Source organism: Stutzerimonas sp. 21-1 (assembly GCF_056336065.1).
Genome location: NZ_CM150500.1, coordinates 3,041,720 through 3,497,603, shown reverse-complemented (window position 1 = coordinate 3,497,603; position 455,884 = coordinate 3,041,720). Strand labels below are relative to the sequence as shown.

The following is a 455,884-nucleotide window of genomic DNA, read 5'->3' as shown; positions in this document are numbered from 1 at the left end:
CAGCAGCCATGCCAGGCGTAGCCGTGGTGGTTGCTCGCGGCTGGCCAGCACGCCGAGGGTGAGGAACAGCGCGAACGCCGCCGAGCTGTGACCGCTGGGGAAGCTGTAGCTGCCCAGCGGCTCGAGCAGCACTTCCGGCCGCACGCGGGCGAAGGTCGCCTTCAGCGCGCCGTTGGCCAGCGCCGTGCCGAGCAGCGTGGCGATGGCGAACAGGGCAGCGCGCCACTGGCGCAGCAACAGCAACAGCAGGCTCAGCAGCGCCGCGGCCCACAGCTGCGTGTGGAAGTCGCCCAAGCGGGTGATCAGCACCATGACACGGTCCATCGGCACGCTGCGTTCGGCCTGGATCACTGTCAGCAGTCCTTCGTCGAACTCGCGCAGGTACGGCCAGCCGAAGAACAATCCAAGCAGGATCAGCGTGCTCAGCCCGGCGGCGACGGCGCTGACCCAGCGCTGGTGACGGAAGCTGCCGTGGATGATGGCGCCGATCAGCAGCACGATCGCGCCGAGGACGGCTCCCGCTTCGCCCCAGAAGCCCTCGGCCAGCGGCAGGCGCAGCGCCGCGCCCGCGGTCCAGCCGGGCAGCAGGTAGGCCATCGACCAGCCGGCCGCCGCCACCAGACTGACCAGCAGGAAGCGGCCGAACGGCATGTCGAGCATTCCCGCGGTCATCGGCAGCATCGGTCGCAGCGGGCCGATGAAGCGGCCGACCAGCAGGCTGGCGACGCCATAACGGGCGAAGTAGTGTTCGGCGCGTAGCAGCCATTCGGGATGGTGGCGCAGCCCCGGCAGGCGGCGGATGCCCTGGTGGTAGCGGCGCCCGAGGGCGTAGGAAATCAGATCGCCGAGCAGGCCGCCGACGAAGCCCAGCAGCAGCGTCTCGCTCAATGTCAGCGCGCCGCTGCCGGCGAGCATGGCGATGGCGAACAGCAGCACGGTCCCGGGGACCAGCAGCCCGACCACCGCCAGGCATTCGACACAGGCGGCGATCAACAGCACCAGGCCAAGCCATTGCGGATGGGCGCCAAGCCAGGTCGTGAACGGGTCGAGCCACTGGCTCATGCGCGATTCCTTGTTCGGGTGAGGCCTTTTCGACCCGCCGCTGACGGCGCGGGTTTCACCGCGCGGATGATAGCGATGCCGTTACGCGGCGACGAGGCCGGCCCGTTCGCCCGACGCTGCTGTGCGGCACGGGCTGGGGTGGCTATAATCAGCCGCTTTCCCTTTCGTCAGGCCAGCAAGACCATGACCGAGTCCGTGCTCGACTACATGACCCGCCTGGGCCGCGCCGCGCGCGACGCCTCGCGGGTGCTCGCGCGCGCCAGCACCGCGCAGAAGAACCGTGCCCTGCAGGCCGCCGCCGCCGCGCTCGATGCCGCGCGTGCCGAGCTGGTCGCCGCCAATGAACTGGATCTGGCCGGCGGCCGTGCCAATGGCCTGGACGCGGCGATGCTCGACCGCCTGGCGCTGACGCCCAAGGTGATCGACAGCATGATCGAAGGCCTGCGCCAGGTCGCCGCGCTGCCCGATCCGATCGGCGAAATCCGCGACATGCGCTACATGCCCTCGGGCATCCAGGTCGGCAAGATGCGCGTGCCGCTCGGCGTGGTCGGCATCATCTACGAGTCGCGGCCCAACGTGACCATCGACGCTGCCAGCCTGTGCCTGAAATCGGGCAACGCCACCATCCTGCGTGGCGGTTCCGAGGCCATTCATTCCAATCAGGCCATCGCGCGCTGCATCCAGCTTGGGCTGGCCGAGGCCGGCCTGCCTGCCGCTGCGGTGCAGGTGGTGGAAACCACCGACCGCGCGGCCGTCGGCGCGCTGATCGCGATGCCGGAATTCGTCGACGTGATCGTGCCGCGTGGTGGCAAGGGGCTGATCGAACGCATCAGCCGCGATGCCCGGGTGCCGGTGATCAAGCATCTGGACGGCATCTGCCATGTGTATGTCGATATCGCCGCGGACGTCGACAAGGCGATCCGCGTCGCCGACAACGCCAAGACCCAGCGCTACGCGCCGTGCAATGCGATGGAGACGCTGCTGGTGCACCAGGGCATCGCCGAGCGTGTGCTGCCGCCGCTGGCCGCGATCTACCGCGAGAAGGGCGTCGAGCTGCGCGGCTGCGAGCGCACCCGGGCGCTGCTCGGTGGCGACGTGCTGGCGGCGAGCGAGGAAGACTGGTCCACCGAGTACAACGCACCGATCCTGTCGATCCGCATGCTCGATTCGCTCGATGAGGCCATCGAGCACATCAACCGCTACGGCTCGCAGCACACCGATGCGATCATCACCGAGAACTTCACCGATGCGCGGCGCTTCCTCACCGAAGTCGATTCCAGCTCGGTGATGGTCAACGCCTCGACGCGCTTCGCCGACGGCTTCGAGTACGGCCTGGGGGCGGAGATCGGCATCTCCACCGACAAGCTGCACGCCCGCGGGCCGGTCGGCCTGCACGGTCTGACCAGCGAGAAGTACGTGGTCTTCGGCGACGGTCACGTCCGTACCTGATGCGCCACGGCAGCGGCGCGCGGCGCATCGGCATCCTCGGCGGTACCTTCGATCCGGTACACATCGGCCACCTGCGCGGCGCGCTGGAGGTGGCCGAGATGTTCGGTCTCGACGAGTTGCGGCTGATCCCCAATGCGCGTCCGCCGCACCGCGAAACGCCGAGCTGCTCAGCCGAGGACCGTCTGGCGATGGTCCGTCTGGCTGTTGCCGATCTGCCGCCGCTGTGCGTCGATGCCCGCGAGCTGGAACGGGCGAAGCCGTCCTACACCATCGAGACGCTGATCTCGCTGCGTGAGGAGCTGGCGACCGACGACCAGCTGCTGCTGATCGTCGGCTGGGATGCGTTCTGCGGGCTGCCGACCTGGCATCGCTGGGAGGAGCTGCTCGACTACTGCCACATCCTCGTGCTGCAGCGGCCGGACGCCGGCAGCGAAGCGCCGCAGGCGTTGCGCGATCTGCTTGCTGCGCGCAGTGTTTCCGATCCACAGGCACTGGCCGGCGCTGCCGGGCAGATCGCCTTCGTCTGGCAGACACCGCTGGAGGTGTCCGCCACGCAGATTCGTCAATTGCTGGCCAGCGGCAAGTCGGTGCGTTTTCTGGTACCCGACGCCGTTCTGGCTTACATCAACGCGCACGGACTCTACCGGGCGTCGAACTGAGGTTGTTTTCACGTTATGCAAACTGAAGCTCTGGTCCAGCTGGCGGTCGCCGCGCTGGAAGATTTGAAGGCCCAGGACATCGTCACCATCGATGTGCGCGGCAAGACCAGCGTCACCGACTACATGGTGATCGCCAGCGGCGGCTCCAGTCGCCAGGTCAAGGCGCTGGCCGACAACGTGCTGGAGAAGGTCAAGGAACAGGGCGTGCGGCCGCTGGGCAGCGAAGGCCTGGAAGGCGGTGAGTGGGCCCTGCTCGACCTGGGCGACGTGGTGGTACACGTCATGCAGGTGCCGACCCGCCAGTTCTACGATCTCGAACGCCTGTGGCAGGGCGCCGAACAGAGCCGCGCGCAGCACAGCCACGATCCGGAGTAACCGTGCGGATCAAGCTGATCGCCGTCGGCTCGAAGATGCCGCGCTGGGTGGAGGACGGCTGGCAGGAATATGCCCGCCGCCTGCCCGCCGAGCTGCCGCTCGATCTGGTGGAGATTGCGCTCAACACCCGTGGCAAGAACGCCGATGTGGCACGCCTGATCCGTCAGGAAGGCGAGGCGATGCTGGCCAGGGTGCAGCCGGGCGAACGTATCGTCACGCTGGAGGTGCACGGCAAGCCGTGGAGCACCGAGCAGCTGGCGGCGGAGCTGGAGCGCTGGCGGCTGGATGCGCGCAACGTCAACCTCATGGTCGGCGGCCCGGAAGGGCTGGCGCCGGAGGTGTGTGCGCGCAGCGAGCAGCGCTGGTCGCTATCGCCACTGACACTGCCACATCCGCTGGTGCGGATTCTGGTGGGCGAGCAGATCTATCGTGCCTGGACGCTGCTGTCCGGCCACCCCTATCACAAGTAGTCCGACGACCGATCCATGCCGCAACCGATCCCCCTCAAGGACCACGAAAAGGATGCCCTGCTGGTGCGCAGTCGCGCGCTAGTCGGCATTGTCGTGGTGGTGTTGCTGATCGGTGTGCTGGTGGCGCGCATGTACTACCTGCAGGTGGTGCAGTTCGAGCACCACTCGACGCTGTCGGAAAACAACCGCGTGCACGTGCAGCCGATCCCGCCCAACCGCGGGCTGATCTTTGATCGCAACGGCCGGGTGATCGCCGACAACCGCCCGAGTTTCAGCCTGACGGTCACCCGCGAGCGCGCCGGGCAGGACTGGCGCGGCGTGCTCGACCGGGTGGTCGAGGTGCTGCAGCTGCCGGCCGAGGAGCGCGAGCTGTTCGAGAAGCGCGTGCTGCAGGGACGCCGGCCGTTCGAGCCGGTACCGATCATGTACGAGCTGACGGAAGAGCAGATCGCGCGCATCGCAGTGAACCAGTTCCGCCTGCCCGGCATCGAGGTGTCAGCGCAGCTGGTGCGGCACTATCCGCAGGGCCCGCACTTCGCCCACTCGGTCGGCTACGTCGGGCGGATCAACGAGAAGGAGCTGCAGTCGCTCGATCCGGTGAACTACAGCGGCACCCATCACATGGGTAAGACCGGCATCGAGAAATTCTACGAGGACGTGCTGCACGGCCAGGTTGGCTACGAGGAAGTCGAAACCAACGCCCGCGGTCGCGTGCTGCGCGTGCTCAAACGCACCGATCCGATTCCCGGCAAGGACCTGACGCTGACCCTTGACCTCCACCTGCAGGAGGCCGCCGAGGCCGCGCTCGGCGGCCGGCGCGGGGCGATTGTCGCGCTGCTGCCGGACAGCGGCGAGGTGGTGGCGATGGTCAGTCAGCCGAGCTTCGATCCCAACCTGTTCGTCACCGGCATCAGCTTCAAGGCCTATGGCGAGTTGCGCGACTCGATCGACCGGCCGCTGTACAACCGCGTACTGCGCGGTCTCTATCCGCCCGGCTCGACGATCAAGCCGATGATGGCGATCGCCGGGCTGGATGCCGGTGTCATCACGCCGACCAGCCGGGTGTACGACCCGGGCTACTACCAGCTGCCCAACGTGAAGCACAAATACCGCAACTGGAATCGCGGCGGCGATGGCCCGGTGGATCTGGAAGTGGCGATCATGCGTTCCAACGACACCTATTTTTACGACATGGCGCACAAGCTGGGCGTCGATCGCATGCACGACTACATGACCCGTTTTGGCCTCGGCCAACGGGTGGCGCTGGACATGAACGAGGAAACCGCCGGACTGATGCCGTCGCGCGAATGGAAGCGTGCGCGCTATCGCCAGGCCTGGTATCCGGGAGAGACGGTCATTCTCGGCATCGGCCAGGGCTACATGCAGGCCACGCCGCTGCAGCTGGCGCAGGCGACCGCGCTGATGGCCACGCGCGGCAAATGGATTCGTCCGCACCTGGCCAAGCGCATCGGCGACCAGCCGCCGGTCGATCCGAATCCGCTGCCGGACATCGAGCTGCGCGATCCGAAGTTCTGGGACTACTCGATCCGCGGCATGGAGCAGGTGCTGCACGGTGCCCGCGGCACCGCGCGCAAGGTCGGCGACAGCGCCGCCTATCGCATCGCCGGCAAGAGCGGCACGGCGCAAGTGGTGGCGATCAAGCAGGGCGAGCGCTACGACAGCGGCAAGCTCAACGAGCGTCACCGCGACCACGCGCTGTTCGTCGCCTTCGCCCCGGTCCATGATCCGCAGATCGCCGTGGCGGTGATGGTGGAGAACGGCGAGTCGGGCTCGGGCGTCGCCGCGCCGGTGGCCAAGCAGGTCATGGATGCCTGGCTGCTGGATGAGAGCGGCCAGCTGAAGGCCGAGTACGCCGCGCCGACCCCCACGGACGCCAAGAAGCCATGAACAGCAATTTCGACCGTACCCTGTCTCGCGAAGACGTCATGCGCCGGCGCGCCAGTCTGCTGCAGCGGTTGCACATCGATGCGCAGCTGCTGTTGCTGTTGCTGCTGCTGGCCGCCGGCAGTCTGTTCATCCTCTATTCGGCCAGCGGCAAGAACTGGGATCTGCTGCTCAAGCAGGCCTCGTCCTTTGGCCTGGGTCTCGGCGCCATGCTGGTCATCGCCCAGCTGGAGCCGCGCTTCATGGCGCGCTGGGTGCCGCTGGGCTATCTCGCGGTGGTGGGGTTGCTGCTGGCAGTGGAGTTCATGGGGCATACGGCGATGGGCGCTACACGCTGGATCAACATCCCCGGGGTGATCCGCTTCCAGCCCTCGGAATTCATGAAGATCATCATGCCGATGACCATCGCCTGGTACCTGGCGGCGCGCCCGCTGCCGCCGCGCTTCAAACACACGCTGGTGAGTCTGGCGCTGATCGTGGTGCCGTTCGTGCTGATCGTGAAGCAGCCGGACCTGGGCACCGCGCTGCTGATCCTCGCCTCCGGCGCTTTCGTGCTGTTCATCGCCGGCCTGCGCTGGAGCTGGATCATGGGCGCGGCCGCGGCCGTGGTGCCGATTGCCGTGGCGATGTGGTACTTCGTGCTGCACGATTACCAGAAGCAGCGGGTGCTGACTTTCCTCGATCCGGAGAGCGATCCGCTGGGTACCGGCTGGAACATCATCCAGTCCAAGGCCGCCATCGGCTCGGGCGGCGTGTTCGGCAAAGGCTGGCTGCTGGGCACGCAATCGCACCTGGATTTTTTGCCGGAAAGCCACACGGACTTTATCATTGCGGTCCTCGCCGAGGAGTTCGGCATGGTCGGCGTCTGCCTGCTGCTGCTGGTGTATTTGTTGCTGATTACCCGCGGTCTGGTGATCACCGTGCAGGCGCAGACGCTGTTCGGCAAACTGCTGGCCGGTGCGCTGACGATGACCTTTTTCGTTTACGTCTTCGTCAACATCGGTATGGTCAGCGGGTTGCTGCCGGTGGTGGGCGTGCCGTTACCCTTCATTAGCTACGGCGGAACTTCACTGGTAACCCTGCTGTCAGGGTTCGGGGTTTTGATGTCGATCCACACCCATCGCAAGTGGATCGCCCAGGTTTGACGAGAGTGTATTTCTTGACTTCATTACGGCGTGGCTGGACGGCGCGAATCCTCTGCATGGCAGGAATCCTCGGGGCTGCGGGCGGGCAGACGGCTCTCGCCGCCGATTACCAGGGGCCGAACGTGGACGAGTTCGTCGCCGAGATGACCCGCGATTACGGTTTCGCCAGCGAGCAGTTGCTCGACCTGTTCGCCCAGGCCGAGCGCAAGCAGGCGATCCTCGATGCCATCTCGCGGCCGGCCGAGCGGGTCAAGCCGTGGAAGGAGTACCGGCCGATCTTCATCACCGACTCGCGGATCGCCCAGGGCGTGGACTTCTGGCGGCAGAACGAGGAGGCGCTGGCGCGTGCCGAGCAGGTTTACGGCGTGCCGGCCGAGGTAATCGTGGCAATCATCGGCGTGGAAACCTTCTACGGCCGCAACACCGGCAACTACCGGGTCATCGACGCGCTGTCGACGCTGGGCTTCGATTATCCGCCGCGCCAGCCGTTCTTCCGCCAGCAGCTCAAGGAGTTCCTCCTGCTCGCGCGTGAGGAACAGGTCGATCCGCTCACGCTCAAGGGCTCCTACGCCGGCGCGATGGGCCTGCCGCAGTTCATGCCGAGCAGCTTTCGCGCCTATGCGGTGGATTTCGACGACGACGGACGCATCGATATCTGGAGCAACCCGGTGGATGCCATCGGCAGCGCGGCCAGCTACTTCAAGCAGCACGGCTGGGCCAGCGGCGAACCGGTGGTGGCACGCGCCGAGGTCGACGGCGAGCGCGTCGCCGAGGGCCTGAGCCCGGGTCTCGATCCGGTGAAAAGCGTGGCCGAGCTGCGGGAGCTGGGCTGGAAAGTTGCTTCTCCGGTTGCCGATGATACGGCGGTCACCGCCTTCCGCCTGGAGGGGGCCGAGGGCGACGAATACTGGTTGGGGCTGCCCAACTTCTACGTCATCACCCGTTACAACCGCAGCGTGATGTACGCGATGGCCGTGCATCAGCTGTCCGAGGCGTTGGCAGCGGCGCGAGGGCAACAACCATGACGCGTACCACAGCGCTACTGGCGCTCGGCCTCGCCGGCGTGATGCTCGCCGGCTGCTCTTCATCGCCGACGCCGCAGGCGCCCGCGCGCAAGCCAGGCATCAGCGGCCCGGGTGATTTCAGCCGGCCGAGCAAGGATGGCGCGCCCTGGTGGGATGTCGACGTGTCGCAGATTCCCGATGCGACGCCGATGCCGCACTACGGGCCGGTCAAGGCCAATCCCTATACCGTGCTGGGCAAGACGTATTTCCCGATGAGCGACGGCCGCCGCTACTCCGCGGTCGGCACCGCCTCCTGGTACGGCACCAAGTTCCACGGCCAGCCCACCGCCAACGGCGAGAAGTACGACCTGTATGGCATGAGCGCGGCGCACAAGACCCTGCCGCTGCCCAGCTACGTCAAGGTCACCAATCTGGACAACGGCCGCAGCGTGACACTGCGGGTCAACGACCGTGGACCGTTCTACTCCGATCGGGTCATCGACCTGTCCTTCGCCGCGGCGAAGAAGCTTGGTTATGCCGAGACCGGCACGGCGCGGGTCAAGGTCGAGGGGATCGACCCGCAACAGTGGTGGGCCGCACAGGGCAAGCCGGTGCCGCTGGTCATGGCGCAGGCTCCGGCAGCCGCACCCAAACCCGCCAGCACCCTGGCGCAACCCATCGAGCAGTACACGCCGCCGCCGCAACAGCACGCCGCCGCGGTGCTGCCGGTCGAGCTGGAGCGCTCGCCTGACGTCGTGCAGTCCTCGGGATTGTTCCTGCAGGTTGGTGCGTTCGCCAACCCGGATGCCGCCGAGTTGCTCAAGGACAAGCTGAGCGGCGTGGTCTCCGCGCCGGTGTTCATCAGCTCGGTGGTGCACAACCAGCAGACCCTGCACCGCGTCCGCCTCGGCCCCATCGGCAGCGCCGACGAGGCGTCGCAGCTGGAGCAGAGCGTGCGCCTGGCCAATCTCGGGCAGCCTCGCCGGGTGCAGGCCGATTGAGCCGCCGTCGCAGCGCGAACCCCTGTCTTACCTGAAACCAATTCGAGAAACGGATGAACATCAAGACTTGCATGCCTCGCTTCATAGTTCTCGCCTTGCTGGCGATCGTCACCACTGCCACCTCGGTGGCCTGGGCGGCTCCTGCCATTCCGTCGCCGCCGCAGCTGGCAGCCAAGTCCTACATGCTGATGGACGCGGCCAGCGGCAAGGTGCTGATTGAAAGCAACAGCGACGAGCGCCTGCCGCCCGCCAGCCTGACCAAGCTGATGACCGCCTACATCGCCACACTGGAGATCCAGAAAGGGCAGATCAGCGACAGCGATCTGGTGACCGTCAGCGAGAAGGCCTGGCGCACCGGCGGTTCGCGCATGTTCATTCAAGTCAATACCCAGGTTTCGGTGGACGATCTGCTGCACGGCATCATCATCCAGTCGGGCAACGATGCCAGCGTGGCGATGGCCGAGCATATCGCCGGCAGCGAAGAAGCCTTCGCCGACATGATGAACACCACGGCGCAGCGCCTGGGCATGAGCAACACCCACTTCATGAACGCCACCGGCCTGCCGGACCCGGAGCACTACTCCTCCGCTCATGACATGGCCAAGCTGGCGCGCGCGATCATCTACCAAGACCCGGCGCACTACGCGATCTACGCGCAGAAAGAATTCTTCTGGAACAACATCAAGCAGCCCAACCGTAACCTGCTGCTGTGGCGCGACAAGACCGTCGACGGCCTGAAGACCGGCCATACCGAAGAGGCTGGCTACTGCCTGGTGGCCTCGGCCGTGCGTGACGGTATGCGCCTGATTTCCGTGGTGTTCGGCACCGACAGCGAGCAGGCGCGCGCTGCCGAAACGCAGAAACTGCTGACCTACGGCTTCCGCTTCTTCGAGACCCGCACCTTCTATCAGAAGGGTGTCGAACTGGCCCAGCAGCAGGTCTGGAAGGGCCAGCAGAGCCAGGTCAAGGCCGGCCTCGCCGAGGACCTGACGCTGACCCTGCCGCGCGGCCAACTGGACAAGCTCCAGGCCAGCATGAGCTTCAGCGACACGCTGATCGCACCGATCAGCCAGGGCCAGGTGGTCGGCAAGGTCGAGGTCAAACTTGGCGAGGAAGTGCTGCATAGCGCCGATCTGGTTGCGCTGGAAGCGGTAGAAGAAGGTGGGCTGTTCCGTCGTGTTTGGGATAGCATTCGCCTGTTCTTCTACAGCCTGTTCAACTGACAACGCGTCGGCAGGTCAGCGCCTATCCCGCGCGGGCGTGCCTGCGGATCACGAGTCCGTCGCCATGACCGATAACCACAGCGAACCTACTGCGCCGAAAATCGAATTTCCCTGCGAGCGTTATCCGATCAAGGTGATCGGCGAGGCCGGCGAGGGCTTTCGCGAGCTGGTGCTCGAAGTGATCCAGCGCCATGCGCCGGACTGCGACGAGACCACCCTGGTCACTCGCGACAGCCGCAACGGGCGCTTTCTCTCCGTGCAGGTGCTGATCACCGCCACCGGCGTCGAGCAATTGCAGGCGATCCACGTCGATCTGCGCGCCACCGGCCGCGTCCACATGGTGCTGTGATGGATGCCGAGGTGCTCGGCATCCGCGAGCTTGGGCTGATCGACTACCAGACGGCTTGGCAGGCCATGCAGCGTTTCACCAATCAGCGCGGCCCGCAGACCGGCGACGAGCTCTGGTTGCTGCAGCATCCCCCGGTGTTCACGCAGGGCCAGGCCGGCAAGGCCGAGCACGTGCTGTTTCCCGGTGACATTCCGGTGGTGCAGGTCGACCGCGGCGGGCAGGTGACCTATCACGGTCCGGGGCAGCTGGTCTGCTACCTGCTGATCGATGTCCGCCGGCGCGGCATCGGTGTGCGCGCGCTGGTCAGCCATATCGAACAGAGCCTGGTCGATCTGCTGGCCAGCTACGGTGTCGCCGCGCTGGCCAAACCGGATGCGCCGGGTGTATATGTCGACGGCGCCAAGATCGCCTCGCTCGGCCTGCGCATTCGCAACGGCCGCTCCTTCCACGGCCTCGCGCTGAACGTGGACATGGACCTGGAACCCTTCCGGCGCATCAATCCCTGCGGTTATGCGGGGCTGGCGATGACACAGCTGCGCGATCTGATCGGGCCGGTGGACTTCTCCGAAGTCGTCGGCCGACTGCGCACGCAACTGGCCCGGCACCTCGGATACGCGCAACAGAAGACCCTCGCGGGCGGAATCGAAAACATATGAGTACTGTTGATACGGCGGGCAAGCGCCCGGCGAAGGTTGAGGCCGGGGTCAAACTGCGTGGCGCGGACAAGGTCGCGCGCATTCCGGTGAAGATCATCCCCACCGACGAGTTGCCAAAGAAGCCCGACTGGATCCGCGTGCGCATCCCGGTTTCGCCCGAGGTCGACCAGATCAAGAGCACCCTGCGCAAGCACAAGCTGCACAGCGTCTGCGAAGAGGCCTCCTGCCCGAACCTGGGTGAGTGCTTCTCCAGTGGCACCGCGACGTTCATGATCATGGGCGATATCTGCACGCGGCGCTGCCCGTTCTGCGACGTCGGCCACGGCCGGCCCAACGCTCTGGACCCCGACGAGCCGAAGAACCTGGCCCAGGCCATCGCCGACATGCGCCTGAAGTATGTGGTGATCACCTCGGTGGACCGCGATGACCTGCGCGACGGCGGCGCTCAGCATTTCGCCGACTGCCTGCGCGAAATCCGCAAGCTGTCGCCGAACATTCAGCTGGAAACGCTGGTGCCGGACTATCGCGGACGTATGGACATCGCCCTCGACATCACCGCCAGTGAGCCGCCGGATGTGTTCAACCACAATCTGGAAACCGTGCCGCGGCTGTACAAGTCGTCCCGTCCCGGCTCTGACTTCGAGTGGTCGCTGGACCTGCTGGAGAAGTTCAAGCAGCGCGTGCCGGGCGTGCCGACCAAGTCCGGGCTGATGCTCGGCCTCGGCGAGACCGACGAGGAAGTCATCGAAACCATGCAGCGCATGCGCGAGCATGACATCGACATGCTGACCCTCGGTCAGTACCTGCAACCGTCGCGCAGCCACCTGCCGGTGCAGCGCTTCGTGCATCCGGACACCTTCGCCTGGTTCGCCGAGGAAGGCATGAAGATGGGCTTCAAGAACATCGCTTCCGGCCCGCTGGTACGCTCCTCGTACCACGCCGACCAGCAGGCGCACGCCGCCAAGGACTGATGCGCCCCGAGCCGCCCCGGCGCGACGCCGGGCGGTTCGCCCCTCTGTGGCGTCGCCGAGAGTCATCCACGCGGTTTGGCATGTCTTCCCCAGCGCAACGGCAATCTGTTTGTGTTTGCCGTTGCGCTTGGCAAGAAAATTGCGTCATTTCGCCGCATTAGACTTTGGTCTATAGTGCCCCGCGTCTGACATCACAAGGCCGAGGGCCACCGCACATGAGTTATCCCCAGCTGAAGAACCTGCTCGATGATCTGGACGCCGCCAAGGTTGAATGCGACGCCATGAGCCGCCTCGTGGTGACACGCCTGGCGCGTCAGCACATCCCCTATCAGGCGATGCTGGGGCAGGTCGAGCTGGACGGTAAGGTGCTGTCGCCGCACTTCTGGGTCGAAGCCGATGGCTGTGTGATCGATTACCGTGCCCGCCAGCGCCTCGGTGGTGACGAACGCGCGCCGCACGGCGTGGTACCGCGCGAGGCAGTGCAGGCACGTTACGCCGGTCACCAAGTGGTGATCGATCCGCTGCCGGACTACCTCTACGAAGTAGCCGTCAAGCACTGAGCACGGCTGTCGAAACGCAAAAAACCCTGCTTCGGCAGGGTTTTTTGTGGCTTGCATTCGCCGGTTGGCTGGTCGATCGGCAGCCGCATGGCCGCCGCAGGTGTTATGGCCGGTCGCGCAGGCGCCCCAGCAATTCCTGACTGGGATGGCCATCCGCCGGCCAGCCCAGCTGCTGCTGGAAGCCACGGATGGCCTTGCGGGTATTGGCGCCGATGATGCCGTCCGGCGTGCCGGGATTGAAGCCCTGGCGATCCAGTCGCTCCTGCAACTCCAGGCGCTCGGAGCGGCTCAGCGGCTGCTCGCCGCGCGGCCAGGAGGCTGCAATCTGGCCGCTGCCCTGGAAGCGTTCGCCGAGCAGGCCGATGGCCAGCGCATAGGCCGAGGAGTTGTTGTAGCGCAGAATGGCGCGGAAGTTGTCCAGCACCAGGAATGCCGGTCCGCGGTGGCCGGCAGGCAGCAGCAGGCTCGCGCTGCGCTCGTCGGAGTCTGCCGGCAGGCCGCGCAGGCCTAGACGGCGCCACTCGCCGAGCGTTTTGCGCAACTCCATGTCGGCCAGCGCATAGTCGAATGTCTCCGGCAGGCGCACCTCGAAACCCCAAGGCTGACCCTGCTGCCAGCCGGACGCCTGCAAGTAATGCGCGGCTGAGGCCAGTGCATCGGCCGGGCTGCTCCAGATGTCGCGGCGGCCGTCGCCGTCGAAATCCACCGCGTGGGTGTTGTAGGTGGTCGGAATGAACTGGGTCTGGCCCATCGCGCCGGCCCAGGAGCCACGCAGTTGTTCGACGGGAATGTCGCCGTTCTCGAGGATTTGCAGCGCCGCGATCAGCTGGCTCTTGGCGAACTGCGGCCGTCGGCCCTCATGCGCCAGGGTGGCCAGCGAGCGGATCACCGACTTGTCGCCCTGGATCTGGCCGAAGCTGCTCTCCAGTCCCCAAATCGCGACCAGTGCCTGACGATCCACGCCGTAGCGTGCCTCGATGCCCTGCAGCGTCGCGGCGTGTTCAGCGAGCAGCCGCTTGCCGTTGCGTACGCGCTGATCAGAGAGCGCGCCGTCGAGGTACTGCCAGACCGGTCGGGTAAATTCGGGTTGGCTGCGATCGGCGGCGATGACGCTGGCGTCGGGCGTTACCCCGGCAAATGCGCGATCGAACAGCTGCGGCGAAACGCCGGCGGCGAGCGCCTCGGTGCGAAAGGCCTCGCGCCATTCGCTGAAGCTGAGCGGCGTGCTGACGATATTCGCCGCGCTGGCCTCAGGCGCGGTGATCGCCTGGGGACTGGTTCCCGAGGCGGCGCGGGCCAGTGGTTCGGCGGCGCAGGCAACGATCAGGCTCAGGCCGGCTGCGGTGACCAGCGTGCGCAACAGCAGGACGGGAACGAAGGGGTAAAACATGCACAACTCTCGGGGACCGTGTCGTAGGTCGCAAACCTTAACACGCTTTGCCGGGCTTGGTTTTTCAGCCTGCCAGAAGGACTGAAGCCTCCCAGTGGGAGGCTTCGCGGCGGTAGCTGCCTTTGCCTTTTTTCGGCGTTTCCTGGCGGCTGCGGAACAGCGGTTGGGCAATCAGGCGCTTGGCCTTGTTGGTGTGCTTCGTGCTCTTGCTCATGGTATGCCCTCGTGTCGTGGGAGCAGGCGAGCGCATCATAGGCGTTGTGCAAAAAATGTCCAGTGGCTGGGCTGGCGAACGCTCAGGCGAGTCCGAAGCGCTTGCCGGCCAGGCGCAGGCACAGCTGGGAAAGGCCGATCCAGGGATCGCCCTCGGCTTGCCCCTTGACCTGAGCATCGATCTGCTGCGCCTCCACCAGCATCTGGTTCCAGGCGCTAGCGCCGTGGCGTTGCAGCGCCTTGCTCAGCAGCGGACGGCGCTTGTCCCACACGGGCGGACGGGCCTGCGCGAACGCACGTTCCAGCGGCGTGCCCTGGCTGTACTGCATGGCGAGGTTGGCCAGCAAACGCAACTCGCGGGCCAGCGCCCATAGAATCACCGGCGCTTCCACGCCTTCGCCGCGCAGGCCCTCGAGCATGTGCAGCGCATGGGCGGCCTGGCCGTGCAGCGCCGCGTCGATCAGGCCGAAGACGTCATAGCGGGCGCTGTCGGCGACAGCGGCCTGCACGGTCGCGGCATTGATCTGGCCACCTTCGGCCAACAGCTTGAGCTTTTCGGCTTCTTGCGCGGCGGCCAGCAGGTTGCCTTCGACCCGCGCGGCGATCAGCTCGATGGCTTCCTGGTCGGCGGATAGGCCGGCCTGTGCCAGTCGCTGGCGAATCCATTGCGGCAGTTGCGTCGCTTCCACCGGCCAGATCTGCAGGAACTGGACGTCCTTGCCGTCGATCAGCGCCTTGGCCCACTTGGTCTTCTGCGTGCTGCCGTCGAGCTTGGGCAGGCTGATCAGCAGTACCGTGTCTTCGGCCGGGCGGGCGAGGTATTCGAGCAGTGCTGCGGCGCCCTTGTCGCCAGGCTTGCCGTTGGCGATGCGCAGTTCAAGCAGGCGCTTTTCGGCGAACAGCGAAAGGCTGGCACCGGCTTCGATCAGCTGGCTCCAATCGAAGCCGCTTTCAGCGTGGAATACCTGACGCTCGCTGAAGCCCTGTGCCCGAGTCGCCGCGCGGATCGCGTCGCCGGCTTCCTGGCAGAGCAGGTGCTCGTCGCCGCTGACCACGTAGACCGGGGCCAGCGTGCCTTGCAGGTGCTTGGCGAGCTGCGCAGGGGCGAGTTTCATGTGGGCAGATGCGGGGACGTTGCCGTCCCCGTGGGCATTACTGAATGGGCAGTTCGATGGGCGACTGCTGCGGCCGCGCATCCTGCGCGCGCCGTGCCGCTTCGACGGCTTCGGCTTCGGCACGGGCCTTGGCTTCGGCCTCCTGCTGCAGGCGGTCGAGTTCGCCGGGGGTGATGCGCTGGATGCGCATGACCAGTTGCTGCAGCAGTTCGCGGCGCATTTCCTGGCGCAGCTGGTCGCCTTCCTGGCTTGAGCCGATCAGGTTGTTGCTGTCGTGCACATAGACCTTCTGCACCTCGACGCGGTCCTCCAGCAGCAGGCGATCCTGCGGACCGCGGAACTGGTAGTCGAGAGTGCTGGTGAGCTCGTACTCGGCGCTGCGTGCCGAGCTGGTATAGCTGGCGGTGCGCTGACGGGTCTGCTCGTTGGCCAGGTTGAGGCTGTACTTGGCGCCAGGATGGACGCGAACGTCGTTGCGCTCGAGCAGCGTCTGCAGCTCACGGACGGTGTCGCCGTAGCTGTTGCGTGCCTGCAAGTCGAGCTCCTTCAGGCCGAACTCCACATCGCCGGTGCCGCGCAGCTGGAAGCCGCAGGCGCTCAATAGGAGCGTCAGGCCCAGCACTACCAGATTGCCCTTGTTCATCTTGTATCCCCATTGCAGGCCAGGCGCAGGCGCCTGGACCGGATCAGTTTGCGACGATATTGACCAGCTTGCCTGGCACGACGATGACCTTGCGGATGGTCAGGCCTTCGGTGAAGCGCAGCACGTTTTCGTTATCGCGGGCGGCGGCCTCCACCTCTTCGCGGCTGGCGCTGGCCGGCACTTCGATCTGGCCGCGCAGCTTGCCGTTGACCTGCACCACCAGGGTCAGGCTGTCCTGCACCAGGGCGGCTTCGTCGACCTTGGGCCACTGCGCATCGATGATCGCGCCGCTCTTGCCCAGCTGCTGCCAGAGTTCGTGGCAGATGTGCGGGGTGATCGGTGCAAGCAGCAGGGCGACGGCCTCCAGGCCTTCCTGCAGCAGGGCGCGGTCCTGTTCGCTGGCGGTCGGCGCCTTCTCCAGTACGTTCATCAGCGTCATCACCTGGGCGATGGCGGTGTTGAACTTGTGGTGCTGGCCGACATCGGTGCTGGCCTGCTTTATCGCCAGGTGAATCGCGCGGCGCACGGCCTTCTGTTCGTCGTTCAGCGAGGCCACATCCAGCGCACCCGGCAGCCCTGCGCTGACATGCGCATGGGCCAGGCGCCAGACGCGGCGCAGGAAGCGGCTGGCGCCTTCGACGCCGGAGTCGGACCATTCCAGGCTCATGTCCGGCGGCGAGGCGAACATCATGAACAGGCGGCAGGTGTCGGCGCCGTAGGCATCGATCATCGCCTGCGGGTCGACGCCATTGTTCTTCGACTTGGACATCTTCTCGGTGCCGCCGATTTCCACCGGCAGGCCGTCGGTCTTCAGCTTGGCGCCGATGACCTTGGCCTTGGCGTCGCGTTCGACCTCGACGTCGGCCGGGTTGAACCAGTCCTTGCCGCCGTTTTCCAGGGTGCGGTAGTAGGTTTCGGCGACCACCATGCCCTGGGTCAGCAGGTTCTTGAACGGCTCGTTGGACGACACCAGGCCTTCGTCGCGCATCAGCTTGTGGAAGAAGCGCGCGTAGAGCAGGTGCAGGATGGCGTGCTCGATGCCGCCGATGTACTGATCCACCGGCAGCCAGTGGTTGGCCGCTTGCGGGTCGACCATGCCCTGGTCGTAGTTCGGGCTGGCGTAACGGGCGAAGTACCAGGACGACTCGACGAAGGTGTCCATGGTGTCGGTTTCGCGCTTGGCCGGTGCGCCGCACTTCGGGCAGCTGCATTCGTAGAACTCGGGCATCTTCGCCAGCGGCGAGCCGGCGCCGTCCGGCACCACGTCTTCCGGTAGCACGACGGGCAGCTGGTCTTCCGGCACCGGCACGTCGCCGCAGCTGTCGCAATGGATGATCGGGATCGGGCAGCCCCAGTAGCGCTGGCGGCTGATGCCCCAGTCGCGCAGGCGGAACTGGGTGCGGGCCTGGCCGAGGCCCTTCTTCTGCAGGGCCACTTCGATGGCGTCGAAGGCACCTTCGAAGTCCAGGCCGTCGAAGATGCCGGAGTTTATCAGCTGACCATGTTCGCCGTAGGCGTCCTGCCAGGGCGCGGGCGTCTCGTCGCCGGCACTGGTGCGCACCACCGGCTTGATCGGCAGGCCGTACTTGCTGGCGAACTCGAAGTCGCGCTCATCGTGCGCCGGCACGGCCATGACCGCGCCTTCGCCGTAGTTCATAAGCACGTAGTTGGCGACCCACACCGGCAGCAATTCGCCGGTCAGCGGGTGCTGCACGCGCAGGGAAGTGGCCAGGCCTTTCTTCTCCTGGGTGGCGATGTCGGCCTCGGCGACGCCGCCGCGCTTGCATTCGTCGATGAAGGCCTGCAGCTCGGGGTTGTTCTGCGCCGCCAGGGTCGCCAGCGGATGTTCGGCAGCCACCGCCACGTAGGTCGCGCCCATCAGCGTGTCGGGACGGGTGGTGAAGACCTTCATCGCACCTTCGTGACCAATACTGGCAACGTCGTAGGGGAAGCTGATCTCCATGCCGCGCGACTTGCCGATCCAGTTGCGCTGCATGGTCTTGACCTGTTCCGGCCAGCCGTCCAGCTCGTCGAGGCTGCTCAGCAGCTCATCGGCGTAGGAGGTGATCTTGAAGTAGTACATCGGGATTTCGCGCTTCTCGATCAGCGCGCCCGAACGCCATCCGCGGCCGTCGATAACCTGCTCGTTGGCCAGCACGGTCTGGTCGACCGGGTCCCAGTTCACCGTGCCGTTCTTGCGGTAGATCACGCCCTTTTCGAACAGCTTGGTGAACAGCCACTGCTCCCAGCGGTAGTAGTCCGGCTTGCAGGTGGTGACTTCGCGCGACCAGTCGATGGCCAGGCCCAGCGATTTCAGCTGGGTCTTCATGTAGGCGATGTTCTCGTAGGTCCACTCGGCCGGCGCGACGTTGTTCTTCATCGCCGCGTTCTCGGCCGGCATGCCGAAGGCGTCCCAGCCCATCGGCTGCAGCACGTTCTTGCCTTGCATGCGCTGGTAGCGGGCGATCACGTCGCCGATGGTGTAGTTGCGCACGTGGCCCATGTGCAGCTTGCCGCTGGGGTAGGGGAACATCGACAGGCAATAGAAGGTGTCCTTGCCGGGCTGCTCACTTACTTCAAAGGATTTCTGCGCGTCCCAGTGGGACTGCGCGGCGGCTTCGATCTCGCGGGGCTGATACTGTTCGTGCATGGCTACTGGCGTTGGGATGGGGGCTGGCTCTCCGCGAATGCACAGGCTCGGCTGGCAGGTCCGGCGGGGCGGGACAGCAGCCGCGAAGCGGTTGCAGGCGGAGGGCATGGAAGCGCCGTAGCATACATGACCCCCCGCAGCCTAGGGAAACCCGATTTGCCCCCCAGCCGCGCACTGCCGTCTGTCGTCCTCGACGCCTGCGCCCAACTCTCGTCTACGCTTGGATTGGGGGCGGGAAGAAGACGAGGTGAATCATGGGTAAAGAGCCCTCGGAAGAAAGCAGTCTCTACGGCCGCGTGCTGCGGCGCCTGACACAGGCTCTGGAAGAGGCGGAGCGTAATGCGGTAGCAGGGGAAACCGGAAATGCCGAGCTGGAGGTCAGGGGGCTGACGCCAGCCGAATTCGAACTGATTCGTGCGTATCTGCAGCGTGACGCGCAATGGCTCTCGGGCTGGCATGCCGCCGCCGAGGAACAGGAACTGCTGGCGCGCCAGGCCCAGCGGCCGTCGTTGCGCAGCGTGTCGCGCGGACGTCATGGCGGACATGGCAAGCATGTGCCGCTGTCGCTGCAACAGTCGATGAGCTGCGCGCTGTGCAGTAGCGAGGTGCACTGGCCTGATGGTCCTGGGCCGGCGATCTGCCCGGTGTGCGGTTCGCAGCTGCTGCGCGCGCGTCAGCGGCTGTTTTCCTACCGACGCCATTGAGTACGGCATAGCGGCACGGGCGCCGGCCACGTAGAGTTGCCGGCGGTCGACACGGAGATGCCGCATGCCCCTTCGCTATATTTTCAAACAGCTGATGCTGCCGCCGGGCGGCCTACTGCTGCTGTTGCTGCTGGGCTGGTGGTTACGCCGGCGCGCACCGAGGCTGGCGGCGCTGTGTTTCATCGGCGGCTTCGGCGGGCTCTGGCTGATGAGTCTGCCGATCGTAGTCGAGTGGACGGCGCGGGCGATCGAGCGCGAGCCGGCGCTGGAAGCGGCGCAGTGGCCCGGCCTAGCCGCGCGTGCCGGCGCCATCGTAGTCCTCGGTGCGGGGCGTGAGCAGGCCGATCCGGCCTGGGGTAGCGATCAGCCGGGTTACGTTGCGCTAGAGCGCCTGCGCTATGCGGCGCGGGTGGCGAAAGCGTCCGGCTTGCCGATTCTTACCAGCGGCGGTCTGCACTACGGTCAGCCGCCGAGCGAAGCAGCGATCGGCGCCCAGGTGCTGCGGGAAGATTTCGGCGTGGCGACCCGCTGGCTCGAGGAACGCAGCCGTACCACCTGGGAAAATGCCGTCTACAGCGCCCGTATGCTCAAGGCCGAAGGCATCGAGCGGGTGGTGCTGGTGACTTCGGCTGCGCACATGCCGCGTTCGCGCTGGTGCTTCGAGCAGAACGGCATCGAGGTGATCGCCGCGCCGGTGGGCTTCGTTGGGGTGCCTAACGGTCGGCCGCTGAATGGTTGGCTGCCGGAGGTGAAGGCGTACTGGCAGAACGGCATGTTGCTCAACGAGATCGTCGGGATGGCGGTCTACCCGCTGGTCTACGCGGCAGACTAGCTGCCGCGAACTGACGGCTGCGCTCAGACGTTGCGCCGCTTGAGCAGCGCAAAGCCGAGTAGCAGCGTGCAGACCACGATCAGCGGCCACGAGCGCCAGCGCAGATAGGGCGTCAGCCCCTGCATTGGCGTGACCTCACCGTAGAGCACTGCTTCCTCGAACTGCGGCACCTGCTCGGTGATACGCCCGCGCGGATCGATCAGCACGGTGATGCCGTTGTTGGTGGCGCGGATCATCCAGCGTCCGGCTTCCAGTGCGCGCATCTGCGCCATTTGCAGATGCTGCAGCGGACCGATGGAGCGGCCGAACCAGGCATCGTTGCTTACCGTCAGCAGCAGGTCGCTCTGCGCCGCGAGGCCGGCGGCGAATTCCGGATAGACCACTTCGTAGCAGATGTACGAGGCGATCTGCAGGCCCTTGGCCTGCAGCAGCGGCTGGCCCGGCTCGCCGCGGGCAAAATCGGACATCGGCAGGTCGAAGAAGGCGATCAGCCCGCGCAGCACCTCCTGCAACGGTACGTACTCGCCGAACGGCACCAGCTTCTGCTTGAGGTAGGTACCCGTGCCTGCGCCAACCGCGGTCAGGCCGTTGTAGTAGCGCATCTCGCCGGCGGCGTTGGGCTGGCGCACCGGCACACCGGTGATCAGCGCGGCGTCACGCTGCTGGCTGAAGCCCGCCATCATGTCCAGATAACCCGCGGCGTGTTCCTTGAGGATCGGTACCGCGGTTTCCGGCCAGATGATCAGGTCGGCCGGGCGGCTGCGGAAGGTCATGTCGCGATACAGCAGCAGCTGCATCTCGAGCTTTTTCGGGTCCCACTTCATGCTCTGGGCGACGTTGCCCTGTACCGCGGCGACCATCAGCGGCTGGCTTTTGCTCTGTGTCCAGGCGTGCTGGCTGAGTCCCAATCCGGCGATCCACGGCGCGGCGAGCAGTGCCAGAGCGGCCGCCAGCTGCATCTTGTGTGTACGCAGATGCGGCAGATTCACCAGCAGTGCGGCACTCAGCGCGATGCAAAAGCTCAGCAGCCAGACGCCACCCAGCGGGGCCAGCCCCGCCAGCGGACCATGCAGCTGGCTGTAGCCGACATACAACCAGGGAAAACCAGTGAGTACCCAGCCGCGCAGCGCATCGAGCGCCAGCCAAAGCGCGGCGAAGGCCAGCGCGTCGGCCAGCGGCGCCTGCTCGCGCCTGAACCAGCGCGCCCAGAGCCAGCCGAGCAGGGCGAAGAACAGCGCCAGCCCGGCGACGAAACCAAGTGTTAGCAGCCCGGCCAGCGCCGGCGAGGCGGCACCGAAGTCATGGATGCTGACATAGACCCAGCTCACGCCCGAGGCGAACAGGCCGAAGCCGTAGCACCAGCCGCGCCCCGCGGCAGCCTTGGGCGTCAACTGGCGCAGGCCGAGATAGAGCAGGGCGATCGACAGCAGCGCCAGCGGCCAGAGGTCGAACGGCGCCAGCGCCAGCGTGGTCAGCGCGCCGGCCGCCAGCGCCAGCAGGTTGCCCGGCCAGCCGGGGCGGGTGATCCAGAGCATCGGGGAACCTCGAAAGGACAATGGAGGCGGCCTGCGGTTGGCGAATGCCGCGGCACTCGCCAACCGCAGGCCTGCCGCGATCAGGCGGTCAGCCGGCTGACCCGCAGCATGTGCACGCGACGGCTGTCGGCGTTCAGCACGCGGATGCGGAAGCCGTCGATCTCGGTGATCTCGTTGCGCTTGGGCAGGTGGCCGAAGGTGCTCATCACCAGCCCGGCGACGGTGTCGAATTCGTCGTCCGGGAATTCGCTGCCGAAGAATTCGTTGAAGCTGTCGATCGGCGTCAGCGCCTTGACCAGGAAGTCGCCGCTGGGTAGCGGACGGATGTAACTGTCTTCCTCGACATCGTGCTCGTCTTCGATGTCGCCGACGATCTGCTCCAGCACGTCCTCGATGGTCACCAGGCCGGCGACGCCGCCGTACTCGTCGATGACGATGGCCATGTGGTTGTGATTGGCGCGGAACTCGCGCAGCAGCACGTTGAGGCGCTTGGATTCCGGGACGAAGGTCGCCGGCCGCAGCAGCTCCTTGATGTCGAAATCGTGCTGCTCCTCGCGAAGGATCAGCGGTAGCAGATCCTTGGCCAGGAGCACGCCGATGATTTCGTCGAGGCTTTCGCCGACGACCGGGTAACGCGAATGCGCGGCCGAAATCACCGCCGGCAGGAACTCCCGGGGCGACTGATCGGCGCGGATGCTGATTACCTGCGAGCGCGGCACCATGATGTCGCGCACCTGCAGGTCGGCGACCTGGATGGCGCCCTCGACGATGGCCAGCGCCTCGTTGTCGAGCAGCTTGTTCTGATGGGCTTCGCGCAGGATATCCAGCAGGTCCTGACGCGTCTTCGGCTCATGGACAAAAGCCTGGGTGAGTTTTTCCAGCCAGGACTTCTGCCCGCTGGTCGATCGATCTTCGCTCATGGTGTGCGACTCAAGAGTCCTTGTCGGTGCCCGTCTCGGGCGAAAGTTCGGCGTAGGGGTCGGGATGGCCGAGCTCGGCCAGGAGCTGACGCTCCAGTGCTTCCATTTCCTCGGCCTCGGCATCCTCGATGTGATCGTAACCAAGCAGATGCAGGCAGCCGTGGATGACCAGATGCGCCCAGTGCGCGGTCAGCGGCTTGCCTTGTTCGACGGCCTCACGCTCGACCACCGGCACGCAGATCACCAGGTCGCCGAGCAGCGGGATGTCGAGGAACTCGTCCGGCACGTCGGTGGGGAACGACAGCACGTTGGTCGGGTAGTCCTTGTGCCGCCAGGTGCGGTTCAGCTCGCGGCCTTCCTCCTCGTCGACCATGCGGATGGTCAGCTCGGAGTCGCCGCTGCGCTGGCGCAGCGCCAGTTCACACCAGCGCTGTAGCTCGGCAGCGGTCGGGACCTTGCCGGTGCTGGCCAGCTGTACGTCCAGTTCAATCATGGCGATTGTCTGCGCTACGGTGGCTGGCCTGGGCGTGACGGTCTTCGAACGACTCGTAGGCTTCGACGATACGCTGCACCAGCGGATGGCGGACCACGTCCTTGGGCTGGAAGTGGGTGAAGCTGATGCCGTTGACGCCCTTGAGCACCTCGATCACGTGGGCCAGGCCGCTTTTGGTGCCGCGCGGCAGGTCGACCTGGGTGATGTCGCCGGTGATCACCGCAGTGGAGCCGAAGCCGATGCGGGTGAGGAACATCTTCATCTGTTCCTGGGTGGTGTTCTGGCTTTCGTCGAGGATGATGAAACTGTTGTTCAGCGTACGGCCGCGCATGTAGGCCAGCGGGGCGATCTCGATCACCTGCTTCTCGATCAGCCGCGCCACGTTCTCGAAACCGAGCATCTCGTAGAGCGCGTCGTACAGCGGACGCAGGTAGGGATCGATCTTCTGCGCCAGGTCGCCGGGCAGGAAGCCGAGTTTCTCGCCTGCTTCCACTGCCGGGCGCACCAGCAGGATGCGACGAATCTGTTCGCGCTCCAGGGCGTCCACCGCGGCGGCCACCGCCAGGTAGGTCTTGCCGGTCCCGGCCGGGCCGATGCCGAAGTTGATGTCGTTGTCGAGGATCGCCTTGACGTAGCGCTGCTGGTTGGCGCCGCGCGGGCGGATCATGCCCTTCTTGGTGCGCAGGGCCACGCCCTGGTGAGCGCTGGGGTTGGCCAGCTCTTCCAGACCCGATTCCTGCAGGTACAGATGCACCATGTCCGGCGACAGCTCGGTGGTCTTGGTTTCGCGGTACAGGCGGCGCAACAGGTTTTCGGCGGACTTGGCCGCGTCGGTCGGGCCGACCAGCTCGAACTGGTTGCCGCGGTTGCGGATTTCCAGCGCGAGGCGCTGTTCGATCAGGCGCAAGTGCTCGTCGAACTGGCCGCAGAGATTGGCGAAGCGGCGGGCTTCAAAGGGTTCGAGGGTGAAGCGATGAGGTTCTATGGGTGCGTTCAAGGGCTTGTAGGTGTGGCCGGACTCGGCGGATAGATGAATGGAGAATAGCGCTGCGCGCGCGATGCGAAAAGCGCAGTTGCATGGGCGGCACGGCCCCCGCTGCGTTCACATGGGGGCGTGCGGTGCGCGACTCAAGGCAGCAAAGTGCCACGCAGCGAGTGGGGCAGGGCGTCGTCGATGTGTACGTCGACGAACTGGCCGATCAGCCGGGGATTGTCGCAGCGGAAGTTGACGATGCGGTTGTGCTCGGTGCGGCCCTGGAGCATGCCCGGGTCCTTCTTCGAGTAATCGGTCACCAGGATGCGCTGGGTGGTACCCACCATCCGTCGGCTATTTTCGAAGCCCAGCTCGTTGATGCGGTGCTGCAGTCTGGCCAGGCGCTGCTTCTTCACCTCGTCCGGGGTGTCGTCGGCCATGTCAGCGGCCGGCGTGCCCGGGCGTGCGCTGTAGACGAAGGAGTAGGAGAAGTCGAAGCCGACCTCTTCGATCAGCTTCATGGTCTGCTCGAAGTCTTTCTCGGTCTCGCCGGGGAAACCGACGATGAAGTCCGAACTGATCAGAATACCGGGCACCGCCGCCTTGAGCTTGCGGATGCGCGATTTGTACTCCAGCGCCGTGTGGTTGCGCTTCATCGCCGCGAGAACGCGGTCGGCGCCGGACTGCACCGGCAGGTGCAGATAGCGCACCAGCTGCGGGATGTCGGCATGGGCCTGGATGATGGCGTCGGAGAACTCCAGCGGGTGGCTGGTGGTGTAGCGAATACGCTCGATGCCCTCGACCGCCGCCACCGCGTGCAGCAGGTCGGCGAAGTCGTGACCGTCGTGGCGATAGCCGTTGACGTTCTGCCCGAGCAGGGTGACTTCTTTCACGCCGTTTTCGGTCAGGTGGATGATCTCGGCGAGTACATCGGCCATCGGTCGGCTGACTTCCTCGCCGCGGGTGTAGGGCACCACGCAGAACGAGCAGTACTTGCTGCAGCCTTCCATCACCGAGACGAAGGCGCTGGGGCCGTCGACGCGCGGCTCGGGCAGGCGGTCGAACTTCTCGATCTCGGGGAAGGAAATGTCCACCTGCGGCTGCTGGGTGGTGCGCGCGGCGTCGATCATTTCCGGCAGGCGATGCAGCGTCTGCGGACCGAACACCACGTCGACGTAGGGCGCGCGATCGCGGATCGCCGCGCCTTCCTGGCTGGCCACGCAGCCGCCGACGCCGATCACCAGCTGCGGGTTGTCCTGCTTCAGCTCGCGCCAGCGGCCCAGCTGGGAGAACACCTTTTCCTGCGCCTTCTCACGGATCGAGCAGGTGTTGAGCAGGATCACATCGGCTTCGGCCGGATTCTCGGTGATTTCCAGGGCCTGGTGTTCGCCCAGCAGGTCGACCATGCGCGAGCTGTCGTACTCGTTCATCTGGCAGCCGTGGGTTTCGATGTAGAGCTTGCGGGTCATGTTACGGGCCGGCGTTGTGCAAAAAATGACCGGCGATTATAGGCGCAGCGCAAGAGCGATAAAAGCATGGCGGTCAAGAAAGCCGGGTGGCCGCTCAGGGGCGCAGCGGCTCGCGGCCTTCGGCGGCCTGCAGTTCCAGCAGGTAGTCGCGGAAGATCTGGCCGAGCACCTGGGTGGCGATCTCCAGCTCATCGCGGCGCATCTGCTCGGCGACCCGGTCGGCGGTGTCGAGCGCATCTTCGTCGCCGTTGACCGCGGCCATCTTCAGCACGACATAGGCCTGCACGTTGTTTGCGCGCACACCTTCGCCGCGGAAGAACATCACGCCGAGGCGGTGCTGAGCGGTCGCGTGTCCCTGCAAGGAGGCCTGCTCGAACCAGTGCAGCGCCTTGGCCAGGTCACGCGGCGCGCGGCGGCCGTCGTAATAGAACTCGCCCAGCTCGAACGCCGCCTGCAGGTCGCCCTCGCTGGCGGCCTGTTGGCACGCACGCAGGGCCGCCGGCAGTTCCTCGGGAACGGTGTTCAGCGCGCAGCGCGCCGTCGCCGGAATCAGCAGCGAATTGCCACCGGCGTCAGCCAGCAGTGGCGAAAGCAGCAGACAGCCCAAAGACAGGATGCGGCCGGTGCGGGTCATGGATCGAGGCGCCTCGAGAAGCAGGGCGTTTACGGACGTGGCCGGCGCAAACGCGTCGGCGGTCACATTATGGATAAGTGACCGCGGGCTTACAAAGCCTTTCCGCCCACCGCGACGGTTTATCCGTCGCCTGTCGCCGCGAGAGGTGGCGAAGTGTCTCGAGGTCGTGTGGGCAGGGAGTGGTCCTGCCCACACACGGTGGCTCACTTGAGGCTGGCGAAGGCCCGCTCGGCAGCGTCCAGGGTGATCTTCAGCTCGGCATCGCCGTGGGCGATGGAGGTGAAACCGGCCTCGAAGGCGCTGGGTGCCAGGTAGACGCCGCCCTCGAGCATCAGATGGAAGAAGCGCTTGAAGCGCTCGGCATCGCTGGCCATCACGTCGGCGAAGGTGACGATGTCGTCGGCGCCGCTGAAGTACAGGCCGAACATGCCGCCCACCTGAGTGGTGACGAACGGGATGCCAGCGGCATCGGCGCGATCCTGCAGGCCCTGCAGCATGCGGCTGGTGTAATCGGTCAGCTCGGCGTGAAAGCCCGGGCGGCTGATCAGCTTCAGCGTGGTCAGGCCGGCGGCCATGGCCAGCGGGTTACCCGACAGCGTACCGGCCTGGTAGACCGGGCCGAGCGGCGCGACGCACTCCATGATGGCGCGCTTGCCGCCGAAGCAGCCGACCGGCATGCCGCCGCCGATGATCTTGCCGAAGGTGGACAGATCCGGCGTCACGCCGAAGTGCGCCTGCGCACCGCCGAGGGCGACGCGGAAGCCGGTCATCACCTCGTCGAAGATCAGCACCACGCCGTGCTCGTCGCACAGCCGGCGCAGGCCTGCGAGGAAGCCCGGCGCTGGCGGCACGCAGTTCATGTTGCCGGCCACCGGCTCGACGATGATGCAGGCGACCTGCTCGCCCTTCTCCTTCAGCGTGGCCTCGACTTCGGCGAGGTCGTTGTAGGCCAGCGTGAGGGTGTGCTTGGCGAAGTCTGCCGGCACGCCGGCCGAGCTGGGTACGCCCTGGGTCAGCGCACCGGAACCGGCCTTGACCAGCAGGCTGTCGGAATGGCCGTGGTAGCAGCCCTCGAACTTGATGATCGCGTCACGGCCGGTGTAGCCACGCGCCAGACGGATCGCGCTCATGGTCGCCTCGGTACCGGAGCTGACCATGCGCACCATCTCCATCGACGGCACCAGGCTGCAGACCAGTTCGGCCATCTGCGTTTCCATCGCCGTCGGCGCGCCGTAGGACAGCCCGTGGTCGAGCTGGCGGCGTACCGCATCGAGCACTTCGGGATGGCTGTGGCCGAGGATCATCGGGCCCCAGGAGCCGACGTAGTCGACATAGCGCTTGTCGTCCTCGTCGATCACATAGGCGCCTTCGGCGTGCTTGAGGAACAGCGGCGTGCCGCCGACGCTGCGGAAGGCACGTACCGGCGAGTTGACGCCGCCGGGAATGTGGGTCTGGGCGCTGGCGAACAGGGTTTCGGAACGGGACATGCGGGGCCTCGCGAATGGCAGGGCGGGCCGGCGTGGCGCGGCTCGCCGTTGGGAATCAGGATGGGCTGAACAGTTGGCTGAACGCCTCGGCGCGACGCTGCACCTCGGCGGCGGAGTCGGCGGCGAACAGCGCGTGGATCACCGCGATCAGACTGGCACCGGCGGCGATCAGTTGTGGCGCGGTCTGCAGGGTGATGCCGCCGATCGCAGCGATCGGTACGCCGAAACGCTTGCGGGCGGCTTGTAGCAGTGCGACATCCGCGGCCGGCGCGCCGGGCTTGGTATTGGAGTTGAAGAAGCGGCCGAAGGCGACGTAGCTGGCGCCCTCGGCGACGGCCTGCTCGGCGAGCGGCAATTGCGCATGGCAGGTGGCGCCGATGACCGTGCGCGGACCCAGCAGCGCGCGCGCGGCGGCCAGCGAGCCGTCTTCCTGGCCCAGGTGCAGGCCGACGCCCAGCCGTGCCGCCAGCTCGGCGTCGTCGTTGATGATCAGCTGCGCGCCGTGGCGGGCGCATAGCTCGCGCAGCGCCTCGGCCTCGCGCAGGCGGCGGGCCTGCTCGGCGGACTTGTCGCGATACTGCAGCAGCCGCGCGCCGCCTTTGAGTGCGGCTTCGACATAGGGCAGCAGGCGGCCGTCGGCTAGCAGCTGACTGTCGGTGATGGCGTAGAGGCCGCGAAGTCCGGTGGTGCCCATCATGCGCAGCGCTCCCCTCAGGCCAGGTCCAGCGGCAGGCGCCGCGGAATGTACTGACCGTGGCCCGGTGCCTCGGCGTCGCGCAGCGTGCGCCAGGTGTAATCGAGCGCGGACTGCACCGCACTGCTCAGGCCTTCGCCGAGCGCCAGACGGCCGGCGAGGGTGCTGGCCAGGGTACAGCCGGACCCGTGATAGCTGCCCGGCAGGCGCGCGCAGGTGAATTCATGGCGGCTGCCGTCGCGACTGTACAGGCGGTTGTGCACTTCGCGTTCGTCACCGTGGCCGCCGGTGATCAGCAGGTGGCGGATGTGCGGCAGCAGGCGCTCGGCGCATTCGTCGGCGCTGCCGTCGGGTAGTTCGGCGAGGATGCGTGCTTCGGGCAGGTTCGGCGTGGCGATGGTGGCGACTGGAAACAGCCGCTCGCGCATGGCGTAGCCGACGTCGTCCTTGCCCAGCGCACCGCCGCCGCCGGCACGCAGCACCGGGTCGCAGATCAGCGGCACGCCGGGCAGCTTGCGCATGATTTCGAGCACGGTGTCGACCATCTCCACCGAGCCGAGCATGCCCAGCTTAACGGCCGCGATCGGCACGTCGGCGATCACCGCGTGCGCCTGGGCGAGTACCCATTCGCGGTCGAGCACGCGAAAATCGCTGACGTCGACGGTGTCCTGCACGGTGAGCGCGGTAACGGTCGGTGCGGCATGGCAGCCCTGGGCGAGCAGGGCTTCGATATCTGCCTGCAGGCCGGCACCGCCGACAGGGTCGTGGCCGGAGAGACAGAGGACGATGGGGCGGGAAGTATGCGTTTTCATGGCCGGCGAGCTTATCACCAAACCATGCGCGCGGGCGCGGGGCACGGCCGCTCGTGCTGGTGGCGGTTTATTGTCGCAGTGCTGTGCTAGATTGTCGGCACTTCAATAATTCTCTCCGACCGTCGCACCGCTCGCTGCCCGGGCGTCGAGCCGGTGGTGTCCTCGATCTGCATCAGCGAGACGACATGCGCTTTCTTCTTCTGTTGTTGCTCGCGCTGTCGCCGTTGCTGGCGGGGGCCGCCGAATTCGACGAGCACGCTCGCCGCGTGCCACTGGGCTCGCTCATGGATATCTATGAGGATCCGCGCGGTACGGCGACTATCGAGCAGGTCAGTGCCGTCGACTTCGCTGGACAGTTTCGCCGGCACGAGGCCGCCGTGTTCAATGGCGGTTACTCGCGTGCGGCCTACTGGATCCGCGTCGATCTGAACTACCGGCCCACGAACCCCAGCCAGCCGCAGCGCTGGCTGCTGGAGCTGGGCTATCCACCGCTGGATCGTGTCGAGTTCTACCGTCCCGATGGCCGCGGCGGCTACCTTGCCGCGCAGCCCACTGGCGACACGCTGCCGTGGGCCAGCCGCGAGATCGGGCAGGGCAACTTCCTGTTCGAGCTGGAGCTGCCGCCGAACCAGCCGCAGCGTTTCTACCTGCGGGTGCAGAGTCAGGGCTCGATCCAGGTTCCGCTGACGCTGTGGAGCGTGCATGCGTATCTCGAAGAGCGGCCTGGGCACATCTATGCGCTGGGGCTGATCTATGGCGTGCTGCTGGCGATGCTGGTCTACAACCTGCTCATCTATGTCAGCATCCGTGATCGCAGCTACCTGTACTACATCCTCTATATCGCCTCGTTCGGTCTCTACCAGCTGTCGGTCAACGGCGCCGCGGTGCAGTATTTCTGGCCGGATAACCCCTGGTGGGCGAACGTCGCCACACCGTTGCTAATCGGCGCGGCCGGCCTGTTCGGCTGCCAGTTCACGCGCAGCTTCCTGCGTACGGCCGAGCACAGTCCGTGGGTCGACCGTCTGCTGTGGCTGATGATGGGGCTCGGTGCGCTGGTGATGACGCTGGCGCTGTTGACCGACTATGGGGTGTCGCTGCGCCTGGCGACGATCATGGCGTTGCTGTTCACCCTGACGGTGTTCGCCGCAGGCATAGCAGCGTGGTGGCGTGGCATGCGCATGGCGCGCTACTTCATCTTCGCCTGGAGCGCGCTGCTGATCGGCGGGCAGATCAACACGCTGATGGTGCTGGGCTATCTGCCCAACACTTTCCTGACGATGTACGCCAGCCAGATCGGCGCGGCGCTGGAGGTGGTGCTGCTGTCGATGGCGCTGGCCGACCGCATCAATGTGCTCAAGGACGAACGCGCCAGCCTGCTCGAAGCCTCGCGCGCCGGGCTCGAGCAGCTCAACCGCGAGCTGGCGGAAAGCAACCGCTTCAAGGACGAATTCCTCTCCAACATCAGCCACGAACTGCGCACACCGATGATCGGCGTGATGGGCGCACTGGAGCTGCTGCCGGGCTCGCAGACGCCCGCAGAGCGCGACGAATACCAGCGTATCGCCACCGAGTCGTCGCGCGACATGCTGCGCCTGGTCAACGATATCTTGCTGCTCAGCGAGCTGCGTGCCGGCAAGCTGCAGCCCGCTTGGGCGCCGTTCAGTCTGCATGAGTGGAGCCAGACCCTGAAGCAGCGCTTCGCCGCGAAGGCCGGCGAAAAGGGATTGGCATTTGCCGTCGAGCTGGACGCCGCGCTGCCTGATCGGCTGCTCGGCGATGCGCCGAAGCTCGCGCTGATCATCGGTCATTTGCTGGACAACGCGATCAAGTTCACCAGCGCCGGCAGTGTCACCCTGCGCGTCAGTCCGGCCGGCGAGGCCACGTTGCAACTGCCGCTGCAGTTCGAGGTGATCGACACCGGCATCGGCTTCGGGGCGGCCGCCGATGCGTCGTTGTATCAGCAGTTCCGCCAGCTGGACGCCTCGCTGACGCGCCGTTACGGCGGCCTCGGCATCGGCCTGGCGATCAGCCGGCGGCTCGCCGCGCTGCTCGATGGTCAGCTCGACCACCGGTCGCAGCCGGGCTGCGGCAGCTGTTTCCGTCTGCGCCTGGCGCTGGGCCTGCCGGCATCGCAGCACAGCCCGGTTGCGCCGTCCGGCTCGATTGCCTGAGACGCGGCGCTTTTGGCCGATACCGCGCCTCGGCCACGCCATCGACGTGCTTCACTTCCCGCTGAGCAAGCGCGCCTGAGGGCGCCTGCATAGAGCGCGCTCGGCCTGTCAGCGAGCCGTGCCGTCACTGGATCGAGGAATGCACGATGAACCTGCCGCCAGCCGAAACCCATGAGGTGACCAACCAGGTGCCGCCGCTCGACGGCGCCAATCTCTATCGCATCGACCTGCCGCTGCGGCAGTGGGTGCAGCGCTTCGGCGCTGGTTGGGCCGATGTCCGGCTGGACGCCTACGGCGCGCTGGCCGGCGGACCGCTGATGACGGCGGGCTTTCTCGCCAACGAAAACCGGCCGGTGCTGCGTACCCACGACCGCTACGGCCATCGCATCGATGTGGTGGAATTTCACCCGGCCTATCACGAGCTGATGCGCACGGCCATCGCCCACGGCATTCCGTCGTTGCCCTGGACCGCTCCGCAGCCCGGTGCGCAGGTGGCGCGCGCCGCGCTGATGTATCTGCACAATCAGGCCGAGGCGGGCAGCAGCTGCCCGCTGACCATGACCTACGCCAGCGTGCCGGCGCTGCGCCTGCAGCCGGATCTCGCTGAACACTGGTTGCCGAAAATCCTCGCCACCGAGTACGACCCGCGCAACCTGCCGATGGAGCAGAAGGCCGGCATCACCATCGGCATGGCCATGACCGAAAAACAGGGCGGCACCGACGTGCGCGCCAACAGCACCCGCGCGTTTCCGGTCGGTGCCGGCGGCCCCGGCCAGCCCTACGAACTGGTCGGCCACAAGTGGTTCTGCTCGGCGCCGATGTGCGATGCCTTCCTCACCCTGGCGCAGACCGACAAGGGCCTGTCGTGCTTCCTGCTGCCGCGCCATCGCCCGGACGGCACGCGCAACCAGCTCTATATTCAGCGACTGAAGAACAAGCTCGGCAACTGGGCCAACGCCTCCAGCGAGGTGGAGTACCGCGGTGCGCTGGCCTGGATGGTCGGCGAGGACGGGCGCGGCGTGCCGACCATCATCGAGATGGTCGCCTCGACGCGTTTCGACTGCATGATCGGCTCCAGCTCGCTGATGCGACAGGCGCTGACCCAGGCCCTGCATCACTGCACCTACCGGCATGTCGGCGGGCGTGCGCTGATCGAGCAGCCGCTGATGCGCAACGTGCTGGCCGACCTCGCGCTGGAGAGCGAAGCCGCGCTGGCGCTGACGCTGCGCATGGGCCGCGCGCAGGACAATCGCCATGACGAGCGTGAAGACAAGTTTGCCCGCCTGGTCACGGCCATCGGCAAGTACTGGATCTGCAAACGCGCCCCGGAAATGATCGCCGAGGCCAGCGAATGCCTCGGCGGCGCTGGCTACGTCGAGGAAACCATCCTGCCGCGCCTGTACCGCGAAGCGCCGGTCAACTCCATCTGGGAAGGCTCCGGCAACGTGCAGTGCCTGGATGTGCTGCGTGCGTTGTCGAAGGAGGCCGGTGTGCTCGACGCGCTGTTCGACGTACTCGGCGACGGCCATGGCGACGCGCGCCTGAAGTTACATATCGAGCGACTTCGCACGGCGTTGCGCGATCCCGACGATATCCAGTACCGCGCTCGCCAACTCACCGAGGATGTCGCCGTGGCCTTGCAGGCCGGGCTGTTGCTGGAGGCGGGTAACTCTGCAGTCAGTGATGCGTTTATCACCAGTCGTCTGGAGGGACACGGGCGCGTTTATGGCACCTTGCCGAAAGGGCTCGATATCCAGGCGCTGCTCAGCCGCAGCGCCCCGTCTTTGGGGTAATTGCTCAACTTTTGCTCAGTGATGCCGAAATGCTGGCAATGAGCGGAGGGTTGCGGCATGAGGATTACCTCAAGTGAACAGTTTGGGCTGAGTGCCGAGCGGCATTACACGGCGGGACGCGAGGTCAACGAGACACTGGACATGCAGCGTGGTGGCCAGCGGCTGCAGATCAGTCGGCACGAGCGCAGCGAAGTGAGCAGCTCCAGCCGTGCTGAAGTACATCTTGCCCAGGACCGGCCGGCGATCTCGTCGAAACAACTGGAAAGCCTGGCGGACGGCCTGCCGCAAGCGGCCCCGGCCGCCACGGCGGACGGCGCACATAGCCTGGATTTCACGCCCGACGAAGAAAGCCTGCGCAAACTGCGTATGTTGCTGGCGGTGCTGGGACGCGAGGTTGAGGAGATCGACGCCACCCTCGACAAGCTCTCCGCGGGCTTGTCCATGCCAGCGCCAGCGGCGCCATCTGCAGGCGGTGCCATGCCGCAGGTGGAGGCGACTGGGAATGGCGATTTTCTGAACTACCAGTACAGCGTGCAGGAATGGCGCGGCGAGTCGCTGAGCGTCAGCGCCAGCGGTACGGTCAGCACCGCCGACGGCCGCACGATCCAGTACGGGCTCAGCCTCGAAATGCTCAGCGTGCAATACAGCAGCGCCAGCGTTTCGATGCGTGCCGGTGCCGTATTGCAGGACCCGCTGGTGCTCAACCTCGGGGGCGGCCCGGTACGCCTGGATGCCAGCAGCCGCGTCGGCTTCGATCTGGATGCCGACGGAGACCGCGACAGCCTGGCCAGTCTTGCCTCCGGCAGCGCCTTCCTGGCGCTGGACCGCAATGGCAATGGTCGTGTCGATGACGGTCGCGAGCTGTTTGGCGCCCTCTCCGGCGATGGCTTCGCCGATCTGAGCGCGTATGACGAGGACGGCAACGGCTTCATTGACGAGGGTGACAGCATCTTCGAGCAACTCCGCCTGTGGCGCCCGGACGCGCAAGGCACTGGCGAACAGGTTGATCTGCGCTCCGCCGGAGTCGGCGCCATCGGTCTGGCGCGTGCGTATGGTGACTTCGACCTGATCGCCCAGCAGCAACTGGAAGGGCGGGTCAGGAGCACCGGGTTGTTTCTGTTCGAGAATGGCCAGGTGGGCAGTGTGCAGCAGGTCGATCTGGCCGTTTGAGCGGCGGTACCGTCATCGGCGGGCGTCGTGGCCTTGCCCGCAGAACTGCATTGAGCGTGGACGACGCAGTTCGGGAAGTCCGCTGAGCGATTTTTTGAGTTTCAGCGCCAGGCGCCACGGCTCTACCGAGCGCCGCCGGCGGGTGGGGCTGGCTATCGGCGCGTGGCTGGCGCACAGTGCGCCGCAGCTGTAAGGCGGTGCCAGCAGGCTCGTGCCGGCCGATTTGCCGGTTACTCTCGCCCCGTCTATACCAGCTTTGGGCTCTTTGTCCCGTAGGTTTGCTAGTACCTTCGTATAACAGCCAAACGAGCTGAAGACCCTAGAATAAAGCGAGCGACTACACTACGGGGTTGCAAGCGCGGCATGATTTTTTGAGGTTCCGACGGATTGAGCGGCAAAAGACATGGGCGTTTTGTCTCCGAACTTGAAGCCGCCGTCTCCATGCCTCGTCAGGCACTAGCTAATTCTATGCAGAGCCTTCACGGACGAGCATTCGATGAGTTTCAGAGGTGAATTCATGGCAACGGATCTAAACAAGTACATTCGCAACGCGGCGTTTCTCGATAAGGTTGTCTCGGCAGAAGAGGCCGCGTCGTGGATCGAAGACGGCATGACGCTGGGTATGAGCGGTTTCACCCTGTTCGGTGAGCCCAAGGAGTTCCCGCGCGCCCTGTCCGCGCGTGGCCAGAACGAGAAGTTCAAGGTCAACCTGTTCACCGGCGCTTCCATGGGCCCGGCGGCTGACCAGGCCATGGCCGAGGCCGGCATCATCAACAAGCGCATCCCGTATCAGGGCAACCCGGTACAGCGCAAGAAGATCAACGCCGGCGAGATCCTCTACATCGACCAGCACCTGTCGCACATGGCCGAGCTGATCCGCCAGGGCGTACTGCCGCAGGTCGACTACGCGATCATCGAAGCCGCCGCCATCACTGAGGACGGCCAGATCATCCCGACCGGTTCGGTGGGCAACTCGCCGATCTTCGTTCAGACCGCCAAGCACGTGATCATCGAGCTGAACACCTCCGCTCCGCGTGAATACGAAGGCATGCACGACATCTACATCCCGGGTCCGGCCGGCGAGAACACTCGCGAAGCCATCCCGGTATTCGATGTCAGCACCCGTATCGGCACCGTCGGTATTCCGGTCGATCCGGCCAAGGTGCGCGGCATCGTGCTGTCCAGCCAGCCGGACATCCCATCGCCGCTGTTCGAGCCGAACGAAGAAACCCAGAAGATCGCCGACAACCTGCTGGACTTCCTGCGTGCCGAAGTGAAATCCGGCCGCCTGACCAACAGCCTGGCGCCGCTGCAATCCGGTGTGGGTTCCGTGGCCAACGCCGTGCTGAACGGCATGCGCACCTCCGAGTTCAAGGACCTGGTCGTGGCCTCCGAAGTGCTGCAGGACGGCGTGTTCGACCTGATCGACGCCGGCGTGGTGAAGTTCGCTGCCGGTACCGCGTTCTCCCTGTCCAAGAAGCGCGTGGAAAACCTCGCTTCCGACATGGCCAAGTACGCCGGCAAGGTGGTGTTCCGTCCGCAGGAAATCTCCAACCATCCGGAAGTCATCCGTCGTCTGGGCATCATCTCCTTCAACACCGCGCTGGAAGTGGACATCTACGGCAACGTGAACTCCACCCACGTCAGCGGCACCCACATGATGAACGGTATCGGCGGCTCGGGTGACTTCGCCCGCAACGCCCGCATCACCATCTTCGTGACCGCCTCCACCGCGAAGAACGGCAACGTCTCGTCGGTCGTGCCGTTCGTGACTCACGTCGACCACACCAACCACGACGTCGACGTGATCATCACCGAGCAGGGTTATGCCGATCTGCGTGGCCTGGCTCCGGCTGAAGCCGCCCAGCGCATCATCGCCAACTGCATGCACCCCGATTACAAGCAGCAGGCGCTGGACTACCTGGAAGAGGCCAAGGCGCGCGGCGGTCATACCCCGCACGTGCTGGAGAAGGCCTTCTCCTGGCACACCCACCTGGCCGAGCACGGCACCATGAAGCTGAACAAGTAATTGTCAGCTGAGTGACGGGACCGGCGGTCGCCCGACTTTTCGAGCGCTGCTGGAACCCTCCGAAGAAACCGATGCCGGGCAGCCGGCGTCGGTTTTTTTATGCCTGCGCGCAGGCGCCGTGGCGGTCGTGCGGCATGTACATTCGTAAAGGATTCCGGCCAAGATACCGCCATTCGCACAGACAGGACCTTGCCGCATGACTCCCGATACCCAGCGTTTCACCGTCGCCAGCTCTGCCGAGGCCGCGGTCGATCACCTGGCCGAGCTTCACCAGCGCGCCACGGCTGCGCTCAACCGGGCACTCAAGCGCTACGTCGCCGACCGCACCGAGCCGAGTACGGAAGAACGCGATCTGTTCCGCTACCCGGAGCTGCGTCTGACCTACGAATGCCACGGCGAGGTGCCGGCTTCCACCCGTGCCTACGCCAAGGTGCAGGCGCCGGGCGTCTACAGCGTCACCGTGACCCATCCGGCGGCGTTCCGCGCCTACCTGCTCGACCAGCTGCGGCCGTTGATGCACGACTTCAACGTCAAGATTGAGGTCGGCATCAGCGAGCGCAACATTCCCTATCCGTACGTCATCGAGCAGGGCGACGAGCTGGCCGGCAGCGGCGTGACCGCCGCCGAGCTGGCGCGGGTCTTCCCCAGCACCGATCTGTCGGCGGCGACCGACGACATCGCCGACGGCCTTTACGACTGGGAGCATGCCGATCCGTATCCGCTGGCGCTGTTCGACGGCGCGCGGGTGGATTTCTCCCTGCGTCGGCTGGTGCACTACACCGGCAGCGACTGGCGCCACGTGCAACCGTGGATCCTGCTGACCAACTATCACCGCTACGTCGACCAGTTCATCCGCCACGGCCTCGACATGCTGCGCGACGACACCCGCTTCGTGCGCATGGTGCTGCCGGGCAACGTGGTCATCGAGCGCGGCATGGAGGAGGGCGAGGCGCAGGCGATCATCGGCGGCGTGCTCTGGCATCGTTACCAGATGCCGGCCTACCACCTGATCGCCGAAGACGGCCACGGCGTCACCCTGATCAACATCGGTGTCGGCCCGTCCAACGCCAAGAACATCACCGATCACCTGGCCGTGCTGCGTCCGCACTGCTGGCTGATGATCGGCCACTGCGGCGGGCTGCGGCAGTCGCAGTCCATTGGCGACTACGTGCTGGCGCACGCCTACATGCGCCGCGATGGCATCCTCGACCGCGTGTTGCCGCCGCACATCCCGTTGCCGGCGCTGGCCGAGGTGCAGCAGGCGCTGCAGGAAGCCGCGGCGCAGATCACCGGCGAGAAGGGTGAGGCGCTGAAAAAACGCCTGCGCACCGGCACCGTGCTGACTTACGACGACCGCAACTGGGAGCTGCGTTGGGCGCAGGAGCGGCCGCTGATCAACCTGTCGCGCGCGGTGGCGGTGGACATGGAAAGCGGCACCATCGCCGCCCAGGGCTATCGCCTGCGGGTGCCCTACGGCACGTTGCTCTGCGTGTCGGACAAACCGCTGCACAGCGAGATCAAGCTGCCCGGCTCGGCCAATGCGTTCTACGAGCGTGCCGTGACCCAGCACCTGAAGATCGGCATCACCGCGCTGGACCTGCTGCGCAGCCAGCAGCACTCGCTGCATTCGCGCAAGCTGCGCAGTTTCGACGAGCCGCCGTTCCGCTGAACCGTGCGCCGAGGCGGGAATGGACGATACTGAAGATCGTCGCATTCCTGCTTCAGCCATCGGAGGTTCACATGGAACAGTCGATCCACGCCTTCCACAACCTGTTCGAGCAGTTGGGCCTGCCCAACGACGACGCCTCGATCCGGCGCTTCATCGACACGCACGCGCCGTTGCCGGAGGGCATGCGCCTGGCCGACGCGCCGTTCTGGAACCCCGCCCAGGCGGCTTTTCTGCGTGATGAGCTGCTCGAGGATGCCGATTGGGCCGAGGTGGTCGACCGGCTCAGCCTGGCACTGCGCCGCGCCAGCGCCTGAGGCCGCTCAAGGGTGCAGGTTGCGCACCATGTACAGCGCCGGAATCGGGTAGCTGGCGAGGTTGTCGGCCTGCTGCGGTTCCAGCCCGTCGTGGGCGCGATAGCCCTGACGCGACCAGAATTCGGCGGAGTCCTGTACCGAGACCAGCGCCGAGTAACGCAGCCGGGCGGCCTGCGCCTGCTGCAGATTGCGTCGCACCAGCGCCGGGCCGATGCCGCGGCCGCCGGCGCGGCGCGCCACGGCGAGGTCGTGCAGGTACAGGCAGTCGGCCTCGGCATGTGGCTCGAACTCACCGTCCAGCGGGGTGATCCTGCCGAGTCGCGACTGGTAGGCGAACAGGTAGGCACACACGCCCCCGGCGTCTTCGGCAACCCAGGCCAGCTCCGGACAGGCTGCCAGCCGTGAACGGATCACCGCCTCGTCTTCCAGCACCGCGGCGGCATAAGACTCTTCCTGGATCGCCAGGACGGCAGGGATATCGCGCTCCTGCATCGCTCTCAACTGATACATCTCGACTACGCTCAAACACCGCGAAACGCCGTGCGGCCCGGCAAAAGGCCGCGATCATAGCGCAAAAGTCCGGCGTTTCGGCCGTCAGGCGACCGCCAGCGGCGCGCCGGTCGAATTCCGCCTGCGCGCGGAGGCCGAGGCAGGCATAATGCTTAGCCTGCTAACAGGTGTTCGGAAGTTGCCTTGAACGATGGTCGTCACCCGCTCTATGGGGTTCTGCTGATTCTGCTCTCGGGCCTGCTGCTGGCCAGCCATGACGGCCTGGCCAAGCACCTGTCCGGGCTGTACCCGGTGTTCCTGGTGATCTGGGCGCGCTACATCGCGCAGACCGTGCTGATGACGCTGCTGTTCGTGCCGCGCATGGGGCCGCGCGTGCTGCGCACCCGGCGGCCCGGGGCGCAGTTGCTGCGCGGGCTGAGCCTGGTTGGCGTCAGCCTGCTGTTCATCAACGGCCTGCACTACATCCCGCTGGCCGAGGCCACCGCGGTGATCTTCCTCACGCCGGTGCTGGTCACCATCGCTTCGGCGCTGCTCGGCGAGCGGATCGGCCGCAGCCAGTGGATCGCCGTCGGCTTCGGCCTGCTCGGCGTGCTGATCATCGTGCGGCCGGGCTCGGCGCTGTTTACGCCGGCGGCGCTGCTGCCGCTCGGCGCCGCGCTGTCGTTCACGCTCTACCAACTGGTGACCCGTCGCCTCGCTGGCACGGAGCATCCAGTCACCAGCAACTACCTCACCAGCCTGGTCGGCTGCGTGGTGCTGAGCGGGCTGGTGCTGTTCAACTGGCGCACGCCGACCCTGCACGACGCCGCGCTGATGGCCGCGCTCGGCGGCATGGCGATGCTCGGCCACCTGCTACTGACCCAGGCGTTCCGCTACGCCAGCGCCGCGATGCTGGCGCCGTTCACCTATGGACAGATCGTCTTCGCCGGCATCGTCGGCTTCTTCGCCTTCGGCCATGCACCGGACGGCGGCGCGCTGCTGGGCATGGCGATCATCATCGCCAGCGGGCTGGGCATGGCCTACGTACAACGGCGGCGGGTGCCGGCCTGAGCGTTCGTTCGCGGCGTCGGCGAGCGGTTTTCCCGCGGGGTTCAGCGAATGTGTCGTTTGACCCCGCGGACAGCTTCCAACAAGGTGTTTCGACAGGGGCAACCCGACCCCTTTGCGTGCTGTTTGACCAGGTGACCAACAATGCTACGAATCTCGCACCACGATCTGCGCAAGAACTTCCGCCAGCTGCTCGCGGCTGACCGCTGCTTCCACACCGCCTCGGTGTTCGACCCGATGTCGGCACGCATCGCCGCCGACCTCGGCTTCGAGGTGGGCATTCTCGGCGGCTCGGTGGCGTCGCTGCAGGTGCTCGCGGCCCCGGACTTCAACCTCATCACCCTCAGCGAGTTCGTCGAGCAGGCCACGCGCATCTGCCGGGTCGCCCAGTTGCCGGTGCTGGCCGACGCCGACCACGGCTACGGCAACGCGCTCAACGTCATGCGCACGGTGACCGAGCTGGAACGTGCCGGCATCTCCGCGCTGACCATCGAGGACACCCTGCTGCCGGCCAAATTCGGCCGCAAGTCCACCGACCTGATCGGCATGTTCGAGGCGGTCGGCAAGATCCGCGCGGCGCTGGAGGCGCGGATCGATCCGCAGATGGCCATCATCGCTCGCACCAACGCCGGCGTGATCGGTTTCGAGGAAGTGATCGCCCGTGCCCAGGCCTACGAGAAGGCCGGCGCCGACGCGATCTGCCTGGTCGGCATCGAGGATTTCGACCACCTGCAAAGCATCGCCAGCCAGCTGACCCGGCCGCTGATGCTCGTCACCTACGGCAACCCCAACCTGCGTGACAACGCCCGCCTGGCCGCGCTTGGCGTGCGTATCGTGGTCAACGGCCACGCCGCCTACTTCGCCGCGATCAAGGCCACCTACGACTGCCTGCGCGAGCAGCGGCAGATCGATGCGCTGGACCTCAACGCCTCGCAGCTGTCGGTCAAGTACTCAACAGCCGACGAATACGTGGTCTGGGCCGAGGAGTACATGCAGGTCAAGGAATGAGCCGCGCTCAGAACAGCCGGCGCTCCGCGCGCAGGGTCAGCAGGCCGTCACAGCGCGGGTTGCGCCCGGAATAGGCGCCACACTCGGCGCGTTGCAGATTCGAATCGCTGTAGGAAAGATCGAACTGCAGGCCGAGCCAAGGGCGCGTCAGATTGAGCGACCAGTCGCTGAACAGGCTGACGCTGCCGCCGGCGAACCGGTGCGGGGTGGCCAGCGCGTGGCTGGAGTAGCTCAGCCGCACCCCGACACCGAAGGGCGTCACCCGGCCCAGATCGAGATACAACGTGCTGTCGCGGCGCTCGGCCGTGCTGTTCAACGCCGCGCCAAGGCTGCGGCTGCCCAGCGTGAGGCCGCCGTAATACTGCAAACGCCCCCAGTCGTCGCTTTCCGGGAAGCTGTAGCGCATCAGGCCGAGTTCGTAGCCGAGCTGGCCGTCCACCGCTTGCTGCAGATAGCCGAGGTAGGAATTGACTTCCAGCTGGCGGCCCTCGGTGAGGCCGACGCTCGGCGTCCACTGGCCAACATACAGGCCGCTGGCGTGGCTGAGGTCGAGGCCGCCGTGGAACGCGCCGCTCGCGCCCGGCTGCACCAGGCCCTGGGCCATGCTGCGCACGGGTTCGGTGCCGAGCGTGAGATCGAACGCGCCAAGGTCGCGCTCGAGCGTGCCTGGCTGACCGGCGCAGCCCGCCATCAGCAGCAGGCCGGCGAGGAGTGGAGTGAAGCGGTGCATGGGTTTTGACGCAGATTTGCAACCGGCGCAGGATAGGCGCTGACGACGCGGCGGCGGCACCATCCGTCGGCCGCGCGGCCGCTATCGACCGGCGGTCGTGCCGATGGTGAGCGCCACCGCCGGGCCGGCGTCAAAAGTCAGAGCAGCAACCAGGCGCTGCGGGAGGTGATCATGGCAACAGGTTGGGCCGGCGACGGCGCCGTCCAGGAGCAGATCGACAGCACCATTGACGACGCGGTGCAGCGCGCCCGCAGCAGGCTGGCGCGCGGCGAAAGCCTGAAACATTGCGAGGAATGCGGCGTGGCGATCCCCGAGGCTCGCCGCCAGGCCGTGCCCGGCGTGCGTTTGTGCATTGCCTGCCAGGCTGAGGCGGACAAGCAGGAGGCCGCCTTCAGCGGCTACAACCGTCGAGGCAGCAAGGACAGCCAGCTGCGCTGATTGCGCGGCGCGTGGTCACGGCGCGCGGCGTGCCGTATCGAGGATCAGCTGCATGAGCGTCAGGTCCAGCCAGCGACCGAACTTGCAGCCGACTTGGCGCATCTGCCCGACATGGATGAAGCCCAGCTGCTGGTGCATGTGCACCGAGGCGCGATTCTCGCTCTCGATGGCGCCGACCATCACGTGCTGCCCGGCGCGGCGGGCGCGCTCGATCAGCTCGCGCATCAAGCCGCGACCGATGCCGCCGCCGCGCTGGCCATCGCGCACGTAGACCGAATGCTCGACGGTGTGGCGAAACCCCTCGTGCGGCCGCCACGGGCCGTAGCTGGCATACCCGACCACCTGCTGGGCATCGTCCAGCGCCACCAGCACCGGATGCCCCTGCGCCTCGCGCTCGGCGAGCCAGGCCTGGCGATTGGCCAGATCGACCGGCGTGTCGTTCCAGATCGCCGTGCTGTTCAGCACGGCGTCGTTGTAGATGAAGAGGATGCCTTCCAGATCGGTTTCACGGGCGTCGCGTATCAGCACGTTGCAGTCCTTGGGGAAATGGGCCGGAGAACACATTGACCAGTCTCTCAGACAATTGGTTGAACGATGGCGACACGCTGCGTTGTGATGCGGAAAAAGGCTCGGCCGCCCGGGCGCCCCGAAAGGCGCTCGGGGCACGGGGCGTCACGGCTGTCTGGAGCCGCTGAGCCGAGCGAAGAAGCGCTGCTTGGCCCATTCCGAACAGGCCGCATAAAGCAGCGTGATCAGCAGCACCGCGATAAGCACCGTGGCTGGTAGCGGTTGCAGGGCGAACCAGCCGCCCACCGGCGTATAGGGCAGCAGCACGGTGAGCAGGGCGACGAGCAGCGAACTGGCCAGCAGGAAACGGCCCGGCCGGCTGCGGTAGAACGGCTTGTGCGTGCGCACCACGAAGATGATCACCAGCTCGGTGATCAGCGACTCGACGAACCAGCCGCTGCGAAACAGCTCCGGCTGCTCGCCGACCAGATACAGCAGCACACCGAAGGTCAGCAGATCGAACGCCGAGCTGATCAGCCCGAACAGGATCATGAAGCGCCTCACCTCGCCGATGTCCCAGCGGTGCGGCGTGCGCGACCAGTCGGCATCGACACGGTCGCCGGCGATGCCGATGGCCGGGATGTCGGAGAGGAAATTGTTCAGCAGGATCTGCTTGGCCAGCAGCGGCAGGAACGGCAGGAAGAACGACGCCACAGCCATGCTGATCATGTTGCCGAAGTTGGCGCTGGTAGTCAGGTAGATGTACTTGAGCGTGTTGGCGAAGGTGCGCCGGCCTTCATCGATGCCCTGGCGGACCAGCGCCAGCTCGTGGCGCAGCAGCACGAAGTCGGCGGCCTCCTTGGCCACATCCACCGCGGTGTCCACGGAGATGCCGATATCCGCGGCGTGCAGCGCCGGCGCGTCGTTGATCCCGTCGCCGAGAAAGCCCACCACATGACCGGTCTTCTGCAGCGCGCGGATGATGCGCTCCTTCTGGTTGGGATCGACCTCGGCGAACAGGCTGATGCGTGGCGCCAGGTTGATCAGCGCCTCGTCGCGCATCTGCCCCAGTTCGCTGCCGGTGATGACGCGCTCGACCGGGATGCCGACGCTCTCGGCGACCTGCTGCGCGATCAGGCGGTTGTCGCCGCTGATGATCTTCACCGCCACGCCCAGCTCGCGCAGTGCGTCCAGTTCTTCGCGCACGCCCGGCTCGGGCGGATCGAAGAACAGCAGGAAACCGGCGAAGGTCAGGCCCTGCTCGTCATCGGTGCTGCAGTTCGGCTGCTCGAGCCAGCGGTAGGCGACACCCAGCACGCGGTAGCCGGCTGCGCTCCAGGTGGCGAAGCGCTCGCCGAGCGCTGCGCGCAGCGGTGCGCTCAGCGGCAGCACGGCATCGCCCTGCTGCACGGACTGCGACACCTGCAGAATGGTTTCCAGCGCGCCCTTGCAGATCAGCCGCGGCGCGGCCTGCCCGGCTTCGCGCACCAGCACGCTCAGGCGCTTGCGCGCGAAGTCATAGGGCACCTCGTCCAGCTTGTCGGCACTGGCCGGCGCCTGTGGTAGCTCGCGGACATGCTCGCAGATCGCCTCGTCCAGCGGATTGCGCAACCCGGTCTGCAGCGCGGCGTTGAGCCAGGCCAGGCGCAGCACCGCAGCGCTGGGCTGGCCGTCGACGTCGACCGCACCGTCGAGCGCCACCACACCGCGGGTCAGGGTGCCGGTCTTGTCGGTGCACAGGGTGTCCATTGCGCCGAGGTTCTCGATCGCGTTGAGGTGGCGCACGATCACCCCGCGCGTGGCCATCCGCCGGGCGCCGGCCGAAAGGGTCGCGCTGAGAATCGCCGGCAGCAGCTCGGGCGACAGCCCAACGGCCAGCGCGATGGCGAACATCAGCGTGTCCAGCGGCGGGCGGTCGAGGAACAGGTTGAGCCCGAGCACCGCGGTGATCATCACCAGCATGACCCGCAACAGTAGCCCGCCGAAATGGCGAAGGCCGCGCTCGAATTCGGTTTCCGGCGGGCGCAGCACCAGCGAGCGCTCGATGTGCCCCAGCTCGGTGTGCATGCCGCAGTTCACCGCCAGCAGGCGTGCCGTGCCGCTGCGCAGCGAGGTGCCGCGGAACAGGCAGTTGTCGCGCTGGGCGAGGCCGGCGGCGGCCTCCACCTGACCGGCCTGTTTGTTGACCGGGAAGGTTTCGCCGGTCAGCAGCGCCTGATTGACGAAGCAATCGCGCGCCTCGATCAAGCGACCGTCGGCGGGGATCAGGCTGCCGGCGGAGAGTTCGACGATGTCGCCGGGGACGACTTCGCTGGCCGGCAGGTTCTGTAGACGGCCGTCGCGCCAGACGTCGGCGCGGCTGGCCACCTGCTCGCGCAGACGCTCGATCGCCCGGTTTGAGCGGATTTCGTGCAGGCTGCCGACCAGCGCACTGGCCAGCACGATGCTCAGCACGATCAGCGCGTCCAGCCAGTCGTGCGCCACCAGCGCCACCACTGCGCCGATCAGCAGAATCAGCACCAGCGGGCTGGACAGCTGGCGCACCAGCGAGGCGCCGATCTGCCGCGCCAGGCTCGGCCGGTACGTGCGCCGCACGGATGGCTGGCGCATCGCCGCCGCCGCGCTGACAAGCCCGTCGGGGCCGCTCTGCAGCTCGGCGTACAGCGCTTCCAGCGGCACACTCCAATAATCCGTCGCGGTCGCCTCGGCCGCTTCTGCCGGGCTGCCGTGCAGCGCGTGGCGGGTGAGCCAGAAGCCGGGCAGCATCGGCAGCCAGAAGCTCAGCACGCGAAACAGCAAGGTTGCCGATAGCCCCGCCGCCAGTGGCACGCCGACCCAGCTGAGGGTGGCCACTGCCGCGGCCTCGAATGCGCCGAGGCCGCCCGGCACGATGCCGACGCTGCGCAGCACGCTGGCCAGCATGAAGCTGGCGAAGATCCCGGCAAACGGCGCACTGTGCCCTACTGCGTGCAACAGCGCCCACAGGGTCAGGGCATCAAACAGCACGATGGCCAGCGAATAGCCGCTTGCCTTCAACAACAGGCGCGGGTCCCGGGTCAGGCGAGGCTGCGCGGCGCACACCATCGCCAGCAACCGCTGCATCCAGCGCACCCGTTGCAGGCGTCCGACCAGTCGGCTCTGCGGCAGTCCGGCGATTAGCGGCGCGGCGATGGCCATCAAGCAGCAGAACAGCATGAACACGGCGCTGGTCGATATCACCGCCAGGCTCCCATGGCCATTGCCGATCGCAATGGCAAGCGCGGCAGCCAAGGCCAGCAGATAAGCGGCAAAGTAGCCCGAAACGCTGACAATGAAGCAGCTGGAGACCTGTGACAGTCCGATGCCGCGGCGCTGCAGCAGCGCCACTACCGCCACTGCTCCGCTGAAACCGGACGATGGCAGCGCCTGGTCGATGAACAGCTTGCTCAGGCTGAGCTTGGTGGCTTCCCACAGTGGCAGCACGGCGCCAGCGGCGCTCAGGACCATGCGGTACAGCAGACCTTGGACCAGATAGGTCGCGCACTGCAGGGCGATAGCGACGAACAGCCAGCCGGGCTCTGCCTGACGAAAAATCTTCGCGAAATGGCTGGCATCCGAGAGCTGCAAGACGCCGAGCACCAGTGCACCAAGCAGCGCCGCGCCCAGCAGCCAGGACAGCCAGACGAGCGGCTTGGCATTCTCGGGTGACTCGTGAAAGCCGGGCGCTTCGTGCATGCGTTAGATCCTGAAGTGGATTGAGGCAGTATGGATGTTCCGCCTGGCAGTGCGCCGCGGCATTGACACCGATCAGGCGTCTCCTGCGCGTCTCTTCAGCAATGCTAGATGGCGGACGCGGCTTCGCCACCGCGGGCCGCTTGCAGCCGCGGCCGGCGACTTCTAGCATGGCCGGCCCCTCTCGGAACGACTCGTCATGCCTCGTCCCCCGCGTCCCCGTGCGCCGCATTCGCCGGCCCGCGCCGCCCGTCCAGCTGCGCCGCGCCGTGTCGCCAAGGCGCCGCCAGCCGAGCCGCGTCTGCTGCTGCTGAACAAGCCATTCGACGTGCTGACCCAGTTCGCCGATGCCGATGGGCGTGCGACGCTGAAAGATTTCGTCGATGTGCCCGGCGTCTATCCCGCCGGGCGCCTCGATCGCGACAGCGAGGGCCTGCTGCTGCTGACCAACGACGGCCGCCTGCAGGCGCGCATTGCCGATCCTAAGCACAAGCTGCCCAAGGCTTACTGGGTGCAGGTGGAGGGTGAGGTAAGCGAAGAGCAACTCGAACGTTTGCGCAGGGGCGTCGAGCTGAACGATGGCCTGACGCTGCCGGCCGAGGCGCGGCGGCTGGACGAACCCGCGCTGTGGCCGCGCAACCCGCCGGTGCGCTTTCGCAAGAGCGTGCCGACCGCCTGGCTGGAGCTGGTGATCCGCGAGGGACGCAACCGTCAGGTGCGGCGCATGACGGCGGCGGTCGGGCTGCCGACCTTGCGGCTGGTGCGGGTGCGCATCGGGTCGTGGTCGCTCGACGGACTGCAGCCCGGCGAATGGCGGGAAGTGCCGGCGCGGCTGTAGCGCACCGGCTGCCGCGTCAGTAGTAAGACTTGATCACGTCGATGCCCTTGCCCAGCACCTCGCACCAGGCTTGCAGGTCTTCCTTGCCGGCCGCTTCGTCGTGCTCGCCGACCGTGCGCAGCAGCGCCGTCAGCCAGAGATCGTACAACTCGGGACGAATGTCGAAGCCGCTGCGCGAATGGCTCTGACCGAGTGCCTTGAGCTTGGTGTCCGGCATGCCGCGGGCGAACAGCACCAGATTGAGGATGCCGGCACGCAGCAGATGCTTCTGCGCGGCCATGTCGGTCTGCACGAACTTTTCGCGCACCATCGGCGAGCTGGCGAGGAAGTTGACGTAGAAATCATCGAAGAAGCTTGCGCTGGCGCAGCAGCGACCATAGCTCTGCATAACCCGATCAGTGGGTTTCATGGCTTTTCCTTGGCAAATAGCGACCCGGACCGCATCAGCATGACGCGGCCGCAGGTTCGGATGGGGAGGGCGATCAGATGCCTTCGAGGCTACCGATCACCAGGGTCTTGATGACGAAGCCGAGCACGCCCAACCCGAGCGCGCCGAACAGCACCAGCGTGCCGTAACGTCCGGCCTTCGATTTTTTTGCGAGATCCCAGACGATGAAGGCCATGAAGGCCACCAGGCCACCGACCAGGATGATCATCATCCATTCTTCGAAAACAGCTGGATCCATCGAATCCTCCGCATGACTAGGTCTGAAAACAGACGACGAGAGCTATGACAGCGGCAGGCGGATAGTTATCGAGCGGGGCTCTTATTGGATTGCGTGCGGGGCATAGCAAGGCGGCGCGGATTATACGCAATCGCCTCGGCCGGTGGGGCGCGGGTTCGTGAGCGGCGTCTCAGCCGCGCAGGTGCTCCAGCGGCAGTTCGGTACTGGAGGCCACCTGGCGCAGCACGAAGCTCGAACGCACGCTCGACACGCCTTCGATGCGCGTCAGCGTACCGAGCAGGAACTGCTGGTAATGCTCCATGTCCGGCACCACCACCTTGAGCTGGTAGTCGGCATCCATCCCGGTGACCAGGCTGCATTCGAGCACCTGCGGGCACTTGCCGATCACGCCTTCGAAGTGCTCGAAGCGCTCCGGGGTATGCCGATCCATGCCGATCAGTACGTAGGCAGTGAGCGTCAGGCCGAGCTTCTTGCGGTCGAGCAGGGCGACCTGGCGGGCGATGTAGCCGTCGTCCTCGAGTTGCTTGACCCGCCGCGAACAGGGCGAGGGCGACAGGCCGATGCGTTCGGCCAGGTCCTGGTTGGAGATGCGCGCGTCGTGCTGCAGTTCGGCGAGGATGCGCAGGTCGTAACGATCGAGTTTGCTCATTTCTGCTGCCGCCAAATTATGGATTGCGCAAAAGGATGATCTAGTTATCGATCATTGCGCAAGTGGGGTTTGTTTGAGCAATCTTCGCAAACATCTTTCGCGGCAGGGCGCGTAACCTGATCACAACTTCCGCTCCCGGCAGTAACGGTACCGGTCAACCGGCTGGTACATCCCTACTGCGCTTACCCAGCGTAGCGGTCCGGGACCCCACCGCCCACAAGGCGCTGGACGAAGATGCCGTTACCATCGGCCCGCCAGATGATCAGAGACCACGCTCCGGCGTGGTCTTTTTTTTGCCCACTAGTTTGCTTCGGGCTTCACCACTTCCTGCGGGTCGGCATGCACCAGCACTTCGGCGCGCGGGTAGCGTTCGTGAATGGTTGCCTCGACCTGATCGCACAACGCATGCGCGCGCGACAGCGACAGTTCGCCGGGCAGCTCCAGATGCAACTGGACGAACCAGTGGGTGCCGGAAACCCGCGTGCGCAGGTCGTGGCAGCCGAGTACGCCGGGTACGCTGCAGACCAGTCGGTGCATGTCCTCGCTGATCTCCGGGGACACCTCGGTGTCCATCAGCACCGCGCCGGCTTCGCGCAGGATGCTCGCCGCGCTCCACAGAATGTAGAAGGCGATCGCGATGCCGAAGATGGCGTCCAGCTGCGCCCAGCCGTAGCTGGCCAATACCAGTGCCAGCAGGATGCTGCTGTTGAGCAGCAGGTCCGAGCGGTAGTGCAGCGAGTCGGCGCGGATCGCCGTCGAGCCGGTGACGCGCACCACATGTTGCTGATAGGCCAGCAGCGCCACGGTCAGCACCAGCGAAACGACGATTACCACGATACCCAGCAGCGGCGCGCCCAGCGGTTGCGGATGCAGCAGGCGGTCGACGCCCTGGGCGCCGACCAGCAGCGCACTGACGCCGATGAACGCCGCCTGCCCGAGTCCGGCGAGCGCCTCGGCCTTGCCGTGGCCGTAGCGATGGTCATCGTCGGCCGGACGCAACGAGTAGTGCACCGCCAGCAGGTTGAGCAGCGAGGCGGCGCCGTCGAGCAGCGAGTCGGTCAGGCCCGCCAGCAGGCTCACCGAACCGCTCAGCCACCAGGCCACCGCTTTGCTCACGGCCAAAAACAGCGCCACCGCCAGCGCGGCGCCGGTGGCGCGGCGTAGCAGGCGGGCGTGTTCGACGCTGATATTACGGCTGCCCGCGGCCATCAGGCAGCAGTCCGCAGGCCGTAGGCGGCGAGCTGTTCGTGGTTGCCGTGCTGCTCGATCAGACGCGGATCATCCAGCGGCAGGCTGCGGCCGAGTTCCTGTTCGAGGATGGCCTTCAGGCGCGCCGGGTCGACCTGCCCGTCGGCACCAATGGCGTCCTGCAGCTTGTCTGGCGCGACCGAATACTGGCCTTCGGGCAGGTAGATGGCGCCGGTGGCGAAATCGATGCCGAAGGCGATCAGCCCGGGAATCACGTAGAACAGCAGGCCGATGGCGTTCAGTGCGGCAATCGCCGGATCGATGCGGCCCTCGATCTGGCCGCGACGGTCCGGATAGAACAGCGTGCCGCAGGCGGCCAGCTGGGTCAGCAGGGAGGCGGCCAGTAGGCCGCCGATGACGCGGGAACGAGTACGCATGGGGACCTCCGCAGAAAGTGGCGCAACTATACAAGGGCTGCGTGATGTTTTCCTGATATCGGACCGCCCCGCCCGCGTCGCTGTTCACGCCGGCAAGCGTCCGGTGATGTCGCTGCGTGCAGCCGTTCGGCGCGTGCCCGTTTGCTCTTACAATCGTGCCCCTTGAATGGAGCCGCTCATGACCCCGCTACCCATCGACGAGGCGCTGCCCGCGCTGCGCCAGGCCCTGCAACAGCGCGACGAAGCGGTGCTCGAAGCACCGCCGGGCGCTGGCAAGACCACCCGTGTGCCGCTGGCGCTGCTCGACGAGTCGTGGCTGGCCGGGCAGAAGCTCATCATGCTCGAACCGCGCCGCCTGGCCGCGCGCGCGGCAGCCGAGCGACTGGCCAGCGAGCTGGGCGAGCGGGTTGGCGAGACCGTTGGCTATCGCATCCGCCTGGACAGCAAGGTCGGGCCGCAAACGCGCATCGAGGTGGTCACCGAGGGCATTCTGGCGCGGCGCCTGCAGGACGATCCGGCGCTGGAAGGCGTCGGCCTGGTGATCTTCGATGAGTTCCACGAGCGCAGCCTGGACGCCGATCTGGCGCTGGCGCTGACGCTCAATGCGCGGGTGCTGCTGCGCGACGCGCCGCTCAAGGTGCTGCTGATGTCGGCCACGCTGGAGGGCGCGCGGCTTTCCAGCCTGCTCGACGAGGCGCCGGTGGTGCGCAGCGAGGGGCGCATGCATCCGGTGGCGCTGCGCTGGGGGCGGCCGTACCAGGCCGGCGAACGCATCGAGGCACGGGTGGTGCAAACCGTGGTGCAGGCGCTGGAGGAGCAACATGGCAGCGTGCTGGTGTTCCTCCCCGGTCAGGCGGAGATTCGCCGCGTCAACGAGGCGCTGGCCGAGCAGCTGGACGGGCGCGGTGACGTGCTGCTCTGTCCGCTGCACGGCGAGCTGGAGCTGGCCGCCCAGCGCGCGGCGATCGAGCCGGCGCCGGCCGGCAAGCGCAAGGTGGTGCTGGCGACCAATATCGCCGAGACCAGCCTGACCATCGAAGGCGTGCGGGTGGTGGTCGATGCCGGCCTGGCGCGGGTGCCGCGCTTCGATCCCGGCAGCGGCATGACGCGCCTGGAGACGCGGCGCATCGCGCGCGCCTCGGCGACCCAGCGCGCCGGCCGCGCCGGACGCCTGGAGCCGGGCGTCTGCTACCGGCTGTGGTCCGAGGAGCAGCATGCGCAGCTGGCGGCGTATGGCGAGGCGGAAATCCTGCAGGCCGATCTGGCTGGCGTCGCCCTGCAACTGGCGCGCTGGGGCGCCGAGCCGGACGAGCTGGCCTGGCTCGACGCGCCGCCGGCTGCCGCCTACGCCCAGGCGCAGGCGCTGCTGGAGCGCCTCGGGGCGCTACGCCGTGGTCCGCAGGGCGGCTGGCAATTGACCGGCCACGGCCAGGCAATGGCCGGGCTGCCGGTGCATCCGCGACTGGCGCATCTGCTGCTGCGTGGCCAGGCACTCGGGCAGGCGGCGCTGGCGGCGGACATCGCCGCACTGCTCAGCGAGCGTGACACCCAGCGTGGCGGCGGCGCCGACCTCGCCCTGCGCCTGCATCAGCTGCAGGAGGGGCGCGGTGCCGGCGTGCAGCGCGTGCGCCAGCTGGCCCGGCAGTTCCGCGGTTTGCTGCGTGGCAGCGGAGCGGCGCCGGCCACGCTGAGCGAGGCGCAGGCCATCGCCGCGTTGCTGGCGTTCGCCTACCCCGACCGCGTCGCCCGCCAGCGCCGCGAAGGCGGCGGTGCCTATCGCCTGGCCAACGGCCGCGCGGCGCAGTTCGACGAACCCGATGCGTTGATGAAGGAACCCTGGCTGGTGATCGCCGAACTCGGCAGTCATCAGGGCCGGCGCGAGGAACGCATCTACCGTGCCGTCGCGCTCGATCCGGCGCTGTTCGACGACGTGCTCGTCGAGCAGGTCAGCCTGCACGACGAACTGGAGTGGGACGAGCGCGAGGGCGTGCTGCGCGCCGAGCGTCAGCGCCGCGTTGGTGAGCTGGTGCTCGCTCGCGAGCCGCTGCCGCAGCTGGATGACGACGCGCGTGGGCGGGCGCTGCTCGGCCTGGTGCGGCGCAAGGGCCTGGAGCTGCTGCCGTGGACGCCCGAGCTGCGCCAGTGGCAGGCGCGCATCGCGCTGCTGCGGCAGCTCGATCTGGAGCGCAGCGGCGACAGCGAATGGCCGGACGTCAGCGATGCCGCGCTGCTCGCACGGCTGGAAGACTGGCTGCTGCCCTATCTGGGCAAGGTGTCGCGGCTGGCGCACTTCGCCCAGCTCGACCTCGCCGCCATGCTCGCCACGCTGCTGCCCTGGCCGTTGCCGCAGCGCCTGGAGGAGCAGGCGCCGCAGGCGCTTGCGGTGCCCTCCGGTTCGCGTATCCGCCTGGACTACAGCGAGCGGCCGCCGGTGCTGGCGGTGCGGCTGCAGGAGCTGTTCGGCCTGGCCGAGACGCCGCGCATCGCCGGCGGCCGCCAGCCGGTCAAGCTGCACCTGCTATCGCCGGCGCGGCGCCCGGTGCAGGTGACGCAGGACCTGGCGAGTTTCTGGGCCAACACCTATGCCGAGGTGAAGAAGGATCTCAAGGGGCGCTATCCCAAGCACTACTGGCCGGACGACCCGCTGATCGCCGAGCCTACCGCGCGGGCAAAACCACGCGGGCAGTAGCGGGTGCACTCGCCGCGCCGGTCACGCTGACGTCTTCGCCAGCCTCGCGCAGTTCGGCATAGGCCTTTTCCAGGGCGGCCAGTACCGCCGCGCTGTCGCGGGTATGCCGCGAGACGATGAAGTGGATCGGTGTCGCGCCGATCGGCAGGTAGGGCAGTTCGTCCAGCTGCAGTCGCTCGCGCATCAGGTCTATCGACAGCCCGTAATCGAGCAGGAAGTCGGCGCGCCGGTAACGCAGCATCTGCAGGGCCGATTCGTGATTGCTGGTGCGCAGCAGACGCACCTTCAGCGCCGGGTCGTGCAGCAGCTGGGTGACGGCGGGCCAGTAACTGTGGCCACCGATGACGATCACCCCCTGCCCGGACAGCCCCTCGGGAAGGCGCGGCGCCGGCGTGTCCGGGCGGAAGTAGAGATTGAGCTGCGCATGCCCGAGCGTCTGCCGGCTTTCCAGCGTATGCGCCGCCAGCTCGGGTTTGCCCGGGGTGCCGACCCACATATCGATGTTGCCGTTCTGCAGCGCGGCGTACAGGCGGGCGCTGGGTAACGCGCGAAACTGCGCACGGTAGCCGGCGCGCTGCGCGACCCGGCGGGTCAGGTCAGCCATCGGCCCGCGGGCACGCTGCTGGGCGTCGCTGTAGATCACCGGGGCGAATTCGGCATAGCCGACGATCAGTCGCGGCTGCACGAGCGCATCGGCATGCGCCGGGAAATGGCTTGCCAGCAGCAGGGCGATGAACAGGAAAGAAACTTTCAAGGATGAAAAACGCCGTCCGTGGTATGTCGCGGGAAGCAGGATGCGCACTCCGCCGGGGTTTGTCCATGCGCCGGATGTCACTGGCGCAGGAAAGCCGCGCCCACGGCGCCTATGCTCAAGGCGCAGGAGCCGGATCTAGGAGACGCCTATGCGGCGCAAGGTTTTCACCAGCAGAGTGTTCGAACGCAAGGTAGTGCTGATTACCGGCGGCTGCGCCGGCATCGGTCGTGCGCTGGCGGTGCGCATGGCGCAGGCGGGCGCGCGGCTGGTGATCTTCGATCTCGATCAGGTCGCGCTCGACAGTCTGGTGCAGCATCTGGCCGATCATCACAACGCCCAGGCGCTGGGACTGCGCTGCGATGTCAGCGACCGCGAGGCGGTGCAGCAGGCGATGACGCTGGTCATCGAGCGTTACGGCGGCATCGACGTGCTGGTCAACAACGCCGGCATCACCCATCGCAGCCGCGTGGCGGACACCAGCCTGACGGTGTTCCAGCGGATCATGGCGGTGAACTTCTACGGCGCGCTGCATTGCACCCAGGCGGCGCTGCCGAGCCTGCTCGCCCGTGGTGGCCAGATCATCGTGCTCAGTTCGCTGTCGCAGTACGCCCCGGTGCCGGACCGCGCCGCCTACAACGCCAGCAAGCACGCACTGCACGGGCTGTTCGAAACCCTGCGCGGCGAACTGCAGGGCAGCGACGTCAACGTGATGCTGGTGTGTCCGGGCTACACCGCCACCGATCTGCGCAAGAACGTGCTGGTCGGCGACGGCTCCACCGCGCCGCAGCCGGTGCTGACCCTGGGGCGGGTGGCGTCGCCGCAGGATGTGGCCGAGGCGATCTACCGCGGCGCGCTCCGGCGCCGCAAGCTGCTGGTGCTGTCCAATCTCGACTGGCGCGCGCAACTGCTGGCGCGCTGTTTCCCGCGTTTGTATCAGAGCCTGCTGTTGCCGCGACTGGCCCGGTCACCCCGCTAGGCCGGCGTGCCGTAGAGGCTGTGCATCAGCGCCTCGTCCCAGTAAGTCGCCTCGATCTTGTGGCCGTCGAGGTCGCGAACGAAGCAGCCGTAATAGGGTTCGCCATACTCCTGGCGTGGCCCCGGAGCGCCTTCGTCGCGGCCGCCGGCGGCGAGCGCGGCGCGATGGAAGGCATCCACCGTGGCCCGGTCGGCGGCGAAGAAGCCGACGTGGCTGCCATTGCCCACCGAGGCGGGGGCGCCGTCGATCGGTGTCTGGATCCAGAACTCCGGGTATTCGCGGCCCCAGGCCGCCGCGCCGGGATGTTCGAGGATGCGCTTGCAGCCGAGCGTGGCGAGTACCTGGTCGTAGAACGCAACCGCGGCGTCGAACTGCGCGGTGCCGAGCGAGATGTGCGAGAGGATGCTGGGGTTGGTTGCGGTCATGGCGGCGCTCACATAGCGGGTGACCGGAGCAAGCCTAGCAGGCCCCGGCAGTGCTGCCGGGGCGTCGGGCGAACGGTCAGATGTGGCCGCGATCGCCCGCCGGCGTATCGCTGCAGAGCATGAAGCAACGGAACAGCATGATCGTCGGCAGCAGCTGCAGCACGCCGACCAGCGCATCGAGCGCCAGCCGCGGCAGCGGCCCGACCGCGCCGTCGCCGACCATCGCACCGGCCAGCCAGGCCTCAATCAGCCACAGCGGCAGCAGCACGCTCAGCACGCAGCCGAGCACCAGCAGGAAGCGTCCGCGGGTGAGTGCGAAACTCGCCTTGATCGCCGCCAGCGGCGACAACCCGCGCAGTACCAGAAGGAACTCGGCGAAGGCGATCTTCACCATCACCCAGATACCCGGCAACACGAACAGCGAGGCGCCGAGCATGATCAGCAGCGTGCCGAGGCCGGTGAGCACCGCCAGCGCCGGCCACAGCGGCAGAGCCCGGGCCAGCACGGCGCGCGGACCGGGCGCATGGCCACGGCTGCGGGCGTCGAGAAAAAGGATCAATGCACCGGTGTAGAGCGGGTAGAACAGCATGCCCACCAGCAGCTCCTGCGCCGGCAGCGAATCCTCGCCCAGCCAATGGTCCACCGCCAGCCGCGCGCCGCTCTCGAGCAGGATCAGCGGCAGGCACAGGCGCACGATCGCGCCGAAGTGGCGGGTATAGAAGAACCAGGCGTCACGCAGGATGGCAAGAACGTTCATCGCATCGAAGGCTGAGCAGCAAATCGGGGCGCCACTGTAGCCGATGCGCCGCGAGCAGGACATGCGCGGTGTAGCCGTCCATACTGGCGGCCCGTGAGCAGGCTGTTGGAAAACTGCCTGGCCTACGTTTTTCAACCGCCTGCAAGTCCAACGAGTCGCCGCGTGAAGAAGATCGCCCTGTTCGCCGATGTGCAGAACCTCTACTACACGGTACGCCAGGCCTATGGCTGCCACTTCGACTACACCGCGTTGTGGGCCGACGTCAGCCGGCGTGGCACCATCGTCGAGGCTTATGCCTACGCCATTGACCGCGGCGATGCGCGCCAGCAGCAGTTCCAGCAGATCCTGCGCAACCTCGGTTTCACGGTGAAGCTCAAGCCCTACATCCAGCGCAGCGACGGCTCGGCCAAGGGCGATTGGGACGTGGGCATCACCATCGACGTGCTGGATGCCGCGGCGCGGGTCGACGAGGTGGTGCTGGCCTCCGGTGACGGCGACTTCGACCTGCTGCTCGAGCGCGTGCGCGCCGGCGGCGGCGAGGCGATTGCGTATGGCGTGCCGGGGCTGACGGCGCAGTCGCTGATCCGCGCGGCGACGCGCTACGTGCCGATCGAGGGCGAGTTACTGCTGCGTGGCTGAATGTAGGGTGGATGACGCTTCATCCATCCACCGGGGCAATGCAGGGAGGTTGCGTGATTTGCCTATCGGGCGAACCGTGCCGCGGTGGAAAACGCTGCGCGGTTTTCCACCCTACGCGGGCAACGTAGCGGTGCTGCGGTCGTAGGGTGGATGGCGCTTTCTCCATCCACCGCAACGCTCGTCAGGCTTCGCCGAGAGCCGCCAGGCGCTGGCGCACCGCGGCCTCGATACCGGCGGCATCCAGGCCGCATTCGGCGAGCATCTCGCTAGGTTTGGCGTGTTCGACGTAGCTGTCCGGCAGGCCGAGGTGCAGCAGCGGCATGACCACCGCTTCGGCTGCGAGGAATTCGGCGACCGCGCTGCCGGCGCCGCCCATGATGCTGTTCTCCTCGATCGTCACCAAGAGCTCATGCTCGGCGGCCAGCCGGCGCAGCAGCGCCTCGTCCAGCGGCTTGACGAAGCGCATGTCGACCACCGTGGCGTCCAGCGTTTCACCCACCTGCAGCGCCTCGGGCAGCTGCACGCCAAATACCAGCAGGGCGACGCGGTTGCCCTGACGGCGCACCACACCCTTGCCGATTTCCAGCGGCGCCAGGCCCGGCTCGATGGTCGCGTTCGGCCCGCTGCCGCGCGGGTAGCGCACCGCCGCCGGGCCCTCGAACAGGTAGCCGGTGGTGAGCATGCGGCGCATCTCGTTCTCGTCGCTCGGCGTCATGATCAGCATGCCGGGGATGCAGCGCAGGTAGGACAGGTCGAAGCTGCCGGCGTGGGTCGGGCCGTCCTCGCCGACCAGACCGGCGCGGTCGATGGCGAACAGCACATCGAGGTTCTGCACCGCGACGTCGTGGATCAGCTGGTCGTAGGCGCGCTGGAGGAACGTCGAATAAATCGCCACCACCGGCTTCAGGCCCTCGCAGGCCATGCCGGCGGCGAGCGTCACGGCATGTTGCTCGGCGATGGCGACGTCGAAGTAGCGATCCGCGTAGCGTTCGCTGAAGGCCACCAGATCGGAGCCCTCCTTCATCGCCGGGGTGATCCCGGTCAGGCGCGGATCGGCGGCGGCCATGTCGCACAGCCACTGGCCGAACACGTTGGAGTACTTCGGCCCGGAAGGCTGCTTCGGCTTGGCGGGCGCGCCCACCGGCTCCAGCTTGCTGATCGCATGCCAGGTGATCGGATCGGCCTCGGCCGGGGCGAAGCCCTTGCCCTTCTTGGTCACCACGTGGAGAAACTGTGGGCCATCGAGGTCGCGCATGTTGCGCAGGGTGGCGATCAGCGTCGGCAGGTCGTGGCCGTCGATCGGGCCGATGTAGTTCCAGCCGAGTTCCTCGAACAGCGTGCCGGGCACCAGCATGCCCTTGGCGTACTCCTCGGTGCGACGGGCGATTTCCCAGGCGCCGGGCAGGCGCGAGAGCACCTTCTTGCTGCCCTCGCGCATGCTCGCGTAGGTGCGGCTGGAAAGGATCTTGGCCAGGTAGTTGGACATGCCGCCGACGTTGCGCGAGATCGACATGTCGTTGTCGTTGAGCACGACGAGCATGTTGGCGCCGACTTCCGGCGCGTGGTTGAGCGCCTCGAAGGCCATGCCGGCGGTCAGCGCACCGTCGCCGATCACCGCGATGGCCTTGCGCTTCTCGCCCTTGAGCCGGGCGGCGATGGCCATGCCCAGCGCGGCGCCGATCGAGGTGCTGGAATGGCCGACGCCGAAGGTGTCGTATTCGCTCTCGCTGCGCCGCGGGAAGGCGGCCAGGCCGTCTTTCTGGCGCAGCGTGCTCATGCGCTGGCGGCGCCCGGTGAGGATCTTGTGCGGATAGGCCTGATGGCCGACATCCCAGACCAGACGGTCGTCAGGGGTATCGAAGACGTAGTGCAGAGCGATGGTCAGCTCGATCACGCCGAGGCCGGCACCGAAGTGCCCGCCCGTCTGGCCGACGCTGAACAGCAGATCCTGGCGCAGTTCGTTGGCGAGCTCGTCGAGTTCCGCCTCGCCCAGTCGGCGCAGCTGCTCGGGCGTCGCCGCTCGGTCAAGAACGGGCGTCGCAGGGCGCACCCGAGGAATCTCATGGAACGTCTTGGGCATCAGGCGGATCGTTTTGTCGTTGAAAAAAGAGCGGCAGTTTACCCGATGGGGGCGACGATAAGAACGGCCGCGCGCTCGGTGGGGCTTCGTCGCGGCCGCGCTGGCGGCGGCCGGATGCGTCAGCTGCGGCGTTCGACGATGAAGCGCGCCAGCTCGCGCAGCGGTTCGGCGGCGATATCGAAGGGGCGCAGCGCATGCAGGGCCTGATCGCGCAGTTCGATGGCGTAGGCCTTGGCCTCATCCAGCCCGAGCAGCGCCGGGTAGGTCGGCTTGTCGCGGGCGATGTCGGCGCCCTGGTGCTTGCCGAGCGTGGCGGTGTCGCTTTCGACGTCGAGGATGTCGTCCTGCACCTGGAACGCCAGGCCGATCGCCCGGGCGTAGTGACTCAGCGCGCCGAGGCTGTCGGCGTCGGCATGGCCGCTGGCCAGTGCGCCGAGCTGCACGCTGGCCTCGATCAGCGCGCCGGTCTTGTGCCGGTGCATCAGCTCCAGCGCTTCGCGGTCGAGTTTCAGACCGACCGAACCGAGGTCGATGGCCTGACCGCCGACCATGCCGGCCGGGCCTGCGGCACGTGCCAGTACGGCGAACATGCGCAGGCGCAACGCGGCGTCAGCCGGATTGTGCCGCGCCTCGGCCATCGCCTCGAACGCCAGGCTCTGCAGGCCGTCGCCGGCGAGAATCGCGCAGGCTTCGTCGAAGGCCTTGTGGGTGGTCGGCTGGCCGCGGCGCAGGTCGTCATCGTCCATCGCCGGCAGGTCGTCGTGCACCAGCGAGTAAGCGTGGATCAGCTCGACCGCGCAGGCGGCGCCATCGGCTGTCGCGCGGTCGCCGCGCAGCGCTTCGCAGGCGGCGTAGACCAGCAGCGGACGCACGCGCTTGCCGCCGTTCATCACGCTGTAGCGCATTGCCTGGTAGAGGCGTTCGAGCTGCGGACGCGGAGGGGCGAAGAGCGCGTCGAGGCAGCTGTCGACGCGTTGCTGACAGTCTTTCTGGTAGTCGCCGATGATCATGCCTGGGTATCCGGCTCGAAGGGCGCTTCCTGCAGGGCGCCGTCGCGTTCGAGCAGGATCTGCACCTTCTGTTCGGCCTGGCTCAGCGCCGCCTGGCAGTCGCGCGTCAGGCCGATGCCCTGTTCGAAGCAGGTCAGTGAGTCCTCCAGCGACAGCTCGCCACTTTCCAGGCGTTCGACCAGTTGCTGCAGTTCGGCGAGGGATTGTTCGAAATCGAGGGCGGCTTTCTTGCGGGCCATGCGGGCACCTGTCGGCGGCGGGTCGGAAACGGGCGCGACATTAGCAAAGAAGCCCTGTCGCAGCCACCCGTTCGCCGGCATCCGCTCAGGCGAGGTAGGTGGCCCAGAAGTAGTAAAGCGTCATGCCGCTGCCGACCAGGATCACCAGTGCGCGCAGCCAGCTCGCCGGCAGTTTCTGACTCAGCGCACCGCCGGCGTAGCCGCCGAGCGTTGCGCCGCCGAGCAGGATCAGCAGTTCGAACCAGCTGACCCGCCCGGCGAAGATGAAGGTCAGGCTGGCGACGCTGTAGATCACCGCCGAGATCAGGTTCTTCAGCGCGTTGGCGCGCACCAGCGCATGCCCTTCGATGGAGAACGCCGCCAGCTGCAGAATGCCCATGCCGGCGCCGAAGTAGCCGCCGTAGATCGACACCAGACCATGCGCGCCGAGCGACAGCGGCGAGTGCGGTGGCACGGCGCTTTCCTTGCGCCGCGCGGCCAGCCAGCGGCTGAGTCGCGGGCTGGCGGCGAACAGCGCGGTAGCGGCGAGCAGCAGCCAGGGAATTAGCAGGCTGAACACGTCGTCGCCGCCGGCCAGCAGCAGCAAGCCGCCGAGCAGCCCGCCGGCCAGACCGGCCAGCAGCAGCGGCAGCAGGTAGCGGCCGAGCGGACGCAGGCTTGCGCGTGCCGCCCAGGCGCCGGCCAGGCTGGCGGGCCAGAGCGCCACGGCATTGGTGGCATTGGCGGTCACCGGCGGCAGGCCGATGGCCAGCAGCGCCGGGAAGGAGAAGAAGGTACCGCCGCCGGCCAGTGCGTTCATCCCGCCGGCGGCGAAACCGGCGGCGACCAGCAGCAGAATCTCGAAGATCGACATGAGGCAGGGTCCGTGGCAAAAACGGGCAGGGTAGCCAGCCCGTGGCGCCAAGGCCAGCCGCACATGGCGCGGCTCAGCCGTCCAGCGGCAATAACAGCGCGGGCGTCGGCGGGATGACACCGGCCAGCAGGCATTCCTGAGCGGCCAGCGGGCGCGCGTAGTGGTAGCCCTGCAGGCTCGGGCAGTTGTTCAGCCGCAGGAACGCCGCCTGACGCTCGTTCTCCACCCCCTCGGCGACCACGTGCAGGCCCAGGTGTGCCGCCATCGTCAGAATGCCGCGCACCAGCGCCACCGAGTGTTCGCTGTCGGGCAGGCCGGCGACGAATTCGCGGTCGATCTTGATGCCGTCGAAGGGGAAGCGCTGCAGGTAGGTCAGCGAGGCGTAGCCGGTGCCGAAGTCGTCGAGCAGCAGCGGCAGGCCGGCGGACTTGAGGCGGGTGAGGGTCTGCTGTACATGCTCGTCGGCCTCCAGCAGCGCGCTCTCGGTGATCTCCAGTTCCAGCAGTTCCGCCGGTGTGTCTTCCTCGGCAAGGATGGCGAGCAGGCTGCCGGCCAGATCGGCCTGACGGAAATCCAGCGGCGAAAGGTTCACCGCGATCCGCAGTCGGTGACCCTGTTCGCGCCACTGGCGCGCCTGTCGGCAGGCCTGGCGGAACACCCAGCGGGTGGTTTCGATGATCAGCCCGCTGTCTTCGAGCACCGGGATGAATTCGCCTGGCGGTACCAGGCCGCGCTCGGGCGAATTCCAGCGCAGCAGCGCTTCCATCACCTCGGGTTCGCCCGCGGCGTTTACCTGCGCCTGGTAATGCAGCACGAACTGCTCCTCGTCCAGCGCGCGGCGCAACGCCTGCTCGAGCTGACGGCGGCGCTCGGCCGCGGCGCTGAGCTCCTGGCTGAAGAAACGCGTGCAGTTGCGCCCGGCATCCTTGGCGGCGTACAGCGCCAGGTCGACCTGCTTGAGCAGCTCGCTGGCACTGCCGCGGCCGTCGCTGCTGGCGATGCCGATGCTGGGGGTGACGAAACACTCGTACTGGTTGATGCGCATGGGCGGCTGGAAGCCTTCGATCAGATGCTCGGCCAGTAGTCCGGCCTGCTGCGCGTCGCTGCGTTCCAGCAGCAGCATGAACTCGTCGCCGCCGGTGCGCGCCAGCAGTGCCGGCTCCGGTGCCAGCTGGCGCAGGCGCTCACCAACCTGGACCAGCAGACGGTCGCCGATCTCGTGGCTGAGGGCGTCGTTGATGCGCTTGAAGTGATCCAGATCGAGGTACAGCAGGCTCAGCTCCACGCGCTCGCTGAGCAGTTGCTCGAGCCGCTGGACCAGGAAGTTGCGGTTGGCCAGCTGCGTCAGCGGGTCGAAATGCGCCAGGAAGCGCAGACGCTGCTCGGCGCGCAGACGGTCGCCAATGTCGCGCAGCAGCACCAGCGCGTGCGTTTGACCGTTGCGCAGGAAGGGCGTGCAGGTGAATTCCAGCGGCACCTGCTGGCCGTGCCGGTGCCCGGTCAGCTGCAGCACGCTGTTGGCCGGTGCGCGCTGCAGCCGCTCGGTGGCGTCCGGCTCGATCAGGCGGTCGGCCGGAACATTGCCCACCAGCTCGTCCGGTGCGCAATCGAACAGGGCGGCGGCAGCCGGGTTGGCCTGTTGCACGCGCAGCTCGCCGTCGACCACCAGCATGCCGATCGGCGCCGTGTCGATGAGGTTGCGCATCAGCTGCTCGCTTTCCTGCTGGGCGAGCCGGCGCTGGTGCAGCTGGTTCATCATCTGGCTGAAGGTGGTGGCGAGCTGGCCGATCTCGTCCCGGCCGCTGACGGCGGGCGGCTGCGGCTGCTGATCCTGGGCGAAGGACCGCGCGGCCCGGTCGATGCGGGCCAGGCGCCGGGTGATCAGGTGGTTGTAGAGCAGGTTGAGCGCCAGTCCGAGCAGTACCAGCAGGCTCAGCGTCTGCGCCAGGTAGAACCAGCCGTCGCGACGGGTCTGCGCCACGACCGGCGCGAAGTCGAATTCCACCAGCAGCGCCTCGCGCAGCGGCGCACCCGTTTGGGTGGTGCGGTCCAGCGGGTAGATGACCAGCTGCCGCGCCGACGAATCGCCCAGCCAGCCGGCGCGGCCACTGCGCACGTAGTCGGTGAGCACGTCCGGGTCGATCAGCGTCAGCTTGGTCGGGTCCAGGCCCAGGCGGGTACTGCCGATGACGCGCAGCTGCTGGTCGATGACCATCGCCCAGCGCACGCCCTGCAGGCTGGCGACGTCGGCCAGCTCGGTCTGCAGCTCGGCGGTACGGCCCAGGCGCCGGTGGTCGCTCAGGCTGCTCTGCAGCAGCGCCAGGTGCTGGCGGGTATGGATGCGCCAGTGCTCCAGCGTCTCCTCGACGCGACTTGGCATGTGCCAGGCAGTCAGCAGCAGGGTGAACGTCAGGGCGAACAGGCCGAGCAGCAGCGGCAACGACAGACGCAGGGAATAGCGGGTCAGCATTTCCTACCTCGGCATTCGGCAAGCAACTGTTGGGCGGGGCGCGGATTGGCGAGCAGACCGCGCTCGCTCAGATAATCGCTCAGATGCTGGACGCTGCGCAGCAGCTGGCCGCTGTCCTGCCATTGGCGGTTGAGCGCGGCGTCGCCCATCACCACCCCGGCCAGCGTGACCTGCATCGCCTCGGCGCTGAGCCCGAGGCGTGCCTGCAGGCGCGGGTCGGTTTCCGCGCGGTTTTCCTGCCAGGTGCGCAACGAGGTGAGCCACAGCGCCTTGAGCTGCCGGCGCCGTTCGGTGCTGACGTGCCGGCGGTCGACCACCAGCACGTCGACGATCTCCCCGGGCAGCTGCCGGCTGTCGAACAGCCGCCGCGCGCCGTGGCGCTCCAGTGCCGGCCCTTCCGAGGCGAAGGTGATCACCGCATCGACCTTGCCCTCGCGGAAGGCCTCGACGTGCTCGTGCACCGGCAGGCTGACCACGGTCACGTCGTCGATGCTCAATTGCGCCTGGTCGAGCAGACGCTCCAGAAAGAATGCACCGAGCGCCGTGTTCTCGACGCCGATGCGCTGTCCCTTCAGCGCGTCCAGCGAGGCGATCGGTGCGCGCGTGAACAGCGCATCGGCACCGGCGGAGACGTTGGCGACCAGCACGATCTCCAGGTCGAGTTCCGGCGCGCGGTCCTGCAACAACAGCACTTCGTCCAGCGTCAGCAGCGCGGCGTCCAGCATGCCGTTGCGAAATCCGCGCAGCACACCGGTGGTCGTCGGATACTCGACCAGGCGCACGCCGGCGGATTCGGTCCAGCGCAGATCGTCGGCCAGATAGATCGGTCCATAGCCCAGCCAGCGATTGCTGCCGACGCGAGTCGGCTCGGTATTCGGCTGGCAGCCGAGCAGAATCAGGCCAAGCAGCAACAGAAGTGTCAGGCGCATCCTGCGACCTCGTGATGGTTGAGTGCCACCATAGCGGAGTCGCACAGCCGCGTGAATCCCGCAAAAAGTCTAGGGCCATTCATCTTCCGGCTAGATGCCGGCGAGGCCGGTCCGCCCGTGGGGCACGGCGTTTCGCAGGCAATAAAAAAGCCGGCTTGTGGCCGGCTTTCAGGGGTGGCGCTGGCTTACTTCTGATAAGCCTCCGCCGCCTTGATGATTGCTGCGCGGGCCGCATCGGCGCCTTCCCAGCCTTCGACCTTGACCCACTTGCCTTTCTCCAGATCCTTGTAGTTCTCGAAGAAGTGCTTGATCTGCTCGATCAGCAGCGCAGGCAGGTCGGTGTATTCCTTCACGTCCTTGTACAGCTGGGTCAGCTTGTCGTGCGGGACGGCGATCAGCTTGGCGTCACCGCCGGCTTCGTCGGTCATGTTCAGCACGCCGACCGGACGGCAGCGGATGACCGAACCCGGTGCGACCGGATACGGGGTCACGACCAGCACGTCCAGCGGGTCGCCGTCGTCAGCCAGGGTGTGCGGGATGAAACCGTAGTTGGCCGGGTAGAACATCGGGGTGGCCATGAAGCGGTCGACGAACAGGCAGTCGGTGTCGTGATCGATTTCGTACTTGATCGGTGCGTGGTTGGCCGGGATTTCGATGGCGACGTAGATGTCGTTCGGCAGATCTTTGCCAGCCGGGACTTTGCTGTAGCTCATGAAGGAAAGGCTCCGTGATCGGCCAGCGTGGCCGGGGGGCGGAAAAAAGTGGGCGCGATTATAGGCGCAATGTCGCGCGCAATGCACGCCGGGTTCGACGCGTACGGCCTAGGCAGGTTCCCGGTAGGCCGGGTGTTCGGCCTGCAGTCGCTGCAAGCGTTGCAGTGGGTTCTGACGATAGAAATCGGCGAGCTGTGCGTAGACCTCGGGGAAGGCGGCGTGCAGCAGGTCCGGCGCGCTGAAGAAGTATTCGCTGGTGACGGCGAAGAACTCCGCCGGGTTTTCCGCGGCATAGGGATCGATCGGCGTTTCGGCGTCTGGATCGGCGTCGAGGCTGGCGTTCAGCTGGTCGTAGGCCTGCTGCATGGCCACCGCCCAGGCGTCGATGCGCATGTAGCGGTGCAACGGCGGCAAGCCATTGGCGTCGCCGTTGAGCATGTCCAGCTTGTGCGCCAGTTCGTGGATCACCAGGTTGTAGGCTTCCCAGCCACCGCTCTGCTGCACGCCGGGCCAGGCGAGGATCACCGGGCCCTGCAGCCAGGCCTCGCCACTGTGTTCGGCGTCCCACTCGTGCTCGACGCCAGCGGCGTCGCGGTGCTTCTGCGGGCTGAGGAAGTCGTCTGGGTAGATGACGATCTCGTGGAAGCCGCGATACCAGCCCAGATCGGCTAGATGCAGCAGCGGCAGCTGGGCCTGCAGCGCCAGACGCAGGCGATCCTCGGCCTGCAGTTCGACGCCCGGCAGCGCGGTCAGGCGCTTGTCATGCAGGAACAGCACAGCGCGTTCGCGCAGGCGGGCGAGTTCGTCGTCGCCGAGGCCATCGAGAATCGGCAGGCTGTCGAGCACCTGCTGCCACAGCTCCGGGGCCACCGGGTTGCGGGCGAGGATGCGTTTGCGCTGCCAGGCGCGAAAGGACCACATGCACGAAGTTTCCAGCGAAAGGGCGCTCACCATAAGCGCGGTGGCGATGTGCGGCAAGCCGCGCGCAGGCGTTCAGGACGCCGTGTCCAGCGGCGTCTGCCCGAGCTTGTGCGGGTTGAGCACGGCGTAGATGTGGCGAATCTGCCGGCCGTCGCTGACCAGCGTCATCGCCGCGTGGAGGTGCTCGCCGTGCAGCAGCAGCACGCCGGGTTCGCCATTGATCCAGGCGACGCGTGCCTGCCATTGGCCGGCCGCACGGCGGGCGATGCCGCGGGCCAGGCGCGCCGAAGCCCGGACGCCATGCAGCGTCTTCGAGGCGGCCGAGACCAGCCCGCCACCGTCGGCCATCCAGCTCACGTCTTCGGCGAGCAGTTCGGCGAAGGCCGTGCTGTCCGCTTCCAGCAGCGTGGCGGCGAAGCGTTCCACCAGCCGTCGATGCGCTTCGCCATCGACCGCGAAGCGCGGCCGCTCTTCGCGCACCCGCCGACGCGCGCGGCTGATGATCTGCCGGCAGGCGACTGAGCTCTTGCCGAGGGTCTCGGCGATCTGTTCATAAGAATGCTCGAGCACTTCGCGCAGCAGCAGTGCTGCGCGTTCCTCGGCGCCGAGGCGTTCGAGCAGCACCATGAAGGCCATGGAAATGTCCGCGCCGAGGTCGGCCAGCCGTTCGCCTTCGTGGTCGCCGAGGCCGAGCAGCGGCTCGGGCAGCCAGGGGCCGAGGTACTCCTCGCGGCGCGCGCGACGCTGGCGCAGCTGGTCGATGCCCAGGCGCGTCACCACCGTGACCAGCCAGGCCTCGGCGTCGCGAATCGTCGCCGCATCCGCGCCGCTCCACTTGAGCCAGGCGTCCTGCAGCAGATCCTCGGCATCGGCGCGGCTGCCCAGCAGCCGGTAGGCCAGGCCGAACAGCTTCGGCCGTAGTGTCTGAAAGAAATCCGTCTTGTCCCGCACGTCAGTTCCTCACGATGACTCGTCCAGTATGGACGGATCGACCGTGCTCGCTGTGACAGCCGGTTTTTCTGCCTCGCGGCTGTCACAACCCAGCGGGCGGCTGCGTCCTGGCTGGGTCATTACCGACAAACCCACTGGAGACCGCCATGACCGTTCGCCTCGACTACTTCAAACACGCCGACGCACTGCCGCTGCAGGCGCTGACCGCGCTCAGCGGCTACCTGCACGAATCCGACCTGGACCCGCAGCTGCTTGCGCTGATCGAGCTGCGCGCCTCGCAGCTCAACGGCTGTGCCTACTGCATCGACATGCACAGCAAGGACCTGCTGGCGCTGGAAACGCCGCTGCCGCGCATTCTGCTGCTGCCGGCCTGGCACGAAGCCAACGTCTACAGCCCGGCCGAACGCGCGGCGCTGGCCTGGACCGAGGCGGTGACCCGGCTGCCCGACGGCGAAACTCTGGATCGCTGCTACGGTGAGCTGGCCGCGCATTTCTCGCCGCGTGCAATCACCCGGCTGACCTTTGCGATCATTGCCATCAACAGCTGGAACCGCCTGAACGTCGCCTTTGGCCAAGAGCCGGGCCAGTACCGTTCGGGCGACCTCAAGGGCGCGATGAACCGCGCACTGGAGCGTTTCGCCGATCTGCGTCCCACCAGCGAAAGGAGCAAGGCATGAGCGAGCTGCGATTGATCAACCCGCCGGGGTTGTACGACCCGGCGCCCAACGGCTACTCGCACGTCGCGCTGTTGCCGGCTGGCGCGCGGCTGGCGTTCATCGCCGGGCAGGGCGGCGAGACGGCCGACGGCCGCCTGTCGGCCGATTTTCGCCAGCAGGTGCGCCAGGCGCTGCGCAATCTGTGCATCGCCATCGAGGCCGCCGGCGGCACACCGGCGCAGATCGCCAAGCTCGGCGTGCTGATCGTCGAGCACAGCGAGGCGCGGTTGCACGTCTTCGGCGAGGAGCTGGTGCGCGCACTGGGCGCCGGGCCGAAACCGGCCTGTACGCTGATTCCCGTGCCGCGCCTGGCGCTGGACGGCATGCTGTTCGAGATCGAGGCCGTACTGGTGTTGGCCGCCGAATAGGCGTGCCGCTGGTCGGCGCGTCATGGGACTGTCAAGCGCGGTGGGTAGACCGGAACAAACCCACCCGCAAGGAGACCCACCATGACCGCACCGGACCACAACCGCCGCCTGCTGCTGCAGGGCATTGGCGCCGGCCTCGCCCTGCCGGCCCTGGGCATCGCGCCCGCCATCATCGCTGCGCCGCGCGCGCGGCCGCAGATGCTCGATGGCGTGCAGTCCGGCGATGTCGAGGGCAACCGCGCGCTGGTCTGGAGCCGCTGCGACCGTCCCGGCCGACTGATCGTCGAGTGGGACACGCGCAGCCGCTTCGGCAATCCGCGGCGCATGGTTTCGCCGGTCACCGATGCGAGCATGGACTTCACCGCCCGCGTCGACCTGCGCGGGCTACCGGCAGGTCAGTCGATCTTCTACCGCGCGCGTTTCGAGGATGCCCGTAGCGGCGTGCTCAGCGAGCCCTGGTTCGGCCACCTGCGCAGCGCGCCGAAGCGCCCGCGCGACATTCGCTTCGTTTGGGGCGGCGACACCTGCGGCCAGGGTTACGGCATCAACCCGGACGTCGGCGGCATGCGCATCTACGAAAGCATGCGCCAGCGCCGGCCGGACTTCTTCCTGCACAGCGGTGACGTGATCTACGCCGATGGGCCGATCCCCGCCGAAGTGACCGCCGAGGATGGCAGCACCTGGCGCAACCTGGTCACCGAGGAGAAGAGCAAGGTCGCCGAAACGCTGCACGAATTTCGCGGCAACTACCGCTACAACCTGCTGGACGAGAACCTGCGCGCGTTCAACGCCGAGGTGCCGCAGATCTGGCAGTGGGACGACCACGAGGTGACCAACAACTGGTCGCCGAGCAAGGTGCTGGATGACCGTTACCAGCAGGTGCGCGATGTCGATACGCTGGTGCGGCGTGCGCGGCAGGCCTATCTCGAATACGCGCCGATGCGCATCGCGCGCGGCGACCGGCTCGGGCGCATCTACCGCAAGGTCAGCTACGGGCCGCTGCTGGAGGTGTTCGTGCTGGACATGCGCAGCTATCGCGGGCCCAACACCCACAACCTGCAGGCCGAGCAGGGCGCCGATACGGCGTTTCTCGGTCGCGAGCAGCTGGACTGGCTCAAGCGCGAACTGCGCGCCTCGCGCGCGACCTGGAAGGTTATCGCCGCCGACATGCCCATCGGCCTGCATGTGCCCGATGGCCCGCGCTGGGAGGCGATCGCCAATGGCAACGATGGTCAGGCGCTGGGCCGCGAGCTGGAAATCGCCGAGCTGCTGACCTTCATCCAGCGCGCGCGGGTGCGCAACACCGTGTGGCTGACCGCCGACGTGCACTACTGCGCGGCGCATCATTATCACCCCAATCGCGCCGCGCTCCAGCAGTTCGAGCCGTTCTGGGAGTTTGTCGCCGGCCCGCTGAATGCCGGCAGCTTCGGGCCCAATCCGCTGGACGCCACCTTCGGCCCCGAGGTGGTGTTCCAGAAGGCGGCGCCGGTGGCCAACAGTTCGCCGCGCGCGGGCTTCCAGTTCTTCGGTGAGGTGGAGATCGACGCGCAGACCGGCGCGCTCGACGTCAGCCTGCGCGGCCCCGACGGCGCGGTGGTCTACCGCCAGACGCTGGAGCCCTGGCAGCCGGCCTGAGCCGACTAGCCTAGGAGGAAATTGCCGGCGCGCGGTTGGCCGTCCAGCGTCGGTACTTCGGCTTCGTCCTTGAGCTGCACGCCGGAGAGCTGGCGGCGGCTGGCTTCACGCAGCAGATAGAGCAGGCGGTGCGCGGCGAGGTTGTAGCTCAGCCCCTCGGGGCGGATGTTGGAGATGCAGTTGCGCTGCGCATCGTGCCGGCCGACCTGCGGCGCCCAGGTGAAGTACAGGCCGAGGCTGTCCGGCGAGCTGAGGCCGGGGCGTTCGCCGAGCAGGATCACCACCATGCGCGCCTTCAGCCGCTGGCCGATCTCGTCGGCAATTGCGACGCGGCCCTGCTCGACCAGGCTGATCGGCCCTAGGGACCAGCCTTCGGCGCGCGCATGCTCGGCAATCTTCAAGGCCATCGGCACCGCATGGCGCTGGACCGCCAGTGCGGAGAGGCCATCGGCGATCACCAGCGCGAGGTCGCAGCCTTCCTGCGCGTGCGCATCGAGTGCGGCGGCGCTGGCGTCGTCCAGGCGCCGGCCAAGGTCCGGGCGTTGCAGGTAGGTCTGCCGATCGCTGGCGGCGCTGTGCAGTGGCAGATGGGCGAGATTGTGCCTGTCCAGCTCGGTGGCCAGTGCGGCGCAATCCAGCGGCAGGTGCACCGCATCGCGGGCCTGGGCGTGGGCGAACTGGAAGTCCAGCTGCGCACCGGTGGGCAGGCTGATGCCGGCACGGCCGAGGGCGATGCGCGCCGGGGTCAACTGGCGCAGGTGCTGCCAGGGGTTGTCGATGGTGGGCGAGCGGTCGGGCATGGCTACCTCGGTTGTCTGGCCTAACGAGCGGGCGCGTGGAAAAGACCTGCGGTCGTTTTCCACCCTACTGCGCGGCGCCTGGGTAGGGTGGAAAACCGCGCAGCGTTTTCCACCTGAGGCTGGCCGAGACAGCAAGAGCGGCTTCATGCCTGCTGCTCCAGCGCGCGGCGGAAGGCTTCTGGCAGGTCACGGCCGAGCTGCAGGCGATTGCCGTCCTGCCGGAGGATCTGCATCTTCGCCAGCCATTCCTCGAATTCCGGCGCGGGCCTCAGACCAAGCACCTGGCGCACGTAGAGGGCGTCGTGGAAGGAGGTGGTCTGGTAGTTGAGCATCACGTCGTCCGAGCCCGGGATGCCCATGATGAAGTTGATGCCGGCCGTGCCGAGCAGGGTGAGCAGCATGTCCATGTCGTCCTGGTCGGCTTCGGCGTGGTTGGTGTAGCAGATGTCGCAACCCATGGGCACGCCGAGCAGCTTGCCGCAGAAGTGATCCTCCAGCCCGGCGCGGATGATCTGCTTGCCGTTGTAGAGGTATTCCGGGCCGATAAAACCGACCACGGTGTTCACCAGCAGCGGCTTGTAGCGGCGCGCGACGGCGTAGGCGCGGGCTTCGCAGGTCTGCTGATCGACGCCGTGATGGGCGCCCGCCGACAGCGCGCTGCCCTGGCCGGTCTCGAAATACATGAGGTTGTCGCCGAGGGTGCCGCGCTTCTGCGACAGACCGGCGTCGTAGCCTTCCTGCAGCGTTGCCAGGCTGATGCCGAAGCTGGCGTTGGCCGCCTCGGTGCCGGCGATGGACTGGAACACCAGGTCCAGTGGCGCGCCGCGGTTGATCGCTTCGATGGAGGTGGTGACGTGGGTGAGGATGCAGCCCTGGGTCGGGATCTCGTAGCGGCTGATCACCGCGTCGAGCATCTTCAGCAGCTCACAGATACCGGCGGTGCTGTCGGTGGCCGGATTGATACCAATCACCGCGTCGCCGTTGCCGTAGAGCAGGCCGTCGAGAATGCTCGCGGCGATGCCGGCGCTATCGTCGGTCGGGTGGTTCGGCTGCAACCGGGTGGACATGCGCCCGGCCAGCCCGATGGTGTTGCGAAAGCGGGTGACCACGCGAACCTTCTGCGCGACGAGGATCAGGTCCTGCACGCGCATGATCTTCGACACCGCGGCGACCATCTCCGGCGTCAGCCCCGCTGCCAGAGCCTGCAGCGCGGCTTCGTCGGCGTCCTCGCCGAGCAGCCAGTTGCGGAAATCGCCCACGGTCAGATGGCTGATCGGAGCGAAGGCAGCGGCGTCATGGCTGTCGATGATCAGCCGGGTGACTTCATCGCTTTCGTAGGGGATCAGTGCTTCGTCGAGGAAGCGCTTGAGCGGCACCTCGGCGAGGCACATCTGCGCCGCCACGCGCTCGGCGTCGCTGCCCGCCGCGACCCCGGCGAGCAGGTCGCCGGAGCGCGCCGGGCTGGCCTTGGCCATCACCTCGCGCAGATCGTCGAAGCGCCAGGTGCTGCCGCCCACGCTGTGCGAGTACGCCATGTCAGCCTCCTTCTTCAATGCAACGACGCTTCGGCTTTCTCGATCGCCGCGAATTCCTCTTCCGGCGTACCGGCCACCAGGTGATGCCGGCTGTAGAGCGCGAAGTACGCGATGAAGACGCCGTAGATGATCACCGCGCCGATGACCACCCGCGGGTCGACCAGGAAGCCGGCCACCACCGCGACGCACGCCAGTACCAGCGCCACGCCCGAGGTGAAGATGCCGCCGGGCGTGCGGTACGGGCGGTGCAGGTCCGGCCGGCGCAGGCGCAGGGTGATGTGCGAGGCCATCATCAGCACGTAGGAGATGGTCGCGCCGAACACCGCGACGAGAATCAGCAGATCGCCCTGACCGGTCAGCGACAGGGCGAAACCGATGATGCCCGGGATCACCAGTGCCAGCACCGGCACCTTCTTGCTGTTGGTCAGCGACAGGTTGCGCGGCAGGTAGCCGGCCCGCGACAGCGCGAAGATCTGCCGCGAGTAGGCGAAGATGATCGAGAAGAAGCTGGCGATCAGCCCGGCCAGACCGACCAGGTTGACGAAGCCGCTCATCCAGGTCGACGCGCCGTAGGCACTGGTCAGCGCCTCCACCAGCGGGTTGCCGGATTCCACCAGGGTGCTGGAGCCAGCGCCGCCAGGGCCGACCAAGAGGATCAGCGCGGCGAACGCGGCGAGGATCAGCATGGCGCCGATCAGTCCGCGTGGCATGTCGCGCTGCGGGTTTTTGGTTTCCTCGGCGGCCAGCGGTACGCCCTCGACAGCGAGGAAGAACCAGATCGCGTAGGGAATCGCCGCCCAGATGCCGACGTAACCATAGGGCAGGAAGGCGCTGGCGCCGGCTGCGGTGGTCGGCGCGATGTCCAGCAGCTTGTCGACGGAGAAGTGCGGCACCATCGCCAGGATGAACACCGCGAGCGCCAGCGCGGCGATCGCGGTGATGATGAACATCAGCTTCAGCGCCTCGCCGACGCCGAAGATGTGGATGCCGATGAAGATGATGTAGAAGGCCAGGTACACCATCCAGCCGCCGATGCCGAACAGCGATTCGCAGTAGGCGCCGATGAACACGGCGATGGCCGCCGGGGCGATGGCGTATTCGATGAGGATCGCCGTGCCGGTGAGAAAGCCGCCCAGCGGGCCGAACGCGGTACGCGCGAAGCCGTAGCCGCCGCCGGCGGTGGGCACCATCGAGGACAGCTCGGCCAGCGAGAAGCACATGCACAGGTACATGGTCGCCATCAGCAGCGTGGCGACGAACAGCCCGCCCCAGCCGCCCTGGGCGAGGCCGAAGTTCCAGCCGGCGTAGTCGCCGGAAATCACGTAGGCGACGCCGAGGCCGACCAGCAGCACCCAGCCGGCGGCGCCTTTCTTCAGTTCGCGTTCCTGGAAATAGCTGCTGCCGACGGTTTCGAAATCGACGGTGTGTTGCGGGGGCGTTGAACTGCTGTGTTCGAGAGCCATGATCGTTCCTCGCAGGTGGTTGGCAACTCTCCCTAGCAAGCGTCATGCCCCGCGCCGCAAACCTGACGGTTGCGGTGTTTTGTCAGCCAAGTCTGGCAGAAACGCACCTTTATCGAGCTTCACGGCACCACGGCGGCGCTCGCAGGCGTCTTGTTCGAATCGGCGGCGGGCACGTTGCCCGCCGCCTTCAGCCCATCAGAAGAAGCCCAGCGGATTGATGTCGTAGCTCACCAGCAGGTTCTTGGTCTGCTGGTAGTGGTCGAGAATCATCTTGTGCGTCTCGCGGCCGACGCCGGACTTCTTGTAGCCGCCAAACGCCGCATGCGCGGGGTAGAGGTGGTAGCAGTTGGTCCACACCCGGCCCGCCTTGATGCCGCGGCCCATGCGGTAGGCGCGGTTGATGTCGCGTGTCCAGACGCCGGCGCCGAGGCCGAACTCGGTGTCGTTGGCCATCGCCAGCGCCTCGGCTTCATCCTTGAAGGTGGTCACGCCGATCACCGGGCCGAAGATTTCCTCCTGGAACACGCGCATCTTGTTGTTGCCCTTGAGCAGCGTCGGCTGGATGTAATAGCCGGTCGCCAGCGAGCCTTCCAGGTGTTCCACGTCGCCACCAGTGAGTACCTCGGCGCCTTCCTCGCGGGCGATCTTGAGGTACGACATGATCTTGTCGAACTGCTGCTGACTGGCCTGGGCGCCGACCATGGTCTCGGTGTCCAGCGGGTCGCCGCGCTTGATCTGCGCGACCTTCTTCATCACCGCTTCCATGAACGGCGCGTAGATCGATTCCTGCACCAGCGCGCGCGACGGGCAGGTGCACACCTCGCCCTGGTTGAAGAAGCCCAGCACCAGTCCTTCGGCGGCCTTCTCGATGAAGGTCGGCTCGGCCTGCATGATGTCCTCGAAGTAGATGTTCGGGCTCTTGCCGCCCAGCTCGACGGTGCTCGGGATGATGCTCTCGGCGGCGCGCTTCATGATGTGCGAGCCGACCGGGGTGGAGCCGGTAAAGGCGATCTTGGCGATGCGCTTGCTCGAAGCCAGCGCCTCGCCGGCCTCGCGACCGAAGCCCTGCACGATGTTGAGCACGCCCGGCGGCAGCAGGTCGCCGATGCATTCGAGCAGCACGGTGATGCCCAGCGGCGTCTGCTCGGCGGGCTTCAACACCACGCAGTTGCCGGCGGCCAGCGCCGGTGCGAGTTTCCAGGCGGCCATCAGGATGGGGAAGTTCCACGGAATGATCTGCCCGACCACGCCCAACGGTTCGTGGAAGTGGTAGGCCGCGGTGTGCTCGTCGATCTCCGCCGCCGTGCCTTCCTGTGCGCGGATGCAGCCGGCGAAGTAGCGGAAGTGATCGGCCGCCAGCGGGATGTCGGCGTTCAACGTCTCGCGCACCGCCTTGCCGTTGTCCCAGGTCTCGGTGATGGCGAGCTTTTCCAGATTGGCTTCGATGCGGTCGGCGATCTTCAGCAGGACCAGTGCGCGCGCCTGCACGCTGGTCTTGCCCCAGGCGTCGGCGGCGGCATGCGCGGCGTCCAGCGCCTTTTCGATATCGGCGGCGTCGGAGCGCGGGAATTCGGCGATGGGCTGGCCGTTGACCGGCGACAGGTTGGTGAAGTACTGACCGCCGACCGGCTCGACGAACTGACCGTTGATGTAGTTGCCGTAGCGGGGTTTGAACGTGACCAGGGCACCCTCGGTGCCGGGATGGGCGTAACGCATGGTGAGTCTCCGGTTCTTGCAAGGGTCGTGAAAACGGCGGTCGTTTCAGCGTAGATCAGCTTCAGGCAGTCTGCGACCGAGCCGACATTCGGGTGCGGCGCCCCCGTCGAACGGCCGATGCGGCGCGGCGCTGTGCTAATCTGCCGCGCAGTTTCCGGCCCCTGCCGGCCGCCCCCGACGGGCGTCGCGCAGGCATTGCAGAGGTCTTCAATGCACATCCATATTCTCGGCATCTGCGGCACCTTCATGGGTTCGCTCGCGGTGCTGGCCAAGGAGCTTGGCCATCGCGTCACCGGCTCCGATGCCAACGTCTATCCGCCGATGAGCACGCAGCTCGAAGCCCAGGGCATCGAGCTGATGCAGGGTTACGAACCGGCGCATCTGCAACCCGCGCCCGATCTGGTGGTGGTGGGTAACGCGCTGTCACGCGGCAACCCGGCGGTCGAGTACGTGCTGAACAAGGGCCTGCCCTACGTCTCAGGCCCGCAGTGGCTGGCCGATCACGTGTTGCAGGGCCGCTGGGTGCTGGCCGCCGCCGGCACCCATGGCAAGACCACCACCAGCAGCATGCTGGCCTGGGTACTGGAGCATGCCGGCATGAGTCCGGGCTTTCTGATCGGTGGGGTGCCGCAGAACTTCGGCATCTCGGCGCGGCTGGGCGACACGCCGTTCTTCGTGGTCGAGGCCGACGAATACGACAGCGCCTTCTTCGACAAGCGCAGCAAGTTCGTTCACTACCGCCCGCGCACCGCGATCCTGAACAATCTGGAATTCGACCACGCGGACATCTTCCCGGATCTCGCCGCCATCGAGCGGCAGTTCCACCATCTGGTGCGGACCGTGCCGGGCGAGGGGCTGATCATCCATCCCGAGTCGGAAACGGCGCTCAAGCGCGTGATCGGCATGGGCTGCTGGACGCCGGTGCAGACCACCGGCGAGGGCGGGCTGTGGCAGGCAAACCTGCTCAGTGCGGACGGCTCGCGCTTCGAGGTGAGCTTCGACGGCGCCGTGCAGGGCGTGGTGGAGTGGGAGCTGACCGGCCGACACAACGTCAACAACGCGCTGGCCACGCTGGCGGCGGCGCGGCATGTCGGCGTGGTGCCGGAGCTGGCGATCGCCGGGCTTTCCACCTTCAAGAGCGTCAAACGGCGTATGGAGAAGGTTGCGGAAGTGCGCGGCGTGACCATCTACGACGACTTCGCCCATCACCCGACCGCGATCGCCACCACCCTCGACGGCCTGCGCAAGCAGGTCGGCACGACGCCGATCATCGCCATCATCGAGCCGCGCTCGAACTCGATGAAGCTCGGCGCGCATCGCGAGGGATTGGCCGAATCGGTGGCGCTGGCCGATCAGGCGATCTGGTATGCGCCGGCCAATCTCGGCTGGGACCTGGCCGCGACCGTCGCCGACTCGCCGGTACCGACCGCCGTCTGTGATTCGCTGGAGGCGATCATCGCCAAGGTCAAGGCCGACGCCACGCCGGGTACGCAGGTGGTGGTGATGAGCAACGGCGGCTTCGGCGGCTTGCACGGCAAGTTGGCCGCGGCGTTGAGCTGATTGCTCAAGGTGGAAAACGCTTCGCGGTTTTCCACCCTACGATGACCGTGGGTAGGGTGGAAATCGCCGCAGGCATTTCCACGCGGATCGCACCAGGAGCAGATTGAATGAACGGACCGGAACGCATCACCCTGGCCATGACCGGCGCCTCCGGCGCGCAGTACGGCCTGCGCCTGCTCGACTGCCTGGTGCAGGAAGACCGTGAGGTGCACTTCCTGATCTCCAAGGCCGCGCAGCTGGTGATGGCCACCGAAACCGATGTGGTGCTGCCGGCCAAGCCGCAGGCGATGCAGGCGTTCCTTTCGGAATACACCGGCGCCGCGGCCGGGCAGATTCGCGTGTTCGCCAAGGAAGACTGGATGGCCCCACCGGCTTCCGGCTCGGGCGCGCCGACCGCCATGGTGGTCGTGCCCTGTTCCACCGGCACGCTGTCGGCAATCGCCACCGGCGCCTGCAACAACCTGATCGAGCGCGCCGCCGACGTCACCCTCAAGGAGCGCCGTCAGCTGATTCTGGTGCCGCGCGAGGCACCGTATTCGAGCATCCATCTGGAGAACATGCTCAAGCTGTCGAACCTGGGCGCGGTGATCCTGCCGGCCTCGCCGGGCTTCTATCATCAGCCGCAGACGATCGACGATCTGGTGGATTTCGTCGTCGCGCGCATCCTCAATCTGCTCAACATCCCGCAGGACATGCTGCCGCGCTGGGGCGAGCACCACATCGTCAGTGATGACTGAGATGCTCGGTCGAGCGCTGCTGTCTTTGCTCACCCTGACGCTGCTTGGTGGCTGTGCGACCGTGCGCACGCTGGATGCCGCCAAGCCCGGCGCGCCGATCATCTATTCCGGCACCCGCCTGGATTGGTACAGCCTTCACGGCGGCTGTTGCCCGCTGGAGCGCTTCGGCGCCGAGGCGCCACGGCATGCGGCGCTCGACCTGCCCGCCAGCGCCGTGCTGGACACGCTGCTGCTGCCATTCGCGGTGGCGACCGAGCTGGGTATCGGCCTGGGTGTGCGCGGCGGTCTCTGAGGTGTAACTGATCCAGGTCCAGGCCGGTTGATGGCGCGACAGGCATAATCCGGCCGAATGCCCTTGGCGCAAGGAGAGCAGGAGTGAAAGAGCAGGCCCAGTTCCACATGAGCTACTGGTTGATCGCCATCCTGGCCTTCATCGGTATCCAGTATCTGCTGTCGGCGCAGCAGGAAATCGCCACCATTCCCTACAGCGAATTCGAGCAGCATCTCAAGGATGGTCGCGTCGAGTCGCTGGCGATTACCGAGCGGCGCATCGAGGGCACGCTCAAGCAGCCGCTGCCGGGCGGTCAGCGCCGATTCATCGCCAATCGCGTCGAGCCGCAGCTGGCCGAGCATCTGCAGCAGTTTCCGGTGCGCTACACCGGCAAGGTGGAAAGCACGCTGATGCGCGACCTGCTGTCGTGGATCGTCCCGGCGGCGCTGTTCTTCGGTATCTGGCTGTTCCTGCTGCGGCGCATCGGCAGCGGCATGGGCGGTGGCGGCATGATGCAGATCGGCAAGAGCAAGGCGCGGGTCTACGTCGAGACCGACATGAAGGTGAGCTTCGCCGATGTCGCCGGCGTCGACGAGGCCAAGGACGAACTGAAGGAGATCATCGATTTCCTGCGCGATCCGCAGAGCTACGGCCGTCTCGGCGGCCGCATGCCCAAGGGCGTGCTGCTGGTCGGCCCGCCGGGTACCGGCAAGACGCTGCTGGCGCGCGCCGTAGCTGGTGAGGCGCGGGTGCCGTTCTTCTCCATTTCCGGTTCGGAGTTCGTCGAGCTGTTCGTCGGCGTCGGTGCCGCGCGGGTGCGCGACCTGTTCGAGCAGGCGCGCGCGCAGGCGCCGGCGATCATCTTCATCGACGAGCTGGACGCCCTCGGCCGCGCCCGTGGTGCCGGGCCGCTGTCCGGCGGGCATGACGAGAAGGAGCAGACGCTCAACCAGCTGCTGGTGGAAATGGACGGCTTCGACACTTCCAGCGGGCTGGTGCTGCTGGCGGCCACCAACCGCCCGGAGATCCTCGACCCGGCGCTGCTGCGCGCCGGCCGTTTCGACCGCCAGGTGCTGGTAGACCGGCCGGACAAGATTGGCCGGGTGCAGATCCTTCACGTGCACCTGAAGAAGTCGAAGCTGGGCGCCGATGTCGATCCGCAGGCCATCGCCGCGCTGACGCCGGGCTTCACCGGCGCCGATCTGGCCAACCTGGTCAACGAAGCGACGCTGCTGGCCACCCGGCGCAATGCCGAGGCGGTGGGCATGGAGGATTTCAACGCCGCCATCGAGCGCATCGTCGCCGGCCTGGAGAAACGCAACCGCCTGCTCAACCCGCGCGAGCGCGAGATCGTCGCCTACCACGAGATGGGCCACGCGCTGGTGGCGATGGCGCTGCCGGGCGTCGATCCGGTGCACAAAGTGTCGATCATTCCGCGCGGCATGGGCGCGCTGGGCTACACCATCCAGCGGCCGACCGAGGACCGCTTCCTGATGACCCGCGAGGAGCTGGAGAACAAGATGGCCGTGCTGCTCGGCGGGCGCGCCGCCGAGTGGCTGGTGTTCAGTCATCTGTCCACCGGCGCGGCGGACGATCTGGCGCGCGTCGCCGACATCGCCCGCGCGATGGTCACGCGCTACGGCATGTCCAGGCGCCTCGGCCACCTGGCGTTGGAGCGCGAGCCCAATTCGTTTCTCGGCAGCGAGGCGCTGCTCGGCTTGAAGCCGCAGCACGATTACGCGGAAAGCACCGCAACGGCGATCGATGAGGAGGTGCAGGAGCTGGTGCAGTCCGCCTTCCAGCGCAGCCTGACGCTGCTCGAGGCGCGGCGCGAACTGCTCGAACGCTGTGCCCGCCAGTTGCTGCAGCAGGAAACACTGGATGCCGAGGCGCTGCGCGCGCTGAGCGCCGCGCAGCCGGCGCCGCTCGTCTAGCGGTGGTCGGGCGCTAGCGCTCAGCCGCCTGACGCTGAGCATGTTGCGCCAGCGCCCACTCGACGTGCTCGCGCACCAGCTCGGACGGATCGTCACGCCGCGCCGCGAGCGCCTCCAGCACCGGAATGCTCGACGGCGCATTGCCCAGGCCAACCGCCAGGTTGCGCAGCCAGCGTTCGTAGCCGGCGCGGCGCAGCGGCGAGCCTTCGGTACGGCTGAGAAATTCCGCTTCGCTCCAGCGGAACAGTGCCGCCAGGTCGGCGTTGTCCAGGCTGTGGCGCGGCTGGAAATCATGCTGTTCGGTCGGCCGCGCGAAGCGGTTCCACGGACAAACGATCTGGCAGTCGTCGCAGCCGAATACGCGGTTGCCGATCTTGTCGCGCAGCTCCACCGGGATCGACCCTTTCAGCTCGATGGTCAGGTAGGAGATGCAGCGCCGCGCATCCAGCAGCCGCTCGCCGACGAAGGCCTCGGTCGGGCACACGTCCAGGCAGGCGTGGCAGCTGCCGCAGTGATCGCGCGCCACCGGCTCGTCGACCGGCAGGGCGATGTCGACGAACAGCTCGCCGAGGAAGAACCAGCTGCCGGCCTTGCGATTGAGCAGCAGGGTGTTCTTGCCGATCCAGCCGAGCCCGGCCTGTTGCCCGGCGGCCTTTTCCAGCACCGGCGCGCTGTCGACGAAGGCGCGAAAACCCAGCGGACCAACCACCTGCTGGATGCGCTCGGCCAGCTGCTGGATGCGCTTGCGGATCAGCTTGTGGTAGTCGCGACCCAGCGCGTAGCGCGAGACATAGGCCTTCTCCGGGTTGGCCAGCTGCTGGGTCATGCGCGTGTCGCCGGGCAGGTAATCCATGCGCAGCGAAATCACCCGCAGCGTGCCCGGCACCAGTTCGTCCGGCCGCGAACGCTTGCTGCCGTGCGCGGCCATGTAGTCCATCTCGCCCTGATAACCGGCGGCCAGCCAGGCATCTAGGTGCGCTTCGTGCTCGCCGAGGTCGACGCCGGTGATGCCGACCTGCTGGAAGCCGAGTTCGCGGCCCCATTGCTTGATGGACTGGGCGAGGGTGTCAGTGTCGAGAGCGGGGCTGGGCATCGGAGAGTACGGCGGCATGGCGGGCGGGTGCGTATAATTCTGCCAGACATTCCGCCGCGATGATCCCTAGCACCGATGACCGATTCCCTGCCCGTCGCCCTGTACACCGCCGCCCAGGTACGCGAACTCGATGCGCGTCTGATCGCCGCCGGCACGCCCGGTTTCGAGCTGATGCAGCGTGCCGCCCATGCCGCCTGGCGCGCTCTGCGTCGGCGCTGGCCGGATGCCGGGGTGGTCACCGTGCTGGCCGGGCGTGGCAACAATGCCGGTGATGGCTATCTCGTCGCGGCCCTGGCGCAGCGCGCCGGCTGGCAGGTGCGGGTGCTGGCGGTGGGCGATGTGCAGGCCTTGCAGGGCGATGCCGCGCAGGCGCTGGCCGAGGCGCGGGCGTGCGGCGTGAGCATCGAGCCCTGGCACACCACAGCGGCACTGCAGGGCGTGCTGGTGGATGCACTGCTCGGGACGGGGATTTCCGGCGCCGTGCGTGAGCCCTATGTCGGAGCGATCGCGACGATCAACGCCAGCGGCCTGCCGGTGCTGGCCATCGACCTGCCCAGCGGACTCTGTGCCGATACCGGCCGAGTGCTCGGACAGGCGGTACGTGCCGATCTGAGTGTCACCTTCATCGGTCTCAAGCTCGGCCTGTTCACCGCTGAGGGCCCCGGCCGCGTCGGCACGCTGGTGTTCGATGATCTGCAGGCCGATCCGGGCATCGTCGCGCAGGTGGCGAGCGCGGCTGTGCGCCTCGATCACGCCTCGCTGGCGCGGATCGCGCCCCGTTCGCCGACCGCGCACAAGGGCAGCTTCGGCCAGGTGCTGGTGATCGGCGGCGATCTGGGCACCGGCGGTGCGGCCTTGCTCAGCGCCGAGGCGGCATTGCGTGGCGGCGCCGGCATGGTGAGCCTGGCGACCCGGCCGGAGCATGTCACCGCTTCGCTGGTACGCCGCCCGGAGATCATGTGCAGCGGCGTCGAGTCGACCTACAGCCTGACGACGCTGGTCGAGCGCGCCGATGTGCTGGTGGTCGGCCCCGGGCTTGGCCGGGCGCCGTGGGGGCGCAGCCTGCTGTCGCTGGCGGCGCAGTGCGGGCTGCCGCAGGTGTGGGACGCCGATGCGCTGAACCTGCTGGCGGCCGGCGGCGTCCAACTGCCGACCGGCTGCGTGATCACGCCGCATCCGGGCGAGGCGGCGCGCTTGCTGCAATGCACGGTCGCCGAGGCGCAGGCCGATCGCCCGGCGACGGTGCGCGAACTGGCGCGGCGTTATGCCTGCGTGGCGCTGCTCAAGGGCGCCGGCACGCTGATCGCCGCGCCGGACGGGCGTCTGTCGCTGTGCGACCGCGGCCATCCAGCGATGGCCAGTGCCGGCCTCGGCGATGTGCTGGCCGGACTGATTGGCGCGCTGCTGGCGCAGGCTCTGGCGCCCTTCGATGCGGCCTGCCTGGGCGCCTGGTTGCATGCCGCGGCCGGCGAGCGCCTCGGTGAGCAGGGGCGCGGTCTGGCTGCCGCCGATCTGATCCCCGTGATCCGTCAGTTGCTCGAGGAGCAGTCGCCATGCCTGAAGTGACGCTGTACGCCGAAGACGAATCGGCCATGCTCGCCCTGGGCGCGCGGATCGCGCAGGCGACCGGTGGGCGCGGAGTGATCTATCTGCACGGCGATCTCGGCGCCGGCAAGACCACGCTGTCGCGCGGGCTGATTCGCGGCTTCGGCCACGAGGGCAAGGTCAAGAGTCCGACCTTCACTCTGGTCGAGCCATACGAGATCGGCGACGTGCGGGTGTTCCACTTCGATCTGTACCGCCTGCTCGACCCCGAGGAACTGGAGTTTCTCGGCATTCGCGACTATTTCGAGGGGCACGCGCTGTGCCTGGTCGAGTGGCCGGAACGCGGGGCCGGCGTTTTGCCAAAGGCCGACCTTGACATTACCATTACGCCGCATGGGGCCGGCCGTACGCTGCGCCTGTCGCCGCGGGGCGAACGCGGTGACGCCTGGTGCGTCCTCCTGACCGCCGGAAATCAATGAAACGCATGAGGTTGGGTATGCGCATACGCGCGCTGGTTAGCGGTTTGGCGGTCCTGCTGGCTGCCGTGCAGGTTTTCGCCGCCACCGACGTGCAAAGCGTGCGTCTGTGGCGGGCGCCGGACAACACGCGGCTGGTGTTCGACCTGTCGGGTCCGGTGAAGCACAACGTCTTCACGCTCGAGGCGCCGCACCGCATCGTCATCGATGTCACCGACGCCACGCTCAAGGCGCAGCTCGATCAGCTGGCACTGCAGAACACGCCGGTCGCCGCCTTGCGCGCCGGGCAGCACGACGCGAACACGCTGCGCGTGGTGATCGACCTCAAGGCGCCTGTCGCGCCGAAGAGCTTCAGCTTGGCGCCGAATCAGCAATATGGGCATCGCCTGGTGGTCGACCTGTTCGACCAGGGCGCTGCCGCGCCTGTCGCCCAGGTGCCGGCCAACAGCGCTCCGGCCAAGCCGGTGCCGCCGGTTTCGCCGACACTGCCGGCGGTCAAGCTGCCGGCAGCGCCGGGTGGCAAGCGTGACGTGGTCATTGCCATCGATGCCGGCCACGGCGGCGAGGACCCGGGAGCCATCGGCCCCGGCAAAATCTACGAGAAGACCGTGGTGCTGCAGATCGCCAAGGAGCTGCAGCGGCAGATCAATGCCGAGAAGGGCTTCCGTGCCGAGCTGGTGCGTACCGGCGACTACTTCATTCCGCTGCGCAAACGCACCGAAATCGCCCGCCAGAAAGGGGCCGATCTGTTCGTGTCGGTGCATGCCGACGCCGCGCCGCGTTCGTCGGCCTCTGGCGCTTCGGTCTTCGCCCTTTCCGACCGCGGCGCCACCTCCGAGACGGCGCGCTGGCTGGCCGACAGCGAGAACCGTTCGGACCTGATCGGCGGTGCCGGCAACGTCAGTCTCGATGACAAGGATCAGATGCTTGCCGGCGTGCTGCTGGACCTGTCGATGACCGCTTCGCTGTCCTCCAGCCTCAACGTCGGGCAGAAAGTGCTGAGCAACATGGGCCGCATCACGCCGCTGCACAAGCGCCGTGTCGAGCAGGCCGGCTTCATGGTGCTGAAGTCGCCGGACATCCCTTCGATCCTGGTCGAGACCGGCTTCATCTCCAACCCGTCCGAGGCGCGCAAGCTGCAGACCGCCAGCCATCAGCAGTCGCTGGCGCGCTCGATCCACAGCGGCGTACGGCAGTTCTTTCACGAAAATCCGCCGCCGGGCACCTATGTCGCCTGGCTGCGTGACGCCGGCAAGCTTGCCGTCGGGCCGCGCGAGCATGTGGTGCGTTCCGGCGAGAGCCTGGCGCTGCTCGCCGAGCGCTATCAGGTCAGCCTGGCGTCGCTGCGCAGTGCCAATCAGCTGCGCAACGACACGATCAAGGTCGGCCAGACGCTCAGCATCCCGGCCACCACGCTGGCTTCCCAGCCATGAGCGAGCTGCGTCGCATCCAGCTGCTCAGTCCGCGGCTGGCGAACCAGATTGCCGCCGGGGAAGTGGTCGAACGGCCGGCCTCGGTGATCAAGGAGTTGCTGGAGAACAGCCTGGATTCCGGCGCAACGCGCATCGAGGTGGATGTCGAGCAGGGCGGGGTCAAGCTGCTGCGCGTGCGCGACGACGGCTGTGGTATTCCGGCGGACGATCTGCCGTTGGCTCTGGCGCGCCATGCGACCAGCAAGATCCGTGACCTGGAAGACCTCGAACGGGTGATGAGCCTCGGTTTTCGTGGCGAGGCGCTGGCGTCGATCAGCTCCGTCTCGCGCCTGACGCTGACCTCGCGCACGGTCGATGCCGCTGAGGCCTGGCAGGTGGAAACCGAAGGCCGCGAGATGGAGGCGCGGGTGCAGCCGGCGGCGCATCCGGTCGGCACCTCGGTGGAGGTACGCGACCTGTTCTTCAATACGCCGGCGCGGCGCAAGTTCCTGCGTACCGAGAAGACCGAGTTCGACCATCTGCAGGAAGTCATCAAGCGTCTGGCGCTGGCGCGTTTCGATGTCGCCTTTCACTTGCGGCACAACGGCAAGGGCGTGCTGGCGCTGCATCAGGCGAGCGACGATGCGGCGCGGGCGCGGCGAGTGGCGGCCGTCTGCGGACCGGCGTTTCTCGAGCAGGCGCTGCCGATCGAAGTCGAGCGCAACGGGCTGCGCCTGTGGGGCTGGGTCGGCCTGCCGACCTTCTCGCGCAGCCAGGCCGACCTGCAGTACTTCTACGTCAACGGACGCATGGTGCGTGACAAGCTGGTCGCCCATGCGGTGCGCCAGGCCTATCGCGATGTACTGTTCAACGGCCGGCACCCGACGTTCGTGCTGTTCCTCGACGTCGATCCGGCGGTGGTGGACGTCAATGTGCACCCGACCAAGCACGAGGTACGCTTTCGCGACAGTCGCATGGTGCATGACTTCCTCTATGGCACGCTGCACCGTGCGCTGGGCGATGTGCGTCCCGAAGACCAGTTGGCGGCGCCGGCCAGCGTGACATCGATGAGCCCGCTCAGCGGTGTGGCCGCGGGCGAGTTCGCGGGGCAGAACGAGATGAGCCTGTCGACCAGCGTGCCTGAGCGCGCGGCGGGCGAAGCGCCAGCGTGGCGCGGTGCCGGGGCTGGCTATCAGATGCAGCGTCCAGCCTCCGGCGGCCATGTCGCTGAGGCGCAGGGCGCTTATCGGGAATTTTTCGCCCCGCTACCGGAAGCCGGCCCCGCGCCGTTGCCTGCCAGTCAGGACGATGTGCCGCCGCTGGGCTATGCGCTGGCGCAGCTCAAGGGCATCTACATCCTTGCGGAGAATGCCCAGGGCATGGTGCTGGTGGACATGCATGCCGCCCATGAACGCATCACCTACGAGCGCCTGAAAACCGCGATGGCCAGCGAAGGCCTGCGTGGTCAGCCGCTGCTGGTGCCCGAATCCATCGCCGTGAGTCAGCGCGAGGCTGATTGCGCCGAGGAACACGCGCAGTGGTTCCAGAAACTCGGCTTCGAGTTGCAGCGCCTGGGCCCCGAAACCTTGGCGATTCGCCAGACGCCTGCGCTGCTCAAGCAGGCCGAGGCGACTCGGCTGGTGACCGATGTGCTGGCCGATCTGCTCGAATACGGCACCAGCGATCGCATTCAGGCCCATCTGAACGAGCTGCTGGCGACGATGGCCTGCCACGGTGCGGTGCGTGCCAATCGTCGCCTGACGCTGCCGGAGATGAACGCACTGCTGCGTGACATGGAGCAGACTGAGCGCAGTGGCCAGTGCAATCACGGCCGCCCGACCTGGACGCAGCTGGGCATGGATGAGCTGGACCGGCTGTTCCTGCGCGGGCGCTAGCCCTGGCTACACGCGGCGACGGCGAACCGATCGCGCAGCTTGCAGCTTCTGGCTGGCAGCTTGAAACTATGCCGCCCCTCGCCGCGAGCCCACCGATGTCCCGCCTGCCTCCCGCCATCTTTCTGATGGGCCCCACCGCCTCCGGCAAGACCGATCTTGCACTGGAGCTGGCGCGCGTGCTGCCCTGCGAGCTGATCAGTGTCGACTCGGCGCTGGTCTATCGCGGCATGGACATCGGTACCGCCAAGCCTTCCCGTGAGGTGCTGGCCGCTTATCCGCATCGCCTGGTGGATATTCTTGACCCCGCGCAGAGCTATTCGGCGGCGGAATTCAGCGCCGACGCGTTGGCGGCGATGGCGGAAATCACGGCGGCGGGCCGCATTCCGCTGCTGGTCGGCGGCACCATGCTGTATTTCAAGGCGCTGCGCGATGGCCTTGCGGACATGCCGTCGGCCGATGCGCAGGTGCGTGCCGAATTGGAGGCGCTGGCCGCGCAGGAGGGATTACCGGCGCTGCATCGCATGCTTGCCGAAATCGATCCGCAGTCGGCGGCGCGCATCCATCCCAACGATCCGCAACGGCTGGTGCGTGCGCTGGAGGTCTATCGCGTCAGCGGATTGACCATGAGCGAACATCGCGCCCGACAATGGTCGCAAAAAGCTGCCGCGGGCGCGCCTGGCTCGGGCGTCTTGCCTTATACTGTCGCGCACTTGTCCATCGCTCCGGCACAGCGGTCGGTTCTGCATCAGCGCATCGAGCAACGCTTTCTTCACATGGTTGAACAGGGCTTTATCGAAGAGGTCGAAGCCCTGCGTTGTCGTGGCGACTTGCACTCCGGGATGCCGTCGATCCGGGCGGTGGGCTATCGGCAGGTGTGGGACTACCTGGCTGGAAACCTGTCCAGGGAAGAGATGATTCAGCGCGGCATCATTGCAACCCGGCAGCTGGCCAAACGACAGTTCACCTGGCTGCGTGGCTGGGGGGAAGTTGACTGGTTGGACAGTCTGTCCCGCGACAATCTGCCGCGAGCATTGAAATACCTGCAATCGCTCTCCATATTGAGCTGACACTGCAAATTGACCGTCTATTCTCAGACAAGTGGATCGTCGGTTTACCCAGAAATTATTGAATAAAGATCCTCTAAGGAGTGCGGCACATGTCAAAAGGGCATTCGCTACAAGACCCTTACCTCAACACACTGCGTAAGGAACGCGTTCCGGTTTCCATCTATCTGGTCAACGGCATCAAGTTGCAGGGCCAGATCGAATCCTTCGACCAGTTCGTCATTCTTCTCAAGAACACTGTTAGTCAGATGGTCTACAAGCATGCGATCTCGACGGTCGTGCCGGGTCGTCCGGTTCGCCTGCCGACCGCAGGTGACGCCGAGCAATCCGAGTCGGGCAACGACTAAGGTAGGCGTCTTTGTTCTTCGAACGTCCCGGTGGCGGGGAGCGGGCCATTCTGGTTCATCTGGAAGGCCAGGACCCCGCGGCGCGCGAGGACCCTCAGGAGTTTCAGGAACTGGCCCGCTCGGCTGGTGCCGAGCAGGTCGGGTTCGTCACGGTGAGCCGACATCAGCCGTCGGCGAAGTTTCTGATCGGCACCGGCAAGGTCGAAGAGCTGCGCGATCTCGTCCATGAGGGCGAGGTTGAACTGGTGATCTTCAATCACACGCTGACTCCCAGTCAGGAGCGCAACCTCGAGCGCGTCCTGGAGTGCCGGGTGCTCGATCGCACCGGTCTGATTCTCGATATCTTCGCTCAGCGTGCGCGTACCCACGAAGGCAAGCTGCAGGTCGAACTGGCGCAGCTTGAGCATATGAGCACGCGCCTGGTGCGCGGCTGGACTCACCTTGAACGGCAGAAAGGCGGTATCGGTCTGCGCGGTCCTGGCGAGACCCAGCTCGAAACCGACCGGCGTCTGCTGCGGGTGCGCATTCGCCAGATCAAGCAGCGCCTGGAAAAGGTCCGCGGGCAGCGCGAGCAGGCGCGTCGCGGGCGCAAGCGTGCCGACATCCCTTCAGTCTCGCTGGTCGGTTACACCAACGCCGGCAAGTCCACGTTGTTCAACACGCTCACGGAAGCCGACGTCTACGCGGCCAACCAATTGTTCGCCACGCTGGATCCGACGTTGCGGCGCCTGGAGCTGCCGGATATCGGACCGGTGGTCCTGGCGGATACGGTGGGTTTCATTCGTCACCTGCCGCACAAGCTGGTCGAGTCGTTTCGCGCGACGCTGGAGGAATCCAGCAATGCCGATCTGCTGCTGCACGTGATCGACGCCCATGAGCCCGAGCGCGATCAGCAGATCGAACAGGTCCTGGCCGTGCTGGCGGAGATCGGTGCGGACGAGCTGCCTGTCCTGGAGGTCTACAACAAGGTCGATCTCATGGAAGGCATCGAACCGCAGATTCAGCGCGATGCCGATGGCAAGCCAGAGCGCGTCTGGGTATCGGCGCGTGATGGGCTAGGGCTGGACCTGCTGCGCCAGGCAATCGCCGAACTGCTCGGCAACGATCTGTTTGTCGGCACGCTCCGACTACCGCAGCGCCTCGGCCGCATGCGTGCTCAGCTGTTCGAGCTTGGCGCTGTGCAGCGCGAGAGCCACGACGAGGAGGGCGGTAGTCTCCTTGAGGTGCGCCTGCCGCGGGTGGAGCTGCATCGGCTGCTCAGTCGCGAAGGGCAGCAGCCGGCTGAGTTTCTGGAGCAACACACTTTGCAATAAAGCCCGGGCGGCGATCTGGCCGCTTGTTACAGGCTTTCGGTAGCATTGGTGGGTGCGCCACGGGGCGCGTCTTTAGCTTTATCTGAATGGAGAGCGCTATGGCTTGGAATGAGCCGGGTGGCAACTCGAACAACCAGGATCCCTGGGGCGGCGGTGGCGGTGGTCGTCGCGGCGGCGATCAGAAGGGACCGCCCGATCTCGACGAGGCCTTCCGCAAGCTGCAGGACAGCCTCAACGGCATGTTCGGTGGCAAGAAGCGCGGCAGTGGTGGCGGAAGCGGCGGTGGCAGTCGTCGCGGCGGCTTCGGCCTGGTCTGGGTTTCGCTCGTGGTCCTGCTGGCGGTATGGCTGTTCAATGCCATCTATATCGTCGACGAACAAGAGCAGGCGGTGGTGCTGCGCTTCGGCAAGTACCATGAAACCGTCGGGCCGGGTCTGAATCTCTACTTCCCGCCGATCGACCGCAAATTCCAGGAAAACGTCACGCGCGAGCGCTCCTACAGCAAGCAGGGGCAGATGCTCACCGAGGATGAAAACATCATCGAGGTGCCGTTGACCGTTCAGTACAAGATCAGTGACCTGCAGTCGTTCGTCCTCAACGTCGATCAGCCGGAGATAAGCCTGCAGCACGCCACCGACAGTGCGGTGCGCCATGTGGTCGGTTCGACGGCGATGGATCAGGTACTGACCGAGGGTCGCGAGGCGATGGCTGGTGAGGTGAAGGAGCGTCTGCAGCGCTTCCTCGACAACTACGGCACCGGTATCACCGTGACGCAGGTGAACTTGCAGAGTGCGGCTGCACCGCGGGAAGTCCAAGAGGCCTTCGACGACGTGATTCGCGCTCGTGAAGACGAGCAGCGCGAGAAGAACCAGGCCGAATCCTATGCCAACGGCGTTATTCCCGAAGCGCGCGGCCAGGCCCAGCGCATGCTGGAAGAGGCCAGCGGTTATCGTGATGCGGTGATTTCCCGTGCTGAGGGTGAGGCCGACCGCTTCACCAAACTGCTGACTGAGTACAGTAAGGCGCCGGAGGTAACGCGCGAGCGCCTGTATCTGGAAACCATGCAGGAAGTCATGAGCAATACCAGCAAGGTCATGGTGACCGGCGAGAGCGGGCAGAACAATCTGCTCTATCTGCCGCTGGACAAGATGATCAACGGCCGTGGCACCGCCAGCAGCAACGCCGCGTCGGCCGGAACGGCATCAGGCGCGGCCAGCCAGTCGACGCGGCTACCGCCGGAATTGGATCCGCGTGAAGTTCGTACGAGGGAGAGTCGCTGATGAGCAATAAATCCCTTACGGCGCTGATCGTGGGTGTGGTGCTGGCGCTGGTGCTGTGGAACAGCTTCTATATCGTCTCGCAGACCGAGCGAGCAGTACTGCTGCGTTTCGGCCGTATTGTCGAGCCCGACGTGAAGCCCGGCCTGCACATGAAAATTCCGTATGTGAACAGTGTGCGCAAGTTCGATGCGCGCCTGATGACGCTGGATTCGACGACTTCACGCTTCCTGACCCTGGAGAAGAAAGCGCTGATGGTCGACGCCTACGCCAAGTGGCGGGTTGCCGATGCGGAGCTGTTTTATACCGCAACCTCCGGCATGAAACAGATCGCCGATGAGCGGCTGGCGCGTCGCCTGGAAGCGGCACTGCGTGACCAGTTCGGTAAGCGCACCTTGCACGAGGCGGTGTCCGGTCAGCGCGACGAGTTGATGGGGCAGGTAACCAACAGCCTCAATCGCGCCGTGCAGAAGGAACTGGGCATCGAAGTAGTGGACGTGCGGGTCAAAGGTATCGATCTGCCGCGCGAGGTGAACCGCAGCGTGTTCGAGCGCATGAGTTCCGAGCGTGAGCGCGAGGCTCGCGAGCACCGTGCGAAGGGCAAGGAGCTGGCCGAAGGTATTCGCGCCGACGCCGATCGCCAGCGCCGCGTCTTGCTTGCCGAGGCATTCCGCGAGGCGGAAGAGCTGCGTGGTGACGGCGATGCGCGAGCAGCGTCGATCTACGCGGCCGCCTATGGCCAGGACAAGGAGTTCTATTCCTTCTATCGCAGTCTGCAAGCCTACCGCGAAAGCTTCTCCAGCAAGGAAGACGTGCTGGTGCTGGATCCCAAGAGCGACTTCTTCCGCTATCTGGAGCAGTCCCGCTAAGCGCTTCGCGAGGTTCGTCCGGCGGCCGATGGTGGCCGCCGGGTGACCCACCGGGAAAACATTGCTATGATCCGCCAGCCGGGGAAAACCCGGCTTTTTTGCGTCTGCACTCATGGGGCAGGCGATCTCCGAGCATGGGCAACCATGCCGCTCCCCTCGCGGGGCCTGGCGCTGATGTCAGGGTTTGAACAGAACTGCACGCGACCGATGGCCAGCCTCGACGGCAGCCCGGTTCTCGTCCGCTTGACTAGGCTTGCCGTATCGAGAGGTGATTGGCGAAATGGCAACGGTAGACCGCTGGCTGCTGCCAGATGGCATCGAAGAGGTGCTGCCGCCCGAGGCTGCACGTATCGAGACCGCACGGCGTCGCGTACTGGACCTGTTCCAGCGCTGGGGTTACGAGCTGGTCATAACGCCTCATGTTGAATTCCTCGAATCGCTGCTGACCGGCTCCGGTCAGGATCTCGATCTGCGTACCTTCAAGGTCACCGATCCGCTGTCGGGGCGGCAAATGGGGCTGCGTGCCGATATCACACCGCAGGTGGCACGGGTTGATGCGCATACGCTGCGTCGCGAAGGGCCGAGTCGCCTGTGCTACGCCGGCAGTGTGCTGCACGCCAAGCCGCAGGCGCTGGCGACGTCGCGTAGCCCGATCCAGCTGGGTGCCGAGCTGTATGGCGACGGCAGTGCGTCGAGCGACATCGAGGTGATCAGCCTGATGCTGGAAATGCTCGAGCTTGCCGATGTCCCTGATGTGCACATGGACCTCGGACATGTCGGCATCTACCGCGGCCTTGCTCGCGCGGCTGGGCTGATGGGCGAGACTGAGCAGCGGCTGTTCGATGCGCTGCAGCGCAAGGCGATGGACGAGATCGAGTGCCTGACCGCGGCTCTGGAGCCGACGCTGGCCGGCATGTTGCGCGCGCTGGCGCGGCTGTGCGGCGGTCGTGAGGCGCTGGATGAGGCGCAGGCAGCGCTGGCGGAGGCGCCGGCCGAGGTTCGTCAGGCGCTGCAGACGCTGATCCGGATTGCCGACCAGCTGGCCGCGCGTTATCCGAAAATGCCGCTTTACTTCGATCTGGGCGAGCTGCGCGGATATCACTACCACACCGGTGTCGTCTTCGCGGTGTTCGTTCCTGGCGTTGGTCAGTCGATCGCCCAGGGTGGACGTTATGACGACATCGGTGCCGACTTTGGGCGAGCGCGCCCGGCCACCGGCTTCTCGACTGATCTGAAGACGCTGGTGAGCCTCGGCAATGCCGATCTGTCGACCCCGGTCAGTGGTATCTGGGCGCCGCACAGCGATGATCCCGCGCTATGGCAGGTGATCTGTCGCCTGCGTCGCGACGGTGAGCGTGTGGTGCAGGCCCTTGACGGTCAGGCGGCTGACGCTGCCGCGGCGCTGGACTGTGATCGGCAGCTGCTGGCTAAAGACAATTCCTGGATCGTGGCGCCGCTGGCGTCCTGAGATTTGCCGCGATGCGGCCCAGGCTGGTTTCGATTTCTGCCGGTCAATGCCGGTACGCTTCTCCGAAGAGGACAGAGGGTTATGGGTAAGAATGTCGTGGTCCTGGGCACCCAGTGGGGTGATGAGGGCAAGGGCAAGATCGTCGATCTGCTGACCGACCAGGCGGCCGCAGTGGTGCGCTACCAGGGTGGTCACAACGCCGGTCATACCTTGGTGATCGACGGTGAGAAGACCGTGCTGCACCTGATTCCGTCCGGCATCCTGCGCGACAACGTGCAGTGCCTGATCGGCAACGGCGTGGTGGTTGCTCCCGATGCGCTGCTGCGGGAAATTACCAAGCTTGAGGAAAAGGGCGTACCGGTGCGCGAGCGCCTGCGTATCAGCCCATCCTGCACCCTGATCCTCCCGTATCACGTCGCGCTGGATCAGGCGCGCGAGGCGTCGCGCTCGGAAGGCAAGATCGGCACCACTGGTCGAGGTATCGGACCGGCCTACGAAGACAAGGTCGCGCGTCGTGGCCTGCGCATCGGTGATCTGTTCAATCCGGAGCGTTTCGCGGTCAAGCTGCGTGAGTTGCTGGAGTACCACAACTTCGTTTTGCAGAATTTCTACAAGGTCGAGCCGGTCGATTTCCAGAAGACGCTGGACGAGGCGCTGGGCTACGCACAAGTCCTCAAACCGCTGATCACCGACGTCACGGCACGGTTGCACGACCTGCGCAAGCAGGGCGCGTGCATCATGTTCGAAGGTGCGCAGGGCTCGCTGCTGGATATCGACCACGGCACCTACCCGTACGTGACCAGTTCCAGCACCACTGCCGGCGGCACCGCGACCGGCTCTGGCTTCGGTCCGCTGTATCTGGACTACATCCTCGGTATCACCAAGGCCTATACCACGCGAGTGGGTTCGGGGCCGTTCCCTACCGAGTTGTTCGATGAAGTTGGCGCGCGCCTGGCCGAGCGTGGTCATGAGTTCGGCTCGACCACAGGTCGTGCGCGTCGTTGCGGCTGGTTCGATGCAGTCATTCTGCGACGCGCCATCGAAATCAACAGCATCTCCGGAATCTGCCTGACCAAGCTGGACGTGCTCGACGGCCTGGAAACCATTCGTATCTGCGTCGGTTACAAGGGTCGCAATGGTCAGGTGCTGGTCGATGCGCCGACCGATGCCGACAGCTACGACGGCCTGCAGCCGGTGTACGAGGAGATGCCGGGCTGGAGCGAGTCGACCGTCGGTGCCAAGAGCCTTGACGAGCTGCCGGCCAATGCGCGCGCCTACATCAAGCGCCTGGAAGAGTTGATCGAGGCGCCGGTTGACATCATCTCCACCGGTCCGGACCGCAACGAAACCATCGTGCTGCGTCATCCGTACGCCTGACCGGATGCGATGCTAAAAAAAGACCGCCTTCGGGCGGTCTTTTGCTGTCTGGCGCCGGCTCAGGCGGGTCTGGTTCAGGTTTGCGGAAAACGTTATGGCGCTGAAAACGAAAAAACCGAGCATAAGCTCGGTTTTTTCTTGAAGAGTGGTGCCCAGGAGAAGACTCGAACTTCCACGGTGTTGCCACCGCTAGGACCTGAACCTAGTGCGTCTACCAATTCCGCCACCTGGGCACATTGCGATGATTGCTCACCGACTTTGTTGTCGTTTTACCGAATCCTCGGTCGAAGTCGACAATCTTCGTTGTTGCATGCTTCGTTGCTGCTTGAGACTCGCATCGACGATGCGGGTTTCATTTGAAGAGTGGTGCCCAGGAGAAGACTCGAACTTCCACGGTGTTGCCACCGCTAGGACCTGAACCTAGTGCGTCTACCAATTCCGCCACCTGGGCACGGGAAACAGTATTGCTTGAGCGTTTCCGTGATACAACGTCTGTTGGACATTGTGGGCGCGAACTATACGGGCGAGGTTCGGGGTTGTAAACCCCTGATCCCGAAAAATAATTCAGCGTAAAGGTGCCGCCCGCGGGCATTTCGCGCTTCAATACACTTATGACGTTCCGTCTCGATAATTGAATAGAAAGGTGACACTTCTTAATGGCCGATTGGCAATCCCTCGATCCCGAGGCCGCCCGTGAAGCGGAAAAGTACGATAACCCCATTCCCAGCCGCGAACTGATCCTCCGGCACCTGTCTGAGCGTGGCTCGCCGGCCGCGCGCGAACAGCTGGTCGAAGAGTTCGGCCTGGTTTCCGATGAGGACGTCGAGGCACTGCGTCGTCGACTGCGCGCGATGGAGCGTGACGGTCAGCTTATCTACACCCGGCGCGGAACCTACGCGCCAGTGGATAAGCTCGATCTGGTCTGTGGCCGAGTCAGCGGTCATCGCGACGGCTTCGGCTTCCTGATTCCCGATGACGGTAGCGACGACCTCTTTCTCGGGCCGGCGCAGATGCGCCTAGTCTTCGATGGCGATCGCTGCCTGGCGCGGGTGTCCGGGCTGGATCGGCGTGGGCGTCGCGAAGGGGCGATTGTCGAGGTCATCAGTCGAGCCCATGAAACCATCGTTGGGCGCTATCAGATCGAGAGCGACGTCGGCTTCGTGGTTGCCGATAACCCCAAGATTCAGCAGGAGGTCCTGGTCACGCCGGGCCGCGCGCTGAATGCCAAGCCCGGTCAGTTCGTCGAGGTGAAGATTACCCACTGGCCCACCCCGCGCTTCCAGCCGCAGGGGGACATCGTCGAGGTGATCGGTAACTATATGGCGCCGGGGATGGAAATCGACGTGGCGCTGCGCAGCTTCGATATCCCCCATGTGTGGCCCGAGGCGGTACTCAAGGAAGCGGCGCGGCTCAAGCCCGAGGTGGACGAGAAGGACAAGCTCAAGCGCGTCGACCTGCGGCATCTGCCCTTCGTCACCATCGACGGCGAGGATGCGCGAGACTTCGACGACGCGGTCTACTGCGAGAAGCCCGGTGGTTGGAAGCTGCTGACCGGTGGGTTCCGCCTGTACGTCGCCATCGCCGACGTCTCGCACTATGTGAAGGTCGGTTCGGCGCTGGATCACGAAGCCGAGGTGCGCGGCAACTCGGTGTATTTCCCCGAGCGGGTGGTGCCGATGCTGCCCGAGCAGCTGTCCAACGGGCTGTGCTCGCTGAATCCCGGTGTGGACCGTCTGGCGATGGTCTGCGAGATCACCCTGAACAAGTCGGGCAAGATGACCGACTACCAGTTCTACGAAGCGGTGATCCACTCCCATGCGCGGCTGACCTACAACAAGGTCAGCGATATGCTCGAGCGGCCCAAATCTCCCGAGGGCCAGCGGCTGAGCGAGGAGTACGCCGAGGTGCTGCCGCATCTCAAGCAGCTTTATGCGCTGTACAAGGTGCTGCTGAAGGCGCGTCACACGCGGGGTGCGATCGATTTCGAGACCCAGGAGACGCGCATCGTTTTCGGTGCCGGACGCAAGATCGCCGAAATCAAGCCGACCGAGCGCAACGACGCGCACAAGCTGATCGAGGAATGCATGCTGTGCGCCAACGTGGCCACCGCCGCGTTCCTGCAGAAGCACGACATCCCCGCCCTGTATCGCGTGCACGACGGTCCGCCGCTGGAGCGTCAGGAGAAGCTGCGCGCCTTCCTTGGCGAACTGGGCCTGAGTCTGCACAAGGGCAAGGAGGGTCCGACGCCGAAGGATTATCAGGCTCTGCTGGAGCGCATTCAGGATCGTCCGGATTTCCACGTCATCCAGACGGTCATGCTGCGTTCGTTGAGTCAGGCGGTCTACAGCGCCGACAATCATGGCCACTTCGGCCTTAACTACGAAGCCTACGCCCACTTCACCTCGCCGATCCGGCGCTATCCGGACCTGCTGGTACACCGCGCGATTCGCAGCGTGATCCGTTCGCGGCGTGACACGCCGCACGTGCGGCGCGAGGGTGCGGCGAGCATGCCCAAGGCGCGTATCTACCCTTACGACGAGGCGGCGCTGGAACAGCTCGGCGAGCAGTGTTCGATGACCGAGCGGCGCGCCGACGAGGCCACCCGCGACGTCGTCAACTGGCTCAAGTGCGAGTTCATGCGCGATCGTGTCGGCGAAACGTTCCCCGGCGTGATCACCGCGGTGACCGGGTTCGGCTTGTTCGTCGAGCTGACCGATATCTATGTCGAAGGTCTGGTGCACGTCACGGCGATGCCGGGCGACTACTACCATTTCGATCCGCTGCATCATCGTCTCTCCGGCGAGCGGAGCGGGCGCAGTTTCCGTCTCGGCGACAGCGTCGAGGTGCGGGTGATGCGCGTGGATCTAGACGAACGCAAGATCGACTTCGAACTGATCGGCGGCGGCAGCAAGGTCGCCAGCGCGGGCGAGGGCGGTGCGCGCAAGGGGGGCGCGGCGCGCGGCAAGGCTGGTGATGAGCGGCGTCCGGCGCGCAGCCAGGAACCGGCCGATGCCAGCGTACGCAAGAGCCGTGAGCTGAAGCAGGCGCTGCTGTCCGAAGCCAAGGGCAAGAGCGGGCGCGACCGAGGCGCGGAAAAACCCAAGCGTGGCGGCTCGAAGCGCAAGGCTGACGGCAAACCGGCTCCCGGCGGTTCGAGCCCTGCCGGTGCGAGAAAACGCAAGGCCAAACCATGAGCGACCTGGAAAAAATCTACGGCCTGCACGCGGTCGAGGCGCTGCTGCGTCACCATCCCCGGCGGGTCAAACAGGTTTGGCTGGCCGAAGGGCGTGGCGATCCGCGTGTGCAGACGCTGATCGAGCTGGCCGGCCAGGCGCGTGTGCGCGTCGGCCAGTGCGAGCGCCGCGAGATGGACGCCTGGGTCGAAGGTGTGCATCAGGGCGTGGTCGCCGAGGTCAGTCCCAGCCAGGTCTGGGGCGAGGCGATGCTCGATGAGCTGCTGGATCGCGCCGAAGCTGCGCCGCTGCTGTTGGTGCTCGATGGGGTGACCGATCCGCACAACCTGGGTGCATGCCTGCGCACGGCCGACGCCGCCGGGGCGTTGGCGGTGATCGTGCCGAAGGACAAGTCGGCGACGCTCAACGCTACGGTGCGCAAGGTGGCCTGCGGTGCAGCCGAGGTGATTCCGCTGGTGGCGGTGACCAATCTCGCGCGCTCGCTGGAAAAACTGCAGCAGCGCGGCATCTGGATCGTCGGTACTGCCGGCGAGGCAGAACAGGAGCTTTATGCGCAGGACCTGACCGGGCCGATCGCGCTGGTGATGGGGGCCGAAGGCAAGGGTATGCGCCGGCTGACCCGTGAGCATTGCGATTATCTGGTGCGGTTGCCGATGGCAGGCAGCGTGAGCAGTCTCAACGTGTCGGTCGCCACCGGCGTCTGTCTGTTCGAGGCGCTGCGCCAGCGCAGCGCGGCCGCGACACGCGGCTGATCGGCGGCGGCTGTCTGCAGAGATGGCTGCCGCACGCTTTTTCCACTCCAGGGAAACGCTTTGCCCGTTTCGCGGTCAATGGCTGACCTGTGCCTGACGGCAGTCAGCGCCTTTTTTCCGATCCGCTTGCATCCTGTGACGGCCGCCCGGCCAGGGAATGTCGTACGAGCAATCCAGACAATGGCGTCAGGCTCGTATCATGGAGGTTGTATGCAACGCCTGTCTTTTGAAAGCCTGTTTCGGGCTTCTTCGAATGCCTACCTGTTGCTCGATCCGCAGCTGTGGGTGGTGGATGTCAATCCGGCCGCCCTTGCGTTGCTCGGGCGGGCGCACCATGAGCTGAGTGGCCGTCAGCTGGACGAGGCGTTCGTCGATGATGCGCGCTTCGATGTCGCTGCAATGCGGGCATCCTGCGCGCGTGCACTCGACAGCCGGACCAGCGATGCACTGCCGTCGGTGGGCGAGGGATCGCTTGGTACAAGACTGGTGCATACACCGCTGCTGGACGAGCGTGGCGAGGTCGTGGCGCTGCTGCAGTGTCTCGCGCTGCACAGTGCCTCGGAGCGTGACGAGGACCGGCATCGCTATCGCCGGCATCTGGAAGAGCTCGTGGGGTCCACGTCCGAGGAGCTGTCGCGCAGCGAAATGCAGCGCCAGGCAGCGGAAGAGGCTCTGCTGCAGGCGCAGAAGCTGGAGGCGATAGGCAAGCTGACCGGCGGCATCGCGCACGACTTCAACAACATGCTGCAGGTCATCGGCGGCAACCTGCAACTGCTGCGCCGTAGTCTGGGTAACGACGAGTCTGCACTGCGGAGGCTGGATTCGGCGGTTGGCGGGGTCGAGAAAGGCGCCCGCCTGGCCTCGCAACTGCTGGCCTTTGCCAGCCGCCAGCCACAGCGGCCGCAACCGGTGCAGCTCGCTCAGACCGTAACGCAGATGCGCGAATTGCTAGAGGGTGCTCTTGGTGCCGGAGTGCGTGTCGAACTCGATGCCGACGAGGCGCTATGGCCGGTATCGGTCGACATCGGCAATCTGCAGAGCGCGATCATCCATCTGGCTAGCAATGCTTGCGACGCCATGAACGGAAGCGGCCGGCTGTTGGTGCGCTTGCGCAACCGCAAGCTGCAGGCCCAGCCCGCGACGGGGGAGTTCGTGCAACTGAGCGTGATTGATGAGGGCGGCGGCATGGAGCCTGAGGTCAGCCAGCGGGCTTTCGAGCCCTTCTTCACAACCAAGCCGGCCAGCAGTGCCTCGGGGCTGGGATTGAGCATGGTCTACGGTTTCGTCAAGCAGAGCGGCGGCTTCGTCACGCTGGACAGCGAGGCGGGCAGCGGCACGGCGGTGCACTTGTATCTGCCGCGCAGCTTGGATGCCGATGTCGATGTCGATGCTACGGCAAGCGTGCCGGCGGCGACGGAGGTAGATAGCGTGCTGAAAGTGCTTTTCGTCGAGGACGACCCGACGCTGCGCATGCTTACCGGCGAGGTGATCGCTGAACTCGGCCATCAGGTCGTACTCAGCGAATCGGCCGAGGATGCGCTCGAGCAACTGGCGGCGCAGCCGTTCGATGTTCTGCTCACCGATGTCGGTCTGGCCGGCATGAGCGGCATCGAGCTGGTCCGTCAGGCGCAGCAGCGACACCCGGAGCTGGCCTTGGTGATCGCCTCCGGTTACGCGGTGGATGCGCGCGAGGAAGGCATCGACTCGCTGCGGGTCATGCTCAAGCCTTACGACATCCATCAGGTGCGCGAGCTGCTGGACGCGATCGCGCGCGAGCGCGGTCACGGCCATGCGGGAGTGGCTGGTTAAATTTTCACCACTTTGCCTTGCGCCGGTCCAGGCCCTTCTCTAGAATGGCGCCCCTTGCCCGCACGGCAGGCGCTCGCGCGCCTTCGTACCGGCAAGGTCAACAAGTCATTCACTCCTTGCCTGACCGCATTGTCGGCAGGCTGCAACCCGTAAGGAGCAGTTATGCGTCATTACGAAATCATCTTTCTGGTGCACCCGGACCAGAGCGAGCAGGTCGGCGGCATGGTGGAGCGTTACACCAAGCTGATCGAAGAAGATGGTGGCAAGGTCCACCGCCTGGAAGACTGGGGCCGTCGTCAGCTGGCTTACGCCATCAACAACGTGCACAAGGCTCACTACGTGATGCTGAACGTCGAGTGCAGCGGCAAGGCACTGGCCGAGCTGGAAGATAACTTCCGCTACAACGACGCCGTCATCCGTAACCTGGTTATCCGTCGCGACGAAGCCGTGACCGAACAGTCCGAGATGCTCAAGGCTGAGGAAAACCGTAGCGAGCGCCGCGAGCGTCGTGATCGTCCTGAAAACACCGACGGCTCCGCCGACAGTGACAGCGACAGCGACAACAGCGCTGACGAGTAATCCACGGATCTATTGAGGAGCCTATTTCATGGCACGTTTTTTCCGTCGTCGTAAGTTCTGCCGTTTCACCGCCGAAGGCGTGAAAGAGATCGATTACAAGGATCTCAACACCCTGAAGGCCTACATCTCCGAGACCGGCAAGATCGTTCCTAGCCGCATCACCGGAACCAAAGCCCGCTATCAGCGTCAGCTGGCCACCGCTATCAAGCGCGCCCGCTACCTGGCCCTGCTGCCCTACACCGACAGCCACGGCCGTTGATCGGGCTGGTCGACGAAAGTAATGGATAGATAGACCGTATGCGTGCGCTGGCCGAATTCATCATGCGTGGCCGTATGCAGGCCATCTTGGTGGTTGGCGTTGCCGCCGCGCTGCCGATGCTGTTCTGGCTCAGTGCTGCCGCTGGCAGCCTGGTGCTGCTGCGCAGAGGGCTGAACGACGCGCTGAGCGTACTGGTCTGGGCGGTTGTGCCGGCGCTGGCGTGGTGGTACTTCGGTGATCCGCGCACGCTGCTGGTGCTGCTCGGCTCGCTGGGACTGGCGCTGTTGTTGCGCAACCAGGCGTCCTGGGCGCGGGTGATGCTGTGCAGCGTGGGCCTCGGACTGCTGTATGTCTGGGGACTCGGTGCGGTATTCGGCGAGCCCATCGCTGCGCTGGCCGGGGAGCTGCAGAAGGTACTGCCCGAGACGTTGTCGGGCGCCTACGAGCAGTTTTCCGACGAGGAGCGCGCGCGTCTGGGCGCGTTGCTGGCTCCGGTGCTGACCGGCCTGCTGGCGGCGCTGCTGCAGATCGTCACGCTGCTCAGCCTGATGCTGGCGCGTTATTGGCAGGCGGCGCTGTACAACCCTGGCGGATTCGGGAGCGAGTTTCGAGCGCTGCGTTTTCCGCCGGTGGTGGCAATCGTGCTGCTGGTGGGCATGTTGCTCGGCCCGAGCCTCGGTGCGCAGTTTGCGGTGCTGACGCCGCTGTGCAGCGTGCCGCTGGTGTTCGCCGGGGTTGCGCTGATGCACGGCCTGGTGGCGCAGGGGCGTCTGCCGCGGTTCTGGCTGGTGGGGCTGTACGTCACGCTGGTGCTGTTCATGCAGTTGATCTATCCGTTGTTGGCCGTGTTGGCCATCGTCGACAGTCTGTTTGATTTTCGTGGTCGCGCGGCCGGCAAGAACGGCGCGGGACCTGCGAACGGTGAAGGTTAAAAGTTAAGAGGTAAGACTCAAATGGAAGTCATCCTGCTGGAAAAGATCGCCAACCTGGGTAACCTGGGCGACAAGGTAAACGTCAAATCCGGTTACGGCCGTAACTACCTGCTGCCGCAAGGCAAGGCCACTGCCGCGACCGCTGCCAACATCGCAGCGTTCGAAGCACGCCGCGCCGAGCTGGAAAAGGCTGCTGCCGAGAAGAAGGCTTCGGCCGAAGCTCGCGCTGCGCAGCTGGCTGAACTGGAAGTCACCATCACCGCAACCGCGGGCGATGAAGGCAAGCTGTTCGGCTCCATCGGTACCCACGACATCGCCGATGCCCTGACCGCCTCCGGCGTTGAAGTGGCCAAGAGCGAAGTTCGTCTGCCGAACGGCACCATCCGCCAGACCGGCGAATACGACGTGGCCGTGCACCTGCACACCGACGTCGAAGCGACTGTCAAGCTGATCGTCGTCGCCGCCTAAGGTGTCGTCTGGCACCTCCGGTGCCTGACGCGTAACATCGGGCACGTTTCCGCGCGAGCGGGACGTGCCCTTTGTTTTTCTGCTGTTTCGAATCGCGAAAGAATCATGAACGACATCAGTGTGCCCCAGCAGTACGATCTGGAAACCGCCGCGCTCAAGGTGCCGCCGCACTCCATCGAGGCCGAGCAGGCCGTGCTGGGCGGTCTGATGCTGGACAACAACGCCTGGGAGCGCGTGCTCGACCAGGTCTCCGATGGCGATTTCTATCGCCACGATCATCGCTTGATCTTCCGCGCCATCTACAAGCTGGCCGAGCGCAACTCGCCGTTCGACGTGGTGACGCTGTCCGAGCAGCTGGACAAGGAAGGGCAGCTGCCGCAGGTCGGTGGTCTGGCCTACCTTGGCGAGCTGGCGAAGAACACGCCGTCGGTGGCGAACATCAAGGCCTATGCGCAGATCATCCGTGAGCGGGCCACGCTGCGGCAGCTGATCGGTATCAGCAACGAGATCGCCGATAGTGCCTACGCACCGCAAGGGCGAACCGGGGAGGAAATTCTCGATGAAGCCGAGCGGCTGATCTTCCAGATCGCCGAGGCACGGCCGAAAACCGGCGGCCCGGTGGGCATCAACGACATCCTGGTCAAGGCCATCGACCGCATCGATACGCTGTTCAATGCCGGCGAGGCGATCACCGGCCTGTCCACCGGCTTCACCGATCTGGACGAAGCCACCAGTGGTCTGCAGCCCGCCGACCTGATCATCGTTGCCGGTCGTCCGTCGATGGGTAAGACCACCTTCGCGATGAACCTGGTGGAAAACGCCGTGCTGCGTACCGACAAGGCCGTGCTGGTGTTTTCCCTGGAGATGCCCGCCGACTCCATCGTGATTCGTATGCTCGCCTCGCTGGGGCGCATCGACCAGACCAAGGTCCGCGCGGGCAAGCTGGACGATGACGACTGGCCGCGGCTGACCTCGGCGGTGAACCTGCTCAATGACCGCAAGCTGTTCATCGACGATACCGCCGGTATCAGTCCCTCGGAGATGCGCGCGCGCACCCGGCGGCTGGCCCGTGAGCATGGCGAGATCGCCATGATCATGGTCGACTACCTGCAGCTGATGCAGATACCGGGTTCCAGCGGCGACAACCGGGTCAACGAGATTTCCGAGATTTCCCGCTCGCTCAAAGGCCTGGCGAAGGAATTCAACTGCCCAGTCATCGCGCTGTCGCAGCTCAACCGTTCGCTGGAACAGCGGCCCAACAAGCGCCCGGTGAACTCCGACCTGCGCGAATCGGGCGCCATCGAGCAGGACGCCGACATCATCATGTTCGTCTACCGGGACGAGGTGTATCACCCGGAAACTGAATACAAGGGCGTCGCCGAAATCATCATCGGTAAGCAGCGGAACGGTCCGATCGGCACCACCCGCCTGGCCTTCCTCGGCAAGTATTCGCGCTTCGAGAACCTCGCGCCGGGCAGCTATCAGTTCGACGACGAGTAAGCGCAGCGCGCGAGCGGCAGTCCGCGCGCTTCCCGCGTCCGGCGGATCGGCCTAAGATTTGCGCCTCACCTTCGCCGACAGGAAAATCCCATGCGTCCGCTGGTTGCCACGGTCGATCTGACTGCGCTTCGCCACAACTATCTGCTCGCCAGGCAATGCGCGCCGCAGCGCAAGGCTTTCGCTGTGGTCAAGGCCAATGCCTACGGACATGGTGCGCACGAAGTGGTGACGGCGCTGCGCGATGTGGCCGACGGTTTCGCCGTGGCCTGCCTGGAGGAGGCAGAGGTGGTGCGCGCCAGCGCCCCGGATGCCCGCATCCTGCTGCTCGAAGGCTGTTTCGAGCCTTGCGAATACCGACGTGCCGCCGAGCTGAGCCTGGATGTAGCCGTGCAGGATCTACGTCAGACCGACTGGTTGCTGGATGCGGAGCTGGAGAGGCCGCTGAACGTCTGGATGAAGCTCGACTCGGGCATGCACCGGCTCGGTTTCACGGTCGATGGCCTGCGAGATTGCCATGCCCGACTGAAGGGTGCGGCGCAGGTGGGCGAACTGAACCTGATCAGCCATTTCGCCTGCGCCGACGAGCGTGGCCATTCGCTGAACGAGAGTCAGCTCGAGTTCTACGGCCAGCTGCTGGAGCTGGCGTTCGACAACTGCTCGCTGGCCAACTCCGCCGCGGTACTGACGCTGCCGCAGGCGCACATGGCCTGGATCCGTCCCGGCATCATGCTCTACGGTGCCACGCCGTTCGCCACGCTGAGCGCGCAGGAACTCGGCCTCAAACCGGTGATGACGCTGACCGGCGCGCTGATTGCGATTCGCGACGTGCCGGTCGGTGACAGCGTCGGCTATGGTGCCAGCTGGGTGGCGCAGCGCCCGTCGCGCATCGGTACCGTCAGCTGCGGCTATGCCGATGGTTATCCACGCAGCGCGCCGTCCGGTACCTCGGTGGTGATCCGCGGACAGCGCGTCCCGCTGGCCGGGCGCGTATCGATGGACATGCTCGCAGTCGATCTGACCGACCTGCCGCAAGCGCAGCTCGGCGACGCGGTGGAGCTATGGGGCGCACAGGTGCCGATCGATGAACTGGCGACAGCCTGCGGCACCATCGGCTACGAGTTGCTGACCAAGGTCACCGGTCGCGTGCCGCGCCGTTACATCGGCGGCTGACCGTCGGGACAGAATTCCCTTCGTCCGCCAGGCAAAGGCCGAGCTGCACACTCGGCCTTCCTGATCATTTTTTGTGCTATATTCCGCGCCCGTTTTCGTAGCCCGGTTTCCCGCCATGCCTGCCGCCAAGCCGCTGTTCGACTATCCCAAGTACTGGGCCGAGTGTTTCGGTCCGGCGCCGTTCCTGCCGATGAGCAGGGAGGAGATGGATCAGCTCGGCTGGGATTCGTGCGACGTGATCATCGTCACCGGCGATGCCTACGTCGACCATCCGTCGTTCGGTATGGCGATCATCGGCCGCCTGCTCGAAGCGCAGGGCTTTCGCGTCGGCATCATCAGCCAGCCCGACTGGCACAGCAAAGACGACTTCATGAAGCTTGGCGAGCCGAACCTGTTCTTCGGCATAGCCGCCGGCAACATGGACTCGATGATCAATCGCTACACCGCCGACCGCAAGGTGCGTTCGGATGATGCCTATACCGCCGGCGCGCTGGCCGGCAAGCGGCCGGACCGCGCCAGCCTGGTGTACAGCCAGCGCTGCAAGGAGGCCTACAAGCATGTGCCGGTGGTGCTCGGCGGCATCGAGGCCTCGCTGCGACGCATCGCGCACTACGACTACTGGTCGGACAAGGTGCGCCGCTCGATCCTGATGGACGCCACTGCCGACATCCTGCTCTACGGCAACGCCGAGCGCGCCATCGTCGAAGTGGCGCAACGGCTGGCCCGTGGCGAGTCGATCGAGAGCATCACCGACGTGCGCGGCACTGCGTTCATCCGCAAGGACACGCCGGAAGGCTGGTTCGAGATCGATTCCACCCGCATCGATCGCCCCGGCAAGATTGATCAGATCATCAATCCCTACGTCAACACGCAGGACTTGTCCGCCTGTTCGATCGAACAGCAGAAGGAGCCGCAGGACGATCCCGAGGAAGCCAAGCCGGTCGAGCTGTTGCCGCATCCCAAGCTCACACGCGAGCGCACGGTGATCCGTCTGCCGTCCTTCGAGAAGGTGCGCAACGACCCGGCACTGTACGCCCACGCCAACCGCGTGCTGCACCTGGAGACCAACCCCGGCAACGCCCGCGCGCTGGTGCAGCGCCACGACGAGCGCGAGCTGTGGCTCAACCCGCCGCCGATTCCGCTGACCACCGAGGAGATGGACTACGTGTTCGCCGCGCCTTTCCAGCGCGTACCGCACCCGGTGTACGGCGGAGCGAAGATTCCGGCGTACGAGATGATCCGCTTCTCGGTGAACATCATGCGCGGCTGCTTCGGCGGCTGTACCTTCTGCTCGATCACCGAGCACGAGGGGCGCATCATCCAGAGTCGCTCGCACGAATCGATCCTCCACGAGATCGAGGAAATGAAGAAGGTGCGCGGTTTCACCGGCGTGGTGTCCGACCTCGGCGGGCCGACCGCCAACATGTACCGCCTGGCCTGCAAGAGCCACGACATCGAAAAGCACTGCCGCAAGCCGTCCTGCGTGTTCCCCGGTATCTGCGAGAACCTCAACACCGATCACAGCTCGCTCATCGAGCTGTACCGCAAGGCGCGCGCGCTGCCGGGCGTGAAGAAGATCCTGATCGCCTCCGGTCTGCGCTACGACCTGGCGGTGGAGTCGCCCGAATACGTCAAGGAACTGGTCACCCATCACGTCGGCGGCTACCTGAAGATCGCGCCGGAGCACACCGAGCGCGGCCCGCTGGACAAGATGATGAAGCCGGGTATCGGGACCTACGACAAGTTCAAGCGGATGTTCGACAAGTTCTCCAAGGAGGCGGGCAAGGAGCAGTACCTGATCCCGTACTTCATCGCCGCGCATCCAGGAACCACCGACGAGGATATGATGAACCTCGCCCTGTGGCTTAAGGCCAACGGCTTCCGCGCCGACCAGGTGCAGGCGTTCTATCCGTCGCCGATGGCCTCGGCGACCGCCATGTATCACACCGGCAAGAACCCGCTGCGCAAGGTGACCTACAAGAGCGAGGGCGTTACCATCGTCAAGAGCGAGGAGCAACGCCGTTTGCACAAGGCGTTCCTGCGCTACCACGATCCCAAGGGCTGGCCGCTGCTGCGTGAAGCGCTGATCCGCATGGGCCGCGCCGACCTGATCGGCTCGGGCAAGCATCAGCTGATCCCGGCGCACCAGCCGGCCAGCGAAGGCGGCTACCAGAGCGCGCGACGCAAGAACTCGACGCCAGCGGGCAGCAAGAAGGCCGGGCAGGGCGGCAAGATTCTGACCCAGCACACCGGTCTGCCGCCGCGTAGCCACGACGGCAACGCCTGGGACAAGCGCGAGCAGGCCAAGGCCGCCGCCGAGGCGCGGCGCAAGGCGGCCAATGGCAGCGGCAAGCCGGCCGGCAAGGGGCGCAAGCCGCAACGGCCGGTGGCGCCGCGCTGATCGCGCATCGCTGACGGCATGCGTGCCGCCTTGCGCCGGCACGCATGCCGTCAGCCGATTCCCCGGGCGCGCGGCCGCGCCGGCATGAAGGCCGCTGCGCAGCGGCGCGCCCCCGTCGAACCTAGAACCTGAACGCCTGGGTCGCCTGATCCAGTTCGCCGCCCAGGCGCAGCATCTGCGCGCTCTGTTCGCGGCCGCGGCTGATGTGCGTCAGGTTGGCATCGCCGAGCTGATGGATGCGCTCGCTATGCCCGCGAATCTCGCTGACCGCCTCGCCCTGCTGCGCGGTGGCCTGGGCGATCTGCTCGGCCATGCGGCTGATGGTGGCGATGGTGGCGACGATTTCGCCCAGCGCCTGATCGGCGCTCTGCGCCAGACTGGCGGTGCCTTCGGCGTGGGCGACCTGGCTGCGCATGGCTTCGACCGATTGGGTGGCGGCCTGCTGCAGATCGCCAATCAGTTGCTGGATTTCCGCGGTGGCGCCGCTGGTGCGCTGCGCCAGTGAACGCACCTCGTCGGCGACCACGGCGAAGCCGCGACCGTGCTCGCCGGCGCGGGCCGCTTCGATGGCAGCATTGAGCGCCAGCAGGTTGGTCTGCTCGGCGATGGAGCGAATCACCGTCAGCACGTTGCCGATGGTGGTGGTTTCGGCGGCCAGGCGTTCGATGGCCACCGCATTGCCCTGCACCTCGCTGACCAGATCATGCAGCCCGGTCAGGCTCTGGCCGATCACCTGCTGACCTTGCTGCACGGCATGCGCCGCGGCGCGGCTGGCGTCGGCCGCTTCGCCGGCGCCGTCGGCCACCTGCTGGATGGTGGCCTCCAGCTCGCCGAGCGAATCGCGAATCTGTGCCGTGTCGCCGGTCTGGCGTTGCGCTCCGTCGTGCAGGTCGCTGCTCATTTCGTCCAGATCGCGGCTGCTGGCAGCGACCTGCTCGGCCTGCTGGCGTAGGGTGCCGACCAGCTGCAGCAGGTAGCTGCGCAGACGGTTGAGCGAGGTTTCGATATCGATGATCTCGCGAATCTTCGAGTCGATCCGCGCGTCCCGGCTGAAGTCGCCTTCAGCCCATGCCGACAGGGCCGGCACCAGCTGCCCGAGGGTACGGGTGAGCTGGCGCTGCAGGCGGTCGACCGCCAGGGCGATGAGCAGGATCAGCACAATGATCGCGCCCTGGATCAGCCGTACCTCGCTCTGGATGCGCCCATGTTCGGCGCGCACTGCCGGCTCCAGTTCGGCCAGTGCCTGTTGCACGGCGGCGACTTTGCGCATGCTGCTGTCGTGCAGTTCGCTGCGCTGGCGGATCAGTTCGCGGGTGCGCTGCAACTCGGCCGGGTAGCGTTTGATCAGGCTGGCCAGTTCGCGCTTGAGCGCAATGCCGCGGTCTTCGGCCTGCTGCTGGTTCGCCGAATCGTCGAGTTCGAGCAGCGCGGCGAAGCTGCTGGCGGCGGATTTCTGTTCGGCGGCGACACCTAGCAGCGGCAGCGCGTCGAGGCGGCTGACCTCCTGCCGCAAGCCCTGCAGTGCCTGTTCGACCTCGCCGGCCAGTTCGTCGCGGCCGCTGGCGACCAGCTTGCCGCGGGCGTGGCTGAGGCGCAGCAGTTGCTGGCTGGCGGCAAACAGCGGCGGCTGATAGTCCGCTGCGTTCGGATGATTGGCTGCGCTGCGGTACTGATCGAGCTGCGACAGTGCACCGGCCATCTCGCGCTCGGCTTGCAGCAGCAAGCCCTGTGGATCGCCCGCCAGCTTGCCGGCGGCGAGCAAATCGCTGGCGGTGAAACGGCTCAGCTCGTCCAGGCTGGGCTGCAGCCGTTCGGCGAATCCGGCCGGTAGTCCGGCGATGTCCTGCTGCAGGGTTTCGAGCGCTTTCTGCGCCTGGCTGTGGCGCACTGCGTCGCCGCTGACCAGGTAGGCGCCGATGTTCTCCGCGGCCTGGTGCTGGAACTGCTGGGACAATCCCAGGTAGTGCGCCATCAGCTGATAGGGGCGCTCCATCGCCCGCTCCGACCACCAGAGCGTGGCGCCGAGGGCCAGGCAAACCGCGATGAGCAGGAGGGTGTTGAGCGTGGTGAGCGACTTCAGGCGCATCATCGCCTCTTCGAGCAGGCCAGGGAGGCTAGCAAGATATGGCGATTTGATGTCATTCGCGTGACAGCCGCGCCCGGCTCACGTTTTTGTGAGCCGCTAGGCGCGGCCGATCGACTAGAACCGCTCGACCCGGTTGCGGCCGCTGCGTTTGGCGCGGTACAGCGCCTCGTCCGCCTGCTGGGTGAGTGTCTTGACGTCGGTGTCGGCGCTCAGCTCGCTGATGCCGCAGCTGAAGGTGCAGCTCAGGTCTTGCGGCTGCGCGGGAAAGCGCAGCTCGGCGAAGCGCTGGCGAATGTCGTTGAGCACCTTGCACGCCGCTTCCACCGGCGTATCCGGCAACACCACGGCGAATTCCTCGCCGCCATAGCGCCCGATGTGGTCGGTCTTGCGCAGGCGCTGCTTGAGAAACAGCGCCAGGCTGCGGATCACCCGGTCGCCCATCGGGTGGCCGTAGGTGTCGTTGACCCGCTTGAAGTGGTCGATGTCGAGCATGGCGAAGCTCAACGGGCGATTGTCACGGCGGGCCTGAAAGCGCGCGTCTTCCAGCAGTTGCAGGCTATGGGTGTGGTTGTACAGGCCGGTGAGGCTGTCGCGCACGATGCGTGCCTTGAGGCTGCGGGCACGTGCGGCGCGGGTGCGCACGGTGGCGATCAGATGGCTCGGCTTGATCGGTTTGGTGAGGAAGTCGTCGCCGCCTTCGCCCATCGCGTCGAGCTGCTTGTCCAGATCGTCCTCGGCCGACAGGTAGATGATCGGCACACTGACGTAGCGTTCGTGCTGGCGAATCACCTTGGCCAGTTCGGTGCCCATGCAGTCGGGCATGTACATGTCGAGGATGATCAGGTCCGGCTGAAACTCCGCCAGCGCGCCGATGGCCTGGATCGGCTCGATCAGCATGCGCGTGATGATGCCGGCGTTGTTCAGCACCCGTTCGGTGTGCGTGGCCTGGGCGCGGGAGTCGTCGACGATCAGTACGCGGATCGGTTCGCTGTGCGCGGTGCGGGTGAAGATTTCGATCTTCTCCAGCAGGGTCGAGGCGTCCAGCGTACCGGTGAAGAACTCCAGGCCGCCGGCGCGCACGGCCGCCAGGCGTGTCGGGGTATCGGTTTCACTGTGGCTGAAGAACAGGATCGGCAGCTTGTCTTCCAGCCCCTGCTGGACCTGCTCGGCCAGTCGCAGTCCGGCGCCGGGGCCGGTGAAGTCGACGTCCATGACGATCGCCGCGGGATGGCGCTGGTGCATGGCGGCGCGAAACGCCATCTCGCTGTCGAAAGCCTGGGCCGACATGCTGAAGAACTCCAGCTGACGCATCAGGTAGTCCGCTCGCTGGTCATTCTGCAGTGCCAGGTAGACCGGTTTGCTCAGCGGCGGCAGGAAAGGCTGCGTCAGCGGGTCGTTGTGGCGCAGTCCGGTGCGTGCCAGGCGGTAGATCAGTTGGCTGAGCGTCGCGATGGTCTCGCTGGACAGCCGGCCGCGGTTGTCGCGGATATCGCCCAGGCAATCCTCGATGCCGATCGCCAGGGCGCTGTGCTCGGGCTGCTCGAAACGCTCGGCGAAGCGGCGCAGGCGTTGCGTGGCATCGTCAAGCGCGCTGTGGTGACGCTCGCTCCATTCGCCGCGCTGCAATTGCTGCCAGACGTCGAGCACTTCGCGAGCCTGATGGATCACGCGCTGGGCAAAGTGTTGCTTGAGTTCTTCCTGGTCCGCCATGAGCCTTTCCGTTGCGCTGGCCATCCGGGGTCAGCGCCTTTTTGTGGTGGCGCCATGCTATCACTGGCATGCAGGCCTGGCGGCTGCCGCAGGCGGTAGTGGTTCGCAAATTGCGGCAGAGGATGCCGGGGAGCTGCGTTATAGTGAGCAACCTTACCGCAACGTGGCCCGCCTCAGGCGGTCAGAACCTCTGAATCCGAGAGAAGGACATTTTGCCCATGCTGGACTGGAAGAACCGCTTTGCCCGTTTCGGCCGCTCGAGCGGCGGCTCGACGGCAACCGTTTCGCGCGCGGGCAACCCGCTGTGGTCGGCGCTTGCCGTGGTGGTCGGGCTGCTTCTGCTGGCGGCGCTGATCGTGGGCTGGTACTGGAGTCGCGAACCCGCACTGTTCCCGGTTCCGCAGCACGCACGCGAGGCGGCAGCGAGCTCGCAACGCCAGCTGGTCAACGGCTACACCACCGTCGAAACCCTCAAGCATGTGGCCAGCATCTTGCTGGACAAGCCGGGTGGCTACCTGAGCAACGACATCGCGCCGCCGGGACTCTGGCTGGACAACATGCCGAGCTGGGAATACGGGGTGCTGGTACAGGTGCGCGACCTGAGCCGCGCGCTGCGCAAGGACTTCACCCGCTCGCAGTCGCAGTCGACCGAAGACCCCGATCTGTCGAAGAGCGAGCCGCTGTTCAATTTCGACAATCGCAGCTGGGCGTTGCCGGCGTCCGAGTCGGAATACCGCAACGGCATCCGCGCGCTGGATCGTTATCTGGCGCGTCTGAGCGATCCGGCGCCGAAAGCGCTGTTCTATACCCGCGCCGACAATCTGAACAACTGGCTGGGTGACGTCGCGACACGACTCGGCTCGCTGTCGCAGCGTCTGTCCGCAAGCGTTGGTCGTGTGCGTCTGGATACCAACCTGGCGCCCGAGCAGGAGCGCGCCGGCGTCGTGCCCGAGGTTCGCGAGCAGGTGGTCGAGACGCCCTGGCTGCAGATCGACAACGTGTTCTACGAGGCGCGTGGTCAGGCCTGGGCGCTGTCGCACCTGCTACGGGCGATCGAGGTGGATTTCGCCGACGTACTGGCGAAGAAAAACGCCACTGTCAGCGTCCGGCAGATCATTCGTGAACTGGAGGCGGTGCAGGAACCGCTGTGGAGTCCGATGGTGCTCAATGGCAGCGGCTACGGGATGCTCGCCAACCACTCGCTGGTGATGGCCAACTACATCTCGCGTGCCAACGCGGCGATCATCGATCTGCGCAACCTGCTTTCGCAGGGGTAAGGACTGGCAGGCAGCATCGCGCCGGACGACAGGCGCGATGCGCGACCTGCTGCTGGCTCAATCCAGGCCGAGCTTCTTCAGTCGATAACGCATCGAGCGGAAGGTCAGGCCCAGGCGCTGTGCCGCGGCGGTGCGGTTCCAGCGGGTTTCCTCGAGCGCCTGCATGATCAGCTTGCGCTCGATCTCCTCCAGGTGGTCTTCCAGGCTGTCGATCTGCGCCAGGCTGACTTCTCCGCTTTCTCCCGGCCCGGGGCTGTCGGCCAGACGCAGGTCCGCGGCCTTGATCTCGTCGCCGTCGCACAGGGTGTAGGCGCGTTCGAGCATGTTCTCCAGTTCGCGCACGTTGCCCGGAAAGCGGTAGGCCAGCAGTTTCGCCAGGGCGTCGGGATGCAGGTGCGCCGGGCTGTCGCCGCATTCCTGCGCCAGGCGGCGCAGCATCGCATCGGCCAGCAGGGCGATGTCTTCGCGACGCTCGCGCAACGGCGGCACGCGTAGTTCGATGACGTTGAGGCGGTAATACAGGTCCTGGCGGAAGCGCCCGGCGGCGACTTCGCTGGCGAGATCCTTGTGGGTGGCGCAGAGGATGCGCACATCGACCAGCACTTCCTGAGTGCCGCCAACCGCGCGCACGGCCTTTTCCTGGATGGCACGCAGCAGCTTGACCTGCATCGGCAGCGGCAGGTCGGCTACTTCGTCGAGGAACAGGGTGCCGCCATTGGCTACCTGGAACAGCCCCGGCTTGTCTTCGATGGCGCCGCTGAAGCTGCCTTTCTTGTGGCCGAAGAATTCGCTCTCCATCAGCTCCGACGGAATCGCTCCGCAGTTGACCGGTACGAACGGCCGCTCGCTGCGCGGACCCTGTTCGTGAATCAGCCGCGCCACCAGCTCCTTGCCGCTGCCGGATTCGCCGCTGATGTAGACCGGCGCCTGGCTGCGGGCGAGCTTGTCGATCTGCTTGCGCAGCACCTTCATCGGCGGCGAACTGCCGAGCAGGCGGCTGTCCACCGGTGCCGCTTCGGTGGTGGTGCTGCGTACGCGCAGTGCGGTGCTGACCAGCTCGCGCAGACGGTTGAGGTCGACGGGCTTGGTGAGGAAGTCGAAAGCGCCGGCCTTGAGTGCGCTGATCGCGGTATCCAGGCTGCCGTAGGCGGTGATCATCGCGACCGGCAGTTGCGGATGCTGTTGCTGAATGAGCTGCACCAGCTCCAGTCCGCTGCCGTCGGGCAGGCGCATGTCGGTCAGGCACAGGTCATAGTGCTCGCGTGCCAGCCACTCGCGGGCCTCCTTGAGGTTGCGGGCGCTGCGGGTGTCGAGCTTCATGCGCCCCAGGGTGATTTCCAGGAGTTCGCGAATGTCGGGCTCGTCATCGATGATCAGTGCTTTCTGGCGGGCGCTCATGGGTCCTGCTACGTTGGTTCGGTTCGCCGATGGCGGCGGTGGGGCATGTTAACGCCCTAGCTCGGCCTGGCGGATACCGGGTTGGTCGTTGTGTGATCGGGTGCGCCCGTGATCGGCGCGTTCAGCCGGTCTTGCTCGCATGCGCAAAGACGATATGAAAGCAGCTGCCACCCTCCGGGCGCTCGCGGTAATCCAGGCGTGCCTGGTTGCTTTCGCACAGCTCGCGAGAAATATACAGGCCCAGCCCGGTACCCTTGCTCTCGGTGGTGAAGAAGGGTTCGAAAATGTTCTGCAGTTGCTCGGCGGCCACTCCGTCGCCATCGTCGAGGACTTCAACCACCGGCAGGTCGCTGGCGGGGTCGCGATAAAGGCGCAACCATACCTGGGCGCGGGCATGGCGCAAGCCGCTGTAGCGCAGGCCGTTCTGCACGAGGTTGGTCAGCACCTGGGTGAGCTGGTTGGGGTCCATGCGTGTCTGCAGGGAGCTGCCGATGACTTCCAGGTGCACGCTCTGCTGCGGTGCCAGGGTGTTGCGCAGCTCGCTGACGAAGCGGTGCAGCCAGTACTTGAGATCCAGTAGCTGCGGTTCGGCCTGGCGTCGGCGCGAGAGCTGCAGGACGTTCTCGATGACCAGGTTCATGCGTCGCGAATGATCCTGGATGATCTGCGCCAGACGCCGGTCCGCAGCATCCAAGGATTCGGATTCGTGCAGCAGCTGTGCCGCGTGGCTGATGGCACCAAGCGGGTTGCGGATTTCGTGGGCGATGCTGGCGGTCAGTCGGCCGAGCGAGGCGAGCTTGAGCTGCTGGGCCTTCTGCGCGATGTGCGAGCTGTCCTCGAGAAACACCAGCGTGTTGCGTTTCTCGCCGTGCTGCAGCGAGGCGAAACTCGGCTGCACGATCGGGCCGCTCTGGCCGATCTTCAGCGGCTCCGGGCGCAGGGTCGGGTTGTTTTGCCATTGCTGCAGGCGATTCAGCAGGTCCGGGCAGTATTCGGCGAGCGGCATTCCGCCGGTCTCCGGTTGCTCGAGCAGCTGTTGCGCGCCCTGATTGGCCAGCAGCACCTGTCGTTGCGGATCGAGTACCAGAATGCCGGTGCGCATGCGTTGCAGAATCAGCGCGTTCAATGCTTCCAGGTTGGCGACATCCTCGGCCCGCTGACGCGCCAGGTGTTCGCTGGCCTGCAGGCGGCGGGTCAGGCCCTGCACCAGCAGCGCGGCGGCAAAGCACAGGGTGCCCAGCGCTGCGGCCTGGACGAACTGGCGCGCGGCTTCCGGTTTGCTCAGGCTGAGATAGAAGGTCAGATAGATCAGGCCGATTGCCGCGACCGCGGCGACGAAGAAGCCGACCCGTCCGCGCAGCAGAATGTTGGCGATGGCCACGGCGACGATCAGCAGATTGCCAATACCGCTGGGGGTTCCACCGGCGAAGTAGAACAGCCCCGACAGCAGAATCACGTCCATCAGCGCCAGGCCCAGCACTGGCAGATCCCGTTTCGGGTTTTGCACCAGCACGGACACGATGATGTTGAGGATCAGGTAGAGCCAGGCGCCGTTGCTGAATAGCGCCGGATTGCTCATCTGCAGCAGGCTGTCGTGCAGATCGCTGCTGATCAGCAGCACCAGCGCCAGGCCGATGGTCAGGCGATAAAGATGATATAGCCGCAGGATGCGCCGGCCCTGGTCGCCCAGGAAGGCCAGGTTCTCAGTGCCCACCAGCCTCGCCATCCTGCAGATGCGCCTGGCTGCAATACCAGCGTTCCTTGCCCTGTACCGCCTGCGTGCGCGGCAGGTGTACGCCGCAATGAGCGCAGCGCACCATTGGCTGCGCGCTCGGCTCGGGGTTGCGCTTGGGCTTGCGCGTCATACGTCGCCACAGCCAGAAGGCGGCCGCGATCAGAGCGATCCAGAACAGCAGGCGAAGCAGGCCCATTTATCCCTTCCTGACATACGCAACGAGATTGCATTACGCCCGGCGGCGTTGGGGCTCACCGGGCCAGACGGTTATTGACGCGGGTGTCAGTCGAACAGGCCGAAGGTCATGTAGCTCCACCAGGAGCGTTCTTCGCTTGGTTGTTCGGCTTCCTTGAGCACGGGGCGCAGTTCTTCCGGCAGGTCCTGCGCGGCGGCTTCGTACTGACGAATCACGTCCCGGTTGGCGCGCGAGGTGTCCGGGCGCGGCGCTTCGCTTTCGATCAGGCCGAGGGTGGCCTGGCTCAGCCAGCCGCGGGTGTCGGCTTCGGTTTCGCGCGGGGTGAAGGTGCCTTCTTCCAGCGTCTGGTGGTCTGGGTAGTTGGTTTCGAGGGTCTGCAGGCTGGTCGCAGCCAGCTCCTCGAGGCCCAGGCGCTGATAGGCCTCGGTCATCACCGCCAGGCCGTCGGCGACTGCCGGCGTGCCCTGGAAGTTTTCCACCACGTAGCGGCCGCGGTTGGCCGCGGCGACGTAGGCCTGACGCTTGAGGTAGTAGTGCGCTACGTGGATCTCGTTGGCCGCCAGCAGGTTGCGCAGGTAGATCATGCGCGCCTTGGCGTCCGGGGCGTAGCGGCTGTTGGGGTAGCGACTGGTGAGTTGGGCGAATTCGTTGAACGAATCGCGGGCGGCACCGGGGTCGCGCTTGGTCATGTCCAGCGGCAGGAAACGGGCGAGCAGGCCGCGATCCTGGTCGAACGAGGCCAGGCCCTTGAGGTAGTAGGCATAGTCGACGTTCGGATGCTGCGGGTGCAGGCGGATGAAGCGTTCCGCCGAGGAGCGTGCGGCTTCCGGTTCGAGGTTGCGGTAGTAGGCGTAGATCAGTTCCAGCTGGGCCTGCTCGGCGAAGCGGCCGAACGGATAGCGCGATTCCAGGGCCTTGAGCTTGCTGATGGCGCTGGTGTAGGCCTTGTTGTCCAGGTCGGCTTGGGCCTGCTGATACAGTTCGACTTCACCCAGGTTTTCGTCGACGGTCTCGGTGGAGGAGCAGGCGGCGGTAAGGGCGAGGATGGCGATCAGCAGCAGGTGTTTCACTTGCATGGCGGCTTGCGTCCCTGTGACGGCTGGCTGTCTCGCACGGAGCCGTCCTGTTATGATGAGCGCCCCGGTCAGCCGGGACAAAGACGCCGTATTTAAACACAAGCGTGCAGGCGAAACCAAAGCCTGCGCCCCCGCCGCAGTGCCCCTATGTCCGAGATTTCCAAACAGGCTATTCATATGCGTGCCGAGGTGCCGTTCGACCTCGGCGGCCAACGTCTCGACCAGGTCGCGGCACAGTTGTTTTCCGAGCATTCGCGTTCGCGCCTGGCTGCCTGGATCAAGGACGGCCTGCTGACGGTCGACGGCGCCGTGCTGCGCCCACGCGATACGGTGCACGCCGGCGCGATCCTCGAACTGAACGCCGAGCAGCAGGCGCAGGGCGAGTGGCTGGCACAGGAGATTCCGCTCGATATCGTCTATGAGGACGAGCACATCCTGGTCATCGACAAACCGGCCGGGCTGGTTGTGCATCCGGCCGCCGGGCATGCCGACGGCACGCTGCTCAATGCATTGCTGCACCACGTGCCGGACCTGATCAACGTGCCGCGTGCCGGCATTGTGCATCGTCTGGACAAGGACACCACCGGCCTGATGGTGGTCGCCAAGACGTTGCAGGCGCAGACGCGGCTGGTCGAGCAGTTGCAGGCGCGCAGCGTCAGCCGCATCTATGAGGCGATCGTGGTCGGTGTGGTCATCACTGGCGGCACCGTCGATGCGCCGATCGGTCGCCACGGCCAGCAGCGCCAGCGCATGGCGGTGGTGGAGGGCGGTAAACCGGCGGTCAGTCATTTCCGCGTGCTTGAGCGCTTCCGTGCGCATACCCATGTGCGAGTCAAGCTGGAAACCGGGCGCACCCACCAGATTCGCGTGCATATGACTCACATCGGCTATCCGCTGGTGGGCGATCCGCTGTATGCCGGACGCTTCCGCATTCCGCCGGCGGCTAATCCGACCCTGGTGCAGACCCTGCGCGAGTTCCCGCGCCAGGCGCTGCACGCGCGCTTCCTCGAGCTGGATCATCCGGCCACCGGCGAGCGGATGAAGTGGGAGTCGCCGCTGCCGGATGACTTCGTCTGGCTGTTGACGCTGCTGCAGCAGGATCGCGAGGCGTTCGTCGGGTGAGCGGCTGGCCGCACGGCTGGCTGCTGCCGGACTGGCCGGCCCCGGCGACGGTCCGTGCCTGCGTGACCACCCGCACGGGCGGTATGAGCGTGCCGCCGTTCGACAGCTTCAACCTCGGCGATCACGTTGGCGACGATCCGTCGGCGGTCGCCTGGAATCGCCAGCATTTGCAGGGTCTGCTTGGTTGTCGACCGGTCTGGTTGAACCAGGTGCATTCGAGTACGGTGATCAAGGCCGTTGCCGGCAGTTGCGCGACGGCTGATGCCAGCTGGAGCGATGTGCCGGGTGAGGCCTGCGCAGTGCTGACTGCGGATTGCCTGCCGGTGCTGTTCTGCAATCGCGCCGGTACGCGTGTCGCGGCGGCGCATGCGGGCTGGCGAGGCCTGGCTGGTGGCGTACTCGAGACGACACTGGATGCGCTGGCGGTGCCGGCTGAAGAGCTGCTGGTCTGGCTCGGGCCGGCCATCGGCCCGGCGGCGTTCGAGGTCGGCCCGGAAGTGCGCGAGGCATTCGTGGCGCAGCATGTAGATGCGGCCGAGGCGTTTACGCCAAGCCGCAACGCCGGGCGTTTCAGGGCCGACCTGTACCAGCTGGCCCGCACTCGACTGGCTGCGGTCGGCGTCGACGCCGTTTATGGCGGCGGGCTGTGTACGTTCAGCGACGCGCGCTTCTATTCGTACCGCCGGGCCGCGTGTACCGGCCGCTTCGCCAGCCTGGTGTGGATCGACGGCTGAGCGACGCGCTGAGGCCGGTCGCGCTGGCCTGTCGCCGGTTCTCCCTGCCGCATGACATGCATCAATGCCGTCTGGCTTGAATCGCCAACAATCATCCTCATCTATTCTGCATCTCGCGGGTTTTTGTCATGGCGCGACTCGGTGTGCCGGCCCGCTTCACTTGAGGATGAACGTTCATGCGTATCGATCGTCTGACCAGCAAGCTCCAGCTTGCGCTCTCCGATGCACAATCCATTGCGGTTGGCCTAGATCATCCGGCTATCGAACCGCTGCACCTGATGCAGGCCCTGCTAGAGCAGCAGGGCGGCTCGATCAGGCCATTGCTGATGCAGGTGGGCTTCGATATCGCCGCGCTGCGTCAGGCGCTGACCAAAGAACTCGATCAGCTGCCCAAGCTGCAGAATCCGACTGGCGACATGAACATGTCCCAAGATCTGGCGCGTCTGCTCAATCAGGCCGACCGCCTGGCGCAGCAGAAGGGCGACCAGTACATCTCCAGCGAGCTGGTGCTGCTGGCTGCCCTCGATTCGAATACCCGACTCGGCAAACTGCTGCTGGCGCAAGGTGTATCGAAGAAGGCACTGGAAAACGCCATCGCCAACCTTCGCGGTGGCGAGGCGGTCAACGACCCCAACGCCGAGGAGTCACGTCAGGCGCTGGACAAGTACACGGTGGACATGACCAAGCGTGCCGAGGACGGCAAGCTCGATCCGGTGATCGGCCGTGACGATGAGATCCGCCGCACCATCCAGGTTCTGCAGCGGCGTACCAAGAACAACCCGGTGCTGATCGGCGAGCCGGGCGTGGGCAAGACTGCGATCGTCGAGGGCCTGGCCCAGCGCATCATCAATGGCGAGGTCCCTGACGGCCTGAAGGACAAGCGCCTGCTGGCGCTCGACATGGGCGCGCTGATCGCCGGTGCCAAGTTCCGCGGCGAGTTCGAGGAGCGCCTCAAGGCGGTGCTCAACGAGCTGTCCAAGCAGGAAGGGCGGGTGATCCTGTTCATCGACGAGCTGCACACCATGGTTGGCGCCGGCAAGGCCGAGGGGGCGATGGACGCCGGCAACATGCTCAAACCGGCCCTGGCGCGCGGTGAGCTGCACTGCGTGGGCGCCACCACGCTGGATGAGTACCGCCAGTACATCGAGAAGGACGCGGCGCTGGAGCGGCGCTTCCAGAAGGTGCTAGTGGATGAGCCGAGCGAGGAGGACACCATCGCCATCCTGCGCGGCCTGAAGGAGCGCTACGAAGTGCACCACGGCGTGACCATTACCGACGGTGCGATCATCGCCGCGGCCAAGCTCAGCCATCGCTACATCACCGACCGCCAGCTGCCGGACAAGGCCATCGACCTGATCGACGAGGCGGCCAGCCGCATTCGCATGGAGATCGATTCCAAGCCCGAGGCACTGGATCGTCTGGATCGCCGGCTGATCCAGCTGAAGATCGAGCGCGAGGCGCTGAAGAAGGAAGACGACGAGGCGACCCGCAAGCGCCTGGCCAAGCTGGAAGACGATATCGCCAAGCTGGAGAAGGAGTACGCCGACCTCGAGGAAATCTGGAAGTCGGAGAAGGCCGAGGTGCAAGGCTCGGCGCAGCTGCAGCAGAAGATCGAGCAGGCCAAGGCCGATCTCGAGGCGGCGCGGCGCAAGGGCGACCTGGCGCGCATGGCCGAGCTGCAGTACGGGATCATTCCCGATCTGGAGCGCAGCCTGCAGATGGTCGATCAGCACGGCAAGACCGAGAACCAGCTGCTGCGCAACAAGGTGACCGACGAAGAGATCGCCGAAGTGGTCTCCAAGTGGACCGGCATCCCCGTGTCGAAGATGCTCGAGGGCGAGCGCGAAAAGCTGCTGCGCATGGAGGACATGTTGCACCAGCGGGTCATTGGTCAGCACGAGGCAGTGGTCGCGGTGGCCAATGCGGTGCGCCGCTCACGCGCCGGCCTGGCCGATCCGAATCGGCCGAGCGGCTCGTTTCTCTTTCTCGGCCCGACCGGCGTCGGCAAGACCGAGCTGTGCAAGGCGCTGGCCGAGTTCCTCTTCGATACCGAAGAGGCGATGATCCGCATCGACATGTCCGAGTTCATGGAGAAGCACTCGGTGGCGCGGCTGATCGGTGCACCGCCGGGCTACGTCGGTTACGAGGAGGGCGGCTACCTGACCGAGGCGGTGCGGCGCAAGCCATACTCCGTGGTGCTGATGGACGAGGTGGAAAAGGCTCACCCGGACGTGTTCAACGTCTTGCTGCAGGTGCTGGAGGATGGTCGCCTGACCGATAGCCATGGGCGTACCGTGGACTTCAAGAACACCGTGATCGTGATGACCTCCAACCTCGGTTCGATGCAGATCCAGGAGTTGGTCGGTGATCCCGACGCCCAGCGTGCGGCGGTGATGGATGCGGTGGGGCATCATTTCCGTCCGGAGTTCATCAACCGTATCGATGAGGTCGTGGTATTCGATCCGCTGGCGCGCGAACAGATCGCCGGGATTGCCGACATTCAACTGGCGCGTCTGCGCAAGCGTCTGGCGGAGCGCGAGCTGAGCCTGGAGCTGACGCAGGAGGCGATGGACAAGCTGATTGCCGTCGGTTACGACCCGGTATACGGCGCGCGGCCGCTCAAGCGTGCAATCCAGCGCTGGATCGAGAACCCGCTGGCGCAGCAGATCCTGGCCGGCCAGTTCGCGCCAGGCAGCACGATCAAAGCGCGGGTGGAGGGCGATCAGGTGGTTTTCGCCTGAGGTGACGGAACAGGCCTGCGCGGTGCCTCGGAGGTGCTGCGCGGGCATTGGGGTGTTGAGCGACACCTCATTTGCCTCTGCTGATTGCAACACATTGTCCTCAATCGCATTTCCAGGCTTGACAGCGTTATCGGGAGCCGTAAAATGGCGCGCCTCTGAAGCGGGAACATAAGTACCGCCGAAGAGCTGGAATGTAAGTTGTTCCGCGATAGCTCAGTCGGTAGAGCAAATGACTGTTAATCATTGGGTCCCTGGTTCGAGTCCAGGTCGCGGAGCCAAATTCCAATCGGGGTATAGCGCAGTCCGGTAGCGCGCCTGCTTTGGGAGCAGGATGTCGGGAGTTCGAATCCCCCTACCCCGACCATTTTTGGGTCGTTAGCTCAGTTGGTAGAGCAGTTGGCTTTTAACCAATTGGTCGTAGGTTCGAATCCTACACGACCCACCATGCAAGGCTTCGCAAGAAGCCATAAAAAAGCTGGATGTCAGAAATGGCATCCAGCTTTTTTTATGGTTTGTTTTTGTGAAGACGGAGTCCCGCTCGCGCTAGCGCCCTGCCTCACGTCACCAGGCGGCCTAGCAGCCGGCTCAGCAGGCCGAGGCCGAGAACCACGCTCAGTACCAATGCGAGCAGGAGCCACGGGCGAAACGGCTGGCGCTCGACCTGATGCTGTGGTGCGCTGAGATAGTCGTCTACGCGCTGCTGGTCTTCGGGATTCAGACGGCTGGACATAAGCACCTCGAATGGCGTGTGCTGAGTCTAGTCGTGCCGAGTGAAATGCCAAGCGCGTAGCCGCGAGGCCCGCAAAGGGCCCGCGCCACCGGGGGGTCAGTTGTTCTTCAATTTGCGCAGGTTGCCGATCACGGACTCCAGTGCGCGGTCGAACAGCAGCGTGTCGTTGAGTAGACGGATGGCACCGCGCTGGAACTCGCTGGCCAGGCCCATGCGGGTTTTCTCCAGGACCTTCATGCCGGTGCGGTTGACGAAGATGTAGCGGCCGGTCGGTTTGATCACTGCGGCCAGTTTGCAGCGCAGCTTGTGCTCTTCGTCTTCTTGGAACTCTACCCAGCTACCCACGCGCAGATTGTCGACCTGGTGCAGCGCCGCATCGTGCTCGGGCAGGCAGGCCTCGGGCTGGCGCTCGCGACTTTCGCCGGGCGTCAGCAGCTGAATTTCCTCGACCACTTCGACCATGACAGGCGCTGGCGGAGTGGTGATTTCGGCTTGGGTGGCGGGCTGGACAGCGTCCATGCTCGCGGCCGTTTCGGCTACCGGCTGCTCGAAGCGTTGCAGCGTCTGTACGTGCAGGGCCTCCAGCTGGGTGAAGAACTCTCCGGTGGAGAACGGATCAAATGCGGCGCTGGTCAGGCCTTCGCGCAAGGACTTGAGCAGGTTGGGCACCAGCTGCATGAGCTGCTCGCGCGACTGTTCATCGGCATGCGGCGTCACGCTCCAGATCAGCTCGTCCATCGTCATCAACGCATCGTCCCACTGCGACGACTGCGTGCCATGCTTCAGGCAGATCAACAGCAGGACCTTGCTCCAGGCCTCCTGTAGCAGGCGTACCACCACTTCGGGCAAGGTCTTGCCGAGAAGGCGCTGATTGAGTGCCTGTTCGACGGCCTGACGGGCGATCTCGGCCTTGGCGCGTCCTTCCTCGGCATCGCGGGTGCGTTGCTCGAGCAGTTCGCTGCGCCGGCGCTCATCGCCGATGAAAGCGAGGAAATCCGCCAGCAGCTCGGAGAAGATGCTCGGGTCGTCGGTGAAATCGTTCAGCAGGCGAGCCACGATCTGCTCGATCTTCTGATACAGACTGTCGCGCTGCGCTTCGTCCTGGTCACTCCAGCCCAGAGCGGCCGAGGCGATCTCGTTGAGCAGACGGCGAGCCGGGTGGCTGCCGCGGCTGAAGAACGTCTTGTCCAGTACCGCTACTTTGAGCAGCGGTATCTGCAGACGACCGATCAGGGCCTTGAGTGAGTCCGGCAGATTGCGGTCGTCGAGAATGAACTCGAACAGCATCGACACGAGATTGATCACGTCTTCGTCGACTTCGCCTACCACGCGCGACTTGCCGCTCTTGGCGCTCACGCGCTGGAGTAGCTGATCGAGCTGTCCCTGCAGGTTGTGCTCGTCAACGGTTTGCGGTGCGCGGGCCTGCATGTGCGATAGCAGACGCAGCAGGTCGTTGCTGGATATCGGGATCGCGTCGCTGGGCGCGCTGCGTGGGGCCAGTGCGCTGCTGTTGCGGGCTTCGGAAAGCAGATCAAGCAGTGCGCTGAAGACGGCTTCCTGCTGGCCGCTCTCGTGCATGTTCGTCTGGCTGGCATGCGTGCTTGCGTAGCTGCTGGTGCTGACGCCAGCGCTCGGCCGGTGTGGGCGGTGTGGAGCGGTCGATTGCAGTTCGGGCAGGATGCCGGCTGCTGCGAGCGTCAGGTTGGCGTCCGCGTAGAGTTGATCCAGCTCGGTCAGTACGTACTTTTCGAAGAGTTTGAGAATGATCAGCTTGACCTTGATCGGCACGCCGAGGCTGCTGCAGGCGGCGAGGAAGTAGTCGCAGATCGCGCTCGGACCGAGCGGGTTGGACTTGTCGTCGAGCTTTCTGGTGACCAGCGCGTTCATGCGGGTCGTCAGGTGGCCGAGCGCAGGGATGGTGCGCCCGGTCACTTTGGTCACCATCGTGTCGATTGCGACGGATTCTTCCAGCTCGTCGTTCTGCACCAAGCTGAGGCTGTCGAAGGTCACACCTTCCAGCGGTTGGGGCTTGCCGATCTCGTACTGGTTGAGCGTGGCGAAGGCTTCGAACAGCTGATGCAGGAAGCTACGCTCGATGGTGCGACGCTTCATGCGCAGGTCGCGCATGGCTTCGAAGAAGGCACTCTGTTCGGTATTGCTGGTGGCGCGGTCGGCGATCTCGAACAACGAATCGTCGGCGTTATCGAACAGCGTCTGCAGCGCTTGGCGCAGTTGCTGGGCAGCCTTGTCGCGGACGCTGATCAGCGCTACCGGCAGCTTGGCGGCCGGTGACGTTGGTCTGTGCTCAGGGGTGGCCTTGTTCAGGTGCACCACTTTGGCATCGGTTCGCATCGAGACTCTCCTGTGGTCGCCGGCCGGTCGGGCGGTCACGTACGCTTCGTGGGCGTCAAGGGTAACAAAAGGCGCTGAGGGGCGTCATTTACGTGGCGCCAGAATAATTAAGCGGATTATCGGCCACCAGTGTGGCTAATCGAATCCGGATTTTTGCCCGGCATGATCCATGTCACAGATCCCCGGCGAGTTTCTGCCGAACGGTCAGCGCAGGCGGTCTATGTCGGAGGTCGCGCTCCTTTGCGGGCCGCCTTTATACTTCGGATCAAACCATGTGGAGTCTGCCATGCCTAACCTGACACTTGCCGATCTTTCCGCTGAAATTGATGCCACCGTTCGTCGGGCGCTTGCGGAAGATATCGGTAGCGGCGACATCACCGCGCAACTGATTCCGGCAGAGCGTCTGGCGCATGCTTCGGTCATCACCCGTGAGGCGGCGGTAATCAGCGGTGTGGCATGGGTCGATGCGGTGTTCCGCCAGCTTGATCCGCGGGTCGCGGTGCACTGGCAGGTGGCCGATGGCGAGCGAGTCGAGGCCGATCAGGTGCTGTTTCATCTCGAAGGACCGGCGCGCGCGCTGCTGACTGGTGAGCGCACGGCGCTGAATTTTCTACAGACGCTGTCCGGCGTTGCGACCAACTGTCGGCACTATGCCGATCTGGTCGAGGGTACCGGCGTGAAGCTGCTCGACACCCGCAAGACGCTGCCAGGCCTGCGGCTGGCGCAGAAGTACGCGGTGACCTGTGGTGGCTGCCATAACCATCGTATCGGCCTCTACGATGCGTTCCTGATCAAGGAGAACCACATTGCCGCCTGCGGCAGTATCGCCCAGGCGATTGTGGCGGCGCATCGTATCGCCCCGGGCAAGCCGGTCGAGGTTGAGGTCGAGAGTCTCGACGAACTGGAGCAGGCGCTGCAGGCCGGCGCCGATATCGTCATGCTGGACGAGCTGAGCCTCGACGACATGCGCACGGCAGTCGGCCTGGCACGCGGTCGCGCCAAGCTGGAGGCGTCTGGCGGAATCGGCGAGGAGACCTTGCTGGCGGTAGCGCAGACCGGGGTTGATTACATCTCCATCGGCGCGCTGACCAAGCACGTACGCGCGGTGGATCTGTCGATGCGTCTGCGGCAGTAAACGAGGAGGGGTGCGGGAGCGCCATGGCGCTCCCGCCAGTGCGTCAGTGGCGCTGCTTGAAGCCGAAGTTTTCGTGCAGCGTGCCAGGGGCGTCGTCGTCCTTGGGTGCATAGTCCTTCGGTGGTTCGGTGAACGCTGGCGAGCTCAGACGTTCGCGCGGGCTGGAATGGTCGTCGTTGCGCAGCGCGGCGAGCAGGCGTTCGCGGGTCTGCTCGTCTAGCGCCAGGCGGTCGGCGCCTTCGCTCAGGTGGTCCTGAATGTCCTGGTAGCTGCTGGTGAGCTTGCGCAGCAGGGCAGCAGTCGTGTTGAAGTGGGTAACCACTTCGCTCTGGTAGGTATCGAAACGCTCCTGTAGGTCGTCCACCTGGCGTTGCGTACGGTTGGGCGCGCTGTTGCGGGCCACCAGGTAGCCAATGGCGATGCCGGCGATGAGGCCGACGATCGGGAGCAACCAGGTCGCGAGGGTCTGTTCCACGAGTCCTTCCTTCTATGTAAAACGGCTGTGCTTACGTTAACTTCTCATACCTGCGCTGTACACCGTGGCAAGCCCGCGGCATTCGGCAACTGGTAAAGCAAGACGAGTCGACTCGTCCCAAGGTCACGGAGTTCCTTCCCTTGCTGAAACGCGAAACCCCCCTCTCTCTCGACGGCCCATGCGGTGCGCTGGAAGCCCTGTACTTCGATCAACCGCAGGCCCGAGGGCTGGCGCTGATCTGCCATCCCAACCCGGTCAAGGGCGGCACGATGCTGAACAAGGTTGTCTCGACCTTGCAGCGTACGGCGCGCGACCAGGGCTACAGCACGCTGCGGTTCAACTATCGCGGGGTCGGCGGCAGCGCCGGCGAGCACGACATGCAGGAAGGCGAGGTGGACGACGCCGAAGCTGCGTTGCGCTGGCTGACGGCGCAGCGTCCCGAGCTGCCGCTCTGCCTGCTGGGATTTTCCTTCGGCGGGTTCGTGGCGGCTGCCCTGGCTGCGCGTCTTGAGGCACAGGGCCGCGCGCCGGATAAGCTGTTTCTGGTGGCGCCGGCGGTGTCGCGCCTGGCTGGCCAGACGCCGGCGGCGAAGGGCTCGCTGACTATCATTCAGCCGGAGCAGGACGAAGTGATCGACCCCGCCTCGGTGTACGCCTATTCGGCTGCGCTTACGCGCCCCCATGAGCTGCTGAAAGTGGCAGAATGCGGCCACTTTTTCCACGCCAAGCTGGTGGAGCTGAAGGAGCTGGTGGCACCCCGCCTGTAGCTTTTCGCCCGCCACGCGCAGGCACGTCCTTGTCCGTGCCTGCATCGCATCGATATGAGATCAACGCGATGAAGACCCGAATTCTCACCGGCATCACCACCACCGGCACGCCTCACCTGGGCAACTACGCCGGCGCCATCCGCCCGGCCGTGGTCGCCAGCCGCGCGGCCTCGGCCGACTCGTTCTATTTCCTAGCGGACTACCACGCACTGATCAAGTGCGATGACCCGCTGCGCATCCAGCGCTCACGTCTGGAAATCGCCGCGACCTGGCTGGCCTGCGGCCTGGACGCCGAGCGCGTGACTTTCTACCGGCAGTCCGACGTGCCGGAAATCCCCGAGCTGACCTGGCTGCTCACCTGTGTCACCGCCAAGGGTCTGCTCAACCGTGCGCACGCCTACAAGGCTTCGGTGGACAAGAATGTCGAGAATGGTGAGGACCCGGACGCCGGCGTGACGATGGGGCTGTACAGCTACCCGGTGCTGATGGCGGCGGACATTCTCATGTTCAACGCCCATAAGGTGCCGGTCGGTCGCGACCAGATCCAGCACGTCGAGATGGCGCGTGACATTGCGCAGCGCTTCAACCACCTGTTCGGCCAGGGCCGCGAGCTGTTCACCCTGCCTGAGGCCGTGATCGAAGAGAGCGTGGCAACGCTGCCGGGCCTCGACGGACGCAAGATGTCCAAGAGTTACGACAACACCATCCCGCTGTTCGGCAGCGCCAAGGAGCTGAAGGCGGCGGTAGCGCGCATCGTCACCGACTCCAAGCTGCCGGGCGAGCCGAAGGACCCGGACAGCTCGCACCTGTTCACGCTCTACCAGGCCTTCGCCACCCCGGCGCAACTGGCCGCGTTCCGGGCTGAGCTGTGTGACGGCCTGGCCTGGGGCGAAGCCAAGCAGCGACTGTTCGAGCTGCTCGACAATGAACTGAGCGAGCCGCGCGAGCTCTATCGTCAGCTGATCGCCAAGCCCGCCGAGCTCGAGGAAATTCTCCAGGCCGGCGCTGCCAAGGCGCGCCGGATCGCCACCCCGTTCCTCGGCGAGCTGCGCGAGGCAGTAGGTCTGCGCAATTTCTCCAGCCAGGCGCAGAGCGCGGCACCGGCGAAGAAAAAGGCCGGCAAGGTCGCACGCTTCGCCAGTTTTCGCGAGGCCGACGGCGCCTTCCGCTTCCGCTTCTCCGCCGCCGATGGCGAGGAGCTGCTGCTGTCGCGGCCGCTGAGCAATCCGAAGGCCATCGGTCAGTTGACGCAGCGATTGATCGCCGGCGGGCCGGATGCACTGGAGCTGCGCGAGGACGAAGGCAGCCAGTTCACCCTGTGGCTGGACGACGAGTGCATCGCCGATAGCCCCAGCTACGAAACCGCCGAGGCCATGGATGCAGCCATGCTGCGCGTGCGCGCGGCGCTGGCGACACTGGTCGAGTAAGCCGAACCACGCGGTGTTCGGCCGGTGCGTTGTGAGACAGATCCATAGAGGAGGGCGAGAGGTTTGACCAAGCTGAGCAAATTGCCAACGACCGAGGGCGCCGCTAAAGTGTCGGCCCCGTTTCACTACCCAGACTCCGCCATGACTCCTCTTGAGCGCTATCGGGCCGACCTGCAACGTCCTGACTTTTTCCACGATGCCGCCCAGGAAAACGCGGTGCGCCATCTGCAGCGGCTGTACGACGATCTGGTCGCCGACGAGCGTGGCGGCAGCGGATTGTTCGGCAAGCTCTTCGGCAAGAAACCGCAGGGACCGATCAAGGGCATCTACTTCTGGGGTGGCGTCGGTCGCGGCAAGACCTACCTGGTCGATACCTTCTTCGATGCGCTGCCGTTCAAGCAGAAGATGCGCACGCACTTCCACCGCTTCATGAAGCGCGTGCACGAGGAAATGCGCACGCTCAAGGGCGAGAAGAATCCGCTGACCATCATCGGCAAGCGTTTTGCCGACGAGGCCCGCGTGATCTGCTTCGACGAGTTCTTCGTTTCCGACATCACCGACGCCATGATCCTCGCGACCCTGCTCGAGGAGCTGTTCAAGAACGGCGTCAGCCTGGTGGCGACCTCCAACATCGTGCCGGACGGCCTGTACAAGGACGGCCTGCAACGCGCGCGTTTCCTGCCGGCAATCGAGCTGCTGAAGAAGCACACCGAGATCGTCAACGTCGACAGCGGCATCGACTACCGCCTGCGCGCGCTGGAACAGGCCGAGCTGTATCACTTCCCGCTGGATGCCGAGGCCGAGCTGAGCCTGGAAAAGAGCTTCCGCAGCCTGCTGACGGAAAACTGCACGGTGCTGGAAAACGAGGCGCTGTTGATCGAGAACCGCGAAATCATGGCGCGCCGGGTGGCCAACGACGTCGCCTGGTTCGAGTTCCGCGCCCTGTGCGACGGCCCGCGTAGCCAGAACGACTACATCGAGCTGGGCAAGATCTTCGAGGCGGTGCTGGTATCCAACATCGAGCAGATGAACGTGGCCAAGGACGACATGGCGCGGCGCTTCATCAACCTGGTCGACGAGTTCTACGACCGCAACGTCAAGCTGATCCTCTCCGCCGAGGTCGAGCTCAAGGACCTGTATGCCGGCGGACGCCTGGAGTTCGAATTCCAGCGCACCCTCAGCCGCCTGCTGGAGATGCAGTCGCACGAATACCTCGCGCGACCGCACAAGCCCTAACGCAAACCGGCGCTCATCGCGCGGGAGGCTGGCCGGACGGCGGGCCTCCCGCCCTCAGCCGCTCTTGTGCCGATACTGCTGCCGATACTGGTTCGGCGACACGTCGGTGTGCTGGCGGAACAGCCGGGCGAAGAAGCTGGCGTCGTCGTAGCCCACCTCATAGCTGATGGTCTTGATGCTCTTGCGCGTCGTCGACAGCAGGCTCTTGGCCGTCTCGATGCGCAGACGCTGCAGGTAATGCAGCGGCTTGTCGCCGGTGGCGGCCTGGAAGCGCCGCATGAAATTGCGGATGCTCATGCCATGCTGCAGGGCGACGTCCTCGAAGCGGAATTTCTCCGCGAAGTGGTCTTCCAGCCATTCCTGAATCTGCAGCACGCGGCTGTCCAGGTGCAGCTTCTGGCCGCCGAAGCCGAGCCGCCCCGGCCGGTAGTTGCGCTGCACCTCGAACAGCACGTCGCGCGCCATGCCTTGCGCGACGGCAGCGCCGCAGAAGCGCTCGACCAAGTACAGATACAGATCGCACGACGACGTGGTACCGCCGGCGCAGTAAAGGTTGTCGCTGTCGGTCAGGTGCTTGTCCGGGCTCAGCTGTACCTGCGGGAAACGTTCGGCGAACTCGCTGGCGAAGCGCCAGTGGGTGGTCGCCTCGCGATGATCCAGCAGCCCAGCCTGGGCCATCCAGAACGCCCCGGTGGCCTCGCCACAGATCGTGCTGCCTGCCGCATGGCGGTGCTGCAGCCACGTCAGCACTTGTGGATAGCGCGCACAGAGCGCATCGAAGTCGCCCCAGAAGGCTGGCAGGATCACCACGTCGGCGTCTTCCAGCGCACCATCGACGGCTATAGTGGTGCCGCTGAAGGTTGTCACCGGCTGGCCGTCGGGGCTGACCAGGCGGGTTTCGAACGCGGGCGCGAGGTCTGCGCCGCGCTGCCGGCCGCGGCGCAGGCTGGCCATGTGAAAGAAATCCTTGGCGTGCATGAGGGTCGAAGCGAAGACCCCTTCGGTGGCCAGGATGCTGATGCGACTGAGAGCAGGCGAGTTCATGGGCGTTTCTGATTGTTGTGTGGTGAATCGGCTTTAGGATGAAACTGCCGTTGTGCGGCGCAAGCGTCGTCTGTTTTTCCATGGCTGTCCAGCCGCCATTGCCGTCCGTCGGCCCATCGAGTGCATGATTTCACCGAGGAGAAAAACTATGAGCAGCCCCTATCCGTCTCAACCGTTCGCCGATTGGGATGGCACGCCCGCCGCCGCGCGCGCGCTGCAGCAGACGCTGGCGGCGCAGGTGCGGCTGGTCGACGACTTCCCGCCGCTACGGCTGATCGCCGGCGTCGACGTGGGTTTCGAGGAGCAGGGGCAGATCACCCGCGCGGCGGTCGTGCTGCTCGATGCGCAGACGCTGGAGGTGGTCGCGCAGAGCCTGACGCGCATTCCCACCTCGATGCCCTACATTCCCGGACTGCTGTCGTTTCGCGAGTTGCCTGCGGTCTTGCAGGCGCTGCAAGCGCTGCCGGAGGTGCCCGACCTGATCTTCTCCGACGGCCACGGCATCGCTCATCCACGCCGGCTGGGGATTGCCGCGCACCTGGGCGTGGTGACCGGGCTGCCGACCATCGGCGTGGCGAAGAAGATTCTCACTGGCGAACACGATGAGCTGGGTGATGCGCGCGGCGCGCAGGTGCCGTTGCGCGATCGCAAGACCGGCGAGGTGCTGGGCACGGTGCTGCGCAGCAAGGAGCGCGTACGCCCGCTGATCGTGTCGCCGGGCAACCGCGTCAGCCTGGCCAGCGCGCCGCAGCTGGTGATGCAGTACGTCACCCGCTATCGCCTGCCCGAGCCCACCCGGTTGGCCGATCGGCTGGCTTCGCGGCGGGACGAGAAGGCGGCTGCTGCGCGGCTGCGACGATAGCAGGCCGACTTGCGGCAGCGGGGCCGCTGCGGCTAGCCTGCCAGCCTGCCGTCAACCAAGGCCACCCCATGTATCTGGATCGCGCGACCGGCTGGTGCGCGGGCGTTCGCCATTGCCCCTCGCCGAACTTCAACGAGCGCCCGGACGGCGAGATATCGCTGCTGGTCATACACAACATCAGCCTGCCGCCCGGCCAGTTCGGCACCGGCCGGGTCCAGCAGTTCTTCCAGAACTGCCTGCCGTGCGGCGAGCATCCGTTCTTTGCCGAGATCGCCGAGCTGCGCGTGTCGGCGCATTTCCTCATCGAGCGCGACGGCACGATCACCCAGTTCGTCTCCTGCCTCGACCGCGCCTGGCATGCCGGGGTGTCGCGCTTCGGCGAGCGCGAGGGCTGCAACGATTTCTCCCTCGGCATCGAGCTGGAAGGCACCGATCATCAGCCCTACAGCGACGCGCAGTACGGTGCGCTGATCGAGCTGTGCCGGCTGCTGCAGCGAGCCTATCCGGCGATCACCAGCGAGCGGATCTGCGGCCACAGCGACATCGCGCCGGGGCGCAAGACCGATCCCGGTCCGGCATTCGACTGGCTGCGGTTGCGCGCCGCCGCCATCACCTGTTGAACGAGGAAGCGAAGACGTGACGATGAGTTTTCTGGTGATTCTGCTGGTGCTGCTGATCGAGAAATTCTCCGATTGGCGGCATCGACTGCAGCGCGATGGCGCCTGGCTCGCCCAGCTGCGCCGACTGGAGGCGCGACCGCGGCTGACCGCATCGCCGTGGCTGGCGCTCGCGCTGCTGGTGCTGTTGCCGGTACTGCTGCTGGGTTGCGTGCTGTGGCTGCTCGAACCGCTGGCCTATGGCTGGCTGAGCCTGCCGCTGCATGTGCTGGTAGTGCTGTACAGCCTCGGACGCGGTGCGGTGAAGCGCGAGCTAGGGCCGTTTCGCGATGCCTGGCGGCGTGGCGACGAGGAGGCCGCGGCGCTGGTGGCCGAGCGCGATCTGAAGCTGCGCGAAGCGGAGCCGGCGAGCCTGCTGCAGGCGGCACAGGGCCTGCTGCTGTGGCGCAGCTACGAAGGCTTTTTCGCGGTGATCTTCTGGTATGTGCTGCTCGGACCGATGGCGGCGCTGGCCTATCGGCTGCTCGCCCTGACCGTCGAGCACGCCCAGCTGGACCCGCTGCGCGAACGCGCCGCCCAGGTGCGTCACGCCTTCGACTGGCTGGCGGTACGGGTGCTGCTGGCCAGCTTCGCACTGGTCGGCAATTTCGTCGCGCTCAACCGCGCGCTGCTGCACCGCTTGCTCGACTGGGACATGCCGGCGCGCCAGCTGCTCGCCGAGGTCGGTCCGCAGGCCGCCGATCTCGAGCCGCCGATCGCCGGCGAGGCGGGTGTCGCCCGGCTCGACGCGCTCGGAGCGCTGCTGGTGCGCGCGCGCGTGCTCTGGTACGCGGCGCTCGCGCTGTGGACGCTACTCGCCTGAACCACCCCACCTGGCTGAATGATGCGCCATAACCGCCCGCGAATACCCGCGGGCCGCCGCACTGCGGGCTGGCGGCGCTGCGATGCCATAAGGCCATTACCTTAAGTTACAAAAGCGCCTACCGATATCCCGTATAACTCGATCCGCTACTTCTCTCTGACGAGCCCCGCTGCGGCTGCAACAGCCGCAAGCACATACCAATAAGATTGGGAGACGTCGTGTGAAAACTCTGTTGTATCCCGCAGTCGCGTTCATGAACCGGCTGAGCTTCGGCATGAAGTTCAGTCTCGTCAGCCTGCTGTTCTTCGTCCCCATGCTGCTGACCAACTTCTACCTGGTGCGTGATTCGTACCGGGAGTTCGTCGGTACCCGCAACGAACTGCAGAGCCTTGAGCTGCTTGGCTCCGCGCTGCAGCTGCGCCGCGACGTGGAGGACTGGCACGACCTGGTGCAGATCGAGGCGATCATCGGTCAGACCGGCAATGCCGCGGTCCTTGCCGAGCGTCGCGGCCAGGTCGAATCCCGGCTGGCGGCGCGCCTGCAGGCCCTGCAACCGGTGAGCGACGATCCCGAGCAGATCGCCGAATTCAGCGCCCGTCGCGACGAGCTGAGCACGGCGCTGGGCAGCGCGCAGGCGGAGCAGTCGCTGCAGTCCAAGGCCGCGATGGCGGCGAGCCTGCTGGGGCGTGTGCAGGTGATGATCCGGCTGATCGCCGGGCAGTCCGGGCTCAGTCAGGACGCCCAGCGCGAAGTGCGCCAGCTCGCCGAGTTGCTGACCAGCGTGACGCCGACCATCACCGCGACGCTCGGCCAGGGGCGCGCGGTGGGCTCCTACACCTTCGGCCAGGGCTACCTCAACTCCGATGCCAGCAACACGCTGGACAATCTGGTGCTCGAGCTGGAGCGGCTGCAGGCACAGTACGCCGCGCAACTGCAGGACAGCCTCGCCGGCAGTGCCGAGGCTCGCGCGCAGCTCGACCAGTACGCCAATGCCAGCCGCGATTCGCTGGGGCTCGCCAGCGAGATTCTGCAGGACGAGGTGATCATGGCCGATGACTTCGATCGGCCCTGGGCGCAGTTCTACGACCGTATCGGCGCCGAGATGGCGAAGACCTACCAGCTCAACGACCAGATCCTGCAGCTGCTCGAAGGCGACCTCGCCGAGCGGCTGGCACAGAAGCGCCTGCTGATGACCCTGCTGCTGAGCGCGCTGGGCGTCGTGCTGTTGCTGGTGGCCTATCTGTACGGTGGCTTCTACGTCTCGACGCGGGCCTCGCTGCGCGGGCTTGGGCGGGTCATGGAGTGCGTCGCCGAGGGCGACATGACCGCGCGCTACGCGGTGCAGAGCCGCGACGAACTGGGTGAGCTGGGCCAGCTGTTCAACGATGGCGTGGCGCGGATTCGCGAGCTGATCGAGCGGGTCGGGCTGACCGTCGGTGAAGTCGAGCGTCAGGCCGGGCGCGTGGAGAACGTCTCCGGCGAGAGCAACCAGACGGTCTCCGAGCAGCGCAGCCAGATCGAACAGGTCGCCACCGCGATGAATCAGATGTCCGCCACCGCCCAGGCGGTGGCCACCAGCGCCGAGGCGGCGGTGGGCAGTGCGCAGGACGTCAACGCCGAAACCGTCAGCGGTCGTGGCCTGGTCAGCGCGCAGGTCAGCGGCATCCAGCGGCTGGCCGAAGAAATCGCGCAGTCGGTGCAGGTGATCAATCGCCTGGCCGACGACAGCGCGGCGATCAGTCAGGTGCTCGACGTGATCAAGGGCATCGCCGAGCAGACCAACCTGCTCGCGCTCAACGCCGCGATCGAGGCGGCGCGTGCCGGCGAACAGGGCCGCGGCTTCGCCGTGGTCGCCGACGAGGTGCGCAACCTGGCGCGGCGCACGCAGCAGTCCACCGAAGAGATCGAGCAGATGATCGCGCGCCTGCAGGGCGGCGTCGGCGCGGCGGTGAAGACCATGCACGCCAGCCACGCGCTGGCCGAGGGCACGGTAAACCAGTCGGCGCAGGTGGAGCAGGCGCTGGAGCACATCCTCGGCGCGGTCGGCAGCATCGTCGACCAGAGCCAGCAGATCGCCGCGGCGGCCGAGCAGCAGACGGCCGTGGCGCACGACATCGACCGCAACATCGTGGCGATCAACGAAGCCGGCAAACGCACCGCCGAGGGCGCCGGGCATACCGAGCAGGCCAGTCGCGAGCTGACCCAGTTGGTGGGGCAGTTGCAGCAGCTGATCGGCGCCTTCCGCGTCTAGCCGGGCACTAGGCGTCGCCGAGCGGCCAGCCGAACAGTTCGCAGCTGTTGCGATAGCTGGCGGCGGCCAGTTCTGCGGCGCTGACGCCCTTGAGTTCGGCCAGCCGCTGGCAGATCTCCGGCAGCAGCTCGGGGCTGTTGCGCTCGCCGACGTGGCCCGCCGGTGGCATGTCCGGCGCGTCGGTTTCCAGCACAATGCCATGTAGCGGCAACTGCTCAAGCACGCGCTGCATGCGTCGGGCCTGCGGCCAGGTACCGGCGCCGCCGAGGCCCAGCCTGAATCCCAGCTTCAGATACTCGCGCGCTTCCTCCCAGCTGCCGCTGAAGGCATGCACGATGCCGCCGCGGCGCAGCCGATGGCGCTTGAGCGTGGCGATCATCGCCGCATGGGCGCGGCGCACGTGCAGCAGCGCCGGCAGTTCGAAGTCGCTGGCCAGCTGGAGCTGGCGCTCGAGAAGGTACTGCTGGCGTTCATGGTCCGGCGCGTCGATGTAGTAGTCCAGACCGATCTCGCCGATGGCGCAGAGCTTCGCTTCGCCGCGCAGGCGCTGCAGCCATTCGCCCAGCGCCGCGAGGTGCTCGTCGCGGTGCTGGTGCTGGTACACCGGATGCAGCCCGAGCGCGGCGTAGACGGCCGGCTGCTCGCTGGCCAGCTGCCAGACGCGCTGCCAGTTCTGCGCATGCACGCCGAGCACGACGATTCGCTCGACGCCGAGGGCGGCACAGCGTGCCAGCACGGCCTGACGGTCGGCGTCGAAATCCTCGAAGTCCAGATGGGTGTGGGTGTCGATCAGTGGCACGGACGGTCTGCCCTCGATGGAGGCGGGTTCGGCGCTCATGCTAACGCTCAGCGGCACTCTTCTTCGATCTGGATATCGCTGACGCCCAGCTCGGCCATGCGGCTGTGCTCGCTGGCGCGCAGCGGCGATTCCCACGGCGCGTCGACCGCCGCCTGCGGGTTACGCACGTGTGCGAGGAGGATTTCCAGCTCGGCCTGCTCCAGGCTTGGTTCCTCGAAGGCGCTCAGCAGCAGCGAGGCGGGTGCGCCATTGATGCGGTAATGGATGCGGTAGCGTTTCAGGTCGGTCATGGCGCGGGTCCGGTGCGGCAGCGAGAGGTGTCGACACAACATCGGACCGCGAAAACGCCGTCAGTCTCCCGGCTTCTCCCGCGCTTCGCCAGCGAGCAGCGCGGCCTTGCGTGCCAGCCCCCAGCGGTAGCCGGTCAGCGCCTGCTGTGCGCCGACCACGCGATGACAGGGCACCAGCAGGCCGACCGGATTGCTCGCGCAGGCGCGGGCGACGGCGCGGGCGTGGCTGTCGAGGGTGCTGGCGAGTTCGCCGTAACGCCGCGTCTGCCCCAGTGGAATGGCCTGCAATGCCTGCCAGACCCGCTGCTGGAAGGCACTGCCGCGCAGATCCAGCGGCAGTTTGGCCGCGCGCGCCGGCTCTTCGAGCTGGCCGACCACGGCCTGCAGCCAGTCTCCGAGACCGGTCTGATCGCGCTGCAGCCGTGCGGCGGCGAAGCGTTCGCGCAGCTCCTGTTCCAGCGCCGGCTCGTCGTCGCCGAACAGCAACGCGCAGACGCCGCGCTCGCTCGCGGCGAGCAGCAGCAGCCCCAGCGGGCAGGGGGCGACGGCATAGCGCAGGGTTTCCCCGGCACCTTTGCGCAGGCGCTGGGCCGGACTCAGCGCCTGCGCTTCGGCATACAACGCGCGGGTGCTCGGGTAGCCGGCGGCCAGCGCCGCATCGAGCACGTTAGCGGCGGCGGGCAGCTGTGCCTGCAGGCGCTCTCGCCGGCGCGCGGCGGCCCAGGCGCGTGGCGTGAGACCGGTGCGTGCCTTGAACGCACGCGCCAGGTGCGAGGGCGACAGGCCGATGCGCGCCGCCAGCTGGGCGAGCGTCAGCGCCTCGGGCGCTTCGTCCAGCAGGCGACAGGCGGCGGCGACCAGCGTATCGAGCTGCTCGGCCGGGCTTTGCGCCTGTGGCCAGCAGCGCCGGCAGGGGCGGAAACCGGCAGTTTCTGCCTGCTCGGCGTTGCCGAAGAACTGCACACGATCGCGTCGCGGCCGACGCGCCGGACAGCTGGGGCGGCAGTAGATGCCGGTCGAGCGTACGGCGAAGACGAACTCGCCGTCACAGCTGGCGTCGCGCGCGCAGAGTGCTTCCCAGCAGCGGTCATGGTCGAGCATGGCGGTGCTCCGATGAGAGTTGGGGTGATTGTCCGCCTTCGCTGTGCGAGCGCCAATCCGCAGCGCGCTTTCAAACTGCCGGGCGAGCATGGAAGCCCGCCGGGGTTTACCGTAACCTGCAGCCCCGCATTCACCGAGAAGGACCTGCAAGCCGCTGATGAAAACGCCTAAACGACTCGAACCGCTGATCGAGGATGGCCTGATCGACGAGGTGCTGCGGCCGCTGATGAGCGGCAAGGAAGCAGCGGTATATGTGGTGCGCTGTGGCGATGAACTGCGCTGCGCCAAGGTCTACAAGGAAGCCAACAAGCGCAGCTTCCGCCAGGCCGTGAAGTATCAGGAAGGCCGCAAGGTGCGCAGCAGCCGTGATGCGCGGGCGATGGCCAAGGGCTCCAAGCACGGCCGCAAGGAGAAGGAAGAGAACTGGCAGAACGCCGAGGTGGCGGCGCTGTTCCGTCTCGCCGATGCCGGCGTGCGGGTGCCCAAGCCTTACGATTTTCTCGACGGCGTGCTGCTGATGGAAATGATCGCTGGCGAGGATGGCGATGCGGCGCCGCGTCTCAACGATGTCGAGCTGCACCCGGACGATGCCCGCGAGTTTCACGCCTTCATGATCCACGAGATCGTCAAGATGCTCTGCGCCGGGCTGGTGCATGGCGACCTGTCGGAGTTCAACGTGCTGCTCGACGAGCACGGCCCGGTGATCATCGACCTGCCGCAGGCGGTGGACGCCGCCGGCAACAACCACGCCTTCGAGATGCTCGAGCGCGACGTTGGCAACATGGCGGCCTACTTCGGGCGTTTCGCGCCGGAGCTGAAGTTCACCCGCTACGCCAAGGAGATGTGGGCGCTCTACGAGCAGGGCAAGTTGACGCCGGAGAGCGAGCTGACCGGCGAGTTCGCCGAGCCGGAAGATGCCGCCGATCTGGACGCGGTGATGCGCGAGATCAAGGCCACCCTGGCCGAGCAGGCGCGCCGCGAAGCGCTGCGCAACGCCGACGATGCGCCAAGCGACGAGCCGCCGCCTCCGCCGTGGCTGCGCCAGTAGCGGCGATCTCTTGCAGCGCGCCGAGCTTCACCCGGCGCGGTTTCATTTCAGACCGAACTGCCGCCAGGCCTGTGCTGCACTGATGTGCAGCTGCGCGTGGCGGCGGGCGAGCCGGGCGCGGTCCTTGTCGTAGCCGCCACCGATCAACCCAGCCACCGGAATGTCGCGACCGAGGCAATGCTCGAGCACCGCACTGTCGCGTGCGGCCAGCCCGGCGTCGCTGAGATCGAGCAGGCCGAGGGCATCGTCGCGGTGCACGTCGACGCCGGCGTCGTACAGCACCAGGTCCGGCTGATACAGTGGCAGCAGGTAGTTCAGCGTGTCGTCCACGATCCGCAGGTACTCCGCATCGCCCAGGCCCGGTGCCAGCGGGATGTCCCAGTCGCTGGTGGCCTTGCGCACCGGGAAGTTCTTCTCGCAGTGCAACGACACCGTCACCGCGTCCGCCACGCCGTCGAGGATGCGCGCGGTGCCGTCGCCCTGATGCACATCGCAGTCGAAGATCAGCACGCGGCCGACTCGTCCGCTTTCCAGCAGATACAGCGCCACCACCGCCAGATCGTTGAAGATGCAGAAGCCCGAGGCATGGTCGCGATGGGCGTGGTGGGTGCCGCCGGCCAGGTGACAGGCCAGTCCATGCTGCAGCGCCAGTTCGGCGGTGAGCAGCGAACCGCCCACGGCGCGCACGGTGCGCTGCGCCAGTGCCGGGCTCCACGGCAGGCCGAGTCGGCGCAGCTCCGCCGGACTCATGTCGCCGCTGCAGTAGCGCGCGACGTAGTCGGCATCGTGGGCGAGGTTCAGCACGTCATGGCTGCACAGCATCGGACGCCGCAGCGCGGCGTCGGTGGTCAGCCCGCTGTCGACCAGGTGATCGCGCAGCAGGCGAAACTTTTCCATCGGAAAGCGATGTCCGGGCGGCAGCGGCGGGCTGTAGTCGTCGTGAAAGACCAGCGGTAGCGACATGAACGATGCAATCGGGCGGCGGTGGCGAGTGAGTATGCGTGGCGCCCGGTGCGCGGCTCAAGGATTGCGCGGTTCGCGGCAGGTCGTTGTGATGGACGTAGATGTCGGCTATTGGTGGAGCGTTGACGGCGAAGTCCGTAATATCGCCGACCCGCATCAACGCATATCCAGGACCCGCCATGACCCAGACACTCGATACCCTGGTCAACCTGCTGACGCTGGAACGCATCGAGGAGAATCTGTTCCGTGGCGCCAGCCAGGATCTGGGGTTTCCTCAGCTGTTCGGCGGCCAGGTACTCGGTCAGGTGATTTCCGCCGCCAGCCAGACGGTCGATGCCGCGCGCCACGTGCATTCGCTGCACGGCTACTTCCTGCGTCCGGGCGACTCGCATCAGCCGGTGGTCTACGACGTCGACCGCGTGCGTGACGGCGGCAGCTTCTCCACCCGCCGCGTCAGCGCGATCCAGAAAGGCCAGACCATCTTCACCGGCATCGCCTCGTTCCAGGCCGACGAGAACGGCTACGAACACCAGCTGGCGATGCCCGACGTGGCCGGCCCGGACGAGCTGCCCAGCGAGTGGGACCTGCTGCACAAGCTCTCGCCGCTGGTGCCCGAGCGGGTGATGGAAAAGCTGCGCCGGCCCAAGCCCATCGAAATCCGCCCGGTGACCGTGCAGGACCCGGCCAACCCGCAGCCGATCGAGCCGGTGCGCCATCTGTGGTTCCGTGCCGACGGCACGCTGCCGGCCAACCCGGCGCTGCACAAGTACCTGCTGGCCTATGCCTCGGACTTCAGCTTCATCGGCACCGCGCTGCAGCCGCACGGGGTCAGCTCGTGGAGCAAGTTCATCCAGCTGGCCAGCCTCGATCACGCGATCTGGTTCCATCGCGAGGTGAAGATCGACGACTGGCTGCTGTATTCCATCGACAGCCCCTGGGCCGGCAATGCCCGTGGCTTCGCTCGCGGCAGCATCTTCAACCGTCAGGGCCAGCTGGTCGCCTCGGTGGCGCAGGAAGGCTTGATCCGCGTGCGCGAGGACTGGATGTGAACCTCGCCGGTGCGCGTCACTGGGTGTTCGACATGGACGGCACCCTGACCATCGCCGTGCACGACTTCGCGGCGATCCGCCGCGCGCTGCAGATTCCCGAAAGCGACGACATCCTTCACCACTTGGCCGCGCTGCCGCCCGAGCAGGCCGCGCCCAAGCGCGCCTGGCTGCTCGACCACGAGCGCGAGCTGGCCTGCGCGGCGCGCCCGGCCGCAGGGGCGTTCGAGTTGTTGCAGGCGCTGCGCGAGCGCGATTGCCGTCTCGGCGTGCTCACCCGCAATGCCCATGAGCTGGCGCTGGTGACGCTGGAAACGGTCGGCCTGGGCGACTTTTTTCGCACCGAGGACATCCTCGGCCGCGACGAGGCGCCACCCAAACCGCATCCCGGCGGTCTGCTGCAGCTGGCCGCGCGCTGGGGTATCGAGCCGCGCGCGATGATGATGGTGGGCGACTATCGCTTCGATCTGGAATGTGCCCGCGCCGCCGGGGCGCGGAGCGTGCTGGTCAATCTGCCGGAGAATCCCTGGCCGGAGCTGGCCGACCTGTACGCGCGCGACTGCCGCGCGCTGCACGCGCTGCTGGAAAGCGCCAGCCGCTAGTTCTGCCGGCCGTTCGCGCTACAGGCGCGCCGTTTTGAACGTGTCGCAGCGTCCCGGCTCGCCGTGCTCGAAGCCGGCGCGGAACCAGCGCACGCGCTGCGCCGAGGTGCCGTGGGTGAAGGCGTCGGGCACCACGCGACCCTGACTCTGCTGCTGCAGGCGATCGTCGCCGATGGCATTGGCGGCGCCCAGCGCCTCCTCCAGATCGCCTTGCTCCAGCCAGTCCAGGCGTTGCTGCGCGTGATAGGCCCAGACGCCGGCGAAGCAGTCAGCCTGCAGCTCCTGGCGCACCAGCAGGCCGTTGTCGCCTTCCATCTGCGCGCCGCGCTGGCGGGCCGTCTGCATCCGTTGCGAAACACCGAGCAGCGTCTGCACATGGTGACCGACCTCATGGGCGATCACGTAGGCCTGGGCGAAATCGCCGGCGGCGGCGAAGCGCCGGGCCATGTCATCGAAGAACTGCAGGTCGAGATAGACCTGCTGGTCGCCGGGGCAGTAGAACGGGCCGACCGCCGAGCTGGCGAAGCCGCACGCCGAGTTCACCCCGCCACGAAACAGCACCAGGGTCGGGTCGCGGTACTGCGTGCCACTCTGCTGGAACAGCGCACGCCAGGTGTCCTCAGTATCGCCGAGCACGGCGCGGACGAATTCCACCTGCGGATCGTCAGTGGCGGGCTGTTCGCCCTGCTGCGACACCGCCGGACCGCCCTGACTGGCCAGCTGGCCGAGAATCTGCAACGGGTCCTGGCCGGAAAGCAGGCCGAGCACCACCACGATGGCGATGCCGCCCAGCCCCAGCCCACCGCCAAGGCGCATGCCGCTGCGGCCTCTGGCATCCACTACGTTGTCGCTGCGACGAGCCCGGTTCCAGCGCATGGTGGTGTTTCCTCTGTTGGACGACTACCGGCATCAGACCGGCTGGACTAGAGAATAGCTGCACGCGGACGTCAGGCTTGCCGTGCTTCACGCATGCGCCAGCCGGCACCGCAGGGCGAACGAAAGGCCCGATGGACGGTCCGATGGCGACCGGGAGTCCAAGTCGCACAGCAGGAGTTTTCGATGCGTTTTGCCCGTTTGGTTCTGGCGATCCAGGCGCTGATCATGTTCGCGCTCAGCCTGGCGTACTGGCTGCGTCCCTATGAAATGGCCAATCTCAACGGCATGCTGCTGATGGAGTCGGCGTCGATCAGCCATATGCGGGTCTACTACGGCGGCCTGCAGCTGGGACTGGCGCTGTTCCTGTTCTGGGCCATGCGCGGGCCCGAGCGCGCGCGGGCGGCACTGGTGATGCTGGTGATTACCATGCTGGCGCTGGTGGGGGGGCGCCTCGGTGCGCTGGCACTGGATGGCGGCGAGCTGATCGGCTTCGACCTGGCCTCGTTGCTCTACCGTCTGCTGGCTGCTGCTTTGGCGGCGCTGGCCCTGTGGTTGCTGCGCGAGCCGGCTGCGGTCGAGGCCGATGAAGCCCCGGCGCAGCGGATCGAGCCGCCGACGCGGCGGCTGGTCGACGAGCCGCCGCAGCCCTTCCGTGTAGGAGATGCGCGGCCCGAGACGCCGGCGGCGGACGCCGCGGCGCCGCAAGCGTTCCGCCGCGGCGACCCCCAGCCGTGAGTCAGCGCGCTGCCTGGGCCAGCTGGGCGTAGTCGGCGGTCAACGCTTCCAGCTTCTGCAGCAGCGATTCGGCGGTGGTGACGATCACCGTCGGTACGTAGCGACCGTCCTCGGTCAGCTTGAAACCAACGCGGGCGAAGCGCCACTGGTTGCTGATGTGTTCGAGGCGGTCGTTGATCTGCTCGGTGTTCTGCTTGGCCGCGTGCAGCTCGTCCAGGCCCTGGTCGAATTCGTCCACCGCCGTATCGAATTTGCTCCGCAGCTCGGCGTCCGGCAGGTTCCAGCTCAGCGCCAGGTAGAGCATGGCGATGCGCTGGCTGAGCATGCGCAGCCGGCCGCTGCGGTTGACCAGATGCGCCGGCTGGCTGCCGTTGTGCTGTTCGATTCGCAGCGCCAGCGTCTCGCTCTGCGCGAGGAAGCGTTCGGCCAGCTTGAGCATCTCCAACGAGCGCGACTTGTCCGGCGCGGCGAGCGCCTGTTCGCGCAGCTGCTGCCAGGTCAACCCGGCTTCGTCGGCGGCCCCGCGGATCGCGGCGCTGGAGGCGTAGTCGCCGAGCAGCTGGCTGTTTTCCTCGACACTGGCGACGCTGGCATCGAGCTGCGCCAGCGCGAGTTCGGTGCGGGTCTGGGTGCCGATCATCAGGTAGCTCTTGGCGATGCGCTGGCCGAGCATGCGTTGCTGGCCGGCGCGGTTGATGGCTTCGGCATCGCTGATGGCGGCTTGGCTGGGCAGGGCGCCGAGCAGCAGGCCGAGCAGCAGCATGCCGCGAAGCAGGTGTTGAAACATGTGGACTCCTTCCATGTGGATTCGGCTGTCGCTGCCGTATCCGCGGCAGCGGACCGGCGTGCGAGACGGCGCGAACGATAGGAGCCTTTGCCCGTTGGCCAATGATGCGAGTCAAGCGGTACGGGGTCGAAGGAGGTACTCCCCGGGGCGGCGGATGAGGGCGCCTCGGGTGTCTGCGCGCACTGCTTGCCGCATCGCGAGGCCGGCCCGGCGGGCCTTGCACGGCTGCCGGTCGACTATGTCTTTGGGGGTACGCCGGGGTGGCCGGCCTGCGACGCCGTGTCAGCCGCGCTGGCGCTCGTTTTCCAGCGCCCACACGGCAGCCTCGACCCGCGAGCGCAGGCCGAGCTTGTGCAGCAGGTTCTTCACGTGGACCTTCACCGTGCCTTCGGTGATGCCCAGCTTGCGGCCGATCATCTTGTTGCTGTTGCCGCCGGCGATCATCTTCAGCACCTGGCGCTCGCGCTCGGTCAGCTCCACTTCCGGGGCGACCGGCTGGCCGACCCGCAGCGCCTGCGCCATGACGCGCGCCAGCGCCGGGCTGACCACCAGATCGCCTTGCAGCACCTCGCGGATCTGCTGGATCAGTTTTTCCGGTTCCATGTCCTTGAGCAGGTAGCCGTCGGCGCCGAAACGCAGCGCGTCGCGCACGTCTTCCTCGGCATCGGACACGGTGAACAGCAGCACCTTGCCTTCGTAGCCGTCCTGGCGCAGGCGCTTGAGCGTCTCGATGCCGTTGAGGGTGGGCATGTTGTTGTCCAGCAGGATCAGCGCCGGTTGTAGTTCCGGCACCCGGCGCAGGGCCTCCTCGCCGTCGCTGGCTTCGCCGACGATGACGAAGTCGTCTTCCAGTTCGAGCAGCTGGCGCATGCCGCGACGCATCATGGGGTGGTCGTCGACGAGCAGGATGCTGTGGCGGGAGTCGTTCATGCAGTGTCTCTCTCGAGATCGCGGCCGAGGAACTGCGGCGCGAAGTTCAGTTGCACGCGAGTGCCGTTGGGCTCGCGTTGTTCGATGCGCAGGCGCCCGTGCAGGTTGCGGGAGCGCTCGAGCATGATGGTCAGGCCGTGGTGCAGGCGCGGGTCGAAATCCAGGGAAACCCCGCAACCGTCGTCCTCGATGAGCATTTCCACTTCCGACCCGACCTGCTGCACGGTGAGCCAGACATGGCTGGCGCCGGAGTGACGGGCGCAGTTGGACAGCGCTTCGCGGGCGATCTGCAGCAGGTGAATCTGCTCGCTGGCCGACAGGCCGAAGGGTAGCGTCTTGACGTTCAGCTGCACCGGGAACTGGCCGCGCTCGGAGAATTCACGCGCGGTGTCGTCCAGCGCCTTGCGCAGCCCGCCTTCCTGGATTTTCAGGCGGAAGGTGGTGAGCAGCTCGCGCAACTGGCGGTAGGCGTTGTTCAGCCCGTCGCGGATTTCCTCGGTGACCTTTTCCAGCTTCTCCGGCGGCTCGCCACGATGCATCAGCGTCTGCAGGCGGCTGACCTGCAGCTTCATGTACGACAGGGCCTGGGCCAGCGAGTCGTGCAGCTCGCGGGCGATGATGGTGCGTTCCTCGAACAGCAGCAGGCGGTGGTCCTGCTCGCGGCGACGCTCCAGCGACAGCGCCGTGCCGATCAGGTTGGCCAGTGCCTCGATCAGTTCCAGCTCCCATTGCTGCGGCGGCCGGCCGTCAGCGAAGGCGGCGCGCAGCTCGCCCAGCTCGCTGCCCTGGTTGACCACCGGGCTGGCGACGATGTTGCGCCGCTGGTGCAGAGTGCAGGTGGCGCAGTCGCCCGGCGAGCAGATCTCGCGCAGCTCGCTGCCGTGCAGGGCAATCAGCTGCTCGGCCGGTTCGCGCGGATCGCCGTGCAGGCACAGGGTCAGGCGCAGGCCCGGCAGACGGTTCTGGAAACTGTCGATCAGCTTGTCCAGCGATTCGGCGCTGGCCGGCCCGCTGGCCAGGCTGCGGCTGCCCTGATAGAGCAGCTGCAGCGCGGCGTTGGCCTGGGCGAGGTGCGCGGTCTTCTGGGTGACGCGGCTCTCCAGGGTGTGATGCGATTGCTCCAGCGCCTCGGCCATCGCGTTGAAGCTGTTGGCCATGTGGCCCAGTTCGTCCTCCGAGCGGTATTGCACGCGTGCGCTGAGATCGCCGGCGCGGAAGCGCTCAGTGGCGCGCACCAGCTCCTGCAGCGGGCTGAGCACGCTGCTCTGCAGGCTGTACATGCCGACCATCAGCACCATCACCGTGACGAACAGCGCGGTGCCCTGAATCGCCAGCTGCCAGCTCTGCTTGCGCTCGCTCTGGCGCTGCAGCAGCAGGACGAACTGGTTGAGTTGTTCGACGAAATCATCGGCATTGGCATGGAACACCGCGACATCGCCACGCTCGAGCGCAGGCGCGAGCTGGTTGTGCCAGCGCTCGCGCATGCCGGCATAGGCCTGATTGAGCGGCGACTGTGGATCGCTGCGCAGGATGCGGGTGAGGTTGATGCTCTCCAGGCGGTGGCGGAAGTTGTCGCCCTGGCGCTGGATTTCCGCATTGTCGGTGCCGGCCTGCAGCCGCCAGCTCAGCTTGTATACCGACATGCGCAGCGAACCGGCGGTATTGATCGCCGCCGCATCGTCCTCGCTCAGCCAGGCGATCAGCCCCGCGCTGACCGCGCTGCCCAGCGCGAGGGTGCCGATCAGCAGGACCGCGACCCCGGCCCTTGCCGGCAGCGACCCACGGAACCAGTGGAATATCCGCACGCTACCTCCAAAGAGTTCCAGCGCCGCCGCTTCGCCTGTCGGCTCGGGCTCTGACTAAGTAACTATCTGAATTAAAAGGGAAAAAAATCAAAAAAGCCCACTACCTCCAAGGTGGTAGTGGGCAAATCATACTCTTTTAGTCGGAAATTCTGTCTTGATCCAAGTCAACGGAATCCGGCCCGCGCGTTAATAGCTTGCAAGCCAAGTCGAGCGTTCGGGGGAGTCCGACAATGGCTAAGTTGAACATGCAACAGGGGCTGGTGCTGGGGATGAGCACCGTCGCATTCACGATCTGCTTCATGATCTGGATGATGTTTGCCGTGCTCGGGGTGCCGATCAAGGAGATCTTCCAGCTCAACGAAACGCAATTCGGCCTGCTCGCCGCGACGCCGGTGCTTACCGGCTCACTGGTGCGTCTGCCGCTGGGCATGCTCACCGACAAGTTCGGCGGGCGCATCGTGTTCTTCATGCTGATGCTGGTCTGCGTGCTGCCGATCTACCTGATCAGCGAAGCGACCGCCTACTGGCACTTCCTCGTGCTCGGCCTGTTCGTCGGTCTGGCTGGCGGCTCCTTCTCGGTCGGTATCGCCTACGTCGCCAAATGGTTCGACAAGAGCAACCAGGGGCTGGCGATGGGCATCTTCGGTGCCGGCAACGCCGGTTCGGCGCTGACCAAGTTCATCGCCCCGGCGATCATCGCCGCCGGCAGCTGGCAGATGGTGCCCAAGGTCTACTCGGCGATCATGTTCATCACCGCGCTGCTGTTCTGGTTCCTCACCAGCGAGAACAAGGCGCACCGCGTAGCCAGCACCGTCACCCTCAAGAGCCAGTTGCAGGCGCTGAAGGATCCGGCCGTGTGGCGCTACTGCCAGTACTACTCGATCGTCTTCGGCGGCTACGTCGCGCTGGCGCTGTGGATGACCAAGTACTACGTGCAGGAGTACGGCTTCAGCCTGCAGGCCGCGGCGCTGCTGGCCGCCTGCTTCTCGTTGCCCGGCGGTGTGCTGCGCGCCGTGGGCGGCTGGATGTCGGACAAGTGGGGCGCGCAGAGCGTGACCTGGTGGGTGATGTGGGTGAGCTGGGTGTGCCTGTTCCTGCTGTCCTACCCGCAGACCGATTTCACCATCCAGACCGTCGAGGGCTCGCGCACCTTCCACATCGGCCTCAACGCCTGGGTGTTCACCGCCCTGATGTTCATCGTCGGCATCGCCTTCGCCTTCGGCAAGGCCTCGGTGTTCAAGTACATCTCCGATGACTACCCCGAGAACATGGGCGTCATCTCCGGCATCGTCGGTCTGGCCGGCGGCCTGGGCGGCTTCGTGCTGCCGATCATGTTCGGCGCTCTGGTGGACCTCACCGGCGTGCGTTCCTCCGCCTTCATGCTGCTGTACGGCGTCGTCTGGGTCTCCCTGATCTGGATGTACTTCAGCGAAGTGCGCAAAACCCCTCTGATGGGCAAGGCCGGCCAAGGCCAGCAGCCCTCCGCCTGATTCCACCTGGAGCATGTCCATGACAGCCATCGATTCATCCGCGGCCAAACGGCCGCCCAAGCAGGGACCGGTCATTCATGACTGGCGCCCGGAAGACCCGCAGTTCTGGGCCACCACCGGCAAGGCGATCGCCACGCGCAACCTGTGGATCTCGATTCCCGCGCTGCTGCTGGCGTTTGCCGTATGGATGGTGTGGAGCACGGTGATCGTGCGGTTGAATGCCATCGGTTTCGGCTTCAGCACCGACCAGCTGTTCTGGCTGGCGGCACTGCCGGGGCTGTCCGGCGCGACGCTGCGCATCTTCTACTCGTTCATGGTGCCGGTGTTCGGCGGCCGCCGCTGGACCGCGATCAGTACCGCCTCGCTGGCGATCCCCGCGCTGTGGATGGGCTTCGCCGTGCAGAACCCGGAGACGCCCTACAGCGTGTTCGTGATCATCGCGCTGCTGTGCGGCTTCGGTGGCGGCAACTTCGCCTCGTCGATGTCCAACATCAGCTTCTTCTACCCCAAGGCACAGCAGGGCACTGCGCTCGGCCTGAACGCCGGCCTGGGCAACCTTGGCGTGTCGGTGATGCAGTTCAGCGTGCCGCTGCTGATCGGCATGGGCCTGTTCGGCGCCGCCGGTGGCCAGCCGCAGGAACTGGCCGATGGCGGCCAGCTGTGGCTGCAGAATGCCGGTTTCATCTGGGTGCCGTTCATCCTCGCGGTGACCGTCGCGGCCTGGTTCGGCATGAACGATCTGTCGTCGGCACGCGCCTCGTTCAGCGAGCAGGCGGTGATCTTCAAGCGCAAGCACAACTGGCTGATGTGCTGGCTCTACCTGGCGACCTTCGGTTCGTTCATCGGCTTCGCCGCCGCGTTCCCGATGCTAATCAAGACCTCCTTCCCGGAAGTCAACGCACTGAGCTTCGCCTTTCTCGGCCCGCTGGTCGGCGCCCTGGTGCGTCCGCTGGGCGGCTTCGTGGCGGACAAGCTGGGCGGCGCGCGCGTCACCCTGTGGAACTTCGTGGTGATGATCGCTGCGGTGTTCGGCGTGCTGCAGTTCCTGCCCGAGGCCGGACAGAGCGGCAACTTCTACGGCTTCCTCGCCATGTTCATGCTGCTGTTCGTCACCACCGGCATCGGCAACGGCTCCACCTTCCGCATGATCCCGGTGATCTTCCGCACGCTGCACGAGCGCCGTGCCGGCAAGAACGCCGCCGCCCGTGAGGAAGCGCTGCGGGCCGCCGGCAAGGAATCGGCCGCGGTGCTGGGCTTCAGCTCGGCGATCGGTGCCTTCGGTGCGTTCTTCATTCCCAAGTCGTTCGGCTCCTCCATCGCCCTCACCGGCGGCCCGGAGATGGCCATGTACGGCTTCGTTGCCTACTACGTGACCTGCATTCTGGTGACCTGGTGGTGGTACTCGCGCAAAGGCGCTGAGACCCCCTGCTGAGTCGACTTCGAGATTAAAAGTAGAGCGCAGGCACGACCTGCGCTCAGTCTGAGAGGAAAGAAACGATGAGTTACCTACTCGACCAGCTGCGCTTTTTCAATCGCAAGCAAGGAGAGTTCGCTGACGGACACGGCGAAACCCGCATCGAATCGCGTGACTGGGAAAACGTCTACCGCTCGCGCTGGCAGTACGACAAGATCGTGCGTTCCACCCACGGGGTGAACTGCACCGGTTCGTGCTCCTGGAAAATCTACGTGAAGAACGGCCTGATCACCTGGGAAACCCAGCAGACCGACTACCCGCGCACCCGTAACGACCTGCCCAACCACGAGCCGCGTGGCTGCCCGCGTGGCGCGAGCTACAGCTGGTACATCTACAGCGCCAACCGCCTGAAGTACCCCAAGGTGCGCAAGCCGCTGCTGAAACTCTGGCGCGAGGCACGCCGCAACATGGCGCCGGTGGATGCCTGGGCCAGCATCGTCGAGGACAAGGCCAAGGCCGAATCGTACAAGAGCAAGCGCGGCATGGGCGGCTTCATCCGCTCCAGCTGGGACGAGGTCAACGAGATCATCGCCGCCGCCAACGTCTACACCGTCAAGCAGTACGGCCCGGACCGCGTGGTCGGCTTCTCGCCGATCCCGGCGATGTCGATGGTTTCCTACGCTGCCGGTAGCCGCTACCTGTCGCTGATCGGTGGCGTGTGCCTGTCGTTCTACGACTGGTACTGCGACCTGCCGCCGTCCTCGCCGCAGGTGTGGGGCGAGCAGACTGACGTGCCGGAATCGGCCGACTGGTACAACTCCAACTACATCATCGCCTGGGGCTCCAACGTCCCGCAGACGCGTACCCCGGACGCGCACTTCTTCACCGAAGTCCGCTACAAGGGCACCAAGACCGTGTCGATCACCCCGGACTACTCCGAGGTGGCCAAGCTCACCGACCTCTGGCTGAACCCCAAGCAGGGCACCGACGCCGCGCTGGCGCAGGCCTTCGCCCACGTCATCTTCAAGGAATTCCACCTCGAGAAGCCGAGCGCGTACTTCACCGACTACGCCAAGCGCTACACCGACATGCCGATGCTGGTGCTGCTCAACGAGAAGAACGGCAGCTTCATCGCCGATCGCTTCCTGCGCGCCTCCGACCTGACCGGCAACCTCGGCCAGGACAACAACCCCGAGTGGAAGACCATCGGCGTCGACGCCAACGGCGAGCTGGTATCCCCGCAGGGTTCGATCGGCTACCGCTGGGGCGAGAAGGGCAAGTGGAACATCGAGGCCCGCGAGGGCGGCGCCGGTCGTGAAGTCGATCTGCGACTCAGCCAGATCGACAGCGGCGAAACCGCCGAGATCGCCTTCCCCTACTTCGGCGGGCAGGTTCACGAGCACTTCACCGCGGTCGAGGGCGACGAAGTCCAGCTGCGTCGCGTGCCGGTACTCAGCGTCACCCTGGCCGACGGCCGCAGCGCCAAGGTCGCCAGCGTGTTCGACCTGATGGCCGCCAACCTGGGTATCGCCCGTGGCTTGGGCGGCAGCAATGTCGCCGCCAGCTACGACGACGCCAGCGTGCCGGGCACTCCGGCCTGGCAGGAAAAGATCACCGGCGTGGCGCGCGAGAAGGCGATCCAGATCGCCCGCGAGTTCGCCGACAACGCCGACAAGACCAAGGGTCGTTCCATGATCATCGTCGGTGCGGCGATGAACCACTGGTACCACATGGACATGAACTACCGTGGCCTGATCAACATGCTGATGTTGTGTGGCTGCGTGGGTCAGACCGGTGGCGGCTGGGCCCACTACGTCGGCCAGGAGAAGCTGCGTCCGCAGTGCGGCTGGCTGCCGCTGGCCTTCGGCCTCGACTGGAGCCGTCCGCCACGCCAGATGAACGGCACCAGCTTCTTCTACAACCACAGCTCGCAGTGGCGTCACGAGAAGATGAGCATCCACGAAGTGCTCTCGCCGCTGGCCGACAAGTCGCAGTTCCCCGAGCACATGCTCGATTACAACATCCGCGCCGAACGTGCCGGCTGGCTGCCGAGCGCCCCGCAGCTCAACCGCAACCCGCTGCAGATCTGCCGTGATGCCAAGGCCGCCAGCATGTCGCCGGTCGACTACGTCACCAAGTCGCTGAAGGACGGCACGCTGCGCTTCTCCTGCGAGCAGCCGGACAGCCCGGAAAACTTCCCGCGCAACATGTTCGTCTGGCGTTCCAACCTGCTGGGTTCCTCCGGCAAGGGCCACGAGTACATGCTCAAGTACCTGCTGGGTACCAAGAACGGCGTGATGAACGAAGACATCGGCAAGCGTGCCGACGGCTTCAAGCCGACCGAGGCCGAGTGGGTCGACGACGGTGCCATCGGCAAGCTCGACCTGGTCACCACCCTCGACTTCCGCATGTCCTCCACCTGCGTGTACTCCGACATCGTCCTGCCGACCGCGACCTGGTACGAGAAGGACGACATGAACACCTCGGACATGCACCCGTTCATCCACCCGTTGTCCGCGGCGATCGATCCGGCCTGGGAAGCCAAGTCCGACTGGGAAATCTACAAGGGCATCGCCAAGGCCTTCTCGAAGATGGCCGAAGGGCAGCTGGGCGTCGAACAGGATCTGGTCACCGTGCCGCTGCTGCACGACACCCCCGGTGAGCTGGCGCAGCCGTTTGGCGGCACCGACTGGAAAACCGAGGGCAAGGACCCGGTGCCGGGCAAGAACTGCCCGAACATCACTGTGGTCGAGCGCGACTATCCGAACACCTACAAGAAATTCACCTCCCTCGGCCCGCTGCTGGACAAGCTGGGCAACGGCGGCAAGGGCATCAACTGGAACACCGAGCACGAGGTCGAGTTCCTCGGCGAGCTGAACTACAAGGTGCGCGAGGAGGGCGTCAGCCAGGGCCGGCCGAAGATCGAAACGGCCATCGACGCGGCGGAAGTGATCCTCTCGCTGGCGCCGGAAACCAACGGCCACGTCGCCGTGAAGGCCTGGGCCGCGCTGTCGGAGTTCACCGGCCGTGACCACAGCCACCTCGCGCTGCCCAAGGAGCACGAGGCGATCCGCTTCCGTGACATCCAGGCGCAGCCGCGCAAGATCATCTCCAGCCCGACCTGGTCCGGCCTGGAAGACGAGCACGTGTCGTACAACGCCGGCTATACCAACGTTCACGAGCTGATCCCATGGCGCACCATCACCGGCCGCCAGCAGTTCTATCAGGATCACCCATGGATGCTGGCATTCGGCGAGGGGCTGATGAGCTACCGGCCGCCGATCAACACCCGTTCCACCGGCTACGTGCAGGGCAAGAAGTCCAACGGCAATCCGGAGATCGCGCTGAACTGGATCACCCCGCACCAGAAGTGGGGCATCCACTCCACCTACACCGACAACCTGATCATGCTGACCCTCAGCCGTGGCGGCCCGATCGTGTGGATGAGCGAGATCGACGCGAAGAAGGTCGGCATCGAGGACAACGACTGGATCGAGTGCTTCAACGCCAACGGCGCCCTGACCGCCCGTGCGGTGGTCAGCCAGCGCGTGATGGAAGGCATGGTGATGATGTACCACGCCCAGGAACGCATCGTGAACGTGCCCGGCTCCGAGACCACCAAGACCCGCGGCGGCCACCACAACTCGGTGACCCGCGTGGTGCTCAAGCCCACCCACATGATCGGCGGCTACGCCCAGCTGGCGTACGGCTTCAACTACTACGGCACGGTCGGTTGCAACCGCGATGAATTCGTCGTGGTACGCAAGATGAAGAACGTCGACTGGCTCGACGGCCCGAACGGCGATGCACTGCCGCAACCCCTGCCGCAAGATATCTGAGGAAAAAGGCCATGAAGATTCGTTCACAAGTAGGCATGGTCCTGAACCTGGACAAGTGCATCGGCTGCCACACCTGCTCGATCACCTGCAAGAACGTCTGGACCAGCCGCGAAGGCATGGAATACGCCTGGTTCAACAACGTCGAGACCAAGCCCGGTATCGGCTACCCGAAAGAGTGGGAAAACCAGGACAAGTGGAAGGGCGGCTGGGTACGTAACGGCGACGGCAGCATCAACCCGCGCATCGGTGGCAAGTTCCGCGTGCTGGCGAACATCTTCGCCAACCCGGACCTGCCCTCGATCGACGACTACTACGAGCCGTTCGACTTCGACTACCAGAACCTGCACACCGCGCCGATCTCCGATCACCAGCCGGTGGCGCGCCCGCGCTCGCTGATCTCCGGCCAGCGCATGGAGAAGATCGAGTGGGGTCCCAACTGGGAAGAGATTCTCGGCACCGAGTTCGCCAAGCGCCGCAAGGACAAGAACTTCGACAAGGTGCAGGCCGACATCTACGGCCAGTACGAGAACACCTTCATGATGTACCTGCCGCGCCTGTGCGAGCACTGCCTCAACCCGGCGTGCGCGGCGGCCTGCCCGAGCGGTGCGATCTACAAGCGCGAGGAGGACGGCATCGTCCTCATCGACCAGGAGAAGTGCCGCGGCTGGCGTATGTGCATCAGCGGCTGCCCGTACAAGAAGATCTACTTCAACTGGAAGAGCGGTAAATCCGAGAAGTGCATCTTCTGCTTCCCGCGCATCGAGGCCGGCATGCCGACCGTCTGCGCCGAGACCTGCGTGGGCCGCATCCGCTACCTCGGCGTGCTGCTGTATGACGCCGACCGCATCCTCGAAGTGGCCAGCACGCCCAACGAGCAGGACCTCTACCAGAAGCAGCTGGACATCTTCCTCGACCCGTTCGATCCGAAGGTCATCGCCCAGGCGCAGGCCGACGGCGTGCCGATGTCGGTGATCGAGGCCGCGCAGAAGTCGCCGGTGTACAAGATGGCGGTGGACTGGAAGCTGGCCCTGCCGCTGCACCCGGAATACCGCACGCTGCCGATGGTCTGGTACGTGCCGCCGCTGTCGCCTATCCAGAACGCCGCCAGCGCCGGCCACGTCAGCATGGACGGCGTACTGCCGGACGTCGACAGCCTGCGCATTCCGCTGCGCTACCTGGCCAACCTGCTCACCGCCGGTGACGAGAAGCCGGTCAAGCTGGCGCTCAAGCGCATGCTCGCCATGCGTGCCTACAAGCGCGCCGAGCAGGTCGACGGCGTGCAGGACCTCAAGGTGCTGGAGAGCGTCGGTCTTTCGGTTGCCCAGGTCGAGGACATGTACCGCTACCTGGCCATTGCCAACTACGAAGACCGCTACGTGATCCCGACCGCGCACCGCGAGGAAGCCATGAGCGACGCCTTCGCCGAGCGTTCCGGCTGTGGCTTCAGCTTCGGCAGCGGTTGCTCCGGCGCCTCGGACACCAACATGTTCGGTGCGAAGAAGGCCAACCGTCGCGACGTGATCAAGACCGTCCAGTTGTGGGAGGACTGAGCATGCGCATCCTCAAGGTGATTTCCCTGCTGCTCGACTATCCCGAGCAGGCGCTGCGCGATGGCCATGCCGAACTGGCCGAGGCCATCGCCGCGGCTCGCGAGATCAGCCCGGCGCAGCGCGCCGCGCTGCGCAGCCTGCTCGACGAGCTGGCTGCCGGCGATCTGATGGACGTGCAGGAGCGCTACACCGAGTTGTTCGACCGCGGCCGCACGCTGTCGCTGCTGCTGTTCGAGCACGTGCACGGCGAGTCGCGTGACCGTGGCCAGGCGATGGTTGACCTGATGGCGCAGTACGAAGCCGCCGGGTTCGCCATCGGCGTGCGCGAGCTGCCGGACTACATCCCGCTGTACCTCGAGTACCTCGCCACCCGCGAGGACCTCGAGGCCCGCGAGGGGCTGGCCGACGTGGCACACCTGCTGGCATTGCTCGCCGCACGTCTGGAAGAGCGCCAAAGCCCGCACGCGGCGTGCTTCCACGCGCTGCTGCAGATTGCTGGCGAGACCGTCGAACAGGCCGTCGGCGAACTGCGCGAGCTGGTCGCCGCGGAGGAGCGCGACGATTCGCTGGAAGCGCTGGACAAGGTCTGGGAGGAGGAGCAGGTCAACTTCCTCCAGGCCGAGCAGCAGGACCGGTGTCCATCCATGCCGAGCGGGCCGGGCAAGGTCCGCGAGGAAAGCCCGGTGCCGCTGCACTGGACCGATTTCAAGCATGACGGGCAAGCCGCGCTGGCCCAGGAGGTGCGTTAATGTCTAACTTCAATTTCCTGCTGTTCGGGGCCTATCCCTACATCGCCCTGGCGATCTGCCTGATCGGCAGCTGGGCGCGTTTCGATCTGTCGCAGTACAGCTGGAAGGCCGGTTCCAGCCAGATGCTCCAGCCCAAGGGCATGCGTCTGGCGAGCAACCTGTTCCACGTCGGGGTGATCTTCATCCTCTGCGGCCACTTCGTCGGTCTGCTGATGCCTGAGGCGCTGTACCACTCCTTCATCACCAGCGGTCAGAAGCAGGTGGTGGCGATGGTTTCCGGTGGCTTCTTCGGCATCCTCTGCCTGATCGGCCTGGTCATGCTGATCCAGCGCCGCCTCGGCGATCCGCGCGTGCGCGCCTCGTCCAGCCGTTCCGACATCGCGATCCTCTTCGTGCTGCTGGCTCAGCTGGTCCTCGGCCTGCTGACCATCATCGCCTCGCTCGGCCACCTCGACGGCTCGGTGATGGTGCTGCTGGGCACCTGGGCGCAGAGCATCGTCACCCTGCAGCCGGTCAAGGCCGCGGGCGCCATCGAGACGGTCAACGTGGTGTACAAGCTGCACGTGTTCCTCGGCCTGACCCTGTTCGTGCTGTTCCCCTTCACCCGTCTGGTGCACATCGTCAGTGCGCCGGTGTGGTACCTGGGCCGGCGCTACCAGATCGTCCGGCAGAAGGGCGTCAAGCCGGCCATGCCGCGCCCGCAGCGGCCGCGTGGCTATGAGTCTCCGGTAGCCACCAGCGGTGTGGCTGCTCCGCAGCCGGGCTTCGCCGCAGGCAAACTCAAGGATGGCGTGAACTGAGTCGATGGGCGGCCGGTGCCTGACACCGGCCGCCACGGCTGAACCGAATTTCGAGCTTGAGTGAGGTAACCATCATGGGTTGTGGATGCGGCGGTACGGGTGGCGGCGGTGGCTGCGGCGGTGAAACGCGGCCAGCGGTCGAACTACCGGTGGAGGCGCCCCTGTTCGAGGAGCTGCCCAACGAGAGCGACGAACAGGCCGAAGAGGTGCAGCAAGCCGCACCGGTGCTGATCGCCACCAGCGAGCAGGAATGGCCGCGGGCCAAGGTCAACGGCGTGGCGATCAGCCCCGAGGCGATTGCCCGTGAACTGCAATACCACCCGGCCGATACGCGCAACGAAGCGGTATTCCTCGCCACCCAGGCGCTGGTGCTGCGCGAGTTGCTGCAGCAACGCATCGCCGAGCTGGGCCTGCAGGTGACTGCAGAAAATGGCGAGAGCGAAGAAGAGGCCGCCACCCGTGCGTTGATCGAAAAAGAGATTCCACTGCCGCTGGCCGATGATGCGACCTGCCAGCAGTATTACCAGAGCAATCAGTCGCGCTTCTTCAGCGCACCTCTGCTGGCCGTGCGGCACATCCTACTCGCCTGTCCGGCGGATGACGACGAGGCCCGCAGCCTGGCGCGCGAACAGGCGCAGGCGCTGCTCGAACAACTGGCGCAGACGCCACAGCGCTTCGCCGAACTGGCCGAGGCACACTCGGCCTGCCCATCCAAGGCTCAGGGCGGTGCGCTCGGTCAGATCAGCAAGGGCCAGACCGTGCCCGAGTTCGAGCGCCAGCTGTTCCGTCTGCCGCAGGGGCTGTGCGGTCAGCCGCTGGAGAGCCGCTACGGCTTCCATCTGGTGTTCGTCGACCAGCGCATCGAGGGCCAGCAGCTGCCTTACGAGGCGGTAGCCGGCACCATCCGCGCGGAGCTCAACCAGCGCGTCTGGCAGATCGGCGTCAGCCAGTACCTGCAGAACCTGGTCGCTGCGGCGAACATCGAAGGCATTCGCATCCAGGGCGCGGACACGCCGCTGATGCAGTAACGGCGGGTAGGGTGGATGGCGTTTCGACCATCCACCGTCTCGCGACGCGCCATCCCCCACGACGTACAGAGAGCTTGGCGATGACTCAACTACGCGATGCCCACGACCGCCAGATCGACTACCTGCGCATGTCGGTGACCGATCGTTGCGACTTCCGCTGCGTCTACTGCATGGCCGAGGACATGACCTTCCTGCCGCGCCAGCAGGTGCTCGGCCTGGAAGAACTGGAGCGCATCGCGCGCATCTTCGTCGGCCTGGGGGTGAAGAAGATTCGCCTCACCGGCGGCGAGCCGCTGGTACGCCAGGGCATCGTCGGTCTGTGCGAGCGCATCGCCGCGCTGCCGGGCCTGCGCGAACTGGTGATGACCACCAACGGCTCGCAGCTGGTCAAGCTTGCCGAACCGCTGGCACGCGCCGGGGTCAAGCGGCTGAACATCAGCCTGGATAGCCTGGACGCGGAGAAATTCCATGCCATCACCCGCACCGGCGAGCTGCAGCAGGTACTCGACGGCATCGCCGCGGCGCGTGCCGCCGGCTTCGAGCGGATCAAGCTCAACGCCGTGGTGATGAAGGGTCGCAACGCCGAGGAAGTCGCCGATCTGGTGGATTTCGCCATCGCCAGCGGGCTGGACCTGAGTTTCATCGAGGAAATGCCGCTGGGCGACGTCGGTCGCTCGCGCGGCGAGAGTTTCTGCTCCAGCGACGAGGTGCGCGCGCTGATCGCCGAACGCCACGCGCTGATCGACTCGGCCGAGCAGAGCGGCGGGCCGGCGCGCTACGTGCGGCTGCCGGCGCATCCGCAGACGCGCATCGGCTTCATTTCGCCGCATTCGCACAACTTCTGTGCCACCTGCAACCGCGTGCGCCTGACCGTCGAAGGCCGCCTGCTGCTGTGTCTCGGCCACGAGAACTCCATCGACCTGCGCGGTCTGCTGCGCCGCCATCCGACCAGCGACCAGCCGATCATCGACGCCATCCACGCCGCGCTGCAGCGCAAACCGCTGCGCCACGAGTTCGCCAGCAGCGGCGAGGTGCAGGTGCTGCGCTTCATGAACGCCAGCGGCGGCTGAGCCGTCGCGGCCGGAGGGTGCCATGCTGCGCATCAGCTATTTCGCCCGTTACCGTGAACTGCTCGGCTGCGAGTTCGAACGTTTGCCCTGGCGGCCGGAGTTCGCCACCATCGACGATCTGCGCCGCTACCTGCAGCGTCGCGGGCACGCCTGGGCGCTGCTCGCCGAGCGCAATCTGCTGTGCGCGCGCAATCAGGAGCTGTGCAGCAGCGCCGAGACGTTGCACGATGGCGACGAGATCGCCTTCTTCCCGCCGGTCACTGGCGGCTGAGCGACGCATCGCGCGGCCCGCGAACGAGGCCGGCGACACGAACCACCCGCCACGGGGAATGGTCCCCGGGCAGCCGCAGGCTCGGCCTGCGCCACCTCTTCTTCTATGGAGTTTCGAGCAATGGCTCACCTGTCCAACACCGAGTTTCAGTCGCTGAACATCGCCGTGCTCACGGTGAGCGACACCCGCGACATCGATTCCGACACCTCCGGTCAGGCGCTGATCGACGGCCTCACGAACGCCGGCCACAGCCTGGCCGAGCGCGCCATCGTCAAGGACGACATCTGGCAGATTCGCGCGCGCGTCTGCAGCTGGATCGCCAGCGAGCACGTGCAGGTCGTGCTGATCACCGGCGGCACCGGCTTCACCGCCCGTGACAACACCCCGCAAGCGGTACAGCCGCTGCTGGACAAGTCCGTCGACGGTTTCGGCGAACTGTTCCGCCACTTCTCGCTGGGCGAGATCGGCACTTCCACCGTGCAGTCGCGCGCCCTGGCCGGCATGAGCAACGGCACCCTGGTCTGCTGCCTGCCCGGCTCGACCAACGCCTGCCGCACCGCCTGGAACAAGATCCTCGTCGAGCAGCTGGACAGCCGCACCAAGCCGTGCAACTTCGTACCGCACCTCAAGGCCTCGGCGGTCGTCTACTGCGGGCCACGCTCATGAGCGCCTGCGGCTGCGACACCAGCGGACTGAAGCCGGTCGACGAGGCCATCGAGGCGCTGCTGGCGCGGGTGCCGGCGCTGCCGGCGGTGGAGCACGTGGCGCTCTCCGATGCGCTCGGCCGAGTGCTGGCCGAGCCGCTCGCCGCTCCGTTCCCGGTGCCGGCGTGGGACAACAGCGCGATGGACGGTTACGCCCTGCGCGCCGCCGATCTGCCGGCCGAAGGTGGCTGGCTGCCGTTGGCCGGGCGCATCGCCGCGGGTGATGCCGCCGACCAGCAACTGCCGGCCGGCCACGCGGTGCGTATCTTCACCGGCGCGCCGCTGCCGCCGGGTGCCGACACCGTGGTGGCGCAGGAGGACTGCCAGATCGAGGCCGAGCGCGTGCATTTCCCCGGCGTCAGCCTCGGCGCCCATGTGCGTCGCCAGGGCGAGGAACTGCAAGCCGGTACGCCGGTGCTGGAAGCCGGTAAACGCCTGCGTCCGCAGGAGCTGGGGCTGCTGGCGAGCTTCGGCATCGCCCGCGTGGCGGTCTACCGGCGCCTGCGCGTCGGCCTGCTGTCCAGCGGCAACGAGCTGCGCGAACCCGGCCAGCCGCTGGCGCCGGGGCAGATCTACAACTCCAACCGCTACTGCCTGCTCGGCGTGCTGCGCAGCCTCGGGCTGGAAGTGCACGACTATGAAGTGCTGGTCGACGACCTTGACGCCAGTCGCAAGGCCCTGGCGCAGGCGGCAGCCGAGTGGGACATCCTGATCACCTCCGGCGGCGTTTCGGTGGGCGAGGAGGATCACCTCAAGCAGGCGATCCGCGAACTCGGCGAGCTGCACCTGTGGCGCCTGGCGATCCAGCCGGGCAAGCCGCTGGCCTTCGGTGAGGTCAACGGCAAACCGTGGATCGGCCTGCCGGGCAATCCGGCGGCGGCGCTGATCACCTCGCTGGTGGTGGCTCGGCCGTTCCTGCTGCGTGCGCAGGGCTGCCGCGATGTGCTGCCTACGCCGCTGCGCCTGACCGCCGGCTTCGCCTGGCGCAAACGCAACAACCGCCGTCAGTATCTGCGCGCGCGGCTGGAGCAGGTCGATGGCGAGCTGCGCGTCTGCCTGCATCCGCGCCAGGGTTCGGCGATGCTGACCTCCGCCAGCTGGGCGGATGGCCTGGCCATCGTCGAGCGCGAGCGCACGCTGGAAGAGGGCGAAACCGTCGAGTATCTGCCGTTCAGCGCATTGCTCGGCTGAGATACGAAAACGCCCGGTCGATGATGAGTCGACCGGGCGTTTTTGCGTCTGCGGGTCAGGCCCGGTGGCGCTGCGGCAGCATCCGCTGCAGGGTGCCGTCGCGGCGTACGTACTGGTGGAACAGCGCGGCGGCGGCATGCAGGCCGATCAGCCAGTAGCCGGCGACCGCCAGGGTTTCATGCAGCTCCTTGAACTGACCGGCGAGGTCCTTGTTGGCGTCGATCAGCGCCGGCAGCTCGAGGCCGAAGAACGGAATCGGCTTGCCGGCCGCGCTCAGCGTCAGCCAACCCAGCAGCGGCAGGCCGATCATCAGTGCGTACAGCGCCAGGTGCATCAGCTTCGCCAGCGCCTGTTCCCAGCCGGCGCCCGGCACTGCCTTCGGCGCCGGGTGCAGCCAGCGCGCCAGCAGTCGCAGCCAGACCAGCGCAAACACTGCCATGCCGAGCATGAAGTGCCAGTGTTTGAGCAGCTCGCGCGGCTCGCTGCCCTTGGCGAAGTTGACTCGCAGTTCGATGGTCGCGTAGACCGCCGCGATCAGCAGCAGCATCAACCAGTGCAAGCCGATGGACAGCCGTCCGTAGCTCGCCACACCCGTTTTACCGTTCATTTCACCTGCTCCACGTAGGGGTAACGGAGGGTGATTCTAGGCGGCGAAACTTAAGCGAAACTTAGCCGGCCTGCCGCGCCGGCGCACCTCAACCGACGATCCTCAGCGCACTCTGACCGTTGCCCTGGCGCTGCACCTGGATCTGCACCGGAATGCGCTCGTGCATTTCCGCGACGTGGCTGATCACCGCCACCTTGCGACCCTGGGCCTGCAGCGAATCCAGTGCGTCCATGGCGATCTGCAGCGACTCGGGATCGAGGCTGCCGAAGCCTTCGTCGATGAACAGCGACTCGATCCTGAGCTTGCTCGAGGCCATCGAGGCCAGGCCCAGCGCCAGCGCCAGCGAAACGAGGAAGGTCTCGCCGCCGGACAGCGAGTGCACCGAGCGCAGCTCGTCGCCCATCTCGGTATCCATCACCAGGAGGCCCAGCGGACTTCCGCCGCGCTTGAGCCGGTAACGCCGCGCCAGCTGGCGCAGCTGCACGTTGGCGTGCTGCACCAGCAGGTCGAGGTTGTAGACCTGGGCGATCTTGCGGAAGGCACCGCCGTCGCTGGAGCCGATCAGCGCGGCGATACGCCCCCAGCGCTGATGCTCGGCCCGTGCGGCGTCGATCTCGGCAAGCAACGCCTGGCTCTGGCTGCGGCGTTTGTCGTCGTCGATCAGTCTGGCGCGGGTTTCCGCGCAGTGCTGGTCGGCCAGCTCGCACTGCTGCAGTTGCTCGGCGTGGCGTTGCTGCAGCTGCCCGGCGTCCGGTGTTTCGCTCTGCTGCTGGTTGTGCAGGTTCAGGCGGTTGAGGCAGCCATCCAGACGCTCGCGACAGCGGGTCAGGGTTTCGCTGTTCTGCTGCAGGCGCTGACGCGCCTCGGCGATCAGCTGGTCGTCCATGTGCAGCAGCTGCGCGAGGGTGGCGTCGTCCAGCTGCGGATGGTCGGCGCGCCAGGTGGCGAGTTCGGCATTCAACGCGTCGCGTTCCTGCGCCAGTTCGGCGTGGCGCTCGCGACAGTTCCGCTGCTCGCTGTGCAGCCGCGTCAGGCCGAGCTTGCTGTCGTTGAGCTGTTGATCGATCGCGACCTGCGCCTGACGTGCGGTCTGGATGGCCGCATCCAGCTGCTGTTGCCAGGCGCTGGCGCTGGTCTGTTCGCCGAGACTGGTGCGCAGCGCCTGCTGGCTGGCCAGCAGCAGTTTCTCGCGCTCGCTCAACCGCGCGTTGCAGCTCGTCTGTTTCTCCTGGCGATGGCGTTGCTGCAGGTGCTCGTCGTTGCGGCGCTGCTCGCACTGGCGCAGCTCCTCGGCCAGCTCGCTCTGCTGTTGCAGCTGTTGCAGCCGCGTGGCGATGCTGGCGTCCAGCTGCATGAAGGTCTGCGCCGGGTTCTCGCGCCAGCGCTGCAGCTGCTCGGCGGGCAACAGTTCGGCAAACGCCTGCAGTTCCTCGTCGAGTTGTTGGCTGTCGCGGGCGAGCGCATCGCGTTGGCGGGCGAGTTGTTGAGTTGCTTCGACACAGGCTTCGCGTGCCGCTTGCCAGGCCTGCTGCAGGGTTTCGCTGCGCTGTTGCAGGGCGAGCAGTTGCTGCTGGCGCTGGCTGGCACTGGCGATCTGGTCTTTGAGATTGGTCAGCTGCGCTTGCAGCCATTGCGAACGCTCGGCTTCCGGCTGCTGCAGCAATTGTGCATGCGCAGGCAGGGCGAGCAGACGCGGCGCCAGAGCCTGCAGCTGCGCGTCGACTTCGCCCTGGCGCTGCTGCGTCTGGCGCAGCTGCGTGCTGAGTGCGACGTGGTGGTCACGCAGCTCCTGCAGACGCTGATCCTGTTCCTGCAGCGCCTGCTGCGCGCGCTCGGCCTCGCGGTCATCGTGGCGGTCGAGGCTGGCAACCAGCGCATCGGTCTGGTGCCAGGGATGCTCGCCGCTGCCGCAGACTGGGCAGGGCTCGCCGGGGACCAGCGCCGCGCGCAGCGCCTCGACATTCTCGCTGCGCGCCAGGCGCTGGCGTTCGAGCAGGGCGAGAGTGACCTTGAGCGCCTGCTCGGCGGCGTCGCGTTCGCTGCGGACCTGTTTGCCCAGCGGCACCAGGCTGTCCAGCTCGGCCTGCTGGCGACTGTGGGCGTCGCTCAGTTCGCGCTGGCTGGCGACGAGCGTGAGCTGCTGCGACCAGAGCTGATGCAGCGCATCGGTTTCGCGTTCGGTCTGGCGCCAATCGTCGAGCTGGCGATGCAACTGGGCCAGCTGTTCGGCCAGCCCGATCTCGCTGTCGCGTTCGCCTTGCAGGCTATCCAGCGCCGCTCGCGCCTGGCTTTGCTGCGCCTCCGCGGCTTCAGCCTGCGCTTGCAGCGCGGGGAGTTCGCTCTGCCCTTGCTGCAGCCGCGCCGCCAGCTGCACGGCCTGTTGCAGACGTGGCCGGTAACCGCCCCAGGCGGCACAGAGCGTTTGCAGCGCGGCGCTCGTGTCGAGTTGCTGGGTCAGCGTCGCGAGCTGTTCGGCGGCGCGCTGCTGTTGTGCGTCGAGCTGCTTGAGGGTTGCCTCGCCGGCACTGACCGCGACATCGGCCTGGGCGCTTTCTTCGCGGATTGCGGCAAGGTCGGCGTTCAGATGGCTGAGGCGTTCCTCTTCGCGGCGTGCCTGCGTCAGCCTCGGCTCGGCCGTCTGCCGCGCCTGTTCGGCTGAGCGCAGGTCATTGCCGGCTGCTGCGCATTGGCTCTGCAAGCTGTCGAGACGTTGCTGCAGGCTTTGTTCCTCGTACTGCAGGCGCGTCAGGCTGTCGGCGGCTTTGCCCAGCAGCGGATCGAGTTCCTGCTGACGTAGAAAACGATGGCGCTGCGGCGCGAGCAATTCGAACAGCTCGAGAATGCGCCGGGCCTCGGCCAGGCTCTCGCGCTCGTCTTCAGCGTCCTGCAGTTGCTGGCGGGCGGTATCGCGCTCGCCTTCCAGGCGCTGCAGCTCGCTGAGCCATTGCCGCTGGGTTTCCAGCACCTTGAGCTGCTGTTGCAGCTGCTTCAGTTCGTCGAGCTGGGCCTGATGTTCGCGCTGCAGTGCTGCACGCTGCTCCGGCTCCAGCGGCTGCAGACCGCCGGCCTGCTGTTCCAGGCGGGTCAGGCTTTCCTTCGCCTGCTTGGCGGCCTCGAAGGCGGCCTGGCCGAGGCGGCTGTAAAGGCCGGTGTCGGTGAGCTTTTCCAGCAGGGTGCCGCGCTCGTTGTCGTCGGCCTTGAGGAAGGCGGAGAACTCGCTCTGCGCCAGCAGCACGGCGCGGGTGAACTGCGCCAGGGTCAGCCCCAGGCGCGCTTCGAGCAATTCCTTGAACTCGCGCTTCTTGCCGCTGGCCAGGAGCGTGCCGCTGTCGAGATCCGTAAGGCTCTGGCTGCTGGCCTGCAGGCGGCCGTCGATCTTCTCGCGGGCGCGTTTGACCTCCCAGCGGGCGCGGTAGCGGTGGCCGTCGACCCCGACGAAATCCACCTCGGCATAGCCGCTGCCGCAGCCGCGGCGCAGCAGGTTGCGCTCGTCGCCGCCGCCGATCTCGGCTTCGACGTCGGGGACCTTGTTCAGCGGCGAGACGCTGTCCAGGCGCGGCGTGCTGCCGAATAACGCCAGGCAGAGGGCGTCGAGGATGGTGCTCTTGCCCGCACCGGTAGGCCCGGTGATGGCGAACAGCCCGGCGCTGGCCAGTGGTTCGGCGGTGAAGTCGATGACCTGCTCACCGGCCAGTGAGGCCAGGTTCTTCAGGCGGATGGCGAGGATTTTCATCGCTCAATTTCCTCACTGGCGAACTCGACGCGTTGCAGGAGCGTGGCGAAATCGTCCAGCGCCTGTTCGTCTGCCGGGTTGCCGTACTGTTCTTCCCAGGCGCGGGCGAACAGCTCCTGCGGGCTGATCTGGTCGAGGCCGAGCAGCACTTCCGATTCCGTTTCGCCGCGTCGGCCGGCGTATTCGCTGGCGATGCGTACCAGCCGGCAGGCCTTGCCGGCGATCGCGGTTTCGATGCGCTGGCGCAGGTCCGGCAGCGGCTCGTCGAGCAGCACGCGTACTTCCAGCCAGGGCAGGTTTTCGTCGAACAGCCCGGTGGGCGGCAGCGCCTCCAGCGCGGTGATGACCTCGGCCAGCGGCGCTCGGCCGATGCGGATCATCTCCACCGCACGTGGCACCGGCAGGCTTTCGACCTGCGCCAGCTGCTCGCCGTCGAGTTCGACCAGCAGCACCTGATGCGCGTAGTTGACCTCGGCGAAGGACAGCGGCAGCGGCGAGCCGCTGTAGCGGATGCGCGCCTGCCCGGCGACCTGCTGCGGCTTGTGCAGGTGGCCGAGGGCGACATAGGCGACCGATTCGGGAAACAGGCTGGCCGGCAGCGCTTCGGCATTGCCGATGACGATGTTGCGCTCGGACTCCTCCGATACCGCGCCGCCGGCCATGTGCGCATGGCTCATGGCGACCAGCGCCTGGCCCGGCTGGCGTGCGGCCTCGGCGGCAGCGATGAGCCGCTCATGCACCTGGCGAATGCCGGTCATGTAGTCGTCGCCCAGTTCCACGCCGGTGACCTCGGCCGGGCGCAGGAAGGGCAAGGTGAGGCACCAGGCGGCGGTATTGCCAGCGGCGTCATGCAGCGGCACCAGCAGCCGCTGATGGTCGAGCTGGCCCTCGGCGACCCAGCTGATGCGGCCGACGGCGTGGGCATTGAGGCGCTTCATCAGGGGCGCCGGCAGCTCGATGCGCCCGCCCGAGTCGTGGTTGCCGGCGATCATCACGATGTCCAGCTGCGGCAGTTTCTCGTGGGCGCGGACGATGAAGTCGTAGAGGCGCTCCTGGGCCTTGAGTGGCGGATTGACCGTGTCGAACACGTCGCCGGCGATGAGCAGAGCGTCGGCGCGCTGGGCGATCAGCTGGTCGAGCAGCCAGGCGAGGAACTGCGCGTGTTCGTGGTCGCGGTCCTGGCCGTGGAGGGTCTGGCCGAGGTGCCAGTCGGAGGTGTGGATCAGGCGCATGGGCGTTGGGCTCTTGCTGAGCGAAGGTGGGCGCGCCGCGGCAGCCGGCCGGGGCGCGATTTGTTTGGGGATTTTGGTGGGGCGGGGCGCAATGCCCGGTGTTTGGGCGTGACGCTTTCCGTAGGGTGGAAAACCGCGCAGCGTTTTCCACCTTGTTGGGCGCCTATGCCTGCGAACGGCGCAGCGCTTTGCTCGGCCGGAGCTACAGGTTGCGCCTTGCACGGCGCGTCACTTTCTCTTGTTTCGCCAAGAGAAAGTAACCAAAGAGAAGGCGCCCCCTGCATCCGGGTCTGGCCGCTACGCGACCAGACTTCCCTCACTCCGGCATTGCTCCGGGGGCACGTCACGAAGGGGCATCCCTGCCCCTTCATTCCTCGCTCGGCGTCCATGCCTCGCGTCCCCCTACGCAACGCCTGCGTTCGGCCTCCTGAAGGGGGAGGAAGTCCGAGTTGCCTGAAGGCACAGCGGCTGGCTTCGCTTCTCTTCGCTTTGTTTCTTGGATTTGCCTTTCGCTTTTCCATGCACGGCCTAGTAGGCGAAACCCGATTCCCCTTCAGGAGGGTGAGCGGAATCGTTGCGCAAGGGGTTGAGCCGCATGGACGCGGCGAAAGGCTTAAAGGGCCAAGAATGGCCCTTGTAAGCCGACCCCTAGAGCGGCGATGGAGCGAACGGACCCTGCGCGCGGCGCAGGGCCGGATGCAGGGGCGCGTTTTCTTTTGCTTACTTTTCTTTGCGCCGGGCGGCGATCCGCGTCCAAAGAAAAGTGAGGCGCCGTGCAAGGCGCAACCTGTAGCTCGGGCCGAGGAAAGCTCCACGTCAGCCACAAGCGTGCGCGCCACCCACGGTGGAAAACGCTGCGCGGTTTTCCACCCTACGACTTCTCCGATGGCGGGGAACAGTGACGCGTCGTGCAGCGCGCACCCTGTGGCCGCTGCCGAGCCAAGCCAACCCCTCACGAGTACAACCACCCCTTCAACGCCAGCAGATTCCCCACCTGCAGCTGCTGCGCCGCCGCATTCGCCTGCACCGTGTTCGGATCGATCCCGAAGCGCTGCAGCACGTACTGCACCAGCGCGCCGCGCGTCTCGACCGGCAGCTGGCCGTCGGCCATGCCGTAGTCCACTTCGATGATCGCCTTCTGCGCCGGGCTCAGCCGTGCGTCCGGCTCGATCAGCACGGTCACTGGCGTGTTCCACGCCTCATCCTGCTCGCGGGTGTGTTCGCTTGCGTCCATCAGGTCCGGCTCGCCGCGGAAGCGGCTGAGGACGAAGTCGCGGTAGGCGCGGTTCTTCTCGCAGTAGGCGCGCACGTGCCAGCGCATGCCGGTGAAGACCAGCGTGTGCGGCGCCATCACGCGGATCTCCACCGCCGGGTTGGCCAGCGACACGTACTCGGTCTCCAGCCGCAGGCCCTCGCGACAGGCCAGCAGGATCGGTCGCAGCACTTCCGGACGAATGCTGCGGTCCGGCACCTGCAGCACCTCGGTGTGTGCGTAGGCCAGCGCCAGACCTTCGATATGCGGCGCGCGCATGCGGTTCTGGTCGAGCAGATGCAGGTAAGCGCTGGCGCTGGCGTCGATGAAGCGTGGGCGGAAGTTCTTCGCCGGCTTGTAGCCCTTCAGGTGACGGTCATATGTCAGGTTTTTCGGCGCATGTTCGTTGAGGTAGGTGTTGATGTCCTTCGACGCCTGCTGCCGGCTGATGCCGAAGCTCTGCATCAGATGGCCCGTGGTCAGGCGGCCTTCCCACCAGGCGACCGTTTCGATCAGGCGGTAGCGCAGGGCGAGGTCCCAGCGGATGTGGCTGAGCGATTGTTCCCTTTTCATGGCGGCGGTTCCGTTCGAAAACTTTACATGCCTCTGTCTGCATGCTCGACGTGTCGTCGGACGCTACATATATTCGGGGCGTGATTCAAGCCGATTCAGCCGAAGGAGGTCGCGATGAGTCTGTTGTGGCAAGCCGTGGGTATGTCATCCGTCGCCCTGGTCGCGATGGGGCTTCTGGCCTGGCTGGCGTATGCCGAGCGCGAGGGCGGATAGCCCTTGCCTAGAGCCGTTAGGTGACAGTTGAACGAGTGGTCGTGGCTTCCCGATGAGCGGCGGGAGATTCCGAGTAGAACGCGTGGTCTTTGTCTGCAGGCTACCCGTGTCGAGATGCTGCATGAAGACGATGTCGCGCCACCTGGCAGAGAATTTTTCCGCGCAATACCGCACGCGTGTGGAGCCGCAATCCGATGGACAACTGCTGGTGCGGGTGTCCTATCCCATCAATGGCGTCGAGGCGATCCGCGTGATTGGCGGGCGGCAGGTGCAGAACACCCTGCTGGTCGAGACGCTGCTCGAAGACATTCGCAACGAGCTGGCCCGCTCGGGCTGAGGCGCGCCGTCAGCCGCTACGGCCCGCTGGCTGCGCGGCCGGCAGACGAATCGTCACCCGCAGGCCACCCAACGGGCTTTCGCCCAGCTCCCAGCTGCCGCGCCAGGCGGCGATGATGTCGCCGACGATATCCAATCCCAGACCATGTCCCTGCGCCGCTTCGTCCAGCCGCATGCCGCGGCCGAGCGCCTTGGCGCGCAGCGGCGCGGGAATGCCGGGGCCGTCGTCGTTCACTTCGATCTGCCAGTCGCTGGCGCTGCGCGTGATGTTCAGCGTGACGGTGTGGCCGGCCCATTTGCAGGCGTTGTCCAGCAGGTTGCCGAGCAGCTCCAGCATGTCCTCGCGATCCCACGGCAGGCGACAGCTCGCCGGTGCCTGCCAGCGCAGGTCGAGGTCGCTGCGGTGGATGGTCGCCAGGGTGTCGAACAGCGCGGGCAACTCGACGTCGCAATCGAAATGCGCGCCGGGCAGTACGTCGCCGGCCAGGCGTGCACGGCCCAATTCGCGGCTGACGCGCTGCTGGATCTGCGCGAGCTGTTCCTGCAGCGCGGCCTGCAGCTCCGGATGGGCGGCGAATTCATCGCGCTGGGTCAGGCTGCCGAGCACCGCCAGCGGAGTCTTCAGCGCGTGGCCGAGGTTGCCGAGGGCGTTGCGCGAGCGTTTCAGGGTGTCGTCGGTGTGCTGCAGCAGATGGTTGATCTGCTCGACCAGCGGTTGCAGCTCCAGTGGCACGTTGCCTTCCAGCTGCTGGCGCTGGCCTTGCTGCAGCTGGGCGATCTGCTGGCGGGCGCGCTCCAGCGGCCGCAGCGCCAGGCTAACCGCGTAGCGTTGCAGCAGCAGGAACACCAGCAGCGCCACGCCGACCAGGGCCAGCCCGCTCAGGCGTACGCGGGCGAAGCTGTCGAGGATCGGCGTGTAGTCCTGCGCCACGGCAATGACGATCGGCTGACCGTCGCGCTGATACTCGGCGCGGTAGGCGAGCAGGCGTTGCTCCTGCGGGCCGTCGAGCAGTTCGGCGGCCATGCCGGGCTCGGTTGGCCATGCCGGCGTGGCATCCCACAGCGAGCGCGAGCGCCACAGGCGATCCGGCAGCTCGATCTGGAAGTAGTGCCCGGAGAAGGCCCGGTGGTAGCGCGGGTTGAGCCGCTTGGTGTCGAGCTGGATGCCGTCGGGGCCGCGCACCACGGCGATCAGCAGCCCTTCGGCCTCCTCGCGCAGGTCGGTTTCCAGGCTGCGCTTGAGGCCGGCCTCGAACAGCCACAGGCTGGTCTGCAACAGCAGCAGGCCGACGATCACCAGGATCGCCACCAGACCGAAACTGAGACTGCGCTGGATCGATTTCAAGGCGCACTGCCGAAGCGGTAGCCCTGGCCGCGGCGGGTTTCGATCAGCTCGCGGCCGAGTTTGCCGCGCAGCCGGTTGATGTGCACCTCGATGACGTTCGAGTCGCGCTCGGTTTCACCGTCGTACAGGTGCTCGGTCAGCTGCGTCTTGGACAGCAGCTGGCCGGGATGCAGCATGAAATAGCGCAGCAGACGGAATTCGCCGGCAGTCAGCTCGATCTCCTGGCCATCCTTGCGACAGCTCTGGCGCGCTTCGTCCAGCGCCAGGCCGCCGGCCTCCAGCAGCGGTTGGTTGGCCACGCCATGCGCACGGCGCAGCAGCGCCTGGATGCGCAGCAGCAGTTCCTCGGGGTGAAAGGGCTTGGTCAGGTAGTCGTCGGCGCCGGCTTTCAACCCTTCGATGCGCTCGGCCCAGGAGCCGCGCGCGGTGAGGATCAGCACCGGTGTGGCGAGGCCGCGTGCGCGCCAGTCGCGCAGCACCTCCAGCCCCGGCTTGCCGGGCAAGCCGAGGTCGAGAATGATCAGGTCGTAGGGCTCGCTGGTGCCCTGGTAGTCGGCGTCGCGACCGTCCGCCAGCCAGTCGATGGCATAGCCCTGACGGGTGAGGCTGGCGGTCAGTTCGTCGGCCAGCGGTACGCTGTCTTCGACCAATAACAGGCGCATCAGTCCACCTCATCCTTGAGCAGCGTGCCGTCGCGCGCATCGAGTTCCAGTTCGCGAGCCACGCCGTTGCGGGTCAGCAGTTCGATTTCGTAGACATAGCGGCCGTCCTCTTCCTCCAGTTCGGCTTCCAGCAGGCTGGCGCCGGGATGCCGCTGCAACGCCTGCTGCAGAAGGTTTTCCAGCGGCTGGATCAGGCCGTCCCGACGCAAGCGCAGGGCTTCGTCCTGATCCAGGTCGCGGCTCGCCGCCGGGTTGGCGGCGAGCAGCAGTGCCAAGGGGAGCGTCATGAGGAGAGGGGCACGCATGGCTGGCTTCAGTCGTCCTGTTGGTCCTGCAGTACTTCGCCGGTCTTGGCGTCGAGTTCTACGTCCCATTGCACACCTTTGTCGTCGCGCAGTTCAAGCTGATAGACGTAGCGGCCGTAGGCTTCTTCCAGTTCGGTGTCCTCGATGGTAGCGCCCGGGTGCTTGGCCAGCGCCGCTTCGTTGAGCTTCTCGAACGACTGGATGGTGCCGGCGTCGCGCAGTTTCAGGGCTTCGTCCGGGCCCAGGTCCTTGGCCGTGGCCAGGTTGGCGCCGAAGACGAGGGTGGCAGCGGTGAACAGAGTAGTGAGGGTTTTCATGTCTGGATTCCTGTGGTTGGTTTCGACGGTTCACAGGTTATGCGCCTTGGCTTAAATGAAACTGAATGTCATCCACAGCGGTTTTTTGCATCGTTCGGGCGAGGGCGGGCGCAGGCGCAAGGACTAGGCTTGCTGTTGCCTCGGTCATTGGAGCCCGTTCATGAACTACCTCGTCGCGATGCTCGCCGCGCTCTGCCTGACGCAGCCGGCGCTGGCCGAAGACCTGCTCAAGCCTGAAACCGTGCCGCCGCCCATCGACGACAGCGCCGCGAGCGGCAGCCTGGAAGCCGAAGTCACGCACCGCGCCAGCGGCACGCTGCGCGCCATTTACGCGACGCAGGGCAGCGTGACCATCGCCCTCGGCCCGGTGGCCGAGCTGAAGTGGCCGGCGATGGTCATGCCGTTTCGCATCGATGCGCGGCAGCTCGAGGGCCTGGCGGTCGGCGATGCGGTGGAGTTCGAGTTCACCAACGGCGAGATGGACCCGCGCATTGTCACGATTCGCAAACAGTAGCCGGGCGCGCGGGTTGAACTTCAGGGCGGCGGTTGGGCTCGGATTCAGTGTCCGTCATTACTGAAGGAAGAACGCCATGTACAACAAGAAACTCACCGCCGCCCTGGCCGTCGCCATACTCGGTTCGGGTTCCGCTGTCGCGATTGCCGCCGACAAGCCGGGCGCCGACTGGATCACCCTCGAACAGGCGGTGGAGAAGGCCAAGGCCGCCGGCTACACCGAGCTGCACGGCATCGAGGCCGATGACGATGGTTGGGAAGGCGAGGGCATGAAGCAGGACGGCAAGAAGTACGAGTTCAGCATCGACGGCAAGACCGGCGAAGTGACTCGCGACAAGCAGGAGTGATTCCAGCCGCATCCAGCCATCGCGCGGTGCGCGCAGCGGGTATCATCTGCACCCCCGACTGCCGCGCCGCGCATCATGTCCGCCTCCCATTCCCGACCGAGCACGCTGCACCTGCCCCAAGGCGACTGGCGCAGCGTGCTCGATTGTCTGTGCGCGCACTTTCCGGCCATCGACCGTGAAACCTGGGTCGACCGCATAAACCGCCAGCGGGTGCTGGACGCCGACATGCAGCCGATTGCGCTCGACCAGCCTTACCGGGCCGGCCTGCGCATCCACTACTTCCGCGAGGTGCCGAACGAGACGCCGGTGCCGTTCGAGGAGCGCATCCTGCACGTCGACGAGCATCTGGTGGTGGCCGACAAGCCGCATTTTCTCTCGGTGATGCCGGCCGGCGAGTACGTCAACGAAACCCTGCTGGCGCGCCTGTGCAAACGGTTGGGCAATGCCGATCTGGTGCCGATTCATCGCATCGACCGCCTCACCGCCGGGCTGGTGCTGTTCTCCGCCAATCGCGACAGCCGCGGCGCCTATCAGGCGCTGTTCCGTGAGCGTGAGATCGCCAAGCGCTACGAGGCGATCTGCCCGGCGCTGCCGCATGTGGAATTTCCGCTGCGCCGACGCCTGCGCATGGTGCCCGGCGAGCCGTTCTTCCTCATGTGCGAAGGTGAGGGCGAGCCCAACAGCGAAACGCTGATCGAGGTGCTCGAGCGCCGCGGCGATCTCTGGCGCTACGGGCTGACGCCGATCAGCGGACGCAAGCATCAGCTGCGCCTGCACATGGCGACCCTCGGCGCCGGGATCTGCAACGATCCGTTCTATCCCGCGCTGCTCGAACGCAGCGCGCGCGAGGCTGACGACTACGCGCGGCCGCTCAAGCTGCTGGCGCGCGGGTTGCGTTTTCGCGATCCGCTGAGTGGTGAGCCGCGCGAGTTCGAGAGCACCCTGCAACTGGCGTGGTGACGGCGACGGACGCACCTTCAGCGCCAGGGCGAGTCTCAACCGAGACAGGCCAGCCACTGGTGCCTCCATGCCCGAAGGTCCATCCATCGTCATTCTCCGCGAGGAAGTCGCGGCATTCACCGGTCAACGCATCGAGCGCGCCGAAGGCAGTGCCAAGGTGGACAAGGCACGGCTGGCCGGCCAGGTGGTGCGTGGCTTTCACAGCTGGGGCAAGCATCTGCTGATCGAGCTGGAGGATGTCTCCGTACGCATCCACCTGCTGCTGTTCGGCAGCTACCGCATCAACGAACGCAAGGAGTCCACGCCTCGGCTGAGTCTCGGCTTCGCCGACGGCGAGCTGAATTTCTACGCCTGCTCGGTGCAGTTCATCGAGAGCCCGTTGGAGCAGACCTACGACTGGAGCCGGGACGTGATGAGCGATGCCTGGCGCCCGCGCACCACGCTCAAGCGGCTGCGCGAACGGCCGCGTCTGCTGGCCGGCGACGCATTGCTGGACCAGACGCTGTTCGCCGGCTCCGGCAACATCATCAAGAACGAGGTGCTCTATCGCATTCGCGTGCATCCGCTGTCGCTGATCGGTGAACTGCTGGCGGCGAAGCTGCGCGAGCTGGTGCGTGAGGCACGCACCTACAGCTTCCAGTTCCTCGACTGGAAGAAGGCCGGTGTGCTCAAGACCAACTGGCTGGCGCATGGCAAGCGCACCTGCGTACGTTGCCGGATTCCGCTGGTGAAGGTGAAAGCGCTGGGACGCAGCCGGCGCCGCGCGTTTTTCTGCGAGCGCTGCCAGAAGCGGTACGGCGATTCCACGCAGATCGCCGTCGACGAACCGAGCGCCGTGGACGAGGCGTAGGGTGGACAACGGCGCAGCCTTGTCCACGCGGTTGATCCGCCGCCGAGGTGGTTCGCCGGGCTCCGGTGGAAAAGCGCTGCGCGCGTTTTCCACCCTACTTCCACACTACGTCAGCGCAGCAGCGGCCGGAGCGCGGCGGCCAGCAGCGGGGCCATGGCCACGGCGTTGCTCTCATGGGCGATGCAGTCGGTGCTCCAGATGTGCTCGACACCGGCGGCGCGGATCACCTGCAGCGCATCGCCGGCGAACAGCGCGTGGGTCACGGCCACGTCCACCGAGGCGGCGCCGGCGGCCAGCAGTTTCTGCGCGGCCTCGGCAAGGGTGCGCCCGGAGCTGGCGACGTCATCGAGCAGCACCACGGGGCGTCCGGCGAACGTCAGATCGGGCAGGGCGATGTCCACCTGATGGTCGCCGTGGCGCACCTTGTTGCACACGCCGTAATCGAAGCCGTGTTCGGCGGCCGCCGCTTCGATCCACTGCTGCGCCTCGGCATCCGGGCCGATCAGCAGCGCGTCGGGGTGCCTCTCGGCGATCAGTCGCGCCAGCGCCGGCGCCGCGCAGAGGGTGACGGCATCAGCCAGCGGCACCGCTTCCTGCAGTGTGGCGACGCGGTGCAGGTGCGGGTCGACGGTGATCAGCCCGTCGAACTGGCTGGCCAGCAGCTGGCCGATCACTCGCTGGCTGACCACCTCGCCCGGATTGAAGGCGATGTCCTGGCGCATGTAGGCGAGGTAAGGCGTGACCAGGATCAGCCGCTTCGCGCCGAGGCGGCGTGCCTCGCCGGCGACCAGCAGCAGCTCGACGAGCTTCTCGTTGGGATGATCGAGGCCGCGGTAGAGCACCAGCTGTTCGGCGATGGTGTCGCCTTCGGCCAGCGGCAGGCGCAGGCGCAGTTCGTCATCGGGAAAACGGTGGCGCTCGACCGCGGCGGCGGGCAGCCCACAGGCTTCGGCCAGGCGCAGGGCGGCGGCGCGTTCGTCATCGAAATACAGCAGCTGGCTTTGCATCAGAACTCCACGAATACACTGGGAACCTCGTCGGCACCGCCGAGGTTGAAGCCACTGGCGCGCTCGGTGGCCTGACGGGCGAAGGCGAGGTCGGCGGGAAAGTCCGCGTAGACGCGATACAGACAGGTGCCGGCCTGCACCGGTTCGCCGAGTTTGCGCAGGATGTCGACGCCCGCGCCCTGTACCTTCGGCGCGCCGGCCAACCGCGCGATGCGTGCCAGCTGCAGGTTGTCGATGCCGGTGACCACGGCGTCGCGGTCGGCCAGCACGTCGAAGCTGAGCCTGGCCAGCGGCGGCTGGTTGTGGTCGAAGGGTTTGGCGCCCTGCGCGGCGATGATCGAGTGCATCTTCTTCAGCGCCCGCCCCGAGTCGAGGATGTCGCGGGCGATGGCATAGCCGTCGCCGCCGCGCACGTCGGGGTCGAATTCCAGCATGCGGCCGGCCAGGCGCAGCGCCTTCTGCCGCAGGTCGATCGGTGCGGCCGGGTCGTTCTGCAGCACCTGCATGACGTCACGCGCCTCCAGCACCGGACCGATGCCGTTGCCGATCGGCTGGCGGCCATCGGTGATCACCACGTCGAGCGCCAGCCCCAGGCGCGAGGCGACGAACTCGAACAGCTTGCGCAGGCGCTGCGCCTCGGTCATCGAGCGCACCTTGGCGGTGGGGCCGATGGGAATGTCCAGCAGCAGGTGGGTGGAGCCGGCGGCGATCTTCTTCGACAGGATCGAGGCGACCATCTGTCCCGGCGAGTCGATCGACAGCGGCCGCTCGACGGCGATCAGCACGTCGTCGGCGGGCGACAGTTCGCTGCTGCCGCCCCAGGCCAGGCAACCGCGCTCCTCGCGGACCATCTCGCAGAGGCGCTCGAAGGGCAGCTCGACGTTGGCCAGCACCTCCATGGTGTCGGCGGTGCCGGCCGGCGAGGTGATCGCCCGCGAGCTGGTCTTCGGGCAGAGCATGCCGTGCGCGGCGACGATGGGCACCACCAGCATCGAGGTGCGGTTGCCGGGAATGCCGCCGATGCAATGCTTGTCGACCACCGGATGCTCGCGCCAGTCGAGGCGGCGGCCGACCTGGATCATCGCGTCGGTGAGGAAGTACACCTCCTCGCGGTCCAGCTCACCCTGGTTGCAGGCGACGACGAAGGCGGTCAGCTCGATCTTCGAGTAACGGTGCTCGGCGATGTCGCGGATGATCGCCTGGAAATCCTCGCGGTGCAGGCGCTCGCCGGCGATCTTGCGGTGCAACGCGGGGATCGAGGGCGCCGGCTCGGCCTGGGAGATCGAAGCGGGCACGCCGGGCTCTGCGCCGAGCTGGGCGAAGGCGTCCTCGGACAGCCCGAGTTCGTTGCAGCCGACGATGGCGGAGTCGTCCACCACGTTGAGGCTGGCGAGGATGCGCTTGCCGTTGACGCGGATCTCGACCTTGGCCAGCGCCTGGAAACCCTCGGCGCGGCAGGCCGCGCAATCGCGGTGCAGGTAGGCGACGTTCTCGCGGTAGGTGTCGATGGCGACCCGGCGCAGGGCCAGGTGCACCGGGGCTTTGCCGCTGTTCGGCGTTTCGCTGGTAATAGTGGTCATGCGCGGACTTTCGCTGGGAGATGCTGGCTATCTAGCCTCAGCCGCCGGGCGCTTGCCAAGCCGCAGCGGGGCCGGGCCCGCCGCGACGTTGTCGCAGGTCAGCGAAAAGCGGCTATTGCGCGGCCCAGCCGCCGTCCATGTTCCACGCCGCGCCGCGCACCTGCTCACCGGCTTCGCTGCAGAGGAACAGCACCAGTGCGCCGAGCTGCGCGGGGGTGACGAAGTCCAGCGACGGCTGCTTCTCGGCCAGCAGGTCGTGGCGCGCGCGCTGGGTGTCGCCATCGACGCGGGCGCGTTCGTCGATCTGCTGCTGCACCAGCGGCGTGAGCACCCAGCCGGGGCAGATGGCGTTGCAGGTGATCGCCGTGGTGGCGGTTTCCAGCGCCACCACCTTGGTCAGCCCGACCAGCCCGTGCTTGGCCGCCACGTAGGCGGCCTTCTGCGCCGAACCCACCAGGCCGTGCACCGAGGCGAGGTTGATGATCCGCCCCCAGCCGCGCTGGCGCATGCCCGGCAGCGCCAGGCGCGTGGTGTGGAAAGCCGACGACAGGTTGATGGCGATGATCGCGTCCCAGCGCTCGACCGGGAATTGCTCCACCGGCGCGACGTGCTGGATGCCGGCGTTGTTGACGAGAATGTCGACGCCGCCGAACCGCTGTTCGGCCGCGGCGACCATCGCTGCGATCTGCTCGGGATCGCTCACGTCGGCCGGATGGTGGATGGCCTGCCCGCCGCATGCGCGGATTGCCGCCAGCGCCGCGTCGACGTCGCCGAAGCCGTTGAGGACCAGGTTGGCGCCGGCCTCGGCCAGCTTGAGGGCGATGCCCAGGCCGATCCCGCTGGTGGAACCGGTGACCAGGGCGGTCTTGCCTTGCAGATTCATGTGTTGCTCTCCTCGCCGCGCGGGCTCAAACGATTCCGGTGGCGTAGAACACGCCGATCACTACGAACACCGCCAGGGTCTTGATCAGGGTGATGCCGAAGATGTCCTTGTAGGCCTCGCGGTGGGTCAGGCCGGTCACCGCCAGCAGGGTGATCACCGCGCCGTTGTGCGGCAGGGTGTCCATGCCGCCGGACGCCATCGACGCTATTCGGTGTAGCACTTCCAGCGGGATGTTGGCGGCATTGGCGGCGGTGATGAAGGTGTCGGACATGGCCGCCAGGGCGATGCTCATGCCGCCCGAGGCCGAGCCGGTGATGCCGGCGAGCAGGGTGACGGTGACCGCTTCGTTGATCAGCGGGTTGGGGATGTTCTTCAGCGCGTCGGCCAATACCAGGAAACCCGGTAGCGAGGCGATCACCGCGCCGAAGCCGTATTCCGACGCGGTGTTCATCGACGCTAGCAGGGCGCCGCCGACCGCGGTCCTGGTACCTTCGGCGAGCTTGGCCTTGATCGCGCGAAAGCCGCAGATCAACACCAGCAGAATGCCCAGCAGCAACGCCGCCTGCACCGCCCAGATGCCGGTCAGCTTGGCCACTTCGCTGGTCACCGGCTGCGCCATGCCGGCCAGTTGCAGGCTGTGGGTCTTGCCGTAGACCTCGGGAATCCAGCGGGTGAACAGCAGGTTGGCCACGCCCACCAGAATCAGCGGTGACAGTGCCAGCCAGGGATTGGGCAGGGCGATGTCCTCGGCGGTCTCCGGCTCGTTGCGCAGCTCCGTGCCGTAGCCTTCGCCGCGCGCCTTGGCTTTGCGCAGCTGGCGATGCAGATAGAACATGCCGACGCTGAACACGAACAGCGTGCCGATCACACCCAGCCAGGGCGCCGCCCACGACGTGGTGCCGAAGAAGGTGGTGGGAATGATGTTCTGGATCTGCGGGGTGCCGGGCAGGGCATCCATCGTGAAACTGAACGCACCGAGCGCGATGGTCGCCGGGATCAGCCGCTTGGGCATGTCGCTCTGGCGGAACATCTCGGCGGCGAACGGGTACACGGCGAACACTACGACGAACAGCGAAACCCCACCGTAGGTCAGCAGCGCGCAGACCAGCACGATCACCAGCATGGCCTGACGCGTGCCGAGCAGGCGGATCGCCGCGGCGACGATCGAGCGCGAGAAACCGGACAGCTCGATCAACTTGCCGAACACGGCACCGAGCAGGAATACCGGGAAGTACAGCTTGATGAAGCCGACCATCTTCTCCATGAACACGCCGGTGAAGGCCGGGGCCACGGCGGATGGATCGGTGAGCAGCACCGCACCGAGGGCGGCGATGGGGGCGAAGAGGATGACGCTGTAGCCGCGGTATGCAGCCAGCATCAGCAGAGCCAGTGCGGCAAGGGCGATGACGACGCTCATCGGGACGATCTCCTGACCTGTTGCCGTGCGATCGGATGCTGCCGGGGCATTCGGGAGTCTCGCGGCGGTGACAGGCATGTTGTTGTTATTGTTCGGCGTGCGGACGATGCCGCCCGGACGGTTTAGCGAGTTCCGTGCCAGATCGCTAACTGTTTGATCCGGCTGGCTTTTCAGTCAAGTGTTCAGTTATCCGGACAGGTCTTGATGTCCGCCGGACTGGACCCATGTGTCCGCCGCGATGGACATGCGCAGGCCGGCGCGGGCGGCGCAGGGCGTCTGCGCACTGGCTATGCTGGCCATTATCGGCCGCGCTGCGATGGACGCTGGCGTCGGCAGGCACGGCCGATTCGTTACGGGTTTGGGAGGATGTTCGATGCGTGTTGCGCTTGTGTTGTCGCTGCTGGCGCCGCTGGTACAGGCGGCCGAACCGCTGGCCCTGCGCCTGGGAGAACATGAGTTGTCTGCGGAGTACGCGCTGACCGCCGAGCAGCGCCAGCTCGGCCTGATGGGACGCCGCGAGCTGGCCACCGACAGCGGCATGCTGTTCCGCTTCGACGAGGTGCGGCACAACTGCCTGTGGATGAAGGACACGCCGCTGCCGCTGTCCGCGGCGTTCCTCGATGAGCGGGGGGTGATCGTCGACCTGATCGACCTCGAGCCGTTCAGCCGGGAGATGCGTTGCGCCCAGGCACCGGCGCGCTACGCGCTGGAAACCAACCGCGGTTGGTTCACCGAGCGGGCGCTGGGGCTCGGCACGCCGGTGCAGGGCATTCCTGGCAACGCGCCGCTGTCGGGGCGCTGAGCCGGATGCCGGTCGCGCGTCTCAGTTCCAGCCCCAGAACTGCAGCCACCAGCCATAGCCGATCAACGCGGCGGCGCCGCTCATGCAGCTGAATGCCAGCAGCCGGCGCAGGCCGTTGGCGCCGTGGCGGCCGATGACCTTCCAGGCCAGGTACAGGCTCCAGATGATCGCGCCGACCAGCAGCGCCGCGCGTGCCAGCGGCACCCAGCTCAGCAGCAGGCCTTCGTAGCGCAGCAGCTTGACCGTGGTGGCGGAAAGACCGAGGAACAGCCCCGCGCCGCCCAGCGGCGTCAGGCTCAGCGCCAGATGGTGGAACACGTTGCCGCTGCGTCCCATCAGTCGCACGGCCGCCTGCACCAGCAGCCACAGTGCGCCGCCGAGCAGCACGGCGCTGCCGCCGATGTAGGCGAGGATCGCCGCGCCGTCGAGCCAGCTGAACGCGTCGTTGACCTGCGGATAGTGCGTCAGCAGCCACCAGGGCGCATCGGCTTCCAGCGGCCAGAACAGTTCGCGATCGACCAGCCATTCGGCGGCGGCCTGCTTGAGGGCGATGAACCACGGGCTGACTGTCCACTGGAAGGCGCCCATCGCCAGGCCGAGCATGCCGAACAGCAGCAGGGTGCTGTCCCAGTGGCTGTGCTGCGGCTGGTTGCCGACGATGAGGATTTCCTGGTTCGGCGAGCGGGCGCTGAGCTGCACCGCGCCGCGCTGGCCGCTGCACCGGCCGCAGGCGTGGCAGTCGCTGGCGCCCTGCATGCGACGGATGTCCAGCAGCGGCGCGCAGTTGGGGGTAGGCAGGTGCGGACCGCTGTTTTCCAGCCAGCGCTGTTCATCGACTTTGTAATGCAGCGGTGCGAGGCGCGCGAGCAGCGAGAACACGCCGCTGACCGGGCACAGGTAGCGGCACCAGACGCGTTTGCCGCGTCCGTAGAGGTAGCCCACCAGCATCGCCGCGACGGTGGAGCCACCGAGGATCAGCAGCGCGGCCTGGGCGTAGTCGTAGACGCTGATCAGCTGGCCATAGACGGTGGTGAGAATGAACGCCACGGTCGGCCAGCCGCCCCAGCGTATCCAGCGCGGCGTGCCGCGGCCCAGCCCGCGCCAGCTGATCCACTCGCTCAGCGAGCCTTCCGGGCAGAGCACGCCGCACCACATGCGGCCGAACAGCACCATCGACAGCAGCACGAACGGCCACCACAGGCCCCAGAAGACGAACTGCGCCAGCAGCGTGAGGTTGTCGAGCATGCCCGCCTGGGCGGGTGGCAGCGGCAGCACGGCGGGGATCACCAGCAGCACCAGGTAGAACCCCACCACCAGCCACTGCACCGCGCGGATGATTTTGGCGTGCTCACGCAGCCAGTCACCGACGCGCGCCAGCCAGGGCGCCTGGGCGATCATGCCGGCCTCGTCGCCAGCGCCACCGGCCGCGCCGGGCGCAGCCAGGTCCACACCGCCAGCCAGTACAGCAGCAGGGTCAGCGCCGCGGCCAGCGACGGCATCGCACGGTAACCGGTGAGGCCGGCGATGGTGCTGCCCAACGCGCTGCCGTCGTCCAGCCACGCCGAGGTGTCCCACAGCGGATCGCCGAAGAAGCTGTAGAACTGCTCCGGCACGTCCATGCCCATCAGCTGGCCGCTGAAACGATCCAGTCCGGCCATCAACAGCGCGCTGCCGAGCAGCAGCAGGAGCACTTCGCTGACCTGGAAGAAGCGCCGCCAGCTGAAGAAACGGCTACCGGCCTGCAGCGCCGCGTAGCTGAGCAGCGCGAGGACGAAGCCCAGCACGCCGCCGATGACGAAGCCGGTGAGGTCGTGGCCCTGCTGCTGGTTGCCGATGCCGTAGAGGAACACCACCGTCTCGCTGCCCTCGCGCCCGACGGCGAGCATGGCGAGCAGCAGCAGGCCGAAGCCGCTGCCCTGGCTGAGCTGCTGCGCCGCGCTGTTCTGCAGGCTGCTCTTGAGGGTGCGACCGTGGTGATGCATCCAGCCGACCATGTGCAGGATCAGCATGCTCGCCACCAGCAGCATGCCGCACTGGAACCACTCGCCGCCGCTGCCGGCCAGCCAGTCGCCGGCGCGCAGCACGCCCCAGCCCAGCGCGACCGCCAGGCCCAGGCCGGCTGCGACGCCGCCCCAGAGCATGCGCAGCGCGTGGCCCGCGCCCGGCTGCTGGCGCAGCCAGGCATGCAGGATGCCGATCACCAGCAGTGCCTCGACGCTCTCGCGCCAGACGATGAACATGGATTGGCCCATGACTAGCTCCTGCGAACTACTTGGCGACGATCTCGCCTTCGGGAAGGTCCAGATGGAATTCGTCGAAGAACGGGTAGCGCCCCGGCTTCAACGGATGGATCACGACGAACGAGGTCACCCCCGGCGACAGCACCTTCTCCACCCGCAGCGGCGTGCTCTCGAACTCGGTCGGGCCGCTGCCGGCGTTGTGCACCACGATCTTGAAGCGCTGGCGCGCCGGCACTTCGATCGAGGCCGGTTCGAAGTGGCCGTCGCGGATGGTCAGCTCGTAAGTCGGCAGTGCCGCCTGGGCGCTGCCGGCAGCGCCGGTCAGCAGCAGGGCGGCGAGCAGGAATGTACGCATGGGCCTTCTCCGCCTCAGTAACCGCCTTTCTTGCCGATGCCGGCGTAGGTGAACTCGTAGTTCAGCTCGCAGCCTTCGAACCACGGGGCGACGCCGGTTTCCTTGTCGACGTGGCGGCCGAACATGGCGTGGCCCGAACCCGGCGGCAGGATCTTGTAGGTCAGCTGATACTTGCCCGGGCCGAGCAGCTTGACGTTGTCGCCGTAGTGCGGACCGTCGTTGGCGACCATCGGATGGAAGTCGCCTTCGATGACTTCGCTCGAACCCTTCTTGCGCAGCGTGTAGTGGATGCTCAGGTACGGCACGAAACTGCCTTCCTGCCAGCCGTTGCGGTTGTTTTCGGTGGCGGAGATGTCCGCTTCCAGGTGCACGTCGGATTTGGCCGCCGCGAGCATCATGCCGGCCGGGTCCATTTCCACCGGCTGCAGATAGACCGCGCCGACTTCCATGCCACCGCATTGCTGCGGCTCGCCGATGGGATATTCCTTGGCCTGGGCGAGCGGGGTGAGCAGCAGGGTGGTGATCGCGAGGGTGGCGGGGATACGCATGGAAGCCTCCGGTAGGGATAAGTACGGAAACAGACTCGCACTTGCGGCTTCTAATGATAATGATTCGTGTCAATTTCCGAAGAAATATTTTGTTACTGGCGCGCTCGGCGAGCTGCTGCCAGCCTGGATCCCAGCAGCGGCGGGTGCTGGCGCCGGTCCGCGTCCGGTTGTCGCAGCGCCGCGCGGGTGACCGCGTTGCGGCCGTCGGGCGCCGGTCGCGGCGCACCTTGCCCAGACGAATCCTCTAAGATGACGAACCCTTCGCCCTAGAGCCCGCCATGCTGCCGACCTCCGTTCTGGACGCCCGCACCGCCCGTGTCCTGCCCTGGCTGGTTGCCATCGCCTTCTTCATGCAGACGCTGGATGGCACCATCCTCAACACCGCGCTGCCGGCAATGGCACGTGATCTGGCCGAGGACCCGCTGCGCATGCAGGGCGTGGTGATCGCCTACATGCTCATCGTGGCGCTGCTGATTCCGGCATCCGGCTGGATCGCCGACCGCTTCGGCACGCGCAAGACGTTCTTCTCTGCGGTGGTGTTGTTCACTTTCGGCTCATTGCTCTGCGCATTGTCGGTGAGCCTCGATCAGTTGATCGGCGCCCGCGTCGTGCAGGCCATCGGCGGCGCGCTGATGTTGCCGGTCGGACGGCTGGTGGTGCTGCGGGCCTTCCCGCGCAGCGAGTTCGTGCGGGTGATGACCTTCATCGCGCTGCCCGGCATGGTCGGGCCGCTGCTCGGGCCGACGCTCGGCGGCTGGCTGGTGCAGTACGCCTCCTGGCACTGGATCTTCCTGATCAACCTGCCGGTCGGGGTGATCGGCTGCATCGCGGCGTTCCGCTTCATGCCTGATTTCCGCGCGGACAAGCGGATGCGCTTCGATACCCTCGGTTTCATCCTGTTCGGCGCGGCGATGCTGCTGATCACCATCGCCCTGGAAGGGCTCGGCGAGCTGCACATGCCGCACGCACGGGTGCTGGTGCTGCTGTTCGCCGGCGCTGCCTGCCTGGCGGCGTACTGGCTGCGTGCCGCACGCATCCCGGCGCCGCTGTTCAGCCCGCGGCTGTTCCATACGCGCAGCTTCGCGGTGGGTATCTGCGGCAATCTGTTCGCCCGCCTGGGCAGCGGTGCGTTGCCGTTCCTGCTGCCGCTGCTGCTGCAGGTCGCGCTGGGCTACTCGCCGGCGCAGGCGGGGATGAGCATGATTCCGCTGGCGGTGGGCGCGATGCTGGTCAAGCCGCTGGCCAAGGGGCTGCTCGACCGCCTGGGCTACCGCAACCTGCTGATCGGCAACACCGCGCTGCTCGGCATGCTGATCGCCGGGCTGGCGACGGTGGATGCCGATACGCCCTACCTGTTGCTGCTGGCGCACCTGGGGCTGATCGGCGTGGGTAACTCGTTGCAGTTCACCGCGATGAACACCGTGACGTTGATCGGCCTCAGCAACGCCAACGCCAGCAGCGGCAACAGCCTGCTTTCGGTGGTGGTGCAGTTGTCGATGAGTCTCGGGGTCGCGACCGCAGGCGCGCTGCTGGGCGGTTTCACCGTGCCGGGTGCGCAGGGCGCCGAGGTGCTGCATGCCTTCGAGCTGACGTTCCTCTGCCTCGGCGGCATGAGCCTGGCGGGCGCGAGCATTTTCCTGCAGTTGAAGCGGCATGATGGCAGCCAGCCTCGCGAGGGGCGCGGCGCGATGCCGATGGGTGATTGAGTGCCGCACGGCGGCGCTGTTTTATCTGTCCAGTTTCCTGACATATCCGTGCGCACGGCGATGCGTGGGCGGTCAGCCCGCCAGCCGGCGCCGTCCGCCGGCTGGCGACTTCCAGGGGCGTGGTCTGATGGCACGCAGGGCCCCGGTAACCTGCTGCATTCCTTTACCTGTGCAAGTAAACATTATCGACCTGTCTTCTAAAGCTACATATCGTCTCGCTCGAAGATGGCGTTTTGCCAATGCACAAGGAGTGGAGAGATGGAAGCGCTGAGCATGTCCTGGCTGGTGATGGGGGTGTCGCTGTGTGTCGTTCTGGTAGTGCTGATCGCGCTCTGCGCACTCGGGTTCGGCTATCGCCGGCAGCAGAGCGAGTTGCGCGTGTTGCGCGAACTGCTGGTGAACGTTGGCGCAATCATCGAGCGCCTTGAGCGGGAGAAGGCCGAGTTCTTCGCGGGGCTGCGTGCGGAAAAGGCCCATGCGGCGCAGCTGCGTCGAAAGCTCGAACTGCTGAATCGGTGATCTTGTTATAAAAAACAAAATATTTGTTTTTGCACGCGATAAATCGTTGTTGGCTTCGGCTTATGTTGGTATAAAAACCAACAAAAATAATCTGGAGTCAGCCGCATGCACCCTCGTGTCCTCGCCGTTACCGAGCGCTTGATCGCCCGCAGTCGCCCAACCCGTGAGCGCTATCTGGCGCTGATTCGTGGGGCGGCGGGGGCGGGGCCGGCGCGCAGCGGCGCCCAGTGCGCGAACTTCGCCCACGGCGTCGCCGGTTGTGGTGCGCAGGACAAGCAGCGCCTGCGCCTGCCCGATGCCGCCAACATCGCCATCGTCACCGCCTACAACGACATGCTCTCGGCGCATCAGCCCTACGAGGACTATCCCGAACGTCTGCGCCAGGCGCTGCGCGAGATCGGTTCGGTGGGGCAGGTGGCCGGTGGCGTGCCGGCGATGTGTGACGGCGTCACCCAGGGCGAGCCGGGTATGGAGCTGGCCATTGCCAGCCGCGAGGTGATCGCCATGAGCACTGCGGTGGCGCTGTCGCACAACCTGTTCGATGGGGCGCTGCTGCTCGGCATCTGCGACAAGATCGTTCCCGGGCTGCTGATCGGTGCGCTGCGCTTCGGTCATCTGCCGGCCGTGTTCGTGCCGGCCGGGCCGATGTCCTCCGGGCTGGCCAACAAGGACAAGGCCGCGGTGCGCCAGCGCTACGCCGAAGGCAACGCCAGTCGTGACGAGCTGCTGGCCGCGGAGATGCAGGCCTATCACAGCCCCGGCACCTGCACCTTCTACGGCACCGCCAACACCAACCAGATGCTGATGGAGGTGATGGGCCTGCACCTGCCGGGCTCCTCCTTCGTCAGCCCGGGCACGCCCCTGCGCGAAGCGCTGACTGCCGAGGCGGCGCGCCAGGTCACCCGTCTGACGCCGCAGGGTGGCAGCTTCACCCCGCTGGGTGAGTTGGTGGATGAACGTGTGCTGGTCAATGCCATCGTCGCCCTGCATGCCACCGGCGGCTCGACCAATCACACCCTGCACATGCCGGCCATCGCCCAGGCCGCCGGTATCCAGCTGACCTGGCAGGACATGGCCGATCTCTCCGAGGTGGTGCCGACGCTGGCGCGCGTGTATCCCAACGGCTCGGCCGATATCAACCACTTCCATGCTGCGGGCGGCGTCGCGCTGCTGGTGCGCGAGCTGCTCGACGCCGGCCTGCTGCATGAGGATGTGCAGACCGTGGTGGGGCAAGGACTCAGACGCTACACGCAGGAGCCTTTCCTCGAGGAGGGGCGGCTGACCTGGCGTGAAGGGGCTGCGACGAGTCTGGATGAGAGCATCCTGCGGCCGGTGGCGCGGCCGTTCTCGGCTGAAGGCGGGCTGCGGGTGATGAGCGGCAATCTCGGTCGTGGCGTGATGAAGGTGTCTGCCGTGGCGCCGGAGCATCGGGTGGTGGAGGCGCCGGCGCGGGTCTTTGCCGATCAGCTGGAGCTGGTCGAGGCGTTCAAGGCTGGCGAGCTGGAGCTTGATTTCGTCGCCGTGGTGCGTTTCCAGGGGCCGCGCGCCAACGGCATGCCGGAACTGCACAAGCTGACGCCCTATCTCGGCGTGCTGCAGGATCGCGGCTTCAAGGTCGCGCTGGTCACCGACGGGCGCATGTCCGGGGCCTCGGGCAAGGTGCCGGCGGCGATCCATGTGTGTCCGGAGGCGATCGACGGCGGACCGCTGGCGCGCGTGCGCGACGGCGATCTGCTGCGCGTGGATGGACAGAGCGGCACGCTCGAGGTGCTGGTGGATGCCGCCGAGCTGGCCGATCGCGCGCCGGCAGCGGCGCCTGCGGCCAGCGTTCAGGGCTGCGGGCGCGAGCTGTTCGGCTTCATGCGGGCGGCGTTCAGTTCCGCCGAGCAGGGCGCCAGTGTGTTCACCGCCGGGCTGGAGGCGCTGCGATGAGGCTGGCGCTGGTCGGGGATATCGGCGGCACCAACGCGCGCTTCGCCCTCTGGCGTGACTCGCGACTGGAGTCGGTGCAAGTGCTGGCGGCGGCGGATTTCGCCACCCCGGAACAGGCGGTCGAACATTACCTGGCTTCGCTCGGTCTGGCGCCGGGCAGCGTCGGTGCGGCGTGCCTGGCCTGTGCCGGGCCGGTCAAGGGCGAGCAGTTCACCTTCACCAACAATCACTGGCGGCTGTCGCGGCGCGACTTCTGCGGTGCGTTGCAGCTGGATGAACTGCAGCTGATCAACGACTTCGCCGCGATGGCGCTGGGTATGACGCGGGTCAGCGAGGCGGAGCGCCGTACGATCCTCTCTGGCGTCGCCGAGCCCGACGCGCCGGCGCTGGTCATCGGGCCGGGCACCGGGCTGGGCGTCGCCGCGTTGATGCCCCTGGGTGGTGGCAGCTGGCGTGCGTTGCCGGGGGAGGGCGGGCACGTCGATCTGCCCGTGGCGGATGCGCACGAGGCGGCGCTGTGGCAGATGCTGTTCGCGCAGCTTGGCCATGTGCGTGCCGAGGACGTGCTCAGTGGCGGTGGCCTGTTGCTGCTCTACCGTGCGGTCTGTGCCCTGGCCGGTTTGACGCCGCGACTGGCGTCGCCGGCTGAAGTCACCGCGGCCGCGCTGGCGGGCGATCCTCTGGCGGTGGCGACTCTGGACCAGTTCTGCGTGTGGCTCGGCCGCGTGGCCGGCAACAACGTGCTCACGCTCGGCGCGCGGGGCGGGGTGTATATCGTCGGTGGCGTGGTGCCGCGTTTCGCCGATTTCTTCGCCGCCAGTGGTTTCGCCCGCGGTTTCACCAGCAAGGGCTGCATGAGTGGCTATCTCGGCGAGGTGCCGGTGTGGCTGGTGACTGCTGAGTTTCCGGGGTTGGAAGGCGCCGGGGTGGCGCTGGAGCAGGCGCTGGCGCGCTGACGGGGTTGTGCAGGGCGTGATGCGGGATGTTGTTATAGCAACATCCCGCATTTGCGCTGGTTCTGTTTTTCTTAGCCCGGCTCTTCATCCGCCGGGTAGCGGCTGGCATTCAGGCTTTCCTTCACTTTGCGCAGATGCGGCTGGAAATCCACGCCGCGGCGCAGGGTCATGCCGGTGGCGAGCACGTCGAGCACGGTGAGCTGGATGATGCGCGAGGTCATCGGCATGTAGATGTCGGTGTCCTCGGGCAGCGGGATATTCAGACTCAGCGTACTGGCCTGGGCCAGCGGCGAGCCGGCGGCGGTCAGGCCGAGGACCGAGGCGCCGTTCTGCCGGGCGATGCGCGCCACCTCCACCAGTTCGCGGGTGCGTCCGGTGTAGGAAATGATCACGAACAGGTCGCCCGTGTGCGCCACCGAGGCCAGCATGCGCTGCATCAGCACGTCCGAATGGGCGGTCACCGCCAGGTTGAAGCGGAAGAACTTGTGCTGCGCATCCAGCGCCACCGAGGCCGAGGCGCCGAGGCCGAAGAAGTGGATCTGCCGGGCCTGGATCATCAGGTCCACGGCGCGGCTGACCAGCTGCGGGTCGAGGCTCTGGCAGGCGCTGTCCAGCGAGGCGATGGCTGAGCCGAAGATCTTGCGGGTGTATTCCGCCGGGCCGTCGTCCGGCTCCACCGCCTGGCTGACGTAGGCAGCGCCGCTGGCCAGGCTCTGCGCCAGCTGCATCTTCAGCTCCGGATAGCCGCTGACGCCGAACGAGCGACAGAAGCGATTCACCGTGGGCTCGCTGACCTGCGCGGTCTGCGCCAGCGTGGCGATGCTGAAGCGGGTCGCCTGCTGCGGGTTGCGCAGAATGACTTCGGCGACCTTGCGCTCGGCCTTGTTGAGGTCTTCGAGGCGGCGCTGGATCTGCTCGAGCAGGTTGTGTACGCGGTCCATGTCGGTCCTGATGCGGCTTGCCAAAGGGGTCACCTATCCTACTGAGCGGGGTGCGGAGCGACCACAGGAATCTTGTTTCACGGTAAATGTTGTTGTTATTACTACATTGAACTTGAATAACCGAGCATTGCCGTGTATTCATAGGGCAGTTTTAGTAGAAGAACAAACATCATGACGCCATTATCTGTCGAACCCTGCACCCTGGCGCTGTTCGGCGCCCTCGGTGACCTGGCCCTGCGCAAGCTGTTTCCCGCGCTTTATCAGCTCGATCGTGCCGGCCTGCTGCCGGCGGACACCCGCATCCTCGGTCTGGCCCGTGACGGCGGCGAACCGGCCACGCACCTGGCGCTGATTGCCGAGCACCTGCGCCGGCATGTGGCCGAACGCGAGCTCGACGAGAGCGCCCTGCAGCGCTTCCTGGCCCGGCTGGACTACCTGAGCATGGAGTTCGGCCGCCGCGAGGACTACGCCGCGCTGGCGGACAAGGCCGGCCAGGCCGAACGGATCGTCGCCTTCTTTGCCACTCCGGCGTCCGTCTATGGCGTGATCTGCGCCGGGCTGGCGGAGGCGGGGCTGGCCGAGCGCACTCGCGTGGTGCTGGAAAAGCCCATTGGCCATGACCTGGAATCCTCCCGCGAGGTGAACGACGCGGTGGCGCGCTTCTTCCCGGAAGACCGCACCTATCGCATCGATCATTACCTGGGCAAGGACACGGTGCAGAACCTCATCGCCCTGCGCTTCGCCAACAGCCTGTTCGAGACGCAGTGGAACCAGAACCACATTTCCCACGTGGAGATCACCGTTGCCGAAACCGTCGGCATCGAAGGCCGCTGGGGCTACTTCGATCAGGCCGGCCAGCTGCGCGACATGATTCAGAACCACCTGTTGCAGCTGCTCTGCCTGATCGCCATGGACCCGCCCAGCGACCTCTCGGCCGACAGCATCCGCGACGAGAAGGTCAAGGTGCTCAAAGCGCTGGCGCCGATCGCGCCGGAGCAGCTCGGCCAGCAGCTGGTGCGCGGTCAGTACGTCGCCGGCAGCATCCTCGGGCGCCAGGTGCCGGGCTATCTGGAGGAGGAAAACTCCAACACCCAGAGCGACACCGAGACCTTCGTTGCCCTGCGTGCCGAGATCTGCAACTGGCGCTGGGCCGGGGTGCCGTTCTACCTGCGTACCGGCAAGCGCATGCCGCAGAAGCTGTCGCAGATCGTCATCCACTTCAAGGCGCCGCCGCACTACATCTTCGCCCCGGAGCAGCGCCAGCTGATCGGCAACAAGCTGATCATCCGCCTGCAGCCGCAGGAGGGTATCTCGCTGCTGGTGATGACCAAGGACCAGGGCCTGGACAAGGGTATGCAGCTGCGCAGCGGCCCGCTGCAGCTGAATTTCTCGGAAACCTACAAGAGCCCGCGCATCCCGGACGCCTACGAGCGTCTGCTGCTGGAAGTGATGAAGGGCAACCAGAACCTCTTCGTGCGCAAGGACGAAATCGAATACGCCTGGAAGTGGTGCGACCAGCTGATCGACGGCTGGCAACGCGTCGGCGCGCCCCCCAAACCCTACACCGCAGGCAGCTGGGGACCGGCTGCCTCGATTGCCCTGATCAGCCGTGACGGCAGGAGTTGGTATGACGATCTCTAACCTCGATCTCCCGGTGCAGACCCTCGGTTTCAGCCTCGGCAACGCCGAACAGCTGGCCGGCGAACTGGCGCTGACCGTGAGCAACGCCCTGCGCGGCGCGATCGCCGAGCGTGGTGCGGCGACCCTGGTGGTTTCCGGCGGACGCAGCCCGATCGCCTTCTTCGAGCGCCTCGCGCAGCAGGAACTGGACTGGGCCAGGGTCACCGTCAGCCTCGCCGACGAGCGCTGGGTGCCGGTCAGCCATCCGGACAGCAATGAAGGGCTGGTACGCCAACACCTGTTGCAGGGGCCGGCCGCCGCGGCACGGCTGATTGGCCTGTACCAGAGCGCGGCCAGTATCGACGAGGCGGCCGAGCGCGCCGATGCCGTGCTGGCCGAGCTGCCGCCGATCGACGTGCTGGTGCTGGGCATGGGCGAGGACGGCCACACCGCCTCGCTGTTCCCCGACAGCCCGAACCTGGAAGTGGCGCTCGACCCGCGTGGTACGCGGCGCTGCCTGCGGATGCAGGCGCCGAGCGTGCCACGCCAGCGCCTGAGTATGTCGCTGGCGCTACTGGCCAGTGCGCGGCTGACCCTGCTCGCCCTGCACGGCCCGGGCAAGCTGGCCACGCTCAACCAGGCCCTGGCCGGCGAATCCTACGAAGCGATGCCGATCCGCGCCTTCCTCGCCCGTCCCCTCGAAATCTACTGGTGCCCCTGAGGCCGCAAGGAATCTTTCATGACATCTAGCCAAACCCGCGCCGCCAGCATGACCGACAAGATCGCCCTGATCGACCAGTGGTGCAGCGCTGCGCGCATCCTGCCGGTAATCACCATCGAGCGTGAGGCGGACATCCTGCCGCTGGCCGACGCTTTGGCTGTCGGCGGCCTCAAGGTGCTGGAAATCACCCTGCGCTCGGCCCTGGGCCTGAGTGCTATCCGCCTGCTGCGCGAGCAGCGCCCCGAATTGATCGTCGGCGCCGGCACCGTGCTGGATGCCGCCATGCTCGAGCAGGCTGAGGCTGCAGGGGCGCAATTCATCGTCTCCCCGGGCAGCACTGCCGAACTGCTGGATGCCGCGCTGCATAGCCCGTTGCCGCTGCTGCCGGGCGTCGCCAGCGCCTCGGAAATCATGCTCGGCTACGCCCTGGGTTACCGCCGCTTCAAGCTGTTCCCGGCCGAGGTCTGCGGCGGCGTTGCCGCGCTCAAGGCGCTGGGTGGGCCGTTCGGCAATATCCGTTTCTGCCCGACCGGTGGCATCAACGCGCGCAACGCCCGGGACTACCTGGCGCAGGCCAACGTGATGTGCGTCGGCGGCACCTGGATGGTCGACGCCAAGGCCGTACGTGCCGGCGACTGGGCCGCCATCGAAAGCGCCACGCGCCAGGCCCTGCAGGCGCTGGACAGCGCAGCGCCGGCCGAACTGCCGCGCGATTTCGACCTGCGCGCCGAGCGTGCCGAACAGCGCGAGCTGTAATCCGTCCGACCCGTCGCGGTGGGCGTGGGGCCTGCCGCGATCGCCCCGATTCGCTACCTGGAGGTTCCATGACTACCGCGCGCCCGCTTGCCGAGCTGTTCCCCCGTCTCGATGAGATTCCCGCTGCCTACCGCCCGGATGCACCGGTCGAGCAGCGCGACTATCTGCTCGATGGCGAACTGCGGCAGTGGCACGGCCCGCTGGCCGAAGTCCGCAGCCCGGTGTTCCTGCGCGAGGCGGACGGCAGCGAGCGCCAGGTCGTGCTGGGCAGCACGCCGCTGCTGGATGCCGACGCCGCACTGCAGGCACTGGATGCGGCGGTTGCAGCCTACGACAACGGCCGCGGCGCCTGGCCGACCATGCGCGTGGCCGAGCGCATCGCCCATGTCGAGCGCTTTCTGGCGCGCATGCGCGAGCAGCGCGAGGCGGTGGTCAAACTGCTGATGTGGGAGATCGGCAAGAACCTCAAGGACTCGGAGAAGGAGTTCGACCGCACTTGCGACTACATCGTCGACACCATCCATGCGCTGAAGGAACTGGACCGCAGCTCCAGCCGCTTCGAGCTGGAGCAGGGCACGCTGGGGCAGATCCGCCGCGTGCCGATGGGCGTGGCGCTGTGCATGGGTCCGTACAACTACCCGCTGAACGAAACCTTCACCACGCTGATCCCGGCGCTGATCATGGGCAACACCGTGGTGTTCAAACCGGCCAAGTTCGGCGTGCTGCTGATCCGTCCGCTGCTCGAAGCCTTCCGCGACAGCTTCCCGGCCGGGGTCATCAACGTCATCTACGGCCGCGGCCGCGAGACGGTCAGCGCGCTGATGGCCAGCGGCAAGGTCGACGTGTTCGCCTTCATCGGCACGCACAAGGGCGCCGCCGACCTGAAGAAGTTGCACCCGCGTCCGCACCGCCTGCGCGCCGCGCTGGGGCTGGACGCGAAGAACCCGGGCATCGTCCTGCCGCAGGTCGATCTCGACAATGCCGTGGAGGAGGCGGTGACCGGCGCGCTGTCGTTCAACGGCCAGCGTTGCACCGCGCTGAAAATCCTCTTCGTGCACGAAACGGTGCTCGATGATTTCCTCGAACGCCTTGCCGCGCGGGTCAATGCGCTCAAGCCGGGCATGCCCTGGGAACCCGGCGTGGCGCTGACGCCGCTGCCGGAACCGGGCAAGACCGATTACCTGCATGCGGTGCTGGAAGACGCCGTGGCCAAGGGCGCGCGGGTGATCAACGCCGGCGGTGGCGAGTCGCACCTGAGCTTCTTCCAGCCGGCCGTGCTGAGCCCGGTGGATTCGTCCATGCGCGTCTATCACGAAGAGCAGTTCGGCCCGCTGGTGCCGGTGGTGCCCTACCGCGACCTGCAGGAGGTGATCGACTACGTCACCGCCTCCGACTACGGCCAGCAGCTGTCGATCTTCGGCAACGACCCGGCGCAGGTAGGCCGGCTGGTGGATGCCTTCGTCAACCAGGTCGGCCGCATCAACATTAACGCCCAGTGCCAGCGCGGGCCGGACAGCTACCCGTTCAACGGCCGCAAGAATTCCGCCGAGGGCACGCTGTCGGTACACGACGCCCTGCGCGTGTTCTCCATCCGCACCCTGGTGGCGACGCGCTTCAACGAGGCCAACAAGCAGCTGGTCGACCGGATCATTCGGGATCGCCAGTCGAGCTTCCTGACCACCGACTACATCTTCTGACGGAGCGCCACCATGGCCGCACCCGTGCTCGCCCAGCCGATGTTGCTGGGCATGATGCGCCTGCTGGAATATCCCGAGCTGGGCGAACCCCAGGCGCTGCTGAGCTTTATCGAACGCTGTATCGAGCGCGGGCTGAACGGCTTCGACCATGCCGATATCTATGCCGGCGGGCAATGCGAGGCGCACTTCGGCGCGGTTCTGCGCCAGGCACGGGGACTGCGCCAGCGGCTGCAGATCATCGGCAAGGCCGACATCGTGCCGGCGGGACAGGACTGCTCGCGCTGGCGAGTCAAGCACTACGACTCCAGTGCCCGCTACCTGCGTCAGGCGGTGGACGCCAGCCTGGCGCGGCTGGGCGTGGGGCGACTCGATGGTTTCCTGCTGCATCGCCCGGACCCGCTGCTGCAGGTGGACGAGGTGGCCGAGACGCTGAACGGGCTGGTCGCCAGCGGCAAGGTCGGCTGGGTGGGGCTGTCCAACGCCGGCATCCTGCATTGCCAGGCATTGGCCCAGTGTGTGCCGCTGCGCTGCAACCAGATCGAGCTGTCTCTGCAGGCCCAGCATTGGGTGTGGGATGGCAGCTTGCATGCGCTGCAGGCGGCCGGGCTGCAGGTGCTGGCCTGGTCGCCCATGGGCGGTGGACGCTTCGGTGAGCGCTTGTGCAGCGCACTCGATGAAGTCGCCGCCGATCTGGGCGTGACGCCCAACCAGGTGGCGCTGGCCTGGCTGCGGCAGCTGCCCGGTCGGCCGGTGCCGATCCTCGGCAGCCTGCGCTGGGAGCGGATCGAGGCGGCGCTGTTGGGCGCTGAGTTGAAGCTGGACCGTCCCGCCTGGTTCTACCTGAGCGAAGCGGCCCGCGGGCATGCTGTGGCCTGAGACTGTTTGCGGAGAGGGCGTCCCTCTGCTGGCGAGGGCGGAACGGTGGAAAATGCTTCGCAGTTTTCCACCCTACGCGAGCGGTTCGTAGGGTGGATGACGCTTCACCCATCCACCACATGGCATCTGCGCCGGGATGAGACTCGGCGTACCCGCGATCCAAAGCGCCATCGATCGATGTTCGTTCGTTCGCGGTCACGCCGTTAACGCCCACGGTCAACGGCCGCTTTGAGTGATCCACCACCGTGCGCCGCTGTGCTAGGGTCGCATTCGCCGCGGGACGACCCGCCGGTGTGTCGGATCATGCGGGGACGACCCTGCCGTTTTTGATGGAGTCTCCTCATGCATTCGGCCTGGATCATGCTGATCATTGCCGGCCTTCTGGAAGTGGGCTGGGCCATTGGCCTCAAGGCTTCCGAAGGTTTCACCCGTCCGCTGCCCAGCGTGCTCACCGTCGTGGCGATGGCTGGCAGCTTCTTCCTCCTCGCCCGCGCCATGCAGGTGCTGCCGGTCGGTACGGCCTACGCGATATGGGTCGGCATCGGTGCGTTGGGCACCGTAGCGTTGGGCATCGTCATCTTTGGCGAAAGCGCCTCGCCGGCGCGACTGCTCAGCGCGCTGTTGCTGCTCGCCGGGCTGGTCGGTCTGAAGCTGAGCGCCTGACTCGGCGGAAGCATTTGCATACAGGCTTGCCGCGGCGCGAGCGGAAACGCTTTGCCGCGCTCGCGGCCACGCTATATGTTCTGTCTCAGGCTTGCTCGAAGCGGAGATGCCATGGGCCGCATTTCCGTCAAAACCAACAGGAAGGAGCTGTCCCATGAAAACGGTTGCGCAGGTGATTGGTGCCAAGCAGACGCAAGGCATCGTGATGATCGCCCCCGAGGATTCGGTATTCGACGCGCTCAAGCTGATGGCCGAGAAAAACGTCGGTGCACTGCCGGTCGCCGATGCCTCGGGGCGGTTGGTGGGGATCGTCAGCGAGCGCGATTACGCGCGCAAGATCGTGCTTCAGGGGCGCTCCTCGTTCGTCACCCCGGTCAGCGCCATCATGACCAGCAAGGTCATCACCGTGGAGCCGCGCCAGAGCATCCGCGAGTGCATGGAGATCATGACCGAGAAGCACCTGCGCCACCTGCCGGTGCTGGACGAGGGCCGCACCGTCGGCCTGCTGTCGATCGGTGACGTGGTCAAGGAAACCATGGCCGAGCAGGACAACCTGATCCAGCAGCTCGAACAGTACATCCGCGGCGAATGAACGTCAGGCCACAGCCACCGGCGGCTGTGGCCTTGCACCGTTACCCAGCCGGAGGGCGGCTGACCGATCAGCGAATCTCGATGCGTTCGAGCAGGTGCTGCTTCGCCGTGCTGTCGCCTACCCGTGCCGCTTCGTCGGCCAGACGCAGCGCGCGTTCCAGATCCTTCTGCGCCAGCGCGGCGTCGATCGCCTGGCGGTAGTAGGCCGAGGTTTCCGGCAGCACCGCGGGGGCCGGCGCGACGGGCAGTTCGTTGCCCATTTCCTGGCCGATGCTGTAACCCGGCACATAGCCCTTGGCGGTTGAGCCGGCGGCACTGTCGGGGATCATCACCAGTTTGATCACGCCTACTGGCGAGTGCTGCGCCACCGGGTCGGGGATGCTCGGCGGTTCGTTGCCCAGCGCCTTGGCATAGGCCTTGGCCGGGTGTTCGAGCGTGGTCTGGCCGGCCATCTGCGCCTCGCTGGTGTAGAGGATCAGGTAGCGCTCGTTGCCTGGGTGCTCGGGCTGCGAGCGGTCGATGCGCAGGCGCGCGTCCAGGCTGTCGCCCTTGAGCCCGGTCGGCGGCACGTAGACGAAGTCGTCGGCATCCAACAGGCGGGTCGGGCGCATGCGGCTGTCGAGCAGCATGGCGTTGGGCGCCAGCACGCTGCTGCCGGCCTGGCTGTAGAGACGGATTTCGAATGACGGGCCTCCGGCCGGCAGTTTGAAGGCGCGCAGGAAGCTCTTGCCGGTTTCGAAGCGGTAGGCCGGCGCCTGGCTGTCGATCAGTACGTCACCGGCGAAACCGGCTTCGAGCGGCTCGAACGGCAACTGGTCGAGACGGCTGCAGCAGATCGGCGCGGCGGCCAGCGCGGCACGCGCCTGTTCGACCGAGCCTTGCAGCGGCGCGGGGCTGGCGGCGAGGGCGTCGACCCTGCGCAGTGGCTCGCTGCTGCAGCCGGCGAGCGCCAGGGCGATCAGCCCCGCGGCGAGAAGAGATAAAGGATGCATGGCGGTTCTCCGGATAAAAAATGCCCCGACCTGCCAGCGTCGGGGCAAAGGCACCGTCTGGACGGTGGGGGCGAAAAGGTTGGCGTGGCCTGCAACGGCGTTCAGCCGCGGTTTACCACCAGGCCTCGGCCTGCACGCCGAAGGTGATGCCGTCGTCGTCGCCGGCATCGATGGATTCGCTGGCCGCCTGGTAACGGCCGCCGTCCCACTGCGCGTAGGTGGCGAACACGCGGATCTGCGGGCGCGCCCAGAAGCTGTTGCCGGCCGACCACTGCTGGGCCAGGGTGAGTTTCTTCAGGTCGCGGGTGCGTTCGCCGTCGGCCTGCGGATCGACGCGGTCGTAGCCGAACTCCAGTGCGGTGCTCATCACGTCGCTCCACTTGTACACCGGGCGCACGCCGAAGCTGGCCCAGGTCTGCCCGGAGTCGTTGTCGAAATCGCGATCCTCGTAGATCTGCACGTACATCATCTCGATGTTGTCGGTCAGGCCGACCACGCCCTGGTTGACCAGGCGGAACATCTTGCCGTCGCTGTTACCGGTGCTGTTGCGCCCGCTGCTGCCGATGATGCCGTCGGTGCCGTACTGCAGGGCGAGCTTGTTGTAGCCGCCGAACCAGTCGCTCTGGGTGTGTTCGAGGGTGACCAGATGGCCCTTCTGGTCCTCGTAGCCGGGGTCGCGTTCCTGCTCGTCGGTGAGGTTGGCCTTGCCGTAGTCGTAGCCGAGCTCCAGCTTGCCGCCCGGGTTGACGTCGATCCCGCCGAGGCGAAAGTCCAGGGTGTCGTTGGCCAGGTTGGTGCCGGTGCCCGAGCCCTGGTAGACCCAGTCGCCGTCGGTGTTGCGAATCCACGCGACGCTGGCCTTGGCGAAGCCCAGGTCGATGTCTTCGATACCGGCGCCGGGGCCGGAGACATCCCAGTAGTAGTAGTCATTGATGTGCACGTCGTGGCGCTTGTAGTAGCGCTTGCCGGCCCAGATCGCCGCGCCTGGCAGGCTCGGGATCAGGTTCTTGCCGACCACGTTGAACTGGCGGATGGAGGTGGTGCCGGCCTCGTCGAAGGGGTTGTTCTCGTCGCCGTCGGTATCGGTGCCGCCGGCTTCCCAGTCGTTACCCTGATCGGAGCGGTAGGCGATCATGCTGTCGACGTAGAAGCTGCGGTTGCCTTCGCTCCACACCTCCTGACCGAGGCCGATCTCGGCGTAGGTTTCGCATTCGTTGCCCAGGCGATATTTCGCCGGTGCGCCAGTGGCCTGGAAGCAGGCCTGATCGCCGCCGCCGGCCGTGGCGCCGACGCCCGAACGCAGATAACCATGGAAATCGACCGCCAGGGCAGGGCCGCCGACCAGCAGGGCGGCGAGCAGGAAGGCGGGTTTGAGAACAAAGCTTGGGTGCGCGGTGTGCTTCATGACGGGGTCCTTGTTTTTCTTGTTAATGCCGAACGATCACGCCGGCGCTGTCGGCCAGTGGCGGTGCAGCGCGGTGACGCAAGCCTCGGAGATGGCGGCGAAGGCGGCATCCTCCGCGGCGCGGATTTCGCTGGCGCAGCGCCAGGGCGTAATCAGGATGAGAGCGGCGTAATCCCCGGGGCGGGGCTGGGACGAGAGGGGCGCAGATGATTGCCAGCCGCCTTCGGCCTGGCCACTACGCCGCCGGCAACTGGGCGGGGGAGGTTGGTCACGGTGGCGTGCAGGAGCAGCCTGCGCGGGCCGGTCGATGCTCCGACCGGCGTTCATCCTCGTCCGGCGGCTCTGCCGTCGGCTACCCGTACAAGCACAAGAACCGGAGTATTGCGATGAGCCACATCCTGCGTGCCGCCGTATTGGCGGCAATCCTGCTGCCGTTGCCGGCAATGGCCGACCAGGCCGGCAAAAGCCCCAACGCCGTGCGCTACCACGGCGGCGACGAAATCATCCTCCAGGGCTTCCACTGGAACGTCGTCCGCGAGGCGCCCAACGACTGGTACAACATCCTCCGCCAGCAGGCCGCGACCATCGCCGCCGACGGCTTCTCGGCAATCTGGATGCCGGTGCCCTGGCGTGACTTCTCCAGCTGGAGCGACGGCAGCAACTCCGGCGGCGGTGAGGGCTACTTCTGGCACGACTTCAACAAGAACGGCCGCTACGGCAGCGACGCCCAGCTGCGCCAGGCCGCTGGCGCGCTCGGCGGTGCCGGGGTGAAGGTGCTCTACGACGTGGTGCCCAACCACATGAACCGCGGCTACCCGAACAAGGAAATCAACCTGCCGGCCGGCCAGGGCTTCTGGCGCAACGACTGCGCCGACCCAGGCAACTACCCCAATGACTGCGACGACGGCGACCGCTTCATCGGCGGCGATGCGGACCTCAATACCAGTCATCCGCAGGTCTACGGCATGTTCCGCGACGAACTCGCCAACCTGCGCGGTCAGTACGGCGCTGGCGGCTTCCGTTTCGATTTCGTCCGCGGCTACGCGCCCGAGCGGGTCGACAGCTGGATGAGCGACAGCGCCGACAGCAGCTTCTGCGTCGGCGAGCTGTGGAAAGGCCCCTCTGAATATCCGAGCTGGGACTGGCGCAACACGGCGAGCTGGCAGCAGATCATCAAGGACTGGTCCGACCGGGCCAAATGCCCGGTGTTCGACTTCGCCCTCAAGGAGCGCATGCAGAACGGCTCGGTCGCCGACTGGAAGCACGGCCTGAACGGCAACCCCGATCCGCGCTGGCGCGAGGTGGCGGTGACCTTCGTCGACAACCACGACACCGGCTACTCGCCCGGGCAGAACGGTGGCCAGCATCACTGGCCGCTGCAGGACGGGCTGATCCGTCAGGCCTACGCCTACATCCTCACCAGCCCCGGCACGCCAGTGGTGTACTGGTCGCACATGTACGACTGGGGCTACGGCGACTTCATCCGCCAGCTGATCCAGGTGCGTCGCGCCGCTGGCGTGCGTGCCGATTCGGCGATCAGCTTCCACAGCGGCTACAGCGGTCTGGTCGCCACTGTCAGCGGCAGCCAGCAGACCCTGGTGGTGGCGCTGAACTCCGACCTGGGCAATCCCGGCCAGGTGGCCAGCGGCAGCTTCAGCGAAGCGGTCAACGCCAGTAACGGCCAGGTGCGCGTGTGGCGCACCGGTACGGGCAGCGGCGGCGGCGAGCCCGGCGCGCTGGTCAAGGTGAATTTCCGCTGCGACAACGGCGTGACGCAGATGGGCGACAGCGTCTACGCGGCGGGCAACGTCAGCCAGCTCGGCAACTGGAGCCCGGCGTCGGCCGTGCGCCTGACCGACACCAGCGGCTACCCGACCTGGAAGGGCAGCATTGCCTTGCCTGCCGGCCAGAACGTGGAATGGAAATGCCTGATCCGCAACGAGGCCAACGCCACCCAGGTGCGGCAATGGCAGGGCGGGGCGAACAACAGCCTGACGCCGAGCGAAGGCGCCACCACCGTCGGCCGGCTCTAGCCCGGGCGGCAACTGCGGCCCGCCTCGCGGATGTGAGGCGGGCCTTGTCTCGGCGGCGGTACCGTTGCGCTGGGGGCGGGGCCGCCGTTCAGCGCGCCCTGCTATCGCTAGTTTTCGGCGCTCCGCGCATCGGCCAGTTGCCAGCGAATCGCCTGCGCTTCGGCCTGGTGCAGGTCGTCGAGCAGCGCTTCGCGGTCGGGCTGTCGCTCGTTAGCCAGCGCACCGCTGGCGAGCAGCTCGGCATACTGCGTGGTGACTGCTGCTCTGAGCCAGGCCAGGCGCTGCAGCGTCAGCGGTGTGCAGCTCTGCCCGCTGAGGTCGTCCTTCACGTCCAGCCAGTGCGAGCGCCAGGCTTCCTGCAGGTACAGCGCGCTCGGATCGCTGGCCAGTGCGTCGCGCCACGCGCGGATGATCTTCTCGAGCCAGGCCAGCACTCCCTGGCTGGCACCGCGGGCGGCGAGTTCTCGATGCAGGCGCTGGTAGGCCTCCAGCGCGATGCGTTTTTCCAGTGCGAAATCGGCAAGTGCCTGCGTCTCGCTCTCGCGTTCCAGCCGCAGCAGGCAGGCGAACAGCTGCCGCGTCTCGAAACGTTCGGCGACGTGGAAGCCCGGCGAGGCCAGGCCGTCGCTGTTGTACTGGCGCAGCGGGTCGAAGGGGTAGAGGTAGCCGAAATCGAACAGGCGGATGCGCCCGTCGTCCAGCGTGTTGCCGGCGGCCAGGTCCCATTCGAACAGGCCGGCGAGCAGCAAGGCGATCAGCAGGTCGAACAGCTCGGTGAGCTGGCGCTCGTCCCAGCGCTCGATGCGCCGGCCTTCGACCCAGGGCGAGAGGATGATGCCCTGCTGCAGCGAGGCATACTGCGTCGGCACGATGCCGGCCAGACGTTCGGCCTGTTCCGGCGTGCGCATCAAGCGGGCCAGATCGCGGCGGCGCTGCAGTTCGTTGAGAAAGCTCGTCTGGCCATCGGGGTTCTGCACCCGACAGGGCCGGCGGGCGACCTTGAGCGCCCAGTCGCGCCCATCCAGCCGGATGCGGTAAACGCGTGCGGTCAGCCCATCATCGAGACAGTCGCGCACCCAGGGCTCATCGCCCGTGATCGCGGCCAGCTCGGCCGGCGGCAGCGGGCAATCCTCGGCGCGGCCCAGGCGAAACTCGGTGCCGCTGGCGAGAAAGGTAAGTTGCGCCTGGCGCCGCGCCCAGGCACTCAGCGAGGCAGCGCTCATCGGCGCTGACCGGCTTCGGGCACTTCGTCGCGGTGGCTGCTGTCTGTGCCAGATGTGCGGTTGGTGCAGCGAGCGTCCGGTACCACGGGGGCATGACCGGGGGCTTGCAGCAGGTCGGACGACGAATGGGCGGGCATCGGGGCAGCTCCGTGATGATTTCGCCGCATTTGACTGCGCATCGGCGGCCTGCAACAGGCGTAAGCGCTAGGCTTGGCAGCGTATTTTGCGAGGTTGCCGGCGACGATCTACGCCCCGCTTCTACGCCCTCTGCGCCCCCGAAAGGGAGGATGCAGATTGCACGTCAGCTGCCGAGGATGGAACGACTGCCAGAGCCTCAGGCCGGCAGCAGGTGGAACAAAAAACAAGAAGCCACGAGGAACGCGAAGCATGAACAAGAAATTCTGGTGTATCGCCACTGTCGGCCTGGCGGCCACCTTCAGCCTGCCGCTGCCGGCGCTGGCAGCGATCGAGGAAGGCAAGCTGGTCGTCTGGATCAACGGCGACAAGGGCTACAAGGGCCTGGCCGAAGTCGGCAAGAAGTTCACCGCCGAGACCGGTATCCCGGTCGAAGTGGCGCACCCGGACAGCGCCACCGACAGGTTCCAGCAGGCCGCCGCCACCGGCAACGGCCCGGACATCTTCATCTGGGCCCATGACCGCATCGGCGAATGGGCCAAGAGCGGCCTGCTCACCCCCGTCACCCCCAGCGCCGAGACCAAGTCCGGCATCGCCGACTTCTCCTGGCAGGCGGTGACCTACGACAACAAGCTGTGGGGTTATCCGATCTCGGTGGAAACCATCGGCCTGATCTACAACAAGGCCCTGGTCGACACCCCACCCAAGAGCTTCGCTGACGTCCTCGCGCTCAACGAAAAGCTCGCCGCCCAGGGCAAGCGCGCCATCCTCTGGGACTACAACAACACCTACTTCACCTGGCCGCTGCTGTCGGCCAAGGGCGGCTATGTGTTCGAGCAGACCGACGGTGGCTACAACGTCAAATCCACCGGCGTGAACAACGCCGGCGCCAAGGCCGGTGCCAAGGTGCTGCGCGAGCTGATCGACAAGGGCGTGATGCCCAAGGGTGCCGACTACAGCGTGGCCGAGGCGGCCTTCAACAAGGGCGAGTCGGCGATGATGATCAGCGGCCCGTGGGCCTGGTCGAACATCGAGAAGAGCGGCATCGACTTCGGCGTGGCGCCGATCCCCGCCATCGATGGCGAGGCGGGCAAGCCCTTCGTCGGTGTCGCCGCGGCGCTGCTCAACGCCGCCAGCCCGAACAAGGACCTGGCCGTGGAATTCCTCGAAAACTACCTGCTCGAGGTCGAGGGCCTGAAGACGGTGAACGCCGACGTGCCGCTGGGTGCCGTCGCCAACACCGCCTACATGCAGGAGCTGTCCAGCAATCCGCACATCAAGGCGACCTTCGAGAACGCGCAGATGGGCGAGCCGATGCCCAACGTGCCGGAGATGGGGGCGTTCTGGTCGGCGATGGAAGCCGCACTGACCAACATCTCCTCCGGCCGGCAGGATGTCGACGCCGCCCTGGATGACGCCGCCAAGCGCATCGTCCGTTGAACCCGTCGCCGGCCGCCGCCTCGCGCGCGCCGGCGGACTATGCTCCGTTCTCAAAGGTTCTGCTCCCGTGAATGCCCGTGCCGAGTTGCCCAGCCCAGCCATGACCCGTCCGACCTTCCGGGGTTTGCCCCGCTCCCTGACCACCGGCGTGCGCTGGCTTGCGTGGCTCACCTTCAACGCCTTCGCGCTGTATCTGGTGGTCGCGCTCTACGTTCAGAAGCAGATGGCCTTCGCCCTGCTCGGGCTGGTGGTCACCGGCATCGCCAGCTACCTGTTCATCAACCGGCGCATGTACGCCCAGCGCTACATCTACCCGTCGGTGGCGGGGATGCTGGTGTTCGTCATCTTTCCGCTGCTCTACACGGTGGGCATCGGCTTCACCAACTACAGCGGCAGCCACTTGTTGAGCCTGGCCCAGGTGGAGCAGTACCACCTGAGCCAGACCTACCTGGCCGGCGAGCGCTTCCGTTTCAGCCTGCATTCGAGCCCGCAAGGCGAGCGCCTGCGCATCGACAAGGGCGAGCAGGGCGTGTTCGTCAGTCCGCCGCTGACCGGCGAGCCGGATGCGGAAGCACCGCTGACGCTGCAGCCAGCCGAGGACGTCGAAGGGCTGGGCGATGCGCTGGCGCTGCGCGAGGTAATTCAGCGGCGCAAGGCGCTGGAACAGTGGGTCATGCAGGCGCCGGATGGCAGCCTGCTGCGGCTGTACGGCCTGCGCGAGGTGGCGGCGGTCGAGCCGGTCTATCGCCAGGACGGCCCCGGCGTGCTGGTCGATACCCGCAGCGGTGCGCGTCTGACCGCCGACATGGAGCGCGGCTTCTACGTCGACGAAACCGGCAAGGCGGTGCCGCCGGGCTTCACCGTGTTCGCCGGTTTCGCCAACTTCACCCGGGTGCTGAGCGAACCGAGCATCCGCGAACCGTTCATGCAGATATTCGCCTGGACCTTCGCCTTCGCCGGGCTCACCGTGGTCTTCACCCTCGCCGTGGGGCTGGTGCTGGCCAGCCTGCTGCAGTGGGAGCTGGTGCGCGGCAAGGCGTTCTACCGGCTGATGCTGATCCTGCCGTACGCGGTGCCGGGGTTCATTTCCATCCTGGTGTTCCGCGGGCTGTTCAACCAGAACTTCGGCGAGATCAACCTGCTGCTCGAAGGGCTGTTCGGCATCCGCCCGGACTGGTTCAGCGACCCGGCCCTGGCGCGCATGATGATCCTCATCGTCAACACCTGGCTCGGCTACCCGTACATGCTGCTGCTGTGCATGGGCCTCTTGCAGGCCATCCCGCGGGATCAGTACGAGGCGTCGGCGATTGATGGCGCGAGCCCGCTGGACAACCTGCTGCGCATCACCCTGCCGCAGCTGATCAAGCCGCTGATGCCGCTGCTGATCGCCTGCTTCGCCTTCAACTTCAACAACTTCGTGCTGATTACCCTGCTGACCCGTGGCGGCCCGGACATCATCGGCGCGAGCACGCCGGCCGGCACCACGGATCTCTTGGTCAGCTACACCTACCGCATCGCCTTCCAGGATTCCGGGCAGGACTTCGCCCTGGCCGCGGCCATCGCCACGATGATCTTCATCCTCGTCGGTGCCATGGCGCTGCTGAACCTCAAACTCTCGAAAGTGAAGGTATAAGGAGACGGTCATGGCCATGGTGCAACCGAAATCCGCGCGTTACCGGCTGTGGGCGACCCATGCGGCGCTGCTGGCCTTCGTCGCGGCGATCCTCTTTCCGCTGCTGATGGTGGTGTCGATCTCCTTTCGCGAGGGCAACTTCGCCACCGGCAGCCTGTTTCCCGAGAACCCGACGCTGGAACACTGGTCGCTGGCCCTCGGCATCCCCTACACCCACGAGGATGGCAGCGTGACCCAGCCGCCGTTCCCGGTGCTGCTGTGGCTGTGGAATTCGGTGAAGATCGCCCTGGTCAGCTCGGCGCTGATCCTGCTGTTGTCGACCACCAGCGCCTACGCCTTCGCGCGCATGCGCTTTGCCGGCAAGGCGCCGATCCTGAAAAGCATGCTGATCTTCCAGATGTTCCCGCCGGTGCTCTCGCTGGTGGCGATCTACGCCCTGTTCGACCAGCTCGGCCAGCACGTCAGCTGGCTCGGGGTGAACAGCCACGGCGCGGTGATCGTCGCCTCGCTGGGCGGCATGGCGCTGCACATCTGGACCATCAAGGGCTACTTCGAGAGCATCGACGCCTCGCTGGAGGAGGCCGCCATCGTCGATGGCGCCAGCACCTGGCAGGCGTTCTTCCATATCCTGCTGCCGATGAGCGTGCCGATCCTGGCGGTGGTGTTCATTCTCGCCTTCATCACCAGCGTCACCGAATACCCCATCGCCTCGGTGCTGCTGATGGACGTGGACAAGCTCACCCTCTCGGTCGGCGCGCAGCAGTACCTCTATCCGCAGAACTACCTGTGGGGCGACTTCGCCGCCGCCGCGGTACTCTCCGGGCTGCCCATCACCGCCGTGTTCCTCTACTGCCAGAAGTGGATCGTCGGTGGCCTCACCGCCGGCGGGGTGAAGGGCTGACCGCGTGAGTTGAAACGAGGCGCGAGACCGGGGAGCGGGAGCGGTGCGAACCGGTGCGCCAGGTCATGACAAGAACAAGAACAGGGAACCGTCGATGAATGCCGCGATGCCACCTCTGCTGCCGTTGATCCCCACCAAGCTGGCGATCCCCATGCTGCCGCCGGGCCTGCTCGAACGGCCGCGCCTGGACGAGTGGCAGCAGCGCCTGCCGCAGGTACGCCTGGCCGTGCTGCACGCCGCCAGCGGCTTCGGCAAGACCACCCTGGCGGCGCAGTGGGCGCGGGCCTTCGATGGCCGTATCGCCTGGTTCCAGCTGCATGCCAGCGACAACCTGGGGCTGCAGTTCGGCCGCTACCTGACCCAGGCGCTGGACCGTCAGCTGGATGCCGGCTGTCCGCTGGCCTTGGCGCTGGCCGAGCAGGGCCAGGTGTCGCTGGATGCGCTGTTCACTCAACTGCTGGCCGAACTGCCGAGCGAGCACGAGGCCATCCTGATCGTGCTCGACGAGTTCGAGGTGCTGCACGACGCCGAGCTGATCGCCGGACTGCGTTTCTTCCTGCGCCACATGCCTTGCTGGATGACCCTGCTGGTGTGCAGCCGGCAGCTGCCCGAGCTGGGCGTCGCCGAGCTGCGGGTCAAGCATCAGCTGCTGCTGCTCGATGCCCGCCAGCTGGCCTTCGAGGATGACGAGGTACAGGCGCTGCTGGAGCTGGGCGTGCCGGTGAACATCAACCGCGAGCAGGTCGAACGGCTCAATCGACGCATCGGTGGCTGGCCCTGCGCGCTGCAGCTGGCGTTGCAGGAAGTACAGACCAGTCGCGGCATGGACCTGTTTCTGGAGAACCTGCAGCTCGGCCACCCGGATATCCGCGACTACATGCGCGAGCAGGTGATCGAGGGGCTGCCCCATGACCTGCGCGGTTTTCTCGAGGCGACCTGTCTGCTGGAGCGCTTCAATGCCGCGCTGGCCGATCACCTGACCGAGGCTTGCCACGGCCGCGAGATGCTCGAACGGCTCGAGCGTGGCGGCCTGTTCATCCAGCCGCTGGACAGCTTGCGCCGCTGGTACAGCTATCACCCGCTGTTTGCCGTGTTCCTCCAGGGCGAGCTGCGCACCTATCAGCCGCAGCGGCTCAACCAGTTGCACCTGCGTGCGGCCGAGGCGCTGCTGGCCGAGAACATGCCAGAGGAGGCCGCGCGCCATGCCGTGCTGGCCGGCGACCCGCAGCAGGTCGCCGAGATTCTGCAGCGGCACGGGCGTGCCTTCTACCGTCAGGGTCGGCTGGAGTTGCTGCAGCAATGTCTGGAAACCCTGCCCGAAGCGGTGGTCGCCAGCTCGCCGCTGCTCACTCTGTTGCAGGCCTGGGTGTCGCAGAACTGCTATCAGTTCGAGCACGTCGAGCGCTGGATCAAGGCCGCCGAGCTGGCGCTGCAGCGCAGCTGCTCCGAGCAGGACTGGGCACGCATCGTCTGCGAGTTCAACGCGGTGCGTGCGCAGGTGGCGATGAACCAGGGCGACGAGCAGCGTGCCATCACCCTGGCCCAGGAGGCGCTGACCTGCGAGCCGCTGATCATGCGCACTTCGCGCGTGGCCGCGCTGTCCGGCCTGGCCGAGGCGCATTTCGTTCAGGGCGCACTGCCGCAGGCACAGAAGCAGTACGAGGAAGCCGAGCGCCGCGCGCGGGAGATCAACGCCTCGCACCTGGTGGTGTGGAGCCTCGGTCAGCTGTCGGAGATCGCCATCGCCCAGGGCCATCTGCAGAAGGCCTACACGCTGCAGGAGCGTGCTATTCAGTACATCGAACAGCAGCATCTGCAGGCCACGCCGATCGTCGAGTTCGTCTACCGGGTGCGCGGTCAGGTGCTGTTGGAATGGCATCAGCTGGATGCCGCCGAGCAGTGCGCGCTGCAGGGCATCCAGATTCTCGATGAACTCGGCGACCAGCGCTGGCGCCTACAGAACTACGCCTTGCTGGCCGGCGTGGCCTACGCCCGCGGCCAGCAGAGCGCCTGTGCCGACTACATCGCCCAGCTGCAAGCGATGCTTGCCGATGATCGCTACCACATCGACTGGCTGGCCAATGCCCACGCGGTGATGCTGGCCTACTGGGACTCCAGCCAGGACCGCGAGGCGATTCGCCAATGGCTGCTCAGCGCGCCACCAGTCAGCGCGGGCGCCAACCACTTCGCCCAACTCAACGCGCGCAATCATGCCCGTGCCCATGTGGCGCTGGGCCAGCTGGACAGCGCACTGCCGATCCTGCGCCAGCTGCTGACCGACGCCGAGCGCCATGGCCTGGTGATGGATCGCAACCGCAACCACATCCTGCTGGCGCAGCTGCACTGGCTGCGCGAAGAGCGCCAGCAGGCGCTGGATCACCTGCAACGGGCCATGACCCTGGCCAGTGGCAGCGGCGCCGTTGGCAGCTTCCTGAGGGTCGGCAAGCCGATCATCGGCATGCTCAAGTGCCTGCTGCACGAGCGCACCCTCGACGAACCGGAAGCCCAGCGCGCCACGCGGCTGATCCAGCTGGCGCAGCAGCAGCGCGACTTCAGCCGCGCCATCCGTATCACCCTCGACGAGGCGGTGATTCAGGACATCATCAACCGCCCCGACGTGCCCGAGCTGATCCGCCGTTCGCCGCTGACCCGGCGCGAATGGCAGGTGCTGAGCCTGATCCACGCCGGGCAGTCCAACGAGCAGATCGCCGATCACCTGAACGTCGCGCCCACCACCATCAAGACGCACATCCGCAGCCTCTACCAGAAGCTCAACATCACCCACCGCAGCGAGGCGGTGCAGCTGGCGCGCGACCTGCTGAGCAAGATCCAGGGCGACTAGCTGGCAGCGCCCGCGAGCAGACGCGGGGGGAGGAGGAGGGCGGCGCCCGGCTGTGGCACCTACGAAGCTTTGCTGATGGAGGCACCGCGATGACGATGAGCGAAAAACAGAAGATGCTGGCCGGCGAGCTGTACCACCCCGGCGACCCGGAAATTCTTGCCGATCAGGCCGCGGCCAAGGCCTGGATGGTGCGCTACAACGCAGCGCTGGTAGCCTCGCCGGACGAGCGCCGGGCGCTGCTGGCCGAGCGGTTGGCCTCGGTCGGTGCCGGCGCGGTGATCCGTCCGCCGTTCCACTGCGACTACGGCTACAACATCCACCTGGGCGAAGGCGCCTTTCTCAATTTCAACTGTGTGATTCTCGATGTGGTCGAGGTGCACATCGGCGCCGGCGCGCAGATCGGGCCGGCGGTGCAGCTCTACACCGCCGACCATCCGCGTGAGCCCGAGGCGCGTCGTTCGGGCGTGGAGTTCGGTCGGCCGATCCATATCGGTCGCAACGTCTGGGTCGGTGGCGGGGCGATCATCCTCCCGGGTGTGACGGTGGGCGACGATGCGGTGATCGGTGCCGGCAGCGTGGTCACCCGCGACGTGCCGCCCGGCGCCACCGTGGTCGGCAACCCGGCGCGGGTGCGCTGACCGGCTCGCTGGGCCGCTCTACGCCCTCGCTCGGCAGGCCAGCTACGCCCGCCTGTTACGCCTGCGTACGCCCGCCGCCGGAGGATGTTGCGACCGCTTGCCGCACCTAGAGTGACCCCGTCTTCACGCTCACTCAAGGTACGTGGTATGTCCGAGCAACTTCAGAACTGGTGGCGCGGCGGGGTGATCTATCAGGTCTACCCGCGCAGCTTCTTCGACAGCAACGGCGATGGCGTGGGCGACCTGCCCGGCGTGCTGCACAAGCTGGACTACATCGCCAGCCTCAACGTCGACGCCATCTGGCTGTCGCCGTTCTTCACCTCGCCGATGAAGGATTTCGGCTACGACGTGGCCGACTACCGCGGCGTCGATCCGCTGTTCGGCACCCTGGACGACTTCGTCCGGCTGGTCGAGGCCTGCCACGAACGCGGCATGCGCGTGCTGATCGACCAGGTGCTCAACCATTCCTCGGACCAGCACCCCTGGTTCGTCGAGAGTCGCTCCAGCCGCGACAACGACAAGGCCGACTGGTACGTCTGGGCCGATCCCAAACCTGACGGCAGCGTGCCGAACAACTGGCTGTCGGTGTTCGGCGGCCCGGCCTGGAGCTGGGACAGCCGACGCCGGCAGTACTACCTGCACAACTTCCTTGCCAGCCAGCCGGACCTGAATTTCCATTGCCCGGCCGTGCAGGATCAGTTGCTCGACGACATGGAGTTCTGGCTCAAGCTCGGCGTGGACGGCTTCCGTCTGGATGCCGCCAACTTCTACTTCCACGACCTCGAACTGCGCGACAACCCGCCGAACACCGAGATTCGTGAAGGCAGCATCGGCGTGCGCATCGACAACCCCTACGCCTACCAGCGCCACATCTACGACAAGACGCGGCCGGAGAACCTGGAATTCCTCCGTCGCCTGCGTGCGCTGCTGCAGCGTTATCCCGGCGCCTCCTCGGTGGCCGAGATCGGCTGCGACGAATCCCTGCGCACCATGGCTGCCTACACCAGCGGCGGCGACACGCTGCACATGGCCTATTCCTTCGATCTGCTCACCGAACAGTGCAGCCCGGCCTATATCCGCCGCACGGTGGAGGGCATCGAGCGTGAACTGGCCGATGGCTGGTCGTGCTGGTCCATGGGCAACCACGACGTGGTGCGGGTGATGACCCGCTGGGCGCTCGATGGCCGGCCCGATCCGGAGCGCGGTCGTGTGCTGATGGCGCTGCTGCTGTCCCTGCGCGGCAGCGTCTGCCTCTATCAGGGCGAGGAGCTGGGCCTGCCGGAAGCGGAACTGCGCTACGAGGATCTGGTCGATCCGTACGGCATTACCTTCTGGCCGGAATTCAAGGGCCGCGACGGCTGCCGCACGCCGATGCCGTGGGAGAGCGAGGCGCACCACGCCGGCTTCACCGGCAGCCAGCCGTGGCTACCGGTGGACGACTCGCACCGCTCGCTGTCGGTGGCCGCGCAGGATGCCGACCCGCATTCGATGCTCAACTGCTACCGGCGCTTCCTTGGCTGGCGGCGCGAGCAACGCCTGCTGATCGAGGGCGACATCCGCATGGTCTACCATGACGACGCCTTGCTGGTGTTCGAGCGGCGGCTGGGCGAGCAAGCCTGGCTGTGCCTGTTCAACCTCGGCGACCTGCCACGCAGCTACGAGCTGCCGGCGCAGGCGGTGCCGCTGGTGGGTGTACCGGCCAGCTTCGCCGAATACGACGGTCACTGGGCGCGGCTACCGGCGCACGGCTTCGGCTATGTGCGGCTCGCGGGTTGAGGGAGCGTCGGCAGCGGTGGGGTTGGCCCACCGCTTCGCCAGATAACGAGAGCTTGGCGACAGCAACGGAGAACAACAACGATGGCCAGTGTCACGCTGCGCGACATCTGCAAGAGCTACGACGGTACGCCGATCACCCGGCATATCGACCTGGATATCGAGGACGGCGAGTTCGTCGTCTTCGTCGGCCCCTCCGGCTGCGGCAAGTCCACCCTGCTGCGGCTGATTGCCGGGCTCGAGGACATCACCTCGGGCGATCTGCTGATCGACAACCAGCGCGTCAACGACCTGCCACCCAAGGATCGTTCGGTAGGCATGGTCTTCCAGTCCTACGCCCTCTATCCGCACATGACCGTGGCCGAGAACATGGCCTTCGGCCTTAAGCTCGCCCACGTCGACAAACAGGAGATCAAGCGTCGCGTCGATGCGGCCGCGGCGATCCTGCAACTCGACAAGCTGCTCGAACGTAAGCCCAAGGATCTGTCTGGTGGCCAGCGCCAGCGCGTCGCCATCGGCCGCACCATGGTCCGCGAGCCGAAGGTGTTCCTCTTCGACGAACCGCTGTCGAACCTCGACGCCTTCCTCCGCGTGCAGATGCGCATCGAGATTGCCCGCCTGCACCAGCGCATCCGCTCGACCATGATCTACGTGACCCACGACCAGGTCGAAGCCATGACCCTGGCCGACAAGATCGTCGTGCTCAACGCCGGCGAGATCGCCCAGGTCGGTCAGCCGCTGCACCTTTATCACTACCCGAAAAACCGCTTCGTCGCCGGCTTCCTCGGCTCGCCGCAGATGAACTTCGTCGAGGTGCGGGCCATCTCCGCCAGCCCCGAGGCGGTCACCATCGAACTGCCCAGCGGCTACCCCCTGACCCTGCCGGTGGACGGCAGCGCCGTCAGCGCTGGCGACTCGCTCACCCTCGGCATCCGTCCTGAGCACTTCGTCATGCCGGATCAGGCCGATTTCACCTTCCACGGCCAGATCACCGTCGCCGAGCGTCTGGGCCAGTACAACCTGCTGTACCTCACGCTCGAACGCCTGCAGGACGTCATCACCCTCTGCGTCGACGGGAACCTGCGCGTCACCGAAGGCGAAACCTTTGCCGCCGGCCTCAAGGCCGACAAGTGCCACCTGTTCCGCGAAAACGGCGAGGCCTGTGCCCGGCATTATCGGGAGCCAGCGATTTATGGATGACTGAATCCGCCCGGTTGAACTGGCGGCAGGGTTGAACTAGGCAGCTTTATTGCGCCTGATCGAGCGCGGCAAATCGGCTCGTTCAGGCTGCTCCGTGCCTACGCCATACAGAGCGGCACGGTCCGCCTGATCCGTTGACGCTGGAACCATTTCCGTGTGCGTTTGCTCGGCGCGTCAAAGGCCTGGGAATTCATCTATCGGCCAAGGCCAGGTTCACACCGAGACCGGCGAATGATGCCGCGAAGCCCCGGCGCAACCAGGCCTGAACGCGCTGCGACTCGATGACCGCCTTGCGAAAGGCATGCGCCAGCAGGCTGTAGACCGTAAAGATGGCGAACGTCATCAGCATGAAAGTCGCGCTGAGGCCGAGCAGCTGTCCAAGCTCGTCACCCGCGCCCGGCCGGATAAATTGCGGCAGGAAGGCCAAGAAGAAAATGGTCAGTTTCGGGTTCAGCAGATTGACCAACAGCGCCTTGGCAACCAGCGACCGAACCCTGAGTGGTTCACTATCGCCGCCCACCGCCAGCGCGGAACGGTCACGCCAGGTCGCGTAGGCGAGATAGAGCAGGTAAGCGGCACCGGCATAACGCAGAGTCTCGAACACCAGCGCGCTGGAATGCAGGATCGCCGCGACACCGAGAATGGTTGCCAGCAGATGCGGCAGAATCCCGAGCGTACAGGCAGTCGCGGCCAGAATACCGGCGCGGCGGCCGTGCATCAGCGCCGTCGAAACCGTATAGATCACCCCTGCGCCGGGTATCAGCACGACAACCAGACAGGTAATCAGGTATTCGAGGCTGGGCATAGAGACTCCTTGCTACGGGGCGGCTGGAACGAACCAGCATAGAGCATTCATCGAAGCTACCCAGGCTGGGCGCTGATTGAACTGCGTATGGACGGGTTGGAGAGGCATTGAAACAGCACTCCCCGAGAGGCTGGCTGCTGTTGCGTGTCGCCCCCATCGGGCAGCGCGATGCCGACAGGGGAGAGCGCCTGCATCGACCTCACCTTGTGACGCCCAGCGGGGGTAAAGTAACGGCTTTTGCCGATCCCCCTTGGAGCTGTTGCGTGAACACGGAAAACCATTCCCAGACGGCCGCCTTTCTCTGGTCGATTGCCGACCTGCTGCGCGGTGACTTCAAGCAGTCCCAGTACGGCCGCATCATCCTGCCGTTCACCCTGCTGCGGCGGATGGAATGTGTGCTGGCGCCGACCAAGGATGAGGTGATCAAGCAGACCTTCGCGCAGGAAGGCCGCCCCGCAGCGTGCGCGAGATGATCCTGCTGCGCGCGACAGGTGGATTGCAGTTTTTCAACGCATCAGAGCTTACGCTCGGCACGCTGTCCGACACCCAGACCGCGGACGACCTGATGAAGTACGTGCAGTCCTTCAGCAAGGACGCCCGCGAGATCTTCGAGCACTTCCACTTCGAGGATTTCGTCCAGCAGCTGGAAACCGCCAACCTGCTGTACCAGGTGGTGCAGCGTTTCGCCGCCACCGACCTGAGCCCCGAGCGCATCAGCAACTTCGGCATGGGCATCATCTTCGAAGAGCTGATCCGCAAGTTCGCCGAAAGCTCCAACGAAACCGCCGGGGAACACTTCACCCCGCGCGATATCGTGCACCTGACCACCTCGCTGGTGATCACCGGGCAGGACGGCAAGCTCGCGCCCAACAGCATCGTCACCATCTATGACCCGACCGCCGGCACCGGCGGCTTCCTCTCCGAGGGCGACGAGTACATCCAGTCCATCAGCGAAAAGGTCACCGTGTCCCTGCACGGCCAGGAACTCAACCCCGAGTCCTACGCCATCTGCAAGGCGGACATGCTGATCAAGGGGCAGAAGGTCGAGAACATAAAACTCGGCAATACCCTGTCCAACGACCAACTGGTCGGCCCCGAGTACCACTTCGACTTCATGCTCAGCAACCCGCCGTTCGGCGTGGAATGGAAGAAGGTGCAGAAGCAGATCACCGACGAGCACAGCCACAAGGGCTTCGACGGCCGCTTCGGCCCCGGCCTACCGCGCGTGTCCGATGGTTCGCTGCTGTTCCTGTTGCACCTGGTCAGCAAGATGCGTGACCCGCGTGAAGGCGGCTCGCGCATCGGCATCATCCTCAACGGTTCGCCGCTGTTCACCGGCGGCGCCGGTTCGGGCGAGTCGGAGATTCGCCGCTACCTGCTGCAGAACGATCTGGTCGAAGCCATCGTCGCGTTGCCGGCGGACATGTTTTACAACACCGGCATCGCCACCTACGTGTGGATTCTCTCCAACCACAAGGCCGCTGCGCGCCAGGGCAAGGTGCAGCTGATCGACGGCAGCCAACACTACGCCAAGATGCGCAAGTCGCTGGGCAGTAAGCGCCAGTACATCACCGAGGATCAAATCAGCGAGCTGGTGCGCCTGTATGGCCGCTTCGAGGCCACCCCGCAAAGCAAGATCTTCCCCATCGAAGCCTTCGGCTACCGCCGTATCACCGTCGAACGCCCGCTGCGCCTGAACTTCCAGACCAGCGCCGAGCGCATTGCCAAGGTGCTGGAAGAAAAAGCCATCGAGAGGATGGAAGCCCTGGTCCGCCAGCGCCTGCTCGAAGCCCTGCAAGCCATGGACGAAAGCCAGCTGCACCGCAACCGCGAGCAGTTCAGCAAGCTGCTGAAAAAGGCGCTCAGCGCCCACGATGTATCGCCCAGCACACCGGAGCTGAAGGCCATCCTCAATGCCCTGAGCGAGCGCGACCCAGAGGCGGATATCTGCATGGTCAAAGGCCAGCCGGAAGCCGATACCGGCCTGCGCGACAACGAGAACGTGCCGCTGGGTGAATCGGTGTACGACTACTTTGAGCGTGAAGTAAAACCCCATGTGCCGGATGCCTGGATCGACGAAAGCAAGACGGACGCGCAGGACGGCGAGGTCGGTGTGGTCGGCTTCGAGATACCCTTCAATCGGCACTTCTATGTGTTCCAGCCGCCGCGCCCGCTGGCCGAGATCGACCGCGACCTGAAAGCTTGTACCGACCGCATCAAGCAGATGATCGAGGAGCTGTCGGCATGAGTTTTCCTGCCTATCCGCAATACAAGGACTCTGGGATCGAATCCCTTGGAGACATTCCGAGTCATTGGGACGTGACTCGGCTTCCGTACGTGATATTTGAAAATAATGCCGGCGAGGTGATTGATAAGAATTTCTGGGGTGACGGATCAGAGCTTCTTTATACATGCGCCAAGCAACCACTGCTCTCTGACTATAAAGATTTTCCAGCCAGAAAAAGAACTGGGGCAAATGACCTGCTGCTTACAAGAAACGGAACTCCGTATGTTCATCTTCCAAGCGAGGGGGCCATTTACTCAAACGTAGTTCAGCGCGTCAGCCTCATGCCTGGCGTAGATCGAAAATTTATGAGGTCCGCTTTAGATGTAGCTACACGGGATCTCGTGGGCTATGGAGTATCAATCGCGAGCTTCAACTACGAAATGTGGGCCGCGCTTCGTATACCGTTGCCTGATTATGATGAACAAACTCAAATCGCCCGTTTCCTTGGCCACGAAACCGCCCGCATTGACGCGCTGATCGAAGAGCAGCAGCGCCTGATCGAACTGCTCAAGGAAAAGCGCCAGGCTGTGATCTCCCACGCCGTCACCAAAGGCCTCGACCCGACGGTGCCAATGAAAGACTCCGGCGTGGAGTGGCTGGGTGAGGTGCCTGCGCATTGGCAAGTGAAACGGCTTAAGCATCTGGTTCCATCCATAACCGTTGGGATCGTCGTCGAACCATCGAAGTACTATGTAGATGATGGTGTTCCGGCTCTTCGATCCTTGAACGTAAAGCCAGGCGTAGTGGTAACTGAAAACCTTGTTTATCTTTCAGAAGAATCCAATGAGCTGCATGCGAAATCCAAGATATTTGAAGGCGACATTGTTGCAGTACGGTCAGGTCAGCCGGGGACAGCAGCAATAGTCCCTAAAGAATTTAATGGAGCAAATTGCATTGATCTGATTGTGATTAGAAAGCCTTTGCAGGGCTGCTCAACTTTCATTTTTTGGTATTTGAACAGTGATGCGGCGTTGAGGCAGTTCTCCGAAGGTTCCTCTGGGGCTATCCAGCAACACTTCAATATCGCTGCAGCATCAGAGATGGTTTTTGCATGGCCTCCCGCAAGCGAGCAGCTTGAAATCAATAGCCACTTAGACCGCGCCTGCCACCAATTAGACCGTTTAATTTCTGTGGCCGGAGAGTCCAAGTCTTTGTTGTTAGAACGCCGCTCCGCCCTAATCTCCGCCGCCGTCACCGGCAAGATCGACGTACGCGGCTGGCAGCCAGCGGCCAGCACCCAAGCCCCCGAACCAGCCGTAGCCGAGGCCGTATAAATGGCGGACAGCCAGGAAGCGCCCTACCAGCCGGCCATGGCCCAGCAGATTCAGCTATTTACCTCCGCCGATGGTCAGGCGCAGCTGCAGGTCGCGCTGGAGCACGAAACCGTCTGGCTGAGTCTGCAGCAATTGACCGAGCTGTTTGGGCGGGACAAGTCGGTGATCTCGCGGCACCTGAAAAACATCTTTGACAGCAACGAGTTGCAGCGCGAGGCAGTTGTTGCAAAAAAAGCAACAACTGCCGCGGATGGCAAAACCTATCAGGTCGAGTACTTCAACCTCGATGCCATCATCTCGGTGGGTTACCGGGTAAGTTCGGCACGGGCAACCCAGTTCCGTCAGTGGGCGACCGGCGTGCTCAAGCAGCATCTGGTCGAAGGCTACACCCTCAATCAACGTCGACTGGCGGAGCGCGGTATCGAGTTTGAGCAGGCGGTGAGCCTGTTGTCGCGCACCCTGGCCAACCAGCAACTGGTCAACGATCAGGGCCGAGCGGTGCTGCAGGTGATCGGCGACTACGCCCGCAGCTGGAGCCTGCTGCAGGGCTACGATGAGCAAAGCCTGCAGGAGCAGAGCGCACGTCAGACCGACATGCGCGCCCTGGCCATGGACGATGTGTTGGCGGCCATCGCGCAGTTGAAGGCCACGCTGATCGCCAAGGGCGAGGCGACTGAGCTGTTCGGCCAACTGCGCGGCGATGGCCTGGCCTCGGCCATTGCCACCATCGAGCAGGGCTTTGCCGATGAATGGTTCTACCCCAACGTGGCCAGCCGCGCGGCGCATCTGCTGTATTTCGTCATCAAGAATCACCCGCTGGCCGATGGCAACAAGCGCAGTGGTTCGTTTTTGTTTCTCTGGTATCTGCAACTGAACCAGCACCTGCTGGCGCGGCCGGTGGAGCAATTGATAAACGACAACATGCTGGTAGCTCTGGCGCTGTTGGTGGCCGAGAGCCTGCCTGAGCAGAAAGAATTGATGGTGCGTCTGGTGGAGCATTTCGTGCTGCTGAGGCCGCTGTAAAAACAACACGCACATTGCCGAGCAAGGAGCAGAGAGTGTTATGGCGGATAGCCGGGAAGTCCAGTTTCAACAAGACATCATCACCGCCATGGTCGCCCAAGGCTGGCTCACCGGCCCGGCCAGCGGCTATGACCGGCGCACGGCACTGTATACCGAGGACTTTCTCGGTTACTTCAAGGACGCCTGGCCGGAGCGTTGGGACAAGTTCGCCAAGGCCAACCCGAACAACCCGGACGAGGTGCTGGTTCAGAAGCTGGTGCGCGAGCTGGAGCAGAGCGGCACGCTGGATGTGCTGCGCCATGGCTTCAAGCTGCCGGCGGTGAAGGTGGAGCTGTGCAGCTTCAAGCCTGACCACGGCATGAACCCGGACACCCTCAAGCGCTACGGGTGCAACCGCCTGCGCGTGGTGCCGGAGGTGTCCTATTCGCCCCATGCGCGCGAAGCCGGTGCGGGCGGGCAGAGCTACAACCCACGGCTGGATCTGGTGCTGTTCGTCAACGGCATCCCTACCGCGACGCTGGAGCTGAAAAGCGAATTCAAGCAGTCGGTGGAAAACGCCAAGCGCCAGTACCGCTACGACCGCCCGGTGAAAGACCCGCTGACGCGCAAGCCCGAGCCGCTACTTACTTTCAAGCGCGGCGCGTTAGTGCATTTCGCGGTCGGCCAGAACGAGGTGGCGATGACCACCAAACTGGATGGCAAGGACACCTTCTTCCTGCCGTTCAACCTCGGCAGCGCGGAAGGCGGCGCGGGCAACCCACCGCCGCCCGACGACAGCCAGTACGCCACCGGCTACCTGTGGCGGCAATTGTTCCAGCCGGATGCCTGGCTCAAGGTGCTCGGACGCTTCCTGCATCTGGACAAGAAGACCAGCGAGGGCTTCGACGGCACGCTGACCACCAGAGAAACGATGATCTTCCCGCGCTACCACCAGTGGGATGTGGTCAACCAACTGATCCAGACCACCCACGCCGAAGGGCCGGGCAAGCGTTACCTGATCCAGCACAGCGCCGGTTCCGGCAAGTCCAACTCCATCGCCTGGACCGCTCACCAGCTCGCCTCGATGTACAGCGATGACGGCCAGCGGCTGTTCAGTTCGGTGATCGTGGTCACCGACCGCACCGTGCTGGATAGCCAGTTGCAGAACACCATCTACCAGTTCGAGCACGCCCAGGGCGTGGTGCGGCCGATCACCCGCGACGTCGGCAACCAGAGCAAGTCCGAGCAGCTGGCCGAGGCGCTGGCCGAGCAGACGCGCATCATCATCGTCACCATCCAGACCTTCCCGGCGCTGTTCGATGCGCTGGAGAAATACCCCAAGCTCGCCTCGGGGCGCTATGCGGTGATCGCCGACGAGGCACATTCCTCGCAGACCGGCTCCTCGGCCAGCAAACTGAAGCAGATTCTTGGCAGCGATGCGTTAGATGCCGAGGAAATCAGCGCCGAAGACCTGCTGGACGCCGCCGTACAGGCGCGCCAGCCGAACGAGCGCATCAGCTACTACGCCTTCACCGCCACGCCCAAGGCAAAGACTCTGGAGCTGTTCGGCCGCGTGCCCGACCCGACGCTGCCACCAAGCGGCAGCAACAAGCCCGAAGCCTTCCATCTGTATTCCATGCGCCAGGCCATCGAGGAAGGCTTCATCCTCGATGTGCTGCAGAACTACACCACCTACAGCACCGCCTGGAAGATCGCCCACCCGGACGGCGAAGACGACGAGGTGGACTCGAAGAAGGCACGCATGAAGCTGGCGCGCTGGGTGCGGCTGCATCCGTACAACATCGACAAGAAGGTCGAGATCATCGTCGAGCACTTCCGCGCCAACATCCGCCACCTGCTCGGTGGCCAGGCCAAGGCGATGGTGGTGACCAGCAGCCGCCAGGAGGCGGTGCGCTACCAGTTGGCGGTGAAGGCCTACGTGCAGCAGATGGGCTACGCCGATGTGCACCCGCTAGTTGCGTTCTCCGGCAGCGTATTGCCGGATGAGGTGATCCCCGAGGAAGTGACGGAAAGCAGCAGCCTGCTCAACGCCGGCCTGAATGGCCGCGATTTGGCCGAGGCGTTCGACACCCAGGACTTCAACGTGATGATCGCCGCCAACAAGTACCAGACCGGCTTCGACCAGCCCAAGCTGTGCGCCATGTACGTGGACAAGAAACTGCAGGGCGTGGATTGCGTGCAGACGCTGTCGCGGCTGAACCGCACTTTCCCGGCCAAGCAGACCTTCATCCTCGACTTCTTCAACGAGCCGCAGGACATCCTCGACGCCTTCCTGCCGTACTACACCAAGGCCGAGCTGAGCGACGTCACCGACCCGCAGATCATCTACGACCTGCAGAAAAAGCTGGATGCAGAAGGGATCTATCACTGGCAGGAGGTCGAGGCGTTCGCCCTGGCCTTCTTCGACCCGAAAGCGGCAGCCAGCAAGCTCAGCTACTACTGCCAGCCGGCCAAGGAACGCTTCGCCAAGCGTTACGCCTTCAGCGTCGAATCGCGCCAGCAGGCGCTGGATTACAAGCGCACCGCCGAATCCAACGGCGACAGTGCCGGGCTGAAGAAAGCCGAGCACGCGCTGACGGAAGCCGGCGAACAAGTGGACCAGCTCGATCTGTTCCGCAAGAACCTGCAGAGCTTTGTGCGCCTGTACGAATTCCTTTCGCAGATCGTCCCCTACGAGGATCGCGAACTGGAGCAGCTCTGCGTATTCGCCAAGCACCTGCACCCGCTGCTGCGCGTCGACCGCCTGCAACAGGACGACGTGGACGTCGGCGAGCTGCAGTTGACTCACTACCGGCTGAGCAAGCGCGCCGAACACCAGCTGCGTCTTAGCGAGGAGGGCGGTGACTACACGCTCAAGCCTGGCAGCGATGTGGGCAGTGGCAAGCCACACGATCCGGAGAAGAAGCGCCTGTCAGAGATCATCGAGGCGCTCAACGAAATTTTCGGTGCGGACACACACGATGACGACCAGCTTCATTTTGCTGCGGGCATCACTGAACGTCTCTCGCGCCAGGATGATTTGATGGCGCAGGTGAACAACCACTCGATCGATCAAGTGATGCACGGGCTGCTGCCCAAACGGGTAATCGATACCGTGCTGGATGCCATCACCGACAACGAAAAGATGTCGTTGGGCGTGCTGGATAACGAGACCAAGAGTCGAGCGTTTGTGCTGGTGATCTACAAAATGCTGAAGGCGCTGACTGGCGGGGATCGTCCGTCGGCCGGTTTGTGAGTTCCTTTCAACTGCACAGCGCTTAGGAGAAATGCACAGGATGGCAATTCCGGATTTTCAAAGTGTCATGCGACCGGTGCTGCAGGCGGTTGGCGACGGCGTGCCGTTGCCGCTCAGCGCCCTGCGTGTGCGCATCGCCGATGTATTCCAGCTAACGGAAGAAGAGCGCAAGGAACGGCTGCCTTCGGGGAATCAGACCGTGATCAACAACCGGGTGGGCTGGGCCAGAACCTATCTGAACAAGGCTGGCCTGCTGACGATTCCGAGCAAGGGAATGGTGCAGATAACCGACCGGGGGCGGGAGGCGCTTGCCAGTGGCCCGGTGCGAATCACCGTGAGCTGGCTGAAGCAGTTTCCGGAGTTCGCCGATTTCCATACGGCTAAACCTCAGGTGCCAGATGCCGCCGTCGTTGTAGGCAGCGATCTGGCCGAAACCACGCCGGATGAGCAGTTGGCCGAAGCCTATCAGGCGTTGCAGCAATCCCTGGCAGACGAACTGCTGGCGCAGGTGCGGGCTGCTACGCCGAGCTTCTTCGAGCAGGTGGTGGTCGATCTGATGATCGCCATGGGCTACGGCGGTTCGCGAAAGGAGGCCGGCAAAGCGACCCAGCTCACCAACGACGATGGTATCGACGGCATCATCAAGGAAGACAAGCTCGGGTTGGATGTGATCTACCTGCAAGCCAAACGCTGGGCCAACACCGTGCACCGCCCGGAGATCGACAAGTTCATCGGCGCACTGACGCGAAAGCGAGCGCGCAAGGGCGTATTCATCACCACCTCGGACTTTTCTACTGGCGCGAAGGATGCGGCGCTCGGTCTGGATATCAAGGTCGTGCTGATCGACGGCATCGAGCTCGCCCGCCTGATGGTCGAACACAACCTCGGCGTGAGCGTGAAGCAGGTGTATGAGGTCAAGCAGATCGACAGCGACTACTTTTCCGAGGAGTGACTACGCCTGCGCTGTGAGGACCAACGCTCACGTGACTAGTGTGCGGCCCAGAGCCGCGAGCAATGCCAATAGAGATTCAGGCGCGTATCGAGGTAAAAGCGCAGGACTGTTTGCTGAGAACCTTCGACCGTCTTTCGACAGCGCAAAGAAAAAGCCCCGAGAATCTCAAGATTCTCGGGGCTTCGTGTTTGGTGGGCCGGGGGGATTTGAATCCCAAACTTCAATATCCCGGCCAAATCAAGGCTTCAGCGCATTATGCAAGAAACCTTGATTTGTTGGATTGCTCACGGGTTCTACCCCGTTAGCACGGACACTTTCAAGTAAGCTCACACCGAGCTGAAGGAGTGTTCATGAAGCGCAAGAAATACAGTCCCGAGTTCAAGCGGGAAGCCATCGAGCTGGTTCGTCGTTCAGGGGCCAGCTGCCGACAGGTGGCCCTAGAGATTGGTGTGGCTCCCAACCTGCTCACCCGCTGGGTTCGGGAGGCGCAACCAGGCACTGAGAAAGTCTTCCCTGGAACGGGAAGTCCGCGGGATGAGGAGCTTGCCCGTCTCAAGCGCGAGTTGGCCCGAGTAACCAAGGAACGTGATTTTTTAAGAGACGCGGCAGCGTACTTTGCCAAGGAGTCATCGAGCGGTACACGGTGATCCAGCGCTGCCGCAACGAGTACCCGGTACGATTGATGTGCCGTTGCCTGAAGGTTTCTGCCAGCGGCTATTACGCCTGGCAGGATCGTGAACCAAGTGCGCGAGCTCAGGAGAATGCGCGCTTGGTGAAGCGCATTCGGGAGATTCACGAGGACAGCCGGGGCGTGATTGGAGCGCCACGAATGCACGAGGATTTGCTCGACGAGGGCGAAGTCGTCAGCCTGAACCGAGTTGCTCGCCTGATGGCGGCTGAGCGAATTCAAGGCTGGCCACGCCGGAAACGACGTGGCTTTGGAAGAGCCGTCAGTGGCCGCCCAGCAGGCGTGAAAAACCTGCTGGAGCGCGATTTCACCGCGCAGGAGCCGGAGCGCAAGTGGGTCACGGACATCACGGAAATAGCCACACTGGAAGGCAAGCTTTTCCTATGTGTGGTGCTCGACTTGTACAGCAAGCTGGTGATCGGTTGGTCGATGCATCACCGCCAGGATCGGCAGATGGTGATTCGAGCAGTGGAGATGGCGATTTGGCAGCGCCAGGGTGACTGGTCAGTAATCCTGCATTCGGATCGCGGTAGCCAATTCACCAGCACCGACTACCAGCGCTTTCTGAATCGCAACACGCTGGTCTGCAGCATGAGTGCCGTCGGGCATTGCGGCGACAACGCAGCCTGTGAAGGCTTCTTCGGTCAGCTCAAACGGGAGCGGGTTGCCCATCAGTCGTATCGAACTCGTGATGAAGCACGGGCGGATTTATTCGACTACATCGAGCGGTTTCATAACCCACGAATGCGTCGTAGAGTCGCCAGGCAAGATCTGAAGTTTTCAGCCCTTTTCAAACCGTCCGTGGAAACGGGGTAGAACCCGGGGCTGATTCGACAGCAGGTCACGCTGCTGGCTCCTGAGCTGCTGGGGCTCAACGTCAACGTATTCATTCACGTCAGCCTGGAGAAGCAGGTAGTCGATGCGCTGGCGCGTTTCGAGAGTGCCATCGCCGAACGCCCGGAGGTGATGGAATGCTATTTGATGACAGGGGATGCCGATTACCTGCTCCGCGTGCTGGTGCCTGACATCCAGGCGCTGGAGCGCTTCATCCTCGATCACCTAACCAAGATTCCCGGCGTCGCGAATATTCGCTCGAGCTTCGCGCTGAAGCAGGTGCGCTACAAGACGGCGCTGCCGTTGCCACCCAACGGTTTGGTCGTTGGATGATACGGGTTCCGAAGGTAGGGTCGCTCATTCGGCAGTACTACCAAAAACCCTACCGCTGCGAGTACGTGCTCGCTCGCTAACTTGCCTGTGTCGCGCTGAGCCATTCGCGTGGGCTTTTGCCGACCTTGCGGCGGATGGACGAACCATTCGGTGCACTGGATGTGAAGTGGCCGAAGCGGCGCTTCGCAAAGCTGTCGCACGAAGCCGCAAGGAACCTGGCTGCGACCAGTACCAGCTGCATGAAGACAGCGAGCGGCCGGACAGGTTGGTCATGATCGAGCGTTGGCGAGACGAGGCGGCGCTACAAGACCATCTTGAAGGGCCGGTCTTTCGAGAGCTGGCCGAAACGCTTGAAGCGCATATCACGCTCGACGTGATGAAGCTGTCGTTGCTGGCTTGAAGCCGTAGCGTCTCGGCCGCCAGAACTGTGGGATGCGATACTGGTTCTGGCAGCTGCTATCTAGCATTGCCGTTCAAGCGATCAGGCCAGGATCAGGCGCGAGCGGCGGCAGCTCCTGTTTCAGCGGATCAAGACGACTGCGCAACAGTGCATGTAATTGCTGAACGGCCGGCGAATATTGCTTGCGATGCGGGCACACCAGGTTCAACGGTGTGGGCTCGCCTTGGTAGTGAGCCAGCACTATCTCCAGCCGTCCCGCCTCAATGTCATCGTGTACGTCCAGCCAGGATTTGTAGGCCAGTCCTTCCCCCGCTACCGCCAAGCGTCGCACGATGTCGGCATCGTTGCTGAAAAGTGGACCGGTGACTTGCACTGTCTGATCACCTACCTGCCAGCAGTCATGCGCACGCCCATTGAGCGAATACAGCAGACAGTGATGCTGGGCTAGATCGGTGGGCTTTTGAGGTCTGCCGTTACGTTCTAGATAATCGGGAGCGCCCACCAGAACACGGCGGTTCCAGGGAGCTAGCGGCAATGCCACCCAGCTCGCATCGTCAAACACGCCGTAGCGCAGGGCAACGTCGACCGGATCTCGAAAAACATCCGCCACTTGATCGGAAATTAGTAGACGAAGACTGAGCGCTGGATGCTGACGGCGAAACTCGGAAAGCCATAACAACAGCAGGTTGCGCCCTAGATCTGATGGAGCCGAAACCTGCAGCAAACCCTGCAGCTGGGTACTTTCCCGGCGTATCCGGTCTTGACCTTCGTGCAACGTATCTAGCGCCTCGCGGGCAAACGGCAAGTACTGCTCTCCTTCGGCAGTCAGCCGCAGGCTGCGCGTAGAACGAGCGAATAGACGGATATCCAGCTCTCGCTCGAGGCGTTTGATCGCCGCAGCCACCTGGCCTGGAAGCAGGCCGACCTCGCGAGCGACGTTGGAGAAGCTACCCAGCGCGGCTGTGCGCACGAAAAGCTGAAGATCTTCGAACCGAACCATTTTCACACCTGTGGTGAAAGTGCTGGCTGATTTTGAGTCTTTTTCCAGGGGTATGGGAAGACGAAGATGCCCCTACGTTTCGCTTGTACCTGACCTTCAAGGATTGCCCACATGAAAGCTATCGTCTTCACCGAATACGGCCTGCCAATCGACGACCCTCGAGCATTGTTCGACAGTGAGCTGCCAGAACCTACCCCTGGGCCGCACGACCTGCTGGTGCAGGTCAGGGCCATCGCGGTGAACCCGGTCGATACCAAGGTCCGTTCTGGCAAGGGTGCTACCGAGCAGCCCAAGGTGCTCGGCTGGGACGCGGTTGGCGTAGTGCGTGCCGTAGGCGCCGACGTAGCGCTGTTCCAACCCGGCGATGAAGTCTTCTATGCCGGCGCCATCGACCGTCCAGGCAGCTACAGCGAGTTGCATCTGGTCGACGAACGCATCGTCGGGCGCAAGCCGCGCAGCCTGGACGATGCCAGTGCCGCCGCTTTGCCGCTGACGTCGATCACTGCCTGGGAACTGCTGTTCGACCGCCTCGGCATGAGCGAGGGCGGTGGAGCAGGGCAGAGTCTGCTGATCCTGGGTGCCGGCGGCGGCGTGGGTTCGATCCTGACGCAATTGGCCCGCCAGTTGACCGGCCTGCAGGTGATCGGCACCGCTTCGCGCCCGGAAACCCGGGAATGGGTCAGCGCCCTGGGTGCGCATCATGTGATCGACCACAGCCGGCCGCTGGCCGAGCAGCTAAAGGGCATTGGTATCGAGGCGGTGGATCACGTGATCAGCCTCACCCACACCGACAGCTACCTTGCTCAACTGGTCGAGGTGTTGCGGCCCCAAGGCCATCTGGCGCTGATCGACGATCCGGCCGTGCTCGATGTAGTGCCGCTCAAGCGCAAGTCGCTGGCGCTGCACTGGGAGCTGATGTTCACCCGCTCGCTGTACGGGACGGACGACATGATCAAGCAGCACCAGTTGCTCAACCGTGTGGCGGAGCTGATCGACGCCGGTGTGCTTAAGACGACTGTAGGCGAGCATTTTGGCCGCATCGAGGCGGCCAACCTGCGGCGTGCCCATGCACTGATCGAAAGCGGCAAAGCCATGGGCAAGATCGTCCTGGAAGGCTTCTGACTTATCCATGGACCAGCGCCCGCCGCGCGGGCAGGAGACTCATCATGCGCATCGAAAAACGGTTTCGCCACACACTGTTGGCCTTGGCGCTCGCCAGTCCAGTCACCTTCGCCACGCCACTTCAGCCGCTGCCGGCGAGCGCTGCGTCGGCTCGGCCGATTGGAGTGATTGACCAGGTATTTGCATTCCATGACGCCATGCCCACCGGCGTCACCGTCAGCGAGACCGGGCGTATCTTCGTCAACTTCCCGCGCTGGGGCGACGCCGTGCCTTTCACCGTTGCTGAAATTCGAGACGGGAAGGTCCAGCCTTACCCCAATGCAGCCATCAATACCGACGATCCGGACGACCCGGCCAAGGGATTCATCAGTGTGCAAAGCGTGGTCGCCGACGGCATGGGGCGTATCTGGGTGCTGGACACCGCTGCGCCGGAATTCTCCACGCCGCGTCCCGGCGGTGCGAAGCTGGTCGCCATCGACCTGGCCAGCAACCGGGTGGTCAAGACCCTGGTCTTTCCACCTGAGGTGATACTGCCGAGCACCTATGTCAACGACATGCGCTTCGACTTCCGGGTGGGCAAGCAAGGCACGGTTTACGTGACCGATTCATCCGTGTCCGGCCCTGGCGGCATCATCGTCATGGATATCGCCAGTGGTAAAGCCAGCCGTCGGTTGAGCGGCGCAGCACAGACCTCTGTCGACCCGGACTTCGTGCCGGTCGTGGAGGGCAGACCGGCGCTACTGACCAAAGGCACCGATGGCAAGCCGAAGGCGCTGGGGGTGGCTTCCGACGGCATCGCTTTATCCGCGGATGGAAAAGACCTCTATTTCTCTCCGTTGTCCAGTCGCCACCTGTACGCCGTGTCAACTGCACTGTTGCGCGACCCAGCTGTGAGCGAGGCACAGCTGCAGGCTGCCGTGCGTAACCTGGGTGAGAAGGGCGCCTCCGATGGCCTCGAGGCGGATGCCGAGGGTGCCGTTTACGCCACCGACTACGAACACAACGGAATTCGCAAGCGCCTGCCTGACGGCACGTGGCAAACCATTGTCCATGACCCGCGGGTGCTCTGGCCGGACACCCTTTCCATCGGCCCGGACGGCTATCTGTATTTCACCGCCAACCAGCTGCATCGCTCACCTGGCTTCAACGGTGGCCAGGACCTGCGTAGCAAGCCCTACAGCCTGTTGCGGGTAAAAATCGATGCAGCGCCGGCACCTACGCACTGAGACGGCCTCCGCCTACGCAGCTGCAATCGGAAAAACGTTGACTTCGGACTGTGCCCGAGACGCGCGTCTGCGGGCGAGGTGAAGCCATGAAACCGATCATCCGTCTCGGTTACATCGACCTGAGCTTTCATGCGGCGAGTGCCGCGCTGGTGCAGCGCGTACTTGAACGCCACGACTATGAGGTTCAGGTCAGTGCCGCGCCACATGAAGACATGTTCCGCCGCTATGGTGCCGGCGCTGTCGACATGCTGGCCTCGGCCTGGCTGCCGGCGAGCCATGGAGACTACCTGGCGCCTTATGCCGCGCAAACACGCACGCTCGGCGTACTGTACCGGCCTTACTGCATCTGGGCGTGCCGGACTATGTTCCCGTCGACGCGGTACAGAGCGTCGCGGATCTCCTTCGCCCCGAGGTCGCTACACGAATGACGCGGCTGATCCAGGGCATCAATCCCGGCGCCGGCATCAGCCGCTTCTCCAGGGCGATTGTCCAGCAATACGGCCTCGATCGGCTCGGATATCACTTCGAGAACGGTACTCAGGCCGATTGCTTCGTGCGCTACGAACAAGCCCATGCACGGCGCGAATGGTACGTCGTGCCACTCTGGCATCCGCAGTTCCTGCATCACTCACACCGCATTCGCCCCTTGGACGAACCCCTGGGGCTGCTCGGTGGCCAGGATGACGCAACGCTGATCGTGAGCGAGCCATTTGCCCGCGATATGCCCGCGGCATTGCTCGAGGAACTGAACCGCCTCAGTCCAGGCAACGAAGTCATTAGCGAACTTGATCACTCGATCTGCCGCGATGGGATGTCAGCGCTGCAAGCCGCCGACGCGTGGCTGGCTCGCAGCGTTGCCCTTTGAAAACACTATCTGACAGGAGAAACCACCAATGGAACTCGCCAGCCTCGCCAAACGTCGCTATACCACCAAGGCTTTTGACGCCAGCCGCAAGATTCCGCAGGCGTCCATCGACGCGTTGCTTGAACAACTGCGCCACAGTCCGTCCTCGGTGAACTCGCAACCCTGGCACTTCGTCATTGCATCTACCGACGAAGGCAAGGCGCGAATCGCCAAGGGAACCGAGGGTAGCTTTGCCTACAACGCACCCAAGGTCCTAAAGGCTTCGCATGTGATCGTGTTGTGCAGCCGTAACGACATGACCGAGGAACACCTGCAGGCGCTGCTAGATCAGGAAGCGCGTGATGGCCGTTTCCATAGCGAGGATGCCAGGGTCGGGCAGGACAATGCCCGCCGCGGTTACGTAGCACTGCACCGCTATGACCAGAAGGACCTGCAGCATTGGATGGAAAAGCAGACCTATCTTGCGCTGGGAACCCTGCTGCTGGGTGCTGCCGCGCTTGGTCTGGACGCTACGCCAATGGAAGGCTTCGATTTCAAGAAGCTCGATGAGGAGCTGGGGCTGCGGGCGCAGGGCCTTACCAGTCTGGTGCTGGTCGCGCTTGGCTATCGTGACGAAACCGATTTCAATGCCGGTCTACCAAAGTCGCGTCTGCCAGCGGAGCAGGTTTTCACTCATATTTAAGAAACAGGCCCCCCTGAATCGACGAGCAAGCGGGCGCCACTCGGCTTCCTGATGGCAGGGTTTCGCCAGCGGCTTCTTTTCTGAAACAACGAGCAGCCGCTACGACAGGGCTTGATCGATCCAAGCAACCCTGGATGGTACCGATCAGCCCTATGGAAACGCCGGGGGGGAGCGGCGCGCGAAGCGGCGATGATGAGGGGCCGCCTCGCGATGCCCTATAGGCGACGCTTGCGCTCATCGATTCACATCTACCACCACGCGACCGCGAACCTTGCCATTAAGTAACTGTTCGACGACCGGCATGGCCTCGCTCAGGCCAATCTCATGGGTGATCTGATCGAGTAGCGAGAGGTCCAGGTCAGTGCAAAGACGCTCCCAGGCCTCGACACGCTCCTTGTAGGAACGGGTGACGCTGTTGATGCCAAGCAGACTTACACCGCGCAAGATGAAGGGCGCCACCGTTGCTGGGAATTCCATCCCTTGAGCTAGGCCGCAAGCAGCAACGACCCCATCAGCGTGCGTACCGGCGCATACGTTAGCAAGCGTATGGCTACCGACCGAGTCGATTGCCGCGGCCCATCGCTCTTTCGCAAGGGCTCGCCCGGGATTGGACAGCTCGTTGCGATCGATGACGGTAGCTGCGCCTAAGCGCTTGAGATATTCCGTTTCGCAGATTCGGCCTGTCGCGGCGATCACCTGGTAGCCTCGGCGCGCCAGCAGCGCAATGGCGAAGCTGCCAACACCGCCATTGGCCCCCGTTACGAGTACCTCGCCACGCGCCGGCGTCAGGCCATGACGCTCGAGGGCTAACAGACAAAGCATCGCTGTATAGCCTGCAGTTCCTATTGCCATGGCCTGGCGTTCGCTCAAACCCTTCGGCAGCGGGATCAACCAATCCCCCCGCAGCCTGGCTTTCTGGGCCAATCCTCCCCAGTGGCTTTCACCTACGCCCCATCCGTTTAGCAAAACTCGGTCACCAACCTGATAGTGCGGGTGATTGCTGGTTTCAACCGTTCCGGCCAGGTCAATGCCCGGGATCATCGGGAATTGGCGGACGACCGGGCTCTTGCCGCTGATAGCCAAGCCGTCCTTGTAGTTGAGCGTGCTGTAGCTCACGCGGACGGTAACATCGCCAGCCGGGAGCTGCTCGTCATGCAGGTCAGCTAACTGGGCTTGGTATCCGTCTGTATTCTCAATAAGAATCGCCTTGAACATCTTCACCTCCTATTTAGACCGATCGTCTATTAATTCCCAAAAAATTTAACGGCCAATCGCCGCAAAGAATCCTTCGCTGAAGATTTCCAGCGGGCGCACATCGCGGCTCAATTTGCTGCGAAGCACTGCGCCTTCCCAGCCAATCCAAAAAAAAGCGGCTAGAGAATCGCAGTCGCTATCGCTGTCTATCTGTCCTTGGCTCGCGGCTTCACGCAGACAGCAAGCCAGACGTTCCTGCCAATCAATCAGCGTATGCTCCAGCGTCAGACGGAAGCTCTCAGGCAAGGCCATGATCTCCTGTCCAAGGTTGCCCACCAGGCAACCGCGGCGGAATTCGTACTTAGCCATACCCTCCTTGGCATCCTCGACGAAGTTTCGTATGCGCTGGAGCGGTGGGTCCGCCTCGTTGAGCAGCAGGAGATCCAGTTTCCGGGCAAAGCGGCTTGCATAGCGGTCCAATACCGCCTGTCCAAAGGCTTCTTTACTATTGAAGTAGTGATAGAACGAGCCCTTGGGAACATTGATCCGCTTCAACACGCTGTCGATACCTGTCGCCGCAAAGCCCTGCTCGCTCAACACTTCCATCCCGCACCGAAGCAGCGCGTCGTGGGTGTCTTCACGCTCACGAGGAACCTTTGGGGGACGGCCGCGACGGGCTACTGGTTTTGCACTAGTCATGACAGCATAATAGACCGATCGTCTCAAATATCAAGACAGCAACAACTGGGTGCTCAAATGTGCAAGGGGCTTCACGGGAGTATTGCGCAGCCGAAACTGCTCGCCTGCCATCGGCGTGCCGAACTCAATGAGGATCAACAAGTGGTACATGGTGATGGACAAGAGGCAAAGCCCCCTCGCTGCATCTGCAATGGGAGATTGCGATCCGCTGTCGTCTGGTTCAAAGAAGATATATCCAGGGCTCCCTGGAAAGCAGCCAGGCAGATGGTGAAACGTGCCAGGTATTGGTTTCTGTAGATACCTCCGGCATCGTTACGCCTGCAGGGTCATCCCGGAAATGGCACACGCTGCGGGAGCTATCGTGATCTATGTCAGTCTTGCGGACGTCTCCCTCGTTAATGCCAACGAGTTGATGTTGATTGGCCGTGCATCCGTGGTGCTGCCAGCGCTTTTCAAATTCAGGCGGTGACAGGACAGCAGGCTGCGGTTCGCGAGCGACTACAGGCACGGCGATAAAAGCATGAACTCGTCGTATACGATCAACCTGCACGGCCATTCGCTGAGGGACGGTCTGCGGCGTCGCAAGAAGCTCGATGCTCTGGCCAAGCGGCTGCGGGATCCCATCGCCTCGCGGATCGATCCGCAAGCCTATGCGCATGATCGCCAGGCAGGTGCTTCTCCGAAGACGCTCAACAATGAGCTGGGCTATCTGCGCGCGGTGTACAACGAGCTTCGTGGCCTCGCCGTCATCAAGTACGAAAACCCGTTGGCGCTGGTGAAGCCGTTGAAGATCCAGGAGCGTGAGCTTTCATGGCTGACGAACGAGCAGATCGCCGAGCTGCTGGAGTCGATCCGCAACGGCTGCGATAACCCGCATGTCGAGCTGGTCGCGACGATCTGTCTGGCAACCGGGGTGCGATGGTCTGAGGCCGAGAAGCTGCAGCCAGGATCTATCCGAAACGGGGTCATCACCTTCAGCAGGACTAAGAGCGGCAAGGTTCGGTCGGTCCCGATCTCACCGGAGCTGGAAAAGAAGATAACGAAGCACTGGAAGCGTCACGGGCATTTCACCCCGGCGATAACCTCGTTCCGGCGTGCGCTGGCAAGAACCACGATCAGGTTACCGAAAGGGCAGGCCGCTCATGCACTCCGGCACACCTTCGCCAGCCACTTCATCCAGAACGGCGGCAACATCCTCACGCTACAGAAGATCCTGGGCCATTCGAGCTTGGCCATGACGATGCGGTATGCGCATCTGGCACCGGATCATCTGCAGGATGCGGTACGGTTAGGGCCGGCTTTTTCCTAGTTGTCATTATTCCATTGATGGAATATTCCATAGGGGCTATATTTCGTATGACTTGGGACGTTGAGTACACCGATGAGTTTGGTGGCTGGTGGGAGTCACTCACTGCGGAGGAGCAGGAGTCCATAGCGGTCTCCGTGCGTTTGCTGGAAGACCGTGGGCCTTCGCTCGGATTCCCACATAGCAGCGCTATCAATGGGGCACGTCATGGGCATATGCGAGAGCTGAGAACCCAGCACAACGGGCGCCCGATACGAACGCTGTATGCATTCGATCCCAGGCGCTCGGCGATCCTGCTGATTGGCGGAGACAAGACGGGCGACAACCGCTGGTATGAAATCAACGTTCCGTTGGCAGATCGTCTCTATGACGAGCACCTGGAACAGCTTGAGAAGGAGGGCTGAACGATGGCCAAGAAATTCGCAGACTTACGCGCAAAGATGTCGCCAGAGGCTCAGGCTCGCGTGGAAGCCAAAGCCCAGGAGCTGCTTGCTGAAATGCCGCTGAACGAACTGCGCCAGGCACGTGGCTTGTCGCAGAAGATGCTGGCTGAGCTACTGCACGTACAGCAGCCGTCGATCGCGAAAATGGAAAAGCGCACCGACATGTATATCTCCACGCTGCGTAGCCACATCGAAGCAATGGGCGGGCAGCTCGAGGTCATCGCCCGGTTCCCTGATGGTTCGGTGAAGATCAGCAACTTCGCCGAGATCGAAGCTGCCGCTCAGCAAGCGTGAGTCTTCGACACTTCTTCGACACACGCTACGCCAGAAAGCAAAAACCCCTGAAATTCTCTAAGAAAATCAGGGGCTTATGTTTGCTTGAAGTGGTGGAGCCGGGGGGATTTGAATCCCAAACTTCAATATCCCGGCCAAATCAAGGCTTCAGCGCATTATGCAGGAAACCTTGATTTGTTGGATTGCTCACAGTGAGCGCGAGTATATGAACCTTTCGAGCCTTGTCAAGCATCGCATTCACCTATCTGTGAGAGTGGCTTTGCGTGCGTTGGCGAGTAGAGCTGCCCGCAGTCGGTTGGGTTTAGGCTGCGTTGAAGCCAACCCTGGTTTGTACCGATGTCGGACAGTCGCGACTCGCACACTGTGCGTAACTCTAGGCGACAGGCCTATCCACGGTAGTGGGAATGGGCAACAGCGAGTTGCGATAGGATGCTGCCGCGGTGAGTGGGAATTGCCTGGAAACACGTAACTTCGGCATGACCGCCAAATGCCGAACGTTATTGGTGCGTGCGAGCATGGCCGAATGAGAACTGATCCGGACGAATCAAGCGCCGCTCGGGACGATTTGAATACTTTAGAATGCTGCCTCAATCGAATTAACCGATTTGGGTCTTTATGAGCATGGCCGCCGCACAGGGAAACGTATTCCTAATCGACGATGACCCCTACATCCTCGAGCTCCATGCTGCGCTGCTTCGGTCGATACGGCTTAACGTTCATTGTTTTGCGTCGCCAACGGCGTTCCTGGATTCAAACGTCTCGTTGGACCGTGGCTGTATCTTGTCCGATGTGCGGATGCCGGTGATGGGGGGGCTGCAGCTTCAAGCCGAGTTGGTTTCGCGGGGCATTGATACACCGATTATCTTCATTACCGGCCATGCCGATGTTGCGACTGCGGTCGAGGCCATGCGCAGGGGCGCGTTTGACTATGTCGAAAAGCCTGTGCATGGCCAGCATTTGCTGGACCGAGTGAATGCTGCGTTGGCAGTGAGCGTGGAGCGGCATGATGAGCGCTTGCAGCGGCAGACTCGGGAAGCGCGGTTGTCACTGTTGACGGTGCAAGAGCGAAAGATCGCGCAATGGGTGGTGCAAGGCCTCTCCAGCCGGGAAATTGCGCAACTGGCAAGTCTTAGCGTGCGGACTGTGGAGAACCATCGCGCACGGCTGATGGAGAAATTGCACGTTTCATCTGTTGTTGAGCTTGTCCGTCTTTTGCTGTGACCACCTGCCTGCAGGGTAGATCTCCCCGCTGGGCTTGAGTAGTTCTACTCAAGCCATCAAAAAGCCAGCATCGGACAATCCTGGCTATTGCAATTAGCTGTGGGGTTGATCGGGCATGCGACATCCGAATGCGGGGCGGGTCCTGGCGCTAGCCAACGTCTTTCTCTGCGGGGCGTTGGCCGAGCCGTGGTGGCTAGGCGTGTCCTGGGGCGTGCTTGCGTTGGTACTGCTGCGACTTGTCAGTGGGCGTCGCGAGCGAAAGTTACTGCCAATCTCCGCCGGGGTCGTCCAACCAACCGCTGAACAGCAAACAAGCGACCGGCTTGAGACGCTCATCTGTGCTGTGACGCCCCTCTGGTCGCAGCATCTGGACCTCACTCGCAGTCAGGTACGTAGTGCCATTGACGGCCTATCCACTGGCTTCGCCGATTTGAGCCAGCGCTTGGTCGACGATGCGCCGCAAAACGGTCAGGAACAGAGTGGCCGGGCCATCGAAACCATCCGGCGCGCTGAGCTGGGCTTGCACAAGATCACTGACGCGTTGCTGCAAACCCAGCAGTACCGTGCGCTCCTGCTTGCCGAAATCGAGAGCATTGCCAGCCAAACCCAGGAATTGAGCCGGATGGCTGACCGCGTCGGAAAGATTGCCGATCAGACCAATCTGCTGGCGCTCAACGCGGCTATTGAGGCTGCACGAGCGGGTGAGGCTGGGCGTGGCTTTTCCGTGGTGGCCGACGAGGTGCGCAAGCTCTCCAACGAGTCGGGTGAGACCGGCAAGCTCATTCGCGAAACGGTGGCCACTGTCACCGAGGTGATCCAGCACGCTCAAGCGCTCTCCGAGTCCTTTGCCGCTCAAGAACAGAGTGTGGTTGAGCAATCGCAGGAACAGGTCGAGAGCATCGTGCAGGACTTCAACGAGACAGCCTCGGTGCTACAGGAGTCCCTGTGCCAGCTACAGCAGGAGCGTGGTGAGCTGGAAAGCGAGATCAACCAGTTGGTCGTGCACTTGCAGTTCCAGGATCGCGTCGACCAGATCCTGGGACATGTCAGTGATGACATGCAGCGTCTCGAACAGGCGCTAGCGGCTTCCAACGCTGACGGCAGTGAGTTACCGGCAGTTGGCGAGTGGCTCGAGCGCCTGAGCGGCACCTATACCACCCTGGAGCAGCGCGCTCTGCACGACGGCCGCGGGGCCGAACCAGGTGGCACTACTTCTTCCATCACATTCTTTTGAGTTGAGACAAGCATGAGCAAGACGATTCTAGTAATCGACGACTCGGCCAGCATGCGTCAGATGGTCAGCCTGACCCTGCGCGGCGGCGGCTACACCGTGGTAGAGGCGCAGGATGGCAAGGATGCGCTGAGCAAGCTGGACGGCCGCAAGTACAACCTCATCGTATCTGACGTGAATATGCCCAACATGGACGGCATCAGCTTCGTCAAGGCGGCCAAGCAAATGCCCGCCTACAAGTTCACGCCGGTGATCATGCTCACTACCGAAGGCAGTGAGGACAAGAAGCAGCAGGGCAAGGCTGCGGGCGTGCGTGCCTGGATCACCAAGCCGTTCCAGCCCACGGTATTGCTCGACGCCGTTTCCAAGCTGGTGATCTGAATGATCGCAATGGATAACCAGACCTCGGTGCTGCGCCTCGGTGGTGCCTTCACCATCGAACGCGCAGCCGAACTAAAGGCGCTGATGCTTGACGAGATTGAGCAGGGCGCCCCATCTGACGTCAGCCTGGAAGGCATCAGCGAAATTGATTGCGCGGGCCTGCAGCTACTGCTGGTGCTCCGTCGTCAGCTGCCATCCGTCCGCCTGACCGCACCTAGCCCGGCAGTCGAGCGGCTGTTCGGCCGACTACGACTCACGTCGTTGCTGGACAACTGAGGAAGTCTTCATGGATATGCAAGCCGTCCGTAGCGTGCTGCTTGACGAAGCACGCGAGCTGCTGGCCGAGATGGAGCAGGCGCTGCTGGCTATCGAGATACATGGATCCGACGGCGAGCGAATCAATGCGATTTTCCGCGCGGCGCACACGCTCAAGGGCTCCTCGGGCATGTTCAACCTTCACCTGGTGGTCGACTTCACCCATCTGATGGAAAACCTGCTGGTGAATGTACGAGCAGGCGAGCTGGCCATCGATGCGCAACTGGTTTCTCTCCTGCTCAATTGCGGCGATTACCTGAGCCGGCTGTTCGATAACGTTGCCGACGGTCGCGAAGCGCAGGATCCCGATCCGGTGTTGCGCGCCGCGCTATGCAGCGAGCTGAGCAGTTATCTGGGCAACGACCTGACGCCGATCGCGAATTCCGACGCTGGCGCCTCCGTAATTAGTGGAGGGCATTGGCGAATTTGCCTTCGTCCGGAGCCGCAGATATTCGCGCATGGCCTGGATCCCATTCCGTTCGTCCAGTACCTCGCCGATATGGGCGAAGTACTCTCTCTGGAGGTGCTGCAGGATGGCCTGCCAACCTTGGAAGCACTGGACCCCGAATGTTGCCACTTGGGCTTCGTGCTCGAGCTGCGGGCGGATGTCGCGCGCAGCACCATCGAACAGGCGCTGGAGTTCATCGAACAGGATTGCGAGATCCTGATCGAGGAGCTGTCGGCCATTGAGGTTCCGGGGTTCGAGGCGCCCGGCGTGCTGGTCGATGTATCGGAGCGCGGCCAGGGCGAGACGATGGACAATGCTCGGATACGTGCGGCGGAGCAGGTGTTCATCAAGGTCGATGCCCGCAAGCTCGACGAGCTGATCAACGCCGTCGGCGAACTGGTCATTCGCAACTCGGCCTGCAACAGCCATAGCGCCAGCCGCCATGACCCGGAGCTCAGCGAGCTGCTGGAGGGCGTGGGGCAGCTGGTCGAGCAGATCCGTGATCGTGCGCTGAACCTGCGGATGGTGCCCATCGGCGAGGTGTTCCAGCGCTTTCCACGGGTGGTCCGCGACGTGTGCCGCGAACTGGGCAAGCGGATCGACCTTAAGGTCAGTGGCGCCGATACCGAGCTGGACAAGTCCATGGTCGAGAAGCTGACCGACCCGCTGTTGCACATCGTGCGCAATGCGATGGATCACGGCATCGAGTCGGTCGAGGCTCGCCGGGCTGCCGGCAAGCCGGAGCAGGGCACGCTGTCGCTCAATGCCTATCATCGCTCCGGTGCCGTGGTCATCGAGATCAGCGACGACGGCCGCGGCCTGGATACCGAGCGCATCCTGCACAAGGCGATCGAGCGCGGACTGGTTGAGGAAGACGCTCACCTAGCCGAGCGTGACGTCCACAACCTGATCTTCGCGCCGGGGTTTTCCACCGCGGAAAAGGTGACCGATCTGTCCGGTCGAGGGGTGGGCATGGATGTGGTGCGCCAGAACATCGAGCAATTGCGTGGCAGCGTGGATATCGAGAGCAATCCCGGCCAAGGCTCGACCTTCCGCATCCAGTTGCCGCTGACCCTGGCGATCATCGATGGCTTCCAGGTCGCCGTAGGTGATGCCGACTTCGTGCTGCCGCTGGATCTGGTCGTCGAATGCCTGGAGTTCAGCGAACAGTCCGGCAGCGATGTGTTCAATCTGCGCGGGCAACCCTTGCCCTACCTGCGTCTGGCGGATCGCTTCGACATAGCGCGAAAACCGAGCGCTCGCGAATGCCTAGTGGTGGTGCAGTGCGGTGAGCAACGCGCCGGCATCGTGGTGGATCGCTTCGTCGGTGAGATCCAGGCGGTCATTAAGCCACTGGGCAACTTGCTCAGCAGCATGCGCGGCTTCAGCGGCTCAACGATTCTCGGCGATGGCAGTGTTGCCCTGCTGCTCGATATTCCCGCGCTGGTCAGCAGCGCCGCGTGACGGACGTTTCCGTCGTTCAACTTCTTTTTCGATTCAAGCTCGAGGCTAACGATGAATTGGTTCATGAAACTCAGTCTGGCTAAAAAGCTGCTCAGCGCATTCTTCACGTTGGCATTGATCGCTGCGGGGATGGGCCTCTATGGCCTGAGCAACATCATCTCGATCGGTCAATCGCTGAATGGGTTGTACCAGAACAACCTGGTGGCGACGGCTAAAGCGCAGAATGCCTACAGCCAGTACCTGATCTACACGCGCACCGCGCTGCGGCTATTGACGCAGGAAGGTGTCGAGCGAGAGGAAACCGTCAAGCGTGCAATCCTGTACCGTCAGGTTTCGCAGGAAGCGTTCGACGAGTACCGCAAGACGGTGATGACCGACGCAGAAATCAAGATTGCCGACAAGATCCAGCAGGGTCTGAATACCTACATTGCCGGAGTGCAGAGCGCGCTGGCGCTGGCGCGCGAGGATCGGACTGCCGAAGGCATGGCCATCATCAACGGGTCGCTACGGCCGATCTCCCACGAAATCGAAAGCAATTTCGAGGCGCTGGTGGCCGAGATGCTGAAGCAGGGCGCCGCAGCGGATCAGGCGGCTGCGGATACCGTCGCCTCGATGAAGGTCGTCATGGGTATCGTCATCGCGCTAGCGGTGCTGGCAGCGATTCTCTTCGGCCTGTTTCTGACCCGTGTGGTCGTGGGTCAGCTGGGCGGTGAGCCGGATTACGCTCGGGATGTCGTGCAGCGTATTGCTCAGGGCGACCTGACGGTGAAGGTCAACCTGCGCAAGGGCGACGAGGACAGCCTGCTCGCCGCGATGAATGGCATGGTCGCACGATTGACCGATGTCATCGGCCAGGTCACCGCTTCTGCCAACTCGCTGGCTTCGGCTTCCGAGCAGGTTTCCGCCTCGTCCGGCACGCTCAGCCAGAACGCGACCGAGCAGGCATCCAGCGTCGAGGAAATCAGCGCCTCCATCGAGGAGACCGCAGCCACCGTCACACAGAATGCGGAAAACGCCGGCCTTACCGACAGCATGGCCACTCAGTCCGCGAGTTCGGCGAAGGAGGGCGGCGAGGCGGTACGCGAAACCGTCGACGCCATGAAGTCCATTGCCGACAAAATCAGCATCATCGATGACATCGCGTACCAGACCAACCTGCTGGCGCTGAATGCGGCCATCGAGGCAGCCCGTGCCGGCGATCACGGCAAGGGCTTCGCCGTAGTGGCCGCAGAGGTCCGCAAGCTGGCCGAACGGTCTCAGGTGGCGGCGCAGGAGATCGGTGCACTGGCCGGGTCCAGCGTGAAGATGTCCGAGCGTGCCGGCACGCTGCTGGAAGAGATGCTGCCGTCCATCGGCAAGACCGCCGATCTGGTCAAGGAAATCGCTGCCGCGTCACAGGAACAGCGCTCCGGGATCGATCAGATCAACGGCGCCATCGTCGAGCTTTCCAAGACGACCCAGGCCAACGCCTCGGCCTCCGAAGAGCTTTCCGCTACCGCCGATGAGATGAGCAGCCAGGCGCTGCAACTACAGAGTGTCATGCAGTTCTTCAAAACCGAGCAGCGTGCGGAGCGGGCTTCGGGCAATGCGCGCAGCGTGCGTCCGACGAGCCCTCGCGGTGCGCAGCAGGTCGTCGCCTCGACGGATGCCGTCGACGAAAAACTCTTCGTTAGCTTTTGAGGTGTTCCATGGCTGAGTCCGAGGAAAATCTCGAACTGGTACGTCAGTATCTGATGTTCAACCTGGGTGGCGAAACCTATGGCGTGGGGATCCACGCCATCCGCGAGATCATTGAGTACCCCGGGGTCACGGCGATACCGTTGGCGCCGCGTTTCCTTCATGGGGTGATCAACCTGCGTGGCGCCGTGGTACCGGTGCTCGATCTGTCGGTACGCTTCGGCCAGGAGCCCACCCGCATCAACCGTCGAACCTGCATCGTGGTCGTGGAAGTCGCGCAGGGCGACAACTTGCACATGCTCGGTGTGCTGGTCGACGGCGTGACCGAGGTGCGTGAGGTGGAGCCGGGCGAAGTAGAGCGCAAGCCGCAGTTCGGCACCGGCCTGCGCAATGACTTCGTCATCGGCATGCTGCGTCGCGAGCAGGGCTTCATCCCGATCCTCGATATCGCCTCGGTGTTGTCGCTGGTCGAGCTGGAAACGCTCATCGAGGCGGGTTCCGGTGCCGATGTCGCTGTCGCGGGATAACACCGATGAAGCCGCTCAGCGCCGCGAACTTTCAGCAGATCCAGCAATGGCTGTACCAGACCGCTGGCATTCTCATCACGGCGCAGAAAAGCTCGATGGTGGTCAGCCGGCTCTGGCGCCGGGTCGATGAGCTGGGGTTGGGAGACTTCGAGGCCTATCTCGCCCATGTTTTCAGTCCGGCAGGGAAGGCGGAGCGAGCGGAGATGCTCGACCGCCTGACCACTAACGAGACCTACTTCTTCCGCGAGCCGGCACATTTCGCCCGGCTCAAGAACCAGATCATCCCCAGCTGTGACGAGCGGCCGATGAAGGTCTGGTGCGCGGCGTCATCGACTGGCGAGGAGCCTTACAGCCTGGCGATGGTGCTGGCCGATCAGCTGGGTGAAGACGGCTGGCAGCTGGTAGCCAGCGACATTTGTGGCCGGGCGCTGCAGCAGGCACGTAGCGGCCTGTATCGCCTGGACCGCCTGGAACTGTTGCCGGTCGACTACCTCAAACGCTTCTGCCGGCGCGGAACGGGTTCTTATCAAGGAATGATGATGATCGATTCGGCGCTGCGCGCCCGAGTGCGTTTCGAGCAGCACAATCTGCTGTGCCCCTGGCCGGAGGCGGGTGGATTCGACGTGATCTTTCTGCGTAATGTCCTGATCTATTTTGATCAGCCGACACGTCAGCGGGTGATCGGCAACCTTTGTGCGGCGCTGCGTCCAGGCGGATGGCTGATCATCGGCCATTGCGAATCGCTGACCGGTATTCGCTTGCCGCTGCAGCAGTTGGCGCCGTCGATCTACCGTGCGCCGGAATCGTCAGCAGCACGGAAGGTGTCGGCATGATCAAGGTGATGATCGTCGATGATTCGGCCGTGGTGCGCTCGATGCTGCGCGAACAGCTGGAGGCTGAGCCGGACATTGAGGTGATCGGTGTCGCGCCCGATCCGTTGTTTGCGTTCCAGAAGCTGCGTACCCTGCGCCCCGACGTGCTGGTGGTCGATGTGGAGATGCCGCGGATGGACGGGGTGACGTTCCTGCGTCAGCTGATGCAGAACGACCCCATTGCCACCATCGTGTTTTCCTCCCTGGCCGAACAGGGCTCGGCCATCGCACTGGATGCGATGGATGCCGGTGCGGTGGCGATCCTGTGCAAGCCCGGCGCTGGCGTCGGACAGTTCATCCAGGAACAGCGTACGCAGCTGGTGCAGACGGTGCGGCAGGCGGCTGCCAGCCGCCTGCGCCGCGTGGCGCGTCCGACTGGGGTCGCAAGCAGCGGTGTTTCGCCCTTGGTCAGCACGGCGCTGAGTCGCACCACTGATGCGATCGTTGCCATTGGCACCTCCACTGGCGGAACGCGGGCGTTGGAATATCTGCTCAAGCGGATGCCAAAGGACTGCACCGGACTGGTTATCGTCCAGCACATGCCGGCCAACTTCACCCGGCAGTTCGCGCAGCGGCTCGACGCGGCTTGTGACATTGAGGTTCGCGAGGCCCAGGATGGCGACCGCGTCCTGCCGGGGCGGGCACTGATTGCACCGGGCGGTTTGCACCTGAGTGTCCGGCGCAATGGTGCGCAATATCAGGTGATGGTGCAGGACGGCCCGCCCGTCTCACGCCACAAGCCTTCGGTCGACGTGCTGTTCCGTTCGCTGGCCAAAGCGGCGGGGCGCAACGCGCTCGGTGTCATCATGACCGGCATGGGGGATGATGGCGCCCGAGGCTTGAAGGCCATGCGCGAGGCCGGTGCGACAACCCTGGCTCAGGATGAAGAAAGCTGCGTGGTTTTCGGAATGCCAAAGGAGGCAATTCGGCTGGGTGGCGTAGAGCAGATTTGTAACTTGGAGGATCTGCCCGAGCGGATCGCTCATTACGGGCAGAAATCGTGACAGCATTGAACTCATTGATAGCGGACGGGTTGGACGACCTCCCGGAGGTCGTTCGACAACGGCAGGTTCTGATTGTCGAGGACAGCCCCTTTCAGCGCGAGCTGCTCTGTGCACTGTTGAACACGCTCGGCCTCCATCACATCCAGCAGGCCGATGATGGAAGCGCTGCGTTGGCTATGCTGCAGCAGTGCCGCCACGACCTGCCGCTACTGCTGGTCGATCTGGAAATGCCGGGCATGAATGGCATTGAGTTGCTGCAGCGTCTGGGCGAGCAGCGGATTCTGTGCGAGGTAGTGGTCGTAAGCGCTCGGGAAGAGGCGTTGATCAGTACGGTTGAGGGCATGTTGCAAGCGGCCGGCGTGCCCTTGCTCGGAAGCCTGCGAAAACCGATCGAGGGCCGGGACCTGCATCGTCTGCTGTCGCTGGCTGGCTATCGGCGGGGGGAGCAGGTTGGCTGCGAGCGCATGCGATCTCGCCCTACCGAGGCGGAGCTTGAGTCAGCGATCAAGCACGGTTGCATCCGGCCGTTTTACCAGCCGAAAGTCGACCTAAGAAGCGGAAGCGTTACGGGGTACGAAGTCCTTGCGCGTTGGCAGGAGCCGGAAGGAGAGCTGATCCTGCCAGCTGATTTCATTCCCCTCGCTACCGGAAGCGGTCAGCTCTGCGAGTTGACCTTCAGTCTCGTGCGGCAAGCAATGCAGCATTTGCTGAACTTGCAAGATGAGACTGTCAGCATCTCCCTGAACGTTGATATTAGTTTGCTGGCTAATCGTCATTTCGCCGACGATCTCATTCATGTGGTGGCGACCGCACAATGTCGTCCCACCCAGGTAATCCTTGAAGTCACCGAGAGTGCGCTGATGGATGATCCTCTGGTGACGCTAGCGTCTGTCGGACGTCTGCGCCTCGCGGGTTTTGGCCTCTCGATAGACGACTACGGCACGGGTTTCTCGACCCTCCGTCAACTCTCACGCCTGCCTTTTACGGAGCTCAAGATTGATCGTGCTTTCGTCCGCGAGGCACATCAGAACCGGCGCGCACGGGCGATCCTGTATTCGGCGATCGAAACTGGGCACAAGCTCGGGTTGCCTTGTGTAGCCGAAGGAATTGAGTGCAAGGAAGATCTTATGCTGCTCGAGCTGCTGGGTTGTCATTCCGGACAGGGTTACCTGTTCGCACGGCCGATGCCGGCCGAACTGCTCGCAGATTGGCACCAGCAGCACAGGGGACGCACATCCCTCAGTGAATGGTGTGCTCAGTGAGGCGTACGGGATGATGAGGCTTTCCCTCCCACTCGGGCCAATAGGCGCCTGCGTGCTGTTGGTATTACTTACCATCGCGGCGCTACAAACAGTGCGTAGCAAGGTGGCCGCCAATAACGCCGCTCAATTCGAAAAGCAGATGGTGGTGATACAGGGCCTTCTGCAGTACTGGCAGCAACGTCACCTTATCGCTGTCGGCACGCTGGCGGAGCTGCACGACATGCGTGCCTGGGTAGCCATGCAACTGGAGGCTGCTGAACCGGACGCCTTGGGACACCTGCCCGAACATCTTCGCTCGCTGTATCTAGTACAGGGGTATGCCGGGCACGTACTGTTCGACGGCAACCTGCGGGTGATAAGCGACAGCAACCTTACCTCTCGACGTGACTTCGCATTGCCCGTACTGGCCACCGAGACCCTGCTGCGGAGCCAGAAAGAGGGCGGAGCAATGTCACGCCCGTTTCCGGCTCCTGTGCCGTTACTGAACGCAGGGCAGGTGCTGCCGTCAGGTACGCTCATGCAAATGGCCTGTGCTCCGATTGCAATGGAACAAGGAGAAGGGTTCCGTCCGCCTGTTCTATGCCTGCGGTTGGCGCTCGACAACGAACTGGATTCGTTGCTAGCAAGACTCAAGGGTCCACAAACCCGGGTATTTGCCGTAGACGACAATGGAATGCACCTAACGGCTGCTGCGATTGCCGATACATCGCCCTTGCCAAATGGGCTGGTACTTGGGCCTGACCAGAACTCGGTCAGCTATTACGAGGGCTATCGCAATCACGAGGGTGCGCTGGTAGCGGGCGCGGCATTATGGTTGGACGAGCTCAACCTCGGGCTGGTGATCGAGCATGACCTAAGACCGCTTTATGGCGCCTACCGGCTTGGACGCAACCTGATCCTGGCGTTATGCCTTCTAGCCGTCTCCCTGGTGATCTGGCTGACATTGCGAACTCGGCGTGACCAGCAGCGCTTGGCCGAGCGCGAAGCGCTTTACCGACAGGTGCTCGACCATCTGCCGCTGATGGTGCGCATACGCGATCCTGAAGGACGTGTGAAACTCGAGAACAACGCGGTGCGGGGTTCTGATGTCGAGAGCTGGGGGAGCCTCGACTTGTGCGGTGTCGAGTCGAGCAGCCGACTGCCTCCCTTGAGCCGGTCGGTATGGGAGGCGCAGCGGGAGGCTTTGCGTTCGGGAGCGCCCCAGGAACGCCAGTTCATATCGAGCGGAGAGAGCGAAGGCAAGGCCGATTTTCGAGCTTACCGCCTGATTGCCTTCCCCATCCTCGACAATAAGGGCGAGCTTCGTGCGTTAGGCAGTCTAGCGATCGAGGAAACCGATCAGGCTCGCGATCGACTTGCGTTGCGCGAACTGGCTACCGACCTGGAAAGACAGGTGCAAGAGCGCACCGCCGAGCTGATGGCAGCCAAGGAGCAGGCCGAGTCTGCTGCCCAGGCCAAGGCCAACTTCCTTGCCAATATGAGCCACGAGATTCGATCGCCGCTCAATGCCGTAGTAGGCCTGGCGCATCTGGCCCGACGAAGCAATCGTGAGGCAAAGGTGAATGTCTACTTGGACAAGATTCTCAAGTCTGCCGAGCATCTGCAGGAAGTCGTCGGCGACATCCTTGACTTCAGCAAGATCGAAGCGGGCGAGATGCAGGTCGAACGTGTTCCGTTTGCCCTACGCCGGTTGCTGGACAGCGTCGTAGACATCGTTTGGGAGCGGGCCAGCGGAAAGCCGATCCGGCTGATCGTGGATGTCGATCCCCGTTTGCCCGGCTGGTTCAAGGGTGATCCGCTGCGAATCGTACAAATCCTCATTAACTTCATGGATAACGCGATTAAGTTCACGGATCGGGGCTGCATTTCTCTGCGGGTCTGTCTCGAGGAGCGTCGCGACACCGATTGCGAGCTGTGCTTCGAGGTGCAGGACACAGGCATTGGCATGCCCGCAGAGCGGCTGGACGAGATGTTTACACCGTTCCAGCAGATGGATGACTCCATAACCCGCCGCTACGGTGGAACGGGTCTGGGTTTGGCGATTTGTTCCCAGCTGGCTGGCCTCTTAGGTGGGCAGATCATCGCGCGAAGCGAGCCGAATATGGGCAGTTTGTTCGGGGTTCGGCTCAGGTTGGAAATTGTCCCGGAGGTTATGGGTGATGAGGAACAGGATATCTGTTCAAGTAGCAGTTCCTCTCTTCCCGGTAAGCGGATATTGCTCGTTGATGACGACCCGCTGAATCGAGATGTGGCACGCGAACATCTCACCTCACTTGGGCTGGATGTGGTGATGGCGACGAATGGTGCAGATGCCCTGCGATGCCTGGGTTCGCAGGAGGGCATCGATTTAGTGCTTCTAGACGTCCAGATGCCGGTCATGGATGGATTGGAGACGGTACAAAGGCTTCGGCCCAACCATCCCGACCTGCCCGTCATTGCCCTGACCGCCAGCAACATGCACGGTGATCGTGAGCGCTGCCTGGCAGTCGGTATGAGCGATTTCCTAGCGAAGCCGGTTGACCCCCGACATCTGGAGGCCATGCTTGAACGGTGGCTGTGCCGGCCTTTGGAAAGGCAAAGCTCCAATGGCGATTCGGTAGGTCGTGTGCGCCTTCCCGTGATCCCGGGGGTCGATCAGCATGCTGCGTTGGATCGTTTGCTGAACAATCAGGAACTTTACGTCAATCTGCTCAAGCGCCTCGTCGACGATTATTCATCGGTAGCTGACGACCTGAAGAGCTGCCTGGAGAAGAATCAGGTAGAAGAGGCACTGGAAATTCTTCACAAGTTCAAATCAATAGCGGGGACTATAGGAGCTGGCCGACTTCAGAGACTCAGCATCGAACTAGAAGCCTGTCTTAGTGGCAGCGTTGGTTGGAGCGATGAGTTCACTCGATTCAATCACGAGTTCGACCGGCTACTTAATGCTGTAAGAGATGCCCTGAAGTAATGATCCGCTCGGGGGCGGCTTAAGGCTGTAATGTCTGCCGTCAGGAAATTTCCTGTCTCAGGACAGGCGACATTTTTTCCGTAACCCTTTTCGATTACATCCACTTAAAAATTACAGCCGTAAACAATCGACGCTGATTATCTCCGTGCGATTAATTCTGAGCTGTGAGTGATGAATAGTGTCATGGCAGCGTGTCTATCAGTTCCTAGATAGACCAGTCGTGATTTTAGAATTGGGCTGAGATATTAACGTGGGCTATGATTCGCTTGCTGTAAGATGAACCATGATCCAAGCGCTTTTGTTGGTGCAATCTATAAGCGTGCGTCGGTTGCCGGGCATTAGTAAATGAAAGGATACCGAGACAGTAAAGATTTTGAAGCTCCCTTGCTTCAACGGTCATTTTCCTTGCTTGGGCAAGTGACAGTTCAGGGTATGCACCAAGCCCCATGTTGATGCGCTTCTTGGTTACTGGGTGGTAATAGTTGAAATTCCATAGCCTAGAGCCATTGCTTCTCACTCGCATTTGTAATCCGTCACCGTCGACCAGGATGTAATCCTTTTCCTTAGGCTTGGCAGCTTTGAGCTTGAGCTCAGAAAGGCGAGAGGCTTGAGCGCACATTGGTATTCCATGAGAGGTTTTGGTATTCCAAAAATTACCACCTGAATGCTTGGAATACCATTTGGAATACCGGGTTTCGCGGATCCAGTCGGACGCTATCGGATCGTGATAACGCTGAAAGCCCCGTATTTACTGGATTTCAGGCACAAAAAAAGACGTCCGTGGACGTCTCAAATAGTCATTGACCGCGCCCAGGGTAAGTCCGATAAGGATTATCTTCTTGCTCTTCTGGTGCATGAGTTCTGGCAATCCTTGTCAATATATACGTATTACAAATACCGATGGTCAGTGGTTGGCTTTTTCTTTTCTAAAAGTGCTTGACGGGCGGTCGTTGGAGCTGGATTATTTTATTGCATTGGTTTCAGGTTGCTGTTTTTTGTCCAATACTGAGCGTAGTGGGGCGACGCCATAGGCTTGCATTGATGAATAAAGTACTTAGTTTAATAATGGAGGTTGATGGGGTTGCGCTGTTCGCCTTTTAGACTCAGGCCATATATCAAAAGTCAGAACTGACGCTCATTGGGAAGCAAGCTTTTCATACTTGGTAATTTTGTCAAGGTAGGGAAGTTTTGCCCAGATTCTGCCTCTAGACATCTATGGTTCAGATAGAGAGACGGTATGGACGATTTAAAGAAAATATCTCATTTGTTATACGCCCCGGGTGAGGTAATGCCTGGTATCGAGATGTCGTTAGCAGAAGCGTGCGCGCGTGGTTCAGCGGCTGCGTTGCATGACGAGGTGCCTTTCTGTGTTGTGCGTGACTGGATCTGGATCGATCTCATCGTGCCTGACGCGATACGAGAAACGTTACAGGCGTCCGGGCAACAGCCCGCGATGGTGTATGCCGGCCGCGTGTTGTACGACAGTGCCAACCGTTTCCAAGAGGGGGACTGGGTGCGTACAACACAACTGATTGAGTTTGCCGATGGGTGCATTTTCAGAACGCGCAATACGCGATATGTGCTTGCTGGCCCAGGGGCTCGCAAAAGCGCCGAGCTCACTACTGTGTTGAAGATTTTTTGATGCGTAGACAGATATTGGCGGGCATGGACGTACCAGACAACCGACACCCCGATGTGCCTTGCGACGTCTGTGGTACCTCCATGCGAGTGCCTGGGTACGGCGAACAGTTCGGTGTGCTGCAAGCGCACTGGGGATACGGCGCGCGACATGACGGTGAGCGTTATCGCGTACGGATGTGTGAAACCTGCTTCTTCATGACCTTGGCGTATTTGCGACAGGAGCGACGCATACATCATTTGTTTGGCGACGCCCCGCAGCATGAAGACTACAAGTTTGGGCGTATTGCTCGAGACGATTATTGGTTGGACAGCTAGCCGTTAGTGGGGGGGAGGCAACGAGTTTTGATCCGAATTTGGGTGCTGACGTGATGGGTTCAACTAAACGAAGTATCAACCAAGCACGTGATGTATCTGGCGCGTTGTCGCGAGCAATGGATATGTCTTTTGGTAGGGAAGTTACGGCGTATCTCACGGACGCTTATTTAATCGCAGGCTGTTGTATCGGCGTGGTTCATCGTCACGTGCGGGCGGATGTGTATGGAAGGTTTCAGGACGGTCACCGGGTTCGGACCTCCGATGTACTGAAAGCTCATGAGCAAGGCGGGTTTTGGGCGCTGTTTACCGCCACGGGCAGCTTGTACGTTATTGTGACTTTCAAAGAAGACGGCGGGCGTCTGTCACTGGATTGGCTGTTGGCACAGAGGGCAAAAGGCTTACACGCAACCCCGGTAACGATTCAGTGATCCGTTTCTCGTGTCACTATTATAAAACGGAGCCCACGGTCCGTGCTGATGCTCGTAGGTTTATATCCTCTGAGGAAAAGAAGGGCGGGGTGTCATGCAGGTAAAGCGTTGGGGACAACTTGATGCGCTTCGTCAACAACTTGGCGAAAGTCGCTGGTTACTTTGCGTGGATCTGGAAGCGACTTGCGATGACTACCCTGCCGACCTAAACGAGGCGGCCCGGAACGCTCACGTATTGGAGGTCCAGCGCGACGAGATGGAGACGATCGAAATTGGCATCGGGCTGTTGGATGTTCAGTTGGAGTACAGGATTGTCGATCATTTCGGACAGTTTGTCCGGCCGCTACTTCGCCCCACGCTAACTGAGTTTTGCACGGGGCTGACCGGCATATCTCAATCTGACGTCGATACTGCAAAGCGTTTCGCGGAGGTACAAGATCAGCTTGGTGAATGGCTGAGGCCGCGAAATACAGAAGGCTGGCGCTGGTGCTCTTGGGGCGATTACGACCGAAACCAGCTGAAGGAGGACGCTTTCAGAGCAGGGGTAGATGTATTGCTGGATCCGGCCCGTCATATCAATCTAAAGAAGTGCTTTTGGAAGATTTTCGCTTGCCGTGCGCTAGGGCTGAAGTGTGCAGTGGAAAGCATGGGCCTTTTGTGGGAGGGTGCGCATCACAGGGCCATCGACGATGCGCGTAATCTGGCACGGTTAGCGCAGTTACTGCTCAGCGCGAGGCAACCGACGTAGTAGGGGCGGACGGCGCTGTGCCTGCTCATCAATTCAACCCCGTGACCGCCCGGCTCGCATCTGGCCGCCATCTCACCAGTGCATACGGAACACATCTGGATAACATCATAAAGAGATTCAACACATAGCTTGGCGCGAGGTATTGGCTGATGCACCCGAATTGCCGATACTGCTAAATGGCCAGCATGCTTGTATAGGGAGTCGAAGCGATGGCAGGGAAGCGTAAGCGCAGCAGCAAGTCTGGTGTATCTGGAGCGATGGTTCTGTGTGCCCTAGTGATTGGGGGGCTTGCTTCCGTTCCCAAGGGTGTATGGGTTTTCTTGGGCGGAGCACTTATTGTCGGCATAGGCGGGTGGCTAGTAATAAAGGCCTTCAGCAAACCGTCAGTCATGTCTTCGGCAACAACTATGCGGCCACCCCAAGGGGGAGCTCGTTCAAGTTCCTCGGACCTCGGCATAAGCACCGGCCTGACGTTTTCATTGGATGAGGTCTCGCCACTAAGTGAGCCCTCTGCTCCTGCGCAAGTCTCGGCGTCGCCCCGGCAGGTTTCGGCAAAGCGAGACGACTCTGGCTTTTTTACCGTAACTTTAGAGGCCACTGAGCGGCCTTCCCACCGAATTCCGAGCGCGCCGGCGAACCTGAATAGTGCCAACGTGCGGTGGCTTTCTGCTGGCGAAACCATCGAAGTGGCGGGCGAAAATATCACTATTGGTCTGATCTACGTCGGCGAAGATAAAAACAGGCGCAATGGACCTTCGGAACCGTCACTGATCAACCCGAAACTGAAGGTCGCACGGGGCATCGTCGATATATCTGAGCGTCTCACCCCTTACTGGCCCAGTTACGACAGCATCTCTCCTGAGGCCCGCCGCGCATATTTGCAATGGCTATCCAGTGGTCGAAAGGCTCCGCATGCCAACATCGGCTACGTGTTCTTATTCTTCTACGGTCTTGAGCGTAGGGTTTTTGTCGACGCCAAGACGGATCAGGCTGCGGCGGCCGACATACCTATCATAATTGCCGAGGTGGAGCGGTTGCTCTCGATCTATGGCAAGAATAACTCCTTCAATAACTACGCCAGTCGCTTCGTAGACTTCCTCCGCCAAGGCCAAATACTCGCCAGGCGCTATCAAAAGGCGCCGCCGGCACCGTTACCTTACGGCTACGAAATGCCTGTAGAGCTGCGTATTGGCCTGGGTCAGTTGGCGGCTGACAAGCAACCAATGCCGGCTGACTGGGCGTTGGCCTGGGTGCTGTCTGATCACAGCATCGGGAAGCGGACACCCGTAACCCGCTGTAAAGAAGCGTTCGCCCAGTTGTTCTGCATGCGCTACGAGGAACGTTATGGCGCCGGTATGGTGCTCCCTCAGAACAAGACCCGTCTGAGACTCCAATACAACACCGCTTCTGCGGGTCTACCACCCCAAGAGCTGGATGGCCTATCCGGTATCCCTGATGTCACTGCGACTAGCGCAGCTCGGAAGAAGCTGCAGCAGTTGGTTGACGAATGCACAGTGCAGTTGGAGCCCTACAGTCGTTATCTCGGCCGCAACCCCGGCACTCCTGATGCACTAGAAGGGCTGTTACAGCTGCCCGTAAACCTGTGGCCGCCAGCAGCTCGAACAGCGCTCGCCGAGCTAAAGCAACGCATCGGCGATGGCATGGTGGTCATGAGCTTCGGTGAGCTGGCAGGGCGACTGCAGAGTGCAGGTAGCCTGTCGCGAGACAAGGTTCTGACGCTCGCCCGCGCTCTGGAGTCTTTACACATCGGTATCGAGCCGGATGTGCTGACAGGCAGCCGAACACCCAAGGCAGAGGACAATGTGGCGCTCTTTGCGACCCAGGCTGAAGATGGTGATCTGCGTTCTTCGCCGGCGTATAGCGCCGCCTCTGTTACGTTGGACCTTGCTTGTGCTGTGGCGGCGGCCGATGGTGACACGTCGCCGCAGGAAATTATGCTGCTATCCCAGCATATCGACTCCTGGTGTCACCTGAGCGGTGCTCATCGGAAACGCCTGAAGGCCCACCTGCGTCTGCAGCTTAACCAGCCACCAACCCTGCAAAGCCTGAAGAAGAAACTGGAACCCCTGGCCGAGCCGGCGAAGAGGGTTGTGGCGGCTTTTCTCGCTCACTTGGCGCAGGTCGACGGCGAGGTTAGCCCCGCAGAGGTGAAGTTGCTGGAGCGCGTCTACAAGACCCTGCAGCTGGATCCGCAATCGCTCTACAGCGACCTTCATGTGGCCGCCAGTGGCAGCGCCGTAGGCTCATCGCAGACAACGCCTTCCATTCCCGGAGCAACTCCGTCCAAGCCTGTTGGCGAATTTGCTCTGGACAAAGAGCGCATCGCTCAGTTGCAGCGTGAAACGGAACAGGTATCTGCGCTGCTGGCTCAGGTTTTCGTTGACGACAAGACTGCTGAGCCAGATGACGTAGTTGTGGAAGAGACTGTTGAGGATACTTCCTCCGTTTGTGGCTTAGACGCCGATCACTCAGCCTTCCTGCGTGTACTCGTATCCCGTACCGAGTGGTCTCGTGACGAGTTGGGGGCCGTAGCAAGCGATATGGAACTCATGCTCGACGGAGCATTGGAGCAGATCAACGACATGGCATTTGAGCATTTCGATATGCCAGTCACCGAAGGGGAAGACCCCTTCGAAGTTAACCCTGACATTATGGACAAACTACCGCTATGAGCAGCATCAGAGCCAAGGACCGCGATGCGGTCATCCAGTCCCTGCGCGCCGGCGTCGTCCCCCGTGCAGGCCAGCACCTGATTCAAGTGGGGCGTGTCGGGGAGCTGGAAGCACTCATCCGTGATGTGGAGCGCCTCGCGGAAAGCGGTTCCGCGTTCCGCGTAGTGATCGGTGAGTATGGTGCAGGCAAGACATTCTTCCTCAACCTGGTTCGCTCTATCGCGATGGAGCGCAAGCTCGTCACCATGCATGCCGATCTGAACCCGGATCGTCGTCTCCATGCTACTGGTGGCCAGGCTCGCTCGCTGTATGCCGAATTGGCCAAGAATATGTCCACCCGGACTAAGCCTGATGGCGGCGCTCTGCAAGGAATAGTCGAGAAATTCGTGGCGCAGGCCAAAACGGAAGCCAAAGCGTCCGGCAAAGACAGTGAGGCCGTGATTCGCGAGCATCTCGACCAACTGGCAGAGATGGTCAACGGCTATGACTTTGCTGATGTAATCGCGGCCTATTGCAAAGGCTTCGAAGAGGGTAACGAGCAGCTCAAGGCTGATGCTATCCGCTGGTTGCGTGGCGAGTTCACTACCAAGACAGATGCCCGCACCGCACTGGGGGTGCGAACCATCGTCGACGATGCTTCGGTCTACGATCAGCTCAAGCTGCTTGCGCGATTCGTTCGGTTGGCCGGCTTTAGCGGGTTGATGGTATGTCTCGATGAGCTGGTGAACCTGTACAAACTTTCCAACACCCAAGCTCGTAACGCTAACTACGAGCAGATTCTTCGTATCCTCAATGACTCCCTGCAGGGCTCTGCTGAGGGGCTTGGTTTTGTGTTGGGCGGTACACCCGAATTTCTCATGGATACTCGCCGCGGCCTCTACAGCTATCCGGCGCTGCAGTCGCGTCTGGCTGAAAATAACTTCGCCAAGTCCGGGCTGGTAGATCTGTCCGGCCCTGTCATACGCCTCACTAGTCTGACGCCTGAGGATTTCTACGTGCTGCTGCAGAAACTGCGTCATGTATACGCGGCAGGCGTGAGCGAGCGCTATCTGCTACCCGACGAAGCATTGCCGCTGTTTATGGCCCACTGCAACCAGCGGATGGGTGAGGCCTACTTCCGTACCCCGCGGACGACCATTACCGCATTCATCAGCCTGCTAGCGGTGTTGGAGCAGAATCCTGACGCTGATTGGCGGACGCTGTTGGGTGCCGTGGAGATTGCACCGGATCGAGGCGGTGAGGCCGATACCCAAGTGGATGCGGACGATGAGCTTGCCACCTTCCAGCTCTGAATCGGTTGGCTTCGATCTCCTTGAACCGCGAATCCAGCGCTGGATATGGGCCGAGGGCTGGACCTCCCTACGCGATGCCCAGGAGCGTGCTATCCCTGCGCTCTTGGGGGCCGACCAGGATGTCATCATCGCGGCGGCTACAGCTGCAGGCAAAACCGAAGCCGCGTTTCTGCCCATCCTTACCAATCTCCTGCAGGACACGGAAAAGCCTGGGGCGGTGCTTTACATCAGCCCGCTGAAGGCTCTCATCAATGACCAGTGGGATCGTTTGGCGAGGCTTTGCGATGAGCTTGAGCTTCCTGTCATTGCTTGGCATGGGGATATCTCAGCGAGCCGCAAGCATCGCTTCCTCAAGTCCCCGGAAGGCATTCTGCTGATCACGCCGGAGTCGCTCGAAGCTCTGTTCGTGAACAAGGGAACCAGCCTGGCGGGATTGTTTGCCAACCTGCGGTACCTGGTGGTGGATGAGCTCCATGCCTTTATCGGCAGTGAGCGAGGCAAGCAGCTGCAGTCACTCATGCATCGTGTTGAAACAATCATTGATCGCCCCCTGCCCAGGGTTGGTCTTTCCGCCACGTTGGGCGACATGACGTTGGCTGCTGCCTTCTTGCGTCCCAATGCCCCTCATCATGTGTCGGTGATCGAATCCAAGGGTAGTGGCCAGATACTTAAGGTTCAGATCAGAGGGTATGTGGAGTCCAAGAAGGCGCTCCCGGTACAGCCTGAAGGTGACGATGTTTTTTCTCCGGACCATGCCATCGCAGAGCATCTCTTTCAGGTGCTACGCGGCAGCAATAACCTGATCTTCCCCAACAGTCGAACTCAGGTTGAGTGGTTCGCTGACAATCTGCGGCGCCGTTGCGAGCAGGATGGTGTACCGAACGAGTTCTGGCCGCATCACGGCAGTTTGGCGAAGGACATTCGAGAGGAAACTGAGAAAGCGCTGAAAGACGGTGACCGGCCTGCCACCGCAGTCTGCACTACCACGCTGGAGCTTGGGGTCGATATCGGCAGCATCAAGACGGTAGTGCAGATCGGGGCTCCGCCATCGGTAGCTAGCTTGCGTCAACGCTTGGGGCGATCCGGACGCCGTCCGGGAGAGGCAGCCATTCTCCGAAGTTACTGCAAGGAGCGTCAGCTAGACGATGGCTCGCCCCTGTCAGATCGACTTCGCCAGGGTTTGCTGCAAAGCATCGCGATGATCCGGTTGTTGATGCAGGGCTGGTTCGAGCCTCCTCGTGTTCATGGCCTTCATTTATCGACGCTGGTACAGCAGTGCCTCTCGGTGATAGCCCAGCGGGGAGGAGCTACAGCTGCAGAGCTGTGGAGCACCTTGATACGCAGTGGTCCGTTCACTGGGGTGGAGCAGGGCAGCTTCCTCAGTTTGCTTCGTGCCCTCGGTGAGCGCGATTTGATAACCCAGGAAACATCGGGGCTCCTGCTGCCCGGCGTAGTGGGGGAACGCCTGATCAACCACTACGACTTCTACAGTGCATTTGTCAGTAATGAAGAGTTCCGCCTGGTATGCGATGGCAAACTACTTGGCGCATTGCCCGTCTCCAGGCCATTGACCGTCGATCAGCGAATTATCTTTGCTGGGCGCCGCTGGCGGGTAACGAGCGTGGACACTGAGGCCAGGGTCGTTGTCGTGAGATCCGATCCCGGTGGTGCTCCCCCGTCCTTTGACGGGCTTGGAGCCCGTGTACATGATCGGGTTCGGCAAGAGATGAGGAGCGTCTTGTTGGAGGCGGACGTCTACCCCTATCTTGATACTACGGCACAAGAGCTACTAGCTCAGGCACGTAGCGCTTTCTCGGACCTTGGATTGGTACATTCGAGCATGACCGAAAGCGGAGGTAAGACTTACCTTTTCAGCTGGCGAGGCGATTGGACAAACGATGCCCTAGCCATCTTGTTGACGCACACCGGACTAGCCAGTGAGAACAGCGGGTTGGTCATCGAGGTTGAGGGAGATCGGACGTCGCTTGAACGCAAGCTGCGTGAGATCGCCGAGTGGGACGGTATTGATGAATCCGCTGTTCTAGCGGACGTACAGAGCATGGCTCAAGAAAAATGGGATTGGGTGCTTCCGCCAGCATTACTCATGCAGTCTTACGCCACGATGCATTTGGACTTGGGTGGAGCAAAGGCCTTGGCATTGGCTCTAGTGAGCCAGCCTGCGGAGACGGCCTGATATCTAGCTTATTCGTGTGGTGCCTGCTTTGTTGAAAGCCGACTTTGGTTCATCTGGTCAAGATGGACCGCAGTCGGGCTTTGGTGTCATAGCTGCCGTAACGGCCGGTGCAACGGGGTTCCGGTAGCCAGAAGGTTATCGTTTGTTTGACTCCGTCCATTGCAAAGCCGAGCAGAGCGGCCGGTTGCATCTCATCGATGTGTCGCGTGGATAGGAGGGCTGCATCTCCGGTATCTAGTCCAACAGTTATCTCCATGTCCAGCGGGATGCCCGGATCGCTCATGCTGACTTGGTACAGCGCGTCAGGATGTGCCTGCCTCACTGATTTGGCGCCTATGTCAACGGTGAGGTAAAGCCACTCCGTCCAGAAGCGGCGCCCGAAGAGGACGGCATGCCTGGCTGACCGTCAAAGCGGGCAGAACAATTCGATCGTGTCTCTGACTTTTCCGCTCTCTGCCAGAGCGGCCGGTCATGCTTTATGCGCTCTTGGGATAACCCGCTCCCTGCAGGGAGTGCTTGGCTGTCTAGCCATCTTTTACCTTCACCAAGTACTGATGTCAGTGAGTGGGGTGATATGAGCATTTACCTGCATTGCCTTTCGCATACCCCCTTGATGGGGCATGTGGACCCATCGAAGGTCGTTCTGGATGAAGTTCACGAAGTGATCGAGGCTGCTCGTCAGCGTATTGCCGCGTTTGATCCAGAACTGGTAATTCTCTTCAGTCCGGACCACTACAACGGTTTTTTCTATGACGTGATGCCGTCGTTCTGCATCGGCATGGCGGCGCACGCCATTGGCGATTTCGGCACACTGGCCGGGCCGCTGCTGGTGCCGCAGGAGCTCGCCGAAAGCTGCGCGACGGCAGTGCTGGATGGCGGCGTGGATAGTGCCGTTTCCTACCGCATGCAGCTCGATCATGGCGCCGCGCAGCCGCTGGAAATGCTGCTGGGTGGCCTGCGGGAAGTGCCGGTGATCCCGGTCTTCATCAACTCGGTGGCTATTCCGCTGCCCAGCTTTCAGCGTGCCCGTCTGCTGGGCGAAGCGATCGGGCGATGGGCCAGCACGCTGGACAAACGCGTCCTGCTCCTTGGTTCCGGAGGGCTGTCGCATCAACCGCCTGTACCGGAATTGGCCAAGGCCGAAGGCCTCATGGCAGACCGGCTTAAAGGTAGTGGCCGCCACCTCCCGGCTGATGAGCGCGAAGCACGCACGCAACGGGTGATCCTCGCGGCGAAGCGATTCGCGGAGGATCAGGAGTCGCTGCATCCTCTCAACCCTGAATGGGATCAGCTCTTCCTGACTTTGCTGGAGCAGGGGCGCCTGAGCGAGCTGGATGCAGTGACCAATGCCGAGCTTTCCGCTCTGGCAGGCAGATCCACGCACGAGATCAAGACCTGGGTAGCGGCCTTTGCTGCCTTATCAATGTATGGCCCGTACCAGACCAGCGAACGTTACTACCGTCCGGTTCCCGAGTGGATCGCCGGCTTCGGTTCGTTGAGCGCCAGTCTGGCCGGGGCCGGTTTGAAATCGGGAGATATGCCATGAGCCAGTACAGCGAAAGCGCCACCAGTCGCTTTGCCCGCATCGAAGATCAGGGCGTTGGCCTGAACATTCACTACCACGACTGTGGTGCAGGCGATGAGGTGGTAGTAATGCTCCACGGTTCCGGTCCCGGCGCCAGTGGCTGGTCGAATTTCAGCCGCAACGTAGAGCCGTTGGTGCAAGCGGGCTACCGCGTGGTGCTGATGGATTGCCCCGGCTGGAGCAAGAGCGACACCATCATCTGCAGCGAGTCTAGGTCCGCGCTCAATGCGCGCGTGCTCAAGGGATTGCTGAATCAGCTGGGAATTTCCCGTGTGCACCTGATCGGTAACTCCATGGGGGGGCACAGTGTTGTGGCCTTCGTCCTGGCCTATCCGCAATGTGCTGATCGCCTGGTGCTGATGGGCGGGGGCACGGGCGGCGTGAGCCCCTTCGTGCCCATGCCCACCGAAGGCATCAAGCTGCTGCAGAAGGTCTACCGCGAGCCGACGCAGGAGAACCTTCAGCAGATGATGGACATCTTCGTCTACGACCCTAGTGACCTGACGCCGGCACTGATCGCCGGGCGCCTGGAGAATATCCTCCAGCGTCGCGACCATCTGGAGAACTTCATCAAGAGCCTGGCGGTGAATCCGCGCCAGTTCCCGGACGTTTCGATGCGTTTGGGCGAGATCACAGCGCCGACGCTGGTGATCTGGGGACGCAATGACCGCTTTGTACCAATGGATACCGGTTTGCGACTGGTCGCAGCAATCCCCAACAGCGAACTGCACGTGTTCAACAACTGTGGCCATTGGGTGCAGTGGGAGCACGCCGATCGCTTCAACCGCCTGGTGCTGGATTTCCTCGCCAGCTGATTCTGTGGTGTGCCCGTCCGGACGGGGCCGTGGATCTCGCCGGCCTTCCGCTTGCTGCGCCAGCGGCAACTTATTGCGCTGGCGGGATAACGCCGTAGCTGGCGGGAGCGCCAGCGCGGGCAGGCTCCTCCTACCATCGGCTGTACAGCATGTTTTCGCGCAACCGGCAGCAGGTCTGACTGCTGCCGAAGCGCAGTGAACCGCGAGGTGAATATGAGCGTGACCCAGGAAATTCTCGACCAGTTGGCGGCGGCCCTTCGCGAAGCCGAGCGTAGCGGTGAGGCGATCGCCCCATTGCGCGAGCGCATCGGTGAAGACGCTGGCGAGGCGGCCTATGCCATCCAGCGCCTGAACGTGGCGCATGCCGAGGCCTCCGGCCGTCGCGTAATAGGCCGCAAGATCGGACTGACCAATCCCAAGGTGCAGGCCCAGCTGGGCGTTGACCAGCCTGACTTCGGCACCCTGTTCGCCGACATGTGCTACGGCGACAACGAGGCCGTGCCTTATGGCCAGATCATGCAACCCAAGATCGAAGCCGAGATCGCCCTGATCCTGAACCGCGACCTGCCTCGCGCCGACACCACCTTTGCCGAGGTGCTGAATGCCACCGGCTGGGTGCTGCCGGCCCTGGAAATCGTCGGCTCGCGGGTACAGAACTGGAACATCCGCTTCGTCGACACCGTGGCTGACAACGCCTCCAGTGGTTGCTTCGTTCTCGGTGGTCCGGCTCTGGCCGTGGCGAGCGTCGACCTGCGCAAGGCGAGCATGAGCATGACCCGCAACGGCGAGCTGGTTTCCAGCGGTAGCGGTGCCGAATGCCTGGGTCACCCGCTCAATGCCGCAGTCTGGTTGGCGCGCACCATGGCGCGCCTGGGACAGCCGCTCAAGGCTGGCGACATCGTCCTCACCGGGGCCTTGGGGCCGATGGTAGGAGTCAACCCGGGCGACCGTTTCGAGGCTGTGATCGAGGGCGTTGGCCAGGTCGCAGTGAACTTCTCCGCCGAGTGATCGGCAGCCCATAAAGCAAGAGCGCATCCTCATGAAGAAACTCAAGGTTGCCATCGTTGGTTCCGGCAACATCGGCACCGACCTGATGATCAAGATCATGCGCCATGGCAAGCACCTGGAAATGGGTGCCATGGTCGGCATCGACCCCAACTCCGACGGTCTGGCCCGGGCAAAGCGCCTGGGTGTAGCCACTACCCACGAGGGCGTGGACGGCCTGACCCGGATGGAGGTGTTCAAGGACATCGACTTCGTCTTCGATGCGACCTCCGCCGCGGCCCATGTGAAGAACGACGAGTTCCTGCGCTCGATCAAGCCGGGCATCCGCCTGATCGACCTGACGCCGGCGGCCATTGGCCCGTATTGCGTGCCAGTGGTCAACGGCGAGGAGCACATCGACAAGCTCAACGTCAACATGGTCACCTGCGGCGGTCAGGCCACCATTCCCATGGTCGCCGCGGTGTCCCGCGTGGCCAAGGTGCATTACGCCGAGATCATTGCCTCTATCGCCTCGAAGTCCGCCGGGCCGGGTACTCGCGCGAATATCGACGAGTTCACCGAGACCACCTCCAAGGCCATCGAGGCGATCGGTGGTGCGGCCAGGGGCAAGGCGATCATCATCATGAATCCGGCCGAGCCGCCGCTGATCATGCGCGACACCGTGTTCGTGCTGTCCGAGGCAGCAGACCAGGCGGCAGTGGAAGCCTCCGTCGAGGAAATGTCGAAGGCGGTTCAGGCCTACGTGCCGGGTTATCGGCTTAAACAGAAAGTACAGTTCGACGTGATTCCGGAAAGCGCACCGTTGAGCATTCCCGGACTGGGCAAGTTCTCGGGCCTCAAGACGTCCGTATTCCTCGAAGTGGAGGGCGCGGCCCATTATCTGCCGGCCTACGCGGGCAACCTCGACATCATGACCTCCGCCGGCATGGCCACCGCCGAGCGCATGGCCGAAAGAATGCTGAACGGCGAGGGCTGAGGACATGAGCATGACCGACAAGAAACTCTACATTTCCGACGTGACCCTGCGCGATGGCAGCCACGCCATTCGCCACCAGTACTCGACGCAGAACGTGCAGGACATCGCCCGTGCACTGGACCAGGCGAAGGTCGACTCCATCGAGGTGACCCACGGCGACGGCCTACAGGGATCTTCGTTCAATTACGGTTTTGGAGCTCACTCCGATCTGGAGTGGATCGAAGCGGCTGCCGATGTCATCGAGAGCGCCAGGATCACGGTCCTGCTGATCCCCGGTATCGGCACCGTGCACGACCTGAAAGAGGCCTACAAGGCTGGCGCCCGCTCGGTGCGTGTGGCTACCCACTGCACCGAGGCCGACGTTTCCAGGCAGCACATCGAGTTTGCGCGTGAGCTGGGCATGGACACCGTGGGCTTTCTGATGATGAGCCACATGATCCCGGCCGAGGAGCTGGCCGCCCAAGGCAAGCTGATGGAGTCCTACGGCGCCCAGTGCATCTACATGGCTGACTCCGGCGGTGCGATGAACATGAACGACATTCGTGACCGCATGCGCGCGTTCAAGGCGGTGCTGAACCCGGAAACCCAGACCGGTATGCACGCCCACCACAACCTCAGCCTCGGCGTGGCCAACTCGATCGTCGCGGTGGAGGAAGGTTGCGATCGCATCGACGCCAGCCTGGCCGGCATGGGGGCCGGTGCTGGTAATGCGCCGCTGGAAGTCTTCATCGCCGCTGCCGAGCGCATGGGCTGGAATCACGGCACCGACCTGTACCGCCTGCTGGATGCGGCCGACGACCTGGTGCGTCCACTACAGGATCGCCCGGTACGGGTCGATCGCGAAACTCTCGCCCTGGGCTACGCCGGCGTCTACTCCAGCTTCCTGCGCCACGCCGAGGTGGCGGCTGCCAAGTACGGGCTGAAGCCTATCGACATCCTCGTTGAGCTGGGCCGTCGCCGCATGGTTGGCGGGCAGGAAGACATGATCGTCGATGTCGCGCTGGATTTGCTCAAGCAACAACGCTAACGAACAGCTCCTTTACGCCGTGCTAGCCACGGCGTTTTTTTATCCGTCATTCAGAGGCTGCAGCACGCCAGCCAAGCCCAGACACGAGGTGTATCGATGCTGTCCAACCTGTCGATGAAGAACAAACTGCTCTTCACCGTCCTGCCGCTGATGCTGCTGATCTATCTGGCGACCGTGCTGTTGGTCTATTACCAAAGCAAGTCTTCGACTGAAGCGCTGGCCGAGGTGGCGGTGGATGCCATTGCCCGGCAGCAGGCAGCGGAACTCTCCAAGCATTTCGATGCGCCGCTGAACGGCTTGCGCAACACCGCCGGTTTGCTAGCGCGAGAGATGATCGATGGAGAGCTGCCGGATCGGCGTATCGCCGACCAGATCGCCGAATCGCTGTTGCAGGGGCAGCCCGACACCGCGGCGGTCTGGTGGATTCCCCAGGGCGGTGGGGCCGATCGAAGCGTGTTGTGGCTGCGCAGTGCCGGTGGTTTGCATCCTGGCCTCGAGTCGCAACGGGAGGCGCTCCTGACCGAGCTGGGTCAAGTCGCATCGGATGTCGAACGGGTAGTTCCACTGTTGTCTCTTGATGATCGGCAGGTCATCGCGCTGCTGGTGCCGATATTTTCCGATGAGCAGGTGGTGGGCAGTCTCGGTGTTGGTCTGGACGCCGGCCTGCTGCAGCAGCAGGTCGCCGCCTTACGCCCGCTGGATGTGGGCGTGGCGGCGCTGATCGCCGCCGACAATACGTTGGTGGCGCACCCCGATCCTGGCCGGGTCGGCAAGAAGCAGCAGGATACTGAGGCCGACTTCCTCGGTGATCACTTTCGGGCTGTGATCGAGGCGGTCCGCAAGGGCGAGGGCATTACCCTGCGTTTCGACTCGCCTGCGCTTGCTGAAGAAGCCTTCATGCTGGTGACGCCAGTGACTGTCAGTGCAGCGGTCACGCCCTGGTCGCTTGGACTTGCGTTTCCCAGCTCTGCATTGCTCGGTGGGGTCAAGAGCCTGGCTCTGCAGTTGATCCTGCTCGGCATCTTCGCGTCGCTGGTGCTTGCACTCACCATGGTGCTGCTGGGGCGGGCCATGGCGCGGCCCCTGCAACAGTTGGTGGGTACCGTGCGCGAGCTGGCTACTGGCGATGCCGATCTTTGTGCGCGCCTGCCGGTGCGCGGGGCGGACGAGTTGACCAATCTGGCGCGTGAATTCAATCAGTTTCTTGAGACGCAGTGGGCACTGGTACGCGAAATCAAGGCTACTGGCCAGGCGCTACAAGGCGTATCGGACGAGCTACAGGCTGAAAGTCGCAACGCGGAGCGCTCGGTGGCGTCCCAGCGTGACGAGATCGGCCAGCTGGCCACGGCCATGCAGCAGATGGCCGCGACGGTAGAGGAGGTGGCTGGGAATGCCGGGCAGGCTGCGGTCGCCACGCAGGAAGGTGATCAGGCAGTGGCGCTCGGTCAGGCGAAGGTCTCGGGGTTGGTGGCAGCTATCCACGAGGATGCCAATACGCTGGAACATGTCTCGACCCTGGCCACCCAACTGGATGAGGCCAGCCAGTCCATCGGCACCATCGTTGCGGTGATCAGCGACATCGCCGACCAGACGAACCTGCTCGCCCTCAACGCGTCCATCGAGTCGGCGCGGGCCGGCGAGCAGGGCAGGGGCTTTGCGGTGGTCGCCGACGAGGTTCGGGCGCTGGCGCGACGCACGCACCTGTCGACCGAGCAGGTGTGCACAAGCATCAATCTGATCCAGGAACGCACGCGGACGTTCGTCGGCATCATCGAACAGAGTCGTCGCAGTTCGCTGGGCAATGTGTCCAGCGCCCGGCAAGCCAGCGAGGCGCTGGAAAGTCTCTCGCAGATCATGCGCAGGATGCGCGACATGAGCAGTCAGATCGCGACCGCCACGGAACAGCAGGCCGATACCAGCGACATGCTTTCACGCAGCCTGGGGAGCATTGCCGACTCGGCCGAGCTTGCATCCCATGGGGCCGGACTGGTCAGTCAGCGCAGCGACGATCTGGAGGCTAGCGCGGTGAGCCTGAACGCCCTGGTCAGTCGTTTCCGGCTCTAGAAATTCCCGGATCACTTGCCGTTACCCCCAACGGCGATGCGAGTGTGACTATTCGGTCATAAGTCGCTAAATGGCTGTTTTATAAGGATTAGTAATCCTTTTTCAGAGCGCTGGGTGCGCCGTGATCACGCACCGGAATTGACCACAGTCAATAACGTGCACTGAAGGGATAAGCCGAGCAGTACACGGATAGTCCGCATGGGCACGGGAACCTAATGTCGGGTTGCCCTCGTCGCAGAATCCGGGCGACGACACAACGTGCGGACCAGTCTCATGTCGAACCTCGTTACAAGCGAAATTCTCATTCCACAGGTGTCCGCCCCGAACCTTGGTGCGCGGTTGCTGAAAGTGCTCATGGGCCTGCTGCCATGGGTGATCATCGCTACCTTGCTCTGGGCCGGCCTGTTCATCCGTCCGCAGCCGGTCGGCGGCACCATCGTGCCGGCGCCGCTGGAGAGACGAGACCAGTTCTACGGTTTGGCCCTGCTGCCCAGCGGCGAACTGCTGGCTGCCGGTTCCTACGGCAAGATCCTGAAGATCGCTCAGGATGGCAGCATCAGTCGTTTGCCTACCGATGTGCGCAACACCCTGCAGGATATAGCTGTGTGGGATGCCCACCATGCAGTGGCCGTCGGCAATGATGGCGAGGTCCTCTACACCCGCGACGGCGGCGCCAGCTGGCAACAGGCGGCCGACGTACCCCGCTCCGAGGTCGCCAACAAACTCAACCGCGTACGCATCGGCGCCGAGGGGCTGGCCATTGCCAGTGGCGAGATGGGCGCGCTGCTGATCAGTCGCGACTACGGCAGCACCTGGGGGCGGCTGCGTGAAGAGGAAGACGTGGCCTGGAACGATGTGGCCATCCTCGATGGCGGTCGCCTGGTGCTGGTCGGCGAGTTCGGGCGGATCGTGCTCGGCAACCTCGATGGCCAGGAATGGAGGGACATCGATGCCGGCACCGGCACCTCGCTGATGGCGGTGTCTTTCCGCGATGCACAGAACGGCGTGGCGGTCGGCCTGGAAGGCACGGTGCTGGAAACCAGCGACGCAGGTGAGAGCTGGACGCCGCGCGACGTCGGTCTCACCGACCACCTGTTCGATGTGGCCTGGCTGGGCGAGCAGCAGCGCTGGTTCGTCACCGGTGCCCTGGGTCGCTGGGCCGCTGGCAGCGCCGAGCAATGGCAGGCCGGAATCCTTGATAGGCGCAACCTGGCCTGGCACGTGCGCGCACTGCCGGTCGCCGGTGGCCTCTGGCTTGCCGGAGCGGACATCGGCCACTGGGATGGCCAGCAATGGTCGCGCCTCAAGCCCTGAACACCTCATTTGCCTAACGAAGCGAGAGCAATTCCATGATCGAACGGATAGCCGAGTTCTGTATCCGGCGCAGCGCCTGGGTGGCCGGTGTGCTGCTGTTCCTGACCCTGGTGCTGGGCTGGTCCGCCCTGCACATCGAGGTACGCACTGTCTTCGAAGACATGCTGCCCTCGCGCCACGAGTACGTGCAGACGCACGAGAAGTTCAAGGACACCTTCGGCGGGTCGAACATGGTCACGATCATGTTCGAAGTAGATGAGGGCGACATTTTCCAGCCTGCTGTTCTGGAGAAGGTGCGCGAAGTGACCCTGGGACTGCGCGAGGTTTCGGCGGTCAACCCCTACCAGATCACCTCGCTGGCATCGAAGAAGCTCAAGGAAGTGCGTGCCTCCACCACCGGTATCACCAGCCTGCCGCTGATGTGGCCGGATCTGCCGGAAACTGCCGCGCAGATGGAAGAGTTGAAGCAGGCCGTGCTGCGTAACCCGTTGGTCTACGGCCCCTACGTGTCCAAGGACCTGCAGGCGACGCTGGTTACTGTCGACTTCATCGACGATCAGGTCGAATACGGCAAGGTGTTCCATGAAATCCGCGGCCTGATTTCCCGGGTGGATGACGGTGGCGTGCATATCCGCGTGGTCGGCGACCCCATGCTCTACGGTTGGGTGGGCCACTATCTGCCGGAAACTTTCCAGTTGGTATGTGCTGCGCTGCTGGTGACCCTGGTGATGCTGTTCATCCTGCTACGCACCTGGCGCGGCGTGCTGCTGCCGTTGCTGGCGGGCATGGTCAGTGCCTCCTGGGCGCTCGGTATCTGCCAGCTGCTGGGCATCCATTTCGAGCCGCTGGTGATCGTGGTCGCGATGCTGATCACCTCGCGTGCCGTGTCCCACTCGGTACAGATCGTCAACCGCTTCGACGACGAACTGGAGTTGCTTCCGGCCAACGCCGATACGTCGCGCATTGCCGCCAGGGTCGCGCTCTCGGACCTGTTCCGCCCCGGCATGCTCGGTGTGATCGCCGATGCGGCATGCATGGCAGTGGTAGCCCTCAGTCCGATTCCGATGCTGCAGAAACTCACCGTGCTGGCTTGTGTATGGGTTATGACCCTGACCGTGAGCGCGGTGATCCTGACTCCGGTAATGCTGTCGTTCATCCGCCGGCCGCACGGAATGGTGCATCCGCTGAACTGCATACCGGTGTTGGACAAGGTGCTGGACCTTGCCACTGCAATGAGCCTTTCGCGCGCGCGTTACCTGGTGCTCGGCGGCAGCCTGCTGGTAGTGGTCAGTGCCGGTTTCTACGCGATGAACCTGAAGATTGGCGATGCCAATCCGGGCTCTCCGATCCTCTGGCCGCAATCGGCCTACAACGTCGATGCCGACGCGATCAATAACCGCTTCGAAGGCGTGGACCGGATGTTCGTGGTGCTTGGCGAGGATGGCAACCGCGGGCTGATGAAGACCAGTGAGGCATTGCAGGCGATGAACAGCTTTCAGCGGTTCATCGAGGCGCAACCGGAAGTAGGTGGTTCGGTGTCCCTGGCCGACGTGCTGCCGCAAGTCAACCTGAGCCTGCGCGAAGGCAACCCGCGTTACCTCGAGCTGGGTGACAGCAGCGCCGTCAACGGCAGCCTGGTGGCCATGCTCGACTCCGTGTCGGAACCCGGCGACATCTCCCGCTTCGCCGACGACCAGTACGCCAATGGAGCCGTGACCCTGATGTTCCGCGACCGCCAGGGCGAGACCATCCGTACCGCCGTGGCCCGCATCAAGGAGTTCATCGAGCAGAACCCGCTCTCCGAAGGGGAGTGGCAGCTGGCCGGGGGGCTGATCGGCGTGATGGCCGCGGTCAACGAGATCATTCTGGCCAGCCAGATCGAGGCCATTGCCTTGGCATTGCTGGTACTCGCGCTGATCTGCACCGCTGTCTACCGCTCCTCCATCGCCGGCATGGTGTTCATGGTGCCGGTGATCATTTCCAACATGCTGACCTTCGCCTTCATGACCTGGCAGGGCATAGGCATGAACATCAATACCGTGCCGGTGGCAGCCCTGGGGATCGGGCTGGGGGTGGACTACGCCTTCTACATCGCCGACCGGGTCAAGGAAGAGATCGCCATCGGCAAGACCCCGGAAGAGGCCATTCGCATCGCGCTGCATACCGCCGGCATGGGCGTGATCGTCACGGCAAGCGTACTGGTCTTCGCGACCCTGCTGTGGTGGGCCTCGTCGCTGCGCTTCCAGGCCGAGATGGGCCTGCTGATGGCGATCTGGCTGTCGGTGTCCGCCTTCAGTGCGCTGTTCGTGATGCCGGCACTGCTCTACGTGTTTCGCCCGCGTTTCGTCTTTGGCGAGCGTGCGCAGACACCGGTCGTCATTCGTCGCGACTCCTCGTTTCAGATGGCTTGAGACGAAAACAAGAAAAACAACCGCAACTCGATCAATCGCTGCCGAAAACCCTGGGGAGATAATCCATGAACAAGCTTATCCGTGGCGGGCAACCGCGAGCCGCGCTCAGCAAGCTGGCGCTGGCCGTTGCACTGGGCGTGGCTACCACGCCGGTGTTTGCCGAAACCTTCACTTACGATGGCTACCTGCGCCAGGAAATGTCCTGGAACATGAAGAATTGGGAAGACACGCCCGATTACGACGACCGCGGCAAGCTTTCGATGTCCCGCAGCACTATGCGTCTCAACATGGAATGGCGTCCGACCGACACCGTTTCCGTTGTCGCCAAGCTGCGCGGTGTACGGGAGATCGAGACCAATTTCCTCGAGCATCTGGAGGAGATGGGAGCCAACAATTACCACGAGGAAGATGGCAGCGGAGACATCAAGGATCTCTACAACCGCAACGAGATCCGCGAGCTGTACGTGGACTTTCCCATGGGCGACCGCACCTGGGTGCGCCTCGGCAAGCAGCAGATCGCCTGGGGCGAGACCGACTTCTTCGCCGCCAACGACCTGGTGCATGGCTTCGACAACACCTGGCGCGCGTTCCTCGAGCCGGCGAACGAGGAGCTGCGCAAGACCAACATCATGGCCAAGTTCAACATCGACGTGCCGGAGTACAACGGCGGCATTGAGATGTTCATCCGCCCAGGTCTGGATGCGAAGCGGGATATCGGCGGTACCGAGATCGACATCTACGGTGGTCGCTGGTCCAGCCAACCCTACGCCGGCGTCGATTTCCGCAATGTCGATCCCTACAACTTCGATCACGAAGAAGGCGACCGTGACGACATCACCGGCGGCATTCGCTGGAGCGGTCTGCTGGGTGACGCCAACTACTCGCTGTCGTACCTGAAGACCTACTACAACGCACCGATCCTCAACGCCTCCGACAACCTGGCGCTGATCGGCCGGCCGGACCTGCCGAGCGGCGTCGAAGGTGGCGAGAAGACCCGCGGCGTAGCCGGTGAGGTCATCTATCCGATCGTCGACATCTTCGGCCTCACCGCGAGCAAGTACTCATCGACAGCCGACGCCGTGTTCAGCACCGAGGTGGCCTACATCAAGGACGCGCCTTACAACATCTCGGTCGCCAACCCGAGCGTCATGAGCCAGCTCATCGCTCCGGGTTTCGACGGTTGGGTGAAGAAGGACGTAGTCGCGCTGATGCTGCGCATGGACAAGAACCTCGCCTTCAGCCAGTCGCTGCTGGGTACCGAGAAACCGATGTTCTTCTCCGTGCAGTTGTTCGACAAATGGGTGCAGAACTACGACGAGGACGACAACCTGCTGTACAGCGTGGGCTGGGGCGGCAAGGTCAAGGAGCACTCGGTGCTGGGGACCGCGATCTTCGACATGAGCTACGCCAACGGCCGTATCCGCCCGAACCTGGTGGTCGGCTCCGATCTGAGCAATGGCGGCGGCTTCGCCGTCCCTTCGGTGACCTTCGAACTGTCCAGCAAGCTGAAGTGGAAGGTGGAGTACGACTTCTTCTGGGATGACGGCCACTACGAGAACACCGATACCCCGCTCACCGATAACACCACCCTGTTCGGTTACCTGCACAACCGCGACCAGCTGTACACCAGTCTGACCTATCTGTTCTGAGCCCAAACGGAGACTACGAGATGACCATATTCTGTCATGCGCTGCGTACCCCCATTCTGGCTGGCGTGATCGCCGCCACTGCTCTCATGGGTACTGTTAATGCCGCCGAGGTGCCCGCGGGCACCGTGATCACCGCCGCCAATATTGACCAGTTGAAGGATCAGACCTTCGAGGGTCACACCATCGCCAGCCTGCTGACCGAAAAGCTGGAATGGCGTATTCGCAACAATGGCATGCAGATGCCGCTCGCCGCGTCCCAGGAAGTGCCACTGGACCCGCGTTGGGTCGAGGCATCCAAGGCCAATGCCGGCAAGACCTCGATAAACAAGGAAGCTTGCCGTATCGAAGGCTGGGGGGCGGGCATGCCGTTCCCGAACATCGACGAGAACGACCCGCAGGCAGCTGAGAAGATTGTCTGGAACTTCCACCTGGGTCAGCTGGTGGGCGATGTCTCGCAGGTGCCGGGGTACACTCAGCTGCTGATCGACGGCAAGAAAGGTGTGCACGCCGAGCCGGTCGCCGAGTTCACTCGCTACACCATGAAGGGACGCCTGACCGGTGACAGTACAGTGGAAGGCGACGGTAGCGAGCGTGGCCGCCAGTTGCTGTACTTCAAGTCGCCGTCGGACATGAAGGGCCTGGGCACCTACACCGTCATGTATGACTCGGACAAGGTAAACAGCGTGTGGGCCTACATCCCGGCGGTGCGTCGTGTGCGCCAGCTCTCCGGTGGTGCGTGGATGGATCCGGTGGGCTCTTCCGATCAGCTGCAGGACGACCTCGAGATCTTCAACGCGCGTCCATGCTGGTATCCGGAGTACAAGCTGCTGGGCAAGCGCAACATCCTGGCGGTCACGGCGAGCAAGCAGGGCGCGGACATCTGGAACAAGGACGGCAAGAACTACGCCGAACGCTACCCGGTGATGGACCCGAACCCGCCGTACTGGAACTTCCTGGGCAACAGCTACGAAGTGCGTGAAGTCTACGTGGTTGAAGCGATAACGCCGTCGATCCATCCCTACAGCAAGAAGGTGCTCTACATCGACACCAAGTACCCGCGCATCCACTACGGCGAGGCGTACAACCGCAAGGGTGAGTTCTGGAAGTTCATGGAATTCCACTCCTACTCCAATGAGAAGGATGGCGATATCCGCACCACTGCAGGTTCAGTGATCGACTTCCAGCGTAACCACGCCACCATCTCGCTGATCGATACCACCAGCTGGAAAACCAACTTCGACGCCAAGTCCACCCAGTTCTCCCTGCAGGCCCTGCAGGCAGCGGGTCGTTAAGCTCGGCCAAGTCGACGTGCCGGCCCGAGCCCCGTCAAGGGGCCGGGCCCTTTGCGTAGCGCATCCACCTCGGATGCGCAGCCTGAGAAGAACAACAAGACGGGTCGGCGGCCTCGGCAGAGGCCCGATCCAAGGAGTCTCCTGTGTCCATGATGCAAGCAGCTCGTCTGCACGAGATTGGCGGTCGTTTCGTTGTCGACCAGATCCCGGTACCCACGCCCGGACCCCACGATGTGCTGGTCAAGGTCGCCGCCAGCGGGATCATCCCGAACCTCAAGAACGTCACCACCCATTTCCCCGAGTGGTATCCCTTCCTCCCGCTGCCGAAGCTGCCCGCGATTTTCGGCCTGGATTCTGCCGGTACCGTGGCGGCCGTGGGTTCGGGCGTCAGCGCGTTCAAGCCTGGCGACCGCGTCTACGTAAACCCGGGCATCGGCTGCGGCGAATGCCGTCACTGCCGCGAGGGCAACTCGCCGCGGTGCGATGCCTATACCTTCACCGGCTACTTTGGGTTCGGCCCAGGCTCGCAGAAGGTTTTCGAACGCTACCCGTATGCGGGCTACAGCCAGTACATGACTGCGCATGTGCACAACCTGGTACGCCTTCCGGACTGTTTGAGCTTCGCCAATGCAACCCGCTTCGGCTACCTGGGTACCGCCTATGCCGCGATTCGCAAGGCAGCACTGCGCCCCTCGCAGAATATCCTGATCCTCGGAGCCAGCGGCACACTGGGTGTGGGCGCAACCCTTCTGGCCTTGGCCTTTGGCGCCGCCCGCGTATTGGTCGTAGCGCGGGATGCCGCTGCGCTGGAGCGCTTGAAGGCGCTGGATCCGCGTCGCGTGATTGCGCTGCGCATCGGCGAGGGGGCCATCGCCGAGCAGGTTCGTGCGCTGCTGCCGGAGGGTGTTGACGCCATGCTCGATACGCTCGGCGCCAAGGCGCCAACGGAGTTGTCCGTCGATGCCATGCAAGCGCTCGCCCGGGGCGGTCGCATCGTGCAGATCGGTGGCGTGGCCGGCCCGATTCCCATCGATCCGCACCCGTTCATGTGCGCCCAGCTGCAATACCTCGGCTCGCTGTGGTTCACCACCAGCGAAGGCGAAGAGATGGCCAGCATGGTGGAGTCCGGCATCCTCGATCTGTCCCTGCTGGAGGATCGTCCGTATCCGCTGGAGCAGTTAAACGAGGCGCTGGACGATATCCAAGCCGAAGGCAACGGATTCACCAACTTCCACATCCTTCATCAATGAATCGATGCCGTTCGCCCGCTTGTCGGGTGCTAACGGCCATGGGGAGAACAGGATGCGAGCACAATGCGTTGTCACCGGGCATGACGCCCAAGGCCGGTCGCGGGTCGTCAGCGCCGGTCCGATCGCCGCTGACGAACCGTTCATCAACGTGCCGGGCTTCAGTGCCGCGGTGTTCTGGCAGACCGAAGCCGACCCGCAGGTCGGCGATGTGCAATCTGATCCTCTGGCACGGCTGACGTCGGTGATACCCGGGCCGGGCGGCACCTGCGCCATGCTGGTGACCTTCCCGCCGGAATCTGACGTGGTACCCAGCGAGGCGCAGATACAGGCAGCAGGCGAGGAAATGCTGGCCCGTCTCCCTGGTCTGGCCGAGCTATTCGAAGCCGATGCGCCAGGCTTTCATCGCAGCGACACCATCGATTACGGGGTGGTTCTGGCAGGGCAGCTCACGCTTACCGTAGATGCTGGCGAACCGGCAGTGCTTGGGGTTGGAGATGTTGTGGTGCAGATGGGTACCCGACACGCCTGGCGTAACACCGGTAACACTCCGGCTCGAATGATGTTCGTAATGGTGCACGCCCAGCGTAAGTGAGGCGTGTCCGCACGGAGCTCGGATACGGCGCTGCTGTCTCCGGCTCTTTTTGGTTTTCCGTCCCTACAATGAACATCGCGCCATAAAGGCGCTGATCGGTGCATAAAGGAGGACAAACACCCTGCCTCAACCGGACCGGTGGAGGAATCAGGGAAACCAGGCATGTTTAATGCTTGTCATAAATGTGGTCATGACGCGTTGAACACCCATTAGCCAGGAGTGGCTGGTGTTCAGGCCGATCGGAGGGATCGCCGCCCATCGGCAGGTGACCGCATCTATGCCTTGCTCTGAACCGAAGCACCCGGAAGGACGCTTGCCCCATATCGGTTCAGCTAGCGATTGCAATTACAAGAATGATTCTGAGCGTGACTCGGGATCGCATAAAGATCGTGCAAATCGGCCTGGTTGCCTGACCAGGTCGTAGAGGATATCGCAAATGGAACAATTGAGTTTTCGTCCGGTAACGCCACCAGAAGCCGTGTTGGCGCGTTATGAACTTTGTAGTACCCATGACCTGGAAGAAGCTCGCCAATGGGGCGAGAAGATTTTTTGCGAAAATCGCCTGTGCACCGTTGAAAGCCAGGGTGCGGTCAATGCCCGCATCTTCTACAGACGTATCGGCAGCATCGGTATCGGCCGCATGAGCTATGGTGGTGCCGTCACCATCAAGCCCGATGGGATGGAGAACTTCGCGCTGATCCAGATGCCCATCTATGGCGAAGAGCGTATCGAAATCGGCTCGCAGCGCGTGGTCTGCAATTCACGCATGGGATCGGTGCTCAATAGTCATACATCATCGGTGATCAACCACGCGTCCAACACCGAAAAGTTGATCATCCGCGTCGACCGAGGCTTGCTGGAGCGGCATTGCCAGCAATTGCTCGGACGTACCTTGCGCAACAGGATCGAGTTCGACTCCAGCATGCCGCTGGACACCGAGGCCGGCGCACGCTGGCTGCGCATGGTGGGCTGGGTCTATGACAGCGTGTCCCACGATGACGACATTTCGCCGCTGATGGTGGCGCAACTCGAGAGCGGACTGGTCAATTTGCTGCTGGCGAACCAGCCCCATACCTATTCGGCAGACCTGGCGTCGGAGGGGCCATCGCTGGCGCCGTCGTTCGTCAAGCGGGTCGAGCGCTACATCGAAGAACATGCCCACGAACCGATCTCCATCGTTGACATGGCCGAACACGCGGGCGTCAGCAGCCGTTCGCTGTTCACGGGGTTCCGCCGCTATCGCAACACTTCACCGATGCTCTATCTGAAGGAGACCCGGCTGCGTAGGGTCAACGAAGAGCTCAAGCGCCTGACAACAGGTAGCGATACGGTAACCGCAGTCGCCTTCCGCTGGGGCTTCAGTCACCTGGGACACTTCACCACTGACTACAAGCGCCGCTTCGGCGAAAGTCCCTCCGAGACCCTGGCGCGCTGAGCGCGCCAGCCCTTCCAGGCGACTCGCATCTTTTTGCACTGACGGGATAAGCACAACAGTATAGGGAGCGTCAGCCCGGACACAGCTTCTTAGGATGACTTCAAAGCGCCACACGGTGTGGTGTCTTTCTTGTCAGCTAGGGAGCACAACAATGTCCGAGCAGCCTATCGTCCGTCGGCGCGTAGTCAAAACCGGCATCAGCGATGCCCGTACCAACAACGCCAAAACCCAGAGCCAATACCAGCCATACAAGGATGCGGCCTGGGGTTTCATCAACCACTGGTATCCGGCACTGTTCTCCAACGAGCTGCCAGAAGATCATGTTGAAGGCATCCAGATCTGCGGTGTCCCGATCGTGCTGCGCCGTGTCGACGGAAAAATCTACGCGCTGAAGGACCAGTGTCTGCACCGTGGCGTGCGCCTGTCCGAGAAGCCGATGTGCTTCAACAAGAGCACCATCTCCTGCTGGTACCACGGCTTCACCTTCGACCTGCAGAGCGGCGAGCTGGTAACCATTGTTGCCAACCCGGATGACAAGCTGGTCGGCACCACCGGCATCACCACCTACCCGGTGCATGAAGTCAACGGCATGATCTTCGTTTTCGTGCGTGAAGATGACTTCCCGGATGAAGACGTACCACCGCTTTCCCACGACCTGCCGTTCCGCTTCCCCGAGAACAGCGACAAGTTCCCGCACCCGCTGTGGCCGGCTTCCCCGAGCGTGATGGACGAAAACGCCCAGATCCGCGGCATGCACCGTACCGGTTACGGCAACTGGCGTATCGCCTGCGAAAACGGCTTCGATAACGCCCACATCCTGGTGCACAAGGACAACGCCATCGTTCATGCGATGGAGTGGGTACTGCCGCTGGGTATCCTGCCGGCCGCCGACGACTGCATCACCGTGGTCGAGGACGAAAACGGCCCTAAAGGCATGATGCAGTGGATGTTCACTGACAAGTGGGAGCCGGTGCTGGAGAACAAGACGCTCGACCTGAAAGTCGAGGGTGTGAAAGGCCGCTTCTACCGCACTTCCGTCGTGCTGCCGGGCGTGCTGATGGTCGAGAACTGGCCGGAAGACCACGTTGTCCAGTACGAGTGGTACGTGCCGATCACCGACGACACCCACGAATACTGGGAAATCCTCGTGCGCGTCTGCCCGACCGAAGAAGACGTCAAGAAGTTCGACTACCGCTACAAGTACATGTACGAGCCGCTGTGCCTGCACGGCTTCAACGACTGCGACCTGTACGCCCGCGAAGCGATGCAGAATTTCTACGCCGACGGCACCGGCTGGGATGAAGAGCAACTGGTGGCCACCGACGTCTCGCCAATCACCTGGCGCAAGATGGCCTCGCGCTGGAATCGCGGTATCGCCAAGCCGGGCCGCGGCGTTCCGGGTGCAGTGAAGAACACCAGCCTGATCTTCAAGGACACCGCTGACGGCCACCGTCCAGGCTACAAGGTCCGCAAGATCGAAGAATGATGCCTCCCGGGCCAGCGCACCTCCATAGGGCGCTGGCCCGACTGTTTCAGGACTCCGCTATGTCGTATCAACTCCCCAGTGACAGCCGGTTCGTCACGGTCGATGGTGTGCGCCTGCACTACCAGGTGCTTGGCCGGGATGCCGGGCGCCTGCCGATCATCTTCACGCACGGCGGCGGGCCGGGCAGTACCGCCTGGAGCAACTTCCGCCTCAGTGCCGATGCGTTCGTGGCCGAGCGGTTGTGCTATTTCGTCGACCTGCCGCAGTTCGGACGCTCCGACATGGTTCCGGTGCAGGGGCCACTGTTCCGTTGGCACGCCGGCAAGCTCGTGGGGCTGATGGATGCGTTGGGCATCACGCGCGCGCATCTGGTCAACCAGTCCTTCGGCGGCTGCGTGGCATTGCGTCTTGCGGCGGATCATCCGCAGAGGGTAGGGCGACTGATCACCATCGGCTCGCAGCCGGTGGACCAGGGGGCTCTGGCGCCGCTGCCGCTGTTCAGCAAGCACGCTGCGACCCTGATGAGCGATTACTACCTCGCCGATGGCGGGCCCACGCCGGACAAGATGCGCCAACTCCTGCAACGCTACGAGCTGCACGACGACAGCCGTCTGGACGAGGAGAACCTGCGCCTGCGCTTCGAGGCCAGCAACAACCCCGAATATATCCGCTTGCTCCAGGCGCCAGGCGCCTTCGGTGAGTGGGAAAACCTGCTGCCGGTGCTGAATCAGGTACAGGCACCGACCCTGATGTGCTGGGGGCTGCACGACTGGTTCGGCAGCATCGACGTACCCATGATGATGCTCAACCGCCTGCCCTGCGGGTATCTCCACGTGTTCGGCAATGCCGCGCACCATCTGCAGACCGAATGCCCGGGCGACTTCAACGCCCTGGCCCTGAGTTTCATCGGAGCCGAATGATGAGCCTACCCAGCGATCTGCATTACCTCGAGATGCACGAGCTCTCGCTGCTGATTCGCAGCCGCAAGATCTCCCCCGTGGAAGTAACCAAGGCCCAGCTGGCACGGATCGAAGTGCTGGATGGCGCGCTGTATAGCTACGCCCGGGTGACTGCCGACCTCGCCCTGGAGCAGGCCCGGCAAGCCGAACAGGAACTGGCCAACGGTATCTGTCGCAGTCCGCTGCATGGGATTCCGCTCGCCTTCAAGGACCTGCTGGACACCGCCGGGGTGGTCACTGCGGCTGGCATGCCGTTGCATGATCGACGCGTTCCACACCAGGACGCCACCGTGGTCGCGCGCCTGCGCGAAGCCGGTGCGGTGATGCTGGGCAAGCTACAGATGACCGAAGGAGCCTTCGCCATCCATCACCCCAGCATCCAGGCTCCGCTCAATCCCTGGGGTGCCAATCACTGGGCCGGTGCCTCGTCCAGCGGCTGCGGCGTCGCTACCGCGGCGGGCCTCTGTTACGGCTCGTTGGGCAGCGATACCGGTGGCTCCATCCGCTTTCCCTGCGCGGCTAACGGCCTCACCGGACTCAAGCCGACCTGGGGACGTGTCAGCCGCTACGGCGCCTTCGAGATGGCCGCCAGCCTGGACCATATCGGCCCCGTCACACGTAGTGCGCGGGATGCGCTGTTCCTGCTCTCGACCATCGCCGGCCACGATCCACTCGACCCGACATCGCTGCCCAGCGTGTGCCTGGAAATACCAGGTATTGACGACAGCTTCCGCGGTTTGCGTGTGGGTATCGACGAGAGCTGGCTCAGCGACGGCGTCGATGCGGAAATCCAGCAGGCGCTGCAACAGGTCATGCAGCTCATTCGCGAGGCGGGCGGCCAGCTACTGCGGGTTCGAATGCCGGATGCCCGCGCCGTGAGCAGCAACTGGGAAATGCACTGCGGTGTGCAGACTGCAGTGGCTCACGCTGACACCTATCCCGCCCGTGCCAGCGAATACGGCCCGGCCCTGAGTCGGTTGATAGACGGTGGTCGTGCGCTGAGTGGTATGGATTACCAGCGCATCCTGCTGGCGGCCCAGCGCTTCACCGGCGAAGTGGATTCGGTGATGAATGGGCTGGACGTGGTCCTGGCGCCGGTGCAGCCCTATGCCGCGCCGACCCATGAGCAGCTTGCCAATCTGGCACTGGATCCTGAGGCCAACCGCCGCCTGATCCAGTTCACCGCGCCGTTCAATGTCAGCGGCCACCCGTGCCTGAGCCTGCCCATCGGGCTGACCGCTGGCGGCTTGCCGATCGGCGGCCAGTTCATCGCACGCAAGGGTGGCGAAGCGGCGCTCTGCCGTGCCGGCATGGCGGTACAGCGTGTCAGTGACTGGCACCGGCTGCGGCCGCAGGGCCTGTAAAGGAGCTATGGGGTGCAATCCGGACAATGCACTATTCGGATTGCGCGAGCGCTCACGGGAGTGACACTTTGCGAGCCTCGATCTGTGGATGAGGAAATTGCGTGAGTGATACCCAGACCACATCAGACTTTCAGCCTCTTCAGTTGCTGCGCTCGCAGGACTTGGATGAGGCCCGGCATCTGGTGGCGTCGGTGTTCTGTGAGCACCGCCTGAGCCTCAACGGGAAACAGCGCCTCAATTACCGCCATGCCCACCAGCGCACCGGCCGTCTGAGCTTCAGCAAGATGAGCTACGGAACGGACGTGACCGTCGCGCCGGACTGCCTCGACAACTTCTATCTTGTGCAATTGCCGATCGGTGGCTGCGACCGTCAGAAGCTCAATGGGCGTGAGGTTCTCAATGATCACCGCCACGCCACCGTTCAAGGGCCCGAGGATGTGCTCGAGATGAACTGGAGCGCCGACTGCCGGAAACTGGTGGTGCGCTTCGATCGTGGGGTCCTCGAACAGCATGCTGCCAGCCTGTTCGGGCGCAGCCTGCACAAGCCCCTGCAGTTTCATCCACTGATGCACCTAGACCATCCGGCATGCATTGCCTGGCGCAACAGTGCGCTGCACACCTTCAACGAGTTGCAGCGAGCTCCCCAGGTGTTCGAGTTGCCACTGATCCGTGAGCAGCTGGAGCAGACCTTGATGACCACGCTTTTGAGCTGGCAGCCGCATGACCTGAGACATCAATTGGGATCTTCCCCGAAGGTGTTACCGCGCCATGTGAAGCTCGCATGCGATTACATGCAGGCCCACGCTGATCGTCCGGTCACCGTGGAAATCCTAGTCGAGCTGACGGGGGTCAGCGGGCGCAGTCTTTTTGCTGGTTTCGATAGCTTCCTGGGGCTCACGCCGATGCGATATCTGCGAGATCTGCGGCTCGACCGCGTACGTCAGGATCTGCTCGACCCTCGGCAGCCGCGCAGCGTGACCGAGGTTGCCACCCGCTGGGGCTTTTTCCAGCTTGGCCGGATGGCGATCGCATACCGCAAGCGCTATGGGGAAAGCCCGCGTGACACGCTGCTGCGCGCTCGCCAATAGACTCGGCCAACACGGCGCCGGGCTCGAAGAGATTCCTGCAGTTTGCGCACAGCGCCTGCGCAATGCGCATATTCGTCCTGGCAGTGCAGCTTCACATTGAAGGCACGGGCGGCACAAGGCCGTCCTTTCCAACGGTATGGAGCGCATCTGTATGAGAACAATCACAATCGTCGGCGCAGGTCAGGCCGGTCTGCAACTCGGGATTGGCCTGCTGCAGCACGGTTATCGCGTCAACCTGATTTCCAACCGCACCGGTGAGCAGATTTCCGCCGGTCGTGTGCTGTCCAGCCAATCGATGTACGACATGGCGCTGGGCTTCGAGCGAGAGCTGGGGCTGGCCCTGTGGGATGATGTTTGCCCGCCGACCCATGGCGTGCACATGCGTGCCGGCAATGGCGAAGGGCTTCTGGTGGACTGGCGTGCTCGCATGAAGGCACCGGGGCAGTCGGTGGATCAGCGGATCAAGATGCCGCGCTGGATGAAGGAGTTCGAGCATCAGGGCGGCAACCTGGTCATTGAGGAAGCTGGCCTGGAGGAGCTGGAACGCTACGCCCAGCAAAGCGATCTCGTGATCGTCGCCGCCGGCAAGGGCGAAATCGGCAAGCTGTTTGAACGTGACGCCGAGCGCAGCCAGTTCGACCGACCCATGCGCACCATCTCGCTGACTTACGTCCACGGCATGCTGCCGCGCACGGACTACAGCGCCCTGAACATCAGCATCAACCCGGGTGTCGGTGAATACGTCAATTTCCCCTGCATCACCCATACTGGGGCCGGCGACATCATCAATCTGGAATGCGTCGAGGGTGGTCCGATGGACCGCTGGCACGAGGTCAACACGCCGACCGAGCATCTTGCGCTTGCGGTTGAGCTGATCAACGAGTTCTTCCCGTGGGAGGCGCCGCGCTGTCAGAACCTGCGCCTGACCGACGAGCTCGGCACGCTGGTCGGACGGCTCACACCCACGGTGCGCAAGCCCATCGGCGTGTTGCCTTCCGGCCGTACCGTGCTGGGCATGGCCGATGTACTGGTGCTCAATGACCCGATCACCGGGCAGGGCTCGAACAATGCCAGCAAGTGCGCCAATGTGTACATGAAGGCAATCCTCGAGCAGGGCGGCGAAGCCTTCGACGATGCCTTCAAGCAAACTACCTTCGAGCGCTATTGGGACTACGCGCAGTGGGTCGCGCGGTTCACCAACACTCACCTGCTGCCGCCGCCTGAGTCCGCCATGCGTGTGTTCGCTGCCTCTGCGCAGGACCCGCGCATTGCCGCCACAGTGGCCAATGCCTTCGACGATCCGAAAAGCCTGACGCCCTGGTATTACGACGTGGAGGAGGCCGAGCGCTTCATCGACAGCTTTGCGCTGGCGAAGGAGGCGTGAGATGAGTCGATATTCAATCAACGCCTCGCGCGTTCTGGCAGCCTCGGTGCTCTTTGCCGCTGCGCCGCTGGCGCTGGCAACTCAAGGTACCTTTCCTCACGGCTATGGCGTGAAATCCGAAGGCATGGGCGGTGTGGTACTGGCGCTGCCTCAGGATTCGCTGGTCGGCGCTTCGAACCCTGCCGGCATGGTCTGGGTCGGCACCCGGGTGGATGCCGGCGTGGCGCTGCTGAAGGTGGACAACGGTGTGGAGTTCGCCGGTGAAACCGTCAGCGGCATCGAGGACAACGACCTTTACATCATTCCGCAGCTAGGCGCCAACCGCATGCTGGACGAGGTGAGCAGTCTGGGCCTGTCGATCGTTGGCAACGGCGTCGGCACTGCCTATGGCAGCGACAGCAACGTCGGCGGGCTGGAGCGCCCCGGCTCGGAATTCCAGCAGATGGTCGCTACCCTCAGTTATGCCCGTCAGCTCGACGAGCAGCACAGCCTCGGCCTGGGACTATTGCTGATCCGGCAACAGCTGGATATCGATGGCACCAGCAGCATCGGCCTGCCCGAAGGCCGCGACGAGTCATACGGCGCCGGTCTGCGGTTGGGCTACATGGGCCGCCTGACGGATGAGTTGAGCCTTGGTGCGAGCTACGCCACGCGAGGCTACATGGGCAAGATGAAGCGCTTCGAGCGGCTGCTTGCCGAAGGCGGCGATCTGGACATGCCGGCCAACTACGGGCTCGGGCTGAGCTACCAACGCGGCGACTGGACCCTGGCGGCTGATGTTCAGCGCATCCTCTGGAGCGACGTCAAGGCCTTTGGCAACCCTGGCGTCAGCCGGGCAGGGGGAGCTCCCGGCGACAGCGACGGTCCAGGCTTCGGCTGGCGCGACCAGACGATTTACCGCGTTGGCGCGGCCTGGGATGCGAGCGAGCAGCTGACCCTGCGTGCCGGCTACAACGATGCCAACCAACTGCTGGACAGTCGCGACGGCTATCTCGGCCTGCTCGCACCAGCAGCCAATCACCGGCACGTCTCCCTGGGAGCAACCTACCGCCTTGCCGCTGGCAACGAGCTGTCCTTCGCCTATGCGCGCTCGTTCAAGGACAAGGTCGACGGTGATGGCCTGGGACCGGACGCGGTGTCCTCGCCCTACATGGGGCAACACTGGCTGTCGTTCAGCTATGGCGTCATGTTCTGAGGAGACCGAGCCGATGATCGAACCAAACGCTTTTCGTCAGGCCCTTGGCCACTTCGCAACGGGCGTTACGGTGGTCACTACCCGTGACGTTGCCGGAGAGCTGATCGGCGTCACTGCCAGCAGCTTCAATACGGTGTCTCTGGATCCGCCGCTGGTGCTCTGGAGCATCGGTCGCAAGGCCTTCAGCTATCCGGCCTTCGCCGTGGCCGAGCATTTTGCCGTGCATGTACTGGGTGATCAGCAGGCGGGTTGGTCCAATCGTTTCGGCCGTGCTTCCGAGGCGAAGTTCGAGGGCCTGCACTACACCGAGGGGTTGGGCGGCGTGCCGCTGTTCGAGGGCTGTCCGGCGCGTTTCGAATGCTGCGTCGAGCACCGATACGAGGGAGGCGACCACCTTATCCTGGTCGGACGGGTGCACAGGATGGATGTCTGTGACGACGAAGCACGCCCGCTCTTGTTCCACCGTGGTCGCTACGCGGGGTTAAGTGCATTGGCAGAGTAATCGGCACGCGGTTCATGCCAGATCGCAATTAATTGCGTTATCCGGATAAGCGCGTAATTGGTCGGAGCGCAGCGTTTGCCGGCGCTGCTTAACCTCGGAACCAGCCCTGCACCGCCTGGCAATGTGCGGTTGATGATTGCCATCGCCCGTTGCCGGGCGGCAACCAACCGTGCTTGAAAAGATGGAGGTTCGGCACTATTCGGATAGTCGACTGCGCACATGGGATAGCTCGGCGCATGTTCTTCTGGCGGACGGCCACATCCACCATCCCCACGTCATCAACCTCCTGCGTCACCTCCACGTAGCCGCAAGGCTGCGCTTCCTACGGCACAGAACACGATGGTGTTGTGCCTCTTCAACGGCAGCCAGGGATGGCTGCTTTTTTTTTCGCAACTTATTTGCGCTTTCGGGATAACCGTGTACCCCATTGGAGCGCGGCTCGGCCTTGTCGCTTCCTAACATCCGGAACAAGACAGCCCGTCTGGAACGCTGGTGGTGCAGCAGTCCACACGCTTCAGCCGGCTTCAAGCAAGTCCCGATTCGGTGGATTCCGTTATGAATGATCAACTGCATCACGTCACCCTCAACTTCGCCGATGGCGTTACCCACAGCTTCAGCGTGCCACGGGGCGCCAACATCCTCGAAGCGGCGATCGCGGCTGAAATGCCTGTGCTTTATCAGTGCCGCTCCGGCGGTTGCTCGAGCTGCATCTGCACATTGAGTGAAGGCGAAGCGGTGACTCAGCCCGGCGCCAGCTCTTCTCTGCTGGGCAGTGAATACGAGGCCGGCCAGCGCCTGCTGTGTGTTTCCCAGGTCAACTCGGACTGCACCTTCGACCTTGGCTACGGCAGCGAGGTGGGTTCCACCGCGGCACAGGAAGTTCATGCCTTCATCGATTCCGTGGAGCGCATCGCCAGCAACGTCGTGAAGCTGACCCTGGAGCTGGCCGAAGGGGAGTGGATGGAGTTCCGTCCGGGCCAGTTCATGCAAATCGTGGTGCCCGGGCTGGGTGTGCTGCGCAGCTACTCGCCGTCGAGTACGCAGGTCGACTTGCCGAAGATGGAATTCCTGATCCGTCTGCTGCCGGGCGGCGCCATGTCCGATTTCCTCGCGAACGAGGCGCAAGCGGATCAGGTCCTGACGCTGAGCGGCCCCTACGGCGCTTTCTTCCTGCGCGAGGAGTACAAGCGCGCACCGCACATCTTCGTTGCCGGCGGCACCGGGCTGGCCCCGATCCTCTCCATGATCGACACCCTGCGCCAGAACAGCGGCCGCAAACCACCGATGTTGTTGAGCTTCGGCTGTGCCGTGCCGGAAGCCTTGTTCTCGCTGGACGATATCGAGCTGCGCAAGCAGTGGCTGCCGACTCTGGAAACCCGCATTTGCGTAGGCCAGGACGCTATCGAAGGCATGCACTTGGGCAGTCCGGTCAGCGTGCTCCACGAGGGCGACGTTACCAGCCCGGATACCGTCGCCTATCTGTGCGGACCGCAGCCGATGATCGATGCCGCCACCGCACGCCTGATCGAGTTGGGGGTGAAGCCGGAAAACATCTTCGCCGAGCAGTTCGTCGCCAGTAATTGAGGGATTACCCATGAAACCAACGACTTCGCTTCCGTTTTCCCCCGAGCAGAGCCAGTGGTACGAACTGGCTCGCGCCAAGCTCGATCCCAAGCGCCTGCAGAAACTGCTGTTTCAGCTGACCAATATTCACAGCCCCACTGGGGCGACCCGCGAGGCCAGCGAGTTCATGCGTCGGCACATGCAGTCAATCGGCATGAAGGCGCGTTACTACCCGATGAACGAGATCACCGGCAACGCGCTGGGCGAGTTCAAGGGCAGCGGCGGCGGTGCGACCGTGTTGTTGTACGCGCCGATCGATACGCACCTGGACCGCACGCCGGGCGAGGAAGTCCTCACCGGTGACGGCCAGGAAGCCGATCTGCAGCCCTACGCGCAGATGGTCGATGACTGGGTTTTCGGTCTCGGATCGTCCAACCCCAAGGGGATGATTGCCACCCTCACCGAAGTGTCCACGGCCCTGATCGAGGCTGGCGTTCCGCTCAAGGGCGACCTGCTGCTTGGCATGGCCGACGGCGGCATGCCGGTAGACATCAGCGAGCGTAACGCCGGCATGTCCAACGGCGTGATCCACATGCTCAACCGCGGCATGTACCCGGACTTCGCCATCATCATGAAACCCTGGAACTGGGTGTACCACGAGGAGCCGGGCATGGCCTGGTTCAAACTCAAGGTCAAGGGCACCCTAGGCTACGCCGGTGTGCCGCATGACATTCCGGGTTTCCGCAGCTCGGTGGTGCCCTCGGCCACCGTGATCCATGAACTGCAGCAGTGGATCCTGCAGTACACCGAGCGCAACACCAGCGGCGTGATCCAGCCCCATGGCTGGATTGCCGGCGTGCGCGGCGGCCAGGTCGAGCGCCCGGCCTTCCCCAGCGCGGTCACCGAAATCTTCTTCGATGTACGCGTCAATCCGCGAGTAAGTCCGGCCAGCGTCAAGGCGCAGTTCGCCGAGTTCGTTGCCGATCTTAGTGCGCGCTTCCCCGATCTGGATCTGGACTGGGAGCAGTACGGCTCGGTGCCGGGCGGCACCACCGATCCAGAGAACTGGATCATCCAGTCCTGCAAGCGCGGCTGGGAGTTCATCGAACAACGTCCCCATGGCCAGCCGGACATGCTCGCCGGGCAAACCGATGGCGCCGCGCTACGCCGCTACGGCGTACCCACTGCGCGTATCGGCTGGCCGTGGCCTGCGACCGGGGCGCCGTTGCCGGTGGCCGAAGGTCTCGGCGGCATGGGCGCTACCTACGTTCCGGACCTCATGCCCTGCGCCGAAAAGATCCTCTACGCGCTGATCGACACCCTGACCCGCCCGCGCCACGAACTGGGCCTGTGAAGGAGCAGACGATGAACAAGCGCATCAAGATGATATTTCCGGTACCGATGAGCGAGGCCACTCGCCCGCTGGTGGAGTCGCAACTGCCGGCTGAGCTGCTGCGCGCAGATATCGACGTCAGTTTCGTCGGCGCCGGCCAGGTGATGACGCTGGCCGACAGCTATTACGACATGGCGCTGATGGAGCTCGCCGTGATCGAAGCCGGCCTCAAGGCCGAGGAGGAGGGGTTCGATGCGGTGTGCATCAACACCGTCAGCGACTCCGGCCTCGCTGCGCTGCGCTCGCGCCTGTCGATTCCGGTGCTGGCGCCTGGCATCGCTGCCTTCCACACCGCCAGCATGCTGGGCCACAAGTTCAGCATCCTGACGATGTGGCCGCGCTGGTACCCGCTGTACCGCAAGACCATCAAGGAATACGGACTGGAGTCACGCCTGGCGTCGATCCGTTCCATCGACGTTCGCCCGGATACCGAGGCGCTGCTGCAGGGCAAGGAAGACATCGTCTTCGGGAAATTGCTCGAGGCGGGGCTGTGTGCCATTGAGGAGGACGGTGCCGACGTCATCGTGCTGGGCTCGACCACCATGCACCAGTCCCATGCCTACCTTGCCGAGCACTTGCCCGTACCAGTGCTAAACCCCGGGGTTATCGCCTACAAACAGTGCGAAATGCTGCTCGACCTTGGCTTGTGCCACAGCAAGGTCGCGTTCCCCAGCCCTGAACAGAACAAGGACACCGCCTTCATGACGCAAGGCCGAGCCTAGGAGTGCCTCGATGAAAATGTTCGAATCCGCCGAGGCCCATGCCATCAGCGACCTGACCATCGCCGAAGCCGCCGCTGCATTCCGCGACGGCGTGCTAACCAGCACCGAGTTGGTGGAAGCGTGCCTGGAACGCTGCGAAGACGGCAGCGAACTGAACGTATACGTAACCCTCGATCGAGAAGGGGCGCTGGCGGCCGCGCAGGCTGCCGACGCAGCGCGCAGGACTGGCGAGCCACTCAAGCCTCTGAGCGGCATCCCGATCGTGATCAAGGACAACATCCACTGCGCCGGGCTGCCTTGCACTGCGGGCTCGCCGGCCTTCGCCGATTTCGTGCCTGCCGAAGATGCGCCCACGGTGCGCAAGCTGCGCGAGGCCGGCGCGATCATCCTCGGCAAGACCAATATGCACGAGCTGGCCTTCGGTGCGACGGGCTACAACGGCGCCTTCAATACGGGGCGCGAAGTGGGCGTGCGCAACCCGTACGACAGCACGCGCATCGCCGGCGGTTCATCTTCAGGTAGTGCGGCCGCCCTGGGGGCGCGCATGGCACTGGCGGCGCTGGGTACCGATACCGGCGGCTCGATGCGCATCCCTCCGGCGCTCAACGGGTGCGCCTCGCTGCGACCTAGTCAGGGGCGCTACTCCGACCGCGGCGTGATTCCCATCGCCCGCAGTCGCGACACCGTCGGCCCGATGGCCCTGTGCATGGCTGATGTTGCGCTGCTCGACGGATTGATCACCGGCGATTGTGCGCTGCCGTCGATCCGCCTTGGCGAACTGCGCCTGGGGATTCCGGCCGAATGCTGGCAGAACCTGGATGACGATACCCGGCAACTGGCCAATGCCGCACTGGACAAACTGGGTGCCCACGGCATCCAGCTGGTTCCCATCGAGGAGGCCGGCCTGCTGGCATTGAACGAACCTGTCGGCTTTTCGGTGGTTATCCACGAGGCATACGACTGCATGGTCGAGTACCTGCGCGAGTATGGCCACGACATGACCATCGAACAGGTCGCCGAGAAGCTGCACAGCCCCGATGTGCGCTACATCTACGAGAACTGGGTGCTGCCGCGCAAGCTGCCCGTCGGCGACCAGCTGGTGGATGTCTCGCCGCTTTACAAGGCAGCCCAGAACGGCGGGCGTCAGGCGCTGCGCGAACGCTACCAGGACCTGTTCGAATCCCATTGCCTCGACGCGTTGCTGTTCCCTACCACCGCCGTGGTCGCCCCGCTGGCGCGCGAAGAGGTCAACCAGCCGGCGAATTTCGAGCGCCTGATCCAGAACACCGAACCTGCCGCCAGCGCCGGGCTGCCGTGCATCCAGATTCCTGTCGGGCTCGGCGAACACAGCGGTCTGCCGGTGGGCATGGAGCTGGACGGGCCGCCGTTCAGTGATCGCCGCTTGCTGGCCATCGGGCAGCTTTTGGAAGGAATTTTTGGTCGCGTGGCGCGTGCCTGAAACGGGAGAAGTGTTATGAGTGAGAAAAACAGCTGGTGCGGCAAGGTGGTGATCGTGACGGGCGGTGCCAGTGGCATGGGGCGGGACGTGTGCCTGGCCCTGGCGGCGCAGGGTGCTCGCCTGGTAATTGGCAACCGTGGCGTCGAGGCCGGTCAGGCGCTGGTCGAGGAGATTCGCGGCCTGGGTGGCGAGGCACTGTTTCGTCCAACCGACGTTTCCCGCCCCGAGGATTGCGAAGCGCTGGTGGCGCTGGCTTTGGACAGCCATGGCCGGCTCGACGGCGCGTTCAACAATGCCGGCCTGCAGCGCGCTTTCAATACCGTTCACGTGACTCCGGTGGCCGATCTGAGCGAGGTCATCGACATCAATCTCAAAGGCGTGCTGTACATGATGAAGTACGAGACGGCCGCCATGCTCGCCTGCGGAGGCGGCTCCATCGTCAACAACGCCTCCATCTTCGGCCTCAAGGCGATGCCCGAGACGGCCTATTACGTTGCGTCCAAGCACGGCATCGTCGGTGCCACCCGGGCCGTGGCGCTGGATTACGCCAACCAGGGCATCCGCGTGAACGCCGTGTGCCCGGGACCAATCAAGACGCCCAGCTTCGACCGGGTTACCGGCGGCGACGACCACCTCTACGACGAAGGGGTGCCCATGCGCCGTATCGGCCAAGCGGCGGAAGTGACTGCCGCAGTGCTCTGGCTGCTGTCCGACCAGTCCTCCTACGTCACCGGAACGACGCTTTCGGTGGATGGCGGCATGTCGGCGCAATAGCCATCCCGATAATGGGAATGATCACACGGAGAACAACAAGATGATCAACGCGTTGAGTTATGTGGTGGTGCAGACACCGCATCTCGAGGCCTGGGTAGACCAGGCGCGTGACCCGATCGGCCTGCAGGTCGAAGTCGTTCAACCTGGAAATTGCGTGCGGCTGCGTGCCGATGAAAAGGTGCAGCGCCTTCTGGTCAGCAGAACCGAAGGCGAACCCAGCATGGGCATGGGGTTCGAGGTGGCGGACGGCAGCGATGCCGAGCGCATCCGCGTCGCCCTGGAACAGGCCGGTTACGCGACCACCGAAGGCAGCGAAGAGGAACTGCAGCTACGCGGTGTCACCGGCATGTTCCATTTCCGTGACCCCGACGGGGTGCGGATCGAGGTCTGCCATGGCCTGGCCGATGCCGAGAGCCCCTTTGTGCCGGGGCGTCCCATCGGCGGTTTCCGCACCGGCGACTTGGGCCTGGGCCACGTGGCGCTCATAACCGAGCATTTCGACGAACTCAGCCACCTGTACCGCAACATCTTCGGCTTCAAGGTTAGCGACTACACCCACGCGCCTTTTCGCGTGGAGTTCCTGCACTGCAATCCGCGCCACCACACCATGGGGCTGGCCCACACCGGCGGCCCGGCGAAGATCTACCACCTGATGCTCGAGTACAACGATTTCGACGACGTGGGCCGTGCCTACGACGTGGCGCTGACCAACCCGGACAGCATCGGCGTGACGCTCGGCCGCCACATCAATGACCATGTCACCTCCTTCTATCTGAAAAACCCCGACGGCTGGATGTTCGAGCTGGGCTGGGCCAGTCGCACGGTTGGCCCGGACTGGCAGGTCGAGGAACTGCAAGGCATGAGCCTGTGGGGGCATGACCGCACCTGGCTGCCGGACCACAAGCGCGAAGAAGCCCGGCAGATCCTCAAACGCCTGGCTGCCCAGGGCGTACGCGCCCCGGTCATCACCACCACCCAAACCGCGAAGGCCAGACAATGACTGCCAATGCTTCCCCGGAAATCGCCAACAGCCTGCGCATTGGCGAATGCACTCTCAACTACCACGACCAGGGTGAAGGCGATGCCATCCTCCTGATTCACGGCTCAGGTCCCGGCGTCACCGCCTGGGCAAACTGGCGCGGTGTGATTCCAACACTATCCCAGCGAGCCCGCATCATCGCGCCCGATATGCTGGGCTTCGGCTATACCAGCTGCCCCGGCGACTGGAAGCTGGATCCGGATACCTGGGTGCAATCGCTGGTGGGGCTGCTCGACGCGCTGGATATTCCGCGTGTCTCCATCGTCGGCAATTCCTTCGGCGGCGCTATTGCTCTGGCGTTCGCCAAATCTCATCCGCAGCGCGTCCAGCGCCTGGTGCTGATGGGCGCAGCGGGGCTGCCGTTCCCCATCACCGAGGGTCTGGACAAGGTCTGGGGTTACCAGCCGTCGTTGCAGGCGATGCGCGAGCTGATGGAGGTCTTTGCCTACGACCACGGCCTGATCAACGACGACCTGGTGCGCATGCGCTACGAGGCGAGCATCCGCGACGACGTACAGACCCGTTTTGCCCAGCTGTTCCCGGCGCCCCGGCAGCAGGGCGTTGAGATGCTCGCCTTGGCGGAAGCGGACCTGCGTTCATTGCCACACGAGACGCTGCTGATCCATGGCCGTGACGACAAGGTGATCCCGCTGGAAGTCTCCGATCGCATGCTGCGCCTGATCCCCCACGCGCAGATGCACGTGTTTGGCGAATGCGGTCATTGGGTGCAGATCGAGAGGGCCGCTGCATTCACTCGCCTGTTGGTTGATTTCCTTATTGAACAGCCTGCCTCCACAGGAGCATGAACATGAATCGAGACACCATAAAAGGTCGCTGGAACATCCTGGCTTGGGAGCAGCTGTACGACGACGGCCGCGTGGTTCAGCCAATGGGCACCGAGCTAGAAGGCTTCATTGAGTACAGTGATTACGGCATGTTTTGCGTAGTTGCCAAGAAAGGTCGCGAATCTTTCGCCACTGGCGGTCAGTGGTCCGCGGAGGATGTCGAGAAGGCCGCTGCCTACAGCAGCTATTTGACCTACGCAGGCGATTACGACGTAGAAGGCAGAACCATCACCCACAAGGTTTTCTACAGCATCTTCCCAAACTGGGTTGGAGGCACCCAGAAGCGCACGGCCGTGCTGGATGGTGATGTGCTGTCGCTTACCGCCCGACTGGAGGACGGCACTCCGGAAGCTCGCACTGCACGTCTGCGCTGGAAACGTGCCGAGCTCGCCAGCTAGGCCAATAAGCAAAGCTCGGCACGTTTACAAGGAGCCGGAGCTTTGCTGCCTTTGTTCTTTCCTCGGCGTACAGCTGGTGCGCTGACGGTCACTCTAACTTGGGGCCCGCGGTATCCAGTGGCGTTCTACGCGGGAACCGCTAGCCTATGGTTCGCCTGCTGTAGATGAACCATAATCCATGCGCTTTTGTTGGTGCAATCTTTAAGCGTGCGTCGGTTGCCGGGCATGAGTAAATGAAAGGCTACCGAGACAGTAAAGGTTTGAAGTGAGCAGCCTTCAAGTTAATCAGGCGAGCTACAATAAAGCCAACGTCTAACCGAGTCGCATTGAAGCCAATTTAGTCAATAAACGTCTTTATCTATAGCGCGCCTCGGTTGCATGCGGCTTTTGATTAGGAATGCAATGGCGGGACATTAGCGCTTGCACGCTTACCGTGGCGCATTGAAATCCAAAATATCCAGTTGCTCGGTCAGCCAGCGATATGCCTGATATGTGCTATTAAATTTACGAACTAGGGTGCGTACACCTTTATCTATGTTACAGTCGCGGAGCGTGAGGCCAAGACCTTCTTCGTCGATTTCGTAGGTCTTTGCTTTCATATCGCCGAGCTGCATCGCAAGCAGCCTAACGTCATCGAGTGAGTGAATGGGGGCGATGCTGTGCTTGCGCACGTAGGAGCGTACCTTCTCTGAAAGCTCATTGAAGTCATCTGCATTAATGCGGTGGACTATATCATCTGAATCTGGGATTTGCTCCGGATAGTCATCATCAAGTGATACGCAGTGTTCCACACCGTGAATGCTTGCTACTAGGTATTGACCGCCGACTTCGTCGCGCTCGCGGTTAAGAATTAGGATAGACATGTTTTTTCCTCAGGTTGTTGTTCTGTTCATTATTCTAAGTTGCTCCGCTTAAAAAAGGCAATAGGCTATACTGTATTTTTATACAGTCCATGGTTAACGCCCCGGAGGCCGTTCGGCTGGCTATCTAGTGAGTGTCCGGCCCAAAACCCATAATTTAACAGTGGCATAAGCAGTATGTCGTGGGCAGTGGTGTCTCGGTAAGCGATTGCGCCAGTCCGTCGCCGCCCCAGGCTGTGAGCGCAATTTAAAATTACTCTACTTGGTTCTCGCATTTTAAAATGTGAATCGGCTGAAAGAGTGGAAGCACCTGCTCATACCCAGCGCTGTTCAGTTGGTCTATGTGCTGCTCCCGGCGGGTCGTCTTGTGGGGTCAGGTAACATGGTGCGTCCTTGGCCAACGAACCAAAGTCCTGAATTCGATATAGAAATGATAGGATTTTATAGCCTTTGCAATACTTGACTTTTGGGTTATATAAAAAATAATGTTTTGGTTGTTGTTTTTTTGTTTTCGTTTTTGCAATAATTGATTGTGTGGCGTGTGTCACGCAAATAATAATAAGAAGAATAGTATGAACGCAGAGACTCAAAGCGCCTACATCAGTTTGGCCAGTAACTTCTATGCGACTCGAATGCAGGGCGTTGAGCTTGATGAACTCAATATTATTGGTGCTTTGCTACGGGCTGCCCCCGATTATCGCCCGGATTATTACCGGCGCTTACGTAACGCTTTGGCGTTTGATCAAAAGCATCGAGGCAATTTCTGGGCTGCCCAAGAAATCAATCGGACGCTCAATCCGGTCACTGTGTTGAATCTTCCGCGCAAAAAAAAAAAAAAACCAACGACGTCCGCAAAAGCTTTCTACCGCTGATTTTGAGGCGTGGCTCCGATGTTTAGCTGAACGAGATATGCCTGTCGAAGCGGGCGCTTTGATGGTGATATCTCTTACCGGAGCGCGCCCATGTGAGCTTAATGGCATTTCTATCGACGGCCGGCGCATCCATATATCTGGTGCAAAGCTTAGCCACAACGGTTTACGCGGCGCTAGCCGAACGCTTGAGGCTGACGATGGCGTTTGCAGCATCTTGAGAGATGCTCTCGCTGCTTTCAAATGTCAGCCCCGCAGTATGGACTCAATACGCGTGGCACTTCATCAAGTGGCCGCTGAGCTATTCGGTAGAAGAAAAGTGCCGAGTATGTACACGCTTCGTCATCAATTTGGATCGAATCTGAAGGCCTCAGGTTTTTCTGAGATTGAGATGGCATACGTCATGGGGCACCAAGCTACCGATTCGATTAGCCGGTACGGAGATAAAAGACTTGGACGAGCAGAAGCGGTTAAGGTTAAGCCCGCAAGTGATGCTGATCTATCCAAGGTGAGAAAAACGGTGCCTGCGCGAATGCGTGGGGTCGCTCTAGCTCTCAATGATAAGCGAGACTTGGGCCGTAGGTCTGAGGTCGCTGACGGCTGAGGTGACGACGATTCAGTAAAACAAACAGATCGCAAGGGCTCCTTGGGCACCCGAATTAATCATGCCTAGCCTGGCTTGATGCAAGTCACCACAGATGGTTTCTACCCAGGAGCCATAGGACGTGTAGTCCTGCACCAGAAAGTCTTGGCAGTGAGACACGATGCCGTCTGCTGCAGTGATATCTGCTGCAAACTGCGGCGCTGGGCTCAAGCGGGTATCCAGTTCGCGTTGCTGGGTCGTCTTGGCCTGTTCATAGGTGCTGACGCTTGGCCCGTGCTCAGCCAGGTAGCGGTTTAGGTGCGTTGCTTGCTGCCATGAAATCGAGCCATACAAGCACTGAGCGCCACCAGCGTCGTCGAGTCTAATCAGCGTCACCGTTAGGGCTTTGACTTTACGTATATCAGCGTTAGCTGCATGCGCACGGCTTGGAATGGCGTGGAAAACCCATGGTTTGGCATTGCTCATCGACCTGTGTCGTTTTTGACTGGCCCCTCGTTGTGAGGTGCTCAGCCCTGACAGGCTTTAGGTCGCTTTAAGCGCCACGATATTTCGTGACACGCTTCGTACTCTGCGGCGATTCTTCGTGGCTGTAGCTGCCACCTAATCATGGGCAGCTAGGGGAGGCACCAAAACCTTACCTGTATGCGCATCCATGCTGGCCCGACGTTGCCGAAGTGGTTAAGGTTCGCGGGTTAATCGCAGGTAGTTATCGCCTACTTACTTCAATGCATCTGCTGATGATGAGCCAGTCTCTGCAGCGAATTGCCGGGGCAGGGCATGGGGCGCGCCTGCGTACTAATTTTTTACACCAGCAAGGATTGTTCGTGGCTATCAAGAAATCCGACCTTTACTCCTCCCTCTGGGCTTCGTGTGATGCGCTACGTGGTGGGATGGACGCCAGCCAGTACAAGGACTACGTCCTGTTCATGCTGTTTATCAAGTACATCTCCGACAAGTACGGCAACTCGGATGACTTCGCGCCGCCGGTGACCATCCCGTTTGGTGCCAGTTTCAAGGATATGGTCGCCCTCAAGGGCAAGCCCAATATCGGCGACAAGATCAACACGCAGATCATCCAGCCGTTGATCGATGCCAACACCCGTCTTGCCCGCAGTGATTTCCCCGACTTCAACGATCCAGCCAAGCTAGGTGAGGGGCAGGATCTGGTGGATCGGTTGACTGATCTGGTGGCCATCTTCGAGAAGCCGGAGCTGGACTTCTCGAAGAACCGTGCCGACAACGATGACATCCTCGGCGACGCTTACGAATACCTGATGCGCCACTTCGCCAGTGAAAGCGGCAAGAGCAAGGGGCAGTTCTATACCCCGTCCGAGGTCAGTCGCGTTATTGCCAAGGTCATTGGCATCACGCCTGCAAATTCAGTGGGCTCAACCACGGTGTATGACCCGACCTGCGGATCAGGCTCGCTGTTGCTGAAAGTGGCTGACCAGGCCGGCAAGCACATTACCTTGGAGGGGCAAGAGAAGGACGTGACCACCTCGGGTCTCGCCCGCATGAACATGATTCTGCATGATTTTCCGACGGCCAATATCATGCCCGGCAACACGTTGGCGTCGCCCAAGTTCAAGGACGGCGAGCAGCTACGCACATACGACTATGTGGTGGCGAACCCTCCATTTTCAGACAAGAAGTGGACTCTCGGTCTGACTCCTGAGAAGGACCCATACCAGCGATTTGCCTGGGGCGTACCGCCGAACAAGCAAGGCGACTTCGCTTACCTGCTGCACATCATCCGTTCCATGAAAAGCAATGGTAAAGCCGCCTGTATCCTGCCCCACGGCGTACTGTTTCGTGGCAATGCCGAAGCGGTAATCCGCGAACAGCTGGTCCGCTCCGGCTACCTCAAGGCCATTATCGGCCTGCCGGCCAACCTGTTTTACGGCACCGGTATTCCCGCCTGCATCCTGGTGCTGGACAAGGAAAATGCCAGCGCGCGTAAAGGCATCTTTATGATCGATACCGCTAAAGGCTTTATCAAAGACGGCCCGAAAAACCGCCTGCGCGATCAGGATGTGCACAAGATCGTCGATACCTTTACCCGCATGGTCGATGTGCCACGCTACGCGCGTATGGTCGCCTTCGATGAGATCAGCGACCCGAAGAACGACTTCAACCTCAACCTGCCGCGCTACATCGACAGCACCGAGCCGGAGGATATTCAGGATATCGACGGCCACCTGCGCGGCGGTATTCCCGAGCGGGATATCGATGCCCTGGATCGCTACTGGCAGGTGATGCCGGAGCTGCGTGCGGCGCTGTTCAAGCCCGCCAGCCACGCCGGTTACTTCGAGCTGGTCAACCGCGACGTCAAGCCGGTGATCTTCGGCCACCCGCAATTCACGGCGTTCAGGGCCGAGGTGGATGCACTGTTCAAGCAATGGCTGGCCAGCAGCACGCCGCTGCTCAAAGGCTTTGCGGCCGATGCCGCCAGCAGCCACCCCAAGGAGCTGATCTACAAAGTTTCAGAAGACCTGCTCAGCGCCTTCGCCAAGGCACCCTTGCTCGACCATTACGACATCTATCAGCACCTGATGGACTACTGGGCCGAGGCCATGCAGGACGACTGTTACCTGATCAGCGCCGACGGCTGGAAGTCGGGTGCGGCGGTGCGTGAGCTGCACAAGGTGAAGGACAAGAATGGCAAGCTGGTCTGGGCCGAGAAGCACGACTACAGCCAAGGCAAGCGCCGCTTCAAGTCCGATCTCATTCCGGTGGAGCTGCTGGTTGCCCGCTACTTCAGCGCTGAGCGTGATGCCATTGCAGGGCTAGAAACGCAGTTGGCCAGCGTCGAGCAAAGTCTGAGCGAACTGCTCGAAGAGCACAGCGGCGAAGACGGCTCGCTCAGCGAAGTGGTCGAAGGCGAGGGCGACAAGCAGAAGGTCACCGCCAAAGCCATCAAGGCCCGCCAGCGCGAGATCGATAACGACCCGGACTATGAGGATGAACTCAAGGTACTGGCCGACTATGCCAAGCTGCTCGACCGGCAAAGCGCCCTCAAGGCCAAGCTGAAAAAGGCTGAGGAAGACCTCGACAACAAGATCCACGGCAAGTACCCGCAGCTCAGCGAAGCCGAAATCAAAACCCTGGTGGTGGATGATAAGTGGCTGGCCACCCTGGCCGTCGCCGTACAGGGTGAGCTGGATCGTGTGTCGCAAACCCTGACCGGACGTATTCGTGAGCTAAGTGAGCGCTACGCCACCCCGTTGCCTCAGCTCACCGATGAAGTCGCCGTGCTGGGCATTCGCGTGGACGAGCATCTGAAAAAGATGGGGGCGGTATGGCAGTGAAGCCTGGCTATAAGCAGACGGAGTTGGGGGTTATTCCGAAGGATTGGGAGGTTAGTTGTGTTGGGCAAGCGTTCGAGGTTTGTGATCATCTACGGTTGCCACTGAGTCAGGCCGTCCGCGAGCGAATGTCCGGGCCTTATCCGTACTATGGCCCAACGAGTGTGCAGGGCTGGATCAATGAATATCGCGTAGAGGGTCAATATGCGTTAATTGGTGAGGACGGTGATCATTTCCTGAAGTGGCGAAGTCAGCCGATGACTCTGCTGGTGCAAGGAAAATTCAATGTCAATAATCATGCGCACATAGTTCGAGGCAGTAATAACCTTACCGAATGGTTTTACTGGTTCTTCGCTAGTCGCGACCTCACGCCATTTCTTACCCGCCAGGGAGCCAGCCGCTACAAATTAACGAAAGCTGCTCTTCTTCAAATGCCGTGTGTGTTGCCAAACCAAACAGAGCAGCGCGTCATCACGACAGCATTGCATGATGTGGATGCCCTGCTGGGTGCTCTGGAGCGGCTTATCGCCAAAAAGCGCGACCTCAAACAGGCCACCATGCAACAACTCCTCTCCGGTCAAACCCGTCTTCCCGGCTTCTGCGGTGAGTGGGAGGTGAAGCGGTTGGGTGATGTGGTTCAGATTCAAAAGGGCCAGCTCATCACAAGCAGTACCTTAAAATCAGGGGATGTACCTGTAATCGCGGGAGGTAAGCAGCCGGCCTACTTCCATGCTTCAGCTAACCGGTTAGGACGCACCATCACGATCAGTGCTTCTGGGGCTAGTGCTGGTTATGTCGCGCTTTGGGATGGACCAATATTCGCTTCCGACTGCTCTACCATCAGCGAATCAGAAAGCTACTGTCTCGATTTTGTTTTCTATCAATTACTCAGCAAGCAACAGGCGATCTACAAAGCGCAAACTGGAGGAGCGCAGCCGCATGTCCATGCGAAGGATTTGAATCCAATTCTCTTCTCATTCCCGCCCATGGCTGAGCAAGATGCAATTGCAAGCGTGCTTTCTGATATGGATGGCGAGCTAGCCGTGTTGGAGCAGCGCCTGGTAAAGACCCGCGCCCTTAAGCAAGGCATGATGCAAGAACTGCTCACCGGAAGGACGCGCCTGGTATGACCGACCTGAGCATGGACGCCACTCAACGACCGCAGACGACCAAACTCCCCAGCACCATCATCAGCGTATATGACCTGCTCGCGGATCAGGCGCTGGAGATTCCCCAATATCAGCGCCCGTACAAATGGACGGGCAAACATATCAACCAACTGTTCGCCGATATCGCCATCCATAAGGACAAGTCCGCTTACCGACTGGGCACCATCGTGTTTCACCGCGAGGGCGAGAAGAAGAACATCGTCGATGGCCAGCAGCGCACCATCAGTCTGTTGCTGGCGGCCCGTGCGCTGATTCAGCGCTGCAAGGCGCAAGCGCTGGAGAGCGATGACTTGCACGAGCGCTTGATCGCGCTTGAGCCGTTAATGGTCGACCCCCGCTTTACCAGCGAGATTTCGCAGAGAAACATCCACAGCAATTACCTCGAAGTGGCGCGCATCGTCAGCCGTGCGGACTTTACCGAGGTGCATATCAACTTCTTCCTGCACAAGTGCCAGGTGGTGGCGGTGGAGCTGGCGGATGTGTCGGAGGCCTTTCAGTTCTTCGACTCGCAGAACGCGCGGGGCCGCGATCTGGAGCCACATGATCTGCTCAAGGCCTACCACCTGCGTGAGTTCAGCCCGCGTGACGAGCATTTGAAGGTCGCCACGGTGGCGCGCTGGGAAAACACCAAGACCCACGAGTTGGCCACGCTGTTTGCGCAGTACCTATACCGCATCCGTAGTTGGTCGAAAGGGGCGTCGGCGCGTTATTTCAGCAAGGACGATAGTGACCTGTTCAAGGGCGTGAATCTCGATACGGTGGCCAGCTACCCCTATGTGCAGCAGTTGCGCATCGCCCACCATTTTGTCGACCACTACAACGGCCAATACGAGCGCCAGATCGAATCGCGAAAGATGGCTTTTCCCTTCCATCTGGATCAAATCATCATCAACGGTCGGCGCTTCTTCGAGCTGATCAGCCACTACCAGAGCGAGGTAGCGCGCATCAGCGGAAAGCCCTGGAATGGGCATGAGCGGGGCGGGGATTCAGTGCTCGATGGCTTTGCACCAAGGATCATGGCGGTTCTCGACAGCTACCCGGCGAAAACCCGCACGGGTGATCGCTATGTGCGGGCGATGTTCGATTGTCTGTTGATCTATTACATCGACAAGTTCGGCCACGCCGAGCTGTCGCGGGCCATCGAGAAAATCTTTATCTGGGCCTACAGCCTGCGTTTGCAGATGCAGGTGGTGCAGCTTGCGAGCATGGATAACTACGTGCTGGCGAACAATCTGTTCAGGCTGATCAAGGACGCCACTCGTCCGGCTGACGTTATCAATCAACCGCTGAAAGCACTCACCAGCAACAGTTCGACCAAGACCGAGGCAATCGAGGCGCTTTTCAGGGAGATGAAATACCGTGAGTGAGGCCATCACCCAGCTTTCCATCCGGCAGCTACTCGGCGACCGTGATGATTACGTTATCCCGATGTATCAGCGCAATTACGCTTGGGAGGAGGGTGAGATCACCCAATTGATTCAGGACGTAATCGACTACCTGCCTAAGCGAGATAAACCGGCGCGCAATTACTACATCGGTAGCCTGGTGGTGTATGAGCGCGCGGACGGCAAAACGCCCGTCTTCGAAACCATCGATGGTCAGCAGCGGCTGACAACGCTGTCGTTGCTGACCTCCTACCTGAAGAACAGCAAGGCGGTTGACCTCGATTGGTATGCAAACCTGAGCATCCACTTCGATAGCCGCGAGCATTCGCGGGCGACCTTTGCGGCCATCTTCGAGGGGCGTTTCAAGGATGACCCTGCCGAGGTGCTGGCTGAAAAGCACATCAATACCGGCATCCTCAATGGCTATCGGCTGATCCATAAGGTGTTGCCGCACAAGCTCAAAGAGAACGACGTTTCACCCCAGCAGTTCGCGGATTTTCTGTTTCGCTATGTGCAGATCATGCGGGTGAAGGTGCCGGCGGATACTGACCTGAACCATTACTTCGAGATCATGAACAACCGTGGCGAGCAGCTAGAGAAGCACGAGGTGCTCAAGGCGCGGATGATGGAGACGTTGCAGGACTGCCCGCACAGCCAGAACTGCCTGCACACCGTCTGGGAAGCCTGCGCGAATATGGAGCGCTACGTGCAGATGGGCTTTACGCCCAGCCAGCGCGGCAGCGTTTTTGCTGAGAAGGATTGGGGGCAGTTGGTGCCCGCGAACTTTGATGAGCTGAGCGCTGCGCTGCAGCGTACGCGCGAGGTGGCCTACAAGGCGGGGGCTGAGTTGTCCCTCACGGACATCATCAGCAGGTCGCCAGTCACTGCGGAAAAAGAAGGTAACGGTGAAGAAGCGCCCGAGCGCTTCAATACGGTGATCAACTTCCCCAACTTCTTGCTGCATGTGCTGCGTGTCGATACGCAAGCGGATATTCCTCTGGATGACAAACGCCTGCTCGATATCTTTGAAACCCATGTGCTGAAGCAGCCAGACCCGGCTGCGGCCGTGAAGCGCTTCACCTTCAATCTGCTGCGCTGCAAGTACCTGTATGACCAGTACGTGATCAAGCGCGAGTTCATCCAGGGCGAGGATGGTTGGAGCCTTAAGCGCTTCAAGTGGAACGACGGTGGCAAAGCGGGTGGCGCAGGGCGTGGCAGTTATGTGAATACCTTCGGCGAGGAGGAGGGCAGCGAAGGCATCAATCGGCGTATCTTGATGCTGCTCTCGGCGTTGCATGTGTCCACGCCCACGCTGGTTTACAAGCATTGGCTCAATGCCGCGTTGCATTACTTGTTTCACGCCGAGCAAATCGAGGCTCAGACCTATCTGCAGCAGATGGAGTCAGTCGCCAAGGCTTTTGTTTTTGACCGCTTCCTGGCGCCTGAGGCGGGCTTGGAATACTTCTCGATCATCTACGAGAACAGGGGTATTTGTCAGACCCGCCGCGAAGGCGTAACGGCAGAAACGCTGGAGCCTTGCTTGAGCTTCGGCAACATCGAAAACAACCTGGTGTTTAACTTCCTGGATTATCTGCTTTGGCTTGAACATCAGGGTGATGAGAAGGTGAAAACTTACGAGTTCACCTTCCGCAGCTCGGTGGAGCACTACTACCCGCAGCATCCATTGCCTGGGCATGCTCCGCTCGATGCCGAGATTCTGAACTCGTTTGGCAACCTGTGTCTGATCAGCCATGACAAGAACTCTCGTCTCAGCAATTTCATGCCGACGGCAAAGAAAGAGTTTTATCAGAACAACAGCATCGACAGCGTCAAGCAGCACCTGATGATGAAGGCCGAACCCTGGGATGCTCAGGCCATACGCAAGCATTACCAGCAAATGATGGACGTGCTGCTGAAGAGCCTCGCCAGCAAACACGTGACCGAGTAAACCCTGCAGGATGCACCCGATGACTCAGAAACCTCGCCCCGAACGCCTTACCCAGAATCGAGTGGTGGCCTTGTTTACGGACAAAGCGCGGCTCGATTGCCTCGGCTACGACTACCTGGGCGAGTGGAGCAAGCGCGGGCAAAACCGCAACATTGAAGCAGAGTTGCTGCAGGCCAACTTGAGGCAGCGTGGCTACTCCGATGCGCACATATCGGCCGCGCTGCAACGGTTAATGGCGGCGGCGGATGCCACGGGTATCACGCTGTATCAGGCCAACCTGCGGACCTATCAGTTGCTGCGTTACGGCGTGCCGGTTCAGGTAGCCGTTGGCCAGGCCCATGAGACGGTGCATCTGGTCGATTGGGAGCACCCCGAGCGCAATGATTTTGCCATCGCCGAGGAAGTGACCCTGCGCGGGGGCCACGAGCGCCGCCCTGATTTGGTGATTTACCTGAATGGTATCGCCATCGGGGTTATTGAGCTGAAACGCAGCTCGGTGGACGTGGCCGACGGTATCAACCAACTGATCACCAACCAGGAGGAAATCTTCAACCTGGGATTCTTCAGTACGGTGCAGCTGGTTTTTGCCGGCAGCGACTCGCAGGGCTTGCGCTATGGCACCGCTACCACTCGCGCCGAGTTCTTTGTTGAGTGGAAGGCTGCGGCGGTAAACCCCGAAGCTGATGAGCTGAATACCCAGCGTGAGATCCCGGCGAGCTATCACTTGTTGCCTGGGGCAGAGGTGGGGCAATCGGGTTATTTGCTGGATAACCCGTTGGCTCAGATGTGCGAGAAGTCGCGCCTGCTAGATTTAATCCGCAATTTCATCATCTTCGATGCCGGCATCAAGAAGGTGCCGCGTGCTCACCAATACGCCGCAGTGAAGGCTGCGCAGGAGCGCGTACGGCGGAAAGAGGGCGGGGTGATTTGGCATACCCAGGGCAGTGGTAAGAGCATCCTGATGGTGTTGATCGCCAAATGGTTGCTGGAGCATGACCCGGATGCTCGCATTCTGGTGATCACGGATCGTGATGAGCTGGATAAGCAAATCTCCGGGGTTATGCGCAATGCTGGTGTCATCGGCAATGACTCACCTTCGCCGCGTATCACGTCTCGCGCTGATCTTGTGCAGAAGCTGTCCGCAACTACGCCGCGTTTGCTGTGCGCGTTGCTGCACAAGTTCGAGCCTGATCTGAGCGTGCCGCCGCCACCCATGCGCGGGAGCTTTTACGTGTTCGTGGATGAATGCCACCGTACCCAGGGTGGTGACATGAATCGGCAGATGAAGCAGTGGCTGGCTAATGCCCTGTTCATCGGATTTACCGGTACACCCTTGCTGCGCAAAGACAAACAGACCACGCGCGATGTATTTGGCACCTATATCCACACCTACAAATTCCATGAGGCTGTGGCGGACAAGGTGGTGCTGGACCTTAAGTATGAGGCGCGTGATGTGCCGCAGCGTTTGACGTCACAAAAGGCCATCGACGCTTGGTTTGAGCAGAAAACCAAGGGTTTGAACAACTACCAGAAGTCGATCCTGCGTAAGCGCTGGGCCACGATGGAAGCATTGATGAGTGCCGGCGAGCGCAAGCAGCGCATCATCGCCAGCATCATCGAGGACTTCAGCCTTAAGCCACGGCTAAACAACGACCGGGGTACGGCCATTCTGGTGGCGGCGAGCATCTACGATGCCTGCCATTACTTCCGATTGTTTCAAACCACCTCGTTCGGCCCTTACTGCGGCATTGTGACCTCGTATGAGCCGAACCATAACGCCATCTCCCGTGAGCCGGCGCAGAGTGATGAACGTTACAAGTTCGATACCTACACGCAGTACGTTCTGAAGCAAGGCCAGAGCACTACGGCTTACGAAGAAGAGACCAAGCGTCGCTTTATCGAGGAACCGGCCAACCTGAAGCTGCTCATCGTGGTGAGCAAGCTGCTAACCGGTTTCGACGCGCCCAGTTGTTCGTACATCTATCTGGATAACGAGCTGCGTGACCACAACCTGTTTCAGGCCATTTGCCGCACCAACCGACTCGACGGTGATGACAAGGACTTTGGCTATATCGTCGACTTCAAAGAGCTGTTCGGCGACGTGCAAGATGCCATTTCTGTTTATACCTCCGACGAGTTGGATATCGATACGGGTGGCGGTGGTAGCAATAACGTGGAGCTGAAGAACTGGCTGGTTGAGGGCAAGAAGCAACTGGATGCAGCCCGTGAGGCACTGAGTTATCTCTGTGCGCCAGTGGCACCGCCGCGCGAGGTTGAGCAGTTTATCCACTACTTCTGTGGCATGGCTGCTGATGCCAATGGCCTGGACGAGACTGAAGCGCTGCGGATTTCCTTCTACAAAGCCGTGGCTTCATTCGTGCGTGCGTTTGCTGATTTGGCGCAGCACCTGACCGAGGCGGGTTACTCGGTGGCTGAAGCGGGCAGGCTGCAAACTGAAGTGCAGTTTTATGCCGACTTGCGTGAGGCAATCAAAAAAAACGCGGGTGAAGAGTTGGATATCAAGCCGTTCGAGGCGGACATGCGGCACCTGCTCAATACCTATATCCAGGCGGATCCCGCTGACCCTTTAAGCACAGTCGATAACTTCTCGCTGGTTGAGCTGATCATCCAGACGGGCGTTCACGATGCCATCGCCAAGAAACTCAACGCTAAGGGCAATCTCTCTAAGGATGCAATTGCCGAAGGCATCATCAATAACGTGCGCAAGACCATCATCCGTGAACAGTTGACTGACCCAAGGTTCTACGAGGGGATGTCGCGCTTGCTGGAGGATCTGATCAAGCAGAGTCGTGAAGATGCAGCTGCCTATGAGGAGTTTCTGCGCAAGGCTGAATCGCTGGTTCGGCAGATGGCGCAGAAGGGCTCAGGTGCCTCACCTGCAGCTCTTAACGGCCATCGCGAGGCCACCGTGTTGTTCAATAACCTCGATAGTATTGCCGCGACAACCTTTCAGTGCCCGAGCGATGAGGCTGAAAAAGTGAAGCTGGCTTTGAGCATTGATACTGCCATGCGCGGATCAGCCCCCGCGTCTTGGCGTGGAGACCCTGCACGCGAGGCTCAGGTTTTGAATGCGCTGTTCCCGTTGATGGGGCGTGACCGTGAAGCAACCCTGGCCATTTTTGAAATCATCAAGAACCAACCGGGCTATTGATGAACGAGATTATTGAGCTGGGCGACATTTCTATTTTGGTGACCCGTAAGGACATCAAGAATGTCCACCTGACGGTGCATCCGCCAGAGGGCCGGGTCACGCTAGTCGCTCCAACCAGTACACGGCTTGAGGTCGCACGCGCTTACGCGATTTCAAAACTGGGCTGGATTCGTGATCAGCGGAGTAAATTAATCGCACAGGCCCGAGAGGCACCGCGCCAGTTTGTGGAAAGGGAAAGCCACTACATCTGGGGACGACGCTATCTGATGGTGGTGAATTACCTGGATGCCAAGCCAGCGGTGGTGCTCGACCACAAACGAATCACCTTGACGGTGCGCCCCGGTAGTGACGCACTCAAGCGTGCTGAAGTGATGCACGAATGGCACAAGCAGCAGTTGCATGGCGTAGTGCCTGTGCTGATCAAGAAGTGGGAGCGCAAACTGCAGGTTGAGGTGGCTGGCTATTACCTGCAGCGGATGAAGACCAAGTGGGGTAGCTGTAACCACAAAGCCGGCAACATTCGCCTGAACACTGAATTGGTTAAGAAGCCGAAAGACCTACTTGAATACGTGATCGTTCACGAGATGGTTCACCTGCTTGAGCCAACCCATAACGAGCGCTTCATCTCCATTCTTACCGAGCACTACCCAACCTGGCGTGAGGCGCGTGCTGAGCTGAATGAGTTGCCGCTGACGGCAGAGGTTTGGAGGGAGTGAATTGGCCCTGCGTCATTCCTTAACGACTAGCCATGCTCTGCATCGAATGACCAACCAGCCATTCACCTGCGGCGAATGAAAAAGCTTTTTTTGACAACAAAAGCAGCCGCTACGCGAAGGCAGTTGATCATTTTGTGCTTTTTGCTCGGTTTCGCTTCACATTCGTTACGCTGACCTCACAAACGCCCAAAATGCCCAACTGCCCCATACTTGAAGGTTTCAAGTATGGGGCGCGGGGGCATACTTGAAGGAACGCTTCGCTGCTTCAAGTATGCCCCCGCAATTTTGTTGTCAAATCATAGCCGCCAGGCGTTGCCTGGCCGAAATGGCGATTGAGCACAGACGTGAGCTGCGCCATTCGTGTGCGTTGCCGCCCGGGCCTCAATCATAAATACTCGGCTCGATCGCCGCTGCACACTTGTCTTACGACCGCCATGTCACATGACTCGAGTGCTGCAGTGTCGCCGTGTCACTCGTAGGGCTTGCGGCAGTTAGTGAGTGTCGATGCGCCGGGTGACCGTGCCGTGTGTCTGTCACAGGGGAGTTATGAAGCGGTGTCCGGTCTGATGCCAAAGCGCCCACGCTTCAAGTGCGATTTGTGTGGCAGCAGCTGACTGCACGGAATTCTCGTCGCAGCCGATGCAAATTCTTCGATGGTGGAGTGTGCTCAGCGATTGGGCGTTCCGACCGTCGCCGCAAGCGATGCCCGGAGTTGCGTGGATATTCGGTTTCTTTCCTGTTGTGTTGAGAACCAAAAAGGCCGCAGATTAGTTGCGGCCTTTTATTCATCCTGTCTCATAACCATCTCCAAGCGATGATCGTTCCCACTCTATGCGTTAGTGAAGCTGTAGCTTACTTTTCCTCCCGCGCTTTCCGCGTCCCGCCTGGCTATGGAGCAGCATTTTAAAATGTTCCCAGCGAATCTCGTCGGTCTGGATGTTGTAAGTCAGGCCGCGCTCCATCTGCTCAAGCAATCTCAAACTCAGCGGCTTTTCCAAGTAGTGGTCTGCTGTGACCTCCGGAGCGCTGCCTTCATGGCCAAGCAGATAGGCGATCGTGGACGGAGATATGCCTGACCGTTCCAGCCGGACGGCAAACGAACGACGGAGGCTTTTAAAATTGAGCCCGCCATTAACGGCCGGCGGACAATGCTGACCGATGTATCCCGTTCCCGTACACGGCCCGCAGAAAAAACGACTCGGATCGCGGGAGTATAAGTGCTTCGGGTCAAAGCTCAGCTCGCCGAAAAGCAATGCATCGTTGCCATCGGCCTGACGTCGTTCTTCTACGAAATTTATAAAACCCATCTCCACAAGCTTCGTGCAGATCGGAATCTGCCGTGCCGATGAGCCCGTTTTCAGCGACTTGTTGTAGCCGTTATCGTTTATGTCGATGAGTTCTACGCCGTGGACATCCCGGATCACATCATGCACACGAAGCTGGCAGAGTTCATTGAGCCGCGCGCCGGTGTAGAGCCCGAGAGGAAGCAACCAGAACCGATACGGCTTGGCGTCTTGGTAGACCTTGGGCAGTGTGCCCGCGAGGTACTTTTGGTAAGGCCAGCCGGAGAGCATCTGAATCAGGTTGCTATCTAGAAATGGCTTGGTGACCTCGGCCTGTTTTGTACTGCAAGTAGCAACCTTGATCGCATCGGTAATCAGCTTGCTCTCCAGTGCCTCGTCCAGCATGCGATTGAACAGCTGGTAATAGGTCGTGAGGTTTGCGCCTTTACTTCCCGAAGCCGAGTTCTGCTTCAGTAACAATGGCAACTGATCCTTTAGACGCTGCACATCAGCTCGATCAAGCTCAGCGACTCGGCGTGTAGGGTTATCTCGGGTCAGGATAACCTTCAGCTTTTCCATTCGAGCCCGCAGCATATGCTCGGACTTTCCTGCGTAAGTGTTTTCTCGCAGGAAGCGGGACAGCGTAGTGTCCATGAACTCGGTAAGTAACGGTGAAGAGTGGAAGCGGTTTATCGCGTCCGTTACCGCGGAGATGTTCGCCAAGGCGATTCGCAAGTGCTCTTCATGGCCAGGCTCTACGATCAGACTCAGACCCTTATAAAAAGGAATGGAGATAGGGGGCGTTACATTCATATATACCTCACGGTGGATGAGGCTTGAGATTATTACTGTATAAATGAACAGTCAAGATTGTCTATTGGAAAAGTGTCTTCGATAGCTTTTATTGACGCTTTGTCAATAATTAAGGGATGCGTAAAAGGGCAGGAGCAGGGCTCCCGCCTCTGTTTGGCTAGGCGTTATGCGTATGATTTCCAGTGCCGCTTAGCAGCCCGCACGTTCGGGAAGGGTGTGCCCACCGGCCGCCCAACTTTGAAGTCACCTTGTGCTTTTTGTAGCTCCTGATAGTGCCGGTAATGGATATGATCCAAGCCAAGCCCGAAATCGATTTTGTCGAGCTCGTTCTTGAGGACGTCTGACGGATAGCAGTCGCCATAGCCGCCAGTTGTACTTTTATCAGCGTGACCCACGAGTGCTTTAGCTTTCGCGAGGTCGAGGTTCTGTCGGCGGAATTGGTTGATAAAGGTGTGCCGTAGGCCGTGATACGTCAGGCCCTCCTCTCCGAGGCCGCAGAGCCCCAAGTAGCCATGACTGCTCTGGCTTGAGCCCAGGTACCAACGACTCGCAACGTGCCCAGGAGAAAGATCACCGTAGACACGGATATTTTCGAAAAGGGGAGCTTTCACATCGTGCTCTACTATGGCCAAGCGCGCTTGGTAATACTCAAGGAAGCCTGTTTCGATCAGCTGCTTATGTATGGGCACTAGCCGTTCAGAGTCGGACGTTTTGAGCTGCTTCGACCCAGTCCGATTGATGCTGATGATCCAAACGCCGAGCTCCTGCCGAATGTCTTCGAGCCGTAGCTGGCACAGCTCGCTGAGCCTCGCGCCGGTATAGAGGCCAAGCAGCGGCAACCAAAACTTGTAGTCGTCCAGACGCCAGCGAGGCGGCTGGGTCAGCGTGTAGGCCGGGCCGTGAAGAAGTTTCTCGATCTGGCTTGGGCTATAGGTGCGCTTCCTCGGGGCCTCGGCACCTTTGGTGCTGAATGCCAATCCGGCCGCGATATTTTCGGTGATGTGGCCTTGATCATGTGCGTAGGTGACAAGCGCCCGTGCCAGCTCAAAGAACTTTTTCGCGGTGCGTGGATTGATCGGCTCGAATTTCCCGTCGCTGATGATCTTGCTCAGCGGCTGATTACGGGTGGCGCGAAGGCGGTGCCGGTTCTTCGGATAGCTGCGCAGATGATCGCGTAGCGTGTTGAATTCAGCACGAGTCAGCGTTTCGACTTGCCGGTGCCCGCCAAGCAGCTCGCACAGGCCTTCCAGGCGGGCCCGAGCGGTAATGCGAGTCCGCGGATTAGCCCAGGCTCCTTCACGAATTTGCCGTTCTTCGTATTCCTTTACCAAAGCTGCGAGGCTCAACCCTGCGCTTGAACCACGCGCCGGCGAGACAATGCGATCGTTGACGGAGGGTTGCGTAAAGAGGGTTTCAAGCTTGGCCTTCTGCGCGTCGGGCAGAACGCTCCCGAGCGCATTCAGCAACGCGAGCGTGCCAGGATCCTGTGGCGGTGCCACAGCATCTGTCGGCGAGTTCAGCTCCGGAATCGTCTGCATAGGCTCGGTGGTTGCAGCAGATCCCAACATCCGCCGAACCAGGTCACCGATCTCCTGCATGGCTTGGGCGTACGGATCTTGGTGATCGTCTTCCTGAAAGTAACGCAACAACACCTTATCAACCTTCTGCAGCGTATAGGTCAGCATGAGGACCGCAATGATGATCGAGCTAGTCAGCAACTCGATCCGAAAACTTTTCTTTTCTCTCAGATGCGCTTTCATGCACAGCGGATCGAGTTCGATAAGCATCACATAAAGCCCGGACTCTTCCTGCACCAAGAGCGCACGATCGATGATGCGTAGCTTCAAATGCATCGCGTTGGCTTGCTGAAGATGAAAATGCAAAGCTTGCCGAGACTGCGGTAGTGCTTGGGGGATGTGCATGAGATTCCGACCCTGATCTGGGCGGGCATGGCACAGGTATTCATAAAGCGTCATCGCCGCAAACGCAGGAGTTTCTTTCGAATAGCGGCCTGGAGAGGGTGGGACAGTCTCAAGCACATCAAGGGCCGCATAAATGTACCGGGCAGCGTCGCTGGCGACGTTGTGATTACAGGTTCCGAGCGGCCAGTCGAAGCGTACGAACCCAGCGCCAAGCGCTTTCACCAGTGCGGGCGTGGGTGTTAGTGCGAAAAAGATTTCGCCCCCTGGCTCGTGGCTATAGAGCACCACACGCTCGGCACTCTCTTTCATCATGCGAGCGTGGGCGACCGAGAGGTCTTGGTTCGCGAGCTTCATTGGCGACGGGCGTACTTTCCAAACGCGGTCGGCGAATTTGAGTGCTTCCGCTACCGCCAAGTGAAACCTTTGGAGGTCAGCCAGCAGGCGGTCAGAAAAGAGCTCGACGTAGTGCTCGGTCGCCTTCGCAAGAAACTGCTCGAAAGAGGCGTTCAAATACCTTGCGAGGTCACGTGCAAGCGCTTCGTCGTGGGAGAGCGACCATCGGATTTGCGCAGGCAGTTTCGGGTTCGCCGCGAAATGCTTCGGGAATGTGAGGTAGTACTGAAAGCCAGTGTTGGCTTGATAGACCAGGTGAGGGACACCCGTTTTGCTTTGGCGCTTGGACATGATGGCATACCTTTTGGATTCACAGACGGACTGTGAGTAATCCAATGCCATCAAATCTGGTCTGAAACCCGCGTTCTAGACGGGTTTCAGTGTTGAATTGGTGGAGCCGGGGGGATTTGAACCCCCGTCCGCCAGCTCTCCGCTATCGGTTCTACATGCTTAGCCAGATCTACTGAGTTAACTCCGCGCCGCCCGATTGGCAGGGTGCTTGGAGCGAGCTGTATGAGTTTTAGCCGTTACGTCTACAGCGAACTTGGCGGCGATCCTGTTCTATCTGACGGTCATTTCGGGTTTACAGGCATCCCCTAGTGACCGCTGGCGCCGAAGCGACCAGATGAAGGTTAGGCGGCTAGCGCGTACCCTTCGTAGTTGTCGTCGTTGGCAACTATAGGTTTGCAACAGTTTATTTACGAGTTCTGTTACCAACTCGGCATGCCCCTCAAGTTTCGTTACCGGCGTCGAATCCTAATCGGCCCCTGGTGTCGCTTGTGGTGCTGGCGGTGAGTGTACGGCGATCGTTACGCGGTGTCGATCACTTTTTAATCACGATGGTTACAGAATGTACAGCTGGACGCGACGGGAACGCCAGGGGCGGACCCGCCGCGGTGCATCAGTTGCCGGCGCCTGAACCCGAGCCGCTGGAGCCGCCGCTGCCGGAGCTGCCGGGGCCTTTGAGTTCCTGCAGGGCCTTGGTGGAGTGAGCGATGCAACCCTCGGTGTCGCCCGCTTGCTGGGCCTGCTTGGCCTGCATGACATGTTCCTCGACCTGGCTCTTGGCCGGTTCTCCGAGTGTGGTGCTCTGGGTGGCCATGTTGTCTTCGATCTCCTGAAGATTGGTCTGGCACAGGTCCTGAGCGGCGAAGACGGCGGGGCTGGCGAGGAGTACGGCGGATGCGAGCAGTGCGTGAATTTTCATGGTGGGTCCTCCAGTCTTGTGGACTTCCCGGGCCTGCCTGAAAACTGCGGAAGCGGCGGCGCCGAGTCGAATCGAACCCGTCAGGGGCTCTGAAATTCCGACTGCGATTGCGCTTGAGCGTTCATCGAAATGCCACAAACGAAACAGCCCCGGTATTGCGCACGGGGCCGTTTCGTCATTCAGACGGGCGTGGCTGCCTTGGGCCGAGTTACGCGGTCGACCAGATAGACCAGGCCGTGATAGTCGATCTCGCCATGACGCGACAGGCCTATCTCGCAGGTGCGGCTGGTGGAGATGCCTTCCTCGCAGATCTGCACGGCATTCTTCAGGCTGCGCAGTGCGTGCTCGTTCAGCTCCGGTGTAGTGAAGCCCTTGTCGCCGGCGAAGCCGCAGCAGTGGATACCTTCGGGTACCACGACTTCCCTGGCGCAGCGCCGGGCTATATCGATCAGAGACTGCGCCTCACCCAGGTGCTGGGTGCTGCAGGTGACGTGCACAGCGATCGGCTTGTCCTGCGGGACGAAGTCCAGCCGGTCGAGCAGATGGGTGCGGATGAAACGCACCGGGTCGTACATATCGAGGCGCTGATCGGTCAGGCCCTGAACCAGGCGCAGCGTGCAGGGGCTGGTGTCGCAGTAGATCGGGTCCAGCCCGCCGCGACTGGCCTTGAGCAGCGCGTCGAGCATCTCCTGACGCTTGCGTTCGCCCTGCTCGGCATAGCCCTTGGAGGCAAACGGCTGGCCGCAGCACAGATCGTTCAGCTCATCGGGGAAGATCACCTGGTAGCCGGCCTTTTCCAGCAGACTGCGGGTCTTGTCGAGCAGCGGCTCCTGTTCCTGATCGCGCGCCGCCGGGCCCATGGCGCGGGAGACGCAGGCAGCGAGATAGACCACGCGCGGGCGCTCGTCGCCCGTAGGTGGCTTGGGTAGGTGCAGGCGTTGCAGGGGCTGCGGTGTTGCGGGCGTCCACTGCGGCACGCGCCCTTTGCTGGCATTGGTCATGGTCGCCGACAGCTTGGCCAGATTCCTGGTGCCCATGATCAGGTGCGCGCCGTTGGCCACATGCAACATGAAGCGGGTGCCCTGCACGGCGGTGGCGAAGTGCTCGGCCAGCCAGTTGGCGGTGCCGGTTCGGTTCGCCTCACGGCCGCGCAGCTTGCGCACCAGGTCGCCGGTGTTGATGCCCACCGGGCAGCGCTGGGCGCAGAGGCCGGTGGCGGCGCAGGTTTCCACGCCGTGGTAGTGGTAGAGGCGCTCGATTTCCGTGGTATCGACGCCGGCACGCTTGCGCGCCTGGATGTCGCGCCAGATGACGATGCGCTGGCGTGGCGTCAGGGTCAGCCCGTTGGACGGGCAGACCGGCTCGCAGAAACCGCACTCGATGCACTTGTCGACGATTTCGTCGGCGGCCGGCAAGGGCTTGAGGTTCTTCAGGTGGATCTGCGGGTCTTCGGAAAGCACCACGTCCGGGTTGAGGATGCCGGTGGGGTCGAGCAGGCGCTTGATCTTCCACATCAGCGCGTAGGCTTCGCTGCCCCATTCCAGCTCGACGAAGGGCGCCATGTTGCGCCCGGTGCCGTGCTCGGCCTTGAGCGCGCCGCCGAATTCGACGGCAACCAGCTGCGCCACTTCGCCCATGAAGGCTTCGTAGCGGGCGACCTGTGCCGGGTCATCGAAGCCCTGGGTGAAGACGAAGTGCAGGTTGCCCTCCAGCGCATGGCCGAAGAGGATCGCCTCGTCGTAGCGGTGCTTGTCGAGCAGTTCGATCAGCCGATTGACGCCCTCGGCCAGGCGTTCGACGGGGAACGTCACGTCCTCGATGATCACCGTGGTGCCGGTCTGGCGCACCGCCCCGACCGCCGGGAAAGTGTCCTTGCGGATCTTCCACAGCTGGTTGTAGACCACCGGGTCTTCGCTGAAGTCGACCTGCTTTTCCACCGGGAAGTGCGCGATGGACGCCATGATCTGGTTGATCTGTTCATGCAGCAGCGACTGAGTTGCCGCGCGCGATTCGATGAGCAGTGCACAGGCGGTCGGCGACAGCTCTTTTACCCACTCGGGCATGCCGGCCTTGTGCTCGACCGAGCGCAGACTGCGGCGGTCGAGCAGCTCCACCGCCGACACCGGTTGCTGCTTGAGCACCGGCACGGCCAGGCAGCAGTTCTCCACGTCGGGGAACACGACCAGCGCGCTGGCCTTGTGCGGATGATCCGGCACGGTGTCGTAGGTCACCGCGCTGATGAAGCCCAGCGTGCCTTCGGAACCGACCATCAGGTGGTTGAGGATGTCCAGCGGCTCGTCGTAGTCGACCAGCGCATTGAGCGAGAAGCCGGTGGTGTTCTTCAGCCGGTACTTGTGGCGGATCTTCGCCGCCAGCTCGGCATTGGCGCGGGTCTCGCGACCCAGTTCGGCCAGTTGCTCGAGCAGCGCTGCATGGCTCTGGCGGAACGCGGCGACGCTGGCCGTATCCTCGCTGTCGACCACGGTGCCGTCGGCCAGCACCACGCGCAGGCCGGCGAGGGTCTTGTAGCTGTTCTGCGCGGTGCCGCAGCACATGCCGCTGGAGTTGTTGGCAACGATGCCGCCGATCTTCGCCGCGTTGATCGAGGCGGGATCAGGGCCGATCTTGCGCTGGAAGGGTGCCAGCACGGCGTTGGCGTTGGCGCCGATGACGCCGGGCTGCAAGCGGATCTGCTCGCCGCCGTTGCGTATCTCGCGGCCGTTCCAGTTGTCGCCGAGGACGATCAGCACCGAGTCGCTGATCGCCTGGCCGGAGAGGCTGGTGCCGGCGGCCCGGAAGGTCACCGGGACGTTGTCCGCGTGAGCCTGTTTGAGCAGCGCAATCACTTCGGCTTCGGATTCGACGCGCACCACCAGTTTGGGAATCAGCCGGTAGAAGCTGGCGTCGGTGCCGAAGGCGAGGGTGGACACCGGGTCGTCGAAGCGACGTTCGGCGGGGATCAGGCGTTCGACTTCACGGAGGAACGCGGCCGGCAGCGGCGCACGTTCGAGCTGGGCGGCCGCGTTCATGCGTCCTCCAGGATCAGTACGACCAGATCCTTCGGCCCGTGGGCACCGTAGGCCAGCACCTGCTCGATGTCGGCAGTCTTCGACGGGCCGGAGACCAGCAGTGCATTGGTCGGCATGCCGGCGGCCCACTGGAACTTCTGCTGGATCTCGTAGAAGTTGTCGTGGATTTCGCTGGCCTTGAGGATGGCGAAATGTACCGGCGGCACCAGGCTCATCAGGCGCGGCTCCTCGCGGGTCGGCCACATGATCAGGCTGCCGGTGGAGGCGATGGCGCCGAGGGTGCCGGTGAGGCTGGCCGGGGTGTCGTTGAACAGCTCGTCCTTCCATTCCTCGACCGGGCGGTCGTAAGCCTTGAGCGTCGGCAGGCCGTCACGACCGGCGCAATGCTCGGCGAAACGTGCGCCGTAGGGCGTGGTCGGGGCGATTAGCAGGCTCGGCAGCTGGCGGTCGTGCAGCAGCTGTTCGAGCAGGGCGGGCCACGCGGCGTCGGTGGTCAGGTGGATCTCGGTGTGCACCGCTTCCATCAGCTGGCGCAGACGGGCGATACGCTGCTCGGCGGGGTAGGACCACGGCTGGGTGACCAGCGACTCGTCGTAGTCATCGACGATAGGCGTGGTGCCTTCCAGGCTCTTCTTCAGCTTGGCGAGAATGTTGGCTTTGGCGCTCATGTCAGGCTCCCGGAAACGGCACGTTGGTGGAAAAAAGCTGCGCTTGTTGTCCACCCTACGGAGCCCGCAGGCCGGCGTAGGGTGGACAACGGCGCAGCCTTGTCCACGCGGGTGTTGAGGCGGCAGCGGTCGAGGCTCATCGCTTGCCCTCCAGGTGTGCCTTGGCCAGCTCGTGCAGCGAGCGGGCGGCCGGTTTCGGTGCGCTGTGGTTCTGCGTCCAGGGGCCGATGTTCGACGGCGTCAGGGCGCGCAGGCGGGTGGCGAAGAAGCCGAACAGGCGGTAGAGCATCGGGCTGGTATTGAGCAGGCGCCAGCCGGCCCAGATCAGCCGTTCCTGTTTGGAGTACTTGGCGCCCTGGCCGCGCATGACCTTGTGCGGATCGTCCGGTGCCTTGACGTTTTCCTCACGCAGGCGGCGCAGGATGGTCGGGATCGGGATCTTCACCGGGCAGACTTCGCCACAGGCGCCGCACAGCGACGAGGCGCTGGGGTGATCCGGAACCTTGTCCAGGCCGACCATGTGCGGGGTGATGATCTTGCCGATCGGACCGGGGTAGACCTCGCCGTAGGTATGGCCGCCGACGCGGGTGTACACCGGGCAGTGGTTCATGCAGGCGCCGCAGCGGATGCAGTTGAGCGTCTGGCGCAGCTCGCTGTCGGCGAAGGCCTGGCTGCGGCCGTTGTCCAGCAGGATCAGGTGCACTTCCTGCGGGCCGTCCAGCTCGTGCGCCTTGCGCGGGCCGGAGATCATGTTGACGTAGGTGGTGATCGGCTGGCCCAGTGCCGAGCGGGTCAGCAGCGAGAGCAGCGGGACCACGTCGCGCAGGTTCTCCACCACCTTCTCGATGCCGGTGACGGCGATATGCACCGGCGGCACCGTGGTGCTCATGCGGCCGTTGCCTTCGTTCTCCACCAGCAGCAGGGTGCCGGTTTCGGCCACCGCGAAGTTGACCCCGGAGACGCCGATGTCGGCCTCGAAGAACTTCTGGCGCAACGTGCGGCGGCCGATCTGAATGAGTTGGTCGACGTCCTTGGTGTATTCCACGCCGAGTTTGTCGTGGAACAAGGACGCGACCTGGCCGGCGTTCTTGTGGATGGCCGGCATAATGATATGAGAAGGCTTCTCGTGGTCGAGCTGGACGATGTACTCGCCCATGTCCGATTCCAGGCTCTCGATGCCATGGCCTTCGAGGAAATGGTTCATCTCCATTTCTTCGCTGACCATCGATTTGCCCTTGATCACTTGGCGCGCCTCGTGAGCGCGGGCGATCTCGAGGACGATGTTGTTCGCCTCGTCCACCGTCTCCGCCCAGTGCACTTTCACACCGTTGCGGGTCAGGTTGGTTTCCAGCCGCTCGAGCAGTTCGGGCAGCTTGGACAGTGCGCGGGCGCGGATATGGTTGCCCATCTCGCGCAGCCGCTCGCGTTCGTCGGCATCGCTGAAGGCCGCGGCGCGCTTGGTCATCAGCGAGTCCATGGCGGTGCGGAAGTTGCGCCGCAGCTGGTCGTCTTTCAGTGACTTGCGCGCGCGGGCGCGGAAGTCCGGATCGCCGGCGTTCTCGATCTGTACCGCGGGAATGCGCTGTTCGGCGTTCATCGGGCACCTCCGGTGCGTTGCCAGAGGAAGCTCGCCAGGTGCTGGCCGCGCAGGGCTTCACGCTGCTTCTCCAGCGAGCCGTTGATGTTCATCAGGCAGCCGCAGTCGGCGCTGACCACTTCATGCGCGCCGGACTCCTTCAGCGCGCGGGTCTTGTCCAGCACCATGGCGCCGGAGATGTCCGGCATGCGCACCGAGAAGGTGCCGCCGAAGCCGCAGCACTCGCTTTCATGGTCGTGATCGACGCGCTCGACGTTGTTCAGCTGAGTGAACAGTTCGCGCACGTGCAAGTGGGTGTTCATCTCGCGGCGGGCCGAGCAGGAGGTGTGCAGGGCAACCTTGGTCGGTGTGCCGGCGTCCTTGAACTCGACCTTGCAGACGTTGAGCAGGAACTCGGCCAGCTCGAAGGTGCGTTCGGCCAGTGCCTGGGCCTTTTTCAGCGTGGCCGGCTCGTCCTTGAACAGCTCCAGATAATGGTGGCGCAGCATGCCGGCGCAGGAGCCGGAGGGCACCACCACCGGCCAGTCGTTAGCGAACAGCGCCAGCTGCGCGCGCGCGACCTTGCGCGCTTCGTCGGTATAGCCGGTGGTGTAGGCCGGCTGGCCGCAGCAGGTCTGGCCCTGCGGGTAGTGCACGGTCAGTCCTTCGCGTTCGAGCAGACGGATGGCATCCAGGCCAGCCTCGGGATAGAACAGATCCACCACACAGGTACCGAACAGGTAAACCTGGCTCGGCTTGGCCGGGTACTCGCGTGGTTTGGGCAGCGGCGGCGCGACGCGGGTGGCGTTCGGCGCGGCGTTGTAGAAGAGTTCGCTCATCGGCTTGGTCTCCGGGTGGGCCCGGTTATCCGCAAACTGCGGGATGTTGGAAACGCTCTTGCCCCGCGTAAGGCGGGGCAAGACTTCACGGTTGAATCACACTCCGACCAGCGGGTCGGTCACGCCGATCACGTAGATCGCAATCAGCGTCAGCAGGCCCGAGACCAGAACGTAGTACAGCGTCGGCCATACCGTCTTGCGAAGCGTAGTTCCTTCGCGACCGAGCAGTCCCACTGTAGCGGAGGCAGCGACGACGTTGTGGATCGCCACCATGTTGCCCGCCGCAGCGCCTACCGCCTGAGCGGCGACGATCAGTGCGCCGGAGATGCCGAGGTTCTGCGCGACGCCAAACTGGAACTGGCTGAGCATCATGTTGCTGACGGTATTGGAGCCGGCGATGAAGGCGCCCAGAGCACCGATGCTTGGCGCCAGCAGCGGATAGACCGAGCCCACGCTATCGGCCACGTAGCGCGCCATGGTGATCGGCATGCTCGCCAGTTCTGCGGTGTTGACGCCGGAGTTGATCAGGATGCGCACCATCGGCACGGTGAACAGCAGGACGAAGCCGGCGCCGACCAGCACCTTGCTCGATTCGCCAACGGCGGCGGCCAGCTCGCGAACCTTCATGCCGTGCAGGAAGAAGGTGGCGAGAACCACGGCGACCAAGATGCCGCCCGGCAGGTACAGCGGCATGAAGTCGGCCTTGATGCCGGCCTCGCCGAGGATGTCCGGAAACACCACCACGATGGACTTCATGAACGCGCCGACTTCGGGAATGGTGCGGCTGATCACCAGCAGCGCGCCGACCAGTACGTACGGCAGCCAGGCACGGAAGGTGCTCATCGGCTTGGCGGTCAGGTCCTCAAGCTTCATCTCGATACTGCCGAGCCACTCGCTCGGCCAGTCTTTGGCATCAGCGAAGTCCCAGGACTTCTTCGGCACCAGAAATCCGACGCGCACGGCGCTGGTGACGATGGCCAGGCCGATCAGGCCGCCCAGCAGGGAGGGGAACTCCGGGCCGAGAAAGAGGCCGGTGGCGACGTAGGGCAGGGTGAAGGCCAGGCCGCCGAAGATGGCGAACGGCAGTACCTCGAAGCCGGCCTTCCAGCTTTTTTCTTTGCCGAAGAAGCGGGTCAGCATCAGCACCATGATCAGCGGCATGATGGTGCCGATCAGCGCGTGGAGAATCGCCACTTCACTGGTGATCAGTTGCAGGAACGCTGCCCAGCTGGAGCCTTGGGCAGTCAGTTGGGTGCCGAGCGTAGCGGTGTCCAGACCACCGTTGATGCCGATGATGATCGGCGTGCCGACGGCGCCGAAGGAAACCGGCGTCGATTGCACCAGCATGCCGAGGATGACCGCAGCCAGGGCTGGGAAACCGATGGCGACCAGCAGCGGTGCGGCGATGGCAGCCGGCGTACCGAAGCCGGAGGCGCCTTCGATGAAGCAGCCGAACAGCCAGGCGATGATGATGGCCTGGATGCGGCGATCAGGGCTGATAGTGGTAAAACCAGCGCGGATGGCGGTGATGCCGCCGGAGTGCTTGAGCGTATTGAGCAGCAGGATCGCGCCGAAGATGATCCACAGAACGCCCGCGGTGATCACCAGACCTTGTACGGTCGAGGCGAGTACGCGGTTGAAGCTCATGTCCCAGATATACAGTGCAATACCCGCAGTGAGCAGGTACACCAGCGGCATGGCGCGCTTGGCCGGCCAGCGCAGGCCGATCAGCAGGACGGCGGCAAGCAGAATGGGGGAGAAGGCGAAGAACGCGAGAAGACCGTTTGACATGGATTCAGACTCCCGCCGTCACGAGGCGCTGGAGGGGGCCGGCAAGCGGCAATTGGCGGATTCGATACGGCGTCATTGGAGTGCACCTCTTCTTGTTGGGATGCGCGATGTAAAGTGGTAATACCAATTTACAGTTGCGAGATGCCAGCGTAAGAGCTCGCGCGCGAGTGCGTCAATTCGCCAACTTTAGACATTGGTAGTACGCGGCAATGTTGCGGGGCCTTTCCGTGATCGTTAGGCTGAGACGATTCTTAAAGTGGTCAAACCAATCGAGAGCGAGCCGCGATGGAAGTTGGAGTGGTGCGCCAGCGGCGGCTGGCTGATGACATCGTTGCGCAACTGGAAACGATGATTCTGGAGGGCACGCTCAAGGCTGGTGAGCGGCTGCCCGCCGAACGTGCGCTGGCCGAGCAATTCGGCGTGTCGCGGCCTTCGCTGCGCGAGGCGATTCAGAAGCTGGCGGCCAAGGGATTGCTGGTCAGCCGTCACGGTGGCGGAAACTTCGTTGCCGAGTCGTTGGGCTCAACCTTCAGTGATCCGTTGCTGCATCTGCTGGAAAACAATCGGGACGCCCAGCGGGACCTGCTGGAGTTTCGTCACACGCTGGAGGGCAGTTGCGCCTACTACGCAGCCTTGCGTGCTACCGAGGTGGATCAGCAGCGTCTGACCGAAGCGTTTACGGCTCTGCAGGACTGCTATGACCGCGAGGGTACGGTGAGCCGGGCCGAAGAGGGAGCCGCCGACGCGCAGTTTCATCTGGCCATCGCCGAAGCCAGTCACAATGCGGTGCTGCTGCATACAATTCGCGGCTTGTTCGATCTGCTCAAGCGCAATGTGGTGACCAACATCGGTGGCATGTACGCCTTGCGGGATGAAACCCGCGACATGCTGTTGCGCCAGCATCGCGAGCTGTACGAGTCGATCATGGCCCGGCGCGCCAGCGAGGCGCGTGAAGTGATTCATCGGCACATCAACTATGTGCAGGAAGTGCTTGCGGAGGGGCAGCAGGAAGCCCAGCGCCTGGCGCGCGCGCAGCGCCGACATGGTGATCGGAGTGTGATCGGTCACAAGGCTTGAGGTGTTTGCCGCGCCTTCTCGGCGCGCGGCTGGGGGCTTCGACAGGGGCGAGGAGACTTAGTCGTCCTTGCCCTTGGTGCGCATCGCCCGCTGGATCTCGCGATCGGAATCGCGCTCCTTCTCGGTGTGGCGCTTGTCGAATTCCTTCTTGCCCTTGGCCAGGGCGATTTCGCACTTGATCATGTGCTTCTTCCAGTACAGCGACAGCGCCACGCAGGCGTAGCCCTTCTGCTGTACCGCACCGAACAGCTTGCCCAGCTCGCGCTTGTTCAACAGCAGCTTGCGGGTACGCGTCGGATCGGCAATCACGTGGGTGCTGGCGCTGGTCAGCGGCGTGATATGCGCGCCCATCAGCCAGGCCTCGCCGTCCTTGAGCAGCACGTAGCTGTCGACCAGCTGCGCCTTGCCGGCGCGCATGCTTTTCACTTCCCAGCCAGCCAGAACGAGGCCGGCCTCGAACTTCTGCTCGATGAAGTAATCGTGTAGCGCCTTCTTGTTCAGCGCGATGGTCCCGGGGGACTGTTTCTTCTGTTTGGCCATAGGGCGCGCATTATAGGCAGTCGCATCGCGGCTGGCGACAAGCAGCGGCGGCGTTGCGGCAGGAAACTTGAGGGGCGCGTGCTTATCCCTGACAATGTGTCGGTTTTTTGCGCGCGCCGTGGTGCGGGTGAGTCCGGCTTTCCTGCGTGACGGTCCGGCCGTTCGCGCCCCTGGCGCATGACGAAGTAGAAGGTCTGCATGACGACGCATATTCAACGATCGGCGCTGCTGCCGTACCCGGCAGGCGCGCTGTTCGACATGGTCAACGACGTGGCCAGCTATCCGCAATTCCTGCCCTGGTGCTCGGCGACCGAGGTGCTGGCCAGCAGCGCCACGCAGATGCATGCCAGCATGACCGTGGCCAAGGCGGGCCTCAGTCAGAAGTTCATGACGCGCAATGAGTTGCAGGCCGGCAAGCGCATCGAGATGACGCTGGAGGAAGGGCCGTTCAGTCATCTCCATGGTATCTGGGAATTCAAGGCGCTCGGCGAGAAGGCCTGCAAGATCAGCCTCGATCTGACCTTCGATTATGCCGGTCCGCTGGTGAAGGCGACGCTGGGCCCTCTGTTCAATCAGGCGGCCAATACCCTGGTCGATGCGTTCTGCGAGCGAGCTAAACAACTCTATGGATAAGTCGGTAGTCGCGATCGAAGTGGTTTACGCCTTGGCCGACAAGCAGAAATTGCTGCGCCTGACCGTGCCGGCCGGAACCACCGTCCGCGCGGCAGCACTGGGGTCGGGGATGGAGGCGTTTTTCCCGGGGCTCGACTTGGCCAATGCGCCGCTGGGTATATTCGGCAAGGCCGTGGCCAAGCCGGATGAGCGTGTACTCGAGGATGGCGAGCGGGTGGAAATCTATCGGCCGTTGATTGCCGACCCGAAAGAGGTGCGCAAGCAGCGCGCCGCCCGCGCGGCGAAGAGCAAAAGCGACGACGCCGAGACCGAAATGAAGGAATAAAAAAGCCCGGTATGAACCGGGCTTTTTTGTCACTCGACGTCGAGGGGCTCGGGAATCGGCACCGGCACCGGTTCGGCGGCATCGACTTCGCGCTGGATCTGTTCCAGCAGCGAGCCCGGCGCGGGTTTCTCCTGCGTCTGTTGCGGCTTGTTGTCGCGCTCGGCAGGAGTCTGGGTGGTGGTCGACGAGGTGCCCAGAATGGCTTCGTCGCGGCTGACGCCCGGCATGAAGTCGCCGGCCAGGCCAACCAGTTGATCGCTGCCGTCGAATACCAGGATTACGCGCTCCTGCTGCCGGACGCTGCCGCCGGGCTGGATGCTGTACAGATAGTCCCAGCGGTTGGCGTGGAAGGTGTCGGTGATCAGCGGGTTGCCCATGATGAAGCGCACCTGCTTGCGGGTCATCCCGGGGCGCAACTGGTCTATCATGTCCTGCGTGACGACATTGCCCTGTTGAATATCGACCTTGTAAACCCCGGGAAAAGAACAACCGGCGAGTGCGAACAAGCCCACAAGTGTGAGGCTGGTCAGCATGAGCTTGGTGTTTTGCATCGGTGGGTGACTTCCACTATCTTGGCTGGGCAACGAAACCCGGATCATACCTGCATTGAAGGAGGCTGCGAAACAGCAGCAGCGAGAAAGCCACCCATGGTTGAAAATAACGAACTACGAAAAGTTGGTCTGAAAGTCACCCTGCCTCGGGTCAAGATCCTGCAGATGCTGGATACCGCGGATCAGCGGCACATGAGTGCGGAAGATGTCTACAAGGCGCTCATGGAGGCGGGTGAAGACGTCGGATTGGCGACGGTCTATCGTGTGCTGACGCAGTTCGAGGCCGCGGGGCTGGTGGTTCGCCACAACTTCGATGGCGGGCACGCCGTATTCGAATTGGCCGATAGCGGTCACCACGACCATATGGTCTGCGTCGACAGTGGCGAGGTCATCGAATTCTTCGATCAGGAAATCGAGAAGCTGCAGAAAGAGATCGTCAAGCGTCATGGTTATGAGCTGGTCGATCACAATCTGGTGCTCTACGTACGTAAGAAGGACTGAACTCCTTCGGTGAAATGAAAAAGGCGACTCTCGAGTCGCCTTTTTCATGCGTCGCGTATCTGCGGTCAGGCCTGTGCCGCTGTGACCATCTGCTGTGCGTGTGCCAATGATTGCTCGGTGAGGTCGACGCCTCCGAGCATGCGCGCGATTTCCTCGATGCGGCCGCGGCCATGCAGTTCGGCGACGGCGGTGCGTGTCTGTTCGCTGTCGCGGGCCTTGTGCACGAACAGGTGGTGGTGGCCTTGGGCAGCGACTTGGGGCAGGTGGGTCACGGTCAGCACCTGGCCGCGCTCGCCGAGCCGACGCAGTAGTTGGCCGACGATCTCCGCGGTAGGGCCGCCGATACCGACATCCACTTCATCGAAGACCAGCGTCGGTACGCGCGAGGTCTGCGCCGTGATGACCTGAATTGCCAGACTGATGCGCGACAGTTCGCCGCCCGAGGCGACCTTGGCCAGCGGGCGTAGCGGCTGGCCGGGGTTGGCGCTGACGAGAAATTCCACCTGCTCGAAGCCGTAGGGCGGGTAGTCGCCCTCGGCGACCGGTTTCAGCGTCACGCTGAAACGTCCGCCGGGCATGCCCAGGCGCTGGATTTCGGCTTCCACGGCGAGCGACAGTTCCCCGGCCGCCGCCTGGCGGATGCGGCTCAGCTCCGTGGCTTTTTCCTCGTAGTGGCGAGCATAGGCCGCCAGTTCCTCGCCCAGCCGCTCGATGGCTTCGTCGTCCGCGTTCAGGCCTTCCAGTTCGTCCAGCAGACGCTGCTGCAGCGCGACCAGTTCGGCAGGCTGCACGCGGTGCTTGCGGGCCAGCGTATAGATGGTATCCAGGCGTTCTTCCAGCGCTTGCTGGCGCTGGGGATCGGCATCGAAATGATCGACGAAGCGATTGAGCTCGCCGACTGCCTCCTCGACCTGGATCTGCGCGCTGGCCAGCAGGTTGACGGCCTCGCCGAGCGCCCCGGCGTGATTCTGGAACGCGGCCAGGCGTTGCAGGCTCGAGGTCAGTGCGGAGAGCACGTTACCGGCGTCGCTCTCGCTGCACAGTTCCGTCACCTGGCGACAGGCATCAAGCAGCTGGCCGGCGTTGGCGAGGTTCTTGTGCTCCTGCTCCAGCTGTTCGAGTTCGCCTTCGGCGAGCGCCAGGTTTTCCAGTTCTTCGAGCTGATAGCTGAGCAACTGCTGGCGCGCGCGTTGCTCGTCGCCGCTGTTGCTCAGCCGTTCGAGCGCCTGTTGCGTCTGGCGCCAGCGCTGGGCCGCGAGTTGCACCTGGCGGGCGAGTTCCTGGCTGGCGCTGTATTCGTCGAGCAGGCGTCGATGGGTGTCGGGTTTGAGCAGCGACTGGTGCTCGTGCTGGCTGTGGATGTCGATCAGCAGTTCGCCGAGCGCCTTGAGGTCGCCCTGCGGGCAAGGCGCGCCGTTGATGTAGCCGCGCGAGCGCCCCTCGGCGGTGATGACTCGGCGCAGGATGCACGGACCGTCGTTGTCCAGATCGCGCTTGGCGAGCCAGGCACGGGCGTCGGGAATGTCGTCCAGGTCGAAGCTGGCGAGAATGTCTGCCTTGTCGGCGCCCAGGCGCACCACGCTGCTGTCGGCACGGTCGCCCAAAGCGAGACCGAGGGCGTCGAGCATGATCGATTTGCCCGCACCGGTTTCGCCGCTGATCACGCTCATGCCGCGTTTCAGTTCGAGGTCCAGGTGTTCGACGATGGCGTAGTTGTGAACCGAAAGATGAACCAGCATGGTGGCGCTCCGGGTTGTGAGGCTGGCTATTTATACAGTGCTTTTTGGGGCGTCCACAATACGCCCCGACGGATTGTGGTGTATGCGGTGCGCGATTGGCCGACGTGCGCCATGTCGGTGTCGGCGCGACCTGCCCTTGAACCGTGCGAGGGTGCCCCCATATAGCGGCACAAGCGCGGGCGGTCGCCCGCAATCGTATCGAGATAAGGAGGACGCATGGCCGACGAGCAGAACCTGGAAAACCAGACCTTTGACGAGCAGGATCAGGCCGCTGCCAGCGACGATCTGGCGGCTCGCGTGCAGTCGCTCGAAGAGCAGTTGGCGGCCGCCCAGGATCAGTCGCTGCGGGTCGCGGCCGAGATGCAGAACATCCGCCGGCGCGCCGAGCAGGACGTGGAGAAGGCGCACAAGTTTGCGCTGGAGAAGTTCGCCGGCGATCTGCTGGCGGTCGCCGACAGTCTGGAGCGCGGCCTCGAGCTGTCGAAGCCGGACGATGAGGCGGTCAAGTCGGTGCGCGAGGGGCTGGAGCTGACGCTCAAGCTGCTGCTCGACACGCTGGCGCGCCATCAGCTGACGCAGATCGATCCGCATGGCGAGCCGTTCAATCCGGAGCACCACCAGGCAATGGCGATGGAAGAGAGCACCCATGCCGAGCCAGGCAGCGTGCTCAAGGTGTTCCAGAAGGGCTACCTGCTCAATGGCCGTTTGTTGCGCCCGGCGATGGTCGTGGTGAGCAAGGCGCCTTCGCAAGCGGTGCCTTCGATCGACGAGCAGGCTTGAATTCGGGCAGGCAACCCCCATCTGGTAGCCAAGCGTTTTTGTGTTACCGCAGCCGGTAAACAGGCGCGGACCAATCGAAATTCGGGAGAGAGATTAAATGGGCAAAATCATCGGTATCGACCTGGGGACCACCAACTCCTGCGTCTCCATTCTGGAAAACGGCAACGTCAAGGTCATCGAGAACGCCGAAGGCGGCCGTACCACTCCGTCGATCATCGCGTACACCAATGATGGCGAGACCCTCGTCGGTCAGTCCGCCAAGCGTCAAGCGGTCACCAACCCGCAGAACACCCTGTATGCAGTCAAGCGTCTGATCGGCCGTCGCTTCGAAGAAGACGTTGTGCAGAAAGACATCAAGATGGTGCCGTACAACATCGTCAAGGCCGACAACGGCGACGCCTGGGTGGAAGTGAAGGGCCAGAAGATGGCACCGCCGCAGATTTCCGCCGAAGTGCTGAAGAAGATGAAGAAGACCGCCGAGGACTACCTGGGCGAGCCGGTCACCGAAGCGGTCATCACCGTGCCGGCCTACTTCAACGACAGCCAGCGCCAGGCCACCAAGGACGCCGGTCGCATCGCCGGTCTGGACGTCAAGCGCATCATCAACGAGCCGACCGCGGCGGCGCTGGCCTACGGCATGGACAAGGCCAAGGGCGACCACACCGTGATCGTCTATGACCTGGGCGGCGGGACCTTCGACGTGTCGGTGATCGAGATTGCCGAGGTCGACGGCGAGCACCAGTTCGAAGTGCTGGCTACCAACGGCGACACCTTCCTCGGTGGCGAGGACTTCGATATCCGCCTGATCGACTACCTCGTCGAGGAGTTCAAGAAAGAAAGCGGCATGAACCTCAAGGGCGATCCGCTGGCCATGCAGCGCCTGAAAGAAGCTGCCGAGAAGGCCAAGATCGAGCTGTCCTCCAGCCAGCAGACCGACGTCAACCTGCCGTACATCACGGCCGATGCGTCCGGTCCGAAGCACCTGAACGTGAAGATCTCCCGCGCCAAGCTGGAGTCGCTGGTCGAGGATCTGGTCGAGCGCACCATCGAGCCGTGCCGCATCGCTCTGAAGGATGCCGGTATCGACGTTTCGAAGATCGACGATGTGATCCTGGTCGGCGGTCAGACCCGTATGCCGCTGGTGCAGCAGAAGGTCGCCGAGTTCTTCGGTAAGGAAGCGCGCAAGGACGTCAACCCGGACGAAGCCGTCGCAATGGGTGCCGCCATTCAGGGCGCAGTGCTGGCCGGTGACGTCAAGGACGTGCTGCTGCTCGACGTGTCGCCGCTGACCCTGGGTATCGAAACCCTCGGTGGTGTGATGACCGCGCTGATCGAGAAGAACACCACTATTCCGACCAAGAAGTCGCAGGTGTTCTCCACTGCCGACGACAACCAGAACGCCGTGACCATTCACGTGCTGCAGGGTGAGCGCAAACAGGCGGCACAGAACAAGTCGCTAGGCCGCTTCGACCTGGCCGACATTCCGCCGGCACCGCGCGGTATGCCGCAGATCGAGGTCACCTTCGACATCGACGCCAACGGCATCCTGCACGTGTCCGCCAAGGACAAGGCCACCGGCAAGCAGCAGTCGATCGTAATCAAGGCCAACTCCGGTCTGTCCGAGGAAGAGATCGAGCAAATGGTGCGCGACGCCGAAGCCAACGCGGAGGAAGACCGCAAATTCGAGGAGCTGGCGACCGCTCGCAACCAGGGCGATCAGCTGGTCCACGCCACTCGCAAGATGCTGACCGAAGCCGGTGACAAGGCCAGTGCCGACGACAAGACGGCCATCGAAAAGGCTATCGGCGAACTGGAGTTGGCGATCAAGGGCGACGACAAGGCTGAGATCGAGGCCAAGATCGCAGCGGTCTCGCAGGCCTCCACGCCGCTGGCGCAGAAAATGTATGCCGAGCAGCCGCAGGGCGCCGAAGGTCAGCCGGCCGCGGATAAGGACCAGGCGGGCGACGATGTGGTCGATGCCGAGTTCGAAGAGGTCAAGGACAACAAGTAAGCCCCGGCTTGCTTCCGCTCCAGCCCGTTCTGGCTTCGGCCGGGCGGGCGTAACCGCTGCGCGGGGGCTTGCTCCCGCGTCGGCGTGTCTGGAGGGCACGAATTTGAGGGTTCAGGAAACATATGGCCAAACGTGATTTTTACGAGGTGCTGGGTGTCGAGCGTGGCGCCAGCGAGGCGGAGCTGAAGAAAGCTTACCGTCGCCTTGCGATGAAGCATCACCCCGACCGCAATCCGGGTGACAAGGCGGCCGAGGAGGCTTTCAAGGAAGCCAACGAAGCCTACGAAGTGCTCTCCGATGCGAGCAAGCGCGCGGCGTACGACCAGTACGGCCATGCCGGTGTCGATCCGCAGATGGGTGCCGGTGCAGGCGCTGGCTACGGTGGCGCCAATTTCTCCGACATCTTCGGCGATGTATTCAGCGACTTCTTCGGCGGCGCGCGCGGCGCATCGCGAGGCGGTGCTCAGCGTGGCAGCGACCTGCGCTACACCTTGGAGCTGGATCTGGAAGAGGCGGTGCGCGGCACCACGGTCACCATTCGCGTGCCGACGCTGGTCGAGTGCAAGACTTGCGATGGTTCCGGTGCGAAGAAGGGCACCAGTCCGGTGACCTGTACCACCTGCGGCGGTATCGGCCAGGTGCGCATGCAGCAGGGCTTCTTCTCGGTGCAGCAGACCTGCCCGCGCTGCCATGGCAGCGGCAAGATGATTTCCGATCCGTGCGGCAGTTGTCACGGTCAGGGGCGGGTGGAAGAGCAGAAGACGCTGTCGGTCAAGGTGCCGGCGGGCGTCGATACCGGCGACCGTATCCGTCTGACCGGCGAAGGCGAGGCCGGCACTCAGGGCGGGCCCGCGGGCGACCTGTATGTGGTGGTCAACGTGCGCGAGCACCAGATCTTCCAGCGCGACGGCAAGCATCTGTACTGTGAAGTGCCGATCAGCTTCGCCGATGCGGCGCTCGGCGGCGAGCTGGAAGTGCCGACACTTGATGGTCGGGTCAAGCTGAAGATTCCCGAAGGCACGCAGACCGGCAAGCAGTTCCGCCTGCGCGGCAAGGGCGTGGCACCGGTGCGTGGCGGCGGCGCCGGCGATCTGATGTGCCGGGTGGTGGTCGAGACGCCGGTCAATCTGAGCAAACGTCAGCGCGAGCTGCTCGAGGAGTTCCGCGGCACGCTGCAGGGCGATACATCCCACTCGCCGAAGGCCAGTGGCTGGTTCGAGGGCGTGAAGCGCTTTTTTGGTGATGTTTGATCGCTGCAGGCGGCAAGCGGCCTAGATGAGGTCGCCTGCCGCTTGGGGCTTGCAGCTTGGAGCTGATGCTATGCGACGTATTGCAGTGATGGGCGCCGCCGGGCGCATGGGCAAGACCCTGATCGAGGCGGTGCAGCAGACGGCGGGCGCCGCCGGACTGACGGCGGCGGTGGATCGGCCGGACAGCACCCTGGTCGGTGCCGACGCGGGAGAGCTGGCGGCGATCGGTCGTCTTGGTGTGCCGCTCAGCGGCGATCTGGCGCGGGCGGTGGACGAGTTCGACGTGGTGATCGACTTTACCCATCCATCGGTGACGCTGAAGAATCTGGAAGTCTGTCGGCGCGCCGGCAAGGCCATGGTGATCGGTACCACCGGCTTTTCGCCGGAGGAGAAAGAGCGTCTGGCTGCCGCGGCCAAGGAGATACCCATCGTCTTCGCCGCGAACTTCAGCGTTGGCGTAAACCTCTGCCTCAAGCTGCTGGATACCGCGGCGCGGGTGCTGGGCGACGAGGTCGACATCGAGATCATCGAGGCGCATCACCGGCACAAGGTGGACGCGCCGTCGGGCACCGCGCTGCGCATGGGTGAGGTGGTGGCTGAGGCGCTCGGCCGTGATCTGCAGAAGGTCGCCGTATACGGTCGAGAAGGCCAGACCGGTGCGCGTCAGCGCGAGACCATCGGCTTCGCCACGGTGCGCGCCGGTGACGTGGTGGGCGATCACACCGTGCTGTTCGCCGCCGACGGTGAGCGGGTGGAGATCACGCACAAGGCTTCCAGTCGCATGACCTTCGCCAAGGGCGCGGTACGCGCTGCGCTCTGGCTGGAGGGCCGGCCCGCAGGGCTCTACGATATGCAAGATGTGCTGGGTCTCAAGTGAGTTTCTGCGCTACGGAAAAATCGTCCCGTCTGTTCACGCTCGGCTTGCGGGCTATATTGGCTGGACCGGAAAGGGGATTTTCTGTAAGCTTCCCGCTTTAGTGTGTCCACTAAAAGTTGCGCAGAAATGAATCAAATAAAAAGCGGGATGACCTTCACACGTCATCCCGCTTTTTTACAATCTGCGTCTGCTCCAGCCTTGATCTACGGGAGGTCTCTTGACTAAGCCAGCCACTACGCCAGCCATTCTGGCCCTAGCCGATGGCAGCATCTTTCGCGGCGAATCCATCGGCGCCGATGGGCAAACCATTGGCGAGGTGGTCTTCAACACCGCCATGACCGGCTATCAGGAAATCCTCACCGATCCTTCCTACGCCAAGCAGATCGTCACGTTGACCTATCCGCATGTCGGCAACACCGGCACCACGCCGGAAGATGCCGAGGCCCGTCAGGTATGGGCGGCCGGCCTGGTCATTCGCGACCTGCCGCTGCTGGCCAGCAACTGGCGCAACAAGCAGTCGCTGGCCGACTATCTGAAGGCCAACGGCACTGTCGCCATCGCCGGCATCGATACCCGCCGGCTGACCCGCATCCTGCGCGAGAAAGGCGCCCAGGATGGCTGCATCCTGGCCGGCGCGGACGCCACCGAAGAGAAGGCGCTGGAACTGGCGCGCAGTTTCCCGGGCCTGAAGGGCATGGACCTGGCCAAGGTGGTCAGCACCACCGAGCGCTACGAGTGGCGTTCCAGCGTGTGGGAGCTGAAGACCGATAGCCACCCGGAGATTCCCGCCACAGAGCTGCCCTACCACGTGGTGGCGTATGACTATGGCGTCAAGTTGAACATCCTGCGCATGCTGGTTGCGCGCGGTTGCCGCGTCACCGTGCTGCCGGCGCAGACCCCGGCTAGCGAAGCGCTGGCGCTCAATCCGGACGGTATCTTCCTGGCCAACGGCCCGGGTGACCCCGAGCCGTGCGATTACGCGATCAAGGCGATTCAGGAAATCCTCGAGACCGATATTCCGGTGTTCGGCATCTGCCTGGGCCATCAGTTGCTGGCCCTGGCATCCGGCGCCCGGACGATGAAGATGCCGAACGGTCACCACGGTGCCAACCATCCGGTGCAGGATCTGGACAGTGGTGCGGTGATGATCACCAGTCAGAACCACGGTTTTGCGGTGGATGAGGCCAGTCTGCCGGCCAATCTGCGCGCCACCCACAAGTCGCTGTTCGATGGCACGCTGCAGGGCATCGAGCGCACCGACAAGGTTGCGTTCAGCTTCCAGGGTCACCCGGAAGCCAGCCCGGGCCCGCACGATGTGGCGCCGCTGTTCGACCGCTTCATCGCGGCAATGGCCGAGCGGCGCTGAGGAGAACAGGCATGCCGACGCTGGGGATAACCGATTTCTGGACCTACGTGCTAGGTGTGGTTTTCGTCGTCCTGTTGCCCGGACCGAACTCCTTGTTCGTCCTGGCGACATCGGCCCAGCGTGGCGTGGCGACCGGCTATCGTGCCGCCTGCGGCGTGTTCCTCGGGGATGCGCTGCTGATGTTGCTGTCGGCGCTCGGCGTGGCGTCGCTGCTGAAGGCTGAGCCGATGCTGTTCCTCGGCCTCAAGTACCTCGGCGCGGCGTACCTCTGCTACCTCGGTGTCGGCATGCTGCGCGGTGCCTGGCAGCGGTTGCGCCACCCCGAGGCGGCCGTGGAGCACGCCGAACGCGTGGACGTCTACCAGCCGTTTCGCAAGGCGCTGCTGCTGAGCCTGTCGAACCCGAAGGCGATCCTGTTCTTCATCTCCTTCTTCATCCAGTTCGTCGATCCCGCCTACGCCCATCCGGGACTATCGTTCCTGGTGCTGGGCGCGGTCCTCGAGCTGATCAGCGCGCTGTATCTGAGTTTCCTGATTTTTACCGGTGTGCGGCTGGCGGCCTGGTTCCGTCGGCGGCAACGGCTGGCCGCCGGCGCCACTTCGGGCGTCGGCGCCCTGTTCGTCGGCTTTGGTGTGAAGCTGGCCACCGCAACCCTGTCCTGATTATTGCAACGAGAGTCCCATGCCTAAGCGTACAGACATAAAGAGCATCCTGATCCTCGGTGCCGGCCCCATCGTCATCGGCCAGGCCTGTGAGTTCGACTATTCCGGCGCGCAGGCGTGCAAGGCGCTGAAGGAAGAAGGCTTCCGCGTCATCCTGGTGAACTCCAACCCCGCCACCATCATGACCGATCCGGCGATGGCGGACGCCACCTATATCGAGCCGATCAAGTGGGCCACGGTGGCCAAGATCATCGAGAAGGAACGCCCCGACGCGCTGCTGCCGACCATGGGCGGCCAGACTGCGCTGAACTGCGCGCTGGATCTGGAAAAGCACGGCGTGCTGGAGAAGTTCGGCGTCGAGATGATCGGTGCCAACGCCGACACCATCGACAAGGCCGAGGATCGCTCGCGCTTCGACAAGGCGATGAAGAACATCGGTCTGGCGTGCCCGGTTTCCGGCATCGCGCACAACATGGATGAAGCCTACGGCGTGCTCGACAAGGTCGGCTTCCCCTGCATCATCCGCCCGTCGTTCACCATGGGCGGCACCGGCGGCGGCATCGCCTACAACCGCGAGGAGTTCGAGGAAATCTGCGCGCGCGGTCTGGATCTGTCGCCGACCAGCGAGCTGCTGATCGACGAATCGCTGATCGGCTGGAAGGAATACGAGATGGAGGTGGTCCGCGACAAGAAGGACAACTGCATCATCGTCTGCTCCATCGAGAACTTCGATCCGATGGGCGTGCACACCGGCGACTCGATCACCGTGGCTCCGGCGCAGACGCTGACCGACAAGGAATACCAGATCATGCGCAACGCCTCGCTGGCGGTGCTGCGCGAGATCGGCGTGGAAACCGGCGGCTCCAACGTGCAGTTCGGTATCTGCCCGAACACCGGGCGCATGGTCGTCATCGAGATGAACCCGCGTGTATCGCGTTCCTCGGCACTGGCTTCCAAGGCCACCGGTTTCCCCATCGCCAAGATCGCCGCCAAGCTGGCCGTCGGCTATACCCTCGACGAGCTGCAGAACGACATCACTGGCGGCCGCACCCCGGCCTCCTTCGAGCCGGCCATCGATTACGTGGTGACCAAGGTCCCGCGTTTCGCCTTCGAGAAATTCCCCAAGGCGGATGCCCGTCTGACTACCCAGATGAAGTCGGTGGGTGAAGTCATGGCCATCGGCCGGACCTTCCAGGAATCCATGCAGAAAGCCCTGCGTGGTCTGGAAGTTGGCGCCACCGGCTTCGATCCGAAGCTGAACCTCGCCGATGTCGAGGCCGAGAGCACGCTCAAGCGTGAGCTGACCGTGCCGGGTGCCGAGCGCATCTGGTATGTCGCCGACGCTTTCCGCGCCGGCAAGAGCGTCGAGGATGTGTTTGCCCTGACCAAGATCGACCCTTGGTTCCTCGTGCAGATCGAGGATCTGGTCAAGGAAGAAGAGCAGGTCAAGACCCTGGGCCTGTCCAGCATCGATCGCGATCTGATGTACAAGCTCAAGCGCAAGGGCTTCTCCGACGCGCGCCTGGCCAAGCTGCTCGGTGTTACCGAGAAGAACCTGCGCAGCCACCGCCACAAGCTCAAGGTGCTGCCGGTCTACAAGCGCGTCGACACCTGCGCTGCCGAGTTCGCCACCGACACCGCCTACATGTACTCGACCTACGAGGAAGAGTGCGAGGCCAACCCGTCGAGTCGCGACAAGATCATGATCCTCGGTGGTGGTCCCAACCGCATCGGCCAGGGCATCGAGTTCGACTACTGCTGCGTGCACGCGGCGCTGGCGATGCGTGAGGACGGCTACGAGACCATCATGGTCAACTGCAATCCGGAAACCGTCTCCACCGACTACGACACCTCCGACCGGCTGTACTTCGAGCCGGTGACCCTGGAAGACGTGCTGGAGATCGTCCGTGTCGAGCAGCCCAAGGGTGTGATCGTGCAGTACGGCGGCCAGACGCCGCTCAAGATCTGCCGCGCCCTCGAAGAAGCAGGCGTACCGATCATCGGCACCAGCCCGGACGCCATCGACCGCGCCGAAGACCGCGAGCGCTTCCAGCAGATGGTGCAGCGCCTGAACCTGCGCCAGCCGCAGAACGCCACCGCACGCAGCGAGGAGGAAGCCATCACGGCATCCAAGGCCATCGGTTATCCGCTGGTGGTGCGCCCGTCCTACGTGCTCGGCGGCCGCGCGATGGAGATCGTCTACGAGGAAGAAGAGCTCAAGCGCTACATGCGCGAAGCTGTGCAGGTGTCCAACGACAGCCCGGTGCTGCTCGATCACTTCCTCAACTGCGCCATCGAGGTGGACGTGGATGCGGTGTGCGATGGCGAGCAGGTGGTGATCGGCGCGATCATGCAGCACATCGAACAGGCCGGCGTGCACTCCGGTGACTCGGCGTGCTCGCTGCCGGCCTATTCGCTGCCGCAGCACATTCAGGACGAGATCCGTGAGCAGGTGCGCAAGATGGCCCTGGAACTCGACGTGGTTGGTCTGATGAACGTGCAGATGGCAGTGCAAGGCGAAGACATCTACGTGCTGGAAGTGAACCCGCGTGCTTCGCGCACCGTGCCGTTCGTTTCCAAGTGCATTGGCGAGTCGCTGGCCAAGGTCGCCGCGCGCGTCATGGCTGGCAAGACGCTGGCCGAGATCGGCTTCACCAAGGAAATCATTCCGCCGTTCTTCAGCGTCAAGGAAGCGGTATTCCCCTTCGCCAAGTTCCCCGGCGTGGATACCATCCTCGGCCCGGAAATGAAGTCCACCGGCGAAGTGATGGGAGTCGGCGACAGCTTCGCCGAGGCCTTCGCCAAGGCCCAGCTGGGTGCCAGCGAAATCCTGCCGACTTCCGGTTGCGCGTTCATCAGCGTGCGTGAAGACGACAAACCCTACGTCGAGCAGGTCGCCCGCGATCTGATCGGGCTGGGCTTCGAAGTGGTCGCCACCGCCGGCACGGCGCGCATCATCGAGGCCGCCGGCTTGCCGGTGCGCCGCGTGAACAAGGTGACCGAAGGCCGGCCGCACGTGGTTGACATGATCAAGAATGACGAGGTCACGCTGATCATCAACACCACCGAAGGCCGGCAGTCGATCGCCGATTCGTATTCCATTCGTCGCAATGCCCTGCAGCACAAGATATGCATCACCACCACCATCGCTGGTGGTCAGGCGATCTGTGAGGCGCTCAAGTTCGGTCCCGAGAAGACCGTGCGCCGCTTGCAGGATCTCCATGCAGGAATCCACGCATGACCAAGTTCCCCATGACCGTCCAGGGCGCCCGCGCCCTGGAAGAAGAACTCAAACACCTGAAAACCGTACTGCGCCCGCAGATCACCCAGGCCATCGCCGAAGCGCGCGAACTGGGTGATCTCAAGGAAAACGCTGAATACCACGCCGCGCGCGAGCAGCAGGGCATGGTCGAGGCGCGGATTCGCGATATCGAAGGTCGGCTGCAGAATGCGCAGGTCATCGATATTGCCAATATCACGCCGACCGGCAAGGTGATCTTCGGGACTACCGTGGATATCGCCAATGTCGAAACCGACGAGCAAGTGACCTACCAGATCGTCGGTGACGATGAGGCGGATATCAAACAGGGCAAACTGTCGGTGAGTTCACCGATCGCCCGTGCGTTGGTCGGCAAGGAAGAAGGCGATGTGGTCGCGGTGAAGACGCCTAGCGGACTGATCGAATACGAGATCGTCGAGGTTCGTCATATCTGAGCTTCGTCCCGTGCGCGGCGGCACCATAACCTGGCAGCTGGCCCAGACGTTCTGGGTCGGCGGCCTGTGGTTGCTGCATTTCGTCGTGTTGCCCGCGTTGGCCAAGGTCGGGTTGGCGCCGCTGTTGGTCGACGAGCTGGCGGCGGCGCTGCGGCCGTTGCTGGTAGGGTTCGCCGGGTTCTGCGTAGTGTTGCAGGCGGTGGTGTTGCTACCACTCACGGGGCTCGCGCGGTTCGCGGCCGAGTTGCGCGGCCAGTTGCTGCTGGCAACATTGCTACTGGCGATCAGCTTCTTCATCGAGCGCAGCGGTGTTTTCGCATCGAATTACTGGTCGCTGTTCAGCTATCTGGCGATGGCGTTTTGCGGACTGTTGCTGGTGCTGCAACCCCCACCGGGGCGTGAGGGCTGAGTATTCGCGAAGGCTAGGCCCTGTGAGAGTTAGGCCTGGAAGCGGTGAATGTTGGAGAGCTGCTTGTTGGCCTTGGGATTCTTGCGATAGACCAGGGCCATCTTGCCGATGTTCTGGACTAGTTCGCAGCGGGCGGCCTTGCAGAGTTCTTCCATCAGCGCGTGACGATCCTCGCGCTCGGCGATGCGGAACTGCACCTTGATCAGTTCGTGATCGTTCAGTGCGCGCTCCAGTTCGGCCAGCACGCCTTCACTGAGGCCGTTTTCGGCTACGATCAGAACCGGTTTCAGATGGTGGCCGATGGACTTGTAGTGTTTCTTCTGCTCGTTGGTGAGCGGCATATTTCGACCCTTGCGTCAGAACCCTTGAAAAACGGCGGCTAGTGTAACCGACAGGTTCCGGGCCGCACAGATGAGGTATCAGCTTGGCACGTTCCAAGACCAGCCCGCGTTGGCTGAAAGAACATTTCGACGATCCCTACGTGAAGATGGCGCAAAGGGACGGCTACCGCTCCCGCGCCAGCTACAAGCTGCTGGAAATCCAGGAGAAGGATCGCATCCTGCGCCCCGGCATGACCGTGGTCGATCTTGGCGCGGCGCCCGGCGGTTGGTCGCAGGTCACCAGCCGGGTTATCGGCGACAAGGGGCGGCTGATCGCCTCCGATATCCTGCCGATGGACAGTATTGCCGATGTGACCTTCATTCAGGGCGATTTCACCGAAGACGAGGTGTTCGCGCAGATTCTCGAGGCCATCGGCGAGCATCCGGTGGACCTTGTTATCTCCGATATGGCCCCCAACATGAGTGGAGTAAGGGCGTCCGATCAGCCGCGCGCGATGTTTCTCTGCGAGCTCGCACTGGATCTCGCCACGCGGGTACTGCGCCCCGGTGGTGATTTTCTGATCAAGATATTCCAAGGCGAAGGCTTCGATGCCTATCTGAAGGATGTGCGGCAGAACTTCGACAAGGTGCAGATGCGTAAGCCGCTGTCTTCCCGCGACCGCTCGCGTGAACAGTATTTGCTGGCGCGAGGTTTCAAGGGGCCGCAGGGCGAATAAGGCCGATTGAGAAAAGCCGACCGAGCGATAGTCAGTGTCTGTTTTGCCGGTCTGGCCGTTTCATATAGGGTTACAGACAAGCTGTCAGCTCGTGCGCGTTGTGTAGTAAGTTAGGCTGAGCAAGCATCCGGCCGTCATGCAGATCCCCGTCTGACGGGCCTGCTCCAGAGGGTAGTGAATTTGAACGACATGGCTAAGAACCTCATCCTGTGGCTGATCATCGCCGCTGTTCTGGTGACGGTGATGAACAATTTTTCCAGCCCGAACGAGCCGCAGACGCTCAACTATTCCGACTTCATCGAGCAGGTCAAGGATGGGCGTGTCGAGCGTGTGACCGTCGATGGCTTCGTGATCATCGGCAAACGCAGCGACGGCGAAACCTTCAAGACTGTTCGCCCGGCGATCCAGGACAACGGCCTGATCGGCGACCTGATCAACAACAACGTGATCATCGAAGGCAAGCAGCCGGAGCAGCAGAGCATCTGGACCCAGCTGTTGGTGGCGAGCTTCCCGATTCTGGTGATCATCGCGGTGTTCATGTTCTTCATGCGCCAGATGCAGGGCGGCGCGGGTGGCAAGGGCGGCCCGATGAGCTTCGGCAAGAGCAAGGCGCGCCTGCTGTCTGAGGACCAAGTCAAGACCACCTTTGCTGACGTTGCCGGTTGCGACGAGGCCAAGGAGGAAGTGCATGAGCTGGTAGAGTTTTTGCGAGATCCTGGCAAGTTCCAGCGACTCGGTGGCCGCATCCCGCGCGGCGTGCTGATGGTCGGTCCTCCCGGTACTGGTAAGACGCTGCTGGCCAAAGCCATTGCTGGCGAAGCGAAAGTACCGTTCTTCACCATTTCCGGTTCGGACTTCGTCGAGATGTTCGTTGGTGTCGGCGCCAGCCGTGTGCGCGACATGTTCGAGCAGGCCAAGAAACATGCGCCGTGCATCATCTTCATCGACGAGATCGACGCGGTGGGTCGCCACCGTGGTGCCGGCCTCGGCGGTGGTCATGACGAGCGTGAGCAGACTCTCAACCAGTTGCTGGTGGAGATGGATGGTTTCGAGATGAATGACGGCATCATCGTCATCGCCGCCACCAACCGTCCGGACGTGCTCGATCCGGCCCTGCTGCGTCCCGGCCGCTTCGACCGCCAGGTAGTGGTGGGGCTGCCGGATATCCGTGGTCGCGAGCAGATTCTGAAAGTGCACATGCGCAAGGTTCCAGTGGGCGACAACGTCGAACCAGCGGTGATTGCCCGTGGCACTCCAGGCTTCTCCGGCGCCGATCTGGCCAACCTGGTCAACGAGGCCTCGCTGTTCGCCGCGCGAGCCAACAAGCGCATCGTTGAAATGAAGGAATTCGAGCTGGCCAAGGACAAGATCATGATGGGCGCCGAGCGCAAATCGATGGTCATGTCTGAGAAGGAGAAGCTCAACACCGCGTACCACGAGGCAGGACACGCAATCGTCGGTCGTGTGGTGCCCGAGCATGATCCGGTCTACAAGGTGTCGATCATCCCGCGCGGTCGTGCGCTCGGCGTGACGATGTTTCTTCCGGAAGAGGATCGCTACAGCCTGTCCAAGCGAGCGCTGATCAGCCAGATCTGCTCGCTGTTCGGTGGGCGCATCGCCGAGGAAATGACGCTCGGCTTCGAGGGCGTGACCACTGGCGCATCCAACGACATCATGCGGGCTACGCAACTCGCGCGGAACATGGTCACCAAGTGGGGGCTTTCTGAAAAGCTCGGGCCGCTGATGTATGCCGAAGAAGAGGGCGAGGTGTTCCTCGGTCGCAGTGCCGGAAGCCAGCACACTAACGTCTCGGGCGAGACGGCCAAACTGATCGATCAGGAGGTGCGCAGCATCATCGATCACTGCTATGGCACCGCCAAGCAGATCCTGGCGGATAATCGCGATCGGCTGGACATGATGGCCGAGGCGCTGATGAAATACGAAACCATCGATGCTGAGCAAATCGACGACATCATGGCCGGGCGGCCACCGCGCGAACCACGTGATTGGCAGGGTGGTTCGGGGGCGTCGGGCAAATCGACCCAGCCCGAAAGCGGGCGGCCAGAAACGCCGATCGGAGGTCCGGCCGGCGAACACTAAGCCTCAAGGCGTTCAAATGAGCGAAACGTTGTCTGCAGCCCGGCTATCCTGTGGTAGCCGGGTTCTTGATTTAGCCCGTCCGCAAGTGATGGGTATCCTGAATGTCACCCCTGATTCTTTTTCCGACGGCGGGCGCTACGCGCTGAAAGATGCGGCGCTGAAACATGCCGACTCGATGGTGCGTGCCGGCGCAACGCTGCTAGATGTCGGTGGTGAGTCGACGCGCCCCGGGGCGCGTGCGGTTTCGCCGACAGAAGAGCTCGAGCGCGTGGCACCGGTGGTGGAAGCCATTGCGCGCGAGCTGGACGTGGTGATTTCTGTCGACACTTCGACTCCGGCGGTGATCCGAGAGGTTGCGCGGCTGGGTGCGGGTCTGATCAATGACGTGCGCTCGCTGCGTCGCGACGGCGCTTTGGATGCGGCGCTCGATAGCGGCTTGCCAGTTTGTCTGATGCACATGCGCGGCGAGCCTGGCGATATGCAGGACGACCCGCAGTACACTGACGTAACCACCGAGGTGTGTGATTTCCTCGCGCAGCGCATGGCCGAGTGCGTGGCTGCCGGCATCAAAGCTGAGCGTATCGTGCTGGATCCAGGATTCGGCTTTGCCAAGACGCTCGAACACAATCTCAGTCTGTTCAGACACCTTGAGCGGCTGCATGCGCTTGGGCGGCCGCTGCTGGTCGGTGTGTCGCGCAAAACCATGATTGGCAAGGTTCTCGGGCGTGAGGTGAATGAACGGCTCTATGGCAGTCTCGCGCTGGCAGCGCTAGCAGTGGCCAAGGGTGCGCAGATTATTCGCGTGCACGACGTGGCCGAGACGGTTGATGTGGTTCGAATGATAGCTGCAGTTCAGTCTGCAGAATAAAGGGACGGTTTTCATGGGTAGAAAGTACTTCGGCACGGACGGGATTCGCGGGCACGTCGGGCAGTTTCCGATCACGCCGGATTTCATGCTCAAGCTGGGTTGGGCGGCGGGCATGGCTTTTCGCAAGCAGGGCAAGTGCCGCATCCTGATCGGCAAGGACACCCGCATTTCCGGTTATATGTTCGAGTCTGCACTGCAGGCCGGGCTGTCTGCGGCGGGTGCCGATGTGTTGTTGCTGGGACCGATGCCAACGCCGGCAGTGGCTTATCTGACGCGTACCTTCCACGCCGAGGCTGGCATTGTCATAAGTGCCTCGCACAATCCGCATCACGACAATGGCATCAAGTTCTTCTCTGGTCGCGGCACCAAGCTGCCGGACGAGGTCGAGCTGATGATCGAGGAGTTGCTGGATGCGCCGATGACCGTGGTCGAATCGGCTCAGCTGGGCAAGGCGTCGCGGATTAACGATGCGGCCGGGCGCTACATTGAGTTCTGCAAGAGCAGCGTGCCGACCAGTACCGATTTCAGTGGTCTCAAGTTGGTTATCGATTGTGCGCATGGCGCCACCTATAAGGTGGCGCCGAGCGTATTCCGCGAACTCGGTGCTCAGGTGGTGGTGATCGGCGCGCAGCCTGATGGGCTGAATATCAACGCGGATGTCGGTTCGACCCATGTAGGCCAGTTGCAGAAGGCGGTGGTCGAGAACGGTGCCGATATGGGTATCGCCTTCGACGGCGACGGCGATCGCGTGATGATGGTCGATCACACCGGGGCAGTCGTGGATGGCGATGAGCTTCTATACATCATTGCTACCGATCTGCAGGAGCGCGAGCGCCTGAACGGTGGCGTGGTGGGTACCCTGATGAGCAATCTCGGTCTGGAGTTGGCGTTGAAGGCGCGCGAGATTCCATTCGTGCGTGCCAAGGTCGGCGACCGCTATGTAATCGCCGAGATGCTGGAGCGCAGTTGGCCGCTAGGGGGAGAGAATTCAGGGCATATCGTTTGCGCTCAGCATACGACCACCGGGGACGCCATCATCGCGGCATTGCAAGTCGTGCTGGCTCTGCGCCGTCGAGGTCAATCCCTCGCGCAGGAGCGCCTCGCCTGGCATAAATGTCCGCAAGTGCTGATAAACGTGCGCTACGCGGGCGGAACCGATCCGCTTTCGCATCCTGATGTGCAGGCAGCCTGCGATGATGTTACCGAGCGCATGGCTGGGCGCGGGCGAGTATTGCTGCGCAAGTCCGGTACAGAACCATTGATGCGGGTCATGGTGGAGGGTGATGATGAGCAGCAGGTGCGCGCGCATGCCGAGGAGTTGGCAAAAGTAGTAGCAAAAGTTTGTGCGTGATCTGCTTGCCAGGGTGGGGGCGGTTGAGTAACATCTGCGCCCACTTTGACCGACGAGGTAAAGCATGCGCCGCAAGATGGTAGCTGGTAACTGGAAAATGAACGGTACCCGCACTAGCGTCGCAGAGCTGATTTGCTCCCTCCGGGTTGAAGAGCTTCCGGCTGATGTGGATGTCGTGGTTTTGCCTTCATCCATTCATCTTGCGCAGGTCTTGAGCGATCTCCAAGGTGAGGAAATCGCTGTGGGGGCGCAGGATTGTTCGACGGAGCCTGGCTTTGGAGCCTTTACAGGCGAAGAGTCAGCCACCCAGTTGCGTGATTTGGGGTGTGCGTGGGTTCTGGTTGGCCATTCTGAGCGGCGATCGCTGTTTGCCGAAAGTGATCAGGTTGTATGTCGAAAGTTTTCTTCGGCGCAGGCGAGTGGACTGAAGCCCATCCTCTGCGTTGGTGAGACGCTAGAAGAGCGTCAGCTGGGAAAGACACTTGATGTGGTGTCGCAGCAGTTAAATAGTGTGCTCGACGTGGTTGGTGTGGATGCGTTTGAGTCGGCTGTGGTTGCGTATGAGCCGGTCTGGGCGATAGGTTCCGGGCTGACTGCGACGCCGGTGCAGGCGCAAGAGGTTCATGCGGTCATTCGAGCTGTGGTGGCGCAGCGGAATTCGCGCATTGCTGGCGGTTTGCGGATTCTTTATGGTGGAAGCGTCAAATCGGAAAATGCCGTTGAGTTGTTTGCTCAGGCTGATGTAGATGGCGGACTAATCGGCGGAGCCTCTTTGAAAGCGAACGAATTTGGCGCGATCTGTCGTGCTGCGGGGAAGTGATCAGATGTTGCAGACTGTTGTGATCGTGGTGCATCTGCTGGTCGCCCTGGGTGTGGTTGTGTTGGTATTACTGCAGCAGGGCAAGGGTGCGGATGCAGGGGCTTCATTCGGTTCGGGTGCTTCGGCTACCGTATTCGGAAGTCAAGGTAGTACTACCTTTCTGAGTCGGTTTACTGCTATACTCGCCGGCGTTTTTTTTGTGACAAGTCTGGGCTTGGCCTTTTTCGCCAAGGAGCAGGCTGATAGTATCTCGCAGGCGGGCCTGCCCGATCCGGCGGTGCTTGAGGTTCCGGCAAGCAAGCCTGCAGTGAATGATGTTCCGGTTCTGGAAGAGCGTAACCCTACGGGTGATGTTCCTTCGGTGCAGGAGAAGCAGTAAAGGTTTTTGCCGAGGTGGTGGAATTGGTAGACACGCTACCTTGAGGTGGTAGTGGCCATAGGCTGTAGGGGTTCGAGTCCCCTCCTCGGTACCAAACAAGCAGGCCCGCCTAGTGCGGGCCTTCTTGTTATCAGGGTTTCGGTTGACCGATTGTCAAGATGATCGTACAATTCGTGCCCAGTTTGTCGCGGGGTGGAGCAGTCTGGTAGCTCGTCGGGCTCATAACCCGAAGGTCGTTGGTTCAAATCCAGCCCCCGCAACCAGTGAAGTGAAGAGCCCCTGTATAGGGGCTTTTTATTGGCTTCAGGCCAGGTCGCCGGCACTTCAGGCGATCACAGGGATGGGCGTTTCGCCCATTTTTCGTTTGTACAGCATGCGCGAGGGACTTCGATGTCGAGCAAGCTAGAACAGTTGCAGGCCTTGTTGGCCCCGGTGGTAGAGGCGCTCGGGTATCAATGTTGGGGTATCGAGTTCCTCTCTCAGGGAAGGCATTCGCTGCTTCGAGTCTATATCGATCACGCCAACGGTATTCTGATCGACGATTGTGAGAAGGTCAGCCGTCAGCTCAGTGGCGTGCTTGATGTCGAAGACCCCATCAGTGTCGATTACACCCTTGAGGTGTCCTCTCCCGGTATGGATCGGCCATTGTTCAAGTTGGAGCAATACGCCGCCCATGTGGGCGAGCAGGTAAAAATCAAACTGCGTTCCCCCTTCGAGGGGCGGCGCAATTTCCAAGGGCTTCTCCGCGGGGTGGAGGAGCAGGATGTGGTGATACTCGTTGATGATCATGAGTATCTATTGCCCGTCGATCTGATCGACAAGGCCAACATAGTCCCCCGTTTTGACTGAATGCGGATCCCGCGGACCCCAATGGATTGCGAAAGGCGAGGCGTACGATGAGCAAAGAAGTACTGCTGGTTGTGGAGTCGGTGTCCAACGAAAAGGGCGTACCGGCTGGTGTTATTTTTGAAGCGTTGGAGCTGGCTCTGGCCACTGCAACCAAAAAGCGTTACGAAGACGAAGTCGACCTGCGTGTGGAGATCAACCGCCAAAACGGCAGCTATGAAACCTTCCGCCGTTGGACGGTGGTCGATGACGAGCATTTTGAGGATCCGGCTTACCAACTGGCGCTCGATCAGGCGCAAGAGCGCAAGGCGGATGCAAAACTTGGCGATGTCTTCGAGGAAAAGATCGAATCCATCGAGTTTGGCCGTATCGCTGCGCAGACCGCCAAGCAGGTCATCGTGCAGAAGGTGCGTGAAGCCGAGCGTGCTCAGGTGGTCGAGGCCTACCGTGACCGCCTCGGCGAGATCATTTCCGGAACGGTAAAAAAGGTTACCCGCGACAGCGTGATCGTCGATCTGGGCAACAACGCCGAGGCTCTACTGGCGCGCGAGGATATTATTGCCCGTGAGACCTTCCGCGTTGGTGCCCGCGTGCGTGCGCTGCTGAAGGAGATCCGCACGGAGAACCGCGGTCCGCAGCTGATCCTGTCGCGCACTGCGCCGCAGATGCTGATCGAACTGTTCCGCATCGAAGTGCCGGAAATTGCCGAGGGGCTGATCGAGGTGATGGGCGCGTCGCGTGATCCGGGATCGCGCGCCAAGATTGCGGTCCGTTCCAAGGACAAACGCATTGATCCCCAAGGCGCCTGCATCGGCATGCGCGGCTCGCGCGTGCAAGCAGTTTCCGGCGAGATTGGCGGCGAGCGCGTGGATATCGTCCTGTGGGACGACAACCCGGCTCAGTTCGTGATCAACGCGATGGCACCGGCGGAAGTCGCGGCGATCATCGTCGATGAGGATGCGCACGCGATGGATATCGCTGTCGCCGAGGACAACCTGGCGCAGGCAATCGGTCGCGGTGGGCAAAACGTCCGTCTGGCCAGCCAGCTGACTGGCTGGACGCTGAATGTGATGACCGAGGCCGATATCCAGGCCAAGCAACAGGAAGAGACCGGCGACATCCTGCGCAGCTTTATCGAAGAGCTAGACGTCGACGAGGAGCTGGCCCAGGTGCTGGTCGAAGAAGGCTTCACCTCCCTGGAGGAAGTCGCCTACGTCCCGATGGAGGAGATGCTCGGCATCGAAGGGTTTGATGAGGACATCGTCAACGAACTGCGTACACGTGCCAAGGATCGCCTGCTGACCAAGGCGATCGCTACCGAAGAGAAACTGGCGGACGCGCAACCGGCCGAGGATCTCCTCGCGCTGGATGGCATGGACAAAGAACTGGCGGTCGAGTTGGCTGTGCGGGGTGTGATTACCCGCGAAGACCTGGCCGAGCAGTCGATCGACGACTTGCTCGACATAGACGGCATCGATGAAGAGCGTGCCGGCAAGCTGATCATGGCCGCCCGAGCCCATTGGTTCGAGTAAGTAATTAGCGGCCTGAGGAGAGAGATGCATGACGCAAGTCACGGTGAAAGAACTGGCCCAAGTGGTCGACACACCGGTCGAGCGACTGCTGCAGCAGATGCGTGAGGCAGGACTGCCGCACACCAGCGCCGAGCAAGTGGTGACCGATAACGAAAAGCAGGCCCTGCTGGCTCATTTGAAAAGCAGTCACGGCGCCAAGATGGACGAGCCGCGCAAGATCACCTTGCAGCGCAAGACCACCACCAAGCTGAAGGTCGGCGGCAGCAAGACCATCAGCGTCGAGGTGCGCAAGAAGAAAACCTTCGTCAAGCGCAGCCCGGATGAGATCGAGGCCGAGAAGCAGCGCGAACTGGAAGAACAGCGCGCGGCCGAAGAAGCGGCTCGCTTGAAGGTAGAAGAAGAGGCGCGCGCGCGCGCCGAGGAAGAAGCCCGTCGCCAGGCGCAGCAAGAGCAGACCTTGGTGGCTGCAGCTCAGCCCAGTGCCGCTGAAGTTGTCGTCGAACCGGCAGCTGTCGAAGCTGCTGTCGCCGCCGCCCCGAGCGATGAGCGCAAGAAAGAAGAAACTCGCCGTGCCGAGAAGCCGCGCAGCGACGACGACGATCGTCGCGATCGCAAGCATGCGCAACATCGCCCGTCGCTCAAGGCCAAGGCGCCGCTGACACGTACCGTGCGCAGTGGCGAGGACGACGCCGACGGCTTCCGTCGTGGCGGTCGCGGCAAGTCCAAGCTCAAGAAGCGCAATGCGCATGGCTTCCAAAGCCCGACCGGACCGGTCGTGCGCGAAGTTTCGATCGGCGAAACCATCACCGTGGCCGAGCTGGCCCAGCAGATGTCGGTCAAGGCTGCCGAAGTCATCAAGTTCATGTTCAAGATGGGCTCGCCGGTCACCATCAATCAGGTGCTCGACCGGGAAACCGCGCAGCTTGTGGCCGAGGAGCTCGGCCACAAGGTCAAGCTGGTCAGCGACAACGCGCTGGAAGAACAGCTGGCCGAACTGCTGAAGTTCGAAGGCGAGGAGATGACCCGCGCGCCAGTGGTAACCGTGATGGGCCACGTCGACCACGGCAAGACCTCCCTGCTCGATTACATCCGTCGTGCCAAGGTTGCCGTTGGCGAAGCGGGCGGCATTACTCAGCACATCGGCGCCTACCACGTCGAAACCGACCGTGGCATGGTCACGTTCCTCGATACCCCCGGTCACGCGGCGTTCACCGCCATGCGTGCCCGCGGTGCGAAAGCGACCGACATCGTCATCCTGGTGGTTGCGGCGGACGACGGCGTCATGCCGCAAACCCAGGAAGCCGTGCAGCACGCGAAGGCGGCAGGTGTGCCGATCGTGGTCGCGGTGAACAAGATCGACAAGCCGGAAGCCAATCCGGACAACATCAAGAACGGCCTGGCTGCGCTCGATGTGATCCCCGAGGAGTGGGGTGGCGACACGCCGTTCATTCCGGTTTCCGCGAAGATGGGTACCGGCGTCGACGAGCTGTTGGAAGCCGTTCTGCTGCAGGCCGAGATCCTCGAACTCAAGGCCACGCCTTCGGCGCCTGGTCGCGGTGTTGTGGTCGAGTCGCGCCTGGACAAGGGCCGCGGTCCGGTGGCTACCGTACTGGTTCAGGACGGCACGCTGCGCCAAGGCGACATGGTCCTGTGCGGTGTGAACTTCGGTCGCGTGCGCGCCATGCTCGACGAGAATGGCAAGCTGGTGAAGGAAGCTGGTCCGTCCATTCCGGTGGAAATCCTCGGCCTGGATGGTACGCCCGAAGCCGGTGATGACCTTACCGTGGTCGCCGACGAGAAGAAGGCACGCGAAGTCGCCTTGTTCCGTCAGGGCAAGTTCCGCGAAGTGAAACTGGCGCGTGCCCACGCCGGCAAGCTGGAGAACATATTCGAGACGATGGGGCAGGACGAGAAGAAGACGCTCAACATCGTGCTCAAGGCCGACGTACGCGGCTCGCTCGAAGCGCTGCAGGGTTCGCTCAACGGTCTGGGCAACGACGAGGTGCAGGTGCGCGTGGTCGGTGGCGGTGTCGGTGGTATCACCGAATCCGATGCCAACCTGGCGCTGGCATCCAGTGCGGTGATCTTCGGCTTCAACGTGCGTGCCGACGCTGGCGCGCGCAAGATCGTCGAGGCCGAAGGCCTGGATATGCGCTACTACAACGTCATCTACGACATCATCGAGGACGTCAAGAAGGCGCTCACCGGTATGCTCGGCAGCGATGTGCGCGAGAATATCCTGGGTATCGCCGAGGTGCGCGACGTGTTCCGTTCGCCGAAGTTCGGCGCGGTTGCCGGCTGCATGGTTACCGAGGGTATGGTGCACCGCAACCGTCCGATCCGCGTTCTGCGCGACGACGTAGTGATCTTCGAAGGCGAGTTGGAGTCCTTGCGCCGCTTCAAGGATGACGTCTCGGAAGTCCGTGCTGGCATGGAATGCGGTATCGGCGTGAAGAGCTATAACGACGTCAAGGTCGGCGACAAGATCGAAGTGTTCGAGAAGGTCCAAGTGGCCCGTTCGCTGTAATCCGAGTTGCAAACCTCCAGCGGCAAGCGTCGAGTGTGATCACTTGGCGCTTGCCGTTTGGCTTTGCGGTATCACGAATTTTTCAAGCCTGCAGCGTGCAGCCAGAGGCAGTTTTTATGGCCAAAGAATTCAGCCGTACCCAGCGTATCGGCGATCAGATGCAGCGCGAGCTGGCCCAGTTGATCCAGCGCGAGATCAAGGATCCGCGGCTGGGACTGGTCACCATCACCGGCGTTGATGTCAGCCGGGATCTGTCCCACGCGAAGATCTTCATCACCATCATGGGGCAGGACGACGACGAGGAGGCGGTCAGGGGCAACCTGCGCATTCTCAATGAGGCCGCCGGCTTCCTGCGCATGCAGCTGGGCAAGAGCATGAAGTTGCGCAGTGTGCCGCAGCTGCATTTCAACTATGACGCGAGCATCCGCCGTGGCGTCGAGCTGAGTTCGCTGATCGAGCGCGCGGTCGCCGAAGATCGCAAGCACAGCGACGGAAGCGGAGAGTAAGCGTGGCCCAGGTCAAGCGTGTTCGACGCGATGTGAACGGCATCATCCTGCTCGACAAGCCTCGCGGATTCACCTCCAACGCGGCACTGCAGAAGGTGCGCTGGCTGCTCAATGCAGAGAAGGCTGGGCATACCGGCAGCCTCGATCCGCTGGCGACCGGCGTATTGCCGCTGTGCTTCGGCGAGGCAACCAAGTTTTCGCAGTATCTGCTCGATGCCGACAAGGCCTACGAGACGGTCATGCAACTGGGCGTGACCACCACGACGGCGGATGCCGAGGGTGAAATCCTCGAGCGTAATCCGGTGGAAGTGACCCGCGAGCAGCTCGAGGCACTGCTGCCACGCTTTCGCGGTGATATTCAGCAGGTGCCGCCGATGTATTCGGCACTCAAGCGCGATGGTCAGCCGTTGTACAAGCTCGCCCGCGCCGGCGAAGTGGTGGAGCGCGAGCCACGATCTGTTAATATTGCGCGCTTGGAGCTGCTCGCGCTCGATGGCGACAAGGCACGGCTATCAGTGGCTTGCAGCAAAGGTACCTATATCCGCACCCTGGTCGAAGATATCGGTCAGCTGCTCGGGTGCGGCGCGCATGTTGCTGAGCTACGGCGAACCCAGGCGGGTCCGTTCGATCTGTCTCGCACGGTGACGCTTGAGTCGCTGGAACAAGCGCATGCCGAAGGCGGCGCCGAGGCGCTCGACGGGTTTCTTCTGCCAGTGGACAGCGGGCTCGAACATTGGCCGCTGCTGCAGTTTTCCGAGCACAGTGCCTATTACTGGCTGCATGGCCAGCCGGTGCGTGCGCCGGAGGCACCGAAGTACGGCATGGTTCGCGTACAGGATCCAGCAGGTCGCTTCATTGGGATTGGCGAAGTGAGCGAAGACGGGCGTATTGCGCCACGTCGACTGATTCGGTCGGAATGACCGTTGCGTATCGCCTCGTGCGGTGCGTTCAGAGGGTGGCTGTCAGCAGGCACGGTCATTTCTCTTTATCTAAACACGGGATGATTCCCGGCCTGTTCACTCAAGGAGCCCATCATGGCACTGAGCGTTGAAGAAAAAGCCCAGATCGTTAACGAGTACAAGCAAGCTGAAGGCGACACCGGTTCTCCGGAAGTGCAGGTAGCCCTGCTGACCGCCAACATCAACAAGCTGCAAGGCCACTTCAAGGCCAACGGCAAGGACCACCACTCCCGTCGTGGTCTGATCCGCATGGTTAACCAGCGTCGCAAGCTGCTGGATTACCTGAAGGGTAAGGACACCACTCGTTACAGCGCCCTGATCGGCCGTCTGGGTCTGCGTCGCTAAGACGCACCCGCGCTGGAAGCCGGAAGCTGGAAGCCTGAAGTTGAAAGCCGGGGATATCCCCGCTTCCAGCTTCGGTCTTCCAGCTTTTGGCTTTCTTGCAGATCGTTTCGGGCCGACTCCCGAATGTTCTGCCAATTTCCCCAAGGCAACAAAGAGAAGGAAAAACCGTGAATCCGGTAATCAAGAAGTTTCAATTCGGTCAGTCGACCGTAACCTTGGAGACGGGCCGTATCGCTCGCCAGGCCTCTGGCGCCGTGCTGGTCACCGTTGATAACGATGTCACCGTGCTGGTGACCGTGGTTGGTGCCAAGACCGCCGACCCGAGCAAAGGGTTCTTCCCGCTCTCCGTGCATTATCAGGAGAAGACCTACGCGGCCGGCAAGATCCCCGGCGGCTTCTTCAAGCGTGAGGCGCGTCCTTCCGAGAAGGAAACCCTGACCTCGCGCCTGATCGATCGCCCGATCCGTCCGCTGTTCCCGGAAGGCTTCCAGAACGAAGTGCAGGTCATCTGTACCGTCGTTTCCACCAGCAAGAAAACTGATCCGGACATCGCTGCGATGATCGGTACTTCGGCTGCCCTAGCGGTATCCGGCATTCCGTTCGACGGCCCCATTGGTGCCGCGCGCGTGGCGTTCCACCCGGAAACCGGCTACCTGCTGAACCCGAACTACGAACAGCTCAAGGCTTCCAGCCTGGACATGGTCGTGGCCGGCACCAAGGACGCCGTGCTGATGGTCGAATCGGAAGCTCGCGAGCTGACGGAAGACCAGATGCTGGGCGCCGTGCTGTTTGCTCACGAAGAATTTCAGGCCGTGGTCAAGGCTGTCGAAGAGCTCGCCGCCGAAGCCGGCAAGCCGCGCTGGAACTGGACTGCTCCGCAAGCCAATACCGCGCTGCTCGACGCCATCCGCAGCGAGTTCGGCGAAGCCATCTCCCAGGCCTATACCATCACCATCAAGCAGGACCGCTACGCGCGCCTGGGCGAGTTGAAGGACCAGGTCGTTGCCAAGTTCTCCGGCGAAGAAGGCCAGCCGTCCGCTGGCGAAGTGAAAGACGCCTTTGGTGAAATCGAATACCGCACCGTTCGCGAGAACATCGTCAACGGCAAGCCGCGTATCGACGGCCGTGACACCCGCACTGTGCGCGACCTGAACATCGAAGTCGGCGTGCTGGACAAGACCCACGGTTCGGCACTGTTCACCCGTGGCGAAACCCAGGCGCTGGTCGTTGCTACCCTCGGCACTGCCCGTGACGCGCAGCTGCTCGACACCCTCGAAGGCGAGAAGAAAGACCCCTTCATGCTGCACTACAACTTCCCGCCTTACTCGGTCGGTGAGTGTGGTCGCATGGGGGCTACCGGTCGCCGCGAAATCGGTCACGGTCGCCTGGCCCGTCGTGGCGTTGCCGCCATGCTGCCGAGCGCCGACGAATTCCCGTACACCATCCGCGTGGTTTCCGAAATTACCGAGTCCAACGGCTCCAGCTCCATGGCGTCGGTTTGCGGTGCCTCGCTGGCACTGATGGACGCCGGCGTGCCGATGAAGGCGCCGGTAGCCGGTATTGCGATGGGGCTGGTCAAGGAAGGCGACAAGTTCGCCGTGCTGACCGACATCCTCGGTGACGAGGACCACCTGGGCGACATGGACTTCAAGGTTGCCGGTACCGCCAAGGGCGTTACCGCGCTGCAGATGGACATCAAGATCCAGGGCATCACCGAAGAGATCATGGAGATCGCTCTGGGCCAGGCCCTGGAAGCGCGCCTGAACATTCTCGGCCAGATGAATCAGGTCATTGCCCAGTCGCGCAGCGAGCTGTCGGCCAACGCACCGACCATGCTGGCGATGAAGATCGATCAGGACAAGATCCGCGACGTGATCGGCAAGGGCGGCGCCACCATTCGCGCCATCTGTGAAGAGACCAAGGCTTCGATCGACATCGAAGACGACGGCTCGATCAAGATCTTCGGCGAGACCAAGGAAGCGGCCGAGGCGGCCAAGCAGCGCGTGCTGGGCATCACTGCCGAAGCCGAAATCGGCAAGATCTACGTCGGCAAGGTCGAACGTATCGTCGACTTCGGTGCCTTCGTCAACATCCTGCCGGGCAAGGACGGCCTGGTGCACATCTCGCAGATCAGCGATCAGCGCATCGAGAAGGTCACTGACGTGCTCAAGGAAGGTCAGGAAGTGAAGGTGCTGGTACTGGACGTGGACAACCGCGGCCGCATCAAGCTCTCGATCAAGGACGTCGCAGCGGCAGAGGCGTCGGGCGTCTGAGCCTGACATTTCAGTCGAACAAGAAAGGCCCTTCGGGGCCTTTTTTGTTGTCTGGAATTGCCTCGGATCGTCTTGCAGCTGATTGCAAGATGCATGCGTGGCACAGGCCAAGCGTGCATAGTGCACGTCTTAGCAGAATTCCGTATTTTCGTAACCTATTGAAATTGAAGGATATTTACATGTCGCTTCGGTTGGCACGGCGCTTGCGCTGTTATTCCTGACTCCGGGCTGGAGCAATGCCCGGAAACCACGAGAAACAGGAGTGACATCATGAAAAAGATTCAGACCTCCCTCACTGCCGCCGCCGTTGTTGCCGCCTTCAGTCTGCCGCTGGCGGGTGTGGCAATGGCCGACAGCACGCCTGCTATCGAGAAAACCGAAGCCGTCATGCTCGCCGCCAATGAAAATGTGGAAGAGGCCAAGGACGCCGCTTCCGATACCTGGATCACCACCAAGGTGAAGTCGACCCTGCTGGCCGAAGACGCCACCCCGGGCATGGATATCGAAGTTGAAACCAAGAACGGCGTAGTGTCGCTGTCCGGTACCGTTGCGACCGAGGCAGAGAAGGAAGCCGCAGTCGCCAAGGCTCGGCAGATCAAGGGCGTGACCGACGTGTCCGCCGACGGTCTGAAGGTCGCCGAATAAGATTCGGCGCCAAGCCCGACGGAACCCCACCTCGTGTGGGGTTTTTTTATTCAGTTGCCGCGCTGGCTGTCGATGCTGCGCAGGCGATTGCCCTCGAAGCGCAGGTAGTGGTACATGCCGTGACTCGGGCCGTAGACCCATTCCTCGACGACTACTTCCTGCAGGTAGCCGTATTCATCGACGACCTCCTTGTAGCCGATCATTGCTTTACTGCTGGGCTCGCCACAGCGCTCGCGAACCTGCGCCGTGCTGGCCTCCAGGCTGACCAGACGGCTGTTGCAGCGAAAGGTGGATGAGGCGCTTGCCGGCTCGCTGGCCAGCAGCGCGACGAACAGAGCGAACAGGGAAAAGCGGGACATGCGGAGCTCCTGATTATTTACCGCTCGCGCCGCGACTCGATGCGCACCAGGCGGTTGCCCTCAAACGTGAGGATACTGAACGTGCCGTTGTTCGGCCCGTAGGTCCATTCTTCCAGCACGAATTCCTGTCGGCCGTTGGGGCTCAGGCCGTAGCCGACCAAGTCGCGTTGGGCCGGTGGGCCGCACTTGCGCTCGACCTCGAAGGCGCGGTCGCCCGTACTGACCAGCTGGCTGCCGCAGCGTAGCGTATCGGCGTCCGCAGCGAAGCAGGCGAGTAGCAGCAGACCGGGCAGAAAAGATTGTCCAGACATGTTCATTCGCTACCCAGATGCAGTGCGGTGGCGACGCGGCCGTCGGTCTGCGGTTCGGTGGTGCCGGTGTCGAGTAGGAACACGCGCTCGGCGTTCAGCCCGTGATCCACCAGGTAGCCCTTGATTGCTGCTGCGCGATCGCGACTCAGCGTGCGCAGCAGGACGCTGCTTTGTGCCCAGGAGGCGATGACGGCGTCGCGCAGTCGCGCGGCGCGTTCCTCGTCCTCCAGTTCCTTCCACTGCGCTGGCGGTTGCTGCTTCAGCCGGCTGCGGTAGATGCCTTCAAGCAGCACGGCCTTGTTCTCTTCATCCACCTGCAGCAGGCTGGGATCGGCCGGCACCTTGTCGCCGCGGCGCTGGAGGATGCGGTACTGGGTCTGCTGGTACTCGCGCTGCAGACGTTGTTCGGCCAGCAGCGGCCCATCGCTGGAGCCCGCAGCCATGCCTTCGACCTCCAGGCGCAGCGCCGGGCGCTGTTGCAGCGCATCGACCAGGGTATCCAGTGCTTTGCGTGCTTCGTCATCCAACTCGCTGCTGCCGGCGGCAAAGGCGATCTGGCTGAGGTCGACCTGATCGCCGTCCACCAGGCCGGCGATGAACTTGAACGGTGCCTGTGCGGCGCGCAGCACCAGATTGCGCAGGGTCTGCCAGACGATTGGCATGACGCTGAACTGCGGGTCGTTGAGGTTGCCGGTGACCGGTAGCTCGATCGAGATCGTACCTTTGGTGTCCTTCAGCAGCGCTACGGCCAGGCGAATCGGCAGGTCGACCGCGTCCGGGCTGTCGACCTTTTCGCCCAGCTGCAGCTGCTCGACCACCACCTTGTTCTCGGCATTCAGTTGACCCTGCTGGATGCGGTAATGCAGGTCCAGGTTGAGCCGGCCTTTGCGGATGCGATAGCCGGCGAACTTGCTGGAGTAGGGCGTCAGGGTGGTCAGTTCCACCTGCTTGAAGCTGGTGGCGATGTCCAGGCTCTGCAACGGATCGAAGGGGGTGAGCTGGCCCTTGATGCTGACCGGCGCGTAGCGGTCGACTTTGCCCTTGATATCCACCGCAGCGGGTTTTTGCTGGCGGTTGTCGAGGGTGCCGATTCGGCCGTTGAGACCCTGGATGGCTGTGCCGAAGGGCGGGCGCAGGCTGAGATCGGCAAAATTCGCGGAACCATCCGCGATCTCGATTCCGCCAATGTGCAGCGCCAGCGGCGCGCTGGCCGGCTCCGGTTGCGCCGCCTTCGGGCTACCGGTGGCAGGTTCGGGTTGCTTGATCAGCAGGTCGTTGATGTTGGTGGTCAGGTCCGGATTGATGATGAAGCGCGCGTAGGGTTGCTGCAGCTGCACCTTGGCGATGCTCAGACTCTGCGGATGGCGGTAGTCGATCTGTTCCAGATGCAGGCGTTCCCATTTGGCCAGGTCGCGGTTGCCGATGGTGTCGAGCGTGTGCAACTGGGTGATGTCGGCCTGTCCGGTGACCGAGAATGCCAGTGGCTCGGTGCTGTGCAGTTCGGCCTTCAGCTGACTGTCGAGCAGGCCGCTGCGCAGTTCCAGGTGCATGAAGGGGCTGAGGTAGGCCTGGGCGATGCGCAGGTCGATGTCGCGGGTGCTGATGGCGAGCGTGCCGCTGGCCGGGCTGAGCTGCAGCTGGCCTTCGGCCTGCAGCGAGCCCTGACGGCCGATGCCGCTCTGCAAAGCGAGCTGGAAGGGCGAGGTGCCGAGGCTATCGAAATCGCGCAAGGTCAGGTCGAGCGGCCCGACTTCCAGCGCGACATCCTGCTCGGGTACGCGGTCGGCGAGGTGGACTCGGTAATCGCGCAGTTCTGCGTTGCGCACCAGCACCTGCCATGGACGGGGGGCGGCGGGTTCGCTGGCGCCGCCGGCAGCGGGTGCTTCGGCGGCGGCTTCCGGCTGTGGCTCCGGTGTGGCAGCGCGCGATGGCGTCGGCCGGGCAAACAGCGCCTGCCAGTCGAGCGTGCCATCGGCGTTGCGTGCAGCCCAGGTTTCCAGTTTGCTGCTGCGCAGGTTGCCGATGGTGATGCGCTGTTCGACCAGGTCCAGCGCGGTGTCGTCGATTTCCAGGCTTTCCAGGCGGACCAGCGCCTTGCCGTCGGGGGCATCGATGGCCAGCGGTGCAAGCGTGATTTTCGCCTTGTCGAGCAGGAGCTGGGTGCCTTCGCTCAGGTCCAGCCGGTAGGCGGTGCTTACGTCGAGGCGACCGTCCTGCAGCTGCAGCGGGACGATATCGTGAACGTAGGGCCAGATGTCCTTGAGCAGCAGGCCGTCGGCCTTCAGCTCGCCACTGGAGGTGATCGGCGCCAGGCTGAACTGTCCCTGCCAGGCGATGCGTCCGCCGCTCGGGCCGTTGGCCACCAGACTGGCGTCGGCGCTGCCATCGGAGCGGGTCGCCAGGTTGTGCAGCTCGATGTTCAGCGCGTCGTAGCGCAGGTCGATGGCTTCGCTCGGTCGCAGATCGCGGAAGCCGACATCGCCACCGGCCAGCTGCAGGCGGTCGATGCGCAGGGGAAAGACCTCGCCCGGCTCCTCGGCAGCGGGTTCGGGGCTGGGCGGCAGCTCAAACAGACGGGAGAGGTTGAGCGTGCCTTGCGGGTCGAATTCGGCCTGCACCGCGGGGTTGTCCAGCTGGATGTCGGCCAGGTGCAGGGTGCGTGTCCACAGGCTGTCCCAGGAAAGGTTGAGATACAGCCGCTCGAACGCGACCTGTCGCGCGTTGGGCTCACCGATGCTCAGGTTGAAGGCGGTCAGTTCGAGCGTGAAGGGATTCAGCTCGAGACGCTCCAGCGTTGCCGGCGTGGTGGCATAGCGCGCCAACTGCTGGTTGGCGATGCGCTGGGCGACACCAGGCAGGATGAGGAAGCCGAGCAGGCAGTAACAGACCAGGACGCTCACCACGACCGTGAGCGCGCGCTTCATTCCGTTGGGCATGTCCGAGGATATTCCGTGCGGTTGGATGCCTTGGAGTATGGCATGCCCGCCGGGTTCCTCTTGCGATCCAGCGCAGTTATCGATGCGCGCGCGTAAGGGTTGCAGTGTCGGGGTGATCTTCGGCCAGGGAAGATCCGATCGCCCGGCGCAGGTGCACCGGACGATGGACACTCAGCCGCGATGACGGCCGCGGAAGAAGTCGATCAGACCCTGGGTCGAGGCATCCTCGGCCGGCGGGCTGTCGTAGCCGGTCAGACGCCCGTAGACGCCCTTGCCCAGTTCCTTGCCCAGCTCCACGCCCCACTGATCAAAGGAGTTGATGCCCCAGATGACGCCCTGCACGAACACCTTGTGCTCGTAGAGTGCGATCAATGCACCGAGGCGCCCGGGACTGATGCTCTCGAGCACCAGGGTGTTGCTCGGGCGATTGCCGGGGATCACCTTGTGCGGCGCCAGACGCTGCACTTCGCGCTCCGGCAGGCCCTTGGCGCGCAGTTCGGCTTCCGCTTCGGCGCGGGTCTTGCCGAGCATCAGCGCCTGGCTCTGCGACAGGCAGTTGGCGTACAGCCATTCCTGATGGTCGGCGACCGGGTTATGGCTGACTACCGGCACGATGAAATCCGCCGGGATCAGCGGCGTGCCCTGATGCAGGAGCTGATGGTAGGCGTGCTGGCCGTTGCAGCCGACGCCGCCCCAGATCACCGGGCCGGTGCTGCAGGAAACCGGCGTGCCGTCCTGGCGCACGCTCTTGCCGTTGGACTCCATGTCCATCTGCTGCAGGTGCTTGACGAAGTTGCGTAGGTAATGGTCGTAGGGCAGGAAGGCGTAGCTCTGCGCGCCCCAAAAGTTGTGGTACCAGATGCCGAGCATGGCCAGCAGCACCGGCATGTTGGTCTCGAACGGCTCGTGGAGGAAATGCTGGTCCATGCTGTAGGCGCCGGAGAGCAGATCCTTGAAGTTGTGCATGCCGATCGCCAGGGCGATGGGCAGGCCGATCGCCGACCACAGCGAGTAGCGGCCGCCGACCCAGTCCCACATCGGGAAGATATTCTTCTCGCGGATGCCGAAATCGATCGCCGCCTGCTTGTTGCTGGTCACCGCGATGAAGTGGCGATAGAACTTCTCCTCGGTGCCGCCACGGGCCAGATACCAACTGCGTGCGGCCTGAGCGTTCTTCAGGGTTTCCAGGGTGCCGAACGACTTGCTGGAGACGATGAACAGCGTGGTTTCGGCGTTGAGATTGGCGGTGACCTCGCGGAACTCGCTGCCGTCGATGTTCGCCAGGTAATGGCAGCGCACGCCCGACTGCTGGGTGAACGGCAGCAGCGCCTCGGACACCAGCTGCGGACCGAGGAAGGAGCCACCGATGCCGATATTGACCACATCGGTGATCGGCTTGTCGTTGTAGCCGCGCCAGAGGTTGTTGTGGATACGGCCGACGATGTCGGTCATCTGTGCCAGCGCGGCATGTACCTCGCGCATCAGGTTGGTGCCGTTGACGATCAGGTCGTCGCCCATCGGTCGGCGCAGCGCCGTATGCAGCGCTGGGCGGTTCTCCGAGGCGTTCACCGGCTCACCGTTGAACATCGCGTGGGCGGCCTGCTCGACGCCTGCCTCGCGCGCCAGGTTGACCAGCAGCGCACGGGTTTGCGGGGTGATGAGGTTCTTCGAATAATCGAGGAACAGCCCGCAGCAGGAAACCGAAAGCTCCTCGAATCGCGCCGGATCGGCGGCGAAGGCTTCGCGCATGTTGAAGTGCTGCATGGCCAGGCGGTGTTCTTCCAGAACATTCCAGGATGGCAGGCGGGTGACATCGAGCGGGTGCTGGTAATAGCTCATGGTTAATGCGGCTTCCTTTGCTTGGACGGGCCATGAAGACATCGCGATTCCGCGCGCACGGATCATGCGCCGGGGGCTGCGTGGCTTCAACAGCCGTTTGATCGGCACACCGGCATTCATCCTGAATGCGGCTGTCACGGTTGGCAGCGGTACGGATCGTGCTGGCGGCGGTCACTCCGGTTCCGCCGAGACTGCTCTGACCAGCGAAACGGCCGATGTGTTCCACCTGCTCGACGTCCCGTCGGTTGCGGCAAGAAAAAGCCCGAAGCGTGGTGTGCGCTTCGGGCTGCAGATTGACTACGGTACGGCTGGTTTCAGGCAACCTGAACCGGGATGGCGTTGCTGGTATGGCTGAGGTCGCCATCGGCCCCCATGTACAGCACGTGGGGCTTGAAGTTCGCCAGCTCGGCCTCGCTGTAGTGCGCGTAGGTGCAGATGATCAGGCGATGGCCGACGCCGGCCTTGTGTGCCGCGGCGCCGTTGACGGAGATGATCTTCGAACCTTCCTCGCCACGGATGGCGTAGGTGGTGAAGCGCTCGCCGTTGTCGACGTTGTAGATCTGGATCTGTTCGTACTCGCGGATGCCGGCGAGGTCGAGCCAGTCGCCGTCGATGGCGCAGGAGCCCTCGTAGTCGAGCACTGAGTGAGTCACCACGGCGCGGTGCAGTTTTGCCTTGAGCATGATGGCGTGCATGGCAGGGTCCTCCGGTGCGCAAGCGGCGCAGAGTGTGCCCGAAGCCCTGAGTGTGATCAAGGCCACAGGGCGGGCGGTTAGTGGGTGGCGAGGTCGACCAGCAGGTTGTCCAACAGGCGGGTCTTGCCGAGGAACGCGGCCACCAGGATGACCAGTTCGCGCGCGGCCGCGTCGGCTGGCTGCAGGTCGGGCGCGTGGCGAATTTCCAGGTAATCCACGCGCAGCCCGGCGGCCTGCAGTTGTGCCTGGCCCTGAGCGATCAGCGCGGCATAATCGCGCTGTCCGCCGAGCAGGGCCGTCTTCATCTCGCACAGCGTGCGATACAGCGCCGGAGCGATCGCGCGCTCCTCGCTGCTGAGGTAACCGTTGCGCGAAGACAGCGCCAGACCGTCCTCGGCGCGCACGATCGGCTCGGAAATGATCTGCACCGGCATGTTCAGATCGCGCACCATGGTGCGGATCACGGCCAGCTGCTGGAAATCCTTTTGGCCGAATACCGCGAGATCCGGCAGGACCATGTTGAACAGCTTGGTCACCACCGTCGAGACGCCGTCGAAGTGCCCCGGGCGGCTGGCGCCACAGAGTCCTTCGGAAACCCCGGGCACGCGCACGAGCGTCTGCTGCGCCTGGCCGTGAGGGTACATTTCCTCCACGCCCGGGGCGAACAGCAGATGGCAGCCGGCATCGAACAGCTTCGTCTGATCGGCTGCCAGCGTGCGCGGGTAGCTGTCCAGGTCTTCGCTGGGACCGAACTGCAGCGGATTGACGAAGATGCTAGCCACCACGAAATCGGCGCGCTGGCCGGCCTTCTTCACCAGGGCGATATGCCCGGCGTGCAGGTTGCCCATGGTCGGTACGAAGCCGATACGCTTGCCCTCGCTGCGGGCGCGGGCTACCGCGGCACGCAGGTCGGCGATGGTCTTGACGATGTTCATGCGGAGAAACCGTGTTCGGCTGCAGGGAATTCGACTGCCTTGACCGCGCGCACATAGGCGGCGATGGCGGCCGGGATGTCGCTATGCTCGCGCATGAAGTTCTTCACGAACTTCGGTACGCGGCCGCTCAGCGACAGGCCCAGCATGTCATGCAGGACCAGCACCTGGCCGTCGGTGTCGCTGCCGGCACCGATTCCAATCACCGGAATGTCGACCGCCTGGGTGATCCGCGCAGCCAGTTCGCTGGGCACGCACTCGAGCAGCAGCATGGCGGCGCCGGCGGCTTGCAGGGCGCGTGCGTCGGCCAGCATCTGCTGCGCCTGGGCTTCTTCGCGGCCCTGCACCTTGTAACCGCCAAAAAGGTTGACCGCCTGGGGCGTCAGCCCCATGTGTGCGCACACCGGGATGCCGCGCTCGGCCAGCAGGCGGATCGACTCGGCCAGCCAGGCCGTGCCTTCGAGCTTGATCATGTGCGCGCCGGCCTGCATCAGCAGCGCCGAGTTGTTCAGGGTCTGCTCAGTGGTGGCGTTGGCCATGAACGGCAGATCGGCAACGATCATTGCGCCACGGTTGCCGCGTTTGACGCTGGCGGTGTGGTAGGCCATGTCGGCGACGGTGACTGGCAGGGTGCTGTCGTGCCCCTGCAGGACCATGCCGAGCGAATCGCCGATGAGCAGCATCTCGACGCCGGCATCGCAGGCAGTCTTGGCGAAGGTGGCGTCGTAGCAGGTGAGCATGACGATCTTCTCGCCCTTCTGCTTGAGCCCTTGCAGCGTGGTCAGGGTTACCTCTGGCATGAATGCCGTCCTCTTCGAGCCTCGGAGGGATCACGGTTGCCGATGCGTTGCGACGAAGCGTCGCGCGCGGCAGAGGGCGCTTATAGTCCGGTCGGCGAGTGGCTAAGTCAATCGCGAGTGTTACCCCGCTGTTACAGCGTTACCTGTCCGGTTACACCCTTTCGTCGAGACGCTCCAGGCCGCGGAACGGACAGGCGGCCAGCAGATCGTCGAGGTTGCGGCCATCGGCCAGGCGGAGATGGGCGGGCGCCAGTTCGGCCAGCGGGTAGAGCACGAAGGCGCGCTCCTGCAGATGATAGTGCGGCACTTGGAGGCGTGGCTCGTCGATCACCCGGTCGCCAAACAGCAGGATATCCAGGTCCAGCGTACGCGGCCCCCAGCGTTCGGCCTTGCGCTCGCGGCCTTGCGCGAGTTCGATCGTCTGCAGCGCGTCGAGCAGTTCGAGCGGCGCGAGCGTGGTGGCCAGCGCCGCGACGGCGTTGACGTAGCGCGGTTGATCGGGCGGCCCCAGCGGATCGCTGGCATAGAACGAGGACACGCCGAGCACTTGCGTGTGCGGCAGGTCGGCGAGCGCCTGCAGGGCACCGCGCAGTTGCTGCAGCGGGTCGGCCAGGTTGCTGCCCAGGCCGATGTAGACGCGTTCCATTTACTCGGCCGGGGCGTCGGCACCGCGACGGCGGCGCCCGCCGCTGCGGCGACGTTTGCGTGGCGCAGCGTCGTCCTTGCCGCTCAGGTTGCGGATCATGCTGCGCCGGTCACTGTCGCTGGCTTCCTGATAGTCGGTCCACCAGTCGCCGAGGCCGCCAGTCTTCTCGCCGGCGCTCTCGCGTAGCAGCAGGAAATCGTAGCCAGCGCGGAAACGTGGGTTTTCCAGTAGCTGGTCGGCGCGGCGCCCCTGTCGGCGCGGCAGACGCTCCTGCATGTCCCAGATTTCGCGCATGGGAATGGTGAAACGCTTGGGAATCGCGGTGCGCTGGCACTGTTCCCAGATGATGTCGTGTGCGGCTTCCTGCATCGCCGGGATCGGCGGCATGCCGCGGTCCTGCAGTTCGAGCACGCGCGCCGGCAGTGCGGGCCAGAGCAGGGCGGCGAACAGGAACGCTGGCGTGACCGGTTTACCCTGCTGGATGCGCAGGTCGGTGTTGGCCAGGGCGTTACGGATCAGCGTGCCGGCGTACTCGGGGTTGCGCTCCAGTGCGGCGGCGCTGGCCGGGAACAGCGGGGCGAACAGATCGTATTCGAGCAGAAGTTCGAAAGTGCGCTCGGCCTTGCCGCCGAGGAACAGCTTGAGCGTTTCGTCGAACAGCCGCGCCGAGGGAATTCCGTCGAGCAGGTCGGCCAGTTCGGCGATGGGCTCGGCGCTGTGCCGTTCGATCTCGAAGTCGAGCTTGGCGGCGAAACGCACCGCGCGCAGCATGCGCACCGGATCTTCCTGGTAGCGCTGCTCGGGATCGCCGATCAGGCGGATCAGGCGATTGCGGATGTCGTGCACACCGTGGGTGTGATCGAGGATGCGCTCGCTGGTCGGGTCGTAGTACAGCGCATTGATGGTGAAGTCGCGACGCTGGGCGTCGTCGTCGAGCGTGCCGTAGACGTTGTCGCGCAGAATGCGTCCGCTTTCGTTGCGCGCGGCCAGGTGGCTGGCCTCCTCCTCATCGTCTTCTTCCGGGTGATTGGCGCGGAAGGTAGCGACTTCGATGATCTCGCGGCCGAAATGCACGTGCACCAGCTTGAAGCGGCGCCCGATAACCCGCGCGTTGCGGAATTCGGCCCGTACCTGTTCGGGGGTGGCGCTGGTGGCGACGTCGTAGTCCTTGGGATCGAGATCCAGCAGCAGATCGCGCACGCAGCCGCCCACTACATAGGCTTCGTAGCCTGCTTGCTGCAGGCGCTGGACCACATTCACCGCATTGCGGCTGATGGCGTTGCGCTGCAAGGAGTGCTGCCTGCTGGACAGTATTTCGGGAGTGCGGCGAGCCGGCGGGATTCGGCGCAGGGGAAAGCGAAAAGACTGGAACAGCTTTTTCAGCATGAGCAAGCACTGTTGTGGCGAATGGGGTGGATGGCCGTGGAAAGCCGCGAAAACTGCGCGGATTCTAGCATCGGGAGGCTGGATGTTGAACGAAGGCGAGAGGGGTGTCAAAAACGGCGGGCATAAAGCACTGAGGGGAGCCGAAGCTCCCCTCATAAAAGATATTGCGTGCTTTGTTGTTATTGGTGCAGGCGTATTGTTTTTGTTGTTCCGCCTGTTCCCTTCGGCCATTGCCTTCGGGAGGTCCCTACGTGGGAACCAATAGCAAACGGATTGCTTTGGTCGCTGAGTTGCCGGTGATCGTTGATCCAACCAGTGCGGGCCCTGCTCAATGCAGTTTTTGTTGTTCTCGGCCTGGTCGTCGGGGTTGAGCCCTTCGGCAAATCCTCTCCAAAAGAATCAGTTAGCTGCGCCTCCGCGTTCTTATGGTTATTTTGCTGGAGTCGTTACGTTTTGTTCTTGTTATGGGACGGCTTGTTATTGTTGTTATGCCAGATATAAAGCAGGTGTCGTGCCAGTTTTTAAAATCTCATATATTTCAATGGCTTAGATTTTTTCTGTGAAAAGCGAGAGGCGAAAAAAAGGGATCGTCGTTACCGATGATCCCGATTTTGTTACGGCGCATGAGCCGGACGGTAACATCTCAGCCGGTGGTGGTGCTCGACTTGCGCCGCGGGATGCCCAGGCGCTGGCGACGCTCCCACAGACATTTGCGGCTGATGCCGAGCTTGCGTGCCAATTCGGTCTCGGTCATGTGGTCTTGGTGTTCGAGCACGAAGTGCTGGAAGTAGTCTTCCAGCGAGAGGTCTTCGGTCGGCTCGTTGCCGGCCGCTGACAGCAGCGAGGTGCAGGGCTCGTCGAATTCGTCGTCCAGGCCATCGAGTTCGATGTCGATGCCCAGCAGCGTGGCGTCGATTTCCGCACTCTCGCTAAGAATGGCTGCGCGCTCGATGGCGTTTTCCAGTTCGCGAACGTTGCCTGGCCAACTGTAATGACGGATGGCCTGCTCGGCGTCGCGGGAGAAATGCATGCCGTCGTTGCCCATCCGCTGACACTGGCGGGCGAGGAAGGCGCGAGCGATCTCCAGCACATCGTTACCGCGCTCGCGCAGCGGCGGCAGCTTCAGCGCGATGACATGCAGGCGGTAATAAAGGTCTTCGCGGAACTGTCCGGTCTTGGCCAGCGTTTTGAGGTCGCGGTGAGTAGCGGCGATCAGGCGTACGTCGACCTTCTGCGACTGCACGGAGCCGACCCGGCGAATTTCACCCTCCTGCAACACTCGCAGCAGGCGTGCCTGGGCTTCCAGCGGCAGCTCGCCGATCTCGTCGAGAAACAGTGTGCCGCCATCGGCCGCCTCGACCAGCCCGGCGCGACCTGCGCTGGCACCGGTGAAGGCGCCCTTTTCGTGGCCGAACAGCTCGGATTCGATCAGGGTTTCCGGGATCGCCGCGCAGTTCACCGAGATCATCGGTGCCTTGGCGCGGTGCGACAGATTATGCAGCGCGCGGGCGACCAGCTCCTTGCCGGTGCCGGACTCGCCCTGAATCAGGACGTTGGAGTCGGTCGGCGCGACCTTGCGGATTTTGCCGAACAGGTCCTGCATCGGTGGGCAATGGCCGATGATGCCGATGTCGCCCTGAGCGCTGGCGGGCGTGCTGGTGATCGCCGGGGACGGTGCGGCCGCGGTCGCGCTGACGCGTTCCTGGCGATCATGCAGGATGCGCGCGACGGTCTGCAGCATCTCGTCATGGTCGAACGGCTTGGCGATGTAGTCCACCGCGCCCATCTTCATCGAGTCCACCGCCGAGCGCAGGCTGGCGTAGCTGGTCATGATCAGTACCGGCGTGCCTTCGGCCAGCTTGATCAGTTCGGTACCCGGCGCGCCGGGCAGGCGCAGGTCGCTGACGATGAGGTCGAAACCGGGAATGCTGAAGCGCTCCTGCGCCTCCTGTACCGAACCGGCTTCGCTGACCTCGTACTGGTTGCGTTCGAGCAGACGGCGCAGGGCGGAGCGGATGATGGTTTCGTCTTCGACGATCAGAATGTGTGACATCAGTACTCTCTCGACGGTCTGGAGGCGATGCGACCGGAAGGCCGCTACTGCGGTTGCCTCCTCAACTTACGGCATGTGGCACTTCGACATGCCGCGGCAGGGTGATGCGAAAACGGGTGCCGCGCTGTGCTATCGGGTCGGCCGGGCTGTCGATATCGATCTGGCCATAATGCTCTTCCACGATCGAATAGACCAGCGCAAGCCCTAGGCCGGTCCCTTCGCCCGGGTCCTTGGTGGTGAAGAATGGCTCGAACAGCCGCCCCTGGATTTCCTTGGAGATGCCGCTGCCCTGATCTTCGACGATCAGATACACCGACTGCTCGGCGACTTCGCTGCTGACGCGGATGATGCCGCCCGGCGGCGAGGCATCGCGGGCGTTGGACAGCAGGTTGATCAGCACCTGGGCGAGGCGCTGCGGATCGCCTTCGGCCAGGTGCTCGGGTTCACAGAGGTTGAAGAACTGCACCTCGGTGCGGTTCTTGTTCAGCGACAGCAGGGCGATGGCTTCCTGGGTGATCTGTGCCAGGCTCACCGGGTAGGCGCGCTGCTGGCGCTCGCCGGCATGGGCGAAGCTCATCAGCGACTGGACAATGCGCGACACGCGTTTGGTCTGCTCGATGATCTGGTTGCTGGCCTCGGTGATTTCGGCGTCGTGCTCGCGCTCCTCGCGCAGGTTCTGCGCCAGGCAGGCGATGCCGGTGATCGGGTTGCCGATTTCGTGGGCGACCCCGGCGGCGAGGCGGCCGATGCTGGCCAGACGCTCGGAGTGCACCAGGCGGTCTTCCAGCTCCTGGGTTTCGGTCAGGTCTTCGATCAGCAGCACCAGGCCACTGTTGCCCGGCGCCAGCGGCTCGGCGATCGCCGCCTTGTGCAGGTTGAGGCAGCGACGATGGCCGTTGAACGACAGGCGCTGCTTGTGCAGGTGCTCGTCCGGCTGGCGGATGAAGCCTTCCAGCAGGCTCTTCCACGGCTCGGCGATCGACGGCAGGCGCGAGCCGACCACCTGGAGCGCCGGGATGTCGGTGAGTTCTTCCAGCGCCTTGTTCCACATGAGGATTTCCTGATCCTTGGCCAGCGAGCAGACGCCCATCGGCAGCTCCTGCAGCGTTCGCCGGTGGTAGCGGCGCAGCGCATCGAGTTCGGCGGCGAGCCCGGTCAGGCGCGAGTGGTACTCCTCCAGGCGGTTCTCGATGAAGTGGATGTCCTCGGTGACGTAGCCTTCAGCGGCGTTCTTGTAGGGCAGGAAGTTTTCGACGATGTCCTGGGCGATGCTCGGTCCCATCAGGCCCGATAGGTTGGCTTCGAGACGATCGCGCAGGCGCCGCAGGGCGTACGGGCGGTGCTCGTCGAATGGCAGTTGCAGATCGCGCAGCGCCTGTTCGACTTCGCGCTGCGCGGTCTTGGCGCCGAGTGGCTTGGCCAGTTGGGTGGCGAATTCCTGTGGCGAGGCGGCCATCAGCTCGCGCCGCTGCGGCCGGCGCACGTTCTCCACGGCGCAGGCCTCGGCCGCGCTCTGCTCCTCGGTGCTGGTGTCGGTGAACAGCGACACCAGGGTGAAGGCCAGCACGTTGACCGCCAGCGAGGCGATCGCCGCCAGATGCCAGCTGGTGTCGTCGAGCACGTAGACCACGTTGAACAGCGGGATGTAGAAGCCATCCAGATTGCCTACCAGCGGCAGCAGCATGGTCACCACCCAGACGGCGATCCCTGCCAGCAGGCCGGTGATGTAGCCGCGCCGATTCGCCGTCTGCCAGTAGAGCACCGACAGCACGCCGGGGAGGAACTGCAGGGTGGCGACGAAGGCGACGATGCCGAGGTTGGACAGATCCTGTTCCGCGCCCAGCAGCAGGTAGAAGCCGTAGCCGGCAATGATGATGGCGAAGATCAGACTGCGCCGCGTCCATTTCAGCCAGCGGTAGATATTGCCTTCGCTGGGCGGCTGATATAGCGGCAGCACCAGATGGTTGAGTGCCATGCCCGACAGCGCCAGGGTGCTGACGATGATCAGCCCGCTGGAAGCCGATAGCCCGCCGATGAAGGCGATCAGCGCCAGGGCATCGTTCTGTGCGGTGAGGCCGAGGCCGAGGGTGAAGTATTCCGGGTTGGTCCGCACGCCGAGCTTGAGGCCGGCCCAGAGGATCAGTGGCACCGCCAGGCTCATCAGCAGCAGGTACAGCGGCAGGCCCCAGCTGGCGCTGACCAGCGCGCGCGGATTGAGGTTCTCGGCGAAGGTCATGTGGTACATGTGCGGCATCACGATGGCCGAGGCGAAGAACACCAGCAGCAGGGTGCGCCACGGGCCTTCCTGCAGCGGCGTGTGCAGGGCCTGCAGCGCCGACTGGTTCTGCAACAGCCAGATTTCCAGCTGGTGCGGTCCGCCGAAGACCACGTAGAGCGCGTACAGCCCGATCGTGCCGAAGGTCAGCAGCTTGACCACCGATTCGAAGGCGATGGCGAACACCAGCCCTTCGTGCTTTTCGCGGGCGGCGATGTGGCGTGCGCCGAACAGAATGGTGAACAGCATGATCAGCACGCAGTAGCCGAGCGCGACGCGTTCCTGCATCGGCTCCAGCGTGAGGATGCCGATGGCATCGGCCACCGCCTGGATCTGTAGTGCCAGCAGCGGCAGCATGCCGATCAGCATCACCACCGTGGTCAGCGCGCCGGCCCAGGTGCTGCGGAAGCGGAAGGCGAACAGGTCGGCCAGCGACGCCAGCTGATAGGTGCGGGTGATGCGCAGGATCGGGTAGAGCAGCACCGGGGCCAGCAGGAACGCGCCGCACACCCCCAGGTAGGTGGCGAGAAAGCCGTAGCCGTACTGATAGGCCAGCCCGACCGTGCCGTAGAGCGCCCAGGCGCTGGCATAGACGCCTAGCGAGAGGGTGTAGGTAAGCGGATGGCGGATGATCCAGCGCGGGATGATGCCGCGCTCGCTGACCCAGGCGACGCCGAACAGCGCCAGCAGGTAGGCAGCGCTGATCAGCACCAAATGGCTGAGGCTAAAGCTCGTCTGCATCGCGTTGGCTCTGGAGAATGAAAGTCACCACGATGAGGATCAGCCACAGCAGGTAGGGCCGGTACCAGGCGCCGTTGGGGTCGATCCACCAGTCCATGATGGCCGGGGAAAACAGATAGATACCCACCACCAGGAGCAGCACCAGTCGGTAGATGTACATGCCGGGTCTCGTGTCGGAAGTGCGTCGATGGTAGAGCAGCGGCAAGCGGCAAGCCACCGGCTGGAGGCAAAACCTGCGGGTTGGTGGCGCCTCGCGTCTAGCGCAGCTGCGCTTCGGCCAGTGCACGGGTGCGCGGGATACGCCCGGCGTCCCAGTGCGCGACCGCCCAGGCGAGAATCTCTGCCGCAGGGGCGCCGGCGAGTTCGGCCGCTGGCTGCTGGCCAAGCGCGCGCAGCGCACGCAACAGCAATGGGCTGGCCTCGTCGGGAGGCAGCGGTGGCGAGCGGTAGCTCTTGCCCAGCTTGTGGCCGTCCGGCTGGATGATCAGTGGCAGGTGCAGGTAGCGCGGCTGCGGCAGGCCGAGCAGTTCCTGCAGGTACAGCTGGCGCGGCGTGGAGTCGAGCAGATCGGCCCCGCGCACCACGTCGGTGACGCCCTGCCAGGCATCGTCGAGCACCACGGCAAGTTGATAGGCGACCAGACCGTCGCGCCGACGGATGACGAAGTCGCCGACCTCACGACCCAGGTGCTGGCGGTATTCACCCTGTACGCGGTCGCAGAAGTGGTACTCGCGATCCGGTACGCGCAGGCGGATCGCAGCGTCACGCGGGGCGTGGCCGGCATCGCGGCAGAAGCCGGGATAGGCACCGGGGTGCGCCTGCAGCTGCTTGCGCGAACAGGTGCAGGCATAGGCCAGGCCGACGTCCAGCAAATGTTCGATGGCCGCCTCGTAGGCTACCTGGCGCTGGCTCTGGCGCAGCATGGCGCCGTCCCAGACGAAGCCGTAGCGGCGCAGGGTTTCGACGATCGCGGCCTGTGCACCGGGCATTTCCCGTGGCGGGTCGATGTCTTCCATGCGCAGCAGCCAGCCACCGCCCACGGCGCGGGCGTCGAGATAGGAGGCGAGAGCGGCGAAGAGCGAGCCGAAGTGCAGATAGCCGCTGGGTGTCGGGGCGAAGCGGCCGACGTAGCGATCAGCGGGACGGGGCGAGGTCATGGTGGCGGGCTGGAAATGAAGCGGGGCGCCGTAGCGCCCCGTTCGGGATCAGGAACCGATCTGCTTTTCCTTGATCTCCGCCAGCGTCTTGCAGTCGATGCACAGCGTGGCGGTGGGGCGGGCTTCCAGCCGGCGGATGCCGATCTCGACGCCGCAGGAATCGCACCAGCCGTATTCGTTGTCTTCGATCAGCTGCAGCGTCTCGTCAATCTTCTTGATCAGCTTGCGCTCGCGATCGCGGGCGCGCAGTTCCAGGCTGAACTCTTCTTCCTGGCTGGCGCGGTCGGCCGGGTCGGGGAAGTTGGCCGCTTCGTCCTGCATGTGGTGCACGGTGCGATCGACTTCCTCCATCAGCTCCTGCTTCCACTTATTGAGGATGCTGGTGAAGTGAGCGCGCATCTTGTCGCTCATGTATTCCTCGCCCTTGGTTTCCTTGTAGGGCTCGAAGGCGCGAATCAGTTGCTTGCTCGACGGTGTTGCTTTGGTAATGGGCATGGATGAACGCCTCTCGCTATGTCCATTTGCGCAGGATGATATGTCCCTGCCGGCCCGTGCCGGCCCTGCGGCTGCAAGCGGGCGAACTTACCAGATCGGATCGGGGTGCGCTACTCCCGTACCCGCCGGTGGCTGCAGCGTTCCCGGGACCTTGGGTAGAATCCACGTTTCGTCCTCGACAGGTAGGTCAGATGACCGCTTCTTACAGTGCGCGCAGCCGCGCAATCGAACCCTTTCACGTCATGGCGCTGCTGGAGCGAGCCAATCAGCTGCAGGCTCTGGGCCATGACGTCATTCACCTGGAAATCGGCGAGCCGGACTTCACCACTGCCGCCCCTATCGTCGCCGCCGGTCAGGCGGCGCTGGCCGCCGGGCACACGCGCTATACCGCGGCGCGCGGGTTGCCGGCCTTGCGTGAGGCAATAGCCGGTTTTTACGCCAGCCGCTACGGACTGTCTATTGACCCCGAGCGCATCCTGATTACTCCCGGCGGCTCCGGTGCACTGCTGCTGGCCGCCAGCCTGCTGGTTGATCCCGGCAAGCACTGGCTGCTGGCCGACCCCGGCTATCCATGCAACCGGCATTTCCTGCGGCTGGTCGAAGGCGCGGCGCAGCTGGTGCCAGTCGGCCCCGAGGTGCGTTACCAGCTCACGCCGGAGCTGGTCGAGCGCTACTGGGACAAGCAGAGCGTCGGCGCGCTGGTCGCCTCGCCGGCCAACCCGACCGGCACGCTGCTGGGGCGTGACGAGCTGGCCGCGCTGTCGGCCGCACTGAAGGCGCATGGCGGACATCTGGTAGTCGACGAGATCTACCACGGCCTGACTTATGGCGTGGACGCCGCCAGCGTGCTGGAGGTCGACGACGAGGCCTTCGTGCTCAACAGCTTCTCCAAGTATTTCGGCATGACCGGCTGGCGGCTCGGCTGGCTGGTGGCGCCACCGGGCGCGGTGGCGGAGCTGGAAAAGCTGGCGCAGAACCTCTACATCAGCGCGCCGAGCATGGCCCAGCATGCGGCGCTGGCCTGTTTCGAGCCGGCGACGCTGGAAATCCTCGAGGCGCGCCGGGCGGAGTTCGCCCGCCGGCGCGACTTCCTCCTGCCGGCGCTGCGCGAGCTTGGCTTCCGCATTGCCGTGGAACCGGAGGGCGCCTTCTATCTGTATGCCGATATCAGCGCGTTCGGCGGCGATGCCTATGCGTTCTGCCAGCACATGCTGGAACGCGAGTTCGTCGCGATCACCCCGGGGCTGGATTTCGGTCGTCATCAGGCCGGCCATCATGTGCGCTTCGCCTATACCCAGGACCTGCCCCGGCTGGAACAGGCGGTGGCGCGAATCGCTCGCGGGCTGCAGAGCTGGCAGGGCTGATGCGCTTTTCCAGCCCGCTGGAGACGGGCCGGCTGGTACGCCGCTACAAGCGTTTTCTCGCCGATATCGTCACTGATACCGGCGAGGAGCTGTGTATCCACTGCCCCAATACCGGCTCGATGCTCAACTGCATGAGCGAGGGCGCGCGGGTGTGGTTCCAGCGCAGCCAGGATCCCCGCCGCAAGCTGCCCGGCACCTGGGAACTGGTGGAAACCCCGCAGGGGCGGCTGGCCAGCGTGAACACCGCACGCGCCAACGCGCTGGTGGAGGAGGCGCTGTTGGGTGGGGTGATCGGCGAGCTGGCCGGCTTCAGCGGACTCAGGCGCGAGGTGGCCTACGGCGTGGAGGGCAGTCGCGTGGACTTTCGCCTCGACTACGCCGACGGGCCGGCGTATGTCGAGGTCAAGAGCGTCACCCTGGGCTTCGCCGACAGCGCGGTGGCGGCGTTTCCCGATGCCGTCACCACACGCGGTACGCGGCATCTGCGCGAACTGACGGCACTGGCGCGTGCCGGTGTGCGTGCGGTGCAGCTGTACTGCGTGAACCTGTCCGATATCGAGGCGGTGCGGCCGGCTCGCGAGATCGATCCGCTGTATGCGGACGCTCTGCGCGCGGCGCAGGACGCCGGCGTGCAGGTGCTGGCCTACGCGGCGCGGCTGTCGCCCGAGGAGTTGCGGCTGGAACGGCCGCTGCCGGTGCTGCTCGATGCTGGCGCGGTACTGGCATGAGCGGCGTTTCGGCGCGCGTTCGTCGGCTGTTGGGTAAAAACTTGTAGCAGGATGCGTCCGGCACGGAACAAAGGTCGATTCGATTGGCCTCAACGTGGCCCGGCACATAGAGCCGGGGAATGCTCTGGTTCGGTGTATTGAGCAAGATTAGCAGTGAGCTCGGCGCGCGTCCCTTCTTCTCTATGGCGCGAACATGAGCGTCGTGGGCGATGCCCGCCCTTTTGAATTCGGTACGGATGACCTGCTCGTTGCGGCCGTCCCCATGAGGCGAAGAAACAATGCGAATCCTTGTATGCGGTGCTGGCGGTCAGGTCGGCCATGAAGTGGTCGATCGCGCCAGCGGCTTCGGTCTGGTGGCTCTGGGCCGTACGCGTCAGCAGCTGGATATCTCCTGTGCCGACCAGATTGCGCGCGAAATCGAGCTACAGCGGCCGGGGCTGATCATCAATACCGCTGCCTATACCCATGTCGATAACGCCGAGAGCCACGCCGAGCAGGCCTACGCGGTCAACCGCGACGGCTGTGCCAATCTAGCGGCGGCCGCCGCGCAGGCAGGCATCCCGCTGCTGCATCTATCGACCGACTACGTGTTCGCCGGCGATGCGCATGTGCCTTATCGCGAATCCGATCGCACCGCCCCCGGCGGTGTCTATGGCGCGAGCAAGCTGGCTGGCGAGCAGGCCATCGCGCAGCGCCTGCCGGAGCATCTGATCCTGCGCACCAGCTGGGTCTATGGCGTGCACGGAAACAATTTCGTCAAGACCATGCTGCGCCTGGCGCGCCAGCGAGATGCCCTCGGGGTGGTCAGCGATCAGATTGGCTGTCCGACACAGGCCGGACGTATCGCCGATGTGCTGCTGGAGCTGGCCACCCGTTACGCGCGGCAGGGAGCGCTGGCGTGGGGGCTCTATCACTACAGCGGGCAGCCGCGCTGCTCCTGGTACGAGTTCGCCGGTGAAATCTTCCGCCAGGCGCACGGTCTCGGATTGCTCGGGCGCGTGCCGCGGCTCTCGCCGATCTCCACGGCGCAATACCCGACGCCGGCACGGCGCCCGGCCTGGTCGGTGCTCGATTGCAGCCGCTTCGAGGCGACGTTCGGCCTGGCCACACGCGACTGGCACGCCGAGCTCGCCGAGGTGCTGGCTGAGCTGGCGCGGCAGGAGCGCCGGCCGGCAGCGGCGGGGCATGTCTGAGGCGGAGGAGTAACTACCAGCGAGCAGAGTGCCGCGAACGTGCCAGACGCATGGGTGTCACAAAATTACAGACACCCGATAAGCGGAGGTACGGCATGTTGAAATTCATCGGTGGTACGGCGGGAATCATTTTCATCATCGGCCTAATCGTGGTGATCGGCCTGTTCAAGCTGGTGTTCTGACGGCGTCGCGCCGCCAGCCTCACTTTTCCGGGTGGCGCTCGTGGGGCGTCGCGATGATGTCTTCCAGACGCAGCCCAGTCAGGCCGTGGATGGTGCGCCACAGGTAGAAGAAGATCGCCATCATCATCACCGTGCTGGGGATGGCGATCATCGGATAGCTCAGCAGCGTCATGCGCCCCAGCTCGGCGTTGAAGGCCTCGCTCCCGGCCGGGCTGTTGACGATCCACTTGGCCAGCACGTAATTCATAAATGACGAGAAGAAGAAGGTGCCGCTGAGCAGGTAGGTCGCCCGCAGCAGTCGCGCCTCGAAGTGCGCGGTCTGGCCGTTGCGCTCCAGCTGCTCGTGTATTTTCTCGACGTTGAGCACTTTGGGGTTGTAGAGCATCGTGCGGATCAGCGGGTAGGAGGTGCGGGTCGAGGCCAGCACCACGACGCCGATGATGCCCGGCACCGCCGCTTCCTTGATCGCCAGCCATTGCGTATCCAGCTGCAAGAGGCCGATGCCCCCGGTGAGCAGCACGCTGACCAAGCCGAGCAGGGCGATCCAGTTGAACTTGCGATAGCGCGCCAGCTCCCACAGCCCCCAGCCGAGCGGAAAGGCCAGCGCCAGCAGCAGCGCGCCATCGGCGCCCAGGCGCTGTTCGCCGCTGAGCTTCATCAGGATCAGCGAGGGAATCACGATGCTGATTGCCAGGTCGACCAGCGGGCGCGGCTTGTGTTCGGCGTGGTTGTGGGTATCGGTCATGTCTTCGACGCGTCTTGCTGAAAGGGCCGCATGATCGCCCGAGGCGCGCGGCTTCGCCAGTGAATGTTGCGCCGGCGGCTAGGTGCTGCGGCGGCGGGCCGACCACTGGCCGGCCTCGAATCCCAGCACCACGAGGATCGCCAGGGCAAACGGCAGCAGCAGGTAGAAGCCGCGAAAGACGATCAGCGCGGCGAGTACGTCGGCGGTGGGCAGCTCGGGCAGCGCCGCGAGGAAGGTGACTTCGAGCACGCCGAGCCCGCCGGGCGCGTGGGACAGCAGGGCCAGCGAGAAGGACGCCAGGAACACGCCGAGAATCGTCAGATAGCCGGGATTGTTAACGGCCGGCAGAGCGAAATAGATGATGGCCGCCGCGCACAGCAGCTCCATCGGCCCGGCCATCAGCTGCCGTGCTACCACCTTCAGTCGCGGGTATTCGATATGCCATTTGCCCAGTCGCCACGGCGGCAGCTGGCGCCAAGAGCCGAACACGTAGAGGCCCACCAGGGCCAGCAGCAGGGCGCCGAGTCCGCGCGCGACCCACGGCGAAACCTCGACGATGCGGTCCAGCACGCCCGGCCGCACGAGCAGCACGCTGCCGCAGGCCAGCAGGGTGCCGAGCGCGAAGGTCAGCGAGCAGAAGACGATGAGAATGCCGATCTCCTGTGGCGTCAGGCCCTTGCTGCGATACGCGCGGTAGCGCACCACCGCGCCGGAAAATACCGAGGCGCCGATGTTGTGAGCCAGCGCGTAGGTGGTGAAGGAGCAGAGGGTGATGAACCACCAGGAAATACGCTTGCCCAGATGCGCCATCGCGATGCGGTCGTACCAGGCCAGCGCCACATAGGCACCCAGGGTGGCGGCGCCAGCCATCAGCCAGTGCATCTTGCCGATGGCCAGCAGGCTGTTGCCGAGTTCGGCCAGGGAAATGGTGCGGACTTCGTGATACAGCAGGTAGCCCGATAGCAGTACCGCCACGATCCCGAACAGGGTCCAGGCGGCATCGCTTTTTTTCATCATCGCTCGGCTCCTTACTTCGCCGGTGCGGTCGGGGCGGGTCGAGCCCAGGTGGTGAGTACCCCCGGCGGGGGGCGCAGAGCATTACATGTCTTCGCCGACTTTCACCAGTACTGCTTAATCGGCAGCGGGCAGGCGCTTTTGTTCAGTGCCGCGTTCCGGATCGATGACGTACGGGCGCAGACAGGCGTACAGCGATGAGCGAAAGCTCCGGGCGGCGAGATTACTCCGCCAGCGAGCCTGCCGCCTTGATATGTATCCAGTGTTCGATCAACTCGCGCAGTTGCGACAGCTCCACCGGCTTGGCCATGTGCCCGTCCATGCCGGCCTCGCGTGCGCGCTCGCGGTGCTCGCTGAGAATATGCGCGGTGAGCGCTACCACTGGTGTGCGTGGGCGGTCGTGAGCAGCTTCCCACAGGCGCAACTGTCGGGTGGCTTCGAAGCCGTCGAGCACCGGCATCTCGCAGTCCATCAGTACCAGGTCGTAGGGCTGGGCCTGGATCGCGCGCAACGCCTCTTCGCCATTGCTGGCGGTTTCCGGCTGCAAATGCAGCTTGTTGAGCATGCCGCGGATGACCTTGGTGGAGATGCTGTTGTCCTCGGCGACGAGAATGCGGAAGTCATCCGGCACCTGCAGCGGTGCGATACCAGGCGGCGGTGTGACGACGGTATGTCGCTCGCGGCGCTGGTCGCGCTGGGCCAGTTCGTCGGCCAGGGTGGTCTTGAGCGTGTAGCCGGCCACCGGTTTAGCGAGGATGCGCTTGATTCCGGCATTGCGCGCGATGACCTTGCTCGGCGCGCTGCTCATGCCGGTCAGCATGATCAGCAGAATGTCATGGTTGAGGCTGAAGTCTTCCTTGATCCGGGTCGCGAGCTGCATGCCGGTCATGCCCGGCATGTCCTGGTCGAGCAGCACGACATCGAAGTATTCCTTCAGGTGCGTCTTGGTGCGCAGCAGCGCGAGCGCTTCCTTGCCCGAGGCCACGGCGCTGACTTCCAGTCCCCAGCTGCTGCATTGCTGGACCAGCACCTTGCGGCAGGTGTCGTTGTCGTCGACCACCAGCAGGCGCGTCCCCTGCAGCGCACTGTCGAGGACCGAATCGGCCGGCGCGAGCCCTTCGTTGGCCAGCGGCAGGCTGATCCAGAGGATGTTGCCGCGGTCGGTGCCGGTCTGCACGCCCAGCTCACCATCCATCAGCTGCACCAGCTGGCGCGCGATGATCAGGCCCAGGCGCCCGCCGTGACGCGTCGCTGCCAGAAAGTCCTGGCTGTCCAGCGCGGCGTTGAGCAGGGCATCGCGCTCGTAGGCTTCCAGCGGACGGCCGCTGTCCTGCACGGTAATGCGCAGGCGTGGTCGCTCGGCGGTTTCCTCGATGGCGGCGATCAGCAGCACCTCGCCTTCGTCGGTCTGTTTGAAGGCGTTTTCCAGCAGGTTGAGCAGGGCCTGGCGCAGGCGCGTGGGGTCGCCGGTCAGCACCGGCGGCAGTTGTGGCTGGACCAGGCTGATCAGCTCGACCTTCTGCTGTTCGGCCTTGGCGCGGTAGATGTTCAGACAATCCTCGAGCAGCGCATGGAGATCGAACTGCACGTCGTCCAGTTCGATCTGCCCCGATTCCAGCTTGGAAATGTCGAGAATCTCGTTGATCAGGTTGAGCAGCTCGTTGCCCGAGCTGTGAATCGTCTGCACGTAGTCGCGCTGCTTGGCCGACAGTGAAGTGCCCAGCAGCAGTTCGCTCATGCCGAGCACGCCATTCATCGGCGTGCGAATCTCGTGGCTGACCTTGGCGAGGAAGTCGGCCTTGGTCTTGAGCTCGGCGCTGATCACCGCCGCGGCGGTGTGTTCGGTACGGCTGTCGGCCTGCACCTGCCGCTGTCGTTCGAGCAGCGCGAAGCTGAGCATCAGCCCGCTGAGCGTGGTCAGGCTGAACAGCCCGCCGGTAAGCCAGCCCGGGTCGAGCTGATCGAAGCCCAGCAAGGCCGGAATGAAGAAGATGAAGCCGGCGTTGAACAGCAGCAGACCGCCAACCACCAGCCGGGCCGGCTGGTAACCCTGCCGCCAGTGGTAGGTTGCCACCGCCAGGGTGCTGAGCGCCGCCAGCAGGACGCAGGCGTAGATGATGCCGCTGTGCCATAGCCACTGCGTCAGCGTCACGGCGCCAGCGAGGATGAGCACCAGGTTGATCTGCATGCCGAGCAGCCAGTTGATCCAGTTACGCCGCTGGCGACTGAAGAATCCCAGGGTGAACCCCAGCAGTGCCAAGCAAGCGATCAGCGCGCACACGTCGGCGATCAGCGGCTGGCTGTAGATCAGTTGCGGCAGCCATACCGCCAGCAGACCCAAGTTGGCTACGGCGCAGCCGAGCAGCGCGGCGTGCAGCAGGCTCAGCCAGATGTGGCTGTAACTGCGGGTGTAGGCGAAACGCAGCAGGTTGTACACCGTGAGCAGTGCCAGGGCGCCGAACAGTGCGCCGAATAGATAGGCCGGCTGCGCCTGCGCCACCAGACCGGCCTCGTCGAGAATCCTGAACCAGGACATGACCGGATGGCTGGACTGCAGGCGGATATACGCTTCGCGCGGGTGATCGTCATTGGGTAGCGAGAAGACGTAGGCACGCTCGGGCAGCGGGCGCGAGGTCATCGGCCGCAGTTCGCCGGTGGCCACGTGTTGCTCCAGCACGCCATCGCGCAACAGGTAGTAGTCGAGATATTGCACCCGTGGCGCAAACAGCCACAGCCAGTGCGGCTGCGTTTGCGGTGACAGACTGACCTGCAGCCAGATGGCGTCGTCACTGGCCGGGCCGGCGTAGGCGAGTTTTTCCAGGCGTTGGAACAGCGGGCGCTGCGCGAGCACTTCGTTGAGCGTCAGGCGGCCCGACTGGTCAACCAGCAGGCGCCAGTTGGAGGGTTGCGCGGCAGAATCGACTGCCGTGGAAGGAGATGGGAGCGCGTGTGCCGAGAGCGGGGTCAGCGCAGTCAGGAGCAGGCTAAAGATGAATGCGAAGACGATCCGAAGCCGACCCACGGGTGAAGTCCCTTCATGTGTGTGACGGCGGATTATAGCCATGCCGCCGATCGGCTGTAATCGCACGGAGCGCCGAAATCCGGGCCCCGTGCGTGTTTTCCGGTAAGCGGTTGCTCAGCCTTCGCCCCGTTCACGCGCGATGGCGCGGTAGCCGATGTCATGCCGGTGGAACATGCCGTTCCAGCGGATCTTCTCCGCCAGGCGGTAGGCCTGCTGCTGGGCGTCGGATACCGTGCGGCCGATGGCCGTGGCGCACAGCACGCGACCACCGGCGGTGACCACCTGGCCCTGGGCGTTCAGCGCAGTGCCGGCGTGGAACACCTTGCCGTCCAGTTGTGCGGCATCGGCCAGACCTTCGATGACGTCGCCCTTGGCGTAGTCGCCCGGGTAGCCGCCAGCGGCCAGTACCACGCCCACCGTGGGACGCGGATCCCAGGTGGCTTCGACCTTGTTCAGCGCCTTGGCCAGTGCGGCCTCGACCAGCAGCACCAGCGAGGACTCCAGACGGACCATGATCGGCTGGGTTTCCGGGTCGCCGAAGCGGCAGTTGAATTCGATGACCTTGGGCGCACCCGATTTGTCGATCATCAGACCGGCGTAGAGGAAGCCGGTGTAGACGTTGCCTTCACTGGCCATGCCGCGCACGGTCGGGTAGATGACTTCGTCCATCACCCGCTGGTGCACTTCGGCGGTGACCACCGGGGCCGGCGAGTAGGCGCCCATGCCGCCGGTGTTGGGGCCGCTGTCGCCGTCGCCGACGCGCTTGTGGTCCTGGCTGGTGGCCATCGGCAGCACGTTTTCGCCGTCGACCATGACGATGAAGCTGGCTTCCTCGCCATCGAGGAATTCCTCGATGACCACCCGCGAACCGGCGTCACCGAAGGCATTGCCGGAGAGCATGTCGCGCACGGCGTCCTCGGCTTCTTCGAGGGTCATGGCGACGATCACGCCCTTGCCGGCGGCCAGGCCGTCGGCCTTGATGACGATCGGCGCGCCGTTCTCGCGCAGGTAGGCCAGCGCCGGTTCCACTTCGGTGAAGTTCTGGTAGTCGGCGGTGGGAATCTTGTGGCGGGCCAGGAAGTCCTTGGTGAACGCCTTGGAGCCTTCCAGCTGGGCGGCGGAGGCGGTAGGGCCGAAGATGTCCAGACCGCGGGCGCGGAACAGGTCGACCACGCCCTTCACCAGCGGCGCTTCCGGGCCGACGATGGTCAGCTGCACATTCTTCGCGGCGAAGTCGGCCAGCGCCTCGATATCCAGCACATCGATGGCGACGTTCTCGCACTTGGCCTCGGTGGCGGTGCCGGCATTGCCGGGGGCGACGAAGACCTTCTCGACGCGTGTGTCCTGCGCGACCTTCCAGGCCAGGGCGTGTTCACGACCGCCGCTGCCGATGATCAGTACGTTCATTTCTCTCTCCCGTTGGGGGCGGGCCTGTGGCCCGCGCGGTGGATAAGCAAAGCGTTATCCACCCTACGATGTCTGGCGTTCCGTGGAGGGTGGATGGCCGAAGCCATCCACCAACGGATCAATGGCGGAAGTGGCGCATGCCAGTGAAGACCATCGCGATACCGGCTTCGTCGGCCGCGGCGATGACCTCTTCGTCGCGCATCGAGCCGCCGGGCTGGATGACGGCGCTGATGCCGGCCTTGGCGGCGTTGTCGATGCCGTCGCGGAACGGGAAGAACGCATCGGAGGCCATGACCGCGCCCTGCACCTGCAGGCCCGCATGCTCGGCCTTGATCGCGGCGATGCGTGCGGAGTTGACGCGGCTCATCTGGCCGGCGCCGACGCCGACGGTCTGGCGGTTCTTGGCGTAGACGATGGCGTTGGACTTGACGAACTTGGCCACCTTCCAGGCGAACACCAGGTCGTGGATTTCCTGCTCGGTGGGTGCGCGCTTGGTGACCACTTTCAGGTCATCGGCGGTAATCATGCCGATGTCGCGGCTCTGGATCAGCAGGCCGCCATTGACGCGCTTGTAGTCCCAGCCCGGGGTGCGCTCAGCTGGCCACTGGCCGCATTCGAGCAGGCGGATGTTGGCCTTGGCAGCCACTACTTCACGGGCGGCAGCAGAGATGCTCGGGGCGATGATCACCTCGACGAACTGGCGCTCGACGATGGCGCGAGCGGTCTCACCGTCCAGCTCGCGGTTGAAGGCGATGATGCCGCCGAACGCCGATTCGCTGTCAGTGGCGTAGGCCAGATCGTAGGCCTTGCGGATGCCGCCCTCGTCTTCCGGTACCACGGCGACGCCGCACGGATTGGCATGCTTGACGATCACGCAGGCCGGCTTGACGAAGCTCTTCACGCATTCCAGCGCGGCATCGGTGTCGGCCACGTTGTTGAACGACAGTTCCTTGCCCTGCAGCTGGGTGGCGGTGGCCACGCAGGCTTCGTCCGGCTTCTCGACGTAGAAGGCGGCCTGCTGATGCGGGTTCTCGCCGTAGCGCATGTCCTGCGCCTTGATGAACTGCATGCTGTAGGTGCGCGGGAACAGGCTGCGGTTTTCGGTGCTGAGCTGTTCGCTGCTCTGGTCGATGCCGCCGAGGTAGTTGGCGATCATGCCGTCATAAGCGGCGGTGTGCTCGAAGGCCTTGAGCGCCAGGTCGAAGCGCTGGGCATAGGTCAGGCCGCCGTTCTTCAGGTTGTCGATCACCGCGGCGTAGTCGTCGGCGTTGACCACGATGGCGACGTCCTTATGGTTCTTCGCCGCGCTGCGGACCATCGTCGGGCCGCCGATGTCGATGTTCTCGATGGCATCCAGCAGCGTGCAGCCCGGCTTGGCCACGGTGGCGGCGAATGGGTAGAGATTGACCGCCACCAGGTCGATCGGCGCGATGCCGTGCTCGGCCATCACCGCGCCGTCGAGGTCGCGCCGGCCGAGGATGCCGCCGTGGATCTTCGGATGCAGGGTCTTCACCCGACCGTCCATCATTTCCGGGAAGCCGGTGTAGTCGGCGACTTCCATGGCATTGATGCCGTTTTCGCGCAGCAGCTTGAACGTGCCGCCGGTGGAGAGGATCTCGACACCGAGGGCGGCGAGTTCACGGGCGAAGTCGACGACGCCGGTCTTGTCGGACACGCTGATCAGCGCGCGGCGGACGGGAAGGCGGGTGGTCTGGTCGGTCATCTCGGATTCCATCAGGACAGAATTGAAAGAAAACGGGCGCCGGCGCGGCGCCCTTCATCCAGCGAATCGGGTTACAGCAGGTCGTACTGCTTGAGTTTCTTGCGCAGGGTGCCGCGGTTCAGGCCCAGCAGCTCGGAGGCCTTGGTCTGGTTGCCCTTGACGTAGTTCATCACGGTTTCCAGCAGCGGAGCCTCGACTTCCGAGAGCACCAGGTTGTAGACGTCCGTGACGTCGGCACCCTCGAGGCGGGCAAAATAGTTGTGCAGCGCCTTCTCCACGCTGCCGCGAAGGGTATGTCCCGCTTCGCTCGGCGTGTTGAGGTGCTGCTTCAGGTTCACGTTGTCGCTCACGGATACGGTTCCAGTTAGCAAGGTTTCGTTCAACAGCGTCATGCGGCCACCCCCTGTCCATCCCCCGAATCGGGCCTTGATCGTTGCTCGGCGAAGAACGCCCGAACGCTGGCAGCCTGTGCCGCCCTGTCTTCCAGGTGATTGAACCGGGCGCGAAATTCCCGGGCGCCCGGCAGTGTTTGCAGATACCAACCGACGTGCTTGCGGGCGATGCGTGCGCCCATGACGTCGCCGTAGAAGGCGTGCAGAGCGTCCAGATGCTGCAACACGGTGGCTTCGATGACGGCGGGCGATGGCTGGGCCAGCAGCTCTCCGGTGTCGAGGTAATGCGCGATCTCGCGGAAGATCCACGGCCGGCCCTGCGCGGCCCGGCCGATCAGCAGAGCATCGGCGCCGGTCGCCTGCAGCACCTGGCGCGCCTTGCGCGGCGAGTCGATGTCGCCATTGGCGAAAACCGGAATGGTCACCTGCTGCTTGATCGTCGCGATGGTGTCGTACTCGGCCTCGCCGGTATAGAGATCGGCGCGCGTGCGGCCATGCACGGCCAGCGCGGCGATTCCACTCTGTTCGGCGATCCGCGCGATCGTCGAACCGTTGCGGTTCTGGCGGTCCCAGCCGGTGCGGATCTTCAGGGTCACGGGGACGTCGACGGCGGCGACCACGGCGTCGAGGATCTGCCCGACCAGCCTTTCGTCGCGCATCAGCGCGGAACCGGCGGCTTTGTTGCAGACCTTCTTGGCCGGACAGCCCATGTTGATATCGATGATCTGTGCGCCCAGTTCGACGTTGCGACGTGCGGCTTCGGCAAGCATCTGCGGATCGCCGCCAGCGATCTGCACCGAGCGTGGTTCCGGTTCATCGGCATGCGGCATGCGCAGGCGCGACTTGCGGCTGTTCCACAGGCGCACGTCGCTGGTGAGCATTTCCGAGACCACCATGCCCGCGCCGAAGTGTCGGCAGAGCTGGCGGAACGGCTGATCGGTCACGCCGGCCATGGGCGCGAGAATCAGGCGATTCGATAAGGTGTAAGGGCCGATGCGTACCGCTGACATGAAGATTCCCTGCCTGGAGCCTGCTTGTTAGGTCGATCGGGACTGCAAAAAAGGGTGGGCATAATACCCGCTCCGGATGACGGGTTAAAGGTCGTTTTGAACAAATTCTGAACAGTCGCCGGCTTATCGCCAATGGTTAGAAGCCGGCGCGGGCCGCGAAATACGCTGCCCGTAGTGCTATTCCGGAGAGCGGAAGTTCAGGCTGTAGTTCACCGCTTTCGAGCCCGGGTCGAGGATATCCAATGCGATATGGATAGGGACCTGCGGGGGCATTTCCGCCTGTCCGGCGAGCTCGCCCGACAGGTATTCGCTGGGCTTGAAGCTGCGGCTGGCGATCAGTTTGCCGGTGAGATCGGCGAAGCGAATTTCCAGCAGCGGAAACGGTTGGGCGAAGGGCGCGCGGTTGTAAATGATCGCGTCCACCACCAGTGCGCCACGGAAGTCCGGATGGCTGCGCACCACCAGGTTGCTGCTGCGAATCTGGCTGACGTCGACCTTACTCGGCAGGGTGCAACCCAGCGTCGGACAGAGGCGCTCGAACCAGGGGCGATAGCGGTCCTGGCGCGCCAGTTCGTCGAAGTTGTACGCCACGTACTGGCCGGCGAGGCCGAGCAGGGCGAGAAGGTTCAGTGTGCCCCACGCCAGCCGGCGGCCCCAGCGCTTGCGCGGTTGCTGCCAGGCGAGCTGCAGCGGCTCGTCGTCGAGTTCGAACAGCGGGGCGTTTGCCAGCTCCGGCTCGTGGCGCTGACTGGCAGTGTGGTTGGCGGCCGATAGTTCCGGTGCTGGTGCGGCCGGTGCCTCGTCCGCGCTGCCGATGTCGGGCTCCACGCGTGCGGGCGTCTCGTCGTCGTGGCTTGTTGCGATCCACTCGCTGGCAGTTGCCGCCTGGCTGGGCAGCGAGGGCGCAGCCGAGGCGGGGCTGAGTGGGAGCGATGGCGTGGCTTCGGTCGGCGCGACCGATGTCGGTGCCTCGGTGGGGACGGGTGAGTCACCCTCGGGCGTCGCGCGCGGTGTATCCGGTACGGTCGTCTCATCCGGCTCGGCGCGCGGCGGAGCGACGTCTGCCGGCGGCGTACCCGCGGACTGGCTGAAGCGCTGGGCAAGCTCGCGCTCCTGCGCTTCCAGCTTGGCCAGCTCCTCGTCGAGGTCGAGGCTGTCGAGATCCAGGTCGTCGTGGATCCAGCGGCTCTCGTCTACGCTCGGCGCCGGAGGCGGCGCAGGCGGCTGAGCCGCGGGGCTGGTGATGGCGGTTGGTGGCGTCGGATGCTCCTCGGCCAGCAGCTGACGCGCGGCATTGAACACTTCAAGGCAGGCCCCGCAACGCACCGCGCCACGCGCCGCGCCGAGTTGGCTGTGACTGACACGAAAGCTGGTGCGGCAGTGGGGACATTGAGTGATGAAGCTGCTCATGCGGGGTTCCGGCGAAAATTGCTCGCAAGTCTAGTTCATGCCCGTCGCGTGGCGACAGCGGGCGCTGTTCAGCGGCGGGTTCCGCTGATGCGCACCCAGCCGTCCTTGTCGGCGGTCGGGTCGAGATCGAAGGCGCCTTCGTAGGCGCGGCGAACCTCTTCGGCCTGCTCGGCAAGAATGCCGGACAGCGCCAGTCGGCCGCCGGGCTTGACCAGCGTGCTGATCTGCGGTGCCAGTTGCACCAGCGGACCGGCCAGGATGTTGGCGACCACCACGTCGACCGCCTGCGTTGGCAGATGCTCGGGAAGGTAGACCGGGAAAGCATCGGCCGGCAGGCCGTTGCGTCCGGCATTGTCGCGCGAGGCTTCCAGCGCCTGCGGGTCGATGTCGGTGCCCAGTGCCGATTCGGCGCCGAGCAGCAGGGCGGCGATGCCGAGAATGCCCGAACCGCAGCCGAAGTCGAGCACGCGGCAGCCGGCCAGCTCCTGACCGTCCAGCCACTCCAGGCACAGCGCGGTGGTCGGGTGGGTGCCGGTGCCGAAGGCCAGTCCCGGGTCGAGCAGCAGATTGACTGCGTCCGGTTCCGGGGCCTCGTGCCAGCTCGGCACAATCCACAGGCGGCGGCCGAAGCGCATTGGCTGGAAGTTGTCCATCCAGCTGCGTTCCCAGTCCTGATCTTCAATGTGCTCGATGTGGTGCTCGGGCAGCTCGCCACCGCGCAGCAGGCGCAGGTGGGCAAGTACCGCGTCCGCATCGGTATCGGCCTCGAACAGCGCGAGCAGGTGGGTGTGGCTCCACAGCGGCGTGGTGCCGAGGTCCGGTTCGAAGATCGGCTGGTCCTCGCCATCCATGAACGTCACCGAGACGGCGCCCAGCTCGAGCAGCTGGTCCTCCAGCTCTGCGGCCTGATCGGGGGTGATGGCAAGGCGGATCTGCAACCAGGACATGGGGGCCTCTTGGGAAACGGGTGGGGCAAGGCGCGCAAGCTTACTGGAGGGCGTGGGTTGCGGCCAGTGCAGGCATCAGGCGGAGAATCGCGGTGCGGGCTTGTCCACCCTGTGCCACAAACGACAGGGGCCGCCCGAAGGCAGCCCCTGTGTCAGCGCCGAGCCGTGGCTCAGTGCTTGTCCATACCCAGTTTCTTTTCCAGGTAATGGATGTTGACGCCGCCCTTGCAGAAGCCTGCGTCGCGCACCAGGTCGCGGTGCAGCGGGGCGTTGGTCTTGATGCCGTCGACGATCAGCTCGTCCAGGGCATTGCGCATACGACCCATGGCCTCGTCGCGGTTGGCGCCGAAGGTGATCAGCTTGCCGATCAGCGAATCGTAGTGCGGCGGTACCGCATAACCGTCGTACAGGTGCGAATCGACGCGCACGCCGTTGCCGCCCGGGGCATGGAAGTGCTTCACCTTGCCCGGGCTGGGCATGAAGGTGCGCGGGTCTTCAGCGTTGATGCGGCACTCCACGGCGTGGCCGCGAATGACTACATCTTCCTGTTTGATCGACAGCTTCTGGCCGCCGCCGATCAGCAGCATCTCCTTGACGATATCGATGCCAGTGACCATCTCGGTGACCGGGTGTTCGACCTGCACGCGGGTGTTCATCTCGATGAAGTAGAAGTTGCCGTCTTCATAAAGGAACTCGAACGTGCCGGCGCCGCGGTAGCCGATGTCGATGCAGGCCTTGACGCAGCGAGCCTGGACCTTGCGGCGGGCTTCTTCATCGATCAGCGGGGCAGGGGCTTCCTCGATCACTTTCTGGTGGCGGCGCTGCAGCGAGCAGTCGCGGTCACCCAGGTGGATGGCATTGCCCTGGCCGTCGGCGAGTACCTGGATTTCCACGTGGCGCGGGTTGGTCAGGAATTTCTCGAGGTAGACCATCGAGTTGCCGAAGGCTGCACCGGCTTCGTTGCGGGTCAGCTTGGCCGAGGCGATCAGGTCCTCTTCCTTGTGCACCACGCGCATGCCGCGACCACCACCGCCGCCGGCGGCCTTGATGATCACCGGGTAGCCGACTTCACGGGCGATCTTCAGCGCCAGCTGTTCGTCTTCCGGCAGCGGGCCATCGGAGCCCGGTACGGTCGGCACGCCGGCTTTCTTCATGGCGTGCTTGGCCGACACCTTGTCACCCATCAGGCGGATTACGTCGGCGGTCGGGCCGATGAAGGTGAAGCCGGATTTCTCTACCTGTTCGGCGAAGTCGGCGTTCTCGGCGAGGAAGCCATAGCCGGGGTGAATGCCGTCGGCACCGGTTACCTCGGCGGCGGCGATGATCGCCGGAATGCTCAGGTAGGACTGGGCGGAGGAGGCCGGGCCGATGCACACCGACTCATCGGCGAGCGACACGTGCATCAGGTCGCGGTCGGCGGTCGAATGTACCGCCACGGTCTTGATGCCCAGTTCCTTGCAGGCACGCAGCACCCGCAGGGCGATTTCGCCGCGGTTGGCGATCAGTACTTTTTCCAACATCGCAGGCTCTCCGCGGTTCAAACGATGGTGAACAGCGGCTGGTCGTATTCGACCGGCTGACCATTCTCCACCAGGATGGATTCGATGGTGCCGCCGATTTCGGCCTCGATGTGGTTCATCATCTTCATGGCTTCGACGATGCAGAGGATGTCGCCTTTCTTGACAGTCTGACCGACTTCGACGAACGCCTTGGATTCCGGCGAGGACGCACGGTAGAAGGTGCCGACCATCGGCGAACGGACCACGTTGCCGTTCAGCTTCGGCGCGGCCGGAGCGGCGTCTGCAGCCGGAGCGGCAGCGGCGGCAGGGGCCGGCGCCGGAGCAGCAGGGGCGTGCGCGTAGATCGGTTGCTGCATCGCGACTTGCTTGCTGTGGCGGCTGATGCGTACGGACTCTTCACCCTCGTGAATCTCGAGCTCGTCGATACCGGACTCTTCCAGCAGTTCGATCAGTTTCTTGACTTTGCGAATATCCATGAAGCATTGACTCCCAGGTAAGTTCAAAGGGCATTGCTGCGCGCGTCTTCGAGGTCCGGCATGTGCACAGGCCTGTCAGGAAGCGGCGAGTTGTTCCAGGGCGGCCTCCAATGCCAGTCGGTAGCCGCTGGCGCCAAGGCCGCAGATCACTCCTACCGCTACGTCGGAGAAATAGGAGTGATGGCGGAAAGGTTCACGCTTGTGCACGTTGGACAGGTGCACTTCGATGAATGGGATGCTCACGGCCAGCAACGCGTCACGTAATGCGACGCTGGTGTGGGTGAAGGCAGCCGGATTGATCAGGATGAAGTCGACGCCTTCGTCGCGCGCGGCGTGAATGCGCTCGATCAACTCGTATTCGGCGTTCGATTGCAGATGCAGGAGGTGATGGCCGCCATCGCGCGCGCGCTGTTCCAGATCCTGATTGATCTGCGCCAGCGTCACGGCGCCGTACACGCCGGGTTCACGGGTGCCGAGCAGGTTGAGGTTGGGGCCGTGGAGCACGAGCAGCGTGGCCATTGGCGGTCCTTGTTGTTCTGGGCAAAACGGCCGCGCGCGATGCGCCGGCCGGAAAGGGGAAAAACTATGCCCGAAGCAAGGGCTGACTGTCCAGTCATGCAGCGATCGCCGGAAATGCCCGCATTATGACTGGAGATTGCCGCAACAGACCCTAGAGCGAACGTTCGGCGCGATCCAGTCGCTCGCCGAATTCCCGGGCGTCCAGTTCGCCTACGACGCGGGCATCCTTCAGCTCGTTGCCGGCGCGATCGAAGAACAGGATCGCCGGCGGGCCGAACAGCTGGTAGCGGTCGAGCAGGGCGCGCTGCTCAGCGTTGCTGTCGGTGATGTCGAAACGGATCAGCCGATAGCCAGCCAGACGCGGCGCCACCTCGGGATGGGCGAAGACCTCGCGTTCGAAGACCTTGCAGCTGACGCACCAGTCGGCGTACCAGTCCAGCATCAGCGGCTGGCCAGCGGCGCGTGCGGCGGCCAGTTGTGCATCGAGTTCGGCAGTGGTGGAGAGCGTCTGCCAGCCTTCGCCGGTCGCGTTGTCCAGCCGTACCGCGCTGGACTGGGGCAGCGGCCGCAGCGGATCGGAGTTGCCTTGCAGCGCGCCGACCCAGGCCGCCAGCGCGTACACCAGCAGGGCCAATCCCAGCAGCTGCGCGAGCTTCTGCCGCGCGGTCTTCTGGGTGAACTCCAGCGTGCCGAGAAACAGTGCCGAACCGGCGGCGAGCAGCCCCCACAGCGCCAGCGCCAGCGGGCCGGGCAGCACGCGTTCGAGCATCCATACCGCGACCGCCAGCAGCAGAACGCCGAAAGTGTTGCGCACGCCGACCATCCACGGCCCGCTTCTGGGCAGCAGCGCGCCGCCGCCGGTGGCGAACAGCACCAGCGGCGCGCCCATGCCCAGGCCCAGGGCGAACAGCTTCAGGCCGCCGCCGAGGGCATCGCCGCTGGCGCTGATGTAGAGCAGGGCGCCGGCCAGTGGTGCGGAAACACAGGGCGATACCAGCAGGCTGGAAATCGACCCGAGCAACGCCGCACCGGTGAAGGAGCCGCCGCGGGCGTTGCCGGCGACGCGATCGAGACGTGCGGACAGCGCTTGCGGCAGACGCAGTTCGAACAGGCCGAACATGGCCAGCGCGAAGGCGACGAAGAACAGCGCGAAGGGCACCAGGATCCACGGCGACTGCAGGCGCGCTTGCAGATTCAGTTCGGCACCGAATACACCCATCAGGGCGCCGAGCAGAGCGAAGCCGCCTGCCATCGGCAGAACATAGGCCAGCGACAGCAGGAAGCTGCGCATGCCGCCCGTCTGACCGCGCAGCACCACCCCGCTGAGGATCGGCAGCATCGGCAGCACGCAGGGGGTAAACGTCAGGCCCAGACCGGCGAGGAAGAACAGCCCGATCGCCCGCCAGGAAAGCTCGCGCTTTGCCTCTGGGGCATTCGGTGCGGCGGTGGGTGCGGCGCCGGAATCGCCGATCGCCAGATTTTCGGTTTCGGGCGGGTAGCACAGGCCCTTGTCGGCGCAGCCCTGGTAGCTCACCTGCAGCGTGAAGGGGCGCCGCTCGGGATTGTCGACCGGCACGTCGATATCCAGTACGCCGTAGTAGACCTCCACCTCGCCGAAGTAGTCGTCGATCTTCTGCTCGCCGGCCGGCAGTTGCGCTTCGCCGATGGTGACGCCCGGCTCCTGGGTCTTGAAGGCGAAGCGGTGGCGATAGAGGTAGTAACCCTCGGCGGCGACGAAACGCAGCTTCACCCGTGTCGGGGAACTGTCTACCAGGCTCAGGCGAAAGGCCTCGCTCACCGGCAGGAAGTCCGCGCTGTTGTTGAGCGGGGCGCCGAGCGGGGCGCCGAGTGTGGGGCTCGGCTTGCTGTCGAACAGACCGGCGCTGGCGGGCAGCACGACGAGGAACAGCAGCAGGGTCAGCAGACGACGCATGGCGATCTCACAGAAAACGTTGACGCATGATAACCAAGCCGGGCGTTCACGACTCGCGTTGTATTGTCTCGTCGTGCAACCAGATCACACCGTCACGTTCACTGCCGATCAGCGGCCGTAGCCCTTGGCCGGCGCAGGGGCCGGCGACGCATTCGCCTGACTCGATCAGAAACAGCGCGCCGTGGGTCGCGCATTGCAGCAGGCTGCCGCTGCTGTCGAGGAACTGGTCAGGCAGCCATTCCAGTGCGATTCCGCGGTGCGGGCAGCGATTTTCGTACAGGTAGGGCACGCCATCACGACGCACGGCCACCACGCGGACCAGCGGCAGTGCAAAACCGCGGCTCTGGCCTTCGATCAGTTCGTTCGACGCGCATAGACGGATCATCGGGGCTCCTCGCTCGGCCGGCGATTATTGCGCATTGGCGGGCGGCGGCACAGCGGGGCTGGCGGCGGCGGCAGCGCTCTCTATATGCTTGCCCGTTCATTCTCTGGCGGACCAACCGGATGGGGCCTGTCCTTCGCGCACGCACGCTGTTCCTGTCGCTCGGTCTGTTGCTGCCGCTGGTGCTGTGGCTGTCGCTGGCACTAGGACCGGTATCGCTGCCGCTGGGCGACACGCTGCGTGTGATTCCCGGTCTGCTCGGCCTGGTACCGGACGATCCGCAACTCGCTCAGGCTGCGTTGATCGTCGGCCAGCTCCGGCTGCCACGCGCCTTGCTGGGGCTGGCGGTGGGCGCCGTGCTGGCGCTTTCCGGAGTGGCCATGCAGGGGCTGTTTCGCAATCCGCTGGCCGATCCGGGATTGATCGGCGTGTCCAGCGGGGCGGCGCTGGGGGCGGCGTTCGCAATTGTCGGCGGCGCGTTGCTCGGCGGACTGCCGGTGGCGCTCGAGCCGTACCTGTTGTCCTTGTGCGCGTTCGGCGGAGGACTGGGCGTTACCGCGCTGGTCTATCGGCTGGCGCACCGCAGCGGCCAGGCGGAGGTCTCGACCATGCTGCTTGCCGGCATCGCGCTGACCGCGCTGGCTGGCGCGATGATCGGGCTGTTCACCTACCTGGCCGACGATGCCACGCTGCGCATGCTGACCTTCTGGAACCTCGGCAGCCTCGGCAGCGCAAGCTACGGCCGGCTGTGGCCGCTGCTGCTGGTCACCGGCATCGTCGCGTTATGGCTGCCAACCCGTGCCAACGCGCTGAATGCGCTGCTGCTGGGCGAATCCGAGGCGCGGCATCTGGGTTTCGAGGTCGAGCGGCTCAAGCGTGAGCTGGTGCTCTGTACCGCGCTGGGCGTCGGCGCCGCTGTGGCCGCTGCCGGGATGATCGGCTTCATCGGGCTGGTGGTGCCGCATCTGGTGCGGCTGCTGGCCGGTCCGGACCATCGTGTGGTACTGCCGGCGTCGGCCCTGGCCGGCGCGAGTCTGCTGTTGCTGGCCGATCTCGTCGCACGGCTGGCATTGCAGCCGGCCGAATTGCCGATCGGCATCGTCACGGCGCTGCTCGGCGCACCGTTCTTTCTTTATCTGCTGCTGCGAAGGCGTGCCTGATGCTGACTGCGACCAGAGTTGCGGTGCGGCGCGGCGCGCGGCTGGCCGTGCAGGGTATCGATCTGCAGCTGCACGCCGGAGAGCTGTTCGGGGTGCTCGGCCCCAACGGCGCCGGCAAGAGCAGCCTGCTCGGGGCGCTGAGCGGTGAGCTGCCAACCGCTGCCGGGGTGGTGTCGCTGCATGGTCGCGCCTTGGTCGACTGGCCGGCGCGCGAGCGGGCACGTCATCTCGCGGTGTTGCCACAGAGCTCGACGCTGAACTTCGCCTTCCGGGTGGACGAGGTGGTGGCGCTTGGGCGTTTGCCGCACGACAGCGGGCGCGAGGCGGATGCGCGCATTGTCACCGAAGCGCTGGAGGCGGCCGATGCCGCACATTTGCGCGCGCGCAACTATCTGGAGTTGTCCGGCGGTGAGCGTCAGCGCGTGCATCTGGCACGAGTGCTGGCGCAGCTCTGGCCGGGAGGCGAGGGGCAGGTGCTATTGCTCGACGAGCCGACCTCCATGCTCGATCCGGCGCACCAGCACAGGGTCCTGCAGGTGTTGCGGGAGGTTGCGGGCCGCGGCGCGGCCGTGCTGGTGATCCTGCATGATCTGAACCTGGCCGCGCGCTATTGCGATCGCCTGCTGCTGCTTGCCGAAGGCTGCAACCGCGCGAGCGGCACGCCGCATGAGGTTCTGCGGGCCGACCTGCTGCGCAGCGTGTTCGACCTGGAGGTGCTGGTGCAGCGTCACCCCGAGCGCGATCATCCACTCATCATTGCCCGTTGAGGAGCTCGTCTTGCGTATTTTCTTCTTGCCGTTGCTGCTGTTGTTGTCGGCTTGCCAGACGCTGCCGCCGCTGCCCGAATGGCAGAGTTCGGGGGGGCGCGATCACGTAGACCTTGGGGCGATCGTCGATCTGCGCAGTGGCGAGCGGCTGAGCGCCGCGCAGCTAGTCCGGCGGCTGGCGAAGGCGGATTACGTGCTCGTCGGCGAGCGTCACGACAATCCCGATCATCATGCGCTGCAGCTCTGGCTGCTGCAGGCGCTGGCCGAACAGCGCAGTCAGGGCAGCCTGCTACTGGAGATGCTGACGCCGGAGCAGCAGCCCGCGGTGGCTCGGGCGCAAACGCAGCTGCGTCGCGGCGAGCCGGTGGAGGATCTGCCGGCCAGCTTGGCCTGGTCGCCGGGGTGGCCGTGGCAGCTCTATGGTCCGCTGGTCAGCCATGCGCTGGCGCAGCCTTTCCCGCTGATGCCGGCGAACCTGGCGCGCGCCGAGATCGGCCAGATCTACCGTGAGGTGCCGCGCCTGCCCGATGGCGAGTCCACGCGCGCCGAAGTTGCTGACGCGTTGCGCGCGCAGATCGTCGAGTCTCACTGCGGCATGCTGCCGGACAGCCAGGTGCCGGCCATGCTGGCGGTGCAGCAGCAGCGCGACCGGCGCATGGCCGCACGCCTGTTGGCGGCGCCGAAGCCGACGCTGTTGATCGCCGGGGGCTTTCACGCGCGTCGCGATCTCGGTGCGCCCTTGCACCTGCTTGATCTGGGCGCCGCGGGCAACGCTCAGGTACTGATACTCGCTGAGGTCGGGGAGCGCGTTGCGGCGCAGCAGGCGGATTTCGTCTGGTACACGCCGGCGCAGCCGGCCAGGGATTACTGCGAAGAGATGCGCAAGCGCTGAGCAGCTGGGGCATTTTTGCCGGACAAAAAAAGACCCGACAGAGTCGGGTCTAAAAACCGTGATTAGCCTGATGAGGAGATAACCTGAAAGTCCGACTGCCTGGGCCTTCAGTTACCGGCTGATCTCGCGACCAGTTGAGATAATAGTAACAATTCTCATTAGCAAGTCAACGCTTGGAATAAAAGAATTTTCAACACCTCATGCGGGAACGGCCAGGCGTAACTGAGTGACTTCCTTGTTCAGCAGATCGATGCGTCGCGCCATGCTTTCGATGAGGCTGTGGGCGATGCGGGGATTGTTTTGTGTGAGGCTGAGGAATTGCTCCTTGGGAATCACCATGACGGTGCAGGGTTCGCTGGCGACCACAGTGGCGTTGCGCTTCTCGCGCGTGAAGACGGCCATCGCCCCGAAAATCTCGTCCTTCTGCACATCGCCGACCTTCTGCCCATCGACGAGCGCCTCCGCACGGCCGTCAACAATGATGAACACGTTGTCGGCCTCATCGCCCTGATGGATCAGTTCATCGCCGGCGGCGAAATGACGGAACCCGGTGGCCGGCCGGACGTCCGGCTGACGCAGACGTGCCAGGGCATCGCCGAGCAGCGCGGTGTGCCCGCTGAGGTACTGGATGAGCAGTTCTTGGCGGTGCGCGTCGGCCTGGATGTGCGCGAGCACGTCGCTGCGGGTGTAGGGAACCAGGCGGACAGGCTCGTCGCTGCAGTACCGGCAGGGCGGCAGTTCGCTGCCCTGATGCAGGCCGAGCAGATCACCTTCCTGCAGATAGAACAGTGGTTTGTCGTCGATTCGTGCATGCAGCAGGCCGCTGTCGACCAGGTACAGCCGTTCGGCGGCCAGTTCGCTGCCGAGGTCGTCGGTGTGCCCGTACTCGATGGGCGCGCCGCAGGGTGCCAGCCCGTCGAGCAGCTGGCCCGGAATGCCCTGCAGATGGCTGATCAGCCGATCGGCATAGGCCGGTTGCTCTCCGAGTAGATACATGTCGGTAATCCTTGAACGAACAGGCGAAATCGATGGCTGACGCGATTCGCGCACAATAGGCACGGCCTTTGGGGGAGTAAATCCTGGCCGGTGGAGGTTGTGAGCTAGCTCTTATTGTGACTTTCGTCGAGAAGCCGGTTCAGTTCGTCCTTCAGCGACGCCGGCAGCTCCTGCCAGGGGAGATCGCGCAGGGCACCTTCGATGGCATACAGGAGCACGCGTGAGGCGCCGAAACCGCGGGCTTTGACCGCCCGGTAGGAGCCTACCGCGCCGAGTCGGCGCAGGTCGGCAGCGGTATGAATGCCCGAGGCGTGCAGCCACTGTGAGGAAGTCTTGCCGAGGTTGCGCAGGGTGAGCAGTTCATCGTGCATGGCAGCTTCCTTGCGTAGCTACTGGGTGGGATAACCTGCAAGAAAATGGAGTGGCCAGCGAATGCGCCGTGATGCTTGCACATCGCCCCACGCCTCGCGCAGCGAAGCCTGTACGGCGGCAACCGGGTCGCTGCCATGCGTTTGCTGCCACTTCGTCACGGCCGACCAGGTACGCAGGTAGCCAATCAGCTGTTCGAAGCTCCAGGTCGCCTCGAGTGCGAAGGCTGGAACGGCGAGTCGCGCGAAAGGTAGATGAATGTCCCGATAGCCGGCGTCGACGCTTGCGCGGCCAGCCGGCCAGTATCCGGCGAGCGTCTTGCCGTGCAGGCGGTTGATGATGTCGTCCAGTGCTGGATCAATCTCCAGCAGGCTGTAGCACCAGGCGCAGAACAGTCCGCCCGGTTTCAGCGCCCGGCGCGCCTGCGCGAAGAAGGCTGGCGAGGCGAACCAGTGCAGCGCCTGGGCCACCACGATCAGATCCAGCTGGTTGTCCTTGAGCGGCAACTGTTCGGCATCGGCGACGAAACGCCCGACCGATTCCCAGTGCGCGCCGGCATTCAATTGCGCCGCGCTGGCGTCACAGGCGAGCACCCGGTGGAAGTGCCGCTGCAGCGGCAGGCTGGCCTGGCCGTTGCCGGCGGCGATGTCCAGCGCTATGTCGGTTCGCCGGCATTGGCCGGCCAGCCAGGTGAACAGGCCGGCCGGGTAGTGCGGGCGAAACTGCGCATAGCCGCTGGCGCGTGCCGAGAACAGTTCGACGCTGTCACGTGCGACCTGTGGTGTGGGCAGGGTGGGCGTGGAGCAGTCGGACATGTTCGATTTCCGTGCGGGGGTGCGTGTGAGTATAGAAGGGGCGCCACGATCTGCTCGCAGCGCCCCCGGCTCAGACGCCCGGCAGATGCTGGCGAATGGCTTCGACCAGACTGTCGAGACTGCCGGCATCGTGGGTGTCGATGCGCCGGCTGCGCGCTTGTTCCTGTTCGCTGAGTGGATCGCGACTGGCCTGCTGCGCGCGGATCACCTCCTGCGTGGCATCCGAAGGGTCACTACCCTCCGCCTGGCGCTGCGCCAGCCACTGCTCCAGCACCGCATCCGGCGCATGACAGTCGAGGATCAGGAAGGGTACGCCGGTAGCTTCGGCAATCTGCCAGGCCGCTTCGCGCTGCGCCTGCTTGAGATAGGTCGCATCGATGACGACCGGAAAGCCAGCGAGCAAGGCGTGCTCGGCAAGCTGGTGCAGTCGCTGGTAGGTCGCGTCGCTGGCATCCTGGCTGTAGATGCCGGCGTTGAGCTGGCCTTGCTGGTCGGCCGTCTGCACTCCGTGCAGCCGCTTGCGCTCGACATCCGAGCGCAAGCGCACGGTGCCCAGGGCTTCGACCAGACGCAGCGCCACGTGGCTCTTGCCGACGGCCGACACGCCGTGGGTGATCGCCAGAAAGCGCGACGGGATGGCGCTGTAGCTCTCCGCCAGGTTGGCGTAGCTGCGGTACTGGCGCAGGATCACCTTGCGCTCCACTGCATCCTGCTCCTGATACAGGCGGAACAGGCTGACCTTGGCGCGCACCAGGGCACGATAGGCCTTGTACAGGTTGAGCAGCTCGAGCGCGGCGTAGTCGCCAGTGTGCTCCAGCCAGCCATTGAGGAAGCGTCGTGCCTGGCATTTCAGGCCGCGGTCTTCGAGGTCCATCGCGAGGAAGGCGGCATCCGAAGCGATGTCGATCAGGCGGAACGGCTCGTTGAATTCGATGCAGTCGAACAGCACGACCTCGCCGTCGATCAGCGTGGCGTTGCCCAGGTGCAGATCGCCGTGACATTCGCGGACGAAGCCTTCCTTGCAGCGCCGCTGCAGCAGCGGCCGCAGGCGGCTGGCGCTGGTTTCGGTCCATTCCTGCAGGGCGTCGAGCTGACGCAGATCGGTGTCTTCGTTCAGCAGCGGACGGATCTGCTCGAAGTTCTGCCGCATCGGCGCGACGATCGCCTCGGGCGTGTTGAGCGGATGGTCAGCGGCTACCTGTGGGGTTTGCAGGTGGAAGGAGGCGATCTGCCGCGCCAGCGCATCGATGTGGGCGTCGGTCAGTTCGCCGCGTGCCTGGAGTTCCGCCAGCAGTTGAGATTGCGGGAACTCGCGCATCTTCAGCGCATATTCGATAGGCGCGCCCGCGCCATCCAGCTGCGGCGCCTGCTCGCTACCGGTGATCGGCAGTACCTCCAGGTACAGGCCGGCGGCCATGCGCTGGTTCAGGCGCAATTCTTCTTCGCAGAAGTGCTTGCGTGCCGCCAGCGCGGTGAAGTCGAGAAAGCCGAAGTCCACCGGCTTCTTGATCTTGTAGGCGAACTGGCCGGTGAGAATGACCCAGGAGATGTGTGTTTCGATGACCCGCAAGTCGTCGACCGGATGCGGATAGAGGGCCGGATTCTGCAGGGCGGCGATCAGTGCTTGGCTCACGGTCTTTCCTTGTTGAAGTTGTTGGAGGCGGCGTGGCGCTTCGCTGAGAAGCCCGTCACGCGGTCGAAAACCCCGGCATTATGGCGACTGAGGCCCAGGCTGCAAACCGCCGAGAGGGCGTCTGACCGTCACGACAAAGCTGCGTATAATGCGCCGCCATGACTAGATCCCGCTCTTCCCGTAGCCGCTCGAAACGCCGTGCCGGTAGTGCTCGCCCCTGGTTGGGGTGGGTGCTGAAACTCTCTATCGTCGGCCTGGTGATCCTCGCCGGGTTCGCCATTTACCTAGATGCCGTGGTGCAGGAGAAATTCTCCGGCAAGCGCTGGACCATCCCGGCCAAGGTCTACGCTCGCCCGCTCGAACTGTTCGTCGGGCAGAAGCTGGCCAAGGACGATTTCCTCACCGAACTCGACGCGCTGGGCTATCGCCGCGAGAAGGCGGTCAGCGGTCCGGGCAGTGCTTCGGTCGCCGGCAACAACGTCGAGCTGCATACCCGCGGCTTCCAGTTCTACGAGGGCGCGGAGGAGTCGCAGCGGGTGCGCGTGCGCTTTTCCGGTGACTTCGTCGCGGGGCTCAATCGTGCCAACGGCGGCCCGCTGGCGGTCGCGCGGCTCGAGCCGCTGCTGATCGGTGGGCTGTATCCGGCGCATAACGAGGATCGCATCCTGATCAAGCTTGATCAGGTACCGCCGTATCTGGTGGAGACGCTGGTGGCGGTCGAGGACCGCGAATTCTTCGACCATTTCGGCGTGTCGCCCAAGTCGATCGCCCGCGCTGTCTGGGTCAACCTGACGGCCGGTCAGGTGCGCCAGGGCGGCAGTACGCTGACCCAGCAGCTGGTCAAGAACTTCTACCTGACCAACGAGCGCAGCCTCAGCCGCAAGGCCACCGAGGCGATGATGGCGGTGCTGCTGGAGCTGCATTACGACAAACAGGAGATCCTCGAGGCCTACCTCAATGAGGTGTTCCTCGGGCAGGACGGTCGGCGCGCGATCCACGGCTTCGGCCTGGCCAGCCAGTATTTCTTCGGCCGGCCGCTGGCCGAGCTCAAGTTGCATCAGGTGGCGCTGCTGGTGGGTATGGTCAAGGGGCCGACCTATTACAACCCGCGGCGCAACCCGGAACGCGCCCTGGAGCGGCGCAACCTGATTCTCGACATGCTGGCCGAGCAGCAGGTGGTGACCGCCGAGGAGGCCGCGGCGGCCAAGCAGTTGCCGCTCGGTGTTACGCAGCGTGGCAGCATGGCGGACAGCTCCTATCCGGCGTTCCTCGATCTGGTCAAACGCCAGCTGCGCGAGGACTACCGCGAAGAAGACCTCACCGAGGAGGGGCTGCGTGTCTTCACCAGCTTCGATCCGATTCTGCAGCTCAAGGCCGAGTCGGCGATGAGCGATACGCTCAAGCGCCTCGGTAAGGGCGCGGAAGCCGTCGAGGGCGCGATGCTGGTGACCAACCCGGAAACCGGTGAGATCCAGGCTATGCTCGGCAGCCGGCAGCCGGGTTATGCGGGCTTCAACCGGGCGCTGGATGCGGTGCGGCCAATCGGCTCGCTGATCAAGCCGGCGATCTATCTCGCCGCGCTGGAGCGGCCCAGCCAGTACACCCTGACCAGCCTGCTGGAGGACGAACCGTTTTCGGTCGAGGGCGGCGACGGCAAGGTCTGGAAACCGCAGAACTATGGTCGCCAAGCCTATGGCACGGTGTACCTGTACCAAGCGCTGGCGAACTCCTACAACCTGTCGACGGCACGCCTGGGGCTCGATCTCGGTGTGCCGACCGTGCTCAAGACGCTGGCGCGCCTGGGTGCCTCACCGGACTGGCCGGCCTACCCGTCGATGCTGCTGGGCGCTGGTGGCTTGCGACCGATCGAAGTCGCGGACATGTACCAGACCCTCGCCAACGGTGGTTTCAACACACCGTTGCGTGGCATTCGCAGCGTGCTGACCGCTACCGGCGAGCCGCTCAAGCGCTACCCGTTCCAGATCGAGCAGCGTTTCGATGCCGGTGCCATCTACCTCACGCAGTACGCAATGCAGCGGGCGATGCACGAGGGCACCGGACGCTCGGCCTACAACCGCCTGCCGCGCTCGCTGAATCTGGCCGGCAAGACCGGAACCACCAACGATTCGCGAGACAGCTGGTTTGCCGGCTTCAGTCAGGATCTGCTGGCGGTGGTCTGGCTTGGTCGCGACGACAACGGCAAGACCTCGCTGACCGGCGCCACCGGGGCGCTGCAGGTCTGGACCGATTTCATGCGCCGCGCCGACCCGCTGCCGCTGAACATGCCGCTGCCGGACAATGTCGTGCAGGTTTGGGTCGATTCCGGTAGCGGCCAGGCGACCGACCAGCGCTGCCCGGGCGCGGTGCAAATGCCCTATATTCGCGGCAGTGAGCCGGCAGCCGGGCCCGGCTGCGGGCTCCAGGCGCCGGCCGAATCGGTCATGGACTGGGTACGAGGCTGGCTGCAGTGATTCGCCGGATTTGGCTATTCGCGTCTTTTAAGAGGTTTGCAGATTGAACAGGCAATGGATGATCGTACTGGCCGCCGCGGCCCTGCTTCCCGGATGCGCCACGGTTGACCGGCGCGCGATTCCGGTGGTCGATGCGGGGGCGCCGGTTTCCGAAGAAATGGCTGCGCGCCAGGCCTACCGGGCCCCGGGCATGGCGGCTGCGCCCCGGGCGCTGCCGGAGGATTCCGGCGTGACGGTAATGGTCCCGCAGGGTAGTTCGGCGCCGCTGCAGACGTACGCGGCACCGGACGGTGGCATCGTCGGCTCGATTGATCCGGCGCCGATGTCTCAGGGCGCGTGGAATGCGGCGCCGCCGTCCGCGCCCGCCATGACGGCACCCGCGCCCGCGCCGCAGCCGAGCGGCATTCCCTCATCGCGCGGCCTTTCGGCCGACGAACAGCTAGACGGCCCGGTGCTGGCGCTGTTGACCACCGCACAGCAGCTGCAGGGCAGTGGCGATCTCAACGGCGCCGCATCCAGCCTGGAGCGCGCGCAACGAATCGCTCCGCGTGAGCCGCAGGTGCTCTACCGCCTGGCACAGGTGCGACTGGCACAGGGCGATGCGGTACAGGCCGAGCAGCTTTCCCGTCGAGGTCTGAGCTACGCCAGCGGACGACCTGCACTGCAAGCCAGTCTGTGGGAGCTGATCGCTCAGGCACGGGAACGCCAGGGTGATGCTGCGGGTGCGGCCCAGGCACGCGAGCGCGCCAAGGTCAGCCTGTGATGGACGCGCGGCTGTCGGACGTGGCGCAGCAGCTGCTGCTGATCGAGCGGGAATTGCGTGTGCTTGGGTTGTGGGCATCAGCGCCGCCGTCACCCGTGGCGCTGGCCAGTGCTGAGCCATTCTGTGTCGACACGCTGGAGTTCGAAGAATGGCTGCAGTGGATTTTCCTACCGCGGATGAAGGCGATTCTGGAAGACAATCAGCCTCTGCCGGCGGTGTCCGGCATCCATTCGATGGCTGAGGTGGTCTATCGGGAGCGCCCCGTCGGGGCCTTGCTCGCTGCTCTGCTCGAATTCGACCGTCTGATCGTCAGAGAATAACGCCGCGAGTCGGCGCTGCGCGGCGGACTAGCGGCGAGGAGGGGTTACTGCTTGCAGTTCTCCTCGATCTTTTGCTTGGTTTCGGCAATGCGCGATTGGCGTTCCTCTTCTTTCAAACGGCGCACTTCGCCGTTTTCCTCGACGCGTACGCGCGGATTGTTTTGCAGTTGCGCCAGGTTGGTCTGCAGTGTCTCGCAATAGCGCTTGCGCTCGGCTTCCTGTTTGGCAACCTGTTGCTTGACCTTGTGATCGATTTTCTCCTGATCTACCAGCGACTCGCTGTTTTCACTGGCGTCTGATTCGGCGGCAACGGGCTTCGGTGGCGGGGTAACCGTATTCAGAGTCTGGGCGGCCTGACCTTGCGGCGGTTGCGCACTGAAGTGGGTGATGCCCTGTGCGTCGACCCATTTGTATACCTGCGCGGCCATTGTGCTGCTACTCAGGGCGAGCAGGAGGCTGCCGACAATAACCATCGATCGCATGTGTTTTCCTTCGTGTGAGCGGAACCAGCGGCACTATACCCAAAAGCCCGAGTGCCGCTGCTGCACCAGATCACAGCCTGAATGCACCTCAACGCAACGGCAGGCTTGACTTGCCAGCGCCGAATCCGAACAATCCGAGACTTGCTGTCCTGAGCCGCTTCGCCGCAAGTGATACCGGCTCAGCCTAGACAGACATGAGGTGCTACCCGCGCCGACCTGCATCACCCGCAACGCGTTACCTCGCGCTGGGTGGAGAGCCCGCGACAACAGGGTTTCTTCCAATACTGGCTCAGTCAGTGGCTGACGTAGTCGGCGACCACCGTCGCTCATGCCCTGCCGGCAGTAAACCTATTTCAGGTGGCTCCGCTCTTTGGAGTCGCTATCTGGCGTTTCAGAGGTGAACAACGTGGAACTCTTATCCGGCGCTGAAATGGTCGTCCGCTTCCTGCGTGACGAAGGCGTTAAGTACATCTACGGGTACCCGGGCGGTGCCGTTCTGCATATCTACGATGCGCTTTTCAAGGAAAAGTCCATCGAGCACATCCTGGTTCGTCACGAGCAGGCTGCCACCCATATGGCCGATGGCTATGCGCGTGCGACCGGCAAGGCCGGCGTGGTGCTGGTGACCTCCGGTCCTGGGGCGACCAATGCCATCACCGGTATCGCCACCGCCTTCATGGACTCGATCCCGATGGTGGTCATCTCCGGTCAGGTGCCCAGCACCATGGTCGGCACCGATGCCTTCCAGGAAACCGACATGATCGGCATCTCTCGTCCGATCGTGAAGCACAGCTTCATGATCAAGCATCCTTCGGAAATCCCCGAGGTGATGAAGAAGGCGTTCTATCTTGCCGAGTCCGGGCGTCCTGGGCCGGTGGTCATCGATATCCCGAAGGATATGACCAACCCGGCCGAAAAATTCGAATATGTCTACCCGAAGAAGGCCAAGCTGCGTTCGTACAGCCCGGCCGTGCGTGGGCATTCGGGGCAGATTCGCAAAGCGGCGGAGCTACTGCTGGGAGCCAAGCGGCCCATCATCTACGCCGGTGGCGGCGTGGTCCTGGGTGGTGCTTCGGCGCAGCTGACCGAGCTGGCGAAGATGCTCAACCTGCCGGTGACCAACACCCTGATGGGCCTGGGTTGCTATCCGGGCAGCGATCGCCAGTTCGTCGGCATGCTGGGTATGCACGGCAGCTACACCGCCAACCTGGCCATGCACCATTCCGACGTGATCCTGGCGGTGGGTGCGCGCTTCGATGACCGCGTGATCAATGGTGCGGCGAAGTTCTGCCCGAACGCCAAGATCATCCATATCGATATCGATCCGGCGTCCATTTCCAAGACCATCAAGGCCGACATCCCGATCGTCGGTCCGGTCGATAGTGTGCTGACTGAGATGGTCGCCATCGTCAAGGAAATCGGCCAGGCGCCGAATGCCGAGACGGTCGCCAGCTGGTGGAAGCAGATCGACGAGTGGCGCGGCAACCGCGGGCTGTTCCCTTATGACAAGGGCGATGGTTCGATCATCAAGCCGCAGACCGCCATCGAGGTGCTCTGCGAAGTGACCAAGGGCGAGGCCTATGTTGCCTCGGACGTCGGTCAGCACCAGATGTTCGCCTGCCAGTATTACAAGTTCGATAAGCCCAACCGCTGGCTCAACTCGGGCGGCCTCGGCACTATGGGCTTCGGTCTGCCGGCAGCCATGGGCGTGAAGCTGAACTTCCCTGACGCCGATGTCGCCTGTGTGACCGGCGAGGGCAGTATCCAGATGAATATCCAGGAGCTGTCGACCTGCCTGCAGTACGACCTGCCGGTGAAGATCATCAACCTCAACAACGGTGCGCTGGGCATGGTCCGCCAGTGGCAGGACATGGTCTACAACAGCCGTTACTCGCACTCCTACATGGAGTCGCTGCCGGACTTCGTCAAGCTGGCTGAAGCCTACGGGCACGTTGGCATGCGCATCACCGACCTGAAGGACCTCAAGCCGAAAATGGAAGAGGCCTTCGCCATGAAGGATCGCCTGGTATTCCTCGATATCGCCGTTGACACCAGCGAACACGTCTACCCGATGCAGATCAAAGACGGCGCGATGCGCGATATGTGGCTGAGCAAGACGGAGCGGACCTGATCATGAGACACATCATTTCCCTTTTGATGGAAAACGAACCGGGCGCACTGTCTCGCGTGGTCGGGCTGTTCTCGCAGCGCAACTACAACATCGAGAGCCTGACCGTGGCGCCGACCGAGGATCCGACGCTGTCGCGCCTGACCCTGACCACTATCGGCCACGAGGAGGTGATCGAGCAGATCACCAAGAACCTCAACAAGCTGGTGGAAGTCGTCAAGCTGGTCGACCTGTCCGAAAGCGCCCATATCGAGCGCGAGCTGATGCTCATCAAGGTCAAGGCCACCGGCGCCCAGCGCGCCGAGGTCAAGCGCACTACCGACATCTTCCGTGGGCAGATCGTCGATGTGACTACCAGCGTCTATACCATCCAGTTGGCCGGAACCAGCGACAAGCTGGACAGCTTCATCCAGGCCATCGGAACCGCAGCGATTCTTGAGGTTGTACGCAGTGGCGTCACCGGGATCTCCCGGGGCGACAAGGTACTGAGTATCTGACTGGTCACGCTCGCTGAGCCAGTTGGCAACGTTTTATCGAATGGCCCACGAGGCCGGCAACAGGGGTAGTTTCATGAAGGTTTCATACGATAAAGATTGCGATCTTTCGATCATCCAGGGCAAGAAAGTCGCCATCATCGGTTACGGCTCCCAGGGCCACGCGCATGCGTGCAACCTGAAGGACTCCGGCGTTGACGTCACCGTCGGCTTGCGTCCGGGCTCGTCGTCGATCGCCAAGGCCGAGGCTCATGGCCTCAAGGTCAGTGATGTGCCGGCAGCTGTCGCAGCCGCCGACCTGGTGATGATCCTGACTCCTGACGAGTTCCAGGGTCGTCTGTACAAAGACGAGATCGAGCCGAACCTGAAGAAGGGCGCAACCCTGGCCTTCGCGCACGGCTTCTCGATCCACTACAATCAGGTGGTGCCGCGCGCCGACCTGGACGTAATCATGATCGCGCCGAAAGCGCCGGGCCACACAGTGCGCTCCGAGTTCGTGCGTGGCGGCGGCATCCCCGACCTGATTGCCATCTATCAGGATGCTTCCGGCAATGCGCGCAACGTCGCGCTGTCCTACGCCTGCGGCGTGGGCGGCGGTCGTACCGGCATCATCGAAACCACCTTCAAGGACGAGACCGAAACCGACCTGTTCGGTGAGCAGGCCGTGCTTTGTGGCGGTTGCGTCGAGCTGGTCAAGGCCGGTTTTGAAACCCTCGTTGAAGCGGGTTACGCGCCGGAAATGGCCTACTTCGAGTGCCTGCACGAGCTGAAGCTGATCGTCGACCTGATGTTCGAAGGCGGCATCGCCAACATGAACTACTCGATCTCCAACAACGCCGAGTACGGCGAATACGTCACCGGTCCGGAAGTCATCAACGCCGAATCCCGTGCTGCTATGCGCAATGCTCTCAAGCGCATCCAGAATGGTGAATACGCCAAGATGTTCATCACCGAAGGTGCCACCAACTACCCGTCGATGACGGCCTATCGTCGCAACAATGCTGCACACGGCATCGAAGTCGTCGGCGAGAAGCTGCGTGCGATGATGCCTTGGATCGCCGCTAACAAGATTGTCGACAAGAGCAAGAACTGATTTCCGTTCTGCTGGAGAAACGCGGCCTCGGCCGCGTTTTTTCGTTTTGGCGTCCAGTCATCTGGTATAAAACGAGTGTTTGGCCGGACCTGAACCGCATGTCTTCAGGCTTGGTCGAATTTATCCGTACCTGTTGTGAAGGTGATAGTGCATGAATGAGCAACCTGAAGAGCCGAACAAGGCGGTTGAGGCGGAAAGCATTCTGCCGATTGACGAGCACGTCGAGGAAACTCAAGGCCCCGATGGTCGAAAGGTCCGTCATCGTGGAATTTACCTGCTGCCTAATCTGTTCACCACGGCCAACCTGTTTGCCGGATTCTTTTCCATCATCACGGCCATCAACGGCAATTTTTACGTGGCTGCGGCGACCGTGTTCGTGGCGATGGTGCTCGACAGCCTAGATGGGCGCGTGGCGCGTTTGACCAACACGCAAAGCGCGTTCGGCGCTGAGTACGACTCTCTCTCGGATATGGTGGCTTTCGGTCTGGCACCAGCGGTTTTGGCGTACGAATGGGCATTGTCCGAGCTGGGTAACGTCGGACTCACGGTTGCCTTCATTTATGTAGCTTGCGCGGCCTTGAGGTTGGCGCGATTCAATACCCAGATTGGCAAGGTCGATAAGCGCTGGTTCATCGGCTTGGCAAGTCCTGCGGCGGCCGGGGTGGTTGCAGGTTGGGTATGGGCCGTCTGGGCGTTGGACGATCAAGGCATTCGAGGTGTGGACCTACCGCTTGTGCTGGTCATGCTGTTCGCACTGATGGTTGCCGCCGCCGGTCTGCTAATGGTCAGCAATATCAAGTACTACAGCTTCAAGGACCTTGATCTAAAGGGGCGCGTGCCGTTCGTAGCGATCCTGATCGTGGTGTTGGTCTTTGCCGTGGTCTTCAGCGATCCGCCGCGAGTTCTGCTGCTTATTTTTCTTGGCTATGCCGCCTCCGGTCCCATTCAGCATTTGATGCAGATGCGGCGTCGCAAGCGCATCGAGGATTGATTGCTATCGAGCAGCGCCGCAGTCTCTGGCGGCGCTCATTTGTGTAATATGCAAATTAACGGTTGACGCCCATTTTCAGGCCCCTATAATGCGCACCACTTCTGGCGCGGTCCTCTGCTAAAAGTTCTTGTAAATCAACAAGTTGCTTTGAGATTGAGGGTTGCGCTGGTGGCGGATTCGAGTAGAATGCGCCGGGCTGACAGGGTGGTGGTTGAGTCCTGTTGGTGGCTTCGGTCGGGTTGATCGGAGGCGGTTGAAAGAGGTGGTTGACAGCGGTTTTGAACGCTGTATGATTCGCCTCCCGCTGACGAGAGATGAAGATTGATCGAAGCGGCAAGCGGTTGAGTAGAAAAGAGATTTTCGAAAAAAACAGCTTGACAGTGAGAAAGGCTGCTGTAGAATGCGCGGCCTCGGTTGAGACGAAAGGCTTGATCGAAACGCTCTTTAACAACTGAATCAAGCAATTCGTGTGGGTGCTTGTGAATGTAAGACTGAATAGTCGCAAGATTATCAGCATCACAAAGCAACACTCGTTAATTCGAGAGTTACTCTTTACTTGTAAAGAGATTTGCGATTGCTGAGCCAAGTTTAGGGTTTTCTCAAAACCCAAGCAGTATTGAACTGAAGAGTTTGATCATGGCTCAGATTGAACGCTGGCGGCAGGCCTAACACATGCAAGTCGAGCGGATGAGTGGAGCTTGCTCCATGATTCAGCGGCGGACGGGTGAGTAATGCCTAGGAATCTGCCTGGTAGTGGGGGACAACGTTTCGAAAGGAACGCTAATACCGCATACGTCCTACGGGAGAAAGTGGGGGATCTTCGGACCTCACGCTATCAGATGAGCCTAGGTCGGATTAGCTAGTTGGCGAGGTAAAGGCTCACCAAGGCGACGATCCGTAACTGGTCTGAGAGGATGATCAGTCACACTGGAACTGAGACACGGTCCAGACTCCTACGGGAGGCAGCAGTGGGGAATATTGGACAATGGGCGAAAGCCTGATCCAGCCATGCCGCGTGTGTGAAGAAGGTCTTCGGATTGTAAAGCACTTTAAGTTGGGAGGAAGGGCAGTAAGCTAATACCTTGCTGTTTTGACGTTACCGACAGAATAAGCACCGGCTAACTTCGTGCCAGCAGCCGCGGTAATACGAAGGGTGCAAGCGTTAATCGGAATTACTGGGCGTAAAGCGCGCGTAGGTGGTTCGTTAAGTTGGATGTGAAAGCCCCGGGCTCAACCTGGGAACTGCATCCAAAACTGGCGAGCTAGAGTATGGCAGAGGGTGGTGGAATTTCCTGTGTAGCGGTGAAATGCGTAGATATAGGAAGGAACACCAGTGGCGAAGGCGACCACCTGGGCTAATACTGACACTGAGGTGCGAAAGCGTGGGGAGCAAACAGGATTAGATACCCTGGTAGTCCACGCCGTAAACGATGTCGACTAGCCGTTGGGATCCTTGAGATCTTAGTGGCGCAGCTAACGCATTAAGTCGACCGCCTGGGGAGTACGGCCGCAAGGTTAAAACTCAAATGAATTGACGGGGGCCCGCACAAGCGGTGGAGCATGTGGTTTAATTCGAAGCAACGCGAAGAACCTTACCAGGCCTTGACATGCTGAGAACCTGCCAGAGATGGCGGGGTGCCTTCGGGAACTCAGACACAGGTGCTGCATGGCTGTCGTCAGCTCGTGTCGTGAGATGTTGGGTTAAGTCCCGTAACGAGCGCAACCCTTGTCCTTAGTTACCAGCACGTTATGGTGGGCACTCTAAGGAGACTGCCGGTGACAAACCGGAGGAAGGTGGGGATGACGTCAAGTCATCATGGCCCTTACGGCCTGGGCTACACACGTGCTACAATGGTCGGTACAAAGGGTTGCCAAGCCGCGAGGTGGAGCTAATCCCATAAAACCGATCGTAGTCCGGATCGCAGTCTGCAACTCGACTGCGTGAAGTCGGAATCGCTAGTAATCGTGAATCAGAATGTCACGGTGAATACGTTCCCGGGCCTTGTACACACCGCCCGTCACACCATGGGAGTGGGTTGCTCCAGAAGTAGCTAGTCTAACCTTCGGGGGGACGGTTACCACGGAGTGATTCATGACTGGGGTGAAGTCGTAACAAGGTAGCCGTAGGGGAACCTGCGGCTGGATCACCTCCTTAATCGAAGACATCAGCTTCTTCATAAGCTCCCACACGAATTGCTTGATTCATTGCGAAGACGATTGGGTCTGTAGCTCAGTTGGTTAGAGCGCACCCCTGATAAGGGTGAGGTCGGCAGTTCGAATCTGCCCAGACCCACCAATGTTATGGGGCGTAGGCTTCAAGACATTGGGGCCATAGCTCAGCTGGGAGAGCGCCTGCTTTGCACGCAGGAGGTCAGGAGTTCGATCCTCCTTGGCTCCACCACCACTCGTTAGAGTTCAGAAATGAACATTTGCAGGTTTGCTGTGAAATGTTGATTTCTGGTCTTTACCAGAATCGTTCTTTAAAAATTTGGGTATGTGATAGAAGTGACTGTTCGATCATTTTCACTGATGATCGGATAGCTCAAGGTAAAATTTGCGAATTCAAGCGCGAATTTTCGGCGAATGTCGTCTTCACGTTATAGACAGTAACCAGATTGCTTGGGGTTATATGGTCAAGTGAAGAAGCGCATACGGTGGATGCCTTGGCAGTCAGAGGCGATGAAAGACGTGGTAGCCTGCGAAAAGCTTCGGGGAGTCGGCAAACAGACTGTGATCCGGAGATATCTGAATGGGGAAACCCACTGAGCACAAGCTCAGTATCTTGCACTGAATACATAGGTGTAAGAGGCGAACCAGGGGAACTGAAACATCTAAGTACCCTGAGGAAAAGAAATCAACCGAGATTCCCTTAGTAGTGGCGAGCGAACGGGGATTAGCCCTTAAGTTGATTTGAGATTAGCGGAACGCTCTGGAAAGTGCGGCCATAGTGGGTGATAGCCCTGTACGCGAAAATCTCTTTTCAATGAAATCGAGTAGGACGGAGCACGAGAAACTTTGTCTGAATATGGGGGGACCATCCTCCAAGGCTAAATACTACTGACTGACCGATAGTGAACCAGTACCGTGAGGGAAAGGCGAAAAGAACCCCGGAGAGGGGAGTGAAATAGAACCTGAAACCGTATGCGTACAAGCAGTGGGAGCCTACTTTGTTAGGTGACTGCGTACCTTTTGTATAATGGGTCAGCGACTTATATTCAGTGGCGAGCTTAACCGAATAGGGGAGGCGTAGCGAAAGCGAGTCTTAATAGGGCGTTTAGTCGCTGGGTATAGACCCGAAACCGGGCGATCTATCCATGGGCAGGTTGAAGGTTAGGTAACACTGACTGGAGGACCGAACCGACTACCGTTGAAAAGTTAGCGGATGACCTGTGGATCGGAGTGAAAGGCTAATCAAGCTCGGAGATAGCTGGTTCTCCTCGAAAGCTATTTAGGTAGCGCCTCGTGTATCACTGCTGGGGGTAGAGCACTGTTTCGGCTAGGGGGTCATCCCGACTTACCAAACCGATGCAAACTCCGAATACCGGCAAGTGTCAGCACGGGAGACACACGGCGGGTGCTAACGTCCGTCGTGAAAAGGGAAACAACCCAGACCGTCAGCTAAGGTCCCAAAGTCATGGTTAAGTGGGAAACGATGTGGGAAGGCTTAGACAGCTAGGAGGTTGGCTTAGAAGCAGCCATCCTTTAAAGAAAGCGTAATAGCTCACTAGTCGAGTCGGCCTGCGCGGAAGATGTAACGGGGCTCAAACCATGCACCGAAGCTACGGGTTCAACGTAAGTTGAGCGGTAGAGGAGCGTTCTGTAAGCCTGTGAAGGTGAGTTGAGAAGCTTGCTGGAGGTATCAGAAGTGCGAATGCTGACATGAGTAACGACAATGCGAGTGAAAAACTCGCACGCCGAAAGACCAAGGGTTCCTGCGCAACGTTAATCGACGCAGGGTGAGTCGGTCCCTAAGGCGAGGCTGAAGAGCGTAGTCGATGGGAAACGGGTTAATATTCCCGTACTTCTAGTTACTGCGATGGGGGGACGGAGAAGGCTAGGCCAGCAAGGCGTTGGTTGTCCTTGTTTAAGGTGGTAGGCAGAGATCTTAGGTAAATCCGGGGTCTTAATGCCGAGAGCTGATGACGAGCTTTCTTTTAGAAAGCGAAGTGGTTGATGCCATGCTTCCAGGAAAAGCCTCTAAGCTTCAGGTAACTAGGAACCGTACCCCAAACCGACACAGGTGGTTGGGTAGAGAATACCAAGGCGCTTGAGAGAACTCGGGTGAAGGAACTAGGCAAAATGGCACCGTAACTTCGGGAGAAGGTGCGCCGGTGAGGGTGAATGATTTACTCAGTAAGCCCATGCCGGTCGAAGATACCAGGCCGCTGCGACTGTTTATTAAAAACACAGCACTCTGCAAACACGAAAGTGGACGTATAGGGTGTGACGCCTGCCCGGTGCCGGAAGGTTAATTGATGGGGTTAGCGCAAGCGAAGCTCTTGATCGAAGCCCCGGTAAACGGCGGCCGTAACTATAACGGTCCTAAGGTAGCGAAATTCCTTGTCGGGTAAGTTCCGACCTGCACGAATGGCGTAACGATGGCGGCGCTGTCTCCACCCGAGACTCAGTGAAATTGAAATCGCTGTGAAGATGCAGTGTATCCGCGGCTAGACGGAAAGACCCCGTGAACCTTTACTATAGCTTTGCACTGGACTTTGAATTTGCTTGTGTAGGATAGGTGGGAGGCTTTGAAGCGTGGACGCCAGTTCGCGTGGAGCCAACCTTGAAATACCACCCTGGCAACTTTGAGGTTCTAACTCTGGTCCGTTATCCGGATCGAGGACAGTGTATGGTGGGTAGTTTGACTGGGGCGGTCTCCTCCTAAAGAGTAACGGAGGAGTACGAAGGTGCGCTCAGACCGGTCGGAAATCGGTCGTAGAGTATAAAGGCAAAAGCGCGCTTGACTGCGAGACAGACACGTCGAGCAGGTACGAAAGTAGGTCTTAGTGATCCGGTGGTTCTGTATGGAAGGGCCATCGCTCAACGGATAAAAGGTACTCCGGGGATAACAGGCTGATACCGCCCAAGAGTTCATATCGACGGCGGTGTTTGGCACCTCGATGTCGGCTCATCACATCCTGGGGCTGAAGCCGGTCCCAAGGGTATGGCTGTTCGCCATTTAAAGTGGTACGCGAGCTGGGTTTAGAACGTCGTGAGACAGTTCGGTCCCTATCTGCCGTGGACGTTTGAGATTTGAGAGGGGCTGCTCCTAGTACGAGAGGACCGGAGTGGACGAACCTCTGGTGTTCCGGTTGTCACGCCAGTGGCATTGCCGGGTAGCTATGTTCGGAAGAGATAACCGCTGAAAGCATCTAAGCGGGAAACTCGCCTCAAGATGAGATCTCACTGGAGCCTTGAGCTCCCTGAAGGGCCGTCGAAGACTACGACGTTGATAGGCTGGGTGTGTAAGCGTTGTGAGGCGTTGAGCTAACCAGTACTAATTGCCCGTGAGGCTTGACCATATAACACCCAAACAATTTGGCTGTTAGACGGTAAGTCGACAAACAAACCGAAAATTTGCAAGAATTCGCGTTACCAAGATCACATACCCAATTCGCTGCAGCGGCTAAAACCGAAGCAGCAACCGAATTGCTTGACGATCATAGAGCGTTGGAACCACCTGATCCCATCCCGAACTCAGTAGTGAAACGACGCATCGCCGATGGTAGTGTGGGGTCTCCCCATGTGAGAGTAGGTCATCGTCAAGCTTCTATCCCAAACCCCCGATCTGCTTATGCGGATCGGGGGTTTGTCTTTGCGCGCAAGAAATGTCGAGTGACCGAGCGCGAGGCCGGGCAGACTGATGGGGCGATCAGCCACCGAATCAACGTACAGGGCAGCTGTCAGCACTGCACGGGTGAGCCGTTTGCGAGCAGCTCAGGGATGTTGAAATGGCAGGCAGGACTTCGCTATGTGAAGCGGGGCGGCGGCGCCTCGTTGGCTAGCCGACCGATAGCATTGGATTAGAATGACTTCTTTATCTGGATAGCGTGCATGTCCGAACCAGCCGCGGCACCAGAGCTTGCCCAGCGTCCGCTTGAACAGTTGGTAGCTTGTCCTGAATGCGATTTATTGATGGCTCGGCCCACGCTTGCGCACGGGCAGGTTGCGGAGTGCGCGCGTTGTGGCTATGAGCTGCTCCGGCTGCGTCATCGCTTCGTCGGGCCGGGGCTGGCGTTAGTGTCGGCCGCTTTGCTGCTTTATTTCCCGGCTAATTTCCTGCCAATCATGCAGTTGAACCTGCTGGGGAGAGTCACTGATGACACGGTGTGGACCGGTGTGCTCAGCCTCTACCGTAGTGATATGCAAGGAATCGCCTTTGTTGTTCTTCTGTGCAGCATGGTTGTTCCGTTGCTGAAGTTGCTGTGTCAGTTCGTCGTGTTGCTCTGTATCGCCACTCGCCGCGCAAAGTCGTTAGGGATGCTGCTTTACCGGACCTATCATCATTTGCGCGAGTGGGGGATGCTGGAGGTTTATCTGCTCGGCATTCTGGTTTCGATCATCAAACTGAGGGAGATGGCTGAGCTCAGCCTTGGAATCGGCCTGGCGTGTTTTGCTGGGCTGTTGGTCGTCCAAGTATGGCTGGAGCTGGTGATGTCGCCGCAGCAGGTCTGGGAAGCGTTGGCGGAGCCTGTCGATGCGCGCCGCTGATGCTGGGTTGATGGTCTGTCATGAGTGCCATCAGCTCAATCGCCATCAGCCAGAGTACGTGCGGCAACACTGCACACGCTGTGGAGCGCGCGTGCACATGCGGCGGCCGAACAGCATTGTTCGCACCTGGGCACTGTTGCTCAGCGCGGCATTGCTCTACCTGCCGGCCAACTTGCTACCGATCATGACGGTCCGCACGCTCGGCAACGGCACGCCGGACACCATCATGTCCGGCGTGGTGACGTTGGCACGGCACGGCATGTACCCAATCGCCGCGGTAGTATTCGTTGCCAGTATCTTGGTGCCGACCTTCAAGTTGATCGGGATCGCCATGTTGCTGATCTCTGTACAACGACATCATGCCATGTCGCCGCGCCAGCGCCTGCTGGTGTTCCGTTTCATCGAGTGGATCGGACGCTGGTCGATGCTGGATATCTTCGTCATCGCGATCCTGGTTGCCATTGTCAACTTTGGCAGCCTGGCCAGTGTGGAAGCCGGTACGGGGGCGGTGGCATTCGCGAGTGTCGTGGTCCTGACGATGCTTGCCGCCATCACCTTCGACCCCCGTCTGATCTGGGATAACACCGAATCCGGAAACAAGCATGACTGATCTGCCACAAGCGAAAACCCGCCCAGCCTCGAACTGGTCGGCGATCTGGATATTGCCGCTGATCGCGCTGGCGATCGGTGCCTGGCTGGCCTGGCAGGCCTACAGCGAGCGCGGCGTGCATATTGAAGTCGTGTTCGACAGCGCAGAAGGAATTGAGATTGGCAAGACCTCGGTCCTCTATAAAGGTATGACCATCGGCGTAGTGCGCGACCTGCGCCTCGAGGACGACGAGCGGCGGCAGGTCGTTGTCGCCGACATCGAGATGAATCAGGACGTCGATGGCTATCTGCGCAGCGGCACGCGCTTCTGGCTGGTCAAGCCCAGCGTCACACTGGCCGGGATCACCGGCCTGGAGACGCTGGTGTCGGGCAACTACATCGGTATGAGCCCTGCCGATGGCGAGCCGACCAAGCGTTTCGTCGCGCTGGCTGAAGAACCGCCGATGTCCGACAGCCGCATCGGCCTGCATTTGATCCTCAAGGCAGAGCGTCTCGGCTCGCTCAACCGCGGCAGCCCGGTCTTCTACCGGCAGATTCAGGTCGGCCAGGTGAAGAACTACGTGCTCGCCGAGGATGACAGTACCGTGGAGGTGCAGCTTTACATCCAGCCGGAGTACGCGCATCTGGTGCGCAAGCACACGCGTTTCTGGAACGCCAGCGGTGTCACGGTGGATGCCGGCCTGACCGGTGTGAAGTTCCGTACCGAGTCCCTGGCCAGCATCGTCGCCGGCGGTATCGCCTTCGCCACGCCCGCACATCGCAAGGACAGCCCGGCGACCGATCCGAGCATTCCGTTCCGTCTCTACGAAGACTTCGACGCCGCCCAGGCGGGTATCAAGGCCGTGGTATCGCTGCTGGATTTCGACGGGCTCCAGGCCGGCCGCACCCCGGTCATGTACAACGGAATGCAAGTCGGTCTGTTGAAGAAGCTGGATATCGACGCTGATCTCAAGGGCGCCCAGGCCGAGTTGTCAATCGATCCGCTGTTCGAGGATTACCTGGTCGAGGGCACCGATTTCTGGGTGGTCAAACCGTCCATCTCGCTGGGCGGAATCACCGGCCTCGAGGCGCTGGTGAAAGGCAATTTCATCGCGGTGCGGCCTGGTGAAAAGAGCGCCGCGCCCAAACGAGAGTTTGCCGCCCGCGCCAAAGCGCCACCGCTGGACGTCCGTGCCCCAGGTCAGCACTTGGTACTCACCAGCGACACTCTCGGCTCACTGGATGTCGGCAGCCCCGTGCTGTACCGCCAGGTTCGGGTGGGCTCCGTACAGAGCTATCAATTTTCCCGTGACCAGCAGAAGGTCGTCATTGGCGTGCACATCGAGCAGCCGTACGCCGAACTGGTGAACAGCTCGAGCCGGTTCTGGAACGCCAGCGGCATCTCGCTGAGCGGCGGGCTGTCCGGTATCGAGGTGCGCAGTGAGTCGCTGCAAAGCCTGCTCGCCGGCGGTATCGCCTTCGAAACGCCCAATCCGCAAGCTGCGGGGACGAAGAAGGTGCCACGCTTCGTGCTGCACAAGGACCGGGACAGCGCGATCCAACGCGGGACCACGATCGAGATCAGCCTCGCGCGGGGCGACGGTCTGAGCGCCGGCACGCCGATTCGCTACAAAGGGCTGGCGGTGGGCGAGGTGGACAGCGTCTCGCTCAGCGACGACCTACAGGGCGTCGTGCTGCGTGCACGAATCACCGCGGCAGAGTCGCGTATCGCCCGCGCCGGCACGCAGTTCTGGGTGGTGCGACCGGAGCTCGGCATCCTGCGTACGGCGAACCTGGACACGCTGGTCAGCGGTCCCTACCTCGAAGTGGCGCCGGGCAAACCGGGCGCAGCCGCGCAAACGCGCTTCACCGGCCAGGAGCGAGAGCCGCAGAAGGCCGGCGAAGGGTTGAGCCTGATCCTCAGCGCGGCACGGCTGGGCTCGCTCAAGCCGGGCAATGCAGTGACCTATCGCGAGGTGAAAGTCGGTGAGGTTGCGGGTTACGAACTGGGGCCGAATGCCGACCGCGTTTTGATCCGCGTGGTAATCGAGCCGCGCTACGCGCCCCTGGTGCACAGCGGCAGCCGCTTCTGGGAAACCAGCGGCTTCGGCGTGGATTTCAGTCTGTTCAAGGGCGCCAGCCTGCGCACCGATTCGCTGGAGTCGCTGATCGAGGGCGGCGTCGCCTTCGCCACGCCGGAGGGCGAGCAGATGGGCAATCGCGCGCTTCCCGGGCAGACCTTCGCGCTGTTCAAGGAGCCGCAGGAGGAGTGGTTCGGCTGGGCGCCGAAGATCGCGCTGGAGCCCGTCGGCGAGTAGCAACGGTCAGATCGAACAAAGGGCCCTGCGGGGCCCTTTGTCGTTACGCCGGTCAGGCCGGTTCTTCGACCTGCCGAGCCGATACGCTGGCGGGGCTGGCGACCGGTTCGCGGCGGCTGATGTATTTCCAGTCCGCCTCGTCGATGTAGATGCCGGCCGGCCCGCTGCCGCCCTCAAGGTCGATGGCGACATGGGCCGAGACCTGCGGCTTCACCGATGCAAGGATCGGCACAAAGCCCAACTGAAGGCTGGTTTCGATCAGCGCCTGCTGGTTGCGCTCGTCGATGTCTGCCGCCTCGTCGAGGTAGTAGGGCAGGCGGATGCGCCCGGCCTGCTCGCGGTCCATGAGGTGCAGCAACAGGTACATGTTGGTCAGCGCCTTGATGGTCATGGTGGTGCCGTTGGACGCCGCACCGTCGATATCGGTATGAATCACCGGCTGGCCGCCAACCTTGGTGATCTCGAACGCCAGCTCGAACAGATCCTTCAGGCCCAGCTGGTTGTTGTTCGCCGCCACCAGCCGCGCCAGATACTCCTTGGCTTCCTCGTTCCTGGCATCCTGCTCGGCGGACTGGGACAGATCGAACACCGACAGCGTCTCGCCTTCCTCGTACTGTCCGGCGCTGTGGATGATCTGGTCGATGTGCTTGAGCGCATCCTTGTTCGGCGCCAGCACGATGCGGAAGCTCGCCAGGTTGGACACCTGACGCTTGTTGATCTCGCGGTTGAACAGCGCGAGCTGGTGTTCCAGGCTCTCGTAGTCGCTGCGGATGTTGCGCAGCGTTCGGGCGATGTCGGTGACCGCAGCACGGCGGGCCTTGGCCAGGGTCAGCGCCTCGTCCTGACGGTGGGCGTAGGCGTTGACCAAGAGCTGCAGGCGACGCTCGGGATCTTCCTCGCTGTCGAACTTGGCCACGCCTTTCAGGCGCACCTGGGCATACAGCGCCTCGATCTGACCGTCGACGCGCTGCAGCGCCTGCCAGCTGTCCTGGTAGTCGTTGAGCAGCGGCAGCAGGTTGTCCAGCGAGTCGTCCACCGGATCCATGAACGGCGTGCCGAACGGCAGATCTGCCGGTAGCAGCTGGCGACGTCGCAGGGCGTCTTCCAGCGTGCGCTCCTTGGCTTCCAGATCGGCCAGCTGACGGCCGACCAGCTGCAGCTTGGCCGATAGGTGCTGCACGCGCTCGGCGAAGGCGTCGCTGGTGCGCTTGAGTTCTTCCTGGGCGGCTTCGGCCTGGGCCAGCTGCTCCAGCTTCGCCGGCTCCTCGGCGGCCAGGGTCTGGCTGCGGCGGAAGTCTTCCAGCGCTTTCTGCGCATCCAGCACGGCCTGATACAGCGCCTCGGCCTGGGCCTTGCTCGCCGCGCGGTCGACGGCCACAGCATGCTGGGTCTTTAGCTGCTTGAGTTCGCGCTCCAGGCGATCCTTCTGGTCGCGCAGGGCGGCACGGTCGGCCAGGGCCTGCAGCGCCGGTGGCTCGATATGCGAGAGGTCGATGGACAGGCCCGGCACCGAGAAGGTGTCGCCCTTGAAACGATCCAGCACCGCTTCCACGGCCTTGACCCAGTCGTCGCCCTCGGCGCTGATGCCTTTTTCACCCAGCGGCAGGCTGAAAAGCTGGCCATTGAACAGGCGCATCAGGCGATCCACATCGGCCTGGGAGAACTCCTCGCGCAAACGCGAGTAGCTGTTGTTGTCGGCATGGTCGAGCTGTTGTCGGACCGACTTCAGGCGTTTTTCCAGATCACGCAGGCGCTCGTCGAGGTCCTCGCTGGAGAACTGACGGGACTGCGCCAGCGCACCGGCCAGCTCGTCGTGGGCGTCCTTGGCGGCGAGCAGCTGCTGCTCCAGCACATGGGCGTCCTCGATCAGGGCGAAGCGGTTCTTCAGCACCGCCAGCTCGCCCAGCCAGCGCTGGATTTCGCTGATCTCGCGTTCCAGGCGCATCAGCTCGCCAGTCGAACCGCGCTGTTCGTTCTGCAGGCCGTCCTGCTCACGGCGATAATGCTCGGCCTGGATCACCAGCTCTTCCTTGCGCGCATCGGCGTAGTCGTGCCAGGTGCCGAGCAAGTTGTCGAGTAGCGGCGACAGGCGATGCAGCTTGCCGCGCAGCAGCTCGCGCTGGGCGACACCGGCTGCCAGCGCCTCGACCAGCGGGCCGGCGGCGACCAGTGCCTGGTAGTCGTGCTCCATGCGGCGCACGTCGCGGAAGGCTTCTTCGGTGGCGGCGATATAGTCGACGCTGCCCGAGCGCAGGCTGTGCTCGAAGGCATCGAGGAACAGCTGCTTTAGTTTCGCTGCGGTGATCTCGCGCATATGCAGCAGGTTGATGAACAGCGCGCGGAAGGTCTTCAGGCTCTGCTCGCTGGTCGAGCGCAGCGGGATCAGCGTCATGTCCAGCGGGATCGAGGTATGCCCGCCGACCAGCAGTCGGCGCAGCTCATCCGGCTTGGCCTCGAAGGCCTTGATGCCGGCGCGTTCGAGGTTGGCGAACAGCTCGCGCTGGCGCAGGCAGGTGCCGTTCTGCTGGTAATGGTCGAGGTCCAGCGAGCCCTGGTAGACGAAGAACTGATGACCGAAGCCGCCGCCCGGACCGCGGCCGGCCACGCCGATCACATGCGGGCCGTGGGGCAGCATGACTTCGACAAGGATGTAGCTGGTGTCCGAGGCGAAGTAGAACTTGCGCGACTGCTCGAGGCTGTACTTGCCGAAGCTCATGTCCGACATGCGCGCCAGGATCGGGAACTGCAGCGCGTTGATCGACGCGGACTTGCCGAGGTTGTTGGCGCCGTAGACCGACAGCGGGTTTTCCAGCGGAAAGATGCCGAGGCTGTAGCCGGCGGTGTTCAGCAGGGCGAAGCGGCGGATGCCGTAGCGTTCCTGGCTCATGCTTCAAGCTCCTTTTCTTCGGCGATGGCGCGCGCCAAGGCTTCTTCTTCCGATTCTTCGGCTGCTTCCTCGATGAGGATGATGTCGTCCTCGCCCTCGTCCTCGGCGATCAGCTCCGGGGCGGGCAGCGGCAGGTCGCTGCTGTGCAGGCTGGCGGCCAGATCGCGGTCCTGCTGCACCGACAGGCAGACGTCGAGGAAACGGTGCATCGGCGGCAGGAAGCGGTAGACGCCGTTGCTGTCCTCGGCGAAGCCCAGCTGCGTCAGGCGGCGGATGACTTTCTCTTCCAGTTCTTCCTGGGTGGTGACTTCGGCCTGCAGGAACAGGTCGCGGTACTTGTCCAGCAACGCCGGCAGTTCATCGCGACCGAGGCTGCCACCGTCGAGCACCGCCAGCGGGTCGCGGCCCTGGTCGGCCAGGTGCTCGACGAGGATGAAGGTGAACAGCGCCAGGCGCTGGGCGGTCTTGTTCACCTGCGCGCCCATCTGCTCGGGGACGAAGTAGTAGAAGCCGCGCGGATCGCAGACCAGCTCGAAGCCGAGCGCCTTGAACAACGCGCGGTACTGGTCCTGCATGTTCGACAGCTGCGCGTAGGGTTCCGGCTCGCTGCGCGACAGGTGATAGCCCTTGAACAGCTCGCGGAAGATCGGCGCCAGCTGGGTCATTTCCTTGAGGTCGATGTTCATAAACGTGGCTCACAGGTATTCGTAGTGCGGATGGCCGCCCCGTGGAAAACGGCAACGCCTTTTCCACCGGAAAGTTCGGTGTCAGAGGTGGACAAGCAAAGCGTTGTCCACCCTACGATGGGTTTCGCGAGAGGGGCGGGCGTAGGTTGGAAAACTGCGAGGCATTTTCCACCGAGCGAGGCCAGTAGCCGGTTGAATGGGTTAGCCATTGGCATTGGCCACCAGGGCAAAGGAGCTGAGGCTGACGCGGTGTTCCCGGGTCAGGTATTCGCGACGCTCCAGGCGGTCGCGCTGGAAGCGACCGTCGCGCGACAGGCGCGAGAACCAGTAGAGCAGCTCGTCGGTGGCGCCGTCGGGTTCCTGTTCCAGCAGCCAGGCCATCAGGTCCGGCAGCGGCAGTGCCTGCTGGCAGCGCTCGACCATCTCGCGGGCGGTGCGCGGCGCGCGCGGCTGGTCGCCCTTGCGCTTGCCGCTGGCGCGGGGGAACTGCGCCGGCTTCGGCTCGAAGCGGGCCAGGGCATAGACGTAGGCCTCGACCTGGCTGGCGGTGCCGAGAAAGGTACTCTGCGGACGGGTGAACAGTGGCAGCGAGGCCTGTGGTACCGCGTCCAGCCCCTTCTTGCGGATCGCCGACAGCGCCAGCGCGGCGCCGCGGGTCACGGCATTGTGCCGACGCGCTTCCTCGCGCAGCGGCAGCAGCAGCTCGCGGGCCTTGCGCAGGGTCAGCTGGGCGGTGGTCTGCATTTCCAGGATGCGCGCGTGGGTGCGCAGCAGCAGGTCGTCGTCCACCAGCTGGCCGAGGCGCTGCTGCTCGCCGAGCAGCTTCATCAGCACCTGCTCGACGCGGTGCACGCCTTGCTCGAAAGCGCCATCGGCGGAGACCAGCTGGATCATCGGCTCGACGTACTCGTCCCAGGTCGCCAGCACCTCGGCATAGCGCTGGCGCAGCGGGATCTGCCGGTCGCTGGTCTTGGCCCGGTCGGCCACGGCGACCAGCGCCTGCTCGTCGTTGTCGAGCTTCTTCAGCACGTCGCGTACGCGCATGTCGAGCAGGCGCAGCTGGCGCGCCAGGTCGTTGCCGTCGCGAATCTCGAAGGCATCGAGGATATGCCCGGCCAGACGCTCCAGGTGACGCAGGTAGGCTTCGATCTCCAGGCACAGGCCGAGGCGGTGTTCGCGGCGCAGGTAGGCGAGGAAGTCGTGGATCTGCGCGTTCAGCTCGAAGCGGTTGGGGCTCTTGGCCACCGGCACCAGGATGTCCAGGCGGATCCACTGGTCGAGCAGGGCAGTGATATCGGTGGGCGTGCCTGCCGGCAGCTGCGCACCGAGCTGGTGACGCAGTTCGACCAGGCTCAGGGTGCCGGCGTCGCAACGCTCGCACAGCGGCTCGAGCAGGGTCCAGTGTTCGGCGAGGGCACGCAGTACGCGCTTGGGTTCGATCATCGAGGCGCTGGTTCCGGCCAGTGAAAAAAGGCGCTGATTGTACTGCATCGGCGCCCGCTGATTGGCCTACTGCTGACCGGCTGCTACCGGTACCGGGTGAGTCACCTGATCGTCATCCGCGGCGCGGTAGCCTGCCCGGCAAGGTCAGCCGACGCGTGGATGGTGACGAAATGTCTCAATGCTCTTTCGATCTGCACCAGTTGTCGGCAGAATTCGCCCTTTTGCCAAACGGGGAGCCGGCCGCTTCCTGCGGGCGACCTCATGGGCAGCGATAAATGATCAAGACGCCGTATTACCTCATCGACAAACAGAAGCTCTTGGGCAACCTGGAAAAGATCGCCTACGTGCGTGAGCAGTCCGGCGCCAAGGCGCTGCTGGCGCTCAAGTGCTTCGCTACCTGGTCGGTGTTCGACCTGATGCAGCAATACATGGACGGCACCACCTCGTCGTCGCTCTACGAGCTCAAGCTCGGCCGGCAGAAGTTCGCCGGCGAAACCCACGCCTACAGCGTGGCCTGGGCCGACGACGAGATCGAAGAGATGGTCGCCAACTGCGACAAGATCATCTTCAACTCCATCGGCCAGCTCGAGCGCTTCGCCGACGCGACCGAGGGCACCATCCGCGGCCTGCGCGTCAACCCGCAGGTGAGCAGCTCCGACTATCTGCTGGCCGACCCGGCGCGCCCGTTCAGCCGACTGGGTGAACACGATCCGGCGAAGATCGAGGCGGTGATCGGCAAGATCAGTGGCTTCATGTTCCACAACAACTGTGAGAACTCCAGCTTCGAGCTGTTCGACGAGATGCTGACCACCATCGAGGAGCGCTTCGGCCACCTGCTGGCGCAGGTCGAGTGGGTCAGCCTCGGCGGCGGCATCCATTTCACCGGCGAAGGCTATCCCGTCGATGCCTTCTGTACGCGGCTCAAAGCTTTCTCCGAGAAGCACGGCGTGCAGGTCTACCTGGAGCCCGGCGAAGCGGCGATCACCATGAGCGCCTCGCTGGAAGTGACGGTGCTCGACACTCTCTACAACGGCAAGCATCTCGCGGTGGTCGACAGCTCGATCGAGGCGCACATGCTCGACCTGCTGATCTACCGCCTCAACGCCAAGATGGCGCCCAACGACGGCGCGCACACCTACATGGTGTGCGGCAAATCCTGTCTGGCCGGCGACATCTTCGGCGAGTACCAATTCGATCGTCCGCTGGCCATCGGCGATCGGCTGTCGTTCATCGACGCGGCAGGCTACACCATGGTCAAGAAGAACTGGTTCAACGGCCTGAAAATGCCGTCCATCGTGGTAAAGCAGCTCGACGGCAGCGTCGAGGTGGTTCGTGAGTTCGACTTTAACGACTACCTGTCCAGCCTCTCCTGAGGCCGGCAGATTAAGGAGTGATCCCGGAATTGAAGAAAAACGTTCTTATCATTGGCGCAGGAGGTGTTGCCAAGGTGGTGGCCCACAAGTGCGCGCAGCACAACGACGAACTCGGTCGTATTGCTATCGCGTCGCGCAGCATCTCCAAATGTCAGGCCATCATCGACAGCGTGCAGGCCAAGGGCGGGCTGAAGCAGCCCGGCGAGATCAAGGCCTATGCGCTGGACGCCATGGACGTGGAAGCGACCAAGGCGCTGATTCGTGAAACGGAATCGCAGATCGTCATCAATGTCGGCTCTGCCTTCCTCAACATGTCCGTGCTGCGCGCCTGCATCGACACCGGCGCTGCGTATCTCGATACCGCGATCCATGAAGAGCCGGGCAAGATCTGCGAAACGCCGCCGTGGTATGGCAACTACGAGTGGAAGCACCTGGCCGAATGCCAGGAAAAGGGCATCACCGCCATCCTCGGTGCCGGCTTCGACCCGGGTGTGGTCAACGCCTACGCCGCCCTGGCGCAGCAGGAATACTTCGACAAGATCGAGTCGATCGACATCCTCGACGTCAACGCCGGCTCGCACGGCAAGTATTTCGCCACCAATTTCGACCCGGAAATCAATTTCCGCGAATTCACCGGGCAGGTATACAGCTGGCAGGACAGCCAGTGGACGACCAACCGCATGTTCGAGGTCAAGCGCACCGACGACCTGCCGGTCGTGGGCGAACAGAACCTCTACCTGACCGGTCATGACGAGGTGCACTCGCTCTCCAAGCACCTCGACGTGCCGAATATCCGTTTTTGGATGAGCTTCGGCGAGCATTACATCAACGTCTTCACCGTACTGAAGAACCTCGGCCTGCTCTCCGAGCAGCCGGTGCGCACCGCCGAAGGCCTGGAAGTGGTTCCGCTCAAGGTGGTCAAGGCCGTGCTGCCTGATCCTGCCTCGCTGGCGCCGGGCTACACCGGCAAGACCTGTATCGGCGATCTGGTCAAAGGCACGAAGGATGGTCAGCCGCGCGAGCTGTTCATCTACAACGTCGCCGACCATGAAGAAGCCTTCGCCGAGACGGACAGCCAGGGCATTTCCTACACCGCCGGCGTGCCGCCGGTCGCTGCAGCGCTGCTGATAGCCCGCGGCGAGTGGGATGCCAAGCGCATGGTCAACGTCGAAGAGCTGCCGGCCCAGCCGTTCCTCAAGCTGCTCGATGTGATGGGCCTGCCGACCCGGATCAAGGACGAGCACGGCGACCGTCCCTGGGATCAGCCGCTCTGATCGGCTGCGTGTCGGCCCTGCTGCGTTAAAAACAGGCTCGGACGGTGGCTTGCCACCGAACGGCCTTTAGGCCGGCCCGAAGGGCGAGCGGAGCGAGTCATGCTCATTTACAGCAGTAAACTCCGCTTCCTCGCCTGTTTTTGCCTTGCATGGCTCTAGCTCGCTCGATCAATACAAAGCCCGCCTAATGGCGGGCTTTGTGTTTTCTGGCGTAGGGTGGAAAACGCCGAAGGTTTTTCCACCGACGGGGTACGCTGGTGGAAAACGCTTCGCGGTTTTCCACCCTACGCGGCAACAACCCACGCCAAACGCAGCTCCGCCTTCCCGCCCCGTGCATTTCACGCGACAATCCGCCCACAACAGGCGCCCTGTCAGAGGCGCTCGGCAGCCGTGAGGACAGTCCAATGAGCAGCAACGATCGCGTCATCATCTTCGATACCACCCTGCGCGACGGCGAGCAGAGCCCCGGCGCCTCCATGACCGGTGAGGAAAAGCTGCGCATCGCCCGCGCGCTGGAGCGGCTGAAGGTGGACGTGATCGAGGCCGGCTTCGCCATCGCCAGCCCCGGCGACTTCGCCGCGGTGAAGCTGGTCGCCGACAACATCAAGGACAGCACCGTGTGCAGCCTGGCGCGCGCCGTCGATGCCGACATCGAGCGTGCCGCCGAAGCGCTGGCCGGCGCCAACTCCGGGCGCATCCACACCTTCATCGCCACCAGCCCGATCCACATGCAGTACAAGCTGCGCATGCAGCCGGACCAAGTGGTCGAGCAGGCGGTCAAGGCGGTGAAGAAGGCGCGCAGTCTGTGCGCCGACGTGGAATTTTCCTGCGAGGATGCCGGCCGCTCGGAGATCGACTTCCTCTGCCGCATCATCGAAGCCGCCATCGACGCCGGCGCGCGTACCATCAACATCCCGGACACCGTCGGCTATGCGATTCCACACCAGTACGCCGACACCATCCGCCAGCTGCTCGAGCGCATCCCCAATGCCGACAAGGCGGTGTTCTCCGTGCATTGCCACAACGACCTGGGCCTGGCCGTGGCCAACTCCCTGGCCGCGGTGGTCGCCGGTGCGCGGCAGGTTGAATGCACCATCAACGGCCTCGGCGAACGCGCCGGCAACGCCGCGCTGGAAGAGGTCGTCATGGCGATCAAGACCCGCCAGGACCTGCTCGGCGTGCACACCCGTATCGAGACCGAGCACATCCTCGCCGCCTCGCGCCTGGTCTCCGGCATCACTGGCTTCCCGGTGCAGCCGAACAAGGCCATCGTCGGCGCCAACGCCTTCGCCCACGAGTCGGGCATCCACCAGGACGGCGTGCTCAAGCACCGCGAGACCTACGAGATCATGTCCGCGCAGTCGGTCGGTTGGAACGCCAACAAGATGGTCATGGGCAAGCACTCCGGGCGCGCCGCGTTCCGTTCGCGCCTGGAAGAGCTGGGCATCGTGCTGGAAGGCGACGAGCTGAACGCCGCCTTCGGCCGCTTCAAGGAGCTGGCCGACAAGAAGCATGAAATCTTCGACGAAGACCTGCAGGCGCTGGTCTCCGACACCCTGGCCGACGAGGCGCCCGAGCACTACAAGCTGGCCAGCCTGGAGGTGACCAGCAAGACCGGCACCGTGCCTGAAGCCAAGCTGCTGGTCAGCGTGGAGGGCGCCGAACATAGCGCCCAGGCCCAAGGCTCCGGCCCGGTCGATGCCACCTTCAAGGCCATCGAGAGCATCGCCCAATCCGGCGCCACGTTGCAGCTGTATTCGGTCAACGCCATCACCCAGGGCACCGATTCCCAGGGCGAGGTGACCGTGCGGCTGGAGAAGGGCGGGCGCATCGTCAACGGCAACGGCGCCGATACCGACATCGTCGTCGCCTCGGCGAAGGCCTACCTCAACGCGCTCAACCTGATGCAGGTCGGCGCCAAGGCGCATCCGCAGGTGGAAGGGGTTTGATCACGGAAACCCGGCGTCGCGCCTACCTCGACGCCATGCAGGTAGCCGTCTGGCTGCCGCGTACCGAACTGCCCTTCGCCGCACCGTCGCGGCTGGAGCTGCTGCAGCCGCCGGTCGAGGCCGCGCCGCTGCAGCCGGACGCGGCAGTGCCGGTGGCCAGCGAGCGGGCTGTCGAACCGACGCCGGCCCGCCCGGAAAAGCCGCAGCTGCGCGTCGTCGTGCCCGAGCCGAAGCAGCCCGAAGCAGTCGCGGCCCCGCAGGCGCCCGAGGAACGGCCGAAGGCGGTCGAGCCGCCACCGCGTTTCGCCCTGCAGCTGCTGCGCGCCGGCAGCGTGCTGCTGCTGGTGGAGCTGCCGACCGGCGAGTCGTTCCAGAGTCGCGATCCGGGCTACATCCTCCTCAAGGACCTGCTGCGCGCCGCGCGCCTGCCGGACAGCCCGCAGCAGGTCGGCGATGGCGAGCCGATCCGCTGGCCGCTGCTGCACGGCGGTAGCCTCGACCAGGGTGCCGAGGCCGCGCGCGATTACGTGCAGGGCGTGCTGGCTGCAGAACTGGAAACGATGGGCTGCGACTGTATCTGGCTGGTCGGCCTGCCGGCGCTGCGCTTCGCTGGCGAAGTGGGAGCCGAGGCCTGCTGCCGCGAACTGGCCATCGACGGGCTCGGGCGCGCGCTAGCGATTCCCGGTCTGGAAACCTTGATGGAACAGCCGGCGACCAAGGCCGAGCTGTGGCAAGCCATGCGCCGCAGTCTGCCGCGTTGGCACAGGAGTTCGTGAGTAGCCATGAGTGATGCAGTCAGCTTCCGCCCGATGACCGCGGCGGATATCGATGCGGTGCTGAAGATCGAGTACGCCGCATTCAGCCACCCGTGGACGCGTGGCATCTTCACCGACGCCGTGAGTGCCTACGAATGCTGGGTGATGTTCGAGGGTGAGCAACAGGTCGGGCATGGCGTCATCAATGTGATCCTCGACGAGGCGCACCTGCTCAACATCACCGTCAAGCCGCAGAGCCAGGGCCGCGGCCTCGGCCTGCGGTTGCTGGAGCACTTGATGCAGCGTGCCCGCGAGCGCGGCGGCCGCGAGTGCTTTCTCGAGGTGCGCGCCAGCAATGCCTCGGCCTATCGGCTCTACGAGCGCTACGGTTTCAACGAAGTAGGCCGGCGCCGGGCCTATTACCCGTCGGCGGAAGGGCGTGAGGATGCCCTGGTGATGGCCTGCACCTTGCTCGACTGAGCCGCGCGATCACTGCCCGGGGCGCTTGTCCCGTCCCGAATCCAGCGGCGCGTCGCCCTCCAGCTCTTCGTCCGAAAGCACGCTGTCGTCTTCGTCCAGCAGCGCGTCGCCGTCGCTGACGCCGCTGTCCTCGTCACCGTCGGCCGGCCCGTCCCAGGGTTTGCCATCCAGCGGATGGCGCCGTGCCAGTTCTGCTTCGTCCAGCCCCGTGGCGCCACCGATCTGCTGGCCGGACACCACGCTCAGATCCTCGTCGGCCGGCCCGCCGTGACCGCGCTCGCTCGGCGAGCGGGCGCCATCCTCGGGTAGCAGGGTTTCCGGGGTGAGATCGTCCAGCGTGGTCTCGCCGTCGATCGTTTCCGCGCTGCTCAGCCCGGCTTCGGCCACGCGCTCCGGCGGAAATTCATCGCCCAGCTCGTCGGCGGGAACCTCGTCGCCGATGCGGCCCTTGCGCTCGTCCTTGCGTGCGCTGAAGTCGAGCTGCTCGATCGAGCCCATGCGATCTTCGGTGTCGTCGATTTCAGTCGGCGTGTACGGCTTGCGCTCGCTCATGGTCGTCTCCCGTAGGTGAATGGCGGGTCTTGCAAGGTGTGACCGGGCTGCGCGGTGAAGATTCACGACGGCAAAAGCCGTGAAAAAACAGGCGAACCAGCACCGCCGATCGGCAGTCCATACCCTCTATGGACGATCAACAACCTTCGGCGGCGCCTGCGCCGCAACGCTGTGCATTCTTCTTCGACGTGGACGGAACACTGGCCGAGATACAGCCGCGCCCGGAACGGGTGTTCGTGCCACCGCCGATCCTGGCGGCGTTGCAGCGGCTGCATGCCGCCGCGATTCCCGTCGCGGTGATATCCGGGCGGCCGCTGCAGCAGCTCGACAGGCTGCTCGCGCCCTTACGGTTGCCCGCTGCCGGCGTGCACGGCGCCGAGCGCCGCGCCGCCGATGGTGCGCCGCGCGACCTGGCGCTCGATCACGCCCAGCTGCAACGCATCGGAGCGGAGCTGGCGCAGGCCTGCGCCGCCCATCCCGGCCTGCTGCTGGAAAACAAGGGCATCGCCTTCGCCCTGCATTTTCGTCTCGCACCGCAGCTCGAACAGACCGCCGCCGAGCTGGCCCACGATTTCGCCCGCCGCTACGGCGAGCTGCTCAGCCTGCAGCCGGGCAAGTGCGTGTTCGAGCTGAAACCGCGCGGCGCGAGCAAGGGCGAGGTGATCCGCGCGTTCATGGCCGAGCCGCCATTTCACGGGCAGGTGCCGGTGTTCCTTGGCGACGATCTGACCGACGAGGCCGGTTTCGCCGTGGTCAACGCGCTCGGCGGCCATTCGATCAAGGTCGGCGAAGGGCCGACGCAGGCCCGCGAGCGTCTGGCTTCGGTCACCGCGGTGGGCGAGTGGCTGCAGCGACTGCTCGCCGCGCTGCCATGAGGGACGCATCCAATAACAATCAATCGAGAGCGAGAATCCGATGAGTCGACTAGTCGTGGTCTCCAACCGCGTAGCACCGATCAAGGCCGGCAAGGCCGCCGCCGGCGGGCTGGCAGTGGGGGTCTACGATGCCCTGCGCCAGTCGGGCGGCATCTGGTTCGGCTGGAACGGCGACATCAGCGCCGATCCGCCGATCAACAGCGAGCAGGTGGGCAACATCACCTACGTCACCCTCGGGCTGACCAAGCGTGACTACGATCAGTACTACCGTGGCTTTTCCAACGCGACCCTGTGGCCGATCTTCCATTACCGCATCGACCTGGCGCGCTACGACCGCGACGAGTACGAAGGCTATCGTCGGGTCAACCAGATGCTCGCGCAGAAGCTCAAGCCGCTGCTCAAGCCCGATGACATCATCTGGATCCACGATTACCACCTGATCCCCTTCGCCGAGGAATGCCGTCGCCTGGGCATCCGCAATCGCATCGGCTTCTTCCTGCACATTCCTTTTCCGCCGCCGGAAATCCTCACCGTCATCCCGCCGCACAACGAGCTGCTGAAGACGCTGTGCTACTACGACCTGATCGGCTTTCAGACCGAAACCGACCGGCTGGCATTTCAGGACTACATGACCCGTGAAGTGCGCGGCGTGATCGAAGCCGATGGCAGCCTGACCGCCTACGGGCAGAACTTTCGCAGCGGCGTCTACCCGATCGGCGTCGTGCCGGACGAGATCCAGCAGCTCGGCGAAACCTACAAGGGCCGCCGCCATCCCATGCGGCGGACCAGCGACACCGCGCGCAAGACCATCATCAGCGTCGATCGCCTCGACTATTCCAAGGGGCTGGTGGAACGCTTCAAGGCCTACGAGGCGTTCCTCGACCGCTTCCCGGAGCACCGGCGCAACGTCGAGTTCTTCCAGATCGCACCGACCTCGCGCTCGGACGTGCGCACCTACCAGAGCATCCGCCGCCAGCTGGAAAGCGAGGCCGGGCACATCAACGGGCGGCTGTCGGACCTGGACTGGACGCCGTTGCACTACCTCAACAAGAGCCACGAACGGCGCATTCTCATGGGCCTGTTCCGCTCGGCGAGCATCGGCTTCGTCACGCCGCTGCGCGATGGCATGAATCTGGTGGCCAAGGAATACGTCGCCGCGCAGAATCCCGAGGACCCGGGCGTGCTGGTGCTGTCGCGCTTCGCCGGTGCGGCGCGCGAGCTGACCTCGGCGCTGATCGTCAACCCGTACGACTGCATCGGCATGGCCGAGGCGCTGGATCGTGCACTGCGCATGCCGCTGGCCGAACGCCGTGATCGCTACGAGCACATGATGCGAGCGATCCGCGCGGCCGACCTGAGCGCCTGGCGTGACAATTTCCTGCGCGACCTGCGCTCGTTCGTCTCGCAGCCGCGCGAATAGCTCGCAGGAGGTATGCCGCAAGGGGCTGTGACGCCGCGCAGAACCGGTGTGTCATAGCGGCAGCGGTTCGCATTCGCGCGCCAGACTTCGAGGACAAGAAATGAACGATCTGGATCAGTTGTTCGAAAACAACGCCCGCTGGGCCGAAGCCATCAAGCAGGAAGACCCGACTTTCTTCGAGCAGCTGGCCAAGCAGCAGGCGCCGGAATACCTGTGGATCGGCTGCTCCGATGCGCGCGTGCCGGCCAACGAGATCGTCGGCATGCTGCCCGGCGACCTGTTCGTGCACCGCAACGTGGCCAACGTGGTGCTGCATACCGACCTCAACTGCCTGTCGGTGATCCAGTACGCGGTCGACGTGCTCAAGGTCAAACACATCCTGGTCACCGGCCACTATGGCTGCGGCGGCGTGCGGGCCTCCATGCGTGACGACCAGCTGGGCCTGATCGATGGCTGGCTGCGGACCATCCGCGACCTCTATTATGAGCACCGCGCGCACCTGGCGACCCTGCCCAGCGAAGAAGAGCGGGTCGACCGCCTGTGCGAGCTGAACGTGATCCAGCAAGTGGCCAACGTCAGCCATACCACCATCGTGCAGAACGCCTGGCACCGCGGGCAGCCGCTCTCGGTGCATGGCTGCATCTACGGCATCAAGGATGGCCTGTGGAAGAACCTCAACGTCACCGTCAGCGGCCTCGACCAGTTGCCGACCCAGTACCGCCTGCGCCCGCTCAACCCAGCGTAGCGTCCGGGCGCCACGGCCTGGCTTTCGCCGGGCTGCTGGTGGCCGTGGTCTGCTGGAGCGGCAACGCCTTGGTGGCCCGCGCCTTCCATGACGAGATCCCGCCGCTGGGCCTGTCGTTCTGGCGCTGGGTACTTGCCGCGACACTGCTGCTGCCCATCGTGGCGCGCTCGATCTGGCGCCATCGCGCCGTCCTGCGCGCCGCCGGCTGGCGCCTGCCGGTACTCGCCGCCTGTGGCATCGCCAGCTACAACTCGCTGCTGTACACAGCGGCGCAAAGCACCGAAGCGATCAACCTCACCCTGGTCAACACCTGCCTGCCGCTGGCGACCTTCATCGGCGCCGGCCTGCTGCTCGGCGAGTGGCCGCTGCGCCGCGCCTGGCTTGGCATGATCGTGGCCGCCGTCGGCTTGCTCTATCTGATCAGCCGCGGCAGCTGGCAGGTCCTGAGCAGCCTGTCATTCCAGCGTGGCGATCTGATCATGCTGGCCGCCGTTGCGGCCTGGGCGCTGTACACCCTGCTGCTGCGGCGCTGGGCCGCGCGCCTGCCGGTGCCGCCGCTGACGCTGCTCGGCGTGCTGATGGCGCTGGGCGTGCCGCTGATCCTGCCGTTCTACCTGCTTGAACTCAGCCGCGTCGGTGGCTTCCCGCCCACCGCCGGCAACCTCGCCGCGATTGGCTACACCGCGGTATTCGCCTCGCTGATCGCCTACCTCGCCTGGAACCACGGCGTAAGCGTGATCGGCGCGTCCAAAGCGGCCATGACCAGCTACCTGATGCCGGTAATCACCGCGCTGCTCGGCTGGTTGCTGCTGGACGAAGCCCTGCAGACATTCCACTGGATCGGCGGCGCGCTGATCTTCGGTGGCCTGCTGATGGCGACCCGCCCGTCGTTCCGCCAACACAGCTGAGCGAAAGCCTGGCCAGCCGCGCAACCGCTGGTCTAACCGCTTGAAAAGGATAAAAATTCACTGGCGGCAGGGTTGACAGCAAAAAAGCACCAGAGAATAATGCGCGCCACTCGGCTACATAGCTCAGTTGGTTAGAGCGCAGCATTCATAATGCTGATGTCCCAGGTTCAAGTCCCGGTGTAGCCACCATACAAATCAAGGGGTTAGCGAAAGCTAACCCCTTTTTGTTTTGGGCGTGATAAGTGACTGCCTGCCGGCACCGCTCGCCTTGGCCTGCTCGAGGTCGGCGAGAGGTGCGCATCGCGCGTCGATCCGGATTCAACGGACGCCGGGCGCGGGGCCCGGCGGGTTCAATGCAAGTCAGTCGTTGCTTACCAGAGCGGTACGCTGTAGCTGATGATCACGCGGTTCTCGTCCAGGTCGTTCTGGAAGTTGCTGCGGGTGGTGGCGTTGCGCAGTTTCAGGCCGAGGTTTTTCAGCGGGCCGCTCTGGAACACGTAGGCGATGTCGGTGTTGCGCTCCCAGGTCTTGCCTTCGCTGGCTCCCGCGCCGCGGTCGACGTTGTCGCCGGAGAGGTAGCGGGTCATGAGAGTCAGGCCGGGGATGCCGAGGGCTGCGAAGTCGTAGTCGTAGCGGACCTGCCAGGAGCGTTCGTCCTCGTTGCCGAAGTCGTTGATCTGCACCAGGTTGAGCAGTGAGTTGTCGCTGCCGGCGATGTAGGCGAAGCCGGTGTCGCCGGAGACGTGCTGGTAGCCGGCACCGAAGGCGTGGCCGCCTATGCGGTAGGTGAACATCGCGCCGAAGGTGTCGGTGTCGACGTTGCTGCCGCCGTCGTCGGTCTGGCGTACGTAGCGCAGGTCGGTCTTGAGGCTCTGGTTGTCACCGAGCGGCAGGACGTGAAGCAGGCCAAGGTTGTGTTCCTTGTAGATGCCGTCGAGCCCGCCGTAGTAGTAGGCGCTGCTCAGTTCCGGGGTCCAGGCGTAGCGGCCGCCAGCGAAGAGGAATTCGTCGCTGGTGGTCTGCCGGCCGAAGCGGATGTTGCGCAGGCCGCCGTTGAAAGCGGTCATTTCTTCATTGTCCGATGAGTTGCGCTGGTTGACCCGGTCGAGCCTGCCCACATCGAGCGTCAGGCCGTCTATTTCCTTGCTCTGCAGCCAGGCGCCGCGGAAGGTCTGTGGCAACAGGCGGCTGTCGTTGCGCATCAGGACCGGAATCAGCGGTTGCATGGTGCCGACATGCAGGGTGGTTTGCGACAGCCGGGCCTTGGCCGTGAGGCCCGCCGAGCCGTAGTCATCCTGAGCGCGGTTGGGCGCTTTGCGATCGCTCTGCAGGATGCCGGTGCCGACGCGGTCGGGGCTGGAGTCGAGCTTCACGCCGAGCAGGCCGATGGCGTCGAGGCCGAAGCCGATCGGGCCTTCGGTGTAGCCGGACTCCATTTTCAGCATGAATCCCTGGGCCCACTCCTCAGCCTTGGACTGCCCGTCGCCGGAGCGAGAGTCTCGGTTCATGTAGAAGTTGCGCAGGTCCACGCTGGCTTTGCTGTCTTCGATGAAGGCGGCGTTGGCGGGGCTTGCGGCGATCAGGACGGCGCTACCGCACAGCAGCGGGCAGACGACGGTTTGCTTGAGTCGCATGGGATTTCCTCTTGTTGTTGTTCTGCGCCGCGTTCGCGCGGCTGCCAGTCCTGAGCGAAAGCCGTGCCAGTCGGCCCGGTGTGTGCGCTGAGTCCGATGCTAGAGCGGTTGCGTGGTTTGGATTCGGGCATGCGGGCGGTGCGCAGAGCGTCCAGTTCGGCGGACATGTTCAGCGTCGGATCGATGCGGGCGGTGGGTGTCCAGCAGGGCGGACTGGGTGGCGGCAGCGCGCACGACGCTGCCGCCACCTGATCCCGGCTCAGCGGGCGTTCACGCAGACGAAGCTGGAGGCGGCATCGACGGCCCCCTTGCCGACGTACTTCGGCCAGCCCGGGTACTCGCACAGTGGGCGGGTGCGACCCGGCACGCCGACGCTGTCAGCGACGATCTGGCGGCGCGGGGCGATGCCGCGCTCGACCCAGTTCTCCAACGCGGTAAGCGAGTCCCAGGCGGCATTGAATACAGTGCTGGCGGCATGGCTGTAGCCGGGGATCTCGTAGTAGCGCATGAACTGACGCGTCCTGCCCGGTCCCATGTCGCGGCGGATGCGCTGGTAGTACTCGGCGCTGGCGCGGGTGCTGACCAGTTGATCGGAGGTGCCATGGGCCATGAGCAGCTTGCCGCCGTTGTTGGCGAAGGCGGAAAGATCGGTCTCGTTGACGTCCTGGCGCAGCGACAGCTCGCTGATGCGCGCTAGCCAGGGGCCGGGGTTCTGCGGATCGAGGGTCAGCGAGTTGAAGGTGGGGTTGCGCGTCACGAAGTGGCGCACCCATTCGTCCCAGAAGCCGGCGTGGTAAGGCGCGCCATCGGCGAAGCCGGTGCCGTGCACGGGCATCGGGTAGGTCGGTTGCAGGGTGTTGAGGCCCAGTCGGTTGACCACCAGCTGCACGCCGTCGCCCGGTCGGCCGAGATCGGTGCCCCAGGTGTTGAAGCCCGGGTAATGGGTCTCGCCGCTGGCCAGCGGGAAATCGAAGCGGATCGGCGTGTTGAATACCCGCAATGCGTGGATCTGCGCGTCCGACAGGCAGCGCGGCGAGCTGCTGGTGCCGTCCGGGCAGCGCAGGGGGCGGCCGTCGAGTTTGGCGCGGGCCGGGTCGAAACGCGCGTTGCAGGCGGCTTGATGGCTGATCACGCGGTCGCGTACGCCATCCAGTCCGTCACAGGCCTGCATCGCCGCTTCCAGCAATGCGGCGCGCTGCTCCAGGCTGGGGAAGGCGCCGGGCGCGGCGAGCGCACGGGTGATGCGGCCGAACTGCAGATCCAGCGCCAGTGCGTTGTAGGCGGGGTAGAGGGCGATCACGCCGTGGAAGTCGGTCGGCCACTGCTGCGCCACGGCCAGTGCCTCGCGCCCGCCGGTAGAGCCGCCGGCGAAGTAGCTGCGCTCGGGGGCCGTGCCGTAGCGCTGGCGGATCAGGTAGACGGCGGCATCGCGAGTCTTCTTCAGCGCGTCGTGGGCGTAGTTGGCCAGGGCCTCGTCGCTCCAGGCAAAGCCGCCGGGGCTGAGCGGATCGAAGGCGTGCCCGGAGTCGCTGCCGAACACCGCATAGCGGCGGCCGAGCGGCGTGGGCTGGTCCAGCGGGCCGGCGGGGACATTGCCGACGACGTTCGGCAGGGTGCCGTTGTAGCCGCCACCGCCGAGCATCAGCGCCTTGTGATTCCACTGCTCGGGCAGCGCCAGGCGCATGCGGATGGGCGGTGCCGCCCGGTCGATGGGGCGAATTTCGGCGCTGATGTCGCAATAGGCGCCGAAGGTCTGCGGTGCACTGCCGCCGGCCGCCACGGCGTTGGCCGCAACGACCTGCGCGCCCCGCGTGGGCAGGCCGATGGCTTCGGCCGGTATTTCGCTGCCGAGCAGCGAGGCGCAGTCGGCGGCATGCGTCGGACTGGCAAACCACAGGGCGAGCGCCAGCGGGGTGAGGCGCCGGATCGAGGCGATGACGGGATGAACGATCATGCGAGGCTTCCTTCTTGTTGTTGTCGGACGAAGCGCGCCGCAGCGGTGTCGGGCCGCTCAAGTTGGCGCTACGCCGCTCAAGCCAGCGTCATGCCAGCGCCGCGCATGGCGCGCGGCAACGCGACGGCCGGTCGCTGATGGAGCGCCAGCCGCTCTAAGTCGGGGGCAAAGGAAGAATCGGAGAAGGGCCTGCCATCAGGAAGTGGCAGGCCGGGGCAGTGGAAAATGTCCGGCGCGCTGGAAGGTGTCTGCGCCGCTGGACAGTCGCGCTAGTTGAAGCGTCCGCTGGTTCCGCCGACGCTGAAACGCCCAGCGCCGAGCAGCAGGACGGCCACCGCGCCGAACAGGAACATCGCCTGCAGTTCGAGCGCCCAGCCGCCGGTGGGGGCTAGCGTGAACAGCTCGGCCCGGTGCGCCAGCAGCAGGGCGAAGAGCATGTTGCCGGCAATCAGCAGGGCGCCGGCGCGCGTGTACAGACCGACGATCACCAGCAGCGGGCCGATCACCTCGCCCAGATAGACGCCATAGGCGATCGCGGCGGGCAGGCCGAGGCCGGTGACCATGCCGACGATGCCATCCACGCCGTTGGCCAGTTTCGACATGCCATGCAGTAGCATCAGCACGCCCAGCGCGAGGCGCAGTACCAGCTTGCCGGTGTCTTCAATCATCGTGGTCGCTCCCGAGCGGTGACGGGTATCGCCACCCTGAGAGAACGATAGATCAGGCAAGACACGCGTGCGTGACGCCGCCGCTCAGCGCTGGCTGAGGCCGTGCTGAGCGAGCTTGCTGTAGAAGCTGGCGCGGGAGATGCCCAGCTCCATGGCGGCGCGCCGGCGATTGCCCTGGCAGGCGCGCAAGGCGCTTTGCAGTGCACGGCGTTCGGCGTGGGCGAGCGTCTGCGCGAGCGGTTGCAGCGGCACGTCCTCGTCCACGCTGGCCGGCTCGCTCGGGACGGCGGGCCGACTGCTCACCACGGGAACAGCACTGCCGGCCGGGCTCGCCTGTTCGCCGAGCAGCGGCAGCAGGTGCTCGACCTCCAGTTGCGAACCGTCGGTACACAGTTGCGCGCGTTCCAGCAGGTTGCCCAGCTCACGCACGTTGCCGCGCCACGCTTGCGCGCAGAGCAGCGCCAGCGCCTGCGGGCTGAGCTCCATCGGCGGCTGCCCGGAGCGGTTGGCGATGTCGTCGAGCAGGTGTTCGATCACCGCGGGAATGTCACCGCTGCGCTCGCGCAACGGCGGCACCCGCAGCGCCAGCACATTGAGGCGGTAATACAGATCGTCGCGGAACTGCCCGGCGGCGACCTTGGCTTCCAGATCGATATGCGTGGCGGCGATCACCCGCACGTTGAGTGCCTTGACCTGGTTGGAACCCAGCGGTTCGACTTCCTGTTCCTGCAGCACGCGCAGCAGCTTGGCCTGCAGCGACAGCGGCAGGTCGCCGATCTCGTCGAGGAACAGCGTGCCGCCGTTGGCCACCTCGAACTTGCCGATGCGCGCCTTGCGGTCGGCGCCGGTGAAGGCACCGGGTGCGGTGCCGAACAGTTCGGCCTCGACCAGCGTCTCCGGGATCGCCGCGACGTTGACCGCGACGAACGGCCCGCGCGCGCGCGGCGAGAGGTTGTGGATGCCCTGGGCCAGCAGTTCCTTGCCGGTGCCGGTCTCGCCGCGCAGCAGTACGGTGGCGTCGAGCTGCGCGGCGCGCCGGGCCTGGCGCTTGATCTCGCTGGCGGCCGGGCTGTTGCCGATGAAGCCGGCGATGGTGTAGCGCGCCCGGCGGGCCTTGGCCAGTTCGTTCTGGGTGGCGAGCAGCTGCGTCTGCAGGCTGGTGTATTTGGCCATCAGCGGCTTGAGATGCCGGGCGCGGTCGAACAGCACGAAGCCCAGCGCGCCGACCAGAGTGCCGTCCTCGTCGCGCAGCGGGATGCGGGTGACGACGAAATGCTCGCCGCCGAAGGCCATCAGGTCGAGCATGCTCGGCTGGCCGCTTTCCATCACTTCGCGCAGACGGCTGGCCGGCAGCACCTGCTCGACCTCCAGGCCGAGCACGCTGGCGGGGTCGCGGATGCCGATCTTCTCGGCGTACTTGTCGTTGATCCAGACGATGCGCGCTTGCCGGTTGACCGCGATGGTGCCTTCGCACTGGGCGTTGAGGTGGTCGAACAGCAGCGGCATGGCCAGCATGCGGAAGCGTTCCGGGGATACGCCGACGATGAGGCCATGTTGATCGAGTACGTCGCGGGCAATGCTCATGGCGGATCGGTTCTCTCTGCAGCCATTATTGGAATGCCCGTCTGATGCGGGCGGCAGTCAGCGAAACTCGGCGCGGGCGTGCGGACATCACCCGGGTGCGCCACGGCAGACATGTGTCGTGGGAAAGATCGTTTGCAGATAGCGTGCCTATGCCGCTTCGCTTGGCTGCGAGCGTTAGGACCGTGCCTTTCCGGCCGAGTTGCCCAAGGGTGTCCGCAAAGCCGTACACCGGCAAGATGGACTGTCCAGTTTTCTGGAATGAGTTCTTGGATTCTGGACTGGTCGGGATGCAGGGCTGGCCGCGGCCGAACGCGTCCTCAGCCGGCCGGCTGCTTCGCCAGTGTGCTCTGCAGCGCGCTGCGGCAGCGCTCCTCGGCGGTGTCCAGCTCCAGCTGCATCTGCTGGATGTCGAGCAGTTGCTGCTCCAGCTGCTGGCGGCGCTCGGCGATCATCTGCAGCATGATGTTCAGCTGTTTCTGGTTGCCGGCCTTGGGGTCGTAGAGCTCGATCAGCGTCTTGCATTCGGCCAGCGAGAAGCCGATGCGCTTGCCGCGCAGGATCAGCTTCAGCGTGACGCGATCCTTGGGCGTGTAGATGCGCTCCTGGCCGCGGCGGGTCGGGGTGAGCATGCCCTGTTCTTCGTAGAAGCGGATGGCGCGGGTGGTGATGTCCAGCTCGTTGGCCAGGTCGGAAATGCTGTAGGTCTGTTTAGCCATGCTCGTTCTCGATGTCCGGTCGCGCTCGTCCGCACCGGTGCGCGGTGCGAACGAGGGATGACGTGCCGCTCAGGGGCGTTCGATGGCCAGCGCCACGCCCTGGCCGCCACCGATGCACAGCGTCGCCAGGCCTTTCTTCACGTCGCGGCGCTGCATCTCGTGCAGCAGGGTCACCAGGATACGGCAGCCCGAGGCACCAATCGGATGGCCGAGAGCGATGGCGCCGCCGTTGACGTTGACCTTGGCGGCATCCCAGCCCAGTTCCTTGCCGACCGACAGCGCCTGCACGGCGAAGGCTTCGTTGGCCTCGATCAGGTCCAGTTCGTCCAGCGACCAGCCGGCTTTCTCCAGGCAGCGGCGGGTGGCGGTAACCGGGCCGATGCCCATGATCGCCGGATCGACGCCGGCATTGGCGTAGCCGGCGATCTTCGCCAGCACCGGCAGGCCGAGCGCCTGGGCCTTGGCGGCGCTCATCAGCACCACCGCGGCGGCGCCGTCGTTGAGGGTCGAGGCGTTGCCGGCGGTGACGCTGCCGTCCTTCTTGAACGCGGCGCGCAGGCCGCCGAGGGATTCGGCGGTGGTGCCGGCGCGCGGCTGCTCGTCACGCGCGAAGGCGAGCGGGTCGCCCTTGCGCTGGGGAATCATGACCGGGGTGATCTCGGCATCGAAGCGGCCGCTCTCGATGGCGGCGGCGGCACGCTGCTGCGACTGTGCGGCGAAGGCGTCCTGCTGGGCGCGATCGATGCCGTACTTGTCGGCCAGGTTCTCCGCGGTGATGCCCATGTGGTAGTCGTTGAAGGCGTCCCACAGACCGTCGGTGATCATGCTGTCGATCATCTGTGCGTGGCCCATGCGCAGACCGGTGCGCGCGCCGGGCATGACGTAGGGCGCCTGGCTCATGTTCTCCATGCCGCCGGCGATGACCACCTCGGCATCGCCGCAGCGGATCGCCTGCACGGCCAGATGCAGTGCCTTGAGGCCCGAGCCGCAGACCTTGTTGAGGGTCATGGCCGGTACGGCATGCGGCAAGCCGGCCTTGATCGCGGCCTGGCGCGCGGTGTTCTGCCCGGCGCCGGCGGTCAGCACGTGGCCGAGGATGACTTCATCGACCTGGGCCGGCTCAAGCCCGGTTTTCTCCAGCAGGGCGCGGATCACGATGGCGCCCAGTTCGACCGCCGGCACATTGGCCAGCGTGCCCTGGAAACTGCCGATGGCGGTGCGGGTTGCAGCTACGATGACGACGTCTTGCATGACGAACTCCAGATCGGAAATGGCGTTGCCGCGACGCAATGCAGCGGGCGCGTTCGACGGCGAGTATACGGTCGCGCAGGTGACTGGCCAGTGCTGGCGCCAGTCCCCGGCGTGGCACGCGATGCCGGGCGGTGGGCGCCGGGCATTGCGCGCGTGCGGTTCAGCGCTGGATCGGGCAGCCGGTGGCCTGCTGCAACGCCTCGAAGCTGACGCCCTCGGCCAGCTCGACCAGCTTCAGGCTCTGCTCGGTGACGTCCAGCACGGCGAGGTCGGTGATGATCCGGTCGACCACGCCGACGCCGGTCAGCGGCAGGTCGCACGCCGGTAGGATCTTGTGCGCATCGCCCTTGGCGGTGTGCTCCATCAGCACCACCACGCGCTTGACGCCGGCCACCAGGTCCATCGCGCCACCCATGCCCTTGACCATCTTGCCGGGGATCATCCAGTTGGCCAGGTCGCCTTTTTCCGACACCTGCATGGCGCCGAGAATCGCGAGGTTGATGTGGCCGCCACGGATCATCGCGAAGCTCTGCGCGTTGTCGAAGAAGCTCGAGCCGGGCAGGGCGGTGACGGTCTGCTTGCCGGCGTTGATCAGGTCCGGGTCGATCTCTTCCTCGCTGGGGAAGGGGCCGATGCCGAGCAGGCCGTTTTCGCTCTGCAGCCAGACGTCCATGCCTTCGGGGATGTAGTTGGCGACCAGGGTCGGCAGGCCGATGCCGAGGTTGACGTAGAAGCCGTCCTGCAGCTCGGCGGCGGCGCGTTGCGCCATCTGTTCACGTGTCCAGGCCATGGTCTCAGCTCCTCACCGTGCGTTTTTCGATGCGTTTTTCCGGGTTGGGGTTGTGCACGATGCGTTGCACGTAGATACCCGGCAGGTGGATCTGGTCCGGGTCCAGCTCGCCGGTCTCGACGATCTCCTCCACCTCGACGACGCAGACCTTGCCGGCCATCGCTGCCAGCGGGTTGAAGTTGCGCGCGGTCTTGCGAAACAGCAGGTTGCCGGCCTTGTCGGCCTTCCATGCCTTGACCAGCGCGACGTCGGCGGTCAGCGATTCCTCCATCACGTACCACTCGCCGTTGAACTGGCGGGTCTCCTTGCCTTCGGCGACCAGGGTGCCGTAGCCGGTCCTGGTGTAGAACGCCGGAATGCCCGCGCCGCCGGCGCGCAGCTTCTCGGCCAGGGTGCCCTGCGGGGTGAATTCCAGCTGCAGCTCGCCGGCCAGGTACTGGCGCTCGAACTCTTTGTTCTCGCCCACGTAGGAGGAAATCATCTTGCTGATCTGCCGCGTTTCCAGCAGCAGGCCGAGGCCGAAGCCGTCGACGCCGGCGTTGTTGCTGATGGCGGTAAGGTTCTTCTTCCCGGAGTCGCGCAAGGCAGCGATCAATGCTTCGGGGATGCCGCACAGGCCAAAGCCGCCGACGGCCAGCGTCATGCCGTCCTCGACCAGGCCTTCCAGGGCGTGGGCGGCGCTGGGGTAGAGCTTGTTCATGAAATACCTCTACTTATTGTTGTGTCCGTGCCCGCGGCTGAACCGGCCACGGGGTGAATGCGTCAATGCAACAACGATGCCGATCAGCCTGCATGGCGGGCGCGTGCCACCCGCGAGCCGTTGACGCGGCCCAGCACGTGGCTGATGCGGTCGCCGGCGGCGATCAGCGCATCGAGGTCGATGCCGGTGGCTATGTCCAGCCCGTTGAACATGTACAGCACGTCCTCGCTGGCGACGTTGCCGCTGGCACCCTTGGCGTAGGGGCAGCCGCCGAGCCCGGCCACCGAGCTGTCGAACACGGCGATGCCTTCCAGCAGGCTGGCATAGATATTCGCCAGTGCCTGGCCGTAGGTGTCGTGGAAATGCCCGGCCAACCGTTCGCGCGGCAGTTCGCGGGCCACGGTATCGAACAGGGTGCGGGTCTTGCCCGGTGTGCCAGTGCCGATGGTGTCGCCCAGGGAAACCTCGTAGCAGCCCATGGCATACAGCTCGCGGGCCACTTCGGCGACCTTGGCTGGCGCCACTTCACCTTCGTAGGGGCAGCCGAGCACGCAGGACACGTAGCCGCGCACGCGGATGTCCTGATCGCGGGCAGCCTCCATCAAAGGCGCGAAGCGTGCGAGGCTCTCGGCGATGGAGCAGTTGATGTTCTTCTGCGAGAAGGCTTCGGACGCGGCGGCGAACACCGCGACTTCCCGCACCCCGGCTTCGATGGCCGCTTCCAGTCCCTTCAGGTTCGGCGTCAGAGCGGCATAGGTGACGCCGGCCTTGCGCTCGATCTGCGCGAACACCTCGGCCGAGCCGGCCATCTGCGGCACCCACTTGGGCGACACGAAGCTGCCGACCTCGATATAGGACAGGCCGGCGGCGCTCAGGTCGTTCACCAGGCGCACCTTGTCGGCCACGCTGATCGGCTGGCGCTCGTTCTGCAGACCGTCACGCGGGCCAACTTCGACCAGACGGACCTGTTTGGGCAGGCTCATATGTCCTCCAGGGGCGAGCGCGATTGGCGGGCTCGCCGGTTCATGTGTGTCAGCCGAGGCGTCCGGCTACCGGTGGAAAAGCCTGCGGCGTTTTCCACCCTACGGCCTTGCGTTCGTGCGTAGGGTGGACAACGGCGAAGCCTTGTCCACCTTTACAACCGTCAGGCCTCCTCCATCTCCAGCAGCACCGCGCCTTCGCTGACCATCTCGCCCTCGCTGCAGAACAGGCGCTTGACCACGCCGGCCTGGGCGCTGCGGATGCTGTGCTCCATCTTCATCGCCTCCAGCACGATCAGCGCGCTGCCGGCCTCGACCTGCTGCCCGGCCTCGACCAGCACGCGCACGATACTGCCGTTCATCGGCGCGGTCAGGCCGCCGTGCTGCTCGTGACTGGCCTCGGCTTCGGCGATCGGGTCGAAGGCGCGCACCGCCAGCCACTCGCCGTTCCATTGCAGATACAGCGCATCGCCCTGGCGGATCGCCCTGGGCGACCGGGCGTTCGACTGCTGCGCTGTCGGATCGACCGTCAACCGGCGGCTCTCGCCGTTGCACTGCAGGTGCAGGCTGATCCGCGCCGGCAGACCGAAGCGCAGCCCGTCGCGCCGGGACCACGGCGAATGCGCGTCGTCCTCGCGCACGCGGGCGCCGGCGTTGCGCACGAAACAGTCGGCCGCCTGCTGCCAGAAGGCCTCCGACAGCTCGCCGGCCGGGCGCAGCAGCTCGCGTTCGTGGCGCGGGATGAAGCCGGTGTCCAGCTCGGCCTCGGCGAAGGCGCGGTGGCCGACCACCCGGCGCAGGAACGCCAGGTTGGTGCGCACGCCGCCGACCGCGGTTTCGTCGAGCATGGCCAACAGGCGCAGGCGCGCCTCCTCGCGGTTCTCGCCCCAGGCGATCAGCTTGCCGAGCATCGGGTCGTAGAACGGCGACACCGTGTCGCCCTCGGCGACGCCGCTGTCCACGCGGCGGCCCGGGCCGGCGGCGGCTTCGCGGTACAGATCGAGGGTGCCGGTGGCGGGCAGGAAGTCGTTGTCCGGGTCCTCGGCGTACAGGCGCACCTCGATGGCGTGGCCGCGCAGCGGCACCTGTTCCTGGCGGATCGGCAGCGGCTCGCCCCGGGCGACGCGAATCTGCCAGGCCACCAGGTCCAGGCCGGTGATGGCCTCGGTGACCGGGTGCTCCACCTGCAGGCGGGTGTTCATTTCCGTGAAGAAGAAGTCGCCGCGCGCGTCCAGCAGGAATTCCACGGTGCCGGCGCCAACGTAGCCGATGGCCTGGGCGGCCTTCACCGCCGCTTCGCCCATGGCGCGGCGCAGCGCCGGGGTCATGCCGGGCGCCGGGGCCTCCTCGACCACCTTCTGGTGGCGACGCTGGATCGAGCAGTCGCGCTCGTTGAGGTACAGGCAGTTGCCGTGCTGGTCGGCGAATACCTGGATCTCCACGTGGCGCGGCTTGAGCACGTACTTCTCCACCAGCATGCGCGAATCGCCGAACGACGACTGCGCCTCGCGCTGCGCGGAGGCCAGCGCCTCGGCCAGGTCCGCCTCGCGCTCGACCACCTTCATGCCCTTGCCGCCGCCGCCGGCGGTGGCCTTGAGCAGCACCGGATAGCCGATCACCTCGGCGGCGGCGCGGAAGGTTTCCACGTCCTGTGCTTCGCCGTGGTAGCCCGGCACCAGCGGCACGCCGGCGGCTTCCATCAGCACCTTGGCCGCGGACTTGCTGCCCATGGCGTCGATGGCCGAGGCGGGCGGGCCGAGGAAGATCAGCCCGGCCTGCTCGATGGCGCGGGCGAACGCGGCGTTTTCCGAGAGAAAACCGTAGCCGGGGTGGATGGCCTGGGCGCCGCTGGCCTTGGCCGCCTCGATCAGCTTGTCGATGCGCAGGTAGCTGTCGGCCGGCTTGGCGCCGCCCAGGTCGATGCGGATGTCCGCCTCGCGGGCGTGCCGGGCGCTGGCGTCGACGGCGCTGTGCACGGCGACGGTGGTCAGGCCCAGGGCCTTGGCGGTGCGCATCACCCGGCAGGCGATCTCGCCACGGTTGGCCACCAGCAGGGTATCGATGGAACGGTTCATGGCTGGTTCTCCTGCCAGGCGGGGGTGCGTTTCTCCAGGAAGGCGCTCAGGCCCTCCTGGCCTTCCGGGCTGGTGCGCAGGCGGGCGATGGCCTGTTCGGTGGTCTGGCGCAGCGCGGCGTCGTAATCGCCATCGCCGACTTCCAGCAGCAGCGCCTTGCAGGCCTTGAGCGCCTGCGGGCTGTTGAGCAGCAGGTTGTCGACCCAGCGCTGGAGGGCTGCGTCCAGCTCGCCGGCCGGGTAGGTCTCGGCGAGCAGGCCGAGCTCGCGGGCGCGGGTGCCGTCGAAGCGCTCGGCGGTCAGCGCGTAGCGCCGCGCGGCGCGCTCGCCGATGGCCTTGACCACGAACGGGCTGATCACCGCCGGGGCCAGGCCGATGCGCACTTCCGACAGGCAGAACAGCGCGTCGCTGGCGCCGATGGCCATGTCGCAGCAGGCGATCAGTCCCAGCGCGCCGCCGAACGCCGCGCCCTGCACCACGGCCAGGGTCGGCTGCGGCAACTGGTGGAGACGCTCCATCAGCTCGCCGAGCTGGTGGGCGTCGTCCAGGTTGGCCTGGTAGTCGAGCCGCGCCGATTCGCGCATCCAGCCCAGGTCGGCGCCGGCGGAAAAGTGCTTGCCGCGCCCGCGCAGGATAAGGAAGCGGATGCCCGCATCGTCCTGCACCTGGGCCAGTGCTGCGTTCAGTTCGCCGATCACCTGGGCGTCGAAGGCATTGTTCTTGTCCGCGCGGTTGAGCCAGAGGGTGGCCACGCCGCGCGCGTCTTTGTTCAGTTCGATGGTCTGGAAATCGGTCATCTCGGCATCCTCGATGCGACTGCAGGCGCCGGCGCGCTCGGCTGCCGGCGGCACGGATTACATGCGGAACACGCCGAAGCGGGTCGGCTCGATCGGCGCGTTCAACGCGGCGGACAGCGCCAGCCCCAGCACCTCGCGGGTCTGCGCCGGGTCGATCACGCCGTCGTCCCACAGCCGCGCGCTGGAGTAATAGGGATGGCCCTGGCGCTCGTACTGCTCGAGGATCGGCTGCTTGATGGCCGCCACCTCGTCGTCGCCGAGGCGCTTGCCGGCGCGTTCGCTCTGCTCCTGCTTGACCTGGGCGAGCACGCCGGCGGCCTGTTCGCCACCCATCACGGCGATGCGCGCGTTGGGCCACATCCACAGGAAGCGCGGGTCGTAGGCGCGTCCGCACATGCCGTAGTTGCCGGCGCCGAAGCTGCCGCCGATCAGCACGGTGAACTTCGGCACCTGGGCGCAGGCCACCGCGGTGACCAGCTTGGCGCCATGCTTGGCAATGCCGCCGGCCTCGTACTTCTGGCCAACCATGAAGCCGGTGATGTTCTGCAGAAACAGCAGCGGCACGCCGCGCTGGCAGGCCAGTTCGATGAAGTGCGCGCCCTTCTGCGCGGCCTCGGAAAACAGGATGCCGTTGTTGGCGAGGATGGCGATCGGGTAGCCGTGCAGGTGGGCGAAGCCGCAGACCAGCGTGGTGCCGAACAGCGCCTTGAATTCATCGAATTCGCTGCCATCCACCAGCCGCGCGATCACTTCGCGCACGTCGTAGGGCTGCTTGGCCTGCGCCGGGATCACCCCGTACAGCTCCTCGGCCGCGTACAGCGGCGCGCGCGGCTCGCGGCTCTGCAGCTGGCCGAGCTTGCGCCAGTTGAGGTTGGCCACGCAGCGGCGGGCGAGGGCCAGCGCGTGCTCGTCGTTCTCGGCGTAGTGGTCGGCGACCCCGGAGGCCTTGCAGTGCACGTCGGCGCCGCCCAGTTCCTCGGCGGTCACCACCTCGCCGGTGGCGGCCTTCACCAGCGGCGGGCCGGCCAGGAAGATGGTCGCCTGGTTGCGCACCATGATGGTTTCGTCGGCCATCGCCGGCACATAGGCGCCGCCGGCGGTGCAGGAGCCCATCACCACGGCGATCTGCGGAATGCCCAGCGCGCTCAGGTTGGCCTGGTTGAAGAAGATGCGGCCGAAGTGCTCGCGGTCGGGGAACACCTCGTCCTGGCGCGGCAGGTTGGCGCCGCCGGAGTCCACCAGGTAGATGCACGGCAGGCGGTTCTCGCGGGCCACGGTCTGCGCGCGCAGGTGCTTCTTCACGGTCAGCGGGTAGTAGCTGCCGCCCTTCACGGTGGCGTCGTTGGCGATGATCATGCACTCGACGCCTTCGACGCGGCCGATGCCGGCGACCACGCCGGCGGCGGCGACGTCCTCGCCGTACACCTCATGGGCGGCCAGCGGCGCCAGTTCGAGGAAGGCCGAGCCGGTGTCGAGCAGCGTGTCGATGCGCGCGCGCACCAGCAGCTTGCAGCGCGACACATGGCGCTGCTGGGCGGTGGCGCCGCCGCCTTCGCTGACGCGGCCGAGCAGGGCGCGCAGGTCGTTCACCTGGTCGAGCATCGCCGCGCGGTTGGCGGCGAACTCCGGCGAGCGGGTATTGATCTGGGTATGCAGGATGGCCATGGTCGGCTCCGTTCATTCCGTCGTGGATGGCGCTGCGGTGGAAAACGCTTCGCGGTTTTCCACCCTACGACCGGGTAGGCTCACTTGGACTCGTTGAACAGCTCGCGGCCGATCAGCATGCGGCGTATTTCGCTGGTGCCGGCGCCGATCTCGTAGAGCTTGGCGTCGCGCAGCAGGCGGCCGGTGGGAAATTCGTTGATATAGCCGTTGCCACCGAGGATCTGGATCGCCTGCAGGGCCATCTGCGTGGCGTTTTCGGCGGTGTAGAGGATCACCCCGGCGGCGTCCTTGCGGGTGGTTTCGCCGCGGTCGCAGGCCTGGGCGACGGCATACAGGTAGGCGCGGCTGGCGTTGAGCTGGGTGTACATGTCCGCCACCTTGCCCTGGATGAACTGGAACTCGCCGATGCTCTGGCCGAACTGCTTGCGGTCGTGAATGTAGGGCACCACCACGTCGAGGCAGGCCTGCATGATCCCGGTCGGGCCGCCAGCGAGCACCACGCGCTCGTAATCCAGGCCGCTCATCAGCACCTTGACGCCGCCGTTCTCGACGCCCAGCACGTTCTCTTCCGGTACCTCGACATCATCGAAGAACAGCTCGCAGGTGTTGGAGCCGCGCATACCCAGCTTGTCGAACTTGTTGCCGCGGGAGAAACCCTTCCAGTCGCGCTCGACGATGAACGCGGTGATGCCGTGCGGACCCTTGTCCAGGTCGGTCTTGGCGTAGATCACGTAGGTGTTGGCGTCCGGACCGTTGGTGATCCAGGTCTTGCTGCCGTTGAGCACGAAGCGGTCGCCCTTGCGGTCGGCGCGCAGCTTCATGGACACCACGTCGGAACCGGCATTCGGCTCGCTCATGGCCAGTGCGCCCACGTGCTCGCCGCTGATCAGCTTGGGCAGGTACTTGGCCTTCTGCGCGGGCGTGCCGTTGCGGTTGATCTGGTTGACGCACAGGTTGGAATGCGCGCCGTAGGAGAGGGCGACCGAGGCCGAGCCGCGGCTGATCTCTTCCATCGCCACGACGTGGGCCAGGTAGCCGAGGCCGGCGCCGCCGTATTCCTCGGAGACGGTTACGCCGAGCAGGCCCATCTCGCCGAATTTCTTCCACATGTCGGCCGGGAACAGGTTGTCACGGTCGATGGCCTCGGCGCGCGGCGCCAGCTCGGCGGCGACGAAGGCCTGCACCTGCTCGCGCAGCATGTCGATGGTTTCGCCTAGGGCGAAGTTGAGGCTGGAGTAACTCATGGAGGGTACCTGTAGGTCTTGTAATTGTTCTGTTCGAGCGGCCGAAAACAGCTGCGTCAGGCTTGTTACCTTTACGTTAACGTAATGCTGTCGGGTGCCACTGTCAAATGCCACGGCCGAGCGGTTGCGCTACGGACTTGGGACGCGTCTCGGCCGTCGTTATCCGCAGCATAGCCAGTGATTTCAGAATCGATGCGCTTACGGGAAGGAGAGATGAATGAGCGCGGCTGTTGCGGGTGCGCTGAAAAGAAAAAGGCCCCGGCGAGGTGATCGCGCGGGGCCTTGCTGAGGCGGGGGAGGCGTCAGACGTTGAAGCGGAAGTGCATCACGTCGCCATCCTTGACGATGTATTCCTTGCCTTCCAGGCGCCATTTGCCCGCTTCTTTGGCACCGGCTTCGCCCTTGTACTGGATGAAGTCGTCGTAGGCGATGACTTCGGCGCGGATGAAGCCTTTCTCGAAATCGGTGTGGATCACCGCCGCGGCCTGGGGTGCGGTGGCGCCGATCTTCACGGTCCAGGCACGCACTTCCTTCACGCCGGCGGTGAAGTAGGTCTGCAGCCCGAGCATTTCATAGCCGGCACGGATGACGCGGTTCAGGCCCGGCTCTTCCAGGCCCAGCGCCTCGAGGAACATGTCCTTCTCTTCGCCGTCGTCCAGCTCGGCGATCTCCGCCTCGATCTTGTTGCAGACCGGCACCACGATGGCGCCTTCCTCCTCGGCGATGGCTTTCACCACGTCGAGGTGCGGGTTGTTCTCGAAGCCGTCCTCGGCAACGTTGGCGATGTACATCACCGGCTTGCTGGTCAGCAGGTGGAAGCCGCGGACCAGACGCTTCTCTTCGTCACCGAGGTTCTTCAGCAGCGAGCGCGCCGGCTTGCCTTCGGTGAAATGCGGGATCAGCTTCTCCAGCAGCGCCTTCTGCGCCAGGGCTTCCTTGTCGCCACCCTTGGCGTTGCGCGCCACCTTCTGCAGCTGCTTTTCGCAGCTGTCGAGGTCGGCGAAGATCAATTCGAGGTCGATGATCTCGATATCGCGCTTGGGATCAACCGAGTTGGAAACGTGGATGACGTTGTCGTCCTCGAAGCAGCGCACCACGTGGGCGATAGCGTCGGTCTCGCGGATATTGGCGAGGAACTTGTTGCCCAGGCCTTCACCTTTGGAGGCGCCCGCGACGAGGCCGGCGATGTCGACGAACTCCATCGTGGTCGGCAGCACGCGCTCGGGCTTGACGATCTCGGCCAGCGCGGCGAGACGGGCATCGGGCATCGGCACGATCCCGCTGTTCGGTTCGATGGTGCAGAACGGGAAGTTCTCCGCCGCGATGCCGGATTTGGTCAGCGCATTGAACAGAGTGGACTTGCCGACATTGGGCAGACCGACGATGCCGCAGTTGAATCCCATGATGATCTTGCCTCGGAGTTAGGTTCAGGCCTTCTGGCTGTGCAGGCGCTGCATGGCGCGGGTCCAGTCGCCATCCAGGATCTGCGGCACGACATCCAGCGCGAAGTCGATGCTGGCGTCGAGCTTCTCGCGCTCAGCTTGCGGAGCACGACCCAGTACATAGCCGCTGACCAGGCTGGCGTGGCCGGGATGGCCGATGCCCAGGCGCAGGCGATGGAAGCCGTTCTGATTACCGAGCTTGGCGATGATGTCGCGCAGCCCGTTGTGCCCGCCATGACCGCCGCCCTGCTTGAGCTTGGCGACGCCGGGGGGCATATCGAGTTCATCGTGGGCAACCAGGATGGACTCGAGGGGAATTCGGAAGAAGCCAGCCAGTGCCGCCACCGCCTGACCGCTGCGGTTCATATAGGTGGTGGGGATCAGCAGGCGGATATCTTCGCCCTGATGGCTGAACTTGCCGACCAGGCCGAAGTACTTGCGGTCAGCGCTCAGCTGGACGCCCTCGCGGGCAGCCAGGCGCTCAACGAAAAGAGCCCCCGCGTTATGCCGGGTCTGGTCGTATTCGGGGCCTGGATTTCCCAGGCCAACGATCAGTTTTACGGCGGTCACGGCGGGGGCCTCTTTTCTCAGCGGGCAGCTGCGAGTGGATTACTCGGCAGCGCCTTCTTCTTTCGAAGCGTCTTCCTTGCTCACGCGCGGGGCGTGAATGTTAACGACCGGCAGGTCGCTACCATGCTGCAGGGCAACGAAAGCAACGCCTTTCGGCAGCTTCAGGTCGCTCATGTGCAGAACCTGGCCGACTTCCATCTGGGCAATGTCGACTTCGATGAAGTCCGGCAGATCCTGCGGCAGGCAGGTCACTTCGGCATCCGGCAGGTTCAGGTAGATTTCGCCACCCTGCTGCTTGACGCCAATGGAGCTTTCCTGGTTGACCAGGTGCACCGGAACGGTGGCGATCAGCTTCTGGCCGGCAACGACGCGCTGGAAGTCAGCGTGCAGCACGAAGCCCTTGGCCGGATGGCGCTGCAGCGCCTTGATCACTACGTCCTGGCCTTTGCCGTCGACGTTCAGCTTGATGATGTTGCTGAAGGCGATTTCGTTTTCCAGCATCTTGGCCAGATCTTTGGCCAGAATGCTGATCGATTGCGGCGCAGCTTCGCCACCGTAGATCACGGCCGGCACGAGGTTGGCGTTACGACGCAGGCGGCGGCTCGCACCTTTCCCCAGGTCGGAACGCTCTTGGGCATTCAGGGTGAAGTCAGTCATTTCGTTTCTCCAGTAACAACAATACCCGTCGCGCTTGCGACCAGCGCTCGGGCTGTTGGGCAAAAAGCCCCGCGCGAGGCGGGGCACATTACGTCAGGGCGTGTTCGATAGCTTTCGCTTAGCGGAACATCGCACTGATCGATTCGGCATTGCTGATGCGGCGGACCGCTTCAGCCACCACTGGCGCGATGTCCAGTTGGCGAATTCGGCTGCACGACTGCGCAGCGGCCGACAGCGGGATGGTGTTGGTCACCACCAGCTCGTCAAGCACGGAGCCTTCGATGTTCTCGATGGCGCGGCCGGACAGGATCGGGTGCGTGCAGTAGGCGTAGACCTTGGCAGCGCCATGGTCCTTCAGCGCCTTGGCGGCGTGGCACAGGGTACCGGCGGTGTCGACCATGTCGTCGACCAGGATGCAGGTACGGCCTTCGATATCGCCGATGATGTGCATCACTTCGGACTGGTTGGCCTTCGGCCGACGTTTGTCGATGATCGCCAGATCAACGCCGAGGGACTTGGCCACGGCGCGAGCGCGTACCACGCCACCGATATCGGGGGAGACGATCATCAGGTTTTCGAAGCGCTGGGCCTGGATGTCATCGACCAGTACCGGCGAGCCGTAGATGTTATCCACCGGCATATCGAAGAAGCCCTGGATCTGATCGGCGTGCAGGTCGACGGTCAGGACGCGGTTGACGCCAACGACGTCGAGCATGTCGGCGACGACCTTGGCGCTGATCGGCACGCGGGCCGAACGCGGACGGCGATCCTGGCGGGCATAGCCGAAGTAGGGCACCACGGCAGTGATGCGCGTCGCCGAGGAGCGGCGGAAGGCATCGGCCATCACCACCAGCTCCATCAGGTTGTCGTTGGTCGGGGCGCAGGTCGGTTGAATCAGGAAGACGTCCTTGCCGCGGACATTTTCGTTGATCTCGACGCTAATCTCGCCGTCGGAAAACTTTCCGACATAGGCATCACCGAGGGGGATATGCAGCTGACGTACGACACGCCGGGCCAGATCGGGGTTGGCGTTCCCCGTGAAGACCATCATCTTGGACACGCGCAGTACCTGCCTGAGGGTGGGTCCGATGAATAAAAAGCTGTTCAAAAGGCAAGCTTTTGAACAGCTTCAAGTGTATGGCAGGGGCGGCTGGATTCGAACCAACGCATGCCAGGATCAAAACCTGGTGCCTTACCGCTTGGCGACGCCCCTGTAGAGTAAAAAACGCGTGCGACTCGATGCGTACGAACCTGATAGAGGTTATGGCAGGGGCGGCTGGATTCGAACCAACGCATGCCAGGATCAAAACCTGGTGCCTTACCGCTTGGCGACGCCCCTGTATCGTACCGCTCGTTTGTTACGCACTGGCTTCCTGCGCCATCTGTTTCAGGGCGCGATGCAACATCGAAACGTTACGACCGCGGGCCACGAAACTTGGCAAACTGGCTGGAAGTTGGCGGCGGACTTTATCAGCCTCGCCCTCGTTTGGGAAGCTCCCAAACACACAAGCTCCAGTGCCGGTCATGCTTGCCGGAACGAATTTGTTCAGCAAGCTCAAGGCGTTACGAACCTCTGGATAACGCCTTTCGACCACTGGCTGACAATCGTTATGACCGCCCCCAGCAAGAAGGCTGCGAACTGTAATGGCCGGGGTATTACGTGTCAACTCCGGGTCGGCAAATATTTCCGCTGTACTAACAGAGACTTGCGGCGCTAGCACGAGGAACCAGGGTTCCTCCAGATCGACTGGTTGCAGGCGCTCGCCGACGCCTTCGGCAAACGCCGCATGGCCGCGGACGAACACCGGCACATCGGCGCCGAGTGCGAGTCCCAGCTCCGCCAGGCGGTCTTCGCCGAGATCGAGCCGCCACAGGTGATCGAGGCCGACCAGCGTAGTGGCGGCATCCGAACTGCCGCCGCCGATGCCACCGCCCATCGGCAGGCGCTTGGTCAGCTCGATGTCGGCACCCAGCGTGCAGCCGCTCTCGTGCTGCAACAGGCGTGCGGCGCGGACGATCAGGTTGCTGTCGTGGCCGACTCCCGGCAGGTCGGTGTGCAGGCGAATCTGGCCGTCGTCACGCAGGCTGAAGCTCAGCTCGTCGCCGTAGTCGAGGAACTGGAACAGCGTCTGCAGCTCGTGATAGCCATCGGTGCGGCGACCGAGAATGTGCAGCATCAGGTTGAGTTTGGCCGGTGCCGGCAGGGTCAGCGTGGGCATTCAGCGTCCCAGCTGGCGCGGCTGCCAGTCCTTGACAACGAGGATGATCTGCAGCTCGTGACCTTGCAGGCGGATGCGCTCGGGCAGGCTGAAGCCGTCGTGCTCGGCGTAGGCGAGGTAGTCCACCTGCCAGCCGTCCTGCTCCAGACGCGCCAGACGGCTGTCGCTGTCCAGGCTCAAGCGGCTGCGGCTGTCCGGTGCCGGCAGACCACGCACCCACCAGAGCAGATGCGATACCGGTAGCTGCCAGCCCAGTTGGGCCTCCACCAACGCTTCCGGTGAGTCGGCCTCGAAGCGGCCCTGTCCGGCGACTTCCAGTGCCACGGCGTCCGGGCGGCCGGTGAGACGGGTGGCGCCCCGGCCAAGCGGGCCGGACAGGCGAATGTCGAAATAGTCCTGGCGCTGCAGCCAGAACAGCGTGCCGCTGCCCGACTCCTGCGGGGCGCGGATGCCGATCTTGCCGCTGATCTGCCAGCCATCTAGCTCCGCGATCTGGCGGCGATGCTCCTTCCAGGCGGTCGCGTTGCCCGGCCCTTCGACCGATTCGCGCGGACCGAGGCCGGCACAGCCGGCCAGCAGCAGGGCCAGGCAGGGGATGAGAAGTTTGTTCAGCAGCGGCATGTTCAGGGCGTCTCCGAGCCGGTCAGGCGCTTGAGCGTGCTGCGCAGGACCGCGCTGTCCGGCTCCTTCTGCAGGGCCTGCGCCCAGATCGTCCGGGCTTCACGGCGCTCGCCGCGGACCCAGAGCACTTCGCCGAGGTGGGCGGCGACTTCGTGATCGGCGAACTGCGCGTAAGCCTTGCGCAGGTGGCGTTCCGCTTCCTGCAGGTTGCCGAGGCGGAAATGCACCCAGCCCAGACTGTCCATGATGGCTGGGTCGTCGGGGTTGATCCGGTAGGCTTGCTCGATCAGCTCCAGCGCTTCCTGGTGGCGTTCGGTGCGATCGGCGAGGGTGTAGCCCAATGCGTTGATGGCCATCGCGTTGTCCGGCTCGCGCTCGATGATGAAACGCAGGTCGCGCTCCAGCTGGTCCAGATCGCCGCGCTTCTCGGCGAGCATCGCACGGGTGTAGAGCAGACTGAGATCGTCGGGGTACTGCTCCAGGGCCTGCTGGACGAGCTTCCAGGCCTGCGTGGTGCGGTTGTGCTCGGAAAGCGCTTCGATCTCGATCAGGTACAGCTGGATCGCGTAGTCGGGCTGCTCGTCGCGTGCCTTAGCCAGCACCCGGGATGCCTCTTCGTCGCGGTCGAGCGAATAGAGCAGCTGGCTCTGCATCAGCTTGGCCGGCAGGTACTCGTTGCCCGCACCGACCTGAGCGAACGCCTGCAGCGCCTTGTTCTGGTCGCCCAGCGCCTGCTGCGCACGACCGAGGTTGAACTGCGCGGCGTCGACGTGGCTGCCACGCTCGATCAGCTCCTCCAGGTAGACGATGGCCTCGCGCCAGGCTTCGGCCTCCATGCACACCAGTGCCATCGAGAAACGCAGGTCATCGTCGGTGGGGTTCTGCTGGATCAGTGTGGCGAATTCGCTCATGGCCTCGTCCAGGCGTTCATGCTTCACCAGCAAGCGCGCGTAGGTCAGCCGCAGACGCTTGTCTTCGGGATGGCGATGCAGGCCCTTTTCCAGCAGCGCGAGCGCTTCGTCGCCGCGATCAAGCGCATGCAACAGACGCGCCTGTAGCAGGAGCGACGGCACCTGCTGCTGTGCACTCGGTTGCGCTTCCAGGAGGGCCAGCGCTTCCTCGCTCTTGCCATCCTGTTGCAGCAGAACGGCCTTGCCGAAGGCCAGTTGCGGATTGTCCGGGTACTTCTTCAGCAGGCGCTCGAAACTCTGCAGCAGGCCGGCACGGGTGTCCGGGTCGGTTTCGGCGGCGGAGAGCGCGAGGAAGTCGAAATGCGTGTCGCCCTGGCCCTGCAGGACCTTCTCCATGAACTCCAGCGACTCTTCGTAGCGACCGCCGCGTGCCAGCTGTACCGCCGCGGCGCGTTGTGCGTCGAGGTTGTCCGGGGCGTTGCGCGCCCAGATCAGTGCGCTATCCAATGCCGCCTGTTCCGCCCCGAGGTATTCGGCGATGCGGAAGCTGCGTTCGGCAACGCCCGGATCCTGAGTCGCGTTGGCCTGCTGGACGTAGTTGCCCAGGGCAATGTCGAAGCGGTTGCGCTGGCCGGCAAGTTCCGCGACCAGCAGGGCATACAGGGTTTCCTGGCTGAACGAGCCACGCTCGCCGGCGTCGGCTTGTTCGGTCGCAGGCGCGACGTCCTGTACCGGCGGCACCTCGTCGGGGGTGTTCGGCACAATGGACTGGCAGCCTGCGAGAAACAGCAGGGCGACGAGGGGAGCGAGTCTGTTCATATAGAGGATACGGCTGGTCTGCGGTCGCGGCATGATGACACAAGCCGCCAGGCAAGCACATGGGGCGCGGTTTGCGCAGTGCCGGCGGGTTCCAGGGGTATCGGACAATCGTGGGCAATGGTTGTTCTGAGTCAGGCGAAGTAGGAGAATTGCGCGCTTCGTTAGTCTGATCAGCGATCCTGCATGGCTTTCCTCGCGCTTGGTATCAATCACAAGACCGCTTCGGTGGACGTCCGCGAGCGCGTGGCCTTCACTCCCGAACAGATGGTCCAGGCTCTGCAGGAGCTGTGTCGCGCCACGCCGACTCGCGAGGCGGCGATCCTCTCGACCTGCAATCGCAGCGAACTGTACCTGCAGCAGGACCAGGTCGAGGCGGATGCCGTGCTGGCGTGGCTTGCCGATTACCACGGCCTGAGCCTCGATGAACTGAAGGCCTGTGCCTACGTGCATGTCGACGACCAGGCGGTGCGGCACATGATGCGGGTCGCCTCAGGGCTTGATTCGCTGGTGCTGGGCGAGCCGCAGATTCTCGGCCAGATGAAGTCCTCCTATGCCGTGGCACGCGAGGCCGGCAGCATCGGCCCGCTGCTCGGCCGGCTGTTCCAGGCCACCTTCAGCACTGCCAAGACCGTACGCACGGATACGGCGATCGGCGAGAACCCGGTTTCGGTCGCCTTCGCCGCCGTAAGCCTGGCACGGCAGATATTCAGTGATCTGCAGCGCAGCCGGGCTTTGCTGATCGGCGCCGGCGAAACCATCACCCTGGTCGCCCGCCATCTGCACGAGCAGGGCGTGAAGAAGATCGTGGTCGCCAACCGTACTCTGGAGCGCGCCAGTGCGCTGGCGGCCGAGTTCGGTGCGCAGGCGATCCTGCTGGCTGACATCCCCGATGAGCTGCACAACAGCGACATCGTCATCAGTTCCACTGCCAGCCAGCTGCCGATCCTCGGCAAGGGCGCGGTGGAACAGGCGCTGAAGAAGCGCAAGCACAAGCCGATGTTCATGGTCGACATCGCCGTGCCGCGGGACATCGAGCCGCAGGTCGGCGACCTGGACGATGTCTACCTCTATTCGGTCGACGACCTGCACGAGGTGGTCGCGGAGAACCTCAAGAGTCGCCAGGGCGCCGCTCAGGCGGCCGAGGAGCTGGTGGCCGCCGGTACCGAAGACTTCATGCTGCGCCTGCGCGAGCTGGCTGCGGTGGATGTGCTCAAGGCCTACCGGCAGAGTGCCGAGCGAATTCGCGACGAGGAGTTGGCCAAGGCGCAGCGTCTGCTGGCCAATGGCGGCAATCCCGAGGACGTCCTCGCCCAGCTCGCCCGCGGGCTGACCAACAAGCTGCTGCATGCGCCCAGCGTGCAGCTGAAGAAGCTCTCGGCCGAAGGGCGCGTCGAAGCCCTGAGCATGGCTCAGGACCTTTTTGCCCTGCACGAGGGCACGGAAAAACCATGAAACCCTCATTGCTGAACAAGCTGGATATCCTGCAGGACCGCTTCGAGGAACTCACCGCGCTGCTCGGCGACGCCGAGATTATCAGCGACCAGAATCGCTTTCGCGCCTATTCGCGCGAATACGCCGAAGTCGAGCCGGTGATCGCCGCCTATCGCCAGCTGTGCAAGGTGCAGCAGGATCTCGAAGGTGCCCAGGCGCTGCTCAAGGACAGCGATCCCGACCTGCGCGAGATGGCTGAGGAAGAAGTCGCCGAGGCCAAGGCGCAGCTCGAGACACTGGAAGCCAATCTGCAGCGCATGCTGCTGCCCAAGGACCCCAACGACGGGCGCAACGTGTTCCTCGAAATCCGTGCCGGCACCGGCGGCGATGAGGCGGCGATCTTCGCCGGTGATCTGTTCCGCATGTATTCGCGCTACGCCGAGAAACAGGGCTGGCGCGTCGAGATACTCTCGGAAAACGAGGGCGAGCACGGTGGCTTCAAGGAGGTGATCTCCCGCGTCGAGGGCGACAACGTCTACGCCAAGCTCAAGTTCGAGTCCGGCGCCCATCGTGTGCAGCGCGTGCCGGAAACCGAATCCCAGGGCCGTATCCACACCTCGGCCTGCACCGTCGCGGTGCTGCCCGAGCCTGACGAGCAGGCGGCGATCGAGATCAATCCGGCCGACTTGCGCGTCGACACCTATCGCTCCTCGGGCGCCGGTGGCCAGCACGTCAACAAGACCGACTCGGCGATCCGCATCACCCACCTGCCCACCGGCATCGTCGTCGAGTGCCAGGAAGAGCGCTCGCAGCACAAGAATCGCGCCAAGGCGATGGCCTGGCTGGCCGCCAAGCTGCAGGACCGTCAGGACGCCGCCGCGCACAAGGAAATCTCCGAGACGCGCAAGCTGCTGGTCGGCTCCGGTGACCGCTCCGAACGCATCCGCACCTACAACTTCCCGCAGGGGCGGGTGACCGATCACCGCATCAACCTGACGCTGTATTCGCTCAACGAAGTGATTGCCGGCGCCGCGGAGCAGGTCATCGAGCCGCTGCTGCAGGAGTACCAGGCCGATCAGTTGGCGGCGCTGGGAGATTAACGACAAGGCTACCCGCCGCATGACCCACGGGGCGCCGTGGCCGTTGCAGTGCGCCGCTCGAGGCTCGAAGGTTATGCCCACCATCCAATCCCTGCTCGACACCGCCGAGCTGCCCGATTCGCCGACCGCGCGGCTGGACGCCGAGCTGCTGCTGGCGCAGGCGTTGGGCAAAACGCGCAGCTTCCTGCGCACCTGGCCAGAGCGGGAGCCGGATGCCGAAGCTTGCGCGCGTTTCGCCGAACTGCTGCGCCGGCGCCGCGCGGGCGAACCGGTGGCCTACATCCTGGGGCACCAGGGCTTCTGGAGTCTCGACCTGGAAGTGGCGCCGCATACGCTGATCCCGCGTCCAGACACCGAGCTGCTGGTGGAGACCGTGCTGGAGTGCCTGCCGGCAACACCGGCGCGACTGCTCGATTTGGGGGCTGGCACGGGCGCTATCGCGCTGGCGCTGGCGGCAGAGCGTCCCGCCTGGCAGGTGACTGGCGTGGATCGGGTCGACGAGGCGGTCGCGCTGGCCGAGCGCAATCGACTGCGCCTCGGACTGAACAACGTGCGCTTCCTCGCGAGTGACTGGTTTGCGGCGCTGGGCGGCGAGCGCTATCAGCTGATCGTCAGCAATCCACCCTACATCCCGGCCAGCGATCCCCATCTGGCGTGTGGCGACGTGCGCTTCGAGCCACACAGTGCACTGGTCGCCGGCAGCGACGGTCTGGATGACATCCGCCAGATCATCGCCGCGGCCCCTGCGCATCTCGAAACGCACGGCTGGCTGTTGCTCGAACACGGTTTCGATCAGGCCGCTGCGGTGCGCCAGTTGCTGACTCATCAAGGCTTCGTCGCGGTCGAAAGCCGCCGCGATTTGGGCGGCCACGAGCGCATCAGCCTGGGGCGCCTGCCGTGATTCCATCATCTTGCGAGGCATTTCATGCTCAGTGACGAAGAACTGCTGCGTTATAGCCGCCAGATTCTGCTCAAGCAGGTCGATGTCGAGGGCCAGCTGCGGCTCAAACAGAGTCGCGCCCTGATCGTCGGGCTTGGCGGGCTGGGCTCGCCGGTGGCGCTCTATCTGGCGGCCGCGGGTGTCGGCGAGTTGCACCTGGCGGACTTCGACACGCTGGACCTGACCAATCTGCAGCGCCAGATCGTCCATGACAGCCAGTCGCTCGGCATGCACAAGGTCGACTCGGCGATGGGGCGCCTGCATGCGCTGAATCCGCACGTCCGCCTGGTGCCGTACCGTGCGGGACTGGACGCCGATACCCTCGCGCAGGCCGTTGCCGGCGTCGATCTGGTACTCGACTGCACCGACAATTTCACGATTCGCGAAGCGGTGAACGCCGCCTGCGTCGCGGCGAAGAAGCCGTTGGTCAGCGGTGCGGCGATTCGCCTGGAAGGGCAGGTGTCGGTATTCGATCCGCGTGATGCGGCGAGTCCCTGCTACCACTGCCTCTATGGCCATGGCAGCGAGACCGAGCTGACCTGCAGCGAGGCTGGCGTGCTGGGCCCGCTGGTTGGCCTGGTGGGCACCTTGCAGGCGCTCGAGGCGCTGAAATTGCTGGCCGGCTTCGGTGAGCCGCTGGTAGGGCGGCTGTTGCTGGTCGATGGTTTCGCCACGCGCATGCGTGAGCTGCGGGTCAAGCGCGATCCGGCCTGCGCCGTCTGCGGACACCACGATGGCTGAGCGCTCGGCGCCGGTCGGCGTGTTCGATTCCGGCGTCGGCGGGCTTTCCGTACTGCGCGAAATTCGCCAGCGCCTGCCGCACGAATCGCTGCTGTATCTGGCCGACAGCGCGCACGTGCCCTACGGCGAGAAGAGCCCGGAATTCATCCGCGAACGTTGCCGTACCATCACCGATTTTCTCCTTGAGCAGGGCGCCAAGGCGCTGGTGCTGGCTTGTAACACCGCCACGGCAGCCGGCATCGCCGAGTTGCGCGAATGCCATCCGCAGTTGCCGATCATCGGCATGGAGCCTGCGGTAAAGCCTGCCGCGCGGGCGACGCGTAGTGGCGTGGTCGGCGTGCTGGCGACCACCGGCACGCTGAAAAGCGCCCGTTTCGCGGCCTTGCTCGACCGCTTCGCCAGCGATGTGCGGGTGATAACGCAGCCCTGTCCCGGGCTGGTCGAGCGTATCGAGGCCGGGGAGCTGAATGGCGCCGCGACGCGCGATCTGCTGGCGGGCTGGGTGGAACCGCTGCTGGCGGAGGGCTGCGATACGCTGATTCTCGGCTGCACTCACTATCCGTTCATCCGGCCCCTGCTAGCGCAGCTGGTCCCGTCTCACGTGCAACTCATCGATACCGGCGCGGCGGTCGCCCGGCGTCTGGAGGAGGTGCTGGCCGCGCGACAGCTGCTGGCGACCGGCGAGGCCCGGGTGCGCTTCTTCTGTAGCGGCGATCCGCTGCGAATGGAGGGTGTGCTGCCTATACTTTGGGGTGAAAAGGCGGGCGTCGAGTTCTTCGCTGGTTAGGAACTCGCGATGCGGTTGCGTTTCTCAATGAAGTACAACAACCAAAAATAGCCATCCTTGAAATAAGGAAGTTCCGATGAAAAAACTGATCCCTTTTACCGTCGCTGCGGCTCTTTGCGCAGGTCAGGTGACGGCAGCGCAGGCAATGGGCGTGACGGCGGCCGTCGGCCAGACCGGCGAGTCGACCATGACCTATCGGCTTGGTGTGCAGTTCGATTTCAACCGTAGCTGGCTGCAGAGCGATGTCGGCCGGCTGACCGGCTATTGGGATGCCGGCTACACCTATTGGGAGGGCGACGAGACTTCCGCCAACCACAGCCTGTCGTTGGCGCCGGTATTCGTCTACGAGTTCGCCGGCGAGTCGGTCAAGCCCTACATCGAGGCAGGCATCGGTATCGCCGCGTTCGAGAGCACCGAGGTCGAGGATCGCGAGCTGGGTTCCTCGTTCCAGTTCGAGGATCGTATCGGCGTCGGCCTGCGTCTGGCCGGTGGCCACGAGATTGGCATCCGCGCACTGCACTACTCCAACGCCGGGTTGAAAAATCCCAACGATGGCGTGGAAAGCTACGCGCTGCACTACCGGATGGACTTCTAGTTCCGCCGCGCGCAGCTCCGGGCCGGGGCTGCGCGACCTTTCTCAGAACTCAGCGATAGGCCGAGGCACTGCCTTGGCGTTCTTCCAGGCAGTCCGCCGAACCCAGCTCGAATTCGCGACAGATCAACGGGCGTACCGCGTAAATGGTGCAGCGCATGCTGTCGCGATCGAGCGCCGCGCACCAGCCGTCATCCAGTCGGCGCATTACCTGCGCGCCCCAGGCATCAATGTCGATGAAGCGGGCTGGCACGTCGCGCTCGCCGAACAGCAGCACCTCCAGACGGCAGCAGCAGGCGGCGCAGCTGCTGCAACTCACCGGCGCATCCTCCAGCTGCCGATGAGGAATTTCACCGGTGGCGCGGCTGTCGATCGCGTCGCGGCCTGATGTAACCCGCTTCAAACGCTGTCGTTCAGCTGCTTGTTGCGCCAGCCTTCGCCGCCCGGCAACAGCACGTTGAGCAGCAGCGCGACGAGAGCGCACAGCGAGATGCCTGACAGGCTGAATTCGCCTTGACCGAACGCCATGCCGCCGATGCCGAATACCAGCGTGACCGAGACGATGATCAGGTTGCGTGCCTCGGAGAGGTCCACCTGATGGCGGATCAGGGTGCTCAAGCCGACCACCGCAATCGAACCGAACAGCAGGCAGAGAATGCCGCCCATCACCGGCACCGGAATGCTCAGCAGGCCCGCGCCGAACTTGCCGATGAACGCCAGCACGATGGCGAAGATGGCCGCCCAGGTCATGATCTTCGGGTTGTAGTTCTTGGTCAGCATCACCGCGCCCGTTACCTCGGCATACGTGGTGTTGGGCGGGCCGCCGAACAGACCGGCGGCCGACGTGGCCAGACCATCGCCCAGCAGGGTGCGATGCAGGCCGGGCTGCTTGATGTAGTTGTTACCGGTGACGCTGCCGATTGCGACCACGCCGCCGATGTGTTCGATGGCCGGAGCCAGCGCGACCGGGACCATGAACAGGATTGCGCCCAGATGGAATTCCGGCGTGACGAAGTTAGGCATCGCCAGCCAGGGCGCGGCGACGATGGCGTTGGTATCGACCACGCCGAAGGCCAGCGACAGCCCGTAGCCGACGCTGACGCCGGCAAGGATCGGCACCAGGCGGAACAGTCCCTTGCCGAGCACGGCGACCAGCAGCGTAGTGACCAGCGCCGGCATCGAGATCATCATCGCGGTGGCATAGGGCACCAGTTGGGCGCTGCCGTCGCCGGCTTTGCCCATCGCCATGTTGGCCGCGACCGGTGACAGCGCCAGACCGATGGAGATGATCACCGGCGCGATCACCACCGGCGGCAGCAGACGGTCGATGAACGCCGGCCCTTTCAGACGCACGGCGAAGCCGAGCAGCACGTAGACCAGGCCGGCCGCTACTACGCCACCGAGTACTGCGGGCAGACCGAACTCGCCCTTGGCAGCAATGATCGGGGCGATGAAGGCGAAACTGGACGCCAGAAACACCGGCACCTGGCGTCGCGTCACCAGCTGGAACAGCAGCGTGCCGAGGCCCGCGGTGAACAGTGCGACGTTGGGATCCATTCCGGTGATCAGCGGCATCAGCACCAGCGCGCCGAACGCGACGAACAGCATCTGCGCACCGGCCAGCACCTGGCGGGCGACAGGTTCTTGCGGGTTCGTCATGCTCAGACGTCCTTCTGCTTAGTGCCGAAGATCTTGTCGCCGGCGTCACCCAGGCCGGGAACGATGTAGCCGTTCTCGTCCAGACGCTCGTCGATGGAGGCGGTGAAAATCATCACGTCGGGATGTGCACGCTCGACCGCGGCGATACCTTCCGGTGCGGCCACCAACACCAGTGCGCGAATTTCCTTGCAGCCGGCCTTCTTCAGCATGTCGATGGTGGCGACCATCGAGCCGCCCGTCGCCAGCATCGGATCAATGATGATGGCCAGGCGCTGGTTAATTTCCGGTACCAGTTTTTCCAGGTAGGTCTGCGCCTGCAGGGTCTGCTCGTTGCGCGCGATGCCGACCGCGCTCACCTTCGCGCCGGGAATCAGACTGAGCACGCCGTCGAGCATGCCGATACCGGCGCGCAGGATGGGCACCACTGTGATCTTCTTGCCGGAAATCTTCTCGACCTGCACCGGGCCGCACCAGCCGTCGATGC

391 protein-coding genes, 12 tRNA genes, 3 rRNA genes, 1 other RNA gene and 3 pseudogenes (2 of these 410 cut by a window edge) are annotated in these 455,884 nt (G+C 64.0%); 247 read left to right on the top strand and 163 right to left on the bottom strand.

All coding sequences use genetic code 11. From position 1 onward, the window contains the following. Positions 1-1,062: the 5' portion of a bifunctional DedA family/phosphatase PAP2 family protein gene (locus AC0ZJQ_RS16825; protein ID WP_476476963.1), read on the bottom strand. 258 nt of this gene lie to the left of the window's left edge; only the first 1,062 of its 1,320 coding nucleotides appear in the window; the start codon lies at positions 1,060-1,062; its stop codon lies off the left edge, out of view. 183 nt (positions 1,063-1,245) lie between these two features. On the opposite strand from AC0ZJQ_RS16825, the gene AC0ZJQ_RS16820 reads away from it, so the two are divergent. From AC0ZJQ_RS16820 to AC0ZJQ_RS16760, 13 genes are all read left to right on the top strand, one after another. After that, a complete protein-coding gene (locus AC0ZJQ_RS16820) occupies positions 1,246-2,511 on the top strand; it encodes a glutamate-5-semialdehyde dehydrogenase (RefSeq protein WP_476477786.1) in 1,266 nt (421 codons plus the stop codon). Beyond that, positions 2,511-3,170, top strand: a complete 660-nt coding sequence (gene nadD, locus AC0ZJQ_RS16815; protein WP_102827869.1) for a nicotinate-nucleotide adenylyltransferase — start codon at positions 2,511-2,513, stop codon at positions 3,168-3,170. Before AC0ZJQ_RS16820 ends, nadD begins: the two co-directional genes overlap by 1 nt. A 15-nt stretch (positions 3,171-3,185) precedes the next feature. After that, a complete protein-coding gene (gene rsfS / locus AC0ZJQ_RS16810; protein ID WP_003286539.1) occupies positions 3,186-3,545 on the top strand; it encodes a ribosome silencing factor in 360 nt (119 codons plus the stop codon). A 2-nt stretch (positions 3,546-3,547) separates the two neighbouring features. Continuing rightward, positions 3,548-4,015, top strand: coding sequence for a 23S rRNA (pseudouridine(1915)-N(3))-methyltransferase RlmH (rlmH, locus tag AC0ZJQ_RS16805; protein ID WP_102827868.1), 468 nt, complete (start codon positions 3,548-3,550; stop codon positions 4,013-4,015). A 15-nt stretch (positions 4,016-4,030) separates the two neighbouring features. After that, on the top strand, positions 4,031-5,923 hold the full coding sequence (mrdA, locus tag AC0ZJQ_RS16800) for a penicillin-binding protein 2 (protein ID WP_476476962.1): 1,893 nt from the start codon (positions 4,031-4,033) through the stop codon (positions 5,921-5,923). Then, positions 5,920-7,065 carry a rod shape-determining protein RodA gene (gene rodA, locus AC0ZJQ_RS16795; protein ID WP_165593722.1) on the top strand — a complete coding sequence of 382 codons (1,146 nt, stop codon included), beginning with the start codon at positions 5,920-5,922 and terminating at the stop codon, positions 7,063-7,065. The genes mrdA and rodA overlap by 4 nt, the downstream gene beginning before the upstream one ends. A 56-nt stretch (positions 7,066-7,121) precedes the next feature. Next, on the top strand, positions 7,122-8,090 hold the full coding sequence (gene mltB, locus AC0ZJQ_RS16790) for a lytic murein transglycosylase B (protein ID WP_476476961.1): 969 nt from the start codon (positions 7,122-7,124) through the stop codon (positions 8,088-8,090). Next, entirely contained in the window at positions 8,087-9,070 is a 984-nt protein-coding gene (locus AC0ZJQ_RS16785) for a septal ring lytic transglycosylase RlpA family protein (RefSeq protein ID WP_476476960.1), read from the top strand. The genes mltB and AC0ZJQ_RS16785 overlap by 4 nt, the downstream gene beginning before the upstream one ends. 53 nt (positions 9,071-9,123) lie before the next feature. Next, positions 9,124-10,293 (top strand): D-alanyl-D-alanine carboxypeptidase family protein, encoded by a 1,170-nt coding sequence (locus AC0ZJQ_RS16780; protein WP_155550747.1) that lies wholly within the window; start codon positions 9,124-9,126, stop codon positions 10,291-10,293. A gap of 64 nt (positions 10,294-10,357) precedes the next feature. Continuing rightward, positions 10,358-10,642 carry a DUF493 domain-containing protein gene (locus AC0ZJQ_RS16775; RefSeq protein ID WP_008569648.1) on the top strand — a complete coding sequence of 95 codons (285 nt, stop codon included), beginning with the start codon at positions 10,358-10,360 and terminating at the stop codon, positions 10,640-10,642. After that, the gene (gene lipB / locus AC0ZJQ_RS16770) at positions 10,642-11,298 is read left to right on the top strand and encodes a lipoyl(octanoyl) transferase LipB (RefSeq protein ID WP_102827863.1); all 657 of its coding nucleotides are present in this window, start codon (positions 10,642-10,644) and stop codon (positions 11,296-11,298) included. The genes AC0ZJQ_RS16775 and lipB overlap by 1 nt, the downstream gene beginning before the upstream one ends. Next, the gene (gene lipA, locus AC0ZJQ_RS16765) at positions 11,295-12,269 is read left to right on the top strand and encodes a lipoyl synthase (protein WP_008569650.1); all 975 of its coding nucleotides are present in this window, start codon (positions 11,295-11,297) and stop codon (positions 12,267-12,269) included. Before lipB ends, lipA begins: the two co-directional genes overlap by 4 nt. Positions 12,270-12,484: 215 nt before the next feature. Next, positions 12,485-12,829 (top strand): hypothetical protein, encoded by a 345-nt coding sequence (locus AC0ZJQ_RS16760; protein ID WP_008569651.1) that lies wholly within the window; start codon positions 12,485-12,487, stop codon positions 12,827-12,829. Positions 12,830-12,932: 103 nt separating this feature from the next. Here AC0ZJQ_RS16760 and AC0ZJQ_RS16755 read toward each other — a convergent pair whose 3' ends face one another. The 5 genes from AC0ZJQ_RS16755 to leuS all read right to left on the bottom strand — a co-directional run bounded on the left by AC0ZJQ_RS16755 (position 12,933) and on the right by leuS (position 18,840). Further along, positions 12,933-14,219, bottom strand: coding sequence for a lytic murein transglycosylase (locus AC0ZJQ_RS16755; RefSeq protein ID WP_476476959.1), 1,287 nt, complete (start codon positions 14,217-14,219; stop codon positions 12,933-12,935). Positions 14,220-14,283: 64 nt separating this feature from the next. Next, entirely contained in the window at positions 14,284-14,433 is a 150-nt protein-coding gene (arfA, locus tag AC0ZJQ_RS16750) for an alternative ribosome rescue factor ArfA (protein ID WP_008569653.1), read from the bottom strand. Between the two features lie 82 nt (positions 14,434-14,515). Continuing rightward, complete coding sequence (holA, locus tag AC0ZJQ_RS16745) at positions 14,516-15,547, bottom strand: DNA polymerase III subunit delta (protein WP_476476958.1); 1,032 nt, start codon at positions 15,545-15,547, stop codon at positions 14,516-14,518. 37 nt (positions 15,548-15,584) lie between these two features. Beyond that, positions 15,585-16,190 (bottom strand): LPS-assembly lipoprotein LptE, encoded by a 606-nt coding sequence (locus AC0ZJQ_RS16740; RefSeq protein WP_008569655.1) that lies wholly within the window; start codon positions 16,188-16,190, stop codon positions 15,585-15,587. A gap of 43 nt (positions 16,191-16,233) precedes the next feature. After that, positions 16,234-18,840 carry a leucine--tRNA ligase gene (gene leuS, locus AC0ZJQ_RS16735; RefSeq protein WP_314018047.1) on the bottom strand — a complete coding sequence of 869 codons (2,607 nt, stop codon included), beginning with the start codon at positions 18,838-18,840 and terminating at the stop codon, positions 16,234-16,236. Between the two features lie 254 nt (positions 18,841-19,094). Between leuS and AC0ZJQ_RS16730 the strand changes: the two genes are divergently transcribed. Beyond that, the gene (locus AC0ZJQ_RS16730; protein ID WP_008569657.1) at positions 19,095-19,544 is read left to right on the top strand and encodes a hypothetical protein; all 450 of its coding nucleotides are present in this window, start codon (positions 19,095-19,097) and stop codon (positions 19,542-19,544) included. Between the two features lie 64 nt (positions 19,545-19,608). Beyond that, a complete protein-coding gene (locus AC0ZJQ_RS16725) occupies positions 19,609-20,376 on the top strand; it encodes a YdcF family protein (protein WP_155550740.1) in 768 nt (255 codons plus the stop codon). Between the two features lie 23 nt (positions 20,377-20,399). On the opposite strand, the gene lnt is transcribed toward AC0ZJQ_RS16725, so the two are convergent. The 9 genes from lnt to AC0ZJQ_RS16680 all read right to left on the bottom strand — a co-directional run bounded on the left by lnt (position 20,400) and on the right by AC0ZJQ_RS16680 (position 29,393). Next, positions 20,400-21,911, bottom strand: a complete 1,512-nt coding sequence (gene lnt, locus AC0ZJQ_RS16720) for an apolipoprotein N-acyltransferase (protein WP_155550739.1) — start codon at positions 21,909-21,911, stop codon at positions 20,400-20,402. Positions 21,912-21,991: 80 nt separating this feature from the next. Continuing rightward, positions 21,992-22,831: an HlyC/CorC family transporter gene (locus AC0ZJQ_RS16715; protein WP_155550738.1), complete on the bottom strand. Its 840-nt coding sequence runs from the start codon at positions 22,829-22,831 to the stop codon at positions 21,992-21,994. Between the two features lie 10 nt (positions 22,832-22,841). Next, positions 22,842-23,324, bottom strand: coding sequence for an rRNA maturation RNase YbeY (gene ybeY / locus AC0ZJQ_RS16710; RefSeq protein WP_155550737.1), 483 nt, complete (start codon positions 23,322-23,324; stop codon positions 22,842-22,844). After that, on the bottom strand, positions 23,317-24,321 hold the full coding sequence (locus tag AC0ZJQ_RS16705; RefSeq protein WP_008569662.1) for a PhoH family protein: 1,005 nt from the start codon (positions 24,319-24,321) through the stop codon (positions 23,317-23,319). The genes ybeY and AC0ZJQ_RS16705 overlap by 8 nt, the downstream gene beginning before the upstream one ends. A gap of 131 nt (positions 24,322-24,452) precedes the next feature. Beyond that, entirely contained in the window at positions 24,453-25,766 is a 1,314-nt protein-coding gene (gene miaB, locus AC0ZJQ_RS16700; protein WP_008569663.1) for a tRNA (N6-isopentenyl adenosine(37)-C2)-methylthiotransferase MiaB, read from the bottom strand. A 94-nt stretch (positions 25,767-25,860) separates the two neighbouring features. After that, a complete protein-coding gene (locus AC0ZJQ_RS16695) occupies positions 25,861-26,400 on the bottom strand; it encodes a tetratricopeptide repeat protein (RefSeq protein WP_008569664.1) in 540 nt (179 codons plus the stop codon). A gap of 203 nt (positions 26,401-26,603) precedes the next feature. Further along, positions 26,604-27,887, bottom strand: a complete 1,284-nt coding sequence (hemL, locus tag AC0ZJQ_RS16690; RefSeq protein ID WP_008569665.1) for a glutamate-1-semialdehyde 2,1-aminomutase — start codon at positions 27,885-27,887, stop codon at positions 26,604-26,606. A gap of 55 nt (positions 27,888-27,942) precedes the next feature. Then, positions 27,943-28,584, bottom strand: coding sequence for a thiamine phosphate synthase (thiE, locus tag AC0ZJQ_RS16685; protein ID WP_008569666.1), 642 nt, complete (start codon positions 28,582-28,584; stop codon positions 27,943-27,945). A 14-nt stretch (positions 28,585-28,598) separates the two neighbouring features. Next, complete coding sequence (locus AC0ZJQ_RS16680) at positions 28,599-29,393, bottom strand: bifunctional hydroxymethylpyrimidine kinase/phosphomethylpyrimidine kinase (protein WP_008569667.1); 795 nt, start codon at positions 29,391-29,393, stop codon at positions 28,599-28,601. A gap of 185 nt (positions 29,394-29,578) precedes the next feature. Here AC0ZJQ_RS16680 and AC0ZJQ_RS16675 point away from each other — a divergent pair, with 185 nt between their 5' ends. The 6 genes from AC0ZJQ_RS16675 to AC0ZJQ_RS16650 all read left to right on the top strand — a co-directional run bounded on the left by AC0ZJQ_RS16675 (position 29,579) and on the right by AC0ZJQ_RS16650 (position 38,539). After that, positions 29,579-31,564, top strand: a complete 1,986-nt coding sequence (locus AC0ZJQ_RS16675; RefSeq protein ID WP_476476957.1) for a sensor histidine kinase — start codon at positions 29,579-29,581, stop codon at positions 31,562-31,564. A 146-nt stretch (positions 31,565-31,710) separates the two neighbouring features. Continuing rightward, positions 31,711-33,357, top strand: coding sequence for an acyl-CoA dehydrogenase family protein (locus AC0ZJQ_RS16670; protein ID WP_008569669.1), 1,647 nt, complete (start codon positions 31,711-31,713; stop codon positions 33,355-33,357). A 57-nt stretch (positions 33,358-33,414) separates the two neighbouring features. After that, on the top strand, positions 33,415-34,527 hold the full coding sequence (locus AC0ZJQ_RS16665) for a hypothetical protein (RefSeq protein WP_256211787.1): 1,113 nt from the start codon (positions 33,415-33,417) through the stop codon (positions 34,525-34,527). A gap of 517 nt (positions 34,528-35,044) precedes the next feature. Beyond that, positions 35,045-36,556 carry a succinate CoA transferase gene (locus AC0ZJQ_RS16660; RefSeq protein ID WP_008569671.1) on the top strand — a complete coding sequence of 504 codons (1,512 nt, stop codon included), beginning with the start codon at positions 35,045-35,047 and terminating at the stop codon, positions 36,554-36,556. 196 nt (positions 36,557-36,752) lie between these two features. Next, entirely contained in the window at positions 36,753-38,225 is a 1,473-nt protein-coding gene (gene amn / locus AC0ZJQ_RS16655) for an AMP nucleosidase (protein WP_008569672.1), read from the top strand. Positions 38,226-38,296: 71 nt separating this feature from the next. Continuing rightward, complete coding sequence (locus AC0ZJQ_RS16650) at positions 38,297-38,539, top strand: DUF2789 domain-containing protein (RefSeq protein ID WP_008569673.1); 243 nt, start codon at positions 38,297-38,299, stop codon at positions 38,537-38,539. A 6-nt stretch (positions 38,540-38,545) separates the two neighbouring features. On the opposite strand, the gene AC0ZJQ_RS16645 is transcribed toward AC0ZJQ_RS16650, so the two are convergent. Beyond that, positions 38,546-39,031, bottom strand: coding sequence for a GNAT family N-acetyltransferase (locus AC0ZJQ_RS16645; RefSeq protein ID WP_476477785.1), 486 nt, complete (start codon positions 39,029-39,031; stop codon positions 38,546-38,548). Positions 39,032-39,232: 201 nt separating this feature from the next. On the opposite strand from AC0ZJQ_RS16645, the gene AC0ZJQ_RS16640 reads away from it, so the two are divergent. Then, complete coding sequence (locus tag AC0ZJQ_RS16640; protein WP_008569675.1) at positions 39,233-40,099, top strand: DMT family transporter; 867 nt, start codon at positions 39,233-39,235, stop codon at positions 40,097-40,099. A 141-nt stretch (positions 40,100-40,240) separates the two neighbouring features. After that, positions 40,241-41,104, top strand: coding sequence for an isocitrate lyase/PEP mutase family protein (locus AC0ZJQ_RS16635; RefSeq protein WP_008569676.1), 864 nt, complete (start codon positions 40,241-40,243; stop codon positions 41,102-41,104). Between the two features lie 7 nt (positions 41,105-41,111). On the opposite strand, the gene AC0ZJQ_RS16630 is transcribed toward AC0ZJQ_RS16635, so the two are convergent. Next, a complete protein-coding gene (locus AC0ZJQ_RS16630) occupies positions 41,112-41,834 on the bottom strand; it encodes a TorF family putative porin (RefSeq protein WP_476476956.1) in 723 nt (240 codons plus the stop codon). A gap of 171 nt (positions 41,835-42,005) precedes the next feature. Here AC0ZJQ_RS16630 and AC0ZJQ_RS16625 point away from each other — a divergent pair, with 171 nt between their 5' ends. Beyond that, the gene (locus AC0ZJQ_RS16625; RefSeq protein ID WP_008569678.1) at positions 42,006-42,272 is read left to right on the top strand and encodes a DksA/TraR family C4-type zinc finger protein; all 267 of its coding nucleotides are present in this window, start codon (positions 42,006-42,008) and stop codon (positions 42,270-42,272) included. 15 nt (positions 42,273-42,287) lie between these two features. On the opposite strand, the gene AC0ZJQ_RS16620 is transcribed toward AC0ZJQ_RS16625, so the two are convergent. After that, entirely contained in the window at positions 42,288-42,800 is a 513-nt protein-coding gene (locus tag AC0ZJQ_RS16620; protein ID WP_302473981.1) for a GNAT family N-acetyltransferase, read from the bottom strand. A gap of 144 nt (positions 42,801-42,944) precedes the next feature. Next, positions 42,945-46,493 (bottom strand): magnesium-translocating P-type ATPase, encoded by a 3,549-nt coding sequence (mgtA, locus tag AC0ZJQ_RS16615; protein ID WP_476476955.1) that lies wholly within the window; start codon positions 46,491-46,493, stop codon positions 42,945-42,947. A gap of 196 nt (positions 46,494-46,689) precedes the next feature. Between mgtA and AC0ZJQ_RS16610 the strand changes: the two genes are divergently transcribed. Beyond that, positions 46,690-47,328 (top strand): pseudouridine synthase, encoded by a 639-nt coding sequence (locus tag AC0ZJQ_RS16610; RefSeq protein ID WP_242683857.1) that lies wholly within the window; start codon positions 46,690-46,692, stop codon positions 47,326-47,328. A 16-nt stretch (positions 47,329-47,344) separates the two neighbouring features. Here the strand turns inward: AC0ZJQ_RS16610 and AC0ZJQ_RS16605 are convergent, their stop codons facing one another. From AC0ZJQ_RS16605 to AC0ZJQ_RS16585, 5 genes are all read right to left on the bottom strand, one after another. After that, complete coding sequence (locus AC0ZJQ_RS16605; RefSeq protein ID WP_165593707.1) at positions 47,345-47,737, bottom strand: globin; 393 nt, start codon at positions 47,735-47,737, stop codon at positions 47,345-47,347. 73 nt (positions 47,738-47,810) lie between these two features. After that, entirely contained in the window at positions 47,811-48,014 is a 204-nt protein-coding gene (locus AC0ZJQ_RS16600; RefSeq protein ID WP_003290551.1) for a DUF2788 domain-containing protein, read from the bottom strand. A 169-nt stretch (positions 48,015-48,183) separates the two neighbouring features. Continuing rightward, the gene (locus tag AC0ZJQ_RS16595) at positions 48,184-48,663 is read right to left on the bottom strand and encodes an Lrp/AsnC family transcriptional regulator (RefSeq protein WP_008569683.1); all 480 of its coding nucleotides are present in this window, start codon (positions 48,661-48,663) and stop codon (positions 48,184-48,186) included. Between the two features lie 300 nt (positions 48,664-48,963). After that, positions 48,964-49,872 carry a cation diffusion facilitator family transporter gene (locus tag AC0ZJQ_RS16590; RefSeq protein WP_165593706.1) on the bottom strand — a complete coding sequence of 303 codons (909 nt, stop codon included), beginning with the start codon at positions 49,870-49,872 and terminating at the stop codon, positions 48,964-48,966. Beyond that, positions 49,872-50,288 carry a polyribonucleotide nucleotidyltransferase gene (locus tag AC0ZJQ_RS16585; protein ID WP_165593705.1) on the bottom strand — a complete coding sequence of 139 codons (417 nt, stop codon included), beginning with the start codon at positions 50,286-50,288 and terminating at the stop codon, positions 49,872-49,874. Before AC0ZJQ_RS16585 ends, AC0ZJQ_RS16590 begins: the two co-directional genes overlap by 1 nt. 178 nt (positions 50,289-50,466) lie before the next feature. Here AC0ZJQ_RS16585 and hrpB point away from each other — a divergent pair, with 178 nt between their 5' ends. Further along, positions 50,467-52,977, top strand: a complete 2,511-nt coding sequence (hrpB, locus tag AC0ZJQ_RS16580; RefSeq protein ID WP_165593704.1) for an ATP-dependent helicase HrpB — start codon at positions 50,467-50,469, stop codon at positions 52,975-52,977. Here hrpB and AC0ZJQ_RS16575 read toward each other — a convergent pair. Next, on the bottom strand, positions 52,946-53,731 hold the full coding sequence (locus AC0ZJQ_RS16575) for a substrate-binding periplasmic protein (RefSeq protein ID WP_155550722.1): 786 nt from the start codon (positions 53,729-53,731) through the stop codon (positions 52,946-52,948). The genes hrpB and AC0ZJQ_RS16575 overlap by 32 nt on opposite strands. A 148-nt stretch (positions 53,732-53,879) precedes the next feature. Here AC0ZJQ_RS16575 and AC0ZJQ_RS16570 point away from each other — a divergent pair, with 148 nt between their 5' ends. Beyond that, a complete protein-coding gene (locus AC0ZJQ_RS16570; protein WP_155550721.1) occupies positions 53,880-54,707 on the top strand; it encodes an SDR family oxidoreductase in 828 nt (275 codons plus the stop codon). Here AC0ZJQ_RS16570 and AC0ZJQ_RS16565 read toward each other — a convergent pair. Beyond that, the gene (locus AC0ZJQ_RS16565) at positions 54,704-55,132 is read right to left on the bottom strand and encodes a VOC family protein (RefSeq protein ID WP_476476954.1); all 429 of its coding nucleotides are present in this window, start codon (positions 55,130-55,132) and stop codon (positions 54,704-54,706) included. The genes AC0ZJQ_RS16570 and AC0ZJQ_RS16565 overlap by 4 nt on opposite strands. A 76-nt stretch (positions 55,133-55,208) precedes the next feature. Beyond that, positions 55,209-55,889 (bottom strand): YciC family protein, encoded by a 681-nt coding sequence (locus AC0ZJQ_RS16560; protein WP_165593703.1) that lies wholly within the window; start codon positions 55,887-55,889, stop codon positions 55,209-55,211. Positions 55,890-56,051: 162 nt separating this feature from the next. On the opposite strand from AC0ZJQ_RS16560, the gene AC0ZJQ_RS16555 reads away from it, so the two are divergent. Next, entirely contained in the window at positions 56,052-56,528 is a 477-nt protein-coding gene (locus tag AC0ZJQ_RS16555; RefSeq protein ID WP_008569693.1) for a LabA-like NYN domain-containing protein, read from the top strand. 181 nt (positions 56,529-56,709) lie between these two features. Here AC0ZJQ_RS16555 and dxs read toward each other — a convergent pair whose 3' ends face one another. The 9 genes from dxs to sigJ form a co-directional block, all read right to left on the bottom strand. Then, positions 56,710-58,608 (bottom strand): 1-deoxy-D-xylulose-5-phosphate synthase, encoded by a 1,899-nt coding sequence (gene dxs / locus AC0ZJQ_RS16550; protein ID WP_165593702.1) that lies wholly within the window; start codon positions 58,606-58,608, stop codon positions 56,710-56,712. 119 nt (positions 58,609-58,727) lie between these two features. Further along, positions 58,728-59,618, bottom strand: a complete 891-nt coding sequence (locus AC0ZJQ_RS16545; RefSeq protein ID WP_476476953.1) for a polyprenyl synthetase family protein — start codon at positions 59,616-59,618, stop codon at positions 58,728-58,730. Then, entirely contained in the window at positions 59,615-59,857 is a 243-nt protein-coding gene (locus AC0ZJQ_RS16540) for an exodeoxyribonuclease VII small subunit (protein ID WP_003290524.1), read from the bottom strand. The genes AC0ZJQ_RS16545 and AC0ZJQ_RS16540 overlap by 4 nt, the downstream gene beginning before the upstream one ends. 85 nt (positions 59,858-59,942) lie before the next feature. Then, positions 59,943-60,710, bottom strand: coding sequence for a sulfite exporter TauE/SafE family protein (locus AC0ZJQ_RS16535; RefSeq protein ID WP_043297666.1), 768 nt, complete (start codon positions 60,708-60,710; stop codon positions 59,943-59,945). A 73-nt stretch (positions 60,711-60,783) separates the two neighbouring features. After that, on the bottom strand, positions 60,784-63,180 hold the full coding sequence (locus AC0ZJQ_RS16530; protein WP_476476952.1) for a putative bifunctional diguanylate cyclase/phosphodiesterase: 2,397 nt from the start codon (positions 63,178-63,180) through the stop codon (positions 60,784-60,786). Then, complete coding sequence (locus AC0ZJQ_RS16525; protein WP_314018024.1) at positions 63,174-64,109, bottom strand: ABC transporter substrate-binding protein; 936 nt, start codon at positions 64,107-64,109, stop codon at positions 63,174-63,176. The genes AC0ZJQ_RS16530 and AC0ZJQ_RS16525 overlap by 7 nt, the downstream gene beginning before the upstream one ends. 185 nt (positions 64,110-64,294) lie before the next feature. Then, entirely contained in the window at positions 64,295-64,822 is a 528-nt protein-coding gene (gene ppa / locus AC0ZJQ_RS16520) for an inorganic diphosphatase (RefSeq protein WP_301619181.1), read from the bottom strand. Positions 64,823-64,930: 108 nt separating this feature from the next. After that, complete coding sequence (locus AC0ZJQ_RS16515; protein WP_213661890.1) at positions 64,931-65,743, bottom strand: M90 family metallopeptidase; 813 nt, start codon at positions 65,741-65,743, stop codon at positions 64,931-64,933. Positions 65,744-65,815: 72 nt separating this feature from the next. Further along, positions 65,816-66,694, bottom strand: coding sequence for an RNA polymerase sigma factor SigJ (gene sigJ / locus AC0ZJQ_RS16510; RefSeq protein ID WP_476476951.1), 879 nt, complete (start codon positions 66,692-66,694; stop codon positions 65,816-65,818). Positions 66,695-66,840: 146 nt separating this feature from the next. Here sigJ and AC0ZJQ_RS16505 point away from each other — a divergent pair, with 146 nt between their 5' ends. The 3 genes from AC0ZJQ_RS16505 (at position 66,841) to AC0ZJQ_RS16495 (ending at position 69,413) form a co-directional block, all read left to right on the top strand. Continuing rightward, on the top strand, positions 66,841-67,371 hold the full coding sequence (locus AC0ZJQ_RS16505; RefSeq protein ID WP_314018017.1) for a carboxymuconolactone decarboxylase family protein: 531 nt from the start codon (positions 66,841-66,843) through the stop codon (positions 67,369-67,371). Then, positions 67,368-67,778, top strand: coding sequence for a RidA family protein (locus AC0ZJQ_RS16500; protein ID WP_301619177.1), 411 nt, complete (start codon positions 67,368-67,370; stop codon positions 67,776-67,778). The genes AC0ZJQ_RS16505 and AC0ZJQ_RS16500 overlap by 4 nt, the downstream gene beginning before the upstream one ends. A gap of 81 nt (positions 67,779-67,859) precedes the next feature. Beyond that, positions 67,860-69,413, top strand: coding sequence for an alkaline phosphatase D family protein (locus AC0ZJQ_RS16495; RefSeq protein ID WP_476476950.1), 1,554 nt, complete (start codon positions 67,860-67,862; stop codon positions 69,411-69,413). Between the two features lie 5 nt (positions 69,414-69,418). Here the strand turns inward: AC0ZJQ_RS16495 and eutC are convergent, their stop codons facing one another. From eutC to exaC, 4 genes are all read right to left on the bottom strand, one after another. After that, positions 69,419-70,213, bottom strand: a complete 795-nt coding sequence (gene eutC / locus AC0ZJQ_RS16490; protein WP_476476949.1) for an ethanolamine ammonia-lyase subunit EutC — start codon at positions 70,211-70,213, stop codon at positions 69,419-69,421. A 143-nt stretch (positions 70,214-70,356) separates the two neighbouring features. Next, on the bottom strand, positions 70,357-71,748 hold the full coding sequence (locus AC0ZJQ_RS16485; RefSeq protein WP_476476948.1) for an ethanolamine ammonia-lyase subunit EutB: 1,392 nt from the start codon (positions 71,746-71,748) through the stop codon (positions 70,357-70,359). A 14-nt stretch (positions 71,749-71,762) separates the two neighbouring features. Next, on the bottom strand, positions 71,763-73,211 hold the full coding sequence (gene eat / locus AC0ZJQ_RS16480; RefSeq protein WP_476476947.1) for an ethanolamine permease: 1,449 nt from the start codon (positions 73,209-73,211) through the stop codon (positions 71,763-71,765). A 195-nt stretch (positions 73,212-73,406) separates the two neighbouring features. Continuing rightward, the gene (gene exaC / locus AC0ZJQ_RS16475) at positions 73,407-74,927 is read right to left on the bottom strand and encodes an acetaldehyde dehydrogenase ExaC (RefSeq protein WP_476476946.1); all 1,521 of its coding nucleotides are present in this window, start codon (positions 74,925-74,927) and stop codon (positions 73,407-73,409) included. A gap of 210 nt (positions 74,928-75,137) precedes the next feature. Here exaC and mpl point away from each other — a divergent pair, with 210 nt between their 5' ends. From mpl to ftsH (AC0ZJQ_RS16455), 4 genes are all read left to right on the top strand, one after another. Beyond that, positions 75,138-76,487, top strand: coding sequence for a UDP-N-acetylmuramate:L-alanyl-gamma-D-glutamyl-meso-diaminopimelate ligase (mpl, locus tag AC0ZJQ_RS16470; RefSeq protein ID WP_476476945.1), 1,350 nt, complete (start codon positions 75,138-75,140; stop codon positions 76,485-76,487). A 107-nt stretch (positions 76,488-76,594) separates the two neighbouring features. Next, entirely contained in the window at positions 76,595-77,224 is a 630-nt protein-coding gene (gene ubiX, locus AC0ZJQ_RS16465; RefSeq protein ID WP_003290511.1) for a flavin prenyltransferase UbiX, read from the top strand. 1 nt (position 77,225) lies between these two features. Further along, the gene (locus tag AC0ZJQ_RS16460) at positions 77,226-77,516 is read left to right on the top strand and encodes a YceK/YidQ family lipoprotein (protein WP_008567983.1); all 291 of its coding nucleotides are present in this window, start codon (positions 77,226-77,228) and stop codon (positions 77,514-77,516) included. Positions 77,517-77,599: 83 nt separating this feature from the next. Beyond that, the gene (gene ftsH, locus AC0ZJQ_RS16455) at positions 77,600-79,429 is read left to right on the top strand and encodes an ATP-dependent zinc metalloprotease FtsH (RefSeq protein ID WP_476476944.1); all 1,830 of its coding nucleotides are present in this window, start codon (positions 77,600-77,602) and stop codon (positions 79,427-79,429) included. Positions 79,430-79,442: 13 nt separating this feature from the next. On the opposite strand, the gene queG is transcribed toward ftsH (AC0ZJQ_RS16455), so the two are convergent. Next, the gene (queG, locus tag AC0ZJQ_RS16450) at positions 79,443-80,522 is read right to left on the bottom strand and encodes a tRNA epoxyqueuosine(34) reductase QueG (protein ID WP_476476943.1); all 1,080 of its coding nucleotides are present in this window, start codon (positions 80,520-80,522) and stop codon (positions 79,443-79,445) included. A 75-nt stretch (positions 80,523-80,597) separates the two neighbouring features. Between queG and AC0ZJQ_RS16445 the strand changes: the two genes are divergently transcribed. From AC0ZJQ_RS16445 to AC0ZJQ_RS16395, 11 genes are all read left to right on the top strand, one after another. Further along, complete coding sequence (locus AC0ZJQ_RS16445) at positions 80,598-82,088, top strand: NAD(P)H-hydrate dehydratase (RefSeq protein WP_476476942.1); 1,491 nt, start codon at positions 80,598-80,600, stop codon at positions 82,086-82,088. Next, the gene (gene tsaE, locus AC0ZJQ_RS16440) at positions 82,076-82,546 is read left to right on the top strand and encodes a tRNA (adenosine(37)-N6)-threonylcarbamoyltransferase complex ATPase subunit type 1 TsaE (protein ID WP_476476941.1); all 471 of its coding nucleotides are present in this window, start codon (positions 82,076-82,078) and stop codon (positions 82,544-82,546) included. Before AC0ZJQ_RS16445 ends, tsaE begins: the two co-directional genes overlap by 13 nt. A 17-nt stretch (positions 82,547-82,563) precedes the next feature. Beyond that, entirely contained in the window at positions 82,564-83,976 is a 1,413-nt protein-coding gene (locus AC0ZJQ_RS16435; protein ID WP_476476940.1) for an N-acetylmuramoyl-L-alanine amidase, read from the top strand. After that, positions 83,973-85,850, top strand: coding sequence for a DNA mismatch repair endonuclease MutL (mutL, locus tag AC0ZJQ_RS16430; protein ID WP_476476939.1), 1,878 nt, complete (start codon positions 83,973-83,975; stop codon positions 85,848-85,850). The genes AC0ZJQ_RS16435 and mutL overlap by 4 nt, the downstream gene beginning before the upstream one ends. Before the next feature lie 95 nt (positions 85,851-85,945). Beyond that, entirely contained in the window at positions 85,946-86,917 is a 972-nt protein-coding gene (gene miaA / locus AC0ZJQ_RS16425) for a tRNA (adenosine(37)-N6)-dimethylallyltransferase MiaA (RefSeq protein ID WP_155550700.1), read from the top strand. A gap of 89 nt (positions 86,918-87,006) precedes the next feature. After that, positions 87,007-87,261, top strand: a complete 255-nt coding sequence (gene hfq, locus AC0ZJQ_RS16420) for an RNA chaperone Hfq (protein ID WP_003283098.1) — start codon at positions 87,007-87,009, stop codon at positions 87,259-87,261. Between the two features lie 11 nt (positions 87,262-87,272). Continuing rightward, complete coding sequence (gene hflX / locus AC0ZJQ_RS16415; RefSeq protein WP_165593691.1) at positions 87,273-88,574, top strand: ribosome rescue GTPase HflX; 1,302 nt, start codon at positions 87,273-87,275, stop codon at positions 88,572-88,574. Between the two features lie 98 nt (positions 88,575-88,672). After that, complete coding sequence (hflK, locus tag AC0ZJQ_RS16410) at positions 88,673-89,854, top strand: FtsH protease activity modulator HflK (protein WP_155550698.1); 1,182 nt, start codon at positions 88,673-88,675, stop codon at positions 89,852-89,854. Further along, complete coding sequence (gene hflC, locus AC0ZJQ_RS16405; protein ID WP_008569719.1) at positions 89,854-90,720, top strand: protease modulator HflC; 867 nt, start codon at positions 89,854-89,856, stop codon at positions 90,718-90,720. The genes hflK and hflC overlap by 1 nt, the downstream gene beginning before the upstream one ends. A gap of 280 nt (positions 90,721-91,000) precedes the next feature. After that, positions 91,001-92,188, top strand: a complete 1,188-nt coding sequence (locus AC0ZJQ_RS16400; RefSeq protein ID WP_476476938.1) for an ATP phosphoribosyltransferase regulatory subunit — start codon at positions 91,001-91,003, stop codon at positions 92,186-92,188. Between the two features lie 81 nt (positions 92,189-92,269). After that, positions 92,270-93,565 (top strand): adenylosuccinate synthase, encoded by a 1,296-nt coding sequence (locus tag AC0ZJQ_RS16395; protein WP_476476937.1) that lies wholly within the window; start codon positions 92,270-92,272, stop codon positions 93,563-93,565. 146 nt (positions 93,566-93,711) lie between these two features. Here AC0ZJQ_RS16395 and AC0ZJQ_RS16390 read toward each other — a convergent pair. Then, positions 93,712-93,798, bottom strand: a tRNA-Leu gene (locus AC0ZJQ_RS16390). Between the two features lie 131 nt (positions 93,799-93,929). Next, positions 93,930-94,016 (bottom strand) — tRNA-Leu (locus AC0ZJQ_RS16385). A gap of 205 nt (positions 94,017-94,221) precedes the next feature. Here AC0ZJQ_RS16385 and rnr point away from each other — a divergent pair. From rnr to AC0ZJQ_RS16335, 10 genes are all read left to right on the top strand, one after another. Further along, positions 94,222-96,759: a ribonuclease R gene (gene rnr, locus AC0ZJQ_RS16380; protein WP_008569723.1), complete on the top strand. Its 2,538-nt coding sequence runs from the start codon at positions 94,222-94,224 to the stop codon at positions 96,757-96,759. Then, complete coding sequence (gene rlmB, locus AC0ZJQ_RS16375) at positions 96,756-97,511, top strand: 23S rRNA (guanosine(2251)-2'-O)-methyltransferase RlmB (RefSeq protein WP_008569724.1); 756 nt, start codon at positions 96,756-96,758, stop codon at positions 97,509-97,511. Before rnr ends, rlmB begins: the two co-directional genes overlap by 4 nt. A 210-nt stretch (positions 97,512-97,721) precedes the next feature. Beyond that, positions 97,722-99,320 (top strand): PAS domain-containing sensor histidine kinase, encoded by a 1,599-nt coding sequence (locus AC0ZJQ_RS16370; protein ID WP_008569725.1) that lies wholly within the window; start codon positions 97,722-97,724, stop codon positions 99,318-99,320. Between the two features lie 162 nt (positions 99,321-99,482). Then, complete coding sequence (rpsF, locus tag AC0ZJQ_RS16365) at positions 99,483-99,899, top strand: 30S ribosomal protein S6 (protein WP_008569726.1); 417 nt, start codon at positions 99,483-99,485, stop codon at positions 99,897-99,899. A gap of 28 nt (positions 99,900-99,927) precedes the next feature. Further along, positions 99,928-100,158, top strand: coding sequence for a 30S ribosomal protein S18 (gene rpsR, locus AC0ZJQ_RS16360; protein WP_003283112.1), 231 nt, complete (start codon positions 99,928-99,930; stop codon positions 100,156-100,158). Positions 100,159-100,196: 38 nt separating this feature from the next. After that, entirely contained in the window at positions 100,197-101,090 is an 894-nt protein-coding gene (locus AC0ZJQ_RS16355; protein WP_008569728.1) for a YybS family protein, read from the top strand. A gap of 21 nt (positions 101,091-101,111) precedes the next feature. Then, a complete protein-coding gene (gene rplI, locus AC0ZJQ_RS16350) occupies positions 101,112-101,558 on the top strand; it encodes a 50S ribosomal protein L9 (protein WP_003288134.1) in 447 nt (148 codons plus the stop codon). A 105-nt stretch (positions 101,559-101,663) separates the two neighbouring features. After that, a complete protein-coding gene (gene dnaB, locus AC0ZJQ_RS16345; RefSeq protein WP_008569729.1) occupies positions 101,664-103,058 on the top strand; it encodes a replicative DNA helicase in 1,395 nt (464 codons plus the stop codon). A 90-nt stretch (positions 103,059-103,148) separates the two neighbouring features. Continuing rightward, complete coding sequence (gene alr, locus AC0ZJQ_RS16340) at positions 103,149-104,228, top strand: alanine racemase (RefSeq protein ID WP_165593690.1); 1,080 nt, start codon at positions 103,149-103,151, stop codon at positions 104,226-104,228. 115 nt (positions 104,229-104,343) lie between these two features. Further along, complete coding sequence (locus AC0ZJQ_RS16335) at positions 104,344-106,629, top strand: YgiQ family radical SAM protein (RefSeq protein WP_165593689.1); 2,286 nt, start codon at positions 104,344-104,346, stop codon at positions 106,627-106,629. 121 nt (positions 106,630-106,750) lie between these two features. On the opposite strand, the gene AC0ZJQ_RS16330 is transcribed toward AC0ZJQ_RS16335, so the two are convergent. Next, positions 106,751-108,715: a methyl-accepting chemotaxis protein gene (locus tag AC0ZJQ_RS16330; protein ID WP_102828257.1), complete on the bottom strand. Its 1,965-nt coding sequence runs from the start codon at positions 108,713-108,715 to the stop codon at positions 106,751-106,753. 114 nt (positions 108,716-108,829) lie between these two features. Next, positions 108,830-110,425, bottom strand: coding sequence for a response regulator (locus AC0ZJQ_RS16325; RefSeq protein ID WP_102827811.1), 1,596 nt, complete (start codon positions 110,423-110,425; stop codon positions 108,830-108,832). 218 nt (positions 110,426-110,643) lie between these two features. Between AC0ZJQ_RS16325 and AC0ZJQ_RS16320 the strand changes: the two genes are divergently transcribed. After that, a complete protein-coding gene (locus AC0ZJQ_RS16320) occupies positions 110,644-111,702 on the top strand; it encodes a DUF2333 family protein (RefSeq protein ID WP_165593688.1) in 1,059 nt (352 codons plus the stop codon). Between the two features lie 57 nt (positions 111,703-111,759). On the opposite strand, the gene AC0ZJQ_RS16315 is transcribed toward AC0ZJQ_RS16320, so the two are convergent. The 4 genes from AC0ZJQ_RS16315 to AC0ZJQ_RS16300 form a co-directional block, all read right to left on the bottom strand. Continuing rightward, the gene (locus AC0ZJQ_RS16315) at positions 111,760-113,100 is read right to left on the bottom strand and encodes a sigma-54-dependent transcriptional regulator (RefSeq protein ID WP_237262568.1); all 1,341 of its coding nucleotides are present in this window, start codon (positions 113,098-113,100) and stop codon (positions 111,760-111,762) included. A 121-nt stretch (positions 113,101-113,221) separates the two neighbouring features. Continuing rightward, the gene (locus AC0ZJQ_RS16310) at positions 113,222-114,814 is read right to left on the bottom strand and encodes a sensor histidine kinase (RefSeq protein WP_314017970.1); all 1,593 of its coding nucleotides are present in this window, start codon (positions 114,812-114,814) and stop codon (positions 113,222-113,224) included. Beyond that, on the bottom strand, positions 114,804-115,031 hold the full coding sequence (locus tag AC0ZJQ_RS16305) for a PP0621 family protein (RefSeq protein WP_155550694.1): 228 nt from the start codon (positions 115,029-115,031) through the stop codon (positions 114,804-114,806). The genes AC0ZJQ_RS16310 and AC0ZJQ_RS16305 overlap by 11 nt, the downstream gene beginning before the upstream one ends. An 86-nt stretch (positions 115,032-115,117) precedes the next feature. After that, positions 115,118-116,107, bottom strand: a complete 990-nt coding sequence (locus AC0ZJQ_RS16300) for an outer membrane protein assembly factor BamD (protein WP_155550693.1) — start codon at positions 116,105-116,107, stop codon at positions 115,118-115,120. 147 nt (positions 116,108-116,254) lie between these two features. Here AC0ZJQ_RS16300 and rluD point away from each other — a divergent pair, with 147 nt between their 5' ends. From rluD to AC0ZJQ_RS16270, 6 genes are all read left to right on the top strand, one after another. Next, entirely contained in the window at positions 116,255-117,229 is a 975-nt protein-coding gene (gene rluD / locus AC0ZJQ_RS16295; RefSeq protein WP_237262566.1) for a 23S rRNA pseudouridine(1911/1915/1917) synthase RluD, read from the top strand. Next, positions 117,226-117,963, top strand: a complete 738-nt coding sequence (gene pgeF / locus AC0ZJQ_RS16290) for a peptidoglycan editing factor PgeF (RefSeq protein WP_237262565.1) — start codon at positions 117,226-117,228, stop codon at positions 117,961-117,963. The genes rluD and pgeF overlap by 4 nt, the downstream gene beginning before the upstream one ends. Positions 117,964-118,139: 176 nt before the next feature. Continuing rightward, positions 118,140-120,704, top strand: coding sequence for an ATP-dependent chaperone ClpB (gene clpB / locus AC0ZJQ_RS16285; RefSeq protein ID WP_237262563.1), 2,565 nt, complete (start codon positions 118,140-118,142; stop codon positions 120,702-120,704). A gap of 202 nt (positions 120,705-120,906) precedes the next feature. Beyond that, positions 120,907-120,982: transfer RNA gene (locus AC0ZJQ_RS16280), tRNA-Asn, on the top strand. Between the two features lie 9 nt (positions 120,983-120,991). After that, positions 120,992-121,068 (top strand) — tRNA-Pro (locus AC0ZJQ_RS16275). A 5-nt stretch (positions 121,069-121,073) separates the two neighbouring features. Then, positions 121,074-121,149, top strand: a tRNA-Lys gene (locus tag AC0ZJQ_RS16270). A 111-nt stretch (positions 121,150-121,260) separates the two neighbouring features. On the opposite strand, the gene AC0ZJQ_RS16265 is transcribed toward AC0ZJQ_RS16270, so the two are convergent. After that, positions 121,261-121,434: a DUF3094 family protein gene (locus tag AC0ZJQ_RS16265; RefSeq protein ID WP_008569742.1), complete on the bottom strand. Its 174-nt coding sequence runs from the start codon at positions 121,432-121,434 to the stop codon at positions 121,261-121,263. Between the two features lie 96 nt (positions 121,435-121,530). After that, a complete protein-coding gene (locus AC0ZJQ_RS16260) occupies positions 121,531-123,786 on the bottom strand; it encodes a DUF1631 domain-containing protein (RefSeq protein WP_155550691.1) in 2,256 nt (751 codons plus the stop codon). Between the two features lie 286 nt (positions 123,787-124,072). Here AC0ZJQ_RS16260 and nadC point away from each other — a divergent pair, with 286 nt between their 5' ends. Continuing rightward, on the top strand, positions 124,073-124,921 hold the full coding sequence (nadC, locus tag AC0ZJQ_RS16255; RefSeq protein ID WP_008569744.1) for a carboxylating nicotinate-nucleotide diphosphorylase: 849 nt from the start codon (positions 124,073-124,075) through the stop codon (positions 124,919-124,921). Between the two features lie 43 nt (positions 124,922-124,964). Here the strand turns inward: nadC and AC0ZJQ_RS16250 are convergent, their stop codons facing one another. Then, positions 124,965-125,396, bottom strand: a complete 432-nt coding sequence (locus AC0ZJQ_RS16250) for a Z-ring associated ZapG family protein (RefSeq protein ID WP_008569745.1) — start codon at positions 125,394-125,396, stop codon at positions 124,965-124,967. A 140-nt stretch (positions 125,397-125,536) separates the two neighbouring features. Between AC0ZJQ_RS16250 and AC0ZJQ_RS16245 the strand changes: the two genes are divergently transcribed. The 3 genes from AC0ZJQ_RS16245 to zapE all read left to right on the top strand — a co-directional run bounded on the left by AC0ZJQ_RS16245 (position 125,537) and on the right by zapE (position 128,826). Next, positions 125,537-126,163, top strand: coding sequence for an alpha/beta hydrolase (locus tag AC0ZJQ_RS16245; RefSeq protein WP_237262560.1), 627 nt, complete (start codon positions 125,537-125,539; stop codon positions 126,161-126,163). Positions 126,164-126,231: 68 nt separating this feature from the next. Next, positions 126,232-127,590: a tryptophan--tRNA ligase gene (locus AC0ZJQ_RS16240; RefSeq protein WP_476476936.1), complete on the top strand. Its 1,359-nt coding sequence runs from the start codon at positions 126,232-126,234 to the stop codon at positions 127,588-127,590. A 141-nt stretch (positions 127,591-127,731) separates the two neighbouring features. Next, the gene (gene zapE / locus AC0ZJQ_RS16235) at positions 127,732-128,826 is read left to right on the top strand and encodes a cell division protein ZapE (protein WP_155550687.1); all 1,095 of its coding nucleotides are present in this window, start codon (positions 127,732-127,734) and stop codon (positions 128,824-128,826) included. A 54-nt stretch (positions 128,827-128,880) separates the two neighbouring features. On the opposite strand, the gene AC0ZJQ_RS16230 is transcribed toward zapE, so the two are convergent. After that, a complete protein-coding gene (locus AC0ZJQ_RS16230) occupies positions 128,881-129,870 on the bottom strand; it encodes a GlxA family transcriptional regulator (RefSeq protein ID WP_155550686.1) in 990 nt (329 codons plus the stop codon). 148 nt (positions 129,871-130,018) lie between these two features. On the opposite strand from AC0ZJQ_RS16230, the gene nfi reads away from it, so the two are divergent. The 4 genes from nfi to AC0ZJQ_RS16210 all read left to right on the top strand — a co-directional run bounded on the left by nfi (position 130,019) and on the right by AC0ZJQ_RS16210 (position 134,462). Beyond that, positions 130,019-130,732, top strand: a complete 714-nt coding sequence (gene nfi / locus AC0ZJQ_RS16225; RefSeq protein ID WP_054094577.1) for a deoxyribonuclease V — start codon at positions 130,019-130,021, stop codon at positions 130,730-130,732. A gap of 68 nt (positions 130,733-130,800) precedes the next feature. After that, entirely contained in the window at positions 130,801-131,352 is a 552-nt protein-coding gene (gene ampD, locus AC0ZJQ_RS16220) for a 1,6-anhydro-N-acetylmuramyl-L-alanine amidase AmpD (protein WP_237262556.1), read from the top strand. Between the two features lie 22 nt (positions 131,353-131,374). Further along, complete coding sequence (ampE, locus tag AC0ZJQ_RS16215; RefSeq protein WP_102827800.1) at positions 131,375-132,211, top strand: regulatory signaling modulator protein AmpE; 837 nt, start codon at positions 131,375-131,377, stop codon at positions 132,209-132,211. 220 nt (positions 132,212-132,431) lie between these two features. After that, positions 132,432-134,462 carry a methyl-accepting chemotaxis protein gene (locus AC0ZJQ_RS16210; RefSeq protein ID WP_237262555.1) on the top strand — a complete coding sequence of 677 codons (2,031 nt, stop codon included), beginning with the start codon at positions 132,432-132,434 and terminating at the stop codon, positions 134,460-134,462. Positions 134,463-134,469: 7 nt separating this feature from the next. On the opposite strand, the gene AC0ZJQ_RS16205 is transcribed toward AC0ZJQ_RS16210, so the two are convergent. The 3 genes from AC0ZJQ_RS16205 to ada are packed head-to-tail and all read right to left on the bottom strand — an operon-like array spanning position 134,470 to position 136,652. Then, a complete protein-coding gene (locus AC0ZJQ_RS16205; RefSeq protein ID WP_476476935.1) occupies positions 134,470-135,300 on the bottom strand; it encodes a TatD family hydrolase in 831 nt (276 codons plus the stop codon). Positions 135,301-135,308: 8 nt separating this feature from the next. Further along, positions 135,309-135,551 carry a hypothetical protein gene (locus AC0ZJQ_RS16200; protein ID WP_008569756.1) on the bottom strand — a complete coding sequence of 81 codons (243 nt, stop codon included), beginning with the start codon at positions 135,549-135,551 and terminating at the stop codon, positions 135,309-135,311. Between the two features lie 60 nt (positions 135,552-135,611). Then, positions 135,612-136,652: a bifunctional DNA-binding transcriptional regulator/O6-methylguanine-DNA methyltransferase Ada gene (gene ada / locus AC0ZJQ_RS16195; protein ID WP_155550683.1), complete on the bottom strand. Its 1,041-nt coding sequence runs from the start codon at positions 136,650-136,652 to the stop codon at positions 135,612-135,614. A gap of 157 nt (positions 136,653-136,809) precedes the next feature. Between ada and AC0ZJQ_RS16190 the strand changes: the two genes are divergently transcribed. Continuing rightward, entirely contained in the window at positions 136,810-137,700 is an 891-nt protein-coding gene (locus AC0ZJQ_RS16190) for a PA4780 family RIO1-like protein kinase (RefSeq protein WP_273527168.1), read from the top strand. Between the two features lie 42 nt (positions 137,701-137,742). Here the strand turns inward: AC0ZJQ_RS16190 and AC0ZJQ_RS16185 are convergent, their stop codons facing one another. Continuing rightward, the gene (locus AC0ZJQ_RS16185) at positions 137,743-138,663 is read right to left on the bottom strand and encodes a histone deacetylase family protein (protein WP_458988790.1); all 921 of its coding nucleotides are present in this window, start codon (positions 138,661-138,663) and stop codon (positions 137,743-137,745) included. 179 nt (positions 138,664-138,842) lie between these two features. On the opposite strand from AC0ZJQ_RS16185, the gene tesB reads away from it, so the two are divergent. After that, the gene (tesB, locus tag AC0ZJQ_RS16180) at positions 138,843-139,712 is read left to right on the top strand and encodes an acyl-CoA thioesterase II (RefSeq protein ID WP_155550680.1); all 870 of its coding nucleotides are present in this window, start codon (positions 138,843-138,845) and stop codon (positions 139,710-139,712) included. Between the two features lie 32 nt (positions 139,713-139,744). Next, positions 139,745-140,311, top strand: coding sequence for an HAD family hydrolase (locus AC0ZJQ_RS16175; RefSeq protein ID WP_207618964.1), 567 nt, complete (start codon positions 139,745-139,747; stop codon positions 140,309-140,311). An 18-nt stretch (positions 140,312-140,329) separates the two neighbouring features. On the opposite strand, the gene ypfJ is transcribed toward AC0ZJQ_RS16175, so the two are convergent. Then, positions 140,330-141,187 (bottom strand): KPN_02809 family neutral zinc metallopeptidase, encoded by an 858-nt coding sequence (gene ypfJ / locus AC0ZJQ_RS16170; RefSeq protein WP_476476934.1) that lies wholly within the window; start codon positions 141,185-141,187, stop codon positions 140,330-140,332. A 183-nt stretch (positions 141,188-141,370) separates the two neighbouring features. Between ypfJ and AC0ZJQ_RS16165 the strand changes: the two genes are divergently transcribed. Then, a complete protein-coding gene (locus tag AC0ZJQ_RS16165; RefSeq protein WP_476476933.1) occupies positions 141,371-141,922 on the top strand; it encodes a DUF4345 domain-containing protein in 552 nt (183 codons plus the stop codon). Position 141,923: 1 nt separating this feature from the next. On the opposite strand, the gene AC0ZJQ_RS16160 is transcribed toward AC0ZJQ_RS16165, so the two are convergent. The 3 genes from AC0ZJQ_RS16160 to AC0ZJQ_RS16150 all read right to left on the bottom strand — a co-directional run bounded on the left by AC0ZJQ_RS16160 (position 141,924) and on the right by AC0ZJQ_RS16150 (position 145,438). Then, complete coding sequence (locus AC0ZJQ_RS16160) at positions 141,924-142,709, bottom strand: type IV pili methyl-accepting chemotaxis transducer N-terminal domain-containing protein (protein ID WP_237262551.1); 786 nt, start codon at positions 142,707-142,709, stop codon at positions 141,924-141,926. Positions 142,710-142,991: 282 nt separating this feature from the next. Then, positions 142,992-143,639, bottom strand: a complete 648-nt coding sequence (gene narL / locus AC0ZJQ_RS16155) for a two-component system response regulator NarL (RefSeq protein WP_054094587.1) — start codon at positions 143,637-143,639, stop codon at positions 142,992-142,994. Then, positions 143,636-145,438: a histidine kinase gene (locus AC0ZJQ_RS16150; RefSeq protein WP_314018580.1), complete on the bottom strand. Its 1,803-nt coding sequence runs from the start codon at positions 145,436-145,438 to the stop codon at positions 143,636-143,638. The genes narL and AC0ZJQ_RS16150 overlap by 4 nt, the downstream gene beginning before the upstream one ends. A 236-nt stretch (positions 145,439-145,674) precedes the next feature. Between AC0ZJQ_RS16150 and AC0ZJQ_RS16145 the strand changes: the two genes are divergently transcribed. From AC0ZJQ_RS16145 to AC0ZJQ_RS16095, 11 genes are all read left to right on the top strand, one after another. Then, on the top strand, positions 145,675-146,934 hold the full coding sequence (locus AC0ZJQ_RS16145; protein ID WP_165593670.1) for an MFS transporter: 1,260 nt from the start codon (positions 145,675-145,677) through the stop codon (positions 146,932-146,934). Positions 146,935-146,953: 19 nt separating this feature from the next. Further along, entirely contained in the window at positions 146,954-148,366 is a 1,413-nt protein-coding gene (locus tag AC0ZJQ_RS16140; RefSeq protein WP_008569768.1) for a NarK family nitrate/nitrite MFS transporter, read from the top strand. Positions 148,367-148,431: 65 nt separating this feature from the next. Beyond that, complete coding sequence (locus tag AC0ZJQ_RS16135; RefSeq protein ID WP_476476932.1) at positions 148,432-152,187, top strand: nitrate reductase subunit alpha; 3,756 nt, start codon at positions 148,432-148,434, stop codon at positions 152,185-152,187. 11 nt (positions 152,188-152,198) lie between these two features. Continuing rightward, positions 152,199-153,737, top strand: coding sequence for a nitrate reductase subunit beta (gene narH / locus AC0ZJQ_RS16130; protein ID WP_008569770.1), 1,539 nt, complete (start codon positions 152,199-152,201; stop codon positions 153,735-153,737). 2 nt (positions 153,738-153,739) lie between these two features. Beyond that, on the top strand, positions 153,740-154,486 hold the full coding sequence (gene narJ, locus AC0ZJQ_RS16125) for a nitrate reductase molybdenum cofactor assembly chaperone (protein WP_155550676.1): 747 nt from the start codon (positions 153,740-153,742) through the stop codon (positions 154,484-154,486). Further along, entirely contained in the window at positions 154,486-155,286 is an 801-nt protein-coding gene (gene narI / locus AC0ZJQ_RS16120; RefSeq protein ID WP_476476931.1) for a respiratory nitrate reductase subunit gamma, read from the top strand. The genes narJ and narI overlap by 1 nt, the downstream gene beginning before the upstream one ends. 74 nt (positions 155,287-155,360) lie before the next feature. Next, positions 155,361-156,314, top strand: a complete 954-nt coding sequence (locus AC0ZJQ_RS16115) for a peptidylprolyl isomerase (protein WP_476477784.1) — start codon at positions 155,361-155,363, stop codon at positions 156,312-156,314. A gap of 80 nt (positions 156,315-156,394) precedes the next feature. Continuing rightward, positions 156,395-157,384 (top strand): GTP 3',8-cyclase MoaA, encoded by a 990-nt coding sequence (moaA, locus tag AC0ZJQ_RS16110; protein WP_102827786.1) that lies wholly within the window; start codon positions 156,395-156,397, stop codon positions 157,382-157,384. A gap of 22 nt (positions 157,385-157,406) precedes the next feature. Continuing rightward, entirely contained in the window at positions 157,407-157,655 is a 249-nt protein-coding gene (locus AC0ZJQ_RS16105; RefSeq protein ID WP_008569775.1) for a MoaD/ThiS family protein, read from the top strand. 120 nt (positions 157,656-157,775) lie between these two features. After that, complete coding sequence (gene moaB, locus AC0ZJQ_RS16100; protein ID WP_476476930.1) at positions 157,776-158,321, top strand: molybdenum cofactor biosynthesis protein B; 546 nt, start codon at positions 157,776-157,778, stop codon at positions 158,319-158,321. After that, entirely contained in the window at positions 158,318-159,550 is a 1,233-nt protein-coding gene (locus tag AC0ZJQ_RS16095; protein ID WP_476476929.1) for a molybdopterin molybdotransferase MoeA, read from the top strand. Before moaB ends, AC0ZJQ_RS16095 begins: the two co-directional genes overlap by 4 nt. A 55-nt stretch (positions 159,551-159,605) precedes the next feature. Here AC0ZJQ_RS16095 and AC0ZJQ_RS16090 read toward each other — a convergent pair whose 3' ends face one another. From AC0ZJQ_RS16090 to AC0ZJQ_RS16075, 4 genes are all read right to left on the bottom strand, one after another. Further along, entirely contained in the window at positions 159,606-160,157 is a 552-nt protein-coding gene (locus AC0ZJQ_RS16090; RefSeq protein ID WP_102827784.1) for a cytochrome b, read from the bottom strand. Positions 160,158-160,245: 88 nt separating this feature from the next. Next, positions 160,246-163,890, bottom strand: coding sequence for an SbcC/MukB-like Walker B domain-containing protein (locus tag AC0ZJQ_RS16085; protein ID WP_476476928.1), 3,645 nt, complete (start codon positions 163,888-163,890; stop codon positions 160,246-160,248). After that, positions 163,887-165,122 (bottom strand): exonuclease SbcCD subunit D C-terminal domain-containing protein, encoded by a 1,236-nt coding sequence (locus AC0ZJQ_RS16080; RefSeq protein ID WP_476476927.1) that lies wholly within the window; start codon positions 165,120-165,122, stop codon positions 163,887-163,889. The genes AC0ZJQ_RS16085 and AC0ZJQ_RS16080 overlap by 4 nt, the downstream gene beginning before the upstream one ends. 952 nt (positions 165,123-166,074) lie before the next feature. Then, positions 166,075-166,947 carry a helix-turn-helix transcriptional regulator gene (locus AC0ZJQ_RS16075; RefSeq protein ID WP_314017934.1) on the bottom strand — a complete coding sequence of 291 codons (873 nt, stop codon included), beginning with the start codon at positions 166,945-166,947 and terminating at the stop codon, positions 166,075-166,077. Between the two features lie 334 nt (positions 166,948-167,281). Here AC0ZJQ_RS16075 and AC0ZJQ_RS16070 point away from each other — a divergent pair, with 334 nt between their 5' ends. After that, positions 167,282-167,497, top strand: a complete 216-nt coding sequence (locus AC0ZJQ_RS16070) for a DUF3509 domain-containing protein (RefSeq protein ID WP_102827780.1) — start codon at positions 167,282-167,284, stop codon at positions 167,495-167,497. Positions 167,498-167,506: 9 nt separating this feature from the next. Here AC0ZJQ_RS16070 and AC0ZJQ_RS16065 read toward each other — a convergent pair whose 3' ends face one another. The 4 genes from AC0ZJQ_RS16065 to AC0ZJQ_RS16050 are packed head-to-tail and all read right to left on the bottom strand — an operon-like array spanning position 167,507 to position 170,125. Beyond that, positions 167,507-168,841: a sensor histidine kinase gene (locus AC0ZJQ_RS16065; protein ID WP_476476926.1), complete on the bottom strand. Its 1,335-nt coding sequence runs from the start codon at positions 168,839-168,841 to the stop codon at positions 167,507-167,509. Next, on the bottom strand, positions 168,838-169,503 hold the full coding sequence (locus AC0ZJQ_RS16060) for a response regulator transcription factor (RefSeq protein ID WP_476476925.1): 666 nt from the start codon (positions 169,501-169,503) through the stop codon (positions 168,838-168,840). Before AC0ZJQ_RS16060 ends, AC0ZJQ_RS16065 begins: the two co-directional genes overlap by 4 nt. After that, positions 169,503-169,808 carry a PepSY domain-containing protein gene (locus tag AC0ZJQ_RS16055; protein ID WP_476476924.1) on the bottom strand — a complete coding sequence of 102 codons (306 nt, stop codon included), beginning with the start codon at positions 169,806-169,808 and terminating at the stop codon, positions 169,503-169,505. Before AC0ZJQ_RS16055 ends, AC0ZJQ_RS16060 begins: the two co-directional genes overlap by 1 nt. A gap of 8 nt (positions 169,809-169,816) precedes the next feature. Continuing rightward, the gene (locus AC0ZJQ_RS16050; RefSeq protein WP_476476923.1) at positions 169,817-170,125 is read right to left on the bottom strand and encodes a PepSY domain-containing protein; all 309 of its coding nucleotides are present in this window, start codon (positions 170,123-170,125) and stop codon (positions 169,817-169,819) included. Between the two features lie 160 nt (positions 170,126-170,285). Here AC0ZJQ_RS16050 and AC0ZJQ_RS16045 point away from each other — a divergent pair, with 160 nt between their 5' ends. The 4 genes from AC0ZJQ_RS16045 (at position 170,286) to AC0ZJQ_RS16030 (ending at position 172,795) form a co-directional block, all read left to right on the top strand. Then, positions 170,286-170,639: a copper-binding protein gene (locus tag AC0ZJQ_RS16045; RefSeq protein WP_102827778.1), complete on the top strand. Its 354-nt coding sequence runs from the start codon at positions 170,286-170,288 to the stop codon at positions 170,637-170,639. Positions 170,640-170,715: 76 nt separating this feature from the next. Continuing rightward, on the top strand, positions 170,716-170,985 hold the full coding sequence (locus tag AC0ZJQ_RS16040; RefSeq protein WP_008569789.1) for a PepSY domain-containing protein: 270 nt from the start codon (positions 170,716-170,718) through the stop codon (positions 170,983-170,985). A 75-nt stretch (positions 170,986-171,060) separates the two neighbouring features. Continuing rightward, complete coding sequence (locus AC0ZJQ_RS16035) at positions 171,061-171,945, top strand: pseudouridine synthase (RefSeq protein WP_476476922.1); 885 nt, start codon at positions 171,061-171,063, stop codon at positions 171,943-171,945. A gap of 67 nt (positions 171,946-172,012) precedes the next feature. Continuing rightward, the gene (locus AC0ZJQ_RS16030) at positions 172,013-172,795 is read left to right on the top strand and encodes a DNA-formamidopyrimidine glycosylase family protein (protein ID WP_476476921.1); all 783 of its coding nucleotides are present in this window, start codon (positions 172,013-172,015) and stop codon (positions 172,793-172,795) included. A 110-nt stretch (positions 172,796-172,905) separates the two neighbouring features. Here the strand turns inward: AC0ZJQ_RS16030 and AC0ZJQ_RS16025 are convergent, their stop codons facing one another. From AC0ZJQ_RS16025 to AC0ZJQ_RS16010, 4 genes are all read right to left on the bottom strand, one after another. Beyond that, on the bottom strand, positions 172,906-173,802 hold the full coding sequence (locus AC0ZJQ_RS16025; RefSeq protein WP_476476920.1) for a ribose-phosphate diphosphokinase: 897 nt from the start codon (positions 173,800-173,802) through the stop codon (positions 172,906-172,908). Further along, entirely contained in the window at positions 173,802-175,382 is a 1,581-nt protein-coding gene (locus AC0ZJQ_RS16020) for a thymidine phosphorylase family protein (RefSeq protein ID WP_476476919.1), read from the bottom strand. The genes AC0ZJQ_RS16025 and AC0ZJQ_RS16020 overlap by 1 nt, the downstream gene beginning before the upstream one ends. A 112-nt stretch (positions 175,383-175,494) precedes the next feature. After that, entirely contained in the window at positions 175,495-176,265 is a 771-nt protein-coding gene (locus AC0ZJQ_RS16015) for a 3-hydroxybutyrate dehydrogenase (RefSeq protein ID WP_476476918.1), read from the bottom strand. A gap of 25 nt (positions 176,266-176,290) precedes the next feature. Then, positions 176,291-177,682, bottom strand: a complete 1,392-nt coding sequence (locus tag AC0ZJQ_RS16010; RefSeq protein WP_476476917.1) for a GntP family permease — start codon at positions 177,680-177,682, stop codon at positions 176,291-176,293. Between the two features lie 373 nt (positions 177,683-178,055). Between AC0ZJQ_RS16010 and AC0ZJQ_RS16005 the strand changes: the two genes are divergently transcribed. Further along, positions 178,056-178,484, top strand: coding sequence for a DUF192 domain-containing protein (locus AC0ZJQ_RS16005; protein WP_476476916.1), 429 nt, complete (start codon positions 178,056-178,058; stop codon positions 178,482-178,484). Between the two features lie 21 nt (positions 178,485-178,505). Here the strand turns inward: AC0ZJQ_RS16005 and AC0ZJQ_RS16000 are convergent, their stop codons facing one another. Genes AC0ZJQ_RS16000 through AC0ZJQ_RS15985 form a run of 4 tightly spaced genes read right to left on the bottom strand, consistent with a single transcriptional unit; the run spans position 178,506 to position 181,627 of the window. After that, entirely contained in the window at positions 178,506-179,882 is a 1,377-nt protein-coding gene (locus AC0ZJQ_RS16000) for a 4Fe-4S binding protein (protein ID WP_077682070.1), read from the bottom strand. Beyond that, positions 179,879-180,736, bottom strand: coding sequence for an FTR1 family iron permease (locus AC0ZJQ_RS15995; RefSeq protein ID WP_043298229.1), 858 nt, complete (start codon positions 180,734-180,736; stop codon positions 179,879-179,881). Before AC0ZJQ_RS15995 ends, AC0ZJQ_RS16000 begins: the two co-directional genes overlap by 4 nt. A 16-nt stretch (positions 180,737-180,752) precedes the next feature. Then, entirely contained in the window at positions 180,753-181,079 is a 327-nt protein-coding gene (locus AC0ZJQ_RS15990; protein WP_043298228.1) for a cupredoxin domain-containing protein, read from the bottom strand. A 14-nt stretch (positions 181,080-181,093) separates the two neighbouring features. Further along, positions 181,094-181,627, bottom strand: a complete 534-nt coding sequence (locus tag AC0ZJQ_RS15985; RefSeq protein ID WP_003289031.1) for an iron transporter — start codon at positions 181,625-181,627, stop codon at positions 181,094-181,096. Between the two features lie 278 nt (positions 181,628-181,905). Between AC0ZJQ_RS15985 and mdtD the strand changes: the two genes are divergently transcribed. The 4 genes from mdtD to AC0ZJQ_RS15965 all read left to right on the top strand — a co-directional run bounded on the left by mdtD (position 181,906) and on the right by AC0ZJQ_RS15965 (position 186,740). Next, positions 181,906-183,333, top strand: coding sequence for a multidrug transporter subunit MdtD (mdtD, locus tag AC0ZJQ_RS15980; protein WP_476476915.1), 1,428 nt, complete (start codon positions 181,906-181,908; stop codon positions 183,331-183,333). 258 nt (positions 183,334-183,591) lie between these two features. Beyond that, entirely contained in the window at positions 183,592-183,852 is a 261-nt protein-coding gene (locus tag AC0ZJQ_RS15975) for a hypothetical protein (protein WP_138300423.1), read from the top strand. 105 nt (positions 183,853-183,957) lie between these two features. Next, positions 183,958-185,784 carry a phosphogluconate dehydratase gene (gene edd / locus AC0ZJQ_RS15970; protein WP_476476914.1) on the top strand — a complete coding sequence of 609 codons (1,827 nt, stop codon included), beginning with the start codon at positions 183,958-183,960 and terminating at the stop codon, positions 185,782-185,784. Then, positions 185,781-186,740: a glucokinase gene (locus AC0ZJQ_RS15965; RefSeq protein WP_008569805.1), complete on the top strand. Its 960-nt coding sequence runs from the start codon at positions 185,781-185,783 to the stop codon at positions 186,738-186,740. The genes edd and AC0ZJQ_RS15965 overlap by 4 nt, the downstream gene beginning before the upstream one ends. Before the next feature lie 71 nt (positions 186,741-186,811). On the opposite strand, the gene AC0ZJQ_RS15960 is transcribed toward AC0ZJQ_RS15965, so the two are convergent. Further along, positions 186,812-187,681 (bottom strand): MurR/RpiR family transcriptional regulator, encoded by an 870-nt coding sequence (locus tag AC0ZJQ_RS15960; RefSeq protein ID WP_008569806.1) that lies wholly within the window; start codon positions 187,679-187,681, stop codon positions 186,812-186,814. A 171-nt stretch (positions 187,682-187,852) separates the two neighbouring features. Between AC0ZJQ_RS15960 and zwf the strand changes: the two genes are divergently transcribed. The 7 genes from zwf (at position 187,853) to AC0ZJQ_RS15925 (ending at position 194,606) form a co-directional block, all read left to right on the top strand. Continuing rightward, on the top strand, positions 187,853-189,322 hold the full coding sequence (gene zwf, locus AC0ZJQ_RS15955; protein ID WP_008569807.1) for a glucose-6-phosphate dehydrogenase: 1,470 nt from the start codon (positions 187,853-187,855) through the stop codon (positions 189,320-189,322). Then, positions 189,309-190,022, top strand: coding sequence for a 6-phosphogluconolactonase (pgl, locus tag AC0ZJQ_RS15950; protein ID WP_008569808.1), 714 nt, complete (start codon positions 189,309-189,311; stop codon positions 190,020-190,022). The genes zwf and pgl overlap by 14 nt, the downstream gene beginning before the upstream one ends. An 18-nt stretch (positions 190,023-190,040) precedes the next feature. Beyond that, on the top strand, positions 190,041-190,778 hold the full coding sequence (locus tag AC0ZJQ_RS15945) for a bifunctional 4-hydroxy-2-oxoglutarate aldolase/2-dehydro-3-deoxy-phosphogluconate aldolase (RefSeq protein ID WP_008569809.1): 738 nt from the start codon (positions 190,041-190,043) through the stop codon (positions 190,776-190,778). 68 nt (positions 190,779-190,846) lie between these two features. After that, complete coding sequence (locus tag AC0ZJQ_RS15940) at positions 190,847-192,475, top strand: NADP-dependent glyceraldehyde-3-phosphate dehydrogenase (protein WP_476476913.1); 1,629 nt, start codon at positions 190,847-190,849, stop codon at positions 192,473-192,475. 12 nt (positions 192,476-192,487) lie between these two features. Then, on the top strand, positions 192,488-193,351 hold the full coding sequence (locus AC0ZJQ_RS15935; protein ID WP_476476912.1) for an aldo/keto reductase: 864 nt from the start codon (positions 192,488-192,490) through the stop codon (positions 193,349-193,351). A gap of 342 nt (positions 193,352-193,693) precedes the next feature. Continuing rightward, positions 193,694-194,014, top strand: a complete 321-nt coding sequence (sugE, locus tag AC0ZJQ_RS15930; protein WP_008569813.1) for a quaternary ammonium compound efflux SMR transporter SugE — start codon at positions 193,694-193,696, stop codon at positions 194,012-194,014. A 154-nt stretch (positions 194,015-194,168) separates the two neighbouring features. Beyond that, the gene (locus tag AC0ZJQ_RS15925) at positions 194,169-194,606 is read left to right on the top strand and encodes a CBS domain-containing protein (protein ID WP_008569814.1); all 438 of its coding nucleotides are present in this window, start codon (positions 194,169-194,171) and stop codon (positions 194,604-194,606) included. Positions 194,607-194,673: 67 nt separating this feature from the next. Here AC0ZJQ_RS15925 and AC0ZJQ_RS15920 read toward each other — a convergent pair whose 3' ends face one another. Both AC0ZJQ_RS15920 and AC0ZJQ_RS15915 read right to left on the bottom strand, forming a co-directional pair. After that, positions 194,674-195,597, bottom strand: a complete 924-nt coding sequence (locus AC0ZJQ_RS15920) for a MalM family protein (protein WP_476476911.1) — start codon at positions 195,595-195,597, stop codon at positions 194,674-194,676. A 112-nt stretch (positions 195,598-195,709) separates the two neighbouring features. Next, positions 195,710-197,002 carry a maltoporin gene (locus AC0ZJQ_RS15915; protein WP_476476910.1) on the bottom strand — a complete coding sequence of 431 codons (1,293 nt, stop codon included), beginning with the start codon at positions 197,000-197,002 and terminating at the stop codon, positions 195,710-195,712. Positions 197,003-197,388: 386 nt separating this feature from the next. On the opposite strand from AC0ZJQ_RS15915, the gene mta reads away from it, so the two are divergent. Then, positions 197,389-199,035: a glucan 1,4-alpha-maltotetraohydrolase gene (gene mta, locus AC0ZJQ_RS15910; protein ID WP_476476909.1), complete on the top strand. Its 1,647-nt coding sequence runs from the start codon at positions 197,389-197,391 to the stop codon at positions 199,033-199,035. Positions 199,036-199,142: 107 nt separating this feature from the next. On the opposite strand, the gene AC0ZJQ_RS15905 is transcribed toward mta, so the two are convergent. Further along, the gene (locus AC0ZJQ_RS15905) at positions 199,143-200,258 is read right to left on the bottom strand and encodes a hypothetical protein (RefSeq protein ID WP_476476908.1); all 1,116 of its coding nucleotides are present in this window, start codon (positions 200,256-200,258) and stop codon (positions 199,143-199,145) included. 387 nt (positions 200,259-200,645) lie between these two features. Here AC0ZJQ_RS15905 and malE point away from each other — a divergent pair, with 387 nt between their 5' ends. The 7 genes from malE to malK all read left to right on the top strand — a co-directional run bounded on the left by malE (position 200,646) and on the right by malK (position 210,820). Continuing rightward, positions 200,646-201,833: a maltose/maltodextrin ABC transporter substrate-binding protein MalE gene (gene malE / locus AC0ZJQ_RS15900; protein WP_476476907.1), complete on the top strand. Its 1,188-nt coding sequence runs from the start codon at positions 200,646-200,648 to the stop codon at positions 201,831-201,833. A 67-nt stretch (positions 201,834-201,900) separates the two neighbouring features. After that, positions 201,901-203,466 carry a maltose ABC transporter permease MalF gene (gene malF / locus AC0ZJQ_RS15895; RefSeq protein ID WP_476476906.1) on the top strand — a complete coding sequence of 522 codons (1,566 nt, stop codon included), beginning with the start codon at positions 201,901-201,903 and terminating at the stop codon, positions 203,464-203,466. Positions 203,467-203,476: 10 nt separating this feature from the next. Then, a complete protein-coding gene (gene malG, locus AC0ZJQ_RS15890; RefSeq protein ID WP_476476905.1) occupies positions 203,477-204,367 on the top strand; it encodes a maltose ABC transporter permease MalG in 891 nt (296 codons plus the stop codon). Positions 204,368-204,461: 94 nt separating this feature from the next. Next, on the top strand, positions 204,462-207,209 hold the full coding sequence (gene malT / locus AC0ZJQ_RS15885; protein WP_301619120.1) for an HTH-type transcriptional regulator MalT: 2,748 nt from the start codon (positions 204,462-204,464) through the stop codon (positions 207,207-207,209). 89 nt (positions 207,210-207,298) lie between these two features. After that, positions 207,299-207,847 (top strand): sugar O-acetyltransferase, encoded by a 549-nt coding sequence (locus AC0ZJQ_RS15880; RefSeq protein WP_314017904.1) that lies wholly within the window; start codon positions 207,299-207,301, stop codon positions 207,845-207,847. Positions 207,848-207,994: 147 nt separating this feature from the next. Continuing rightward, entirely contained in the window at positions 207,995-209,623 is a 1,629-nt protein-coding gene (locus AC0ZJQ_RS15875; protein WP_476476904.1) for an alpha-glucosidase, read from the top strand. A gap of 81 nt (positions 209,624-209,704) precedes the next feature. Beyond that, the gene (gene malK / locus AC0ZJQ_RS15870) at positions 209,705-210,820 is read left to right on the top strand and encodes a maltose/maltodextrin ABC transporter ATP-binding protein MalK (protein WP_237262526.1); all 1,116 of its coding nucleotides are present in this window, start codon (positions 209,705-209,707) and stop codon (positions 210,818-210,820) included. 190 nt (positions 210,821-211,010) lie between these two features. Here malK and AC0ZJQ_RS15865 read toward each other — a convergent pair whose 3' ends face one another. Further along, the gene (locus AC0ZJQ_RS15865) at positions 211,011-211,625 is read right to left on the bottom strand and encodes a LysE family translocator (RefSeq protein ID WP_237262525.1); all 615 of its coding nucleotides are present in this window, start codon (positions 211,623-211,625) and stop codon (positions 211,011-211,013) included. A 263-nt stretch (positions 211,626-211,888) separates the two neighbouring features. Here AC0ZJQ_RS15865 and AC0ZJQ_RS15860 point away from each other — a divergent pair. The 8 genes and pseudogenes from AC0ZJQ_RS15860 to AC0ZJQ_RS15825 all read left to right on the top strand — a co-directional run bounded on the left by AC0ZJQ_RS15860 (position 211,889) and on the right by AC0ZJQ_RS15825 (position 222,651). Beyond that, positions 211,889-213,873: pseudogene (locus tag AC0ZJQ_RS15860) on the top strand (type I restriction-modification system subunit M). Further along, on the top strand, positions 213,870-215,186 hold the full coding sequence (locus AC0ZJQ_RS15855) for a restriction endonuclease subunit S (protein ID WP_237262523.1): 1,317 nt from the start codon (positions 213,870-213,872) through the stop codon (positions 215,184-215,186). Before AC0ZJQ_RS15860 ends, AC0ZJQ_RS15855 begins: the two are co-directional and overlap by 4 nt. Further along, positions 215,187-216,209 carry a virulence RhuM family protein/type II toxin-antitoxin system death-on-curing family toxin gene (locus tag AC0ZJQ_RS15850; RefSeq protein WP_237262522.1) on the top strand — a complete coding sequence of 341 codons (1,023 nt, stop codon included), beginning with the start codon at positions 215,187-215,189 and terminating at the stop codon, positions 216,207-216,209. 40 nt (positions 216,210-216,249) lie between these two features. Beyond that, on the top strand, positions 216,250-219,444 hold the full coding sequence (locus AC0ZJQ_RS15845) for a type I restriction endonuclease subunit R (RefSeq protein WP_476476903.1): 3,195 nt from the start codon (positions 216,250-216,252) through the stop codon (positions 219,442-219,444). Positions 219,445-219,484: 40 nt separating this feature from the next. Further along, positions 219,485-220,396 (top strand): restriction endonuclease, encoded by a 912-nt coding sequence (locus tag AC0ZJQ_RS15840; RefSeq protein WP_314017895.1) that lies wholly within the window; start codon positions 219,485-219,487, stop codon positions 220,394-220,396. A 350-nt stretch (positions 220,397-220,746) separates the two neighbouring features. Next, positions 220,747-221,900, top strand: a protein-coding gene (locus AC0ZJQ_RS15835) for an IS3 family transposase (protein ID WP_253165161.1) whose coding sequence is annotated in 2 segments (ribosomal slippage) — positions 220,747-220,993 and positions 220,993-221,900 — 1,155 coding nt in all. Because the reading frame shifts where the segments join, the coding sequence is not laid out codon by codon here. Positions 221,901-221,906: 6 nt separating this feature from the next. Next, positions 221,907-222,251, top strand: a pseudogene (locus AC0ZJQ_RS15830) (Lrp/AsnC family transcriptional regulator); the annotation flags it as partial. A gap of 166 nt (positions 222,252-222,417) precedes the next feature. Next, positions 222,418-222,651, top strand: a complete 234-nt coding sequence (locus AC0ZJQ_RS15825; RefSeq protein ID WP_312114610.1) for a putative quinol monooxygenase — start codon at positions 222,418-222,420, stop codon at positions 222,649-222,651. Between the two features lie 73 nt (positions 222,652-222,724). Here AC0ZJQ_RS15825 and AC0ZJQ_RS15820 read toward each other — a convergent pair whose 3' ends face one another. Continuing rightward, positions 222,725-223,651 (bottom strand): LysR family transcriptional regulator, encoded by a 927-nt coding sequence (locus tag AC0ZJQ_RS15820; RefSeq protein ID WP_181097287.1) that lies wholly within the window; start codon positions 223,649-223,651, stop codon positions 222,725-222,727. A 111-nt stretch (positions 223,652-223,762) separates the two neighbouring features. Between AC0ZJQ_RS15820 and AC0ZJQ_RS15815 the strand changes: the two genes are divergently transcribed. The 5 genes from AC0ZJQ_RS15815 to nfsB all read left to right on the top strand — a co-directional run bounded on the left by AC0ZJQ_RS15815 (position 223,763) and on the right by nfsB (position 227,546). Beyond that, positions 223,763-224,773, top strand: coding sequence for a zinc-binding alcohol dehydrogenase family protein (locus tag AC0ZJQ_RS15815; protein ID WP_181097288.1), 1,011 nt, complete (start codon positions 223,763-223,765; stop codon positions 224,771-224,773). Positions 224,774-224,817: 44 nt separating this feature from the next. Continuing rightward, positions 224,818-225,999, top strand: a complete 1,182-nt coding sequence (locus AC0ZJQ_RS15810) for a major royal jelly family protein (RefSeq protein ID WP_258189746.1) — start codon at positions 224,818-224,820, stop codon at positions 225,997-225,999. An 86-nt stretch (positions 226,000-226,085) separates the two neighbouring features. After that, complete coding sequence (locus tag AC0ZJQ_RS15805) at positions 226,086-226,427, top strand: glycine betaine ABC transporter substrate-binding protein (RefSeq protein WP_217496799.1); 342 nt, start codon at positions 226,086-226,088, stop codon at positions 226,425-226,427. Beyond that, positions 226,352-226,864, top strand: coding sequence for a glycine betaine ABC transporter substrate-binding protein (locus tag AC0ZJQ_RS15800; protein ID WP_313223786.1), 513 nt, complete (start codon positions 226,352-226,354; stop codon positions 226,862-226,864). The genes AC0ZJQ_RS15805 and AC0ZJQ_RS15800 overlap by 76 nt, the downstream gene beginning before the upstream one ends. A 28-nt stretch (positions 226,865-226,892) precedes the next feature. Beyond that, the gene (gene nfsB / locus AC0ZJQ_RS15795) at positions 226,893-227,546 is read left to right on the top strand and encodes an oxygen-insensitive NAD(P)H nitroreductase (protein ID WP_015275845.1); all 654 of its coding nucleotides are present in this window, start codon (positions 226,893-226,895) and stop codon (positions 227,544-227,546) included. Positions 227,547-227,780: 234 nt separating this feature from the next. Here the strand turns inward: nfsB and acuI are convergent, their stop codons facing one another. Continuing rightward, positions 227,781-228,761: an acrylyl-CoA reductase (NADPH) gene (acuI, locus tag AC0ZJQ_RS15790; RefSeq protein ID WP_301619101.1), complete on the bottom strand. Its 981-nt coding sequence runs from the start codon at positions 228,759-228,761 to the stop codon at positions 227,781-227,783. 45 nt (positions 228,762-228,806) lie between these two features. After that, on the bottom strand, positions 228,807-229,439 hold the full coding sequence (acuR, locus tag AC0ZJQ_RS15785) for an acrylate utilization transcriptional regulator AcuR (protein WP_301619100.1): 633 nt from the start codon (positions 229,437-229,439) through the stop codon (positions 228,807-228,809). 520 nt (positions 229,440-229,959) lie between these two features. Here acuR and AC0ZJQ_RS15780 point away from each other — a divergent pair. The 14 genes from AC0ZJQ_RS15780 (at position 229,960) to AC0ZJQ_RS15715 (ending at position 244,834) form a co-directional block, all read left to right on the top strand. Then, on the top strand, positions 229,960-230,748 hold the full coding sequence (locus AC0ZJQ_RS15780) for a phage integrase (protein ID WP_476476902.1): 789 nt from the start codon (positions 229,960-229,962) through the stop codon (positions 230,746-230,748). Positions 230,749-230,795: 47 nt separating this feature from the next. Further along, positions 230,796-231,149 carry a type II toxin-antitoxin system RelE/ParE family toxin gene (locus tag AC0ZJQ_RS15775; RefSeq protein WP_049340868.1) on the top strand — a complete coding sequence of 118 codons (354 nt, stop codon included), beginning with the start codon at positions 230,796-230,798 and terminating at the stop codon, positions 231,147-231,149. A gap of 3 nt (positions 231,150-231,152) precedes the next feature. Next, complete coding sequence (locus AC0ZJQ_RS15770) at positions 231,153-231,482, top strand: XRE family transcriptional regulator (RefSeq protein WP_037038764.1); 330 nt, start codon at positions 231,153-231,155, stop codon at positions 231,480-231,482. Positions 231,483-232,097: 615 nt separating this feature from the next. Continuing rightward, positions 232,098-232,703, top strand: a complete 606-nt coding sequence (locus tag AC0ZJQ_RS15765; protein WP_476476901.1) for a response regulator transcription factor — start codon at positions 232,098-232,100, stop codon at positions 232,701-232,703. Between the two features lie 115 nt (positions 232,704-232,818). Beyond that, positions 232,819-233,937, top strand: coding sequence for a methyl-accepting chemotaxis protein (locus tag AC0ZJQ_RS15760; RefSeq protein WP_476476900.1), 1,119 nt, complete (start codon positions 232,819-232,821; stop codon positions 233,935-233,937). A gap of 12 nt (positions 233,938-233,949) precedes the next feature. After that, entirely contained in the window at positions 233,950-234,315 is a 366-nt protein-coding gene (locus tag AC0ZJQ_RS15755; RefSeq protein ID WP_061373389.1) for a response regulator, read from the top strand. Beyond that, positions 234,316-234,591: an STAS domain-containing protein gene (locus tag AC0ZJQ_RS15750; protein ID WP_061373390.1), complete on the top strand. Its 276-nt coding sequence runs from the start codon at positions 234,316-234,318 to the stop codon at positions 234,589-234,591. A 10-nt stretch (positions 234,592-234,601) separates the two neighbouring features. Continuing rightward, on the top strand, positions 234,602-236,542 hold the full coding sequence (locus AC0ZJQ_RS15745; protein ID WP_476476899.1) for a chemotaxis protein CheA: 1,941 nt from the start codon (positions 234,602-234,604) through the stop codon (positions 236,540-236,542). Between the two features lie 63 nt (positions 236,543-236,605). Beyond that, positions 236,606-238,222 carry a methyl-accepting chemotaxis protein gene (locus AC0ZJQ_RS15740; protein WP_476476898.1) on the top strand — a complete coding sequence of 539 codons (1,617 nt, stop codon included), beginning with the start codon at positions 236,606-236,608 and terminating at the stop codon, positions 238,220-238,222. A gap of 8 nt (positions 238,223-238,230) precedes the next feature. Next, positions 238,231-238,746, top strand: coding sequence for a chemotaxis protein CheW (locus tag AC0ZJQ_RS15735; RefSeq protein WP_476476897.1), 516 nt, complete (start codon positions 238,231-238,233; stop codon positions 238,744-238,746). 5 nt (positions 238,747-238,751) lie between these two features. Beyond that, complete coding sequence (locus AC0ZJQ_RS15730; protein WP_476476896.1) at positions 238,752-239,579, top strand: CheR family methyltransferase; 828 nt, start codon at positions 238,752-238,754, stop codon at positions 239,577-239,579. Continuing rightward, entirely contained in the window at positions 239,576-240,622 is a 1,047-nt protein-coding gene (locus tag AC0ZJQ_RS15725) for a protein-glutamate methylesterase/protein-glutamine glutaminase (RefSeq protein WP_476476895.1), read from the top strand. The genes AC0ZJQ_RS15730 and AC0ZJQ_RS15725 overlap by 4 nt, the downstream gene beginning before the upstream one ends. Continuing rightward, positions 240,619-241,884: an EAL domain-containing response regulator gene (locus tag AC0ZJQ_RS15720; protein ID WP_476476894.1), complete on the top strand. Its 1,266-nt coding sequence runs from the start codon at positions 240,619-240,621 to the stop codon at positions 241,882-241,884. Before AC0ZJQ_RS15725 ends, AC0ZJQ_RS15720 begins: the two co-directional genes overlap by 4 nt. A gap of 52 nt (positions 241,885-241,936) precedes the next feature. Beyond that, positions 241,937-244,834, top strand: a complete 2,898-nt coding sequence (locus tag AC0ZJQ_RS15715; RefSeq protein ID WP_476476893.1) for a response regulator — start codon at positions 241,937-241,939, stop codon at positions 244,832-244,834. Positions 244,835-245,210: 376 nt separating this feature from the next. Here AC0ZJQ_RS15715 and AC0ZJQ_RS15710 read toward each other — a convergent pair. After that, positions 245,211-245,453: pseudogene (locus AC0ZJQ_RS15710) on the bottom strand (integrase arm-type DNA-binding domain-containing protein); the annotation flags it as partial. A 618-nt stretch (positions 245,454-246,071) separates the two neighbouring features. Here AC0ZJQ_RS15710 and AC0ZJQ_RS15705 point away from each other — a divergent pair. From AC0ZJQ_RS15705 to AC0ZJQ_RS15540, 34 genes are all read left to right on the top strand, one after another. Beyond that, positions 246,072-246,476 (top strand): DUF6957 family protein, encoded by a 405-nt coding sequence (locus AC0ZJQ_RS15705; protein ID WP_011914493.1) that lies wholly within the window; start codon positions 246,072-246,074, stop codon positions 246,474-246,476. Continuing rightward, on the top strand, positions 246,476-246,790 hold the full coding sequence (locus tag AC0ZJQ_RS15700) for a hypothetical protein (RefSeq protein WP_003291462.1): 315 nt from the start codon (positions 246,476-246,478) through the stop codon (positions 246,788-246,790). The genes AC0ZJQ_RS15705 and AC0ZJQ_RS15700 overlap by 1 nt, the downstream gene beginning before the upstream one ends. A gap of 522 nt (positions 246,791-247,312) precedes the next feature. Further along, positions 247,313-247,966, top strand: coding sequence for a 3'-5' exonuclease (locus AC0ZJQ_RS15695; RefSeq protein ID WP_011914492.1), 654 nt, complete (start codon positions 247,313-247,315; stop codon positions 247,964-247,966). Positions 247,967-248,175: 209 nt separating this feature from the next. Beyond that, positions 248,176-250,659 carry a tellurite resistance TerB family protein gene (locus tag AC0ZJQ_RS15690; protein ID WP_011914491.1) on the top strand — a complete coding sequence of 828 codons (2,484 nt, stop codon included), beginning with the start codon at positions 248,176-248,178 and terminating at the stop codon, positions 250,657-250,659. Beyond that, positions 250,656-251,951 (top strand): ATP-binding protein, encoded by a 1,296-nt coding sequence (locus AC0ZJQ_RS15685; protein ID WP_014597639.1) that lies wholly within the window; start codon positions 250,656-250,658, stop codon positions 251,949-251,951. Before AC0ZJQ_RS15690 ends, AC0ZJQ_RS15685 begins: the two co-directional genes overlap by 4 nt. After that, entirely contained in the window at positions 251,926-254,145 is a 2,220-nt protein-coding gene (locus AC0ZJQ_RS15680) for a DEAD/DEAH box helicase (RefSeq protein ID WP_476476892.1), read from the top strand. Before AC0ZJQ_RS15685 ends, AC0ZJQ_RS15680 begins: the two co-directional genes overlap by 26 nt. Before the next feature lie 574 nt (positions 254,146-254,719). Beyond that, positions 254,720-255,691, top strand: a complete 972-nt coding sequence (mhpB, locus tag AC0ZJQ_RS15675; RefSeq protein WP_009868003.1) for a 3-carboxyethylcatechol 2,3-dioxygenase — start codon at positions 254,720-254,722, stop codon at positions 255,689-255,691. Continuing rightward, positions 255,688-256,545 (top strand): alpha/beta fold hydrolase, encoded by an 858-nt coding sequence (locus AC0ZJQ_RS15670; RefSeq protein WP_009868005.1) that lies wholly within the window; start codon positions 255,688-255,690, stop codon positions 256,543-256,545. The genes mhpB and AC0ZJQ_RS15670 overlap by 4 nt, the downstream gene beginning before the upstream one ends. A 213-nt stretch (positions 256,546-256,758) precedes the next feature. Then, positions 256,759-257,553 (top strand): 2-keto-4-pentenoate hydratase, encoded by a 795-nt coding sequence (mhpD, locus tag AC0ZJQ_RS15665; protein WP_009868007.1) that lies wholly within the window; start codon positions 256,759-256,761, stop codon positions 257,551-257,553. A gap of 31 nt (positions 257,554-257,584) precedes the next feature. Next, entirely contained in the window at positions 257,585-258,526 is a 942-nt protein-coding gene (locus AC0ZJQ_RS15660; RefSeq protein ID WP_009868016.1) for an acetaldehyde dehydrogenase (acetylating), read from the top strand. A 10-nt stretch (positions 258,527-258,536) separates the two neighbouring features. After that, the gene (gene dmpG / locus AC0ZJQ_RS15655; protein WP_009868017.1) at positions 258,537-259,553 is read left to right on the top strand and encodes a 4-hydroxy-2-oxovalerate aldolase; all 1,017 of its coding nucleotides are present in this window, start codon (positions 258,537-258,539) and stop codon (positions 259,551-259,553) included. Positions 259,554-259,649: 96 nt separating this feature from the next. Next, positions 259,650-261,617 carry a methyl-accepting chemotaxis protein gene (locus AC0ZJQ_RS15650; RefSeq protein WP_009868018.1) on the top strand — a complete coding sequence of 656 codons (1,968 nt, stop codon included), beginning with the start codon at positions 259,650-259,652 and terminating at the stop codon, positions 261,615-261,617. Positions 261,618-261,890: 273 nt separating this feature from the next. Continuing rightward, positions 261,891-262,931 (top strand): WD40/YVTN/BNR-like repeat-containing protein, encoded by a 1,041-nt coding sequence (locus AC0ZJQ_RS15645; RefSeq protein WP_037019949.1) that lies wholly within the window; start codon positions 261,891-261,893, stop codon positions 262,929-262,931. A gap of 35 nt (positions 262,932-262,966) precedes the next feature. Continuing rightward, positions 262,967-265,342 carry an efflux RND transporter permease subunit gene (locus AC0ZJQ_RS15640; protein ID WP_009868020.1) on the top strand — a complete coding sequence of 792 codons (2,376 nt, stop codon included), beginning with the start codon at positions 262,967-262,969 and terminating at the stop codon, positions 265,340-265,342. Between the two features lie 65 nt (positions 265,343-265,407). After that, positions 265,408-266,991: a DUF1302 family protein gene (locus tag AC0ZJQ_RS15635; protein WP_009868021.1), complete on the top strand. Its 1,584-nt coding sequence runs from the start codon at positions 265,408-265,410 to the stop codon at positions 266,989-266,991. A 20-nt stretch (positions 266,992-267,011) separates the two neighbouring features. Then, positions 267,012-268,283 (top strand): DUF1329 domain-containing protein, encoded by a 1,272-nt coding sequence (locus AC0ZJQ_RS15630; protein ID WP_009868022.1) that lies wholly within the window; start codon positions 267,012-267,014, stop codon positions 268,281-268,283. Between the two features lie 149 nt (positions 268,284-268,432). Further along, positions 268,433-269,533 carry an alcohol dehydrogenase catalytic domain-containing protein gene (locus AC0ZJQ_RS15625; RefSeq protein ID WP_009868023.1) on the top strand — a complete coding sequence of 367 codons (1,101 nt, stop codon included), beginning with the start codon at positions 268,433-268,435 and terminating at the stop codon, positions 269,531-269,533. Between the two features lie 52 nt (positions 269,534-269,585). Then, positions 269,586-270,125 (top strand): cupin domain-containing protein, encoded by a 540-nt coding sequence (locus tag AC0ZJQ_RS15620; protein ID WP_037019960.1) that lies wholly within the window; start codon positions 269,586-269,588, stop codon positions 270,123-270,125. A gap of 436 nt (positions 270,126-270,561) precedes the next feature. Continuing rightward, entirely contained in the window at positions 270,562-271,560 is a 999-nt protein-coding gene (locus AC0ZJQ_RS15615; protein WP_476476891.1) for an AraC family transcriptional regulator, read from the top strand. A gap of 151 nt (positions 271,561-271,711) precedes the next feature. Further along, positions 271,712-273,046, top strand: a complete 1,335-nt coding sequence (locus AC0ZJQ_RS15610) for an aromatic ring-hydroxylating dioxygenase subunit alpha (protein ID WP_009868029.1) — start codon at positions 271,712-271,714, stop codon at positions 273,044-273,046. Between the two features lie 59 nt (positions 273,047-273,105). Continuing rightward, positions 273,106-273,966, top strand: a complete 861-nt coding sequence (locus AC0ZJQ_RS15605) for an alpha/beta fold hydrolase (protein ID WP_264588621.1) — start codon at positions 273,106-273,108, stop codon at positions 273,964-273,966. Beyond that, positions 273,966-275,369, top strand: a complete 1,404-nt coding sequence (locus AC0ZJQ_RS15600) for an amidase (RefSeq protein WP_264588620.1) — start codon at positions 273,966-273,968, stop codon at positions 275,367-275,369. The genes AC0ZJQ_RS15605 and AC0ZJQ_RS15600 overlap by 1 nt, the downstream gene beginning before the upstream one ends. A gap of 101 nt (positions 275,370-275,470) precedes the next feature. Then, on the top strand, positions 275,471-276,457 hold the full coding sequence (locus AC0ZJQ_RS15595) for an AraC family transcriptional regulator (RefSeq protein WP_152414092.1): 987 nt from the start codon (positions 275,471-275,473) through the stop codon (positions 276,455-276,457). Between the two features lie 151 nt (positions 276,458-276,608). Continuing rightward, on the top strand, positions 276,609-277,841 hold the full coding sequence (locus tag AC0ZJQ_RS15590; protein WP_264588619.1) for a styrene monooxygenase/indole monooxygenase family protein: 1,233 nt from the start codon (positions 276,609-276,611) through the stop codon (positions 277,839-277,841). 1 nt (position 277,842) lies between these two features. Further along, positions 277,843-279,036, top strand: a complete 1,194-nt coding sequence (locus tag AC0ZJQ_RS15585) for an OmpP1/FadL family transporter (RefSeq protein WP_009868034.1) — start codon at positions 277,843-277,845, stop codon at positions 279,034-279,036. A gap of 13 nt (positions 279,037-279,049) precedes the next feature. Further along, positions 279,050-279,538: a flavin reductase family protein gene (locus AC0ZJQ_RS15580; protein ID WP_009868035.1), complete on the top strand. Its 489-nt coding sequence runs from the start codon at positions 279,050-279,052 to the stop codon at positions 279,536-279,538. Positions 279,539-280,093: 555 nt separating this feature from the next. Further along, entirely contained in the window at positions 280,094-281,122 is a 1,029-nt protein-coding gene (locus tag AC0ZJQ_RS15575) for a ring-hydroxylating dioxygenase ferredoxin reductase family protein (RefSeq protein WP_009868036.1), read from the top strand. 10 nt (positions 281,123-281,132) lie between these two features. Further along, the gene (locus tag AC0ZJQ_RS15570; protein ID WP_009868038.1) at positions 281,133-282,455 is read left to right on the top strand and encodes a M20 family metallopeptidase; all 1,323 of its coding nucleotides are present in this window, start codon (positions 281,133-281,135) and stop codon (positions 282,453-282,455) included. 11 nt (positions 282,456-282,466) lie between these two features. Further along, positions 282,467-283,216 (top strand): aspartate/glutamate racemase family protein, encoded by a 750-nt coding sequence (locus AC0ZJQ_RS15565; protein ID WP_009868041.1) that lies wholly within the window; start codon positions 282,467-282,469, stop codon positions 283,214-283,216. Between the two features lie 10 nt (positions 283,217-283,226). After that, positions 283,227-284,675, top strand: coding sequence for an indoleacetamide hydrolase (iaaH, locus tag AC0ZJQ_RS15560; protein ID WP_476476890.1), 1,449 nt, complete (start codon positions 283,227-283,229; stop codon positions 284,673-284,675). A 15-nt stretch (positions 284,676-284,690) separates the two neighbouring features. Beyond that, positions 284,691-285,449: an SDR family NAD(P)-dependent oxidoreductase gene (locus AC0ZJQ_RS15555; protein WP_009868045.1), complete on the top strand. Its 759-nt coding sequence runs from the start codon at positions 284,691-284,693 to the stop codon at positions 285,447-285,449. 40 nt (positions 285,450-285,489) lie between these two features. Continuing rightward, positions 285,490-286,449 carry a VOC family protein gene (locus tag AC0ZJQ_RS15550; protein ID WP_009868047.1) on the top strand — a complete coding sequence of 320 codons (960 nt, stop codon included), beginning with the start codon at positions 285,490-285,492 and terminating at the stop codon, positions 286,447-286,449. Next, entirely contained in the window at positions 286,446-287,294 is an 849-nt protein-coding gene (locus AC0ZJQ_RS15545) for an alpha/beta fold hydrolase (RefSeq protein ID WP_009868050.1), read from the top strand. Before AC0ZJQ_RS15550 ends, AC0ZJQ_RS15545 begins: the two co-directional genes overlap by 4 nt. 2 nt (positions 287,295-287,296) lie before the next feature. Next, a complete protein-coding gene (locus AC0ZJQ_RS15540) occupies positions 287,297-287,731 on the top strand; it encodes a lipocalin-like domain-containing protein (RefSeq protein WP_037019955.1) in 435 nt (144 codons plus the stop codon). A gap of 428 nt (positions 287,732-288,159) precedes the next feature. Here the strand turns inward: AC0ZJQ_RS15540 and AC0ZJQ_RS15535 are convergent, their stop codons facing one another. Then, positions 288,160-288,594: a hypothetical protein gene (locus tag AC0ZJQ_RS15535; protein WP_003291593.1), complete on the bottom strand. Its 435-nt coding sequence runs from the start codon at positions 288,592-288,594 to the stop codon at positions 288,160-288,162. A 569-nt stretch (positions 288,595-289,163) separates the two neighbouring features. Between AC0ZJQ_RS15535 and AC0ZJQ_RS15530 the strand changes: the two genes are divergently transcribed. Continuing rightward, positions 289,164-289,463: a hypothetical protein gene (locus AC0ZJQ_RS15530; protein WP_476476889.1), complete on the top strand. Its 300-nt coding sequence runs from the start codon at positions 289,164-289,166 to the stop codon at positions 289,461-289,463. A gap of 613 nt (positions 289,464-290,076) precedes the next feature. Here the strand turns inward: AC0ZJQ_RS15530 and AC0ZJQ_RS15525 are convergent. Next, positions 290,077-290,529, bottom strand: coding sequence for a hypothetical protein (locus tag AC0ZJQ_RS15525; protein ID WP_476476888.1), 453 nt, complete (start codon positions 290,527-290,529; stop codon positions 290,077-290,079). A gap of 275 nt (positions 290,530-290,804) precedes the next feature. Here AC0ZJQ_RS15525 and AC0ZJQ_RS15520 point away from each other — a divergent pair, with 275 nt between their 5' ends. Genes AC0ZJQ_RS15520 through AC0ZJQ_RS15495 form a run of 6 tightly spaced genes read left to right on the top strand, consistent with a single transcriptional unit; the run spans position 290,805 to position 301,759 of the window. Beyond that, positions 290,805-293,372 carry an N-6 DNA methylase gene (locus AC0ZJQ_RS15520; RefSeq protein ID WP_476476887.1) on the top strand — a complete coding sequence of 856 codons (2,568 nt, stop codon included), beginning with the start codon at positions 290,805-290,807 and terminating at the stop codon, positions 293,370-293,372. Further along, entirely contained in the window at positions 293,363-294,499 is a 1,137-nt protein-coding gene (locus AC0ZJQ_RS15515; RefSeq protein WP_476476886.1) for a restriction endonuclease subunit S, read from the top strand. The genes AC0ZJQ_RS15520 and AC0ZJQ_RS15515 overlap by 10 nt, the downstream gene beginning before the upstream one ends. Beyond that, positions 294,496-295,905: a DUF262 domain-containing protein gene (locus AC0ZJQ_RS15510; RefSeq protein ID WP_476476885.1), complete on the top strand. Its 1,410-nt coding sequence runs from the start codon at positions 294,496-294,498 to the stop codon at positions 295,903-295,905. The genes AC0ZJQ_RS15515 and AC0ZJQ_RS15510 overlap by 4 nt, the downstream gene beginning before the upstream one ends. Beyond that, the gene (locus tag AC0ZJQ_RS15505; protein ID WP_476476884.1) at positions 295,898-297,871 is read left to right on the top strand and encodes a DUF262 domain-containing protein; all 1,974 of its coding nucleotides are present in this window, start codon (positions 295,898-295,900) and stop codon (positions 297,869-297,871) included. Before AC0ZJQ_RS15510 ends, AC0ZJQ_RS15505 begins: the two co-directional genes overlap by 8 nt. A 19-nt stretch (positions 297,872-297,890) precedes the next feature. After that, positions 297,891-301,043, top strand: a complete 3,153-nt coding sequence (locus AC0ZJQ_RS15500) for a type I restriction endonuclease subunit R (protein WP_476476883.1) — start codon at positions 297,891-297,893, stop codon at positions 301,041-301,043. Then, a complete protein-coding gene (locus AC0ZJQ_RS15495; RefSeq protein ID WP_476476882.1) occupies positions 301,043-301,759 on the top strand; it encodes a M48 family metallopeptidase in 717 nt (238 codons plus the stop codon). The genes AC0ZJQ_RS15500 and AC0ZJQ_RS15495 overlap by 1 nt, the downstream gene beginning before the upstream one ends. A gap of 836 nt (positions 301,760-302,595) precedes the next feature. Here AC0ZJQ_RS15495 and AC0ZJQ_RS15490 read toward each other — a convergent pair. From AC0ZJQ_RS15490 to AC0ZJQ_RS15450, 9 genes are all read right to left on the bottom strand, one after another. After that, complete coding sequence (locus AC0ZJQ_RS15490) at positions 302,596-303,855, bottom strand: site-specific integrase (protein WP_024161748.1); 1,260 nt, start codon at positions 303,853-303,855, stop codon at positions 302,596-302,598. A gap of 164 nt (positions 303,856-304,019) precedes the next feature. After that, positions 304,020-306,461 carry a site-specific integrase gene (locus AC0ZJQ_RS15485; protein ID WP_476476881.1) on the bottom strand — a complete coding sequence of 814 codons (2,442 nt, stop codon included), beginning with the start codon at positions 306,459-306,461 and terminating at the stop codon, positions 304,020-304,022. Between the two features lie 98 nt (positions 306,462-306,559). Then, positions 306,560-306,938: a transfer-messenger RNA gene (gene ssrA, locus AC0ZJQ_RS15480) on the bottom strand. A 133-nt stretch (positions 306,939-307,071) separates the two neighbouring features. Further along, positions 307,072-307,377 carry a hypothetical protein gene (locus AC0ZJQ_RS15475; protein ID WP_008568977.1) on the bottom strand — a complete coding sequence of 102 codons (306 nt, stop codon included), beginning with the start codon at positions 307,375-307,377 and terminating at the stop codon, positions 307,072-307,074. Between the two features lie 179 nt (positions 307,378-307,556). After that, complete coding sequence (locus tag AC0ZJQ_RS15470; protein ID WP_008568976.1) at positions 307,557-310,406, bottom strand: FAD-binding and (Fe-S)-binding domain-containing protein; 2,850 nt, start codon at positions 310,404-310,406, stop codon at positions 307,557-307,559. Continuing rightward, positions 310,403-311,074: a LutC/YkgG family protein gene (locus AC0ZJQ_RS15465; RefSeq protein ID WP_008568975.1), complete on the bottom strand. Its 672-nt coding sequence runs from the start codon at positions 311,072-311,074 to the stop codon at positions 310,403-310,405. Before AC0ZJQ_RS15465 ends, AC0ZJQ_RS15470 begins: the two co-directional genes overlap by 4 nt. 136 nt (positions 311,075-311,210) lie before the next feature. After that, on the bottom strand, positions 311,211-312,671 hold the full coding sequence (locus AC0ZJQ_RS15460; protein ID WP_167134608.1) for a LutB/LldF family L-lactate oxidation iron-sulfur protein: 1,461 nt from the start codon (positions 312,669-312,671) through the stop codon (positions 311,211-311,213). After that, entirely contained in the window at positions 312,668-313,489 is an 822-nt protein-coding gene (locus tag AC0ZJQ_RS15455; RefSeq protein ID WP_167134610.1) for a (Fe-S)-binding protein, read from the bottom strand. Before AC0ZJQ_RS15455 ends, AC0ZJQ_RS15460 begins: the two co-directional genes overlap by 4 nt. Before the next feature lie 96 nt (positions 313,490-313,585). Beyond that, a complete protein-coding gene (locus tag AC0ZJQ_RS15450; RefSeq protein ID WP_476476880.1) occupies positions 313,586-315,280 on the bottom strand; it encodes an L-lactate permease in 1,695 nt (564 codons plus the stop codon). Between the two features lie 285 nt (positions 315,281-315,565). Here AC0ZJQ_RS15450 and AC0ZJQ_RS15445 point away from each other — a divergent pair, with 285 nt between their 5' ends. Next, positions 315,566-316,357 (top strand): GntR family transcriptional regulator, encoded by a 792-nt coding sequence (locus AC0ZJQ_RS15445; protein ID WP_165593620.1) that lies wholly within the window; start codon positions 315,566-315,568, stop codon positions 316,355-316,357. Between the two features lie 57 nt (positions 316,358-316,414). Here AC0ZJQ_RS15445 and smpB read toward each other — a convergent pair whose 3' ends face one another. After that, complete coding sequence (gene smpB, locus AC0ZJQ_RS15440) at positions 316,415-316,897, bottom strand: SsrA-binding protein SmpB (RefSeq protein WP_003293251.1); 483 nt, start codon at positions 316,895-316,897, stop codon at positions 316,415-316,417. A 198-nt stretch (positions 316,898-317,095) separates the two neighbouring features. Between smpB and AC0ZJQ_RS15435 the strand changes: the two genes are divergently transcribed. Both AC0ZJQ_RS15435 and AC0ZJQ_RS15430 read left to right on the top strand, forming a co-directional pair. Then, positions 317,096-317,530 carry a type II toxin-antitoxin system RatA family toxin gene (locus tag AC0ZJQ_RS15435; RefSeq protein WP_008568970.1) on the top strand — a complete coding sequence of 145 codons (435 nt, stop codon included), beginning with the start codon at positions 317,096-317,098 and terminating at the stop codon, positions 317,528-317,530. After that, positions 317,523-317,855: an RnfH family protein gene (locus AC0ZJQ_RS15430; protein WP_008568968.1), complete on the top strand. Its 333-nt coding sequence runs from the start codon at positions 317,523-317,525 to the stop codon at positions 317,853-317,855. The genes AC0ZJQ_RS15435 and AC0ZJQ_RS15430 overlap by 8 nt, the downstream gene beginning before the upstream one ends. 29 nt (positions 317,856-317,884) lie before the next feature. On the opposite strand, the gene AC0ZJQ_RS15425 is transcribed toward AC0ZJQ_RS15430, so the two are convergent. Next, positions 317,885-318,406: an outer membrane protein assembly factor BamE gene (locus AC0ZJQ_RS15425; RefSeq protein ID WP_476476879.1), complete on the bottom strand. Its 522-nt coding sequence runs from the start codon at positions 318,404-318,406 to the stop codon at positions 317,885-317,887. Positions 318,407-318,502: 96 nt separating this feature from the next. Between AC0ZJQ_RS15425 and fur the strand changes: the two genes are divergently transcribed. Further along, positions 318,503-318,907 carry a ferric iron uptake transcriptional regulator gene (gene fur / locus AC0ZJQ_RS15420; protein WP_043298171.1) on the top strand — a complete coding sequence of 135 codons (405 nt, stop codon included), beginning with the start codon at positions 318,503-318,505 and terminating at the stop codon, positions 318,905-318,907. Between the two features lie 65 nt (positions 318,908-318,972). On the opposite strand, the gene recN is transcribed toward fur, so the two are convergent. After that, positions 318,973-320,646, bottom strand: a complete 1,674-nt coding sequence (gene recN / locus AC0ZJQ_RS15415) for a DNA repair protein RecN (protein WP_476476878.1) — start codon at positions 320,644-320,646, stop codon at positions 318,973-318,975. Positions 320,647-320,862: 216 nt separating this feature from the next. Between recN and grpE the strand changes: the two genes are divergently transcribed. The 9 genes from grpE (at position 320,863) to AC0ZJQ_RS15370 (ending at position 331,715) form a co-directional block, all read left to right on the top strand. After that, positions 320,863-321,426, top strand: coding sequence for a nucleotide exchange factor GrpE (grpE, locus tag AC0ZJQ_RS15410; RefSeq protein ID WP_213661807.1), 564 nt, complete (start codon positions 320,863-320,865; stop codon positions 321,424-321,426). 97 nt (positions 321,427-321,523) lie between these two features. Continuing rightward, positions 321,524-323,437, top strand: a complete 1,914-nt coding sequence (dnaK, locus tag AC0ZJQ_RS15405; protein WP_008568963.1) for a molecular chaperone DnaK — start codon at positions 321,524-321,526, stop codon at positions 323,435-323,437. Positions 323,438-323,559: 122 nt separating this feature from the next. Then, positions 323,560-324,687: a molecular chaperone DnaJ gene (gene dnaJ, locus AC0ZJQ_RS15400; RefSeq protein WP_138300385.1), complete on the top strand. Its 1,128-nt coding sequence runs from the start codon at positions 323,560-323,562 to the stop codon at positions 324,685-324,687. A 70-nt stretch (positions 324,688-324,757) separates the two neighbouring features. After that, a complete protein-coding gene (gene dapB, locus AC0ZJQ_RS15395; RefSeq protein ID WP_008568960.1) occupies positions 324,758-325,564 on the top strand; it encodes a 4-hydroxy-tetrahydrodipicolinate reductase in 807 nt (268 codons plus the stop codon). Between the two features lie 217 nt (positions 325,565-325,781). Beyond that, positions 325,782-326,930: a glutamine-hydrolyzing carbamoyl-phosphate synthase small subunit gene (gene carA / locus AC0ZJQ_RS15390; RefSeq protein ID WP_476476877.1), complete on the top strand. Its 1,149-nt coding sequence runs from the start codon at positions 325,782-325,784 to the stop codon at positions 326,928-326,930. Between the two features lie 11 nt (positions 326,931-326,941). After that, positions 326,942-327,592, top strand: a complete 651-nt coding sequence (gene leuE / locus AC0ZJQ_RS15385; protein ID WP_008568957.1) for a leucine efflux protein LeuE — start codon at positions 326,942-326,944, stop codon at positions 327,590-327,592. A gap of 19 nt (positions 327,593-327,611) precedes the next feature. Further along, the gene (carB, locus tag AC0ZJQ_RS15380) at positions 327,612-330,833 is read left to right on the top strand and encodes a carbamoyl-phosphate synthase large subunit (RefSeq protein WP_213661805.1); all 3,222 of its coding nucleotides are present in this window, start codon (positions 327,612-327,614) and stop codon (positions 330,831-330,833) included. Continuing rightward, a complete protein-coding gene (greA, locus tag AC0ZJQ_RS15375) occupies positions 330,830-331,306 on the top strand; it encodes a transcription elongation factor GreA (RefSeq protein WP_138300383.1) in 477 nt (158 codons plus the stop codon). The genes carB and greA overlap by 4 nt, the downstream gene beginning before the upstream one ends. 10 nt (positions 331,307-331,316) lie before the next feature. After that, positions 331,317-331,715 carry a DUF4149 domain-containing protein gene (locus AC0ZJQ_RS15370; protein WP_178091778.1) on the top strand — a complete coding sequence of 133 codons (399 nt, stop codon included), beginning with the start codon at positions 331,317-331,319 and terminating at the stop codon, positions 331,713-331,715. A 29-nt stretch (positions 331,716-331,744) separates the two neighbouring features. Here AC0ZJQ_RS15370 and yhbY read toward each other — a convergent pair whose 3' ends face one another. Next, positions 331,745-332,056, bottom strand: a complete 312-nt coding sequence (gene yhbY, locus AC0ZJQ_RS15365; protein ID WP_008568953.1) for a ribosome assembly RNA-binding protein YhbY — start codon at positions 332,054-332,056, stop codon at positions 331,745-331,747. A gap of 83 nt (positions 332,057-332,139) precedes the next feature. Here yhbY and rlmE point away from each other — a divergent pair, with 83 nt between their 5' ends. From rlmE to AC0ZJQ_RS15285, 16 genes are all read left to right on the top strand, one after another. Continuing rightward, a complete protein-coding gene (rlmE, locus tag AC0ZJQ_RS15360) occupies positions 332,140-332,772 on the top strand; it encodes a 23S rRNA (uridine(2552)-2'-O)-methyltransferase RlmE (protein ID WP_008568952.1) in 633 nt (210 codons plus the stop codon). A 189-nt stretch (positions 332,773-332,961) separates the two neighbouring features. After that, the gene (ftsH, locus tag AC0ZJQ_RS15355) at positions 332,962-334,872 is read left to right on the top strand and encodes an ATP-dependent zinc metalloprotease FtsH (protein WP_008568951.1); all 1,911 of its coding nucleotides are present in this window, start codon (positions 332,962-332,964) and stop codon (positions 334,870-334,872) included. Positions 334,873-334,888: 16 nt separating this feature from the next. Further along, positions 334,889-335,740 (top strand): dihydropteroate synthase, encoded by an 852-nt coding sequence (gene folP / locus AC0ZJQ_RS15350; RefSeq protein WP_237262484.1) that lies wholly within the window; start codon positions 334,889-334,891, stop codon positions 335,738-335,740. A 13-nt stretch (positions 335,741-335,753) separates the two neighbouring features. After that, positions 335,754-337,091 carry a phosphoglucosamine mutase gene (glmM, locus tag AC0ZJQ_RS15345; protein ID WP_237262483.1) on the top strand — a complete coding sequence of 446 codons (1,338 nt, stop codon included), beginning with the start codon at positions 335,754-335,756 and terminating at the stop codon, positions 337,089-337,091. 64 nt (positions 337,092-337,155) lie between these two features. Then, the gene (tpiA, locus tag AC0ZJQ_RS15340) at positions 337,156-337,911 is read left to right on the top strand and encodes a triose-phosphate isomerase (RefSeq protein WP_476476876.1); all 756 of its coding nucleotides are present in this window, start codon (positions 337,156-337,158) and stop codon (positions 337,909-337,911) included. 4 nt (positions 337,912-337,915) lie between these two features. Beyond that, entirely contained in the window at positions 337,916-338,290 is a 375-nt protein-coding gene (gene secG / locus AC0ZJQ_RS15335) for a preprotein translocase subunit SecG (RefSeq protein WP_237262481.1), read from the top strand. Positions 338,291-338,298: 8 nt separating this feature from the next. Beyond that, a tRNA-Leu gene (locus AC0ZJQ_RS15330) sits at positions 338,299-338,384 on the top strand. Positions 338,385-338,476: 92 nt separating this feature from the next. After that, positions 338,477-338,553, top strand: a tRNA-Met gene (locus AC0ZJQ_RS15325). A gap of 127 nt (positions 338,554-338,680) precedes the next feature. Beyond that, positions 338,681-339,139, top strand: a complete 459-nt coding sequence (gene rimP, locus AC0ZJQ_RS15320) for a ribosome maturation factor RimP (protein ID WP_054095271.1) — start codon at positions 338,681-338,683, stop codon at positions 339,137-339,139. 47 nt (positions 339,140-339,186) lie between these two features. Then, entirely contained in the window at positions 339,187-340,668 is a 1,482-nt protein-coding gene (nusA, locus tag AC0ZJQ_RS15315; RefSeq protein WP_008568943.1) for a transcription termination factor NusA, read from the top strand. A gap of 28 nt (positions 340,669-340,696) precedes the next feature. Then, on the top strand, positions 340,697-343,195 hold the full coding sequence (infB, locus tag AC0ZJQ_RS15310; protein ID WP_314017821.1) for a translation initiation factor IF-2: 2,499 nt from the start codon (positions 340,697-340,699) through the stop codon (positions 343,193-343,195). A 116-nt stretch (positions 343,196-343,311) separates the two neighbouring features. Beyond that, positions 343,312-343,701 carry a 30S ribosome-binding factor RbfA gene (rbfA, locus tag AC0ZJQ_RS15305; protein ID WP_301619083.1) on the top strand — a complete coding sequence of 130 codons (390 nt, stop codon included), beginning with the start codon at positions 343,312-343,314 and terminating at the stop codon, positions 343,699-343,701. Positions 343,702-343,703: 2 nt separating this feature from the next. Continuing rightward, positions 343,704-344,621, top strand: coding sequence for a tRNA pseudouridine(55) synthase TruB (gene truB / locus AC0ZJQ_RS15300; protein WP_476476875.1), 918 nt, complete (start codon positions 343,704-343,706; stop codon positions 344,619-344,621). Between the two features lie 114 nt (positions 344,622-344,735). Beyond that, positions 344,736-345,005 carry a 30S ribosomal protein S15 gene (gene rpsO, locus AC0ZJQ_RS15295; protein WP_003240577.1) on the top strand — a complete coding sequence of 90 codons (270 nt, stop codon included), beginning with the start codon at positions 344,736-344,738 and terminating at the stop codon, positions 345,003-345,005. 167 nt (positions 345,006-345,172) lie between these two features. Beyond that, a complete protein-coding gene (gene pnp / locus AC0ZJQ_RS15290; RefSeq protein ID WP_314017815.1) occupies positions 345,173-347,278 on the top strand; it encodes a polyribonucleotide nucleotidyltransferase in 2,106 nt (701 codons plus the stop codon). A gap of 270 nt (positions 347,279-347,548) precedes the next feature. Beyond that, positions 347,549-347,923 carry a BON domain-containing protein gene (locus AC0ZJQ_RS15285; protein ID WP_008568936.1) on the top strand — a complete coding sequence of 125 codons (375 nt, stop codon included), beginning with the start codon at positions 347,549-347,551 and terminating at the stop codon, positions 347,921-347,923. A 50-nt stretch (positions 347,924-347,973) separates the two neighbouring features. Here AC0ZJQ_RS15285 and AC0ZJQ_RS15280 read toward each other — a convergent pair whose 3' ends face one another. The 4 genes from AC0ZJQ_RS15280 to pgi all read right to left on the bottom strand — a co-directional run bounded on the left by AC0ZJQ_RS15280 (position 347,974) and on the right by pgi (position 353,368). Beyond that, entirely contained in the window at positions 347,974-348,282 is a 309-nt protein-coding gene (locus AC0ZJQ_RS15280) for a DUF2845 domain-containing protein (protein ID WP_008568935.1), read from the bottom strand. Positions 348,283-348,299: 17 nt separating this feature from the next. Continuing rightward, positions 348,300-348,593 (bottom strand): DUF2845 domain-containing protein, encoded by a 294-nt coding sequence (locus AC0ZJQ_RS15275; protein WP_314017812.1) that lies wholly within the window; start codon positions 348,591-348,593, stop codon positions 348,300-348,302. A gap of 2 nt (positions 348,594-348,595) precedes the next feature. Beyond that, positions 348,596-351,529: a DUF748 domain-containing protein gene (locus tag AC0ZJQ_RS15270; protein ID WP_314017810.1), complete on the bottom strand. Its 2,934-nt coding sequence runs from the start codon at positions 351,527-351,529 to the stop codon at positions 348,596-348,598. A gap of 171 nt (positions 351,530-351,700) precedes the next feature. Continuing rightward, entirely contained in the window at positions 351,701-353,368 is a 1,668-nt protein-coding gene (gene pgi / locus AC0ZJQ_RS15265; protein WP_476476874.1) for a glucose-6-phosphate isomerase, read from the bottom strand. Between pgi and AC0ZJQ_RS15260 the strand changes: the two genes are divergently transcribed. After that, positions 353,367-353,723 (top strand): hypothetical protein, encoded by a 357-nt coding sequence (locus AC0ZJQ_RS15260; protein ID WP_314017808.1) that lies wholly within the window; start codon positions 353,367-353,369, stop codon positions 353,721-353,723. The genes pgi and AC0ZJQ_RS15260 overlap by 2 nt on opposite strands. Here AC0ZJQ_RS15260 and panD read toward each other — a convergent pair. The 10 genes from panD to dksA all read right to left on the bottom strand — a co-directional run bounded on the left by panD (position 353,683) and on the right by dksA (position 364,548). Beyond that, positions 353,683-354,063 (bottom strand): aspartate 1-decarboxylase, encoded by a 381-nt coding sequence (panD, locus tag AC0ZJQ_RS15255; protein ID WP_008568931.1) that lies wholly within the window; start codon positions 354,061-354,063, stop codon positions 353,683-353,685. The genes AC0ZJQ_RS15260 and panD overlap by 41 nt on opposite strands. Before the next feature lie 77 nt (positions 354,064-354,140). Next, entirely contained in the window at positions 354,141-354,998 is an 858-nt protein-coding gene (gene panC / locus AC0ZJQ_RS15250) for a pantoate--beta-alanine ligase (RefSeq protein ID WP_314017805.1), read from the bottom strand. After that, positions 354,995-355,795, bottom strand: coding sequence for a 3-methyl-2-oxobutanoate hydroxymethyltransferase (gene panB, locus AC0ZJQ_RS15245; protein ID WP_167134639.1), 801 nt, complete (start codon positions 355,793-355,795; stop codon positions 354,995-354,997). The genes panC and panB overlap by 4 nt, the downstream gene beginning before the upstream one ends. Before the next feature lie 151 nt (positions 355,796-355,946). Then, positions 355,947-356,441: a 2-amino-4-hydroxy-6-hydroxymethyldihydropteridine diphosphokinase gene (gene folK, locus AC0ZJQ_RS15240; RefSeq protein WP_167134641.1), complete on the bottom strand. Its 495-nt coding sequence runs from the start codon at positions 356,439-356,441 to the stop codon at positions 355,947-355,949. Beyond that, positions 356,442-357,827, bottom strand: coding sequence for a polynucleotide adenylyltransferase PcnB (locus AC0ZJQ_RS15235; protein WP_003288803.1), 1,386 nt, complete (start codon positions 357,825-357,827; stop codon positions 356,442-356,444). It abuts the gene before it with no gap. Positions 357,828-358,470: 643 nt separating this feature from the next. Beyond that, the gene (locus AC0ZJQ_RS15230; RefSeq protein ID WP_003288804.1) at positions 358,471-359,880 is read right to left on the bottom strand and encodes a sigma-54-dependent transcriptional regulator; all 1,410 of its coding nucleotides are present in this window, start codon (positions 359,878-359,880) and stop codon (positions 358,471-358,473) included. A 61-nt stretch (positions 359,881-359,941) separates the two neighbouring features. Next, complete coding sequence (locus AC0ZJQ_RS15225; protein WP_102829553.1) at positions 359,942-362,896, bottom strand: sensor histidine kinase; 2,955 nt, start codon at positions 362,894-362,896, stop codon at positions 359,942-359,944. Beyond that, positions 362,880-363,056 (bottom strand): hypothetical protein, encoded by a 177-nt coding sequence (locus AC0ZJQ_RS15220; protein WP_003095129.1) that lies wholly within the window; start codon positions 363,054-363,056, stop codon positions 362,880-362,882. Before AC0ZJQ_RS15220 ends, AC0ZJQ_RS15225 begins: the two co-directional genes overlap by 17 nt. A 97-nt stretch (positions 363,057-363,153) precedes the next feature. Continuing rightward, on the bottom strand, positions 363,154-364,053 hold the full coding sequence (gene gluQRS, locus AC0ZJQ_RS15215; RefSeq protein WP_155552979.1) for a tRNA glutamyl-Q(34) synthetase GluQRS: 900 nt from the start codon (positions 364,051-364,053) through the stop codon (positions 363,154-363,156). A gap of 48 nt (positions 364,054-364,101) precedes the next feature. After that, complete coding sequence (dksA, locus tag AC0ZJQ_RS15210; RefSeq protein WP_167134646.1) at positions 364,102-364,548, bottom strand: RNA polymerase-binding protein DksA; 447 nt, start codon at positions 364,546-364,548, stop codon at positions 364,102-364,104. A gap of 191 nt (positions 364,549-364,739) precedes the next feature. Here dksA and AC0ZJQ_RS15205 point away from each other — a divergent pair, with 191 nt between their 5' ends. The 4 genes from AC0ZJQ_RS15205 (at position 364,740) to AC0ZJQ_RS15190 (ending at position 368,015) form a co-directional block, all read left to right on the top strand. Continuing rightward, positions 364,740-365,912 carry a pyridoxal phosphate-dependent aminotransferase gene (locus AC0ZJQ_RS15205; protein WP_458988713.1) on the top strand — a complete coding sequence of 391 codons (1,173 nt, stop codon included), beginning with the start codon at positions 364,740-364,742 and terminating at the stop codon, positions 365,910-365,912. Continuing rightward, on the top strand, positions 365,912-366,640 hold the full coding sequence (gene sfsA, locus AC0ZJQ_RS15200) for a DNA/RNA nuclease SfsA (RefSeq protein ID WP_476476873.1): 729 nt from the start codon (positions 365,912-365,914) through the stop codon (positions 366,638-366,640). The genes AC0ZJQ_RS15205 and sfsA overlap by 1 nt, the downstream gene beginning before the upstream one ends. Before the next feature lie 278 nt (positions 366,641-366,918). Further along, the gene (rfbD, locus tag AC0ZJQ_RS15195; protein ID WP_155552973.1) at positions 366,919-367,833 is read left to right on the top strand and encodes a dTDP-4-dehydrorhamnose reductase; all 915 of its coding nucleotides are present in this window, start codon (positions 366,919-366,921) and stop codon (positions 367,831-367,833) included. A 50-nt stretch (positions 367,834-367,883) separates the two neighbouring features. Continuing rightward, a complete protein-coding gene (locus AC0ZJQ_RS15190) occupies positions 367,884-368,015 on the top strand; it encodes a small membrane protein YohP (RefSeq protein WP_256371904.1) in 132 nt (43 codons plus the stop codon). A 19-nt stretch (positions 368,016-368,034) separates the two neighbouring features. Here the strand turns inward: AC0ZJQ_RS15190 and AC0ZJQ_RS15185 are convergent, their stop codons facing one another. The 14 genes from AC0ZJQ_RS15185 to AC0ZJQ_RS15120 form a co-directional block, all read right to left on the bottom strand. Continuing rightward, entirely contained in the window at positions 368,035-368,760 is a 726-nt protein-coding gene (locus AC0ZJQ_RS15185; RefSeq protein ID WP_008568907.1) for a VC0807 family protein, read from the bottom strand. Positions 368,761-368,838: 78 nt separating this feature from the next. Further along, positions 368,839-369,777 (bottom strand): lysylphosphatidylglycerol synthase transmembrane domain-containing protein, encoded by a 939-nt coding sequence (locus AC0ZJQ_RS15180; RefSeq protein WP_237262471.1) that lies wholly within the window; start codon positions 369,775-369,777, stop codon positions 368,839-368,841. Between the two features lie 220 nt (positions 369,778-369,997). Then, positions 369,998-372,796 carry a hybrid sensor histidine kinase/response regulator gene (locus tag AC0ZJQ_RS15175; RefSeq protein ID WP_237262469.1) on the bottom strand — a complete coding sequence of 933 codons (2,799 nt, stop codon included), beginning with the start codon at positions 372,794-372,796 and terminating at the stop codon, positions 369,998-370,000. 114 nt (positions 372,797-372,910) lie between these two features. Further along, positions 372,911-374,203, bottom strand: coding sequence for a phosphoribosylamine--glycine ligase (gene purD, locus AC0ZJQ_RS15170; RefSeq protein WP_167134657.1), 1,293 nt, complete (start codon positions 374,201-374,203; stop codon positions 372,911-372,913). Between the two features lie 118 nt (positions 374,204-374,321). Further along, positions 374,322-375,926, bottom strand: coding sequence for a bifunctional phosphoribosylaminoimidazolecarboxamide formyltransferase/IMP cyclohydrolase (purH, locus tag AC0ZJQ_RS15165; protein ID WP_167134658.1), 1,605 nt, complete (start codon positions 375,924-375,926; stop codon positions 374,322-374,324). 71 nt (positions 375,927-375,997) lie between these two features. Continuing rightward, complete coding sequence (gene fis, locus AC0ZJQ_RS15160; protein WP_003288821.1) at positions 375,998-376,318, bottom strand: DNA-binding transcriptional regulator Fis; 321 nt, start codon at positions 376,316-376,318, stop codon at positions 375,998-376,000. Further along, positions 376,315-377,328, bottom strand: coding sequence for a tRNA dihydrouridine synthase DusB (gene dusB / locus AC0ZJQ_RS15155; RefSeq protein ID WP_167134661.1), 1,014 nt, complete (start codon positions 377,326-377,328; stop codon positions 376,315-376,317). Before dusB ends, fis begins: the two co-directional genes overlap by 4 nt. Positions 377,329-377,505: 177 nt before the next feature. After that, a complete protein-coding gene (locus tag AC0ZJQ_RS15150) occupies positions 377,506-378,738 on the bottom strand; it encodes a DUF3426 domain-containing protein (RefSeq protein ID WP_008568899.1) in 1,233 nt (410 codons plus the stop codon). A 68-nt stretch (positions 378,739-378,806) separates the two neighbouring features. Beyond that, positions 378,807-379,685, bottom strand: a complete 879-nt coding sequence (gene prmA, locus AC0ZJQ_RS15145; RefSeq protein ID WP_155552967.1) for a 50S ribosomal protein L11 methyltransferase — start codon at positions 379,683-379,685, stop codon at positions 378,807-378,809. A gap of 170 nt (positions 379,686-379,855) precedes the next feature. Next, a complete protein-coding gene (gene accC / locus AC0ZJQ_RS15140) occupies positions 379,856-381,205 on the bottom strand; it encodes an acetyl-CoA carboxylase biotin carboxylase subunit (RefSeq protein ID WP_008568897.1) in 1,350 nt (449 codons plus the stop codon). A 17-nt stretch (positions 381,206-381,222) separates the two neighbouring features. Then, entirely contained in the window at positions 381,223-381,681 is a 459-nt protein-coding gene (gene accB / locus AC0ZJQ_RS15135; protein ID WP_167134663.1) for an acetyl-CoA carboxylase biotin carboxyl carrier protein, read from the bottom strand. A gap of 75 nt (positions 381,682-381,756) precedes the next feature. Then, positions 381,757-382,200, bottom strand: coding sequence for a type II 3-dehydroquinate dehydratase (gene aroQ / locus AC0ZJQ_RS15130; protein ID WP_008568894.1), 444 nt, complete (start codon positions 382,198-382,200; stop codon positions 381,757-381,759). Between the two features lie 151 nt (positions 382,201-382,351). After that, a complete protein-coding gene (locus tag AC0ZJQ_RS15125) occupies positions 382,352-384,133 on the bottom strand; it encodes a protein-disulfide reductase DsbD (RefSeq protein ID WP_476476872.1) in 1,782 nt (593 codons plus the stop codon). Positions 384,134-384,179: 46 nt separating this feature from the next. Beyond that, positions 384,180-384,518, bottom strand: a complete 339-nt coding sequence (locus tag AC0ZJQ_RS15120; RefSeq protein WP_314017429.1) for a Rieske (2Fe-2S) protein — start codon at positions 384,516-384,518, stop codon at positions 384,180-384,182. Positions 384,519-384,637: 119 nt separating this feature from the next. Here AC0ZJQ_RS15120 and AC0ZJQ_RS15115 point away from each other — a divergent pair, with 119 nt between their 5' ends. The 3 genes from AC0ZJQ_RS15115 to AC0ZJQ_RS15105 are packed head-to-tail and all read left to right on the top strand — an operon-like array spanning position 384,638 to position 387,334. Continuing rightward, entirely contained in the window at positions 384,638-385,675 is a 1,038-nt protein-coding gene (locus tag AC0ZJQ_RS15115; RefSeq protein WP_314017428.1) for a FecCD family ABC transporter permease, read from the top strand. After that, positions 385,675-386,442: a heme ABC transporter ATP-binding protein gene (locus tag AC0ZJQ_RS15110; RefSeq protein ID WP_314017426.1), complete on the top strand. Its 768-nt coding sequence runs from the start codon at positions 385,675-385,677 to the stop codon at positions 386,440-386,442. Before AC0ZJQ_RS15115 ends, AC0ZJQ_RS15110 begins: the two co-directional genes overlap by 1 nt. 10 nt (positions 386,443-386,452) lie before the next feature. Next, positions 386,453-387,334 carry a ChaN family lipoprotein gene (locus AC0ZJQ_RS15105; protein WP_314017425.1) on the top strand — a complete coding sequence of 294 codons (882 nt, stop codon included), beginning with the start codon at positions 386,453-386,455 and terminating at the stop codon, positions 387,332-387,334. 198 nt (positions 387,335-387,532) lie between these two features. Here the strand turns inward: AC0ZJQ_RS15105 and AC0ZJQ_RS15100 are convergent, their stop codons facing one another. The 4 genes from AC0ZJQ_RS15100 to AC0ZJQ_RS15085 all read right to left on the bottom strand — a co-directional run bounded on the left by AC0ZJQ_RS15100 (position 387,533) and on the right by AC0ZJQ_RS15085 (position 391,147). Next, positions 387,533-388,330 carry a cyclic nucleotide-binding domain-containing protein gene (locus AC0ZJQ_RS15100; protein ID WP_167134670.1) on the bottom strand — a complete coding sequence of 266 codons (798 nt, stop codon included), beginning with the start codon at positions 388,328-388,330 and terminating at the stop codon, positions 387,533-387,535. A gap of 104 nt (positions 388,331-388,434) precedes the next feature. After that, positions 388,435-388,701, bottom strand: a complete 267-nt coding sequence (locus AC0ZJQ_RS15095; RefSeq protein WP_008568887.1) for a TfoX/Sxy family protein — start codon at positions 388,699-388,701, stop codon at positions 388,435-388,437. An 18-nt stretch (positions 388,702-388,719) separates the two neighbouring features. Further along, a complete protein-coding gene (locus AC0ZJQ_RS15090; RefSeq protein WP_167134674.1) occupies positions 388,720-389,514 on the bottom strand; it encodes a class I SAM-dependent methyltransferase in 795 nt (264 codons plus the stop codon). 70 nt (positions 389,515-389,584) lie between these two features. Next, positions 389,585-391,147 carry a bifunctional aminoglycoside phosphotransferase/ATP-binding protein gene (locus AC0ZJQ_RS15085; RefSeq protein ID WP_314017422.1) on the bottom strand — a complete coding sequence of 521 codons (1,563 nt, stop codon included), beginning with the start codon at positions 391,145-391,147 and terminating at the stop codon, positions 389,585-389,587. 158 nt (positions 391,148-391,305) lie between these two features. Between AC0ZJQ_RS15085 and mrcB the strand changes: the two genes are divergently transcribed. From mrcB to AC0ZJQ_RS15070, 3 genes are read left to right on the top strand one after another with little or no spacing between them, the layout of a single operon-like run. After that, positions 391,306-393,618, top strand: a complete 2,313-nt coding sequence (mrcB, locus tag AC0ZJQ_RS15080; protein WP_314017420.1) for a penicillin-binding protein 1B — start codon at positions 391,306-391,308, stop codon at positions 393,616-393,618. Between the two features lie 58 nt (positions 393,619-393,676). After that, a complete protein-coding gene (locus AC0ZJQ_RS15075; RefSeq protein ID WP_314017419.1) occupies positions 393,677-394,381 on the top strand; it encodes a tetratricopeptide repeat protein in 705 nt (234 codons plus the stop codon). Then, a complete protein-coding gene (locus AC0ZJQ_RS15070) occupies positions 394,381-394,701 on the top strand; it encodes a YqcC family protein (RefSeq protein ID WP_008568883.1) in 321 nt (106 codons plus the stop codon). The genes AC0ZJQ_RS15075 and AC0ZJQ_RS15070 overlap by 1 nt, the downstream gene beginning before the upstream one ends. Before the next feature lie 44 nt (positions 394,702-394,745). Here AC0ZJQ_RS15070 and AC0ZJQ_RS15065 read toward each other — a convergent pair whose 3' ends face one another. After that, entirely contained in the window at positions 394,746-395,183 is a 438-nt protein-coding gene (locus AC0ZJQ_RS15065) for a DUF4124 domain-containing protein (RefSeq protein WP_213661774.1), read from the bottom strand. Positions 395,184-395,589: 406 nt separating this feature from the next. Between AC0ZJQ_RS15065 and AC0ZJQ_RS15060 the strand changes: the two genes are divergently transcribed. The 12 genes from AC0ZJQ_RS15060 to AC0ZJQ_RS15005 all read left to right on the top strand — a co-directional run bounded on the left by AC0ZJQ_RS15060 (position 395,590) and on the right by AC0ZJQ_RS15005 (position 409,506). Then, positions 395,590-397,314 carry an acetolactate synthase 3 large subunit gene (locus tag AC0ZJQ_RS15060; RefSeq protein WP_008568881.1) on the top strand — a complete coding sequence of 575 codons (1,725 nt, stop codon included), beginning with the start codon at positions 395,590-395,592 and terminating at the stop codon, positions 397,312-397,314. Between the two features lie 2 nt (positions 397,315-397,316). Beyond that, positions 397,317-397,808: an acetolactate synthase small subunit gene (gene ilvN / locus AC0ZJQ_RS15055; RefSeq protein WP_003288852.1), complete on the top strand. Its 492-nt coding sequence runs from the start codon at positions 397,317-397,319 to the stop codon at positions 397,806-397,808. 73 nt (positions 397,809-397,881) lie between these two features. Then, positions 397,882-398,898 (top strand): ketol-acid reductoisomerase, encoded by a 1,017-nt coding sequence (ilvC, locus tag AC0ZJQ_RS15050; RefSeq protein WP_155552943.1) that lies wholly within the window; start codon positions 397,882-397,884, stop codon positions 398,896-398,898. 151 nt (positions 398,899-399,049) lie between these two features. After that, positions 399,050-399,889 carry a CDP-diacylglycerol--serine O-phosphatidyltransferase gene (pssA, locus tag AC0ZJQ_RS15045; protein WP_155552941.1) on the top strand — a complete coding sequence of 280 codons (840 nt, stop codon included), beginning with the start codon at positions 399,050-399,052 and terminating at the stop codon, positions 399,887-399,889. Between the two features lie 618 nt (positions 399,890-400,507). Further along, positions 400,508-402,044 (top strand): 16S ribosomal RNA (locus AC0ZJQ_RS15040). A 64-nt stretch (positions 402,045-402,108) separates the two neighbouring features. Then, positions 402,109-402,185: transfer RNA gene (locus AC0ZJQ_RS15035), tRNA-Ile, on the top strand. Positions 402,186-402,214: 29 nt separating this feature from the next. Continuing rightward, a tRNA-Ala gene (locus tag AC0ZJQ_RS15030) sits at positions 402,215-402,290 on the top strand. A 230-nt stretch (positions 402,291-402,520) separates the two neighbouring features. Continuing rightward, positions 402,521-405,411 (top strand): 23S ribosomal RNA (locus AC0ZJQ_RS15025). Between the two features lie 130 nt (positions 405,412-405,541). Then, positions 405,542-405,657, top strand: a 5S ribosomal RNA gene (gene rrf / locus AC0ZJQ_RS15020). Together the 16S, 23S and 5S rRNA genes with 2 tRNA genes alongside form the textbook arrangement of a ribosomal RNA operon. Before the next feature lie 286 nt (positions 405,658-405,943). After that, positions 405,944-406,600, top strand: a complete 657-nt coding sequence (locus AC0ZJQ_RS15015; RefSeq protein WP_476476871.1) for a paraquat-inducible protein A — start codon at positions 405,944-405,946, stop codon at positions 406,598-406,600. After that, a complete protein-coding gene (locus tag AC0ZJQ_RS15010; protein ID WP_037019468.1) occupies positions 406,587-407,210 on the top strand; it encodes a paraquat-inducible protein A in 624 nt (207 codons plus the stop codon). The genes AC0ZJQ_RS15015 and AC0ZJQ_RS15010 overlap by 14 nt, the downstream gene beginning before the upstream one ends. Continuing rightward, complete coding sequence (locus tag AC0ZJQ_RS15005; protein WP_008567203.1) at positions 407,203-409,506, top strand: PqiB family protein; 2,304 nt, start codon at positions 407,203-407,205, stop codon at positions 409,504-409,506. Before AC0ZJQ_RS15010 ends, AC0ZJQ_RS15005 begins: the two co-directional genes overlap by 8 nt. A 52-nt stretch (positions 409,507-409,558) precedes the next feature. On the opposite strand, the gene mksF is transcribed toward AC0ZJQ_RS15005, so the two are convergent. The 3 genes from mksF to mksB all read right to left on the bottom strand — a co-directional run bounded on the left by mksF (position 409,559) and on the right by mksB (position 414,570). Then, a complete protein-coding gene (gene mksF, locus AC0ZJQ_RS15000) occupies positions 409,559-412,393 on the bottom strand; it encodes an Mks condensin complex protein MksF (protein WP_167138090.1) in 2,835 nt (944 codons plus the stop codon). Continuing rightward, on the bottom strand, positions 412,390-413,079 hold the full coding sequence (gene mksE, locus AC0ZJQ_RS14995) for an Mks condensin complex protein MksE (RefSeq protein WP_017245619.1): 690 nt from the start codon (positions 413,077-413,079) through the stop codon (positions 412,390-412,392). The genes mksF and mksE overlap by 4 nt, the downstream gene beginning before the upstream one ends. Before the next feature lie 201 nt (positions 413,080-413,280). Next, on the bottom strand, positions 413,281-414,570 hold the full coding sequence (gene mksB / locus AC0ZJQ_RS14990; RefSeq protein ID WP_476476870.1) for an Mks condensin complex protein MksB: 1,290 nt from the start codon (positions 414,568-414,570) through the stop codon (positions 413,281-413,283). A gap of 227 nt (positions 414,571-414,797) precedes the next feature. On the opposite strand from mksB, the gene AC0ZJQ_RS14985 reads away from it, so the two are divergent. The 5 genes from AC0ZJQ_RS14985 (at position 414,798) to rimI (ending at position 420,353) form a co-directional block, all read left to right on the top strand. Next, positions 414,798-415,895, top strand: coding sequence for a carboxynorspermidine decarboxylase (locus AC0ZJQ_RS14985; protein ID WP_476476869.1), 1,098 nt, complete (start codon positions 414,798-414,800; stop codon positions 415,893-415,895). A gap of 29 nt (positions 415,896-415,924) precedes the next feature. After that, positions 415,925-417,169: a saccharopine dehydrogenase family protein gene (locus tag AC0ZJQ_RS14980; protein ID WP_476476868.1), complete on the top strand. Its 1,245-nt coding sequence runs from the start codon at positions 415,925-415,927 to the stop codon at positions 417,167-417,169. Between the two features lie 404 nt (positions 417,170-417,573). Further along, positions 417,574-419,118 (top strand): 2-isopropylmalate synthase, encoded by a 1,545-nt coding sequence (locus AC0ZJQ_RS14975; protein ID WP_476476867.1) that lies wholly within the window; start codon positions 417,574-417,576, stop codon positions 419,116-419,118. Next, positions 419,115-419,894, top strand: a complete 780-nt coding sequence (locus tag AC0ZJQ_RS14970; protein WP_476476866.1) for a flagellar biosynthesis protein FlhF — start codon at positions 419,115-419,117, stop codon at positions 419,892-419,894. Before AC0ZJQ_RS14975 ends, AC0ZJQ_RS14970 begins: the two co-directional genes overlap by 4 nt. Before the next feature lie 6 nt (positions 419,895-419,900). Further along, the gene (gene rimI / locus AC0ZJQ_RS14965) at positions 419,901-420,353 is read left to right on the top strand and encodes a ribosomal protein S18-alanine N-acetyltransferase (RefSeq protein ID WP_008567211.1); all 453 of its coding nucleotides are present in this window, start codon (positions 419,901-419,903) and stop codon (positions 420,351-420,353) included. Between the two features lie 9 nt (positions 420,354-420,362). On the opposite strand, the gene AC0ZJQ_RS14960 is transcribed toward rimI, so the two are convergent. Continuing rightward, positions 420,363-420,905 (bottom strand): hypothetical protein, encoded by a 543-nt coding sequence (locus tag AC0ZJQ_RS14960; RefSeq protein WP_476476865.1) that lies wholly within the window; start codon positions 420,903-420,905, stop codon positions 420,363-420,365. Between the two features lie 128 nt (positions 420,906-421,033). On the opposite strand from AC0ZJQ_RS14960, the gene otsB reads away from it, so the two are divergent. The 5 genes from otsB to AC0ZJQ_RS14935 all read left to right on the top strand — a co-directional run bounded on the left by otsB (position 421,034) and on the right by AC0ZJQ_RS14935 (position 425,042). Continuing rightward, positions 421,034-421,780 (top strand): trehalose-phosphatase, encoded by a 747-nt coding sequence (otsB, locus tag AC0ZJQ_RS14955; protein WP_476476864.1) that lies wholly within the window; start codon positions 421,034-421,036, stop codon positions 421,778-421,780. A 40-nt stretch (positions 421,781-421,820) separates the two neighbouring features. Then, complete coding sequence (gene otsA / locus AC0ZJQ_RS14950; protein ID WP_043297467.1) at positions 421,821-423,200, top strand: alpha,alpha-trehalose-phosphate synthase (UDP-forming); 1,380 nt, start codon at positions 421,821-421,823, stop codon at positions 423,198-423,200. Positions 423,201-423,300: 100 nt separating this feature from the next. Next, positions 423,301-423,945, top strand: coding sequence for a carbonate dehydratase (can, locus tag AC0ZJQ_RS14945; protein WP_008567215.1), 645 nt, complete (start codon positions 423,301-423,303; stop codon positions 423,943-423,945). A 32-nt stretch (positions 423,946-423,977) separates the two neighbouring features. Further along, entirely contained in the window at positions 423,978-424,853 is an 876-nt protein-coding gene (locus AC0ZJQ_RS14940) for a DMT family transporter (RefSeq protein ID WP_476477783.1), read from the top strand. Between the two features lie 112 nt (positions 424,854-424,965). Then, a tRNA-Met gene (locus AC0ZJQ_RS14935) sits at positions 424,966-425,042 on the top strand. Between the two features lie 182 nt (positions 425,043-425,224). Here AC0ZJQ_RS14935 and AC0ZJQ_RS14930 read toward each other — a convergent pair. The 22 genes from AC0ZJQ_RS14930 to AC0ZJQ_RS14825 all read right to left on the bottom strand — a co-directional run bounded on the left by AC0ZJQ_RS14930 (position 425,225) and on the right by AC0ZJQ_RS14825 (position 448,150). Beyond that, positions 425,225-426,487: an OprD family porin gene (locus AC0ZJQ_RS14930; protein WP_476476863.1), complete on the bottom strand. Its 1,263-nt coding sequence runs from the start codon at positions 426,485-426,487 to the stop codon at positions 425,225-425,227. A gap of 259 nt (positions 426,488-426,746) precedes the next feature. Beyond that, positions 426,747-428,441 (bottom strand): tannase/feruloyl esterase family alpha/beta hydrolase, encoded by a 1,695-nt coding sequence (locus tag AC0ZJQ_RS14925; RefSeq protein ID WP_476476862.1) that lies wholly within the window; start codon positions 428,439-428,441, stop codon positions 426,747-426,749. Between the two features lie 269 nt (positions 428,442-428,710). Then, positions 428,711-429,109 (bottom strand): DoxX family protein, encoded by a 399-nt coding sequence (locus AC0ZJQ_RS14920; RefSeq protein ID WP_476476861.1) that lies wholly within the window; start codon positions 429,107-429,109, stop codon positions 428,711-428,713. An 84-nt stretch (positions 429,110-429,193) separates the two neighbouring features. Further along, positions 429,194-430,693 (bottom strand): sigma-54 interaction domain-containing protein, encoded by a 1,500-nt coding sequence (locus AC0ZJQ_RS14915; RefSeq protein WP_476476860.1) that lies wholly within the window; start codon positions 430,691-430,693, stop codon positions 429,194-429,196. A gap of 317 nt (positions 430,694-431,010) precedes the next feature. Next, positions 431,011-431,409, bottom strand: coding sequence for a MerR family transcriptional regulator (locus tag AC0ZJQ_RS14910; RefSeq protein WP_008567072.1), 399 nt, complete (start codon positions 431,407-431,409; stop codon positions 431,011-431,013). A 69-nt stretch (positions 431,410-431,478) separates the two neighbouring features. Next, positions 431,479-432,660 (bottom strand): acetyl-CoA C-acetyltransferase, encoded by a 1,182-nt coding sequence (locus AC0ZJQ_RS14905; RefSeq protein WP_476476859.1) that lies wholly within the window; start codon positions 432,658-432,660, stop codon positions 431,479-431,481. Between the two features lie 160 nt (positions 432,661-432,820). Beyond that, positions 432,821-433,450: a CoA transferase subunit B gene (locus tag AC0ZJQ_RS14900; RefSeq protein WP_476476858.1), complete on the bottom strand. Its 630-nt coding sequence runs from the start codon at positions 433,448-433,450 to the stop codon at positions 432,821-432,823. Between the two features lie 4 nt (positions 433,451-433,454). Continuing rightward, the gene (locus tag AC0ZJQ_RS14895; protein ID WP_476476857.1) at positions 433,455-434,150 is read right to left on the bottom strand and encodes a CoA transferase subunit A; all 696 of its coding nucleotides are present in this window, start codon (positions 434,148-434,150) and stop codon (positions 433,455-433,457) included. A gap of 83 nt (positions 434,151-434,233) precedes the next feature. After that, on the bottom strand, positions 434,234-435,133 hold the full coding sequence (locus tag AC0ZJQ_RS14890; RefSeq protein WP_476476856.1) for a hydroxymethylglutaryl-CoA lyase: 900 nt from the start codon (positions 435,131-435,133) through the stop codon (positions 434,234-434,236). A gap of 161 nt (positions 435,134-435,294) precedes the next feature. Then, positions 435,295-437,205 (bottom strand): acetyl/propionyl/methylcrotonyl-CoA carboxylase subunit alpha, encoded by a 1,911-nt coding sequence (locus AC0ZJQ_RS14885; RefSeq protein WP_476476855.1) that lies wholly within the window; start codon positions 437,203-437,205, stop codon positions 435,295-435,297. Beyond that, positions 437,202-438,002 carry a gamma-carboxygeranoyl-CoA hydratase gene (locus AC0ZJQ_RS14880; RefSeq protein ID WP_476476854.1) on the bottom strand — a complete coding sequence of 267 codons (801 nt, stop codon included), beginning with the start codon at positions 438,000-438,002 and terminating at the stop codon, positions 437,202-437,204. Before AC0ZJQ_RS14880 ends, AC0ZJQ_RS14885 begins: the two co-directional genes overlap by 4 nt. 57 nt (positions 438,003-438,059) lie before the next feature. Continuing rightward, complete coding sequence (locus tag AC0ZJQ_RS14875; protein ID WP_476476853.1) at positions 438,060-439,667, bottom strand: carboxyl transferase domain-containing protein; 1,608 nt, start codon at positions 439,665-439,667, stop codon at positions 438,060-438,062. An 80-nt stretch (positions 439,668-439,747) separates the two neighbouring features. Further along, the gene (locus tag AC0ZJQ_RS14870) at positions 439,748-440,911 is read right to left on the bottom strand and encodes an isovaleryl-CoA dehydrogenase (RefSeq protein ID WP_476476852.1); all 1,164 of its coding nucleotides are present in this window, start codon (positions 440,909-440,911) and stop codon (positions 439,748-439,750) included. A 302-nt stretch (positions 440,912-441,213) separates the two neighbouring features. Continuing rightward, positions 441,214-442,314: a redox-regulated ATPase YchF gene (gene ychF, locus AC0ZJQ_RS14865; RefSeq protein ID WP_008567062.1), complete on the bottom strand. Its 1,101-nt coding sequence runs from the start codon at positions 442,312-442,314 to the stop codon at positions 441,214-441,216. 24 nt (positions 442,315-442,338) lie between these two features. Then, positions 442,339-442,923 carry an aminoacyl-tRNA hydrolase gene (pth, locus tag AC0ZJQ_RS14860; RefSeq protein WP_043297480.1) on the bottom strand — a complete coding sequence of 195 codons (585 nt, stop codon included), beginning with the start codon at positions 442,921-442,923 and terminating at the stop codon, positions 442,339-442,341. Between the two features lie 39 nt (positions 442,924-442,962). Then, positions 442,963-443,580, bottom strand: coding sequence for a 50S ribosomal protein L25/general stress protein Ctc (locus AC0ZJQ_RS14855; RefSeq protein WP_008567060.1), 618 nt, complete (start codon positions 443,578-443,580; stop codon positions 442,963-442,965). Positions 443,581-443,698: 118 nt separating this feature from the next. Further along, entirely contained in the window at positions 443,699-444,640 is a 942-nt protein-coding gene (locus AC0ZJQ_RS14850; RefSeq protein WP_037041197.1) for a ribose-phosphate pyrophosphokinase, read from the bottom strand. A 78-nt stretch (positions 444,641-444,718) separates the two neighbouring features. Next, positions 444,719-444,793 (bottom strand) — tRNA-Gln (locus AC0ZJQ_RS14845). 51 nt (positions 444,794-444,844) lie between these two features. Then, a tRNA-Gln gene (locus tag AC0ZJQ_RS14840) sits at positions 444,845-444,919 on the bottom strand. A 19-nt stretch (positions 444,920-444,938) separates the two neighbouring features. Then, positions 444,939-445,799, bottom strand: coding sequence for a 4-(cytidine 5'-diphospho)-2-C-methyl-D-erythritol kinase (gene ispE, locus AC0ZJQ_RS14835; protein ID WP_155550163.1), 861 nt, complete (start codon positions 445,797-445,799; stop codon positions 444,939-444,941). Continuing rightward, positions 445,800-446,420, bottom strand: coding sequence for a lipoprotein insertase outer membrane protein LolB (gene lolB / locus AC0ZJQ_RS14830; protein WP_155550164.1), 621 nt, complete (start codon positions 446,418-446,420; stop codon positions 445,800-445,802). Between the two features lie 2 nt (positions 446,421-446,422). Continuing rightward, positions 446,423-448,150 carry a tetratricopeptide repeat protein gene (locus AC0ZJQ_RS14825; protein ID WP_476476851.1) on the bottom strand — a complete coding sequence of 576 codons (1,728 nt, stop codon included), beginning with the start codon at positions 448,148-448,150 and terminating at the stop codon, positions 446,423-446,425. Positions 448,151-448,333: 183 nt separating this feature from the next. Here AC0ZJQ_RS14825 and hemA point away from each other — a divergent pair, with 183 nt between their 5' ends. From hemA to AC0ZJQ_RS14795, 6 genes are all read left to right on the top strand, one after another. Further along, positions 448,334-449,602, top strand: coding sequence for a glutamyl-tRNA reductase (hemA, locus tag AC0ZJQ_RS14820; protein ID WP_314020333.1), 1,269 nt, complete (start codon positions 448,334-448,336; stop codon positions 449,600-449,602). Next, the gene (gene prfA, locus AC0ZJQ_RS14815) at positions 449,599-450,681 is read left to right on the top strand and encodes a peptide chain release factor 1 (protein ID WP_008567052.1); all 1,083 of its coding nucleotides are present in this window, start codon (positions 449,599-449,601) and stop codon (positions 450,679-450,681) included. The genes hemA and prfA overlap by 4 nt, the downstream gene beginning before the upstream one ends. A gap of 73 nt (positions 450,682-450,754) precedes the next feature. Next, positions 450,755-451,582: a peptide chain release factor N(5)-glutamine methyltransferase gene (gene prmC, locus AC0ZJQ_RS14810; protein ID WP_314020332.1), complete on the top strand. Its 828-nt coding sequence runs from the start codon at positions 450,755-450,757 to the stop codon at positions 451,580-451,582. Between the two features lie 24 nt (positions 451,583-451,606). Next, a complete protein-coding gene (locus tag AC0ZJQ_RS14805) occupies positions 451,607-452,362 on the top strand; it encodes a molybdopterin-synthase adenylyltransferase MoeB (protein ID WP_155550167.1) in 756 nt (251 codons plus the stop codon). Beyond that, complete coding sequence (gene murI, locus AC0ZJQ_RS14800; RefSeq protein WP_155550168.1) at positions 452,355-453,149, top strand: glutamate racemase; 795 nt, start codon at positions 452,355-452,357, stop codon at positions 453,147-453,149. The genes AC0ZJQ_RS14805 and murI overlap by 8 nt, the downstream gene beginning before the upstream one ends. 76 nt (positions 453,150-453,225) lie before the next feature. After that, a complete protein-coding gene (locus AC0ZJQ_RS14795; RefSeq protein ID WP_043297489.1) occupies positions 453,226-453,744 on the top strand; it encodes an acyloxyacyl hydrolase in 519 nt (172 codons plus the stop codon). A 49-nt stretch (positions 453,745-453,793) separates the two neighbouring features. Here AC0ZJQ_RS14795 and AC0ZJQ_RS14790 read toward each other — a convergent pair whose 3' ends face one another. The 3 genes in view from AC0ZJQ_RS14790 to upp are tightly spaced (at most 2 nt apart) and all read right to left on the bottom strand, a layout consistent with a single transcriptional unit that may run on beyond the window. Then, the gene (locus AC0ZJQ_RS14790) at positions 453,794-454,144 is read right to left on the bottom strand and encodes a YkgJ family cysteine cluster protein (protein ID WP_155550169.1); all 351 of its coding nucleotides are present in this window, start codon (positions 454,142-454,144) and stop codon (positions 453,794-453,796) included. Then, positions 454,141-455,400 (bottom strand): uracil-xanthine permease family protein, encoded by a 1,260-nt coding sequence (locus AC0ZJQ_RS14785; protein WP_155550170.1) that lies wholly within the window; start codon positions 455,398-455,400, stop codon positions 454,141-454,143. The genes AC0ZJQ_RS14790 and AC0ZJQ_RS14785 overlap by 4 nt, the downstream gene beginning before the upstream one ends. A 2-nt stretch (positions 455,401-455,402) precedes the next feature. Further along, a protein-coding gene (upp, locus tag AC0ZJQ_RS14780) for a uracil phosphoribosyltransferase (protein WP_008567044.1) crosses the window boundary here: on the bottom strand, positions 455,403-455,884 show its 3' portion. It continues 157 nt past the right edge of the window; 482 of the gene's 639 nt are visible here — the last part of the coding sequence; its start codon lies off the right edge, out of view; its stop codon occupies positions 455,403-455,405.

Excerpts from the sequence above, each read along its gene's own strand:
- AC0ZJQ_RS16820 (WP_476477786.1), top strand. The coding sequence starts at position 1,246 with ATGACCGAGTCCGTGCTCGACTACATGACCCGCCTGGGCCGCGCCGCG.
- nadD (WP_102827869.1), top strand. The coding sequence starts at position 2,511 with ATGCGCCACGGCAGCGGCGCGCGGCGCATCGGCATCCTCGGCGGTACC.
- rsfS (WP_003286539.1), top strand. The coding sequence starts at position 3,186 with ATGCAAACTGAAGCTCTGGTCCAGCTGGCGGTCGCCGCGCTGGAAGAT.
- mrdA (WP_476476962.1), top strand. The coding sequence starts at position 4,031 with ATGCCGCAACCGATCCCCCTCAAGGACCACGAAAAGGATGCCCTGCTG.
- rodA (WP_165593722.1), top strand. The coding sequence starts at position 5,920 with ATGAACAGCAATTTCGACCGTACCCTGTCTCGCGAAGACGTCATGCGC.
- mltB (WP_476476961.1), top strand. The coding sequence starts at position 7,122 with ATGGCAGGAATCCTCGGGGCTGCGGGCGGGCAGACGGCTCTCGCCGCC.
- AC0ZJQ_RS16785 (WP_476476960.1), top strand. The coding sequence starts at position 8,087 with ATGACGCGTACCACAGCGCTACTGGCGCTCGGCCTCGCCGGCGTGATG.
- AC0ZJQ_RS16780 (WP_155550747.1), top strand. The coding sequence starts at position 9,124 with ATGAACATCAAGACTTGCATGCCTCGCTTCATAGTTCTCGCCTTGCTG.
- AC0ZJQ_RS16775 (WP_008569648.1), top strand. The coding sequence starts at position 10,358 with ATGACCGATAACCACAGCGAACCTACTGCGCCGAAAATCGAATTTCCC.
- lipB (WP_102827863.1), top strand. The coding sequence starts at position 10,642 with ATGGATGCCGAGGTGCTCGGCATCCGCGAGCTTGGGCTGATCGACTAC.
- lipA (WP_008569650.1), top strand. The coding sequence starts at position 11,295 with ATGAGTACTGTTGATACGGCGGGCAAGCGCCCGGCGAAGGTTGAGGCC.
- AC0ZJQ_RS16760 (WP_008569651.1), top strand. The coding sequence starts at position 12,485 with ATGAGTTATCCCCAGCTGAAGAACCTGCTCGATGATCTGGACGCCGCC.
- AC0ZJQ_RS16755 (WP_476476959.1), bottom strand. The coding sequence starts at position 14,219 with ATGTTTTACCCCTTCGTTCCCGTCCTGCTGTTGCGCACGCTGGTCACC.
- arfA (WP_008569653.1), bottom strand. The coding sequence starts at position 14,433 with ATGAGCAAGAGCACGAAGCACACCAACAAGGCCAAGCGCCTGATTGCC.
- holA (WP_476476958.1), bottom strand. The coding sequence starts at position 15,547 with ATGAAACTCGCCCCTGCGCAGCTCGCCAAGCACCTGCAAGGCACGCTG.
- AC0ZJQ_RS16740 (WP_008569655.1), bottom strand. The coding sequence starts at position 16,190 with ATGAACAAGGGCAATCTGGTAGTGCTGGGCCTGACGCTCCTATTGAGC.
- leuS (WP_314018047.1), bottom strand. The coding sequence starts at position 18,840 with ATGCACGAACAGTATCAGCCCCGCGAGATCGAAGCCGCCGCGCAGTCC.
- AC0ZJQ_RS16730 (WP_008569657.1), top strand. The coding sequence starts at position 19,095 with ATGGGTAAAGAGCCCTCGGAAGAAAGCAGTCTCTACGGCCGCGTGCTG.
- AC0ZJQ_RS16725 (WP_155550740.1), top strand. The coding sequence starts at position 19,609 with ATGCCCCTTCGCTATATTTTCAAACAGCTGATGCTGCCGCCGGGCGGC.
- lnt (WP_155550739.1), bottom strand. The coding sequence starts at position 21,911 with ATGCTCTGGATCACCCGCCCCGGCTGGCCGGGCAACCTGCTGGCGCTG.
- AC0ZJQ_RS16715 (WP_155550738.1), bottom strand. The coding sequence starts at position 22,831 with ATGAGCGAAGATCGATCGACCAGCGGGCAGAAGTCCTGGCTGGAAAAA.
- ybeY (WP_155550737.1), bottom strand. The coding sequence starts at position 23,324 with ATGATTGAACTGGACGTACAGCTGGCCAGCACCGGCAAGGTCCCGACC.
- miaB (WP_008569663.1), bottom strand. The coding sequence starts at position 25,766 with ATGACCCGCAAGCTCTACATCGAAACCCACGGCTGCCAGATGAACGAG.
- AC0ZJQ_RS16695 (WP_008569664.1), bottom strand. The coding sequence starts at position 26,400 with ATGACCCGCACCGGCCGCATCCTGTCTTTGGGCTGTCTGCTGCTTTCG.
- hemL (WP_008569665.1), bottom strand. The coding sequence starts at position 27,887 with ATGTCCCGTTCCGAAACCCTGTTCGCCAGCGCCCAGACCCACATTCCC.
- thiE (WP_008569666.1), bottom strand. The coding sequence starts at position 28,584 with ATGATGGGCACCACCGGACTTCGCGGCCTCTACGCCATCACCGACAGT.
- AC0ZJQ_RS16680 (WP_008569667.1), bottom strand. The coding sequence starts at position 29,393 with ATGAAAACGCATACTTCCCGCCCCATCGTCCTCTGTCTCTCCGGCCAC.
- AC0ZJQ_RS16675 (WP_476476957.1), top strand. The coding sequence starts at position 29,579 with ATGCGCTTTCTTCTTCTGTTGTTGCTCGCGCTGTCGCCGTTGCTGGCG.
- AC0ZJQ_RS16670 (WP_008569669.1), top strand. The coding sequence starts at position 31,711 with ATGAACCTGCCGCCAGCCGAAACCCATGAGGTGACCAACCAGGTGCCG.
- AC0ZJQ_RS16665 (WP_256211787.1), top strand. The coding sequence starts at position 33,415 with ATGAGGATTACCTCAAGTGAACAGTTTGGGCTGAGTGCCGAGCGGCAT.
- AC0ZJQ_RS16660 (WP_008569671.1), top strand. The coding sequence starts at position 35,045 with ATGGCAACGGATCTAAACAAGTACATTCGCAACGCGGCGTTTCTCGAT.
- amn (WP_008569672.1), top strand. The coding sequence starts at position 36,753 with ATGACTCCCGATACCCAGCGTTTCACCGTCGCCAGCTCTGCCGAGGCC.
- AC0ZJQ_RS16650 (WP_008569673.1), top strand. The coding sequence starts at position 38,297 with ATGGAACAGTCGATCCACGCCTTCCACAACCTGTTCGAGCAGTTGGGC.
- AC0ZJQ_RS16645 (WP_476477785.1), bottom strand. The coding sequence starts at position 39,031 with ATGCAGGAGCGCGATATCCCTGCCGTCCTGGCGATCCAGGAAGAGTCT.
- AC0ZJQ_RS16635 (WP_008569676.1), top strand. The coding sequence starts at position 40,241 with ATGCTACGAATCTCGCACCACGATCTGCGCAAGAACTTCCGCCAGCTG.
- AC0ZJQ_RS16630 (WP_476476956.1), bottom strand. The coding sequence starts at position 41,834 with ATGCACCGCTTCACTCCACTCCTCGCCGGCCTGCTGCTGATGGCGGGC.
- AC0ZJQ_RS16625 (WP_008569678.1), top strand. The coding sequence starts at position 42,006 with ATGGCAACAGGTTGGGCCGGCGACGGCGCCGTCCAGGAGCAGATCGAC.
- mgtA (WP_476476955.1), bottom strand. The coding sequence starts at position 46,493 with ATGCACGAAGCGCCCGGCTTTCACGAGTCACCCGAGAATGCCAAGCCG.
- AC0ZJQ_RS16610 (WP_242683857.1), top strand. The coding sequence starts at position 46,690 with ATGCCTCGTCCCCCGCGTCCCCGTGCGCCGCATTCGCCGGCCCGCGCC.
- AC0ZJQ_RS16605 (WP_165593707.1), bottom strand. The coding sequence starts at position 47,737 with ATGAAACCCACTGATCGGGTTATGCAGAGCTATGGTCGCTGCTGCGCC.
- AC0ZJQ_RS16600 (WP_003290551.1), bottom strand. The coding sequence starts at position 48,014 with ATGGATCCAGCTGTTTTCGAAGAATGGATGATGATCATCCTGGTCGGT.
- AC0ZJQ_RS16595 (WP_008569683.1), bottom strand. The coding sequence starts at position 48,663 with ATGAGCAAACTCGATCGTTACGACCTGCGCATCCTCGCCGAACTGCAG.
- AC0ZJQ_RS16590 (WP_165593706.1), bottom strand. The coding sequence starts at position 49,872 with ATGGCCGCGGGCAGCCGTAATATCAGCGTCGAACACGCCCGCCTGCTA.
- AC0ZJQ_RS16585 (WP_165593705.1), bottom strand. The coding sequence starts at position 50,288 with ATGCGTACTCGTTCCCGCGTCATCGGCGGCCTACTGGCCGCCTCCCTG.
- hrpB (WP_165593704.1), top strand. The coding sequence starts at position 50,467 with ATGACCCCGCTACCCATCGACGAGGCGCTGCCCGCGCTGCGCCAGGCC.
- AC0ZJQ_RS16570 (WP_155550721.1), top strand. The coding sequence starts at position 53,880 with ATGCGGCGCAAGGTTTTCACCAGCAGAGTGTTCGAACGCAAGGTAGTG.
- AC0ZJQ_RS16565 (WP_476476954.1), bottom strand. The coding sequence starts at position 55,132 with ATGACCGCAACCAACCCCAGCATCCTCTCGCACATCTCGCTCGGCACC.
- AC0ZJQ_RS16560 (WP_165593703.1), bottom strand. The coding sequence starts at position 55,889 with ATGAACGTTCTTGCCATCCTGCGTGACGCCTGGTTCTTCTATACCCGC.
- dxs (WP_165593702.1), bottom strand. The coding sequence starts at position 58,608 with ATGCCCAAGACGTTCCATGAGATTCCTCGGGTGCGCCCTGCGACGCCC.
- AC0ZJQ_RS16545 (WP_476476953.1), bottom strand. The coding sequence starts at position 59,618 with ATGATCATCGGCGACTACCAGAAAGACTGTCAGCAACGCGTCGACAGC.
- AC0ZJQ_RS16540 (WP_003290524.1), bottom strand. The coding sequence starts at position 59,857 with ATGGCCCGCAAGAAAGCCGCCCTCGATTTCGAACAATCCCTCGCCGAA.
- AC0ZJQ_RS16535 (WP_043297666.1), bottom strand. The coding sequence starts at position 60,710 with ATGTCGATCTTCGAGATTCTGCTGCTGGTCGCCGCCGGTTTCGCCGCC.
- AC0ZJQ_RS16530 (WP_476476952.1), bottom strand. The coding sequence starts at position 63,180 with ATGCTGACCCGCTATTCCCTGCGTCTGTCGTTGCCGCTGCTGCTCGGC.
- AC0ZJQ_RS16525 (WP_314018024.1), bottom strand. The coding sequence starts at position 64,109 with ATGCGCCTGACACTTCTGTTGCTGCTTGGCCTGATTCTGCTCGGCTGC.
- ppa (WP_301619181.1), bottom strand. The coding sequence starts at position 64,822 with ATGAGCTACAGCAAAGTCCCGGCTGGCAAAGATCTGCCGAACGACATC.
- AC0ZJQ_RS16515 (WP_213661890.1), bottom strand. The coding sequence starts at position 65,743 with ATGTGGTCCTTTCGCGCCTGGCAGCGCAAACGCATCCTCGCCCGCAAC.
- AC0ZJQ_RS16505 (WP_314018017.1), top strand. The coding sequence starts at position 66,841 with ATGACCGTTCGCCTCGACTACTTCAAACACGCCGACGCACTGCCGCTG.
- AC0ZJQ_RS16500 (WP_301619177.1), top strand. The coding sequence starts at position 67,368 with ATGAGCGAGCTGCGATTGATCAACCCGCCGGGGTTGTACGACCCGGCG.
- AC0ZJQ_RS16495 (WP_476476950.1), top strand. The coding sequence starts at position 67,860 with ATGACCGCACCGGACCACAACCGCCGCCTGCTGCTGCAGGGCATTGGC.
- eutC (WP_476476949.1), bottom strand. The coding sequence starts at position 70,213 with ATGCCCGACCGCTCGCCCACCATCGACAACCCCTGGCAGCACCTGCGC.
- AC0ZJQ_RS16485 (WP_476476948.1), bottom strand. The coding sequence starts at position 71,748 with ATGGCGTACTCGCACAGCGTGGGCGGCAGCACCTGGCGCTTCGACGAT.
- eat (WP_476476947.1), bottom strand. The coding sequence starts at position 73,211 with ATGGCTCTCGAACACAGCAGTTCAACGCCCCCGCAACACACCGTCGAT.
- exaC (WP_476476946.1), bottom strand. The coding sequence starts at position 74,927 with ATGCGTTACGCCCATCCCGGCACCGAGGGTGCCCTGGTCACGTTCAAA.
- mpl (WP_476476945.1), top strand. The coding sequence starts at position 75,138 with ATGCACATCCATATTCTCGGCATCTGCGGCACCTTCATGGGTTCGCTC.
- ubiX (WP_003290511.1), top strand. The coding sequence starts at position 76,595 with ATGAACGGACCGGAACGCATCACCCTGGCCATGACCGGCGCCTCCGGC.
- AC0ZJQ_RS16460 (WP_008567983.1), top strand. The coding sequence starts at position 77,226 with ATGCTCGGTCGAGCGCTGCTGTCTTTGCTCACCCTGACGCTGCTTGGT.
- queG (WP_476476943.1), bottom strand. The coding sequence starts at position 80,522 with ATGCCCAGCCCCGCTCTCGACACTGACACCCTCGCCCAGTCCATCAAG.
- AC0ZJQ_RS16445 (WP_476476942.1), top strand. The coding sequence starts at position 80,598 with ATGACCGATTCCCTGCCCGTCGCCCTGTACACCGCCGCCCAGGTACGC.
- tsaE (WP_476476941.1), top strand. The coding sequence starts at position 82,076 with ATGCCTGAAGTGACGCTGTACGCCGAAGACGAATCGGCCATGCTCGCC.
- AC0ZJQ_RS16435 (WP_476476940.1), top strand. The coding sequence starts at position 82,564 with ATGCGCATACGCGCGCTGGTTAGCGGTTTGGCGGTCCTGCTGGCTGCC.
- mutL (WP_476476939.1), top strand. The coding sequence starts at position 83,973 with ATGAGCGAGCTGCGTCGCATCCAGCTGCTCAGTCCGCGGCTGGCGAAC.
- miaA (WP_155550700.1), top strand. The coding sequence starts at position 85,946 with ATGTCCCGCCTGCCTCCCGCCATCTTTCTGATGGGCCCCACCGCCTCC.
- hfq (WP_003283098.1), top strand. The coding sequence starts at position 87,007 with ATGTCAAAAGGGCATTCGCTACAAGACCCTTACCTCAACACACTGCGT.
- hflK (WP_155550698.1), top strand. The coding sequence starts at position 88,673 with ATGGCTTGGAATGAGCCGGGTGGCAACTCGAACAACCAGGATCCCTGG.
- hflC (WP_008569719.1), top strand. The coding sequence starts at position 89,854 with ATGAGCAATAAATCCCTTACGGCGCTGATCGTGGGTGTGGTGCTGGCG.
- AC0ZJQ_RS16400 (WP_476476938.1), top strand. The coding sequence starts at position 91,001 with ATGGCAACGGTAGACCGCTGGCTGCTGCCAGATGGCATCGAAGAGGTG.
- AC0ZJQ_RS16395 (WP_476476937.1), top strand. The coding sequence starts at position 92,270 with ATGGGTAAGAATGTCGTGGTCCTGGGCACCCAGTGGGGTGATGAGGGC.
- rnr (WP_008569723.1), top strand. The coding sequence starts at position 94,222 with ATGGCCGATTGGCAATCCCTCGATCCCGAGGCCGCCCGTGAAGCGGAA.
- rlmB (WP_008569724.1), top strand. The coding sequence starts at position 96,756 with ATGAGCGACCTGGAAAAAATCTACGGCCTGCACGCGGTCGAGGCGCTG.
- AC0ZJQ_RS16370 (WP_008569725.1), top strand. The coding sequence starts at position 97,722 with ATGCAACGCCTGTCTTTTGAAAGCCTGTTTCGGGCTTCTTCGAATGCC.
- rpsF (WP_008569726.1), top strand. The coding sequence starts at position 99,483 with ATGCGTCATTACGAAATCATCTTTCTGGTGCACCCGGACCAGAGCGAG.
- rpsR (WP_003283112.1), top strand. The coding sequence starts at position 99,928 with ATGGCACGTTTTTTCCGTCGTCGTAAGTTCTGCCGTTTCACCGCCGAA.
- AC0ZJQ_RS16355 (WP_008569728.1), top strand. The coding sequence starts at position 100,197 with ATGCGTGCGCTGGCCGAATTCATCATGCGTGGCCGTATGCAGGCCATC.
- rplI (WP_003288134.1), top strand. The coding sequence starts at position 101,112 with ATGGAAGTCATCCTGCTGGAAAAGATCGCCAACCTGGGTAACCTGGGC.
- dnaB (WP_008569729.1), top strand. The coding sequence starts at position 101,664 with ATGAACGACATCAGTGTGCCCCAGCAGTACGATCTGGAAACCGCCGCG.
- alr (WP_165593690.1), top strand. The coding sequence starts at position 103,149 with ATGCGTCCGCTGGTTGCCACGGTCGATCTGACTGCGCTTCGCCACAAC.
- AC0ZJQ_RS16335 (WP_165593689.1), top strand. The coding sequence starts at position 104,344 with ATGCCTGCCGCCAAGCCGCTGTTCGACTATCCCAAGTACTGGGCCGAG.
- AC0ZJQ_RS16330 (WP_102828257.1), bottom strand. The coding sequence starts at position 108,715 with ATGCGCCTGAAGTCGCTCACCACGCTCAACACCCTCCTGCTCATCGCG.
- AC0ZJQ_RS16325 (WP_102827811.1), bottom strand. The coding sequence starts at position 110,425 with ATGGCGGACCAGGAAGAACTCAAGCAACACTTTGCCCAGCGCGTGATC.
- AC0ZJQ_RS16320 (WP_165593688.1), top strand. The coding sequence starts at position 110,644 with ATGCTGGACTGGAAGAACCGCTTTGCCCGTTTCGGCCGCTCGAGCGGC.
- AC0ZJQ_RS16315 (WP_237262568.1), bottom strand. The coding sequence starts at position 113,100 with ATGAGCGCCCGCCAGAAAGCACTGATCATCGATGACGAGCCCGACATT.
- AC0ZJQ_RS16305 (WP_155550694.1), bottom strand. The coding sequence starts at position 115,031 with ATGGGCCTGCTTCGCCTGCTGTTCTGGATCGCTCTGATCGCGGCCGCC.
- AC0ZJQ_RS16300 (WP_155550693.1), bottom strand. The coding sequence starts at position 116,107 with ATGCAAGTGAAACACCTGCTGCTGATCGCCATCCTCGCCCTTACCGCC.
- rluD (WP_237262566.1), top strand. The coding sequence starts at position 116,255 with ATGTCCGAGATTTCCAAACAGGCTATTCATATGCGTGCCGAGGTGCCG.
- clpB (WP_237262563.1), top strand. The coding sequence starts at position 118,140 with ATGCGTATCGATCGTCTGACCAGCAAGCTCCAGCTTGCGCTCTCCGAT.
- AC0ZJQ_RS16265 (WP_008569742.1), bottom strand. The coding sequence starts at position 121,434 with ATGTCCAGCCGTCTGAATCCCGAAGACCAGCAGCGCGTAGACGACTAT.
- AC0ZJQ_RS16260 (WP_155550691.1), bottom strand. The coding sequence starts at position 123,786 with ATGCGAACCGATGCCAAAGTGGTGCACCTGAACAAGGCCACCCCTGAG.
- nadC (WP_008569744.1), top strand. The coding sequence starts at position 124,073 with ATGCCTAACCTGACACTTGCCGATCTTTCCGCTGAAATTGATGCCACC.
- AC0ZJQ_RS16240 (WP_476476936.1), top strand. The coding sequence starts at position 126,232 with ATGAAGACCCGAATTCTCACCGGCATCACCACCACCGGCACGCCTCAC.
- zapE (WP_155550687.1), top strand. The coding sequence starts at position 127,732 with ATGACTCCTCTTGAGCGCTATCGGGCCGACCTGCAACGTCCTGACTTT.
- AC0ZJQ_RS16230 (WP_155550686.1), bottom strand. The coding sequence starts at position 129,870 with ATGAACTCGCCTGCTCTCAGTCGCATCAGCATCCTGGCCACCGAAGGG.
- nfi (WP_054094577.1), top strand. The coding sequence starts at position 130,019 with ATGAGCAGCCCCTATCCGTCTCAACCGTTCGCCGATTGGGATGGCACG.
- ampD (WP_237262556.1), top strand. The coding sequence starts at position 130,801 with ATGTATCTGGATCGCGCGACCGGCTGGTGCGCGGGCGTTCGCCATTGC.
- ampE (WP_102827800.1), top strand. The coding sequence starts at position 131,375 with ATGAGTTTTCTGGTGATTCTGCTGGTGCTGCTGATCGAGAAATTCTCC.
- AC0ZJQ_RS16205 (WP_476476935.1), bottom strand. The coding sequence starts at position 135,300 with ATGAGCGCCGAACCCGCCTCCATCGAGGGCAGACCGTCCGTGCCACTG.
- AC0ZJQ_RS16200 (WP_008569756.1), bottom strand. The coding sequence starts at position 135,551 with ATGACCGACCTGAAACGCTACCGCATCCATTACCGCATCAATGGCGCA.
- ada (WP_155550683.1), bottom strand. The coding sequence starts at position 136,652 with ATGCTCGACCATGACCGCTGCTGGGAAGCACTCTGCGCGCGCGACGCC.
- AC0ZJQ_RS16190 (WP_273527168.1), top strand. The coding sequence starts at position 136,810 with ATGAAAACGCCTAAACGACTCGAACCGCTGATCGAGGATGGCCTGATC.
- AC0ZJQ_RS16185 (WP_458988790.1), bottom strand. The coding sequence starts at position 138,663 with ATGTCGCTACCGCTGGTCTTTCACGACGACTACAGCCCGCCGCTGCCG.
- tesB (WP_155550680.1), top strand. The coding sequence starts at position 138,843 with ATGACCCAGACACTCGATACCCTGGTCAACCTGCTGACGCTGGAACGC.
- AC0ZJQ_RS16175 (WP_207618964.1), top strand. The coding sequence starts at position 139,745 with ATGGACGGCACCCTGACCATCGCCGTGCACGACTTCGCGGCGATCCGC.
- ypfJ (WP_476476934.1), bottom strand. The coding sequence starts at position 141,187 with ATGCGCTGGAACCGGGCTCGTCGCAGCGACAACGTAGTGGATGCCAGA.
- AC0ZJQ_RS16165 (WP_476476933.1), top strand. The coding sequence starts at position 141,371 with ATGCGTTTTGCCCGTTTGGTTCTGGCGATCCAGGCGCTGATCATGTTC.
- AC0ZJQ_RS16160 (WP_237262551.1), bottom strand. The coding sequence starts at position 142,709 with ATGTTTCAACACCTGCTTCGCGGCATGCTGCTGCTCGGCCTGCTGCTC.
- narL (WP_054094587.1), bottom strand. The coding sequence starts at position 143,639 with ATGAACGACTCCCGCCACAGCATCCTGCTCGTCGACGACCACCCCATG.
- AC0ZJQ_RS16145 (WP_165593670.1), top strand. The coding sequence starts at position 145,675 with ATGGCTAAGTTGAACATGCAACAGGGGCTGGTGCTGGGGATGAGCACC.
- AC0ZJQ_RS16140 (WP_008569768.1), top strand. The coding sequence starts at position 146,954 with ATGACAGCCATCGATTCATCCGCGGCCAAACGGCCGCCCAAGCAGGGA.
- AC0ZJQ_RS16135 (WP_476476932.1), top strand. The coding sequence starts at position 148,432 with ATGAGTTACCTACTCGACCAGCTGCGCTTTTTCAATCGCAAGCAAGGA.
- narH (WP_008569770.1), top strand. The coding sequence starts at position 152,199 with ATGAAGATTCGTTCACAAGTAGGCATGGTCCTGAACCTGGACAAGTGC.
- narJ (WP_155550676.1), top strand. The coding sequence starts at position 153,740 with ATGCGCATCCTCAAGGTGATTTCCCTGCTGCTCGACTATCCCGAGCAG.
- narI (WP_476476931.1), top strand. The coding sequence starts at position 154,486 with ATGTCTAACTTCAATTTCCTGCTGTTCGGGGCCTATCCCTACATCGCC.
- AC0ZJQ_RS16115 (WP_476477784.1), top strand. The coding sequence starts at position 155,361 with ATGGGTTGTGGATGCGGCGGTACGGGTGGCGGCGGTGGCTGCGGCGGT.
- moaA (WP_102827786.1), top strand. The coding sequence starts at position 156,395 with ATGACTCAACTACGCGATGCCCACGACCGCCAGATCGACTACCTGCGC.
- AC0ZJQ_RS16105 (WP_008569775.1), top strand. The coding sequence starts at position 157,407 with ATGCTGCGCATCAGCTATTTCGCCCGTTACCGTGAACTGCTCGGCTGC.
- moaB (WP_476476930.1), top strand. The coding sequence starts at position 157,776 with ATGGCTCACCTGTCCAACACCGAGTTTCAGTCGCTGAACATCGCCGTG.
- AC0ZJQ_RS16095 (WP_476476929.1), top strand. The coding sequence starts at position 158,318 with ATGAGCGCCTGCGGCTGCGACACCAGCGGACTGAAGCCGGTCGACGAG.
- AC0ZJQ_RS16090 (WP_102827784.1), bottom strand. The coding sequence starts at position 160,157 with ATGAACGGTAAAACGGGTGTGGCGAGCTACGGACGGCTGTCCATCGGC.
- AC0ZJQ_RS16085 (WP_476476928.1), bottom strand. The coding sequence starts at position 163,890 with ATGAAAATCCTCGCCATCCGCCTGAAGAACCTGGCCTCACTGGCCGGT.
- AC0ZJQ_RS16080 (WP_476476927.1), bottom strand. The coding sequence starts at position 165,122 with ATGCGCCTGATCCACACCTCCGACTGGCACCTCGGCCAGACCCTCCAC.
- AC0ZJQ_RS16075 (WP_314017934.1), bottom strand. The coding sequence starts at position 166,947 with ATGAAAAGGGAACAATCGCTCAGCCACATCCGCTGGGACCTCGCCCTG.
- AC0ZJQ_RS16070 (WP_102827780.1), top strand. The coding sequence starts at position 167,282 with ATGAAGACGATGTCGCGCCACCTGGCAGAGAATTTTTCCGCGCAATAC.
- AC0ZJQ_RS16060 (WP_476476925.1), bottom strand. The coding sequence starts at position 169,503 with ATGCGCCTGTTATTGGTCGAAGACAGCGTACCGCTGGCCGACGAACTG.
- AC0ZJQ_RS16055 (WP_476476924.1), bottom strand. The coding sequence starts at position 169,808 with ATGCGTGCCCCTCTCCTCATGACGCTCCCCTTGGCACTGCTGCTCGCC.
- AC0ZJQ_RS16050 (WP_476476923.1), bottom strand. The coding sequence starts at position 170,125 with ATGAAAACCCTCACTACTCTGTTCACCGCTGCCACCCTCGTCTTCGGC.
- AC0ZJQ_RS16045 (WP_102827778.1), top strand. The coding sequence starts at position 170,286 with ATGAACTACCTCGTCGCGATGCTCGCCGCGCTCTGCCTGACGCAGCCG.
- AC0ZJQ_RS16040 (WP_008569789.1), top strand. The coding sequence starts at position 170,716 with ATGTACAACAAGAAACTCACCGCCGCCCTGGCCGTCGCCATACTCGGT.
- AC0ZJQ_RS16035 (WP_476476922.1), top strand. The coding sequence starts at position 171,061 with ATGTCCGCCTCCCATTCCCGACCGAGCACGCTGCACCTGCCCCAAGGC.
- AC0ZJQ_RS16030 (WP_476476921.1), top strand. The coding sequence starts at position 172,013 with ATGCCCGAAGGTCCATCCATCGTCATTCTCCGCGAGGAAGTCGCGGCA.
- AC0ZJQ_RS16025 (WP_476476920.1), bottom strand. The coding sequence starts at position 173,802 with ATGCAAAGCCAGCTGCTGTATTTCGATGACGAACGCGCCGCCGCCCTG.
- AC0ZJQ_RS16020 (WP_476476919.1), bottom strand. The coding sequence starts at position 175,382 with ATGACCACTATTACCAGCGAAACGCCGAACAGCGGCAAAGCCCCGGTG.
- AC0ZJQ_RS16015 (WP_476476918.1), bottom strand. The coding sequence starts at position 176,265 with ATGAATCTGCAAGGCAAGACCGCCCTGGTCACCGGTTCCACCAGCGGG.
- AC0ZJQ_RS16010 (WP_476476917.1), bottom strand. The coding sequence starts at position 177,682 with ATGAGCGTCGTCATCGCCCTTGCCGCACTGGCTCTGCTGATGCTGGCT.
- AC0ZJQ_RS16005 (WP_476476916.1), top strand. The coding sequence starts at position 178,056 with ATGCGTGTTGCGCTTGTGTTGTCGCTGCTGGCGCCGCTGGTACAGGCG.
- AC0ZJQ_RS16000 (WP_077682070.1), bottom strand. The coding sequence starts at position 179,882 with ATGATCGCCCAGGCGCCCTGGCTGGCGCGCGTCGGTGACTGGCTGCGT.
- AC0ZJQ_RS15995 (WP_043298229.1), bottom strand. The coding sequence starts at position 180,736 with ATGGGCCAATCCATGTTCATCGTCTGGCGCGAGAGCGTCGAGGCACTG.
- AC0ZJQ_RS15990 (WP_043298228.1), bottom strand. The coding sequence starts at position 181,079 with ATGCGTACATTCCTGCTCGCCGCCCTGCTGCTGACCGGCGCTGCCGGC.
- AC0ZJQ_RS15985 (WP_003289031.1), bottom strand. The coding sequence starts at position 181,627 with ATGCGTATCCCCGCCACCCTCGCGATCACCACCCTGCTGCTCACCCCG.
- mdtD (WP_476476915.1), top strand. The coding sequence starts at position 181,906 with ATGCTGCCGACCTCCGTTCTGGACGCCCGCACCGCCCGTGTCCTGCCC.
- AC0ZJQ_RS15975 (WP_138300423.1), top strand. The coding sequence starts at position 183,592 with ATGGAAGCGCTGAGCATGTCCTGGCTGGTGATGGGGGTGTCGCTGTGT.
- edd (WP_476476914.1), top strand. The coding sequence starts at position 183,958 with ATGCACCCTCGTGTCCTCGCCGTTACCGAGCGCTTGATCGCCCGCAGT.
- AC0ZJQ_RS15965 (WP_008569805.1), top strand. The coding sequence starts at position 185,781 with ATGAGGCTGGCGCTGGTCGGGGATATCGGCGGCACCAACGCGCGCTTC.
- AC0ZJQ_RS15960 (WP_008569806.1), bottom strand. The coding sequence starts at position 187,681 with ATGGACCGCGTACACAACCTGCTCGAGCAGATCCAGCGCCGCCTCGAA.
- zwf (WP_008569807.1), top strand. The coding sequence starts at position 187,853 with ATGACGCCATTATCTGTCGAACCCTGCACCCTGGCGCTGTTCGGCGCC.
- pgl (WP_008569808.1), top strand. The coding sequence starts at position 189,309 with ATGACGATCTCTAACCTCGATCTCCCGGTGCAGACCCTCGGTTTCAGC.
- AC0ZJQ_RS15945 (WP_008569809.1), top strand. The coding sequence starts at position 190,041 with ATGACATCTAGCCAAACCCGCGCCGCCAGCATGACCGACAAGATCGCC.
- AC0ZJQ_RS15940 (WP_476476913.1), top strand. The coding sequence starts at position 190,847 with ATGACTACCGCGCGCCCGCTTGCCGAGCTGTTCCCCCGTCTCGATGAG.
- AC0ZJQ_RS15935 (WP_476476912.1), top strand. The coding sequence starts at position 192,488 with ATGGCCGCACCCGTGCTCGCCCAGCCGATGTTGCTGGGCATGATGCGC.
- sugE (WP_008569813.1), top strand. The coding sequence starts at position 193,694 with ATGCATTCGGCCTGGATCATGCTGATCATTGCCGGCCTTCTGGAAGTG.
- AC0ZJQ_RS15925 (WP_008569814.1), top strand. The coding sequence starts at position 194,169 with ATGAAAACGGTTGCGCAGGTGATTGGTGCCAAGCAGACGCAAGGCATC.
- AC0ZJQ_RS15920 (WP_476476911.1), bottom strand. The coding sequence starts at position 195,597 with ATGCATCCTTTATCTCTTCTCGCCGCGGGGCTGATCGCCCTGGCGCTC.
- AC0ZJQ_RS15915 (WP_476476910.1), bottom strand. The coding sequence starts at position 197,002 with ATGAAGCACACCGCGCACCCAAGCTTTGTTCTCAAACCCGCCTTCCTG.
- mta (WP_476476909.1), top strand. The coding sequence starts at position 197,389 with ATGAGCCACATCCTGCGTGCCGCCGTATTGGCGGCAATCCTGCTGCCG.
- AC0ZJQ_RS15905 (WP_476476908.1), bottom strand. The coding sequence starts at position 200,258 with ATGAGCGCTGCCTCGCTGAGTGCCTGGGCGCGGCGCCAGGCGCAACTT.
- malE (WP_476476907.1), top strand. The coding sequence starts at position 200,646 with ATGAACAAGAAATTCTGGTGTATCGCCACTGTCGGCCTGGCGGCCACC.
- malG (WP_476476905.1), top strand. The coding sequence starts at position 203,477 with ATGGCCATGGTGCAACCGAAATCCGCGCGTTACCGGCTGTGGGCGACC.
- malT (WP_301619120.1), top strand. The coding sequence starts at position 204,462 with ATGAATGCCGCGATGCCACCTCTGCTGCCGTTGATCCCCACCAAGCTG.
- AC0ZJQ_RS15880 (WP_314017904.1), top strand. The coding sequence starts at position 207,299 with ATGACGATGAGCGAAAAACAGAAGATGCTGGCCGGCGAGCTGTACCAC.
- AC0ZJQ_RS15875 (WP_476476904.1), top strand. The coding sequence starts at position 207,995 with ATGTCCGAGCAACTTCAGAACTGGTGGCGCGGCGGGGTGATCTATCAG.
- malK (WP_237262526.1), top strand. The coding sequence starts at position 209,705 with ATGGCCAGTGTCACGCTGCGCGACATCTGCAAGAGCTACGACGGTACG.
- AC0ZJQ_RS15865 (WP_237262525.1), bottom strand. The coding sequence starts at position 211,625 with ATGCCCAGCCTCGAATACCTGATTACCTGTCTGGTTGTCGTGCTGATA.
- AC0ZJQ_RS15855 (WP_237262523.1), top strand. The coding sequence starts at position 213,870 with ATGAGTTTTCCTGCCTATCCGCAATACAAGGACTCTGGGATCGAATCC.
- AC0ZJQ_RS15850 (WP_237262522.1), top strand. The coding sequence starts at position 215,187 with ATGGCGGACAGCCAGGAAGCGCCCTACCAGCCGGCCATGGCCCAGCAG.
- AC0ZJQ_RS15845 (WP_476476903.1), top strand. The coding sequence starts at position 216,250 with ATGGCGGATAGCCGGGAAGTCCAGTTTCAACAAGACATCATCACCGCC.
- AC0ZJQ_RS15840 (WP_314017895.1), top strand. The coding sequence starts at position 219,485 with ATGGCAATTCCGGATTTTCAAAGTGTCATGCGACCGGTGCTGCAGGCG.
- AC0ZJQ_RS15820 (WP_181097287.1), bottom strand. The coding sequence starts at position 223,651 with ATGGTTCGGTTCGAAGATCTTCAGCTTTTCGTGCGCACAGCCGCGCTG.
- AC0ZJQ_RS15815 (WP_181097288.1), top strand. The coding sequence starts at position 223,763 with ATGAAAGCTATCGTCTTCACCGAATACGGCCTGCCAATCGACGACCCT.
- AC0ZJQ_RS15810 (WP_258189746.1), top strand. The coding sequence starts at position 224,818 with ATGCGCATCGAAAAACGGTTTCGCCACACACTGTTGGCCTTGGCGCTC.
- AC0ZJQ_RS15805 (WP_217496799.1), top strand. The coding sequence starts at position 226,086 with ATGAAACCGATCATCCGTCTCGGTTACATCGACCTGAGCTTTCATGCG.
- nfsB (WP_015275845.1), top strand. The coding sequence starts at position 226,893 with ATGGAACTCGCCAGCCTCGCCAAACGTCGCTATACCACCAAGGCTTTT.
- acuI (WP_301619101.1), bottom strand. The coding sequence starts at position 228,761 with ATGTTCAAGGCGATTCTTATTGAGAATACAGACGGATACCAAGCCCAG.
- acuR (WP_301619100.1), bottom strand. The coding sequence starts at position 229,439 with ATGACTAGTGCAAAACCAGTAGCCCGTCGCGGCCGTCCCCCAAAGGTT.
- AC0ZJQ_RS15780 (WP_476476902.1), top strand. The coding sequence starts at position 229,960 with ATGAACTCGTCGTATACGATCAACCTGCACGGCCATTCGCTGAGGGAC.
- AC0ZJQ_RS15775 (WP_049340868.1), top strand. The coding sequence starts at position 230,796 with ATGACTTGGGACGTTGAGTACACCGATGAGTTTGGTGGCTGGTGGGAG.
- AC0ZJQ_RS15770 (WP_037038764.1), top strand. The coding sequence starts at position 231,153 with ATGGCCAAGAAATTCGCAGACTTACGCGCAAAGATGTCGCCAGAGGCT.
- AC0ZJQ_RS15765 (WP_476476901.1), top strand. The coding sequence starts at position 232,098 with ATGAGCATGGCCGCCGCACAGGGAAACGTATTCCTAATCGACGATGAC.
- AC0ZJQ_RS15760 (WP_476476900.1), top strand. The coding sequence starts at position 232,819 with ATGCGACATCCGAATGCGGGGCGGGTCCTGGCGCTAGCCAACGTCTTT.
- AC0ZJQ_RS15755 (WP_061373389.1), top strand. The coding sequence starts at position 233,950 with ATGAGCAAGACGATTCTAGTAATCGACGACTCGGCCAGCATGCGTCAG.
- AC0ZJQ_RS15750 (WP_061373390.1), top strand. The coding sequence starts at position 234,316 with ATGATCGCAATGGATAACCAGACCTCGGTGCTGCGCCTCGGTGGTGCC.
- AC0ZJQ_RS15745 (WP_476476899.1), top strand. The coding sequence starts at position 234,602 with ATGGATATGCAAGCCGTCCGTAGCGTGCTGCTTGACGAAGCACGCGAG.
- AC0ZJQ_RS15740 (WP_476476898.1), top strand. The coding sequence starts at position 236,606 with ATGAAACTCAGTCTGGCTAAAAAGCTGCTCAGCGCATTCTTCACGTTG.
- AC0ZJQ_RS15735 (WP_476476897.1), top strand. The coding sequence starts at position 238,231 with ATGGCTGAGTCCGAGGAAAATCTCGAACTGGTACGTCAGTATCTGATG.
- AC0ZJQ_RS15730 (WP_476476896.1), top strand. The coding sequence starts at position 238,752 with ATGAAGCCGCTCAGCGCCGCGAACTTTCAGCAGATCCAGCAATGGCTG.
- AC0ZJQ_RS15725 (WP_476476895.1), top strand. The coding sequence starts at position 239,576 with ATGATCAAGGTGATGATCGTCGATGATTCGGCCGTGGTGCGCTCGATG.
- AC0ZJQ_RS15705 (WP_011914493.1), top strand. The coding sequence starts at position 246,072 with ATGGACGATTTAAAGAAAATATCTCATTTGTTATACGCCCCGGGTGAG.
- AC0ZJQ_RS15700 (WP_003291462.1), top strand. The coding sequence starts at position 246,476 with ATGCGTAGACAGATATTGGCGGGCATGGACGTACCAGACAACCGACAC.
- AC0ZJQ_RS15695 (WP_011914492.1), top strand. The coding sequence starts at position 247,313 with ATGCAGGTAAAGCGTTGGGGACAACTTGATGCGCTTCGTCAACAACTT.
- AC0ZJQ_RS15690 (WP_011914491.1), top strand. The coding sequence starts at position 248,176 with ATGGCAGGGAAGCGTAAGCGCAGCAGCAAGTCTGGTGTATCTGGAGCG.
- AC0ZJQ_RS15685 (WP_014597639.1), top strand. The coding sequence starts at position 250,656 with ATGAGCAGCATCAGAGCCAAGGACCGCGATGCGGTCATCCAGTCCCTG.
- AC0ZJQ_RS15680 (WP_476476892.1), top strand. The coding sequence starts at position 251,926 with ATGAGCTTGCCACCTTCCAGCTCTGAATCGGTTGGCTTCGATCTCCTT.
- mhpB (WP_009868003.1), top strand. The coding sequence starts at position 254,720 with ATGAGCATTTACCTGCATTGCCTTTCGCATACCCCCTTGATGGGGCAT.
- AC0ZJQ_RS15670 (WP_009868005.1), top strand. The coding sequence starts at position 255,688 with ATGAGCCAGTACAGCGAAAGCGCCACCAGTCGCTTTGCCCGCATCGAA.
- mhpD (WP_009868007.1), top strand. The coding sequence starts at position 256,759 with ATGAGCGTGACCCAGGAAATTCTCGACCAGTTGGCGGCGGCCCTTCGC.
- AC0ZJQ_RS15660 (WP_009868016.1), top strand. The coding sequence starts at position 257,585 with ATGAAGAAACTCAAGGTTGCCATCGTTGGTTCCGGCAACATCGGCACC.
- dmpG (WP_009868017.1), top strand. The coding sequence starts at position 258,537 with ATGACCGACAAGAAACTCTACATTTCCGACGTGACCCTGCGCGATGGC.
- AC0ZJQ_RS15650 (WP_009868018.1), top strand. The coding sequence starts at position 259,650 with ATGCTGTCCAACCTGTCGATGAAGAACAAACTGCTCTTCACCGTCCTG.
- AC0ZJQ_RS15645 (WP_037019949.1), top strand. The coding sequence starts at position 261,891 with ATGTCGAACCTCGTTACAAGCGAAATTCTCATTCCACAGGTGTCCGCC.
- AC0ZJQ_RS15640 (WP_009868020.1), top strand. The coding sequence starts at position 262,967 with ATGATCGAACGGATAGCCGAGTTCTGTATCCGGCGCAGCGCCTGGGTG.
- AC0ZJQ_RS15635 (WP_009868021.1), top strand. The coding sequence starts at position 265,408 with ATGAACAAGCTTATCCGTGGCGGGCAACCGCGAGCCGCGCTCAGCAAG.
- AC0ZJQ_RS15630 (WP_009868022.1), top strand. The coding sequence starts at position 267,012 with ATGACCATATTCTGTCATGCGCTGCGTACCCCCATTCTGGCTGGCGTG.
- AC0ZJQ_RS15625 (WP_009868023.1), top strand. The coding sequence starts at position 268,433 with ATGATGCAAGCAGCTCGTCTGCACGAGATTGGCGGTCGTTTCGTTGTC.
- AC0ZJQ_RS15620 (WP_037019960.1), top strand. The coding sequence starts at position 269,586 with ATGCGAGCACAATGCGTTGTCACCGGGCATGACGCCCAAGGCCGGTCG.
- AC0ZJQ_RS15615 (WP_476476891.1), top strand. The coding sequence starts at position 270,562 with ATGGAACAATTGAGTTTTCGTCCGGTAACGCCACCAGAAGCCGTGTTG.
- AC0ZJQ_RS15610 (WP_009868029.1), top strand. The coding sequence starts at position 271,712 with ATGTCCGAGCAGCCTATCGTCCGTCGGCGCGTAGTCAAAACCGGCATC.
- AC0ZJQ_RS15605 (WP_264588621.1), top strand. The coding sequence starts at position 273,106 with ATGTCGTATCAACTCCCCAGTGACAGCCGGTTCGTCACGGTCGATGGT.
- AC0ZJQ_RS15600 (WP_264588620.1), top strand. The coding sequence starts at position 273,966 with ATGAGCCTACCCAGCGATCTGCATTACCTCGAGATGCACGAGCTCTCG.
- AC0ZJQ_RS15590 (WP_264588619.1), top strand. The coding sequence starts at position 276,609 with ATGAGAACAATCACAATCGTCGGCGCAGGTCAGGCCGGTCTGCAACTC.
- AC0ZJQ_RS15585 (WP_009868034.1), top strand. The coding sequence starts at position 277,843 with ATGAGTCGATATTCAATCAACGCCTCGCGCGTTCTGGCAGCCTCGGTG.
- AC0ZJQ_RS15580 (WP_009868035.1), top strand. The coding sequence starts at position 279,050 with ATGATCGAACCAAACGCTTTTCGTCAGGCCCTTGGCCACTTCGCAACG.
- AC0ZJQ_RS15575 (WP_009868036.1), top strand. The coding sequence starts at position 280,094 with ATGAATGATCAACTGCATCACGTCACCCTCAACTTCGCCGATGGCGTT.
- AC0ZJQ_RS15570 (WP_009868038.1), top strand. The coding sequence starts at position 281,133 with ATGAAACCAACGACTTCGCTTCCGTTTTCCCCCGAGCAGAGCCAGTGG.
- AC0ZJQ_RS15565 (WP_009868041.1), top strand. The coding sequence starts at position 282,467 with ATGAACAAGCGCATCAAGATGATATTTCCGGTACCGATGAGCGAGGCC.
- iaaH (WP_476476890.1), top strand. The coding sequence starts at position 283,227 with ATGAAAATGTTCGAATCCGCCGAGGCCCATGCCATCAGCGACCTGACC.
- AC0ZJQ_RS15555 (WP_009868045.1), top strand. The coding sequence starts at position 284,691 with ATGAGTGAGAAAAACAGCTGGTGCGGCAAGGTGGTGATCGTGACGGGC.
- AC0ZJQ_RS15550 (WP_009868047.1), top strand. The coding sequence starts at position 285,490 with ATGATCAACGCGTTGAGTTATGTGGTGGTGCAGACACCGCATCTCGAG.
- AC0ZJQ_RS15545 (WP_009868050.1), top strand. The coding sequence starts at position 286,446 with ATGACTGCCAATGCTTCCCCGGAAATCGCCAACAGCCTGCGCATTGGC.
- AC0ZJQ_RS15540 (WP_037019955.1), top strand. The coding sequence starts at position 287,297 with ATGAATCGAGACACCATAAAAGGTCGCTGGAACATCCTGGCTTGGGAG.
- AC0ZJQ_RS15535 (WP_003291593.1), bottom strand. The coding sequence starts at position 288,594 with ATGTCTATCCTAATTCTTAACCGCGAGCGCGACGAAGTCGGCGGTCAA.
- AC0ZJQ_RS15530 (WP_476476889.1), top strand. The coding sequence starts at position 289,164 with ATGAACGCAGAGACTCAAAGCGCCTACATCAGTTTGGCCAGTAACTTC.
- AC0ZJQ_RS15525 (WP_476476888.1), bottom strand. The coding sequence starts at position 290,529 with ATGAGCAATGCCAAACCATGGGTTTTCCACGCCATTCCAAGCCGTGCG.
- AC0ZJQ_RS15520 (WP_476476887.1), top strand. The coding sequence starts at position 290,805 with ATGAGCCAGTCTCTGCAGCGAATTGCCGGGGCAGGGCATGGGGCGCGC.
- AC0ZJQ_RS15515 (WP_476476886.1), top strand. The coding sequence starts at position 293,363 with ATGGCAGTGAAGCCTGGCTATAAGCAGACGGAGTTGGGGGTTATTCCG.
- AC0ZJQ_RS15510 (WP_476476885.1), top strand. The coding sequence starts at position 294,496 with ATGACCGACCTGAGCATGGACGCCACTCAACGACCGCAGACGACCAAA.
- AC0ZJQ_RS15500 (WP_476476883.1), top strand. The coding sequence starts at position 297,891 with ATGACTCAGAAACCTCGCCCCGAACGCCTTACCCAGAATCGAGTGGTG.
- AC0ZJQ_RS15495 (WP_476476882.1), top strand. The coding sequence starts at position 301,043 with ATGAACGAGATTATTGAGCTGGGCGACATTTCTATTTTGGTGACCCGT.
- AC0ZJQ_RS15490 (WP_024161748.1), bottom strand. The coding sequence starts at position 303,855 with ATGAATGTAACGCCCCCTATCTCCATTCCTTTTTATAAGGGTCTGAGT.
- AC0ZJQ_RS15485 (WP_476476881.1), bottom strand. The coding sequence starts at position 306,461 with ATGTCCAAGCGCCAAAGCAAAACGGGTGTCCCTCACCTGGTCTATCAA.
- AC0ZJQ_RS15475 (WP_008568977.1), bottom strand. The coding sequence starts at position 307,377 with ATGAAAATTCACGCACTGCTCGCATCCGCCGTACTCCTCGCCAGCCCC.
- AC0ZJQ_RS15470 (WP_008568976.1), bottom strand. The coding sequence starts at position 310,406 with ATGAACGCGGCCGCCCAGCTCGAACGTGCGCCGCTGCCGGCCGCGTTC.
- AC0ZJQ_RS15465 (WP_008568975.1), bottom strand. The coding sequence starts at position 311,074 with ATGAGCGCCAAAGCCAACATTCTCGCCAAGCTGAAGAAGAGCCTGGAA.
- AC0ZJQ_RS15460 (WP_167134608.1), bottom strand. The coding sequence starts at position 312,671 with ATGAACGCCGAACAGCGCATTCCCGCGGTACAGATCGAGAACGCCGGC.
- AC0ZJQ_RS15455 (WP_167134610.1), bottom strand. The coding sequence starts at position 313,489 with ATGAGCGAACTCTTCTACAACGCCGCGCCGAACGCCACCCGCGTCGCG.
- AC0ZJQ_RS15450 (WP_476476880.1), bottom strand. The coding sequence starts at position 315,280 with ATGTCAAACGGTCTTCTCGCGTTCTTCGCCTTCTCCCCCATTCTGCTT.
- AC0ZJQ_RS15445 (WP_165593620.1), top strand. The coding sequence starts at position 315,566 with ATGGAAGTTGGAGTGGTGCGCCAGCGGCGGCTGGCTGATGACATCGTT.
- smpB (WP_003293251.1), bottom strand. The coding sequence starts at position 316,897 with ATGGCCAAACAGAAGAAACAGTCCCCCGGGACCATCGCGCTGAACAAG.
- AC0ZJQ_RS15435 (WP_008568970.1), top strand. The coding sequence starts at position 317,096 with ATGACGACGCATATTCAACGATCGGCGCTGCTGCCGTACCCGGCAGGC.
- AC0ZJQ_RS15430 (WP_008568968.1), top strand. The coding sequence starts at position 317,523 with ATGGATAAGTCGGTAGTCGCGATCGAAGTGGTTTACGCCTTGGCCGAC.
- AC0ZJQ_RS15425 (WP_476476879.1), bottom strand. The coding sequence starts at position 318,406 with ATGCAAAACACCAAGCTCATGCTGACCAGCCTCACACTTGTGGGCTTG.
- fur (WP_043298171.1), top strand. The coding sequence starts at position 318,503 with ATGGTTGAAAATAACGAACTACGAAAAGTTGGTCTGAAAGTCACCCTG.
- recN (WP_476476878.1), bottom strand. The coding sequence starts at position 320,646 with ATGCTGGTTCATCTTTCGGTTCACAACTACGCCATCGTCGAACACCTG.
- grpE (WP_213661807.1), top strand. The coding sequence starts at position 320,863 with ATGGCCGACGAGCAGAACCTGGAAAACCAGACCTTTGACGAGCAGGAT.
- dnaK (WP_008568963.1), top strand. The coding sequence starts at position 321,524 with ATGGGCAAAATCATCGGTATCGACCTGGGGACCACCAACTCCTGCGTC.
- dnaJ (WP_138300385.1), top strand. The coding sequence starts at position 323,560 with ATGGCCAAACGTGATTTTTACGAGGTGCTGGGTGTCGAGCGTGGCGCC.
- dapB (WP_008568960.1), top strand. The coding sequence starts at position 324,758 with ATGCGACGTATTGCAGTGATGGGCGCCGCCGGGCGCATGGGCAAGACC.
- leuE (WP_008568957.1), top strand. The coding sequence starts at position 326,942 with ATGCCGACGCTGGGGATAACCGATTTCTGGACCTACGTGCTAGGTGTG.
- carB (WP_213661805.1), top strand. The coding sequence starts at position 327,612 with ATGCCTAAGCGTACAGACATAAAGAGCATCCTGATCCTCGGTGCCGGC.
- greA (WP_138300383.1), top strand. The coding sequence starts at position 330,830 with ATGACCAAGTTCCCCATGACCGTCCAGGGCGCCCGCGCCCTGGAAGAA.
- yhbY (WP_008568953.1), bottom strand. The coding sequence starts at position 332,056 with ATGCCGCTCACCAACGAGCAGAAGAAACACTACAAGTCCATCGGCCAC.
- ftsH (WP_008568951.1), top strand. The coding sequence starts at position 332,962 with ATGGCTAAGAACCTCATCCTGTGGCTGATCATCGCCGCTGTTCTGGTG.
- folP (WP_237262484.1), top strand. The coding sequence starts at position 334,889 with ATGAGCGAAACGTTGTCTGCAGCCCGGCTATCCTGTGGTAGCCGGGTT.
- glmM (WP_237262483.1), top strand. The coding sequence starts at position 335,754 with ATGGGTAGAAAGTACTTCGGCACGGACGGGATTCGCGGGCACGTCGGG.
- tpiA (WP_476476876.1), top strand. The coding sequence starts at position 337,156 with ATGCGCCGCAAGATGGTAGCTGGTAACTGGAAAATGAACGGTACCCGC.
- secG (WP_237262481.1), top strand. The coding sequence starts at position 337,916 with ATGTTGCAGACTGTTGTGATCGTGGTGCATCTGCTGGTCGCCCTGGGT.
- rimP (WP_054095271.1), top strand. The coding sequence starts at position 338,681 with ATGTCGAGCAAGCTAGAACAGTTGCAGGCCTTGTTGGCCCCGGTGGTA.
- nusA (WP_008568943.1), top strand. The coding sequence starts at position 339,187 with ATGAGCAAAGAAGTACTGCTGGTTGTGGAGTCGGTGTCCAACGAAAAG.
- infB (WP_314017821.1), top strand. The coding sequence starts at position 340,697 with ATGACGCAAGTCACGGTGAAAGAACTGGCCCAAGTGGTCGACACACCG.
- rbfA (WP_301619083.1), top strand. The coding sequence starts at position 343,312 with ATGGCCAAAGAATTCAGCCGTACCCAGCGTATCGGCGATCAGATGCAG.
- rpsO (WP_003240577.1), top strand. The coding sequence starts at position 344,736 with ATGGCACTGAGCGTTGAAGAAAAAGCCCAGATCGTTAACGAGTACAAG.
- AC0ZJQ_RS15285 (WP_008568936.1), top strand. The coding sequence starts at position 347,549 with ATGAAAAAGATTCAGACCTCCCTCACTGCCGCCGCCGTTGTTGCCGCC.
- AC0ZJQ_RS15280 (WP_008568935.1), bottom strand. The coding sequence starts at position 348,282 with ATGTCCCGCTTTTCCCTGTTCGCTCTGTTCGTCGCGCTGCTGGCCAGC.
- AC0ZJQ_RS15275 (WP_314017812.1), bottom strand. The coding sequence starts at position 348,593 with ATGTCTGGACAATCTTTTCTGCCCGGTCTGCTGCTACTCGCCTGCTTC.
- AC0ZJQ_RS15270 (WP_314017810.1), bottom strand. The coding sequence starts at position 351,529 with ATGCCCAACGGAATGAAGCGCGCGCTCACGGTCGTGGTGAGCGTCCTG.
- AC0ZJQ_RS15260 (WP_314017808.1), top strand. The coding sequence starts at position 353,367 with ATGGTTAATGCGGCTTCCTTTGCTTGGACGGGCCATGAAGACATCGCG.
- pgi (WP_476476874.1), bottom strand. The coding sequence starts at position 353,368 with ATGAGCTATTACCAGCACCCGCTCGATGTCACCCGCCTGCCATCCTGG.
- panD (WP_008568931.1), bottom strand. The coding sequence starts at position 354,063 with ATGCACGCCATCATGCTCAAGGCAAAACTGCACCGCGCCGTGGTGACT.
- panC (WP_314017805.1), bottom strand. The coding sequence starts at position 354,998 with ATGAACATCGTCAAGACCATCGCCGACCTGCGTGCCGCGGTAGCCCGC.
- panB (WP_167134639.1), bottom strand. The coding sequence starts at position 355,795 with ATGCCAGAGGTAACCCTGACCACGCTGCAAGGGCTCAAGCAGAAGGGC.
- folK (WP_167134641.1), bottom strand. The coding sequence starts at position 356,441 with ATGGAACGCGTCTACATCGGCCTGGGCAGCAACCTGGCCGACCCGCTG.
- AC0ZJQ_RS15235 (WP_003288803.1), bottom strand. The coding sequence starts at position 357,827 with ATGCTGAAAAAGCTGTTCCAGTCTTTTCGCTTTCCCCTGCGCCGAATC.
- AC0ZJQ_RS15230 (WP_003288804.1), bottom strand. The coding sequence starts at position 359,880 with ATGTCACACATTCTGATCGTCGAAGACGAAACCATCATCCGCTCCGCC.
- AC0ZJQ_RS15225 (WP_102829553.1), bottom strand. The coding sequence starts at position 362,896 with ATGCAGACGAGCTTTAGCCTCAGCCATTTGGTGCTGATCAGCGCTGCC.
- AC0ZJQ_RS15220 (WP_003095129.1), bottom strand. The coding sequence starts at position 363,056 with ATGTACATCTACCGACTGGTGCTGCTCCTGGTGGTGGGTATCTATCTG.
- gluQRS (WP_155552979.1), bottom strand. The coding sequence starts at position 364,053 with ATGACCTCGCCCCGTCCCGCTGATCGCTACGTCGGCCGCTTCGCCCCG.
- dksA (WP_167134646.1), bottom strand. The coding sequence starts at position 364,548 with ATGCCCATTACCAAAGCAACACCGTCGAGCAAGCAACTGATTCGCGCC.
- AC0ZJQ_RS15205 (WP_458988713.1), top strand. The coding sequence starts at position 364,740 with ATGACCGCTTCTTACAGTGCGCGCAGCCGCGCAATCGAACCCTTTCAC.
- sfsA (WP_476476873.1), top strand. The coding sequence starts at position 365,912 with ATGCGCTTTTCCAGCCCGCTGGAGACGGGCCGGCTGGTACGCCGCTAC.
- rfbD (WP_155552973.1), top strand. The coding sequence starts at position 366,919 with ATGCGAATCCTTGTATGCGGTGCTGGCGGTCAGGTCGGCCATGAAGTG.
- AC0ZJQ_RS15190 (WP_256371904.1), top strand. The coding sequence starts at position 367,884 with ATGGGTGTCACAAAATTACAGACACCCGATAAGCGGAGGTACGGCATG.
- AC0ZJQ_RS15185 (WP_008568907.1), bottom strand. The coding sequence starts at position 368,760 with ATGACCGATACCCACAACCACGCCGAACACAAGCCGCGCCCGCTGGTC.
- AC0ZJQ_RS15180 (WP_237262471.1), bottom strand. The coding sequence starts at position 369,777 with ATGATGAAAAAAAGCGATGCCGCCTGGACCCTGTTCGGGATCGTGGCG.
- purD (WP_167134657.1), bottom strand. The coding sequence starts at position 374,203 with ATGAACGTACTGATCATCGGCAGCGGCGGTCGTGAACACGCCCTGGCC.
- purH (WP_167134658.1), bottom strand. The coding sequence starts at position 375,926 with ATGACCGACCAGACCACCCGCCTTCCCGTCCGCCGCGCGCTGATCAGC.
- fis (WP_003288821.1), bottom strand. The coding sequence starts at position 376,318 with ATGACGCTGTTGAACGAAACCTTGCTAACTGGAACCGTATCCGTGAGC.
- dusB (WP_167134661.1), bottom strand. The coding sequence starts at position 377,328 with ATGTCAGCGGTACGCATCGGCCCTTACACCTTATCGAATCGCCTGATT.
- AC0ZJQ_RS15150 (WP_008568899.1), bottom strand. The coding sequence starts at position 378,738 with ATGAGCAGCTTCATCACTCAATGTCCCCACTGCCGCACCAGCTTTCGT.
- prmA (WP_155552967.1), bottom strand. The coding sequence starts at position 379,685 with ATGTCCTGGTTGCAGATCCGCCTTGCCATCACCCCCGATCAGGCCGCA.
- accC (WP_008568897.1), bottom strand. The coding sequence starts at position 381,205 with ATGTTGGAAAAAGTACTGATCGCCAACCGCGGCGAAATCGCCCTGCGG.
- accB (WP_167134663.1), bottom strand. The coding sequence starts at position 381,681 with ATGGATATTCGCAAAGTCAAGAAACTGATCGAACTGCTGGAAGAGTCC.
- aroQ (WP_008568894.1), bottom strand. The coding sequence starts at position 382,200 with ATGGCCACGCTGCTCGTGCTCCACGGCCCCAACCTCAACCTGCTCGGC.
- AC0ZJQ_RS15125 (WP_476476872.1), bottom strand. The coding sequence starts at position 384,133 with ATGCGTCGTCTGCTGACCCTGCTGCTGTTCCTCGTCGTGCTGCCCGCC.
- AC0ZJQ_RS15120 (WP_314017429.1), bottom strand. The coding sequence starts at position 384,518 with ATGATCCGTCTATGCGCGTCGAACGAACTGATCGAAGGCCAGAGCCGC.
- AC0ZJQ_RS15115 (WP_314017428.1), top strand. The coding sequence starts at position 384,638 with ATGGGGCCTGTCCTTCGCGCACGCACGCTGTTCCTGTCGCTCGGTCTG.
- AC0ZJQ_RS15110 (WP_314017426.1), top strand. The coding sequence starts at position 385,675 with ATGCTGACTGCGACCAGAGTTGCGGTGCGGCGCGGCGCGCGGCTGGCC.
- AC0ZJQ_RS15100 (WP_167134670.1), bottom strand. The coding sequence starts at position 388,330 with ATGTATCTACTCGGAGAGCAACCGGCCTATGCCGATCGGCTGATCAGC.
- AC0ZJQ_RS15095 (WP_008568887.1), bottom strand. The coding sequence starts at position 388,701 with ATGCACGATGAACTGCTCACCCTGCGCAACCTCGGCAAGACTTCCTCA.
- AC0ZJQ_RS15090 (WP_167134674.1), bottom strand. The coding sequence starts at position 389,514 with ATGTCCGACTGCTCCACGCCCACCCTGCCCACACCACAGGTCGCACGT.
- mrcB (WP_314017420.1), top strand. The coding sequence starts at position 391,306 with ATGACTAGATCCCGCTCTTCCCGTAGCCGCTCGAAACGCCGTGCCGGT.
- AC0ZJQ_RS15075 (WP_314017419.1), top strand. The coding sequence starts at position 393,677 with ATGATCGTACTGGCCGCCGCGGCCCTGCTTCCCGGATGCGCCACGGTT.
- AC0ZJQ_RS15070 (WP_008568883.1), top strand. The coding sequence starts at position 394,381 with ATGGACGCGCGGCTGTCGGACGTGGCGCAGCAGCTGCTGCTGATCGAG.
- AC0ZJQ_RS15065 (WP_213661774.1), bottom strand. The coding sequence starts at position 395,183 with ATGCGATCGATGGTTATTGTCGGCAGCCTCCTGCTCGCCCTGAGTAGC.
- ilvN (WP_003288852.1), top strand. The coding sequence starts at position 397,317 with ATGAGACACATCATTTCCCTTTTGATGGAAAACGAACCGGGCGCACTG.
- ilvC (WP_155552943.1), top strand. The coding sequence starts at position 397,882 with ATGAAGGTTTCATACGATAAAGATTGCGATCTTTCGATCATCCAGGGC.
- pssA (WP_155552941.1), top strand. The coding sequence starts at position 399,050 with ATGAATGAGCAACCTGAAGAGCCGAACAAGGCGGTTGAGGCGGAAAGC.
- AC0ZJQ_RS15015 (WP_476476871.1), top strand. The coding sequence starts at position 405,944 with ATGTCCGAACCAGCCGCGGCACCAGAGCTTGCCCAGCGTCCGCTTGAA.
- AC0ZJQ_RS15010 (WP_037019468.1), top strand. The coding sequence starts at position 406,587 with ATGCGCGCCGCTGATGCTGGGTTGATGGTCTGTCATGAGTGCCATCAG.
- AC0ZJQ_RS15005 (WP_008567203.1), top strand. The coding sequence starts at position 407,203 with ATGACTGATCTGCCACAAGCGAAAACCCGCCCAGCCTCGAACTGGTCG.
- mksF (WP_167138090.1), bottom strand. The coding sequence starts at position 412,393 with ATGAGCCAGGAACGCTACGGCATCCGCCGCTTCGCCCTGCTGAACACC.
- mksE (WP_017245619.1), bottom strand. The coding sequence starts at position 413,079 with ATGAACATCGACCTCAAGGAAATGACCCAGCTGGCGCCGATCTTCCGC.
- mksB (WP_476476870.1), bottom strand. The coding sequence starts at position 414,570 with ATGCAGTACAATCAGCGCCTTTTTTCACTGGCCGGAACCAGCGCCTCG.
- AC0ZJQ_RS14985 (WP_476476869.1), top strand. The coding sequence starts at position 414,798 with ATGATCAAGACGCCGTATTACCTCATCGACAAACAGAAGCTCTTGGGC.
- AC0ZJQ_RS14975 (WP_476476867.1), top strand. The coding sequence starts at position 417,574 with ATGAGCAGCAACGATCGCGTCATCATCTTCGATACCACCCTGCGCGAC.
- rimI (WP_008567211.1), top strand. The coding sequence starts at position 419,901 with ATGAGTGATGCAGTCAGCTTCCGCCCGATGACCGCGGCGGATATCGAT.
- AC0ZJQ_RS14960 (WP_476476865.1), bottom strand. The coding sequence starts at position 420,905 with ATGAGCGAGCGCAAGCCGTACACGCCGACTGAAATCGACGACACCGAA.
- otsB (WP_476476864.1), top strand. The coding sequence starts at position 421,034 with ATGGACGATCAACAACCTTCGGCGGCGCCTGCGCCGCAACGCTGTGCA.
- otsA (WP_043297467.1), top strand. The coding sequence starts at position 421,821 with ATGAGTCGACTAGTCGTGGTCTCCAACCGCGTAGCACCGATCAAGGCC.
- can (WP_008567215.1), top strand. The coding sequence starts at position 423,301 with ATGAACGATCTGGATCAGTTGTTCGAAAACAACGCCCGCTGGGCCGAA.
- AC0ZJQ_RS14930 (WP_476476863.1), bottom strand. The coding sequence starts at position 426,487 with ATGCGACTCAAGCAAACCGTCGTCTGCCCGCTGCTGTGCGGTAGCGCC.
- AC0ZJQ_RS14925 (WP_476476862.1), bottom strand. The coding sequence starts at position 428,441 with ATGATCGTTCATCCCGTCATCGCCTCGATCCGGCGCCTCACCCCGCTG.
- AC0ZJQ_RS14920 (WP_476476861.1), bottom strand. The coding sequence starts at position 429,109 with ATGATTGAAGACACCGGCAAGCTGGTACTGCGCCTCGCGCTGGGCGTG.
- AC0ZJQ_RS14915 (WP_476476860.1), bottom strand. The coding sequence starts at position 430,693 with ATGAGCATTGCCCGCGACGTACTCGATCAACATGGCCTCATCGTCGGC.
- AC0ZJQ_RS14910 (WP_008567072.1), bottom strand. The coding sequence starts at position 431,409 with ATGGCTAAACAGACCTACAGCATTTCCGACCTGGCCAACGAGCTGGAC.
- AC0ZJQ_RS14905 (WP_476476859.1), bottom strand. The coding sequence starts at position 432,660 with ATGCAAGACGTCGTCATCGTAGCTGCAACCCGCACCGCCATCGGCAGT.
- AC0ZJQ_RS14900 (WP_476476858.1), bottom strand. The coding sequence starts at position 433,450 with ATGGCCTGGACACGTGAACAGATGGCGCAACGCGCCGCCGCCGAGCTG.
- AC0ZJQ_RS14895 (WP_476476857.1), bottom strand. The coding sequence starts at position 434,150 with ATGAACAAGCTCTACCCCAGCGCCGCCCACGCCCTGGAAGGCCTGGTC.
- AC0ZJQ_RS14890 (WP_476476856.1), bottom strand. The coding sequence starts at position 435,133 with ATGAGCCTGCCCAAACAGGTCCGTCTGGTCGAAGTTGGCCCGCGTGAC.
- AC0ZJQ_RS14885 (WP_476476855.1), bottom strand. The coding sequence starts at position 437,205 with ATGAACCGTTCCATCGATACCCTGCTGGTGGCCAACCGTGGCGAGATC.
- AC0ZJQ_RS14880 (WP_476476854.1), bottom strand. The coding sequence starts at position 438,002 with ATGACCGATTTCCAGACCATCGAACTGAACAAAGACGCGCGCGGCGTG.
- AC0ZJQ_RS14875 (WP_476476853.1), bottom strand. The coding sequence starts at position 439,667 with ATGGCCATCCTGCATACCCAGATCAATACCCGCTCGCCGGAGTTCGCC.
- AC0ZJQ_RS14870 (WP_476476852.1), bottom strand. The coding sequence starts at position 440,911 with ATGAGTTACTCCAGCCTCAACTTCGCCCTAGGCGAAACCATCGACATG.
- ychF (WP_008567062.1), bottom strand. The coding sequence starts at position 442,314 with ATGGGATTCAACTGCGGCATCGTCGGTCTGCCCAATGTCGGCAAGTCC.
- AC0ZJQ_RS14855 (WP_008567060.1), bottom strand. The coding sequence starts at position 443,580 with ATGACTGACTTCACCCTGAATGCCCAAGAGCGTTCCGACCTGGGGAAA.
- ispE (WP_155550163.1), bottom strand. The coding sequence starts at position 445,799 with ATGCCCACGCTGACCCTGCCGGCACCGGCCAAACTCAACCTGATGCTG.
- lolB (WP_155550164.1), bottom strand. The coding sequence starts at position 446,420 with ATGCCGCTGCTGAACAAACTTCTCATCCCCTGCCTGGCCCTGCTGCTG.
- AC0ZJQ_RS14825 (WP_476476851.1), bottom strand. The coding sequence starts at position 448,150 with ATGAACAGACTCGCTCCCCTCGTCGCCCTGCTGTTTCTCGCAGGCTGC.
- hemA (WP_314020333.1), top strand. The coding sequence starts at position 448,334 with ATGGCTTTCCTCGCGCTTGGTATCAATCACAAGACCGCTTCGGTGGAC.
- prfA (WP_008567052.1), top strand. The coding sequence starts at position 449,599 with ATGAAACCCTCATTGCTGAACAAGCTGGATATCCTGCAGGACCGCTTC.
- prmC (WP_314020332.1), top strand. The coding sequence starts at position 450,755 with ATGCCCACCATCCAATCCCTGCTCGACACCGCCGAGCTGCCCGATTCG.
- AC0ZJQ_RS14805 (WP_155550167.1), top strand. The coding sequence starts at position 451,607 with ATGCTCAGTGACGAAGAACTGCTGCGTTATAGCCGCCAGATTCTGCTC.
- murI (WP_155550168.1), top strand. The coding sequence starts at position 452,355 with ATGGCTGAGCGCTCGGCGCCGGTCGGCGTGTTCGATTCCGGCGTCGGC.
- AC0ZJQ_RS14795 (WP_043297489.1), top strand. The coding sequence starts at position 453,226 with ATGAAAAAACTGATCCCTTTTACCGTCGCTGCGGCTCTTTGCGCAGGT.
- AC0ZJQ_RS14785 (WP_155550170.1), bottom strand. The coding sequence starts at position 455,400 with ATGACGAACCCGCAAGAACCTGTCGCCCGCCAGGTGCTGGCCGGTGCG.